The 447,695-nt window shown below is 58.6% G+C and carries 447 protein-coding genes, 8 tRNA genes and 3 pseudogenes (2 of these 458 only partly in view); 224 read left to right on the top strand and 234 right to left on the bottom strand.

Annotation, left to right across the window (positions count from 1 at the left end):
- The 15 genes from acuI to ACR3EM_RS05805 form a co-directional block, all read left to right on the top strand.
- Positions 1–865, top strand: partial view of an acryloyl-CoA reductase gene (acuI, locus tag ACR3EM_RS05875; protein ID WP_480469868.1) — the 3' portion only. Its footprint begins 131 nt before the window's first position; only the last 865 of its 996 coding nucleotides appear in the window; its start codon lies beyond the left edge, outside the window; its stop codon occupies positions 863–865.
- 182 nt (positions 866–1,047) lie between these two features.
- Positions 1,048–1,611, top strand: a complete 564-nt coding sequence (gene frr, locus ACR3EM_RS05870; protein WP_480469867.1) for a ribosome recycling factor — start codon at positions 1,048–1,050, stop codon at positions 1,609–1,611.
- A 9-nt stretch (positions 1,612–1,620) separates the two neighbouring features.
- Positions 1,621–2,352 (top strand): isoprenyl transferase, encoded by a 732-nt coding sequence (locus ACR3EM_RS05865; protein WP_480469866.1) that lies wholly within the window; start codon positions 1,621–1,623, stop codon positions 2,350–2,352.
- Positions 2,349–3,131, top strand: coding sequence for a phosphatidate cytidylyltransferase (locus ACR3EM_RS05860; RefSeq protein WP_480469865.1), 783 nt, complete (start codon positions 2,349–2,351; stop codon positions 3,129–3,131). The genes ACR3EM_RS05865 and ACR3EM_RS05860 overlap by 4 nt, the downstream gene beginning before the upstream one ends.
- On the top strand, positions 3,131–4,303 hold the full coding sequence (gene dxr, locus ACR3EM_RS05855; RefSeq protein WP_480469864.1) for a 1-deoxy-D-xylulose-5-phosphate reductoisomerase: 1,173 nt from the start codon (positions 3,131–3,133) through the stop codon (positions 4,301–4,303). The genes ACR3EM_RS05860 and dxr overlap by 1 nt, the downstream gene beginning before the upstream one ends.
- Before the next feature lie 6 nt (positions 4,304–4,309).
- The gene (gene rseP / locus ACR3EM_RS05850) at positions 4,310–5,662 is read left to right on the top strand and encodes an RIP metalloprotease RseP (RefSeq protein ID WP_480469863.1); all 1,353 of its coding nucleotides are present in this window, start codon (positions 4,310–4,312) and stop codon (positions 5,660–5,662) included.
- A gap of 90 nt (positions 5,663–5,752) precedes the next feature.
- On the top strand, positions 5,753–5,881 hold the full coding sequence (locus ACR3EM_RS05845; RefSeq protein ID WP_480469862.1) for a hypothetical protein: 129 nt from the start codon (positions 5,753–5,755) through the stop codon (positions 5,879–5,881).
- 128 nt (positions 5,882–6,009) lie between these two features.
- A complete protein-coding gene (gene bamA / locus ACR3EM_RS05840; protein WP_480469861.1) occupies positions 6,010–8,370 on the top strand; it encodes an outer membrane protein assembly factor BamA in 2,361 nt (786 codons plus the stop codon).
- 78 nt (positions 8,371–8,448) lie between these two features.
- A complete protein-coding gene (locus tag ACR3EM_RS05835; RefSeq protein WP_480469860.1) occupies positions 8,449–8,958 on the top strand; it encodes an OmpH family outer membrane protein in 510 nt (169 codons plus the stop codon).
- A gap of 72 nt (positions 8,959–9,030) precedes the next feature.
- Positions 9,031–9,504 (top strand): 3-hydroxyacyl-ACP dehydratase FabZ, encoded by a 474-nt coding sequence (gene fabZ, locus ACR3EM_RS05830; RefSeq protein WP_480469859.1) that lies wholly within the window; start codon positions 9,031–9,033, stop codon positions 9,502–9,504.
- Positions 9,501–10,286: an acyl-ACP--UDP-N-acetylglucosamine O-acyltransferase gene (lpxA, locus tag ACR3EM_RS05825; RefSeq protein ID WP_480469858.1), complete on the top strand. Its 786-nt coding sequence runs from the start codon at positions 9,501–9,503 to the stop codon at positions 10,284–10,286. The genes fabZ and lpxA overlap by 4 nt, the downstream gene beginning before the upstream one ends.
- A gap of 4 nt (positions 10,287–10,290) precedes the next feature.
- Positions 10,291–11,085, top strand: coding sequence for an LpxI family protein (locus ACR3EM_RS05820; protein WP_480469857.1), 795 nt, complete (start codon positions 10,291–10,293; stop codon positions 11,083–11,085).
- Positions 11,085–12,239 carry a lipid-A-disaccharide synthase gene (gene lpxB, locus ACR3EM_RS05815; protein ID WP_480469856.1) on the top strand — a complete coding sequence of 385 codons (1,155 nt, stop codon included), beginning with the start codon at positions 11,085–11,087 and terminating at the stop codon, positions 12,237–12,239. Before ACR3EM_RS05820 ends, lpxB begins: the two co-directional genes overlap by 1 nt.
- A gap of 4 nt (positions 12,240–12,243) precedes the next feature.
- A complete protein-coding gene (locus ACR3EM_RS05810) occupies positions 12,244–12,819 on the top strand; it encodes a hypothetical protein (RefSeq protein ID WP_480469855.1) in 576 nt (191 codons plus the stop codon).
- A gap of 86 nt (positions 12,820–12,905) precedes the next feature.
- A complete protein-coding gene (locus tag ACR3EM_RS05805; protein WP_480469854.1) occupies positions 12,906–13,451 on the top strand; it encodes a carboxymuconolactone decarboxylase family protein in 546 nt (181 codons plus the stop codon).
- Here ACR3EM_RS05805 and mnmA read toward each other — a convergent pair.
- A complete protein-coding gene (gene mnmA, locus ACR3EM_RS05800; protein ID WP_480469853.1) occupies positions 13,448–14,593 on the bottom strand; it encodes a tRNA 2-thiouridine(34) synthase MnmA in 1,146 nt (381 codons plus the stop codon). The genes ACR3EM_RS05805 and mnmA overlap by 4 nt on opposite strands.
- A 129-nt stretch (positions 14,594–14,722) precedes the next feature.
- Between mnmA and sciP the strand changes: the two genes are divergently transcribed.
- The 5 genes from sciP to ACR3EM_RS05775 all read left to right on the top strand — a co-directional run bounded on the left by sciP (position 14,723) and on the right by ACR3EM_RS05775 (position 20,515).
- Positions 14,723–15,016 carry a CtrA inhibitor SciP gene (gene sciP / locus ACR3EM_RS05795; RefSeq protein WP_480469852.1) on the top strand — a complete coding sequence of 98 codons (294 nt, stop codon included), beginning with the start codon at positions 14,723–14,725 and terminating at the stop codon, positions 15,014–15,016.
- A gap of 84 nt (positions 15,017–15,100) precedes the next feature.
- Complete coding sequence (gene ctrA / locus ACR3EM_RS05790; protein WP_480469851.1) at positions 15,101–15,817, top strand: response regulator transcription factor CtrA; 717 nt, start codon at positions 15,101–15,103, stop codon at positions 15,815–15,817.
- A gap of 125 nt (positions 15,818–15,942) precedes the next feature.
- The gene (gene ligA, locus ACR3EM_RS05785; RefSeq protein ID WP_480469850.1) at positions 15,943–18,195 is read left to right on the top strand and encodes an NAD-dependent DNA ligase LigA; all 2,253 of its coding nucleotides are present in this window, start codon (positions 15,943–15,945) and stop codon (positions 18,193–18,195) included.
- Complete coding sequence (gene recG, locus ACR3EM_RS05780) at positions 18,192–20,282, top strand: ATP-dependent DNA helicase RecG (protein WP_480469849.1); 2,091 nt, start codon at positions 18,192–18,194, stop codon at positions 20,280–20,282. Before ligA ends, recG begins: the two co-directional genes overlap by 4 nt.
- A gap of 110 nt (positions 20,283–20,392) precedes the next feature.
- Positions 20,393–20,515, top strand: a complete 123-nt coding sequence (locus ACR3EM_RS05775) for a hypothetical protein (protein ID WP_480469848.1) — start codon at positions 20,393–20,395, stop codon at positions 20,513–20,515.
- A gap of 184 nt (positions 20,516–20,699) precedes the next feature.
- On the opposite strand, the gene ACR3EM_RS05770 is transcribed toward ACR3EM_RS05775, so the two are convergent.
- A complete protein-coding gene (locus ACR3EM_RS05770; RefSeq protein WP_480469847.1) occupies positions 20,700–21,338 on the bottom strand; it encodes a MarC family protein in 639 nt (212 codons plus the stop codon).
- Between the two features lie 57 nt (positions 21,339–21,395).
- A complete protein-coding gene (locus ACR3EM_RS05765; RefSeq protein ID WP_480469846.1) occupies positions 21,396–21,848 on the bottom strand; it encodes an iron-sulfur cluster assembly scaffold protein in 453 nt (150 codons plus the stop codon).
- 48 nt (positions 21,849–21,896) lie between these two features.
- On the opposite strand from ACR3EM_RS05765, the gene hisI reads away from it, so the two are divergent.
- A complete protein-coding gene (gene hisI / locus ACR3EM_RS05760) occupies positions 21,897–22,286 on the top strand; it encodes a phosphoribosyl-AMP cyclohydrolase (RefSeq protein ID WP_480469845.1) in 390 nt (129 codons plus the stop codon).
- A gap of 43 nt (positions 22,287–22,329) precedes the next feature.
- Here the strand turns inward: hisI and gluQRS are convergent, their stop codons facing one another.
- The 4 genes and pseudogenes from gluQRS to ACR3EM_RS05740 form a co-directional block, all read right to left on the bottom strand.
- A complete protein-coding gene (gluQRS, locus tag ACR3EM_RS05755; protein ID WP_480469844.1) occupies positions 22,330–23,175 on the bottom strand; it encodes a tRNA glutamyl-Q(34) synthetase GluQRS in 846 nt (281 codons plus the stop codon).
- Complete coding sequence (locus ACR3EM_RS05750; protein WP_480469843.1) at positions 23,172–23,786, bottom strand: class I SAM-dependent DNA methyltransferase; 615 nt, start codon at positions 23,784–23,786, stop codon at positions 23,172–23,174. Before ACR3EM_RS05750 ends, gluQRS begins: the two co-directional genes overlap by 4 nt.
- Before the next feature lie 36 nt (positions 23,787–23,822).
- Entirely contained in the window at positions 23,823–25,163 is a 1,341-nt protein-coding gene (gene trmFO, locus ACR3EM_RS05745) for a methylenetetrahydrofolate--tRNA-(uracil(54)-C(5))-methyltransferase (FADH(2)-oxidizing) TrmFO (protein WP_480469842.1), read from the bottom strand.
- A gap of 251 nt (positions 25,164–25,414) precedes the next feature.
- Positions 25,415–26,209, bottom strand: a pseudogene (locus ACR3EM_RS05740) (enoyl-CoA hydratase); the annotation flags it as partial.
- Between the two features lie 49 nt (positions 26,210–26,258).
- On the opposite strand from ACR3EM_RS05740, the gene ACR3EM_RS05735 reads away from it, so the two are divergent.
- The gene (locus ACR3EM_RS05735) at positions 26,259–26,702 is read left to right on the top strand and encodes a PaaI family thioesterase (protein ID WP_480469841.1); all 444 of its coding nucleotides are present in this window, start codon (positions 26,259–26,261) and stop codon (positions 26,700–26,702) included.
- 61 nt (positions 26,703–26,763) lie between these two features.
- Here the strand turns inward: ACR3EM_RS05735 and ACR3EM_RS05730 are convergent, their stop codons facing one another.
- Complete coding sequence (locus ACR3EM_RS05730; protein WP_480469840.1) at positions 26,764–26,991, bottom strand: DUF1127 domain-containing protein; 228 nt, start codon at positions 26,989–26,991, stop codon at positions 26,764–26,766.
- 99 nt (positions 26,992–27,090) lie between these two features.
- On the opposite strand from ACR3EM_RS05730, the gene ACR3EM_RS05725 reads away from it, so the two are divergent.
- Positions 27,091–28,494 (top strand): aminotransferase-like domain-containing protein, encoded by a 1,404-nt coding sequence (locus ACR3EM_RS05725; RefSeq protein WP_480469839.1) that lies wholly within the window; start codon positions 27,091–27,093, stop codon positions 28,492–28,494.
- On the opposite strand, the gene ACR3EM_RS05720 is transcribed toward ACR3EM_RS05725, so the two are convergent.
- The gene (locus tag ACR3EM_RS05720) at positions 28,491–28,856 is read right to left on the bottom strand and encodes a nuclear transport factor 2 family protein (RefSeq protein ID WP_480469838.1); all 366 of its coding nucleotides are present in this window, start codon (positions 28,854–28,856) and stop codon (positions 28,491–28,493) included. The genes ACR3EM_RS05725 and ACR3EM_RS05720 overlap by 4 nt on opposite strands.
- A 235-nt stretch (positions 28,857–29,091) precedes the next feature.
- Here ACR3EM_RS05720 and rplM point away from each other — a divergent pair, with 235 nt between their 5' ends.
- A complete protein-coding gene (rplM, locus tag ACR3EM_RS05715) occupies positions 29,092–29,550 on the top strand; it encodes a 50S ribosomal protein L13 (protein WP_039536983.1) in 459 nt (152 codons plus the stop codon).
- Between the two features lie 6 nt (positions 29,551–29,556).
- Positions 29,557–30,042 (top strand): 30S ribosomal protein S9, encoded by a 486-nt coding sequence (gene rpsI, locus ACR3EM_RS05710; RefSeq protein WP_209223510.1) that lies wholly within the window; start codon positions 29,557–29,559, stop codon positions 30,040–30,042.
- A 60-nt stretch (positions 30,043–30,102) separates the two neighbouring features.
- Here the strand turns inward: rpsI and ACR3EM_RS05705 are convergent, their stop codons facing one another.
- From ACR3EM_RS05705 to ACR3EM_RS05665, 9 genes are all read right to left on the bottom strand, one after another.
- Complete coding sequence (locus ACR3EM_RS05705) at positions 30,103–31,263, bottom strand: ABC transporter substrate-binding protein (protein WP_480469837.1); 1,161 nt, start codon at positions 31,261–31,263, stop codon at positions 30,103–30,105.
- A gap of 30 nt (positions 31,264–31,293) precedes the next feature.
- Positions 31,294–33,180, bottom strand: coding sequence for an AMP-dependent synthetase/ligase (locus ACR3EM_RS05700; RefSeq protein ID WP_480469836.1), 1,887 nt, complete (start codon positions 33,178–33,180; stop codon positions 31,294–31,296).
- A gap of 5 nt (positions 33,181–33,185) precedes the next feature.
- Positions 33,186–33,959 (bottom strand): ABC transporter ATP-binding protein, encoded by a 774-nt coding sequence (locus ACR3EM_RS05695; protein ID WP_480469835.1) that lies wholly within the window; start codon positions 33,957–33,959, stop codon positions 33,186–33,188.
- On the bottom strand, positions 33,956–34,720 hold the full coding sequence (locus ACR3EM_RS05690) for an ABC transporter ATP-binding protein (RefSeq protein ID WP_480469834.1): 765 nt from the start codon (positions 34,718–34,720) through the stop codon (positions 33,956–33,958). The genes ACR3EM_RS05695 and ACR3EM_RS05690 overlap by 4 nt, the downstream gene beginning before the upstream one ends.
- Positions 34,717–35,814, bottom strand: coding sequence for a branched-chain amino acid ABC transporter permease (locus tag ACR3EM_RS05685; protein ID WP_480469833.1), 1,098 nt, complete (start codon positions 35,812–35,814; stop codon positions 34,717–34,719). Before ACR3EM_RS05685 ends, ACR3EM_RS05690 begins: the two co-directional genes overlap by 4 nt.
- Before the next feature lie 5 nt (positions 35,815–35,819).
- Positions 35,820–36,695: a branched-chain amino acid ABC transporter permease gene (locus ACR3EM_RS05680; RefSeq protein WP_480469832.1), complete on the bottom strand. Its 876-nt coding sequence runs from the start codon at positions 36,693–36,695 to the stop codon at positions 35,820–35,822.
- Positions 36,696–36,737: 42 nt separating this feature from the next.
- On the bottom strand, positions 36,738–37,766 hold the full coding sequence (locus ACR3EM_RS05675; RefSeq protein ID WP_480469831.1) for an alcohol dehydrogenase catalytic domain-containing protein: 1,029 nt from the start codon (positions 37,764–37,766) through the stop codon (positions 36,738–36,740).
- A gap of 185 nt (positions 37,767–37,951) precedes the next feature.
- Entirely contained in the window at positions 37,952–38,506 is a 555-nt protein-coding gene (locus tag ACR3EM_RS05670) for a hypothetical protein (protein WP_480469830.1), read from the bottom strand.
- A gap of 193 nt (positions 38,507–38,699) precedes the next feature.
- Positions 38,700–38,789: transfer RNA gene (locus ACR3EM_RS05665), tRNA-Ser, on the bottom strand.
- Positions 38,790–38,912: 123 nt separating this feature from the next.
- On the opposite strand from ACR3EM_RS05665, the gene ACR3EM_RS05660 reads away from it, so the two are divergent.
- The 9 genes from ACR3EM_RS05660 to ACR3EM_RS05620 all read left to right on the top strand — a co-directional run bounded on the left by ACR3EM_RS05660 (position 38,913) and on the right by ACR3EM_RS05620 (position 46,357).
- Positions 38,913–39,746 carry a DUF2059 domain-containing protein gene (locus tag ACR3EM_RS05660; protein ID WP_480469829.1) on the top strand — a complete coding sequence of 278 codons (834 nt, stop codon included), beginning with the start codon at positions 38,913–38,915 and terminating at the stop codon, positions 39,744–39,746.
- Positions 39,746–40,552 (top strand): DUF2059 domain-containing protein, encoded by an 807-nt coding sequence (locus tag ACR3EM_RS05655; RefSeq protein ID WP_480469828.1) that lies wholly within the window; start codon positions 39,746–39,748, stop codon positions 40,550–40,552. The genes ACR3EM_RS05660 and ACR3EM_RS05655 overlap by 1 nt, the downstream gene beginning before the upstream one ends.
- A gap of 208 nt (positions 40,553–40,760) precedes the next feature.
- Positions 40,761–41,372: a 50S ribosomal protein L21 gene (locus ACR3EM_RS05650; protein ID WP_480469827.1), complete on the top strand. Its 612-nt coding sequence runs from the start codon at positions 40,761–40,763 to the stop codon at positions 41,370–41,372.
- Positions 41,373–41,383: 11 nt separating this feature from the next.
- Complete coding sequence (gene rpmA, locus ACR3EM_RS05645; RefSeq protein ID WP_010440093.1) at positions 41,384–41,653, top strand: 50S ribosomal protein L27; 270 nt, start codon at positions 41,384–41,386, stop codon at positions 41,651–41,653.
- Between the two features lie 94 nt (positions 41,654–41,747).
- On the top strand, positions 41,748–42,356 hold the full coding sequence (locus ACR3EM_RS05640) for a LysE family translocator (RefSeq protein ID WP_480469826.1): 609 nt from the start codon (positions 41,748–41,750) through the stop codon (positions 42,354–42,356).
- Positions 42,353–42,889 carry a GNAT family N-acetyltransferase gene (locus tag ACR3EM_RS05635; RefSeq protein ID WP_480469825.1) on the top strand — a complete coding sequence of 179 codons (537 nt, stop codon included), beginning with the start codon at positions 42,353–42,355 and terminating at the stop codon, positions 42,887–42,889. Before ACR3EM_RS05640 ends, ACR3EM_RS05635 begins: the two co-directional genes overlap by 4 nt.
- Positions 42,890–42,926: 37 nt before the next feature.
- On the top strand, positions 42,927–43,961 hold the full coding sequence (gene obgE / locus ACR3EM_RS05630) for a GTPase ObgE (RefSeq protein ID WP_480469824.1): 1,035 nt from the start codon (positions 42,927–42,929) through the stop codon (positions 43,959–43,961).
- Complete coding sequence (gene proB, locus ACR3EM_RS05625; protein WP_480469823.1) at positions 43,949–45,055, top strand: glutamate 5-kinase; 1,107 nt, start codon at positions 43,949–43,951, stop codon at positions 45,053–45,055. Before obgE ends, proB begins: the two co-directional genes overlap by 13 nt.
- A 39-nt stretch (positions 45,056–45,094) precedes the next feature.
- A complete protein-coding gene (locus ACR3EM_RS05620) occupies positions 45,095–46,357 on the top strand; it encodes a glutamate-5-semialdehyde dehydrogenase (protein ID WP_480469822.1) in 1,263 nt (420 codons plus the stop codon).
- Here the strand turns inward: ACR3EM_RS05620 and ACR3EM_RS05615 are convergent.
- Positions 46,354–46,950, bottom strand: a complete 597-nt coding sequence (locus tag ACR3EM_RS05615; RefSeq protein WP_480469821.1) for a histidine phosphotransferase family protein — start codon at positions 46,948–46,950, stop codon at positions 46,354–46,356. The two genes, ACR3EM_RS05620 and ACR3EM_RS05615, sit on opposite strands and share 4 nt — an antisense overlap.
- Positions 46,951–46,994: 44 nt before the next feature.
- Here ACR3EM_RS05615 and ACR3EM_RS05610 point away from each other — a divergent pair, with 44 nt between their 5' ends.
- From ACR3EM_RS05610 to tsf, 5 genes are all read left to right on the top strand, one after another.
- Positions 46,995–47,177 carry a DUF3553 domain-containing protein gene (locus tag ACR3EM_RS05610; RefSeq protein ID WP_010440107.1) on the top strand — a complete coding sequence of 61 codons (183 nt, stop codon included), beginning with the start codon at positions 46,995–46,997 and terminating at the stop codon, positions 47,175–47,177.
- A 113-nt stretch (positions 47,178–47,290) separates the two neighbouring features.
- The gene (gene olsB / locus ACR3EM_RS05605) at positions 47,291–48,046 is read left to right on the top strand and encodes an L-ornithine N(alpha)-acyltransferase (protein WP_480469820.1); all 756 of its coding nucleotides are present in this window, start codon (positions 47,291–47,293) and stop codon (positions 48,044–48,046) included.
- Between the two features lie 4 nt (positions 48,047–48,050).
- A complete protein-coding gene (gene olsA / locus ACR3EM_RS05600) occupies positions 48,051–48,887 on the top strand; it encodes a lyso-ornithine lipid O-acyltransferase (RefSeq protein WP_480469819.1) in 837 nt (278 codons plus the stop codon).
- Between the two features lie 168 nt (positions 48,888–49,055).
- On the top strand, positions 49,056–49,856 hold the full coding sequence (rpsB, locus tag ACR3EM_RS05595) for a 30S ribosomal protein S2 (protein ID WP_480469818.1): 801 nt from the start codon (positions 49,056–49,058) through the stop codon (positions 49,854–49,856).
- A gap of 76 nt (positions 49,857–49,932) precedes the next feature.
- Complete coding sequence (tsf, locus tag ACR3EM_RS05590) at positions 49,933–50,808, top strand: translation elongation factor Ts (protein ID WP_480469817.1); 876 nt, start codon at positions 49,933–49,935, stop codon at positions 50,806–50,808.
- Positions 50,809–51,184: 376 nt separating this feature from the next.
- On the opposite strand, the gene ACR3EM_RS05585 is transcribed toward tsf, so the two are convergent.
- From ACR3EM_RS05585 to ACR3EM_RS05575, 3 genes are all read right to left on the bottom strand, one after another.
- Entirely contained in the window at positions 51,185–51,937 is a 753-nt protein-coding gene (locus ACR3EM_RS05585; protein ID WP_480469816.1) for an autoinducer binding domain-containing protein, read from the bottom strand.
- Positions 51,934–52,383, bottom strand: a complete 450-nt coding sequence (gene aroQ / locus ACR3EM_RS05580) for a type II 3-dehydroquinate dehydratase (RefSeq protein ID WP_480469815.1) — start codon at positions 52,381–52,383, stop codon at positions 51,934–51,936. Before aroQ ends, ACR3EM_RS05585 begins: the two co-directional genes overlap by 4 nt.
- A gap of 129 nt (positions 52,384–52,512) precedes the next feature.
- Positions 52,513–53,514, bottom strand: coding sequence for an NADPH:quinone oxidoreductase family protein (locus ACR3EM_RS05575; protein ID WP_480469814.1), 1,002 nt, complete (start codon positions 53,512–53,514; stop codon positions 52,513–52,515).
- A 112-nt stretch (positions 53,515–53,626) separates the two neighbouring features.
- On the opposite strand from ACR3EM_RS05575, the gene ACR3EM_RS05570 reads away from it, so the two are divergent.
- The 4 genes from ACR3EM_RS05570 to ACR3EM_RS05555 are packed head-to-tail and all read left to right on the top strand — an operon-like array spanning position 53,627 to position 57,635.
- Positions 53,627–54,445 (top strand): SDR family NAD(P)-dependent oxidoreductase, encoded by an 819-nt coding sequence (locus ACR3EM_RS05570; protein ID WP_480469813.1) that lies wholly within the window; start codon positions 53,627–53,629, stop codon positions 54,443–54,445.
- A gap of 24 nt (positions 54,446–54,469) precedes the next feature.
- Positions 54,470–55,498 carry a phosphotransferase gene (locus ACR3EM_RS05565; protein ID WP_480469812.1) on the top strand — a complete coding sequence of 343 codons (1,029 nt, stop codon included), beginning with the start codon at positions 54,470–54,472 and terminating at the stop codon, positions 55,496–55,498.
- 3 nt (positions 55,499–55,501) lie between these two features.
- Positions 55,502–56,719 (top strand): serine hydrolase domain-containing protein, encoded by a 1,218-nt coding sequence (locus ACR3EM_RS05560; RefSeq protein ID WP_480469811.1) that lies wholly within the window; start codon positions 55,502–55,504, stop codon positions 56,717–56,719.
- 49 nt (positions 56,720–56,768) lie between these two features.
- Positions 56,769–57,635 (top strand): acyl-CoA thioesterase, encoded by an 867-nt coding sequence (locus ACR3EM_RS05555; RefSeq protein ID WP_480469810.1) that lies wholly within the window; start codon positions 56,769–56,771, stop codon positions 57,633–57,635.
- Here ACR3EM_RS05555 and ACR3EM_RS05550 read toward each other — a convergent pair.
- Positions 57,632–58,399 carry an SDR family oxidoreductase gene (locus ACR3EM_RS05550; RefSeq protein WP_480469809.1) on the bottom strand — a complete coding sequence of 256 codons (768 nt, stop codon included), beginning with the start codon at positions 58,397–58,399 and terminating at the stop codon, positions 57,632–57,634. The genes ACR3EM_RS05555 and ACR3EM_RS05550 overlap by 4 nt on opposite strands.
- A 199-nt stretch (positions 58,400–58,598) precedes the next feature.
- Between ACR3EM_RS05550 and ACR3EM_RS05545 the strand changes: the two are divergent.
- Positions 58,599–59,959, top strand: a pseudogene (locus ACR3EM_RS05545) (ISNCY family transposase).
- A 100-nt stretch (positions 59,960–60,059) separates the two neighbouring features.
- Here the strand turns inward: ACR3EM_RS05545 and ACR3EM_RS05540 are convergent.
- The gene (locus tag ACR3EM_RS05540) at positions 60,060–61,289 is read right to left on the bottom strand and encodes an acyl-CoA dehydrogenase (RefSeq protein ID WP_480469808.1); all 1,230 of its coding nucleotides are present in this window, start codon (positions 61,287–61,289) and stop codon (positions 60,060–60,062) included.
- A gap of 95 nt (positions 61,290–61,384) precedes the next feature.
- On the opposite strand from ACR3EM_RS05540, the gene ACR3EM_RS05535 reads away from it, so the two are divergent.
- The gene (locus tag ACR3EM_RS05535) at positions 61,385–62,296 is read left to right on the top strand and encodes a LysR family transcriptional regulator (protein WP_480469807.1); all 912 of its coding nucleotides are present in this window, start codon (positions 61,385–61,387) and stop codon (positions 62,294–62,296) included.
- On the opposite strand, the gene phoB is transcribed toward ACR3EM_RS05535, so the two are convergent.
- The 10 genes from phoB to ACR3EM_RS05485 all read right to left on the bottom strand — a co-directional run bounded on the left by phoB (position 62,293) and on the right by ACR3EM_RS05485 (position 71,739).
- Entirely contained in the window at positions 62,293–62,982 is a 690-nt protein-coding gene (phoB, locus tag ACR3EM_RS05530) for a phosphate regulon transcriptional regulator PhoB (RefSeq protein WP_480469806.1), read from the bottom strand. The genes ACR3EM_RS05535 and phoB overlap by 4 nt on opposite strands.
- A 12-nt stretch (positions 62,983–62,994) precedes the next feature.
- On the bottom strand, positions 62,995–63,696 hold the full coding sequence (gene phoU / locus ACR3EM_RS05525; protein WP_480469805.1) for a phosphate signaling complex protein PhoU: 702 nt from the start codon (positions 63,694–63,696) through the stop codon (positions 62,995–62,997).
- Positions 63,697–63,712: 16 nt separating this feature from the next.
- Entirely contained in the window at positions 63,713–64,510 is a 798-nt protein-coding gene (pstB, locus tag ACR3EM_RS05520) for a phosphate ABC transporter ATP-binding protein PstB (protein WP_480469804.1), read from the bottom strand.
- 12 nt (positions 64,511–64,522) lie between these two features.
- Positions 64,523–65,854, bottom strand: coding sequence for a phosphate ABC transporter permease PstA (gene pstA, locus ACR3EM_RS05515; protein WP_480469803.1), 1,332 nt, complete (start codon positions 65,852–65,854; stop codon positions 64,523–64,525).
- Complete coding sequence (gene pstC / locus ACR3EM_RS05510) at positions 65,851–67,323, bottom strand: phosphate ABC transporter permease subunit PstC (RefSeq protein ID WP_480469802.1); 1,473 nt, start codon at positions 67,321–67,323, stop codon at positions 65,851–65,853. Before pstC ends, pstA begins: the two co-directional genes overlap by 4 nt.
- A gap of 89 nt (positions 67,324–67,412) precedes the next feature.
- The gene (locus tag ACR3EM_RS05505; protein WP_480469801.1) at positions 67,413–68,453 is read right to left on the bottom strand and encodes a substrate-binding domain-containing protein; all 1,041 of its coding nucleotides are present in this window, start codon (positions 68,451–68,453) and stop codon (positions 67,413–67,415) included.
- Positions 68,454–68,634: 181 nt separating this feature from the next.
- Entirely contained in the window at positions 68,635–69,666 is a 1,032-nt protein-coding gene (locus tag ACR3EM_RS05500; protein ID WP_480469800.1) for a sensor histidine kinase, read from the bottom strand.
- Positions 69,667–69,672: 6 nt separating this feature from the next.
- Positions 69,673–70,194: a gamma carbonic anhydrase family protein gene (locus ACR3EM_RS05495; RefSeq protein ID WP_480469799.1), complete on the bottom strand. Its 522-nt coding sequence runs from the start codon at positions 70,192–70,194 to the stop codon at positions 69,673–69,675.
- Positions 70,191–70,832 carry a guanylate kinase gene (gmk, locus tag ACR3EM_RS05490; protein WP_480469798.1) on the bottom strand — a complete coding sequence of 214 codons (642 nt, stop codon included), beginning with the start codon at positions 70,830–70,832 and terminating at the stop codon, positions 70,191–70,193. The genes ACR3EM_RS05495 and gmk overlap by 4 nt, the downstream gene beginning before the upstream one ends.
- A 16-nt stretch (positions 70,833–70,848) precedes the next feature.
- Complete coding sequence (locus tag ACR3EM_RS05485) at positions 70,849–71,739, bottom strand: YicC/YloC family endoribonuclease (protein ID WP_480469797.1); 891 nt, start codon at positions 71,737–71,739, stop codon at positions 70,849–70,851.
- Between the two features lie 232 nt (positions 71,740–71,971).
- Between ACR3EM_RS05485 and ACR3EM_RS05480 the strand changes: the two genes are divergently transcribed.
- Positions 71,972–72,646 (top strand): PAS domain-containing protein, encoded by a 675-nt coding sequence (locus ACR3EM_RS05480; protein WP_480469796.1) that lies wholly within the window; start codon positions 71,972–71,974, stop codon positions 72,644–72,646.
- 54 nt (positions 72,647–72,700) lie between these two features.
- On the opposite strand, the gene ACR3EM_RS05475 is transcribed toward ACR3EM_RS05480, so the two are convergent.
- Positions 72,701–74,071: a class II 3-deoxy-7-phosphoheptulonate synthase gene (locus tag ACR3EM_RS05475; RefSeq protein WP_480469795.1), complete on the bottom strand. Its 1,371-nt coding sequence runs from the start codon at positions 74,069–74,071 to the stop codon at positions 72,701–72,703.
- A 169-nt stretch (positions 74,072–74,240) separates the two neighbouring features.
- On the opposite strand from ACR3EM_RS05475, the gene ACR3EM_RS05470 reads away from it, so the two are divergent.
- Complete coding sequence (locus ACR3EM_RS05470) at positions 74,241–75,245, top strand: GlxA family transcriptional regulator (RefSeq protein WP_480469794.1); 1,005 nt, start codon at positions 74,241–74,243, stop codon at positions 75,243–75,245.
- A gap of 2 nt (positions 75,246–75,247) precedes the next feature.
- Here ACR3EM_RS05470 and ACR3EM_RS05465 read toward each other — a convergent pair whose 3' ends face one another.
- Both ACR3EM_RS05465 and ACR3EM_RS05460 read right to left on the bottom strand, forming a co-directional pair.
- Positions 75,248–75,613 (bottom strand): hypothetical protein, encoded by a 366-nt coding sequence (locus ACR3EM_RS05465; RefSeq protein ID WP_480469793.1) that lies wholly within the window; start codon positions 75,611–75,613, stop codon positions 75,248–75,250.
- 74 nt (positions 75,614–75,687) lie between these two features.
- A complete protein-coding gene (locus ACR3EM_RS05460) occupies positions 75,688–76,791 on the bottom strand; it encodes a PQQ-dependent sugar dehydrogenase (protein ID WP_480469792.1) in 1,104 nt (367 codons plus the stop codon).
- A 150-nt stretch (positions 76,792–76,941) separates the two neighbouring features.
- Here ACR3EM_RS05460 and ACR3EM_RS05455 point away from each other — a divergent pair, with 150 nt between their 5' ends.
- The 7 genes from ACR3EM_RS05455 (at position 76,942) to ACR3EM_RS05425 (ending at position 83,064) form a co-directional block, all read left to right on the top strand.
- Entirely contained in the window at positions 76,942–78,123 is a 1,182-nt protein-coding gene (locus ACR3EM_RS05455; RefSeq protein WP_480469791.1) for an ABC transporter substrate-binding protein, read from the top strand.
- Between the two features lie 126 nt (positions 78,124–78,249).
- Complete coding sequence (locus tag ACR3EM_RS05450; RefSeq protein WP_480469790.1) at positions 78,250–79,038, top strand: ABC transporter ATP-binding protein; 789 nt, start codon at positions 78,250–78,252, stop codon at positions 79,036–79,038.
- The gene (locus ACR3EM_RS05445) at positions 79,035–79,865 is read left to right on the top strand and encodes an ABC transporter ATP-binding protein (RefSeq protein ID WP_480469789.1); all 831 of its coding nucleotides are present in this window, start codon (positions 79,035–79,037) and stop codon (positions 79,863–79,865) included. The genes ACR3EM_RS05450 and ACR3EM_RS05445 overlap by 4 nt, the downstream gene beginning before the upstream one ends.
- Before the next feature lies 1 nt (position 79,866).
- The gene (locus tag ACR3EM_RS05440; protein WP_480469788.1) at positions 79,867–80,301 is read left to right on the top strand and encodes a hypothetical protein; all 435 of its coding nucleotides are present in this window, start codon (positions 79,867–79,869) and stop codon (positions 80,299–80,301) included.
- Positions 80,301–81,311, top strand: a complete 1,011-nt coding sequence (locus ACR3EM_RS05435; protein ID WP_480469787.1) for a branched-chain amino acid ABC transporter permease — start codon at positions 80,301–80,303, stop codon at positions 81,309–81,311. Before ACR3EM_RS05440 ends, ACR3EM_RS05435 begins: the two co-directional genes overlap by 1 nt.
- Complete coding sequence (locus ACR3EM_RS05430; protein ID WP_480469786.1) at positions 81,308–82,621, top strand: branched-chain amino acid ABC transporter permease; 1,314 nt, start codon at positions 81,308–81,310, stop codon at positions 82,619–82,621. The genes ACR3EM_RS05435 and ACR3EM_RS05430 overlap by 4 nt, the downstream gene beginning before the upstream one ends.
- Before the next feature lie 188 nt (positions 82,622–82,809).
- Positions 82,810–83,064 carry a hypothetical protein gene (locus ACR3EM_RS05425; protein ID WP_480469785.1) on the top strand — a complete coding sequence of 85 codons (255 nt, stop codon included), beginning with the start codon at positions 82,810–82,812 and terminating at the stop codon, positions 83,062–83,064.
- 45 nt (positions 83,065–83,109) lie between these two features.
- Here the strand turns inward: ACR3EM_RS05425 and ACR3EM_RS05420 are convergent, their stop codons facing one another.
- Positions 83,110–84,657, bottom strand: a complete 1,548-nt coding sequence (locus ACR3EM_RS05420; protein WP_480469784.1) for a helicase HerA-like domain-containing protein — start codon at positions 84,655–84,657, stop codon at positions 83,110–83,112.
- Between the two features lie 446 nt (positions 84,658–85,103).
- Here ACR3EM_RS05420 and ACR3EM_RS05415 point away from each other — a divergent pair, with 446 nt between their 5' ends.
- On the top strand, positions 85,104–85,697 hold the full coding sequence (locus ACR3EM_RS05415) for an invasion associated locus B family protein (protein WP_480469783.1): 594 nt from the start codon (positions 85,104–85,106) through the stop codon (positions 85,695–85,697).
- A gap of 48 nt (positions 85,698–85,745) precedes the next feature.
- Here ACR3EM_RS05415 and ACR3EM_RS05410 read toward each other — a convergent pair whose 3' ends face one another.
- Genes ACR3EM_RS05410 through ACR3EM_RS05390 form a run of 5 tightly spaced genes read right to left on the bottom strand, consistent with a single transcriptional unit; the run spans position 85,746 to position 90,239 of the window.
- Positions 85,746–86,954, bottom strand: coding sequence for a beta-ketoacyl-[acyl-carrier-protein] synthase family protein (locus ACR3EM_RS05410; RefSeq protein WP_480469782.1), 1,209 nt, complete (start codon positions 86,952–86,954; stop codon positions 85,746–85,748).
- 9 nt (positions 86,955–86,963) lie between these two features.
- Positions 86,964–87,221, bottom strand: a complete 258-nt coding sequence (locus tag ACR3EM_RS05405; RefSeq protein ID WP_480469781.1) for an acyl carrier protein — start codon at positions 87,219–87,221, stop codon at positions 86,964–86,966.
- A 32-nt stretch (positions 87,222–87,253) separates the two neighbouring features.
- A complete protein-coding gene (gene lpxD, locus ACR3EM_RS05400) occupies positions 87,254–88,345 on the bottom strand; it encodes a UDP-3-O-(3-hydroxymyristoyl)glucosamine N-acyltransferase (RefSeq protein WP_480469780.1) in 1,092 nt (363 codons plus the stop codon).
- 35 nt (positions 88,346–88,380) lie between these two features.
- Positions 88,381–89,976: a L,D-transpeptidase family protein gene (locus ACR3EM_RS05395; protein ID WP_480469779.1), complete on the bottom strand. Its 1,596-nt coding sequence runs from the start codon at positions 89,974–89,976 to the stop codon at positions 88,381–88,383.
- Positions 89,977–89,993: 17 nt separating this feature from the next.
- Positions 89,994–90,239 carry a hypothetical protein gene (locus ACR3EM_RS05390; protein WP_480469778.1) on the bottom strand — a complete coding sequence of 82 codons (246 nt, stop codon included), beginning with the start codon at positions 90,237–90,239 and terminating at the stop codon, positions 89,994–89,996.
- Positions 90,240–90,323: 84 nt separating this feature from the next.
- On the opposite strand from ACR3EM_RS05390, the gene mepK reads away from it, so the two are divergent.
- Entirely contained in the window at positions 90,324–90,893 is a 570-nt protein-coding gene (gene mepK / locus ACR3EM_RS05385; RefSeq protein WP_480469777.1) for a peptidoglycan L,D-endopeptidase MepK, read from the top strand.
- 102 nt (positions 90,894–90,995) lie between these two features.
- On the opposite strand, the gene ACR3EM_RS05380 is transcribed toward mepK, so the two are convergent.
- From ACR3EM_RS05380 to iscR, 10 genes are all read right to left on the bottom strand, one after another.
- Positions 90,996–91,072 (bottom strand) — tRNA-Arg (locus ACR3EM_RS05380).
- A gap of 55 nt (positions 91,073–91,127) precedes the next feature.
- A complete protein-coding gene (locus ACR3EM_RS05375; protein WP_480469776.1) occupies positions 91,128–92,348 on the bottom strand; it encodes a cysteine desulfurase in 1,221 nt (406 codons plus the stop codon).
- A 13-nt stretch (positions 92,349–92,361) separates the two neighbouring features.
- Positions 92,362–92,928: a Yip1 family protein gene (locus ACR3EM_RS05370; protein ID WP_480469775.1), complete on the bottom strand. Its 567-nt coding sequence runs from the start codon at positions 92,926–92,928 to the stop codon at positions 92,362–92,364.
- Complete coding sequence (locus tag ACR3EM_RS05365) at positions 92,925–93,410, bottom strand: YIP1 family protein (protein WP_480469774.1); 486 nt, start codon at positions 93,408–93,410, stop codon at positions 92,925–92,927. Before ACR3EM_RS05365 ends, ACR3EM_RS05370 begins: the two co-directional genes overlap by 4 nt.
- Complete coding sequence (locus ACR3EM_RS05360) at positions 93,410–94,690, bottom strand: SufB/SufD family protein (RefSeq protein WP_480469773.1); 1,281 nt, start codon at positions 94,688–94,690, stop codon at positions 93,410–93,412. Before ACR3EM_RS05360 ends, ACR3EM_RS05365 begins: the two co-directional genes overlap by 1 nt.
- Complete coding sequence (gene sufC / locus ACR3EM_RS05355; protein ID WP_480469772.1) at positions 94,690–95,445, bottom strand: Fe-S cluster assembly ATPase SufC; 756 nt, start codon at positions 95,443–95,445, stop codon at positions 94,690–94,692. The genes ACR3EM_RS05360 and sufC overlap by 1 nt, the downstream gene beginning before the upstream one ends.
- Before the next feature lie 191 nt (positions 95,446–95,636).
- Entirely contained in the window at positions 95,637–96,122 is a 486-nt protein-coding gene (locus ACR3EM_RS05350) for a hypothetical protein (RefSeq protein ID WP_480469771.1), read from the bottom strand.
- Between the two features lie 186 nt (positions 96,123–96,308).
- Positions 96,309–97,829: a Fe-S cluster assembly protein SufB gene (gene sufB / locus ACR3EM_RS05345; RefSeq protein ID WP_480469770.1), complete on the bottom strand. Its 1,521-nt coding sequence runs from the start codon at positions 97,827–97,829 to the stop codon at positions 96,309–96,311.
- 18 nt (positions 97,830–97,847) lie between these two features.
- The gene (locus tag ACR3EM_RS05340) at positions 97,848–98,927 is read right to left on the bottom strand and encodes a cysteine desulfurase family protein (RefSeq protein ID WP_480469769.1); all 1,080 of its coding nucleotides are present in this window, start codon (positions 98,925–98,927) and stop codon (positions 97,848–97,850) included.
- A gap of 54 nt (positions 98,928–98,981) precedes the next feature.
- Positions 98,982–99,440 (bottom strand): Fe-S cluster assembly transcriptional regulator IscR, encoded by a 459-nt coding sequence (gene iscR, locus ACR3EM_RS05335; RefSeq protein WP_480469768.1) that lies wholly within the window; start codon positions 99,438–99,440, stop codon positions 98,982–98,984.
- Positions 99,441–99,619: 179 nt separating this feature from the next.
- Between iscR and ACR3EM_RS05330 the strand changes: the two genes are divergently transcribed.
- From ACR3EM_RS05330 to typA, 3 genes are all read left to right on the top strand, one after another.
- Positions 99,620–100,273: an alpha/beta hydrolase gene (locus tag ACR3EM_RS05330; protein WP_480469767.1), complete on the top strand. Its 654-nt coding sequence runs from the start codon at positions 99,620–99,622 to the stop codon at positions 100,271–100,273.
- Positions 100,273–100,518: a hypothetical protein gene (locus ACR3EM_RS05325; RefSeq protein ID WP_480469766.1), complete on the top strand. Its 246-nt coding sequence runs from the start codon at positions 100,273–100,275 to the stop codon at positions 100,516–100,518. Before ACR3EM_RS05330 ends, ACR3EM_RS05325 begins: the two co-directional genes overlap by 1 nt.
- 593 nt (positions 100,519–101,111) lie before the next feature.
- Entirely contained in the window at positions 101,112–102,929 is a 1,818-nt protein-coding gene (typA, locus tag ACR3EM_RS05320; protein WP_480469765.1) for a translational GTPase TypA, read from the top strand.
- Positions 102,930–103,150: 221 nt separating this feature from the next.
- Here typA and ACR3EM_RS05315 read toward each other — a convergent pair.
- Positions 103,151–103,648 (bottom strand): annotated as a pseudogene (locus ACR3EM_RS05315) (hypothetical protein); the annotation flags it as partial.
- Here ACR3EM_RS05315 and ACR3EM_RS05310 point away from each other — a divergent pair.
- The gene (locus ACR3EM_RS05310; protein ID WP_480471897.1) at positions 103,582–103,728 is read left to right on the top strand and encodes a pentapeptide repeat-containing protein; all 147 of its coding nucleotides are present in this window, start codon (positions 103,582–103,584) and stop codon (positions 103,726–103,728) included. The pseudogene ACR3EM_RS05315 and the gene ACR3EM_RS05310 sit on opposite strands and share 67 nt — an antisense overlap.
- A gap of 73 nt (positions 103,729–103,801) precedes the next feature.
- Here the strand turns inward: ACR3EM_RS05310 and ACR3EM_RS05305 are convergent, their stop codons facing one another.
- The 4 genes from ACR3EM_RS05305 to recA form a co-directional block, all read right to left on the bottom strand.
- Positions 103,802–104,422, bottom strand: coding sequence for a transglutaminase-like cysteine peptidase (locus ACR3EM_RS05305; RefSeq protein WP_480469764.1), 621 nt, complete (start codon positions 104,420–104,422; stop codon positions 103,802–103,804).
- Between the two features lie 341 nt (positions 104,423–104,763).
- Complete coding sequence (locus tag ACR3EM_RS05300; protein ID WP_480469763.1) at positions 104,764–105,051, bottom strand: DUF1330 domain-containing protein; 288 nt, start codon at positions 105,049–105,051, stop codon at positions 104,764–104,766.
- Position 105,052: 1 nt separating this feature from the next.
- A complete protein-coding gene (alaS, locus tag ACR3EM_RS05295) occupies positions 105,053–107,725 on the bottom strand; it encodes an alanine--tRNA ligase (RefSeq protein ID WP_480469762.1) in 2,673 nt (890 codons plus the stop codon).
- A gap of 180 nt (positions 107,726–107,905) precedes the next feature.
- A complete protein-coding gene (gene recA / locus ACR3EM_RS05290) occupies positions 107,906–108,970 on the bottom strand; it encodes a recombinase RecA (RefSeq protein WP_480469761.1) in 1,065 nt (354 codons plus the stop codon).
- 190 nt (positions 108,971–109,160) lie between these two features.
- Between recA and ACR3EM_RS05285 the strand changes: the two genes are divergently transcribed.
- The gene (locus ACR3EM_RS05285) at positions 109,161–109,754 is read left to right on the top strand and encodes a gamma-glutamyl kinase (protein ID WP_480469760.1); all 594 of its coding nucleotides are present in this window, start codon (positions 109,161–109,163) and stop codon (positions 109,752–109,754) included.
- Here ACR3EM_RS05285 and ACR3EM_RS05280 read toward each other — a convergent pair.
- The 3 genes from ACR3EM_RS05280 to guaB form a co-directional block, all read right to left on the bottom strand.
- Complete coding sequence (locus ACR3EM_RS05280) at positions 109,751–112,036, bottom strand: ATP-binding protein (protein ID WP_480469759.1); 2,286 nt, start codon at positions 112,034–112,036, stop codon at positions 109,751–109,753. The two genes, ACR3EM_RS05285 and ACR3EM_RS05280, sit on opposite strands and share 4 nt — an antisense overlap.
- Positions 112,037–112,140: 104 nt before the next feature.
- Complete coding sequence (locus tag ACR3EM_RS05275; protein ID WP_480469758.1) at positions 112,141–113,301, bottom strand: RsmB/NOP family class I SAM-dependent RNA methyltransferase; 1,161 nt, start codon at positions 113,299–113,301, stop codon at positions 112,141–112,143.
- 28 nt (positions 113,302–113,329) lie between these two features.
- Complete coding sequence (guaB, locus tag ACR3EM_RS05270) at positions 113,330–114,778, bottom strand: IMP dehydrogenase (RefSeq protein ID WP_480469757.1); 1,449 nt, start codon at positions 114,776–114,778, stop codon at positions 113,330–113,332.
- 215 nt (positions 114,779–114,993) lie between these two features.
- Between guaB and ACR3EM_RS05265 the strand changes: the two genes are divergently transcribed.
- Both ACR3EM_RS05265 and ACR3EM_RS05260 read left to right on the top strand, forming a co-directional pair.
- Entirely contained in the window at positions 114,994–117,039 is a 2,046-nt protein-coding gene (locus ACR3EM_RS05265) for an ASKHA domain-containing protein (protein WP_480469756.1), read from the top strand.
- Positions 117,040–117,063: 24 nt separating this feature from the next.
- Complete coding sequence (locus tag ACR3EM_RS05260) at positions 117,064–117,921, top strand: class I SAM-dependent methyltransferase (protein ID WP_480469755.1); 858 nt, start codon at positions 117,064–117,066, stop codon at positions 117,919–117,921.
- A 570-nt stretch (positions 117,922–118,491) separates the two neighbouring features.
- Here ACR3EM_RS05260 and ACR3EM_RS05255 read toward each other — a convergent pair.
- From ACR3EM_RS05255 to ACR3EM_RS05230, 6 genes are all read right to left on the bottom strand, one after another.
- On the bottom strand, positions 118,492–119,502 hold the full coding sequence (locus tag ACR3EM_RS05255; protein WP_480469754.1) for a hypothetical protein: 1,011 nt from the start codon (positions 119,500–119,502) through the stop codon (positions 118,492–118,494).
- Positions 119,503–119,637: 135 nt separating this feature from the next.
- Positions 119,638–119,910 (bottom strand): hypothetical protein, encoded by a 273-nt coding sequence (locus ACR3EM_RS05250; RefSeq protein WP_480469753.1) that lies wholly within the window; start codon positions 119,908–119,910, stop codon positions 119,638–119,640.
- Between the two features lie 121 nt (positions 119,911–120,031).
- Entirely contained in the window at positions 120,032–121,090 is a 1,059-nt protein-coding gene (locus tag ACR3EM_RS05245; RefSeq protein WP_480469752.1) for a methyltetrahydrofolate cobalamin methyltransferase, read from the bottom strand.
- Positions 121,091–121,099: 9 nt separating this feature from the next.
- Positions 121,100–122,026: a methylenetetrahydrofolate reductase gene (locus ACR3EM_RS05240; protein ID WP_480469751.1), complete on the bottom strand. Its 927-nt coding sequence runs from the start codon at positions 122,024–122,026 to the stop codon at positions 121,100–121,102.
- Positions 122,027–122,052: 26 nt separating this feature from the next.
- Entirely contained in the window at positions 122,053–122,349 is a 297-nt protein-coding gene (locus tag ACR3EM_RS05235) for a virulence factor (protein WP_480469750.1), read from the bottom strand.
- Between the two features lie 244 nt (positions 122,350–122,593).
- Positions 122,594–124,480, bottom strand: coding sequence for a PhoX family protein (locus ACR3EM_RS05230; protein WP_480469749.1), 1,887 nt, complete (start codon positions 124,478–124,480; stop codon positions 122,594–122,596).
- A 180-nt stretch (positions 124,481–124,660) separates the two neighbouring features.
- Here ACR3EM_RS05230 and ACR3EM_RS05225 point away from each other — a divergent pair, with 180 nt between their 5' ends.
- Positions 124,661–125,773, top strand: a complete 1,113-nt coding sequence (locus ACR3EM_RS05225) for a Ppx/GppA phosphatase family protein (RefSeq protein WP_480469748.1) — start codon at positions 124,661–124,663, stop codon at positions 125,771–125,773.
- 389 nt (positions 125,774–126,162) lie between these two features.
- A complete protein-coding gene (locus tag ACR3EM_RS05220) occupies positions 126,163–126,879 on the top strand; it encodes an RlmE family RNA methyltransferase (RefSeq protein ID WP_480469747.1) in 717 nt (238 codons plus the stop codon).
- 3 nt (positions 126,880–126,882) lie between these two features.
- On the opposite strand, the gene ACR3EM_RS05215 is transcribed toward ACR3EM_RS05220, so the two are convergent.
- From ACR3EM_RS05215 to ACR3EM_RS05205, 3 genes are all read right to left on the bottom strand, one after another.
- Positions 126,883–127,077: a hypothetical protein gene (locus ACR3EM_RS05215; RefSeq protein WP_480469746.1), complete on the bottom strand. Its 195-nt coding sequence runs from the start codon at positions 127,075–127,077 to the stop codon at positions 126,883–126,885.
- 80 nt (positions 127,078–127,157) lie between these two features.
- Positions 127,158–129,056 carry a multiheme c-type cytochrome gene (locus tag ACR3EM_RS05210; RefSeq protein WP_480469745.1) on the bottom strand — a complete coding sequence of 633 codons (1,899 nt, stop codon included), beginning with the start codon at positions 129,054–129,056 and terminating at the stop codon, positions 127,158–127,160.
- Positions 129,053–129,910: a YihY/virulence factor BrkB family protein gene (locus tag ACR3EM_RS05205; protein WP_480469744.1), complete on the bottom strand. Its 858-nt coding sequence runs from the start codon at positions 129,908–129,910 to the stop codon at positions 129,053–129,055. Before ACR3EM_RS05205 ends, ACR3EM_RS05210 begins: the two co-directional genes overlap by 4 nt.
- Before the next feature lie 143 nt (positions 129,911–130,053).
- On the opposite strand from ACR3EM_RS05205, the gene ACR3EM_RS05200 reads away from it, so the two are divergent.
- From ACR3EM_RS05200 to ACR3EM_RS05165, 8 genes are all read left to right on the top strand, one after another.
- Complete coding sequence (locus ACR3EM_RS05200) at positions 130,054–131,133, top strand: AI-2E family transporter (protein ID WP_480469743.1); 1,080 nt, start codon at positions 130,054–130,056, stop codon at positions 131,131–131,133.
- Between the two features lie 3 nt (positions 131,134–131,136).
- The gene (locus ACR3EM_RS05195) at positions 131,137–132,246 is read left to right on the top strand and encodes an acetoin utilization protein AcuC (protein ID WP_480469742.1); all 1,110 of its coding nucleotides are present in this window, start codon (positions 131,137–131,139) and stop codon (positions 132,244–132,246) included.
- Positions 132,247–132,363: 117 nt separating this feature from the next.
- The gene (locus tag ACR3EM_RS05190) at positions 132,364–133,341 is read left to right on the top strand and encodes an AAA family ATPase (protein WP_480469741.1); all 978 of its coding nucleotides are present in this window, start codon (positions 132,364–132,366) and stop codon (positions 133,339–133,341) included.
- Between the two features lie 19 nt (positions 133,342–133,360).
- Positions 133,361–134,308: a DUF58 domain-containing protein gene (locus ACR3EM_RS05185; protein WP_480469740.1), complete on the top strand. Its 948-nt coding sequence runs from the start codon at positions 133,361–133,363 to the stop codon at positions 134,306–134,308.
- Between the two features lie 23 nt (positions 134,309–134,331).
- Positions 134,332–134,778, top strand: a complete 447-nt coding sequence (locus tag ACR3EM_RS05180) for a DUF4381 domain-containing protein (protein ID WP_480469739.1) — start codon at positions 134,332–134,334, stop codon at positions 134,776–134,778.
- The gene (locus ACR3EM_RS05175) at positions 134,778–135,764 is read left to right on the top strand and encodes a VWA domain-containing protein (protein ID WP_480469738.1); all 987 of its coding nucleotides are present in this window, start codon (positions 134,778–134,780) and stop codon (positions 135,762–135,764) included. The genes ACR3EM_RS05180 and ACR3EM_RS05175 overlap by 1 nt, the downstream gene beginning before the upstream one ends.
- Positions 135,764–137,260 carry a VWA domain-containing protein gene (locus ACR3EM_RS05170; RefSeq protein WP_480469737.1) on the top strand — a complete coding sequence of 499 codons (1,497 nt, stop codon included), beginning with the start codon at positions 135,764–135,766 and terminating at the stop codon, positions 137,258–137,260. The genes ACR3EM_RS05175 and ACR3EM_RS05170 overlap by 1 nt, the downstream gene beginning before the upstream one ends.
- Entirely contained in the window at positions 137,257–138,486 is a 1,230-nt protein-coding gene (locus ACR3EM_RS05165) for a hypothetical protein (RefSeq protein WP_480469736.1), read from the top strand. The genes ACR3EM_RS05170 and ACR3EM_RS05165 overlap by 4 nt, the downstream gene beginning before the upstream one ends.
- A 3-nt stretch (positions 138,487–138,489) precedes the next feature.
- Here ACR3EM_RS05165 and ACR3EM_RS05160 read toward each other — a convergent pair whose 3' ends face one another.
- Complete coding sequence (locus ACR3EM_RS05160) at positions 138,490–139,149, bottom strand: Crp/Fnr family transcriptional regulator (RefSeq protein WP_480469735.1); 660 nt, start codon at positions 139,147–139,149, stop codon at positions 138,490–138,492.
- A gap of 262 nt (positions 139,150–139,411) precedes the next feature.
- Between ACR3EM_RS05160 and ACR3EM_RS05155 the strand changes: the two genes are divergently transcribed.
- From ACR3EM_RS05155 to cls, 3 genes are all read left to right on the top strand, one after another.
- Entirely contained in the window at positions 139,412–140,980 is a 1,569-nt protein-coding gene (locus ACR3EM_RS05155) for an arylsulfatase (RefSeq protein ID WP_480471896.1), read from the top strand.
- Between the two features lie 73 nt (positions 140,981–141,053).
- A complete protein-coding gene (locus ACR3EM_RS05150) occupies positions 141,054–142,028 on the top strand; it encodes an HAD family hydrolase (protein ID WP_480469734.1) in 975 nt (324 codons plus the stop codon).
- A gap of 24 nt (positions 142,029–142,052) precedes the next feature.
- Positions 142,053–143,465: a cardiolipin synthase gene (gene cls / locus ACR3EM_RS05145; RefSeq protein ID WP_480469733.1), complete on the top strand. Its 1,413-nt coding sequence runs from the start codon at positions 142,053–142,055 to the stop codon at positions 143,463–143,465.
- On the opposite strand, the gene ACR3EM_RS05140 is transcribed toward cls, so the two are convergent.
- Complete coding sequence (locus ACR3EM_RS05140; RefSeq protein WP_480469732.1) at positions 143,462–143,896, bottom strand: ion channel; 435 nt, start codon at positions 143,894–143,896, stop codon at positions 143,462–143,464. The two genes, cls and ACR3EM_RS05140, sit on opposite strands and share 4 nt — an antisense overlap.
- Before the next feature lie 155 nt (positions 143,897–144,051).
- Between ACR3EM_RS05140 and ACR3EM_RS05135 the strand changes: the two genes are divergently transcribed.
- The 3 genes from ACR3EM_RS05135 to ACR3EM_RS05125 are packed head-to-tail and all read left to right on the top strand — an operon-like array spanning position 144,052 to position 148,131.
- Positions 144,052–144,699, top strand: a complete 648-nt coding sequence (locus tag ACR3EM_RS05135) for an ABC transporter ATP-binding protein (protein WP_480469731.1) — start codon at positions 144,052–144,054, stop codon at positions 144,697–144,699.
- Positions 144,696–147,107: an ABC transporter permease gene (locus ACR3EM_RS05130; protein WP_480469730.1), complete on the top strand. Its 2,412-nt coding sequence runs from the start codon at positions 144,696–144,698 to the stop codon at positions 147,105–147,107. The genes ACR3EM_RS05135 and ACR3EM_RS05130 overlap by 4 nt, the downstream gene beginning before the upstream one ends.
- On the top strand, positions 147,097–148,131 hold the full coding sequence (locus ACR3EM_RS05125; RefSeq protein ID WP_480469729.1) for a lipocalin-like domain-containing protein: 1,035 nt from the start codon (positions 147,097–147,099) through the stop codon (positions 148,129–148,131). The genes ACR3EM_RS05130 and ACR3EM_RS05125 overlap by 11 nt, the downstream gene beginning before the upstream one ends.
- 189 nt (positions 148,132–148,320) lie before the next feature.
- On the opposite strand, the gene ACR3EM_RS05120 is transcribed toward ACR3EM_RS05125, so the two are convergent.
- Positions 148,321–148,406: transfer RNA gene (locus ACR3EM_RS05120), tRNA-Leu, on the bottom strand.
- Positions 148,407–148,551: 145 nt separating this feature from the next.
- Here ACR3EM_RS05120 and ACR3EM_RS05115 point away from each other — a divergent pair.
- Both ACR3EM_RS05115 and ACR3EM_RS05110 read left to right on the top strand, forming a co-directional pair.
- Positions 148,552–149,130 (top strand): YqaA family protein, encoded by a 579-nt coding sequence (locus ACR3EM_RS05115; protein ID WP_480469728.1) that lies wholly within the window; start codon positions 148,552–148,554, stop codon positions 149,128–149,130.
- On the top strand, positions 149,127–149,588 hold the full coding sequence (locus ACR3EM_RS05110; RefSeq protein ID WP_480469727.1) for a disulfide bond formation protein B: 462 nt from the start codon (positions 149,127–149,129) through the stop codon (positions 149,586–149,588). The genes ACR3EM_RS05115 and ACR3EM_RS05110 overlap by 4 nt, the downstream gene beginning before the upstream one ends.
- A 4-nt stretch (positions 149,589–149,592) precedes the next feature.
- Here ACR3EM_RS05110 and ACR3EM_RS05105 read toward each other — a convergent pair whose 3' ends face one another.
- The gene (locus ACR3EM_RS05105) at positions 149,593–150,180 is read right to left on the bottom strand and encodes an HNH endonuclease (RefSeq protein WP_480469726.1); all 588 of its coding nucleotides are present in this window, start codon (positions 150,178–150,180) and stop codon (positions 149,593–149,595) included.
- 212 nt (positions 150,181–150,392) lie between these two features.
- Between ACR3EM_RS05105 and ACR3EM_RS05100 the strand changes: the two genes are divergently transcribed.
- Positions 150,393–150,998, top strand: a complete 606-nt coding sequence (locus ACR3EM_RS05100; protein ID WP_480471895.1) for an rRNA large subunit pseudouridine synthase E — start codon at positions 150,393–150,395, stop codon at positions 150,996–150,998.
- 32 nt (positions 150,999–151,030) lie between these two features.
- Positions 151,031–151,456: a VOC family protein gene (locus tag ACR3EM_RS05095; protein WP_480469725.1), complete on the top strand. Its 426-nt coding sequence runs from the start codon at positions 151,031–151,033 to the stop codon at positions 151,454–151,456.
- On the opposite strand, the gene ACR3EM_RS05090 is transcribed toward ACR3EM_RS05095, so the two are convergent.
- Genes ACR3EM_RS05090 through ACR3EM_RS05080 form a run of 3 tightly spaced genes read right to left on the bottom strand, consistent with a single transcriptional unit; the run spans position 151,453 to position 153,237 of the window.
- Complete coding sequence (locus tag ACR3EM_RS05090; RefSeq protein ID WP_480469724.1) at positions 151,453–151,941, bottom strand: N-acetyltransferase family protein; 489 nt, start codon at positions 151,939–151,941, stop codon at positions 151,453–151,455. The two genes, ACR3EM_RS05095 and ACR3EM_RS05090, sit on opposite strands and share 4 nt — an antisense overlap.
- Before the next feature lies 1 nt (position 151,942).
- Entirely contained in the window at positions 151,943–152,608 is a 666-nt protein-coding gene (locus ACR3EM_RS05085; protein WP_480469723.1) for an alpha/beta hydrolase, read from the bottom strand.
- Positions 152,605–153,237 carry a DNA-3-methyladenine glycosylase family protein gene (locus ACR3EM_RS05080; RefSeq protein WP_480469722.1) on the bottom strand — a complete coding sequence of 211 codons (633 nt, stop codon included), beginning with the start codon at positions 153,235–153,237 and terminating at the stop codon, positions 152,605–152,607. The genes ACR3EM_RS05085 and ACR3EM_RS05080 overlap by 4 nt, the downstream gene beginning before the upstream one ends.
- A 98-nt stretch (positions 153,238–153,335) precedes the next feature.
- Between ACR3EM_RS05080 and ACR3EM_RS05075 the strand changes: the two genes are divergently transcribed.
- On the top strand, positions 153,336–154,562 hold the full coding sequence (locus ACR3EM_RS05075; RefSeq protein ID WP_480469721.1) for an MFS transporter: 1,227 nt from the start codon (positions 153,336–153,338) through the stop codon (positions 154,560–154,562).
- Positions 154,563–154,564: 2 nt separating this feature from the next.
- On the opposite strand, the gene ACR3EM_RS05070 is transcribed toward ACR3EM_RS05075, so the two are convergent.
- From ACR3EM_RS05070 to cysS, 3 genes are read right to left on the bottom strand one after another with little or no spacing between them, the layout of a single operon-like run.
- Positions 154,565–155,341 carry a squalene/phytoene synthase family protein gene (locus ACR3EM_RS05070; RefSeq protein ID WP_480469720.1) on the bottom strand — a complete coding sequence of 259 codons (777 nt, stop codon included), beginning with the start codon at positions 155,339–155,341 and terminating at the stop codon, positions 154,565–154,567.
- A gap of 1 nt (position 155,342) precedes the next feature.
- On the bottom strand, positions 155,343–156,977 hold the full coding sequence (gene cimA, locus ACR3EM_RS05065) for a citramalate synthase (protein ID WP_480469719.1): 1,635 nt from the start codon (positions 156,975–156,977) through the stop codon (positions 155,343–155,345).
- Complete coding sequence (cysS, locus tag ACR3EM_RS05060) at positions 156,974–158,374, bottom strand: cysteine--tRNA ligase (RefSeq protein WP_480469718.1); 1,401 nt, start codon at positions 158,372–158,374, stop codon at positions 156,974–156,976. Before cysS ends, cimA begins: the two co-directional genes overlap by 4 nt.
- Positions 158,375–158,592: 218 nt before the next feature.
- On the opposite strand from cysS, the gene ACR3EM_RS05055 reads away from it, so the two are divergent.
- Complete coding sequence (locus ACR3EM_RS05055) at positions 158,593–158,937, top strand: MmcQ/YjbR family DNA-binding protein (RefSeq protein ID WP_480469717.1); 345 nt, start codon at positions 158,593–158,595, stop codon at positions 158,935–158,937.
- 54 nt (positions 158,938–158,991) lie between these two features.
- Positions 158,992–160,185 (top strand): pyridoxal phosphate-dependent aminotransferase, encoded by a 1,194-nt coding sequence (locus ACR3EM_RS05050; RefSeq protein WP_480469716.1) that lies wholly within the window; start codon positions 158,992–158,994, stop codon positions 160,183–160,185.
- 8 nt (positions 160,186–160,193) lie between these two features.
- Here ACR3EM_RS05050 and ACR3EM_RS05045 read toward each other — a convergent pair whose 3' ends face one another.
- On the bottom strand, positions 160,194–160,712 hold the full coding sequence (locus ACR3EM_RS05045; RefSeq protein ID WP_480469715.1) for an outer membrane protein: 519 nt from the start codon (positions 160,710–160,712) through the stop codon (positions 160,194–160,196).
- A 413-nt stretch (positions 160,713–161,125) separates the two neighbouring features.
- Here ACR3EM_RS05045 and ACR3EM_RS05040 point away from each other — a divergent pair, with 413 nt between their 5' ends.
- Complete coding sequence (locus ACR3EM_RS05040; protein WP_480469714.1) at positions 161,126–162,670, top strand: trimethylamine methyltransferase family protein; 1,545 nt, start codon at positions 161,126–161,128, stop codon at positions 162,668–162,670.
- Between the two features lie 55 nt (positions 162,671–162,725).
- Here the strand turns inward: ACR3EM_RS05040 and ACR3EM_RS05035 are convergent, their stop codons facing one another.
- Together ACR3EM_RS05035 and ACR3EM_RS05030 are read right to left on the bottom strand one after the other, a co-directional pair.
- Complete coding sequence (locus tag ACR3EM_RS05035; protein ID WP_480469713.1) at positions 162,726–162,971, bottom strand: EF-hand domain-containing protein; 246 nt, start codon at positions 162,969–162,971, stop codon at positions 162,726–162,728.
- A 543-nt stretch (positions 162,972–163,514) separates the two neighbouring features.
- Complete coding sequence (locus ACR3EM_RS05030; RefSeq protein ID WP_480469712.1) at positions 163,515–167,132, bottom strand: vitamin B12-dependent ribonucleotide reductase; 3,618 nt, start codon at positions 167,130–167,132, stop codon at positions 163,515–163,517.
- A 546-nt stretch (positions 167,133–167,678) separates the two neighbouring features.
- Here ACR3EM_RS05030 and ACR3EM_RS05025 point away from each other — a divergent pair.
- Complete coding sequence (locus ACR3EM_RS05025; RefSeq protein ID WP_480469711.1) at positions 167,679–168,113, top strand: hypothetical protein; 435 nt, start codon at positions 167,679–167,681, stop codon at positions 168,111–168,113.
- Between the two features lie 11 nt (positions 168,114–168,124).
- Here the strand turns inward: ACR3EM_RS05025 and ACR3EM_RS05020 are convergent.
- The 4 genes from ACR3EM_RS05020 to pdxH form a co-directional block, all read right to left on the bottom strand.
- Positions 168,125–168,201, bottom strand: a tRNA-Pro gene (locus tag ACR3EM_RS05020).
- A 43-nt stretch (positions 168,202–168,244) separates the two neighbouring features.
- Entirely contained in the window at positions 168,245–168,712 is a 468-nt protein-coding gene (locus ACR3EM_RS05015; RefSeq protein ID WP_480469710.1) for a DUF192 domain-containing protein, read from the bottom strand.
- Between the two features lie 7 nt (positions 168,713–168,719).
- Positions 168,720–169,247: a cold-shock protein gene (locus tag ACR3EM_RS05010; RefSeq protein ID WP_480469709.1), complete on the bottom strand. Its 528-nt coding sequence runs from the start codon at positions 169,245–169,247 to the stop codon at positions 168,720–168,722.
- 121 nt (positions 169,248–169,368) lie between these two features.
- Entirely contained in the window at positions 169,369–169,974 is a 606-nt protein-coding gene (gene pdxH / locus ACR3EM_RS05005; protein WP_480469708.1) for a pyridoxamine 5'-phosphate oxidase, read from the bottom strand.
- Positions 169,975–170,109: 135 nt separating this feature from the next.
- Here pdxH and fabI point away from each other — a divergent pair, with 135 nt between their 5' ends.
- The 5 genes from fabI (at position 170,110) to trpE (ending at position 176,117) form a co-directional block, all read left to right on the top strand.
- Complete coding sequence (gene fabI / locus ACR3EM_RS05000) at positions 170,110–170,916, top strand: enoyl-ACP reductase FabI (RefSeq protein WP_480469707.1); 807 nt, start codon at positions 170,110–170,112, stop codon at positions 170,914–170,916.
- 3 nt (positions 170,917–170,919) lie between these two features.
- Entirely contained in the window at positions 170,920–171,429 is a 510-nt protein-coding gene (gene gpt, locus ACR3EM_RS04995) for a xanthine phosphoribosyltransferase (protein ID WP_480469706.1), read from the top strand.
- A gap of 65 nt (positions 171,430–171,494) precedes the next feature.
- The gene (locus ACR3EM_RS04990) at positions 171,495–172,670 is read left to right on the top strand and encodes an aminotransferase (RefSeq protein ID WP_480469705.1); all 1,176 of its coding nucleotides are present in this window, start codon (positions 171,495–171,497) and stop codon (positions 172,668–172,670) included.
- Positions 172,671–172,751: 81 nt separating this feature from the next.
- Entirely contained in the window at positions 172,752–174,593 is a 1,842-nt protein-coding gene (locus tag ACR3EM_RS04985) for a peptidyl-prolyl cis-trans isomerase (protein WP_480469704.1), read from the top strand.
- A gap of 12 nt (positions 174,594–174,605) precedes the next feature.
- A complete protein-coding gene (gene trpE / locus ACR3EM_RS04980; protein ID WP_480469703.1) occupies positions 174,606–176,117 on the top strand; it encodes an anthranilate synthase component I in 1,512 nt (503 codons plus the stop codon).
- Between the two features lie 33 nt (positions 176,118–176,150).
- Here the strand turns inward: trpE and ACR3EM_RS04975 are convergent, their stop codons facing one another.
- The gene (locus ACR3EM_RS04975; protein WP_480469702.1) at positions 176,151–177,722 is read right to left on the bottom strand and encodes a divergent polysaccharide deacetylase family protein; all 1,572 of its coding nucleotides are present in this window, start codon (positions 177,720–177,722) and stop codon (positions 176,151–176,153) included.
- Positions 177,723–177,853: 131 nt separating this feature from the next.
- Here ACR3EM_RS04975 and ACR3EM_RS04970 point away from each other — a divergent pair, with 131 nt between their 5' ends.
- From ACR3EM_RS04970 to lexA, 6 genes are all read left to right on the top strand, one after another.
- Positions 177,854–178,435: an anthranilate synthase component II gene (locus tag ACR3EM_RS04970; RefSeq protein ID WP_480469701.1), complete on the top strand. Its 582-nt coding sequence runs from the start codon at positions 177,854–177,856 to the stop codon at positions 178,433–178,435.
- A complete protein-coding gene (gene trpD / locus ACR3EM_RS04965; protein WP_480469700.1) occupies positions 178,432–179,451 on the top strand; it encodes an anthranilate phosphoribosyltransferase in 1,020 nt (339 codons plus the stop codon). Before ACR3EM_RS04970 ends, trpD begins: the two co-directional genes overlap by 4 nt.
- A complete protein-coding gene (gene trpC / locus ACR3EM_RS04960; protein WP_480469699.1) occupies positions 179,448–180,260 on the top strand; it encodes an indole-3-glycerol phosphate synthase TrpC in 813 nt (270 codons plus the stop codon). Before trpD ends, trpC begins: the two co-directional genes overlap by 4 nt.
- Complete coding sequence (moaC, locus tag ACR3EM_RS04955) at positions 180,260–180,733, top strand: cyclic pyranopterin monophosphate synthase MoaC (RefSeq protein ID WP_480469698.1); 474 nt, start codon at positions 180,260–180,262, stop codon at positions 180,731–180,733. Before trpC ends, moaC begins: the two co-directional genes overlap by 1 nt.
- Complete coding sequence (locus ACR3EM_RS04950; RefSeq protein ID WP_480469697.1) at positions 180,730–181,902, top strand: molybdopterin molybdotransferase MoeA; 1,173 nt, start codon at positions 180,730–180,732, stop codon at positions 181,900–181,902. Before moaC ends, ACR3EM_RS04950 begins: the two co-directional genes overlap by 4 nt.
- Positions 181,903–181,972: 70 nt before the next feature.
- Complete coding sequence (gene lexA, locus ACR3EM_RS04945; protein ID WP_480471894.1) at positions 181,973–182,671, top strand: transcriptional repressor LexA; 699 nt, start codon at positions 181,973–181,975, stop codon at positions 182,669–182,671.
- Here the strand turns inward: lexA and ACR3EM_RS04940 are convergent.
- On the bottom strand, positions 182,665–184,692 hold the full coding sequence (locus tag ACR3EM_RS04940) for a ComEC/Rec2 family competence protein (protein WP_480469696.1): 2,028 nt from the start codon (positions 184,690–184,692) through the stop codon (positions 182,665–182,667). The genes lexA and ACR3EM_RS04940 overlap by 7 nt on opposite strands.
- Positions 184,693–184,770: 78 nt before the next feature.
- Here ACR3EM_RS04940 and gltX point away from each other — a divergent pair, with 78 nt between their 5' ends.
- From gltX to ACR3EM_RS04925, 3 genes are all read left to right on the top strand, one after another.
- Positions 184,771–186,171, top strand: coding sequence for a glutamate--tRNA ligase (gltX, locus tag ACR3EM_RS04935; RefSeq protein WP_480469695.1), 1,401 nt, complete (start codon positions 184,771–184,773; stop codon positions 186,169–186,171).
- Between the two features lie 121 nt (positions 186,172–186,292).
- Positions 186,293–187,588, top strand: coding sequence for a citrate synthase (gltA, locus tag ACR3EM_RS04930; RefSeq protein ID WP_480469694.1), 1,296 nt, complete (start codon positions 186,293–186,295; stop codon positions 187,586–187,588).
- 183 nt (positions 187,589–187,771) lie between these two features.
- Positions 187,772–188,713, top strand: coding sequence for an autotransporter outer membrane beta-barrel domain-containing protein (locus ACR3EM_RS04925; protein ID WP_480469693.1), 942 nt, complete (start codon positions 187,772–187,774; stop codon positions 188,711–188,713).
- Between the two features lie 6 nt (positions 188,714–188,719).
- Here ACR3EM_RS04925 and ACR3EM_RS04920 read toward each other — a convergent pair whose 3' ends face one another.
- A complete protein-coding gene (locus ACR3EM_RS04920) occupies positions 188,720–189,787 on the bottom strand; it encodes a PA0069 family radical SAM protein (protein WP_480469692.1) in 1,068 nt (355 codons plus the stop codon).
- A gap of 318 nt (positions 189,788–190,105) precedes the next feature.
- On the opposite strand from ACR3EM_RS04920, the gene ACR3EM_RS04915 reads away from it, so the two are divergent.
- Together ACR3EM_RS04915 and ACR3EM_RS04910 are read left to right on the top strand one after the other, a co-directional pair.
- Complete coding sequence (locus ACR3EM_RS04915) at positions 190,106–190,804, top strand: corrinoid protein (protein ID WP_480469691.1); 699 nt, start codon at positions 190,106–190,108, stop codon at positions 190,802–190,804.
- A gap of 101 nt (positions 190,805–190,905) precedes the next feature.
- Positions 190,906–191,565 (top strand): DUF1638 domain-containing protein, encoded by a 660-nt coding sequence (locus ACR3EM_RS04910; protein WP_480469690.1) that lies wholly within the window; start codon positions 190,906–190,908, stop codon positions 191,563–191,565.
- A gap of 3 nt (positions 191,566–191,568) precedes the next feature.
- Here the strand turns inward: ACR3EM_RS04910 and ACR3EM_RS04905 are convergent, their stop codons facing one another.
- The gene (locus ACR3EM_RS04905) at positions 191,569–191,979 is read right to left on the bottom strand and encodes a SufE family protein (protein ID WP_480469689.1); all 411 of its coding nucleotides are present in this window, start codon (positions 191,977–191,979) and stop codon (positions 191,569–191,571) included.
- 140 nt (positions 191,980–192,119) lie between these two features.
- Here ACR3EM_RS04905 and ACR3EM_RS04900 point away from each other — a divergent pair, with 140 nt between their 5' ends.
- Positions 192,120–192,644, top strand: a complete 525-nt coding sequence (locus tag ACR3EM_RS04900) for a hypothetical protein (protein ID WP_480469688.1) — start codon at positions 192,120–192,122, stop codon at positions 192,642–192,644.
- On the opposite strand, the gene rnd is transcribed toward ACR3EM_RS04900, so the two are convergent.
- From rnd to purM, 3 genes are all read right to left on the bottom strand, one after another.
- Entirely contained in the window at positions 192,641–193,798 is a 1,158-nt protein-coding gene (rnd, locus tag ACR3EM_RS04895; RefSeq protein ID WP_480469687.1) for a ribonuclease D, read from the bottom strand. The two genes, ACR3EM_RS04900 and rnd, sit on opposite strands and share 4 nt — an antisense overlap.
- A 112-nt stretch (positions 193,799–193,910) precedes the next feature.
- Positions 193,911–194,507 (bottom strand): phosphoribosylglycinamide formyltransferase, encoded by a 597-nt coding sequence (purN, locus tag ACR3EM_RS04890; protein ID WP_480469686.1) that lies wholly within the window; start codon positions 194,505–194,507, stop codon positions 193,911–193,913.
- The gene (gene purM / locus ACR3EM_RS04885; RefSeq protein ID WP_480469685.1) at positions 194,504–195,550 is read right to left on the bottom strand and encodes a phosphoribosylformylglycinamidine cyclo-ligase; all 1,047 of its coding nucleotides are present in this window, start codon (positions 195,548–195,550) and stop codon (positions 194,504–194,506) included. The genes purN and purM overlap by 4 nt, the downstream gene beginning before the upstream one ends.
- A 107-nt stretch (positions 195,551–195,657) precedes the next feature.
- Between purM and ACR3EM_RS04880 the strand changes: the two genes are divergently transcribed.
- Positions 195,658–195,734: transfer RNA gene (locus ACR3EM_RS04880), tRNA-Ile, on the top strand.
- Between the two features lie 2 nt (positions 195,735–195,736).
- Here ACR3EM_RS04880 and ACR3EM_RS04875 read toward each other — a convergent pair.
- Positions 195,737–197,056 (bottom strand): ATP-binding protein, encoded by a 1,320-nt coding sequence (locus ACR3EM_RS04875; RefSeq protein WP_480469684.1) that lies wholly within the window; start codon positions 197,054–197,056, stop codon positions 195,737–195,739.
- 44 nt (positions 197,057–197,100) lie between these two features.
- Here ACR3EM_RS04875 and ACR3EM_RS04870 point away from each other — a divergent pair, with 44 nt between their 5' ends.
- The 3 genes from ACR3EM_RS04870 to ACR3EM_RS04860 all read left to right on the top strand — a co-directional run bounded on the left by ACR3EM_RS04870 (position 197,101) and on the right by ACR3EM_RS04860 (position 198,358).
- Entirely contained in the window at positions 197,101–198,015 is a 915-nt protein-coding gene (locus ACR3EM_RS04870) for an MBL fold metallo-hydrolase (protein WP_480469683.1), read from the top strand.
- A 77-nt stretch (positions 198,016–198,092) separates the two neighbouring features.
- Positions 198,093–198,167: transfer RNA gene (locus ACR3EM_RS04865), tRNA-Asn, on the top strand.
- A gap of 116 nt (positions 198,168–198,283) precedes the next feature.
- A tRNA-Asn gene (locus tag ACR3EM_RS04860) sits at positions 198,284–198,358 on the top strand.
- Between the two features lie 18 nt (positions 198,359–198,376).
- Here the strand turns inward: ACR3EM_RS04860 and ACR3EM_RS04855 are convergent.
- The 4 genes from ACR3EM_RS04855 to zwf form a co-directional block, all read right to left on the bottom strand.
- Complete coding sequence (locus ACR3EM_RS04855) at positions 198,377–199,996, bottom strand: long-chain-fatty-acid--CoA ligase (RefSeq protein ID WP_480469682.1); 1,620 nt, start codon at positions 199,994–199,996, stop codon at positions 198,377–198,379.
- A gap of 106 nt (positions 199,997–200,102) precedes the next feature.
- Entirely contained in the window at positions 200,103–201,713 is a 1,611-nt protein-coding gene (pgi, locus tag ACR3EM_RS04850) for a glucose-6-phosphate isomerase (RefSeq protein ID WP_480469681.1), read from the bottom strand.
- Between the two features lie 5 nt (positions 201,714–201,718).
- A complete protein-coding gene (gene pgl / locus ACR3EM_RS04845) occupies positions 201,719–202,390 on the bottom strand; it encodes a 6-phosphogluconolactonase (RefSeq protein WP_480469680.1) in 672 nt (223 codons plus the stop codon).
- Positions 202,387–203,841, bottom strand: a complete 1,455-nt coding sequence (gene zwf / locus ACR3EM_RS04840; RefSeq protein WP_480469679.1) for a glucose-6-phosphate dehydrogenase — start codon at positions 203,839–203,841, stop codon at positions 202,387–202,389. The genes pgl and zwf overlap by 4 nt, the downstream gene beginning before the upstream one ends.
- Positions 203,842–204,004: 163 nt before the next feature.
- Between zwf and ACR3EM_RS04835 the strand changes: the two genes are divergently transcribed.
- Positions 204,005–204,958 (top strand): radical SAM protein, encoded by a 954-nt coding sequence (locus ACR3EM_RS04835; RefSeq protein ID WP_480469678.1) that lies wholly within the window; start codon positions 204,005–204,007, stop codon positions 204,956–204,958.
- 3 nt (positions 204,959–204,961) lie between these two features.
- Here ACR3EM_RS04835 and ACR3EM_RS04830 read toward each other — a convergent pair whose 3' ends face one another.
- Positions 204,962–205,231 carry an usg protein gene (locus tag ACR3EM_RS04830; protein WP_480469677.1) on the bottom strand — a complete coding sequence of 90 codons (270 nt, stop codon included), beginning with the start codon at positions 205,229–205,231 and terminating at the stop codon, positions 204,962–204,964.
- A gap of 193 nt (positions 205,232–205,424) precedes the next feature.
- On the opposite strand from ACR3EM_RS04830, the gene gyrA reads away from it, so the two are divergent.
- Complete coding sequence (gene gyrA, locus ACR3EM_RS04825; RefSeq protein ID WP_480469676.1) at positions 205,425–208,148, top strand: DNA gyrase subunit A; 2,724 nt, start codon at positions 205,425–205,427, stop codon at positions 208,146–208,148.
- A 126-nt stretch (positions 208,149–208,274) separates the two neighbouring features.
- Positions 208,275–208,943 carry a PAQR family membrane homeostasis protein TrhA gene (trhA, locus tag ACR3EM_RS04820; protein ID WP_480469675.1) on the top strand — a complete coding sequence of 223 codons (669 nt, stop codon included), beginning with the start codon at positions 208,275–208,277 and terminating at the stop codon, positions 208,941–208,943.
- A gap of 28 nt (positions 208,944–208,971) precedes the next feature.
- Here the strand turns inward: trhA and ACR3EM_RS04815 are convergent, their stop codons facing one another.
- From ACR3EM_RS04815 to ACR3EM_RS04805, 3 genes are read right to left on the bottom strand one after another with little or no spacing between them, the layout of a single operon-like run.
- On the bottom strand, positions 208,972–210,441 hold the full coding sequence (locus ACR3EM_RS04815) for a carboxypeptidase M32 (protein ID WP_480469674.1): 1,470 nt from the start codon (positions 210,439–210,441) through the stop codon (positions 208,972–208,974).
- Between the two features lie 4 nt (positions 210,442–210,445).
- Positions 210,446–211,591, bottom strand: a complete 1,146-nt coding sequence (gene ctaA, locus ACR3EM_RS04810; RefSeq protein WP_480469673.1) for a heme A synthase — start codon at positions 211,589–211,591, stop codon at positions 210,446–210,448.
- A 60-nt stretch (positions 211,592–211,651) separates the two neighbouring features.
- Positions 211,652–212,395 carry an RNA methyltransferase gene (locus ACR3EM_RS04805; protein ID WP_480469672.1) on the bottom strand — a complete coding sequence of 248 codons (744 nt, stop codon included), beginning with the start codon at positions 212,393–212,395 and terminating at the stop codon, positions 211,652–211,654.
- Positions 212,396–212,559: 164 nt separating this feature from the next.
- On the opposite strand from ACR3EM_RS04805, the gene ACR3EM_RS04800 reads away from it, so the two are divergent.
- From ACR3EM_RS04800 to ACR3EM_RS04785, 4 genes are all read left to right on the top strand, one after another.
- Positions 212,560–213,180 carry a thiamine phosphate synthase gene (locus tag ACR3EM_RS04800; protein WP_480469671.1) on the top strand — a complete coding sequence of 207 codons (621 nt, stop codon included), beginning with the start codon at positions 212,560–212,562 and terminating at the stop codon, positions 213,178–213,180.
- 55 nt (positions 213,181–213,235) lie between these two features.
- Positions 213,236–214,129, top strand: coding sequence for a PfkB family carbohydrate kinase (locus ACR3EM_RS04795; RefSeq protein ID WP_480469670.1), 894 nt, complete (start codon positions 213,236–213,238; stop codon positions 214,127–214,129).
- Positions 214,126–215,040: a pseudouridine-5'-phosphate glycosidase gene (locus tag ACR3EM_RS04790; RefSeq protein WP_480469669.1), complete on the top strand. Its 915-nt coding sequence runs from the start codon at positions 214,126–214,128 to the stop codon at positions 215,038–215,040. The genes ACR3EM_RS04795 and ACR3EM_RS04790 overlap by 4 nt, the downstream gene beginning before the upstream one ends.
- A gap of 63 nt (positions 215,041–215,103) precedes the next feature.
- Positions 215,104–215,781, top strand: coding sequence for a DUF502 domain-containing protein (locus ACR3EM_RS04785; protein WP_480469668.1), 678 nt, complete (start codon positions 215,104–215,106; stop codon positions 215,779–215,781).
- Here the strand turns inward: ACR3EM_RS04785 and ACR3EM_RS04780 are convergent, their stop codons facing one another.
- Together ACR3EM_RS04780 and ACR3EM_RS04775 are read right to left on the bottom strand one after the other, a co-directional pair.
- Positions 215,782–216,807, bottom strand: coding sequence for a patatin-like phospholipase family protein (locus tag ACR3EM_RS04780; RefSeq protein WP_480469667.1), 1,026 nt, complete (start codon positions 216,805–216,807; stop codon positions 215,782–215,784).
- 65 nt (positions 216,808–216,872) lie between these two features.
- Positions 216,873–217,646 (bottom strand): 3-hydroxybutyrate dehydrogenase, encoded by a 774-nt coding sequence (locus tag ACR3EM_RS04775; protein WP_480471893.1) that lies wholly within the window; start codon positions 217,644–217,646, stop codon positions 216,873–216,875.
- Positions 217,647–217,940: 294 nt separating this feature from the next.
- Between ACR3EM_RS04775 and ACR3EM_RS04770 the strand changes: the two genes are divergently transcribed.
- Both ACR3EM_RS04770 and ACR3EM_RS04765 read left to right on the top strand, forming a co-directional pair.
- Complete coding sequence (locus tag ACR3EM_RS04770; protein ID WP_480469666.1) at positions 217,941–219,755, top strand: extracellular solute-binding protein; 1,815 nt, start codon at positions 217,941–217,943, stop codon at positions 219,753–219,755.
- Between the two features lie 575 nt (positions 219,756–220,330).
- Positions 220,331–220,648, top strand: a complete 318-nt coding sequence (locus ACR3EM_RS04765) for a hypothetical protein (RefSeq protein WP_480469665.1) — start codon at positions 220,331–220,333, stop codon at positions 220,646–220,648.
- Here the strand turns inward: ACR3EM_RS04765 and ACR3EM_RS04760 are convergent.
- A complete protein-coding gene (locus ACR3EM_RS04760) occupies positions 220,637–221,260 on the bottom strand; it encodes a helix-turn-helix domain-containing protein (RefSeq protein WP_480469664.1) in 624 nt (207 codons plus the stop codon). The genes ACR3EM_RS04765 and ACR3EM_RS04760 overlap by 12 nt on opposite strands.
- Before the next feature lie 65 nt (positions 221,261–221,325).
- Here ACR3EM_RS04760 and ACR3EM_RS04755 point away from each other — a divergent pair, with 65 nt between their 5' ends.
- The 5 genes from ACR3EM_RS04755 to ACR3EM_RS04735 all read left to right on the top strand — a co-directional run bounded on the left by ACR3EM_RS04755 (position 221,326) and on the right by ACR3EM_RS04735 (position 227,178).
- A complete protein-coding gene (locus ACR3EM_RS04755) occupies positions 221,326–222,843 on the top strand; it encodes a class I adenylate-forming enzyme family protein (RefSeq protein ID WP_480469663.1) in 1,518 nt (505 codons plus the stop codon).
- On the top strand, positions 222,840–223,499 hold the full coding sequence (locus tag ACR3EM_RS04750) for a DsbA family oxidoreductase (protein ID WP_480469662.1): 660 nt from the start codon (positions 222,840–222,842) through the stop codon (positions 223,497–223,499). The genes ACR3EM_RS04755 and ACR3EM_RS04750 overlap by 4 nt, the downstream gene beginning before the upstream one ends.
- Before the next feature lie 73 nt (positions 223,500–223,572).
- Positions 223,573–224,781 carry an MFS transporter gene (locus ACR3EM_RS04745; RefSeq protein WP_480469661.1) on the top strand — a complete coding sequence of 403 codons (1,209 nt, stop codon included), beginning with the start codon at positions 223,573–223,575 and terminating at the stop codon, positions 224,779–224,781.
- 58 nt (positions 224,782–224,839) lie between these two features.
- Positions 224,840–226,504, top strand: coding sequence for a tetratricopeptide repeat protein (locus ACR3EM_RS04740; RefSeq protein WP_480469660.1), 1,665 nt, complete (start codon positions 224,840–224,842; stop codon positions 226,502–226,504).
- A complete protein-coding gene (locus ACR3EM_RS04735) occupies positions 226,501–227,178 on the top strand; it encodes an SH3 domain-containing protein (protein WP_480469659.1) in 678 nt (225 codons plus the stop codon). Before ACR3EM_RS04740 ends, ACR3EM_RS04735 begins: the two co-directional genes overlap by 4 nt.
- Here the strand turns inward: ACR3EM_RS04735 and mfd are convergent.
- The gene (gene mfd, locus ACR3EM_RS04730; protein WP_480469658.1) at positions 227,175–230,630 is read right to left on the bottom strand and encodes a transcription-repair coupling factor; all 3,456 of its coding nucleotides are present in this window, start codon (positions 230,628–230,630) and stop codon (positions 227,175–227,177) included. The two genes, ACR3EM_RS04735 and mfd, sit on opposite strands and share 4 nt — an antisense overlap.
- Positions 230,631–230,649: 19 nt before the next feature.
- Positions 230,650–231,177, bottom strand: a complete 528-nt coding sequence (locus ACR3EM_RS04725) for a component of SufBCD complex (protein ID WP_480469657.1) — start codon at positions 231,175–231,177, stop codon at positions 230,650–230,652.
- A 120-nt stretch (positions 231,178–231,297) separates the two neighbouring features.
- Here ACR3EM_RS04725 and hemB point away from each other — a divergent pair, with 120 nt between their 5' ends.
- The 4 genes from hemB to ACR3EM_RS04705 all read left to right on the top strand — a co-directional run bounded on the left by hemB (position 231,298) and on the right by ACR3EM_RS04705 (position 236,138).
- Positions 231,298–232,296 (top strand): porphobilinogen synthase, encoded by a 999-nt coding sequence (hemB, locus tag ACR3EM_RS04720; protein ID WP_480469656.1) that lies wholly within the window; start codon positions 231,298–231,300, stop codon positions 232,294–232,296.
- Positions 232,297–232,439: 143 nt separating this feature from the next.
- Positions 232,440–233,012 (top strand): lipid-binding SYLF domain-containing protein, encoded by a 573-nt coding sequence (locus tag ACR3EM_RS04715; protein WP_480469655.1) that lies wholly within the window; start codon positions 232,440–232,442, stop codon positions 233,010–233,012.
- A gap of 164 nt (positions 233,013–233,176) precedes the next feature.
- Positions 233,177–235,639 (top strand): penicillin acylase family protein, encoded by a 2,463-nt coding sequence (locus tag ACR3EM_RS04710; protein WP_480469654.1) that lies wholly within the window; start codon positions 233,177–233,179, stop codon positions 235,637–235,639.
- 103 nt (positions 235,640–235,742) lie between these two features.
- A complete protein-coding gene (locus ACR3EM_RS04705; protein ID WP_480469653.1) occupies positions 235,743–236,138 on the top strand; it encodes a nuclear transport factor 2 family protein in 396 nt (131 codons plus the stop codon).
- Here ACR3EM_RS04705 and hflX read toward each other — a convergent pair.
- The 4 genes from hflX to trkA all read right to left on the bottom strand — a co-directional run bounded on the left by hflX (position 236,135) and on the right by trkA (position 240,693).
- Positions 236,135–237,406, bottom strand: a complete 1,272-nt coding sequence (gene hflX, locus ACR3EM_RS04700) for a GTPase HflX (protein WP_480469652.1) — start codon at positions 237,404–237,406, stop codon at positions 236,135–236,137. The genes ACR3EM_RS04705 and hflX overlap by 4 nt on opposite strands.
- A complete protein-coding gene (hfq, locus tag ACR3EM_RS04695) occupies positions 237,406–237,645 on the bottom strand; it encodes an RNA chaperone Hfq (protein ID WP_005982826.1) in 240 nt (79 codons plus the stop codon). Before hfq ends, hflX begins: the two co-directional genes overlap by 1 nt.
- 130 nt (positions 237,646–237,775) lie before the next feature.
- On the bottom strand, positions 237,776–239,317 hold the full coding sequence (locus tag ACR3EM_RS04690) for a TrkH family potassium uptake protein (RefSeq protein ID WP_480469651.1): 1,542 nt from the start codon (positions 239,315–239,317) through the stop codon (positions 237,776–237,778).
- Complete coding sequence (gene trkA / locus ACR3EM_RS04685) at positions 239,317–240,693, bottom strand: Trk system potassium transporter TrkA (protein WP_480469650.1); 1,377 nt, start codon at positions 240,691–240,693, stop codon at positions 239,317–239,319. Before trkA ends, ACR3EM_RS04690 begins: the two co-directional genes overlap by 1 nt.
- A gap of 96 nt (positions 240,694–240,789) precedes the next feature.
- Between trkA and ACR3EM_RS04680 the strand changes: the two genes are divergently transcribed.
- On the top strand, positions 240,790–241,269 hold the full coding sequence (locus tag ACR3EM_RS04680) for a hypothetical protein (protein WP_480469649.1): 480 nt from the start codon (positions 240,790–240,792) through the stop codon (positions 241,267–241,269).
- Positions 241,270–241,279: 10 nt separating this feature from the next.
- Here the strand turns inward: ACR3EM_RS04680 and ACR3EM_RS04675 are convergent, their stop codons facing one another.
- The 7 genes from ACR3EM_RS04675 to dusB form a co-directional block, all read right to left on the bottom strand.
- On the bottom strand, positions 241,280–242,452 hold the full coding sequence (locus tag ACR3EM_RS04675; RefSeq protein WP_480469648.1) for an MFS transporter: 1,173 nt from the start codon (positions 242,450–242,452) through the stop codon (positions 241,280–241,282).
- Between the two features lie 43 nt (positions 242,453–242,495).
- The gene (locus ACR3EM_RS04670; RefSeq protein WP_480469647.1) at positions 242,496–243,086 is read right to left on the bottom strand and encodes a helix-turn-helix transcriptional regulator; all 591 of its coding nucleotides are present in this window, start codon (positions 243,084–243,086) and stop codon (positions 242,496–242,498) included.
- Positions 243,087–243,109: 23 nt separating this feature from the next.
- Complete coding sequence (gene ntrX, locus ACR3EM_RS04665) at positions 243,110–244,519, bottom strand: nitrogen assimilation response regulator NtrX (RefSeq protein ID WP_480469646.1); 1,410 nt, start codon at positions 244,517–244,519, stop codon at positions 243,110–243,112.
- On the bottom strand, positions 244,516–246,741 hold the full coding sequence (locus ACR3EM_RS04660) for a sensor histidine kinase NtrY-like (RefSeq protein WP_480471892.1): 2,226 nt from the start codon (positions 246,739–246,741) through the stop codon (positions 244,516–244,518). The genes ntrX and ACR3EM_RS04660 overlap by 4 nt, the downstream gene beginning before the upstream one ends.
- Before the next feature lie 162 nt (positions 246,742–246,903).
- Positions 246,904–248,271 (bottom strand): response regulator, encoded by a 1,368-nt coding sequence (locus tag ACR3EM_RS04655; protein ID WP_480469645.1) that lies wholly within the window; start codon positions 248,269–248,271, stop codon positions 246,904–246,906.
- Positions 248,271–249,350, bottom strand: a complete 1,080-nt coding sequence (locus ACR3EM_RS04650) for a two-component system sensor histidine kinase NtrB (protein ID WP_480469644.1) — start codon at positions 249,348–249,350, stop codon at positions 248,271–248,273. The genes ACR3EM_RS04655 and ACR3EM_RS04650 overlap by 1 nt, the downstream gene beginning before the upstream one ends.
- Positions 249,347–250,330 (bottom strand): tRNA dihydrouridine synthase DusB, encoded by a 984-nt coding sequence (dusB, locus tag ACR3EM_RS04645; protein ID WP_480469643.1) that lies wholly within the window; start codon positions 250,328–250,330, stop codon positions 249,347–249,349. The genes ACR3EM_RS04650 and dusB overlap by 4 nt, the downstream gene beginning before the upstream one ends.
- Before the next feature lie 179 nt (positions 250,331–250,509).
- On the opposite strand from dusB, the gene ACR3EM_RS04640 reads away from it, so the two are divergent.
- The 4 genes from ACR3EM_RS04640 (at position 250,510) to ACR3EM_RS04625 (ending at position 253,986) form a co-directional block, all read left to right on the top strand.
- Entirely contained in the window at positions 250,510–251,640 is a 1,131-nt protein-coding gene (locus tag ACR3EM_RS04640) for a bifunctional 2-C-methyl-D-erythritol 4-phosphate cytidylyltransferase/2-C-methyl-D-erythritol 2,4-cyclodiphosphate synthase (RefSeq protein WP_480469642.1), read from the top strand.
- The gene (locus tag ACR3EM_RS04635) at positions 251,637–252,134 is read left to right on the top strand and encodes a phosphatidylglycerophosphatase A family protein (RefSeq protein WP_480469641.1); all 498 of its coding nucleotides are present in this window, start codon (positions 251,637–251,639) and stop codon (positions 252,132–252,134) included. Before ACR3EM_RS04640 ends, ACR3EM_RS04635 begins: the two co-directional genes overlap by 4 nt.
- Positions 252,131–252,607, top strand: coding sequence for a CinA family protein (locus ACR3EM_RS04630; RefSeq protein ID WP_480469640.1), 477 nt, complete (start codon positions 252,131–252,133; stop codon positions 252,605–252,607). The genes ACR3EM_RS04635 and ACR3EM_RS04630 overlap by 4 nt, the downstream gene beginning before the upstream one ends.
- Positions 252,608–252,804: 197 nt before the next feature.
- On the top strand, positions 252,805–253,986 hold the full coding sequence (locus tag ACR3EM_RS04625; protein ID WP_480469639.1) for an ammonium transporter: 1,182 nt from the start codon (positions 252,805–252,807) through the stop codon (positions 253,984–253,986).
- Positions 253,987–254,431: 445 nt separating this feature from the next.
- On the opposite strand, the gene ACR3EM_RS04620 is transcribed toward ACR3EM_RS04625, so the two are convergent.
- Positions 254,432–255,757 (bottom strand): alginate O-acetyltransferase AlgX-related protein, encoded by a 1,326-nt coding sequence (locus ACR3EM_RS04620; protein WP_480469638.1) that lies wholly within the window; start codon positions 255,755–255,757, stop codon positions 254,432–254,434.
- A gap of 366 nt (positions 255,758–256,123) precedes the next feature.
- Here ACR3EM_RS04620 and ACR3EM_RS04615 point away from each other — a divergent pair, with 366 nt between their 5' ends.
- On the top strand, positions 256,124–256,801 hold the full coding sequence (locus ACR3EM_RS04615) for an orotate phosphoribosyltransferase (protein ID WP_480469637.1): 678 nt from the start codon (positions 256,124–256,126) through the stop codon (positions 256,799–256,801).
- Positions 256,802–257,002: 201 nt separating this feature from the next.
- Positions 257,003–258,493: a replicative DNA helicase gene (locus tag ACR3EM_RS04610; protein ID WP_480469636.1), complete on the top strand. Its 1,491-nt coding sequence runs from the start codon at positions 257,003–257,005 to the stop codon at positions 258,491–258,493.
- 3 nt (positions 258,494–258,496) lie between these two features.
- On the opposite strand, the gene ACR3EM_RS04605 is transcribed toward ACR3EM_RS04610, so the two are convergent.
- The gene (locus ACR3EM_RS04605) at positions 258,497–259,078 is read right to left on the bottom strand and encodes a GNAT family N-acetyltransferase (protein ID WP_480469635.1); all 582 of its coding nucleotides are present in this window, start codon (positions 259,076–259,078) and stop codon (positions 258,497–258,499) included.
- A 264-nt stretch (positions 259,079–259,342) separates the two neighbouring features.
- Between ACR3EM_RS04605 and alr the strand changes: the two genes are divergently transcribed.
- Genes alr through ACR3EM_RS04590 form a run of 3 tightly spaced genes read left to right on the top strand, consistent with a single transcriptional unit; the run spans position 259,343 to position 261,899 of the window.
- On the top strand, positions 259,343–260,377 hold the full coding sequence (gene alr / locus ACR3EM_RS04600) for an alanine racemase (protein WP_480469634.1): 1,035 nt from the start codon (positions 259,343–259,345) through the stop codon (positions 260,375–260,377).
- Positions 260,374–261,156 carry an MlaE family ABC transporter permease gene (locus ACR3EM_RS04595; protein WP_480469633.1) on the top strand — a complete coding sequence of 261 codons (783 nt, stop codon included), beginning with the start codon at positions 260,374–260,376 and terminating at the stop codon, positions 261,154–261,156. Before alr ends, ACR3EM_RS04595 begins: the two co-directional genes overlap by 4 nt.
- Positions 261,153–261,899: an ABC transporter ATP-binding protein gene (locus ACR3EM_RS04590; protein ID WP_480469632.1), complete on the top strand. Its 747-nt coding sequence runs from the start codon at positions 261,153–261,155 to the stop codon at positions 261,897–261,899. Before ACR3EM_RS04595 ends, ACR3EM_RS04590 begins: the two co-directional genes overlap by 4 nt.
- Here the strand turns inward: ACR3EM_RS04590 and ACR3EM_RS04585 are convergent.
- Positions 261,896–262,324 carry a thioesterase family protein gene (locus ACR3EM_RS04585; protein ID WP_170470693.1) on the bottom strand — a complete coding sequence of 143 codons (429 nt, stop codon included), beginning with the start codon at positions 262,322–262,324 and terminating at the stop codon, positions 261,896–261,898. The genes ACR3EM_RS04590 and ACR3EM_RS04585 overlap by 4 nt on opposite strands.
- A 104-nt stretch (positions 262,325–262,428) precedes the next feature.
- Between ACR3EM_RS04585 and ACR3EM_RS04580 the strand changes: the two genes are divergently transcribed.
- Complete coding sequence (locus ACR3EM_RS04580; RefSeq protein ID WP_480469631.1) at positions 262,429–262,881, top strand: paraquat-inducible protein A; 453 nt, start codon at positions 262,429–262,431, stop codon at positions 262,879–262,881.
- 147 nt (positions 262,882–263,028) lie between these two features.
- Complete coding sequence (locus ACR3EM_RS04575; RefSeq protein ID WP_480469630.1) at positions 263,029–263,805, top strand: DNA repair protein; 777 nt, start codon at positions 263,029–263,031, stop codon at positions 263,803–263,805.
- Positions 263,806–263,811: 6 nt separating this feature from the next.
- On the opposite strand, the gene ACR3EM_RS04570 is transcribed toward ACR3EM_RS04575, so the two are convergent.
- Complete coding sequence (locus ACR3EM_RS04570) at positions 263,812–263,949, bottom strand: hypothetical protein (RefSeq protein WP_480469629.1); 138 nt, start codon at positions 263,947–263,949, stop codon at positions 263,812–263,814.
- On the opposite strand from ACR3EM_RS04570, the gene radA reads away from it, so the two are divergent.
- The 5 genes from radA (at position 263,927) to ACR3EM_RS04545 (ending at position 269,248) form a co-directional block, all read left to right on the top strand.
- Entirely contained in the window at positions 263,927–265,291 is a 1,365-nt protein-coding gene (radA, locus tag ACR3EM_RS04565) for a DNA repair protein RadA (RefSeq protein WP_480469628.1), read from the top strand. The genes ACR3EM_RS04570 and radA overlap by 23 nt on opposite strands.
- A gap of 41 nt (positions 265,292–265,332) precedes the next feature.
- A complete protein-coding gene (locus ACR3EM_RS04560; protein WP_480469627.1) occupies positions 265,333–265,905 on the top strand; it encodes a CvpA family protein in 573 nt (190 codons plus the stop codon).
- 644 nt (positions 265,906–266,549) lie between these two features.
- Positions 266,550–268,070, top strand: a complete 1,521-nt coding sequence (purF, locus tag ACR3EM_RS04555; protein ID WP_480469626.1) for an amidophosphoribosyltransferase — start codon at positions 266,550–266,552, stop codon at positions 268,068–268,070.
- Positions 268,071–268,312: 242 nt separating this feature from the next.
- A complete protein-coding gene (locus tag ACR3EM_RS04550) occupies positions 268,313–268,561 on the top strand; it encodes a hypothetical protein (RefSeq protein WP_480469625.1) in 249 nt (82 codons plus the stop codon).
- A 42-nt stretch (positions 268,562–268,603) separates the two neighbouring features.
- Entirely contained in the window at positions 268,604–269,248 is a 645-nt protein-coding gene (locus ACR3EM_RS04545) for an SDR family NAD(P)-dependent oxidoreductase (RefSeq protein WP_480469624.1), read from the top strand.
- A 62-nt stretch (positions 269,249–269,310) separates the two neighbouring features.
- On the opposite strand, the gene ACR3EM_RS04540 is transcribed toward ACR3EM_RS04545, so the two are convergent.
- The 4 genes from ACR3EM_RS04540 to ACR3EM_RS04525 all read right to left on the bottom strand — a co-directional run bounded on the left by ACR3EM_RS04540 (position 269,311) and on the right by ACR3EM_RS04525 (position 271,823).
- A complete protein-coding gene (locus ACR3EM_RS04540) occupies positions 269,311–270,153 on the bottom strand; it encodes an ATP-binding protein (RefSeq protein ID WP_480469623.1) in 843 nt (280 codons plus the stop codon).
- Positions 270,154–270,267: 114 nt separating this feature from the next.
- The gene (gene tatC, locus ACR3EM_RS04535) at positions 270,268–271,146 is read right to left on the bottom strand and encodes a twin-arginine translocase subunit TatC (protein ID WP_480469622.1); all 879 of its coding nucleotides are present in this window, start codon (positions 271,144–271,146) and stop codon (positions 270,268–270,270) included.
- Positions 271,143–271,601, bottom strand: a complete 459-nt coding sequence (gene tatB, locus ACR3EM_RS04530) for a Sec-independent protein translocase protein TatB (protein WP_480469621.1) — start codon at positions 271,599–271,601, stop codon at positions 271,143–271,145. Before tatB ends, tatC begins: the two co-directional genes overlap by 4 nt.
- Positions 271,602–271,607: 6 nt before the next feature.
- Positions 271,608–271,823 (bottom strand): twin-arginine translocase TatA/TatE family subunit, encoded by a 216-nt coding sequence (locus tag ACR3EM_RS04525; protein ID WP_480469620.1) that lies wholly within the window; start codon positions 271,821–271,823, stop codon positions 271,608–271,610.
- A gap of 218 nt (positions 271,824–272,041) precedes the next feature.
- Here ACR3EM_RS04525 and ACR3EM_RS04520 point away from each other — a divergent pair, with 218 nt between their 5' ends.
- Both ACR3EM_RS04520 and ACR3EM_RS04515 read left to right on the top strand, forming a co-directional pair.
- Entirely contained in the window at positions 272,042–272,347 is a 306-nt protein-coding gene (locus ACR3EM_RS04520) for a hypothetical protein (RefSeq protein WP_480469619.1), read from the top strand.
- Positions 272,348–272,368: 21 nt separating this feature from the next.
- Entirely contained in the window at positions 272,369–273,040 is a 672-nt protein-coding gene (locus ACR3EM_RS04515; protein WP_480469618.1) for a helix-turn-helix transcriptional regulator, read from the top strand.
- Positions 273,041–273,103: 63 nt separating this feature from the next.
- Here the strand turns inward: ACR3EM_RS04515 and ACR3EM_RS04510 are convergent, their stop codons facing one another.
- From ACR3EM_RS04510 to ACR3EM_RS04475, 8 genes are all read right to left on the bottom strand, one after another.
- Entirely contained in the window at positions 273,104–274,264 is a 1,161-nt protein-coding gene (locus ACR3EM_RS04510) for a peptidoglycan DD-metalloendopeptidase family protein (protein WP_480469617.1), read from the bottom strand.
- A gap of 63 nt (positions 274,265–274,327) precedes the next feature.
- Positions 274,328–274,978 carry a protein-L-isoaspartate(D-aspartate) O-methyltransferase gene (locus ACR3EM_RS04505; protein ID WP_480469616.1) on the bottom strand — a complete coding sequence of 217 codons (651 nt, stop codon included), beginning with the start codon at positions 274,976–274,978 and terminating at the stop codon, positions 274,328–274,330.
- Complete coding sequence (gene surE, locus ACR3EM_RS04500; RefSeq protein ID WP_480469615.1) at positions 274,975–275,757, bottom strand: 5'/3'-nucleotidase SurE; 783 nt, start codon at positions 275,755–275,757, stop codon at positions 274,975–274,977. The genes ACR3EM_RS04505 and surE overlap by 4 nt, the downstream gene beginning before the upstream one ends.
- A gap of 120 nt (positions 275,758–275,877) precedes the next feature.
- Positions 275,878–276,999, bottom strand: a complete 1,122-nt coding sequence (locus ACR3EM_RS04495; protein WP_480469614.1) for an ABC transporter ATP-binding protein — start codon at positions 276,997–276,999, stop codon at positions 275,878–275,880.
- 45 nt (positions 277,000–277,044) lie between these two features.
- Positions 277,045–278,091 carry a methyltransferase domain-containing protein gene (locus ACR3EM_RS04490; protein WP_480469613.1) on the bottom strand — a complete coding sequence of 349 codons (1,047 nt, stop codon included), beginning with the start codon at positions 278,089–278,091 and terminating at the stop codon, positions 277,045–277,047.
- Positions 278,092–278,189: 98 nt separating this feature from the next.
- Complete coding sequence (locus ACR3EM_RS04485; protein ID WP_480469612.1) at positions 278,190–279,302, bottom strand: hypothetical protein; 1,113 nt, start codon at positions 279,300–279,302, stop codon at positions 278,190–278,192.
- Positions 279,303–279,304: 2 nt separating this feature from the next.
- The gene (locus ACR3EM_RS04480) at positions 279,305–280,084 is read right to left on the bottom strand and encodes an SDR family oxidoreductase (RefSeq protein WP_480469611.1); all 780 of its coding nucleotides are present in this window, start codon (positions 280,082–280,084) and stop codon (positions 279,305–279,307) included.
- Positions 280,085–280,154: 70 nt separating this feature from the next.
- Positions 280,155–280,517 carry a nuclear transport factor 2 family protein gene (locus ACR3EM_RS04475; protein WP_480469610.1) on the bottom strand — a complete coding sequence of 121 codons (363 nt, stop codon included), beginning with the start codon at positions 280,515–280,517 and terminating at the stop codon, positions 280,155–280,157.
- A 109-nt stretch (positions 280,518–280,626) separates the two neighbouring features.
- On the opposite strand from ACR3EM_RS04475, the gene ACR3EM_RS04470 reads away from it, so the two are divergent.
- The 3 genes from ACR3EM_RS04470 to ACR3EM_RS04460 all read left to right on the top strand — a co-directional run bounded on the left by ACR3EM_RS04470 (position 280,627) and on the right by ACR3EM_RS04460 (position 284,757).
- Positions 280,627–282,231, top strand: coding sequence for a peptide chain release factor 3 (locus tag ACR3EM_RS04470; RefSeq protein WP_480469609.1), 1,605 nt, complete (start codon positions 280,627–280,629; stop codon positions 282,229–282,231).
- Positions 282,232–282,252: 21 nt separating this feature from the next.
- Complete coding sequence (locus ACR3EM_RS04465) at positions 282,253–283,194, top strand: glycosyltransferase family 2 protein (RefSeq protein WP_480469608.1); 942 nt, start codon at positions 282,253–282,255, stop codon at positions 283,192–283,194.
- A gap of 183 nt (positions 283,195–283,377) precedes the next feature.
- Positions 283,378–284,757: a DEAD/DEAH box helicase gene (locus tag ACR3EM_RS04460; RefSeq protein WP_480469607.1), complete on the top strand. Its 1,380-nt coding sequence runs from the start codon at positions 283,378–283,380 to the stop codon at positions 284,755–284,757.
- On the opposite strand, the gene ACR3EM_RS04455 is transcribed toward ACR3EM_RS04460, so the two are convergent.
- From ACR3EM_RS04455 to ACR3EM_RS04445, 3 genes are read right to left on the bottom strand one after another with little or no spacing between them, the layout of a single operon-like run.
- On the bottom strand, positions 284,754–285,656 hold the full coding sequence (locus tag ACR3EM_RS04455) for an EamA family transporter (RefSeq protein ID WP_480469606.1): 903 nt from the start codon (positions 285,654–285,656) through the stop codon (positions 284,754–284,756). The genes ACR3EM_RS04460 and ACR3EM_RS04455 overlap by 4 nt on opposite strands.
- A 21-nt stretch (positions 285,657–285,677) precedes the next feature.
- On the bottom strand, positions 285,678–286,580 hold the full coding sequence (locus ACR3EM_RS04450) for a fatty acid desaturase (RefSeq protein ID WP_480469605.1): 903 nt from the start codon (positions 286,578–286,580) through the stop codon (positions 285,678–285,680).
- On the bottom strand, positions 286,573–286,776 hold the full coding sequence (locus tag ACR3EM_RS04445; protein ID WP_480469604.1) for a DUF2061 domain-containing protein: 204 nt from the start codon (positions 286,774–286,776) through the stop codon (positions 286,573–286,575). The genes ACR3EM_RS04450 and ACR3EM_RS04445 overlap by 8 nt, the downstream gene beginning before the upstream one ends.
- Positions 286,777–286,885: 109 nt before the next feature.
- Here ACR3EM_RS04445 and ACR3EM_RS04440 point away from each other — a divergent pair, with 109 nt between their 5' ends.
- The gene (locus ACR3EM_RS04440) at positions 286,886–287,752 is read left to right on the top strand and encodes a helix-turn-helix domain-containing protein (RefSeq protein ID WP_480469603.1); all 867 of its coding nucleotides are present in this window, start codon (positions 286,886–286,888) and stop codon (positions 287,750–287,752) included.
- A 76-nt stretch (positions 287,753–287,828) separates the two neighbouring features.
- Entirely contained in the window at positions 287,829–288,011 is a 183-nt protein-coding gene (locus tag ACR3EM_RS04435; protein ID WP_480469602.1) for a hypothetical protein, read from the top strand.
- 1 nt (position 288,012) lies between these two features.
- Here the strand turns inward: ACR3EM_RS04435 and ACR3EM_RS04430 are convergent, their stop codons facing one another.
- From ACR3EM_RS04430 to bcoG, 4 genes are all read right to left on the bottom strand, one after another.
- Positions 288,013–288,774 (bottom strand): SDR family oxidoreductase, encoded by a 762-nt coding sequence (locus tag ACR3EM_RS04430; RefSeq protein ID WP_480469601.1) that lies wholly within the window; start codon positions 288,772–288,774, stop codon positions 288,013–288,015.
- Complete coding sequence (locus ACR3EM_RS04425) at positions 288,771–290,237, bottom strand: carnitine 3-dehydrogenase (protein WP_480469600.1); 1,467 nt, start codon at positions 290,235–290,237, stop codon at positions 288,771–288,773. The genes ACR3EM_RS04430 and ACR3EM_RS04425 overlap by 4 nt, the downstream gene beginning before the upstream one ends.
- Positions 290,238–290,245: 8 nt before the next feature.
- Positions 290,246–290,539: a hypothetical protein gene (locus ACR3EM_RS04420; protein WP_480469599.1), complete on the bottom strand. Its 294-nt coding sequence runs from the start codon at positions 290,537–290,539 to the stop codon at positions 290,246–290,248.
- 100 nt (positions 290,540–290,639) lie between these two features.
- A complete protein-coding gene (gene bcoG / locus ACR3EM_RS04415; protein ID WP_480469598.1) occupies positions 290,640–291,554 on the bottom strand; it encodes a 3-dehydrocarnitine:acetyl-CoA trimethylamine transferase BcoG in 915 nt (304 codons plus the stop codon).
- A 131-nt stretch (positions 291,555–291,685) separates the two neighbouring features.
- Between bcoG and ACR3EM_RS04410 the strand changes: the two genes are divergently transcribed.
- Entirely contained in the window at positions 291,686–292,672 is a 987-nt protein-coding gene (locus ACR3EM_RS04410; protein ID WP_480469597.1) for a GlxA family transcriptional regulator, read from the top strand.
- A 76-nt stretch (positions 292,673–292,748) separates the two neighbouring features.
- Here the strand turns inward: ACR3EM_RS04410 and ACR3EM_RS04405 are convergent, their stop codons facing one another.
- From ACR3EM_RS04405 to ACR3EM_RS04395, 3 genes are read right to left on the bottom strand one after another with little or no spacing between them, the layout of a single operon-like run.
- Complete coding sequence (locus ACR3EM_RS04405) at positions 292,749–293,795, bottom strand: aldo/keto reductase (RefSeq protein WP_480469596.1); 1,047 nt, start codon at positions 293,793–293,795, stop codon at positions 292,749–292,751.
- A gap of 27 nt (positions 293,796–293,822) precedes the next feature.
- Entirely contained in the window at positions 293,823–294,281 is a 459-nt protein-coding gene (locus tag ACR3EM_RS04400) for a DNA polymerase III subunit chi (RefSeq protein ID WP_480469595.1), read from the bottom strand.
- Between the two features lie 4 nt (positions 294,282–294,285).
- Complete coding sequence (locus ACR3EM_RS04395; RefSeq protein WP_480469594.1) at positions 294,286–295,764, bottom strand: leucyl aminopeptidase; 1,479 nt, start codon at positions 295,762–295,764, stop codon at positions 294,286–294,288.
- A 219-nt stretch (positions 295,765–295,983) separates the two neighbouring features.
- Between ACR3EM_RS04395 and lptG the strand changes: the two genes are divergently transcribed.
- The 5 genes from lptG to rsmA all read left to right on the top strand — a co-directional run bounded on the left by lptG (position 295,984) and on the right by rsmA (position 302,364).
- A complete protein-coding gene (gene lptG, locus ACR3EM_RS04390; protein WP_480469593.1) occupies positions 295,984–297,084 on the top strand; it encodes an LPS export ABC transporter permease LptG in 1,101 nt (366 codons plus the stop codon).
- Entirely contained in the window at positions 297,084–299,243 is a 2,160-nt protein-coding gene (locus ACR3EM_RS04385; protein ID WP_480469592.1) for an LPS-assembly protein LptD, read from the top strand. The genes lptG and ACR3EM_RS04385 overlap by 1 nt, the downstream gene beginning before the upstream one ends.
- Entirely contained in the window at positions 299,234–300,478 is a 1,245-nt protein-coding gene (locus ACR3EM_RS04380; protein WP_480469591.1) for a peptidylprolyl isomerase, read from the top strand. Before ACR3EM_RS04385 ends, ACR3EM_RS04380 begins: the two co-directional genes overlap by 10 nt.
- The gene (pdxA, locus tag ACR3EM_RS04375) at positions 300,475–301,440 is read left to right on the top strand and encodes a 4-hydroxythreonine-4-phosphate dehydrogenase PdxA (RefSeq protein ID WP_480469590.1); all 966 of its coding nucleotides are present in this window, start codon (positions 300,475–300,477) and stop codon (positions 301,438–301,440) included. The genes ACR3EM_RS04380 and pdxA overlap by 4 nt, the downstream gene beginning before the upstream one ends.
- Positions 301,441–301,521: 81 nt before the next feature.
- Positions 301,522–302,364 carry a 16S rRNA (adenine(1518)-N(6)/adenine(1519)-N(6))-dimethyltransferase RsmA gene (gene rsmA, locus ACR3EM_RS04370; protein ID WP_480469589.1) on the top strand — a complete coding sequence of 281 codons (843 nt, stop codon included), beginning with the start codon at positions 301,522–301,524 and terminating at the stop codon, positions 302,362–302,364.
- Positions 302,365–302,422: 58 nt separating this feature from the next.
- On the opposite strand, the gene ACR3EM_RS04365 is transcribed toward rsmA, so the two are convergent.
- The 3 genes from ACR3EM_RS04365 to prfA form a co-directional block, all read right to left on the bottom strand.
- Complete coding sequence (locus ACR3EM_RS04365; RefSeq protein WP_480469588.1) at positions 302,423–303,001, bottom strand: DUF4167 domain-containing protein; 579 nt, start codon at positions 302,999–303,001, stop codon at positions 302,423–302,425.
- 240 nt (positions 303,002–303,241) lie between these two features.
- Entirely contained in the window at positions 303,242–304,087 is an 846-nt protein-coding gene (gene prmC, locus ACR3EM_RS04360; protein WP_480469587.1) for a peptide chain release factor N(5)-glutamine methyltransferase, read from the bottom strand.
- Entirely contained in the window at positions 304,084–305,139 is a 1,056-nt protein-coding gene (gene prfA, locus ACR3EM_RS04355; protein WP_480471891.1) for a peptide chain release factor 1, read from the bottom strand. Before prfA ends, prmC begins: the two co-directional genes overlap by 4 nt.
- Before the next feature lie 62 nt (positions 305,140–305,201).
- Here prfA and ACR3EM_RS04350 point away from each other — a divergent pair, with 62 nt between their 5' ends.
- Positions 305,202–305,504, top strand: a complete 303-nt coding sequence (locus tag ACR3EM_RS04350) for a hypothetical protein (protein ID WP_480469586.1) — start codon at positions 305,202–305,204, stop codon at positions 305,502–305,504.
- Here ACR3EM_RS04350 and ACR3EM_RS04345 read toward each other — a convergent pair.
- The 4 genes from ACR3EM_RS04345 to ACR3EM_RS04330 form a co-directional block, all read right to left on the bottom strand.
- Positions 305,430–305,831, bottom strand: a complete 402-nt coding sequence (locus tag ACR3EM_RS04345) for a DUF1499 domain-containing protein (protein ID WP_480469585.1) — start codon at positions 305,829–305,831, stop codon at positions 305,430–305,432. The two genes, ACR3EM_RS04350 and ACR3EM_RS04345, sit on opposite strands and share 75 nt — an antisense overlap.
- A 66-nt stretch (positions 305,832–305,897) precedes the next feature.
- The gene (speB, locus tag ACR3EM_RS04340; protein ID WP_480469584.1) at positions 305,898–306,833 is read right to left on the bottom strand and encodes an agmatinase; all 936 of its coding nucleotides are present in this window, start codon (positions 306,831–306,833) and stop codon (positions 305,898–305,900) included.
- Positions 306,834–306,892: 59 nt separating this feature from the next.
- Positions 306,893–307,861: an agmatinase gene (gene speB / locus ACR3EM_RS04335; RefSeq protein WP_480469583.1), complete on the bottom strand. Its 969-nt coding sequence runs from the start codon at positions 307,859–307,861 to the stop codon at positions 306,893–306,895.
- A 12-nt stretch (positions 307,862–307,873) separates the two neighbouring features.
- Positions 307,874–309,037, bottom strand: a complete 1,164-nt coding sequence (locus tag ACR3EM_RS04330; RefSeq protein ID WP_480469582.1) for a M20 aminoacylase family protein — start codon at positions 309,035–309,037, stop codon at positions 307,874–307,876.
- Positions 309,038–309,103: 66 nt separating this feature from the next.
- Between ACR3EM_RS04330 and mazG the strand changes: the two genes are divergently transcribed.
- From mazG to ACR3EM_RS04315, 3 genes are all read left to right on the top strand, one after another.
- Positions 309,104–309,961 (top strand): nucleoside triphosphate pyrophosphohydrolase, encoded by an 858-nt coding sequence (gene mazG / locus ACR3EM_RS04325; protein ID WP_480469581.1) that lies wholly within the window; start codon positions 309,104–309,106, stop codon positions 309,959–309,961.
- A gap of 63 nt (positions 309,962–310,024) precedes the next feature.
- Complete coding sequence (locus ACR3EM_RS04320; protein ID WP_480469580.1) at positions 310,025–310,963, top strand: nucleoside hydrolase; 939 nt, start codon at positions 310,025–310,027, stop codon at positions 310,961–310,963.
- Positions 310,960–311,409, top strand: a complete 450-nt coding sequence (locus tag ACR3EM_RS04315) for an N-acetyltransferase family protein (protein WP_480469579.1) — start codon at positions 310,960–310,962, stop codon at positions 311,407–311,409. The genes ACR3EM_RS04320 and ACR3EM_RS04315 overlap by 4 nt, the downstream gene beginning before the upstream one ends.
- On the opposite strand, the gene ACR3EM_RS04310 is transcribed toward ACR3EM_RS04315, so the two are convergent.
- The 6 genes from ACR3EM_RS04310 to ACR3EM_RS04285 all read right to left on the bottom strand — a co-directional run bounded on the left by ACR3EM_RS04310 (position 311,406) and on the right by ACR3EM_RS04285 (position 315,742).
- On the bottom strand, positions 311,406–311,573 hold the full coding sequence (locus tag ACR3EM_RS04310; protein ID WP_480469578.1) for a hypothetical protein: 168 nt from the start codon (positions 311,571–311,573) through the stop codon (positions 311,406–311,408). The two genes, ACR3EM_RS04315 and ACR3EM_RS04310, sit on opposite strands and share 4 nt — an antisense overlap.
- Positions 311,574–311,675: 102 nt before the next feature.
- Entirely contained in the window at positions 311,676–311,993 is a 318-nt protein-coding gene (locus ACR3EM_RS04305; RefSeq protein WP_480469577.1) for a hypothetical protein, read from the bottom strand.
- Positions 311,994–312,128: 135 nt separating this feature from the next.
- A complete protein-coding gene (gene eno, locus ACR3EM_RS04300; RefSeq protein ID WP_480469576.1) occupies positions 312,129–313,406 on the bottom strand; it encodes a phosphopyruvate hydratase in 1,278 nt (425 codons plus the stop codon).
- Between the two features lie 137 nt (positions 313,407–313,543).
- Positions 313,544–314,422 (bottom strand): DMT family transporter, encoded by an 879-nt coding sequence (locus tag ACR3EM_RS04295; protein WP_480469575.1) that lies wholly within the window; start codon positions 314,420–314,422, stop codon positions 313,544–313,546.
- Between the two features lie 136 nt (positions 314,423–314,558).
- The gene (locus ACR3EM_RS04290) at positions 314,559–314,972 is read right to left on the bottom strand and encodes a Fur family transcriptional regulator (RefSeq protein WP_480469574.1); all 414 of its coding nucleotides are present in this window, start codon (positions 314,970–314,972) and stop codon (positions 314,559–314,561) included.
- A 71-nt stretch (positions 314,973–315,043) separates the two neighbouring features.
- Positions 315,044–315,742: an endonuclease/exonuclease/phosphatase family protein gene (locus ACR3EM_RS04285; protein ID WP_480469573.1), complete on the bottom strand. Its 699-nt coding sequence runs from the start codon at positions 315,740–315,742 to the stop codon at positions 315,044–315,046.
- Between the two features lie 187 nt (positions 315,743–315,929).
- Between ACR3EM_RS04285 and ACR3EM_RS04280 the strand changes: the two genes are divergently transcribed.
- Positions 315,930–316,817, top strand: a complete 888-nt coding sequence (locus tag ACR3EM_RS04280; RefSeq protein ID WP_480469572.1) for a DMT family transporter — start codon at positions 315,930–315,932, stop codon at positions 316,815–316,817.
- 7 nt (positions 316,818–316,824) lie between these two features.
- Here the strand turns inward: ACR3EM_RS04280 and ACR3EM_RS04275 are convergent, their stop codons facing one another.
- Complete coding sequence (locus ACR3EM_RS04275) at positions 316,825–318,243, bottom strand: protein adenylyltransferase SelO (protein ID WP_480469571.1); 1,419 nt, start codon at positions 318,241–318,243, stop codon at positions 316,825–316,827.
- An 87-nt stretch (positions 318,244–318,330) separates the two neighbouring features.
- Here ACR3EM_RS04275 and ACR3EM_RS04270 point away from each other — a divergent pair, with 87 nt between their 5' ends.
- A complete protein-coding gene (locus tag ACR3EM_RS04270; RefSeq protein ID WP_480469570.1) occupies positions 318,331–318,750 on the top strand; it encodes a cupin domain-containing protein in 420 nt (139 codons plus the stop codon).
- 4 nt (positions 318,751–318,754) lie between these two features.
- Complete coding sequence (locus tag ACR3EM_RS04265) at positions 318,755–319,645, top strand: fatty acid desaturase (protein ID WP_480469569.1); 891 nt, start codon at positions 318,755–318,757, stop codon at positions 319,643–319,645.
- Between the two features lie 109 nt (positions 319,646–319,754).
- On the opposite strand, the gene ACR3EM_RS04260 is transcribed toward ACR3EM_RS04265, so the two are convergent.
- From ACR3EM_RS04260 to ACR3EM_RS04245, 4 genes are all read right to left on the bottom strand, one after another.
- Positions 319,755–320,882 (bottom strand): anhydro-N-acetylmuramic acid kinase, encoded by a 1,128-nt coding sequence (locus ACR3EM_RS04260; protein ID WP_480469568.1) that lies wholly within the window; start codon positions 320,880–320,882, stop codon positions 319,755–319,757.
- 394 nt (positions 320,883–321,276) lie between these two features.
- The gene (locus ACR3EM_RS04255) at positions 321,277–323,124 is read right to left on the bottom strand and encodes a carbamoyltransferase family protein (RefSeq protein ID WP_480469567.1); all 1,848 of its coding nucleotides are present in this window, start codon (positions 323,122–323,124) and stop codon (positions 321,277–321,279) included.
- A 70-nt stretch (positions 323,125–323,194) separates the two neighbouring features.
- Positions 323,195–323,344 carry a DUF5989 family protein gene (locus tag ACR3EM_RS04250; protein WP_480469566.1) on the bottom strand — a complete coding sequence of 50 codons (150 nt, stop codon included), beginning with the start codon at positions 323,342–323,344 and terminating at the stop codon, positions 323,195–323,197.
- 19 nt (positions 323,345–323,363) lie between these two features.
- Positions 323,364–323,774 carry an SxtJ family membrane protein gene (locus ACR3EM_RS04245; protein WP_480469565.1) on the bottom strand — a complete coding sequence of 137 codons (411 nt, stop codon included), beginning with the start codon at positions 323,772–323,774 and terminating at the stop codon, positions 323,364–323,366.
- Positions 323,775–324,169: 395 nt separating this feature from the next.
- Between ACR3EM_RS04245 and ACR3EM_RS04240 the strand changes: the two genes are divergently transcribed.
- A complete protein-coding gene (locus ACR3EM_RS04240; RefSeq protein ID WP_480469564.1) occupies positions 324,170–325,735 on the top strand; it encodes a carbamoyltransferase C-terminal domain-containing protein in 1,566 nt (521 codons plus the stop codon).
- 562 nt (positions 325,736–326,297) lie between these two features.
- Positions 326,298–327,551 carry a tyrosine--tRNA ligase gene (tyrS, locus tag ACR3EM_RS04235; protein ID WP_480469563.1) on the top strand — a complete coding sequence of 418 codons (1,254 nt, stop codon included), beginning with the start codon at positions 326,298–326,300 and terminating at the stop codon, positions 327,549–327,551.
- A 99-nt stretch (positions 327,552–327,650) separates the two neighbouring features.
- On the opposite strand, the gene ACR3EM_RS04230 is transcribed toward tyrS, so the two are convergent.
- Complete coding sequence (locus tag ACR3EM_RS04230) at positions 327,651–328,394, bottom strand: hypothetical protein (RefSeq protein ID WP_480469562.1); 744 nt, start codon at positions 328,392–328,394, stop codon at positions 327,651–327,653.
- 169 nt (positions 328,395–328,563) lie between these two features.
- On the opposite strand from ACR3EM_RS04230, the gene ACR3EM_RS04225 reads away from it, so the two are divergent.
- The gene (locus ACR3EM_RS04225; RefSeq protein ID WP_480469561.1) at positions 328,564–329,319 is read left to right on the top strand and encodes a 3-hydroxyacyl-CoA dehydrogenase; all 756 of its coding nucleotides are present in this window, start codon (positions 328,564–328,566) and stop codon (positions 329,317–329,319) included.
- Between the two features lie 10 nt (positions 329,320–329,329).
- Entirely contained in the window at positions 329,330–329,884 is a 555-nt protein-coding gene (locus tag ACR3EM_RS04220; protein ID WP_480469560.1) for a sugar O-acetyltransferase, read from the top strand.
- Between the two features lie 76 nt (positions 329,885–329,960).
- Here ACR3EM_RS04220 and ACR3EM_RS04215 read toward each other — a convergent pair whose 3' ends face one another.
- From ACR3EM_RS04215 to ACR3EM_RS04205, 3 genes are all read right to left on the bottom strand, one after another.
- Positions 329,961–331,769 (bottom strand): ABC-F family ATP-binding cassette domain-containing protein, encoded by a 1,809-nt coding sequence (locus tag ACR3EM_RS04215; RefSeq protein WP_480469559.1) that lies wholly within the window; start codon positions 331,767–331,769, stop codon positions 329,961–329,963.
- A 68-nt stretch (positions 331,770–331,837) separates the two neighbouring features.
- On the bottom strand, positions 331,838–332,572 hold the full coding sequence (locus ACR3EM_RS04210) for a GNAT family N-acetyltransferase (protein WP_480469558.1): 735 nt from the start codon (positions 332,570–332,572) through the stop codon (positions 331,838–331,840).
- Positions 332,573–332,669: 97 nt separating this feature from the next.
- Positions 332,670–333,146: an outer membrane protein assembly factor BamE gene (locus ACR3EM_RS04205; RefSeq protein ID WP_480469557.1), complete on the bottom strand. Its 477-nt coding sequence runs from the start codon at positions 333,144–333,146 to the stop codon at positions 332,670–332,672.
- An 85-nt stretch (positions 333,147–333,231) separates the two neighbouring features.
- Here ACR3EM_RS04205 and ACR3EM_RS04200 point away from each other — a divergent pair, with 85 nt between their 5' ends.
- The 8 genes from ACR3EM_RS04200 (at position 333,232) to ACR3EM_RS04165 (ending at position 338,573) form a co-directional block, all read left to right on the top strand.
- A complete protein-coding gene (locus ACR3EM_RS04200; protein ID WP_480469556.1) occupies positions 333,232–333,768 on the top strand; it encodes a YceD family protein in 537 nt (178 codons plus the stop codon).
- Between the two features lie 205 nt (positions 333,769–333,973).
- Entirely contained in the window at positions 333,974–334,180 is a 207-nt protein-coding gene (gene rpmF / locus ACR3EM_RS04195) for a 50S ribosomal protein L32 (protein ID WP_008756996.1), read from the top strand.
- A 24-nt stretch (positions 334,181–334,204) separates the two neighbouring features.
- Complete coding sequence (plsX, locus tag ACR3EM_RS04190; RefSeq protein ID WP_480469555.1) at positions 334,205–335,290, top strand: phosphate acyltransferase PlsX; 1,086 nt, start codon at positions 334,205–334,207, stop codon at positions 335,288–335,290.
- Between the two features lie 24 nt (positions 335,291–335,314).
- Entirely contained in the window at positions 335,315–336,286 is a 972-nt protein-coding gene (locus ACR3EM_RS04185) for a beta-ketoacyl-ACP synthase III (protein ID WP_480469554.1), read from the top strand.
- Positions 336,287–336,382: 96 nt separating this feature from the next.
- Positions 336,383–336,685 carry an integration host factor subunit alpha gene (ihfA, locus tag ACR3EM_RS04180; protein ID WP_008755922.1) on the top strand — a complete coding sequence of 101 codons (303 nt, stop codon included), beginning with the start codon at positions 336,383–336,385 and terminating at the stop codon, positions 336,683–336,685.
- A gap of 18 nt (positions 336,686–336,703) precedes the next feature.
- Positions 336,704–337,294, top strand: a complete 591-nt coding sequence (locus ACR3EM_RS04175) for a MerR family transcriptional regulator (protein ID WP_480469553.1) — start codon at positions 336,704–336,706, stop codon at positions 337,292–337,294.
- Positions 337,295–337,355: 61 nt separating this feature from the next.
- Positions 337,356–337,432, top strand: a tRNA-Pro gene (locus tag ACR3EM_RS04170).
- Positions 337,433–337,493: 61 nt separating this feature from the next.
- Complete coding sequence (locus ACR3EM_RS04165; RefSeq protein WP_480469552.1) at positions 337,494–338,573, top strand: 2'-deoxycytidine 5'-triphosphate deaminase; 1,080 nt, start codon at positions 337,494–337,496, stop codon at positions 338,571–338,573.
- Between the two features lie 3 nt (positions 338,574–338,576).
- Here ACR3EM_RS04165 and ACR3EM_RS04160 read toward each other — a convergent pair whose 3' ends face one another.
- The 6 genes from ACR3EM_RS04160 to argS all read right to left on the bottom strand — a co-directional run bounded on the left by ACR3EM_RS04160 (position 338,577) and on the right by argS (position 344,190).
- Entirely contained in the window at positions 338,577–338,816 is a 240-nt protein-coding gene (locus ACR3EM_RS04160; RefSeq protein ID WP_480469551.1) for a hypothetical protein, read from the bottom strand.
- 65 nt (positions 338,817–338,881) lie between these two features.
- The gene (gene scpB, locus ACR3EM_RS04155) at positions 338,882–339,532 is read right to left on the bottom strand and encodes an SMC-Scp complex subunit ScpB (protein ID WP_480469550.1); all 651 of its coding nucleotides are present in this window, start codon (positions 339,530–339,532) and stop codon (positions 338,882–338,884) included.
- Complete coding sequence (locus ACR3EM_RS04150; RefSeq protein WP_170509855.1) at positions 339,525–340,319, bottom strand: segregation and condensation protein A; 795 nt, start codon at positions 340,317–340,319, stop codon at positions 339,525–339,527. Before ACR3EM_RS04150 ends, scpB begins: the two co-directional genes overlap by 8 nt.
- A complete protein-coding gene (gene nagZ / locus ACR3EM_RS04145; protein WP_480469549.1) occupies positions 340,309–341,316 on the bottom strand; it encodes a beta-N-acetylhexosaminidase in 1,008 nt (335 codons plus the stop codon). Before nagZ ends, ACR3EM_RS04150 begins: the two co-directional genes overlap by 11 nt.
- Positions 341,313–342,356: an SPOR domain-containing protein gene (locus ACR3EM_RS04140; protein ID WP_480469548.1), complete on the bottom strand. Its 1,044-nt coding sequence runs from the start codon at positions 342,354–342,356 to the stop codon at positions 341,313–341,315. Before ACR3EM_RS04140 ends, nagZ begins: the two co-directional genes overlap by 4 nt.
- An 88-nt stretch (positions 342,357–342,444) precedes the next feature.
- Positions 342,445–344,190 (bottom strand): arginine--tRNA ligase, encoded by a 1,746-nt coding sequence (gene argS, locus ACR3EM_RS04135; RefSeq protein WP_480469547.1) that lies wholly within the window; start codon positions 344,188–344,190, stop codon positions 342,445–342,447.
- 130 nt (positions 344,191–344,320) lie between these two features.
- Between argS and ACR3EM_RS04130 the strand changes: the two genes are divergently transcribed.
- Complete coding sequence (locus ACR3EM_RS04130) at positions 344,321–344,872, top strand: putative pterin-binding protein (RefSeq protein WP_480469546.1); 552 nt, start codon at positions 344,321–344,323, stop codon at positions 344,870–344,872.
- Here the strand turns inward: ACR3EM_RS04130 and ACR3EM_RS04125 are convergent.
- Positions 344,854–346,011: a deoxyguanosinetriphosphate triphosphohydrolase gene (locus tag ACR3EM_RS04125; protein ID WP_480469545.1), complete on the bottom strand. Its 1,158-nt coding sequence runs from the start codon at positions 346,009–346,011 to the stop codon at positions 344,854–344,856. The genes ACR3EM_RS04130 and ACR3EM_RS04125 overlap by 19 nt on opposite strands.
- A gap of 76 nt (positions 346,012–346,087) precedes the next feature.
- Here ACR3EM_RS04125 and ACR3EM_RS04120 point away from each other — a divergent pair, with 76 nt between their 5' ends.
- Both ACR3EM_RS04120 and xth read left to right on the top strand, forming a co-directional pair.
- Entirely contained in the window at positions 346,088–346,411 is a 324-nt protein-coding gene (locus tag ACR3EM_RS04120; RefSeq protein ID WP_480469544.1) for a HesB/IscA family protein, read from the top strand.
- A gap of 288 nt (positions 346,412–346,699) precedes the next feature.
- A complete protein-coding gene (gene xth, locus ACR3EM_RS04115; RefSeq protein WP_480469543.1) occupies positions 346,700–347,479 on the top strand; it encodes an exodeoxyribonuclease III in 780 nt (259 codons plus the stop codon).
- A gap of 4 nt (positions 347,480–347,483) precedes the next feature.
- Here xth and ACR3EM_RS04110 read toward each other — a convergent pair whose 3' ends face one another.
- Entirely contained in the window at positions 347,484–348,635 is a 1,152-nt protein-coding gene (locus ACR3EM_RS04110; protein WP_480469542.1) for an FAD-dependent oxidoreductase, read from the bottom strand.
- A 71-nt stretch (positions 348,636–348,706) separates the two neighbouring features.
- Positions 348,707–349,129: an RNA polymerase-binding protein DksA gene (gene dksA, locus ACR3EM_RS04105; protein ID WP_170432517.1), complete on the bottom strand. Its 423-nt coding sequence runs from the start codon at positions 349,127–349,129 to the stop codon at positions 348,707–348,709.
- A gap of 353 nt (positions 349,130–349,482) precedes the next feature.
- On the opposite strand from dksA, the gene ACR3EM_RS04100 reads away from it, so the two are divergent.
- The 7 genes from ACR3EM_RS04100 to ACR3EM_RS04070 all read left to right on the top strand — a co-directional run bounded on the left by ACR3EM_RS04100 (position 349,483) and on the right by ACR3EM_RS04070 (position 354,753).
- A complete protein-coding gene (locus tag ACR3EM_RS04100) occupies positions 349,483–350,328 on the top strand; it encodes an AAA family ATPase (RefSeq protein ID WP_480469541.1) in 846 nt (281 codons plus the stop codon).
- Positions 350,329–350,438: 110 nt separating this feature from the next.
- Entirely contained in the window at positions 350,439–350,888 is a 450-nt protein-coding gene (locus tag ACR3EM_RS04095; RefSeq protein ID WP_480469540.1) for an N-acetyltransferase family protein, read from the top strand.
- Positions 350,885–352,249, top strand: coding sequence for a DUF2927 domain-containing protein (locus ACR3EM_RS04090; protein WP_480469539.1), 1,365 nt, complete (start codon positions 350,885–350,887; stop codon positions 352,247–352,249). The genes ACR3EM_RS04095 and ACR3EM_RS04090 overlap by 4 nt, the downstream gene beginning before the upstream one ends.
- A gap of 6 nt (positions 352,250–352,255) precedes the next feature.
- Positions 352,256–352,423, top strand: a complete 168-nt coding sequence (locus tag ACR3EM_RS04085; RefSeq protein WP_480469538.1) for a hypothetical protein — start codon at positions 352,256–352,258, stop codon at positions 352,421–352,423.
- 4 nt (positions 352,424–352,427) lie between these two features.
- Positions 352,428–353,612, top strand: a complete 1,185-nt coding sequence (locus tag ACR3EM_RS04080) for a vWA domain-containing protein (protein ID WP_480469537.1) — start codon at positions 352,428–352,430, stop codon at positions 353,610–353,612.
- Positions 353,613–353,684: 72 nt separating this feature from the next.
- Entirely contained in the window at positions 353,685–353,984 is a 300-nt protein-coding gene (locus ACR3EM_RS04075) for an antibiotic biosynthesis monooxygenase family protein (RefSeq protein WP_480469536.1), read from the top strand.
- A gap of 79 nt (positions 353,985–354,063) precedes the next feature.
- On the top strand, positions 354,064–354,753 hold the full coding sequence (locus tag ACR3EM_RS04070; protein WP_480469535.1) for a M48 family metallopeptidase: 690 nt from the start codon (positions 354,064–354,066) through the stop codon (positions 354,751–354,753).
- A 49-nt stretch (positions 354,754–354,802) separates the two neighbouring features.
- On the opposite strand, the gene ACR3EM_RS04065 is transcribed toward ACR3EM_RS04070, so the two are convergent.
- The 5 genes from ACR3EM_RS04065 to ACR3EM_RS04045 are packed head-to-tail and all read right to left on the bottom strand — an operon-like array spanning position 354,803 to position 360,018.
- Positions 354,803–355,345 carry an RSP_2648 family PIN domain-containing protein gene (locus tag ACR3EM_RS04065; protein ID WP_480469534.1) on the bottom strand — a complete coding sequence of 181 codons (543 nt, stop codon included), beginning with the start codon at positions 355,343–355,345 and terminating at the stop codon, positions 354,803–354,805.
- Positions 355,342–356,544 (bottom strand): RSP_2647 family RNA methyltransferase, encoded by a 1,203-nt coding sequence (locus ACR3EM_RS04060; RefSeq protein ID WP_480469533.1) that lies wholly within the window; start codon positions 356,542–356,544, stop codon positions 355,342–355,344. The genes ACR3EM_RS04065 and ACR3EM_RS04060 overlap by 4 nt, the downstream gene beginning before the upstream one ends.
- A 41-nt stretch (positions 356,545–356,585) precedes the next feature.
- A complete protein-coding gene (locus tag ACR3EM_RS04055) occupies positions 356,586–356,858 on the bottom strand; it encodes a hypothetical protein (protein ID WP_480469532.1) in 273 nt (90 codons plus the stop codon).
- A 2-nt stretch (positions 356,859–356,860) separates the two neighbouring features.
- Positions 356,861–359,632 carry a [protein-PII] uridylyltransferase family protein gene (locus ACR3EM_RS04050; RefSeq protein WP_480469531.1) on the bottom strand — a complete coding sequence of 924 codons (2,772 nt, stop codon included), beginning with the start codon at positions 359,630–359,632 and terminating at the stop codon, positions 356,861–356,863.
- On the bottom strand, positions 359,629–360,018 hold the full coding sequence (locus tag ACR3EM_RS04045) for a DUF4440 domain-containing protein (RefSeq protein ID WP_480469530.1): 390 nt from the start codon (positions 360,016–360,018) through the stop codon (positions 359,629–359,631). Before ACR3EM_RS04045 ends, ACR3EM_RS04050 begins: the two co-directional genes overlap by 4 nt.
- Positions 360,019–360,163: 145 nt before the next feature.
- Here ACR3EM_RS04045 and ACR3EM_RS04040 point away from each other — a divergent pair, with 145 nt between their 5' ends.
- The 5 genes from ACR3EM_RS04040 to ACR3EM_RS04020 all read left to right on the top strand — a co-directional run bounded on the left by ACR3EM_RS04040 (position 360,164) and on the right by ACR3EM_RS04020 (position 363,997).
- Complete coding sequence (locus tag ACR3EM_RS04040; RefSeq protein ID WP_480469529.1) at positions 360,164–360,589, top strand: DUF2852 domain-containing protein; 426 nt, start codon at positions 360,164–360,166, stop codon at positions 360,587–360,589.
- 63 nt (positions 360,590–360,652) lie between these two features.
- On the top strand, positions 360,653–361,084 hold the full coding sequence (locus tag ACR3EM_RS04035; protein WP_480469528.1) for an RDD family protein: 432 nt from the start codon (positions 360,653–360,655) through the stop codon (positions 361,082–361,084).
- Between the two features lie 75 nt (positions 361,085–361,159).
- Positions 361,160–361,984 carry an arginyltransferase gene (locus ACR3EM_RS04030; RefSeq protein WP_480469527.1) on the top strand — a complete coding sequence of 275 codons (825 nt, stop codon included), beginning with the start codon at positions 361,160–361,162 and terminating at the stop codon, positions 361,982–361,984.
- Between the two features lie 5 nt (positions 361,985–361,989).
- A complete protein-coding gene (locus ACR3EM_RS04025; protein ID WP_480469526.1) occupies positions 361,990–362,397 on the top strand; it encodes a VOC family protein in 408 nt (135 codons plus the stop codon).
- 241 nt (positions 362,398–362,638) lie between these two features.
- On the top strand, positions 362,639–363,997 hold the full coding sequence (locus ACR3EM_RS04020; protein ID WP_480469525.1) for a dicarboxylate/amino acid:cation symporter: 1,359 nt from the start codon (positions 362,639–362,641) through the stop codon (positions 363,995–363,997).
- Between the two features lie 50 nt (positions 363,998–364,047).
- Here ACR3EM_RS04020 and ACR3EM_RS04015 read toward each other — a convergent pair whose 3' ends face one another.
- The 3 genes from ACR3EM_RS04015 to ACR3EM_RS04005 form a co-directional block, all read right to left on the bottom strand.
- Positions 364,048–366,402, bottom strand: a complete 2,355-nt coding sequence (locus ACR3EM_RS04015; RefSeq protein ID WP_480469524.1) for a TRAP transporter large permease — start codon at positions 366,400–366,402, stop codon at positions 364,048–364,050.
- Between the two features lie 17 nt (positions 366,403–366,419).
- Positions 366,420–367,346, bottom strand: a complete 927-nt coding sequence (locus tag ACR3EM_RS04010) for a TRAP transporter small permease subunit (RefSeq protein ID WP_480469523.1) — start codon at positions 367,344–367,346, stop codon at positions 366,420–366,422.
- 119 nt (positions 367,347–367,465) lie between these two features.
- Positions 367,466–368,548: a TRAP transporter substrate-binding protein gene (locus tag ACR3EM_RS04005; protein ID WP_480469522.1), complete on the bottom strand. Its 1,083-nt coding sequence runs from the start codon at positions 368,546–368,548 to the stop codon at positions 367,466–367,468.
- A 245-nt stretch (positions 368,549–368,793) separates the two neighbouring features.
- On the opposite strand from ACR3EM_RS04005, the gene ACR3EM_RS04000 reads away from it, so the two are divergent.
- Together ACR3EM_RS04000 and ACR3EM_RS03995 are read left to right on the top strand one after the other, a co-directional pair.
- Positions 368,794–370,227 (top strand): cache domain-containing protein, encoded by a 1,434-nt coding sequence (locus ACR3EM_RS04000; RefSeq protein WP_480469521.1) that lies wholly within the window; start codon positions 368,794–368,796, stop codon positions 370,225–370,227.
- On the top strand, positions 370,227–370,871 hold the full coding sequence (locus ACR3EM_RS03995; protein WP_480469520.1) for a response regulator transcription factor: 645 nt from the start codon (positions 370,227–370,229) through the stop codon (positions 370,869–370,871). Before ACR3EM_RS04000 ends, ACR3EM_RS03995 begins: the two co-directional genes overlap by 1 nt.
- 74 nt (positions 370,872–370,945) lie before the next feature.
- Here the strand turns inward: ACR3EM_RS03995 and ACR3EM_RS03990 are convergent, their stop codons facing one another.
- Together ACR3EM_RS03990 and ACR3EM_RS03985 are read right to left on the bottom strand one after the other, a co-directional pair.
- Complete coding sequence (locus ACR3EM_RS03990) at positions 370,946–371,371, bottom strand: bleomycin resistance protein (protein ID WP_480469519.1); 426 nt, start codon at positions 371,369–371,371, stop codon at positions 370,946–370,948.
- A 3-nt stretch (positions 371,372–371,374) separates the two neighbouring features.
- Positions 371,375–372,220 (bottom strand): HalD/BesD family halogenase, encoded by an 846-nt coding sequence (locus tag ACR3EM_RS03985; RefSeq protein WP_480469518.1) that lies wholly within the window; start codon positions 372,218–372,220, stop codon positions 371,375–371,377.
- A 424-nt stretch (positions 372,221–372,644) separates the two neighbouring features.
- Here ACR3EM_RS03985 and ACR3EM_RS03980 point away from each other — a divergent pair, with 424 nt between their 5' ends.
- From ACR3EM_RS03980 to ACR3EM_RS03970, 3 genes are all read left to right on the top strand, one after another.
- Positions 372,645–374,396 carry an acetolactate synthase 3 large subunit gene (locus ACR3EM_RS03980; RefSeq protein WP_480469517.1) on the top strand — a complete coding sequence of 584 codons (1,752 nt, stop codon included), beginning with the start codon at positions 372,645–372,647 and terminating at the stop codon, positions 374,394–374,396.
- Between the two features lie 67 nt (positions 374,397–374,463).
- Positions 374,464–375,030 carry an acetolactate synthase small subunit gene (gene ilvN / locus ACR3EM_RS03975; protein WP_480469516.1) on the top strand — a complete coding sequence of 189 codons (567 nt, stop codon included), beginning with the start codon at positions 374,464–374,466 and terminating at the stop codon, positions 375,028–375,030.
- A 282-nt stretch (positions 375,031–375,312) separates the two neighbouring features.
- Positions 375,313–376,038, top strand: a complete 726-nt coding sequence (locus ACR3EM_RS03970; protein WP_480469515.1) for a helix-turn-helix domain-containing protein — start codon at positions 375,313–375,315, stop codon at positions 376,036–376,038.
- Positions 376,039–376,055: 17 nt separating this feature from the next.
- Here the strand turns inward: ACR3EM_RS03970 and ACR3EM_RS03965 are convergent, their stop codons facing one another.
- The 3 genes from ACR3EM_RS03965 to prfB form a co-directional block, all read right to left on the bottom strand.
- Positions 376,056–376,841 carry a DUF2189 domain-containing protein gene (locus ACR3EM_RS03965; RefSeq protein WP_480469514.1) on the bottom strand — a complete coding sequence of 262 codons (786 nt, stop codon included), beginning with the start codon at positions 376,839–376,841 and terminating at the stop codon, positions 376,056–376,058.
- 26 nt (positions 376,842–376,867) lie between these two features.
- The gene (locus ACR3EM_RS03960; RefSeq protein ID WP_480469513.1) at positions 376,868–378,265 is read right to left on the bottom strand and encodes an amidase; all 1,398 of its coding nucleotides are present in this window, start codon (positions 378,263–378,265) and stop codon (positions 376,868–376,870) included.
- Between the two features lie 180 nt (positions 378,266–378,445).
- Positions 378,446–379,570 carry a peptide chain release factor 2 gene (prfB, locus tag ACR3EM_RS03955; protein ID WP_480469512.1) on the bottom strand — a complete coding sequence of 375 codons (1,125 nt, stop codon included), beginning with the start codon at positions 379,568–379,570 and terminating at the stop codon, positions 378,446–378,448.
- Between the two features lie 77 nt (positions 379,571–379,647).
- Here prfB and ACR3EM_RS03950 point away from each other — a divergent pair, with 77 nt between their 5' ends.
- Positions 379,648–380,478, top strand: a complete 831-nt coding sequence (locus ACR3EM_RS03950) for an aminoglycoside phosphotransferase family protein (RefSeq protein ID WP_480469511.1) — start codon at positions 379,648–379,650, stop codon at positions 380,476–380,478.
- On the opposite strand, the gene ACR3EM_RS03945 is transcribed toward ACR3EM_RS03950, so the two are convergent.
- The 3 genes from ACR3EM_RS03945 to ACR3EM_RS03935 form a co-directional block, all read right to left on the bottom strand.
- Positions 380,472–382,961: a penicillin-binding protein 1A gene (locus ACR3EM_RS03945; RefSeq protein ID WP_480469510.1), complete on the bottom strand. Its 2,490-nt coding sequence runs from the start codon at positions 382,959–382,961 to the stop codon at positions 380,472–380,474. The two genes, ACR3EM_RS03950 and ACR3EM_RS03945, sit on opposite strands and share 7 nt — an antisense overlap.
- 95 nt (positions 382,962–383,056) lie before the next feature.
- On the bottom strand, positions 383,057–384,277 hold the full coding sequence (locus ACR3EM_RS03940; RefSeq protein WP_480469509.1) for an N-acetylmuramoyl-L-alanine amidase: 1,221 nt from the start codon (positions 384,275–384,277) through the stop codon (positions 383,057–383,059).
- 66 nt (positions 384,278–384,343) lie between these two features.
- Complete coding sequence (locus ACR3EM_RS03935; protein WP_480469508.1) at positions 384,344–385,507, bottom strand: pyridoxal phosphate-dependent aminotransferase; 1,164 nt, start codon at positions 385,505–385,507, stop codon at positions 384,344–384,346.
- On the opposite strand from ACR3EM_RS03935, the gene ACR3EM_RS03930 reads away from it, so the two are divergent.
- From ACR3EM_RS03930 to ACR3EM_RS03920, 3 genes are all read left to right on the top strand, one after another.
- Positions 385,506–386,888, top strand: a complete 1,383-nt coding sequence (locus tag ACR3EM_RS03930; protein ID WP_480469507.1) for a M48 family metalloprotease — start codon at positions 385,506–385,508, stop codon at positions 386,886–386,888. The two genes, ACR3EM_RS03935 and ACR3EM_RS03930, sit on opposite strands and share 2 nt — an antisense overlap.
- Entirely contained in the window at positions 386,885–387,643 is a 759-nt protein-coding gene (locus ACR3EM_RS03925) for a DsbA family protein (protein ID WP_480469506.1), read from the top strand. The genes ACR3EM_RS03930 and ACR3EM_RS03925 overlap by 4 nt, the downstream gene beginning before the upstream one ends.
- A gap of 123 nt (positions 387,644–387,766) precedes the next feature.
- Positions 387,767–388,477, top strand: a complete 711-nt coding sequence (locus tag ACR3EM_RS03920) for a CHAP domain-containing protein (protein ID WP_480469505.1) — start codon at positions 387,767–387,769, stop codon at positions 388,475–388,477.
- Positions 388,478–388,647: 170 nt separating this feature from the next.
- On the opposite strand, the gene ispG is transcribed toward ACR3EM_RS03920, so the two are convergent.
- The 3 genes from ispG to hemA all read right to left on the bottom strand — a co-directional run bounded on the left by ispG (position 388,648) and on the right by hemA (position 392,407).
- The gene (ispG, locus tag ACR3EM_RS03915) at positions 388,648–389,769 is read right to left on the bottom strand and encodes a flavodoxin-dependent (E)-4-hydroxy-3-methylbut-2-enyl-diphosphate synthase (RefSeq protein WP_480469504.1); all 1,122 of its coding nucleotides are present in this window, start codon (positions 389,767–389,769) and stop codon (positions 388,648–388,650) included.
- 70 nt (positions 389,770–389,839) lie between these two features.
- A complete protein-coding gene (locus ACR3EM_RS03910; protein WP_480469503.1) occupies positions 389,840–391,054 on the bottom strand; it encodes a helix-turn-helix domain-containing protein in 1,215 nt (404 codons plus the stop codon).
- Positions 391,055–391,183: 129 nt separating this feature from the next.
- Positions 391,184–392,407 (bottom strand): 5-aminolevulinate synthase, encoded by a 1,224-nt coding sequence (gene hemA, locus ACR3EM_RS03905; RefSeq protein WP_480469502.1) that lies wholly within the window; start codon positions 392,405–392,407, stop codon positions 391,184–391,186.
- Positions 392,408–392,707: 300 nt separating this feature from the next.
- Between hemA and ACR3EM_RS03900 the strand changes: the two genes are divergently transcribed.
- A complete protein-coding gene (locus tag ACR3EM_RS03900) occupies positions 392,708–394,093 on the top strand; it encodes a dipeptidase (protein WP_480469501.1) in 1,386 nt (461 codons plus the stop codon).
- 133 nt (positions 394,094–394,226) lie between these two features.
- On the opposite strand, the gene lpdA is transcribed toward ACR3EM_RS03900, so the two are convergent.
- On the bottom strand, positions 394,227–395,621 hold the full coding sequence (gene lpdA, locus ACR3EM_RS03895; RefSeq protein ID WP_480469500.1) for a dihydrolipoyl dehydrogenase: 1,395 nt from the start codon (positions 395,619–395,621) through the stop codon (positions 394,227–394,229).
- Between the two features lie 203 nt (positions 395,622–395,824).
- Between lpdA and ACR3EM_RS03890 the strand changes: the two genes are divergently transcribed.
- Entirely contained in the window at positions 395,825–396,259 is a 435-nt protein-coding gene (locus tag ACR3EM_RS03890) for a hypothetical protein (RefSeq protein ID WP_480469499.1), read from the top strand.
- Here the strand turns inward: ACR3EM_RS03890 and ACR3EM_RS03885 are convergent.
- The 4 genes from ACR3EM_RS03885 to ACR3EM_RS03870 all read right to left on the bottom strand — a co-directional run bounded on the left by ACR3EM_RS03885 (position 396,256) and on the right by ACR3EM_RS03870 (position 402,802).
- Positions 396,256–396,837 carry a DUF924 family protein gene (locus ACR3EM_RS03885; RefSeq protein ID WP_480469498.1) on the bottom strand — a complete coding sequence of 194 codons (582 nt, stop codon included), beginning with the start codon at positions 396,835–396,837 and terminating at the stop codon, positions 396,256–396,258. The two genes, ACR3EM_RS03890 and ACR3EM_RS03885, sit on opposite strands and share 4 nt — an antisense overlap.
- A gap of 107 nt (positions 396,838–396,944) precedes the next feature.
- Entirely contained in the window at positions 396,945–398,219 is a 1,275-nt protein-coding gene (locus tag ACR3EM_RS03880) for an MFS transporter (protein WP_480469497.1), read from the bottom strand.
- Positions 398,220–398,326: 107 nt separating this feature from the next.
- Positions 398,327–399,373 (bottom strand): tRNA preQ1(34) S-adenosylmethionine ribosyltransferase-isomerase QueA, encoded by a 1,047-nt coding sequence (gene queA, locus ACR3EM_RS03875; RefSeq protein WP_480469496.1) that lies wholly within the window; start codon positions 399,371–399,373, stop codon positions 398,327–398,329.
- A gap of 45 nt (positions 399,374–399,418) precedes the next feature.
- Positions 399,419–402,802 carry a YhdP family protein gene (locus tag ACR3EM_RS03870; protein WP_480469495.1) on the bottom strand — a complete coding sequence of 1,128 codons (3,384 nt, stop codon included), beginning with the start codon at positions 402,800–402,802 and terminating at the stop codon, positions 399,419–399,421.
- Positions 402,803–402,871: 69 nt separating this feature from the next.
- Between ACR3EM_RS03870 and ACR3EM_RS03865 the strand changes: the two genes are divergently transcribed.
- The 7 genes from ACR3EM_RS03865 to ACR3EM_RS03835 all read left to right on the top strand — a co-directional run bounded on the left by ACR3EM_RS03865 (position 402,872) and on the right by ACR3EM_RS03835 (position 408,993).
- On the top strand, positions 402,872–403,333 hold the full coding sequence (locus ACR3EM_RS03865; RefSeq protein WP_480469494.1) for a peroxiredoxin: 462 nt from the start codon (positions 402,872–402,874) through the stop codon (positions 403,331–403,333).
- Between the two features lie 82 nt (positions 403,334–403,415).
- Entirely contained in the window at positions 403,416–404,234 is an 819-nt protein-coding gene (locus ACR3EM_RS03860) for a ferritin-like domain-containing protein (RefSeq protein WP_480471890.1), read from the top strand.
- A gap of 178 nt (positions 404,235–404,412) precedes the next feature.
- Positions 404,413–405,738 (top strand): DUF5930 domain-containing protein, encoded by a 1,326-nt coding sequence (locus ACR3EM_RS03855; RefSeq protein WP_480469493.1) that lies wholly within the window; start codon positions 404,413–404,415, stop codon positions 405,736–405,738.
- On the top strand, positions 405,728–406,228 hold the full coding sequence (locus tag ACR3EM_RS03850; protein ID WP_480469492.1) for a bactofilin family protein: 501 nt from the start codon (positions 405,728–405,730) through the stop codon (positions 406,226–406,228). Before ACR3EM_RS03855 ends, ACR3EM_RS03850 begins: the two co-directional genes overlap by 11 nt.
- Before the next feature lie 198 nt (positions 406,229–406,426).
- The gene (locus ACR3EM_RS03845; RefSeq protein ID WP_480469491.1) at positions 406,427–407,158 is read left to right on the top strand and encodes an NAD-dependent epimerase/dehydratase family protein; all 732 of its coding nucleotides are present in this window, start codon (positions 406,427–406,429) and stop codon (positions 407,156–407,158) included.
- A gap of 199 nt (positions 407,159–407,357) precedes the next feature.
- A complete protein-coding gene (gene aqpZ / locus ACR3EM_RS03840) occupies positions 407,358–408,047 on the top strand; it encodes an aquaporin Z (protein ID WP_480469490.1) in 690 nt (229 codons plus the stop codon).
- Between the two features lie 103 nt (positions 408,048–408,150).
- The gene (locus ACR3EM_RS03835) at positions 408,151–408,993 is read left to right on the top strand and encodes an alpha/beta fold hydrolase (RefSeq protein ID WP_480469489.1); all 843 of its coding nucleotides are present in this window, start codon (positions 408,151–408,153) and stop codon (positions 408,991–408,993) included.
- Between the two features lie 39 nt (positions 408,994–409,032).
- Here the strand turns inward: ACR3EM_RS03835 and ACR3EM_RS03830 are convergent, their stop codons facing one another.
- Both ACR3EM_RS03830 and ACR3EM_RS03825 read right to left on the bottom strand, forming a co-directional pair.
- Positions 409,033–409,581 carry a peptidylprolyl isomerase gene (locus ACR3EM_RS03830; protein ID WP_480469488.1) on the bottom strand — a complete coding sequence of 183 codons (549 nt, stop codon included), beginning with the start codon at positions 409,579–409,581 and terminating at the stop codon, positions 409,033–409,035.
- Positions 409,574–410,080, bottom strand: coding sequence for a peptidylprolyl isomerase (locus ACR3EM_RS03825; RefSeq protein WP_480469487.1), 507 nt, complete (start codon positions 410,078–410,080; stop codon positions 409,574–409,576). The genes ACR3EM_RS03830 and ACR3EM_RS03825 overlap by 8 nt, the downstream gene beginning before the upstream one ends.
- 136 nt (positions 410,081–410,216) lie before the next feature.
- Here ACR3EM_RS03825 and ACR3EM_RS03820 point away from each other — a divergent pair, with 136 nt between their 5' ends.
- The 7 genes from ACR3EM_RS03820 (at position 410,217) to ACR3EM_RS03790 (ending at position 416,335) form a co-directional block, all read left to right on the top strand.
- Positions 410,217–411,407 (top strand): phosphoglycerate kinase, encoded by a 1,191-nt coding sequence (locus tag ACR3EM_RS03820; RefSeq protein ID WP_480469486.1) that lies wholly within the window; start codon positions 410,217–410,219, stop codon positions 411,405–411,407.
- A gap of 130 nt (positions 411,408–411,537) precedes the next feature.
- A complete protein-coding gene (locus ACR3EM_RS03815) occupies positions 411,538–411,837 on the top strand; it encodes an FtsB family cell division protein (protein ID WP_480469485.1) in 300 nt (99 codons plus the stop codon).
- 172 nt (positions 411,838–412,009) lie between these two features.
- Entirely contained in the window at positions 412,010–412,999 is a 990-nt protein-coding gene (gene pdhA, locus ACR3EM_RS03810; protein ID WP_170585104.1) for a pyruvate dehydrogenase (acetyl-transferring) E1 component subunit alpha, read from the top strand.
- A 14-nt stretch (positions 413,000–413,013) separates the two neighbouring features.
- The gene (locus ACR3EM_RS03805) at positions 413,014–414,384 is read left to right on the top strand and encodes a pyruvate dehydrogenase complex E1 component subunit beta (protein ID WP_480469484.1); all 1,371 of its coding nucleotides are present in this window, start codon (positions 413,014–413,016) and stop codon (positions 414,382–414,384) included.
- On the top strand, positions 414,384–414,644 hold the full coding sequence (locus ACR3EM_RS03800; protein ID WP_480469483.1) for a hypothetical protein: 261 nt from the start codon (positions 414,384–414,386) through the stop codon (positions 414,642–414,644). Before ACR3EM_RS03805 ends, ACR3EM_RS03800 begins: the two co-directional genes overlap by 1 nt.
- A 1-nt stretch (position 414,645) precedes the next feature.
- Positions 414,646–415,944: a pyruvate dehydrogenase complex dihydrolipoamide acetyltransferase gene (locus ACR3EM_RS03795; protein WP_480469482.1), complete on the top strand. Its 1,299-nt coding sequence runs from the start codon at positions 414,646–414,648 to the stop codon at positions 415,942–415,944.
- Positions 415,945–416,092: 148 nt separating this feature from the next.
- Complete coding sequence (locus ACR3EM_RS03790) at positions 416,093–416,335, top strand: hypothetical protein (RefSeq protein WP_480469481.1); 243 nt, start codon at positions 416,093–416,095, stop codon at positions 416,333–416,335.
- Positions 416,336–416,338: 3 nt separating this feature from the next.
- Here the strand turns inward: ACR3EM_RS03790 and cysE are convergent, their stop codons facing one another.
- Complete coding sequence (cysE, locus tag ACR3EM_RS03785) at positions 416,339–417,148, bottom strand: serine O-acetyltransferase (protein WP_480469480.1); 810 nt, start codon at positions 417,146–417,148, stop codon at positions 416,339–416,341.
- 84 nt (positions 417,149–417,232) lie between these two features.
- Here cysE and ACR3EM_RS03780 point away from each other — a divergent pair, with 84 nt between their 5' ends.
- Positions 417,233–417,571 carry a TraR/DksA family transcriptional regulator gene (locus ACR3EM_RS03780; RefSeq protein WP_480469479.1) on the top strand — a complete coding sequence of 113 codons (339 nt, stop codon included), beginning with the start codon at positions 417,233–417,235 and terminating at the stop codon, positions 417,569–417,571.
- On the opposite strand, the gene ACR3EM_RS03775 is transcribed toward ACR3EM_RS03780, so the two are convergent.
- The 20 genes from ACR3EM_RS03775 to ACR3EM_RS03680 form a co-directional block, all read right to left on the bottom strand.
- Positions 417,552–417,848, bottom strand: a complete 297-nt coding sequence (locus tag ACR3EM_RS03775) for a DUF7742 family protein (protein WP_480469478.1) — start codon at positions 417,846–417,848, stop codon at positions 417,552–417,554. The two genes, ACR3EM_RS03780 and ACR3EM_RS03775, sit on opposite strands and share 20 nt — an antisense overlap.
- A 7-nt stretch (positions 417,849–417,855) precedes the next feature.
- Entirely contained in the window at positions 417,856–421,821 is a 3,966-nt protein-coding gene (locus ACR3EM_RS03770; RefSeq protein WP_480469477.1) for a baseplate multidomain protein megatron, read from the bottom strand.
- The gene (locus ACR3EM_RS03765) at positions 421,821–422,261 is read right to left on the bottom strand and encodes an NlpC/P60 family protein (protein ID WP_480471889.1); all 441 of its coding nucleotides are present in this window, start codon (positions 422,259–422,261) and stop codon (positions 421,821–421,823) included. The genes ACR3EM_RS03770 and ACR3EM_RS03765 overlap by 1 nt, the downstream gene beginning before the upstream one ends.
- Entirely contained in the window at positions 422,261–423,145 is an 885-nt protein-coding gene (locus ACR3EM_RS03760) for a DUF2163 domain-containing protein (RefSeq protein WP_480469476.1), read from the bottom strand. The genes ACR3EM_RS03765 and ACR3EM_RS03760 overlap by 1 nt, the downstream gene beginning before the upstream one ends.
- Complete coding sequence (locus ACR3EM_RS03755; RefSeq protein ID WP_480469475.1) at positions 423,145–423,777, bottom strand: phage distal tail protein, Rcc01695 family; 633 nt, start codon at positions 423,775–423,777, stop codon at positions 423,145–423,147. The genes ACR3EM_RS03760 and ACR3EM_RS03755 overlap by 1 nt, the downstream gene beginning before the upstream one ends.
- 12 nt (positions 423,778–423,789) lie before the next feature.
- Entirely contained in the window at positions 423,790–424,452 is a 663-nt protein-coding gene (locus ACR3EM_RS03750) for a phage tail tape measure protein (RefSeq protein WP_480469474.1), read from the bottom strand.
- The gene (locus tag ACR3EM_RS03745; protein ID WP_480469473.1) at positions 424,439–424,648 is read right to left on the bottom strand and encodes a rcc01693 family protein; all 210 of its coding nucleotides are present in this window, start codon (positions 424,646–424,648) and stop codon (positions 424,439–424,441) included. Before ACR3EM_RS03745 ends, ACR3EM_RS03750 begins: the two co-directional genes overlap by 14 nt.
- Positions 424,645–424,959 carry a gene transfer agent family protein gene (locus ACR3EM_RS03740; protein WP_480469472.1) on the bottom strand — a complete coding sequence of 105 codons (315 nt, stop codon included), beginning with the start codon at positions 424,957–424,959 and terminating at the stop codon, positions 424,645–424,647. Before ACR3EM_RS03740 ends, ACR3EM_RS03745 begins: the two co-directional genes overlap by 4 nt.
- Entirely contained in the window at positions 424,959–425,372 is a 414-nt protein-coding gene (locus ACR3EM_RS03735; RefSeq protein ID WP_170396490.1) for a phage major tail protein, TP901-1 family, read from the bottom strand. The genes ACR3EM_RS03740 and ACR3EM_RS03735 overlap by 1 nt, the downstream gene beginning before the upstream one ends.
- Before the next feature lie 20 nt (positions 425,373–425,392).
- Positions 425,393–425,806 carry a DUF3168 domain-containing protein gene (locus ACR3EM_RS03730; protein ID WP_480469471.1) on the bottom strand — a complete coding sequence of 138 codons (414 nt, stop codon included), beginning with the start codon at positions 425,804–425,806 and terminating at the stop codon, positions 425,393–425,395.
- On the bottom strand, positions 425,803–426,141 hold the full coding sequence (locus ACR3EM_RS03725; protein ID WP_480469470.1) for a phage head closure protein: 339 nt from the start codon (positions 426,139–426,141) through the stop codon (positions 425,803–425,805). The genes ACR3EM_RS03730 and ACR3EM_RS03725 overlap by 4 nt, the downstream gene beginning before the upstream one ends.
- On the bottom strand, positions 426,138–426,737 hold the full coding sequence (locus tag ACR3EM_RS03720) for a head-tail connector protein (RefSeq protein WP_480469469.1): 600 nt from the start codon (positions 426,735–426,737) through the stop codon (positions 426,138–426,140). The genes ACR3EM_RS03725 and ACR3EM_RS03720 overlap by 4 nt, the downstream gene beginning before the upstream one ends.
- A 172-nt stretch (positions 426,738–426,909) precedes the next feature.
- Positions 426,910–428,088 carry a phage major capsid protein gene (locus ACR3EM_RS03715; protein ID WP_480469468.1) on the bottom strand — a complete coding sequence of 393 codons (1,179 nt, stop codon included), beginning with the start codon at positions 428,086–428,088 and terminating at the stop codon, positions 426,910–426,912.
- A gap of 34 nt (positions 428,089–428,122) precedes the next feature.
- The gene (locus ACR3EM_RS03710) at positions 428,123–428,668 is read right to left on the bottom strand and encodes an HK97 family phage prohead protease (RefSeq protein ID WP_480469467.1); all 546 of its coding nucleotides are present in this window, start codon (positions 428,666–428,668) and stop codon (positions 428,123–428,125) included.
- A 26-nt stretch (positions 428,669–428,694) separates the two neighbouring features.
- Positions 428,695–428,913 (bottom strand): GTA head formation protein, RCAP_rcc01685 family, encoded by a 219-nt coding sequence (locus tag ACR3EM_RS03705; protein WP_010442100.1) that lies wholly within the window; start codon positions 428,911–428,913, stop codon positions 428,695–428,697.
- Complete coding sequence (locus tag ACR3EM_RS03700; RefSeq protein ID WP_480469466.1) at positions 428,906–430,066, bottom strand: phage portal protein; 1,161 nt, start codon at positions 430,064–430,066, stop codon at positions 428,906–428,908. Before ACR3EM_RS03700 ends, ACR3EM_RS03705 begins: the two co-directional genes overlap by 8 nt.
- Before the next feature lie 120 nt (positions 430,067–430,186).
- The gene (locus ACR3EM_RS03695) at positions 430,187–430,990 is read right to left on the bottom strand and encodes a class I SAM-dependent methyltransferase (protein ID WP_480469465.1); all 804 of its coding nucleotides are present in this window, start codon (positions 430,988–430,990) and stop codon (positions 430,187–430,189) included.
- A 108-nt stretch (positions 430,991–431,098) separates the two neighbouring features.
- Complete coding sequence (locus ACR3EM_RS03690) at positions 431,099–432,469, bottom strand: DNA-packaging protein (protein ID WP_480469464.1); 1,371 nt, start codon at positions 432,467–432,469, stop codon at positions 431,099–431,101.
- Positions 432,378–432,722: a hypothetical protein gene (locus tag ACR3EM_RS03685; RefSeq protein WP_480469463.1), complete on the bottom strand. Its 345-nt coding sequence runs from the start codon at positions 432,720–432,722 to the stop codon at positions 432,378–432,380. Before ACR3EM_RS03685 ends, ACR3EM_RS03690 begins: the two co-directional genes overlap by 92 nt.
- A gap of 174 nt (positions 432,723–432,896) precedes the next feature.
- Positions 432,897–433,277 carry a VOC family protein gene (locus tag ACR3EM_RS03680; protein WP_480469462.1) on the bottom strand — a complete coding sequence of 127 codons (381 nt, stop codon included), beginning with the start codon at positions 433,275–433,277 and terminating at the stop codon, positions 432,897–432,899.
- A 39-nt stretch (positions 433,278–433,316) separates the two neighbouring features.
- Here ACR3EM_RS03680 and ACR3EM_RS03675 point away from each other — a divergent pair, with 39 nt between their 5' ends.
- On the top strand, positions 433,317–433,853 hold the full coding sequence (locus ACR3EM_RS03675; protein ID WP_480469461.1) for a winged helix-turn-helix transcriptional regulator: 537 nt from the start codon (positions 433,317–433,319) through the stop codon (positions 433,851–433,853).
- A 298-nt stretch (positions 433,854–434,151) separates the two neighbouring features.
- Positions 434,152–435,411: a DEAD/DEAH box helicase gene (locus tag ACR3EM_RS03670; protein WP_480469460.1), complete on the top strand. Its 1,260-nt coding sequence runs from the start codon at positions 434,152–434,154 to the stop codon at positions 435,409–435,411.
- Between the two features lie 33 nt (positions 435,412–435,444).
- Here ACR3EM_RS03670 and ACR3EM_RS03665 read toward each other — a convergent pair whose 3' ends face one another.
- From ACR3EM_RS03665 to fabD, 9 genes are all read right to left on the bottom strand, one after another.
- The gene (locus ACR3EM_RS03665) at positions 435,445–436,299 is read right to left on the bottom strand and encodes a copper resistance D family protein (protein WP_480469459.1); all 855 of its coding nucleotides are present in this window, start codon (positions 436,297–436,299) and stop codon (positions 435,445–435,447) included.
- Positions 436,300–436,302: 3 nt separating this feature from the next.
- A complete protein-coding gene (locus ACR3EM_RS03660; protein ID WP_480469458.1) occupies positions 436,303–436,647 on the bottom strand; it encodes a copper resistance CopC family protein in 345 nt (114 codons plus the stop codon).
- A gap of 125 nt (positions 436,648–436,772) precedes the next feature.
- Positions 436,773–437,930, bottom strand: coding sequence for an endolytic transglycosylase MltG (gene mltG, locus ACR3EM_RS03655; RefSeq protein ID WP_480469457.1), 1,158 nt, complete (start codon positions 437,928–437,930; stop codon positions 436,773–436,775).
- Positions 437,931–439,196, bottom strand: coding sequence for a beta-ketoacyl-ACP synthase II (gene fabF, locus ACR3EM_RS03650; RefSeq protein WP_480469456.1), 1,266 nt, complete (start codon positions 439,194–439,196; stop codon positions 437,931–437,933).
- A gap of 209 nt (positions 439,197–439,405) precedes the next feature.
- Positions 439,406–440,149: a 1-(5-phosphoribosyl)-5-[(5-phosphoribosylamino)methylideneamino]imidazole-4-carboxamide isomerase gene (locus ACR3EM_RS03645; RefSeq protein WP_480469455.1), complete on the bottom strand. Its 744-nt coding sequence runs from the start codon at positions 440,147–440,149 to the stop codon at positions 439,406–439,408.
- 123 nt (positions 440,150–440,272) lie between these two features.
- Positions 440,273–440,812 carry a GNAT family N-acetyltransferase gene (locus ACR3EM_RS03640; RefSeq protein ID WP_480469454.1) on the bottom strand — a complete coding sequence of 180 codons (540 nt, stop codon included), beginning with the start codon at positions 440,810–440,812 and terminating at the stop codon, positions 440,273–440,275.
- A 141-nt stretch (positions 440,813–440,953) separates the two neighbouring features.
- Positions 440,954–441,187 (bottom strand): acyl carrier protein, encoded by a 234-nt coding sequence (locus ACR3EM_RS03635; RefSeq protein ID WP_008756330.1) that lies wholly within the window; start codon positions 441,185–441,187, stop codon positions 440,954–440,956.
- A gap of 210 nt (positions 441,188–441,397) precedes the next feature.
- The gene (gene fabG, locus ACR3EM_RS03630; RefSeq protein ID WP_480469453.1) at positions 441,398–442,135 is read right to left on the bottom strand and encodes a 3-oxoacyl-[acyl-carrier-protein] reductase; all 738 of its coding nucleotides are present in this window, start codon (positions 442,133–442,135) and stop codon (positions 441,398–441,400) included.
- Positions 442,136–442,179: 44 nt separating this feature from the next.
- Positions 442,180–443,118, bottom strand: a complete 939-nt coding sequence (gene fabD / locus ACR3EM_RS03625) for an ACP S-malonyltransferase (RefSeq protein WP_480469452.1) — start codon at positions 443,116–443,118, stop codon at positions 442,180–442,182.
- Positions 443,119–443,291: 173 nt separating this feature from the next.
- Here fabD and ACR3EM_RS03620 point away from each other — a divergent pair, with 173 nt between their 5' ends.
- Positions 443,292–444,518: a cytochrome b/b6 domain-containing protein gene (locus ACR3EM_RS03620; protein WP_480469451.1), complete on the top strand. Its 1,227-nt coding sequence runs from the start codon at positions 443,292–443,294 to the stop codon at positions 444,516–444,518.
- Between the two features lie 60 nt (positions 444,519–444,578).
- Here the strand turns inward: ACR3EM_RS03620 and ACR3EM_RS03615 are convergent, their stop codons facing one another.
- Together ACR3EM_RS03615 and ACR3EM_RS03610 are read right to left on the bottom strand one after the other, a co-directional pair.
- Positions 444,579–445,151: a YceI family protein gene (locus ACR3EM_RS03615; protein ID WP_480469450.1), complete on the bottom strand. Its 573-nt coding sequence runs from the start codon at positions 445,149–445,151 to the stop codon at positions 444,579–444,581.
- 126 nt (positions 445,152–445,277) lie between these two features.
- Complete coding sequence (locus ACR3EM_RS03610; protein ID WP_480469449.1) at positions 445,278–445,787, bottom strand: hypothetical protein; 510 nt, start codon at positions 445,785–445,787, stop codon at positions 445,278–445,280.
- A 279-nt stretch (positions 445,788–446,066) separates the two neighbouring features.
- On the opposite strand from ACR3EM_RS03610, the gene rpsF reads away from it, so the two are divergent.
- From rpsF to ACR3EM_RS03590, 4 genes are all read left to right on the top strand, one after another.
- Positions 446,067–446,420: a 30S ribosomal protein S6 gene (gene rpsF / locus ACR3EM_RS03605; RefSeq protein WP_170382745.1), complete on the top strand. Its 354-nt coding sequence runs from the start codon at positions 446,067–446,069 to the stop codon at positions 446,418–446,420.
- A gap of 27 nt (positions 446,421–446,447) precedes the next feature.
- Positions 446,448–446,675: a 30S ribosomal protein S18 gene (rpsR, locus tag ACR3EM_RS03600; protein ID WP_005608650.1), complete on the top strand. Its 228-nt coding sequence runs from the start codon at positions 446,448–446,450 to the stop codon at positions 446,673–446,675.
- Between the two features lie 12 nt (positions 446,676–446,687).
- Entirely contained in the window at positions 446,688–447,308 is a 621-nt protein-coding gene (rplI, locus tag ACR3EM_RS03595; RefSeq protein WP_170414354.1) for a 50S ribosomal protein L9, read from the top strand.
- Positions 447,309–447,463: 155 nt separating this feature from the next.
- Positions 447,464–447,695: the start of a transglycosylase SLT domain-containing protein gene (locus ACR3EM_RS03590; protein WP_480469448.1), read on the top strand. Its footprint extends 254 nt past the window's final position; the window shows 232 of its 486 coding nt (coding positions 1–232); it begins with the start codon at positions 447,464–447,466; its stop codon lies off the right edge, out of view.

The following is a 447,695-nucleotide window of genomic DNA, read 5'->3' as shown; positions in this document are numbered from 1 at the left end:
CAAGGATGGTCTGTGTATGTCGCCCAAAGGGGGCGGACTGGTGCGCAGCTACCCTCATATTCCAGGGATCGACTATGCGGGGACGGTCGAGGCGTCTTCAGACGAGCGGTACAAACCCGGTGACAAGGTTGTGCTGACCGGATGGCGCGTAGGCGAGGCGCATTGGGGTGGCTATTCCCAAAAAGCCAACGCGCGCGCAGATTGGCTTGTACCTCTGCCAGAAGGTCTGTCAGCACGTCAGGCGATGGCGATTGGGACCGCCGGGTTCACCGCGATGTTGGCCGTTATGGCGCTTGAAGATCATGGCTTGGAGTCGGGGCATGGCCCGGTGCTGGTGACGGGGGCCGCCGGCGGCGTAGGCTCGGTCGCGACTGCGATATTAGCGCATCTTGGCTATGAAGTTGCCGCTGTCACAGGGCGCCCCGAGACAGCAGAGTATCTGACCTCGCTGGGGGCGACGACAATTGTGCCTCGGGATGAGTTGAACGAAACCACCAAGCGCCCATTGGAGAGTGAAACTTGGTCTGGCTGTGTGGATGCCGTTGGTGGTGCAATGTTGGCTCGGGTTCTGGGGCAGATGAAGTATGGTGCCTCGGTTGCGGCTGTTGGCCTTGCCGGAGGGGCTGCTTTGCCCGCGACCGTGATTCCGTTCCTTCTGCGTGGGGTCAACTTGCTTGGGATCGACAGCGTCATGCAGCCATATGAAAACCGCGTGCGGGCCTGGCAGCGCATCGCAACCGATTTGCCGATGGATAAGCTTGAAGCCATGGTGCATCCGGCAACATTGTCAGATCTGCCCGCATTGGGGGCAGATATTTTGAACGGACAGGTCAAAGGGCGCGTCGTGGTCGACGTTAACAGCTGATCAGCATGAGGTCTGAAGCTGGTCGGGTACGCTATCCGACCGGCTTTGTCGTTGTGATTGTGCAGAAGATACCAGAAACAGTTCTGGTCATTGCCACAATTCCTGCCCATGATTGCTATACATCCCATTTGTGATGGCTTAAGACCCATCCGAACAGCACCTGAAGACGGGGAGTGAGCAGCATGTCTGATGATTTTGACCTGGACACCGATGATCTGAAACGCCGCATGGACGGCGCTATGACAAACCTCAAAACCGAATTCGCATCGCTTCGGACAGGGCGGGCCTCGGCCTCAATGCTCGAACCGGTGATGGTTGACGCCTATGGCTCGATGACGCCGATCAATCAGGTGGGGACAGTGAACGTGCCCGAGCCGCGAATGGTGACGGTCAATGTCTGGGACAAGTCGCTTGTGGGAAAGGTTGAAAAGGCAATCCGTGAGAGTGGGTTGGGGATCAACCCTCAACTGAACGGCACGATCATCATGCTGCCGATCCCAGAATTGAACGAAGAACGCCGCCGAGAGCTGGGCAAGGTTGCAGGACAATATGCAGAAAGCGCGCGGGTTTCGATCCGTAATGTTCGGCGCGATGGCATGGATCAGATCAAGAAGGGCAAAGCCGATGGCCTGTCTGAGGATGACCAGAAGCTCTGGGAAGCCGAGGTGCAGGACCTGACCGACATGATGATCAAAGCCGTTGATGATGCGCTTGAGACAAAGCAAGCCGAGATCATGCAGGTCTGAGCGCGAGACATGCCGAAAGATCCCCATACCGCCCTCGATACAGGGCCGCGCCATGTGGCCATCATCATGGACGGAAATGGCCGCTGGGCGCAGGCGCGCGGGCGGCCCAGGTTGTTTGGCCATCACGCGGGCGCGCGCCGTGTGCGTGAGGTGGTTGAGGCCTGTCCTGGGCTGGGGATCAAATACCTCACGATATTCGCCTTTTCGACGGAAAACTGGAAACGCACGCAGGTCGAAGTTGCTGGTCTGATGAGCTTGTTTCGGCGGTATATCGTCAAAGAAACCAAGACGTTGAAGGATAATGGTATCCGAGTGCGGTTCATCGGCGATCGTGTGCGTCTGGACGCGAAGCTGATTGAGTTGATGGACACGCTAGAGCGAGAGACGCAGGATAACGAGCTGGTTCATCTGACCGTAGCCCTTAACTACGGCGGGCGTGATGAGGTGGCTCGCGCAACCAAACGTCTGGCTCGTGATGTGGCTGAGGGGCGCCTGCGGCCCGAAGACGTGGATGAGGAAACCCTGCCTAAATATCTGGATACGCGCGTACTTCCGGATCCGGATCTTGTGATCAGGACCAGTGGCGAGGCGCGGATTTCAAACTTTCTGCTCTGGCAATCCGCCTATTCCGAATATGAATTCATCGATACGCTGTGGCCCGATTTCACCGCCGCCGAGCTCGAGCGCCTGTGCCGCAGTTATGGCGCGCGCGAGCGGAGGTTTGGAGCGGTTCCAGCATGACTGATGGCCGATGGTCTGATCTGACCACCCGGGTCCTGTCGGCTGCGGTTCTCGTCATCGTCGGCGCGATCGAAGTCTGGCTGGGCGGATTGTGGTTCGAGGTATTCATTGCTGCAGCCTGTGGTCTGATGACCTGGGAACTGGTGCGTATGGTGGACCCCGACCGCAAAGGCGTCGCCATTCAGCTTGCGATCTTGACAGGCGTTGCCGTTATCCTGAGTTATCATTTGCCCCCGCTTTACAAACTTCCTTTCCTGCTGGCTCCAGCTCTGGTTGGGGCGGGGCAGGTCAGCCGCGCGCGCGGACTTTATGTTATGTTTGCGTTCTGGATTGCGGCCTCAGGGTTGGGCTTCATCTCGATCCGAGAAAATATGGGGTTCGGCTGGATGGTTTGGCTGATCCTGATCGTGGTCGCCACCGACGTCGCGGGATATTTTGTAGGCAAAACGCTGGGTGGACCTAAGTTCTGGCCAAAGGTAAGCCCCAAGAAGACGTGGTCGGGTACGGTCGGAGGCTGGCTGGCTGCCGCGTTGGTCGGGGTTATCTTCGCCGCTTATGTGGGCTTTGGGGCAGCTTTCGTTCTGGTATCGGTGCTTGCTTCTATGGCCAGCCAGGCCGGCGACATCGTCGAAAGCGCCGTGAAGCGTAAGCTCGGGGTCAAAGACAGCTCGAACCTGATCCCGGGGCACGGAGGGTTCCTGGATCGTTTTGATGGAATGATGGGCGCAGCGGTCTTTGTGTTGATTGCAGGGCTGATATACGCACCCGGAGGCATGTGATGCGCAGAGTATCGATATTCGGGGCGACCGGATCGATAGGGCAGAACACCATTGATCTGATCGCACGACATCCCGACGCCTACAAGGTGGTGGCGCTGACCGGTGCTGGTAACATCGCCCAGTTGGCGCAGGATGCCATACGCCTGCGCGCCGATATCGCGGTGACCGCATTCGAAGATCGGTTGGATGATCTGCGTGACGCTCTGGCTGGAAGCGGCGTTCAGGCTGCTGCGGGGCAGGCGGCTTTGATTGAGGCAGGCACGCGCCCGGCGGATTGGGTCATGTCGGCCATCGTTGGCGCAGCAGGGCTGGCTCCGGGGATCGAAGCGCTGAAACAGGGCGCGACACTCGCGCTGGCCAACAAAGAGACGCTGGTCTGCGCGGGTTCACTGGTTCTGGACACTGCGCGAGCACACGGCGCAAAGCTGTTGCCCGTCGACAGCGAACATTCGGCGGTGTTTCAGGCCCTTGTGGGCGAGGACATCAACTGCGTCGAGCGGGTTATCATAACGGCCAGTGGCGGGGCATTCCGAGATTGGCCATTGGCTGATCTGGCTCATGCCACGGTCGAACAAGCCTCGAGTCACCCTAATTGGGATATGGGTCAAAGGATCACGATCGACAGCGCTTCGATGTTCAATAAAGCGCTAGAAGTCATAGAGACCAAAGAATATTTTGGAATCGACCCTTCCCGAATTGAAGTGCTAGTTCATCCTGAATCAATCGTCCACGCACTGGTTGGGTTTCAGGACGGTGCGTTGATGGCACATCTCGGAGCACCGGATATGCGACATGCAATCGGATATGCGCTTCATTGGCCTGAACGGCGCGAATTACCGGTAGAACGGTTGGACCTCGCCAAACTTGGACAATTGCGCTTTGTGGCGCCGGACGAGACGCGTTATCCCGCCCTGCGGCTTGCGCGAGAGGTAATGGCACGCGGTGGCCTGTCCGGCGCAATCTTCAACGCGGCCAAGGAACGTGCTCTGGATCATTTCATTGCGCGCCGGATCGGGTTCTTGGATATGGCAGATGCAGTGGCTTCAGTGCTTGATCGATATGAGGCCTCGGACGGCCTTATTGATGCCCCTTTGACACTTGATAATGTGCAGCAAACGGACCATCTGACACGGCAATGGGTCGATGAAACCGTATTGCAACGAACAGGATAAACACCTTTGGACATACTCTCTCTGATCCCGCAATTCGGCAATCTTCTCTATACGATCCTGGCCTTTGTTGTGGCGCTTTCAGCGATCGTAGCCGTGCATGAATACGGGCACTATATTGTTGGCCGCTGGTCAGGCATTCATGCCGAAGTGTTTTCGATCGGGTTTGGTCCGGTGCTTTGGAGCCGCATCGATAAGCGCGGCACCCGCTGGCAAATCGCGCTGCTTCCGTTCGGGGGCTACGTAAAGTTCCTGGGCGATGCGAATGCCGCTTCGGGCAAAGATGAAGAAACGATGGCCGACATCGCCCATCAAAGCCCGGAAGAACTGCGTCGCACGATGCATGGTGCCCCGCTCTGGGCGCGCGCAGCGACCGTGGCGGCCGGGCCGATCTTTAATTTCGCGATGTCGATTTTGGTGTTTGGCCTGGTTTTCTGGTCGAACGGTGTGTCGCGTGAACCACTTACGGTTGGTGCACTGCAACCGCTTCCCGGGACGGCGCAAGGTTTGCAGGAGGGCGATGAAATCATCGCCATCGCAGGGCTGCAAACCCCGGATTTCGACGACGAGAACAACTGGTCGGACTTTATCGACGCCTTGCCGGTACTGCCGGAGTTGGACTATACGGTCATCCGTGATGGTGAGACGATTGACGTTCAAGGTCCATGGCTGTTCCCACCTTTGATTCAACAAGTTGCGCCACGCAGCGCAGCCATGGATATCCAGCTGCAGTCAGGCGATGTCATCACGGCTGTTGATGGTGATCCGATCTTTGCCTTCGACCAACTGAAGGAGCATGTCGAAGGCTCGGATGGTCGGGCTTTGTTGCTGACGGTCTGGCGCGACGGCGCAGATCTGGAGTTCGCTCTGGCCCCGCGCCGGACGGACGAACCAAAACCGGAAGGCGGATTTGTCACCCATTGGCGTATTGGCATCGTCGGCGGCATGATGATTGAACCCGAGAAGGTTCCGGCCGGAGTTTGGGACTCGTTAAAAGGTGGTGTCGCTCAGACAGGGCGTATCATCGAAGGCTCGCTTTCCGGCATATGGCATATGATTACGGGGGCCATCAGCACCTGCAACATTTCCGGGCCAATTGGGATTGCTGAAGTATCGGGGGCGATGGCCAGCCAGGGTACGCAAAGCTTCATCTTTTTCATCGCTGTGTTGTCCACTGCGGTAGGCCTTTTGAATCTTTTCCCGATCCCGGCGCTGGATGGTGGACATCTGTTGTTCTACGCCTATGAAGCGGTGTCTGGTAAACCGCCCAGCGACAAGGCACTGCGTGTTCTGATGGGTATCGGAGTAACGTTGATCCTGTCGTTGATGATCTTTTCGGTCAGCAATGACCTGTTCTGCTGATTAAGGCAGGCACGGCACGGTTCGGACGCAAAATTGCCTCATTTCGGCCCTATGCTCTTGGGTGCATTTTAAAGAATGGGCTCAAGGGCTATGACCAAGACACTGCAGAAATCGTATCAGAGTTTCAGCTATCTGTTTCTGTTGAACTGGGATGTGCTGCTCAGCTTTGGAGTCACCGCATTGGCGCTGGCGGTTGGCGGGTATCTCGTCGGACTGTGATTCTTTCTGCATCACTGTGACATCTTGGAACGGCCTGCGGGCCGTTTTTTACGTTTTGCGCTTTTGACATGATGCCACAATCGGGCTACTCAGCAGCTAAAGTCTGAAAATTCTGGGTAGTGACAAAAATGACTGACAGCAGAGGCACGGGCACATACTGCGGCTCTCGCGGGCGGCAAAACAATATTTTGTGGCAGGCACTAACGTTCTTTTTCTTCTTTGCTATACCGGGTTTACTGGTATTGCCGCAGCCGGCACAGGCGCAGTCTTACACGATCAACAGCTTCGATGTTGAAGGCAATCGCCGTATCGAAACCTCGACCATCATCGCCCGGACGGGAATCGAGCCGGGACAGACGGTAAGCGCTGGAGAGCTGAATGACGCCTTCCAGCGTTTGCTTGACAGTGGTGTTTTTGAGACAGTCGAGCTGACACCGCGTGGCAATACCCTGGTTATCGAGGTCGAAGAATACCCGACAATCAACCAGATCAGCATCGAAGGTAACCGCCGTGTTAAAGACGATGTTCTACTGGACGCGATTTCATCCGAGACGCGGCGCGTTTTCACACCGCAGGTGGCCGAAGCGGATGCCGAGCTGATCGCTCAGATCTATTCCTCGCAAGGCCGGGTGTCGGCCACTGTTATCCCGCGCATCATTCGCCGGAGCGACAATCGGGTCGATCTGGTTTTTGAGGTTGCCGAAGGCACGACCATCGAGGTGGAGCGCGTAAGCTTCGTGGGCAACCGGGCCTATTCGGACCGTCGTCTACGCCGTGTGCTCGAAACCAAGCAGGCGAACTTCCTTCGTACGTTCCTGCGTGGAGACACTTTCATCGCGGACCGTATCGAGTTCGACAAGCAAGTGATCCGCGATTTCTATCTGTCGCGGGGCTATGTCGATTTTCGGGTCAACAGCGCGAATGTTGAATTTACGCGTGAACGTGACGCCTTTTTCCTGGTCATGAATATTACGGAGGGCCAGCGTTTCGCGTTTGGCCAGATTTCCACAGTCAGCGAAATTCCGGGTGTGGACCCTGCGGTCTATCAAGACGCGTTGAAGATCAAACCCGGCGTTATCTACTCGCCGTCGCTGGTGGAAAACTCGATCGCTCGGATGGAGCGGCTGGGGATCAAGAACGGCGTCGACTTCCTGCGTGTTGAGCCTCGTATCACGCGAAACGCGCGAGATCTGACCTTGGACGTGCAATTCGTACTGACCCGCGGGCCGCGCATCTTCGTGGAGCGGATCGATATCGAAGGCAATACGACCACTCTGGACCGCGTAATTCGACGCCAGTTTGATACGGTCGAAGGTGACCCGTTCAATCCCCGTGAAATTCGTCAGAGCGCTGAGCGTATTCGTGCACTCGGCTTCTTCTCGGTCGCGGATGTGGAGACACGTGAAGGATCGACACCCAGCCAGGTTATTGTTGACGTCGATGTTGAAGAACAACCAACCGGGTCGCTGAGCCTTGGTGGTAGTTTTTCGGCCACAGATGGCTTCGGGATCGCAATTGGTCTGAATGAATCCAACTTTCTGGGACGTGGTCAGAATTTGGGTGTGACCCTGTCGACTGCGCAGGATTCGGAAGAATACTCGATCAACTTTACCGAGCCTTATCTGTTGGGCCGAAAGCTGCGCTTTGATTTGGGTTTGGGGCTTTCTACCACGAACTCGAGCTTTGCCAGCTTTGATACCAAAACGGTCTTCTTCAACCCTCAGATCAGCTATGCCATCGGTGAGCTTTCGGCGCTGCGCCTGCGCTATGGGTGGGACCGCAGCGAGATGACACAGCAAAGCAATGAAACCAACGGTGCTGTGATTGCCTCGGAAATTGCCCAAGGCAAACGCACCACGAGTTCGATTGGCCTGTCTTATGTCTATGACAGCCGTTTGGGCGGGCTGAATCCAACAGCTGGTGTTCTTTTCGAGGTTGGTGTGGATGCGGCCGGACTTGGTGGTGACAACGAATTCATTCAGACGACCGCGCGCGCCATCGCGCAAAAGCGGGTATGGAATGAAGAAGTTGTGCTTCGCGCCAGTCTGGAACTTGGGGCGTTGAATTGGACTGGTGACGACTTCAGCAGAACAATCGACCGTTTCGTGCTGGGTCCGAATACGTTCCGCGGCTTTGAGCCCGCTGGTCTCGGCCCGCGTGATCTCTCGAATGGCCAGGATGACGCGATCGGGGGCAACTACTATTGGGTAGCCCGTTTCGAATCCGACTTCCCGCTGGGCCTGCCCGAGGAATTGGGATTGCGGGGCGGTGTGTTCTATGACGTTGGCAATCTCTACAACATTGACAACGTGAACACTGCAGGATCTGATATTGTGGGTGCCAACGGTTCGATCCGTCATGTCATCGGCGTTTCGGTTCTGTGGACCACGCCCTTTGGTCCACTGCGCTTCAACTTCTCGAAGGCTCTCAAGAAGGAAGAGTTCGATAACGAGCGGAACTTCGACCTGACCATTCAGGCTCAGTTCTGATCCCGAATGCGTAACAGGAACATAATGTTATTGCAGGGCCCTTTTTGGGCCCTGTGTATTTTGGTCTTTTTGTCTGTATTGCCCGTAAGGGCACAGCAGCTTGGTGTGCCTCAAACCGGCGTACTGACAATTTCCAGCGAAAGGTTTTTCGCCGAATCCGCTTTTGGTCAGCGGGTATTTCGTGAAATCGAGACCGAGAGCGCCTTGTTGGCTCAGGAGAACGAGCGGATCGTTTCTGAGTTGAGCGAGGAAGAAAAAGACCTGACCGAAAAGCGTAAGTCTTTGTCGGCTGAAGAGTTTCGACCCCTGGCAGAAGCGTTTGACGAAAAGGTCCAGTCCCATCGCGAGGGTCAGCGCGCCAAGCTGGACCTTCTGGCACGGCGCGGTGAAGAGGCGCGCGGCCGGTTTTTCGAGCTGGCGCAGCCTGTTCTGATCGAGTTGCTGCGCGAATCCCAGGCTTCGGTTGTAATTGAAAGGGCGACGGTCGTGCTTAGCACGGACGCCTCAGACATCACGGACGCCGCGATTGAACGCATCAATGCCGCGATTGGCGATGGAAGCGCGCTTGGCGGCACCAACGGCGAATAGGCTGACTTGCCCTTACGTATCGGTATTGCTAACCACGCTTGAACGAGACATCCAAAACAGGACATCCAAACCATGACCACGGAAACCAAGAGCGCCGACATTCAGCTGATTCAGCGGATATTGCCGCATCGCTATCCGTTTTTGCTGGTCGATAAGGTCGTGGACATCCAGGGCTATCAATCCGCAGTTGGTATCAAGAACGTCACCATGAATGAACCCCATTTTCAGGGGCATTTTCCGGGCACTCCAATCATGCCCGGCGTCACGATTGTCGAGGCGATGGCGCAGACCGCCGGTGTCATGTTGGGCGTCGGCATGGACGTGATCGACAGTGAACTGCTGATCTATTTCATGAACATCGATAAGTGTAAGTTCCGCCGCAAGGTTGTGCCCGGCGACGTACTTGAGATGCATGTCGAAACGGTGCGTGGCAAGAAAGGCGGTAAAATCTTCAAATTCAGCGGTCGCGCAACCGTTGAAGGCGAAGTTGCCGCCGAGGCCGAATTCTCGGCCTATGTCGATTGGGATATGGAAAAGACGACATGAGCGGTATCCATCCCAGCGCCATTATCGAAGACGGGGCTCAGATCGGGCAGGGCTGCATCATCGGTCCCTTCTGTTACATCGGATCGCAGGTCCGTTTGGGTGATCGGGTTGAGCTGAAATCTCATGTGGTGGTGACCGGCGACACCAGCGTCGGCGAAGACACTGTGATCTTCAATTTCTCGGTCATTGGAGAAATACCGCAGGATCTGAAATTCGGCGGCGAGAATACCCGATTGGAAATCGGCAAACGCAACCGCATCCGTGAACATGTGACGGTTAACACCGGTACAGACGGTGGCGGTGGTGTGACCCGTATCGGCGACGATTGCCTGCTGATGGCCGGTGTCCATGTCGCCCATGACGTGCAGATTGGCAACCGGGTGATCATGGTCAACCATGCCGGCGCGGCCGGTCACTGCATTATTGAGGATGACGTGATCGTCGGCGGCATTTCCGGTCTGCATCAATTTGTGCGTGTCGGTCGCGGTGCGATCATCGGCGCGCTGACGATGGTGGCAAATGATGTGATTCCCTACGGCCTTGTGCAAGCTCCGCGCGGCGAACTGGATGGTCTGAACCTTGTGGGGTTGAAACGGCGTGGCGTGGCGCGTGCAGATATCTCGGCCCTGCGTGCCGCGTTTCGCGAATTGTCCGAGGGTGAGGGCACCTTCATGGATCGTGCCAAGCGATTGGGCGACGATCACGAAAGCGAATATGTGCGCCGGATCGTCGATTTCGTCACCGGTGAATCCGATCGCTCGTTCCTGACGCCGAGGAAGTAATCCGATGCTGGCTCTGATCGCGGGAACAGGTGCGCTACCGGATATGGTGCTTTCGTGCCTGTCCGATCGCCCGCTGATTTGCGCCATGGAGGAGTTCGAACCGGACACTCTGACAGCAGATGTGATCTTTCCTCTAGAACATCTCGGCAGTTTCATCGCTGACCTCAAAACGCGGGGCGTAACCGAGATCTGCATGGCCGGAGCAGTACGCCGCCCTGTTGTTGACCCGGCGCGGATCGACGCTGCAACGATGCCGCTGGTTCCGATCCTGCAGCAGGCCATCATGTCCGGAGACGATGGCGCGCTGCGAGCGGTCATCGGCATCTTTGAAGACGCCGGACTGAACGTTCGGGCCGCGCATGAGATTGCGCCTGATCTGCTGCCTCCGCTGGGTTGCCTGACCGAAGCGCACCCGTCCGAGGCCGATCTGGCAGATGCGGATCGCGCTGCGGGTATCCTGCGCGCGATGGGTGCTGCCGATATCGGTCAGGCTTGTGTGGTACAGAAAGGACAGGCGCTGGCGGTCGAGAGTATCTTTGGCACCGCATGGATGTTGCAATCTCTGACACAACGACCCGATGCGGGCGGTGGTGTTCTGTTCAAGGGCCCCAAGCCCGATCAGGACCGGCGTGCGGATATGCCCGCCATCGGGCCTGATACGGTATCTGGCGCTGTGGCTGCTGGTCTGGCTGGTATTGTGATCGAAAAGGGCGGTGTCATCGTGCTGCAGCGCGACCGTGTCATTGAGGAATGCAATCGTCTTGGCCTGTTCCTGCAGGTCCGTGAGCGCGCGGTCTGATGCGCGTCTTTCTGGTCGCGGGGGAACCTTCGGGCGACCGTTTAGGGGCCGCGTTGATGGAAGGTCTGCGTGTGCTGGTTCCTGATGTCACGTTTGACGGCGTGGGTGGTCCCTTGATGCAGGCGCAGGGGCTGAGCAGCCGATTTCCCATGTCAGAACTCAGCGTCATGGGGCTGGTTGAGGTTTTGCCCAAGTTTTTTCACCTCAAACGTCGTATTGCTGAAACCTCTCAGGAAGTGCTTGAGACGCAACCGGATGTATTGATCACCATCGACAGCCCGGATTTTTCCCTGCGTGTCGCGAAGCTGGTAAAGGCCGAAAGCAACATCCGCACCGTGCACTATGTTGCGCCCAGCGTTTGGGCTTGGCGGCCGGGGCGTGCCGATAAAATGGCGAAAGTGATTGATCACGTCCTCGCCCTGTTGCCGTTCGAACCGCCATATATGGAACGCGCCGGAATGGAGTGCGATTTCGTTGGCCATCCGGTTGTGAACGAACCCGTCGCCACAGATCAGGACATAGCGCAGTTCCGCACCGATCACGATCTGGGTGATGCGCCGATTATCCTTGCGCTGCCTGGTTCTCGCCGGGGTGAGGTTGAAAGGTTGGCTCCGATGTTTGGCGCCGCCCTCGGGCAATTTCTGCAAGATCGGCCTGACATGCGCGTTGTTGTTCCCGCCGTTGCGCATATGGTGGATGCGGTTTCTGAGCAGGTGAAGGATTGGCCGGGTCAGCCGGTTGTTATCGATCCACGAGAATTGCCTTCGGATCAGGCTCAGGCGCAGAAACGGGCAGCCTTTGCCGCAGCCGATCTTGCGCTTGCGGCGTCTGGCACCGTTTCTCTGGAGCTCGCGGCGCAGGCGACGCCGATGGTGATTGCCTATAACCTGAACTGGCTAACCACGCTGATCGCAAAGCGTATGGTGAAACTGGACACGGTCACTCTGGTCAATCTGGTGTCAGAAACACGAACGGTCCCTGAATGTCTGCTGGACGACTGCCAGCCCGGTAAGATTGCTGATGCATTAAGAGACGTCGCGGCGACCCCCGGAAACCAGCAACAGGCGATGACTGAGACGATGCAGCGTCTGGGGCGAGGCGGCGAGGCCCCCGGCTTACGTGCGGCGCGCGCAGTCCTGGAACGGATGTCGTAACACCATGTTCGAGCATGTCCTTTTCGCCATATCGGCTGGGGTGGCGATGGTGTCGACGAACCTCGACAATCTGGCGGTATTGCTGGGCCTGATCCTGATCATGGAACAACGCCGCGCCATCGTCGGTTTTGCCATTGCACAGGCCATTGTCTTGTCTCTCGCGATGACCGTTGCGGTCGGATTGGATCAGAGCGGTATTCCCGAGTGGATCGGATACCTTGGTATCGTTCCGTTGATCTTCGGCCTGCGCGGAATCTGGCAGCAGTTTCGGGGGACGGAAGCGGAGGACGTAAGTTCCAAAGGTGCCGTCAGCTCGGTTATAACCTTATTTCTGAGCCTGTCGGTCGACAGCTTTGCGGTCATGACCCCGCTGTTAGCAGATTCGACGCCATCGTTCCGTTTTGCCGCCTTGGTGGGAGCAGCCATCGCTGCCTGTACCTTGGTCGCCGTTGCAACATGGGGTGCGCCACGGGCCAAAAGCCTTGGCCCGCAGGTGGCCCGGATGGATCGGGTCGCACCTTACATAATGGTCTGTGTCGGGCTCTACATCCTGTTCAACTCACCAACTGATGTGCTCTGATCTGACGTAACCAACGTATTGTGATCGGTCGGCATCTGTTGCAGCACCTGAAGGCTTGGATATGCTGGCTGCGAAGGAGATAGCCCATGACCCGAATCCCACCGCTGAGCGATGATGAAATGACCGACGCGGCCTGCGCGTCTTTTGCGGCGCTGCAGGGCTATGGACCATTCGATAACTGGGCACGCGTCGCGGCCTATTGCCCGCCGGTGCTTGAGCATGTGACGGGTCTGCTGACCACATTGCGTGCTCAGGAAAATCTGCCGAGACGTGCACTCGAATTAGCGATGGTAACTGTTTCCAAGCTGAATGCCTGCGACTATTGCGTGTCGCATCATACACCGCTGCTGACCGTGACCGGGCTAAGCCCGGAAGGCGCGGCGCGTTTGCCCGATGTCGACGATCATCCCGAACTGGACGACTGTGACAAAGCGGTGGTCCGGTTTGCCGAAGCGGTGACGACACGATCAGGCAGGATGCGAGATGCTGAGGTTTCGGACCTGCGTGAATGGTTCAGCGATGCGCAGATCGTTGAGCTGACTTGGCGCATCGCTCTCACCGGCGCATTCAATCGCTTCAACGATGCGCTTCAGATACAGATCGAGGCCGAGGTCGATCCGATTTCGGCTTAATAGCCACGCCAGATCCAGCCGCCGCCAAAGATACGGCTGCCTTCGCTTGCATAGAACACGCAGGCTTGACCGGGCGATATCCCTTCTTCCGGCGTCAGCAATTCGACCTCTGCCGTTGTGTCGGAAAGGGGGCGAATGATCGCCTCACGCGGCGGCCGGGTCGAGCGGACCTTTACCGACAGATGCCATTCGTCGCGCGAGGTGAAGGGTTCATCGCCCAACCAGTTGATCTCGCGCACGGGTACGACGCGGGTGGCCAGCATCTCTTTTGGGCCGACGACGACCTGCTTCTTGTCCACGTCCAGTTTAACCACGTAGAGCGGTTCGCTGAGGCCGCCAATGCCAAGACCGCGGCGCTGACCGATCGTGTAGTGGATCACACCATCATGCTGCGCCAGTACGCGGCCATCGGCATGAACGATCTCGCCGGGCTCTGCCGCACCGGGGCGCAGCTTTTCGATCACGCTGGCATAGTTGCCGTTGGGCACGAAACAGATGTCCTGACTGTCCGGCTTGTCTGCTACGGCCAACCCATATTGGGCCGCCATCTCGCGGGTGGCGTCCTTGGAGGGCAGGTGCCCCAGCGGGAAACGCAGGAAATCCAGCTGTTCAGGTGTTGTCGAGAACAGGAAATATGACTGATCGCGGTTCGCATCCTCGGCGCTGTGCAGTTCCGGGCCATTGGGGCCCATCTTGCGCTGGATGTAATGACCGGTGGCCATGCAATCGGCCTCAAGGTCCTTCGCCGTTTCCAGAAGGTCCTTGAACTTTACCCGTTCATTGCAGCGGATGCAGGGCACTGGGGTCGCGCCAGCCAGATAGCTATCGGCGAACTCATCAATTACCGCGTCCTTGAAGATGTTTTCATAATCCAGGACATAATGCGGAAACCCGCGCTCCTCGGCCACGCGCCGCGCGTCGTGGATGTCAATCCCAGCACAACAGGCGCCTTTTTTGGCCAGCGCTGCGCCGTGATCGTAAAGCTGCAAGGTCACCCCGACGACGTCGTAACCTTGTTCTGCCAGATGTGCGGCCACGACCGAACTGTCCACACCTCCGGACATGGCGACCACCACCCGCGTTTCCGAGGGCGGTTTGGCGAAGCCAAGCGAGTTCAGCGGTGTCTCGGTATCGAGGGCCATATCGATTCCAGTCAGGTTTAAAGAAGACCGGCAGAATATAGGAAAATTCTACACACTCTCAAGGGGCGGTTTCACGCTGTTTTAAGTAGGCTGGGCGCAGCTTTGTCGCAGCAAAAGAAGGTTTAACAGATGTATTTGCACAAAGTGGAAGGGCCAAGGTCAGTTACCTTACCAGATGGAACTGTTCTGACGCGGGCAGATCTGCCACCTGCGGACACACGACGCTGGGTCGCATCACGTAAAATCGTCGTCGTGCGTGGCGTGCTGTACGGTCTGATTTCTTTGTCGGATGCCAAAAAGCGATACGGGCTCAGTGATGAAGAATTCAATGCCTGGGTTTCTGCCGTAGCCGAACATGGAGCTGATGCACTGAAGGTCACGGCGCTAAAAAAATATCGACAACCTAAAGGAGAACATGAATAAATGAATCAACGGTAACGGCAGGTTAACCATTTTTGACCAGTCTCATTTCGAACCGAAGATTTTTAACCGAATTGGAGCAGTTGAATGCGAATACTTCTTGTCGAGGATGATCCCACCACGTCCAAAAGCATCGAGTTGATGCTGACGCATGCAAATCTGAATGTGTATGCGACAGATCTGGGTGAAGAGGGGATCGATCTGGCCAAATTGTATGACTATGACCTGATCCTCCTGGACCTGAATCTGCCGGACATGAACGGACACGAAGTGCTACGGCAGTTGCGTATTGCCCGGGTTGAAACGCCGATCCTGATCCTCTCGGGTGCTGACGATACTGAAAGCAAGATCAAGGGCTTCGGCTTTGGTGCGGACGATTACCTGACTAAACCGTTCCATCGCGAAGAGCTTGTGGCGCGCATTCACGCGATCATCCGTCGCTCCAAGGGGCATTCACAATCGGTGATCCATACCGGTCAGGTGGCAGTAAATCTGGATGCCAAAACGGTCGAGGTTGGCGGCAAAACCGTGCATCTGACCGGCAAAGAATACCAGATGCTCGAGCTTTTGAGCCTGCGCAAGGGTACGACGCTGACCAAAGAGATGTTTCTCAACCACCTCTATGGCGGCATGGATGAGCCCGAGCTGAAAATCATCGACGTGTTTATTTGCAAACTGCGCAAGAAGCTCAGCAATGCCACGGGTGGAGAGAACTATATCGAGACGGTGTGGGGCCGTGGCTATGTCCTGCGCGATCCACAGTCGGGCAGCGTCGACGAAACCCGTATCGCGGTTGGCGCCTGAACTCATAAGAAGTTTGCCGCCGCCGGTCCAGGGCGGCAATCCCACTCGCGGCTCAGCACAACACTGGACCTGACCATGGCCTCGCCCTATCACTGGGGTCCAAGACAACGTGACAGGGCGGGGACATGAGCAAGACCATTGCGGTAGCTGATTTGAGCGAAGACGAAGCACGGGAAGAACTTGCCCGGCTCGCCGCGGCTTTGCTGCGCGCCAATGATCTGTATCATGCCAAAGATGCCCCTGAGATCTCGGATGCAGATTACGATGCGCTCAAGCGCCGAAATGCCGAAATCGAGGACCGGTTTCCGAATCTGAAGCGCGTCGACAGCCCATCGGATCAGGTCGGCGCACGGCCTGCAGACGGGTTTGCCAAGGTGGCCCATTCGATGCGTATGATGTCGTTGGGCAACGCCTTTGAAGACGACGACGTCGCCGATTTCGACCGCTCGATTCGTAAATATCTGGGCCTGAGCACAGATGCACCGCTGGCTTATACAGCCGAGCCCAAGATTGATGGCTTGTCCCTGTCCCTGCGGTACGAAGACGGCGAGCTGGTACAGGCTGCCACGCGCGGAGATGGCGAAGTCGGTGAAAACGTCACCGCAAATGCCCGCACGGTCGAGGATGTCCCACACCGGATTGAGGGCGCCCCAGAGATTCTGGAGGTTCGGGGCGAAGTCTATATGTCTCATCAGGACTTCGACGCGCTGAACGCTCGGCAATCCGAAACCGGTGGAAAAACTTTCGCAAACCCGCGCAATGCGGCAGCGGGTTCTCTACGGCAGCTTGATTCAGAAATCACCCGGTCTCGACCGCTGCGGTTCTTTGCTTATGCCTGGGGGACGTTGTCCAAACCATTAGCGGAAACGCAGATGGCTGCGATCGGGCGGCTTCGTGAGTTTGGATTTCAGGTCAATGATCTGACCCGCCTGTGTGCCACAACAAATCAGATGCTCGAACACTACCGTGAGATCGAAGCGCAGCGCGCAACCTTGGGCTACGATATCGATGGCGTGGTCTATAAGGTCGATGACCTTGGCCTGCAGGCTCGTCTGGGGTTTCGCTCGACGACGCCTCGTTGGGCCATCGCACATAAATTCCCGGCAGAACTTGCTTGGACACGGCTGGAGGCGATCGACATTCAAGTCGGCCGAACCGGAGCGCTCAGCCCGGTTGCTCGGTTGCATCCGGTCACGGTTGGTGGCGTCGTTGTTTCGAACGCGACCTTGCACAACGAGGACTATATCGCCGGGCGAGACGCCAAAGGCGGGGTAATCCGTGATGGCAAGGACATTCGTGTCGGGGATTGGGTGCAGGTCTATCGCGCGGGCGACGTGATCCCCAAGATCTCGGATGTGGACCTATCCAAGCGGCCCGACGATTCCGAACCCTATGATTTCCCATCGAAATGTCCCGAATGCAGCAGCGATGCGATCCGCGAAGAGGGCGATGCGGTTCGGCGCTGCACCGGTGGTTTAATTTGTCCGGCACAAGCGGTTGAGAAGCTTAAACACTTTGTGTCGCGCAAGGCCTTCGATATCGAAGGTTTGGGCGCGAAACAGATCGAGATGTTCCATGGCGACTCGATCCTGCCGATCAATACTCCTGCTGACATTTTCACGCTGCAGGATCGTGACGCGGGCAATCTGGCGCGCCTGAAGAATCGGGATGGCTGGGGCGACACCTCGGCCAGTAACCTGTTTGCGGCCATCGATGAAAAGCGGACAATTCCCTTTGCACGACTTTTGTTTGCCCTTGGTATTCGCCATGTCGGTGAGGTCGGCGCGCGCGATTTAGCACTGTTTTACCGCGATTGGGACGTTATGGCCGCAGCGATTGACACTGCACGCCCTGCGGCCTTGGCACAGCGGGCGGCGGACGAAGCGGAAGAGGCTGAACGGATCGCCGCCAGTGGCGAGGGTCGGCGCGCACGACTGAAGGAAGCGCGCGATGCGGCCGCGGCGCGGTTGGACGTACCTGCCTCAGCTGCAAATGCATGGTCTGATCTGATCGGAATCGATGGAATTGGGGCTACTCTGGGCCTGTCACTATCCGACGCTTTCGCTAACGCCGAAGAGCGCAAGGCTTTTGACGATCTAAGCGCGCACCTGACGATTGTTCCACCCGAGGCGCCGTCGTCGGACAGCCCGGTCGCGGGCAAAACCGTTGTATTTACCGGAACGCTGGAAAAGATGACCCGTGCCGAGGCCAAGGCACGGGCTGAAGCATTAGGTGCAAAAGTTTCCGGCTCGGTCAGTCAGAAGACTGATCTTCTTGTGGCTGGTCCCGGGGCCGGATCGAAGGCGAAGAAGGCAGCTGATCTGGGTATAGAAACACTCGACGAAGACGGCTGGCTGCAGCTGATCGGGGATGCATGAGCGGCAGACCCGAACAACTCTTTCCGCTGTTCGCAGGGCTTGAAACGCTCGACGGTGTTGGTCCCAAGACGGCGCAGCTGATGGGGCAGCTCGGGATCGAGTCGCCGCGTGATGTGTTGTTTGCGTTGCCCTATGCAGTGATCGACCGCAGGCGGCGAGACACGATCCAAGGCGCGGATTTACCGACGACCCTGACCGTGGAGGTGACCGTTGGCCCGCACAGACCTCCTCACAACAAGGGTGGTGCCTATCGTATTCATGTCGAAGATGCTCAGGCCGATTTCCAGCTGGTCTTTTTTCATGCGCGCGGGGACTACCTGAAGAAAATACTGCCGCAGGGCGCGCGCCGAGTGGTGTCGGGCAAACTTGAGCTGTTCGATGGCATGGCGCAGATGGTGCATCCCGACCATGTCGTGGCCCTTGAAAGTGCAGGCGAGTTGCCTGAGTTCGAGCCTGTTTACCATCTTACACAAGGCGTCACTCAGAAGACGGCCTACAAAGCTGCACAAAGCGCGTTGGCACGCGCGCCTGCTTTGACTGAGTGGGCTGATCCAGCCCAGGTCGCTCAGCAAAGCTGGCCGAATTGGCAAGCAGCGATGCAAGCGGCGCATCACCCGAAAGGTGCGGATGATGTGGCCTCATTTGCTCCGGCGCGTGAACGGTTGGCTTATGATGAGTTTCTGGCGCACCAGCTCACTTTAGCGATCGCGCGTCAAAAGGAACGCAAGACCCGTGGGGTCGTCAGTGTCGGAACAGGTGCGCTGCAGTCCAGGGTATTGGCAAGCCTGCCGTACCGTCCGACCGGGGCGCAAACGCGCGCGATTGAGGAGATCTCGGCAGACATGGCCTCGGACAGCCGTATGAATCGGTTGCTTCAGGGTGATGTGGGGGCAGGCAAGACACTAGTGGCGTTCATGGCCTTGCTGGTCGCCGTCGAGGCGGGCGGGCAGGGCGTAATGATGGCCCCAACCGAGATTCTGGCCCGTCAGCATTTGGAAGGGCTGCGCCCGTTGGCCGAGGAAGCTGGCGTTGTGCTCGAAATTCTGACCGGGCGCGACAAAGGTGCAGAACGGCGCGCCAAGCTGGCCGCATTGAAACAGGGTGATATCCAAATCCTCGTCGGCACCCATGCCGTTTTCCAAAGCGATGTAGAATTCAACGCTTTGCGGTTGGCGGTTGTCGACGAACAGCACCGCTTTGGCGTCCGTCAGCGGATGGAACTGTCCGAGAAAGGCCAGCGCGCAGATGTCCTGGTGATGACGGCGACTCCGATCCCGCGCAGCCTGGCTTTGGCACAATACGGGGATATGGATGTTTCGGTTCTGGACGAAAAACCTCCGGGCCGGAAACCGATCAAGACCGCCATCGTCAGCACGCAACGCATGAATGAGGTCGTGGCCCATCTCCGGGGCGCGATTGAAGCGGGCAAGCAATGCTATTGGGTTTGCCCTCTGGTGGACGAATCTGAAGTCTCCGATCTGACAGCGGCTGAGGAGCGGTTCAAACGATTGCGCGCGCTGTTGGGCGATGGCGTCGTGGGGCTTGTACACGGGCAAATGCCACCAGCTGAGAAAGACGCTGCCATGGCGGCGTTCCAATCTGGGCAGACCAAGGTTTTGGTGGCCACAACCGTGATCGAGGTGGGTGTGAACGTGCCCAACGCGACCATCATGGTAATCGAACGGGCCGAGATTTTCGGCCTGGCGCAATTGCACCAGCTGCGCGGTCGCGTAGGGCGGGGCGAGGATGCCTCGACCTGTTTGTTGATGTATCAGCCACCGCTTAGCGAAGGTGGGCGCAAGCGGCTGGAGGTCCTGCGTGAGACTGAAGACGGGTTTCGGATCGCCGAGACTGACTTGCAGATGCGCGGGGCCGGGGATCTGATTGGCACCGCACAATCGGGGTTGCCAAAGTTCCGCATTGCAGATCTTGAGCGGCAGGCCGGGTTGATGGCCGTTGCCCAATCCGACGCGCGCGCATTGCTGACTACTGACCCGGACTTGACCTCAGATCGGGGAAAGGCCGCGCGTGTTCTTCTGTGGCTGATGAAACAGGATCAGGCAATCCGTTTGATTTCAGTGGGTTAAACCATAAATCCCCAAAAGTTCGCAAATGTTCTCAAAAAGTTCTTTACCGACTCGCCAAAATATGAGAACAAAAGGTCAACAAAAGATTAAACCCGACCGGAGGTGAGACCATGCTGGCCCAGATCAAGACTGCTTTCAGCCGTTCGCAAGCAACGATTTTGCAGGATGCTGTAGGCGCAGTCTCTCTGGTGGTCATGCTGGTGGTTGCCCTTCACCTGCCGACGGGGTTTTAAGCTTTTCTGCCTGCGATCTCATGCCGATAGCACCGCGCTTGTTTCCCCATCTCAGTCAAGGGTGACCTGCCTGTCCCAAACCCCTTGAAGGGGCCAGCCTCGGCCCCGCGCGGAAATCCGGACCCTACGTGAGACACGCACAACCTACCGCCGCCCTTTCCGCCCGGAAGGAGCGGCGGCTTTTTTATAATTGCCCGGTTTTGATGATTTCGAGCATCGCCGACAGCACAGAGTTCACCGCGACCGAGGCCAGGATCATCCCCATGATCCGACTGATGATCGCGGCACCCGAATGTCCGATCCAACGTATGATGGGCTCGGCCAGCAACATCAGCACAAAGGCAATGGCAATCACCACCAACATCACCAGAGCGGTTATGCCCTGATCGGCAATGCTGTAACGATTGTTGTCGGTCAGCACGACGATCGCCAGCATCGCGCCAGGTGAGGCGAGGGACGGAACCGCCAGCGGAAAGATCGCAGGATTGGTCTTATGCATCCTGTCTTGCAGATCTTCCTGAGCCTCGCGCTGTTCGATATCCTGTTTGCTTTCGCCAAAGATCATGGTCAGCGCGAACAGGAACAGAATAATCCCGCCAGCGACCTGAAAGGAATTGAGACCGATATCCAGTGCCTCAATCACCAGCTGTCCACAGACGAGGAAGAACAGAAGTATACCCGCACTGACAAGCGCGGCCAGCAGAGCGGTTTTGCGCCGGGCAGCGACCCCGACGCTTGTGGTGACGGCTATGAAGACGGGGATCGTGCCAATCGGATCAATGACAACCCAGAGGGTTACGAAATGTTCGAGCAGTTTTTCCACGCCTTACTCCCCCGGATTTCGGCGGAGATTAGACGGGTTTGTCGAAAAAGACCACGCTCAGGCGCAGTTGGCCTGTTCAGCTTGTTCCATCGCCTCGGCAGTGGCTTCCAACGCCAGAAGAATTGAGGCGTGACGGTTTTTGTAGTCGCGCGACGGCATCAGCACCTCAAGCCCGTCAAACGGTGCATCGGGGGCAGGGCCGTCTTTCTTAAGCATCGCAGACAGTTGCTCGCGTGCGGTTTCCACCTGAGCTCGGGTTGCGCCAATCACCGCGCTTCCAACCACTGAAGCCGAAGCCTGACCCAAAGCGCAGGCTTTGACATCCTGTGCAAAATCAGAAATCCGCCCGTCTTCGACCTTAACGTCCACGGTCACCGTCGAGCCACAAAGCGGCGCGCGTTTCTTTACGGTTGCGTCCGGATTTTCAAGCCGCTCGAGATGGGGGATATCAGCGGCAAGCGCAAGAATGCGTCCTGAATATAGCTTGATCAGATCGGTTTCGCCGCTCATGGCTTTCCCTCGTTGGCTGTTCCCCATACATAGTGACCATGTTCCGGGATGCAAAAGGTTTTTGCCATGACACAAACTGTTTCGTTCGATCCGTCGACGCTCAAGTATAACGAAGCAGGACTGGTGCCTGCGATTGCACAAGACGAGGGTACCGGTGAAGTGTTGATGATGGCATGGATGAGCGCCGAAGCAATTGAACGCACATTGAAGACCGGTCGCGTGACCTATTGGTCTCGGTCGCGGCAGGCGTTCTGGATCAAAGGCGAAAGCTCAGGCCATGTACAGGAACTGGTGGATTTCCGCGTCGATTGTGACCGTGACTGCCTGTTGGTGCTCGTGCGGCAGACAGGACCTGCATGCCACACCAATCGGCGTAGCTGCTTTTACACTGCTGTGCGCGCCGGAACCGAAGTTGAGCTGATGTCGCCGATGGAATGAACACCGCTCGCGGCACTGGTATCCAGAAAAAGGCGCCGCCGGGTCAAAGGCCGACCATCGTTCGGATATCGACGGGGGAGGCACCTTGCTCTCGATAGATCGTGATGGCGCGCGCGTCGTCCCGTTTGGCAAGGCGCTTGCCGTTCTCGTCTCGGATCAGGCTATGGTGGTGATAGACCGGCGTAGGCAGGTCAAGCAGGCTCTGCAGCAGGACATGGATTTGGGTCGCGTCGAACAGATCCTCGCCGCGTACGACATGGGTGATGCACTGATCGGCATCGTCGATGACTACGGACAGATGGTAGGAACTTCCCATATTCCGACGCACCAGAATTATGTCACCGACCGAATGGATCAGGTGCTCGGGCTGAAGATGATGCGTTCCAAAGAACTTGGGACCGGTTTCACAAAATGATGTTAGATCAGCCACTTCAAGCGCTTTGCGCATGTTGAGCCTTAAAACATCGTTTGCGCCAGAATCGGAAAGTAGGCGCTGCCGGCAGGTGCCGGGATAAATGCGTCCATCCGGACCAAATTGCGGTACACCTTCTTGAGGTGCCCCGGCGGCAGATTCAATATCAGCGCGGTTGCAGGAACAAGGATAGACCAAATCCTGCTTGATCAGCTCTTCAAGCGCTTGCTGATATCGCGGCAACCTGTTCGATTGCCGCATAACAGGTTGCGGCCAGCGCAACCCAAGCCAAGACAGGTCTTCATAGATTTGCTCTTCCCAGTGCAGGCGAGATCGGGACTGATCTATATCCTCAATCCGCAGCAGGAACTGTCCGTTTTCGGCTTTGGCCATATCCTGCGCCAAAAGCGCAGAATAGGCGTGACCAAGATGCAGAGGTCCTGTCGGCGATGGGGCAAAACGGGTGGTGAAGGTCAAGCTTTTTCAACAACGTAGACGTCAGATTTCATGTCCATGCCGGGCAGATGCGGACCGTATTCGCGAAACAGCAGCCGCGCGTGGCCCATGTCCAGCCAGTCATTCAGCCGAGAGGTATACGTGCGATCAGCCAGAGTATAGTCGTTAAACGAAAACGCCAGATATCCGTTGCGTGGCAAAGCGTTCATCAGCAAATCGAAGGTCTCTGGCGGCGCCGCGCCCGAACCGATCACGCCGATGGCGGTAATCGCGGTGTAGGAGCCTGCCTCGATCGGTTCGGGATCAGTGAGTTCAAAACCTATGAGATTGCGGTATACGCCTTTGGCTGCGGCTTGTTCCAGCATCTTCGGCGTCGGGTCCATCCCGTCGATAACTCGAAAGCCCGCTTTGTAAAGCGCCGCGCCTGACAGCCCAGTTCCGCAGCCATAGTCCAAGATAGGGACCTGATCATCTGGCATATACGACTTCAGCGCAGCCGAAACGCGATCCGGGGTAACGTAGCCATGCTCTCCCACCTCATCATCGTATGAGGCCGCCCATTTCTGGTAGTGGTCGCGGGTTTCCTGGGCCGAGTTCAATCCATACGTATTTTTCAGAAACTTATCGCTCATACCTTATGTTAGGCGCAGGCGAGGCATATCGTCCAGTCAGCAATGCGCCAACCAGTCCGACCAAGCCGACTTGGCGCGGTCGGTATAGGCCTTATAGCGATCCTTACGGCCCCGGCGGCCGCCCTTCAGGCCGTCCACGGGGCGGAACAGGCCGAAATTCACGTTCATCGGCTGGAATGTTTTGGCGTCTGCACCGCCAGTGATGTGGTGGATCAGAGCGCCCATGGCACTGTCCTGCGGAACATCGGGCAGAGTCCGACCCAGAATTTCAGCGGCGGCGAGGCGACCGGCCAGCAGGCCCATCGCGGCGCTTTCCACATAACCTTCGACCCCGGTGATCTGACCGGCAAATCGGACATTGGGCCGAGATTTCAGCCGCATTTGCGCATCCAGCAAGGTTGGAGAGTTGATGAAGGTATTGCGATGAATGCCTCCAAGCCGCGCAAAGCTGGCATTCTCAAGCCCCGGAATCATGCGAAATACATCTGTTTGCGCGCCGTATTTCATCTTGGTCTGAAAACCCACGATGTTGAACAGAGTGCCCAGAGCGTTGTCTCGGCGCAGCTGAACTACGGCATGTGGTTTTACATCCGGCTGATGCGGGTTGGTCAGGCCCACGGGCTTCATCGGACCATGCCGCAGAGTTTCGTGGCCACGTTCAGCCATAACTTCAATCGGCAGGCAGCCGTCGAAATATCCGGCGGTTTCGCCTTCGTGGAACTCTGTCTTGTCGGCGGCCAGCAGAGCATCGATGAACGCTTCATACTGGTCGCGGTCCATTGGGCAGTTCAGGTAGGCGGTCCGCTCTTCCTCAGTCTCGCCCTTGTCATAACGGGACTGCATCCAGGCCTGGCTCATATCGATGCTGTCGGCATAGACGATAGGCGCGATGGCGTCGAAGAAGGCAAGTGCCTCAGCCCCGGTTTCCGCGCGAATGGCATCTCCCAAAGCGGCAGAAGTCAGCGGACCGGTAGCAAAGATCCAATGGCCTTCGGCAGGTAGCGAAGTAAATTCTTCGCCGGTAACAGACACGCGCGGATGAGCTTTGAGCTTGGCTGTTACCGTCTCAGCAAATGGATCGCGGTCTACCGCCAGCGCTCCGCCCGCGGGTAAGCGGTGGGCGTCTGCAGTAGTCATGATCAGACCATTGGCCGCGCGCATCTCCCAATGCAACAGGCCCACGGCGTTCTGCTCATCGTCGTCCGAGCGGAACGAATTCGAACACACCATCTCGGCCAGATTGCCGGTTTGATGCGCAAACGTGCCCACTTGAGGCCGCATTTCGTGGATCACGACGTCCACACCCATCTCTGCGGCCTGCCAAGCGGCCTCGGACCCGGCCATGCCGCCGCCCACGATATGCAATTTCTCTGTCATGGGCTGCCACATAGGGCACTGTAACGTCCTGCGCAATGCGCAGTATTGGGCTTAATTTCTTAGGAGAGTCTTGGGGTCGCCGCTGCGGGAATGTCAACGCCGGTGAGAGAAACCAGCTTGGAGGGACCTTCCGCCCACGGCGACCCAAAAGTCAAAAGAGGCCTCAGCCTTGACCCACCATTGCCACAGTGTCGCCCTTTTGAAAAGTGCAAAAATGCGAACAGTAGGTAAAAATGCATAAAATAATCGCGTTATTGCTGCCAATTGGGCGGTCGTTTCTCGATAAATGCGGTTATGCCTTCTTCGGTGTCACGATGCATCATATTCTGTGCCATTACCTCGGCGGTATAGTCATAGGCCTGTTCCGTGGACATCGGAAGCTGTTGATAGAACGCCTCTTTTCCGATCTTTACAGCTGCGCCCAGCTTGGCCGCCAATTTCTCGGCCAAGGCATTGGTTTCCTGTTCCAGCTGATCGGCGGGCACAACGCGGTTGATCAGACCCAATTCAGCGGCGCGGTCAGCGCTGATAAAATCTCCGGTCGTCAACATTTCAAACGCCTGTTTCCGCGGGATGTTCCGGCTGAGCGCCACCATTGGCGTAGAGCAGAACAGGCCGATATTGACGCCGTTGACGCCAAATCGCGTCCCTTCAGCGGCCAAAGCCAGATCGCATGTGGCGACCAACTGACAGCCAGCGGCTGTCGCGATGCCATGGGTCTGCGCGATGACAGGTTGGGGCAGGGACTGAATCGACATCATCATCTTGGCGCAGCGATCGAAAAGGTCCTGAAAATAGCCAAGCCCACCATCCGGAGCTTGCCGTCCCTGGGTCATCTGCTTCAGATCATGCCCCGCGCAAAACGCCTTACCCGCACCTGAAAGAATGACAACACGAATCGATTTGTCCTCGCGTAGGGCGTCCAGTTCGGCCTGAAGGGCGGCCAACATCTCGTCGCTCAGTGCATTCAGGCGCTCAGGTGCGTTCATCTCAAGCCGCGCAATTGCGCCTGTGTCGTTACGTTTCAGAATTGCCATCTTGCCCTCCTGCTGGCTGTTGGGCCAACTCTAGGGGGGCAGGGCGAAGAGGGGAAGCATGTCATTAGCGCTAAACAAAAAAGAACTGGCTGAGTATCTGACACAGGTATTTCCGCAGGTTCACGGAGATTTCGTCGTTGAGGACCTGACCGAGACGACCATCACAATGCGGCTGCGGGTCAAAGACAGGCATCTGCGCCCGGGCGGTACGGTCTCAGGGCCGTCTATGTTCGGCCTGGCTGACGTGTGTGTCTATGCGATGGTTCTGGCGCGCAAAGGACGGCAATCACTGGCGGTCACCACCAGCAGCTCGATGGACTTTCTTCGGAAGCCCGAAGGTGGCAGGGACATGATCGCTGAGTGTCGCCTGCTGAAACTCGGGCGGACACTGGCTGTAGGTGACGTGCTTATGTATTCCGAGGGATCGGATAAGCCGGTTGCGCGGGCCAGCATGACTTATTCCATTCCGCCCGAAGGCTCCGCAGCGGCCGCGTTCGGATAAAAAAGGCCGGGGACAAGCCCCGGCCAGGAAGAGGTCCCATGAAAAAGGGACTGGGGATAACCTACCTCATCCAGAAATAGCGACTGGTTTCGGCGTCGGCCTGGGGGCGGGTCAGTCCGACGTCCCGCAACAGCCTGTCATCCAGCTTACCCAGATTGATGCGACTGCGGCGGCGTTGCTCCCACTGAGTGACCGACGCCGCAAACCGCACGGCCAGAACCGCGATCAGCGGCAGCCGGGGGCTGTCGTTCAGCAGTATGAGGGCGGGGTTGTGCATTGCGCGTGTCATAGTGGGTATCCTTTCAAATTGTATTGACACAAAGTTGAGATGTTCGATATATTGAGTTGATACATTCAAGATTGTGTCGAAATCAAAGGAAGAATTGTAATGGATACAATTTGGCCGGAATCGCTACCCAAAGCGAAGGGTCCAAAATACACTTTGGTCGCCGATACGATTCGAAAAGCAATTGAAAACAAAACACTGGAGGTTGGCGTGAAGCTGCCCCCGGTGCGCGAACTTGCGTATCGATTGCAGATCACACCGGGCACGGTTGCGCGGGCTTATACCATTCTGACGGACGAGGGATTGTTACAAGCCGAAGTCGGACGTGGTACATTTGTCGCCCCTCCGCGATCACCGATCCTTGATGATGTCTGGTCGCGGCAGTTGCATCTGCGGGATGACAAACACGACGCCAATGTCAGCCTGTTCAGCCCACGCCTGCCTGATGTGGGGCAGGTTACGTTGATCCGAGAGTGCCTGACCAAGGTCGCACAGGGTGATCCGCGTATGTTCATGAACTATCCAACGCGCGACGCCTATCAGCATGTGCGGCAAGTGGTGGTGGATTGGCTCTCAGACCTACCATTGGGTGCGGTAACGGCGGATGATATCGTTCTGACGCATGGCGGTCAGAGCGGGCTTTGCGTTGTGTTCCAGACCGTCCTCAGCGGAGCCAATCCCGTGGTTCTAGTCGAAGACCTGTCCTATGCAGGCTTCCGCCGGGCCGGAGAGCTGATGCGCGCAGATGTTGTTGGTGTGAAAATGGATAAATGGGGCATTAGCCCCGATGCCTTGGATCACATTCTAAGGCAAACACAGGCACAGGCGATTTGCGTCTCACCCGAAGTGCAGAACCCGACTGGCGGGCATTCACCGCTGGAACGCCGCAAAGAAGTGGTTGAGGTCGCGCGCAAGCACGATCTGCAGATCATTGAGGACGACTGCTATCGCATGGGCGACGCTCGCGCGCCCAGCTATCGCGCGCTGGCGCCAGAACGAGGCTGGCATGTCTCTTCGATCTCAAAAACTCTGACACCCGCGTTGCGTGTCGGTTTTGCCATCGCTCCAAAAGAGCGTAGCGTCGATCTGCGCAGGTCGGCGGAATATGGGTATTTTGGGCTCGCTCAGCCATTGGCAGAATTGACCCGGTTATTGTTAAGCCATCCTTCTGCGCGGCAACTCGCCTCTGAGGTTCGCTCCAAGACGGGTGAATATGTCCGCGTCGCTGTGAATGCCCTTGGAGGTTTCGATTTGAACTGGGACCCGCATATTCCGTTCCTTTGGCTGAACCTGCCCTCGGGTTGGCGGTCGGCCGCCTTCAGCCGGGCTGCCGAGCGGGAAGGGATCCAACTGCGATCAGCCGACGAGTTCGCCCTGCGCGACGGGCGTGCGCCGAATGCAGTGCGCATTGCCGTGAACGGGCATGTTTCGTTGTCTCAGTTCGAAGATGCAATGCTGCGTTTGCGGGCATTGCTGGATACTCCGCCCGAACAGATCAGCGTTTAGGACAAGGGCACCGGGTCTCCAAAGAAACCGGCCAGATGGGCGATCTTGCCTTGTGCGTCCAGGCGAATGAAATCATGACCGGCGACCATGACCGCACCGTCTGGCGCGACCATGTGCCAAGTGAAATGAACCACATCATGATGTGTGGTTGGTTCGCTGGTGATATCAACCCGTCCATTAGTGTCGTCCAAGACCGCGCCAATATGTGCGCTCAGTTGATCTCGCCCCGAAACATCCGCCGTCGGATCGACATAGCGGCCGGTCTCTGCAAAACAACGTTCGAGCAGGTCGCGCCGGCGTTCCGGATCGGTTTCCTGCCACGCCGCTCCATAATCAGCGATGACCTGTTTCAATTCCTGCATGACAATCTCCAATCTAAAACTCGATCAGCGGGCTACACCTGAGCTTCACAGGGTTCGAAATAGTAGTGATATTTTTGGGGTAAAATAATACCTATTTTATAAGTTATTGTTATTGTTTAGAATAATCTGTATTGCGTGTGTTGACCTGCATTGCGAGTAGGTCTAAACCCCCTCCATCGAATTCGGACCGCTCCGTAAGGGGGCGGTCTTTCACATCAAACAGGACTATCCTGCCATGAAAACCTTTTCTGCAACACCTGCAGACATCGACAAGAAATGGATCCTGATCGACGCCGAGGGCGTTGTTCTGGGCCGTCTTGCCTCGATCGTCGCCATGCGTCTGCGTGGCAAGCACAAAGCGTCGTTCACCCCGAATATGGACATGGGCGACAATGTCATCGTGATCAACGCTGACAAAATCCAGATGACCGGCAAGAAGCGCGAAGAGAACTTCTATTGGCACACTGGCCACCCGGGCGGCATCAAGTCGCGCACCAAACAGCAGATCCTCGAAGGTGCACACCCCGAGCGCGTCGTGACCCAAGCGGTCAAGCGCATGCTGCCGGGTAACCGTCTGGCGCGTCAGCAAATGACCAACCTGCGCGTTTACGCCGGTGCCGAGCACCCTCATGAGGCGCAAGCGCCCGAAGTTCTGGACGTCAAGTCCATGAACAAGAAAAACACCCGGAGCTAATGACCGATGGCTGATCAGATCAATACTCTCGAAGAGCTGAGCGCCGTCGCAGGCGTTGAAACCGTGGCCGAAGAAGTTGTTGTACGTGAACCCGTGCGCGACGAGCTGGGCCGTTCCTACGCCACCGGCAAGCGTAAAGACGCTGTTGCTCGCGTTTGGATCAAGCCGGGTTCCGGCAAGGTCACCGTGAACGGTAAAGACCAGGACAAGTACTTCGCTCGTCCCGTTCTGCAGCTGATCCTGCGCCAGCCGTTCCAGGTTGCCGGTGTGGAAGGCGAATTCGACGTTGTTGCAACTGTCAAAGGCGGTGGCCTGACCGGTCAGGCCGGTGCAGTCAAGCACGGCATCTCGAAAGCTCTGCAGCTGTACGATCCGTCGCTGCGTGGCGCACTGAAAGCCGCTGGCTTCCTGACCCGCGACAGCCGCGTTGTGGAACGTAAGAAATACGGTAAGCGCAAAGCGCGTCGTTCGTTCCAGTTCTCGAAGCGTTAATCGCTACGGACACAGAATTGGAAAGGGCTCGCAATTGCGAGCCCTTTTTCTTTGGTGGGTTTATTCTTCGTAAACCAGTTTCCACGCGCCATTTTCGACGACGCTGACAAAGACGGTATCTGCGCCCTGATGATCGTCCGGGCCATACGTGATCTGGTTGCCGACCAACTCGTCCATGTAGTCTAGGGACTCCATTGCTGCGATAAAGCTGTCATGAGTGAGGTCAGGTCCTGCGGCTTCCAGCGCCTTGACCATCATCTCGGCCGCTGAATAGCCCAGCATCGAGAAACCGACCGGGTCTTCGCCCGTAGCCGCTTTGTATTCAGCAATAAAAGCTGCCGGGGCGGGCTCCTCCGCGCGCGCCCAAAGATCCAGCCATGACGCCGCAGCGTAAAAACCATCCGTCACACCGCCGGGCACCTGTGCCACAACGGTCAGAAAGCTGGCCGAGGTGCCGAGAAACTTCATATCGGTCAGACCCATCTTCTTGGCCGTTCCAACAACGGTGATCGCCTGACGCACACCGAGCGCCATCGTGACGATATCGCAGCCTTCCTCTTTAAGCTTGCTCAGGGACCCGACGAAATCCGTCTCGTCTGGCTTGTGGGTGGTCTCTGCACCAAAAGTAATGCCAGCCTCTTCGGCCCCGGCTTTGCTGCCTTCCAGAATTTCCTCGCCGAAATCGGTGGGCAGATACATGGTGCAAACAGTTTGTGATCCAAACTCACCGTTCAGATATTTCACACCGATCCGCGCCTGATCGTAATAGGTCGAGAACGAGGTAAACTTGTTCTTCACAGGCTCTTGCAGCATTTGCCGCGCCGCGGTCAGGGGGGCGACGTTAGGGATACCTTTCGGGTCCAGCAGCTTGAACCCGGCGACATTCATCGGCGTGCCCAGTGACTGCAACATCGCGAAAACCTTGTCGCGGTTCAGCAGCTTGTTATAGCCCTGCATCGCGCGCGGCATCTGATAGCCATTGTCTTCGACCACAAAGCGAATCTTACGCCCGTGAACACCGCCCTCGGCGTTGACCCGGTCAAAGACCACATTTGCGCCCTTGGTCGCCGGCACGCCCACGGCGGCGAAAATACCACTGAGGTCATTCACCGATCCGATGACGATCTCATCATCCGTCACGCCTTGGGTTTGTGCCCAGCCCATCGTGGCAGATGCAGTCAATGCCGTGGCTGCGGCAATGCCCTTAAACAAACGTTTCATTCTTCTCCTCCCAGTTGGGTCGCCCCTTAACTAATTGTACATATCTTCAATGAGATGTGCGTGTTTCTTTTCCACCAGACCACGCTTGAGTTTCATCGTGGCGGTCAGTTCCTCATCCTCAGCGGTGAGCAGCACGTCAATCAGCCGGAAATCCTTGATCTGTTCAACCCGTGCAAAGTCTTTATTAACCGCTGCGATTTCCTCGCCGATCAGCGCCGTCACTTCAGACGCAGCACAGAGGGAGGCGAAGTTCGAGAATGGAATCTTCCGCTCCTGCGCGAATTTCTCGACGTTTTCCTGATCGATCATCACCAGCGCAGTCAGATATTTGCGCCGATCCCCGATGATCACGGCGTCTGAGATATATTGGCTGAATTTCAGGCCACTCTCAATCTCTGCAGGCGTGATGTTTTTGCCGCCTGCGGTGATGATGATGTCTTTCAGGCGACCGGTTATGGTGACGAAACCTTCCTCGTCGATATGCCCCATGTCACCGGTGCGCAGCCAGCCGTCGCAGGTGAAACTTTCAGCTGTCTTGGCATTGTTGCGCCAGTAGCCCTGAAAGACATTCAGACCTTTGACCTGAATTTCTCCCTCTTCCGAGATCCGGAGATCGTTGCCGGGAACCGGTTTTCCAATGGTGCCGATCTTGTTGGCTTCAAGCGTGTTCAGAGCCGCGATGCCTGCGGTTTCGGTCATCCCGAAGCCTTCGACGATGGGCACGCCAATGGCCCAGTACCACCTGAGCAAATCAGGTGAGATCGGAGCAGCGCCCGAACCTCCGCGCCGCATCCGGTCCATTCCCAGCATGCGACGCAGGTTGCGTAAGACCAATCGGTCCCACAGCCAGAACCGCAGCCCAATCATCAGGGGGACGGGATTGCCGGCAAGGATATAGTCTGCCCGCGCCATGCCCGCCTTCAGTGCCTGCCCAAAGGCGAAACGCCCGGTCGGTGTTGCTTCTTTCGCCATGAACATGACGTGAGAATAGATCTTCTCCCACACACGGGGGACGGCGGTGAAGGTGGCCGGAGAGACCTCTTGCAGGTTCGCGAACACCGTTTCGGTGCTCTCCGCGAAATTCACCGTGCTTTTTGTCGCCAGTGGGTAATAGATCGAAACATCGCGCTCCAGAACATGGCAGAGCGGCAGGAAACACAGCTGTTCGTCCGTCGCGAGTGAGGGCAGGGAATGCGCTCCGCCCTCGATCGCGGCCATGATGTTCTCATGGCTCAGCATGGCGCCCTTGGGGTTGCCGGTCGTACCCGAGGTATAGATCAGTAGAGCAGTATCCTGCGGCGTGGCCCGCGCGATTTCGGCCTCAAACGCGCGGGGCTCGTCAGCCTCGGCCTGCTGACCCAGAGCATACAGGTCTTCGATCCTCATGCAGCGGGGATGATTGAGGTCGTGCAGGCCTTCGTCTTCAAGGATAATAACCTTGAGCAGATCGGGCAGGCCCTCTTCGATTTCGAGGAACTTGTCCAACTGTTCTTCGTCTTCAACGATCAGAAACCGGCTGTCGCTGTCATTAATCAGGTATTTCAGCTGATTGGCAGAGTCCGTGGTGTAGACGCCCGAAGCAATCCCTCCGACGCATTGGATGCCCATATCGAACCACGCCCATTCCTTGCGGTCCTCGGACAGGATCGAGACGACCTCGCCACGCTGCAGGCCCAGCTTGCGCAAGGCCAGCCCGATCCATTTGGCGTGCTGCCAGTATTCGGCCCAGGAATAGGACTTCCAGATACCGAAATCCTTCTCACGATGCGCGGTGCGCGATCCCAACTCGGCGCATCGTTTCTGGAACAGCTCACAAATCGTGGTGCAGCCATCGACGCGCAGGGGCCGCTGTCCGGGTGTTGCGTTGAACCGCACGCCGTTGATCGTGGTCTGAGGGGGAAGGGGGCTTGCATCCATCTAGCTCACCTCCAGGTCTTCTTGCGTTTCCAGCGGCGGTTTTCCCGCGCACCTTCCTCCTGAACGCCCAGATAGAAATTCTGGATGTCCTCGGACTGCAGTAAGGTTTCAGCCGCGCCATCCATGACGATCCGCCCGATCTCCATCACATAGCCATGGTGGGCAAGCTCCAGCGCCGCATTGGCATTCTGTTCAACTAGCATCATCGTCATGTTCTGCTCGTCATTGAGACGCTTGAGGATGCCAAAAATCTCTTGCACCAGCAGCGGGGACAGGCCCAGCGAAGGCTCGTCCAGCAGCATGATGCGTGGGTTGGCCATAAGGCCTCGCCCGATTGCCAGCATCTGCTGCTGCCCGCCAGATAGCGTTCCGGCCTCTTGTGTACGGCGCTCTTTCAAGACGGGAAAATACGAAAACACCAGATCGCGATCATGATCAATCTGGCCTTTATCCGAAAGAGTATAGGCCCCAAGGCTCAGGTTTTCATCAACCGTCAACAGCGGGAAAACCTCGCGCCCTTCCGGCACATGAACGATGCCTTTCTGCACCACCTTATGTGGTTCCGATCTCTGTATCTGCTGACCATCAAATGTGATCGTGCCTTTTTCAGGATCCATCACGCCTGATACGGTTTTCATCAGAGTCGTCTTGCCCGCGCCATTTGCGCCCAGGATCGAGACGATCTGACCCGGGTGCACATCCAGCGATACACCGCGAATGGCCATGATCGGACCATAGAAGCTTTCGATATTGCGGATGCTGAGGATCGGTTGGCTCATGAGGCCTTTCCCAGATAAGCCTCGACCACGGCCGGATGCGACTGAACCTCTGCCGGGGTTCCTAGCGCAAGTTTCGCTCCGTCTGCCATCGCCAGCACCCGGTCGGAAACGCCCGAGACCAGACCCATGTCATGTTCCACCATCAGAACGGTGATCCCCATCTGCCGCCGGATGTCATCGATCCACCAACGCATATCGGTGGTCTCTTCAACCGACAGACCTGAGGCGGGTTCGTCCAGCAGCAGTAGCTTCGGATCAGTGGCCAACGCACGGGCGACCTCGACCACCTTGCGCACGCCGTAGGGCAGGCCCGAGATCATCTTGTCGCGAAAGGCCTGGAGGTCGAGGAAGTCGATGATTTCTTCAACCTTTTCGCGGTTTGCGATCTCTTGCCTGCGCGCGGAGGGCGTGAACAGGATTTCCGAGATCAGGTTGGTCTTGCGATGGCGGTGGCGCCCGACCAGCAGGTTCTGCAAAACGGTCGCATGTTCGAACAGCTCGATATTCTGGAACGTTCGCGCAACGCCATAGGCCGCGACGGCCGAGGGTTTGACACGCAGCAGGTCATGCCCATCAAACCGGATCGCCCCGGCATAGGGGTCGTAAAAGCGCGAGATCAAGTTGAAGACAGTGGATTTGCCTGCGCCATTCGGGCCAACGATGGCGAACACTTCTCCCTCTTGCACGTCGAATGACAGATCATCCACCGCAGTCAGCCCGCCGAACTTGAGAGTTACGTTTTCGAACTCCAGCATGCTCATCTCAGACGCTCCGTCTTGAGGTAGGATTTCTGCCGTTTGAACATGTCCTTGCGGTAGAAGGGAAACAACTCGAACCACGTCCGGATTTTCAGCCATCGGCCATAGAGGCCCATCGGCTCGAACAGGATGAAAGCAATCAGGATCATGCCGAAGATGCCAAACTCCAACCCCGGAATGGCGACTGTGTTGCCGCCAAACAGGACGGCCGCGTATTCCTTTGAAATCGACAGGAACTGCGGAAGAAACCCGATCACGATTGCCCCCAGAAACGCGCCATGGATCGAGCCCAGTCCGCCGATCACGATCATCATCAGCAACTGGATCGAGATCACAACACTGAACGTCTCATTGTTGAACGCCCCAGCAAACAGCCCCATTAGCGCACCCGCCAAACCGGTGACCGCACAGGACAGCGCAAATGAAATTGTCTTGGTGCGTGCGATATCAACGCCCATGGCTTGCGCCGAGACCTCAGAATCCCGTACAGCGATAAAGCTGCGGCCCAAGGGCGAGCGCAGCAGGTTGATATAGCCAAGCGTGACGATGACAGCGACAGCCAGCACCAGCCAGAAGAACTGTCCCGGCGTGGCCCAGCGGTCGACCAGATGCCCGAAGATTTCGACGCCACCAAGATACTTGCCAGCAACGCCTCCGGTGATGGGCTCGGCCAGAACGATGATGTCGTCCATCAGCACGGACAGGGCCAGCGTGAAAATCGCCAGATAGATGCCGTGCAGGCGTAGGGCAGGGATGGCGACCGTTGCGCCGACGATGCCGGTCAACAGGCCTGCCAGCGGGAAAGCCAGCAAAAAGGGCACGCCTGCTTCGATCAGGATGACATTTGCATAACACCCGACGGCCAGAAAGGCGGCATGGCCAAGGCTGGCCTGCCCGGTATGACCGGTCAGGATCATCAGGCCGAGCCCTGCAATGGCCCAGATCAGAACATTGGTCAGTTCCCCAAGATAGAAATCGTCCAGCCACCAAGGTGCGGCGGCAACGATGGCCAACAGGATCAGGTAAAGGCTTAGCTGATAACCGTCCTTCCACGGACGAATGTCCTGCATATAGTTGGTTTTGAAAACAACCCGCATGGCGATCAGACCTTCTTGACCCGCACTTGGCTAAACAGCCCGTGCGGCCGGAAGATCAGCACCGCCAGCAACAAGGCATAGGGAGCAATCTGACTATACCCAGCAGCGATATAGCGGCTGGCGAAAGGCTCGATGACTCCTACGATAAGTCCTCCGGCCAGGGCGCCGGGCAGGCTGCCGAACCCGCCGATCACCGCAGCCGCGAAAGCCTTGATCCCCAGCAATCCGGTTGTGGGATCAACCGAGCCCTTGGCCGCGAACAAAATCCCGGCAATCCCTGCAACAACTCCGGCCAGAGCCCAGATAAACCCCTGCACCTGCTTGACCGGGATGCCCATATAATACGCCGCCAATTGGTTCTGAGACGCGCCTTGCATCGCAAGCCCCAACTTGGTTTTGCTGAAAAACACGTATAGGCCCCATGTCAGCAGGACGGTGACAACGATCACGGCCACATCTTCCATCCCCAGGACCAGACCACCAAAACGGAATTCCTTACCCGCGAGAGGGTTCTGGAGAGTCTGCGGCTCATGCCCCCAGATCAGCCCGGCGACAAATCGGATAACAAAGCCTAACGCGATAGTCAGGATCACCACAGCTGTCTGGCTTTCGCCGAACAGGCGGCTGATGATCAGTCGGTCGACCAGATACCCCAACGCCCCCATGATCCCCAATGAGATCGGCAGCGCCAACCAAAAGGGCAGGCCCATATACTCTGTGTTGGTCAGGCCGATGGTGACGAAAGCACCCAGCATCATGAAATCGCCCTGCGCGAAATTCACCGCCTCGGTGGCCTTGTAAATCAACACAAAGCCAAGAGCGATCAGGCCGTAGACACAGCCATTCGCCAGCCCGCTGATCAGCAGCTGTGCGTTATCCAATCTCACCCTCCCTCAGCCGGATTTGCCCGGCGCTTTGTTCTACTATGGCGTGATAATCACCTTGCCGTCACTCTTTTTCAGCGCGTTCGCGAGATTTGGCAAAACCTCCCGCAACGAAAGCCGGGCCGACACGTCCGTGTGCCACCGGCCATCCGCAAACCGCGCTTGAACTTCACCAACAACGCGCATCTGATCAGCAGGGGGTGTGTCCATCATCCAGCGGGTCAGCCAGAATCCTTCAACCTGTTTGCTCATGAATATCAGCTGACCCATCTGTGTCAGCGTCGGCAATTCGGGACTGAGTTTGCCGTAGCACACCCAGCGCGCGCCATTTGGCATGGCGCAGAAAACCTGCTCGGAGAGCTGATCAGCGACAGCATCCAGAAAGACACGGGGTTTCAGGGCTGCGCTGATCTTTGCAAACTGATCTGCAACATCGGCATCACCGGTCACAAGAACTTCGGCAGCTCCAAGCTCTTTCATTGTGTCCGCCGTTTCCGCCCGGCGCACCAGCGCGATTGGCTTCAAACCCAGATCGCGCCCCAAGCTGCACATAAGTTTGCCTAGCTGACTGGTCGCGGCGGAGACTACAAAAGCCTCTCCGGCGTCGCGGGCAATATCCACCATCGCCATCGCCGTCAGAGGGTTCACGATCTGAGCAGCACCGTCCTCATCCGAGATGTCCGGCCGCAGGGGTATGCACATCATCGCTTGCGTCACTACATATTCTGCCCAAGCGCCTGAACCCGCCGCGACAAAGGCCACACGCTGCCCATGCAGCGCCTCGGCCCCACTACCTGTTGCGACGACATCGCCACAGCCTTCGAATCCAGCGGCGGCGCCTTTGACGCGTGGCTGGCCATATTCACCCTTGATGAAGTGGATATCGGAGGGATTGACCGAGGCAGTGCGAAGCTTGATCAGAACCTGCCCGGGACCTGGCGTGGGGACGGGAAGCTCTGCTTCGGCCAGCCAATCAGACGCCTCAGTCAATGTTGGTCCTGTCGCGCTCCCCGAATACCCTTCATGAGTTTGAACAATGGCGAACATCGTATCGGGCAGGGCGGTCATATGGGATTCCTTCGTTACGTTACCTGTGCAGCGGAAACTTCTGACAAAGCGATCTAATTCCGCGGAATATCTGCTTAGAGGCAAGCAAAGTCAGCCGTCAGGGTCAATCCGCAAAGTCAGTGACGCCGCGGAATCCATTGATTGGCAGTGCGGGTTGGCCTGATGTGGCCAACCCGGCACGTGTTTTAGGGTTGGGACATCAGCGTGCGCAGGTCCTGAATCTTGGCCACCACGGTTTCCGGTGAAGCTTTGATGTCATCGAGGATCTGGATCACCTGTGTTTTGACATTCTGCGCCAATGCGCTGTCCTGCACAGAAGCAACCATCGCATCGTAGTCAAAATTTTGCGCGGTCAGCATCCCGTCCTGTACCCAAGTGTTCAAAAGCTCCTGGCCCTGCGCAGCAAGGGCCGCCACCTGATCGCCTGCCGCAGCGGCTGCCGTATCCGCCTGCTCGGCCACCGCGTTTGCGGCATCGCTGGCCTGTTCGGTGACCGAAGAGGCCGCTTCGCTGGCTTGATCCGCGAGCGATGAAGCCGCCTCGGACGCCTGCTCGGTTGCTTCATTCAATGCTTCGGTTGCAGCTTCTTGTGCGGCGGAGGCGGCTTCACCTACCGCTTCGGTCGCATCCTCAGCAGCGGCTTGCAGCTTTTCAGCCGGCGTGGGCTCGGGTTTGGTTGCAAAATAATAGGCGCCAGCGCCAATGGCGGCGATGACAACGATAAGTAGTAGGCGTGACATAAGTGTCTCCTTCAAAAGATGTGTCGCCGAGATGGGTTAAAACTACCCCGGCTCAAAGGGGAAAACCCGTGAAATTGCAGCATATTCCGGGTTTGAGCCATGGCACGCTGATTAACCCCACAGTCAACGGCGGGTTCACGCCGCCAGCGATCGCTGTGGCCAATTTTTTTTGATGTTGGGGCTTGAAGAATTGTGGCGGAGAGACAGGGATTCGAACCCTGGGTGGGCTTGCACCCACAACGGTTTTCGAGACCGCCCCGTTCGACCACTCCGGCACCTCTCCGCGGGGGTCTGTGAGGGGGGGATTTAGTGAGGAACGCGCAGGGGTGCAAGCAGAAAATTCCCGAAATTCACTAAGACGGGATTTTCCATTGCCAGTACGCAGAAAACACCTAGGCTGATAGTCATGACCTATCATCTACGCCGCTTCACCCTTTGGCTTGTTCTGCCGTTGCTCGCTTTTACTTCAGCCGCGCAAGCAGCGAACCGCGACCGGATCGAGGCGTTTCTGACCACAACCGGTTTCGATGTGGCGCTTGAGAGCATTGCACTGGCTTCGGCCTCGGCCCCGCAAATGCTGGGGATTGATGCTGACGGCTTTGGCTCGGATTGGAGCAGGTTGACCGAAGAAGTGTTCGACACCGAGCAGATGCATGAAACAGCCGTTTCGATACTCGAACAGACCCTCAACGACGATGCCCTGAACCATGCGGTTGAATTCTACGCGTCGGATCTGGGGCAAAGACTGGTTGTTGCTGAGAACGCCGCGCATATGGACGACGATGACGCGGCGAAACAGCAGCAAGGGCAGGAAATTGTATCCGAGTTGATCAAAAGCGGCTCGAACCGCGTCGAAAGCCTGAAACGGATGAACCGGGCTGTGGATGCAAGCGGTACATCTTTGCGGGCTCTGCAGGAAATTCAGGTGCGGTTTTTGCTGGCGGCCAGCGCGTCCGGCATCATTGAACTGCAACTCAATGGCGACGAATTGCGTGAGATGATGCGACTGAACGAGGGCGAAACGCGTCGGTCCTTGCAGATATCTGCGCTGGCGGGCGCGGCTTATACATATCAGGACTTCTCGGATGCGGATGTAGATGCCTATGTCGAAGCGCTGGAGCAGCCGCTGATGCAAGAGGTCTATGAACTGCTGAATGCCATTCAGTACGAGATCATGGCCATGCGCTTTGAGGTTCTGGCCACGCGTATGGCCGAGCTGCGCCCTGCGCAAGACATCTGATGCGCTTACTGGCCGCTGTACTGGCGCTGTTCCTATCAGCCGTTCCGCTCGCCGCTGGGGAGCAGGTTGAGCGTCTGATGCAGGCTATGCAGCTGTCAGAGTTCCTTGAAATCCTGAGCGAAGAGGGGCAGATCCAAGGCCAGTCGATAAATGAAACCATGCTCGGCAGCGCGGGCGGATCCTATTTCGAGGCTCAGATCGAAGAGCTCTATGATCCGGTCTGGATGCATCAGCAAATGTCGAACGCTGTCGAACGGAATATGACCGACGCTCAGCTGGAACAGGCCGCAATCTTCTTCGAAAGTGATCTGGGCCAGACCATAGTATCGCTCGAGAATTCGGCCCGCCGAGCCTTGTCCGACGATGCGATTGAGGAGATGGCCCGCGCAGCTTATGAACAGGCTGATCATGACGATGCCTTGTTCCGCCTGGTTGATGAGTATGTTCAGGTCAATGACCTGATTGAACAGAATGTCCGGGGAACACTGAGTGCCGATCTAAGCTTCTACCGGGGACTGGCGAGCGGGCAGGGGCCGCTTGCGGACGAAGGGGCGTGGCTTGAGCAGTTGCTCGCGCAGCAGGACGAAACAAAGGAAGAGACGACGGAATGGATGTACTCCTTCCTGTTAATGGCTTATCAGCCGCTGTCCGAATCCGAGATGCGGGAAAATATCGCCTTTTCACGTACCGAAACCGGACGGGCCTTGAACAAGGCACTGTTTGAAGGGTTCGATCAGATGATCGACGGCATCTCATTCCAGTTGGGGCAGATTGTTGCACAGGCAATGCAAGCCTCTGATCTGTGACTGCCGAATTGGGTTGACTTTGCCCCTGAATGTTTAGATAAGCGCGCATCCCGGCCGGAATCTCCGCGCCGGGTCTCGTTATTATTGACCTATCGGGCTGGTCCCGCGGGTCGTCACACAGCCCGAAAAGGGCGCGCTGTTCGAGGTGGCCGAGGCCAGTAACACCCAACCGGGGACCACAGAACGCGGGTTAGAAAAGGAAAGACGCATGTTTGCGGTCCTCAAGACTGGCGGCAAGCAGTACAAGGTTCAGGCGGGCGATGTGCTCCGCGTTGAAAAACTGGCTGCCGACGCAGGTGAAAAAGTTCAATTCAACGATGTTCTGATGCTGGGCGGCGACGCTCCGGTTGTTGGTGCACCTTTCGTTGAAGGCGCAGGCGTACAGGCCGAAGTGATCGAACAGATCAAAGGTGACAAGGTCATCAAATTCGTCAAGCGCCGTCGTAAGCACAGCTCGAAGCGTACCGTTGGCCACCGTCAGAAACTGACTCTGGTCAAGATCACCGACATCCTGTCGTCGGGCGCTGACAAGTCGGGCATCAAAGCTGCAACCGGTTCCGCTCCGGCTGGCGAAGCGGCACCTGCTGCAAAGCCTGCCAAGAAAGCTGAAGCCAAGGCAGAGGCACCCGCCGCTGCTGCCGCTGACGATCTGACCAAGCTGAACGGTGTCGGCCCTGCCGCTGCCAAAAAGCTGGTTGAGGCCGGTATCGAGAGCTTTGCCGCTCTGGGCGCCTTGTCGGATGAGCAGATTGCTGCTATCGACACCATCAAAGTAAAACCCGAATGGGTTGAGCAAGCCAAAGAGCTGGCTCAGGGCTAAGGAGAGAGAGAATGGCACATAAGAAAGCTGGCGGTTCCTCCCGTAACGGTCGCGACTCAGCTGGTCGCCGCCTTGGCGTGAAACTGTATGGTGGCCAGGCCGCCATCGCAGGCAACATCATCGTGCGTCAGCGCGGCACCAAGTTCTGGCCGGGCGAAGGCGTAGGCATGGGCAAAGACCATACCATCTTTGCAACTGTCGATGGCGCCGTGAAGTTCCATAAGGGACTTAAAAACCGCACCTTTATTTCGGTCCTGCCAGTGGCGGAGGCCGCAGAGTAAGCCGAAACCCAGAAGGTTTAAGAAAAATTCATGGGGGACCGGCACAAAGTGCCGGTCCCTTTTTCGTTTTAACGCAGTTGTGAACAAGAACCCGATGGCCGTCGCAACCACCAGTTTCCTGATTTTTGCCGCCTCGCAGGTCGGCACGCCGGGGCCAGCCAACATGGTCCTGCTGGGAACAGGTGCGCGTTATGGCTTTCGGGCGGCGCTGCCCTTTGTAGGCGGGGTCATTCTGGGCAAACAGTTGATCATCTGGCCTGTCGGGTTTGGACTGATGCAGGTGGCCGATCAGGCGCCGCTGGTGTTCGAAGCGCTCAAATACGCCTCTGCTGCCTATATTTGCTGGCTGGCATGGAAAATCGCTAATCTGCGGCTTTCCAGAGGGCAGGCGGATGAGCAGGTCCCCGGCTTCTTGGCCGGGTTGGTCGTGCATCCGCTTAATCCCAAAGCCTGGGCGATGATTATCGCCGGTTTCACGGGGTTTGTCGCAGCGGGAACATCCAGCTTTAACGCAACGTTTACGATTGCTGTCTGTTTGTTGCTTTGCCAGGTGATTTTACACCCGATCTGGACTTTTGCAGGGGATCGGATCGCCCATGCGGTTGAAGGACGCCCTGCGGAAAAATATCTGATGTGGACGTTAGCGAGTGTCACTGTTGCGTCCGTACTTTTTGTGTTGTTCGGAGGAGGAACGCACTCATGAAACTTGAGACGATAATAAACCAGCCGGTCATTGAAACCGAGCGGTTCGATCTGCGCCCCTTGCGTCGGTCGGATATGGGTCTCATCGAACATTATGCAGGCGATGAGCGCGTGGCGCGCATGACTTCCAGCATACCGCATCCACTCCCGCCGGGTTCAATCGAAGCGTATGTCACGCGCGCGATGGCCGAGGACCGGGACGAGGATGTTTGGGCGATGGATGCCACCAAAGATGGCGGGCCAGAACTGATCGGCGTGATTTCCCTGACCCGGCTGGACCGCAACCAGTCCGAGGTCGGTTATTGGGTCGCCCCAGTCTATTGGAATACGGGTGTGGCATCGCTGGCCGTCGAAGCATTGGTGAACGCCAACCCGCTGGAGAACGCCAACATGTTCGCCAGCGTGTTTCAGGATAACCCGGCCTCGGCTCGGGTGCTGACTCATTGCGGGTTCCAGTATCTTGGCGATGCGGAAAGTTATTCGGTGGCGCGCGATGCGAATGTGCCCACCTGGACCTATACAAAGAAACTCTGACTTGTGGCCGATGGGGCCTTTGCAGTAGGGGACACACATGAAATTTCTCGATCTTGCAAAGGTCTACATCCGGTCCGGGGCCGGAGGTGGCGGCTGCGTCAGCTTTCGGCGCGAAAAATACATCGAATACGGCGGTCCCGATGGTGGGGACGGCGGTAAGGGCGGCTCGGTCTGGGCCGAGGTTGTGGACGGGCTGAACACCCTGATCGACTTCCGCTACCAGCAGCATTTCTTCGCCAAGAACGGCCAGCCTGGCCGCGGTCAGCAGCGCACCGGCAAGGATGGTGACGACATCATCCTACGCGTACCTGTCGGGACCGAGATTCTGGACGAAGACGAAGAAACCGTGATCTGCGACCTGACCGAGGTCGGCCAACGGTTCCTGCTGGCCAAAGGCGGCAATGGCGGCTTCGGCAACTTGCACTTCAAATCGGCCACCAATCAGGCCCCGCGCCGCGCCAATCCGGGGCAGGCAGGGATCGACCGCACAATCTGGCTGCGATTGAAACTGATTGCGGATGTGGGCCTGTTGGGCATGCCCAACGCTGGCAAGTCGACCTTTCTGGCCGCCACATCGAATGCGCGACCCAAGATCGCTGACTATCCGTTCACTACGCTACACCCCAATCTGGGCGTTGTCGGCGTTGATAACGTTGAATTCGTCGTGGCAGACATTCCCGGCCTGATCGAAGGCGCGCATGAAGGGCGTGGGATCGGAGACCGTTTCCTTGGGCACGTGGAACGCTGTGCGGTGTTGCTGCACCTGGTCGACGGCACCTCGGACACTGTGGTGGAGGACTATCATACCATCATCACCGAACTCGAGGCTTACGGCGGAGAGCTGGCGGATAAGCCGCGTATCACCGTCTTGAACAAGATCGACGCGCTGGATGATGAGGAACGCGACCTGATCAAGACCGAACTGGAAGAGGCCGTCGGCGGCCCCGTTATGACCATGTCTGGTGTGGCGCATCTGGGCGTGACCGAAGTGTTGCGGGCCCTGCGGGCACAAATCGACGAAAACCGCCTGCGTCAGAAGCCTGCTGAGGAGGCCGCGCCTTGGCAACCCTGACCAATGCCCGCCGGCTGGTGGTCAAGATCGGATCGGCCTTGTTGGTCGACCGGGACACAGGATTGCTCAGGTCGGATTGGCTGAAATCTCTGGCACAGGACGTGGCCTGGCTGAAGGGGCAGGGGACGGACGTCGTTCTGGTCTCGTCCGGGTCAATCGCGTTGGGTCGAGGCGTACTTGGCCTGCCGATGCAGAATCTACCGCTGGAACAATCGCAGGCCGCTGCGGCCGTTGGGCAAATCCGGCTCGCCCGTGCGTATGAAGAAGCGTTGGCACCGCATGAGATCAAGACCGCCCAAGTGCTGGTTACGTTGGAAGACAGCGCAGATCGGCGACGGTACCTGAACTCGCGCGCTACTCTGGAAACTCTTCTGGGTCTGGGGGTAGTTCCGATTGTCAACGAAAACGACACAGTCGCAACGGATGAGATCCGATATGGCGACAATGACCGGCTTGCGGCACAGATCGCCGTGACTATCGGGGCGGATCAGTTGATCTTGCTCTCGGATGTCGATGGGTTCTATTCGGGCAATCCTAACGAGGACGCATCAGCCACCCGTTATGATGTGATCGAACAGATCACGCCCGAGATCGAAGCAATGGCGGGCGACGCCGGGTCGGGGCTATCCAAAGGTGGCATGAAGACCAAGCTCCTGGCGGCCAAGATGGCGACGGCAGCTGGATGTGACATGGCGATCACTGAGGGATCACCCCTGAACCCGCTGAAAACGCTTGAAAATGGCGCAAACTGCACTTGGTTCACGGCAACGCTTGACCCGCATGCGGCACGGAAACGCTGGATCTCGGCTATGAAACCGCGCGGTGAGATCGTGATCGACGACGGTGCGGCAAAGGCGCTTTCCAATGGCAAGAGCCTGCTACCCGCTGGCATCGTTCAGGTGAACGGAGATTTTGGCCGCGGCGATCCCGTGGCCATTCTGGATGCGCAGGCACGGAGGTTGGCACAAGGGCTCAGCCGCTATACCGCGCAAGAGGCGGATGCGATCAAAGGGCGGAAATCGTCCGAGATCGAAGCGACACTGGGTTACCCCGGCCGCGCAGCCCTGATCCACCGGGACGATCTGGCGCTGTGACGGCGCGACCTGATATACTGAAACCGAAAGGCGCTTGAGATGAAGGATTTCGACAACATTCCCGCAATGATGACCGACCTTGGCGCGCGCGCCAAAGCCGCATCGCAAGAACTGGCTTTCGCCAACGCCGAACGTAAGCACGCAGCACTGATTGCGGCGGCTGAAGCTGTTTGGAATAATCGTGCTGACATCATCGAAGCCAATAAGAAAGATCTTGAGTTCGGTCGCGAGAAGGGCCTTAGCCCCGCAATGATGGACCGGTTGATGCTGGATGAGGCGCGCGTTCAGGGCATGGTTGACGGTCTGCGCACAGTGGCTGATCAGGCCGATCCGGTGGGTGAGGTGATGGCTGAATGGGACATGGCCTCGGGACTGAACATTCAGCGCGTGCGTACGCCTCTGGGCGTGATTGGCGTGATCTATGAAAGCCGCCCGAATGTGACGGCCGATGCGGGCGCTCTGTGCCTGAAATCCGGCAATGCGGTGATCTTGCGTGGCGGGTCGGAAAGTTTTCATTCATCAACTGCGATCCACGCCTGTCTGGTCGAGGGGCTGAAAGCCGTGAATCTGCCCGAAGATGCCATACAGCTTGTGCCCACCCGCGACCGCGCCGCTGTGCAAGAGCTTTTGACCATGACCGATTACGTCGACGTCATTGTGCCCCGAGGCGGCAAAGGTCTTGTGGGCCTTGTCCAACGCGAGGCCCGCGTGCCGGTCTTTGCGCATCTTGAAGGCATCGTTCATATCTATGTCGACAAAGCCGCAGATCCGCAAAAAACGCTGGATGTTGTGCTGAACGCCAAAACCCGTCGCACCGGCATTTGCGGCGCTGCAGAGTGCTTGCTGATTCATCAAGACGTGGCCGAAACGCTTGGTCGCGATCTTGTTGCGGCGCTTCAGACTGCTGGTGTCGTGGTGCACGCAGAAGGTGTGTTGGCGACTGATAATACTGTGCCCGCTACAGATGCAGACTGGGGCAAAGAATATCTCGACAGCATCATTGCCGCGCGACCCGTCGCTGATATTGATGCGGCCATCGCGCATATTCGGAGATACGGCTCAAACCACACCGATTGCATCATGACTGAGGATGCCGTCGCCGCCGATCGATTCTTCGAACGGCTAGACAGCGCGATCCTGATGCACAACGCCTCGACCCAGTTCGCGGATGGTGGAGAGTTTGGTATGGGCGCCGAGATCGGCATTGCCACAGGCAAGATGCATGCGCGCGGCCCAGTTGGCGCCGCTCAACTTACCAGTTTCAAGTATTTGGTGCGTGGCAACGGAACCGTCCGTAGCTAGAACTTCAGCGTGACGCGGGTTGCGGTGGTTTCCGCCGCGACCCTGTGCCCCATCGCGGACGCGGTCTGCGGCAGAAGCGCGAATTGAACCTGTGCCGGGCTGACTTTATCGCCAAAGCAACCGTTCACGACGCCCTTCCACAGGCTGCCGTCGATATTCAGCTTGTCGGCAACACCTGTCACAGCCCATGCGCCGTCTTGTGTCGTGATATCAACCTCACCACCAAAGGGCATCGCGCTTTCGCAACACATCAGGGCCAAAAAGGCCAGTTTGACCTGATTGCGGGGCACCGCATCTGTCAGGTTCCAGTTGATGCGGACCCGACCCGCGCGTTCCACGTCACGCAACAGCTCGCTCACTTCGGTCCGCCCCAGAAGTTGATCGCTGGCAGAGCCAAAGGCCACCCGAAAGAACCGGATTCGTGCGCCCGCACTGCCGACACTGCCCGAGATCAGCTCCATCTCCGGGCCTTGAACGGCACCGACCATCTCCAACAGTTCCAACCCGTTGGTGATAGCTCCGATCGGGCTGATCAGGTCATGGCAGATCCGCGATCCGATCAACTCGGCCAGGTTGACGTCAGTTGCACCCATGCGTACCTCCTGCTGTATCTGCCGCAAGAAGCCGGAGCTCCGATATGACAGACCTGAATGCTATTCTTGCACCGGGCATGTATGTCCGCCACCCCGATTTCCCCGATTGGGGCGTTGGACAGGTGCAGTCCAATATCGGAGGCAAGATCACCGTGAACTTTCGCGAGCAGGGGAAAGTGGTAATCGACGGGACACGCATAGCCCTGATGCCGGTCTTTGATCCGTGAAACTGGTTTAGGAAAGGTTAACGCCGTCGACCATAAGTGCGAACCGTCGCGGAAATATTGCCATCGCCCGGAAACCTGCGCTATCAGCGCAAAACTCTTAGACGGAATTCTCGATGCCAGACACAGGCCCTTCGTTCACAATTAAGCTGGCCGAAACCGATGATGAACTGCGCGCCGCTCAGCGTCTGCGCTATGATGTATTCGTTCAGGAACTTGGCGGCGGCGGCGAAATGGTCGATCACGAGGCCAGATTGGAACGAGATCAGTTCGATCCGTATTTTGACCACATGCTGGCTATCGACAATCAGACCGGGGAAACCGTCGGTGTTTACAGGCTTTTACCGGGTGGACGCGCCGCAGAACTTGGGCAGTTCTATTCCGAAGATGAATATGATCTAACCGTGCTCAAGGAAAGCGGACGAAAGCTGCTGGAACTCGGCCGATCCTGCTTGCATCCGGACTATCGCGGCGGCACCGCGATGTACCATCTTTGGAACGGATTGGCCGCATACGTAGCTGAACGAGAGATCGAGGTTCTATTCGGAGTTGCCAGCTTTCACGGCATCGATATCAATGCTCTGGCGCAGCCGCTGTCGATGCTACATCACAATCATCTGGCCCCACTTGATCTCAGGGTGCGCGCGCAGCCGGACGTATATCAATCGATGGATCTGGTTGCGGAGGACGCACTGGACCGCCGCGCAGCAATGGTGCAGGTGCCCGCACTGATCAAGGCTTACCTGCGCCTGGGAGGTTTTGTGGGCGAAGGGGCCTTTATCGATCATGCCTTTAACACGACTGATGTGTGCCTGATCCTTGATACCGCCCGTATGAACGAACGGCAGCGCCGAATTTACAGCGGAGCCTGAACCGGTGAGCGACACCTCGTGGCAAAGTGACGACGATCCCGATCCTTTAGAGCTGGGAATTGCGGGCTGGTTCTTGGCAATCCTGCGCGGTTTGCCATTGGCGGTGCTTGTTTTTGGTGGGCTGATCATTCTGCTAATCGTGCGCATGATCGAGCGGCCCGTGTTCGGGCTCCGTCGGCCGATCACGCCGTTCATCACTCAGATCGTCTGCCGAAATGCATTTCGCATCTTGGGCATCGGTTTTCGATCCTCCGGCACCTTGATGCAAGAACGCGGTGCTGTCGTCGCGAACCATACTTCATGGCTTGATATCTTTGCACTGAACGCGCGCAAGCGTGTCTATTTTGTTTCAAAGGCCGAGGTCGCGAAATGGCCAGGTATCGGTTGGCTGGCCCGCGCGACCGGAACGGTATTTATCGAACGCGACCGAAAGAAAGCGCGCGAACAAACACTTGTGTTTCAAGAACGACTTTCAGCGGGTCATAAACTCTTGTTCTTTCCGGAAGGCACCTCGACTGACGGTCTTCGCGTTTTGCCTTTCAAATCAACGCTTTTCGCTGCATTCTTTGCTGATGAATTGCGTGATTTCATGTATGTACAACCGGTGTCTGTTGTCTATCACGCACCCATAGGGCAGCCGGGCCGGTTCTATGGCTGGTGGGGCGATATGGATTTCGGGCCTCACTTGTTGAAAACACTCGGCGCACGCAGGCAAGGATCCGTTGAGCTGATCTATCACGCGCCAGCAAAAGTAAGCGACTTCGGTAATCGCAAGGAATTGGCCACGCACTGCGAAGAGGCTGTGCGCCACGCCCATGCGCTCGCTTTGCTTGAAAAATAAGGGCAAAAGGCCCTTGCGTTGCCACAAAACCTGCCGTATACGCGCGCCATTCAAACCCGCAGGCGGGGTTTGGGCTTTATAGGGGAGACATCCTTATCTGGCCCGCCGGTTGGAGCATCCGCTTCTTTCACCCCCGCCGAGGCGTAAACCGGAAAAGGAAAGAATAGCATGGCTCTTCCCGAGTTCTCCATGCGTCAGCTGCTGGAAGCTGGCGTTCACTTTGGTCACCAGACACAGCGTTGGAATCCCCGCATGGGCCCGTTCATCTACGGCTCGCGCAATGGAATCCACATCATGGACCTGACCCAGACCGTTCCAATGCTGGATCAGGCTCTGCAGGCTGTTCGTGACACCGTCGCTAAAGGTGGCCGCGTTCTGTTCGTAGGCACCAAGCGTCAGGCCGCTGGCCCGATCGCTGAAGCGGCTGAAAAGTCGGCTCAGTACTACATGAACCACCGCTGGCTGGGCGGCACGCTGACCAACTGGAAAACCGTTTCCCAGTCGATCAACCGTCTGAACCAGATCGACGAAGCGATGGAATCGGGCGCTGAAGGCCTGACCAAGAAAGAGCGTCTGGGCATGGAGCGTGATCAGGCCAAGCTGCAGGCGTCGCTGGGCGGTATCCGCGAGATGGGCGGCGTTCCTGATCTGCTGTTCGTCATCGACGTTAAAAAAGAAGCACTGGCCATCGCCGAAGCCAACAAGCTGGGTATCCCGGTTGTGGCTGTTGTCGACACCAACTGCTCGCCCGATGGCGTTGACTACATCATCCCCGGCAACGACGACGCGGCCCGCGCAATCGCTCTGTACTGTGACCTGGCCGCGCGTGCCGCTCTGGACGGTATGACCGCTCAGATGGGTGCTGCAGGTGTTGACCTGGGCGCGTTCGAAGAAGCTCCGGTTGAGGAAGTGGTTGCTGAAGAAGCACCTGCAGAAGAAGCCGCACCGGAAGCCAAAGCCGAAGCGTAAGCTGCCCGTCACGTTATTGACATATGGGGCAGGGTAGACCTGCCCCAATTCCGTTTGAATTGAGGAGAGCCTAAAGATGGCAATCACAGCAGCAATGGTTAAAGAACTGCGCGACTCGACCGGCGCAGGCATGATGGACGCAAAGAAAGCGCTGACCGAAACCGGCGGTAACATGGACGAAGCCGTTGACTGGCTGCGCACCAAAGGCCTGGCCAAAGCGGCGAAGAAATCGGGCCGTACCGCAGCAGAAGGTCTGGTTGCTGTTCACGTCAACGGTGGCAACGGTGTTGCTGTCGAAGTGAACTCGGAAACCGACTTCGTTGCGAAAAACGCCGACTTCCAGGAAATGGTCGGTAAGATCACCTACGCCGCCGAAGGCGTTGACGACATCGACGCTCTGCTGGCTGCTGATCTGGGCGGCAAGTCGGTTGCCGACACCCTGACCGACAAGATCGCCACCATCGGCGAAAATATGTCGGTACGCCGCATGGCCAAACTGTCTGGCGACACTGTTGTGTCCTATGTCCACAACGCCGCGACAACCGGCATGGGCAAAATCGGCGTTCTGGTTGCTCTGTCTGGTGGTGACGAAGCCATCGGCAAGCAGGTTGCGATGCATATCGCGGCTGTGAACCCGGCGGCCCTGTCCGAAGCGGACATGGATCCGGCGGTTGTCGAGAAAGAAAAGCAGGTTCAGATGGACATCGCCCGCGAATCCGGCAAACCGGAGCAGGTGATCGAAAAGATGATCGAAGGCCGCATGAAGAAATTCGTCGCCGAATCGACCCTGCTGAACCAATCCTTCGTGGTGAACCCTGACCTGACCGTCGAAGCAGCGGCCAAGGAAGCGGGCGCAACCATCACCGGCTTTGTTCGCATGGAAGTCGGCGAAGGCATTGTAGTCGAAAAAGAAGATTTTGCCGCAGAAGTTGCAAAGGCCGCTCAGGGCTAACGCAAGCTCTTTTCTGGCATTGAAGTTCAAGAACCCGGCTGCCCAAGCAGTCGGGTTTTTTCATATGAAACAAGTAGCTATCAGTTTCTTGTAGGTACAAGCTGATGGCACGATTTTCTGGTGAGATTGAGGGGCCCCGCATGATGGGGATGGACAGGGCCCCTCAACAATTTCCAACTAAGTGACGCGGACGAATAGGCGCCTCTTGGTCAGATCAATCAGAGAGCTTTGTTATGGCAAAGATCTGATCAGAATGTTCCCTGGCTAAAGCCACCACTCACGGAACAGTATCAATTTGCAATTTTAAAGATAGATTCGGAAAGTCATGTATTCCTTACCCTAGGTCAATCTGACGCAATACGGCGTCAGAACCGGGTCAGACTTCCATCACGAACATCTGATTCTGAAGCGCGGCCTTCAATACGGCCTGGGCCGTCGTCTCAACCGAGAGCGCTTCGCGCGCGAGCCGGAGGTGTTTTTCTACGGTCGCCGCCGTCAGCCCCATCAGCAGGGCAATATCTTGCGTGGTCTTCCCGTCACCCACCCATTGCAGGGCTTCACGCTGGCGTTTCGTCAAGGCGCGGTTCGGAGCGTTGTACGGCAAGGTGAGTATTTTCAGATGAGCAACATTGTTCATCAGCAGAATATCATCACCATGCTTTCGCCAGACCTCGTCCATCTCTTTCTGGTCGTGGTCACGCGCTGCCAACGAAATAGCGCCTTTTGAACGCATCGAGACCGAATTGAAGCTGACTGTATAGCCAGACGTCACACCAAAAGATTTGTTGAAGTCATATACTCTGCGTTCCTCGGCTGACATTACACCGCTGGACATCATGTCATTTATCATGCTCCAGCTTGCCGCGCCTTCATTATCCAGCGCCCACTTCAGCATCGGGGCGTGAAAATAAAGCCCGGAACGCAAAAAGCCATCCAGATAGTTGGTGCAATGGTTGCTGAGGATAACAAAATCTTCAGGATCACCTAGCGATGTCGCGGTGCGATATTGCGTATAACCATAGAGCAGCCGATCGAAACCAAACCCGGCCATCTGGCGGCAATGCGCATCCCAAAGCTCTTCCAGAGTTTTCGTATAACTCAGAAAGCTGAGGTATTCCCTGAGGTTCATACCACGCTCCTCTCGCTGAGATGGGCTGCAAGGGCGTCAAGCGCCATGACATAGCTTTGTGCACCAAATCCGCAGATTTGACCGATCGCGACTCGGGCGATGTAAGAGGTATGACGAAACACCTCACGAGCGTGGATGTTGGACAGATGCACCTCGACCGTCGGCACTTGCGCCGAGGAGATCGCATCCATCAGGGCCACCGAGGTATGGGTATAGCCGCCGGCATTCAGAACGATGCCATCCTGCACCCCGCGTGCCGAATGGATCGCATCGATCAGGGCGCCTTCGTGATTGGACTGAAGATGAGTAACCGACAGGCCAATCGTCTGGCCGTGAGACACGCACAGGTCTTCGATCATCTTCAATGTCGTATGGCCATAAACCTCGGGCTGTCTTGTGCCCAGCAAATTCAGGTTCGGACCATTCAGAACCAGGATATTATGCATCTTCAAACTGTCCCCATCTCTCTTTTTCATAAACTCGAATAATCTGGGCGTCCAGCGGCCTCGTTCAGAGAAGGTAAGGTCGCATCGACGCATCGTGGCTGATGGGAATATTTGGAGATGTAATAAGGATCACACATCCTGCATTGTCACAACGACCTTTCCGAGAACCGAACGCTGTTCCAGCAGCTCAATTGCCTCTGCCGCGCGTATCAGAGGCAATCGCAAGCTGATACGTGGTGAGATTTTTCCGTCGTTGTAGAGTGTGAAAAGCTCTTCAAGATTTTGGGCATGGCCTTTGGGGTCGCGAAACACCGATGCGCCCCAAAAGACCCCAACAATCTGGCAACCTTTGAGCAAGGTCAGATTCAACGGAAGGCTCGGGATTCCTGCCGGAAAACCGACCACCAAATAGCGGCCGCCCCATGCCATGCTGCGCAGGGCGGGTTCGGCATAGTCTCCGCCCACGGCATCATAGACGACGTCGACCCCATCACCCCCGACAAGCGATTTGATCTTGGCGGAAAGCGCTTTCTGGGCGTCTCGATCCAATTCGCGCGAGTAAACGAGTGTCTCATCCGCGCCAATCTGTTTGCAGAACTCTGCCTTGTCTTCGGAAGAAACCGCCGCAATGACGCGCGCGCCCATAGCCTTGGCCAGCTCTATTGCTGCAGACCCCACGCCACCAGCCGCGCCCAATACCAGAACGGTTTCTCCGGCTTGCAGCTGTGCCCGGTCTTTCAGAGCGTGATAAGATGTGCCGTAGGTAAAAATGAAACAGGCAGCGTCATCAAAAGGCATCGCATCGGGGATTTTCACTGCAGTCGCAGCTTTGAGGGTAAGATGTGTTGAGAACCCTCCATGCCCCGTCAGAGCCAGAACACGATCCCCGGGCTCGAATCCAGACACTCCGTAACCAAGCGCGAGGACTTCGCCCGCAATCTCTCCGCCCGGAGCAAAGGGACGCGGCGGCTTCATCTGATACAGATCGCGAATGATCAGAGTATCGGGGAAGTTCACACCAGAAGCCCGGACACGGATCAACAGTTCGCCCTTGCCAGGTGTCGGGTCGGGCAGTGTGGTTAGCTCCAAAGCCTCGGGACCACCCGGTGTGACGCTGAGTAATGTTTGCATGCCTTCTCTTGCCCCTTGCTTCGGTGGAGCTGAAATCGTTGGATTACAGGCACGGGTTGTCAAGAAGATGACCTGTCAGCTTCCGTAACGGTATCTGGGTAGAGGAGAGCACATGACGCCTGAGACATTGTTTTCGCTGAACGGCAAAACCGCTCTGGTCACCGGGGGCGCAACAGGCATCGGTCGGATGGCGGCCGAGGCTCTGGCGCGCGCAGGGGCCCATGTATTGATCGCTTCACGTAAAGGCGACGCATGTGAGGCCGTAGCCGCAGAACTGAACGCGATGGATACGCCCGGATCGGCTGAGGGGTTTGCAGGGGATATCGGCAGTGAAGAGGGAATAGATGCTCTGATCGCTGAAGTGAGGAAACGGACAGAAACACTAGAAATCCTGATGAATAATGCCGGGGTCACTTGGGGTGCGCCTATGGGGCAGTTCCCATATGCAGCATGGGATAAGGTGATGTCAGTCAATGTAGCAGGTATTTTTGATCTGACCCAAAAGCTGTTGCCGCTGTTGATGAAATCCGCCTCGGATGACGACCCGGCGCGTGTGGTCAATGTTGGGTCTGTGATGGGTGAAACGCCGATGGGTGACGGCGCCTACAGCTATTCCGCGTCGAAAGCGGCAGTAATCCATCTGTCCAAGATTATGGCCAAGGAGTTGGCACCATACCGCGTGACAGTGAATGCGCTTGCGCCGGGACCGTTCGTGTCGCGCATGACAGCCTTTGCCACCGAAGATGAGGACAAACGTGAGCGTGTTGGCAAATCCGTCCCGCTTGGCCGCGTAGGTCGTGCCGAGGATATTGGAGGCTGCGTACTCTTCCTCTGTGGACGCGGAGGCAGCTATGTCACCGGGGCGGTGCTGCCAGTCTCGGGCGGGATAAATGTGCAGAGTGGCGGGAACATCTTTGCCGACGCTCTATAGCTGTTTTCAACATCTGGATATCGGATGACTGATCAGGAAAATACGTTAGATATAAATGCAGTAAATGCATATCTTGAAGCGCATTTAGATGATTATCAGGGCCCGCTTCAAGCAACGAAATTCACGGTCGGGCAATCCAATCCGACCTATCTGCTGCAAACGCCTAGTAAGAACTACGTTCTGCGGCGCAAGCCACCGGGCGTATTGCTCAAGTCTGCTCATGCAGTGGATCGTGAGTTTCGGGTTCAAAGCGCTCTGATCAGCTCCAGGGTCCCGGTGCCGCAGATGTACCTTCTGTGCGAAGACGACAGCATCATCGGCTCAGCGTTCTATGTGATGGAGCATCTGGACGGACGTTCATTCGTTGATCCTGTTATGAAGGGTGAAAACAATGCCACTCGTGCTGGCATATTGGCCGAGATGAACCGCGTTCTGGCCGAGTTGCACATGGTAGATATCGATGCGGCAGGCCTGTCGGATTTCGGCCCTCCGGGGAATTACTTCGAACGACAGATCGGGCGATGGACCAAGCAGTACCGAGCTTCGGAAACCGAAGATATAAACTATATGAATAGCTTGATCGGCAAACTTGAACAACAAATCCCTGCTGATGACGGCCAGAGAACATTGGTTCATGGCGACTATAGGATTGATAATATGTTGTTCGAGCACACTGGAACGAACTGCATTGGCGTGCTGGATTGGGAACTGTCGACCATCGGCCATCCTTATGCGGATCTTGCGGCGGTAATCATGCAGTGGCAGTTGCCACCGGGTAAGGAAGGGCGTGGATTGGCCGGGGTGGATCGCGATGCACTAGGCCTCCCATCGGATCAGTCATTTATTGCAGATTATTGCGCGCGGCGCGGCCTGCCGGGGATCGAGAATTTCGGCTTCTATCTCGCCTTCAACTTCTTCCGCATGGCGGCCATACTTCAAGGTGTCTACAAACGGTCGCTGGATGGCAACGCCTCAGACCCTGCAAGGGCGCGCGCCTTTGGTGCATATGTTCCGGTATTTGCTCAACATGGCCTATCCGCGCTGGAGGCGTAGATCATGAAATTTGACCCAACCGCACTAACCCGCATTCAAGCCTGGATGCAGCGATATGTAGACGAGAAAAAATACGCCGGCAGCAGCCTACTGATTCTGCACAACGGGCAGGAGGCGTTCTTTCACAGCTGTGGTCGCCGGTGTCTTGAAAATGACTTGCCGTTTCAGCGCGAAAGCCTCGTGCGTATTTATTCTATGACCAAACCCGTGACCTCGGTTGCGCTCATGATGCTGGTTGAGCGCGGGCAGTTTCATCTCGACGCACCGGTTTCCGAGTTCCTGCCCGAGTTTCAGTCGATGCAAGCCCTGATTCCCGGCGCCACGCGCTTGGATCAGACCGAGGCCGCACCAACGCCAACCCTGCATCAGTTGCTGACGCATACCAGTGGTCTCAGTTATCCGTTTAATCCCGGGTTGCTGCCCGAGGCGATGGATGAGCTTGGACTGATATTTTCACCGGCACAGGGTCCGCTCGCGGATCGGGTCGAGGTCCTGGCCACTTTGCCTCTGGCTTTTCAACCGGGCCACCGCTGGGAATACTCGGTGGGTATCGACGTCATCGGTCGCGTCATCGAGGTCACCTCGGGGCAGTCCTTCGAGCGCTTTCTGGCCGATCACATTTTTGAGCCACTCGGCATGCACGAGACGGGGTTTTCAGTGCCGAACTGGGCGGGGGATCGGTTCGCCTCGCTCTATACGCCGCTTGAAGGCGACGCGATGGCATTGAATGCGGCCAAGACCGGTGACGATACGCTACGCCTGGTTGATTGTGCCGGAGACTCTCCGTTTGAGGCCACAACAACTTTCTCTGGTGGGGGTGGGCTGATCAGTACGATCGATGATTACAGTCGCTTCGCTGAAATGTTGCGCAACAAAGGCTCAGGAAACGGGGAGCGCATTCTGGGGTCAAAGACGATAGAATTCATGCTACGCAATCACTTACCCGGCGATATTGCATCGATGGGTCCCCAAAGCTTTGCCGAGCAACCCATGGAAGGAACCGGGTTTGGTATTGGTGGTGCCGTGGTTTTAGATCCGGCGCGCCTGCGGTGTCCGGGCTCGGTCGGTGATTTCGGTTGGGGTGGCATGGCGTCCACTTATTTCTGGGTGGATCCAGTCAATGATTTTTCGGCTGTGTTCTTCACTCAGCTGTCACCTTCCAGCTCTTACCCCTCGCGTGCGGAATTGAAGGCACTTGTACATGGTGCGCTCGTTGAATGACCTCGGTGTGGATGATAGCCGGGGACATCGCTAAGCCGGAGACCCACATATGACCAAAGCTGAACGCGTTCTGCTTGACCTGCTCAACATCGAAGCGCTTGAAGTCGACTTGTTCCGGGGAACTGGCTCTGGTGGAGAGACCCCAACGCGCATCTTTGGCGGGCAGGTGATCGCGCAGGCCCTTGCAGCAGCTTACAGGACCGTCGATGACCGATTGTGTCATTCCCTGCACGCTTACTTTATTCGGCCCGGCGATCCATCGATTCCCGTTATCTATCAAGTAGATCGCGCCCGAGATGGAGGTTCTTTCACCACCCGTCGTGTGGTTGCAATCCAACATGGCAAACAAATCCTGAACCTTTCGGCATCGTTCCACAAACAGGATGATGGATGGGATCATCAGCATCCCCTGCCGGATGTGGAGCCACCAGAGCATCACCCATCACGCGATGAAATGCGTCAGAAGTATCTGACTCGCGTGCCTGAAGCGCTCAAAACAGAACTTCTGCGCGAACGTCCAATCGAAGTACGAGAGGTCGCGCCGCTGGACCTTTTTACGCCGGACAAAGCAGATGACCGGAACCATGTGTGGTTCCGTATGGGTGCGGCAGCACAGGCCGACCGGATTACGCAGCACCTGTTGCTGGCCTATGCATCTGATATGAGTCTGCTGAGTTCGGGCATGCGCCCGCATGGCCTCAGTTGGTTCACTGGTGAGATCGATGGTGCCAGCTTGGATCATGCGCTCTGGTTTCACGCGCCGGTACAGTTCCAGAACTGGCACCTTTACGCGATGGAATCGCCATGGACGGGGCAGGGGCGTAGTTTCAACCGAGGATCGATTTATTCGCAAGACGGCACATTGGTTGCCTCGGTCGCGCAGGAAGGTTTGCTTCGGCGACGTCGCTCGCGTTAAGTTTCGCTGGTATATTTTTGATTTAGCTTAGACATTCCGCCAATCCAGCGGTCATAATCTGCTGTTTTTAAACGCATATAGTCCAATACCTGAGGATGCGGCAGGATTAAAAACCGCTCGTCAGCCAGCGCTTCGACACAGGCCTGCGCGACCGCTTCGGGCTCAAGCATCCCGTCGATTGCCGCAACCGAATCCTCATGTCCACGGGTCATGTCCGAACGTACCGCCTGAGGGCATAGAACCGACACTCGAATTCCTTGATGCGCATAGGTCAACGCGACCCATTCAGCAAACCCAATGGCGGCATGTTTTGTGACGCCGTATGGTGCCGCACCAGGTTGATTGAGCAGCCCTGCGGCCGAGGCGGTCGTCATCAGGTATCCGCCGCCACGCGCCACCATACACGGCAATAAATGCCGAGCGGTCCAGACATGAGACATGACGTTAATTTGCCAAATCCGTTCCCATTCGGTGTCCGGAACATCAAGCCCGCCAAGCGTTAGAATACCGGCATTCGCACAAAACAGATCTATTGGTGCGATGCTATCCTCAACGGTTTCGATCAATTTGCAAATGTCAGATTCCAGGGAAACATCGCAATGAATGGCATGACCACCGATCTTGTCCGCAATGTGCTGCGCACCGGCAGCGTCGATATCTGCGCAAACAACGCGAGCGCCTTCATTGGCAAATCGTTCAGCAAGTCCTTTGCCAATGCCACCAGCGGCGCCGGTCACAACAACTGTCTTTTCGTTCAGGTGCATGTCTGTCTGTGCTCTGAGTTTCGCAGATCAGCCTAACACGTTGAAAAACCATCGCCAGAGTGGATTTTCTGGCGATGGCTTATTTTACATAATCACGATTATACGGCATTCGCCTGAAGCAGCAAAGTTAAAATGTCCCACATTAGCAAAGTAGAAGTGTCACACTTCTCTGTCGAGCAGGCAGGATTGGAGTGTGACGGTGGGATTGGTTGTCATGAGCGAGCGCGAGCTTAATCGTATTGAAGTACTGAGTCAGGTTTCCCAAGGCCGCATGACGGTGGTTTCTGCCGCGAATGTTCTGAACTTGAGCCGCAGACAAGTTCACCGTTTGCTCAGGGTTTTCCAGACTGATGGTCCGGCTGCGCTGCGTCACAAGGCGCGCGACCGTAGATCCAACAATCGTATTGATCCGGCCGTTCGAGAGTTTGCCCTGGCACTCGTCAAAGAACGATACACTGACTTTGGTCCGACACTGGCAGCTGAGATGTTGTTGGAACATCACGATCTGAAAGTCTCGCGCGAGACGCTGCGCAAATGGATGCAGGCAGACGGAATCTGGTTATCTCGCAAACAGCGCAGGACGTTCCACCAGCCGCGTTTGCGCCGGGAATCCTTTGGCGAGCTCATCCAGATCGACGGATCTGACCACCGCTGGTTCGAAGATCGCGCCCCGCCCTGCACGCTGCTTGTCTTCATCGACGATGCGACCAGCACGTTGATGCAGCTACGGTTCGTGAAGTCGGAAAGCACCTTCAGCTATTTCGAAGCACTTGAAGGCTACCTGGCCGAGCACGGTCGCCCTGTAGCTTTCTATTCCGACAAGCACACCGTGTTTCGGGTGGCGCAGCAAGGTGCGAAGTCGGGCCATGGCATGACCCAGTTTGGTCGCGCTTTGAATGAGTTGAACATCGAGATCCTCTGCGCCAACAGCAGCCAGGCCAAGGGCCGTGTTGAGCGTGCCAACCGCACGCTCCAGGATCGGCTGGTGAAGGAATTGCGGCTCGCTGGCATCTCGGACATGGAAGCTGCAAACGAATTCCTGCCGGGGTTCATGCAATGCTATAATGCCAGGTTTGCCAAATCGCCGCGACGTCCGGACAATCTGCACCGGGCCCTGAATGTCGAGCCCGACCGTCTGCGGGACATCCTGTGCTGGCGCGACGAGCGCTACGTCGACCGGAACCTGGTGCTGCGTTACGACCGCAAGCGGATCACGCTTGAAGAGAACGACCTCACCCGTGGCCTCGTTGGCAAATATGTGGACAGCTATGAATTCCAGGACGGTACGCTGGAATTCCGGTCAAAGGGTGTTCCACTGCCCTACTCCGCTTACGACAAAGATCAACGTGTGAGCCACGCGGCGATCATCGGGAACAAGCGGCTGAGCGCAGTGCTGGAGCACATCAAGCAAGAGCAGGACAAAGCACCCCGAAGAAGCGCCGCGTCGGCACTCAGGCCACACGCTACAACCCAACAGGTCGGCGCAACAACGGCTGGAATTCAAAGCTCGCAAGAGTGGCGAAAAAGGACCGCGCAGCCAGCCAGGGCTCCGATGTTTGAGGTCTCCACCCTGCCAGGCTGCACTACCGTTTCCCGGCAACCGGGACATTTCTACTTTGCAGACCCAGGGACATTTCTACTTGGTTGCAACATCGCCATATCAGTAGAATGCCTGCAACCCGGTCTGCGCCCGACCAAGAATCAGCGCATGCACGTCATGCGTCCCCTCATAGGTATTTACTGTCTCAAGATTGATCATGTGGCGCACCACCTGGAACTCAAGCGAGATACCATTGCCGCCATGCATGTCCCGTGACATCCGCGCGATATCCAGCGCCTTGCCGCAGTTGTTGCGCTTGATGATCGAGATCATCTCGGGTGCGGCTTCGGCCTGATCCATCAAACGCCCAACACGCAGGCTTGCCTGAAGGCCCAGAGCGATTTCAGTTTGCATCTCAGCCAGTTTGCGTTGGAACAGTTGGGTCTGCGCCAATGGCCGATTGAATTGCTTGCGATCCAGACCGTATTGACGCGCAGCATGCCAGCAGCTCTCGGCCGCCCCCATAGCGCCCCAACTGATCCCGTAACGTGCGCGGTTCAGACATCCGAACGGTCCTTTCAGGCCCTGCACATGCGGCAGTAACGCATCTTCGCCGACCTCAACGCCTTCCATCACGATTTCGCCGGTGATCGAAGCGCGCAGGCTCAGCTTGTTTTCGATCTTCGGCGCGCTCAACCCCTTGGTGTTCTTGTCCAGAACGAAGCCCCGGATCTTGCCATCATGCGCATCCGACTTGGCCCACACGACAAACACATCTGCAATCGGAGCATTCGAAATCCACATCTTGCTACCGGTCAGACGATAGCCACCGTCAATCTTTTCAGCCCGGGTTTTCATGGCAGCTGGGTCAGAGCCGGCATCCGGCTCGGTCAAGCCGAAACAACCAATCCATTCGCCGCTGGCCAGCTTTGGCAGGTATTTCCGGCGCTGCTCTTCGCTGCCATAGGCATAGATCGGATACATCACCAGCGAGCTTTGCACCGACATCATCGAGCGATAGCCGGAATCCACCCGCTCAACCTCGCGCGCGACCAATCCATAGCTCACATATCCCGCACCGATGCCGCCATATTCCTCGGGGATTGTCGTGCCCAACAGGCCCATTTCACCCATTTCCCTAAAGATTTCAGGATCGGTCTCCTCGTTCTGAAACGCCTGCGTGACGCGCGGCTGCAGCTTTTCCTGCGCATATGCACGGGCGCTGTCAGCAACCAATCGTTCATCTTCTTCCAACTGATCTGCCAGGCGGAAAGGATCGTCCCAAGCAAAATTTCCCAAATCGGGCGCGTCTTTGGCCCTTAGAACGGGTTTGGTCTCTGGCGCGTTCATGATGAGTCTCCGATACAATGTCTCGCGCATCATAATCTGAGGTTTCCTCAAAAAACAGCGAGACATTTGCACATTTACATGACTAAAACGCATAGATGAGTATGCGCCGCCCTTTCCTGCCCCCGATCTCCGCCCTGCGTGCATTGGAAGCGCTGGATCGACTAGGCTCTGCCTCGGCGGTTGCCGACGAAATGGCATTGACGCAGAGCGCTGTCAGTCGGTCGCTGCAAACGCTTGAGACACATCTGGGCGCAGAACTCGTCAGCCGTGACCGAAAGAGATTGTCGCTGACCAAGGCCGGGCAGGATTATGTGCAAGAGATTCGGCCAGCCTTGTCCCAGATTGTGCAGGCTGCTCTGAAACTACATGTGTCGCCTGTTGGAGGGACGTTGAATCTGGCAATCCTGCCGACCTTTGGGATGCGTTGGCTGGTACCGCGTCTGCCGGATTTCGCGCGTTTGCATCCGGACATAACCATCAACATGACAACTCGGTTGAGACCGTTCAATTTCGCATCGGAACCCTTTGACGCTGCGTTGCACTTTGGTGAACCTGACTGGCCAGGAACCGACCGTTTGTTGCTAAAAATGGAGCGCGTTCTGCCGGTCTGCGCGCCTGAGTTGCTACCGCAGGGAACACCCTCGACACCGGACGAGTTACTCAAGTTGCCGTTACTGCACATCCAGACGCGTCCACGGGCTTGGCAAGAGTGGTTCCGACAAATGGGGGTCGAGGCTCCGCACCCCCTGCCCGGCACGGTGCATGATCAATTCAACACGATCAATCAGGCGGCCCTGCACGGTCTGGGTGTTGCGTTGCTGCCCAACTACCTGATCGAACAGGACCTTGCGACAGGTAATCTGGTCGCCGCCTTCCCCGATGCGTTTGAGACACTGGGTGCCTATTATCTGGTCTGGCCCCACGACAAATCACAGGACGATTCGTTGCGACAGTTCCGACACTGGCTTGCCTCTCAGGCTCAGACCGAAGAGACGTTGCCGCGTTAGCCTAACGCGTAGCCTGCCCCACGGACGGTCCGCACCGGGTCTTCACCACCGTGCTGAGTCAATGCCTTGCGCAAACGTCCGATATGAACGTCCACAGTGCGCGTATCGACATAGATATCGCGGCCCCAGACCCGGTCGAGCAGCTGTTCGCGGCTCCAGACCCGCCCCGGCTTTTCCATAAAGGTGCTGAGCAGGCGGAACTCGGTTGGGCCGAGCTTCAATGGCTTGTTGTCCCGGCTGACCTTATGGGTCTCTGAATCCAGAATGATATCATCGAATTCCAGCCGAATACCCACCGTCGCTGGACGTACCCGACGCAGCTGAGTACGGACCCGCGCCATCAGCTCTACCACCGAGTAAGGCTTGATCACGTAGTCATCCGCCCCGGTTTCCAGACCTCGCACCTTGTCCACCTCTTCCGAACGCGCCGACAGCATGATGATCGGGATTGAACGGGTGTCGGGTCGTGTCTTCAGGCGGCGACAGACCTCAATACCGCTGAGATTGGGCATCATCCAGTCGAGAACGATAATGTCCGGGCGGTCCTCTTCGACGAGCAACAAACCCTCGTCACCATTAGCGGCTTTTGTGACCCGGAACCCCTCGGCTTCGAGGTTATAGGAAAGAACCTCACGCTGGGCCAATTCATCTTCAACCACCAGCACCGTCGGTTGATCAGCGGACATAAGGTCAACCTCCTAGATCGTTTGCGAGGTGTTATCGGCCTTGGGCCGCGCTTCGGTCGGCCGTTCACCAGTGACCAAATAGACCACCTGTTCCGCGATTGCCGTAACGTGATCACCCATGCGTTCGATGTTCTTCGCGATGAAGTGCAAATGCATGCAGGACGAGATGTTGCGCGGATCTTCTGCCATGAAAGTCAGGAATTCGCGGAACAGCCCGTTATACATCTGGTCAACTTCCAGATCGCGTTCAATCACATCCGTCGCGAGTTCGGCGTCACGTTGAATATAGGCATCCAATGCATCTCGCAGCATCAGCTCAACCTCGCGCGCCATCCTACGTAGAGCGGCGGCGCTTCCGTTGATTTCACCAGCATTAACCAGCACGGTCGTGCGCTTGGCGATATTCTTGGAATAGTCGCCTATACGCTCAAGGTTGGTCGACACTTTAAGCACCGACAGCACCAGACGCAGATCACCCGCCGTTGGCGCGCGCAGCGCGATCAGTCGTGCGGTTTCTTCGTCGATAAGCTCTTCCAGCGCGTCGATGGCCTTGTCGCCCTGACGTACTTCTTTCGCCAGTTCTTCGTCGCGGGTTTCCAGCGACCGGGCCGCACCCATGATCGCGGCCTCGACCAAACCGCCCATCTTCATGATATGCGCCTGAATGGTTTCGAGGTCGCGGTCGAACGCGGATGCAATATGTTGTTCGCTCATTGCAATAATCCTGTGCTCAGCCGATCCGGCCGGTGATGTAGCTTTCTGTGCGAGGGTCTTCGGGGTTGGTGAAGATTTGCCCCGTCTCGCCAAATTCAACCAGATTGCCCAGATGGAAGAATGCTGTCTTCTGGCTGACCCTTGCCGCCTGCTGCATCGAATGAGTCACGATCACCACCGAATAGCGCGAGCGCAGTTCATCGATCAGCTCTTCAACCTGAGCCGTTGCGATTGGGTCAAGCGCCGAGCAAGGCTCGTCCATCAACAGAACCTCAGGTTCGGTTGCGACCGCACGCGCAATGCAAAGGCGTTGTTGTTGACCACCCGAGAGGCCGGTGCCGGGGGCATCCAGACGATCCTTGACTTCATCCCAGATCGCACCACGGCGTAGGGATTTCTCAACGATCTCATCCAGTTCTGCCTTGTTCTTTGCGAGGCCGTGGATGCGTGGACCGTAGGCCACGTTGTCATAGATCGATTTGGGGAACGGGTTCGGCTTCTGAAACACCATGCCAACCTTGGCACGCAGCTGCACCGGGTCGACGCGCTTGTCATAGATATCCTCACCATCCAACAGGATATCACCTTCAACGCGACAGATATCAATCGTGTCGTTCATCCGGTTCAGACAGCGCAGAAAGGTGGACTTGCCGCAGCCCGAGGGGCCGATGAAGGCCGTCACGGTCTTATCTTCGATATCAACGCTCACGTCCTTGATGGCGTGGGTCTCGCCGTAATAGACCTGAACCTGCTTGGCGTTGATCTTGATGTTTTTGGAGTCCACGGTTCTCTCCACTCGTGTCATGTCGTTCATTTTAGCCCCCAATTACCAGCGGCGTTCAAAGCGGCGGCGCAGGATGATTGCGATGATATTCATGGTCAGCAGGAACATCAAAAGGATGATGATGCCACCCCAGGCTTTCTCATAAAACCCGACATCAGCACGCGCGGCCCATGTGTAAATCTGTGCAGGCATTGCCGAGTTCGGCTCGGTGAAGCCTGCGAGGAAACCATCGGGATAGCCGCGGGCAACAAATCCCACCATGCCGATCAGCAGCAGCGGTGCGGTTTCACCCAGGGCCTGCGCCAGCCCGATGATGGTGCCGGTCAGGATACCTGGCGCGGCCAGTGGCAACACGTGATGAAACACGGCCTGCATTTTCGAGGCCCCTACCCCCAATGCCGCGTCACGGATAGACGGGGGAACCGCCTTCAGCGAGGCACGGGTCGAGATGATGATGGTAGGCAGAGTCATCAGCGTCAACACCAGACCGCCAACCAACGGCGCCGATTGCGGCAGATGCATGAATTGGATGAACACGGCCAGGCCCAGAATACCGAACACGATGGACGGAACGGCGGCTAGGTTTGAGATGTTCACCTCGATCAGATCGGTGAACCTGTTCTGTGGTGCGAACTCTTCCAGATAAATCGACGCGGCCACACCGATGGGCAGCGACAGGCACAGTACCACCAGCATCATGAAGAATGAGCCAACGACCGAGGCACCGATGCCTGCGCCACCGGGGTTATCCACGCCCGAGTCGGCTCCGGTGATGAACGGCCAGTTGAAGGCCTGCTTGATGATGCCCGCTTCTTTCAAAGCGTCCACTAGATCCAGATCGCTGAGCTGCAAGAAGCGGCTATCCTGCAGGGTGTCGCGCGACACCCGGCCTTTGAAATAGCCATCCACCCGACTTGACGCGGCCAGATCGAACATGATCGGCTCATCCAGCTTGCTTGGGTTATCTGCATAGAACGTTCGGATCGTACCGCCGATTTTGCCCAGTAGACGCTCAATAGCATCTTGATCGAAATCCACCGTGATACCGCTTTCGGCCAGTTGTTCATTCAGCTCTGCAATAAACAGATCGGAATAAGCTTTGGTCTTGAATAGCGTACCTTCGGCTTCGTCGCGCTGTGCTGGCGTCAGAGTGATCTCGACGCTAATCACAGTGCGTTTGAAGGCCGGGATGCCTTGCGACAGGATCGAGGTGAACAGCACGACCAGAAAGAACAAGCCAGTCGCGATGGCAACGATTCCGTACGCGCGAAAGCGTTTTTCAGCAGCAGCGCGTTTCTTGGTCCGTGCATCGGACGCCGTAAGCGAGACCGCGTGACGGCCGGTTTCGGGGCTTTGCATGCTGGCGTCGGTCATTCGTACTGCTCCCGATACTTACGCACGATATAAAGGGCGAAAACGTTCAGCCCCAGCGTGAGGATGAACAAGGTCATGCCGAGCGCGAAGGCCACAAGCGCTTCGGGCGAGGCGAAATCCGCGTCGCCGGTCAACTGGCTGACGATCTTTGCGGTGACGGTTGTCATGGCCTCGAACGGGTTGAGGTCGAGCCGTGCTGCGGCCCCTGCCCCCAGAACCACAATCATGGTCTCACCAATTGCGCGCGAGGCGGCCAGCAAGATCGCACCTACGATGCCGGGCAATGCTGCGGGCAAAACGACTTGCCGGATGGTCTCGGACTGGGTGGCCCCCAGCCCATAAGACCCGTCACGCATCGCCTGCGGCACCGCATTGATGATGTCATCAGACAGCGATGAGACGAACGGGATCAGCATAATGCCCATGACCAGACCGGCGGTCATCACCGCGGTGCCGGCTTTCATCCAGCCTAAGCCGTCATCTCCGAACACGCTCAGCAACAGTGGGCCAACGGTTAGCAAGGCAAAAAGACCGTAAACAATGGTCGGGATACCGGCCAGCACCTCCAGCAACGGTTTGGCGATCGAGCGCACGCGAGAAGAAGCGTACTCGCTGAGATAAATCGCAGCGAAAAGACCGATCGGCACAGCCACCAGCAATGCAACCAACGAGATGTAGAATGTGCCCCATAGCAACGGGATGATACCTAGATCAGACGCGCCACCACGGCCCGAGAAACTGGGGGCCCATGTTGTTCCGAAGAAGAACTCTGATGCTGGATAAAGCTTGAAGAATTCCCACGTGTTGAACACGAGCGACAGTACGATGCCGACCGTTGTCAGGATCGCAATCGACGCCGCCGCCAGCAGCATCACACGAATTCCCTGCTCAACCACATTGCGGGCGCGGTATTCCGAATGTGTCTGGAACCAGCTGAACGCGGCACCTGCCAAGGCGATCAGTATCACGGCAATGGACATAATCGTATAGCCGGTCGAGTTCATCGACCGGTATGCCTGGGCGGCATGCAACACGGGCTGTGTGATATCCGAGGTCACAACCTGGCCCGCGTCTTTCAGCCGCTGGGTCATCTCAGAAACATCCGCCTGCGCATCCTGTGCGGTCTCTTCGGTGAGATGCCCCTGAGCGACCGCACTGTCCAGACCATTAGCCGTCCGGCGCACTTCGGCCATAACAAGGCTACGCGACGATCCTTCCTTGATCGCCGTTTCGGGAACCATCTCCGAGACCTGAGAATTCACGTAGAGCGGCTGAACCAGCAGCCAGACGATCAACAGACCAAAGGCGGGAACGATAACTTTCAGCGCAACATTCGCCCCATAAAACGAGGGAAGAGAATGCAGGTTGCGGCTGTCCCCTCCGGCACTTTGCAAGGCGCGCATTCGCCCCAACACATATCCGACTGCCGCGATCGCAAGTACGATCAGAATGAGCCAAAGAATTGGCATATTGCCCCCACAGGTCTTGATCGGGATTAGGGAAAGAAACGGGGGCGACTATAAATGCCGCCCCCGCTCAATTAACACGGGGTTTGGAATTAGCTGCCCGAACCCAAAGTTACTTCGTTGGCAATCGCATCCTGCGTTTTTGCCAGCTCAGGGTCGGCAACCAGACCGTAGTTGGCCAGCGGACCCGACGCACCTGCAATCTCATCATGAGTGAAGAACTGAGCGTATTCTTTCAGGCCAGGGATCACGCCGATATGCGCTTTCTTAACGTAGAAGAACAGCGGGCGGGAAACAGGGTATTCACCCGACGCGATGGTCTCGGTCGACGGCGCGATACCACCCATGGTGGCCACTTTCAGCTTGTCGGTGTTGTTCTCGTAGAACGCCAGACCGAAAACACCGATGCCGTTGGTGTTGGTGTCGATGCGGGCCAGGGTCTCGGTGTAGTCACCATCAATGTCGACCGACTTACCGTCAGTACGAACGTCAAGGCATGCATCTTCGGCATCATCTTCGCTCATGCCGCCTGCGATCATGGCTTCCATGGCGCCGGTCGCTTCACAACCTGCAAGCAGAACCTTGTCTTCGAACACTTCACGGGTGCCGTGCTTGGTGCCCGGGATGAACATCGCGATCTCAACGTCCGGCAGGTCGCCATTGAACTCGGCCCAGCTGTTGAAGCTGTTGTCGACCAGCGCGCCGTCTTTCATAACTTTCGAACCGATGGCGTTGTAGATGTCTGCCGGCTGAAATGCGGTAAAGGCCGGGCCCGACTGCTGGCTTGCGAACACGATGCCGTCATAGCCAATGCGTACTTCCATGATGTCGGTCACACCGTTTTCGGCGCAAGCTTTGATTTCTTTTTCGCGGATGGCGCGCGATGCGTTTGCAACGTCGATTGTGTTTTCGCCAACGCCTTCGCAGAACCGCTTGAGACCAGCCGACGAACCACCCGATTCAACAACCGGGGTCGGGAAGTCTGTATTTTCACCAAACAGTTCGGCAACGATCGAAGCATAAGGCAGTACGGTCGACGAACCGGCAACCTGAACGTTGTCACGTGCAGCAGCAGCAGTTGCCGAGACGGCAGCGATTGCCAGCGCAGAAGCCGACAGTTTTACAAAGGACATTTCAGTCTCCTTGAGAAGGATGGGTACTGATCATCCCCATGATGATCTGCGCAAAGCCCTAAAAGCCGCGCGTAAGCCTTTTGTGACAGGTATGTAACGGTTTTATGACAAGTTAGGATATTTTGAGAATTTCTTAACTTGACGATACGTCAGCGGCGGATCGCCTGTCCGCCATCTGACCTCAACGGGGCAGTATGACGGTGAACACGGCACCCTGCCCCAGCTCACTTTCCACCCGCAACCTGCCCCGATGTCGGTTGACAATGTGTTTGACGATCGCAAGCCCCAGCCCTGTTCCACCCAACTCGCGCGAGCGATGGCTGTCTGCGCGATAGAAACGCTCGGTCAAGCGGGGAAGATGTATTGGGTTGATGCCGGGACCCTGATCAATGATTCCGATTCTCACGGCTGGCCCGCGCATGGCAGTATCGCGCTCCGACAATGTCACTACGACCTGAACCAGCCCCCCGCTGCCGCCGTATTTGATCCCGTTTTCCACCAGGTTGGTGATAACCTGTCGTAACTGATCGCTGTCACCGACCATCGTCACCGGATCATCCGGGGCGTCCAGTGACAGCTTTACATTGGCATCATCTGCAAGAGGTCGAAGGGTGTTCAATGTGGATTGGATCAGGCCGGTCAGTTCCAGAGGTTCCTTTGGCCTGACCCGCTCTTCGCTTTCCACCCTGTTGAGTGACAGCAGATCCCCCACCAACCGATTCATCCGATTGGCCTCGTCCGCCATGATCTGCAAAAACCGCTCTCGGGCCGCCGTATCATCGCGCGCAGGCCCGCGCAGTGTTTCGATGAACCCCATCAGAGCAGTCAGCGGCGTCCGCAGCTCATGACTGACATTGGCCACAAAATCGCGTCGCATCTGACTGGCCTGCTCCAGATGGGTGACATCCTGAAACACTACAAGCACAACCCGAGAGTCGTTCATATACCGGCACTGCACCTCAAAGGTCGTATCTTGTGCACCATCATTGGACAGATGCCGCGCGTTGCTAGGCTGCTTTGACCCAATACATTGCTCAATCGCTTCGATCACCTGAGGTTGCCGAAGGATCGTGGCGAAGTGCCGTCCCTCAATCGCCGCACCCAACAGAGTACGCGCTTCGGTGTTCGCCGCAACGATCCGCTCAGATTGGTCAACCAGCAGGGTCGGCATCGGGATGGCAGATACAAGCTCGGCATGAAAGGGATCCGACATGCGATATCAGACCGGTTTCAGCGTTTCGCGGAACTTGCGCATGTTGTCCTGATAGTGCAGCGCGCTGAGCGTCAGGCGTTGCGCGGCCTCATCATCAAGCTGACGCACAACCTTGCCCGGCGTTCCCATGACCAGCGAATTATCAGGGATCTCTTTGCCTTCAGTGATCAGGGCCCCTGCCCCGATCAGGCAATTCTTACCGATTTTTGCCCCGTTCAGAACGATAGCCCCCATGCCGATCAGAGAGTTGTCCCCGATCGTGCATCCATGCAGCATGACCTTATGCCCGATGGTGCAATTCGCGCCGATGGTCAGCGGGTATCCGGCATCGATATGCATCACGCAATCTTCCTGCACGTTACTGCCCGCACCAACGCGAATCTCTTCGTGATCTGCGCGGATTGTGCAGCCAAACCAGATCGAGGCCCCCTGTTCCAGCACCACCTTACCGATCAGGTTGGCATCAGGCGCGACCCAGGTATCCTCGTGAATCTGAGGCTGATGCTCTCCCAAAGCATAGATCGTCATGACTGTTCCTCGAACTCGGTCTGCAAGGTACGGATGTGGTTCTGCAGGCGCGGCTGCTGAATGCGGCGCATCCGCTCGGCACTGACGATGGTTTTCAGCTTCTCCTCGGTCGCGTCCAGATCGTCGTTGATCAGGACATAATCGTAGTAACCCCAGTGGCTGATCTCATCCCAGCTTTTCAGCATGCGCTTGGCAATCACGTCTTCGCTGTCCTGCCCCCGGCCTTCCAGGCGGCGCCTCAGTTCGGGAATCGACGGTGGCAGGATGAAGATCGACAACGCATGTTTGCCCAAATCCGAATTCCTGATCTGCACTTCCCCCTGCCAATCGACATCGAACAACACGTCACGGCCCTTGTTGATCGACTCGCGCACCGGATCGGCGGGTGAGCCATAAAAGTTCCCGAACACGTGGGCATGTTCCAGCATTTGCCCATCGGCAACCTGCTGTTTGAACGCGTCTTCTGACAGGAAGTAGTATTCGCGCCCATGCTCTTCGCCCGGCCGCGGTGCACGCGTGGTGGCCGAGATCGAAAACTCCAGATCGCTGTCCCATTGCATCAGGCGTCGGGCCAAAGTGGACTTGCCTGCGCCCGAGGGCGAGGACAGAATGATTAATAGACCTCGGCGATCTGCCATGTGTGTGCCCTCGTTCCTATTCCACGTTCTGAACTTGTTCGCGCATCTGATCGATCACTGCCTTCAACTCAAGCCCGACAGATGTCAGCTCGGCATTTTGCGATTTTGAGCAGAGCGTATTGGCCTCGCGATTGAATTCCTGCATCAGGAAATCCAACTTGCGCCCGACCGGACCGTCCTGATCCAGTAGTGCACGTGCGGCGGCGACATGAGCGGCAAGACGATCGATCTCTTCCGTGATATCCGCTTTGACGGCGATCAGCGCCAGTTCCTGCGCGACCCGTTCAGCGTCGACACCTTGCGCATTATCGACAACACGCGCCAGATTGTCCTTCAGCGCCTGCGCCATCTCCTCTCGCCGCTGCTTGGCCAGATCGGCAGCCGTCTCTGTCAGCCTAGAAATCTGATCTAACTGACCGCCGAGAATACCGGCCAGTGCTTGCCCCTCGGCCTTACGCATGTCGAGGAAAGCGGCCAGCAAGCCGCTGAATTCGGTCTTGAGCTTCTCAACCAACGGAGCGGGATCATCATCTTCGCTGCCCGCTTCAAGCATGCCCTTCAGCGTCAGCAGATCACTGGCCTTGGATCCCGCCAGTTCGATACCACGCGCAGCGGCCATCGCCTCGGTCTGCGATAGCGCCGCCAGAGCGGCCTCCATGGCTGAAACGTTCAGCTTGATGTCAGAGGCGCTCTCTTCCCGGTTCAGCCGTAACGATAACGTCACGTTGCCCCGGCTGACCTGTTTCGACAGCTCCCCCCGCAGCGCAGCCTCAAGCCCGGTCAACCAGTCCGGCACGCGCAGGCGCATATCCAGTCCCTTGCCGTTTACGCTGCGCAGCTCCCAGCTCCAGCTATGGGGGCCAAACGCTCCTTTGCCCGAGGCGAAACCGGTCATGGATTTGATCATGCCTGCCCTTTCCGTCAAAACCGCTCGCCGCACCTAATGCCAACAACGGGCTAGGGGCAAGACCTTGCTCATTTGTGGCAGAGACGCGATCGGTTAACCATTCGTTAAAGAATTGATCCAAAATTGTATTAACCCGTGTCAATCTGACAGTCGGAAGCGCTGATGAACCCCAGCTATGCCCGAAAGATGGCATTTTAGGAAAATGGCGACTGATTGACGATAGGGTGATGAAATGAAAACCTTTTTCGGGACTGGCTCTGGCTCAGGATTTGGAAAGATCGTCGCGATGGACCGATTTGACAGCGGGCGCAGCCTGTCCCCAATTCGTCAGGCCGAAGCTTATTGGACCGCCCTTCTTGGCGGCGACGGCGTGCCGATGCGGTCACAGATCGATCCTCGCGGGTTAGAGAATGTTCTGGAATACACGTTCATACTCGAACGTATTGCACCGGGTCTGGCACGGTTTCGTCTCGCCGGAAGCCACCTGAACAAGCTGGCTGGGATGGAGGTGCGCGGCATGCCTCTGACTGCCTTTTTCGAACCCAGCGCGCGTGATGATGTCAAAACCTATCTCGACCGGGTGTTCACGGCACCGGCTGTGGTCGAACTTGGATTGACCTCAAAAGGCAAACTGGGCCGTGCATGCCTGCAAGCTCGTATGATCCTGTTGCCGCTTAAAAGCGATCTTGGGGATGTCAGCCGCGTGCTGGGTGTCATGCTCAGTGACGGCGTGATTGGCACCACACCGCGTCGTTTCTCGATAACTGATCATCGGGTGCGCGAACTGTCAGAGCTACGGCAACCGCCCAAACCCGCTCCGCATGAGGCTATGGGTTTTGCCGAACAGCAAAGCGAGTTTGTGCGGTCCGAACCATATCTTCGGCTGGTATCTTCCCGCGATGACTAAGAAAAACGGCGGGTCAGTGGCCCGCCGTTCTGATTTCTAAACTGTCGCGGTCTCTCAACTCGCTGCACGTTTGACGCGATCGCGGCGCAGATTGGTCAATTCTTCCGCCACCAGGAATGCCAGCTCCAGCGACTGCGTCGCGTTCAGGCGCGGGTCGCAGGCCGTATGGTAGCGATCCGACAAGTCCTCTTCCGTCACGGCGCGTACGCCACCGGTGCATTCGGTGACATCAAGACCGGTCATCTCAAAATGCACACCGCCGGGCACGGTGCCCTCGGCCTGATGCACTCCGAAGAAGTCGCGCACCTCGCGCAGGACCGAGTCGAACGGACGCGTCTTGTAGCCCGTCGCGGACTTGATGGTGTTGCCATGCATCGGATCGCAGACCCAGGTTACCTTGGCACCTTCTTCCTTCACGGCCTTGACCAAACGTGGCAGATGCTCACCAGCCTTACCCGCACCAAAACGCGCAATCAGGGTCAGGCGACCCTCTTCGTTCTCGGGGTTCAGCTTGGACATCAGGACCTTCAGGTCTTCCGCTGTCGTTGTCGGACCACATTTCAGGCCGATCGGATTCAGAACACCGCGGCAGAATTCGACATGCGCGCCATCGGGCTGACGTGTCCGATCACCAATCCAGATCATGTGACCGGAGCCTGCCAGCCAGTTGCCCGAAGTCGAATCCAGACGGGTCAGCGCCTCTTCGTATTCCAGCAGCAAGCCTTCGTGGCTGGTGTAGAACTCAACTGTCGAGAACTCATGCGTGCTATCTGCGGTAATCCCGGCAGCGCCCATGAAATCGATGGTGTCTTGGATGCGGTCGGCAATTTCCGAGTATTTCTGAACGTCCTGTTCATCCGTGAAACCCAGAGTCCACGAATGCACCATGCTCATATCGGCGAAACCACCGGTCGAGAAGGCGCGCAAAAGGTTCAGCGTCGCGGCTGCCTGCGTGTAGGCCTGAAGCATCTTGCCGGGATTCGGGATGCGTGCCTCGGGTGTGAAGGCCAGTTCATTGATGATGTCACCGCGGTAACTAGGCAGTTCCACCCCATCCACCACTTCGGTCGGGGCGCTGCGGGGCTTGGCGAACTGACCCGCCATCCGGCCCACTTTAACCACAGGCACCTTGGCGCCATAGGTCAGAACCATGGCCATCTGCAGCATCACCTTGAACGTGTCACGGATCGCATCAGCACTGAATTGTTCAAAGCTTTCAGCACAATCGCCGCCCTGCAACAGGAAGGCCTCGCCGCGACCAGCGGCACCCAGATGTTGCTTGAGACGCCGCGCTTCGCCTGCAAAGACCAGCGGGGGATACTGCGAAAGCTGCGCCTCGACTTTGGCCAGCGCGGTTGCGTCGGTATAGTCTGGCATCTGAACCCTGGGCTTGCTGCGCCAGTTCGTTTTTTGCCATTCCGTCATAGCTTGGATCTCCGCTGAGGTAATTCAGGTGGTCTCTATACAAAATGCATTCGTCAGAGACCATATCACATTTGCGCCTCTTGACGCCGCAAACAAGCTTTGAGCATGGTGACAGCCATATCCGCCGACGTTTCGAACCCGGCGTGCACCGAATCAAGGACACATCGCCATGCAAGAGCAACGCCAAGTTGTCACCGTGGATCGAGAAGCGGGCAAGCCGCTCAATTTTGTTTTCGTTCTGCTGGATAAGTTCTCGCTGCTTTCCTTTGCGTCTGCGCTCGACAGCCTGCGGATTGCCAACCGGATGGCGAACCGGGAGCTTTACACCTGGAAACTGACCGGTGAAGGCGGTGAACTTGTACAGTGTTCGGCGGGAACCACCTTCAAACTGGATGCCGATCTTGAAGAATTGCAACGCGACGACGTGATCCTGATCTGCGGCGGAGTTGATGTTCAGGCGGCGACCACCAAACGGGTTCTGAACTGGATGCGCCGTGAGGCGCGCAAGGGGTTGAAGATCGGAGGGCTTTGTACGGCCGCCTATACGCTGGCTAAAGCCGGATTGCTGGAAGGCAAACGGGCCACGATCCACTGGGAGAACTCGGACAGTTTCTCGGAAGAATTCGACACTGTTGAACTGACCAAATCAGTGTTTCAGGTCGATGGGAACCGGATGACGACGGCGGGCGGCACCTCATCAATTGACCTGATGCTCAAAATTATCGCCGATGACTATGGCGAGGATCTTGCGAATGCAGTTGCCGATCAGATGATCTATTCCTCGATCCGCACCGATCAAGACACCCAGCGTTTGTCGACGCCGACGCGTATCGGGGTGCGGCATCCGAAGCTCAGTCAGGTAATTCTGATGATGGAAAAGAACATCGAAGAGCCGATCTCACCCTCGATCCTGGCCAAGGATGTGGGCATGTCCACCCGCCAGCTGGAGCGTCTGTTCCGCCGCTACCTCAGCCGTTCGCCCAAGCGGTATTACATGGAGCTACGCCTGCACAAGGCGCGCAATCTGCTGATGCAGACCGATATGAGCGTCATCAACGTGGCGCTGGCCTGTGGTTTTGCATCGCCCAGCCATTTCTCAAAATGCTACCGGGCGCACTATAACACCACGCCTTACCGCGAGCGCGGTGCGCAGAGCGGACGGCTGTCGGTTTAATATTAAAACCTTGTCAAAAGTTCCTCGGGATTGGTGTTGAGATAGAACTGAATAACTATCAAATCGTCATCGCGTTCGTGTAACAGCGCGTAGAAGTAAACATAGCTTTTCATGTCATTCCAATAGGCTCGCAACTCCTGCGAGAAGCCATTTTCCAATTCAACACGCTTAATGACTGCCGCGTTTGTCAAATAATAAGGAACCACATCTCGAAGCTGGGTCTGGATGCGGGCCAGCTCTTGCTCAGTATATTCATCCGCACCGCCGAAATCTCTGATTACAGTAGAGAATTCCCGGTTCTTCATCTTATTGTCCAAAAAGCTCTGATACTCTTCGTAGGATGAAAACTCTTCGGCCAGAGCGGGCATTGCGGAAAAAAGCGCAACGATAATAAACTGAACTCGTAGCATAAAGCAATCCAATAGGTTGTGATGCTTCTGTGTTACTTGTCGGGTGTCATCCTGTAAACTGCTCCCTCACCTACAGAAATATACCAGATCGACCCATCGGGCGCTTCGACGATATCGCGTACGCGTTCCGTTTCAGGGCCTTTTATCTGTTCGACCTCGCGCAACGGTGTCCCAGCCAGCCGGGAAATGTAATCGAACTTGAGTGACCCCACGAAAAGGTTTCCAGCCCAGCTCGGCCAAAGCTTACCAGAATATACCATCAGCCCAGAGGGCGCGATGGACGGGTCCCAATAGTGCTGCGGTTGCTCCATGCCTTCTTTTGCGGTGCCTTCTCCGATTTTCTTGCCTGAGTAGTGCTTGCCATACGAAATAACGGGCCAACCATAGTTTCGCCCCGGCTGAATCAGATTTACCTCGTCACCACCCTGCGCACCGTGCTCGGCAGTCCAAAGACGCCCCTGAGCATCCAAACCGGCCCCTTGCGGATTGCGGTGGCCATAGGTCCAGATTTCAGGGCGAATATCGCCCTGCCCTACAAACGGATTGTCCGAAGGCACCGATCCATCACGATTAATCCGGATCACGGACCCGATGTGATTTGTCCGGTTCTGTGCCTGCGGCCGATCCCCCCGGTCTCCAATCGTGACAAAGAGCGTTCCATCATTGGCCTCGACAACGCGTGAGCCAAAATGACGTCCACCGGAGCCGCCGGGAAGGGCCTCAAAGATGATCCGAGTGTTGGTCAGACGCTTGTCGTTTTCCGATAAACGCGCCACCGCGAGCGCGGTGCCTGCCGCCCCACCGCTTTGCGGCTTGGAAAAGGTCAAAAAAATCTCACGCGTCTGGCCGAAGTCTCGTGCAATTGTCACATCCAGCAAACCGCCCTGCCCGTTTGCAGCAACTTTCGGGGCACCCTGCACTTTCTGGGATTTGCCATCAGACACATACAGCAACTGCCCGTCACGCTCAGTCACCAGAAAAGAACCATCTGGCAATATTCCGACCGCCCAGGGGGTATCGAGCTCTTCGATCATAGGTTGGACAAGAACCGCGCCTTCTGACGTTTCAAGGATATCGGCGCGGACAATCCCCGCGCTAGACAGCAGGATTAGAATCGCAAACGCTTTGAACTTCATGATCTCTTCCTCGGACACGCGGTTTTATCATCATGAGAACAAATAGGTTTATGCCCCACAAAAACACGTTTGCGTTAGGACTTTTCTTTTTCGCATGGCTTGCCTAGGGTCGTGCGCAGAACGAATACGTTCACAATAGGGAGTAACCATATGAAAAAGCTGCTGACTGCAACTGCAGCCACCGCTCTGCTGGCGGGTACCGCAATGGCCGAAGACGTCAAACTGGGCGTGCTGTTCGGCTTCACCGGCCCAATCGAATCGCTCGCACCTGCCATGGGTTCGGGTGCCGAAATGGCGATGGCCGAGGTCACCGAATCCGGGAAACTGCTGGACGGTGCGACCGTCACCGGGACCCGCGCCGACACGGGCTGCATCGACAACGGTCTGGCCACCTCGAACGGCGAACGTATGATCGCGGACGGCGTTGCCGGTATCATCGGCGGTGACTGCTCGGGCGTGACCGGAGCAATTCTGCAGAACGTCGCGATCCCCAACGGCATGGTGATGATCTCGCCATCGGCGACCTCGCCGGGTCTATCGACCATGGAAGATAACGGCCTGTTCTTCCGCACCGCCCCGTCGGATGCGCGTGAAGGTCAGGTGATGGCTGACATCCTGAATGATCGTGGCATCAGCTCGATCGCGCTGACCTACACCAACAACGACTACGGCAAGGGTCTGGCAGATGCGATCCAGTCCTCGTTCGAGGCTTCGGGTGGCGAAGTCACCATCGTTGCCGCGCACGAAGACGGCAAAGCCGACTATTCGGCCGAAGTTGGCGCGCTGGCCTCGGCCGGTGGCGACATTTTGGTCGTTGCAGGCTATCTGGACCAAGGCGGTCTGGGCATCATCCAATCGGCGCTGGACAGCGGTGCGTTTGACACCTTCGGTCTGCCCGGCGGCATGATAGGTGACTCGCTGCCTGCAAACGTTGGTCCCGACCTGAATGGTTCGTTCGGTCAGATCGCCGGTTCGGGTGGTGAAGGTGCCGAGAAGTACTTTGCCATGGCCGAAGCCGCTGGTTTTGACGGCTCGTCCCCGTACTCGCCGGAAAGCTATGATGCAGCAGCACTGTTCATGCTGGCCATGCAGGCCGCAGGTTCGACCAACGCGGCTGACTACGGCGCCAAGATCATGGACGTTGCCAATGCTCCGGGTGAGAAGATCTATCCGGGTGAACTGGCCAAGGGTCTGGAGCTGCTGGCTGCGGGTCAGGAGATCGACTATGTCGGCGCATCGGGTGTTGAGCTGATCGGCCCCGGCGAAAGCGCTGGCTCGTATCGTGAGATCGAAGTCACCGACGGCGAGAACAAGACCGTCAACTTCCGTTGATCCTGCGTTAACAGTCACAAAAACAAGCAGCCCGGGCCTTGTGTCCGGGCTGTTTCAATGACAAAAGGCCGCACCTTTCACACGGGGATGGGGCAACGACGCCGAAAACGGCGGCTAGGGGAAAAGATGATCGTCGTCGAAGACGTGCACAAGCATTTCGGCGGGTTTCATGCGGTGGACGGGGCATCGCTGGAAATCCAACAGGGCTCGATCACCGGTCTGATTGGGCCGAACGGGGCCGGAAAAACCACTCTGTTCAACGTAATCGCAGGGGTCCTACCGCCGACCAGCGGCAAGGTTTTCATGGATGGTGAGGACATCACCGGCCTGCCCCCGCATGAGCTGTTTCACAAGGGCCTGCTGCGTACCTTCCAGATCGCGCATGAGTTCTCCTCGATGACCTGCCGCGAGAACCTGATGATGGTGCCCGGCGCGCAATCAGGTGAATCGCTCTGGAACACATGGTTCGGTCGCAAACGCATCGCCGATGAGGAACGCGCGCTGAAGGCTAAGGCCGATGAGGTGCTGGAGTTCCTGACCATAGAACATCTGGCCGATCACAAGGCCGGTCAGGTCTCGGGCGGGCAGAAGAAGCTATTGGAACTTGGCCGCACCATGATGGTCGACGCCAAGATCGTGTTCCTGGATGAGGTCGGTGCGGGTGTGAATCGCACCCTGCTGATGACCATCGCCGACACGATCCTGCGCCTGAACAAGGAGCGCGGTTATACCTTCGTCGTCATCGAGCACGATATGGATTTCATTGGCAAGATCTGCGACCCGGTCATTTGCATGGCCGAGGGTAAGGTGCTCGCCGAGGGTACTCTGGACGAGATCAAGGCCAACGAGCATGTGATCGAGGCCTATCTGGGTACCGGCCTGAAAAACAAAGATAAACTGGAGGCGGGTGCATGAGCGACAACCCCTACCAGGACGATAAAGGCAACAAGGACGCCTCGATCACCAATGCGCATGGCGTCGGCACTATGACCCCCGCCCATCGCAAAAGCGGTGAGACGCATCGGGTTGAGGGCGGCCCTTTCCTGATCGGCGACACCATGACCGGCGGCTATGGCAAAGGGCCGGACATTTTGCACGATTGCACCATCGCCGTCGATAAAGGTGAGATTGCTGTGATCGTTGGCCCCAACGGTGCGGGTAAATCCACCGCGATGAAGGCCGTTTTCGGTATGTTGGATGTGCGCTCGGGCGCGGTTCGGCTCGACGGTGAAGACATCACCTCGCTCACACCGCAGGATCGCGTGGTACGTGGCATGGGATTTGTGCCCCAGACCTCGAACATCTTCACTTCGATGACGGTGGAAGAGAACCTGGAAATGGGCGCCTTCATCCGCCGCGACGACATCAGCCAAACGATGGAGCAGGTCTATGACCTGTTCCCTATCCTCCGCGACAAACGCAATCAGGCTGCAGGAGAGCTGTCGGGCGGTCAACGCCAGCAGGTCGCCGTGGGCCGCGCGCTGATGACCCAGCCCAAAGTGTTGATGCTAGACGAACCCACCGCCGGCGTTTCGCCCATCGTAATGGATGAACTGTTCGACCGGATCATTGAGGTCTCACGTACCGGGTTGCCGATCCTGATGGTCGAACAGAACGCCCGTCAGGCGCTGGAGATCGCGGACAAGGGATATGTGCTGGTTCAGGGGCGGAATGCCTATACCGGCACAGGCAAAGAACTGCTGGCCGATCCCGAAGTGCGTAAGAGTTTCTTGGGGGGGTAGCGTGAAGATACCTGCAGCATTGATCATTGCCTCACTAACCGGCGCCGCTGGTGCCGAAGCATGCTTTCTAAGTGAAGTCTGTGAACACGAAGAAGAGTGCTTGGGTTCAACATTCGATATCGAGTTCGTCGGCAGTCCGCCCAATCAAGTTCGAAGTAATTTCGGGGAGTTCAGAATTGATGGCACGTCCGCGGCCGGAGAAACGACTTCCAACTTACGCCTTTCGAATAGAACAGAGTATGTTGTCACATCTAAAAACTCATTGATGATCGCGTCTCAAAAGACAGAGAATAGCAACTCGATCGTATACTTCGTACGAACACCACCATCAACGCTGACGGCTACGCTCGTCGTCGTTCCGCAGAAATATGTCAATTACTCAGAGACCTTCAATGCGCGTCGCGTATTTGAAGGCGATTGCGAGCAGGAGTTTTAATGGACTTCCTCAACGCCCTTGTGGCGCTCTCCAACTTCGTCCTTGTTCCCGCAATCGCCTATGGCAGCCAGTTGGCGCTGGGTGCCTTGGGGGTGACGCTGATCTACGGCATCCTGCGGTTCTCGAACTTTGCCCATGGCGACACGATGGCCTTTGGCGCGATGATCGCTGTGCTGGTCACATGGGGCCTGCAGGCGGCCGGGGTCAGTTTCGGGCCGTTGCCGACCGCTCTGCTGGCCCTGCCCTTTGCCATTCTGGGCTGTATCGTTCTGGTGCTGGTCACTGACCGGCTGGTCTATCGCTTCTACCGGGAACAAAAGGCCAAACCTGTCATTCTGGTGATCGTGTCGATGGGCGTGATGTTCATCATGAACGGCCTTGTGCGGTTCATCATCGGACCGGATGATCAGAGGTTCTCGGACGGCGCGCGCTTCATCGTCTCGGCACGGGATTTCAAGGCAATGACCGGGCTGCGGGAAGGGCTGGCGATCAAGACCTCTCAGGGAATCACTGTGATTGTTGCCGTTGTTGCTGTGGTGCTGCTGTTCTGGTTCCTCAACAAGACCCGCACCGGCAAGTCGATGCGTGCCTATTCGGATAACGAGGATCTGGCGCTGCTGTCCGGCATCAACCCCGAACGCGTTGTGATGATCACCTGGATCATCGTGGCCGCGCTGGCCACTACTGCGGGTGTGCTCTACGGGCTGGACAAGAGCTTCAAGCCCTTTGTCTATTTCCAGCTTCTGCTGCCAATCTTTGCCTCGGCCATCGTGGGAGGCCTTGGCAATCCAATTGGAGCCATCGCGGGCGGGTTCATTATCGCATTCTCCGAGGTGACCATCACCTATGCGTGGAAGAAAGTGCTGACCTATCTGGCCCCGGAAAATCTGGAGCCGTCAGGATTGGTCCAGTTCCTGTCCACCGATTACAAGTTCGCCGTCAGTTTTGCGATCCTGCTGATCGTGCTGCTGTTTAAGCCCACGGGCCTGTTTAAGGGGAAAGTGATATGAGCGAGCCCGTCAAAAACACGCTGCTTTTTGTTGTCGTCGGCGCTCTGATCCTGCTGACCGGCTTCACACAAAGCTGGAACGCGGCAATTCTGATCCTGAACATGGGCCTGATCTCGGCCATCATGTCGATTGGCGTGAACCTGCAATGGGGCTTTGCGGGCCTTTTCAACGTTGGTGTCATGGGCTTTGTCGCGCTGGGCGGGCTGGCGGTTGTGCTGGTCTCGACCCCACCAACGCCCGGAGCTTGGTCGGCGGGCGGCTATGGCGTCGTGCTTGCCCTCTTGCTGGGTGCAGCGACAGTTGTTGCGGCAGTGATGGTTGCGCAGAAGATGCCAAAAGGGCGTGTGCAAACGCTGGCCATCATCGGTATTCTCGTTGTTGGTTTCTTTGTCTACCGTGCAATCTTTGACCCCAGCATCGCGGCGATTGAGGCGATCGATCCCGCCGTTGCAGGCAATATCGGTGGCCTGAACCTGCCGGTCCTGTTGGCATGGCCTGCCGGGGGATTGCTGGCTGCGGGTGCCGCCTGGCTGATTGGCAAAACCGCGTTGGGTCTACGCTCGGACTATTTGGCGATTGCGACACTGGGCATTGCCGAGATCATCATCGCCATCATGAAAAACGAAGACTGGCTGGCGCGCGGCGTAAAGAATGTCTACGGCATCCCCCGCCCCTCGCCTGTGGTTGGCTATGAGGTTGAGCTGCAGCAAGATCCCTCGTTCATCGCACGCGCGGATTGGTTGGGAGTTGACCCGGTGATCGCCTCGACGCTTTCGGTCAAACTGGGTTATTCGCTGCTGTTCCTGATCGTCTTGCTGGTGCTGCTGTGGATGGCGCAGATGGCACTGAAGAGCCCGTGGGGCCGGATGATGCGTGCCATTCGTGACAACGAAGTTGCGGCCGAAGCGATGGGCAAGGACGTCACTCGTCGCCATCTGCAGATCTTCGTCCTCGGCTCGGCCATTTGCGGTATCGCAGGTGCCATGATGACCACTCTGGACGGGCAGTTGACGCCGGGCACCTACAACCCGCTGCGCTTTACCTTCCTTGTCTGGGTCATGGTCATTGTCGGCGGGTCAGGCAACAACTTCGGAGCCGTTCTGGGTGCGTTCCTGATCTGGTTCCTTTGGGTGCAAGTTGAACCCATCGGCTTGTGGCTGATGAACCTGATCACCTCAGGAATGCCTGATGGCAGCGCTCTCAAGACGCATCTGATCGATAGTGCAGCGCATATGCGCCTGTTCACGATGGGCTTGATCTTGCTGATTGTTCTCAGATTCAGTCCAAGGGGTTTGATCCCCGAGAAATAAGCAAAATTTCGTGAGAATTTCCCCTACCGCGCCGTTTGACGGCGCGGTTTATTGTATGGGTGATCAAAACGGTCTAAACAGCCCCACCCGCGATCCACCACATCGCCACTCTGTCTTCATACGACTTGTGTTTGGGCAGGCCCTTTAACGATTACGAAGTTAACCAGGATAAGAGCACCTTATTTGCTATGAAACGACCACTCAGATTCTTTGCTATAGCCACCCCGCTTCTGGCGGTGCTGAGCGCATGCATCCCGTCGCCCGAGCAACTTGAAACCACTCCGGTGAAGGTTCAGACGCCCAAAGGTGTCGTAACCTGCCAGTTGTACCGGCAGGATCGTGTGACATGGGACCGTGCGATTGACTTTCCGGCCACCAAAATGTCGGTGCCAGAGGCTGATGGATATTGCCGCCAGGAAGGGCTGCGTCGTCTGAATCGCTAACAGATCTGGCGCCCCTGATATATTGAGGGGCGCCTCACTCATTCTCTATCGATTTCGGAACAGGCCACCCAGTATCCCGCGCACAATGCGGCGCCCGGTCGTTCCTTTCAGTTCCTTTATCACCGCCTCGCTCATCGCTGTTGCAAATGAATCTTTCTTGCGCGCAACGCGTGACGAGGACCGTCCGACGCGGCTGCCCGAATATCTACGAGCCGACGCGTATTCGCGCTGCATTGGGTTTTGTTGCTCCAAAACCTCCTCAGATTCGGCCTCTGCCGCCGCCTGTGCGGCTGCATTAGCCCGGGCCTGAAGGATCTCGAAAGCCGATTTCCGATCGACCCTCTCGCCATATTTCGCCTGCATTGCTGAGGCATCCATCACCGTCCTGCGCTGAGCCTTCGTGATCGGCCCGAGTTGCGAGCCCGGAGGCCGGATCAGCGTCCGTTCAACAACGCCCGGTACGCCCTTCTTCTGCAGCATCGAGGTCACCGCTTCACCCACGCCGACTTCACGGATGGCAGTTTCGGTGTCAAAGGCCGGATTCTCGCGATAGGTCTCAGCCGCCAGGCGCAGATTCTTACGATCCCTTGCAGTAAATGCACGCAGAGCGTGCTGCACCCGGTTGCCCAATTGCCCGAGGATATCCTCGGGAATATCTGCCGGGTTTTGCGTGATGAAGTACACCCCAACGCCTTTCGAGCGGATCAGGCGCGCGACCTGTTCGACCTTATCGACCAGAACCTTGGGCGCGTCCTCGAACAGCAGATGCGCTTCATCAAAGAAGAAGACCAGTTTGGGTTTTCCCGGGTCTCCGACTTCGGGCAATTCCTCAAACAGCTCGCTTAGAAGCCACAGCAGAAAGGTTGCGTAAAGACGCGGCGCACCCATCAATTTGTCCGAGGCGAGAATATTGACCATCCCCTGCCCGTTCTCATCGGTCCGCATCAGATCCGAGAGTTCAAGCGCAGGCTCACCAAACAAATTAGTCCCGCCCTGGTTTTCCAACACCAGCAGACGGCGCTGGATCGCTCCGATCGATGCGGTCGAGACATTGCCATAGCGCAAAGACAGCTGCGCCCTGTTTTCGCCGATCCAGACCAGCAGCGCCTGCAGATCCTTCAGATCCAGCAGAGGCATCCCTTCTTCGTCTGCCACGCGGAAGGCGATGTTGAGAATACCTTCCTGCGCCTCGCTGAGTTCCAGCAACCGCGACAACAACAGCGGCCCCATCTCGGTCACGGTGGTGCGTACCGGATGCCCTTGTTCTCCGAACAGATCCCAGAAAGTCACTGGGCATGCGTTGTATGAGAATGCATCAAACCCGATACGGTTTGCCCGATCCATGAACGCCTGATGCAGCTTGTGATCAACGCTCCCCGGCAACGCCAGCCCCGACAGATCACCTTTGACATCGGCTAGAAAAACGGGGACCCCCGCCTGCGAGAACCCTTCGGCCAAAATTTGCAGCGTGACCGTTTTCCCGGTACCCGTCGCCCCTGCGATCAAGCCGTGTCGGTTGGCGTATTTCAACGAAAGCCCTTGCGCGTGGCTGTATCCTTCGCCCGCGCCGCCGATAAAGATCTTGTTGTCCATTCAATATCTGTCCCAGTTCTACCGATCTGCGCCAAGCATACAAAGTTAACCTTTGGCTGCGAGAGTAAATCTCACCTCATCGCGGCATTGTCGCGGTGGGGCAAATTCCTCCCTGTCGACTGGCCGTGCCTTCGGGCGCGGCTTTTTTGCGAAATATGGCAAAATTCAGGTCTCGAAGGGTTAAATTCTTTGGCTTAGCAGTTGACCCTTGGGTTCCCCTTTCGTAACGTCTGCGCATAACTAAGTCGGCCAGTCCGACGGGGAGAAAAATTTCATGAAGGGAGCCGCTCCACCGGCTCCCTTTTTCTTTGGCTCTAACGTGGTCTCTTTATCCCGTTTCGGCAAAAATCCGTTCAATTCCAGCGCAGGTATTCGGTTTGAGCCTGACACCACAAGCACAGAGTGATAGACGGATCAAAAAGCGGGATCATAAAGATGAGGCATTCATGATCAGGAAACTTCTCCCTTTAAATCTGGTTGCTGCTGCATTGCTGAGCAGTGCGGCCTATGCACAGGAAACCACAGATGCCCCTGAGGCCGAAGCCGAAGTAGGGAGCGATCTGGACCTGGGACAATCAGGCCCTCGGATCGGCGAGCAATATGTGCGTGAGCAGGTTGGCGATTGGAACATCTCCTGCATAAAGACGCAGGAAGAAGAAGATCCCTGCGCGATGGTTCAGATTCTCAACAATCAACAAGGCGATCCCATTGCCGAAGTATCGCTCGGCAAACTGCCGGAAGGCGGCGCAGCCGTTGCATGGGCAAATGTGGTTGTTCCGCTAGAGACGCTGCTGCAGGCACAACTGGCGGTATCGATCGATGGCGCGCCGCGTAAGCTGTACAATTATCATCACTGCGTTTCGGTCGGCTGTATTGCGCAGCTCGGATTTACCCAAGGCGATATCGACGCGATGAAAGCAGGCTCCAAGGCGGTTCTGTCGCTGGTTCCCGCCCGCCTTCCGGATCAGGTGTTGAACATGGATATGTCGCTATCAGGCTTCACCTCAGCCTTCGACGGGCTGAATGTTTCGGTAAGATAAGCCTCAAGGATTACTTTACAAAGCCGCCGTTCTTACACGGCGGCTTTCTTATATCCGTTTCAGCGCAAGAACGGCGTTCAGACCGCCAAAGGCAAATGCGTTGCTAAGGGCGACATTGACCTTTGCTTCACGTGCTTCATTGGGCACTACGTCCAGCGCGCATTCCGGATCGGGCTCTTCATAACCAATGGTCGGAGCGATTACGCCATCGCGCAGCGCCATGATACATGCCAACAATTCGACCGCGCCGGTCCCACCGATCAGATGGCCATGCATCGACTTGGTGGACGAGATCATCAGTTCATCCGCATGCGGGCCAAACACACCGGCAACCGCAGCGCATTCCGTCTTGTCATTGGCCGCCGTGCCCGTCCCGTGCGCGTTGATATAACATACATCGCTGGCATTCAGGCGCGCGTCCTTCAGCGCACCGGCCATGGCGCGGGAGGCCCCTTGCTTGCTTGGCATTACGATATCAGCAGCGTCTGACGACATCGCAAATCCTACAACCTCGCACAGGATATCTGCCCCCCGGGCCCGTGCGTGTTCGTATTCTTCGAACACAAAGATGCCAGCACCTTCGCCCTGAACCATGCCATTCCGGTTGGCACTGAACGGGCGGCAAGCGTCTTTGGACATCACGCGTAGCCCTTCCCACGCCTTGACCCCTCCAAAGCACAGCATCGATTCCGATCCGCCTGTGACCATGGCAGGCGCGGCACCGCTGCGAACCAGTTGAAACGCCTGCGCCATCGCGTGGTTGGAAGAGGCACAGGCCGTCGATACCGTAAAGCTGGGCCCTTTGAGGTTATGCTCCATCGAGACATGGCTGGCCGCTGCGTTGTTCATCAACTTAGGTACAACGAACGGATGGACCCGGTTCTTGCCATCTTCATAGACCGAGCGGTAATTGTCATCCCAGGTCGACACACCCCCACCGGCAGTCCCAAGAACGACACCGGACAGCGCAGCAGTTTCGCCCGAAAACACGATCCCGGACTGATCGATCGCTTCTTTCGCCGCAATCAGAGTGAACTGGGTGAAACGGTCATAAAGGCTCATCTGCTGGCGGTTGAACCGACCTTCAGCCTCAAAGCCGCGTACCTGACCGCCGATCTTGATCGACAGACGTTCGACATCCCTGAACTCCAGCTCGGAAATGCCGCAACGACCTTCGCGCATTGCTTCGAAAGTATCGGGCACCGAATGGCCCAGCGAGTTGATGGTGCCCGCACCCGTAATGACAACGCGTTTCATAGCCCGGCGTCAGACCTTTTCCGCCACGAGCTTTTCAATACCCGCAATAATCGCAGCCACGTTGGTGATATCGAAATCACTGGCCGAAGGCTCGTTGGCGTTGAAGGGCACCGAGATGTCGAACTCTTCTTCGATGGCAAAGATGCTCTCGACCAGACCCAGGCTGTCGATACCCAGATCTTCGAGCGTGCTATCGGGCGTCACGTCCGTAGGCTCAAGAACGGCCTGCTCGGCAATGATTGCAATGACGCGGTCGCTGATGCTCATATCGGTCCCCTGATTTTCGCGTTGGGGATGATTTAATCGCTCGGCGGCTGTTTGAAAACAGCCTTTTTCAACGCCTCGACGTCACGGGCCATACGCGGCAGACGGCGTTGTGCCTTATAAATATTGGTATGGCTATCCATTTTAATGCCGGGATAGCCCATGATTACACGCCCCGCGGGCACGTTCGACAGAATCTTTGTACCGCCACCAGAAATCACGCCATCACCGATGAAAATATTATCGACCACGCCGGTCTGACCGCCAAGGACGACGTTGTTCCCGATCTCGACCGATCCCGAAACCCCGGTTTGGCCGCACAACAGGCAATCTTGCCCGACGCGCGTGTTGTGGCCCACATGCACGAGGTTATCCAGCTTGGATCCGCTCCCGATCACCGTATTGCGAATGGTCCCGTTATCGACCGTGCAGTTTGATCCTACTTCGACATCATCGCCAATCTCGACCGCACCCAAGGAATGAATTCGCAACCAGCTCTGCGCCTTGGCATCCCCTTGATCACCCAGCGTTTTTCGGGCGTTTTCAGCACCCGACACCTCGGGAGTGACATAACTGAAACCATCGCCCCCGATACGCGCACCCGGCTGAGCGATAAAGCGATCCCCGATCTGTGCCCGTGCCCCGATGCTTACCATTTCGCGCAGTAAGGCGTTCTTACCCAGCACCGCATCCATGCCGACCACGCAATGCGCACCGATGACCGAGCCGGCCCCGATCTGAGCGCGCGCGCCGATGACGGCCAGCGGCCCGATGGATACGTCCGCACCAATCTCGGCAGTTGGATCAATCACGGCAGATGGATGGATTCCAGGCTCGATCCCCTGCCCGCGATCCAGCATTGACGTAATTCCCGCCATCGCCATCCGCGGCCGCTGTACGAATATCGCCGCCTCAAGGCCCAAGGACTGCCAGTCGGCACCATCCCAAAGCACAGCCGCCCGCGCAGATCCCTTCGCCAGTGCCTCGGCATATTTCGGAGACATCGCCATCGCCAGATCGGTTGGCCCGGCATCCCCCGGTTCGGCGGCGCGTAGGATGGTCAGGCCTGTCTGACCAGCGGCCTCGGCCCCGATGGCTTCGGCGATTTGCTCAACGGTGAACTGCATGTCGGGCTTCCTTATGGCAGGACTTGCCCTCGTGATTACCCCTGAACGTCCGGCAGGACCACCCCTGCCTTTTGCAACGCCTTCCAAATCTTGGCGTCACGGTCATAGACGTCGCGGCGGTACTGAACGTCGCCCTTCGGGCCGATATAGGCGGTGCGGTAGATCAGATGTACCGGAACTTTTTTATCCAGCTTCACGGTGGTTTCTTTCCCTGTGTTCAGCACGCGGTGGAAAAACGCCTTCGGATCTTCCTCCTGCTTGGCCAACAGCGCGTATGCGAACTCGAACGGTTGCGCCAGCCGGATACAGCCATGCGAGAAGGCGCGCACCTCTCGTGCAAACAGAGATTTCTGAGGCGTATCATGCAGATAGATGTTGTACTTGTTGGGGAACATGAACTTCACCAAGCCCAATGCATTGCTTTGGCTCGGGGGTTGCCGCATCGAAAACGGGAAGTTCCGAGCAGTAAATTGGGTGAAATCCACGGCGCCGCGATTTACCTGCCGACCACTACGGTCAGTGATCTGGATATGGCCGACCGCATTCGGATTGGACTGCAGCTTTGGCAGATATTCCTTGGTGATGATCGAGCGTGGTACATACCAGCTGGGATTGATCACCATATGTTCCATCTCGTCCGAGAATTCGGGGCTGCGACGATCGCTCGTGTTCTTCCCGATCACGGCGCGAGTCTCGAAAGTGACCCGACCGTCATCAACAATCTTGGCCGAAAAATCCGCCTGGTTTACCAGTATGTGGCGCGCGCCGCGCTCTTCCGGAAGCCAGCGTTCCCGTTCAAGCGCGACGAGCACAGCCTTGAGCCGATCCGACGCAGGGCGATTGACTTCGGTGATCGTTCCCTTGCCTGCAACGCCATCCGGTTCCAAACCATGCGCGATCTGAAACGCCGTGACGGCCTCGATCAGCGCGCCATCATAGGCCGGGCTGGCGGTTGGCTTGAGGTAACCCATCGACACCAGCCGGTTCCGCAGTTTGACGACGCTTGGGCCGGTGTCCCCGCGCTCCAGCTTGGTGATTGGTACGGTCGCGCCCCATCCGCCTTGTGAGATTAAATCTTCCAACACCCTCTTCTGCTTCATCAGCGCCAGATACTGTGGGGATTGCGGCATCAGATCCTGAAGATAGCTCCCGCCCTCCGACGTGGTGAGCCGTCGAAGGTGTTCACTGGCCGAGCGTCGTTCAATCTTGCGGACGAGCCCATTGTCGATCTGCGACGGCGTCACAGTCCCGGATTGCAGATCACGTGCGTATTTTACGAAGACACGGCTCATTTCCGCCTCGACCCGACCGAGATCGCGAGTGGTCCGCGCCTGCCGCATTTGGTCCATCAACGATTGCACGTCATAACGCGCGGCAGGTAACCCGTGCAGATCGGTTGTTGACAGTGCCTTGATCAAAGCCGCACGCCGCGCTTCATGTTCGGAAGTGTCGCCGACCCATACCGGATCAAAACCGTTATCACGGTAAAATTCGGCCAAAACGGGTGCTGATGCCGTGTTCTCGGCAACGGCCATCTGAAAGGCTGTTCCATCCGTGCTCGCCTGAACAAAGGATGCCGTAGATGCCAGTAGGGTGAAAAGCAAAACGCGGGAACGGGAAACAAACGACATGAGATGACCTTGGTTATTCAATAGCTTGACGCGCACTGCTTGGACGCGTCCAATGATAATGTTAAGCTGTGCGATTGTTGTCTATTCACAAATGCATCACCAAAGTGCATCTTTTCGCCTCTGGTGCGTGTTTGCATCGGCGGCGCAGCCAACTGCTGTAGATCAAAGCATACTTGCATCAGTTGCGCAAAAAACTGCCGAAAATTCCCCCTTGATTCAGCTGCGGCCAAAGATTTCTTGGCTGTTGAATCCGTCTGTGCCATAACTCCCGCATCTGGGATGGGAAAAAATTAATACAGCGCGCGTAACATCGTGTGCAGGCAGGAACAGTACGGGACGAAACACAAATGACCAAGAGCAGTGCATCGGGCGTGACCCGGCGTGCCTTATTGGGCGCATTCGCCGCAACGGCAGTCGTAGCAGCTCCGACCTATTCCAAGGCAGCAGGATTCCTCCGCGGAGGGGGCGATATTCGCCGCATTCGCATGTATTCAGGCCGCACGGGTGAGCGTCTGGATATGGTATATTGGGTCGATGGCAAATACATCAAGGATGCCGTCAAAGAAGTGAACTACTTCATGCGTGATTGGCGTAACGATCAGGTCAAACCCATGGACCTGCGCACCATCGATATCATGGCCGCCGCGCACAATATGCTGGATGTCAGCGAGCCCTATATGCTGCTTTCGGGCTATCGCTCTCCCAAGACCAATGCAATGCTACGCTCCCGATCGCGCGGAGTGGCCAAAAACTCGCTTCACATGAAGGGCCAAGCCGCCGATCTGCGCTTGTCGTCCCGCTCCGTCTCTCAGATGGCCAAAGCCGCAATGTCCTGCCGCGCAGGTGGCGTTGGGCAGTACTACCGCTCGAACTTCGTACACATGGATTGTGGCGACATCCGCACCTGGCGCGGCTAGTATCGCGTACCTTTGCTCTGATGAGTTAGCCCCCTCAGATGGTTCTGGTGGGGGTATTGTTTTGTCTGGTGACGTGGTTCAGGCGATCAAGAACATGTGAAATGGCGCACCTGAGAGGATTCGAACCTCTGGCCTCTGCCTTCGGAGGGCAGCGCTCTATCCAGCTGAGCTACAGGTGCCTTGGCCGTTAGCTACCCTCGTTCCGATCCGGGTGCAACTGCAAATGCAACCGGATCAGGCAAACAGATCATGCGCCAGTTCCAGCGCATCAATCAGCGTATCAACCTCATCCGTAGTGTTATAGAGACCAAAGCTGGCGCGGCAGGTGGCGGTGACGCCCAAATGATCCATCAGAGGCCCTGCGCAATGATGGCCTGCACGCACAGCAACGCCTTTCTTGTCCAGAATGGTCGAAATATCATGCGCGTGCCCTGCCCCATCCAGCGTGAAGCTGAAGATTGCGGCCTTGTCGGCGGTCTTACCCTGCACCTGCAACCAGTTTAATCCGGTCAGGCGCTGCATGGCATAGTCGCGCAGACCTGCCTCATGGGCGGCAATACTCTCCATACCCAGATCCATCATGTAATCCAGCGCCACACCCAACCCGATGGTTTGAACGATCCCGGGGGTTCCGGCCTCAAACTTCATAGGCGGATCGTTATAGATCACCTGATCCTTCGAGACCTCTTTGATCATGTCCCCGCCACCGATGAACGGACGCATTTCGGCCATACGTTCGGACTTGATGAAAATCGCGCCCGACCCCGAAGGGCCATAGAGCTTGTGGCCAGTGATCGCATAGAAATCGCAGCCGATATCTTCGACATTAACCGGCGTGTGCACCGCCCCCTGGCTACCGTCGATAAGAACCGGCACGCCCTTGGCGTGCGCGGCCTGCGTGATGGTTTTAACATCCACCACCGTGCCCAGCACGTTCGAGCAATGGGTGACCGCAACCAGCTTGGTCTTGGGGCCGATCGCATCGATGACGGCTTGCGGATCCAGATGGCCCGCAGCATCGACATCAACCCATTTCAGGACGACGCCCTGACGTTCGCGCAGGAAATGCCAGGGTACGATATTTGCATGGTGCTCCATGACGCTCAGGACGATCTCATCCCCCGCCTCAAGGCGCGGCATTGCCCAGCCATAGGCTACCAGATTAATCCCTTCGGTCGTGCCGGAGTTCAGCACGATCTCATTCTCGTCAGAAACACCCAGAAAGCGCGCGACTGTGCCGCGCACGGCTTCGTATTTCTCGGTCGCGAGATTCGACAGGTAGTGAAGTCCACGATGCACATTCGAATATTCATGCGCATAGGCTTGCGCAACCGCGTCGATCACCACCTGAGGTTTCTGCGCAGAGGCACCGTTATCCAGATAGGTCAACGGCTTACCATTCACCTCTCGTGACAGGATCGGAAAGTCAGCGCGGATTTTCTCTACGTCGTACATAGAAAGGAATTCCCTATACAGGCCCGCCGGGGGACAACCAAAGAACGAAGGGGATCGCCAGAACACCCGAGATGAGCATCACCAGGAACGATTTGCCAAGCGAGCCAAACCGGTGCGCTTCATTCAGAAAATGCAGAGTGATGTACAGACTCAGACCCAGCATTATGAGGCTGGCAGGAAGAAACAGAAATGGTGCGAGCGACGCCGAAAAAAGGACAATCGCCTGGCCAGCGATCTGCAGAATCTGCAGCCATATCACCAGTGTTGCGACCTCGGTTATCGCGCCGGTTCCACCCAGCATCCGCCCTACAAGCTGAAACGTCACAACGCTGATCAGGATGGCCCCGGCGGATACCAGCAGGGTCTGCACCATCGGAACTGCCAGTTGCTGCACATCAGGTGAGATCAGGGGCAAAATGACACCAGAGGCAGATTGTACAATCCCGTTCAGAATAACCGCCAAAAAGAACGCCAACCACAACACGTCACGACCAAGCCGCATCGCCATCAGACGACGTGCGGCCTCGGCAGGGTTCGACAGGGTCAGAACGACCATATTCATCAACGTGGTAGAGCTCATTCAGGTGCCCTTTGCGTTTGCCTCAGCCCCGAGAACCAGAACCAGACGAAAACTGCAACCCACAACAGACCAATCAAAGACTGCGCTGCCCCCGGGCCAATAAACCCGGCCACTAGGCCATTGAGCAGCACCAGCGGTACCGAGGCTAGCAGCGCCCAGAACAGTGCAAGACGCGCGCCATAGCTTGTACCCTTGCCTCCGACAGCCCGTGCTACCAAATAAGACAGCCAGGCCAGACCGTAGAAGATCAACGGCAGAATGAAGACAGAGCCCAGCAAGGCTCCGCCCATCAGCATATTCAACTCGGACCCTTCCAGATGCGCCTTCCGCGCAAGGCTGGGTAATTGAGCGATAAAGCCAATCACACAAAAGGCCATGACAAACGCCAGCGCTCGATCTTCCCGTGGCCCCATATCCAACAGGCGACGCACTACGCGCCCCGGTCCGCGATACGTGGCCACGATATCGGTTGTGACCGGCATCAGTTTCGGCGCGCCAACCAGCTTTCAAGGCGTTCGACGATCACATCGGCCAGCGCTTCGTCCTCGATCTCTTCCACGGCTTCTGCAAGGAAGGCCAGTGTCAGCATATCGGTTGCATCATTGACCGGTACGCCGCGCGACCGCAAATAGAACAGCGCCGTTTCGTCAATGGCACCGGAGGTCGAGCCGTGCGAACAGGCCACGTCATCGGCATAGATCTCAAGCTCGGGCTTGGCCAGGAACTGGCTGTCATCGTCCAGCAGTAAGGATTGACTGATCTGATAGCCATCCGTCTTCTGCGCGCCCTCCTTGACCAGAATTTTACCCTGAAATACGCCCGTTGCGCCGTTGCGCAGCACTTTCTTGAACACCTGACGGCTTTCGCAGTTCACCGCATCATGGGTGATGAACACCGTGTCATCGTGATGGAAATCCCCGTCACCTACACAAGCGCCAGCGACATGCGCCACCGCGTCATCTCCGGTCAGTTCGACAACCTGCTCATTACGGGTGAGCACGCCATTCACAGTCAATGTGAACGACTTATAGACAGACTCATGCCCCATTCGCGTAAACATATGGGTGGCCGCGCGGCGCTGATGATCACGGCCCTGCGCACGCACATGGTGCAAGGTTCCGCGATCCGCGATGTCGATCTCCATACACTTGTTGAAACGCGAGGCTGCCGGGCCATTTTCCAGGATCGTCACCTCGGCGGCACTCTCAACCCGCACGATATGGTGCAGAATGGCATCCGAAGTCTCGGACTCATGACGATAGATCAGGCTGATCGGTTTGGACGGCTTGCCCGTGACATGAATAGCCACACCATCTGAGGCGAAGGCCGTATTCAAGGCCGCCAGAGGTCGCTGAACCGGGTTCTGACCACGGGCTTCAAGAACGCCATACAGCTCTTTTGCCCAATGGATGTCTTTGCAGCAGATATCCTCCAACCGGTCGATTGAGACGCCTTCCAGCGACAGGTCGTCCGATTCTTCGGGGCTGAACACGCCATCGACAAAAACGATCTTCAGGCGGTCGAACTCATGGAACATCATGGGTTCGTCGGTGTGGAACAGTGCCGCCAAGACAGCCTCGGCAGAGGTCAGAGTGTCCGGTCGGGTGTATTTCCAATACTCATCCCGGCGCCCAGGCAGACCCATTTCGCGAACACGCGCCAATGCGGCTTCGCGCGCTTTGCGGGTACACCCGGCGTCCGGCATGGCCATCGCAGCCAGCCGTTCCTCGGTTGCCGTCTGTTTTGCTTGGGGCAAAGCCATCAGTTCACCTCGGCCAGAATGTCGGCATAGCCGTTGTTCTCAACTTCCAGCGCCAGTTCGGGACCGCCGGATTTCACGATGCGGCCATCGGCCATGATGTGCACCACGTCGGGTTTGATGTGATCCAGCAGCCGCTGATAGTGTGTAATCACAAGGAACCCGCGCCCTTCGTCACGCAGCGCGTTTACGCCCTCGGACACCAGCTTCATGGCATCCACATCCAGACCCGAGTCCGTCTCATCCAGGATGCACATCTTGGGTTCGAGCATTGCCATCTGCAGAATTTCGTTGCGCTTTTTCTCGCCGCCCGAGAAGCCCACATTCACTGGGCGCTTCAACATATCCGCGTCGATCTTCAGAGCCTTCGCCTTAGCCCGCACCTCTTTCAGGAAATCGGTTGCCGACAGTTCCTCCTGCCCGCGCGCTTTGCGTTGAGCGTTTACCGCGGTGCGCAGGAACGTCATATTACCTACACCCGGAATTTCGACCGGGTATTGGAACGCCAAGAAGATCCCCGCAGCTGCGCGCTCTTCCGGTTCCATCTCAAGCAGGTCTTCGCCTTCGAGAGTGGCCGTACCATCGGTCACCTCATAGCCATCACGACCCGACAAGACGTAGCTGAGTGTCGACTTGCCCGAACCGTTCGGCCCCATGATCGCGTGCACCTTGCCGGCCTCAACCGTCAGATCAACGCCTTTGAGGATCGTTTTATCCTCTTCTTCAAGTTTCACGTGCAGGTTCTTGATTTCAAGCATGATTTACCTCGTAAATAGCGTGTCCATCGGATCGATGGGTTTGTTCTTGGAGATCGACGTGGCCTCAGCCGCATACGTTGCGGGCACGAAAAGAAAGGCGCAATCCGTTGCGCATACGTCGATCGAGTGTTTCGTGTTGATGTTAGGGTTCGATTGAAAGTCGCGCGCAATAACAGGGCGCGAGAAACCACTCAGTCGAACTCGATTGCGATGTGGAACACCTGGAGACTGTGCGGCTCGGTCTGTTGCTGTACGAATTCGACCCATTCCGGGCCGTAAACCACTTCGAATGCGTCGGGGTACGCCCAAACCGCGTTGTGAAACGTGAAGGTTGTCACAATCATCGCAAACGCGCTCATTGTGGCGAATTCCTTCTGATTGTTCTTTAGCAAGAACGAGATCAGGAACACGACGCCACCCGCAAGGGCCAAGCCGATAAAATCCTGTCCGCTTCCCTTGGCCTCGCCGGGCAACCCTGCCAGCTTCAGTTGCAGAAATCGCGAGAAGAAGAACGCGCCGACGCCCAGAGCAAACGCTCCGATGAACGCTGCCGGATAGGTAAGGCGTGTCCAGATCGTGTCGCCTTTCCGCTTCGGAGCATGTTTCTTTGCTTCCTGCGCCCGCGTATTGATACGCTCTACACGATCCTGAAAACTTGTTGCTTGTTTTTCGCTCATTGGCGTTCTTGGCAATCACAAATTCAATAACTGTGCATTTGCTTACCAAGCAGAGTCGAGAGGGGCAATTCACAATCTCCGCGCGAAACGGAGAAGTGATAGCGAAGCGTCCCATAGACGCCCCACCGTAGCCACCCGCGATACGTTCAGCATCACCAGTTATGAACGACGTGACCTGCATTTTAGTTAGCCGACCGAGCCTTCAAGGCTGATCGCCACCAGTTGCTGCGCTTCCATCGCGAACTCCATCGGCAGCGCTTGCAGCACGTCCTTACAGAACCCGTTCACAACCAAAGCCACGGCTTCTTCCTCGTCCATACCGCGCTGACGGCAGTAGAACAGCTGATCGTCGTCCACCTTGGAGGTTGTCGCCTCGTGCTCAACGCGGCTGGAGTTGTTCCTGACCTCGATATACGGAACCGTGTGCGCGCCACACTTATCTCCGATCAGCAGCGAGTCACACTGGGTGTAGTTGCGGCTGTCCTTGGCCTTGGGGTGCATCGAGACCAGACCGCGATAGGTGTTCTGCGCCTTACCAGCGCTAATTCCCTTCGACACGATGCGCGATTTGGTGTTCTTGCCCAAATGCACCATCTTCGTGCCGGTATCAGCCTGCTGATAGTTGTTGGCAATCGCGATCGAGTAGAACTCACCCTGGCTGTCGTCACCACGCAAGATGCATGACGGGTATTTCCAGGTTACGGCAGAACCGGTTTCGACCTGCGTCCACATCACCTTGGAACGATCCCCGCGGCAATCAGCGCGCTTGGTCACGAAGTTATAAATCCCGCCCTTGCCGTTCTCATCTCCTGGGAACCAGTTCTGAACGGTCGAGTATTTCACCTCGGCATCTTCTTCGATGATGATCTCAACCACCGCCGCGTGCAGCTGTGCCGTGTCGCGTTGCGGCGCCGTACAGCCTTCCAGATAGGACACGTAAGAGCCCTTGTCGGCGATAATCAACGTGCGCTCAAACTGACCCGTGTTCTCGGCGTTAATACGGAAATAGGTGCTCAACTCCATCGGACAGCGCACGCCCGGTGGCACATAGACGAACGAACCGTCCGAGAACACGGCCGAGTTCAGCGTCGCGTAGAAATTGTCTGAAACTGGTACGACTGATCCCAGATACTTTTTGACCAGTTCAGGATGTTCTTTGATCGCCTCTGAGATCGAACAGAAGATCACGCCAGCCTTTTTCAGCTCAGCCTGAAAGGTGGTTCCGACCGAAACCGAGTCGAACACAGCATCAACTGCAACCTTGCGACCTTCTGCCGGAGCATCTTCAGCACCTTCAACGCCCGCCAGAATCATCTGTTCTTTCAGCGGGATACCCAGCTTTTCGTATGTCGCTAAAAGCTTAGGATCGACCTCATCCAGCGATTTGGGTTTTTCTTCCATCGATTTTGGACGGGCATAATAATACTGGTTCTGAAAATCGATTTCGGGATAGCTGACCATCGCCCATTTGGGCTCTTCCATCTGGGTCCAACGTTCGAACGCGGCCAGACGCCATTCGGTCATCCATTCCGGCTCTTCATTCTTTTCCGAGATCAAACGGACGATATCGGGATTCACGCCTTTTGGCGCGTATTCCATCTCGATATCGGTTTCCCAGCCGTATTTATAAGTGCTGACCTCGCGAACCGCATCCACGGTTTCCTGATCGACACCCTCTTTTACCTGGGTCTGGTCCAAAGCGGCCATGTGACACCCTCCGTCTGATCACGCGGCACGCGCGCGATGCTTTTTCTCTTTTTCGAGCCACGCTTCCGCGAAACGCAGCACTTCTTCTTTCGTCGTCTCAGGCCCCAGCGAAACGCGGATCGCGCTCGATGCAACCGTCTCATCAAAACCCATTGCAGTCAGGACCCGACTTGTCTTGACCTTGCCACTTGAACAGGCCGAACCCGCACTGATAGCGAAGCCTGACAAATCCATCTGCATGACCTGTGTTTCGCCCTTCCAGCCGGGCGTCGCAAAACACATGGTATTCGGGAGTCGCTCCTGATCTTTCCCGACAAAAATAGTAGCTTTAGAGCTAGCCTCAAGAGCGTTTTCTAGAATATTTCTAAGTTCTCCGACTTTTGACCAAACACCATCAGTCAGATCCCGCATTGATGCCTCAATAGCCGCGCCTAAACCTGCTATACCAATCACATTTTCCGTGCCGGACCTACGTCCCATCTCCTGACCGCCACCGCTGGCCAAAGGCGCGATATCCAACCCTTGCCTCAGAATCAGAGCGCCAACACCCTTTGGCCCCCCGATCTTGTGCGCTGAGAGGACAGCCATATCCGCCCCGCTCCAGGCGAAAGAAAAGGGAATGCGCCCAATGGCCTGTGTCACGTCCAGCAACAACCAATCCGCGCGCCGTGCGCCATAAGGCCACTGATTTTCTACCCTTTCTGGGGGTTGCGAAATAATCCCGGTCTCAGAGTTCGCAAGGCCCATTGCCAATGTATGGCCGGGGCCAAAGGGTCGTTGCTCACAGTTGGACAGATCGATATGCGACCAGAGCGCATCATGCGCGGTGGTCTCGACGAACACATCGCAATCCTCGGGGCGATTTTCCAGAACCCGTGCGGCCTCAGTAGCGCCAGAGGTAAAGATGACTTCTTGTGGACGGCAGCCCACCGCCTCTGCGACCTGTGCCCGCGCACGTTCCACTACTGCCTTTGCTGCACGCCCTTCTGCGTGCACAGACGACGGATTCCCCATCACATCCATCGCCGCCGCCATGGCTGCGCGTGCCTCTGGGCGCAGGGGCGTTGTGGCATTGTGATCCAGATAAACACGTTTCATGGATACATCTTTTCTGGTGTCAGCGTGGGGCGCGTGGGCATAGCTCGCATCGGATCAGTCGTCCACGACCGCGAACAGGCTCGGCACTGCTGGACAGGGCGCAAGGTCATTCCGGATCACGTCCGACAGGCGTGTCTGGTGCAGAAAAACATAGACATTCGCGCTGAGGCTTTCCCACAACCGGTTGGTCAGCGACTGCGCACGGCTGCCCGAAGACCCGCCCGATGCCCCTGCGCCTTTGTGCATCGCATCCACGGTCTCATCCACGGCTGCCAAAACTTCGACCACCCGAATATCAGATGCCGGGCGCGCCAGACGGTATCCACCACCCGGACCGCGTACGGAACTGACCAGTTCGGCCCGCCGCAGCTTGACGAACAACTGCTCAAGATAGGGAAGCGAGATATCCTGACGTTCGGAAATCTCGCCAAGCGTCACAAGCTTATCGGACGACTGCAAAGCGATATCGGCCAGCGCAACCATCGCGTAGCGGCCTTTGGTCGACAGCTTCATTTCATTCCCTCTCGGCAAGAACCGCGCGAAAACATTGACGTCGGTGCAGCCAATGCGTATCTCCCACTGGCAGCGTTATGACGCGACAATGATGTAATTAGAACCGTTCTAAAGTACCCGAGAATTACCGTCAAGATAGTCTCGGGGCCGCTACGGTAAAAAACAGGACAAAAGCACATATGCCCGAGGTGATTTTTCCCGGACCCGAAGGACGCCTGGAAGGCCGCTACCACCCGCAAAAGGAAAAAGACGCACCGATCGCCATCGTGTTGCACCCGCATCCTCAGTTCGGCGGGACGATGAACAATAAGGTTGTCTATAACCTGCATTATGCCTTCTACAACATGGGCTTCACCGTGCTTCGCTTTAACTTCCGCGGCGTTGGCCGCAGCCAGGGCGAATACGATCAGGGCGTTGGTGAATTGAGCGATGCAGCCTCGGCGCTGGATTACCTGCAGTCGATGAACAACAACTCGAAGCACTGCTGGGTCGCCGGTTTCTCATTCGGGGCCTGGATCGGGATGCAGCTGCTGATGCGCCGCCCCGAAATCACCGGCTTCATCAGCGTATCGCCGCCTGCAAATATGTACGACTTCTCGTTCCTGGCACCCTGCCCGTCTTCGGGCCTGATCATCAATGGCTCGGCTGACCGTGTAGCACCGCCTGCTGACACCACTTCGCTGGTGGGCAAGCTGCACGAGCAGAAGGGGATCACCATCACCCATCATGAGGTCGAAGGTGCAGATCACTTCTTCCAGGACCGTCACATGGATACGTTGATGACCGACGTGACCGACTACGTGAAACGTCGCTTGACCGAGAACACGCGCTGATGTCTGACACCATCAATACTCTGGCCGCCAAGTTGGCCGAGGACACGATGAAGGTCATGGATGAAACAGGTGATGAGCGCTTCTTTGTTGAGGTCGGCGAGGTTCTCGGGGCCGCCTCACAATCACTGGAAGAGGCGTTTCTGACCGAAATCCGCGTTCGATTGGCCGAGCGCAAAGCGCGGCAGTTTGTTGTGAAAAGACTGTCGCAACATCGCTCGAAGCTCAAAGCAATTGAAAAGCAGTGACCAGATTTCCTAGCCCATGCTTTGAAACGAAAAAAAGGAGCCCGAGGGCTCCTTTTCTCTACTATCGTTCGATGGGCGCTTAAACTGGAATACCCGTTAACCGCTCAACATTCTGGGCTGCATCAATGTCGACGGACCCCCCGTCTGCAAGCCACCCCAGCGCCACAATCAATACCGAAACGATAATGACAGATTTTGCAAAAGTCGTCATATTACCAAACTCGTTAAAAATTCACTAAAAACTGCGTTGTAGTTAACACGACAGGTATCATTCCGGGTAGTCGGGTATCCCTTACCTTTGGTAAACGCCACCGTGGATCGACTTACTCTCGCGCTGAAGGTCATGCCGGCTGGCGTTTCCTGCGCGATCTGAGCCAGACTCGGGATCAGCCTGACCACGCTGATCGGGTTTCTCGTCTTTGATCAACGGTTGGATTGGCCGGTAATCATTGGGCAGACCTTATTGCTCGGCGGTATCCTGATCATCCACACGTTTTCTACCGCAGCCAGCCGCTGACCGCCGGTTAGGGCTGGCATATTTCTCCGCACCACGTTATGCGCCGGGCAACTTCCCGTTCAAAGGCTGACCTCTCATGGACCTGCGCAACATCGCAATCATCGCTCACGTGGACCACGGCAAGACGACTCTGGTGGATGAGCTACTCAAACAATCCGGCGCGTTCCGGGAAAATCAGGCCGTGGCCGAGCGCGCCATGGACAGCAATGACTTGGAACGCGAACGCGGCATCACTATTCTGGCCAAGGCGACGTCAGTTGAGTGGAAAAATACGCGCATCAACATCGTTGACACGCCCGGTCACGCCGATTTCGGCGGAGAGGTCGAGCGTATCCTCAGCATGGTCGATGGCGTTGTCCTGCTGGTTGATGCCGCCGAAGGCCCGATGCCACAGACCAAGTTTGTAACCTCCAAGGCGCTGGCTCTGGGCCTGCGCCCGATTGTAGTGCTGAACAAGGTCGACAAACCAGATGCCGAGCCCGACCGCGCATTGGATGAGTGCTTTGACCTCTTCGCCAACCTCGGTGCCGACGATGATCAGCTGGATTTTCCTGCGATGTACGCCTCAGGTCGCTCGGGCTGGGCAGATATGGAACTGGACGGTCCACGCAAGGATCTGACTGCACTGTTCGATCTGATCGTCGACCACGTCCCTGCCCCGAAACAGATCGAGCAAAAAAGCGAACCGTTCCGGATGCTGGCCACTACACTGGGCAGCGACCCGTTCATCGGCCGCATCCTCACCGGTCGCGTCGAGAGCGGTACATTGAAAGCGGGCGACAGCCTCAAAGCGCTCAGCCGTGACGGAACCCTGATCGAAAACTTCCGTGCTTCGAAAATCCTGGCGTTCCGTGGTCTGGCACAGCAGCCGATCGACGTCGCCGAAGCCGGTGACATCGTCACCATCGCAGGTATGAGCAAAGCCACCGTGGCAGATTCGCTCGTCTCCCCACAGGTTGAAGAGGCCCTACCCGCTCAGCCCATCGACCCGCCGACCATCACGGTGACATTCGGCATCAACGATTCTCCGCTGGCCGGTCGTGACGGCAAGAAGGTTCAGTCCCGTGTAATCCGCGATCGTCTGATGAAAGAAGCTGAATCGAATGTTGCCATTCGCATCACAGACACCCCCGGCGGCGAAGCCTTCGAGGTTGCCGGCCGCGGCGAACTCCAAATGGGTGTTCTGATCGAAAACATGCGCCGCGAGGGGTTCGAACTCAGCATATCACGCCCGCAAGTTCTGTTCCGCGAAGAAGATGGCCAGCGATTGGAGCCCATCGAGGAAGTCACGATCGACGTGGATGACGAATATTCCGGTTCGGTCATTGAAAAGATCACAGGTGCGCGCAAAGGTGAACTGGCCGAGATGCGCCCCGCAGGCGCAGGCAAGACCCGCATTATCGCCCACGTCCCGTCGCGCGGCCTGATCGGTTATCACGGAGAGTTCCTGACCGATACCCGCGGTACGGGTGTTCTGAACCGCGTGTTTCACGGTTGGGCGGCGCACAAAGGCCCGATCCCAGGCCGTCGCGCGGGTGTTTTGATCTCAATGGAGAACGGTCAGGCGGTCGCCTACGCCCTTTGGAACCTTGAAGAGCGGGGCCGCATGTTTGTCGGACCGCAGACTGATGTCTATCAGGGCATGGTGATCGGTGAGCATTCGCGCGACAACGATCTTGAGGTAAACCCGCTGAAGGGCAAAAAGCTGACCAATGTGCGCGCCAGTGGCTCGGACGATGCGGTTCGCCTCACTCCGCATGTTCAGTTTTCGTTGGAAGAGGCCATCGCCTATATTGACGATGACGAATTGGTCGAGGTGACACCGAACGCCATTCGTCTGCGCAAACGGTACCTCGATCCGCATGAACGCAAGAGGATGTCCAAATCCGCGTGACAGCGCAGTAATCTTGTTCACAGATTGGAAACAATGATCCAATCGTGGCAATTTTGCGTCATATCGAGACGTCTACGAAAAACGAAGGCCCGCCTCATTGGCGGGCTTTCTATTTGATTTTTAATCAATTTTCAGAACCGCATTTCTGTCAAGGAGCGAGAACACCCTCCCTTCCCCTTGTCAAAACGTCAAAAAAACGATCACTTTATGTTCAAAGTATGTCATCGCTTCAGTATACCGCGATGTAGTTGATGTAATTTACGAGTTCCAAGGAGAGGCGCCATGCGCATCAGATCCAAACTGCTATCTTTTGTTTTTGTTTCCGCAACACTTCCTTTCATGTCGGCCGGAGCAGCCCAGGCCTCAGACATGTGCACCGTCAAAACGGCTAAGCAATCTGTATCTTCGACCACCCTTTGCGCTTGCGATGTCGTGAGCTCTCGGATGGTCAGATACATACAGCGACGGGCCGACTTTGAATCTATACTGGAGCAAACCTTGCTGGATTGCCCGGCCTTTGCTGCCATATTGACCGACCTTCCAACCGCATCTGTTGGCTTTGCTGAAAAGAGAACCGGCGATGGTCGCGACGATGAGACCTTCGGCGACGATGACGGACCCGACGATAATGGTGACCCGGACGTCGAAACGGATCCTGATCCTGAGTCAGAGCCGCCTAAGTCGGACCCGCCTAAGTCGGACCCACCTAAGTCGGACCCACCTAAGTCGGACCCACCTAAGTCGGACCCACCTAAGTCGGACCCGCCTAAAAACAACGACGCATAATCCTACTGCTTAGTGAAGCAACGTCTTAAAACTGGACTACGCTTAGAGGCTATGTATTCGGTGATCGAGCTAGGGGCAAACTGCTCCTAGCTCCGTCCGTAGACTCCAACCCAGCGACGTGGCTGCTTTGGATCTTGCATACGCAAGAACAGATACCGCGTTTCCGACCATGGCTTGATCCGGTTTGTCAGATTATCCAAAACCAGATCACCCTGGCTCGAGCGAAACACCAGAACTGCATGAGAATTTCTGCGCGTATCCAAAACAGTCGCAATCAACAGCTTTCGTGGATCGATTCCGGCTTTGATCAGGTCCCGTTTCTTAAGCAGCGCAAAATCTTCGCAATCGCCGCCCAGTGAGGTAGGAAGCGCCCAAAGCTCGCGGGTCTTGTATTGGGATTGGTCCGTCACTTCGCGTGTCGAGGCATTCACACGGCGATTGATCTGCTTGACCAGTTTCATTTCCTGTTCGCTGGGCATCGCGGCCCCAGCCTTATACGAACATGCCCAGGCATATTGTCTGCACAATTGCTGCGCGCCCGACGGAGGCGGTGTTGTCGCAACGCTTGTGATAAAGGCAGCGTCCCGGGCCCATGCATTCGAACCATACAGCAGAGCGCTTCCAACCAGAGCAGCCAAGCCGCAATGGCCTCCAAACCTGATGGTGCGCTTGCCAAAGGCTTTTACAATAGTGCCAACCAGTTTCATGCCTGTCCCTCAAGTTCCGTTCAATCCAAGCGATCAGCGTGGCTCAGAACCCTATCTGCTCACGGGAAAATATCCGTAAACTGCAGGCGGCACGCAATCATTGAAGAATTTGTCGAGGAAAAGCGGCGGAAATTCGTCGTTTTTTGTGACCATTTCCGCACCAGATCATGGCGCGAACGCCACATTCAGTCGGCAGAATGCCCCAAACGCACCTGCACAAGCAATTGTATTATATTACTTTTATCCGAAAAATCATCACTGCACGACAGCACAATCAGGCTGTCGTGCCTTAGAGCTTCGCAATCACATAAAAGTCATGCGGTTTTGGAGGTAAGTGATTCTCAATCGGTGATTTCAACCACGACCAACTCTCGTTCGCTGGCACCGCGCGCATGATCGAGCGCTTTTTGGTATTCGGCTGAATGATAGCAGTCTACAGCGGCCTCAAGAGAAGGGAACCGGGCAACCACATTACGAGGCCGCTCTTTTCCTTCCAGCTGAACATAGCGGGCGGCACGGGCAATGAACTCCCCGCCATGCGCCGCAATGGCCGGACCGGCGAGTTCGGCGTATTTGCCATATGCGTCGGTGTCAGTGACCGTGACATGTGCAATCCAAAGTGCTGGCATCTTATCCTCCCAATACCTGTTCGGCAGCTTTGATGGCTGCGTCTGCGTTCGAGGCATCTTTGCCCCCGCCCTGCGCCATGTCAGGCCGACCACCACCGCCTTTGCCACCCAGTTCTGTTACCGCTGCCTTGACCAGATCCACTGCCGACACTTTGTCCGTCAGGTCAGAGGTCACGCCCGCAGCCACGGCCGCTTTGCCGCCCGTGTCAGCGATCAGCAGAACTGCACCCGATCCCAGACGGCTTTTGTGTTCATCAATCAGCGCGGGCAAATCCTTGCCTGATACACCGGTCAGCGACTGGGCAAAAAATGCAACGCCATTCACCTCTCGGGCATCGGCGCCACCACCCTGCCCCGCACCGCCGGCCATTGCCAAATCGCGGCGCAATTGAGCCACCTCGTTCTGCAGCGCTTTACGTTCATCCAGCAGGGATTTCACACGCGCGACGACATCATCCGGTTGAGCCTTCAGCTCCAACGCAATTGTCCCCAAACGATGATCCTGCGCCGACAGATATTTGAACGCTTCGTCACCGGTCAGAGCCTCGATCCGTCGGACACCCGCGCTGCTGGCACTGTCACCCAGCACCACGAACGTGCCGATATCACCGGTCTGACGTACATGAGTGCCCCCGCAAAGCTCAATCGACCAGGTTTCACCATCCTGCCCTTTGCCCGTGGGTGCCTTACCCATAGAAACAACGCGTACTTCATCGCCGTATTTCTCGCCAAACAACGCTTGCGCACCCAAGGCGCGCGCGTCATCGGGCGTCATGATACGAGTTTCAACCGCCGAATTCTGGCGGATGAAATCATTCACCTCACGCTCGACCTTGTGAATTTCTTCTAAGGTCAGAGCCTTGGAGTGACTGAAGTCGAACCGCAGACGTTCGGCCGCGTTCAGCGACCCGCGCTGCGCAACGTGATCACCAAGCGTTTCTCGCAAGGCTTCATGCAGCAGGTGCGTGGCCGAATGGTTGGCACGAATGGCCGTGCGACGGGCGTGATCGACCTCAAGTTCGACCGCATCGCCTTTGGACAGCGCACCGCGTTCCACGGTAACTTTATGCGCATAGACTTTGCCGTCGGCGAATTTCTTTGTGTCTTCGACGCGAGAGATATCCTCACGCTCTTCCAGACGTCTGATCTCACCTGAATCTCCGACCTGGCCGCCAGCCTCACCATAGAAAGGCGTCTGGTTAACGATGGCCCATCCAGTGCCGCCCTGCTCGATCTTGTCGACCAACGCGCCATCTACGACCAGAGCGGCAATCTGCCCCTCGGCCTTCTCGGTGTCGTACCCCAGAAAATCGGTGGCCCCTGCCGTATCCAATACGTCAAACCACACAGCCTGATCAGCTGCTTCGCCGGATCCGGCCCAAGCGGCGCGCGCTTTAGCCTTTTGCTCGGCCATCGCTGCATCAAAGCCATCGGTATCAACGGTCAGGCCTTTCTCGCGCAGCGCATCCTGTGTTAGATCGAGCGGGAAACCATATGTGTCATAGAGTTTAAAGGCTGCGTCACCGGGCAAAGCTGCGCCTGCAGACAGGCCTGCAACCTCGTCATCCAACAGCTTGAGGCCACGGTCGAGGGTTTGCTTGAACCGCGTCTCTTCAAGCAGAAGCGTTTCTTCGATCAAAGCTTGAGCCTGACCGAGTTCGGAATACTGCGCACCCATCAGCTGCACCAGCGTCGGCACCAGCCTGTGCATGACAGGATCCTTTGCGCCCAGCAGATGTGCATGACGCATGGCCCGTCGCATGATCCGACGCAACACGTAACCCCGCCCGTCATTGCTGGGCATCACCCCATCCGCAATCAGGAACGAGGTCGAGCGCAGGTGATCCGCGATCACCCGATGATGCACGTTCTGATCCCCATAAGGATCAACGCCGGTGGCATCTGCTGACGCCTCAATCAGCGTTTTGAACAGATCTGTGTCATAGTTGTCGTGGCTGCCTTGCAGCAACGCACCGATCCGCTCTAGCCCCATGCCGGTGTCGATGGACCGCATGTCGAGTTCCACCATCGAGCCGTCCTCGAACTGCTCGTTCTGCATGAAAACGATGTTCCAGATTTCGATGAACCGGTCGCCATCTTCCTCGGCCGAGCCCGGAGGGCCACCCCAGATGTGATCGCCGTGATCATAGAAAATTTCGGTGCACGGGCCGCAGGGGCCGGTCGGGCCCATCTGCCAGAAATTGTCACTGGTGGCGATGCGGATGATCCGGTCCTCGGGCACGCCGACTTTCTTCCAGATTTCAAACGCCTCATCATCGGTGTGATAGACTGTTGTCAGCAGACGGTTCTTATCGATGCCGAATTCCTTGGTGATCAACTCCCAGGCAAACGGGATGGCATCGTGCTTGAAGTAATCCCCGAACGAGAAATTCCCCAGCATTTCAAAGAACGTATGGTGACGCGCGGTATAGCCCACATTGTCCAGATCGTTGTGCTTACCGCCGGCGCGCACGCATTTCTGTGCCGTGGTTGCGCGGCTATAGTCCCGAGTCTCGAGGCCAGTAAACAGGTTCTTGAACTGCACCATGCCCGAGTTCACGAACATCAGCGTCGGGTCATTGCGCGGGACAAGCGGGCTGGACGCCACAACTTCATGGCCTTGCTTGGCGAAGTAATTCAGAAAGGTTGATCGGATATCGTTCAGCGTGGGCATTTGGGCTCTCTCGACGCGCATTCACTAGGGTCTGCGAAGGTTTAGCCCCCCACCTCGGGAGTGTCCACAGCATTGGCTACCCCGGAACGAAACAAGGCGGCCCCGATGGACCGCCCTGTTCCAGGTATTCTCAGCACCATCGGGGTGCCGTAGGATTTCTGCAGTTCCCGTCAGCGTTCCTTATGCTTCGAGGATATCGTCCTCTTCCGCTTCGGGCGGCATCTCGAAATCCAGACCGTGGGCTGCACGAATCTTGTCCTCAATCTCCAGCGCAGCACGGGTGTTGTCGCGCAGATACTGCTTGGCGTTCTCACGCCCCTGCCCGATCCGCTCATCCCCATAGCTGAACCACGAACCCGATTTCTCGACCACACCGGCCTTGACGCCCAGATCCAGCAGTTCGCCCATCTTGCTGATGCCTTCGCCATACATGATGTCGAATTCAACCTGCTTGAACGGAGGCGCGACCTTGTTCTTGACGACTTTCACGCGGGTCTGGTTGCCGACCACTTCGTCACGATCCTTGATCGCACCGATGCGGCGGATATCCAGACGGACCGAGCTGTAGAATTTCAGAGCATTACCGCCGGTGGTGGTCTCCGGGCTGCCGAACATTACACCGATCTTCATCCGAATCTGGTTGATGAAGATCACCATGCAGTTCGAGCGGCTGATCGAGCCGGTGAGTTTCCGCATCGCCTGGCTCATCAGACGAGCTTGAACACCCACATTGCTGTCACCCATATCGCCTTCAAGCTCAGATTTCGGCGTCAGCGCCGCCACCGAGTCGACCACGACCATGTTTACCGCGCCCGACCGCACCAGCGTATCGGTGATCTCCAACGCCTGTTCGCCGGTATCGGGTTGCGAGATCAGCAACTCATCCAAATCAACGCCCAGCTTGCGTGCATATTGCGGGTCCAGCGCGTGTTCCGCATCGACGAAGGCACAAACACCACCGCGTTTCTGCTGTTCTGCAATGCAATGCAATGTCAGCGTTGTCTTACCCGAGCTTTCGGGTCCGTAAATCTCAACAATTCGCCCCATCGGCAAACCACCGATTCCCAGCGCAATATCCAACCCCAGCGAGCCGGTCGAGCTTGCATCGATATCCTGCTTGGCATCCTCGCCAAGCTTCATGATCGAGCCCTTGCCGAACTGCCGTTCGATCTGCGCCAGCGCGCTGTCGAGCGCCTTTTGCTTGTCTGCGTTTTTCTTGTCGCTCATTGTCAGAAGATCCGCCATTGTCCTGTCACTATCCCTTTTGTCACACCCTTTGACGGGCGGCAATCGCTGCTTTGTTCGCCTCTTGTTCCTTATGGGACCAAAAAGAGAACATTTCAACTAAAACTTATGAAACCCACTGTTGAGCAATTGTGTTAAAGAGTCGTTTACGACAATCTGCGACACGAAAAGCGTTGAAGAGAAAAGATAAATGCTTGTGTTTTACAAAGAGCGTCTGGCGCTTTTATCCGTTCCCAAAACCGGCAGCACCGCCTATCAGACCGCATTACGCGACCGGGCCGATATCGTCGTCTCTGGTCCGACGGATCTGAAACACGCGAACATGCGCCGCTTTGACCGGTTCTTTCAAACAATGTTCCGCAAGATGTTCGACACCGAGATGGAGGTGATGGCTGTGGTCCGCGAGCCCATCGATTGGCTGGGCAGTTGGTATCGGTACCGCACCCGGTCCGAGCGCGCGGGACACCCTTATTCAACGCAAAGTCTGAGTTTCGACGAATTCCTCAACGCCTATATGAACACGCCACGCCCGGCATTTGCGGATGTCGGATGCCAATCCGATTTTTTCAGACCGCGCAGTAACGGTGCCGGGGTCACTCATCTATTCAAATACGAGAATCAGGACCAGATACTGGCGTTTCTCCAGGATCGTCTGGACTGCGAAATCCATCTGACATCCGAGAATGTCTCACCAGACCGACCGTTAGATATGTCAGCGCAAACTGAACAGCGCTTTCGATCGTTAAACGCGGCTGAATTCACCCTGCATCAATCTGCGCGTTAACTCAGCTGTTGGAACACAGCCTCGGTCAACTGCGTGAGTGAGAAAGGTTTGGGTAGGAAGGTCGAGTTCTCGATTTCAGGCCCGGATTCGCCAAAGGCCCCTTCGGTGTAGCCAGACATAAAGACAACTTTGACATCCGGGCGCGACTGTCGGGCTTCGCGTACCCAGGTCGGACCGTCCATGCCCGGCATGACCACATCGGTGACAAAAACATCCACAGACAAATCGGGGTCTTCGAGAAGATGCAGCGCGTCCTCGGCTGATTCCGCTTCGAGCACCGTATAGCCTTTCAGCCGCAAAGCCCGCGTTGCAAAGGCCCGAACCGGCGCTTCGTCTTCGACCAGCAGAACCACACCTTCGCCCTGCCGTGCGACTTGTTCTTCCTGAACGATGGGCACCTCAGGCTCAGTGGCTTCAATCGCAGCCGCCACCGGCAATAGGACAGTAAATTCGGTGCCTTTTCCCCGCACGCTGTCGACGAAAATGAACCCTCCGGTTTGCTTCACAATTCCATAAACGGTAGACAGGCCAAGCCCTGTACCTTCGCCTGTGCGTTTGGTCGTGTAGAAAGGTTCGAACACTTTTTGCAGCTTGTCCGCGGGTATTCCCACACCACTGTCGATCACCTTGACTGTGACATATTCTCCGGGCTGGACGGTTGCCCGGTCACGCGTAAAGGGCCGGTCCAGAGATAAGACTTCAGTCTCGATCCGAATCTCTCCACCTTCCGGCATCGCATCCCGGGCATTCACCACGAGATTCATCAGTACCTGCTCAAGCTGACGCTTGTCTGCACATACGGGTTTCAGAACAGGGTCGTGGCTGAGTGCCAGCCTCACTTTCTCGCCCACTAGCCGGTTCAGCAAGTGGATCAGATCCGAGATGGTATCACGCAAATCCAGCGTCTCGGGGCGCAAGGTTTGTTTGCGCGAAAACGCCAGTAACTGACTGACCAAGGCCGCCGCACGGTTGGCATTCTGATTGATCTGCACCAGGTCACCATAGTTCGGATCGTTCTGATCATGACGTAACAGCAACAGGTCGCAATGACCTGAAATCGCAGTCAGAAGGTTGTTAAAGTCATGCGCAACGCCGCCAGCAAGCTGCCCCACCGCCTGCATCTTCTGTCCTTGCACAAACTGCGCTTCAAGCGTCTTGAGCTCGGTCGCATCATTCAGAACAGCAATCAGACCAGCCTGCCCTTCACGCTGTATTCGCGAGAGAGTGACTTGCACGAAAACCTCTCTGTCTCGCCGTGTCAGACGCAGGAATTCGGAGCGCGGCCCAGCATCCTGCTCCATCGCGCGGGTCAGCCAATCCCGGATTGGATATCCCAGCCCCTGCATCATTGCCTCAAGATTTGCACATCCCGGCCTGATCTCGCCGATCAATTGTCGTGCAAGAGGGTTGGCCTCAAGGATCTCCCCTTCGGGAGACAGCCGCATGATTGGAACAGGCAGATCAGCGAACGAGGCCAGATCGGGTGCAGGCTCTGCATTCTCAAGCGGTATCATCAGAAGTTCACGGGATGACTCTCTCTTCCGCAGAGTTGAGACAATCACGCGTCTTTTTCCACTCTCCGTCTCCATCTGTTGGATGCCATCGCGACCGTCGTTGGAAAGCACCTGATCAGCCGTAGCGGGAGATTTGCCTAGCAAATCAACTGCGCTTTTGTTCAGGTCCAGCACGACATTGTCGCGTCCTACGGTCATGATCGGAACCTCAAGATCATTCCAGAAGCTGCCAGCTCCCAGTGAGATGCGCCAGCAAAACCGATCTTCGTTCAACATCGACACCTCAATCGATACCGATTGCCCACGTGTAACGATTTCTCTCCGCGCGAACCCCTTTGCCTTGGCGAGAGTTTGAAGGCTGAGCAAAACAGCTGCTGGGTTGGCCACAGCAGATCGTAGGCAGTCTTCCAAACGATTGCCTGCGGCTGCCTTATAACGCGCCGCAGCACATTCATTAGCGATCAGGACGCGTCCGGTTGCATCTGCCACCAAGCAGGTCGCGCCCTGATGATTCAGGTATGTTGAAAGATATGTAAGCGCCTGCAGTTCCGATCGGCGTGAAAACCAAGCGCGCGCGATCTCAAGAGTTCCGACCGACAGAAAGGAAACCCCGATCGTTGCGGCCATGACGTTCCAAGGCCGCGGCAACTGCCCGAACAGCGAGAGCACGCACAAAACGATGGCGATCACCCCGAGTGAGGCATATCGCGCACGCGCACCACTCCATCGCTCTGAGCCACTGGAAAAAACAGCAGAAATACTGGACATAAACAGCTCATGTTAAGTCAATTTTTGACCAATATCGGCCCGCAATGGTTAACTGCCGCTTAACAAAATCACGGCGTAAACTGCCTATGGTTGATTTTATATAATCAAGATCGCGTCAAGTGCGCGGTGTAGAATCCATCCGTTCCGTGGGAAACTAGCCACGATCTGCGCAGACCCGATTGCCACTCAGGGTAGTCCTTAAGAAACCTGTCGACCACTGCATCATTCTCAACAGTCAGCATAGAACAGGTGGCGTAGGCCAGCACGCCGCGTGCGGCAACCAGGGGTGACACATCTCGCAGAATGTCTGCCTGAATGCTGGAAAGATCTCTCAAACGCTCGGGCGTCAGCGCCCACTTCCCGGCGGGCGCCCGCCGCCAGGAACCGCTGCCCGAACACGGCACGTCCGTCAAAACGATATCGAACGGCGCTTGTTGAGCCAGCTGGTCCGATTGCAAAATAGTCACCTCTGCACCCGCTCTTGACGCTCGGGCAGGCAGATCGCGCATACGACCGGGATTGGCATCGTGGGCAAAGACCTGCACGCCCTTCGAAGCCGCCAGCGCCAGCGTTTTACCGCCCCCGCCTGCACAATAATCCAGAACCCGCATACCGGGCTGAAGGTCGAGCGCCGCGACGACCGCCTGACTTGCAGCATCCTGCAACTCAACGAGCCCCCTCTTATAAACATCGCTCTGCGCGATCTTGCGCTCCCCCTCGGCGACCTCAAGCGCGGTATCACAAGCGGGATGTGCGCTTGTCTGAATGCCGCCCTCTGAGAGTAGACGGATCACATCTTCACGCTCTACCTTTGCTCTGTTGACGCGCAGATGCACGGGTGCGCGAGATTGCAGCGCGATGGCGGCGGCCTCGGCCTCATCGCCCAATGCCTGCTGAAATTCAGGCCAGAGCCATTCGGGGATATCCAAGCGCTCGGCCTCTGACTGGAACACCCGCGCTTGATCACCGTCGGAGATCGGTGCAGGCGCAAACCGTTCACCCGTGAATAGTTGAGCGGGATCACCTCCCGACGAGCGGAACGCGCCGATCATCAACCCGCGCCCTGTCTCTGCGCCGCCACACGCCGCGAAAGACCGTTTGCAACGAAGCGCGCCAAACACGTGATCACGGACCGCCGCGCGATCCTTTGAGCCCGCAAAACGGCTCTGCCTGGCCCAGCCCGTCAGCGCCTTTTCGACAGGCGCACCAGACAGTATCTGATCCAGTATCTCAATCGCGGCCTGCACGCGCGCTGCCGGGGTCATCGTTGGCTCCGATCCTGATCAGGCCCGATCACATCACGCGATAGTTCGGGCTTTCCCGCGTGATCTGAACATCGTGCACATGGCTTTCCTTCAGACCCGCGCCTGTGATTTTGACGAAGTTGCAGTTCTTTCGCATCTCGTCCACCGTCGCACATCCGGTATAGCCCATCGCCGCACGCAAGCCGCCGACCAGTTGATGGACAACTGCGCTGGCCGATCCCTTATAGGGCACCTGCCCCTCTATCCCCTCAGGCACCAGCTTGTCGTTGGCCGCGTCCTTCTGGAAGTATCGGTCCGCCGAGCCACGCGCCATTGCGCCCAAACTTCCCATGCCGCGATAGGATTTGAACGAGCGACCCTGATACAGGATCACCTCACCCGGGCTTTCATCGGTGCCCGCAATCATCGAGCCGACCATGGCGCAAGAGGCTCCCGCCGCGATTGCTTTGGCAAAATCGCCCGAGAATTTGATACCGCCATCCGCAATTACAGGAACGTCACCTGCCGCGGCAGCACAATCCATGATTGCCGTCAGCTGAGGCACCCCGACACCCGCAACCATCCTTGTCGTACAGATGGAGCCCGGTCCGATGCCCACCTTGATCGCATCCGCGCCAGCATCAATCAGCGCCTTGGTCGCTTCGGCGGTGGCAACATTGCCTGCAATAATCTGCACCTCATTCGACAGCATCTTGGCGCGTTTCACCGCATCCAGAACCCCTTGAGAATGGCCATGTGCAGTATCCACAACGATAATATCGACGCCGGAATCCACCAGTTGCTCGGACCGTTCAAAGCCGGCATCACCCACAGAGGTCGCCGCGGCCACCCGCAGACGACCCAGGTGGTCTTTGCAAGCAGTGGGGTTCAGCACGGCCTGTTCAGTGTCTTTCAGGGTCAGCAGGCCGGTCAGTTTGCCACTACCGTCGACAACCAACAGCTTTTCGATCCGGCGGGCCCGCATCAGGCTTTTGGCTTCTTCCAGATCGGCGGGTTCTTGCAGCATCGCGAGGTTGTCCGAGGTCATCATCGCCTTGATCGGCGTATCGTCCGAGGTTGCAAAGCGCATGTCCCGGTTCGTCACGATGCCGACGACCCGCCCGTCGCCGTCAACGACAGGGAAACCGGTGAAGTTATACCGCTCGACCAAAGCCTGCGCATCCGCCAGTGTCTGATCCGCCCGCAGCGTCACCGGGTTGTAAACGATGCCGGATTCGAACCGTTTAACCCGGCGAATCTCGCGCGCCTGTTCTTCGACCGAAAGGTTCTTGTGGACAACACCGATACCCCCGGCCTGCGCCATTGCAATGGCCATGCGCGCCTCGGTCACCGTGTCCATCGCCGAGCTGAGCAGCGGAATGTTCATGGTAATCTCACGCGTCACGCGCGTGGTGGTATCTGCCGTAGCCGGAAGCACTGAAGATGCGCCCGGAACCAGGAGAACGTCGTCGAAGGTGAGTGCCTCACGAATCTGCATCTGAAAACCCCATGCAAAAGCCCGTTTGGCGGTGACCCTATTACATGGATTTCACCCGAGGGAAAGCCCTGAACCCAAGTTGTTTTTCCATGCGGGGCTTTGCCGCGCCCGAAAACGACGCAAGCGATGCAAAACGTGCCGCTGAATGCCCTTTCCCTTTTCGCTCAAACCCATATCTTCCGCGGCATACGCGCGAATACAAAGGCAGGCCTTTCATGACCACCGATCCTCTTGTCGTCTTCACCCCTTCCGGCAAACGCGGGCACTTTCCCATCGGCACGCCGATTCTGACCGCAGCACGTCAGTTGGGCGTTGATCTGGATTCGGTCTGCGGCGGGCGCGGCATCTGTTCCAAATGCCAGATCACCCCCAGCTATGGCGAGTTCCCCAAACACGGTGTCACCGTTTCCGAGGACGCCCTGAGCGAGTGGAATGCGGTCGAGCAGCGTTATGACGACAAACGCGGTCTGAAGCCGGGTCGCCGACTGGGCTGCCAGGCGTCGGTACAGGGTGATGTGGTGATCGACGTCCCACCCGAAAGCCAGGTCCACCGTCAGGTCGTCCGCAAGGCCGCAGCTGCGCGTGCGATCATCATGGACCCGGCCACGCGGCTCTATTTCGTCGTGGTGGAAGAGCCTGACATGCATTCCCCTACCGGCGATCTGGAGCGGCTGGAACGCGCCCTACGCCAGCAATGGAACATTGAAGCCGTCACCGCTGATCTGTCCCTGATGTCCAAGCTGCAGCCCGTGCTGCGCAAGGGTAAGTGGGAGGTCACCGTGGCCGTCCACAAAGGCCACAAGGATGACGTGGCCCGTATTGTCGAAATCTGGCCCGGTCTGCACGAGCAAGGCCTGTATGGTCTGGCCATCGACCTTGGCTCAACAACCATTGCGGCGCATCTGACGGATCTGGAAACCGGTGAGGTCAAAGCGTCGTCGGGCCTGATGAACCCTCAAATCCGCTTCGGCGAAGACCTGATGAGCCGCGTTTCATACGCCATGATGAACCCCGGCGGCGATCAGGAGATGACGAAGGCCGTGCGTGAGGCGATCAATGACCTGACCACTTCGATCGCCGAAGAAGCCGGAATCGACGCCGCGCTGATCGTCGAGACCGTGTTTGTGTGTAACCCGGTGATGCACCACTTGCTGCTGGGTCTGGACCCGGTCGAGTTGGGGCAAGCCCCGTTTGCGCTGGCCACGTCCGAAAGCATGTCCCTGCCCGCGCGCGAGATGGACCTGACCGCCATGAACCCGCGCGCGCAGGTCTATATCCTGCCCTGTATCGCAGGCCACGTCGGCGCGGACTGTGCCGCCGTCGCCCTGTCCGAAGAACCCGGCAAATCCGACGACCTCGTTCTGATTGTCGACGTCGGTACCAATGCGGAAATCTTGCTGGGCAACACCCACCGCGTTCTGGCCTGTTCTTCGCCCACCGGCCCTGCATTCGAGGGTGCGCAGATCAGCTCGGGCCAGCGCGCCGCGCCCGGTGCGATTGAACGGATTGAGATCGATCCTGTCACCAAAGAACCTCGCTTCTGCGTGATCGGGTCCGAGAAATGGTCGGACGAGGACGGGTTCGATCAGGACATCGCCACCACCGGCATCACTGGCATCTGCGGATCGGGCATTATCGAAGCCGTGGCCGAAATGCGTATCGCTGGCCTGCTCGACGAGAGCGGCCTGATCGGATCCCCTGAGCAGACAGGCACCGCGCGCTGCGTTCCCGAAGGGCGCACCCATGCCTATTTGATCCACGATGCGAGCGCCGAAGGCGGACCGCGCATCACCGTTACCCAAGGCGACATCCGCGCAATCCAGCTGGCCAAATCCGCGCTCTACGCCGGTGCGCGCCTGCTCATGGATGAAATGGAGGTCGACCGGGTCGATCGTGTCGTTCTGGCCGGTGCATTTGGTGCTCATATTTCGACCAAACACGCGATGGTGCTGGGCATGATCCCTGACGCGCCGCTGGACAAGGTCTCAAGCGCGGGCAACGCCGCCGGAACCGGCGCGCGGATTGCGCTGTGTAACATCGGATCACGCGCCGAAATCGAGCGCGTCGTGCGAGAAATTACCAAGGTCGAAACCGCCATCGAGCCCAAGTTCCAGGACCATTTCGTCGCCGCCAACGCGATCCCGCACAAAACCGATCCGTTCCCCGAACTGGCGCAAGTCGTCACCCTGCCTGCGCCATCCTTCAACACCGGCGGCGGGGATGAGGAAAAGTCTGGTCGTCGACGTCGCAGGAGGTCATAGTCGCCCCAAACGGCGGAGGGCAACATGCTGACGATCAACGGAGATCAGGAAGAGTTCTGGGGCAAGTCCGAAATGGGCACGCGCTGGCTGACTTTCGAAGATCAACTGGATCACCTCTTCACTCCCGTTCTGGATCTGGTCCTTGACCGCGCCGCATTGTCCGATGGAATGCGCGTCATCGACATCGGCTGCGGCACCGGAGCGAGCGCACTGCGGGCCGCACAGCAGGTTGGTTCCGACGGCCATGTGCTGGGTGTCGATATTTCGGAACAGTTTCTGGAACGGGCGCGCAACCGCGCGGCCCGTGCCCAACTTTCCAATCTGGCGTTTCAATATGCCGATGCACAGGTCGCTGATCTGGGGACAAACAACTGCGACGCCATGATCTCGCGCTTTGGAGTCATGTTCTTCTCAGACCCGGTTGCGGCCTTTGCAAATATGGCACGCGCGCTGAAGCCCGGCGGACAAATGACATTCGCGGCCTGGGGCGGTCTGTCTGAAAACCCGTGGTTCAAAATACCGCATGTCGCTGCTGTCAAACGATTGGGCCAACCTCCTAAGGTAGACCGAAACGCGCCGGGGCCGTTGGCCTTTCACGACCGCGACAGAGTCGCAGGTCTTATGTCCTCTGCCGGATTGACGGATATAAGGGTCGAGGCGATCCCCTTGATGCTCTCTGGCCCAAAGACCGTGGCGGACGCAGCCTTGTTGTGCACCCGCGTTGGCCCGGCGGCGCGGGTTGTCGCTCATTTCGAGGGCATGCAAACGGATGTCGACGCTATCGTCGATGCCGTTGCCGAAGAATTCAAAGCATACCAAACGTCCGAAGGCGTGAAGATCCCTGCTGTGATAAACCTGCTACAGGCGCGTGTGGCCCAGTGATGGACGGAAAATGGGCCGCGTAGCGCATACCGTGTTGTAATAGAAAGTTTTTGTAAGTCGAAATGAATGCTGCATTTTTGGCAAACGTCGTCTGTGTCAGTTGGCAGCAGATTTTCGCAAACGATCACAACTTTAGTTCAAGTATCATATGCGTAGGGCAAAAAATATTTCGCGAAGCATCAACCACCTTTCCACACAAGAGAAATCATATGTAAGTTCCGAACTTATCATCCAGGTGGAAGATGACAGTATCTAATTGAAGCGCGGGCTGGTGCACCGTGGTCCTATCGCAATCAACTCGACGACGAGCGGCAAGACATTGGACTTAGATCTTATCCGGATATTTCGCCGCCCAACATCAGCATATATCGGTCAATTGGTTTGCATATTTACACGCATAGAAGCGATCTGTTGATAAGTATTCTCAACACTAACAAGTCGAATCCAAACGGAAACAAACAAAGATGTTCGCCGCTTGGTTTGCAAACCACGCAACAAGAATCCTTCTCAAATCACTAGTTCTGAACCTACGCCCACCAGCTTCTGTTCAAACCAACAAATGACCTGCAATCAATCCAAATCAAGATTTTGAAGCTTAGAATAAAGGTACTCACCTATTGCCCGTGAACCGAGCGCGGTAGTGTGGATTGGATCATAGAAATCCATCGCTAGGTTAAACTCAATTTCTGTCAAAAGATCGAGGCAAATGGCACCCAGTTTCTCACACTCTTCCATTTGTGCTTCCGCCAAAGCACGTTCAATCCTATAGAAATCGACACCGTTCAATGTTTGAAATTCTTCCGGTAGTTGCTGACGAACCAATTCGAAGAAATCTGGCTCGTATTTGGCGATGCCGAAAATTTTTCCATCGCGACGGTCCCATCGGGCACTTCTCTGCGTGACAAAAATCGGCTCTGCACCGAATTCACGGGTCATTCGGTCTAATTCAGAGATGCGCTCGGCGTAGCTATCCAGTGAAGTACTGAAAATATCAGACAAAGGGGCAGAAATCAGCGGCTCTGTTACAAGAGGTTCGTGATCAGCGATATTCGTCCTGTTTAGTTCGTTAAGTGCATGTTCTTCAGAAAGAGCAGTTCTCGATATTCTATACAATTGATAGAATATCGACTTGTCTTTGATAAATGCCTTCAGATCGTTATAGGTGCTATCTTCCAGCGCAACCACATCATACGAAGATTCAGGCTCAGACTTGAGAAGATCGTTTATTCCAACATAAAATAGCACGTAGCGTGCACTGAGACCTGGTATTTTATTAAACCAGGAAGTGAAGTTGGCCATATGCCCGAAGGTTGACTGACCATCAATACCTGCATTGGCGATCGAAACATCCTTGCCATCATCAGCAAACAACTCGCGCAGAGTGGCTTGATAGGTCTCTGAATCGTCAATCCATCTCTGATCGGTCGTGGAACCGACAACCGTCAAAATATCAATTTCTGATACGTCCCCCTCCAATCCACGAAATCCAAATGAGTCACGGGTACACGTGATCGTGGATTTACCGACGTGAACTGGATTATCTTGTACATTTTTGAAGTTTCTAACCTGGGTGAACTTCATCATAGCATGCTTCTCAGAGAACCAAGTTCCAAACAGAAGTTCTGCCGCAATCAAAACAAGTCCAATTAGCAAACCGTTAATTATAATTACTCTAAATAAATTATTACTCCGCGTAATTCGTTTATCAGGAACAAATTAATCAGTTTGATGTTCCTTGATCTCTTCATGCAAACTTGCTCCGCTTGGTACAACACCAGATGCGCGTTTTGAGGGGCTATCCATCAGACTATCTTGGTCACGTGAAATCTCATGAAACCATATCGGCAACACCATTTGAAACCCTAGTGCCACCAATAACTGCCCGGGGTCGTTGATTGTCAACGAGTTCCAACCAATCTCTTTGAATTTAAATGATTGAATCGAAATTCGATCAAGGATCAATGAACTCCAAGAGAACTGGCGTTGCACTTATGTGACCCTCACCTAACGACTAGTGTTTTCGTGGCTTCGACAGAGTAAAATCTTAATCCGTGTCAAAACGAAAAAGGCCGGGCGCTGGGCCCGGCCTTTCGATTTTAGTTATTCAGGATCACGCGCGACGACGACGACCACCTCCGCGGCGGCCACCACCAGCGGCGGCACCTGCTTCGTCAGGCGCTTTGTTGAACCTGATCCACTCACCGCCATGCGGGTCATTGTTGGTCAGCAGGTTCGCGGCGCGGATGGCTTCCATTTCTTTGCCCGCGCGCGGCTTGGTCGAGCCAAGGCCGAACAGCTGGCAGAACGTTTCATCATCCATATCCGCAGGTAGAACGATGCCCTTGGCTTCGACCTCGGCCTTTTTCTCGGCCAGTTTCTTGGGACCAACCGGCAGAGCGACCGGGTTCATGATCGCCGAGGTCATGCCTGCACCCATCGCCATCGGCAGGAACGCGTTGTTGATGCCGTGCCGGTTTGGCAGACCGAACGAGATGTTCGATGCGCCGCAAGTGGTGTTTACGCCCAACTCTTCGCGCAGACGGCGGACCAGAGCAAATACCTGATTGCCAGCGGTTGCCATCGCGCCAATTGGCATGACCAGCGGGTCAACCACGATGTCGTGCGCAGGGATGCCGAAATCGGCGGCACGCTCAACGATCTTCTTGGCCACGTCGAACCGCACATCGGGGTCTTCCGAAATACCGGTGTCGTCGTTCGAGATCGCCACAACCGGCACATTGTATTTCTTGACCAGCGGCAGAACCAGTTCCAGACGCTCTTCCTCACCCGTGACCGAGTTCAACAGCGGGCGACCCTCGGCAGCTTCCAGACCTGCCTCAAGCGCACCGGGAACCGATGAGTCGATGCACAGAGGCACTTCAACCAGCCCCTGCACCAGCTCGACGATTTTGGTCATCAGGGGCGGCTCGGTCTCGTTTGGGTTGGGGTTCGAGTTGTAAACAACACCCGCATTGATATCCAGAACGGTAGCGCCTGCAGCAACCTGAGCGATGGCGTCTTTCTCGACTGTCGAGAAGTCGCCTGCTTCCAGCTCGGCCGCCAGTTTCTTGCGGCCAGTCGGGTTGATCCGTTCACCGATCACGCAGAACGGTTCGTCAAAGCCCAGAACGGCAGTTTTTGTTTTTGATTCAACGACTGTACGGGTCATGTCCGGTCCTTAGGAGTTTACAGGCTTTGCCGAAGCGCCGCCGTTTTCAATCGCCCAGTTGGCGTTGGTCTTGATACCACCCAGCGGGAAGAAGTGCACTTTGGTGATGTTGAAGTCGGGGTTCGCGGCTTTGTGGTTCGCCAGTTCGGTCAGCACGTCTGTCGGCTCATAAGGCAGCAGCAGCTTCGAGACATCCATGGCGCGCTTCTGCAGAACCTTAAGCGACGGGCCGACGCCGCAGGCGATGGCGAACTTGATCAGGGTCTGAAGCTTGGCAGGACCAGCGATGCCGATGTGAATCGGCAGGTCGATGCCCGCTTCTTTCAGACTATCCGCCCAAGCGATGATCGGTTTGGCATCAAAGGCAAACTGTGTCGCCAGCGCCATTTCGGCGTCGGTGGTTTCCGAGAACTTCTGTTTCCAGCGCAGCGCATCGTCGACGTTCTTTGTCGAACCGTCGGGGTCGATGTCTTTGTTGCCTTCCGGATGACCAGCGACATGCAGATGCTTGAAGCCCGCCTTGTCAAAAAGACCGGTTTCCAGCAATTGCATCGAGCTGTCGAAATCACCGTGCGGGTTTGCAACCCCACCCGCCAGCAGCAGCGCCTGCTCAACCCCGGCTTCGCCCTGATACATGGAAATCCAGTTCTCCAGCGTCGCAGCGTCTTTGATGATCCGCGCCGGGAAGTGCGGCATCACGGGATAGCCTTCGTCGGCGATACGTTTGGCGGTTTTCACCATGTCTTCGATCGGTGTGCCCTCGATATGGGCAATGTAGACACGGGTACCTTCCGGCAACAACGCGCGGAAATCCTCGACCTTTTCTGCGGTACGCGGCATCACCTCGATCGAATAGCCTTGCAGGAAGGCTTCGACAGTCGGGTTCACCGGGGCCTTCGCGGCCGCATCACGTTTCTTGAAGTTCAGCAAAGCCATCGCGGCCTCCCATAAAGATTTGGGGCTCATGCCCAACCGTCGTTCGCGATCAGCGCTTTGATGCGGTCCTGATCGTATTCAGCTTCAAGGCGCACAGCTTCGGCCTCGGCAATCTCGGACGGGTCGCCCTCAACCGCAAAAGGCTCGGCCTTGCGCCATTCTGCCAGGTAGGCATCACTGTCCTTTGCGTTCACCTTCATGGCTGCCCGGTCGATGGCTTGCTCGAACCGTTCTTCCAGTTGCCGCTTGGCACCACGGCGGCCTTTGCCGACGATGACCTGAGCGGGAATGTCGCGCCAGTATACGATGGTGACGTCAGGCATTGCTGTGATTCCTTCTAACCCGATGGAGCGGTTCTAAACTTCAATGTGAGCTCGGGTCGGTCGATTTTCGACACCCGACGCTTTTCAAACGACCTTTTCGTTACGCCAGTCTTCCGGGCTTTTAGCCAATTCCTGGGCAAACACGCATAGCAAATTTCTCAATATCTCTGTGAATGCCCTTCATAAAAAGAAAAAACCCCGGACGGCATAAGCCATCCGGGGCGTTTCAAGGGTGGAAATCGGTTTAACCGACCAAACCGCCATCTTCGCGGGTAATCGCAATAATGGCCGAACGCGGCACCGCGTCACCACCTTCGGGCCAATGGCTGTTGCCATCCTCGCCCGGGTGCTGAATGCCCACAAACATGGTACGGCGATCCGGCGACCAGCTTAGGCCGGTGACCTCACATTCGTTCGGGCCAACTAGGAAGCGACGGATTTCCCCGGTGACCGGATCACCGGCCAACATCTGGTTGTTACCCTGCCCTACGAAGTCCCCTTCGTTGCCATAGTTGCCATCGGTCTGGATCCACAGCAGGCCATTGCTGTCGAATTTCAGGCCATCGGGCGAGTTGAACATGTTATCGGCATTGACGTTATCCGAACCCGCATAAGCGTCCTGATGCACGGTTGGGTTTCCTGCCAGCACGTACAGGTCCCAGCCAAAGCCCGGCGCTGTGTGGTCACCGCCGTCCGGGCGCCAACGCACGATCTGGCCATAATGATTGGCGTCACGCGGGTTCGGGCCATTAGCCGAGGTGTCGTCACCGCCAGCATTCGGCTTCACGCCACGGTTCTTGTTGTTGGTCAAACAGCAGTAGACCTCGGGTGCGTTCGGGTTGGCCGCAACCCACTCGGGCCGATCCATGGTAGTGGCCCCAACGGTCGATGCCGCCTGACGCGTGTGGATGCTGACTTCGGCAAGTGAAGCAAGACCGGTTGTCTCAGGTGTCAGCTCCAGCCACTCACCCGTACCATCGTCATTGAACCTGGCAACTGACAGAGTTCCGTTTTCCAGCAGAGCGTTGGTATCAACCCCAGCGGCATAAACGCCATCCGAAACGAAACGATACAGGAACTCACCCCGTTCATCATCGCCCATATAGACAACAACGCGGCCATCATTGTTGACGATGGTTTCAGCATTCTCATGCTTGAAACGACCCAAGGCGGTCAGTTTGCGCGGGGTCGAGTTTGGATCGGTCGGATCGATTTCAACCACGTAACCGGCGCGGTTCGGTTCGTTGGGGTTTTTCGAGACGTCGAACCGGTCGTCGATCTTGGCCCAGCCATAGCCCCAGTCTTTCGTCGAAACGCCATAGCGCTTCAGTTCGGCGCTGACCTCATGATTTTCGTCTTCTGCCGAGAAGTAGCCGTTGAAGTTCTCTTCACAGGCCAGATAGGTGCCCCACGGTGTCATGCCGTTGCCGCAGTTGTTCCAGGTACCTTTGGAAGTGGTGCCCGACGGATCAGCAGCAGTTTTCATCAGATCGTGACCTGCCGCCGGACCGGTAATGGCCATATCGGTCTGCGGTGTGATGCGACGGTTATATGGGCTGTCCTTAACGATACTCCAGGTGCCGTCGGCATTTGCAATCTCAACCACGGTGACACCGTGCGCCATCATGCCCTTCGCAACATCGTCATCCGAGGCCGCCTTGGCATCCGGATTGTTGCCCCAAAGGATATCGCGGTTGGTGTATTCGTTGTTCACAACCAGCAGAACATGACCGTCATGGAAGAAAACGTCCTGCCCATCGGTGTTGTCACCAAAGGCGCGTTCCTGACTGGCGGCAGTGCCACGCGTGGCGTGATCGAATTCGGGCGCGTCGGACCACAGTGGATCACCCCAGCGCACCATGACTTCGGCCTTGTAGCCCGCAGGTACAATCACGTCGTCTGCGGTGGAAACAGGGATCGCTTCGAACGAGAACCGGTCCGTCGCAGCGCGCGCACCCGATGGAATAAGCGAGCCGCCAACAGCCGTGAAGCTACCCACTGCCAGAACGCCGCCCAGAAAGCCGCGACGCGACAACGCACGTTCGACCACGCGGTCAAATTCGCATTCTTCCGGACGTGGATTCACAACTTCGTCAAATTCATCGAATGTCAGGATGCGCTCATCTTTCATGGCAGTCTCCGTATCTGGCTGAGAGCTTGTAAGGAATCCCGATCAAGGGATCAGCACGGAATTCGCATTTCAGTATGAACGCAGTGTGACAGTCCAGGTAATTTCAAAACTGAAATCACTTGCGCGTCGGCGATACGCCGCCTAGGGTCAAACTAACTCGAAAATCGGAGGGCGTGACGAATGGCGCCCAAGCGTCCCAAAGGTGCGGGCGCGTTCCCGAAGGCGGTCGAAAGCCCCGCGCCGGCAAGACCCGATCCGGATGCACTCTACGCGGCACTGGATCTGGGAACAAATAGCTGCCGCATGTTGATAGCCCAGCCCAAGGGCAGCGGGTTCCATGTGGTAGACAGCTTCTCCAAATCGGTGCAGTTGGGCGCCGGTCTGGAACGTACCGGACGACTGTCGCGGGCGTCTATGTCGCGTACCGTTCAGGCCCTTCGGATCTGCCAGCAAAAGCTGAAACGCAACAAGGTCAAGCGCATGCGCCTGATCGCAACCGAGGCTTGCCGCCGAGCCAAGAACTCGCGCGATTTCATCCGGCAAGTGCGGCGTGAAACCGGCCTGACTCTCGAAATCATCCAGCCCGAGGAAGAAGCGCGTCTGGCCGTGATTTCCTGCGCTCCACTTGTTTCGACCAAGACCGAACAGTTGCTGGTGGTGGATATCGGCGGCGGCTCGACCGAGCTGGTGTGGATCGACATCTCATCCGTTCCGCGACGCGACCGTCCGGCGGCGATCATGCGGTTGCACAATGGCTTCCACACCGCCGACAGCCCATTCCCTGCTGCCAAGGTCGTCGACTGGATCAGCGTCCCGCTGGGTGTTGCCACCTTGCGGGATCAGTTCAATGACGTCGAAGACGATGCAGCGCGCTTCGCTCTGATGAGTTGGTTCTTCGAAGAGAATCTGGCCGACTTTGCGCCTTACAAGGACGAGCAAGCCCGCGAAGGCTTCCAGATCGTCGGCACCAGCGGCACGGTCACGACCGTCGCGGCCTCTCACCTGGGTCTGAAGCGTTATGACCGAACCAAGGTCGATGGGCTGCGCATGACCAGCGATCAGATCGACAAAGTGATCCGCGGCTATCTGGAACTCGGACCTCAGGGACGGCGCAGGGATCCCCGGATCGGCGATGATCGGCAGGCCCTGATCATGTCCGGCTCAGCCATCTTGCAGGCACTGCTCAGATGCTGGCCCACCGATCGCCTTTCGGTGGCAGACCGCGGCTTGCGCGAAGGCCTTCTTTACGCACAGATGAGCGCGGACGGTGTATTGGAAGACGGGCCGTTCTGATTGCTCACAGACGCCTTTACAGTAGTTGCCATCGCCTACCGTACCAGCACCGCTGCAACTGCAATCTGCTCACTCGAAGCTGCGGGTTTTGACGTTTTCAGCCCGGGTTTCAACTTGGTTAGCGTGGCTCCGCACTGGTCTTGGGCGATTGGCGGCATCCATATTGCCGTACCAAACTCTCAGGCTTCGGAGGCCCGGGATCTGATACGCAGCTTCGAGCCATCAACACGGGATCGGCCATCTTGTACTGCGCAGATAATGAATGGTGCGGGTTGGTTGGCGTTTGGCATTTCTTCACCATGGCCAGACCTGCTAGTGAGGGACTAGCGTCGCCTTGCCACTCATCCAGCAAGGCGGTATGGACGGTCAGCTTTCAGGAGATCAATCACATGGCGAAGACACCGAGTGGAAAGAACATCTCGGGTCGCGGGCAACGTGACCTGAAGGTTAAGGTCAAAACCGCGCGCGGGCGCAAGCTGAGTTCGACCCGTTGGCTCGAACGGCAGTTGAACGACCCATATGTAAAACGCGCGCAGGTCGAAGGGTATCGCGGACGCGCGGCCTTCAAGATATTGGAACTGGACGACAAATTCCGGTTTCTGGTGCCGGGCGCTCGCGTGGTCGATCTGGGCTGCGCCCCCGGCGGCTGGCTGCAGGTCGCGGTCAAGCGGGTCAACGCGCTGGGTGAGAAAAGCGGAAAGCGTATTGGCACCGTTCTTGGGGTCGATCTGCAAGAGGTCGAACCAGTCGCAGGCGCAACCGCCCATGTGCTGGATTTCATGGAAGATGACGCCGATCAGAAAGTCAAAGACTGGTTGGGCGGCAAAGCGGATGTGGTGATCTCGGACATGGCCGCAGCCTCGTCGGGTCATAAGCAGACTGACCATTTGCGGATCATGGCACTGTGTGAAACCGCTGCCTATTTCGCATTCGACGTGCTGGAAGAAGGTGGCACTTTTGTTGCCAAGGTTCTGGCCGGTGGGGCCGAAGGGGATCTGCAGAAGCTGCTGAAGCAGAAATTCACCAAGGTCGCCAACGTCAAACCGCCGGCATCCCGATCGGACAGCTCCGAGAAATTTGTGGTTGCTACAGGCTTCCGGGGCTGAACGTCAGTCGAGATCGATCCTGCCCTGTGCCAGACGCTGTTCGCGCAGAGAAGCCGCGGCGATGCCTTGCAGCAACAGCGCCTCACCATGGTTGATATCCACGGGCTTGCGCGCGCGCAGTTCCTCGATCCTCTGATCCAGAGTTGTGTTCCGCGTACCAGACAATTGCGGCGGACGTGTTGCTGAACGATCCGACATAGCTCACCTTTAGTTTCAAGGGTGAGTTTAGTGAGACAATGAGCCCGCATCGTGGCGGAAATCGGTCTGTTCGATGCCGGTCATTGCGCCAGTTCGCTCGCCAATTGGCGCAGGATTGGATCTTCGGGAAGCACCTCAAGGCCCTCAGCCAGAACATCCAAAGCAGCCTGTCGGCCGCGGTTGATATGCGCGAGTTGGACCAGCATCGGCCAAGCCTCGGCGCGCTGGGGATCCAATAAAACAACTTCGCGGAAAGCCCGCTCTGCCGCCGGTGCGTTGCGTAACGTCAGTGCGAGGCCGCCCAGAACCAGATGGGTTTCGGGAAAGTCCAAACGATTGGACATGCTGCGCTGCCAGTCTGCCATACCCTGCTGTGCATTGGCGTTCTGCTGAGGAGTGAGGGCTTGAGGCGGGATCGGCAGGAACTCTTTCGCAGTGGCGATGCGCACGTTGCGCAAGGGGTCCGACAAAAGGGGTTCCAGCCGCGAGATACGCTCAGCCAATGGAGCTTGTCGTTGCAGAACTACCGCGTTGGCACGCACCAAAGGGTCAGGGTCGGTCAGGGTCGGCATCAACGCCTCGGCTAAATCAGGCGAAGCAAAGGGTTGCAGCAAGTAAAGAGCCGTGGCTCGCACGACACCTGCCTGCTGCGTATTCAGAGCAATCACCGTCAATGCATCAGGGTTATCCAGTTGGCCACCGGCGGCATCCGCAAACGTTGTTCCGTAGTGTGCTGTCCTGTGTGTGGCCTCGGGAAACCAGCCTTCGATCTCTCGCGCGGCCCAGGGTTGATCCTGATCCGTGTGACAATCGGTACAGGCATCGACCCCAAGCCCCAGATCAGGTCTCGGGATACGAAAACTGTGGTCACGGCGGCCATCGACGCCCATATAGACCCGCTCGATCATGTGGCAGCTTTTGCACTGGGCCCCCTCCGACTCCTCGGCATGATGGTGGTGGTCCGGAGTGTCGTACTCGGCCTGTCGCAGCGTTGGAAATTCGGGATTGCCCGCGGGCGAATGACACTGCGTGCAGACACCATTGCCCTCGGCTTTCAGGTCGGCCCGGTGGGCATCATGGCAATTCATGCAGCCCACGCCGCGCGCATACATGCGGGATTGCAGGAATGAGCCATAAACATAGACCTCATCCAGTATCTGCCCGTCCGGATAATATTGGCCCGGGCGCAAAACGGCGAGATTGTAAGCGTCATGATAGGCGGTTCCAGGCAAGGGATTGCCGTCTTCCAAGGCCTCGCGCCGGGAATGGCAACCCGCGCATTGTTGAATCTCAGCCTCGGTCTGGCCCCTGCCCCAGCTCATGGAGAACCCAAACTCGGTCAGCCCATCGTTCAGTTCTTTGCCTGTGACCCATTCCAGATGCGCAGACCCTGGCCCATGGCACGCCTCACACCCGACACCAATCTCAGCCTGTGTCGAGGCGTAGGTTCTGGTGACAGCATCATAGTTCTTCACATACCCGGTCGCGTGACATTCAGCACAGCGCGCATTCCAGTTCTTATATGGCCCCGTCCAGTGCAAACCGTCATCCGGCGGCAAGTTCTGATCGGGGTAGAGATGGAACCAACGGCCCTTTTCCGTATCCCAGACAACATCGAAACTCTGCAGTCTGCCGGGTTCTGTTTCGAACAGGTATTGCTGCAATGGTTCGATGCCGACGACCGAATGAACGGGATAATCCGTGGTGGTGCCATCCTTTTCGGTCACCCGCGCGCTGAATGTACCGTCCTGATCGCCAAACGTGACCGTCATCCCGTCATGTTCAAAACCGGTGCCCGCAAAATCCGCCGAAACCTTGCCATCCGACACATCAGTCCACGCAAGGGCGTGGTGCGAGCCTCGCCACGCGGCAGCCTCCTCCTGATGGCAATCGATGCACGCTTCGGACCCGACATAATCCTGCGACCAACCGGTCTGAGCCATCGCCAACAGCACGACCGCTGTCAGGACAACTCTCATCCGTCCTCTGCCTTTTTCAGATCGATCAGCGCGCCATTATACTCCGCGCCAAGGATGAGCATGGCCGAGCAGAGATAAAGAAAAATCAGCGCCGCCATCGCACCCGCCAGCCCGGCATAGGTCGCGCTGTAAGATGCGAACTGAGCGATATAGACAGAAAATCCCCAACCGCCCGCAGCCCAAAGCGCCAGCGTCAGCACCACCCCCGGCAGAATCTGTGCCAGACTGTGGCGTCGTGTCGGCAAAACCAAATGCGCCAAAAGGACCGTCCCCACCGGCACGGCGACAGTGAAGGTCCAGCGCAAGCGGTCGACCGAAAGCCAGTTATCGACATCCACCGCCGTCGTCTCGGACACCAGACGCGTGTAGACCGGTAAAACCACCTCGACCGCCGCGATGGCGAGGATTGCTGCGCCGCCGATGATGACCAAAGCAAAACACAACAGCCGCGTTTTCCAGAACGGCCAGCTGTCCTTATCGTGATAGGCCTGCGTCATCGCCTTGCGCACAGCTGCGACGCCGTTCGAGGCAAAATAGATCGCCAACAGACCGCCCAGAGTGATTACGCCCGAGCCGGCCCCGGCCAACACCGCGCGCAGTTCTGCAATGATCGGGTCGGCGACATCCTTGGGCCACGCGCCAAAGATCAGTTCGATCAGTTCATCCGTAACATAGCCCTGCGATAACGCCCCGGCCAACGCCACAGTAAACAGAACGAACGGAAACAGCGCCATCATCAATGACATGGCGACATGGCTGCTCATGACAAAGCCGTTCTTGTCATTGAACCGCCGCACCGCAAGCCAGAGGCCTCGCACAAACTGGCCGGAGGATGGAATCGCAATACGTGACATTTTCTGACCCTAACCTGCCTTCCCACCACTCTGAACTGCCAATCTGTGTGGTTTTGTGAATTTTCGCACGTAAGCACCTGCGCGGATTGCATAAACCGGCAAGCCCGTGCAGGATCGGCCTCAACGCACAGCAAGGTTATCCAATGAACCCCGATGACAACCAGGCTCGGCCCCGTCTTCAACTGGGCGTACTGCGCGACATTGCGATTGTCGCCACTCTGGTCGTGCTGGGCCTTTATGCGGGGGCCAACTTTCTGGTGCCGCTGACCATGGCTCTGCTGGTCAATGTCCTGATCATTGCGCTGAGCGATCGGGTCATCGCCCTGACCCGCGCGCCGATCTGGCTGGCAAATATCGCTGGTGTGACGGTGGTTTTGGCGGGCTTGTTCATGATCATGTACATCCTCGGCAGTCAGGCCACGCAGTTCGCCCGCTCAATCAATACCTATGAAAGTCAATTCGACGGCGCCGTGAACAGGATCACCGGGCTTGTGGGCAATGATGTGACCAGCTTTATCCGGGACAATCTGGTCAGTATCGACATGTCCTACGTGGCGCGCGTGTTGTTGGGCAGCGCAACATCCCTGCTCAACCAGTTCTTTCTGATCAGCCTCTATGTGGCCTTTCTGATGGCCGAGCGTCTGGCCTTTCGCAAGAAAATCCAACTTGCAGCGGGTAGTCCGCAGCTTGGGGCGGATCTGGCTGCGGTGCTGGATGCGATCTCGTTCAGCCTGCAGCGCTATGTTGGAGTGAAAACCCTGATCAGCCTGATCACAGCCACCATCAGCTATTCCATTTTCAAGCTTTTGGGGCTGGAATACGCAGAGACCTGGGCCGTCCTGACCTTCGCCCTGAACTTCATTCCATCAATCGGTTCGATCATCGCTGTGATCTTCCCGGCCATGATTGCGTTGGTGCAATTCGAGACTATCGGGCCCTTCCTCGTGATCGTACTGGGCTGCGGGACCATCCAGTTCGTGATTGGCAACTTTCTGGACCCTGCCATGCTGGGCCGTTCGCTGAACATGTCGACCTTCCTTGTGATCCTGGCGCTGACCTTCTGGACAACGGTCTGGGGCCTGATTGGCGCGTTTCTGAGCGTGCCGCTGACGGTCTGCATCCTGATCATCTTTAGCCACATCCCGGCCTTACGTCCCGTCGCGATCTTGATGTCGCTGGACGGCAGGCTAGGTGAAGACGGCGATGCACGAGCCACAAAATAACCAATGCGCCGCCCTATATTCATAGGGTCCGAGATCTATCGGAACTCGACTTATGGCGCGAAGCATCCTCTGGCGATCCCGCGCGTGTCCACTGTGATCGATCTGTGCCAGTCATTAGGGTGGCTCGATTCGGAAAACTACAGGGTAAGCCCATGCGCCAAACCAAAGGCGCTGCACAGGTTTCATGCACCGGACTATATTTCGGCGCTGCAACGGGCGGAAAAGACCCAGTCGGTCACTGACGATGTTAAACGCAAATATGGGCTGGGAACATTGTCCAACCCGGTCTTTGCTGAGATGTATCGACGCCCGGCAACCGCCGCCGGTGGGTCCATGCTGGGCGCAGAACTGATCCGCGACGGAGGGATCGTCTTCAACCCGGCCGGGGGTACCCATCATGGGATGGCCGACCGGGCCAACGGATTTTGCTATTTGAACGATCCCGTTCTCGCAATCCTCAGGCTACTTGATCTGGGGCTGGAGCGAATCGTCTATGTAGACATAGATGCGCATCACTGCGATGGAGTCGAGGCTGCCTTTCACGGCTCGACCAAGGTGCGGATGATCTCAGTGCATGAGGCCCGCAGATGGCCCTTCACGGGACAGCTGGAAGATGACGCGGGCGGTGCCGCCTGGAACCTGCCCGTTGATCGCGGACTGAACGACGATGAGTTTCAGGCCATACTGGACGAGATGATCCTTCCGGTAACTCAGGCATTCCACCCGCAGGCCATTGTCTTGCAATGCGGCGCTGATGCGGTGGTCGAAGACCCCTTGTCCCGGCTGGCTTTGTCAAACAATTCACATTGGCGTGCCGTCGCCGGCCTTCAGGCCCTGACGTCCCGATTTCTGGTCCTCGGCGGTGGCGGGTATAACCCATGGTCCGTGGCACGTTTGTGGAGCGGGGTTTGGGCCACCCTGAACGGGTGTGACATTCCATCAAACTTGGGCGAAGATCAGCAAACGATCTTGGATGGCCTGTATTGGAACCGAAAACTCAGGCAGAAAAGGCCAAAGCATTGGTCAACCACGCTGCGTGATCCTTGTAGCCCGGGACCTATCCGCGAGCAGATTACGATTGATATTCAAAAACTCATAAACCGGAATTCCTAGTGGCCCGAACGCCGTCGTCCTGATAACAATTTAACATCACTTGAAAATCCCGAGTCTCGGCTTTCGCAGACATCTGGTTGCAAAGCCTGCATATCGGGCGGTTACGGGATATTCTTTATGAGCGCACTCAACCAGATCATGGATCTCAGATCCCTTATGGGCCAATCGATCATCGGTCAGACCGAGGTCATTGATCGCCTGCTGATCGGTCTTCTGGCAAATGGCAACCTTTTGATCGAAGGCCTGCCTGGCCTGGCCAAGACGCGCGCGGTCAAGGCAATGGCGAAGAACATGGATGCAAGTTTTAGCCGCATTCAATTCACGCCGGACCTGTTGCCCTCGGATGTGACCGGAACCGAGATTTTCCAGCAAACCGATACAGGGGGTGAGTTCAAATTCGAACCCGGACCCATCTTCGCCAACATCGTTCTTGCGGATGAGATCAACCGAGCACCCGCCAAAGTGCAGGCCGCCCTGCTGGAAGCGATGGAGGAGCGGCAGGTCACCGTTTCCGGCACCACCCACAAGATGGAACCCCTGTTCATTGTGATTGCGACGCAGAACCCCATCGAGCAGGAAGGCACCTACCCTTTACCTGAGGCTCAGATGGACCGGTTTCTGATGCATGTGCAGATCACATATCCCCCGGTTGAGGACGAAGTGGAAGTGATCCGCCTTGTCCGGAGTGAAGAAATCGCTGCTGCCAAAGGTGGGTCCGCTGAAACCCCCGCAGCCATTCCGCAGGATGTTGTTTTTGCCGCCCGTTCCGAGATTGGGCAAATCCACGTCTCAGACGCGATGGATCGCTATATGGCCGACCTCGTACAGGCGACGCGCACGCCCGAAGCTTTAAGCCCGGAACTTGCGAGTTGGATTGAGATTGGAGCGAGTCCGCGTGCATCGCTGGCGCTAGACAAATGCGGGCGCGCGCATGCCTGGATGAACGGTCGCGATTATGTCGATCCTGCGGACATCCGCGCCATTGCGCATGATGTATTTCGCCATCGCGTGACCCTTAGTTTCCAAGCCCAAGGATCGGGAAAATCCGCGGATGATGTGATCGCAGAACTGTTGCGCTTGGTTGCATTGCCCTAGTCACCACGGAAATCGGAGCATGACTCAGACTGCGCCATATCCGAACGACCCACGCATCCATGTCGATGCTGACCATCTTTTGCGGCTGGGGCTCAAATCGCGGGCACTCAGCCTGCTACCTCACCAACCCGCGCGCTCGATCCTGAATGGTCGTCACGCCTCGCGCTTACGCGGCCGCGGCCTGAATTTTGAGGAACTGCGCAGCTACTTGCCCGGTGACGACATCCGAACCATCGATTGGAAGGTCACTGCGCGCACGGGAAAGCCCCATGTCAGGGTCTATACCGAGGAGCGTGATCGCCCTGCTCTTCTGCTGGTCGATCAGCGCATTTCGATGTTCTTCGGAACAAAAATCTACATGAAATCCGTCATCGCTGCCGAAGCTGCTGCGATTGCGGCGCATCGGATTCTTGGCCAAGGCGATCGTGTCGGAGGCCTCGTATTTGGCGACACAGACGTTGCCGAACACAGACCACAGCGCCGCGCAGCAGCCCTTACCCGGTTTTTGTCCTCCATCGGAGCTGCCAATTCACGCTTACATGCAGGCTTGAATCCACAGCCAACTGTGTCTCTGAACGATATACTTTCGGAAGCTGCGCGCATCACCCAGACCAGTGGATTGATCTGCCTGTTTTCGGACTGTGATGGGCTGGATGCCGGGTCGGAACCTTTGTTGCGCCGCATAGCGCTCTCAAACGATCTGATCGTGTTCAATATTGCGGATCCAACGGCTCAGGTTCTTGCGCCGAACTTGAAAATGACGGTTTCCGACGGTGACGAGCAGATCGAAATCGACAGTTCCGACCCTGAATTATCAGCAAAAATCCGAAAATCCATGGAGGATCGGTTGGCGCAACTGCACATCTGGTCCCGACGATATGGTTTTCCGGTCATTTTTTTGACAACGGCGGAATCCGCGTTGGATCAGTTGCTGCGCTTGTTTGGACATCGTGGGGGGCTGAGATGAGTGTCGATACCACAGGAAAATCCTTGGTTGATCTGTTGGACATGCTCGAACCCGCGCCGGAGCCTACGGTTATTTCGATGATGCCCCAGACATGGGGGTGGGTTGCGATCGCCGCCGTCCTGCTGAGTATCGCTGCTTTCGGCACAGTCATGATCCTTAGGCACAGGCGCATGAATGCCTACAGGCGGTACGCGCTGGCAGAGCTTGCGTCGCCCGATATCTCTGCCTCAAAGGTTGCCGAAATCCTTCGCCGCACTGCACTGGCCGCGTATCCGCGCGAACAAGTTGCGGGAATTTATGGTGAAGATTGGCTGAGGTTTCTATCTCAAACAATTGATGGTAAATCGTTTAACGAAGAAACAGGGCAACTGCTGGCAAAAGCCCCATATCAAGACACCCCACCAAACCCTGCCATCACGCAGCTTGCACGGCACTGGGTCAAATCCCACAAATCGTATCGGAGAACGTGATGTTTTCGTTCGCTGCTCCGTGGGTTTTTCTGTTATTTCCGTTGCCGTTGCTGGTTTACTTTCTTGCTCCACCCCAGCGCGAAAAAGCTGCTTCCATACGCATTCCATTCTTTCGCCGTGTTGCGAAGGCGGCGGGTGTTGAGCCGAAATCAGGTTCATTGATCCCAGGTCGGTCCCAGCTTCAAATGGCGAGTGTAGTGTTGATCTGGATTCTATTGGTGCTGTCGCTGGCCCGTCCGGAACGATTAGGCGATCCTATAGTGATAGAAAAGTCAGCGCGTGACGTCGTTCTTGCATTAGACATTTCGGGCTCAATGGATCAGCGCGATTTCGAAACCGAATCTGGCGCCCCGATGCAAAGGCTGGAGGCTGTCAAAGACGTCTTGAGAAAATTTATTTCCGAACGAGATGGCGATAGAATGGCCCTGATTATCTTTGGCACACGCGCCTTCATTCAAGCACCTTTCACGGAAGACCTGAATAGTTTGAATGGGTTCCTGGATCAAACTCAAGTTGGAATGGCAGGTCCGAATACCGCCTTGGGCGATGCGATCGGGCTCGGGATCAGAACGTTTGATTCCAGTGAGGTCGACCAACGTCTCATGATCGTCCTCAGCGACGGAGCCGATACGTCAAGCCGAATGACACCGATAAATGCTTCGACAATCGCCGCTGAAAAAAATGTGGTCGTCTATACGATTGGCGTCGGAGATCCCAACGCGTCGGGAGAAGACCGCGTGGATCTGCAAACGCTGAAGGACATCGCCGATCGCACCGGAGGCGAATACTTCTTTGCCGACGACACCTCAGCTCTCGCACAGACCTACGAACGCATTGATCAGCTCAACCCCAGAACAGTGGAAACTCAAAGCTATCGTCCCACACAAAGCCTCACCCATATTCCGTTGGCATTTGCATTGATTGTCATTCTTATCAGCGCAATCGGGTTCCATTTCTCCCAGCGGCGTAAGGAGGTCATACGGTAATGGAGCTGTCTGATTTCCATTTTATTCGAGGCTATTACCTTCTGCTTCTCATCCCGATCGCCGCTTTGTGGTGGGTGATCAGGCCTAAATCCGCAATTGAGGCCAAGCCGCCCGCGGGGATAGCTCCACATCTGGCCGCTACTTTGCAGGTGGATAAGGACGAGACCCGCCACGTTCAGCCAATTGATGTCGCGATGATCATCGCGACACTTGTCGCCCTTGCGGCCTCAGGTCCTACTTGGTCGCGCGCATCCAATCCGCTGATCGCGGATACCGCCCCATTGGTGATCGCCCTCAAAGTCACGGACAGTATGAATACCGCTGACCTTGCGCCCTCGCGGTTGGAACGCGCAAAGTTCAAAATCGCCGATCTGATTAACGAACGTTCTGGCGCGCGCACCGCCCTGATAGCATATGCAGGAACGCCGCACCGTGTGGCCCCCTTGACCGAAGATGCCAACATCCTTCGCCCTCTGCTCGAGGGTTTAACGCCAGCGGTCATGCCAGTCGAAGGCGACGCCGCAGCTGACGCCATCGTGTTGGCTCGATCCATACTGGAGGACAGCGAGAACCCGGGGGCTGTGCTGTTCGTATTGGACGACATCGATCCGTCTCAAGTGCCTGAAGTAAATACCTCAACTACCAATATTTTCTTTCTAACAATGTTGCCAGATAGTGGACGTATTCCACAGCTGGATAACATCCAGGGCGCATCGGTCGTTCCGTTCTCCGACGACAATCGAGACATTGATCGACTGCAACGCCAGATTCAATCAGCCTACACAGCCGCGCTGGATGAAGATGACCGCCTGGACTGGCAGGATAACGGCTGGATCCTGGCGTGGCCCGCCGCCTTGTTGTCGTTGCTATGGTTCAGAAAAGGCTGGGTGATCCGTTGGGCTTTGCTGGCGATATTCGTTCTGCCACCCTCCGGAGCGCGCGCCGATGGGTGGCGAGATTGGTTCCTCACTCCCGACCAGCAAGGACAGATTGCGATGAACCAAAAGCGCTTTGGCGATGCCGCGGAATTGTTTGAGGACCCCTATCACAAAGGTTATGCCTATCTAAGGGACGGGCAGTATCCGCAAGCGTCCACCATTTTTGCCGGGCTGGACACTCCGGAAGCGGCGTTTGCCGAAGGCATGGCCCGAATACGAAACCGAGAATATCGCCCAGCCATTCTGGCCTTCGAGACCGCTCTGGATCGGCGTCCGGGTTGGCCCGAAGCGCAGCACAATCTCGAGCTGTCCAAAGCTATCCTGGATTTTGTCGAAACGACCCGCGAACAGTCCGATACAGGCGAGGAAGCTGGCATCGGTGCGGATGACACAGTGTTCGACAATGACGCGGCGCGCGGTAGCGAAACTACGATTCAGGCGCCCAAGGACGGGCCACAGACGCTTTCAGCAGATCAGTGGATCAGTACGATTGATACCGATATGCAGGATTTCTTGCGCAACCGGTTTCTTCTGGAAAATCAGGAGCAAAAGGAATGAGATACGTTATCTTCTTCATTCTTCTTTTCGCTCGTCCCGTGTTCGCTCAGGGCAGCGAAGCGACTGCGCCTCAGGTCACAATCGAAGTCCCTGACGAGCCTGTCATTGTAGGTCAACCGACGATCGTCCGGATCAGGGTTTTGGTGCCGACCTACATGCCGCAACCTCCGGTGTTTCCTTCATTGGAACAACAAAACCTTTTGGTTCGACTGCCTGAGCGCGCTTCGGGACCGATCAGCGAGACGGTGAATGGAGCGACCTGGTCCGGCGTTCAGCGCAGCTATCGCTTATATCCTTTGGCGGCAGGACCGGTTTCGTTTAACTCGCAAGAGATTGTCGTGACTTATGCCGATCCTCAGACCAACGACCCTGTTCAGGTTTCGTTGGCACTCCCGCCTGTGCAGCTCAACGCCGAGGTGCCTGAAGGTGCCCGAGGACTTGATCCGTTGATCATCGCAACCGGGTTCTTGCTTGAACAGCAGGTGAACGGCCCGACCGATATGCAGGCCGGTGATGCCATCACACGCGAACTGATCGCGCGGATCACAGGCACCACACCACTGTTGATCCCCAAATTGACGCCGCCTGATCCCGCCTCCTTGCTGAGCGCATATCCCAAGGAGCCTCGCTTTACAGAAGCAGAAGATCGTGGAGTGCTGTCCGGAACACGCGTCGAAGAGACAGTATATATCGCGCAGGAGGGTGGCGAGACGCAATTACCCGCTGTGTCAATCAACTGGTTCAATTTGCAGACCAACAAAGTCGAAACGACCTCGATCCCTGCAACCGAGCTGATTCTGGCGCCGCCAAAGTGGCAGCCTCCCGACACGGAAACCCTTGTTAGAGCAGCACTTTGGATCGCGTTTATTGTTTCGGCTTCATGGCTTGCGGTACGATTTATTCGCCCACGCTATCGGGTCTGGAACGATGCGCGGCAGTTTAGATATCTTGCCTCAGGAAAATACGCCACTGACGCCTTGAAATCTGCGTTGCAGGCGCAGGATTTAGCCGCTGCTTATGGGGCTTTGGAGCTTTGGAAAAAGCGCAGCGATCGACCCGATCACGCATTACCGCTCGAACGCAGCCTGACTACGATTGGAGCCGCGCGGTATTCCGGCGGGAACCAGAAACCCTCTGAAGATTGGGCTTCGGCAATGCAATGCCTGAAAGACTTAGACCGTACCGCACGACCCGAGCGCGGAGCGTTGCCACCGCTCAATCCCTAGGAGTCAACTTTGACAGTTCGCGATCAATTTGCGCCTGTCAATCAAACGTAGTCGACCATATCCCAACTCAACCAAGCCCAAATCCGCCAAGCGGTGAAGGCTGCGACGCAATGTCGGTTGTGACACTGCAACCATCGCCGCAAGCTCGTCCTGAGACACAATGATCCAGCCATTGGATTTCGACGTGCCCTCGTCCAGATGCAGCAGACGCAGAACCAGACGTTTTTCCGAACCTGTGACCGCCAAGTTCGCCATGATACGCAGGGCTGTTTTCATGTTTTCCCGCGTCAACGCATAGAAATCGCGGACATATTCAGGATTTTCTTGAACCAGCCGCTCTATACGAGAGCTGGGAAAGAACAGCGTACGAGTCTTCTGAGTGCTCACGACGCTGACCAGTCGTTGCGCCTCGGCAAAAAGTGCAAGGTCCCCAATCCAGAAGCCTATGCCATCCCGATGAAGCACGAATTCCTGCCCATCATCGGCTGGTGCCGTGATCTGTACAGATCCATCAAGTACCGCGTGGATACCATTTGCCGGGTCGCCATGGTGATAGAGGGTTTCGCCAGGATCGAAAGTTCTGGCAACTGCACAGGTCAAAAGGTCGTTTTGGAACTTTGCATCACGCGTGCCAAACCAGTCGGTTTGGGTCAGAGTTCTCATATCGTCATCATTATCAAACATTAGCATCTTTCAAAATGATCATATGATAGGTTTTCGACACGTTTCATCGCTTAAGCTAGTTCCGTTCGATTCCCGGACCATTACATATTTTTTCTGTCGGTAATCAACAGCTTGCGCACGGCTTCAAAGTTCAGACTAGTCGCTGCCTCTAAAACTCAATTGGTCGGGCCATTAAAGCTCGCTTAGTCAGGAGCACCCTATGTCACCTCCACAAATGATTGCAGATAGCTGGCGCAACACGATGCGCAAGTTCGCAGTTGCGACCTTTTCCGTCGCGCTCGCCCTGCCCGCCTGGGCGCAGGATCAGAAGCCCAATATTCTGGTGATATGGGGCGATGATATCGGTCAGTCGAACATTTCGGCCTATACCATGGGTCTGATGGGGTATCAGACACCCAACATCGACCGCGTGGCCAATGAAGGCATGATCTTTACCGATTACTATGGTGAACAATCCTGCACCGCCGGTCGGTCGTCCTATATCATGGGACAGTCCGTGTTCCGGACCGGCCTGTCGAAGGTTGGTCTTCCCGGTGCTGATCTTGGTATGCAGGTCGAAGACCCGACCATCGCGGGTTTGTTGAAAGACCACGGATATGTCACTGGTCAGTTTGGCAAAAACCACCTTGGCGACAAGGATGAGCATCTTCCGACAAACCATGGATTTGATGAATTTTTTGGCAACCTCTACCACCTGAACGCAGAAGAAGAGCCAGAAAACGAGGACTATCCGGGTGACCGGGTACTGTCCGATGGTCGTACCTTCCGCGAGGCGTATGGTCCACGCGGCGTCATCAAATCCAAGTCCGATGGCACCATCGAAGACACGGGCCCTTTGACCCGCAAACGCATGGAAACCGTGGATGACGAAACCGTGGCTGCGGCGATCGATTTCATCCAGCGGGCACATGAGCAAGGCCAACCCTTCTATGTCTGGTGGAACGGCACGCGAATGCATTTCCGCACCCATGTCAAAGACGAGATGCGCGCAAAGGCCAATGAAATTTCGGGCCGCGTTGCGGATGAATACACTGCGGGCATGATCGAACACGACATGCATGTTGGGCAATTGCTGGATCTGCTGGACGAGCTTGGCATCGCCGACAACACGATCGTCCATTATTCCACAGATAACGGACCGCACATGAACACCTGGCCCGATGCGGCAGCGACGCCATTCTGGGGTGAAAAGAACACCAACTGGGAAGGTGGATGGCGCGTTCCATCCATGGTGCGCTGGCCGGGTCAGATTGAAGCCGGGTCTGTGACCAATGAAATCGTCCATCACATGGACTGGCTGCCCACTTACCTTGCGGTTGCCGGTGATCCCGACATCAAGGAAAAGCTGAAGGCCGGTTACAGTTCCTCTGGCATGGGGCGCGAGTACAAGGTGCATCTGGATGGCTATAACATGCTGCCTCTGCTGACCGGTGCAAGCACTGAGAGCCCGCGCAAAGAGATCTTCTATTTCTCGGATGATGGCGACCTCACGGCGCTGCGCTTCGAAGATTGGAAACTGATCTTCCTTGAGCAGAAAGCATGGGCAACCCTGCGCGCCTGGATCGAACCATGGACCGAGCTGCGCATCCCTCTGATCGTCAATCTGCGGCGCGACCCGTATGAACGGGCCTATCGGACCTCCAACACCTACTATGACTGGCTGCTGGACCGGGCCTATTTCCTCGTGCCGGCCCAACAATATGTTGGCGCTTTCCTAGGCACGTTCGAGGAGTTCCCACCCCGTCAGAAAGCTGCCAGCTTCAACCTGGATCAGGTCATGGAGAAGCTGACAACGCCGACCAACAACTAGGATCGGCAGTTCTGCATCATTGGTCGCCCTGTAAAGGGCGGCCTTTTAGCATTGTAAAACCGGTGAGATTCTCATGCGACACGTTGTTCTAGGCGCCTTATTGGCCTTCACGCCGCTGCCTCTGCTTGCGGACCCTTTACCCAGTTGGAATTCGACGGGTACGAAAGAGGCAATCGTCGAATTTGTTAGCGCGGTTACTGATCCGGAAGGGTCGGACTATGTAACCCCGGCAGATCGGATTGCCGTCTTCGACAATGACGGCACGTTATGGGCTGAACAGCCGGTATATTTTCAGTTCATCTTCGCGATGGACCGACTGGCTGAACTGGCTAAACAAGATCCCGGCATTCTCTCGACCCCTACCCTGAAAGCAGCTGCCGAAGGTGATCTCGAGACCGTTTTTGAAGGCGGGCATGACGCTTTGATTGAGGTGATCAACGCCACCCATTCCGGCGAAAGCGTCGAAGATTTTCAGACCTCCGTCGCCACGTGGCTGAACACCGCGCGTCATCGCGACACCGATCTACCTTACAACCAAATGACCTATCAACCGATGGTCGAACTGCTGCGCTATCTGCGCGATGAAGGGTTCACAACCTATATCGTCTCGGGCGGTGGGCTGCATTTCATGCGCGTCTTTGCAGAAGAGGCCTATGGTATCCCCCCGGATCAGGTCCTGGGCACCTACGGAGAGACTGTCTATGACACGTCGGGGAATGCTCCGATGATCATAAAGGCCCCTGGGATTGCCTTTGTCGACGACAAGGAGGGCAAGCCAATCAACATCGAACGGACCATCGGCAAACGTCCCGTTCTGGCCGGGGGCAACTCGGACGGGGATTTCGCCATGCTGGAATGGACAACGGCCGGCGACGGGCCGCGTCTGGGCGTTTTGATCCATCATACCGACCCTAATCGGGAATGGGCCTATGATCGTGAAAGCCCGATCGGGCGGCTGGTCGACGGGCTGGATAAGGGGCCGGATATGGGCTGGGTCATAGTTGATATGGCCAAGGACTGGTCGCGCGTCTACACTGGGACAAACTGAACAATCCCGGACTGTTAGACGCCGATGTGGACCTTGCTCGTTTCGATTTCTGTATTCGCGCTTTACTGTGCGGCAGTGGTCTTTTCGGTGCGGGCAGCCCAAACCGCGCGTACCCCACAAGGTGCAGTCGGCTGGGTGGTGTTCCTGTTGTCAGCACCAGTCTTTGGTGTTCCGCTCTATCTGTTTCTCGGCCACCACCGATTTCGTGGCTATCGCATCGCCCGTCAGGAAAGCGAGCGCGTAGTCGAGGGAATCAAGACCTTCGCCGATTTCTCGAAACCCGACCCGGAAACCTTGCGGATCAATCCGCGACCGTTCGAGGCCCTTGCCCACCTACCCGTTTCGCGCGGCAATGGTGCCGAGCTGTTGATCGATGGACAAGCCACCTTTGATGCCATCCTGGACGAGATAGACAAGGCCAGAAACTATGTGCTGATTCAGTTCTACATCGTGCGTGACGATGACCTTGGTCGGCAGGTTCAAGAGCGTCTGATCGCTGCCGTCAAACGTGGCGTGCATGTGCGATTCATGACCGATGCGGTCGGCAGCTATGGTTTGCCTACCAGCTATCTCGAAACCCTGCGTGAAGGTGGGGTTGATGTTGCGGATCCCCGCGAACAACGCGGCCCGAATTTCCGGTTCCAGCTGAACTATCGCAACCATCGCAAGACGGTGATCATCGATGGTGAAACCGGATTCATCGGGGGCCATAACATCGGGGTGGAGTATCTTGGACAAAGCCCTCGGTTCGGGCGTTGGCGCGATACGCATATCCGAATGACCGGCCATGTCGTCCGGCAGCTGCAATTGATCTTCACCGAAGACTGGCATTGGGCCCGGGATGAAGACCTGATCGACGAGCTCGACTGGGCTGGCAGCGAATCTGATCAGGATATGAACGCTCTGCTTGTGGCGACCGGCCCAGGCGACGAGACGGAAACCGGTTCGATGATGTTCTTTGCCGCCATCACCGAAGCAAAAGAGCGCCTTTGGATTGCCTCACCTTATTTCGTGCCGGACATCGACATCATGACCGCCCTGCAACATGCCGCGCTGCGCGGTGTTGATGTGCGCATTCTGGTGCCCGACGTAATCGATCACCGCCTGCCTTGGCTGGCCGCCTTTGCCTATTTCGACGAAATCCGCGACTGCGGCGCGCGGGTGTTCCGCTATACCGACGGGTTCATGCATCAGAAGGCTTTTGTCGTCGATGATACCTTGGCGGCGGTTGGCACCACCAATCTCGATAACCGCTCTTTCCGGCTGAATTTCGAGGCGATGGCCCTGTTCTTTGACCCGCGCGCAGCAAATGCGGTGGCACAGATGCTCGAGACCGATTTCGAATCGAGCTACGAACTGACCCAAAATCTACTGCAACAACCGGCGCATATACGCTTTGGCGCACCCCTCGCGCGGCTCTTTGCGCCGATCCTCTAGCTCAGGAACCGTTCTTCGAACACGCGAGTCATCAGGGCGACAAGGAAAGCGGTGGACAGGCCAAATGCCAGCAGCCCCGTAACCGAGGCGAACGCCCCGAATATCCGCAACCCTTCACCCAGAACGATGTCGCCGTAACCCAGCGTCGTGAACGTCACCAACGAAAAATAAAGCGCCGAGTTCCAGTCCGGCAACACATCCCCCAGCACCCAGACAATCGCCCAGATCCAGACCTGCACGGTATGAGTTAAAACGATAAACAAAAGCGCCACCGTAATCGGCCCCGCAGTCGCTATGATCGTATTTCGCGTCTCCCACCAGTCCACCAGTCTGCGGATGACGATGACACAGACGGTCAGAAGAATAATCTCGATCAGAAAGCAAATGCCCAGATAGAGGCTGCCCCAAAGGATTTGCTGTGACAAAGTCATGAAACGGCCTCGGACCTCTGCGCTGACGTTGTTTGCAGCATGGGGCTTTCTGTGTCGGTGAACAACCCTGAGGCCTGCGGCGAATAGAACCGAATTCCGCTCTGGACACTGCCGGGTTGCGTTGCACATTGTGACCAAACCAGATGAGGCCACGCATGCTGCTGTCGATTGATCACGTCCGGAAATCTTATGCCGGAGGACGACCCGTTCTGAACGATGTCTCGCTGAGTCTGGAACAAGGTCAAACACTGGCACTGACCGGCGAAAGCGGTAGTGGCAAGAGCACCCTTCTGCATCTGGTCGCGGCGCTGGATGGATTTGACGGCGGAGAGATCACTCTGGACGATCAACCGCTGTCGCCGCTGAATGACACTGACCGCGCTGCATTGCGTCGCAACAGCCTGTCGCTGGTGTTTCAGCAGTTCAACCTGATCCCGTCGCTGACAGTCGCGCAAAATCTCTCGATTCATGCACGCCTTGCGGGGCGAGGCGACACCAAGTGGATCGGGCATCTGAGCGAACGGCTCGGGTTGTCCGAGCTGCAGGATCGATACCCCGAAAGCCTCTCGGGCGGCCAGCAACAGCGCGTTGCTATCGGACGCGCCATGGCAACGCGGCCCAAACTGCTGCTTGCGGATGAGCCCACCGGCAATCTGGACGAAACGGCCAGTGCCGTCGTGCTGGACCTGATGCTGTCTCTGGTGGCCGATACGGGTGCAGCGTTGCTGCTTGTCACGCATTCGAACGAGATTGCCGCGCGGCTCGACCGACGCGCGCATCTGTCGGGTGGTCGCATTACATGATTGGTCCTGCCGTTCAGTCTCTGCTATCTCACTGGCGCGCGCATCCGCTGCAACTGGTGACGTTGCTGACAGGGATTGCTCTGGCCACCTGTCTCTGGTCCGCCGTTCAGGCCATCAACGCCGAAGCGCGTGCCAGCTATGCACGCGCCAATGCCCAGCTTGCCATTGGGCAGTTCGATGAGCTTCAGAATCCCGGTGGCACCATTACCTTGCAGCAATATGCAGAACTCAGGCGCGTTGGCTGGCAGGTTGCGGCGGTTCTCGAAGGCACCCTGCGCGTGGCAGAGCGTCGCCTGCGCCTGATGGGTGTCGACATGGTGGCCTACCCTGCCTTGCCCGCTGTTACAGAAGTCAATGAAAGCACCACCCCCCCTGATCCCTCCGATGTTCTGACCGCGCCGGGGCGTTTGATTATGGCTCCCGACCTTGTCCCCCTGTTCGAGGTGACGGAGACTTTTCCGCCTGTGATTGAGACCACCGCCCTGCCCCCGGATCTCATCCTTACCGATATCGGCGTGGCCGAACGTCTGCTGGGGCGTCCGGGGCAAATCTCGCGACTGGTGATCCTGCCCCAGCAGCCCCGCGCGGTATCGCCCTTGTCTGAGGTCGCACCTGAATTGCAACGCATCAGCGCGTCGGCGCAAATGGACACCGCGCAACTGACCGACAGTTTCCACCTGAACCTGACGGCCTTTGGTCTGCTTTCATTCGCAGTCGGCCTATTCATTGTCCACGGCACGGTCGGACTGGCCTTTGCCCAAAGACGCGGCATGATCCGTACCCTGCGCGCGCTGGGGCTGCCACTGAAACAACTGGTGATCATCGTGCTGGGCGAATTGCTGTTCATCGCCCTGATCGGAGGCATCCTGGGCCTCATCCTGGGCTTCTTCCTGGCAGGCGCACTGCTGCCCGACGTTGCCGCCACATTGCGCGGGCTCTACGGCGCACCGGTCGACGGGCAAATGTCCCTGCGCCCGCAATGGATCGCTGCGGGGCTTGCCATGGCAATCGGCGGCACCCTTGTCGCCAGCGGCCATGCCCTGTGGCGGCTGTCGCGCATGCCGATCCTTGCAGGCCCCGGTTTGCAAGCGTGGCGCAGTCAGGGATCCACGCGCCTCAGCGGAGCCTTGGGGCTTGGATTGATCGCCGCTGGGATCATCATCTTTTTCGCAGCCGATGGTTTGCTATCAGGTTTCGCACTGCTGGCCGGAGTGTTGACAGGTGCCGCCCTGACCCTGCCCGCACTGCTATCCGCAATCCTCTCTTACTTTGCACGTCAGGCAAAAGGCCCGCTAGCGCAATGGGTTTGGGCCGACATGCGCGCGCAGTTGCCGGGCCTGTCACTCGCGCTGATGGCACTACTTCTGGCGCTCGCCGCGAACATCGGCGTGGGCACGATGGTCTCGAGTTTTCGGCTCACCTTTATCGGCTGGCTCGACCAGCGCCTGACATCCGAGCTCTACGTGACTGCACAAGACGAAGCTCAGGCCGCGCAGATAGCGGAATGGCTGGACCAGCAAGTCGCGGCAATCTTACCCATTCGCAGCACCGAACTGCCGCATGAGACAGGTCCATTGTTTCTGTATGGCATCGTCGATGATGATACCTATCGCCAGAATTGGCCGCTGATCGCCCAAGCAACCGATGTATGGGATAACGTCCTGCTACGCGGTGATGTGTTGATCAATGAACAACTCGCCCGCCGCGCCGATCTCTGGCCCGGCGATACGCTGTCGCTCTCGCCGGAACATGAACTGAGCATCGCTGGCGTGTATTCCGACTATGGTAACCCCACCGGACAGGCGATCGTTGCGATGCCCATTCTCGATCAGATCGCCCCCGGCACGGCCGACCGACGCTTTGGTATCCGTATCGCGCCCGACCGCGCAACCGATCTGGCCCAAACCCTGCGGCAGCGGTTCGATCTGCCAGCTCGCGCAGTTGTCCACCAGGCAGCAATGAAAGCCCAATCACTGGCGATATTCGAAAAAACCTTCGTCGTGACCTCGGCCCTGAACATCTTGACGCTCGGGGTCGCGGGCTTTGCGATCCTGACGAGCCTGCTGACGCTGTGGACACAACGCCTGCCGCAGGTCGCTCCGGTTTGGTCTTTAGGGCTCACACGCGCACAGCTGGCACGGCTGGAGCTTCTGCGCAGCGTGCTACTGACCGCCCTGACCGCCTGTCTGGCGCTACCGCTTGGGGTGGTGCTTGCCTGGGTTCTGTTGACAGTGATCAACGTCCAGGCCTTTGGCTGGAAGCTCCCGATGCACCTCTTCCCCGGCGACTGGATTGGGCTGTTTCTGCTAACCTTGATCGCCGCGACCCTCGCGGCGGCATTGCCCGCTTGGCGGCTGCTCCGCCTGCCCCCTGCCGCCCTGCTGAGAGTTTTCGCAAATGAACGTTAAAGCCCTCGTTCTCTTCCTCCTGCTCCCGGTTACGGCCTGGGCGCAAGGCTATGCCGGGCTAGGTGGCAGCGCCGATGGATTCGATCGCCCAGCCGCTGGATACAGTTTCCAGTTCCCCCGCGATCATGGCCCGCACTCAACCTACCGGATCGAGTGGTGGTATCTGACCGCAAATCTAACCGGAGAGGACGGGCGCGACTATGGCATCCAATGGACCTTGTTTCGCTCGGCGCTGAAACCGTCGGAAGCCGACGGATGGCAAAGCCCTCAAATCTGGATGGGCCACGCCGCGGTCACGACGCCTGATGCGCACTATTTCACCGAACGCCTGTCGCGCGGGGGCGTTGGTCAGGCAGGTGTCATCGCAAATCCGTTCGAAGCCTGGATCGACGAATGGCACATGCGCGGAGACATCGAGGGTTCGATGGACCTGACCGCCAACGGCAATGATTTCGGCTATGATCTAAGTCTTCAAGCGCAGGGTCCGCTGGTGTTCCACGGAGAAGACGGATACTCTATTAAATCCGCCGACGGGCAAGCCAGCTTCTATTACTCGCAACCTTTCTACAGCGTCGCGGGCACCCTACATCTGCCGGACCGTGATATCTCTGTGACCGGTCAGGGCTGGCTGGACCGCGAGTGGTCCTCGCAACCGCTGGCCGAAGATCAGAGCGGCTGGGATTGGTTCTCGCTCAGCTTCAACGGCGGAGACAAACTGATGGCTTTCCGCCTGCGCGGTGCGCGCGGCGATTTCACCGCCGCGACATGGATCAACGCGGATGGCCAGACGCAGGCGCTGCCAGATGGGTCGGTCAAATTCACAGCCCTCGGGACCAGTCCGGTCGCGCAGCGCGACATTCCGACCAGATGGCGCGTTCAGGTGCCGGATCGTGAGCTTGATGTTGAAGTAGCCGCCCTGACCCCCCGATCCTGGATGGGTACAAGCTTCGAGTATTGGGAAGGCCCGATAACCATTTCAGGCAGCCACAGCGGGCGCGGTTATCTTGAAATGACCGGGTATTAGGGATTTGTCACCGAACCCGCCAACGATATCGGCAGAAAGATTGCTTGCCAGGTTCAGATCTTCTGGTTGAACGTCGATATGTGCGGCTCAGTTTCGCATCAGAAAACCAGGTGTTTCGCCTGACAGGTTTTCTGAAGAGCAGCCCAGAACCCTATTTTTTAAGCGTATATTGCTCTGAAATGATTGATGTGGTGCCCAAGGAGAGACTCGAACTCTCACGCCCGTGAAGGCGGGGGATTTTGAATCCCCTGCGTCTACCATTCCGCCACTTGGGCCACGTCACTTGGATTAGCCTTCAACTGACGGAAGGTCCAGAGGCAAAAAACAACCATTGGCACGTTTGTTTAAGTGACAGAGGTTGACCCCTCTTCAGGTGCATGCTTTGGCTTGGCCCAACAATTGCCGGGATACTTGTACCTTATGTTGCGATCACTTTATGACTGGACCATTCGTCTGGCCGAGCATCCTCACGCGCTTTGGGCGCTGGCGGTTGTCGCTTTTGTAGAAAGCTCGTTTTTTCCCATCCCGCCGGATGTTTTGATGATTCCCATGATCCTGGCACGCCCGTCTCGGGCATGGTTGATTGCCTCGGTCGCGCTGGTGGCTTCCGTTCTCGGGGGAATTCTGGGTTACGCAATCGGTGCCTTCTTCTATGAAAGCCTCGGCCAACCTGTGCTGGAGGCTATGGGTAAGGCCCATGCCATGGAAGAGTTCAACACCCGCTTCAACGATTTTGGCTTCTGGGCCGTGCTCACCGCCGGAGTTACGCCGTTCCCTTACAAAGTGATCACGATCATGTCGGGTTGGACCGGGATGCCGTTGGGAACCTTCATCGCAACATCGATACTCGCGCGGGCACTGCGATTCTTCGTCGTGGCTGGTCTGCTCTGGGGCTTCGGCGAACCGATCAGAGACTTCATCGAAAAACGACTTGGGCTGGTATTTACGCTATTCATCGTGTTGCTGGTCGGAGGTTTCTTCCTGGTACGTTACCTATGACACGGAAATCACTGATTTTACTGGCCACCACAGGGTCGGCCGCCTTGTTACTGGGTGCTTGGGCGTTTCAGTACATAGGCGGACTGGCTCCGTGCAAAATGTGTATATGGCAGCGTTATCCGCATGGAGTGGCTGTGATTCTGGGTGTGCTGGCCTTTGCGTTTCCGGGCATCCGTCCTCTGCCCTTGCTAGGTGCGCTCGCCGCCGCAACAACCGCCGGGATCGGTTTGTTCCATGCAGGCGTTGAGCAAGGCTGGTGGGAGGGCCCTTCGACGTGCACCTCTGGCCCAATCGGTGGGCTGAGCGCCGAGGAATTGCTGGATCAGATCATGTCTGCCCCACTGGTACGCTGCGACGACATCCCGTGGGAGATGCTCGGAATTTCCATGGCTGGTTGGAACGGGCTTCTCTCAAGCGCGCTTGCATTGATCTGGATTGCTGCCTGGCGAGCGCGCTAGGCGATTATTGCTGATCCAGCTCCGCATCCCAATAGAGGAAATCGATCCAACTGTCGTGAAGGTGGTTTGGCGGGAATTTACGGCCAATATTACGAAGGGCCTCAGCATCAGGTTGACGCGGCGGTTTGTTCAGAGACATCCTGGCTTGCCGCAGCGATTTCGACCCTTTGCGCAGGTTACACGGGCTGCAGGCAGCAACCACGTTCTGCCAGCTGGTAACACCACCCGCCGCACGCGGAACGACGTGATCGAAAGTAAGCTCTCCGCGGCTGCCACAGTATTGGCACTTGAATTCATCCCGCAGAAATAAATTAAAGCGCGTGAAGGCCACGCGCTTTCTGGGTTTTACATAATCTTTCAAAACAACGACCGAGGGTATTCGGATCTCGGTACTTGGGCTTCGAACCACTTCGTCGTATTCGGCAACTATGTCCACGCGGTCCAGCCACGCCGCTTTGATGGCCTCCTGCCAGGGCCAGAGAGACAGCGGATAATAGGAAAGCGGGCGATAATCGGCGTTCAGAACCAATGCCGGATGATGCCTCAGCGCACCGGGTTCCCTGACAAATTCGGTCCTGAAGTCTCCGTCCATATCAGAATCGCTCCTCGCTCTGTACTGCCCGTTTGTGACATCAGAGCGGGGAACACCCGCCCCGGCCTTAAGTTAACTATATATCGTGTTAAATCTCTGACAAGTGCCGAGTTCACACAACATCTCGGGTACTGGTTAGGACGAATCCGTAACAGATAAGTGACACTTATCCACAGGTTGCGCAGATGTGGCGCGGGCGCTATGGCGGTGGCATGTCCTGGTTCATCCGCTTCAACAAACCTTTCGATGTGTTGCCGCAGTTCACCGACCGCGCCAACGCCGACTCGCCCCGCGCCACACTGTCGGACTTCATCGATCTGCCCGGCGTGTATCCAGCCGGGCGGCTGGACCGAGATAGTGAGGGCTTGATGCTGCTGACCGATAACGGGCGGCTGCAGGCACAGATATCCGATCCCAAGCACAAGATGGCCAAAACCTATTGGGTACAGGTCGAAGGCCTACCCGACGCAGCCGCACTTAAGGCGCTGCGTGATGGCGTTGAGCTTAAGGATGGTCTGACGCGTCCCGCCAAGGCGCGTTTAATTGATGAGCCTTCAGACCTCTGGCCGCGCACCCCGCCGATCCGTGTCCGTCAGACAGTACCGGATAGTTGGATCGAACTGACGATCCGTGAAGGTCGCAATCGTCAGGTTCGCCGCATGACGGCAGCTGTAGGCCATCCGACCTTGCGCCTGATCCGCGCCCGGATCGGAGACTGGTCCTTGGACGGCCTTGAGCCCGGCCAGTGGGAGAGCCTGCCGATGCCAGAGATAAGCGCCGCACCATCGCGCAAACGGGACAGACGTCCGCGCCGATGACAGGGACTGCCCCTAAATGCTAGACTGGCTTCATGAAAGTAACGCCCGACATACCCGCCCCGTCAGCGATACTAGAAGCAGCTCTTTACGTGGATGATCTGGACGCGGCCGAGCGGTTCTATGGTGAGCTGCTTGGACTTTCGAAGATTCAGCGGGTGTCTGACAGGCACGTCTTCTATCGAATCGGCGGCTCGGTCCTGCTGATTTTCAATGCGGACAAGACCGAAAAGCCACCACTGAACCCCGATCTGCCTGTCCCACCTCACGGCGCGCGCGGACCCGGCCATGTATGTCTGGTTCTGACCCGACCCGAGATCGAAGTGATGCGAAGGCACCTGCTTGACTGGAACGTACCGGTGGACGCCGAGTTTGACTGGCCCAGTGGCGCGCACTCGCTTTATGTGCGCGATCCTTCAGGTAATTCAGTTGAGTTTACCGAGGCACATCTGTGGGATTAACCTAGATCGAGACGTTTGGATATCCGATCCACCGGAGTCCCGTCACGAAGTAGCACGCCATATTTTACCGAGAAATCGCGAAAACCCATCTTTTCATAGTAATTCAGACCCAGAGTGTTATCGGCCCGTATGGTCGCGTTGATGCTGTTGAAACCCAGAGCACGGGCCAATTTCTCAGTTTCCGCAAACAATGCACACCCTGCCCCTTTCAACGCTGGCTCTCGACGGGTGAACGTCGCTATGTCGGCGCAATCATCCGGTAGGCTTTCGTGGATCCCGAGCCATTGGAAGCCAGCCACCTGACCTTTGTTATCCAGCGCGACATGGCAGCAAAGCTTGTCAGACCCTTTGAGATAGCTTTGGACAAATAGTGTTTCAGAGAATGGAAACTCAAACGCTGTCGTTCCGCCGATCTCGATGATCTGATTGAGGATGCTGCAGGCGTCTGCCACATCCTCTCTCATCATGGGGCGGATGACGATCATCTTACAGACTCAGCTTGTCGCGCATGAAGGCCAGCGCGACGCTCAGGCCATCCGGCGCGATGCCGTGGCCAGTGCCCTTCATCACATGAGCATAAATCTCTTTGAACCCGGCTGTTTGCAGCGCCTCGGCGGCCTCGGGCAGTGATTGCGGCGGCACCACATCATCGGCGTCACCATGGACCAGCAGAATTGGCATGCGGCTCACGGTTTCGTCCGGCAGCAAGTCTGGTTCCAGCAAACGGCCCGAGAAGGCGACGATCCCGGCCACCGGGTCTTCGCGGCGCGGGGCGACATGCAGGCTCATCATGGTGCCTTGGCTGAAGCCAAACAGAACGACCTGCTCTGGCAGGACATCTTCATCCACCATCAGCGCGTCCAAGAATGCGTTGAAATCCTCAACCGCCATTTCCATGCCACGCCGCGCCTCTTCTTCGGACGAGCCATCAATCCACGGGATCGGAAACCATTGAAAGCCGTTCGGCATGCCTGGGATTTGTTCCTGCGCATCGGGCGCCACGAACAGCGTATCCGGCAAATGCTCACCCAGAGGATCAGCCAGCCCCAGCAGATCAGCACCGTTCGCGCCATAGCCATGCACAAACACCACGACCGAGCGTGTATCCCCCGAAACCGGCTCTTTCCGGAGCGCATTCAAAACCCGTGTCATCTGATCCCTTCTCTGTCTTTTGCGACCCGGTAATAGGCCCACAGCACCCGTGCCGCAACTGATCGCCACGGCGACCACGCTTCGGCCATCTGGCGCAACTCTTTGTCTTTTGGTCTTTCTGGTAAGTCGTAGAGGATGCGCGCGGCCTCTTGCAGGGCCAAGTCACCCGGTGCAATCACATCGGCACGGCCCAGCGAGAACATGGCGTAAATCTCAGCGGTCCAGACACCGATCCCCGGTACCTCGGTCAGAATTGCGACCACTTCGTCATCCGGTGCATCGCGAAGCGCTTTGTAATTGATCCGCGCCTCGGCCAACGCGCGGGCATAGCGGATTTTCTGACGGCTGAGACCCACCGCTCTCAGGTCGTCATCCGTTGCCCGCATGATCTTGCGCGGGCCGGTCAATTTGGCGACCTGCAATCGCTTCCAGATTGCATTTGCCGAGGCTACGCTGACCTGCTGACTGACAATCGCACTGAGAAGCTGCGCAAACCCGTCCGGCTTACGCCGCAATGGCAGAGGGCCTGTTTGCGCCATCGCATAAGCCATCCTCGGGCAAGCCCCGGCCAGCCATTCGGCCCCTTCATTTACGCAGTCCGGTGTTTCGATGATGCGTCCGACGGACATGCGCTCTCCGATAAATGATCCTTGTCCGCACGTTAGGCTGATGTGCCGCATATGCAACCCGCTTGTGCCGAGTCTCAATCGTAGATAACCATTCGCTCATGACAATGATCGCTGCCACCCCCAACGACAGTCAGGCCAAACGCAACGTCGCCGTTTTGGTGGCGGCGCAGGCGATATTGGGTGCGCAGATGCCAATGATGTTCATCGTCGGAGGGCTTGCCGGTCAATCGCTGGCCAGCAACGCCTGCCTTGCAACGCTGCCGATTTCACTGATCGTACTGGGTTCGATGCTGGCCGCCACACCGATCTCGGCCATCATGCAGCGCTGGGGGCGCCGCGCCGGGTTTCTTGTGGGATCGACCGCGGGTGCTACAGGCGGGGTTATCGGCGCCTATGGCCTTTACCTCGGCTCGTTCCCGATCTTCCTGATCGGTAGCTTTCTGACCGGCATCTACATGAGCGCGCATGGCTTCTATCGCTTTGCCGCCGCCGATACCGCGTCCGACGCATTCCGGCCCAAGGCGATTTCTTACGTCATGGCCGGAGGGCTCGCAGCTGCTATCATCGGCCCGCAGATCGTTAAGCTGACCTCGCAGGCCTATGTGATCCCGTTTTTGGGCACCTATCTGGCCGTGATCGCGATCAATGTGGTTGGCTCTGCCCTGTTCTTCTTCCTCGACATCCCCACGCCGCCGAAACCTACCGAGGATGAACCCAAAGGCCGCACACGATTAGAGCTGCTCAGAACTCCGCGCATCGCTGTGGCCATCATTTGCGCCATGGTCTCTTACGCGCTGATGAACCTTGTGATGACGTCCACACCTCTGGCCGTTGTCGGATGCGGATATACCGAGGGCGATGCAGCCGATATCGTGACCAGCCACGTGCTGGCGATGTATATTCCCAGCTTTTTCACCGGCCATCTGATCGCGCGGTTTGGGGTCGAAAAGATCGTGGCCCTCGGTCTGGCCATCCTCGGCGGCGCAGGCATTGTCGCCCTGCAAGGTGTTGATCTTGGTAACTTCTTCGCCGCTCTGATCCTGCTGGGCGTCGGCTGGAACTTTGGCTTCATCGGCGCCACCAGCATGCTGGCCGACTCGCACGAAGTACACGAACGCGGACGGATGCAGGGCCTGAACGACCTGCTGGTCTTTGGCGGCGTGACTTTCGCCTCGCTTGCGTCTGGCGGGTTAATGAACTGCTCGGGCGGTTCAGCGGTCGAAGGCTGGACGGCGGTCAACCTCGCCATGATCCCGCTGCTGACCCTTGCGGGCGGCGCGCTGTTGTGGCTGGTCCTGAGACCATCAGACCCCCAAACTGCCTGATCCTACCAGCGTCCGGTTGCTGCTGTCTTCATCAGGGAAAACCGGCGGCGGATTTCACCCTGCGCCAACGCGCCCGAAGCCACGCTCCCGGGCTGGGTCAGAGCCTTCTGCAGTACCCATTCCGTCTGCCAGCCTGCATAGAGCGCAGGCCGCGCCTGGGCCGAGACCTCATTGCGCACAGAACGCGCCCGTGCCAATCGGTCCAGCGCCTTTTGCGCTAGCGCCCGAACGCCGTCATGTGTACCATCGAGCAAGGGAATGCGACCGCGCGCTTCAAGTTCGGGAATGGCGCGCAGCCAATTTGCAATCCCCGTCGCATAGCCAAAGTCGCGCAGCACAGTTTCGTCTGCCGAGCCCAAAGCCTGCGCGGATACAACCATCAGAGTCCCGGCGCTATGGTTTATGTAGGCATCAAAATGATCTTCATCCTCAAACGGATCACGATAAACATCCCAACGCCTTACAGCCACATACTCATCCAGCTGCGCCGCGAGATGCGGAGAGAGTACACGCGACAACGGCGTAACAACCTCATGCCGACGCACGATGGGGCCTTCAGCAATTTCCTGCAACGCATCGCGCCACCATTGCAGGCGCATTTCGGCGATCATGCTTTCCTGCGTCACCCAGGGCGCGCGAGCCACCTCGACATTCAGCGCATAGATCGGAAACAGAACCGCCCGCGCTGCGACCGGCGCCGCCATCGCCGCCATGAACCGGTCCGGATCAGCGCGGTGCACCAGCGCCGCGCAGGCCTTGATGTCGTCGTCGAATTCCACGCTATTCGGCTGCCGCTGACTGCGGGCTGCAATCGCTCACCAGCTTCCACTGGATCGCGTCCAACAGCGCCTCGAACGAGGCATCGATAATGTTCGCACTGACGCCAACTGTGGACCAACGCCGCCCCTGCCCGTCTTCGCTGTCGATGATCACGCGCGTGACCGCCTCGGTCCCGCCTTGAGTGATGCGCACCTTGAAGTCGACCAACCGCATATCCGACAGTATCTGCGAATACTGCCCCAAATCCTTGGCCAGAGCTTTCGCCAGCGCGTTCACCGGGCCGCGATCGCTGCCGCTTTCATCGAGTGATTCACTCACCGACAGCTTCTTCTCGCCATCCACTTTCACAACAACGACCGCCTCGGACAGGCTGACCATCTTGTTGTATTTGTTCTTCCGGCGCTCAACGGTCACCTTATATCGTTTGACCTCAAAGAATTCGGGCAGTTGCCCCAACTCATCCCGCGCCAACAGTTCGAAACTGGCCTGCGCGGTGTCGTAGGAATAGCCCTCGGCCTCGCGCAGTTTGATCCGCTCCAGAATACGCCCCAGCGCCGGATCGCTCGCTTCAACGGCCAATCCTGCATCGGTCAGCCGTTTGCGCAGGTTCGATTGCCCAGCCTGGTTCGACATCGGAATAATGCGCGCATTGCCGACACTTGCGGGATCAATATGCTCATAGGTCGTCGGGTCCTTGAGGATCGCGCTGGCATGCAGCCCGGCCTTATGCGCAAAAGCCGACGCGCCGACATAGGCACTCTGCTTGCTGGGCACGCGGTTCAGGATATCATCCAGCATCCTGCTGATCCGCGTCAATCCGGCCAGAGCCTCGGGCTTCACTCCGATCTCATAGTGCGAGGCATAGGGCTCTTTCAGCATCAACGTCGGGATCAAAGCGGTCAGGTTGGCGTTACCGCAGCGCTCTCCCAAACCATTCAGCGTCCCCTGTATCTGCCGCGCGCCCGCGTCAACGGCAGCCAGCGAGCACGCCACGGCATTTTCGGTATCGTTATGAGTATGAATACCCAGCCGATCCCCGGGTAGACCGGCCGCAATCACCTCAGACACGATCCGCCCGACTTCTGCCGGCAAGGCCCCGCCATTGGTGTCACACAGAACCACCCACCGTGCCCCCGCATCGAGCGCAGCGCGACAGACTTCAACCGCATATTCCGGTTTGTCCTTGTAGCCATCAAAGAAATGCTCGGCATCAAACAGAGCCTCCCGCCCCTGCGCCACGATATGCGCGACCGAGGCACGAACGTTCTCGGTGTTCTCCTCCAGCGTGATACCAAGCGCATGGGTCACGTGGTAATCGTGCGATTTCCCCACGAGACAAACGGCTGGTGTTCCCGCGTTCATCACAGCAGCCAGAACGTCATCATTCTCCGCCGATCGGCCCGCGCGTTTGGTCATCCCAAACGCGGTCATACAGGCCGAAGTCTTGGGCGCGGCATCAAAAAAGGCGCTGTCAGTCGGGTTCGCCCCGGGCCAGCCTCCTTCGATGTAATCAAGCCCCAACGAATCCAGAGCCTGCGCGATCTGTACCTTCTCTGCGGTCGAGAACTGTACGCCTTGCGTCTGCTGCCCGTCGCGCAAGGTGGTGTCATAGAGATAAAGGCGCTGTTTGGTCATTCGACCGCCTCCAACTTCGCGGCATCAAAGCCAGCACCTGGCACCAATTCCACACCGTCCTTGCTCATCCGAACCTCCAGCCCTGCGGCGACATAGGCCGCCTTCAGGCGATCGACCTCAGAGAAATCCTTGTTCTGCATCGCAAGAGCGCGCGCATCGGCCAGTTTTTCTGCGTGGGATGACAGATCAGCCACGGCGGTATGCGCCCAAGCTGCCATTTCATCCGTCAACAGCCCGATTACCTGTGCACTCGCCAGCAATAAAGCAGCGTTGCTGTCAGCAGCCAAACGATGAAGTTCAGCGATGGCACCTGCCGTGTTCATGTCATCTGCAAGCGCATCAATGACCGCAGGTGCCGCGGTGGCAGCGGGCTCGATGCCTGCTGTCAGCGCCCGCCACTTGCGCAACGTTGCCTCGGCTTCGCGTGCCTTCTTCTCGGTCCAGTCCATCGGCTTGCGATAATGGGTCTGCAGGAACACAAACCGGATCACCTCACCCGGCACACCCTGCTCCAGCAAGTCATGAACGGTGAAGAAATTGCCCAGCGATTTGGACATCTTCTTGCCCTCGACCTGCAGCATCTCATTATGCATCCAGACACGCGCGAATTCGCCATGCGGATGGGCGCATTTGCTCTGAGCAATCTCGTTCTCGTGATGCGGGAACATCAGATCGTTACCGCCGCCATGAATGTCAAAGCTTTCGCCCAACAGCTCATAGCTCATCGCCGAGCACTCAATGTGCCAGCCCGGACGCCCCCGGCCCCATGGGCTGTCCCAGCCGGGCAACTCATCGGTCGACGGCTTCCACAGAACAAAATCCATCGGGTTTTTCTTGTAAGGCGCAACCTCAACCCGAGCGCCCGCGATCATGTCATCGACCGACCGTCCAGAAAGAGCGCCGTAGTGCTCCTTCCAGCTATCCACCGCAAAAAGAACATGCCCCTCGGCGACATAGGCATGCCCCTTGGCGATCAGGTCTTCGATCATCGCAATCATCTGCGCGATATATTCTGTGGCACGAGGCATCGCGTTCGGCTCCATCGCCCCAAGCGCGCCCATATCATGAAGATACCAGCCAATGGTCTCGTCCGAACGCTCCTGCACCAACTGCTCAAGCGAACCCTCGGCTCCGGCCTTCTTACGCGCCAGAGCGGTGGCGTTGATCTTGTCGTCCACGTCGGTGAAATTGCGCACATAGGTCACGTGATCAGCACCGTACACATGCCGCAACAAACGATAGAGCACGTCGAACACAACCACAGGCCGTGCATTCCCCAAATGCGCCCGGTCATAGACCGTCGGACCACAGACATACATCCGCACATTGTCGGGATCGATCGGCGCGAAATCCTCTTTCGTCCGTGTCCTTGTGTTGTGCAGTTTGATCGTCGTCATCTGGTCGTGCTCCTGAAACAGCATATACGTCACGCGTTGGCGCGGGCTTAGCAACTTGTCTCAGAGATGAAAACGAAAGAAACCGGCCCGCTTGAGAAATCAGCAGGTAATGCAGCAGATAATGATGCAAGTTTTCCGGTTCATGCGCTTTGCCTAGCACGGGATCGGTTTTGAGCCAAGCCTTGAGTTTTAGCGCCCTCAGCGGCAGTCTGCCCACCATGACCCGTGATTACGTCAATTCCGTATGCGCAGACCTGCCCGGTGCCGAACTTTCCGACCCTTGGGGTGGCGGCCACGACGCATGGAAAGTTGGCGGCAAGATGTTCGCCTGCGTCGGTTCGGTCGGCGACGGAGTTTCGATCAAGACGCCCGACATAGAGACCGCGCAGATGCTGATTGATGCCGGGATCGGCACCAAAGCCCCCTATTTTCACCGCAGTTGGGTCCGGCTGCCTTGGGAAACCGAAGTCGACGAGATGCGGCACCGTCTGGTCACCTCGTACGACATTGTCCGCGCATCGCTGACCAAGAAAGTGCAATCTGGCTTGCCGCCACGAAGCTGATTGACAAAGCTGCGGCGCTCTGCCCCATTCGGCGTAAGGACCGGAGGGCGCGTCATGAAATTATCGCATCGCATCACGCATCTGACAGGCGGTGGATCGGATGGATGGGACGTTTTCTACCGCGCGCGCCGGATGATCGGCGAAGGTCGCGCGGTCACCGAACTGACCATTGGCGAACATGATATCCGAACCGATCCTTCAATTCTGGCTGCGATGGATGCCTCTGCCCGTGACGGTCACACCGGCTATGCCATGGTGCCCGGCACAGACCTGCTGCGCGATACAGTCGCTGCCCGCGTTCAGCTGCGCACCGGGGTCAGAACAACACGTGACAACGTAATGATTACGCCGGGTGGACAGGCCGCGCTATTCGCTGCGCATACGGCGCTCTGCGATCCTGGTGATGTTGGCCTGTATCTCGATCCTTATTATGCCACCTATCCCGGCACAATTCGCGGGGCCGGTGCTATTGCCAGACCCATCGCAACCCGTGCAGAAGATGCGTTTCAACCGCGCGCGCAGGATATCGACGCGGCCGCTGACGGCGCGGTATCGCTGCTGATCAACACGCCGAACAACCCAACGGGAGTGGTGTATTCCACCGAAACGCTCTCGGCCATTTCGAAGCTTTGCGAGCGCCGCGATTTGTGGCTGATCTCGGATGAAGTCTATGACACTCAGGTCTGGGACGGCACCCATGTCTCGCCGCGCGCCCTGCCCGGCATGGCCGAGCGTACATTGGTGATCGGATCAATGTCGAAATCGCATGCCATGACAGGCTCACGCTGTGGCTGGATCGTCGCGCCGGAGGAGGTGATCGAGCACCTGATCAACCTTGCCACCCATACGACATACGGAGTGCCCGGTTTCATTCAGGACGCCGCCAGCTTTGCCCTGAGCGCCGGTCACGAACTGGAAGATCGGATATCCGAGCCATTTAGACGTCGCCGCGCATTGGCGCTTGAAGTGCTGGGCGCGCAACAAGCCGTTGGTTTGATCCCGGCACAAGGAGCGATGTACCTGATGCTCGATATCCGCGCCACCGGCCTCAGCGGAGAAGCCTTTGCCAACGCACTATTGGACACCCATTCCATCGCCGTTATGCCCGGTGAGAGTTTTGGGACCGCCGCCGCCGGACACGTCCGTGTCGCCATGACGATAGCGGATGAGAAGTTTGCCGCCTCGCTGAAATTGCTCTGCGATTTCGCTGCGCAGTTGGCCGGAGGAGTTCAGACAGCTACCGCCTGATGCCCGGATCAGAACCGGAACGTGGTCCGCAAATTGAACACATTTGCATCCAGACCTCGGCCCGAGGTTGGAATATCATCGAAATCCTGTCGCAAAGCCTCGCCACTGATGACGAACCGATCGCCTAGCGGATAGGCAACACCGATCCCGTAAACGGCAGCCGTGTCGCTATCACCCGAGGTACTGGCGCGTGCGGTGCCCACCACCACATAGCCGAGGGCCGGGCCAAAATCGTACCCGCCGCGCAGCTTCAGGCGAGACATACTATCGAGGCTTCCCTGAGACTGACCCAGATCAAGGTTCAGGCGGTTATATTCCAGTTCACCACCCAGAACGAAATTGCCAAAATCGTAGTCGTAACCGATAAGCGGTCCAAAGCTGCCACCGTTGCCCCCTGCACCACCAGATCCATCTACGTCCGCATAACCAAAACTGAACCCGGCATAGGCACCGGTCCAATCCTCAGCCAAAACGGGTCCAGCCACCGCGAACAGTACTGCGACAAGTGTGGCCTTTATCGATTTCATTCAGACCTCCGAACCTATGGTGCCGGTCTGGGCGGATTGGCGGGGCTGCGTTTCAACACCTTGCAGCAATGATTATAAATTAAACTCTCGCGCTTTCGTTAATTAACTATGTACAGAGTAACAGATTTCTAGCGTAACGGGAAAAACATTTTCTCACGCTTAGTTGTGGTTCCATGACTAATTTCTGATAAAAAATATCCATACCCAAGTCGCAAACGGGACAGATTATGTCGCCCGGTATTGGAACACTCTGGACACCAGACTGAGGGTACGCATGCAAAGTGATGTCGGAAAAATAAGCCTGATCAGCCGCACCATTGGTGCGGATCGGGGACGTGCGGCACGCGGCAGGCCAGCGACACGCTGATCACACCTGAATATACGCTTGCAATCTCAGAACCGGACTCAACTCTATGAACGATCAAACCCGTACTTCCTCCCGCAGTGGTGGGCGCGCTGCGCGCCGTGCTGCCCGCGCCACGGCACTGCCAGAGCATCTCCGCCCCATCCGTCCCGGAATGGAAGGCGGTGTCCTCAATGTCCTGACCCAGGCCCAGATCGAGCGCATCCACGAGGCTGCCCTGACGGCGCTCGAAACCATCGGTCTGGCAGATGCGCCGCAAAGCGGTATCGATTATCTGACCGCCGCCGGGTGCACATTGGGCGACGATGGCCGCATTCGTTTTCCGCGTGCGCTGGTGGAAGATACGATTGCCAAGGCCAATCGCTCGGTCACGCTGTACAGTCGGGATGGCAAAACCGATCTGGAACTGACTGGTACCAAGGTTCACTATGGCACGGCCGGTGCTGCGGTCAGCATGGTCGATGTCCACGGACAGGAATATCGTGACTCAACCGTCCAAGATCTACACGACGCCGCGCGTATCTGCGAACAGCTTGAAAACATTCACTTTGTTCAGCGTCCGATGGTCTGCCGCGATATCCCTGACAACCTTGAGATGGACCTGAACACAATCTACGCCGCGTGTTCGGGCACCTTCAAACACATCGGCACTTCTTTCACAGAACCCAGCCATGTCGCACCGGCAATGGAGTTGATCCACATGATTGCCGGTGGCGAGGACGCCTATCGCGAACGACCTTTCGTGTCGAACTCGAACTGCTTTGTTGTTCCGCCAATGAAATTTGCGACCGAAAGCTGCGAAGTGATGGAGGAATGCATCAAGGCCGGGATGCCCGTTCTGCTGCTTTCCGCTGGCATGGCCGGTGCTACCGCGCCCTCAACCATCGCCGGAGCGATCATGCAAGCTACCGCTGAATGTCTGGCTGGACTGGTTTATGTAAACGCCGTAAGTCCCGGTGCTCCGGCGATTTTTGGCACCTGGCCCTTTGGCCTCGACCTGCGGACGGGCGCGATGTCTATCGGATCAGGCGAGCAAGCCTTGCTGACCGCTGGATGTGCGCAAATGCATCGCTTCTATAATCTGCCCGGCGGTGCCGCTGCGGGCGCATCGGACTCGAAACTGCCCGATATGCAAGCCGGGTGGGAGCAGATGTGTTCCAACGTCATGGCAGGCCTGTCGGGTCTGAACATGGTGTACGAAGCGGCTGGCATGCACGCCTCTCTGCTAGGCTTTTGCCATGAAAGCCTCATCCTCAGCGATGATCTGATCGGTCAGGCGCAGCGCTGCGTGCGCGGCATTGAGGTCAGTGATGAAACGCTCGCGCTGGATCAAATCGCCGAGGTCTGCATGGGTGGCCCCGGGCACTATCTGGGTACGGATGCGACGCTCAGCCGGATGCAGGCAGATTACGTCTATCCGACTTTCGGCGACCGGACCTCGCCCAAGGAGTGGGCGGAACTCGGAAAGCCCGATCTGATCGAAAAGGCCATCGCTCGGAAGGAAGAGATCTTGGCGACCCCTTCCATGGCTCGGTTCGATCCGGTTCTGGATGCTGAACTGCGCAGCAGGTTCAACATTCACTTGCCTACGTAAGATGTTGAAAACAGGCAGCTCGATGCATATCGAGCTGCCTTCTTTATCGCTACGTTCACCCGTTGGATGGCGGTAGCAACCCTGCTTCCTGCGCGACCGCGATCTCTTCGGGATCCAACGCTCCGTCCCCATTGGCATCCATCAGCGCAAAGCCATCGGCATCGACACCAGGTACAACCGCCTGCACTTCTTCGATGGTCAGAACCCCGTCGCCATTTGTGTCAGCCGTTCCCTGTGCCAGAGCCATCATCGGCAGTCCAAAAGCCAGAGTGGAAAGTATCGCTAGTTTCTTCGGTTCCATTTGTGCCTCCTGAGTGTGTTTTAGGTGTATTTCTCGTCCGGACAGGCACCACAAAACGCCTCTTAATCACACAGGTCACCCGCATTCCGCGATGCCAAGCCATTCAGGCCAATCTCTGCGTGTTTGACCGAGTCGCATCCGCAAAGCCCTGCCGGGCAAAACGGCCAACCGAAGATTAGGCAAGCTTTACCCGATGAAAGGCGTGCGATCCGGCAAGGGTCTGCTGAAAAGACCGACTCGGCGGCCCAAAAAGAAAGGGGGCCGAAGCCCCCTGTCAGTTTCGCCTTCCAGGCTCATTTCGTTGACCGCCCGGTGTTTTTTTGCCTGCGGCCTGGACTGCGCATGGGGCGAGCGCACCCGCCCCGTGAGAGAGTGGGAGGGAGCAAATATTCCGCCCCACCCTGTTCCCGGCCAACACGGGCATGTCGGCCGAGTGGACCAAGGCATCGATGGTAAGTCTCAGCGCCTTGCTCCGAATTCGTCGGGGTCGGTACCTGTGGCAGCTATCCGACCCCTGCACCCCGGGTTGCCGGGGCGCTGAACTCAGCTACACCCGCTTGTCGCGCCGCAGGTGTTGCATTTCATGCAGGTGCCGTTGCGCACCAGCGTGTAGTTTCCGCATTCGCCGCAAGGATCGCCCTCATACCCTTGCATCTTGGCTTTGGTGCGGGCGTCCATTCCGGTTGCGACTGCCGTTTCAGCAGGTGCTTCGAAAGCGGCTGAGGTTTCTGCCATGCCGGTTACGTCAGCCTGACCACCGTTAAAGACCATCAGATCTTGCGGCAGACGCTTGCGCAAATAGCCAGTCGAACTGATTTGTTTCAGCACTTCCAACGACTTGGTCGCCGCGCTGTCGCTGATCTCAGACACATTCGACAATCCGTCTTCCTCGCCACGGCCCAGATCGTCGAACGTCGCGCCTTCGGGCTTCACATGGGCCAGATCGGTGCGGTCCAGATAGGACACAGCCAGTTCACGGAAGATATAGTCTAGGATCGATGTCGCGTTCTTGATCGAGTCGTTGCCCTGCACCATCCCTGCCGGTTCGAATTTGGTGAAGGTGAAGGCGTCCACGAACTCTTCTAGCGGCACGCCATATTGCAGACCAACCGACACGGCGATGGCAAAGTTGTTCATCATCGCCCGGAAGCCAGCGCCTTCCTTGTGCATGTCGATGAAGATCTCGCCCAGCTTGCCGTCTTCGAACTCACCAGTGCGCAGATAGACCTTGTGGCCACCCACGATTGCCTTCTGAGTGTAACCCTTGCGGCGATGCGGCAGTTTCTCGCGGTGGCTGCGGATCATTTCCTTGACCACAACCTTCTCGATCACTTTCTCGGCCAGAACGACAGCTTTTTCCTGCGTCGAGCCGCTTTCCAGCACTTCCGCTGCCTCGTCGTCATCCTCGACCAGCGCCGCGGCCAGGGGCTGCGACAGTTTTGAGCCGTCGCGGTACAGCGCATTGGCCTTCACACCCAGCGACCAGCTGAGTTCGTAGGCCTTCTGGCAATCCTCGATGGTCGCGTCGTTCGGCATGTTGATCGTCTTCGAGATCGCACCCGAGATGAAGCTCTGCGCCGCCGCCATCATAGTGATGTGGCTATCAACCCCCAGGAAACGCTTGCCTTTCTTGCCGCACGGGTTGGCGCAGTCAAAGATCGCGTAGTGTTCCTCTTTCAGGTGCGGCGCGCCTTCCAGCGTCATGGTTCCGCAGACGTGGTCATTGGCCGCGTCGATATCCGCCTTGGTAAAGCCCAGATGGCGCAGCAGGTCGAATGTCGGGTCGTTCAGCTTGGTCGCCGGGATGCCCAGAACGCCGGTGCAGAAATCCTCGCCCAGTGTCCACTGGTTGAAGACGAACCGGATGTCGAAGGCGCTTTCCAGTGCGGCGTCCACTTTGGCCAGTTCATTCGGCCCAAAGCCATGACCGGTCAGCGAGGTGTGGTTGATCCCCGGTGCGTTGCCGATGGTGCCGTGCCCAACCGCATAGCCCACGATCTCTTCGATCTGAGCCGAGGAATAGCCCAGCTTCTCCAGCGCCGAAGGCACCGAGCGGTTGATAATCTTGAAGTAACCGCCACCGGCCAGCTTTTTGAATTTAACCAGCGCAAAATCGGGCTCGATCCCGGTTGTGTCGCAGTCCATCACCAGACCAATAGTGCCGGTCGGTGCGATAACTGTGGCCTGCGCGTTGCGGTAGCCGTTCTTCTCACCGAGGTTCAGCGCCTCATCCCAAGCCGACATGGCCAGATCGACCAGACGTTTGTCCGGGCAATTGCCGTGGTCCAGAGGCACCGGCTTCACGGCCAGCTTCTCATAACCGTCGGTCACACCTTGCGACGCACGGCGGTGGTTACGGATGACGCGTAGCATGTGATCGGCGTTGCGCTCATATCCTTTGAACGGGCCAAGCTCGCCTGCAATCTCCGCCGAGGTCGCATAAGCCACACCGGTCATGATCGCGGTCAGCGCGCCACAGATCGCCCGGCCCTCGTCCGAGTCATAGCTGTAGCCCATGTTCATCAGCAGACCGCCAATATTGGCGTAACCCAGACCCAAAGTACGGAAGTCATAGGACAGTTGCGCGATTTCCTTCGACGGGAACTGCGCCATGGTCACCGAGATTTCCAGCGTCAGGGTCCACAGGCGCGAAGCGTGCATATAGTCCGCCGCCTGGAACTCACCATCCTTGAGGAAGGTCAGCAGGTTCATCGACGCCAGGTTACAGGCCGTGTCATCGAGGAACATATATTCCGAGCACGGGTTCGAGCCGCGAATCTCACCATCTTCGGGGCATGTGTGCCATTCGTTGACGGTATCGTGGAATTGAATGCCCGGATCGGCACAGGCCCAAGCGGCGTGGCCAACTTTCTCCCAAAGGTCCCGCGCCTTGACGGTGCGAGCGACCTTGCCGTCGGTGCGGTTGATCAGTTCCCAATCGGCATCTTTCTCGACAGCGGTCAGGAACGCATTGGTCACGCGGATCGAGTTGTTCGAGTTCTGACCCGAGACCGAGCTATAGGCCTCCGAATCCCAGTCCGTGTCGTAAGTCGGGAACTCGATGCTGTCGTGACCCTGCCGCGCATAGTCCAGCACGCGCTTGATGTAAGTTTCGGGGATCGCAACTTTTTTCGCCTCACGCACCGCTTTCTTCAAACTATCATTCTTGTTGGGCTCATACGCATCGTCCTGCGCACCGTCCCAGCTGCGGATGGCCTCGAAAATGCCATTCAGCATCTTCTCGTGCATCTTTGATCCCGCAACGATCGAGGCAACCTTCTGCTCTTCGATCACTTTCCACTCGATGAATTGCTCGATATCCGGGTGATCCGCATCGACGATTACCATCTTTGCTGCCCGACGGGTTGTCCCGCCCGATTTGATCGCGCCGGCGGCGCGGTCACCGATCTTGAGAAAGCCCATCAGGCCCGAGGACTTGCCGCCACCCGACAGCGCCTCGCCCTCAGCCCGCAGATGGCTGAAGTTGGTCCCGGTACCTGAGCCGTATTTGAACAGGCGCGCCTCGCGCACCCACAGATCCATGATACCGCCTTCGTTGACCAGATCATCATCTACGGACTGGATGAAGCACGCATGCGGCTGCGGGTGCTCGTAAGCCGATTTCGATTTGGTCAGCTTGCCGGTTTTGTAGTCAACATAATGGTGACCCTGCGCCGGACCGTCGATTCCATATGCCCAGTGCAGACCGGTGTTAAACCACTGCGGCGAGTTAGGCGCGGCGCGCTGGGTTGCCAGCATATACCGCATCTCATCAAAGTAAGCGCGCGCGTCGTCCTCGGTCGAGAAATAGCCGCCCTTCCAGCCCCAATAGGCCCAAGCACCAGCCAAACGGTCGAACACCTGCTTTGACGAAGTTTCACCATCGAATTCAGCGTCATCAGCGGGAACAGAGCGCCACAGGAACTCAGGGACGTCCTTCTCCTTGACCTTTTTCAGCTTGGACGGAACACCCGCCTTGCGGAAATACTTCTGCGCGATGACGTCGCTGGCTACCTGGCTCCACTTCGCGGGAACCTCGATCTCGTCCAAGCGGAACACGATGGTGCCATCCGGATTGCGGATCTCGGACGTTGCGGACACAAAATCCAGCTCGGCATATGCATCCTGCCCCGGTTTGGTGAATTTTCTTTCAATCTTCATGTCCGCTGCCCCAGCTTCACGTTGTCCAAAATTTTCAACCCCGACACCAAATCTTGTGTTGCGGGGTGCCGCCCGCACAACCGATTCAACAAAGGCACAAAGGACCTAGCGCTGCCCGTTACAGCGCAGAACCGCTTACGCGGTCGCACGTTATATTGGTTTGCTGTCCGTCCCTTGCCCGACGCCCGCTTCTGGTCATTACCTACCAGATTTAGTGGCTCGTTCATCGGTTTATACAATCTGACGTATATACCCATAGTTGGTCAACGGGCTTTTTGGGTCATTTTTGAAATCTTTTGGCTTGACCCAATCTGACAAACAGGCGGGAAATCGCCGGTCGATGATTCCTCCACAGGCCGGTCGCCCGGATCAATCACGCACGAGCCATTAGTCCCAAATTGATTTCCCGTTTTGAACGCCACAGTTACGCGAAATTGATCAAGCGCGCGGCCATCAAGAACACTATCAGAGAATCATCGTCTACTGTGTTGAACACATGGCATAGTCAGCGTGTTGTGTTTTTTCCGTACGGGATTTTATTCCACCATGCGCCTGCTGCTTCTGTTGCCCCTTCTGGCCCTGACCGTGTCTTGTACATCACAAGAGGCGCTGCTTGCATCGCGCAGTGCTCAGTTCCCAAGTTATCCAGAAAGCCTGTTCAACACCTTCAAGACAGATTGTTCAGGCCCCGGTGACAGCTATCGGAAAACCAGTTCGAACAGCTATGAGTGCCACGAGACGCTGTCCCCTCAGGCCACCGCCTATCTGATTCTCAGCTATGACGGTTATCCACAGAATTTGCCTCAGATCGTGACGCGACTGAGCTCGACAAAAAACCAACAAGGCTATCGCGTGGATGCCGAGTTGTTTTTCCTTGTTCCGCAGAAAAGCGGTAAAACGCTAAGGATTCCGGTAGAAAGCAAGGATTTGGATCGCGATTTTTCGCGGCTCTACAACACTTTCGGCGGAACGCCAGTGTAAACAGAGAGAAGTGGTCGGGGCGGCAGGATTCGAACCTACGACCCCCTGTACCCAAAACAGGTGCGCTACCAGACTGCGCCACGCCCCGGACCGTGCGCCTTCCTAAACGCGGCAATCTGATTTGAAAAGCCCTAACAGGGCCAAATTGCGGGACCTTGCGAAAAAACTTCGTGTCGCATCTGAGTTCCGGGCCGAATGCCATAGCGTGCAGCGAGCCCTGCATTGATTTCAAGCACAGCATAGACCGAATCGCCGCCCTCGATCGGGGTCAGATCGCCAGGAACGGCCCCTTCATGCACACGTGTCACCGCGCCGGTGCGATCCACAAAAATCATGTCGAGTGGAATCAGCGTGTTTTTCATCCAGAATGCCACACGTTGCGGCGGATCGAAGATAAACAACATCCCCGACCGGCTGGGCATGCTCTCTCGGAACATCAATCCGCGCGACCGTTCCTCTGGGGTCACCGCCAGTTCGATGTCGAACCGAACCTGCGCCGCATCATTTCGCAGCTCAACCCGGTCAGCACGACACTCGGCCCAAGCAGTCCCAGAGAACAGAACCGTGAGAGCAATCAGAGCTGTCGCAAATTTCTTCATGCGCTGCTTAGCTGTTCAGTGCCGCTTCCCAGGCTAGCACCTGAGCGGCCATGCGCCCGCGCTTGCCATCGATTACCCGCATGGCCAGCGCCTCGCCCGGTTGCAGATCAGCAAGGCCCGAGCGACGCAGAACCTCAATATGAAGAAACACATCTTCGCTGCTGCCGAACACGTTCGCAAACCCGAAACCCTTGCCCTTGTCGAACCATTTGACCCGCGCAGCCTCGAGCGGCGCGCTTCCGATCACGTTTGGATCAAGCTCGGCAAAATCGGCAAGCATCATGGTCTCGGCACGAACCGGTGGGTCCACACTGACGACCTCGACCGCCTGAACACCGCGGTCGGTCTTGTGTGTCATGATCTCGATCCCGGCGCCGTCCGCAACCGAGCTTTGACCGAAATTCCGCAAGACGTTGACGTGCAACAGAATATCCGGCCCACCTTCGTCGGACACAACAAATCCGTACCCCTTGGCGGGGTCGAACCATTTTACGTGTCCACGAACGCGGTACATGCTGTTCAGATCTTCTGGCACTGTTTTCCCATCACGAAGATTACCAAGTCGTTAAGGGTTTGTTGTTTATGGTATTGGCCCGCAAATTCAAGCTGAAAAAAGCCTTTGTTTACCGACTGTTGCATTTCACGATACGCGAACGTCACGGATTTAACCTCTGCACTTGCCAGTTAGATGCGTCACCGTCACGTCTCCACTGAAACCGATCATGCAACCGAAAGGCTCCGTCGGCCCAAAACTCAATCTCAACAGGCACCAATCGATACCCACCCCAGAATTTAGGGCGCGGCGGATTCGTTCCCAGCTTCGCCGTCACTTTAGCCACTTCGGCCATCAGAGTTGCACGGCTTTCAAGTGGTTGCGACTGATGCGACGCCCAAGCCCCTAGTCTACTCTTGAGCGAGCGCGATGCATAGTATTCATCCGCCTGCGGACCGTCCTCGCGGGTGATTGTACCACGAACACGAATTTGACGCCGCAAAGATTTCCAGTGCATCACGAAGGCCGCCTTGCCGGCGTCATCGAGTTCCTGGGCTTTGGCGCTGTGATAATTGGTATAAAAGACAAACGCGTCTTTTTCGATTTCCTTCAGCAATACCATCCGGACATTGGGTAGACCTTCTGAATCCACGGTCGCCAGCGCAATCGCGTTCGGATCGTTTGATTCTGTCTTCTCTGCCTCAGCCAGCCACCGTCCCGCTATTTCAAACGGATCGGCCCCGGCAAAGATGCCACTGCGCTCGTTCATTTCCATCCCCTGGAAACAGTTGAACTTGACCCTAAGGCGAGAACCCGCTGCGGGCAAGAGCGCATGGCCTTGATGCAGACCAATCAATGGCATAAACCAACCGGACATAACGCGACGACATGCGGAGAACCGAAGATGTCAAATCAGTTGATGGCCGGAAAACGCGGCCTCATCATGGGACTGGCCAATGACAAATCAATCGCATGGGGAATCGCCCGCGCCTTGTCCGACGCCGGGGCCGAACTGGCCTTTTCCTATCAGGGTGATGCCCTGAAGAAACGCGTCGACCCTTTGGCGGCGCAACTGGGCAGCGAGGTCGTTTTGCCCTGCGATGTTAGCGACGAAGAATCAATCGATGGGCTGTTCACGGCACTCGAACAGAAATGGGGTAAGCTGGATTTCGTCGTGCACGCCATCGGCTTCTCTGACAAGAACGAGCTGCGCGGTCGCTATGTCGATACCAGCCGTGCGAACTTCAAGCTGACCATGGACGTGTCGGTTTATTCGTTTACCGCAGTCATGCAGCGCGCCGAAAAGCTGATGACCGAGGGAGGCTCTGCCATCACGCTTACCTATTACGGTGCCGAGCAGGTGATGCCGCATTATAATGTTATGGGCGTCGCAAAGGCCGCGCTTGAAGCTTCGGTGAAATATCTTGCCGAAGACCTCGGTAAGGATGGCATTCGTGTGAACGCGATCTCGGCCGGTCCGATCAAGACGCTGGCAGCCAGCGGCATCGGTGATTTCCGGTACATCATGAAGTGGAACGAGTATAACTCGCCCCTGCGCCGCAACGTCACGATCGACGACGTAGGCAACTCAGCGCTCTACCTGCTGTCTGATCTCAGCAGTGGTGTGACCGGTGAAAACCTGCACGTGGATTCGGGCTATCACATTGTCGGCATGAAAGCCGTTGACGCACCAGACGTTGAGAAGGGTTAAAACATGAGCGCCAAGGATCGCCTGCCCCACGAAAAAGGCTTTCACATCAGCTGGGACCAGATTCACCGCGACTCGCGCGCCTTGGCGTGGAGGCTTGACGGGCAAGGCCCCGACGACGGCGCATGGCGCGCCGTCGTGGCCATCACTCGCGGTGGCATGGCTCCTGCGATGATTGTCAGCCGCGAGCTCGACATTCGCACCGTCGATACCGTCAGCGTGAGATCCTATCACCATCAGGAACAGGGCGAGGCCGAGGTACTGAAGGCTCCTGACGCCGATTTGATGGGAGATGGCGAGGGCATTCTGATCATTGATGATCTGGTCGATAGCGGTAAGACGCTGGAACTCGTGCGTGAGATGTACCCCAAAGCCCATTTCGCCACTGTATATGCCAAACCCAAAGGTCGCCCCATGGTTGATACCTTCATTACCGAGGTCAGCCAGGACACGTGGATCTTCTTTCCGTGGGACATGGCCCTGCAATATGTTGAGCCCTATCGCGGCACCGACTGACCCTTTATTGCTGTTCAAAAAACCTCGGATCGCGGGGCGGAGCCTCGCAAAAGGACGGTCCTGCCATGGCTCAGACACGCACCAGCGCCACCTTCCCCCCACCGGTGATGGAGGCGCGCCGCTGGCTTGACGGCGTTACGTTTTCCGAAGATCGGCCTCTGATCAATGTCAGCCAGGCGGCGCCGGTTGATCCGCCACCACTGGCACTGCGACAAGCGATGGCAGAATTCGCCGTATCGCAAGACAGCGCTCATCTCTACGGCCCCGTTTTGGGTAACGATGATCTTCGGGCCGAGCTTGCCACGCAGATCAGCGCCCACTACGAAGCACGTGTCACTGCCGCCCAGGTGGCGATCACTTCCGGCTGTAACCAAGCCTTCTCGGCCGTCATTTCCGCAATCACCGATCAAGGGGATGAAGTCATCCTGCCAACCCCATGGTATTTCAACCATAAAATGTGGCTTGATATGGCCGGGGTCACGGCCATCGACCTATCCACTGGCGATGATCTTCTACCCGACCCAGTCAGGGCGCGCGCTCTGATCACCGATAAAACGCGCGCGATTGCACTGGTTACCCCGAATAATCCCGGTGGTGTGGAATACCCTGCTGGGTTGGTGCGCGCGTTCTATGACCTCGCAGAGGAATTCGGTCTGCGTTTGCTGGTCGATGAGACCTATCGCGATTTCGACAGCCGCAGCGGCCCTCCGCATGAGCTGTTTCAGCAGCCCAACTGGGACCTCACGCTAGTCCACCTCTATTCATTCTCGAAGGCCTATCGGCTGACGGGTCACCGCGTCGGTGCAATTGCGACCAGTCCTGCCCTGTTGGCCGAGATTGAGAAGTTTCTCGACACTGTCGCGATCTGCCCCGGTCAAATCGGGCAGTTCGCCGCGCTCTGGGGCATGCAGAACCTGTCACAATGGGTCGCGGGCGAGCGGGAAGAAATCCTCGACCGCCGCGCAGCGATCACGGAAGGCATGCCACGCCTTGCCGAAAAGGGATGGCGTCTGCTGGGTCTGGGTGCGTATTTCGCTTATCTCGAACACCCGTTCGATATTCCCTCGGACGAATTGGCGAAACGGTTGGTGGCCGAGGCCGGGGTTCTACTGCTGCCCGGCACGATGTTCATGCCCGACCATGACCCGGCCGGAAAGCGGCAGGTCAGGGTCGCGTTTGCCAATCTCGACCGCGCCGGTATCGCGCAATTATTCGACCGGCTGCAGGGCTTGTCCATCTGAGCTTGCCCCCCCGCGCCGTGCATCGTATTCAGGGCCGCAACCAACAGGGCAGACACTCGCCAATACAACCAAGAGGGCACCATGGCCGCAGGCATGAAAAACCTATCCAAGACCTTTGTATGGATCCTTATGGGTCTTTTAATGCTGGGCCTTGCAGGATTCGGTGCGACCAGCCTGACGGGCACGGTACGTACCGTGGCTCAGGTCGGGGATGAAAGTGTTTCCGTCGACGAATATTTCCGCGAATTGCAGCGCGAAATTCGCGCGGTCGAGGCCCAGACCCGCCAGCCGATGCAAATCTCGCAAGCCATTGATCTGGGTCTGGATCAACTTGCCTTGTCCCGACTGATCGCACTCGCTGCCCTGGACAATGAGGTAGGTCAGCTCGGAATCTCGATTGGCGATGAAAACCTGCAGCGCGAGATCGTGCAGATCCCCGCCTTTCAGGGCGTCGATGGCACATTCGACCGCGAAGCCTATGACTTTCAACTGGATCAGGTCGGCATGTCCGATGCTGAATTCGAGTCTGACCTGCGCAAGGAATCTGCGCGTACCATCGTTCAGGGCGCGGTCACGAGCGGGGTCGAGATGCCTCTGACAATGACCGAGACGTTGTCGAACTATGTCCTCGCCCGCCGCAGCTTTACCGTCGCGACTTTGTCTGCCGATGCGCTTGAAACTCCGGTTGCTGAGCCAACGGATGAGCAGGTACAGGCCTATTACGACGAAAACGGCGATCGCTTTACCCTGCCCCGCACCAAACGCCTGACCTACGCCATTCTGTCGCCCGAGATGTTATTGGACACGGTTGAGGTCGATGAGGACTCGCTGCGCCGTTTGTATGATCAGCGTGCAGATCAATACCAGCAGCCCGAACGCCGTCTGGTCGAACGCCTGACCTATCCCAGCGAAGAGGCGGCGACCGAGGCGTTGGCGCAGCTGGAAGTTGGCGGTGCCGATTTCGAGCAGTTGGTTCGCGATCGTCAGCTTGATCTCAGCGATGTGGACTTGGGAGATGTGACCCGCGAAAATCTGGGCGAAGCCGCCGATGCAGTCTTCGCTGCCGAGATCGACGATGTCGTTGGTCCTTTGCCGTCCACCTTCGGCCCTGCCCTGTTCCGCATAAACGGCTCGCTGGCTGCGAACAACGTGACATTCGAAGAAGCTGAAGCCGAGCTACGCGAAGAATTGGCTGCCGAGCGTGCACGTCGTCAAATCGAAGCGCAGGCCGAAGACATAAATGACCTGCTGGCAGGCGGTGCAACGCTGGAAGAGCTGGTTGACGAGACCGAGCTTGAGCTGGGTCAGATCGACTGGACGCAACAAAGCGATGAAGGTGTCGCCGCCTATGACGGATTCCGCGAAGCCGCGGTCGCCATTCAGGAAGACGATTTCCCCGAGGTCGCATTCCTCGAAGATGGATCGCTCTTCGCCATGCGTTTGGATGAGGTTCTGCCCGAACGTCCCGAACCATTGGAAAGCGCGCGCGCTCGGGTTGCCGGTGCCTGGGTGCAGGATGAGACTGCAAAAGCACTGCAAAACCAGGCCAATTCGATCCTGACGCAACTTGCAACGGATGGCGATTTCACCGCGACTGGTCTGCCCTTCCGCGTCGAAAACGCTTTGACCCGCACCGCGTTTCTTGAGGACGTGCCTGTCGATTTCATGACTCAGGTCTTCGAAATGGACCCTGCTGAGCTGCGCGTCATTCCCGGCAATGGCACTGCACTGATCGTGCGGCTGGACGAAGAGCTGCCCCCGGCGGAGACCGATGAACAACGCCGGATGCAGGACGCGCTGGCCGCACAGATGAATCAGGCGCTGGCACAGAACATTTTTGATATCTACGTGCGTGACGCTCAAACGCGTGCGCGCCCCGTGCTGGATCAGCAAGCGCTGAACGCAGTGCGTTCAAGCTACTAGAAGAGACATCAGATGGCCCTGACACCGGATTTCGACAGTTTCGCGCGCGCCTATGACGCGGGCGAAAATCAGGTCGTCTATACCCGCCTTGCCGCCGATCTGGATACGCCGGTTTCGCTGATGCTCAAGCTGACGGGGGCGCAGAAGGATGCCTTCATGCTCGAGTCGGTGACCGGGGGTGAGGTGCGCGGGCGCTATTCGATCATCGGTATGAAGCCCGATCTGGTCTGGCGCTGTCATAGCGAAGCTTCAGCCCTGAACCGGTCTGCCCGGTTCGACGCCGAAGCGTTTGAACCGCAGAATGGCAACCCGATGGACAATCTGCGCGACTTGCTGGCCGAAAGCCGCATCGCGCTGCCGGATGATCTGCCGCAGGCGGCTGCCGGGCTGTTCGGTTATCTGGGGTATGACATGGTGCGGCTGGTGGAGTACCTGCCGGATGTGAATCCCGATCCCTTGGACCTACCGGACGCGATCATGCTGCGCCCGTCGGTCATCGCCGTATTAGATGGCGTCAAAGGCGAAGTCACCGTTGTATCGCCCGCATGGGTCAGCGAAGGCCAAACCGCCAAAGCCGCTTATGCGCAAGCAGCAGAACGCGTGATGGACGCCGTGCGTGATCTGGAACGCGCGATGCCTGCTGAGACGCGCGATCTGGGCGAGGCGATTGAAGTTGGACCGCCTGTGTCGAACTTCACCAAGTCGGGTTATATGGAGGCCGTAGAAAAGGCCAAGGAATACATCCGCGCAGGCGATATCTTTCAGGTCGTCCCGGCGCAGCGTTGGACGCAGGATTTCCCGCAACCCCCTTTCGCGCTCTACCGTTCGTTGCGACGCACAAACCCGTCGCCCTTCATGTTCTATTTCAACTTTGGCGGCTTTCAGGTGGTGGGTGCCAGCCCGGAAATCCTCGTGCGGGTCTTCGGTAACGAAGTCACAATACGCCCTATCGCAGGCACCCGTCCACGCGGCGCAACGCCCGAAGAAGACAAGGCCAACGAGGTCGATCTGCTGGCCGACAAGAAGGAATTGGCAGAGCATCTGATGCTGCTGGATCTGGGCCGTAACGATACCGGTCGCGTCGCGAAGATCGGTACAGTACGCCCCACCGAAGAGTTCATCATCGAACGCTACAGCCACGTGATGCACATCGTGTCGAACGTGGTCGGGGAACTGGCCGAGGACAAAGACGCGCTGGATGCGTTCTTTGCCGGGATGCCTGCCGGTACGGTTTCGGGTGCGCCCAAAGTGCGTGCGATGGAGATCATCGACGAGTTGGAACCCGAAAAGCGTGGTATCTATGGTGGCGGCGTTGGGTATTTCAGTGCTGGCGGCGATATGGATATGTGTATCGCCCTACGCACGGCCATCGTCAAAGACCACAAGCTTTATATCCAGGCGGGCGGCGGCGTTGTCTATGACAGCGACCCCGAGGCGGAATATATGGAGACCGTCCACAAATCGAACGCGATCCGCCGTGCGGCGGCCGATGCAGCGCGATTTACTGGAAATGGGAACAGCTAAGAACGGCAGCACATCATTGCCGCCGTTTTATGTTCAGGACCCGGAGTCGTCCTGCTGAACCTCTTGCATCATCACGGCCGAGATCGGGGCCATCGCCACGCGGCTGCCGCGGTCTTCGAGTCCCCAAAGCAACAGAGCCGAGATCGTCTCGGGGCGCAGGCGTCCCAGCATCACCACAGCACCCTCCTGCCCGGCGCGAAAGGCCGCCTGATCCAGAAAGCGGCGCATGACCTTGGGGTCCTGCTTGGCCCCGTCGAAATCCCTGAACACAACGCTTGAGGGGATGCCATTGCGCGCGGCCAATTTCTGCACCGTGTTCAGACCACTGTCCTGCATGACCACCCCGCGCCCACTGTCGCCTGCAATTGCCGCGACCTGATCGGCCAGCTTGCGGTTGCCCTGGATGCCCGTCTCGATACCTTCAAGGATGCCAACCGTATGGGGTAACTGGTCCAGCCATACGGACAGGGATACCTCGGCGTCCTGCGCAGTTGACGCTTCGTGCATATCAACAAGCGCAAGCACCTCGAACCCGGCCTCGCGATGACGGGCCATTTTCTCGGCGGCATCCGGATCAGTTGGGCTGATGGCAAAGCTCAGCGGATACGGGAAGTCCTGCAACGCTTCGGCACCAAAGGCACCTTCATCATCGATCAGTATGATCGACATCAGCGGCTTTGACTCAGGGTTCTCAAAGTTTGCCGCATGTTCTTCGATCGGTTTTTTTGCTTCCGCAACCGTCTCATCCGTCGGCTCGGCGGGTGGATCGTCGCGATCCGTCAGCGGCACAACGCGTTTGCCAACCAAAGTGCTGGAACCAGTCGACCCATCCCCTCCGATTTGCGGCAACGTGCGGACACGAGGCTTAGATACTGGCTGGGTATCTTCCTCACCCTCAACCGCTATCGGATTGTCCTGCGGCGCAGTCTCAGGCTCGGGTGTCTCAATTGCATCCGGCTGAATAGCAGCTATCTGAGGCAACTCTTTGTCTGGCGCCTCATCGATACTCTCCGCTGGAGGGATTGTCTCGACACTCTCAGGTTCCGGCGCTTCTGCGACCACTTCAGGCTCTGGCTCGCTCTCAGGCGCAGGCGGCGGAGGCGCTTCTGCGATGACCTCGGGTTCCGCCTCAGGTTGAGGTGAAGCAGGGGCTGACGCAGGAGCCTGCGGCGCGGCAGGAGCGTCCGTCTGTACAGTCACCGTGGTCGTTGAGACCGGCTCAGGGGTTTCAGACTCGGCGGGCACATCAACGGGTTCGGGTCGCTGGCCCGGTTCCAACTCGATGCCGGAGAGCGCGTCGAGCGAATCCGACGCGGCATCGGGGCTTTCTGGTCCCGAAGGCGGCAGCTCAACCAGATCCGCATCAACACTGGCCTCTTCGATCTCGACAGCCTGCGCAAGTTCCGGCGCTTCAGCCACCTCTGGTGCCTCAGCCGTCACTTCGGGTTTGCGCGACAAAGGCGTCGTCAGCGACAAGATAACACCCAAAGCCAGTACAGAGACCGCCCCGGCGATCAGTCCACCGTAAAATCCGCCCATCGAAATCTCGCCTCTCGCGTTGTTTCGTGCCTCTTCCGCCCATACACCATCTTCCGCGGTGCTCACTTGTGCTGCGCCAAGTTGGGTATGTCCTCTTGACGCTGCCGCACAAGCCTGAGCATGTATGTCCCGACATCATACCGTGGCAACGGGCTGCATCGCCAGCCTGAAATGCCCATAAGAAGATAAGTGCTCAAATGCTGCTGCTGATCGACAACTATGACTCGTTTACCTACAACCTTGTTCACTACCTCGGTGAGCTTGGAGCCGAGATGGTCGTGCGCCGGAATGATGCGCTGGACGTGCAGGAAGCGATGGCGATGAACCCGGCTGGTATTTTGCTGAGCCCCGGCCCCTGCGACCCGGATCAGGCCGGTATCTGTCTGGCATTGACCGAGGCGGCGGCCGAGACGCAAACACCGCTGATGGGTGTCTGTCTGGGGCATCAAACCATCGGTCAGGCGTTTGGTGGCAAGGTCGTGCGCTGCCATGAGATCGTGCATGGCAAGATGGGCACGATGAACCACACCGGCAAAGGTGTCTTCGCCGGGCTACCCTCGCCCTTTGAGGCAACTCGCTACCACTCGCTGGTTGTCGAACGCGAAAGCTTGCCTGACTGCCTTGAGATCACGGCGGAACTCGAAGACGGCACCATCATGGGCCTGCAGCACAAAGAGCTGCCAATCCATGGGGTTCAGTTCCACCCGGAATCCATCGCCTCCGAGCACGGACATGCCCTGCTCAAGAATTTCCTGAATGAAATGAAAGTCCCCGCATGAGCGACGCTCTGAAACCGCTGATTGGCGCTGCGGCTGATCGGCCTCTGACCCGCGCCGAGGCAGAACAAGCTTTTAGCATCCTGTTTGAAGGTGCCGCGACACCAAGCCAGATCGGCGGGTTGTTGATGGCGATGCGTACGCGGGGTGAGACCGTTGACGAATATGCAGCCGCCGCCGCCGTTATGCGCGCGAAATGCAACGCTGTGAAGGCACCGGCAGGTGCGATTGATATCGTCGGCACGGGTGGCGATGGCAAAGGCACCCTAAACATCTCAACCGCGACGGCCTTTGTAACGGCAGGAGCCGGGGTCACGGTTGCAAAACACGGCAACCGGAACCTGAGCTCGAAATCCGGCGCGGCAGATGCACTCGGCCAGCTTGGAATCAACGTGATGGTCGGGTCAGAAGTGGTTGAAAAAGCGATACAAGAAGTCGGTATCGGCTTCATGATGGCCCCGATGCATCACCCTGCGATTGCCCATGTAATGCCCTCGCGGCAAGAACTCGGGACGCGGACAATTTTCAACATTCTGGGCCCGCTCACCAATCCGGCTGGCGTGAAACGTCAGCTGACCGGCGCCTTCAGCCGCGACCTGATACGCCCCATGGCTGAAACTCTGGGCCTTCTGGGCGCAGAACATGCCTGGCTAGTGCATGGATCGGATGGCACCGATGAGTTGACGATTACGGGCATCAGTTGGGTCGCATCAGTAGAGGACGGTGTTGTGAAAGAGGTCGAGCTTCATCCCGAAGACGCAGGCCTGCCGGTTCACCCGTTCGAGGACATCATCGGCGGCACGCCGGAAGAAAACGCCGTCGCGTTCCACGCTCTACTGGACGGGCAGCCCTCGGCCTACCGCGACGCGGTGTTGCTGAACTCCGCCGCCGCTCTCGTCGTCGCCGACGCAGCCAGTGATTTGCGCGAAGGCGTCGCCATGGCGCTGGAAAGTATAGACAGCGGCAAAGCTCGCGAAAAGATCAACGCGCTGGCACGCATTACACAGGAAGCCGCATGACCGAGACCGTTCTGGACAGGATCAAAGCCTACAAGCTGGAAGAAGTCGCTTCAGACAAGGCGCAAAAGTCATTGGAAGCACTGGAGTCTGAGGCTCGCAATGCACCCGAAGTGCGTGGCTTCGCCAACGCTCTGCATAATGCCACGCGCAACGGCTATGGGCTGATTGCCGAGGTCAAGAAAGCCAGCCCGTCGAAAGGTCTGATCCGCGAGGATTTCAATCCGCCTGCGTTGGCCCAGGCCTATGAAGACGGCGGCGCAGCATGCCTGTCGGTGCTGACCGATACTCCCAGTTTTCAGGGCGCAAAAGAATTTCTGACGGAGGCGCGCGCGGCCTGTTCGCTGCCGGCGTTGCGCAAGGATTTTATGTATGACCCCTATCAAGTGGTCGAGGCGCGTGCGCTGGGTGCGGATTGCATCCTGATCATCATGGCGTCCGTCGAGGATGCACAGGCGGCAGAACTCGAACAAACCGCCTTTGACTGGGGAATGGATGTTCTGATCGAAGTCCATGACGCTGAAGAGCTGGAACGCGCGACCCAGTTAAAAAGTCCTTTGATCGGGATAAACAACCGCAATCTCAAGACCTTCGAGACCACTCTTGATACGACACGCCATCTGTCAAAACTGGTTCCAGCCGATCGGACCATCGTGTGCGAAAGCGGTCTGAGTACGCCCGCTGATCTGGCCGACATCGCCCGTTATGGCGCGCGCTGCTTCCTGATAGGCGAAAGCCTGATGCGGCAGGACGACGTTGCCACGGCCACCCGATCCCTGTTGGCCAACCCGCTGATCCCCGGAGTGATGTGATGCCGTTGTCCCATTTCGATGCCCAAGGTCAGGCGCATATGGTGGATGTCTCGGATAAGGCGGTGACCGACCGGGTCGCGGTCGCGGCGGGTCACATCAAGATGACACGAGAAACCTTTGATCTTATTTCAGAAGGCCGCGCCAAGAAGGGCGATGTTCTGGGCGTGGCACGGCTTGCCGGGATCATGGGCGCGAAGAAAACGCCGGACCTGATTCCGCTCTGCCATCCTCTGCCGGTCACCAAGGTCGCGGTAGAACTGACACTGGATTCGGATCTGCCTGGCGTGCAGATCGAGGCAACCGTCAAGACTTCGGGTCAAACCGGGGTTGAGATGGAGGCGCTGACAGCCGTGTCGACTGCGGCATTGACCGTATATGATATGACCAAGGCCGTCGATAAAGCTATGGAGATCGGCGGGATTCGCGTTCTTCTTAAAGATGGCGGGAAATCAGGGCGTTACGAAGCGACATGATTTCAGTCGAAGACGCACGCGCCCTTCTGTTCGACCTTGTCTCAGCGCTACCTGCCGAGAGTGTTCCCTTGATCGAAGCTTCGGGACGTATTCTTGCGCAGAACGTCTCTGCCACCCGTGATCAGCCGCCATTTGCGGCTTCTTCGATGGATGGCTACGCGGTCAAAGCTGCTGAAGTCGAACTGCACGCCATGTTCAAAGTGGTCGGTGAGGCGGCAGCCGGCAAGCGTTTCGACGGCACAGTTGGAGCCGGTCAGGCGATCCGCATTTTCACTGGTGCTCCCGTGCCCGAAGGTGCTGATTTTGTCGTCATACAGGAAGACGTAGATCGGCGCGGCGATCTGATTACCATCACGGATGCGCCGGGTCCAAAATCCAACATTCGCCCGGCTGGGGTGGATTTTACCGTTGGTGCGCAGATTACTGCGCCACGACGGCTCCGCGCTGAAGATATGGCGCTGATGGCAGCGATGAATATTGCCTCGGTCCCGGTGACACGGAAACCGGTGGTGGCGCTGATCTCAACTGGCGACGAACTGGTCATGCCGGGTGAGACCCCCGGCCCCGATCAGATCATTGCTTCGAATACCTTTGGCCTCAAGGCGTTGCTGGAAGACGCTGGTGCATATGTACGCGTGCTACCCATCGCACAAGACACGGTTGCCTCGCTGCAAACGGCCTTTGGTCTGGCGCAAGGCGCTGATCTTATGGTGACAATCGGCGGGGCGTCGGTTGGTGAATATGATCTGGTCGCCGACGTCTCTGAAGCACTGGGGATGGAGCGTTCGTTCTACAAGATCCGTATGCGCCCTGGTAAACCGCTGATGGCTGGTCGTCTGGGTGATGCCGCGATGGTTGGCCTGCCTGGAAATCCGGTCAGCGCGATGGTCTGCGGCTACCTCTTTCTGATCCCGATGGTACGTCGGATGCTGGGAATCGAACAGGTTTTGAACCCGTTCAAACGCGCTCGCCTTGCAGCGCCGCTTGCCGAAAATGGTCCGCGAGAACATTACATGCGGGCGGTCTTGAACGAAGGCGGCATTCGTGCGTGCGAGGATCAGGACAGCTCACTTCTAAGTGTTCTGGCGCAGGCCAACGCATTATTGGTGCGCCAGCCGCATGATCCCGCCCGCGCCGCCGGGGAAGAGGTGCTTTATCTGCCAATTTAGCAAATCCGTTGACACAAAACGTGAACATGCGTAGAACAAAAGAAAACGCATGAGCGATGAGGTGCGAGCGATGCTGACCAAGAAGCAATTGGATTTGCTGGAATTCATCCATAAACGCGTGCAGGCGGACGGTGTTCCGCCCAGTTTTGATGAGATGAAGGCTGCGCTGGATTTGCGGTCGAAATCCGGTATCCACCGTCTGATAACCGCGTTGGAGGAGCGTGGCTTCATCCGCCGCCTCGCCCACCGGGCCCGCGCGATCGAGATTGTCAAACTTCCCGAAAGCCTTGGTGGAGAGCCGACCGCTGCGTTCAAACCGCGCGTGATCGAAGGGGATCGCCCGGAAGGTCCGCGGCCGGCCAATTTCGAACCCGTTACAGTCGACGCAATGGAACTCCCGGTCATGGGTCGGATTGCCGCCGGTGTGCCGATTGAAGCCATCAGCCATGTTTCCCACAGGGTCGCGGTGCCGGGCACGATGGTTTCAGGTCACGGTGAACACTACGCGCTTGAAGTGCGGGGAGATTCGATGATCGACGCGGGCATCAATGATGGCGACGTTGTGGTGATCCGCGAAACCTCAGCCGCCGACAATGGTGACATCGTGGTGGCGCTGGTCGAAGACCAGGAGGCCACGTTGAAACGTTTCTTCCGCCGGGGTCAGGCCATCGCGCTTGAAGCTGCAAACCCCGCATACGAGACGCGCGTCCTGCCCGAAGACAAAGTCAAGGTTCAGGGCCGACTGGTTGGCCTGATCCGCAGTTACTGATGGGTGCTGGGCGACCAAAGCCGGTCTCCCGTCACCTCGGCACTGCTGAGCAGCCGTCCGTTCGAAAGCGCCAGACTCCCCGTTTCGTGCAGCTTGTTTGGGTCATAGAAAATGCAATCCCCTCTCAGCTCCAGTGAAACCGGAGCCACCACGATTTGCTCGCTCTCGCATTCATCAAATGCAAGCGCCGCACGCTTTCTGGTGAGGTGCACAAGTTCCTTATCTCCAACCAAATAACGCTGAACGCCGCGCGAGGCATTTGGCCAACGCCCTGCCGCTTTTGTCTGATCAGCGGAATCTCCGTCATTCTCCAACCAGACCGAAGCGACAAAGCCCCCACCCTTCTCTTTGCTCAAGGCACGGCCTTGTTCGGTCATCACCCCGACAAGCCCGCCTGTTTCGGCTATCAGAGCGTCGGGCCGGTATCCCTGCCCCCACATCGCCAAAGCAAAACTCGCCGGAATAACACTCAGCCAACGGGCGCGCCCCCGCCACAGGATGAGCCACAGCAGCGCAACTGAAAGAACCGGCAACGCAAAATCCGGTGGGCTGGCGATGTGACTCTGTGCGCCATCAAGATTTGATACCCAATCTGCAACGGCCAGTATCCACTGCAATCCCAACCCCATGACATGCAGCGCTATGCCGTCCAACCCAAACGGCGCCAGCAACGCCGCGATAACTGCCGCCGGGACAACCAGACTGCCCATCATTGGAACCGAAAGAAGATTTGCCACCAGACCGTAATGCGACAACGTATTGAAATGCGCCGCTCCGATCGGGGCTGTCGCCAACCCGGCAACGCCCGATGATATCAACACCGCCCAAACCGGCCCCAGCCATTTGGGCCCGGGCAGACGACCATGGTCGCGCAAGGCACCGAACACGGCCACAAGCGCTGTGGTGGCCGCAAAAGACATCTGAAATCCCGGGCTCAGCAGTGTCTCGGGCCGCAGAACCATGACGATCAATGCAGCAACTGCCACTCCGCGCAGCGAGATCGCGCGGCGATCCAGAAGCACAGCACCCAACATGACGCAGACCATCACAAAAGCGCGCTCGGTCGCGACGTTTCCGCCGGACAGGAACAAATAGATCGTCGCGGAACACAGCGCGCAAATCGCGGCGAGTTTGCGGACAGGCAAGCGCAAGGCAACAGAGGGAATGCACGACAGCCCCATGCGGCAGGCCACAAAGACAAACCCTGTCAACAACCCCATATGCAGCCCTGAGATCGCCAGTAGATGCGCCAGGTTCGAAGCGCGCAGCCTGTCCAGCGCGGCCTGATCCATCCCACTTCGGTCACCTGTGGTAACGGCAGCGGCGAAACCACCGACCTCGCCGGGCAACACCGAGCGCACGTGATCCGAAATTGCCATACGCCATGCGGTGACCCGGACGCCTTCGACGCCCTGGTCAGCAGGCGTGATCGTCAGAACAGGTACCCGAGTGTAGCCAATTGCGCCCAGTCGCTGAAACCACGCATGGCGGCGAAAATCGAAACCGCCGGGTTCGACCGGACCTTGCGGTGGCGAGAGATGTGCAGTGGTCATTACCCTCTGCCCCGGCGACAAATGCGTAGAATCGCCATGTAACGAAAGCCGGACGCGCCGGGGCCTCTGATCCGCAGGAACGTCCCCGATCCGCACCTGATCAAGAGTAACCCGCGGCGCGTCCGACGCAGAGCGGTCCAGCGCCACGACCCTCCCCTCGACCGGGCCATAATAGCGCCATTGCAAAACCGGCTCTGCAACGGTGTGTGCCCGCGCACCCGCAAGCAGAAACCCTGCTGCCACAAGGGCAACACCGATCGCCAGCGGCGCCCAGGCCGCCTGCATCCACCGGGCGGCGACCGCGCTGACCAATGCCAGAACCGTCACGGCGACATAAAGCGCAGCGTCCGGTTCGAACCGAAGGCTGAAATACCAGCCAATCCCAACCGCCAGGCAAACCGGAGCCCATGGAAACAGATACCCACGTTGGGTCAGTAACGCGGCCTCGGCCCGTGCCAGAACACGCATGGTTGCCCCCGTCCTTCGGGCTGGGTAGATAGTCGCCAAACTATGCTCGCTACGGTTACCAAAAGGTTAATCCACACAATGTCCGATCAGGTCGTCACCCGTTTTGCCCCCTCTCCCACCGGATTTCTGCACATCGGTGGCGCGCGCACCGCTTTGTTCAACTGGCTCTATGCACGGGGTCGTGGCGGCAAGTTCCTGTTGCGAATTGAAGATACCGACCGCGAACGCTCGACCCCTGAGGCGACAGCCGCGATTCTGAAAGGCATGGAGTGGCTGGGTCTGGACCACGATGGCGAGGTCATCAGCCAGTTCGAAGGGGCCAATCGTCATGCCGAGGTGGCGCATCAGCTTCTGGCCGAGGACAAAGCCTACAAGTGTTTCTCGACGCAGAACGAAATCGCAGCGTTTCGGGAACAGGCACACGCCGAGGGGAAATCGACCCTGTTCCGGAGCCCATGGCGCGATGCAGATGAATCGACCCATCCGGATGCGCCCTTTGTGATCCGCATCAAAGCACCGCAAGACGGGAGCACCATGATCCGCGATCAGGTGCAGGGCGATGTGACCATTCGCAACGATCAGCTCGACGATATGATCCTGCTGCGTTCGGATGGCACTCCGGTCTACATGCTGGCCGTTGTGGTTGACGATCATGATATGGGCGTGACCCATGTGATCCGGGGGGATGATCACCTCAACAACGCGGCCCGGCAGATGATGATCTATGAGGCGATGGGTTGGGACGTTCCGGTTTGGGCGCATATTCCGCTGATTCACGGTCCGGACGGGAAGAAGCTGTCGAAACGCCATGGCGCACTTGGCGCGCAGGAATATCAGGCGATGGGATACCCTGCCGCTGGTATGCGTAACTATCTGGCCCGCCTGGGCTGGAGCCATGGCGATGATGAGTTCTTCACCGACGCGCAGGCGCAGGAGTGGTTCGATCTGGATGGGATTGGCAAAAGCCCAGCACGGTTCGATCTGAAAAAGCTGGAAAACCTTTGTGGTCAGCACATCGCCATCTCAGATGATGCTGCGCTGCGGCAAGAAATCGAGGCCTATCTGGTGGCTGCAGGTCTGCCTGCTCTCACCCATGCACAATCCGGTGATCTGGAACGTGCGATGTATTGCCTCAAGGATCGGGCGCGCACATTCCCGGAACTCATTGAAAAAGCTCACTTTGCACTCACGTCACGCCCCATCACCCCTGATGAGAAGGCGGCAAAGGCGCTATCGACGGTATCCGACGGTATACTGGAAGAATTGACGCCGCAGCTGCAAAATGTTAGCTGGTCTCGGAACGAACTGGAGGAGGCCCTGAATTCCTTCGCAGAAGCGAAAGGGGTTAAGTTCGGCAAACTGGCGGGTCCGCTGCGTGCGGTGCTGGCAGGTCGGGCGGTCACACCTTCGGTATTTGACATGATGCTTGTGCTTGGGCGGGATGAAACCCTGGCGCGGCTTTCTGATGCAGCGACCTGATCCCGGTTTCACATTCGGGTAACGCTGCTCCGTTAAGACCCGGACTGCGCGACTGCGCGCAGCCGTTGCCCGTTTGGTCGGACAGCGAACCGACATGCGCATGAATGAAGAAGGGATACACATGACTGAGAGCCAAAAAACAGCCACCCTGACTGTCCATGGCAACACCTATGAGCTGCCGGTACACTCACCCACCGCTGGCCCAGATGTCATCGACATCCGCAAGCTTTACAGCCAGGCTGATGTGTTCACCTACGATCCCGGCTTTACCTCGACCGCCAGCTGCGACAGCACGATCACCTATATCGACGGCGAAAAGGGCGAACTGCTGCACCGCGGTTACCCGATCGACCAACTGGCCGAGAAATCGCATTTCCTCGAAGTCTGCTATCTGCTGCTGTACGGAGAGCTTCCGGCGTCCAAGGATCTGGAAAAGTTCGAGACCACGATCACCCGCCACACAATGCTGCACGAGCAGATGCAGTATTTCTACCGCGGCTTCCGCCGTGACGCCCATCCGATGGCCATCATGGTTGGCGTGGTTGGCGCGATGTCCGCGTTCTATCACGACTCGACCGACATCGCGGACCCGCATCAGCGCGAGGTCGCCTCGCACCGCCTGATCGCCAAGATGCCAACTATCGCGGCCTGGGCCTACAAATATCACACCGGTCAGCCCTTTGTGTATCCGCGCAACGATCTGGACTATGCGTCGAACTTCCTGCGGATGTGTTTCAGCGTTCCAGCCGAGGAATATGAGGTCAATCCGATCCTCAGCCGCGCGATGGATCGCATCTTCACCCTGCACGCCGATCATGAACAGAACGCCTCGACCTCGACCGTGCGTCTGGCCTCGTCATCGGGTGCCAACCCGTTTGCCTGTATCGCTGCCGGTATCGCCTGCCTCTGGGGGCCAGCGCATGGTGGTGCGAACCAGGCCTGTCTTGAGATGCTGGAAGAAATCGGCACCGTCGATCGCATTCCGGAATACATTGCACGCGCCAAAGACAAAAACGATCCGTTCCGCCTGATGGGCTTTGGTCACCGAGTCTACAAGAACTTCGACCCGCGTGCGAAGGTGATGAAGCAGTCCGCCGACGAGGTGCTGGATCTGCTTGGTGTTGAAGACAACCCCAAGCTGCAAGTCGCGAAGGAACTTGAGCGCGAGGCGCTGGAAGATCCCTATTTCGCCGAGAAGAAGCTGTTCCCGAATGTCGACTTCTATTCGGGCATCATCCTTGAGGCGATGGGCTTCCCGACCTCGATGTTCACCCCGATCTTCGCGCTTTCGCGCACCGTTGGCTGGGTCAGTCAGTGGAAAGAGATGATTGCCGATCCTCAGAACAAGATCGGCCGCCCGCGCCAGCTGTATCTGGGTGAAACAATGCGGGATTATGTGGATATCGAAAACCGCTAACTCTTCTGTGGTGTCCATCGGACGTTCCCATAGCAAGGCCCCGGTTCTCCGGGGCTTTGTCTTTTGGTGTTACCGAAATGTAGTCTCCGGTGCGAAATCCGCGCGAGGAGCCTTGCCATAGCTTTGCAGACAACAAGGCTGAGCTTAGTGTCGCACGGAAATTTTCCTCAGACATACGGCCTTATGCGTAACATTATTATCTTTTTTTTCCTGTTAATCGGCCTACCCGCCGTCGCACAGACACCGCTGGAAGACGCCTTTAATGATGTACAGCGCGAATACGCGGCAGGCTCGCTTGCGGTTCTCAGCCTGGCAGGAATCCCGGATGACTCAGCCAGTGCGATTTCACTGCAATCCAACACGGACAATCGCGAGTACGACTTTAAATCGGCGCAATTGGGTGGAGGGTTCCGCTTGAGCGAAGGCATCCCGCTCTATCTTGAAGGATATATCGGTTATGCCCGGTATGATCCGGTCTTCACTTTCAGCGACACGGGCAACACCACGACCCTTCCGTTGAAATGGACCAGTCTCGCCGTCACGGGTGGCGTCGGGTACCAGTTCGACCTGGGCGAACGCTGGAAACTCACACCAATGGCGCACATCTCGATTGGACGCACACAATCCGATGCGTCTGTCGGGGCGCAAGTTATAGCCAACCGGCTGGGCCTGGACCGCGACTTCGTCGAAAGCGGAGGATTGTGGGCCGGGGGTGCAGGTGGATCCCTGACCGTCGATTATGATCTGCCGCTTGAAAATGATCGCGAGTTTGAAGCCAGCCTGCGTTATACGCATATCGAATATTGGCCCATCGGTGATGATGAAGACCTTCTGATTCAATCGACCGCAGCCAATGCCGTTCTGTGGACCCGATATCGTTTCCCCAGTGGCAAACGCATGTTCGGACGGCCTGTGCGCTGGGTCGGCGATCTGTCCCTCTCTTATCTTATCGGTGATCAATCGATTGTGCTCGGCACCGATTGGTTGGCGCGCGTTGGCGGCGGGATCGAGGTCGATCTTTCAGACACGTGGGTGCCTTGGGTCACCACCACCCGGCTGATGGTCCGGTACTACGGTAGTGATACGGTGAATGGCTTCACCGTGGGGCTTGGGATCAGCTTTTGACACGTTTCAGAACAACGTAAGTTGATCTCCGGGCTGCGGCGGGGGCCTGAAGTGATCGGTGCTGAGCGGCGGTGTTCTGATCGCGAGCCCCAGCCTTTTGCAGGCCGCTTTGAAACGCTGAGCGATCATCTGGGCATAGGTCCCCTCTCCTCGCATCCTGTGCCCCCATCGCGGGTCATAGTCCCTGCCCCCGTGCATTTCGCGCAATCGCTCCATAACTTTCGCCGCTCTGCCCGGTTCATGCAGATCCAACCATTCCTGCCACAAAGCCGAGACTTCGCGGGGCAGTCGCAGCATGATCCAGCTGGCGGCATCTGCACCAGCTTCCTGACCGGCCTCAAGCAAATGCTCTAGCTCGTGATCGGTCAGCCCCGGCACAATCGGAGAGGTCATGACGCGCACCGGCACGCCGGCTTCGGTCAATCTCTGGATCATACGCAACCGGCGCAGCGGTGACGGTGCGCGCGGTTCCATCTTGCGCGACAGGGATGGATCAAGCGTGGTCAAAGAAATACCGACACGCACCAGATTCTTGCGCGCCATGGGGGCAAGAATATCCAGATCACGCTCAACCAGAGCACCTTTGGTTACGATCCCCACAGGGTGATGAAATTCACTCAGAACCCTCAAACACTCTCTTGTTATCTCGCGGTTTTTCTCAATCGGCTGGTATGGATCGGTGTTGGTTCCAAGCGCAATCGTCGCCACTTTGTATCTGCGCGTAGACAGCTCTCGCCTGAGGATTTCCGCCGCGTTTGGACGGGCGATCAGACGTGTTTCGAAATCCAACCCGGGTGACAAGCCGAGATAGGCATGCGTCGGGCGGGCAAAACAGTAAACACAGCCATGTTCGCATCCTCGGTACGGGTTGATAGAGCAATCAAAGGGCAAATCCGGGGACTTGTTATAGGTGATAAACGTGTGCGCGATCTCATCCCTGACTTCGGTACGCAGGGGGGGCAGGTCCTCTGGCAAGTCCCAGCCATCATCTGTTGTTTCGGTTGTAAAACGCTCAAACCGGCCCGTGGCATTGGAAGCGGCCCCGCGCCCCGAACGCTTTGGTTGGGCTGGCATATGTTCTCTCTTTGTTCTTTATTTCAGATTTAGTCGAAACTCCAAACACTGACAAGTGCTTGATTCCGAGCATATCGGCCTGGCGAGCGTCCAAACCGGCCAGAAAATTCGACAAAAAACATCAGCCTGACGCAGAAGATGAGAAAGCTGCAGGATGATCTTGCAAAAAATTACCTCGCTGACCGTGATAATTCGACCTATAGGTCGGTCCCGTATCCGCCGAGGTCGCAATCGTCACAGTAGAACTGCGACGAAATGGCCAAAACAAAAAAAATGCCACCACGGGCCGAGCGCCCGCCAAGCTCAGGGAAATGCCCCATGTCCGACGAAGAAGACATCATCCTGTCCGAACTCAACGACGACGAACTTGTCGAACAGATGTTCGATGACCTGTATGACGGCCTGAAAGAGGAAATCGAAGAAGGTGTGAATATCCTGCTGGAACGCGGGTGGCAGCCTTACGACATCCTGACCAAAGCCCTCGTCGGTGGCATGACCATCGTGGGGCACGACTTCCGCGACGGCATCCTGTTCGTTCCCGAAGTGCTTCTGGCCGCCAACGCCATGAAAGGCGGCATGTCAATCCTGAAGCCCCTGCTGGCCGAAACAGGCGCGCCGCGTGTCGGCAAGATGGTCATCGGCACCGTCAAGGGCGACATCCATGACATCGGCAAAAACCTTGTTGCGATGATGATGGAAGGCGCAGGGTTCGAAGTTGTGGATCTCGGCATCAACAACCCGGTCGAGAACTACCTGGAAGCGCTGGAAAACGAAAAGCCCGACATTCTGGGCATGTCGGCTCTGCTGACGACCACCATGCCCTACATGAAGGTCGTGATCGACACGATGGTCGAGCAGGGTCTGCGTGAAGAATACGTGGTACTGGTCGGCGGTGCTCCGCTGAACGAAGAATTCGGAAAGGCCATCGGTGCAGACGGTTACTGCCGTGATGCTGCTGTAGCCGTGGAAATGGCCAAAGACTTCATGTCACGCAGGCACAATCAACTGGCCGGCTGAGGCACAGACCATGCTGTGAGACAGGCCGTCCAATCAGGGGCGGCCTTTTTCGTTCTGGCGATGCGTACCTATATCAATATCAGCCCCGGAGGCGCGTTCAGATGACCGATACCCCCCTGCCAGATGATGAGAGCCTGACTCGTCAGGGCTATGCCACAACGCGTGCAGCCGAATCCATTCTGCTGATTGCCTGCGGCGCACTGGCGCGCGAGATTCTGGACCTAAAAGAACGCAATGGCTGGGATCACATCGCGCTGACCTGTCTGCCGGCGATTCTGCACGTCTTTCCTGAGAAGATCACACAGGCGGTCGAAGACGCCGTTGCCAAACATCGCGACAACTACGACCATATATTTATTGTCTATGCCGATTGCGGCACCGGCGGACTGCTTCAGGCTGCGTGCAAAAAACTAGGCGTCGAGATGATCAATGGTCCCCATTGCTATTCTTTCTTTGAAGGCAATGCGGCGTTTGCCGCCCATAGCGACGACGAAACCACCGCATTTTATCTGACCGACTTTCTGGCCCGGCAATTCGATGCTTTCGTCTGGAAACCCCTCGGGCTGGACCGCCATCCAGAACTGCGGGACATGTATTTCGGCAACTACACCAAACTCGTTTATCAGGCGCAGACCGACGATCCTGAACTGACACGCCGCGCACAGGATTGTGCCGACCGCATGGGCCTTGAGTTCGAGCGCCGCCTGACCGGTTATGGCGATCTGGAGGTCACTTTGTCAGAATGGGCCGCGCGCGGCTGATCGTCAGGCGCTCGCTAACGCAACCTCGCGAATACGCTCAATCATCGCCCGCAAACCGTTCGAACGTTGCGCCGACAGGTGATCGTGCAGGCCCAGCCGCGCCAACTCTCCACCCGCGTCCACCTTAGGCACCTCGGCCACCGGCAAGCCATTGTAGAGCGTGCGCAGCACTGCAATGAGGCCGCGTACGATCAGCGCGTCGCTGTCTCCGTCGAAACGGAACCGGCCGTCCTCTATGGTTGGATGCAACCAAACCTGACTGGCGCAACCGGTCACTTTGGTGGCAGGTACTTTGAACGCTTCGTCCAGAGGCTCCATCGCTTTGCCCTGTTCGATCACATGGCGATAGCGATCTTCCCAGTCTTCCAGGAACTCGAAATCTTCGGCAATTTCTTCAAAGGCTGGCGTGGCCATGATGGGCTGTCCTTGCGTTGAGCGATCACAAATGTGAACTATGTCCAGCTTTCCCCGCTGTCCAGCCCCTAGCGTGCCTTTTCAAGCCGCTGAATTTGCGTTAACCCGATGGTGGTAAAGTTGCGCAAAGTGTTGGGTCCATGCACAAAACTCTGTCTGTTCTTCTGGTCGCCTCGATGTTTCTGTCCGCGTGCAGCGGATGGCGCGATTCCCGAGTGAACCCGTCGAACTGGTTTGGCAACAGCACCCCGGCTCCAGTGGAGTACTCGGTCGATGATGCAAACGCCCTCGTCCCCGAGCAAAGCGATGGCAGCGGCTTGTTTGCCCGACCCGAGGCCGAGGATAACAGTGTGCCGATCGCCATCATTGATGAACTCCGCATCGATCCCACCCCGACAGGTGCCATTATCTATGCCGCAGGCACAGCGATCCGTCAGGGGGCGTTCAACGCTCAGTTGGCGCGGGTCCGGTCAGAAGAGTTGAGCAAAAATGGCGTGATGGAATTCACTTTCCGCGTGGATTACCCAGAATACGCCACAGTTCAGGGCAATGTGCGGTCGCGTATGGTCTCTGAGGCTGTCACCGTCAGCACGCAGGAGCTGGAAGGCATCCGGTTGGTTCGGGTCAAAGGTGCGCAGAACGCGCTGGAATCCCGCCGCCGCTAAAGCGAAACCACACGCACCGCCTGCCCTTTAGCCGCCAAGGCGATCTTGCCGTCGCACAGTTTCAGGGCGTCTTCGCCGAACACCTCGAACCGCCAGCCAGATAGTGCAGGTACTTCACGTTCACCGGCAGCGATCTGATCCAGATCAGCGCTGGAAGCGATCAGTTTCGCGGCCACACCTGCGCTTTCTGTCTTGGACTTCAGAAGCACGCGCAACAAATCGGCCAAAGCCGGATTGACCTTCAACTTGTCGCGGCTGTTATCCACCTTCGGCAATTGGTCCGGCGGGCAGTTCACGCCCCGCTTCACCGCTGCCAGAATCCCGTCCGCTATCGGACCCTTGCGTGCCTCGCGCAACAGCATACGCGAACCACCCAGATCCGAAGATGATTTCGGCTTGATCGAGGCCATCTCGATCAGCGCATCATCTTTGAACACCCGACTGCGCGGAACGTTGTTTTCCTGCGCATAGGCTTCGCGGAACTCTGCCAGTTCCCGCACAACTGCCAGAAATTTGGCCGAGTTTGTGCGTGTTTTGACCCGCCGCCAAGCCTCCTCAGGGCGGATATCATAGGTTTCAGAGCGGGTCAGAATGCGCAACTCTTCGGCAACCCAATGATCTCGCCGGGTCTTCTCCAACTCGGCCGCGAGGTATTCATAGATGCGCCGCAAATGGGTCACGTCCGCCAGCGCATAGGACTTTTGCGCATCGCTCAACGGGCGACGCGACCAGTCCGTGAACCGAGAGGTCTTGTCGACGCCTTCCTTGCAGATCTTGCGTACAAGGGTCTCATACCCCACCTGCTCGCCGAAGCCGCAAACCATAGCCGCCACCTGAGTGTCAAACAGAGGGGTCGGGAAAACACCGGCATCAACCCAGAAAATCTCAAGGTCCTGACGAGCCGCATGAAAGACTTTGACTACGTTCTCGTTGCGGAACAGTTCGTACAACGGGTCCAGCGACATGCCATCGGCCAAAGGATCGACCAGCACCGCACTGTCTTCATCATCTGAAGGCACCGCAAGCTGTACGAGGCACAGCTTGGAATAATAGGTTCGTTCGCGCAGAAACTCTGTATCCACGGTGACGTAGGGATGGTCCGCAGCGGCCGTGCAGAAAGCGGCCAGCTCTTGCGTCGTTGTCAGGGTTTTCATGCGCCGTTGTGTTCTTGCTTTTATGGTTTTTGTTGCTGCCCGTTTTGTCCTCATCCCGAGCGATATGCGACCATAAGACGAATAATCGGCGCGTGTAAATCACCCGTGCGGGTCAGGGCAAAAGAACCGGGTCGGTGTTGCCCAGAGAATACCTCTGCAACACTGCTGGATAGAGTTTATGTTCCCATGTCAGCACACGCGCGGCGAGGGTTTCAGGTGTGTCGCCGGGTTCGATCCCTACGCAGGCCTGCCCCAGAATCGGGCCATCATCCAGTGCGGCCGTCACTTCGTGGACGGTGCAACCATGTTCGGTATCACCAGCCTCGATCGCACGCGCATGGGTGTTCAGTCCCTTGTATTTGGGCAGCAGCGACGGGTGAATATTCAGCATGCGTCCCTGAAACCGCGAAACGAAATCCCCGGTCAAAACCCGCATGAACCCGGCAAGGCAGACGATATCAGGCTCGGCCTCAAGCAGAGGTTTCAACAATTCAGCCTCGAACGCGGTTCGGTCCTTGCCAAAGGGGCGGTGATCAACCGCAGCCGTCGGGATGCCCCGTTCAGCCGCTTTTTTCAGGCCACCTGCCTCGGCATCGTTAGACAAGACCAGACAGGGGCGCGCCGGATGATCACCAGTCATGCTGTCGACCAGTGACAGCATGTTCGAGCCGCCCCCGGAAATCAGGATGGCGACGCGTTTATGGCTCACAGCAGCTTGCCCGAATAGGCGACACCCGGCGCGTCAGTGACGATGCCGATTCGCGAGACGGTTTCGCCTGCGTCAGCCAGCAGAGCCTCCAGCCCCTCGGCCTGGTCCGCTGCGCAGACCACGATCATGCCGATGCCGCAGTTGAAGGTCTTGAGCATTTCTGCCTCGGCAATCCCGCCAGTTTCCGCCATCCAGTTGAAGACCGCGGGCAATTCCCATGCGTCCAGATCGACCTCGGCCCCAAGGTCTTCGGGCAGCACGCGCGGCAGGTTTTCGGTCAGGCCACCGCCTGTGATATGAGCCAACGCATGTACGCCCCCTGCCCGGAGCGCCTGCAGCGCAGGCTGAACGTAAAGCCGCGTTGGAGTCAGCAGCGCCTCGCCCAGCGTCCCGTCGCCGAAGGGTGAAGCGGCATCCCAGCCCAGTCCCGAAATCTCGACCAGCTTGCGCACCAGAGAATAGCCGTTGGAATGCACCCCGTTCGAGGCCAAGCCCAGCAGAACATCCCCCTGCTGCACGCCTTCCGGCAGCGCTGTGCCCCGTTCCATCGCACCGACCGAGAACCCGGCCAGATCGAAATCGCCATCCGGATACATGCCCGGCATTTCGGCTGTTTCGCCACCAATGAGAGCACACCCGGACTGAACGCAACCTTCGGCGATACCTTCGATGATGCGCGCGGCAGTGTCTGTATCGAGTTTTCCGGTGGCAAAATAATCAAGGAAGAACAGCGGCTCGGCCCCCTGACAGATCAGATCGTTGACGCACATGGCCACCAGATCGATGCCAACGCCATCAACAACGCCGGTGTCGATTGCAATCCGCAGTTTGGTGCCAACACCATCGGTTGCGCCGACCAAGATCGGATCTTCGTACCCTGCCGCCTTGAGGTCGAACAGAGCACCAAATCCACCCAGCCCGCTCATTACGCCCGAGCGATTGGTCCGCTTGGCTGCAGGCTTGATTCGGTCGACCAGAGCGTTCCCTGCATCGATATCGACACCCGCATCGGCGTAGGTGATTCCGTTCTTGCCCGCTGTCATGGCCAATCCCTCATGAGTGCTTTGCGCGCGGGTTATTCTATTGTGCAACATGTTGCAACGGTCAGGCTTGACGCGGGGGCTGATCGTGATACCCAAGGCGACATGGCGGGCCTGTAGCTCAATTGGTTAGAGCAGAGCGCTCATAACGCTTTGGTTGCGGGTTCAAGTCCTGCCGGGCCTACCAAATCACCGCCCAATCACGATATCCGCACAAAGCCCACCCAATTTTTTGCTGCTGCCCAACCGCAGAGTACCACCATGAACGCGTGCGATATCGGCCACGATGGCAAGGCCAAGGCCAACGCCGCTGCCCTGATTCTGATTTCGTGCAGGATCGAGTCGGGTAAAGGGTTTCACCGCTTCTGTACGTTGTTCGGCCGGAATGCCGGGGCCGTCATCCTCGACCCTGATCCGCAGCGACTTTGGTGTCATGTGCAGGCTGACTTCGGCTTTGTTTCCATAACGGATCGCGTTTCCGATCAGATTTTCAACAGCCCGACGCATGGCTGTTGGGCGTAACATTGCACAGCCCTGCCCTTCGACGGATACCAGCTCGACCTGCTGCCCGGCCCGCTGCGCATCATCGACGATCTGACTCAACCAGGTTTCGGGGTCGACTGCTTCGGGTGCGCTTTCTGCAGCTCCTCGCGAGAACTCAAGGAACGCATCCAGCAGCGACTGCATTTCATCGACGTCCTTCTGCAGTGGTGCCGCTTCATCCTCTGGCAACAGCGACAGCCCCAGTTTGAGCCGGGTAAGCGGAGTTCGCAGATCATGGCTGACCCCAGACAGCATAAGCGTGCGCTGTTCGATCTGCCGCTCAATCCGGGCGCGCATATCGACAAACGCGCTTCCTGCTGCCCGCACCTCGATCGCGCCGCCGGGCGTATAAGGCACGACACGGCCACGTCCAAACGCCTGAGCCGCATCGGCAAGCCGGGTGATCGGGCGCAGCTGATTGCGCATATAGAGGAAAGAGATTGAGGTCATCAAACCTGCAAAGAACACCATCGTCACGATCAACTGATGCGGGGCGGTGGGCGACAGACGCCGACGATCAAAACTCAATTCAAGCGTTCCAAGATCGGTCGCCAGATACAGACGAACCTCATTGCCGTCGGGCAATGCGATTTCCTGGAGTTCGGGGATCAGGGCGCGCATCTCGGTGTCCACCTGCGGCGCGATGAAATCGTACCATCGGCGCGATTCACTCTGCGGTTCCTCGTTTAAAGGCAGAAACCGGGCCCTCATATCCAGAACCGACAGCTCCGTGCGCGCCGCAGCCAACGCTTGTTGCTGGGTCTCCGTCCCCTGCATGAGATCCAGCACCAGCATGACCTCACGCGCGGCGGCGCGGGTCATCTGTGCCGTGACTTCCTCGAGGTGTTTCTGCAGAAAGGCAATGGAAACAACCAACAAGACAACAATGACCGGCAGCACCAGGATCAGCGCTGCACGCGCATATAGGCTGCGCGGCATATAGGGTTTGAGCCATTGCGTCGACATGGGCTAAACCTAGCGGGCCGCCCGGGTAAGAGGAAGAGGTCACGATGCAGGCTCCCGACGATTTCAACCCAACTCCCGGACAGATTCATGAGCTTTCGCCGGGCCTGAGCCGATTGCTCGCGCCCAACCCATCTCCGATGACCTATCGCGGGACAAACACTTATCTTCTGGGGGATAAAGACATCGCGGTGATCGACCCCGGTCCGCTGAGCGATGCCCATCTCGACGCAATCCTGGCTGCCCTGAAACCGGGGCAGCGGATCAGCCATATCTTTGTCACCCACACCCATCTGGACCACTCTCCGCTAGCCGCCCCGTTATCGGCACACACAGGCGCTCCGATTCTCGCCTTCGGAGGGCCTCAGGCAGGACGCAGCGCCGTCATGACGCAGCTGGCGCAAAATGGTCTTGCAGGTGGTGGAGAGGGAATCGATACCGATTTCCGCCCTGATGTCGAACTTGAAGATGGTGAGGTGATCGCGACCGACAGCTGGGAGCTGGAAGTCATCCATACGCCAGGTCATCTGGGCAATCACATCGCGTTTGCCTGGGGCGATATCTGTTTCACAGCGGATCATGTCATGGGTTGGGCCAGTTCCTTGGTTTCCCCTCCGGATGGAGACCTGACGGATTTCATGGCTGCTTGCCGTCGCCTGCGCGCGCGCAACTGGTCGGTTTTCCACTCAGGTCATGGAGCGCCGATCACAAACCCCGCCGAACGTCTGGATTGGCTGATTGAACACAGATTGCAAAGAGAAACTCAGATTCTTGATGCGTTGTCGCAAGGCCCCGCGACGGCTCAGGGGCTGGCTGAGCAGATCTACGTCGAAACCCCAAAAGCACTGCTTCCCGCGGCTGAGCGCAATGTGTTCGCCCATCTGGTCGATCTGACCGGCAAATCCCGCGTTGCGCCCCAGGGTGACCTGTCTGCCGGTGCGCGTTTCAGGCGTCTCGTATGAGCTCGCAAAAAATTTTTCGTCAGCTATGCACTTCCTCTCTGGACGGCGAAAATTGCTGTTGTTATACGCCCCTCAGTTCCGGCGTAGCTCAGCGGTAGAGCAGTTGACTGTTAATCAATTGGTCGTAGGTTCGATCCCTACCGCCGGAGCCAAATCTTCCCAAAATCAGCTAGATTTGCATCGTTTGCCACTGGCAAGTTTTTTCGTCGAAAAAACTCCAACGCCCTCTGGACGGCGCAGATACAGGTTGCTATACGGCGCGAACCGTTCCGGCGTAGCTCAGCGGTAGAGCAGTTGACTGTTAATCAATTGGTCGTAGGTTCGATCCCTACCGCCGGAGCCATTCTTCCCAAACTGGCACTTACCCCATCAGCGCATCGCTGAAATCCGCACGCAATGTGCGTTTCAGGACCTTACCGGTCGCGTTCAAGGGCAAAGCGTCGACAAACACAACCTTGTCCGGCACCTGCCATTTGGCGATTTTACCGTCAAAGAATGCTAATAAATCCTGCTCGGTCGGCTCTTCGCCTTCGGCCTTCACGGCCACCAACAGCGGACGTTCATCCCATTTCGGATGCGGCACGCCTACGACGGCAGCAGTTGCCAGCTGAGGGTGCGCGACGGCGATATTCTCCAACTCGACAGAGCTAATCCATTCGCCGCCTGATTTGATGATGTCCTTCGACCGGTCGCGGATCGTCATGTATCCGTCCGGATCCAGCGTCGCCACATCGCCCGTCGCGAACCAGCCATCCTGCAGCAGGGCTTCATCCTGCATGTGGAAGTAACTATCCAGCACCCAGTGACCGCGCACCATCAGATCACCCTGAGTTTCACCGTCATGAGGAAGATCATTGCCGTCATCGTCGACGATCTTCAGTTCTACCCCAAAGGGTGGGCGGCCCTGATTCTCACGCAACTTGTGCTGCGCTTCGATGGGCATCTCCAGATGTTTGGCCATGGGATAGTTTGTGGTGCCCAGAGGGCTCATTTCACTCATCCCCCAGGCGTGAACGGTGTCTACGCCATAGGTCTCGCGGAAGGTTTCGATCATCGAGGGTGGACATGCGGCACCACCGATCACAGTGCGATTGAGACTTTCCAGCTTCGTTCCACATTTCGCGGCGTGGGCCAGCAGGCCCTGCCAGATGGTCGGCACGCCCATCGCCAGTGTCACTCCGAAGGTGTCGATCAGGTTGACCAGCGCTTCGCCATGCAGATCAGGCCCTGGCATCACCATGCGCGAGCCAGACATCGCGCTGGCGTAAGGGGACCCCCAGGCATTGACGTGGAACATCGGCACCACCGGCATCACCACATCCATGGCAGAATAGCCGATCACATCGCGCGTATTTGACGCAAAGCTATGCAGCAATGTGGACCGGTGCGAATAGAGAACCCCCTTGGGATTACCTGTCGTACCCGACGTGTAGCACAGGCTGGAGGCAGTATTTTCGTCAAAGCTGGGCCACGCAAAATCCGCATCCCCGGTTTCTATCAGCTCATCATAGAAAACCAGCCCCGGCACCTGAGACAGCGCGGCCTCATCGCGCGCGCCCATCAGAACGAAATGCTGCACCTCGGTCAGATGTTCTTGCAGAGCAGATACCAACGGCAGGAAGGTTGCATCAAAAAACAGGACCCGGTCCTGCGCATGGTTAATGATATAAGTCAGCTGTTCCGGAAACAGGCGCGGATTGATCGTGTGGCAGACGAAGCCGGCACCGGATACGGCATAGTAGATCTCTAGGTGGCGGCGGTTGTTCCAAGCCAGTGTACCCACGCGATCCTGCGGCTGCAGCCCCAGCTTCACAAGCGCCGAGGCCATCCGTCGCGCATTCTGCGCAATGCCCGCCCAGTTGGTCTCGGTTACGGTTCCGTCGGTTTCGACCGAGATAATCTCGGTCTGGCCGTGATAGCGTTCGGCGTGATCAATCAGCGACGAAATCAGCAAAGGCTGCGTCATCATCTGTCCCAGCATGGACATTCCTCCCATCGTCAGCGCTTGGCCGCGCCTTAGTCTCTTGGCAGCAACCCTGCCAAGAATTCAATTGTCTGACAATAAGAGAGTGCGACCGGGCGCGGCGTCAACTGCGATGGCGTAAAGCGTATTCGACCAGAGCGGCGGTCGAACCGTCCTTGCCCTCGGTGCCACTCTCTCCATCGACAATAGGACCCAGAGAAGTCGCCAGTTCCTTGCCCAGCTCAACGCCCCATTGATCGAAAGAGTTTATGCCCAGCAATACCCCTTCGACAAACACACGATGTTCGTAGAGCGCGATGATCTGGCCCAGCACAAAAGGTGTCAATTGTGGGTAAATCAACGTGGTCGAAGGGCGATTGCCCGAGAATACGCGGTGCCTTGCCTGACGCTCCAACTCGTCTCCGGTCAGACCTTTTTCCGCCATACGTGACCGGGCTTTCTCTAACGAGCGCCCCCGCATCAAAGCCTCGGACTGGGCCAGACAATTGGCCAGCAACAACCGGTGATGATGCGCCAATTCGGGTTCATGCCCCTCGGCAGCCACCATGAACTCGCAGGGGATCACATCGGTGCCCTGATGGATCAGCTGATAGAACGCGTGCTGCCCGTTGGTGCCGGGCTCACCCCAGACCACTGGGCCGGATGGTATTGTCAGATCGCTGCCATCCATGGCGACGGATTTACCATTCGATTCCATCTCAAGCTGCTGGAAATAGGCAGGAAGGCGCAGCAGGCGTTGATCATAGGGCAGCACCGCGCGGCTGGCATGCCCCAGCACCTGACGATGCCAGATACCGACCAGGGCCAACATCACCGGCATATTCTCGACCCATTCTGCCGAGCGAAAATGCAGATCCATCGCCTGCCCGCCCCGCAGAAACGCATCAAACGCGTTTGATCCAACGGCGATCATCACTGGCAGTCCCACCGGCCCCCAAACGGAATAGCGCCCGCCGACCCAGCCGGCGAACCCGAACACGTGCTCTTCGGGGATGCCGAATGCGGCCGTTCTGTCCACAGCGCTCGAGACAGCCGCGAATTGCTGAGACAGGTCCCCACCCCCGTCCACCATCCACGCCCGTGCGGTACGTGCATTGGTCATGGTCTCGATCGTGGTGAACGTTTTCGTAGCCACGATGACCAGCGTGCGCTTCGGATCAAGCGGACGTAAAGTATCGGCAATATGCGCGCCATCCACGTTCGACACATAATGCAGCCGTGGCCCATCGTGATATGGCGACAGCGCATGGGTCGCCATGACCGGTCCCAGATCCGAGCCGCCGATGCCGATACTCACTACATCGGTAAAGCTGCCCCCCGCCCCTTGGATCGCGCCGCCGCGCACTTCCTCGGCGAAGATACGCATCCGCTGCAGGGTGCTGAGCACATCTGGCATCACATCCTGCCCATCAACCTCAACCGGGTCGCCATCAAGGTTGCGCAGCGCCGTATGCAGCACCGCACGGTCTTCGGTCTCGTTGATCTTCTGGCCTGTGAACATGGCCTCGCGGCGTTCGGCCAGCCCCGCCTGATCGCACAAATCAATCAAACCCGACCGGATACTCTCATCAATCTGTGTTTTCGAGTAATCAAACAGCAGATCACCGGTCGAGGCCGAGAACCCCTGTGCGCGCGTTGGATCGTCAGCGAACAGATCCTCGATACGTCGGCCCTGGGTCACCGCGACATAGGTCTTGAGGCTATCCAACTGCATCGCGTCTACTCCGCCCAATGAACCGTCATACCACTCAGCACTGCCGCGATCGGAGCGTCTTCGGGCGGCAACGTCATAGCCCGCTCAAGCGCATCACGTTTGGCGGTGCCGAAAATGATCAGATGTTTCGAAAGCGCCCCCTCCAGAACCGGCGCAGTCAGGGTAATGCGCGGTTCTGGCTGCACATCGGTGCGTGCCACCGCAAGCGTTGGCGCATGGCTGTCCAGCGCGGCCGCCAACCCGTCCATCCCCGGAAAAAGCGAGGCGGTGTGCATATCCTCACCCATCCCAAGCACCAGCACTGACAGCGGCAGCACTGGGTTAATCAAGCTCTCAATCTCGGGTAAAACTTCCTCAGGTTCGTGGCCTTCAACATAGAGTGGCACATATTGCGCAACCGAGGCGCGGCTGGTCAGCAAACGCTCTCGGATCAGACGCTCGTTTGAGCGTTCGCTATCCCCCGCAACACAGCGCTCATCAGTGGGCAGAACCCGCACCCGATCCCATTCCAGATCGGCGGCGCAGAGGACGTCGAACACCGGCCCTGGTGTCGTCCCGCCGGGAACCGCAAGCGAGACCATGTCATGGTGCAGCAAGGCGGATTCCAAGTCTCCGGCGAGATCATTGGCGACATCTATCGCCAGCATGTCACGGTCGGCATATTCTTTGATATTCATGGGTTTATCCCCTGCCAGCGGCGACCATCTCGTTTCATCAGCAATTCGGCGTCGCCGGGGCCGGTGCTGCCACTTTCATAAGGTTTGGGCACATCGCCCCGTGCTTCCCAGCCAGCGATGATCGGGTCGGTCCAGGCCCAGGCGGCCTCGACCTCATCACCGCGCATGAACAGGGTCTGGTTGCCGCGAATAACATCCATCACCAGCCGTTCATAGGCATCAGGTGGATTCTGGCTTTCGGGTCCCAGCGCCTCGGCAAAACTCATGTCCAGCGGCACGTCGACCAGACGCATACCGCCCTGCCCGGGTTCCTTGATCGTCACCTTCAGCGTAATGCCTTCATTGGGCTGCAGCCGGATCGACAGCGCATTTGCATGGCGCCCCGCCTCTTCCCCGAAGATCGAATGCGGCGCGTCCTTGAACATCACATTGATGACCGAAGACCGTGCCACCAATTCTTTGCCCGTACGCAGATAGAACGGAGTTCCCGCCCACCGCCAATTGCTGATATGGGCGCGCAAAGCCACATAGCTTTCAGTTGTGGAGCGCGGGTTTCCTACAACGTCACGATAACCTTGGCCCGCTGCACCGTCGACGAATTGACCGCGCACGATGTGGTGCGGCTCAACCGGATCCAGCGCCCGGATCACCTTCAGCTTTTCATCACGCACCGCATCGGGGTCGAATTTCGCCGGTGGCTCCATCGCGATGAGGCATAGAAGCTGCATCAGGTGGTTCTGCATCATGTCGCGCATCGCACCCGCACGCTCATAATAATCCTCACGCCCGTCAATGCCGACAGTTTCAGCAACTGTGATCTGAATGTGGTCGACGTATTGGCTGTTCCAGAGCGGCTCGAACAGCATATTGCCGAAACGGACGGCCATCAGGTTCTGCACCGTCTCTTTGCCCAGATAATGATCGATCCGATAGATCTGGCTCTCATCAAAATGCGCCGCGAGCGTTGCGTTCAACGCTCGGGCGCTTTCCAGATCATGTCCGAACGGTTTTTCAACCACGATCCGCGCCTGCTCGGTCAAAAGGTCATGCGCTTTGATCTGCTCGGCCAGTGGCCCAAACAGGCGTGGCCCAACCGAGAAATAGAAGGCCCGTACGCGTTGCGGCTGCAACTTTCCGGCAAGCCTCGCCCAACCCTCATCCGACAAGGCATCCAGCGAAACATAATCGACACGCTGCAGAAACCCCTGCAGCGCTTCGGCATCCCGAACCTGATCCGGCGCATGCCGATGGAGCGATTCGGAGACCATCGCCCGAAACGCCCCGGCGTCCAGCCCACCCCGGGCAGCTCCAATAATCTGAGTGTCCTGAGGCCATTGACCAGCGCAATAGCGTCGAAACAACGCTGGAACGATCTTGCGCTGCGCCAGATCGCCAGTTGCGCCGAAAATGACCAGATCGAACGGGTCGACAGGTATGACACGAGAAACCATGCGTTTTCCTTACCTTGCCGCTTGGGCCATGTCCAATGTTAGCGCAATCATAAAGCAATAAATCGCTGCCATCAAAACTCCGTCAATGACAGGTTGTCCCACTTAACGAAACCCACCTGATTGGTTAGGTCAGGCAGGCAAGCGCACTGAACCGGATACCGGAATGAAAGACAACGTCCCGCAGGCTGCCAATATCGGCAAATTTCAAAACAAAAAGGTGACAGCAGACGGCCAGACACGCGCCTCGGTCACCCTGACCAACCCCGAGACGTTGTGGTTCAATACTGGAACCCTGTGCAATATCGAATGTGTGAACTGCTACATTGCCAGTAGCCCCACGAATGACGCCCTGGTTTACATCACCGCTGACGAGGTGCGCGACTATCTGGATCAGATCGAAGAGCGTAAATGGCCGATCCGCGAGATCGGATTTACTGGCGGCGAACCCTTTATGAACCCCGAGATGATCGACATGACCCGTACGGCGCTGGAGCGTGGATACGAGGTGCTGATCCTGACCAATGCGATGTTGCCGATGATGCGCCGCAAAACGCGTGAGGGGTTGTTGGATTTGCAGCAAACCTACGGCGATAAGCTTACCCTGCGGATTTCGGTCGATCATTATCGGCCTGAACTTCATGATGAGGAACGTGGCGCAGGCAGTTTTGACAAAACGGTCGCGGGAATGGAGTGGTTGCGCGACAATGGGTTCAAGATGGCTATCGCTGGTCGCACGCTCTGGGGTGATACCGACGCCGAAAGCCGCGCAGGCTATACCGCGTTTTTTGCAAAGCATGGGTTTGACGTCGACGCCCAGAACCCTGCTCAGACCGTCCTGTTCCCCGAGATGGATGAAACTGTGGAAGTGCCCGAGATCACCACGGCCTGCTGGGGCATTCTGAACAAATCGCCTGATGCGGTGATGTGCGCCAGCTCTCGAATGGTGATAAAGCGCAAAGGTGCCGAACGTCCCGCTGTTTTGGCCTGCACGCTGCTGCCCTATGCGCCTGAATTCGAAATGGGTGCAACCCTGGCCGAGGCGGAATCCAACGTTCATCTGAACCACCCCCACTGCGCCAAATTCTGCGTGTTAGGCGGGGCAAGCTGTTCAGCCTGAGGGTTAATTCACCCGGAATTCACCCACCATATTGCGCCACTCCCCCGGGGCGATCATCTTACGATGGGTGAACCGGACCGAATGCAACGGTCCTTCGATCTCTTTTTGCCAGAATTCTACGAATTTAAAGAGTTTCGGATGATCCGGAGCAAGGTCGTAATCCTGCCAGATAAAGGTATTCAGAACATGAATATAATCGGGCATGTGATAAAAGAACTCCGCCGTCGTCAGCCCGTACCCCTTGAGCATCAATTCGGTTTCGCTTTGCGCCATTCAGACCTCCAAATTTGTTAAAAGGTCTTCTCAGGGTAACACGGAACCCTCCTAATACTTATATAACAATATGTTACCCTCGTGTTACTGCGGTATTTTTTGCTAAATCATCAGCTTGCTTGCACCTTATATGCCGGGTCTGATAAGGTGCATCCACAAGATATAGATCAAGAACAAGACACGGGCAGCCTACGTGAGCGATACGCCAGAAACCCCAGAAAACATGGATGAAACCCCGCCCGAGCGCCCAGTCTATGACGGCCCGACGGTCTCCATCGAATCCGAGATGCGCACGTCCTATCTGGACTATGCCATGTCGGTCATCGTGTCCCGCGCGATCCCCGATCTGCGCGATGGCTTGAAACCGGTTCACCGGCGGATTCTCTATGCCATGCACGAGACCGGGAATACGCATGACAAAACGTATCGCAAATCGGCCCGTCCGGTGGGCGATGTGATGGGTAAATATCACCCGCATGGTGACAGCGCGATCTATGACGCGCTGGTGCGGATGGCGCAGGATTTCTCGATGTCGCTGCCGCTGTTGGACGGTCAGGGCAACTTTGGCTCAATGGACGGCGATAACCCGGCGGCGATGCGTTACACCGAAGTGCGGATGGACAAGCCTGCCGCCGCGCTGCTGGCAGATATCGAAAAAGAGACGGTTGATTTTCAGGACAACTACGACGGCAAGGACAAGGAACCGACCGTCCTGCCCGCGCGTTTCCCGAACATGCTGGTCAATGGCGCCGGTGGTATCGCTGTGGGTATGGCCACGAACATCCCGCCGCACAATCTGGGTGAAGTGGTCGACGCAACTCTGGCGCTGATCGACGACCCAGATTTGACGTCCGAGCAACTGATCGAATACGTCCCCGGCCCCGACTTCCCCACCGGCGGTGTGATGCTGGGTCGTTCTGGCGCACGCAAAGCCTATCTAGAGGGCCGTGGCAGCGTCATCATCCGTGCTAAGACGCGGGTCGAAGAACTGCGCAAGGATCGCTACGCCATTGTCGTGGATGAGATCCCGTATCAGGTAAACAAGGCTTCGATGATCGAGAAGATCGCCGAGGCGGTGCGCGAGAAACGCATCGAAGGCGTGGCGCATGTACAGGACGAATCCGACCGCAATGGCGTGCGCGTGGTGGTCGAACTGAAACGCGATGCAACGCCTGAAGTTGTTCTGAACCAGCTCTATCGCTTCTCACCGATGCAGACATCCTTTGGCTGCAACATGCTGGCGCTGAACGGTGGCCGCCCCGAGCAGTTGACCCTGCGCCGGTTCCTGACCTCGTTCATCGACTTCCGCGAGGATGTCGTTGCCCGACGCACAGCCTACGACCTGCGAAAAGCGCGTGAACGCAGCCATATCCTGTGTGGTCTGGCCGTGGCCGTGTCGAACGTGGACGAAGTGGTCGCCACGATCCGCTCGTCGGCAGACGCCGCAGAGGCGCGCGAGAAACTGATGACCCGCCGCTGGCCTGCATCCGAGATCGAGGGCTATCTGCGCCTGATCGACGATCCTTTGTCCAAGATGAACGACGATGGCACCTATAACCTGACCGAGGTTCAGGCCCGTGCCATCCTCGACCTGCGTCTTCAGCGCCTGACCCAACTGGGTGTCAAAGAGGTCACGGACGAGCTGGAAGAACTGGCCGCCAAGATCAAGGAATACCTGGATATTCTGTCCTCACGCGAGCGCATCATGGGCATCATCGCCGATGAACTGCGCGACGTCCGCGAGAAATTCGCCGTCGACCGCCGTACCGAGATCGTTGACTGGTCCGGCGACATGGAAGACGAGGACCTGATCGAGCGTGAGGATATGGTCGTGACCGTCACCTCGGGCGGCTATATCAAACGTACGCCGCTGGCCGATTTCCGCGCCCAAAAACGCGGCGGCAAGGGCTTGTCGGGGATGCAGACCAAGGAAGAGGATGTTGTCACCAACCTCTTCGTGGCCAACACGCATACTCAACTGCTGTTCTTCACCACCGATGGCATGGTCTACAAGCTCAAGACTTGGCGCCTGCCGCAATCGGGACGCACCGGTAAAGGCAAGGCGATCGTCAACATCCTGCCGATCCCAACGGGCGTTTCCATCGCGGCGATCATGCCGGTCGATGTGCCGGATGAAGAATGGGAAAACCTGCAGATCGTCTTCGCCACCAGCGCGGGCGACGTGCGCCGCAACCGCTTGTCGGACTTCACCAACGTTCGCCGCAATGGCAAGATCGCAATGAAGCTGCCCGAGGGCGTGGAACTGGTAAACGCCCGCATCTGTTCAGAAGATGAAGACGTGATGCTGGTGACCAACTCAGGCCGCGCGATCCGCTTCCGCACTACCGATGTCCGCGTCTTCAATTCGCGCGAGTCGACTGGCGTGCGCGGCATCAAGCTGACCAATGGCGACCGTGTCGTCTCGATGTCCGTAATCCGCCACTTCGAAGCTGATCCGGATGAGCGCGCTGCTTATCTCAAAATGCGCCGCGCCGTCGCGGGGATTGCTGATGATGGAGAGACAGACGAGGACGAAGCCGCGCCCGGCTCAATCACACAGGAACGCTATGCCGAGATGTCGGCGGCCGAAAACCTGATCCTGACCATCACGACCGGTGGCGCGGGCAAGCTGAGCTCAAGCCATGATTACCCCGTCCGCGGACGCGGCGGCATGGGTGTCGCGGCGATGGACAAGGCCATGCGTGGCGGCGAACTGGTGGCCTCGTTCCCCGTTGAGATCGATGACCAGATCATGCTGGCAACGTCCAAAGGCCAGTCGATCCGGGTGCCGGTCGAGGGCATCTCGTTCCGCTCCCGCAGCGCGGGCGGAGTTCGGGTCTTCAACACCGGCAAAGGTGAAGAAGTTGTTAGCGTCGCCTGGATAGCCGATCAGGGTGATGAAGAAAGCGAAGAATAACAAAGCACTACAGAAGTGTAACAAAGCGCCCGTTTTGCGGGCGTTTTTGTTATTCTGGGTCACGTTCATGCCAACGGCCCCGTTGGCGGACTTGCCCGAGACCCACCGCAGCCCTAGCCTTTTATTATGTGGTCTTTCGCCCATATCCGCCCTGCCTACAGCCGCGCTGAACGCATAAGCGATGGTGTCATTCATGTCCTGGGCGTGTCCTCGGCGCTGATCGCGGTGCCAATGCTGATCATCATGACGGTTTTCTATCGATCCGACCCGGCGGCGGTCCTGGGGGCTTCGATCTATGGTATCACGCTGGTTCTGATGCTGACCTTCTCGGCGCTTTACAACATGATCGAACATGACGAATGGGCAGAGTTTCTGCGCCGTCTCGATCATTCCGGCATCTACGTGAAGATTGCGGGCACCTATACACCGTTTCTATTGCTTTCGGCCTCACAACCACCGGGGTTGCTGCTGGGCCTATGGTCTTCGGCCACGCTCGGGTCGGTCCTGAAGATGATCGACCCCAGCCGCTTCCGCTGGTTCGGACTGGCGCTTTATCTGCTGATGGGGTGGGCCGCAGTCTGGGCCGGGCAATCCATGCTGGCCGAGCTTTCGCCGGGCACCTTGACGCTTATGATTGCCGGGGGTCTGATCTACACCGCAGGCGTGGTATTCTACCTTTTGGACTGGCTGCCCTATCACAACACCATATGGCATGTGTTCGTCTTGACTGGTAGCGGCCTGTTCTTTGCCGCCGTCGCCCTGCGTATCGAAATGGTACCGTCTGGGCCCATCTAAGGTCGAACCCGATCATGCCGAGCGGGCTTCAAAGCCCATACAACGCCCCAAACTTCTGCTCCAGATAGGCCAACAGCGGCTCTGGTCCCGGTTCCACGCCACTGGCGCGCTGGATGATTTCGCGGGGCGCGTACAGCCCTCCGTGTTGCTGAACCTGCTCTCGAAGCCAGCCGGTGGCCTCGGATGTATCGCCAGCCGCCAACTGCCCCTCAAGTTTGGGAATTGCCGTGCGCAGCGCATGATACAGGCATCCCGCATAGACGTTGCCCAGCGAATAGGTCGGGAAATAGCCAAACAAGCCAACCGACCAATGCACATCCTGCAAACACCCGTTCGAGGGCTTATCCACCGCATACCCGAAATCCGCTTTGAAACGATCATTCCAAGCAGCCTCAAGGTCGCTCACCTGCAAGTCGCCGGCCATCAGGGCGCGTTCCAGATCAAAGCGCAGCATGATGTGAAGGTTGTATTGAACCTCATCGGCTTCGGTCCGGATATACCCGTTATGGACCCGATTCACCGTGGCATAGAACGCATCCGCGTCCGCGACGCCAAAGTCACCAAACGCGTCGGTCATCTGCTTGAACAGCCAACCGGTGAAGGCACGAGACCGGCCCAACTGGTTCTCATAGATACGGCTTTGGCTCTCATGCACGCCCATCGAGACACCCCGGCCCAGTGGGGTCAGCAGATAGTTGCGGTCGATCCCCTGTTCATAAGCTGCGTGCCCGACTTCATGAATCGTGGAATAGAAGCAGTTGAACGGGTCGGTTTCACTGGTCCGGGTGGTGATGCGCACATCCAGACCGCTGCCCGAGCTGAACGGGTGCACGGCCTTGTCTACGCGTCCATTGTTCAGATCATACCCAAAGGCCACGGCCAGCTTTTGTGATAGACGCATCTGAGTGAGTTCATCAAAACGGCCCGTCAGTGCAGCAGGCTCGGGACGATCCAGGACAGCGGCGCGTAGGGCAACCAGACGCGGGCGCATTTCGTCAAAGATCGCGGCAATCTGGGCTCCGGTCGTATAGGGTTCATAATCCTCGACCATCGCGTCATAGATATCGCTGCCTTGTGCCAACGCTTCGCCTTCCTGGCGTTTCAGGGAAACAACCTCTTCCAATACCGGAAGGAAAGCCGAAACGTCTTCGTCCGCACGCGCCTGCGCCCATTTACCCTGCGCCGCCGAGGTTACCCGGGCAATCGCCGTGGCCAGATCAGCGGGCACCTTTACCGCCCGGTCATAGGCGCGCCGGATTTCACGCAGCTGCGCCTTGCCAACCTCGTCCTGAGGCGCAGCCTGCTCCAGCCAGTCCGCAACACGCGGGTCGGAACGGCGGGCATGCAGAACAGCCTCAATCGCTGCCATCTCCTCGGCCCGCTGCACAGCCGCTCCGCGCGGCATCACCGTTTCCTGATCCCAACCCAGCCGTCCGGCAATCTGGCCCAGGGCCGAGGTTTCGCGCTGAAAGGCCATCAGATCATTGAATGCTGTCATGAAATCATTCTCCGCGCAGAGAGGTTGCGATGGGGTAAGCTGTCAGGAACCGCGCGCGCAGGATCAAGGTCCAGACAACCACGGCCATGAACTGGTGGAAAATGGCGATCTGCCACGGGGCTGCGTAAACGACAGTCACGATGCCCACAACCACCTGTAGCGAGAGCGCCGCAAAGGCCGCGTTGAATGCGAACCGCGTTTGTGGATGTGCGCTGGTTTGCCCACGCCGCCAGACGACAAAGGCGAAGATGAACAGCAGATAGCCGACGCAACGATGAATGAACTGCACCAGACCGGGGCTTTCGAAGAAGTTGCGCCACATCGGCTCAAGCATCGCCGCATCAGGCGGCAGCAGTTGCCCGCCGATCAGGGGCCAGTCGGTGTAGGACCGTCCGGCGTCGATTCCTGCCACCAGTGCACCGATGAGGATTTGCAAAAAGGTGAAGTGCAGCAGGCCGGTCGAAAGAGAGAAAAGTTTGGTCTCTTTCGCACGCCGGGCCTGCATCAGGTCACGCTCTTCCCGGCCAAGTTCAAAGATGTACCAGGCAAGGAAACCGAGGATCACGAAGGCCAGCCCCAGATGCGTCGCTAGACGATAGCTGGCAACGGCAGTCATGCCTTCACCTTGCGTGACACCCGAGGCAACCATCCACCAGCCGACAGCCCCCTGAACGCCGCCCAGAGCGCCGGGGATCAGCAGCTTGCCGGTCCACCCCGTCGGGATTTTACGTGCCGCAAGAAAGCCGAAGAACCCGATGGCCCAGACGAGGCCAATCACACGGCCCAGCTGGCGATGGCCCCATTCCCACCAATAGATGGTTTTGAAATCATCCAGCTCCATCCACTGGTTCTGAATGCGCCACTGGTCGATTTCTTTGTACTTATCAAACTCGGATTGCCAGTCAGCCTCATTCATCGGCGGGATGGCCCCGGTGATAGGCCGCCATTCGGTGATCGAGAGACCGCTATCGGTCAGGCGCGTCAGCCCGCCCACCGCAATCATTACCACCACCAGAGCAAACAGGATCATCAGCCAGACGCGGATCGCATTGCGCGCGCCACCGCGGCCCCGATCGATCATACCGGGTTGAACTGCCTGTTGCTTTTCGGTGTCCGAGACCTCTTCGAAGATGCTGCGCTTACCGCTCATGCTGTCCTCATGTCCTGAATTTCATCGCAAGCTAGGGCCACCGGCGGCCGAGGTCCAGCCTCAGCCTTTATCCTTCCAACGGACCATCTGCCGCATGATCCCGTGCAGCATCTGCACATCCGCACGTGTCATCCGCATCCGCGACCACAGATTGCGCAGATTGACCTTCATGCCCTCCGCCTTTTCGGGTGGATAGAAGAACCCGGCCTCTTCCAACCGGTCCTCGTAATGCTCGACCAGTTTTTCGACCTCGATACCCGTGGCCCAGTCGCCCTTGCCCAGATCAGTTGCCTCATGCACGACATCCCCGGTCTGGCGCATCCATTCATAGGCGGTCAGCAGCACGCATTGCCCAAGGTTCAACGAGGCATATTCCGGATTCACAGGGACCGAGATGATCGCGTTGGCCTTGGCAATATCTTCGTTTTCAAGCCCTGCACGTTCCGGGCCAAACAGCACAGCCACCTTTTCGCCCACCGCCACTTTCTCAGCTGCGAGCTGCATTGCACGCTCCGGGCTATAGACGGGCTTGGTCAACCCGCGCTGCCGCGCTGTTGTGGCAAAGACAAAGGTGGTGTCCGCCAGCGCGCCCGCCAGATCATCGAACAGCTGCGCCTCGTCCAGCAGCCGTCCAGCCCCGCTGGACATCGCCACAGCCTTGGGATTGGGCCACCCGTCCCGCGGCGCCACGATCCGCATCCGGTCCAGCCCAAAGTTCCACATCGCCCGCGCGGCGGCACCGATGTTTTCACCCATCTGCGGGCGCACCAGAACGAAGGAAGGCTGGGATGTATCGCTGGGCATGGCTCACTCCGAAAAACTCCGCCTGCTCTACTGGCCACATGGATCAAGGGCAAGCCGCCCCTGCCTGTTCTGCTCTCAAATAGATGCTCAGCGGGCATAAAAGTTTGCTTCCCCCGCGCAATCCGCTAAACCGCGCGAAAGAATTCAAAGCCGAAGGACGCGCAATGGACACTCCAGAGCAGCCGCAGATTTACCTGATCACGCCTCCGACTATCGCGCTGAGCACATTCCCCGAACAATTGGGCCGTGTGCTGGATGGGGCTGACATTGCCTGTATTCGTCTGGCTTTGGCAGGCAGCGACGAAGACACCATCTCGCGCGCGGCCGATGCCTGCCGCGAGGTGGCGCATGCGCGGGACGTGGCCATCGTGATTTCCAACCACGTTCTGCTTGCGCAGCGGTTGGGGCTGGATGGCGTGCATCTGGATGACGGCGCGCGCTCCATCCGGGCTGCCCGCAAGGAATTGGGCGCAGACGCGATCGTAGGCAGCTTCTGCGGCACCTCCAGCCATGATGGCATGACCGCTGGTGAGAATGGTGCGGATTATGTGGCCTTTGGCCCGGTCGGCTCTGTCACGCTGGGCGATGGTACGCAGGCCGAGAAAGACCTGTTCCAATGGTGGTCCGAGATGATCGAGGTTCCGGTCGTGGCCGAAGGTGGGCTGACCCCGGAACTGGTGCAGGACCTTACCCCCTGCACTGATTTCTTCGGCATCGGCGAGGAAATCTGGTCACAAGATAACCCGCTGGACGCGCTGAACTCTCTGATTGCCGCAATGCGCTGAGGGATGTGAGCGTTAACCCTTGCACCCACGCCGGGGCTGCGGCATGACACGTGGTATGAATAAGAACAGCGAAATCCTGTGCATCGGTTCAGTCCTTTGGGACGTGATCGGACGGTCGGCCAGCGCCATGCGTCAGGGCTCGGACGTGCCGGGTCGCATCACCCGCCTGCCCGGTGGCGTCGCCATGAACATCGCCATGACGCTGGTGCGGTTTGGGATGACTCCCACGCTGCTGACCGCAATAGGCCGCGACCCCGAGGGCGACGAACTGGTTCAGTCCTGCGCGCGCCTCGGGATGGTCACCGATCACATCTATCGCTCGCAAGACCTGCCAACCGACAGATATATGGCTGTCGAGGGCGCAAACGGGCTGATCGCCGCCATTGCCGATGCGCATTCGCTGGAAGCCGCCGGAGCCAAAATCCTGCGCCCTCTCATGCACGGGCCTTTGGGTTACGAAAATACACCTTTCGAAGGCCCCATTGCACTGGATGGCAACCTGACACTCACCCTTCTGGAAGAGATTGCCCAAAGCCCCGCCTTCGCCAAAGCCGATCTGCGCGTCGCGCCCGCCTCACCCGGTAAGGCCGAGCGGCTGCTGCCCTTCCTCAAACACGCCCGCGCGACACTGTATGTGAACCTCGAAGAGGCCGGCCTGCTATGTCAGCGCGAATTCACCGATTCCGAAAGCGCCGCCAAGGGTCTGCTGGATCGTGGTGCCCTGCGGGTACTGGTAACCGATGGCGGAAACTCAGCCACTGTCGGGGATACTGACGGCGTTCTGACCCAAACACCCCCTTCGGTTCTGGTCACTCGTGTGACTGGTGCCGGAGATACCTTCATGGCCGCCCATATCGCCGCCGAGGCAAATGGCGCAGTGAATGACGCGGCCCTCAGCCGCGCCCTGCATGCCGCCGCAACCTATGTTTCCGGAGAAACCCCACTGTGATCACCCTTCACTATTCCGCCGAGGTCCGTGCTGCCAAAGATGCAGGCCAACCCATCGTGGCACTGGAAAGCACCATTATTACCCACGGCATGCCCTACCCTCAGAACATCGAGGTTGCGGCCCAGGTCGAACAGGATATCCGTGATGCCGGTGCAGTTCCGGCCACAATCGCCGTTATCGACGGTGTTCTGAATGTCGGTCTCGAAGCCGACCAGTTGAGTGCATTGGGTCAGGCTCAGGGCGTCGCCAAACTGTCGCGTGCTGACATGGCGGCGTGCCTCGCTACCGGCGGCACAGGCGCAACCACGGTTGCGGCCACGATGATCGCCGCACATTACGCCGGTATCGAGGTTTTTGCGACCGGGGGCATCGGAGGGGTGCATCAGGGGGCCGAAACTTCATTCGATATTTCTGCCGATTTGCACGAGCTTGCCCACACCCCGGTCACCGTTGTAGCGGCCGGGGCCAAAGCCATCCTCGACCTAGCCAAAACGCTTGAGGTTCTGGAAACGCTGGGCGTGCCCGTCATCGCGCATGGGCAGGACGAGTTTCCGGCGTTCTGGTCCGCAAAGTCTCCGCTCGCGGCCCCGCTGCGCATGGACGATGCTGCCAAGATTGCCAAAGCCCACGCCACCCGTCGCGCGCTGGGTCTACCCGGCGGACAATTGGTGGCCAACCCGATCCCCGATGCCGATCAGATCCCGTCCGATGAATTGGCGCCCATCATCGCATCGGCCCAATCCGACGCCGAGACGCACCGCATCACCGGCAAGGGCGTTACCCCTTATCTGCTGCAGCGTATCTACGAACAGACCGAGGGCCGTTCCCTTACTGCCAATATCGCTCTGGTCCGCAACAATGCCCGCCTGGCTGCCGCCATCGCGCGAGAATTGGCAAAATCGGCACCGTAAAGGGGCCTATTGTACCAAAGGCCCAGACTGCTTACCTAAATCCGCAAACCACTCAGGACCGCAATGAACACTCCGTTTGACGAAGAACCTCACCGCCGACCGGGTCTGTTGTCCCGGCTGCGCGCGTCTTTTCTGACGGGCATTGTCGTCATCGCGCCCGTGTGGCTGACTGTTTGGTTGATCTGGTCTGTCGTGGGCTGGATCGACAGCGCGGTACTGCCGCTGATCCCGCAGCGGTTCCAGCCTTCGGAATATGTCGGCATCAACTTGCGCGGCGTGGGCGTCGTCATCTTCCTGCTCTTCACGGTCATCGTCGGCTGGATTGCCAAAGGCATCCTGGGCCGCTCGTTGATCCATTTCGCCGAGAGCCTCGTCGACCGTATGCCCGTTGTTCGTTCGGTCTATTCCGGGATCAAGCAAATCTCGGAAACGGTGTTCGCGCAGACCGAGCGGTCTTTCGAAAAGGCTTGCCTGATCCAGTATCCCCGCCGAGGCATCTGGGCCATCGGCTTTGTCTCGACCACCGCCCGGGGCGAAGTGAGTGAGCGCGCTGAAACCGGGGGCGAGTTGCTGAGCGTGTTTGTCCCCACAACTCCGAACCCTACATCCGGTTTCCTGCTGTTTTTCCCCGCCGAGGACGTGATCCTGCTGGACATGTCCATCGAGGACGCAGCCAAACTGGTGATTTCAGCCGGTCTTGTTTATCCGAACGACAAAGACCCGACCCAACCACCTGAATAATCAGCCAAACATCGCAGGCAGATCGACTGTGCTGCGCTCTCCCAGATCGTCTTTATAAGCAGTCAGAAACTGCTCTGCCGCGTTGCGTCCGGCCTTTTTCAACCGGTTCAACACAACCGGGTTGGGTACAATTTTGGTCGCCGCCGAGAGGTCGTTCATCAAGGCGTCATCCGCAATCATATGCACCAGCACCCGGCTCATCTCTCCCGCTTTCAGTTTGCCCTCGGCCAGCAAGCGCTGCACGAAATTGATAGCTCGTAATTCGCGAAAGAGCGATGAGTTGAAACTGATCTCGTTGATCCGGTTCTGGATTTGCTGCGGCGTTTTGGGAACCTCGTCACGTTCCAGTGGGTTGATGTTCACGATCACCACATCATCCGGCAAACCATTGTTGAACAATGGATAGAGAGCCGGATTGCCCGTATAGCCCCCATCCCAATAGGCCTCGGTTCGCCCGGATTTGGGGTCAAAAATTTCAACCGCCTGAAACAGGTTGGGCAGGCAGGCCGAGGCCAGAATGGCATCTGTCGAAATCTCTTCCCCGGCAAACACGCGGATCTTGCCGCTGCGCACACAGGTCGCGCAGACAAAAAGCTCTGGCCCCTCATCTGCGCAGATTTCGTCAAAGTTGAAGCGATCCACCACCGGGGTAAGCGGATTGCGGTAGAACGGACCATAGGCATAGGGCGACACCAGCCGCGACCAGGTCTCGGCCATCGAAAACGGAACCGAGTATTCCAGCGCCTGAGCAACATGAGCGGGCTCAATGCCGCGCATCCAATGGGCAATCCGCATATCCCCGACGGCCCCCATGCGCTTCCACAACCCATCCAGAGAAGCCCGCGCGCCCTCACGCCCGTCTCGTACCATCCCCGACTTAAACGCTGCCCCGTTCAGCGCCCCCGCCGAGGTTCCTGTGATCGCTGCAACCTCGATGTCCTCTTCGTCCAGCAAACGGTCCAGCACGCCCCAGGTGAACGCCCCATGCGCCCCACCACCCTGCAATGCCAGATTGATCCTCTTCACGACCCCACCCTCTTCTTCTGACTAATATTACTTCGGGGGCATGGGGGCTGTGCCCCCAAGAAAACTCACAAGGCGGTCCAACCTCCATCGACCGAAATCGTCGTACCCGTAATCTGCGCAGCCGCATCCGAGCACAGGAAGATCGTCGTACCGCCCAGTTGTTCGATTGTCGCGAACTCTTTTGAAGGCTGCCGCTCCAGCAATACGTTCTTTATGACCTCTTCCCGGGTCATGTTGTATTCTCGCATCGTGTTAGGGATCTGGGAATCTATCAAAGGTGTCAACACATAGCCCGGGCAGATCGCATTGCAGGTGATCGGCTCTTGCGCGGTTTCCAACGCCACGGTTTTGGTCATCCCAACCACGCCATGTTTGGCCGCGATATACGCCGCTTTGAAGGGCGAGGCCGTCAGACCATGGGCCGAGGCGATATTCACGATCCGTCCCCAGCCCGCCGCACGCATCATCGGCAGGGCCGCAGCCGTGGTGTGGAAGGCCGAGTTCATGTTGATCGCAATGACCGCGTCCCACTTGTCAGCCGGAAACTGATCGATCGGATCGACGTGCTGAATGCCCGCATTGTTCACCAGGATGTCACAAGCGCCCGCCTGCTCGATCAGGGCGCGGCACTCGTCACCCTTGGACATATCCGCCTTGATGTAGCGCGCATTGGTGCCCGTCTCCTGCCCGATCTCGGCGGCCAGCGCATGATCCTCGTCTCGGTCGGTGAACGAGTTCAGCACCACATCCGCCCCGGCCTTGGCCAACTCGCGCGCGATGCCCAGCCCGATCCCTGAATTCGACCCCGTGATGACGGCTGTTTTGCCCGACAGACCCATGACATTCTCCCTGCTGGATTTCATTTCGCGCGCACTGTGCCATGCTGCACCTGCAAATAAAACGGGGAATGATGACGGGTTTGTTTCCCGGCTCAGATCTGCATAAAAAAACGCCCGCACGAAGCGGGCGTTAAGTTATTGAGGCAGGTTTCATACAGGCAAGAAACCTATCGAGCAGTGCATCCTTTATAAGCAATTCTTTGCATCCATCCAAGCTAAAAGTTTGATAATAAGAAAAATCATGGCTACGGTGAATCCCAAACAAAATAAGGCCAGAGCAGGATTGTTTCCAAAATGAGCCCCGATTATCTCCGCCCGTTCAGACACGTTATCGCGGGAATCACCTGCATTTTTACTGCCTCTTTGGTTTCTGCAGAATCGGTCCATGGCATAGCTATGTATGGGGACCCGGCCTTACCACCGGATTTTGTGTCGCTGCCCTATGCAAATCCGGACGCGCCGAAGGGCGGTAAAGTCGTGTTCGGAAACACCGGCGCCTATAACAGCCTTAATCCGTTTGTGCAAAAAGGCACGTCACCCTGGCAGTTGCGATTTTGGACCCATGAAAGCCTGATGGGCCGATCCTGGGACGAACCTTTCACTCTTTACGGGTTGTTAGCCGAATCAGTTGAGACGGCCGACGACCGCTCCTGGGTCGAATTCACACTTCGCGAGAACGCCGCATTTTCAGACGGAACCCCCGTGACCGTCGATGACGTGATCTGGTCATACGAGACTTTGGGCACCGAAGGCCACCTGCGCTATCGCGGGCTTTGGGGCAAAATCGACAGCATCGAACAGACCGGGCCGCGCAGCGTGCGCATCACCTTCAACGAACCGGATCGAGAGCTGGCCCTGATCGCCGGTCTACGCCCGATCCTGCGAAAAGCCCAGTGGGAGGGGAAGGATTTCGCCGACGCTCCGCTGCAGGATATCCCCATCGGAACCGGGCCTTACGTCATCGATGATTATGAGGCCGGTCGCTATGTCACCCTGCGGCGGAACCCTGACTATTGGGGTGCCGATATCCCGTTCCGCAAAGGCACCATGAACCTTGATGAAATGCTGCTGGAATTCTACGGTGATGCTACGGTTCTGTTCGAGGCGTTCAAGGCCGGAGAACTGACCGCCGTGCGTGAGTTCAACGCCGATAAGTGGGACACCCAGTTCAACTTTCCCTCAGTGCAACGTGGCGATGTCATCAAGACGGAAATCCCACATGGCAAGCCCTCAGGCATGACGGGCTATGTAATGAACACGCGCAAAGCCCCGTTCGACGACTGGCGCGTGCGCGAAGCGCTGACGCTGGCCTTCAATTTCGAATTTATCAACGACACCATCACCGGTGGCGCACAGCCCCGGATTACGTCGTATTTCTCAGGTTCTGATCTGGCCATGCAGCCAGGTCCGGCAACCGGCCGTGTTGCCGAGCTGCTGGAACCCTACGCCGCTGATCTGCCGCCCGGAACGCTTGACGGGTACACCCCGCCAGCGGGCGATGGATCGGCCCGGAACCGTGCCAACATCCGCGCGGCCGCAAACCTGCTGGCTGAAGCAGGCTGGACCATTCAGGACGGTGTCCTGCGCAATGACAAAGGCGAGCCCTTCACCATCACGGTCCTGCTGCAACAAGGCGACAGCGACAATATGACGGCGATGGAGATCTATACCCGCGCGCTGGAACGTCTGGGTATTCAGGTGACAATCGAACAGGTCGACAGCGCGCAATATACAGGGCGCACCTCCGAGCTGGATTTTGACATGACCATCTTCCGCCGCGCGCTGTCGCTTTCGCCGGGCAACGAGCAGCGCCTGTATTGGGGCAGCGAGAATGCGGACACACCCGGTACGCGGAACCTGATGGGCGTCACATCGCCTGCGGTTGATGGTTTGATCGACGCGATGCTGACCTCGGAAAGCCACGAGGATTTCGTTGCCGCCACCCGCGCGCTGGATCGCGTTCTGACTGCCGGGCGCTATGTGATCCCGATTTGGAACTTTGACGTTGGGCGCATCGCCCACGCCAAGGAACTGAAGCACCCAAGCACTTGGCCGATCTATGGCGATGGACCCGAATATATGCCTCAGGTCTGGTGGTATGAGGAATGACACGCTCAAGATGAAATTTGTCTTCGCCGCTAGCGACCATACCGCCAACGAGACCTGCCTGATTTGACCCGAGTCCCGGGTGCGCATTTCAACCCGGTGGTGCCTAAGCCAGATGCCATATATTCGATCGTCCGATACTATAGACATCCGAGACTCTGCACCGCACCGGTTCGCACCAGTGATTTTCCGAGATCATCGCCGCCCTCGACCTGATCTTCGTAGTTTTCGGCGGATTTCAGCACAAGCGGATACGATACCAGTCCTTGTGCAGCTCCACATCGTTGACGCCTACAAATATACATCATCCATAAGTTTTGAGATTCTGGCAGCTATCATCACAAGATGGCTTTACGGATAGGTTCTTGGGGATATACCCTGCACATATACCGACGTTCGTTATAATGCAGATAATTGCTGTATTTATCGGGCATGTTTTACTGAGCTGGCTGTTCAAGCCAGAGGAATTACGGACCGGCCGCCACTCACTAAACAGCAGGTCCGTAGGCCCGTTGCGGTTACGCCGCAGCGGGTTTTTTGCACCCGAATGACCCGATTGCACCCTGCGACATTTTGTCATGTCCGCAGCATCGCGCCTCACTCCGTACGCTGGTTTGGGGGAGAGCAATCCTGAAACACTAACAAAGGAAGGCTCGCAGATGCTGAACTGGGCTGATCTGACGCAAGACTGGGGCGCGTCTTATGCGCGCGCGAAACGCAGGTTTCCAAACCTGCGAGACAGGGATATGGCCCGCGTTGGCGAAGATCGCAAACAGTTCGAGGCCTATCTGGCCGAGCGTCATCACCTGACAGTCAACGAAGCACGCGAAGAGCTTGAGGATTTCCTGTTTACTGAGGCTCTAAACCGCGAGGCTGCCCAGTCTTTAGCTAAGTGAAGTCACCCACAGGATCGTTGCGTCTTCATCACTGACCGAAATGACATTGTGCCCCATGCTGCCATCGTAATAGGCACTGTCGCCCCGACGCATCTCGACGGGTTCATAAAACTCGGTGAACAACCGGACAACACCGGTCAGCACGTACAGAAATTCCTCACCATCATGGCGCACCCAGCCATCAAATTCTTCCATCGATCGCGCACGAACGCGGGCGCGATACGGCAGCATCTGTTTTTTGGTCAGCGTTTCGGCCAATAGCTCATGCTCGTAGGTCGCGGTTGCATGCGCGGCCCCCTCACCCATCTTGGTCACCGCCATGCGACCAATCACCTGATCGCGCTGCGGTGGCGTGAATAGCTGCGGCACCGAGATCTCCAGACCGGTAGCCAGCTTTTTCAGCGCGTCATAGGTCGGAGACATCTGACCGTTCTCGATCTTGCTAAGCGTTGAACGTGCCAGCCCGGCCTGAGTGGCGGCCTGCTCCAACGTCCATTTGCGCGCCTTGCGCAGCTCACGCACCCGCGCACCCAGATCGACAGGCTCCAATTCCTTGCTGTTGCCGTTGTCGCGCGCAATGCGGACGATGGATTTGTGATCATTCGTGCTCATAGCTCTTTCTATAGGGCCAGGCCGCGCCGCTTGCAACGCACGGCACCCGACGGTAGCCGTAGGCCATGTTGTCGATCTTTGATCAGGGACCCTTTGCACCCTGTCCCAACCCCTTCAATCTGGCGGCGCATGTTCTGCGCCATGCAGATGAATGCGCCGGCAAAACGGCCCTGTCCGTTCTTGGCGGTCACTTGGCCCGTGACTGGACCTATGCCGACTTAAAGGCAGCGATCCTTGGCACCGGGGCCGGGTTGCTGGACGCGGGTCTCACGCCCGGAGACATCGTGGTCATGCGGTTAGGCAATACCGTTGATTTCCCGATTGCCTATCTGGGCGCCATCGCAGTGGGCCTTGTTCCGGTCCCGACATCCTCGCAACTGACAGAGGCTGAGACCGCTGGTATCCTGAGCGACCTCAACCCGGCCGCCATCCTGCGCGACCCGGACGTGGCCTGCGCCCCGCATCCGCGTCAGATCACCCTGTTCGACCTGACCGAGATGCGCAGCCTGCCCCCTGCGCGCTTTGAGATGGGGGATCCCGACCGCATGGCCTATGTGGTCTATACTTCGGGCACGTCGGGCAAGCCGCGCGCGGTTGCGCATGCCCACCGGGCGATCTGGGCGCGGCAGATGATGGTTGATGGCTGGTACGGGCTAACGCCATCCGACCGACTGTGCCATGCAGGCGCGTTCAACTGGACCTATACGCTGGGCACCGGGTTGATGGACCCGTGGACCATCGGCGCAACCGCGCTGATCCCTGAACCCGGCACCGATATCGCGGATCTGCCCGCGTTGCTGAATCAGCATCGAGCCACGATCTTCGCCGCCGCGCCGGGCGTCTATCGCAAGATGTTGCAGGCCCCCGAACGTATGAGCTTGCCCAACCTGCGCCATGGCCTCTCGGCGGGCGAGAAACTGTCGCGTCACCTGCACGAACGCTGGATGCAGAGCACCGGCACCGAACTGTACGAAGCCTACGGCATGTCCGAATGCTCGACCTTTATCTCATCCAGCCCGACCCACCCGGCACGCGGAGAGGCTCTGGGCCAACCACAGCCCGGTCGCCGGATCGCCATCGTTGGGCCTGACGGACCGGTCCCTCAGGGGCAAGAGGGTACAATTGCAATTCATCGCAACGACCCCGGTCTGATGTTGACCTACCTGAACGCACCGGAAGAGGCCGAGGCGCGCATGGCCGGGAACTGGTTCCTGACCGGCGATCAGGGGGCGATGGCAGCAGACGGTCAGATCATCTATCTCGGCCGCGACGACGATATGATGAATGCGGGTGGGTACCGGGTATCTCCGGTCGAGGTCGAGGCGGCACTGTCTACCCACCCCGGCATCACTCAGGTCGGCGCGGCGGCGGTTGAGGTGAAACAGGACAGCTCGATCATCGTTGCCTTCTACACCGGCCCCGAAGAACTGGACGCGGAGGTGTTGCGCGCCTATGTGTCTGACAAGCTGGCGCGCTACAAACAGCCGCGCGCCTTTGTCCATCTGTCCGCCCTGCCTACCGGAGGCAACAGCAAACTCCTGCGCCGCGCCCTGCCGGCCTATTTCAAGGCGACGTCCGAATGACACAGACCGTTAAGCTCGACATCATGTCCGACCCGATTTGCCCCTGGTGCTATATCGGCAAGACCCATCTGGACAAAGCGCTGGCAGAGGTGCCGAACCACCCCTTTGTGATCGAATGGCATCCGTTTCAGCTGAATCCCGACATGCCTGACGCGGGTATGGACCGGCGCGAATACCTTGAACGTAAATTCGGCGGCAAGGACGGTGCCGTCCGCGCCTATGCACCCGTGGTAGAACATGCCGATAACGCTGGTCTGAAAATCGATTTCGAGGGCATGAAACGCACCCCCAACACGCTGGATGCCCACCGGCTGATCCACTGGGCCGGGATCGAGGGCAAACAGAACGCCGTGGTTGACGCGCTGTTCAACGCCTATTTCGTCGAGGCGCGCGATATTGGCGATCATGAGGTTCTGGCAGATATCGCCGACACCGTCGGCATGGATGCCGCCGTTGTACTGAAACTGCTGAAGTCAAACGCCGACCGGGAAGATATCCGCAACCGGGATACGCATTCGCGGCAGATGGGCGTGAATTCGGTTCCGACATTCATCGTGGCCAATCAACATGCGGTTCCTGGTGCGCAACCCCCTGAATTATGGGGGAAAGTGATCGCGGACATCATGTCTCAACTTGAGGCTTCCCCTGCAGAATAGCACATACCTCTGTGCATTCCTGATCTAGTCCAACCCGTTGCACCGTGATAGCGCTGCTGGGAAGGAGCTTCCCATGACCAATCGTATGTCGCGGGGCGAATTCATTGCGCTGGTCGCGATGATGTTCGCCACGATTGCCTTTTCGATCGATTCAATGCTGCCCGCCCTGCCTGAAATCGGGGCAGAGCTCAGCCCCGGTGATCTCAACAAGGCCCAGCTGATCCTGACGTCCTTTGTTCTGGGCATGGGGATCGGCACGTTTTTTACGGGGCCAATCTCGGATGCAGTCGGACGAAAGCCTGTGATCTACGGAGGTGTGGTACTTTACATCCTCGCCTCCGCCGTGGCCTGGGCCAGTTCGTCGCTCGAACTGGTACTGGCGGCGCGGGTGGCTCAGGGGTTGGGCGCAGCTGGTCCGCGCGTTGTGGCAATGGCAATCATTCGTGACCTCTTTGCCGGGCGCGAGATGGCCCGCATCATCTCAATCGCGATGATGATTTTCACTCTGGTTCCTGCGATCGCTCCGCTGCTTGGCGCAGGCGTTATCGCTTTGGTCGGCTGGCGCGGTATCTTCGTGTCATTCATCCTGTTCGCATTGGTCATTGTGATCTGGATGACCGTTCGACTGCCCGAATCCTTAGCACCCGAAAACCGCCGCCCCTTCCGCTTGCCGCTGATGATTGCGGCGGTACAAGAGATGATCGCGCATCCCACCGTCCGCCTGTCGATCATGGTGCAAACGCTTTGCATGGGCCTGCTGTTCACCATGCTGACAATGGTGCAACCGATCTTTGACGTCGTGCATGACCGGGCCGAAAGCTTTCCGTTCTGGTTCGGCTTCGTGGCGTTGATCTCAGGCTCGGCCAGCCTGTTGAACGCGGCGCTGGTCGTCCGTGTTGGCATGCGCCGGATGGTGACCTGGGCCTTGGGAGGGCAAATCCTGATCACCAGCTGCGTCATTTTCCTGAACATGACACCGTTGTCGCCCGACGCCTCGTTCGGCCTGTTCGTGGCCTGGCAAACATCGGTCTTTTTCATGGCGGGTGTGACCATGGGCAACCTGAACGCCATCGCGATGGAGCCGATGGGCCATATCGCAGGTATGGCGGCCTCAGTGATCGGCTCGATCGCCACCGTGCTGGCGGCGGCCATCGCGGCTCCGGTCGGTTTGTTGTTCGATGGTTCGATCACGCCGCTGACAACTGCTGTACTGATCATGTGCATCGTGGGCTTCGGCCTGATGCTGCATATGGGCCGGATTGAAAACAGACTTCTCGCCTGATCTGTGCAGCGCTCCTGAAACGCGCTAACCTGCCTCCCAGACTTGGGAGGGGGTTTTCATGAACGATTACTATGATCTGGGCACATATTCCTGTGCGGTCACGACATCGTCGCCCGAGGCGCAGCTCTGGTTCGATCGCGGGCTGGTCTGGACCTATGGTTATAACCACGACGAAGCGGTCGCCTGTTTCCAAAAGGCCGCCGAACATGACCCCGACTGCGCCATGGCGCATTGGGGCGTCGCCTATGCGGCAGGGCCGAACTACAACCTGCCGTGGGATTTGCGCGACGATCAAAATCAGACCAAATCGTTGGCAATTGCCTATGATGCAATGCAACGGGCAATGTCGCTGCTGGACAAGTGTACCCCGGTTGAACAAGCCCTCATCCGCGCCCTGCCCGCACGATACCCGCAGCGTGATCCGACGGAGGGCATGCACCGATGGGACTACGATTACGCCGACGCGATGCGCGCGGCCTTTGCCGAACAGCCTGACGATCTGGATTTGCGTACGATCTATGTCGAGGCGCTGATGAACCTCACGCCATGGCAGATGTGGGATCTAAAGACCGGTCAACCTGCCGAAGGCGCAGCCACGTTCGAGGCGCAGGAGGCTTTGGAAACCGCGATAGCCAACGATCCGGCGGCCATGTCTCATCCCGGATTGCTTCATCTTTATGTCCATCTGATGGAGATGTCTCCAACGCCAGAAAAGGCCCTGAAGGCGGGGGATATCCTGCGCACTTTGGTACCGGATGCGGGGCATCTGGTGCACATGCCCACCCATATCGACGTGCTGTGCGGCCACTATCAAAACGTTGTCCACTGGAACGAACAGGCCTCGGTCGCCGATCTGAAATATTATGAGCGTGAAGGTGCGTTCAACATCTATACCGGCTATCGCCAGCACAATTATCACTTCACCATCTATGGCGCTCTGTTCCTCGGTCAGATGGAACCGGCCCTGCGCGCCAATCAGGGCCTGTGGGAAACAACGCCCGAGGATATGTTGCGCGTCGAAAGCCCGCCCATGGCGGACTATTTCGAAAGCTACATGTCCATGGGGCCGCATATTCTGATCCGTTTTGGCCGCTGGGAAGAAGCCAAGGCACTGGAATTGCCTGAGGATCCCGACCTGTACCGCACCCTGACCGCGACCACGCATTATGCCCGCGCCATCGCCCATGCCGCGACCGGAGAGGTGACACAGGCCGAAGCAGAAGAGCAACTGTTCCTCGCCGCAAAAACCTGCGTGCCCGAGACCCGCCGCCTGCACAACAATCGGGTCATCGACCTGCTGGAGATCGCAGCGGAAATGCTGCGCGGTGAGATCGAGTATCGCAAAGGCAATTATGAGATCGCTTATGCCCATCTGCGCCGCTCGGTCGAACTGGATGATACGCTGCCCTATGACGAGCCATGGGGATGGATGCAGCCGACCCGCCACGCATTGGGTGCGTTGCTGATTGAACAGGGCCATATCGCCGAGGCCGAGGCCGTCTATCGCGAAGATCTGGGTCTGGGCGGCACGCTCAGCCGCGCCTCGATCCACCCGGACAATGTCTGGAGCCTGAAGGGCCTACACGATTGCCTAAAGGCGCGCGGAGAGGCGGTGGAAATCCGGCAGATCAAACAACGTCTGGACCTCGCGCTTGCCCGCGCCGACCGCGCAGTTGGAGCATCCTGTTTCTGCGCGCAAGCCGCAATGAGGGCCGCTGAATGAGAATACCCCTTTTGGTGGCCAGCTTGCTGATCGCTGGTCCGGCGCTTGCGCAGCGCCAGACCTTTCCGCCCGTTGACGAGGCGGAACGCGATCCCTCACTGCTCGCTTTCCGCGAAGACCTGCGGGCAAAGATCGACGCCCGCGATACAGATGCCGTCGTCGCCGCCGCCTGCCCGGATATCTATCTCAGCCATGGCAGCACCGGTGGCCCGGAGGAGTTCCACACCAACCTCACCGTGCCGCCGGAAATACTGGATGAAGAGTTTCAGGACGAAGCCGCTGAGCTTCGCGAATATTACTGGTCGCAATTACAGAAAACGCTTTCCCAACCGGGATATTTCGACGATCAGGGCGAATTCTGGATGCCCCATCATTGGCGGATCACCTTGCCCGCTGCGGTGGACCCATTCACGGCGTTCTTTGTTTCGGGCGAAAGCATCACGCTACGCCAGACTCCATCGCGCGGCGCAGCCATCCTCGCGCTGATCAGCCATGAGATCGTGATCGTCCCTGACTTTCAGCCTGACGAAGAATATCAGAAGATAAGACTGACCGATGGAACATCGGGATATCTGCTCAGCGATTTCTTGACGTCGATGGTCGGTTACCGCGCCGCATTTGTGAAATCCGACGCGGGTGAGTGGCAGCTCTGCACCTTTGTGACTGGGGACTAGGCCTTCGCCTTCTTCTTCTCGGCCACGACCTTTTCGGCCAGATCACGGGCAATGGCAAAAGCCCCTTTGATCTTGTCGCTGTCCTTCTTCCAGTCGCGGCGCACGACGATCTTGTTGTCCTTAACCTTGGCCAGCCCGCGCTGGTTCTGGATGAACTCGACCAGACCTTCGGGCGAGGCGAACTTGTCATTATGGAACTGGATCGTCGCGCCCTTCGGCCCGCCATCCAGCTTGGCAATGCCAGCGCGTTTGCACATCGCCTTGATGCGCACGACCAGCATCAAAGTGTTGACCTCTTTCGGCAGGGTACCGAAGCGGTCGATCAACTCGGCGGCGAACCCTTCCAGCTCGACCTTGGTCGACAGGGACGACAGTCGGCGATAAAGCCCCAACCGCACGTCCAGATCGGGCACGTAATCCTCGGGGATCAGAACCGGTACGCCCAGATTGATCTGTGGTGCCCATTGGTCGTCAGCATCCGACAGGCCTTCCATCTCACCGGCTTTGATCTTGGCAATCGCCTCTTCCAGCATCGACTGATAAAGCTCATAACCCACATCGCGCATCTGGCCCGATTGCTCTTCGCCCAGAAGGTTACCTGCCCCGCGAATGTCGAGGTCCTGAGACGCCAAGGTGAAACCGGCACCCAGCGTATCCAGCGAGCCCAGAACCCGCAGGCGCTTCTCGGCCGCCGCCGTAAGTTTCTGACGCGGCTTGGTTGTCAGATAGGCATAGGCGCGGGTTTTCGAGCGCCCCACCCGCCCCCGAATCTGATAGAGCTGCGCAAGGCCGAACATATCCGCCCGATGCACGACCATCGTGTTCGCAGTCGGAATATCCAGCCCGCTTTCCACAATCGTGGTCGCCAACAGCACATCATATTTGCCGTCATAGAAGGCATTCATACGATCATCGAGTTCTCCAGCTGCCATTTGCCCGTGGGCAACCATATAGGTCAGCTCTGGCAACTGCTCCTTCAGGAATTCCTCGATCTCGGGCAGGTCTGAAATGCGCGGTACCACATAGAAACTTTGCCCGCCACGATAATGCTCGCGCAGCAGCGCCTCACGGATCGTGACGGCGTCGAACTCGCTGACATAGGTGCGGATCGCCAGACGGTCGACGGGCGGAGTGCCGATGATTGACAGATCACGTACGCCGGTCAGCGACAATTGCAACGTACGCGGGATCGGCGTGGCGGTCAGCGTCAGGACGTGCACGTCCGAGCGCAGCTGTTTCAGCCGCTCTTTATGACCCACACCGAAATGCTGTTCCTCGTCGATGATCAGCAGGCCCAAGTTCTGGAACCGTATGCCTTTGGCCAACAGCGCATGGGTGCCGATCACGATATCCACCGTGCCGCGTGCCAGCCCGTCGCGGGTTTGTTGCGCCTCTTTCGCCGAAACAAAGCGCGACAATTGCCGGACCTCCAGTGGGAAGCCGCGGAAGCGATCCTTGAACGAGGCCGCATGTTGTCGGGCCAGCAGAGTGGTCGGGGCTATCACAGCCACCTGCACACCGGACATGGCTGCGACGAAGGCAGCACGCATCGCAACCTCGGTCTTACCGAACCCCACGTCACCACAGATCAGACGGTCCATCGGCGCGCCAGAATGCATATCCTCCATGACTTCCGATATCGCGCGCAGTTGGTCGTCGGTTTCCTGATATGGGAAACGTGCGCTGAACTCCTCCCACGCATGGGGCGGCGGATCCATGACCGGAGCTTTGCGCAAAGCACGTTCGGCAGCGATGCGGATCAGCTTGTCCGCCATCTCGCGGATGCGCTCTTTTAGCTTGGCCTTCTTGGCCTGCCATGCACCGCCGCCCAGACGGTCCAGCAGCCCCTCGTCATGGCCGTATTTCGACAGCAGCTCGATGTTTTCGACCGGCAGGTACAGCTTGGACTGTTCGGCATATTCCAACAGCAGGCATTCATGCGCTGCACCTGCTGCCGTAACGACCTCCATCCCCTGATAGCGGCCAATACCGTGATCCACATGCACCACCAGATCACCGGGGGACAGCGATTGGGTCTCGGTCAGGAAGTTCTCGGCCTTGCGGCGTTTCTTGGGCTGACGGATCAGGCGGTCGCCCAGTACATCCTGTTCAGCGATCACCGTCAGGTCGGGGGTCTCGAACCCGTGCTCCAACGCCCAGACAGCCAGATGCAGTCCGCGTTTCCCAACGCGGGTACCGTCGGTCACAGGGATCGCCTCGGCCAGACCTTCATCCTCGATCAACCCGGTCAGACGTTCGCGCGCGCCTTCGGAATAAGACGCGATCAGCACCGGCCCCTTCGCCATCTTGTCGGTAATATGACTGGCCAGAGCGCCGAACAGGCTGATGCTCTCCTGCTGCCGCTCGGGTGCAAAGTTGCGCCCAATGCGGCCACCCGCATCGATCACACCTGGCCCGCTGGCCTGCGGCAGAGGGCTAAATTGCAGAACGCGGCGGTCACCAACGGCCTGCTCCCACGCGGCGTCATCCAGATACAGCAAACCGGGTGGGGTCGGTTTGTAAACCGTATCCATGCGCGAGCGGTTTTCGAGTGCCAGCTTGCGCGTCTCGTATTGGTCGGAAATCGTATCCCAACGCGCCAGCCGTGCGGGCGTGACCTGATCGTCCAGCGAAACGGAGGCCTCAGGCAGATAATCAAAGAGTGTTTCCAGTTTTTCATGGAAGAACGGCAACCAATGCTCAATGCCCTGGTGCTTACGGCCCGCACTGACCGCCTCATAAAGCGGATCGTCAGTACCGGCCGCGCCGAACTCAATGCGGTAGTTCTGACGGAACCGGGTAATGGCGGCTTCGTCCAGAATGACCTCAGACACCGGGGCGAGTTCGACCACCTCAAGCTTCTCGGTCGTGCGTTGCGACACCGGATCGAACCGACGCGCCCCGTCCAATACATCCCCGAACAGGTCCAGCCGGACGGGGCCGGATTCGCCCGGCGGGAAGATGTCAATAATCCCGCCGCGGATGGCATAGTCACCTGGCTCCATGACGGTCGGGCTTTGGGTGAACCCCATGCGCACCAGGAAATTCCGCAAAGCCTCTTCATCAACCCGATGATCAACACGCGCCGTGAAGGCAGCCTCGCGTAGCACGTCCCGCGCAGGAACCCGCTGTGTCGCCGCATTCAGCGTCGTCAGCAGAACAAACCGAGCCGGCATCTGGTGCACCAGCGCCGCAAGCGTCGCCACCCGTGCGGCCGCTATATCCGCGTTGGGCGATACCCGGTCATAAGGCAGGCAGTCCCAACCCGGAAACACGAAGACCGGCATGTCCGGGGCAAAGAAGGCAAGCGCCGCCCGCATCGCCGCCATCCGCTTGTCATCGCGGGCCACATGAACAACAGGACCACCCGAACGGGCAATCTCGTTCAGGACAAGCTGCGCGTCAAACCCCTCAGGGGCACCGCCAACCGTAACATGGTTCGGAGCCGTCATCGCCTCGTCCTTTCCGATTTTACCAACCCAAAAGGCCAATCGAGAAATTCTGGTACATCCCCCAGAGGGACGTGATCAAGATCGAAATCATCCCAATGATCTGAGTATAGACCCGGCATCGCGTCAGTATCTTGGATACAGTCTCAAGCGTTGGCTCCTGCCGGCGCAACCGCCGAGCCGCCGAGATATTTATCAGCATTACGAAACACAAGGGAAACAGCAGCAGAAACACCGCCTGTGCGAACTCGACACCGTAGAAGAATCCCAGCGTCGCGAGGCCGGTGAAGATGAAACAACTCAGCGCCAGGATAGCCAGACCGGACACATCAACGATATTCAGCAACCGATTCCCATTGATGCGAACGATGTCCAGCAGATCGCGTTCAGTCTGTCCACCAACCCGGCGCGCACGCACCACCAGATCGTAAGGCACCCCCATCGCCCAGTGGCTGACCGAAGACCAAAGCACGGCCAATCCGATCCAATACCATAGGTTCGAGAAGCTACGCATGTCGATGAGTTCGAAAATCGTAGAGTATATGTCCAAGCGTCAGCCCTTTATTCACCGTCTGCAGGGACCTTCATCGCATCGACGCGTCCATTGTTACCCTTGAGACTACGGGCAATTCATGCCACCCAATGTGCGATTATTCAAGGAGAGCGCGCCATGAAACCGACCATCGCCCCCTATCCCCTGACCCGCTTCCGCAGGGCCCGCCAATCGCAGGCGATACGGGGACTGGTGCGTGAGAATACCCTGACGGTCGATGATTTTATCTGGCCGGTCTTTGTGCGCGATGGGGAAGGTATCGAAGAGCCTGTACCGTCGATGCCGGGCGTCGTGCGCCGATCGGTCGACCTGATCGCCAAAGCCGCTGTCGAGGCGCAGGCCCTCGGCATACCGGCGATTTGCGTGTTCCCCTACACTGATCCCAGCTTGAAAACCGAAGATTGCGCCGAAGCCTGGAACCCCGACAACCTGTCCAACCGCGCGATTCGCGCCATCAAGGCGGCGGCTCCGGATATTGCGGTGATGACCGACGTGGCGCTCGATCCCTACAACATCAACGGCCACGACGGCTATGTGGTCGATGGCGAGATCGTGAATGATCAGACGGTCGAAGCGCTGGTGAAAATGACGCTGGCGCAGGCCGAAGCCGGGGCCGATATTATCGGCCCCTCGGATATGATGGATGGCCGGATCGGCGCGATGCGCAATGCGCTCGAAGCGGCAGGGCATCACAATGTGATGATCCTCAGCTATGCCGCAAAGTATGCCAGTGCCTTTTACGGCCCGTTCCGCGATGCCGTGGGGGCCTCGGGCGCATTGACAGGCGACAAGAAGACTTACCAGATGGATCCGGCCAATTCGAACGAGGCCTTGCGTCTGATCGAACGCGATCTGACCGAGGGCGCGGATATGGTCATGATCAAACCGGGGATGCCCTATCTGGACATCTGCCGCCGCGTGAAAGACAGCTTTGGCGCTCCGACCTATGCATATCAAGTGTCTGGTGAATACGCGATGATCCAGGCCGCCGCACAGAACGGATGGATCGACGGCGAAAAAGTGATGTTGGAAAGCCTGCTGGCCTTCAAACGCGCGGGCTGTGACGGCATCTTGACCTATTTTGCACCCGAAGCTGCTCGCATTCTGCAAGGCTAACGTCTCAGATTGTCGCAATTTTTCGCCGATTTGCTGCGCCCGCGGCACAGCTTTCCCGTGACAGGCGGCTGCAATCGGCGTATTCTTGCATACAAGATCGGGAACACCCGACATATCAGGCACATATACAGAGACAGAGAAACATGAGCAGTTCAAACTCCCCCCGACTCAGCCGTCGCGGCTTTGCTTTTGGCATGGCCGGGCTGACCCTGACCGCAGCATGCGGCAATGGGGTCGGCAACTCGAATGCGGCCACCATCGACGCGCGTGTCGATGCAACGCTGAACGAGATGTACAACAAGTACCCCAACACCCTTGAGATCGCGAACAAGGCCAACGGAATGCTGGTCATGCCGCTGATCACCGAGGCTGGGTTCATCTTCGGCGGTGCCTATGGTCAAGGCGCGCTGCGTATTCAAGGCGCGACCGTGGACTATTACTCGGCCATTTCAGGCAGCGCGGGCCTTCAGATCGGTGCGCAGCAATATGCGCATGTGCTGTTCTTCATGACCGACGAGGCGTTGAACGATTTCCGCCGCTCGAACGGTTGGACCGCCGGGGCAGACATCGGTTACGTGGTCGATGCGACAGGAGAATCCCTGTCGACCGACACCACGCAATTGCGCAAACCCGTTCTGGCTGCGGTTTTCGGGCAGGCTGGTTTGAAATTCGGCGCGACGGTCGAAGGCACCAAATACACGCGCATCATCCCCTGATACTCAAGATACCACCCTCCCCCTCGGACGAGCCCCGCTGCATGTTGTGGCGGGGCTCTGAGTTTCGATGGTTTTCGACGAAGACAGGCGGCATTCCTCTTTCGGTCCGGCTGGGCTTCCAGTAACCTCGGCGAAAATAACGACGCAGAGATTTCGGGGGACAAATGGGTCTGGTTTTTCGCTGGCTGGTGAGACTTACGACGGGCCTGATCCTGCTGGTGATCGCCGCCGTGGGGCTGGTCTATTTCCTGGCAAGCCAGTCCCTGCCCGAATACGATCAAACCCTTGACGTAGAAGGAATAACCGCCCCGGTCGAGATTGTACGCGACACGGCGAACGTGCCGCATATCCTGAGTGCTTCCGATCCGGATGTATTTTTTGGCCTTGGATATGCGCATGCGCAGGATCGGTTGTGGCAGATGACCATTCTGCGCCGCACCGTACAGGGCCGTTTGTCCGAAGTTTTTGGACAACGCACCGTATCCATCGACAAGTTGTTGCGCCGGCTGGACCTCTACGGGCTCGCCCATCGCTCGGTCGAGGTGCAGGATGACTATACCAAGGCCGCCCTGCGCGCTTATTCAGCAGGGATTAACGCGCGCCTGACCGAAATCAACGAAGAGGCGCTTGGCCGGGGTGCGCCCGAGATGTTCTTGTTCAACGCGCCGGTCCCCCCGTGGCAGCCGGGCGACAGTCTAGCGATCATGAAGCTGATGAGCCTGCAACTTTCGGGCCACCTCGCAGACGAAGTTCTGCGCGCGCGTACATCTTTGATGCTGGACGATCCTGCGCGACTTGCCGACATACTACCCGACGTCCCCGGCCCCGGTATCGCGGCGTTGCCCGAATACGCCGCGCTGTTGCCAAACCTGCCGCGCTATGCGCAAGGCACATCGATGCCCGACTCGCCCCTGTCCCCATTCCCGCAGCGTGGTCTGGCGGGCGCATCAAACGCCTGGACCGCTGCGCCGTCCCGGTCGGCCAGCGGCGGCACTTTGCTGGCCAACGATCCGCATCTGGGTTTCACCGCACCCGGCATCTGGTATCTGGCACGGTTGGAGCTGGCCAAAGGCGGCGTAATCGGCGCGACCATTCCGGGCATTCCGGCGGTCTCGGCCGGGCGCAGCGAGCGTCTGGGTTGGGGGCTGACCTCGTCTTATTTGGATGATCAGGACGTTCACATCGAACAGCTGAACCCTGATAATCCCGAGGAATACCTCACACCCGACGGCTACAAACGCTTTCAGACCCGCCCCTCGATCATCGAGATCAAGGATACCGCACCAATCACCCTGACCCTGCGCTGGACCGAGAATGGCCCCGTTCTGCCGGGCACCGATTACGATCTGGAAACCATCACACCGCCGGGCCACGTGGCGTCATTGTCGTGGAGCGCATTGAGCCCTCGCGACACCTCGATGAGCGCCTCTCTGGCGCTGATGAACGCTGACACGGTGCGCGAAGCCATTGATCTGGGTGAAGATTTCATTGCCCCATCGCAAAACCTGTCGCTGGTCGACAAAGACACGATCGGCCTGAAATTGATCGGAGCGATGCCCCGGCGCGACCTGAACCATCAAAGCCGCGGTCGCATTCCGTCTCCCGGCTGGCTGGAACGGAACCGCTGGCAGGGTCGACTGCCTTATACCGATAACCCTGAGTTTGTGGCCCCGGTCGGCGGCGTGCTCGGCAACACGAATAACAAGATCATTGACCGCCCCTTTCCGCGACACGTTTCCTATGAATGGGGCGACACCCAGAGGATCAATCGCTGGGAACGCCTGATGCAGTCGCGCGAAGTGCACACCCGCGACAGCTTTATCGAAGCGCAACTAGATACGGTTAGCTTCACGGCGCGGTCCCTGCTGCCGCTGATCGGTGCCGACCTCTGGTTCACGGGCGAATCCGCGCCCGAAGGAACCCCCGAACGGCAACGTCGGATTGCGCTGGACCTGCTGGCCAACTGGAACGGTGAGATGAACGAACATCTGCCGGAACCGCTGATCTATGCCGCGTGGCTGCGCGCGCTACAGATCCGCCTGATCACGGACGAACTCGGCCCGCTTGCTACGGAATTCAAGCACGTGGACCCCCTCTTCATCGAGCGGGTTTACCGCGACATCGATGGGGCCTCGGTCTGGTGCGACGTACATCAAAGCGCACCGCTTGAGACCTGTACTGACATGGCGCGGCTAGCACTGGACGACGCCATTATCTGGATTTCCGAGCGCTATGGCTCTGCGCTTGAGTCCTTGCGTTGGGGCGATGCGCATCAGGCAACCCATGACCACCCCGTGTTGGGTGACGTTCCGGTGCTGCGATTCTTCGTCAACATCCGTCAATCCACCAGCGGTGGGGACAACACTCTGCTGCGTGGACGGACCTCGGGCGAAGGGCCGGACCCGTTCCAGAACGTGCATGGTGCGGGCTATCGTGGTGTTTACGATTTCGCCGATCCCGACAGTTCGGTCTTTATCACCGCGACCGGGCAATCAGGCCATTTCCTGTCGCGCTACTACGACGATCAGGCGCAGCTGTGGCGGAGGGGGGAATATATCCCGATGTCGCTGGACATTGGGCTTGCCCGCGCTGCAGCCGTCGGGGTGACCGTGCTCAACCCGCGCTAATCAAATCGGCAAATCCCCGCCCCTTTCTGCGCCACTCGTGGACGCACTCATTCGTTTTCGCCTAAAATCATCAGGCCGTCGCATTGTACGAAGGGGGAAATGCATGGGCAGCCTTCGCGATACCTTGAACAATCTCGCACGTGATTATGCCATCGCCTGGAGTTCGGGCGATCCTGAATCTGTCGCTCGTTTCTTCGCCCCTGAAGGCCGGATCACCATCAATCACGGCGAAACTCTGCAGGGCCACGCAGAAATCGCTGAGATGGCGCGCGCATTGTACGCAGAGTTTCCCGATCTCGAAGTGCGTTGCGACATGATGCGATGGGCCGGACCGCATGCCTTGTTCGTCAGGACGCTCGAAGGGCACCACAAAGCCACCGGAAACCGTGTCGTCACGCGCGGTTGGGAACAATGGGAACTAACGCCGGACAATAAGATCCAAAGTTCATCGGAATGGTTCGATGCGGACGAGCGTCAAAGCCAGATTGACGGAACCTAAAGCGCTGCGAAACGCGCCGCTTGTTTGTCGGTCCAGAGTACCGTGATCTCAAAACCCTCTTCGGTCTGTTCCTCTGATCGCACGACATCCTGACGAAACAGCCATGCACGCTTTTGGCCCTCGGCAAAGCCCAATGACAGCGTCACCTCATGCCGCGCGCCCTGCAGAATCGTTGCAATTTCAGAGAGCAGAGGATCAACGCCCTCGCCCGTCACGGCCGATATCGCAAAGATCGCCGGATCGCGCTCAGCCCGCGCCGTAGCGGCTTCGCGTTCGTCGCGATTCAGCAAGTCGATCTTATTCCAGACCTCAAGCCGGGGCCGATCATCCTCGACCCCGAGAGAGGTCAGGATCGTCTCAACATCCTGCGCCTGTGCATCCGTCTCTTCGTGGCTGATATCGCGGACATGCACGACCAGATCTGCGCCCAGCACCTCTTCTAACGTGGCGCGGAAGGCGGCGACCAACTCAGTTGGCAGGTTTGAGATAAAACCCACCGTGTCGGACAGGATCACTTCGGGGCCGTCCGGCAGCTCAACCCGCCGCATGGTCGGGTCGAGCGTGGCGAACAGCATGTCCTTGGCCATCACTTCGGCCCCGGTCAGACGGTTGAATAACGTGGACTTCCCGGCGTTGGTGTATCCGACCAGAGCGACAATCGGGTACGGAACCTTGGCTCGCGCGGCCCTGTGCAAGGTGCGTGTCTTCACCACTTTCTGCAACTGGCGGCGCAGGCGGACCAGTTGTTCGTCGATGGCGCGCCGGTCAGCCTCAATCTGGGTTTCGCCGGGTCCGCCGACAAACCCAAGGCCACCACGCTGGCGTTCCAGGTGGGTCCAGGCCCGCACCAGCCGCGTACGCTGATAGCTGAGAGCGGCCATCTCGACCTGCAGCACACCTTCTCGGGTACGCGCACGGTCGCTGAAGATTTCCAGAATCAAGCCAGTTCGGTCGAGGATTTTGACCTTCCACGCCTTCTCCAAATTGCGCTGCTGAACCGGCGTCACCGGCCCATCGATCAGAACCAGCTCGATCTCATTGTCGTGCAGGCGTTCTGCCAGTTCTTCGATCTTGCCGCTGCCGAACAACAATCCGGCTTGCGCGCGCGGCAGGCGCACGACTTCAGACCCGACCACATCCAGATCGGGCAAAGCGACAGCCAATGCCACCGCTTCTTCCAGCGCCGGTTCGGGGACGCGGCGCTGTTCATCTGATTTGATTTCGGGATGCAGCACCCAAGCGCGGGTGCGCGCCCTCTCATGTTCCATCAAGAGGCGTCTTCGCCCTCATACAGGTTGATCGGCTGTGACGGCATGATGGTCGAAATCGCGTGCTTATAGACCAACTGCGACTGTCCGTCGCGGCGTAGAAGCACGCAGAAATTGTCGAACCAGGTGATCACACCCTGCAATTTCACGCCGTTGATCAGGAATATTGTGACCGGGACCTTTGCTTTCCGTACATTGTTCAGGAACGCGTCCTGCAGATTCTGTCTGTCCGAAGCCATATTTTATTATCTCGCCATTGTTCTTGCTACGCGCTGCGGACCAACGCGCTCCCTCTGGAGGAGTATGGAGTGCCGCGCACAGATATTCCAGATGAAAAATCAGGCAGTAACGCCAACCGTTGACGATAGGTCAATCGCGCCACAGGGTGGGCGTAATCAGCGCAACGATGGCCAGCGTCTCAAGCCGCCCGATCACCATCGCCGCACAAAGCGTCAACTTGGCCCCGCCGGACAGGTCGATCAGGCGGATCGGAACGTCCGTGGCCAGCTCGATCAACGGCCCCGTCGTGCTGAGTGCGGCAACGCTCAGCACCATTGCCTGTTCAAACCCGACCCCCATCGCGGCCAGCAAAAGGTCAAACATCGCCAGCGTCAGAGCGAACATCATCAGGAAGATCCACGCGATGAAGGCACCGTCGCTTTGGATGCGGCGGTTGCCCCCGCCCTCGCCACTTACCGATGAAGGATAGATCAGCCGGTCAATCTCACGCTTGCCATTGAGGTAGAGCGCAAAGACACGCAACAGCTTCACCCCGCCTGCGGTGGTTGCAACCCCGCCTCCGATCAGTGCCAGCCCCATCAGGATCAGCCCCGGCGTGCCCAGGCCCGAGAGTTGCTGCGCATCATTCCAGTTTGCACTCTCAAACCCTGCCGTGGTCAGGAACGACATCGCAGTAAAGATCATGCCCCAGATCACCTGCAGCGCCTGCAGCGGAGTGACATCAATGCTCAGTTCCGCCACGCCCGACAAAAACCGCAGGAACAGCAGCACGGCCACGGCAAGCACGATTGAAACGCCGATGCGAAGCTCGGGGTCTTTGTCCAACCGGGTATAGCCCGAGGTGGCCGTGTCGGTTGAGAATGTCAGCCGTGACAGGGCGAAGAACAGAAAGAGAAACAGGATCGCCTCCCCTGTGAAGCCAGCTGTCGACCCCTCCAACCCTCCGACAGGCGAGATGCCCGACGTCGCCATCACCGACATCGCATGGCAAACGGCTGTCAGACCTTGCTCCCCCGCGATCAGCAACAGAATCCAGATTACAGCGGTTAGCCCGGCATAGACCGGGGTCAGCGTACGCGTCACGCGGATCAGATGCCCGCGCGGGTCCATCTTTTCGCTTTGCGCCACGCCCGTCACCGGGCGGCCCGGCTGTCCGCGCGCAGTGACCTCGAACCCTCCCAGCGACAGCGGGGCAAGGATCGCCGCCGCTGCAATCCACATCAGCAGACCACCCAGCCAACCCACCAGAGCGCGCCACAGATGCAGTGGCGCAGACAGGCGCCCGGGATCAGGAAACAGATCAGCCCCGGTGGTGGTAAGCGCACTGACCATATCGAAATAGGCGTTCAGAAAGCTCGTCGTGCCAAGCGCCTCATGGAATGGGATAGCCAGAAAAACCGGCAGTATCGTGAACGAGGCCAGCAGAACGGCCAACTGGCCCAGCGTCCCGCGTCGCGGTGTTCTGTTCGACATCGCCACGGCAATGATCGACACCACAAACAGGCCCAGAAGCCCGGAATAAAAGAATGATCGCGAGGTATGGTGATCATCCAGTGTCAGCGCGTAGATCGCTGGTATCCACATCGCAAGCGCCGAAACGCCCCAGATCATCAGAAGCAACGGCAGCCGCCGCAGCACTCCGACCCGATGCTGTCCGCGCGCTTGCAACATCAGAAGAAATCGATCGAGACCTGCATCAGGCGTTCCACCTCGGGTACGTCCTTGGCCATCGCAAAGATGGCGACCACGTCTTTCTCATCAATGCGAAGGCTGCCGGTCGGGCGCACTACTTCGTCGCCCTTACGTACCGCTCCGACCAGAACGCCTTCGGGGAAATCGATGTCACGCAGTTTTTGCCCGGCCATCGGTGAGGTTGAAAGCACCTCGGCCTCGATCACTTCGGCCTCGGCATCGCCGATGGAATAGACCTGACGAACGCGCCCGTGGCGGATATGGCGCAAGATCGAGCTGACGGTCGTGGCGCGCGGGTTGATATAGGCGTCGATGCCCAGCGGACCCATCAGCGCCACCATGCTGGGGTCATTGATCAATGCAATGGCCAGCGCGCAGCCCTCGCCCTTGGCACGCACGGCGGCCAGCATGTTGGTGCGATCATCATCCGTAACCGCAAGCATCGCATCCGCGCGTTCGATCCCCGCCTCGCTCAACAGTGCCGAATCCAGACCGTCGCCGTTCAGAACGATCGTCCGTTCCAATGCCTCGGCGGCGATTTCAGCGCATCTGCGATCGCGTTCGATAATCTTTGCACGCACACGGCTTTCACGTTCTTCCAGCGTCCGGGCCACTTCCAGCCCGACATTGCCGCCCCCAACGATCACGACCCGATCCTGCTGACGTTGCGCTTTGCCAAACACCTCCATCGTGCGGTCGACATCCTTGACGCTGGTGAAAACATAGCATTCGTCGCCAACAAACAGCTGATCATCCGGTTCGGGGGCAAACAGCGACCCTTCGCGCCGGACGCCCACGACGATGGAACTGAGGGTCGAGAACAAATCGGTCAGCTGACGCAGAGGCGTATTCACAATCGGGCAGTCCTCATCGACCCGAATGCCCAAAAGCTGCGCCTTACCATCCATGAACAGTTCGGTATCAAAAGCCGATGGGGCCGAGAGGCGCCGCATGGCCGCTGCCGCGACCTCGCGTTCGGGGCTGATCACAACATCAATGGGCAGATGATCGCGGCGGTAGAGATCGGAATGGATCGCCTCCAGATAGGATTTCGAGCGCAGCCGCGCGATCTTGCGCTGGATCGCAAACACCGAATGCGCCATCTGACAGGTGACCATATTCACCTCGTCCGAATGGGTTGCGGCGATGATCATATCGGCGTCACGCGCCCCTGCCCGTTCCAGCACATCCGGATAGCTGGCGAACCCTGCAATGCCCTGCACGTCCAGCGTCTCGGTCGCGCGGCGCACCAGATCGGGGTTGTTATCGACCACCGTCACATCGTTCAGCTCGCCCGAAAGATGACGCGCAATCTGCCAGCCCACCTGACCGGCACCGCATATGATGACCTTCATACAATTGGCCCCTCTGCCTGAAATCTTTGAATGACAGATGCCCCCAAAGCGGTCAATTGAATTGTCATACCGCATAAGCTGCGGCAAGATAAGCGCATGAAAACATTGCTGCCCGGCCTGATTTGCCTGCTGACCCTTTCTGCTTGCGGACCACTGTCGCTTTATTACCGCGAGGGCGAGAGCGTCGCGCGCATGCAGACCGAGACCACCGCCTGTCAGGTGCAGGCACTGAAAGACGCCCCCGTCGCCAATCAGGTCCGGCAGAGCCCGCCGGTCTATTGGCCCGGTCGCACCTATTGCGACCGCAATGGCAGATGCTATCGAAATCCGGGCTGGTGGGAGCCGGGACGGATTTACACGGTCGATGTGAATCAGGGCCTGCGAAACAAGGTCGAGGCGCAGTGTATGGCCTCAAAAGGGTATCGCCCGGTCAGCCTGCCACCCTGCAAACAAGGGGTGAAATCGCGGGTTGTGCCCACTCGGACGACCACATTTCCGCCCTTGAACACCGAGTCCTGTTTCGTGAAGTTTGACGATGGCTCGTTCCAGATCATCACGCCGGGGCAAACGGGATAGTCCTCAGCCGCTAGTCGCTGACCATAGCGCGGCGCAGTCCAAGAAAGATGTGCAGCATCATTGCTATGGCATAGAACCCGACAACAGCCCCGAACATCGCCGTTTCATCAATACCCACAAGGATCGCCAGCAGAACCGGAGTGCCCAGCAGGTTTCCGGCATTTCCCATCTGCGCCATTCCACCATAGCTAAGCGCCTGCGCCTCGGCCGTGTCATTGAGCTGAGGTACCGCAGCAAAACTGCCGCCCTGAACCAGCCCCAACACGGCAAACAAGGCAATACCGACAACCGCCAGCGGTGCCCCGATAAACAAGGCCCCGATGCTCACTATGCCCAGACCAAAGCCTAGATTAACAACGGTGACACAGGAAAAGACATTCAGAAGCAGCGGCACCAACAGCCAGGACAGCGCAATCCCAGCCAAAGGCATCAATGCCGCAACCGACGCGCCCTGCCCCTCAGGCAACTGTCCCGGCAGAATCGCAAGCAGCGAAACAAAGGTCAGCGTATAGAAGAACCACCCGATCGCGGGCGCCGAAATAAAGGGTGAGCGGTAGGTTCTGACATGAGCCTCAAGAAACGCAGCCAATCCACGGCTTCTTTCCTCAATCGATCCCATCTCGATCTTGATCCGGCTCAGCGCGATCATTGCGGCGATCAACAGCATCAGGGCTCCGTGCAGGGCGAAATAGGTGGGCAGTCCGAAACGGTCTACAATCGGCAGGCCGAACCACGCATTCAGCGCGAAGGCGACACCAAAGAAGGTGCTCCACAACACCATCGCCAGATTGCGCGCCTTGCCGGTGGTGATCTGGGCAATCAGCGTGGGGGCCGCGACAACGATTGCCAGATGCGACGCCCCTTCGACGACGCGACTTGCCAGCATCATTTGGAATCCCGGCAGACTCGCCTGCAGCAAAGACAAAGCACCGCCCAGAACCAGCCCGGACAAGAGCAGACGCATCGGCCCAACCCGGGCAGTGATCGCGCCCGAGGTCGCCCCGAACACCGCACCCATCAGGCTGATGATCGACAGTGACCAGCCGATCACCGCGGATTGCTCGGGATACAGCAGGCTGATTTCGGCGAAAGGTACAGCGATCTTGGCGAATTGCGTGGCAGCACCAAGCCCTGCAAACCAGATCAGCATGACCTGCGCAAATCTCAGGTAAGGAAATGTCATGTTCCGGGTCTAACCCGCCCGGCTGCGCGCGGGAACGCATAAATTATGCGACTTGCCCCCGCGATCCGCTGACCAGACGAACCGGGGTGCCATCGGCCAGATACAGCCGCTCCCAAACGATCTGGCCTGCACTGATCCTGATACGGTCATGCACGGCCTCTGAGGTCAGAAAGGCCTTGGGTGCGGGCGTGTGCATGTCCCACCAACCTTCGCTTTGCAGCTCTGCTTCAGCCTGCCGGATCTCGTCCGTCGCAAACTGCCAGAGCGAGACGCCCAGCAGAGCATTCTGCGAGGTTTTCCAATCTCGGGCCCGGCTGGCCGAATAGGCCAGACAGGTATGGCTGGCCTCCTCAACCAAATGAACGCAGTCAGTCGATTGGGCCACCAGCCGTTTCAGCGCTGAATCCTGAACGCGCACTGGGGCCAGAACTGAGAAAACGCCCTGCTGTATCTCTGCCGAAGGGGTGTGAGCCCCGCTCTCCCACCTCGAAATCGTGGCCTGATCCACTTCCAGCATATCAGCCAAAGCGGATTGCTTGAGGCCAACCGACCGGCGAAGCCGTCTAAGCCTGCGACCAAATGCAGGATAGCCGATGGGCCCTGTACCATCGGCTTTTGCATACCTGCTGATCAATTGCTTCCCCTTGGTCGCAGAAATCACTCTGCCGGTTCAGGCTCATCAATCTGAGCGACACGCGCGCCTGATTTGTTCGACGTCACAACCCCCAGCGATTTCAGCTTGCGATGCAAGGCGCTGCGCTCCATGCCGACAAAACTGGCGGTGCGGCTGATATTGCCCCCGAAACGGTTGATCTGGGTCAGCAGATATTCCCGCTCGAACGCCTCGCGTGCTTCGCGCAGCGGCAGGGTCGCCAATGCCCCAGACAGGACAACGCGACCGGATTCATCGGATTTCTCTTCCTCACTCGGCAGCTCGCGCGCCTCGATCGGCCCGGTGCCATCGCCAAGGATCAGCACACGCTCGATCAGGTTTTTAAGCTGACGTACATTGCCCGGCCAAGTCATCGTTTGCAGCAGGGCGACCGCCTCGTCCGACAATTCGCGGGCAGGCAAACCCTGAGTTTCGTTGCACATTTCGATGAAATGCTGGGCCAGAACCGGAATATCCTCGCGCCGTTCTTCCAGCGACGGGACAGCAATCGGCACCACATTCAGGCGATGATAAAGCTCTTCGCGGAACCGTTCAGCTGCGATTTCATCTTCCAGATCGCGGTTGGTCGATGAAATGACCCGCAGATCGACGCGCACCTTGTCACTGCCGCCCACACGCTGGAACTGCTGATCCACCAGCACTCGCAGGATTTTGGACTGGGTGCCCAGGGGCATATCGGCCACCTCATCGAAATAGATCACCCCGCCATGCGCCTCTTCCAGCAGACCGGATTCGATCCCCCGTTCCGAGGATTCGCGACCGAACAGAACCTCTTCAACCCGCTCAGGCTCAATCCCCGCACAATTGACGGTGACGAAAGGCGCGTTGGCACGGTTCGAATGAGCGTGGATGTAGCGCGCAGCGATTTCCTTGCCTGACCCGGCCGGGCCGCTCAACATCACGCGCCCGTTCGATTTGGTCACCTTGTCCAATTGACCCTGCATCGCCCGGAACGAAGCCGACTTGCCGATCATGTCGGAGCAGCTCACCTCTTTCCGCTTCAGCGAGGCATTCTCGCGGCGCAGGCGCGAGGTTTCCATCGCGCGACGGATCACCACCATCAACTGGTCAATGTTGAAGGGCTTCTCGATAAAATCGTAAGCACCCTGCTTGATGGCCGCCACGGCGATCTCAATGTTACCGTGGCCCGAAATGATCACCACCGGTACATCCGGATTGTCGCGTTTCACCGCTTTCAGGATATCGATCCCATCCATGCGGCTGTCCTTTAGCCAGATATCCAGGATCAACAGCCCCGGAGGCTCGGCATTGATCGACGACATACACTCATCCGAGTTCGCCGCCAGCCGGGTGGAATAGCCTTCGTCCTCTAGAATATCGGACACCAATTCGCGAATATCGCGTTCGTCATCTACGATCAGAATGTCGCTCATCTTTGGCCTGCTTTCAGTTTGTTTGTTTTAATCGCCTGTTTTTCCGGCGCGACTGACGGGCCGCCTGAGGCCCCGGGAAGACGAATGACAGCCATCGCGCCGAAATGGTCCTGTCCGTCGAAGGTGGGCGCGTCTTCTAATGTCAGCGCTCCGCCATGTTCTTCGATGATTTTCTTCACGATAGGCAGGCCAAGGCCTGTGCCCTCATCACGAGTTGTCACATAAGGTTCAAACAACCGCGCACGATCCTCGGGCAGCCCGATACCATTATCGGCAATGGTGATCTGCATTCCCGCATCGTCGCTGGACACGGCCACCTTAATCTGCGGTTTCAGATTGTCGGGCGCGCCTTTTTTCTTCAACGTTTCAATGGCCTCGCCCGCATTCTTGATCAAGTTGGTCAGGGCTTGGCTCAACATCGTTGCATCAACATCCGCCAGAACGGGTTGTTCGGGCAGGTCTGCATCAATCTGTACATCCGGCTGTCCGGCCTGTTGCAGCAGCACCGCCTCGCGCACCAGTGTGACGATGTTTTCCTCATGCCGTTCCGGCTCGGGCATCCGCGCGAATTTCGAGAACTCGTCCACGATCCGCCGCAGATCATTGGTCTGCCGTACGATCACGTCAGTCATCGACTCAAGGCTGTCGCAATCTTCTTCATCCAGCTTGCGCGAGAATTTGCGTTTGATCCGCTCCGCGCTCAGTTGGATCGGAGTCAAAGGATTCTTGATCTCATGCGCAATACGACGCGCCACGTCGCCCCACGCCGCCATACGCTGCGCGCTGACCAGATCGGTCACGTCATCAAAGGCCACCACATAGCCTTCCAATCCGCCATCCTCACCCCGCCGCGTGGCCATGCGCACCAGAAGGTTTTCCAACTGGCCCTTGCGGGTCACCTTGACCTCTCCCTGCACCGCCTCTTGACCGCTGGACTTCAGATCTTCGAACAGCGGCAGGAATTCAGGCACGGCAATGCCGATGGCCAGATGCTGTTCACCGCTGGTCCAGTCCAGCAGACGTTCACCCGAGCGGTTCACGAAGGTCACGCATCCATCTGGATCTACGCCCACCACGCCCGAGGTCACCGAACTCAGAACCGAGTCGAACAGTCGGCGGCGACGTTCGATGTGGCGTGTGTTCTCCAACAGGGTATCGCGCTGCCCTTTCAACTGGCGGGTCATCTGGTTGAAATAGCGGCCCAGCATGGCGATCTCGTCATCGCTGGCCTCTTCATAGACCTGAACGCTCAAATCCCCGGCACCGACACGTTGCGCTGCAGTTGTCAGGCGCCCAACCGGGCGCGACAGACGTTCGGCAAACCACATGCCCAGAGACATCGCAGCCAGAATGAGGATCACCGCAAAACCGAGATACAGAAGGCCAAACTCAAACAGCACCCTGCCCCGTTCACTTTCCAGCTGACTGTAGAACTGTGCCGTTTCCTTGGTTTCATCCAACAGGGTCAACAGGTCGCCATCAACCTCGCGACTGACATAGAGATAGCGATCCAGATAAGCCTGCAACGGCACCAGAGCCCTAAATTCGCTGTTATCCCAATCGGCTATGATCGCTACGCCCTGATCGTTCGACTCGATCATCTCTTCAGGCGTGGGGGCCTCATAATCAAAAAGATAAGAGCGATCGCCACGCGACCGGATCTCGCTGCTGCCATCGATCACATAAGCCTCGCGCAGCCCGCGCTGAATCTGCGACTGCCCCTGGGCCAGAACTTCTCGCAATTCCGCATCCGAGATGTAGTAATCCAACGTCCGCGCGTTATCCAGAAAGCGCGCCAGCGCCATCGCGTCCTGCGTCAGGCCCTGACGATGCTCCTGCTCGTATGCCTCCGCCGCACTCAGCGATGAACCAACAACCTGCCGCACGCGGTCCGAGAACCAGCCTTCGAGGCCGATATTGACGGTCAGACCGGCGAAGATTGCCACAGTTACCGTGGGCACAAGGGCAAGCAGCGTGAACGCGCCGATCAGGCGCAGGTGAAGCCGAGAGCCGGCTGACTTGGCCCGCCGTGCTGCGATCAGACTGAACAACTGTCCCAGAACAAGCGCGGCCACGACCAGCACATAGACCAGATCGGCAAGAAGAATCAGCCGCAGCGTCGGGGCCGCAGCGCCAAGATCGAAGGGTCCAATGACCAGATACGTCGCAAGCGCCAGCACCGGGCCCAGCATCACGAGCCCCAAGGTGCTGAAATTGCGCATCCTCCGGGACTTGCGCCACCGGTTGATCGATAGGATCGGCCCGTTCTGTGCCCGGGTTGCCACCGTCTGCCCTCTTACTGATGTGCCGCATTCGCGGCTTACCGCCATATGTCGTGGTCGTTCCCGGGTGCGAACCCGAATGCCACGGTTTGTGTGGCGATATTACATCAGTTTGCGACGGCGTGTCACCTGAATATCGAGGTCGGAGATCTTTTTACGCAGCGTATTCCGGTTAATCCCCAGAAGATCAGCACATTTTGCCTGATTGCCCCCGGTCGCATCCAGCGCGATTTCGATCAAAGGCGCCTCGACCTCGCGCAAAATGCGCTGATAGAGGCCCGGTGGCGGCAGGATATTTCCATGCAGATCGAAATAGCGCCGCAGGTGACGGCCAACCGAAGAAGACAGTTTTTCACGTTCGCCATCGCCCAGAACCGGTTCGGCCTCGGGCTGGCTGCCCAGCACCATCTCGACCTCTGTGCGTGAGATTTCATCGGCACGGCTGGTCAGGCTCAGACGACGGATCGCATTTTCCAGCTGACGCACATTTCCAGGCCACGAATACCGACGCACAAGCTCAACAGCTTCGGGACTGAGGCGGCGCTGCGCCCCGCTTTCCCGCTCTTCCCGCGTCAAAAAATGGTCGGTCAGCAAAGTGATATCATCGACGCGTTCCCGCAGGGCCGGAACATGGATCGTAGCACCGCAGAGGCGGTAATAGAGATCCTGCCGCACGCGACCGCTCTCCATCGCGTCGGTCAGGTCCGATTGGCTGGTGGCCATGAAACGCGGCACATGATCGCCCGGAGTGTCCATCATACGCACGATCCGCGCCTGAATTTCATCATCGATATCAGCAATTTCATCAATCAACAGCGTTCCGCCGCGCACCCGCGCCATGACCCGCGCCGGGCCTTCGAGATCGCTCAGATCAGCGGCCGTTGCGGTCACAAAAGGCAGCGTTCGACGGTCCGAGAAATCATGAATAGCGCGCGAAATCAGGGACTTACCCGTCCCACTTTCGCCTGAGATCATCACCGACAGATCGGTGTTCATCACGCGTGCAACCAGACGGTACAACGCCTGCATCACCGGGGTTCGGCCCACCAATGGCAGTTCATCAGGGCGATCCTCGCTGACTTCCACCGGCTCGGTTTGCGCGCGTTGCTTCTGATCCAATGCCCGAGCGGTGCGCTTCATCAGATCGGGCAGATCGAAGGGCTTGGGCAGATAGTCATAAGCATCCGCCTCAGCCGCCTGAATGGCCGTCATGATGGTGTTCTGGGCCGAGATCACGATGACCGGCAAACCGGGGCGGTCCTGCGCGATCTTTGGCAGCATCTCCAACCCGTTCCCGTCTGGCATCACCACGTCCGAGATTACAACATCGCCTTTCCCCTCGGCAACCCACCGCATCAGCGTTGTCAGCGAAGAGGTCGCATGCACCTTGCACCCTGCCCGCGTCAGGGCCTGCGTCAGAACCGTGCGGATCGTGCGGTCGTCATCGGCAACCAGAACTGTGCCATCCATCAGATGCTCTCCTTTTCATATGCGCCCGGCGGTGCGCGCCGCAGGGACAGGCGGAAAACCGTGCGCCCGGGCACGGACTCAGCCGAAATCCATCCGTCGTGATCGGAAACGATCTTGCTGACCAGAGCCAGCCCCAGCCCGGTGCCATTCTCCTTGCCCGACACGAAGGGATCGAAGATATCGCTCCGGATGTTTTCCGGCAGCCCCGGCCCGTCGTCGATGATCTCAATCTGCAAGGGCAGCGAGTGTCCCGACCCGTCACTGCGCCGAAGACGGAACGAGTGTTCGAAATATGTGCGCAACCGAATTGTGCCATTACCATCAGCGGCTTCCGAGGCGTTCCTGAGCAAATTCAGCACCACTTGCAGGAACTGATCCGGATCTCCGTAGGCCAATGGCAGCGAGGGGTCATAATCCTCGACAATCGTCATATGCGCGCCGAAGCCCAGCAGCGCCGACCGCCGCGCGCGGTCCAGAACGTCGTGGATATTAACCGGTTTGAAATCGGGCTGCGACAGGTTTCCGAACTGCTCCACCTGCTCCAGCAGCTTCACGATGCGGCGGCTTTCTTCGACGATAAGGTCAGTTAGTTCAAGGTCTTGCTGAGAGATATTCATGCTGAGCAGCTGCGCCGCGCCGGTGATGCCTGCCAAGGGGTTCTTGATCTCATGCGCCAGCATTTCGGCCATGCCGATGGCCGATTGCGCCGCCGATTTCACCGTATTGCCCCGTGTCATCCGCCCCGCCAGCTCTCGTGGCGAGATGATCATGATCATCGAACCAGGATGTCCCATAAGCGGCGCGATCTGCAGCGCACATTGCAGCGGTGCGCGATTACCCGAGCCCACATCCACATCGTTGACGAACAAGGGGGTCCCCTGCTGACGAGCCCGCAAGAACGCCTCTTCCAACGGCGCATCGACTGCCAGTTGATCCCATACGGGGTGTCCGATCACCGCCTTGCGCGAGGCGTTCAGAAACCCCTCGCCCGAGGAATTGACGTCGGATATCCGATCCTCGGCATCAATGATGAAGGCCGGAACCGGCAGCGAGGTCCAGATGCTCTGATCCGAGGTCATGCCGCTTCCTCCGCTGGGCCGTTCAGTGCTTCCCCCAACAGCCGCAGCACCTCATCCGTATCGCGTGAGGTCAGGATAGCACGCCGCAGCATGGCAGGCGTTCCGGCTTCATCCATGTACCAGCCCAAATGCTTGCGCGCGACGCGCAGGCCCAGATCGGTGCCATAGAATCCAAGCATTGCCTGATAATGACTGCGCACCATCTCGATCAGATCAGCGCCCGTCGGAATGGTCGGCGCAGCAGGGCCATAGAGATCATGACAGATTTGCGACAGCAGCCATGGCTTGCCCTGCGCACCCCGACCGACCATCACGCCATCCGCACCAGACTGCTCCAGCGCGGTTTGCGCGGCTTCCGTATCAACAATATCCCCATTTGCGATGACCGGAATCGAGACTGCCTCTTTCACTGCCCGGATCGCCCGCCAATCGGCGCGCCCCTTGTAGAACTGGCAGCGTGTGCGTCCGTGGATCGTAACCATTCGGATGCCCGCGTCCTGCGCCCGCCGCGCCACATCCGGGGCGTTCAGCAAGCTGTCATCCCAGCCCAGACGCGTTTTCAGCGTCACCGGTACATCCACCGCCTCCACCACGGCCTCAATCAGCGTCAGGGCGTGGTCCGGAGTTTTCAGCAAGGCCGAACCGGAATAGCCGTTGGTGACTTTCTTGGCAGGGCATCCCATGTTGATATCGATCACCCGCGCGCCCCGGTCGGCGACCTGCCGGGCAGCCTCGGCCATCCAATGCGCCTCGCGTCCGGCCAGTTGCACGGCGGTATTTTCCACATCCGCCGACAGCTCGGCCCGTTCGCGGACACCCGGCTTGGCCTGTACCATCTCCTGGCTGGCAACCATTTCACTGACCACCATACCTGCACCAAAGCGCATCACGAGATCGCGGAACGGGCGGTCGGTGATTCCGGCCATCGGCGCCAGCAGCACCGGAGGGGTCAGATCCTTTTCAGCAAGACGCAGGGTCAATGTGCCTAATCCTTGAGCAGTTGCGCATTTGATATCGAAATCGCAGCATATGAACAACAAAACGGCGGCATTCAAGCCCGCAAAATCATCACTTGCTTAATTTTTAGGCAAACCGATGCGGGTGATTGCCTCTGCATTCACCGCCCCCTAAACAATGCCTCAATCAGGAGAACCCGCAGATGACCACAGCCGCCATCATCGTCGCCGCCGGGCGCGGCCAACGCGCCGGAGGTGGAGTGCCCAAGCAGTGGCGCGCCCTGGGCGGGCAGCGCGTGGCCGATTGGACCATAGATCGCTTTATGGGCCTGGTTGATCACATTGTTTTGGTGCTCGCCGAAGAGGACACAGCGGCTTGGCAAGAATTCAGCACCACCGGTTTGATTCTCGCTCAGGGCGGTGCAGACCGGGCAGGATCGGTCCGCAACGGCCTGCAGGCGTTGGGATCGTATGGCATTGAAAAGGTTCTGATTCACGACGTGGCCCGCCCTTGCGTCAGCGCTCGGGTGATCGGGGAAGTTCTCGCTGCGCTCGATACACATCCCGCGGCGGCGCCCGGTCTGGCCGTCACCGATGCGCTCTGGACCGGGGATGGATCGGTGGTGACAGGTACGCAGGATCGTTCCGGCCTCTTCGCTGCGCAGACTCCGCAAGGGTTTCTTTACAACGCGATCACCGCAGCGCACGCGACTCATCCCGGAGGCGCGGCAGATGACGTCGAGGTCGCGCGTGCTGCCGGTATTGATGTCGCGATCATTCCCGGCGACGCGGACAATCTGAAAATCACCCGGCCCGAGGATTTTGCTCGGGCTGAACGCATAATGGGTAACGATATGGATGTAAGGCTGGGCAACGGCTATGATGTGCACCGCTTTGGTGAAGGAGATCACGTGATCCTCTGCGGCGTGAAAGTGCCGCATGATCGCGGGCTGCAGGGACATTCGGATGCGGATGTCGGCATGCACGCGGTGACCGACGCGATCTATGGCGCGCTGGCGCAAGGTGATATCGGGCAGCACTTCCCGCCCACAGACCCGCAATGGAAAGGCGCGGCCAGCGAGATATTCCTGCGTCACGCCGTCGAACTGGCCGGGCAGATGGGGTATGCGATTTCGAATGTCGACTGCACGCTGGTCTGTGAACACCCCAAGATCGGGCCGCATGCTGAGGCCATGCGTACCGAGATGGCGCGGATCATGGGCTTGCAGGCGGATCAGGTCTCGGTCAAGGCGACAACTTCGGAGAGATTGGGCTTTACCGGACGCGGCGAAGGCATCGCCTCGCTCGCCACTGCCTGTCTGGTGAAGTCATGACTGCGGCGCGTCTGATCGGAACCGTCTGCGGCGTCGGCTATCTGCGCCCTGCCCCCGGCACCTGGGGATCGCTGGCCGCGCTGCCTCTGGCTTGGGTGCTACATACGCTCGGCGGCTTTCCTCTGCTGGTTATCGGGACCTTTGCTGCCTTCTTCGGCGGCCTCTGGGCTACGCGTGTCATGACTGCCGGGCAAGAGGACCACGACCCGTCCGAAATCGTCATCGACGAGGTTGCTGGCCAGTTCATTGCAATCTGGGCCATTTCCTACCCGTCCTGGGCGCATGGGATCGAAATCACCGCGCTCTGGCCCGGCTGGATCGCCGGTTTCCTGCTGTTCCGCTTGTTCGACATCACCAAACCCGGCCCCGTTGGCTGGGCCGATCGGCGCGGAGATCCGATGGGCGTGATGCTGGACGATGTGATTGCCGGGGTCTTTGCCGCAATCGGCGTCATCATCCTCGCTGGAATTTCACACGGGGTCTTGGGTCTATGACCGTGACCGACCTGCTGGACCGCGCCAAAGCGCAAGGCGTGATGATCGCAACAGCCGAAAGCTGCACTGGCGGCATGGTCGCCGCTGCGCTGACCGACGTCCCCGGCAGCTCTGCTGTGGTCGAGCGTGGTTTCGTCACCTACACCAATACCGCCAAGCAAGAGATGCTGGGCGTACGTGCCGATACGCTTGAGGCGCACGGCGCGGTCTCGGAAGAGGTCGCGCGCGAAATGGCCGAAGGCGCGTTGCACCACTCGCAGGCTCAACTGGCGGTCTCGATCACCGGTATCGCCGGTCCCGGCGGGTCCGAGCATAAGCCAGAAGGCCGCGTTTGCTTTGGTCTCGCCACGGACGGCCAACCCACCCGGACTGAAACAATCGAATTCGGCGCGCTGGGGCGGGATAATGTGCGCAAAGCCGCGCGTGATCATGCGTTGCAGATGCTGCTACGCGGCCTTTCACAACTCGCCTAATTTTAATGCGCATGCGCCATATGGGCGCAAATTTCATCACCAGTTGAGAAAAAGCCGCCTAAACAGGCGGCTTTTTGCACCTCTGCCTCTTTTTTCCCCAACTCAGGTCGGCTTCAACCCGCCGCACACCACTCACAAGGCATCGGTTGGGGTGTGTTTGCCCAATCGACGCCCCCACAGGGAAAGGAGAGCGGCCCATGAACGGAGCCGATACAGCGTGGATCATTGTGGCAACAGCACTGGTCCTGTTCATGACATTGCCGGGCCTTGCCCTGTTCTACGGCGGGCTCGTGCGTGCCCGAAATGTCCTCAGCGTCTTCATGCATTGCTTTTCGATTGCCTGTTTGATGAGCATTCTGTGGCTGGTCGCGGGGTATTCCATTGCCTTCGGCCCGGGTGAGAGCGGCCTTTGGGGTGGTCTGGGCAAAGCGTTTCTAAACGGCGTGGACGCCGACAGCCTCGCAGGCACCCTGCCCGAGGTCCTGTTCTTCGCCTTCCAGATGACCTTCGCGATCATCACCCCTGCCCTGATCGTCGGCGCCTATGTCGAGCGTGTGGGCTTTGGCTTCGTCCTGACATTCTCAGCCCTCTGGATGCTGCTCTGCTATGCACCCGTCGTCCATTGGATTTGGGGCGGTGGAATGCTGGCGGATGGAGGCATTCTGGGTGAGATCGGCGTACGTGACTTCGCGGGTGGCATCGTCGTCCACGAAACCGCCGGTCTGGCGGCATTGATCATCGCCGTCATACTCGGCCCGCGCCGCAATCGCACCACGCCTCCGCACAACCCCGGCTATGTGATGGTGGGTGCCGCAATGCTGTGGGTGGGCTGGTTCGGCTTCAACGGTGGCTCGCAACTGGCCGCTGACGGAGGCGCCGCGATGGCCATGACCGTCACCCACCTGTCGGCTGCAACCGCATCGCTGACCTGGGCGCTGTGGGAACGCATCCGTTTTGGCAAAGCCTCTATGGTCGGCCTTGTGACTGGCACCATCGCCGGTCTGGCCTCGATCACTCCGGCCTCGGGCTTTGTGGGGCCAGTGCAGGCGCTGATCATCGGTGCCGTTGCAGGTATCCTGTGCCAGGAGGCGGTCAATTTGATCCGCAACAAGCTGAACATCGACGACACATTGGATGTTTTCGCCGTTCACGGTGTCGGAGGCATCTTCGGCACATTGATGATCGCCCTGTTCGGTTTGGGCACATGGACCGCACAACTGGGTGGGTTGGTGATTGTGGGTGTCTTTACGGCAATTGTCACGATTGTGTTGGTAAAGGTGGTTGCACTCATCACCCCGCTTCGCGTAGACGCCGAGACCGAAACAAACGGGCTCGATCTCTCGGTACATGGAGAGCGCGCCTACGACATGAGCAGCTAAGCCCACCTTGGCTGCTATGCGCCCGCAAAGGGCCAAAGCGGACCTCTTGACGAGGTCCGCTTTTCTACAGCCAGTCGTGGTTCATAACATCTATCAACTCTTCCCAAGGCTCCACCAGCGTTCAGCGCTGAAACTGGCGATAGACACACAACCGCTTATCAAACTCTTCACGCAGATCATGTTACGGAGCTCGAGTTCGAGCGAGCAAGAATATCCCATCCAGAACTAGGTAGTTGTATTTGCCTCTGCGCAGCAAGCTAAGAAAAAACGATCAGAGAACGCCTATTCTCCATCCGATGTCAGGTGTCATATCAAGCCGCACCCCAATACCGATAACGGCAAGTTTCATACTGTACACCGTATCTGTTTTCCATACACCAACGCGGCCCTCGGAGTGATCGATGTCCGAACATCCACCGACTTCTCAGATGTTTCTAAGTCAGCTTTACCCGCCGCTATGTACCATTCGATTTATAGCGTCTTGAAAAGGTGCCCATTTTGCGATTTCCTTTGCAGCAACGGCGTGACCAATTGCACTCCAATGTGTATCACCCCAAAACCACGGGTTTTCACCGGTTTCCACCTGTTCTTGCAATGCTGACGTAAGGTCGAGGAAGGGCACTCCACTTGCGCTCGACCATGCCTGAATGTCCTCACGCAGCGGAGACAGATGACTTTCTACATTTGCCAACTTACTGTCTTCTGGGAAGGTACAATATGGCGAAAGCACCCGAAGCTTTGACGGAATGTAAACAACTAGATATTCGCCACCTTCTTCCTCGATACGCGCAGCGAATTCGTCCATTGACTTTGTTATGATGGCGGCTTGGTCCTCGTATCCATCTATGACCCAAGACGTCAATCGAAACGTATAGACATCTCCATCAATATGACAGATATCCAGCCCACTCAGCCCGCGCTGCCGATCGGTTAATGTCGTAAGTGCGCCCCACGCCATTCTGGTCAGATACGGATAGTGCGGATCGTGTACAGCACGAGAGTCTTCGACAATACCGTCAGTTCCTCTCGCTTCATAAAAATAGGAATCCCACAGATCATTACCGCCGAATATAAACTGAACAACAACTTTATCCTTGGCCGGAATGCCAGAATTCCAGAAAACACCTTGACCCGCTTGCGGCGACAATCCCAAAAGCGCCGCCTGAGCGACCTGTAAGCCAGTTTCATTAGACAAAACCGAATCCATTGTATCCTTTTGCTGTATCAATGGGCCTTGGATGAAACTGTCCCCAACCAGCACTACAGCAGCGTTTCTTGAATCCGATGCGTTCCTGAAACCAACCGGGTCGGTCTTGAAATCAAAGACAATTGGTTCGCTTGGGAGTCCCCAAGCCAAGGCTGTGTCTTGTCCAGAAGTGATTTCACGATCAACATCCGGCACACGAGTATACCCCAGTTCATAAAGATCTGTTCCCGGGCTTTTGATCAGCGATTGCCAACTGAACAACCCGGTCTGTCCAAGCAGTTCTAAAAATGCAAAAGAAAGCCCGCAAACCAACACAGTTCCTAAAAATGTAAACTGTTGTTCTCTCCGGCCGAGCACCAATAGTAACAAATAAACTGCAACAAGAAGCATTCCAAAGAAGAATGCGACGTGACGGAACCTCCAAAGTCCAAAAAGTCGTCTGCTATCAGGTGTTGTTGGCGTTGAATCTGCCGACAATAATGCAAAGGCAACCGCAGCAGCTACCATTGTAATGGCCACGGCCAGAATGCGCCAATCTCTTCTTCTTTGCAAAGTTACCTCCAATACTGGTTACTATTCAATTACACGTGACGCCCTACACATGATCCAATGGGAATACTTGGCATCAACTCGGCTGTTATTGCAGAATGCTATAATAAGGATGCTTATCGTCTGCTTGCTGTCAAGCTTACGCGTCTCAGCATGCGCTGGGGATCGGATAGAGCGCCCCTTCGTATCAATCGTTGGCTCTTCGGCAGGATTGGATCGAAATTTCAATTCAATTGGCCTGAAACCAGTTGAACTAAACCACAATTGCCCCAGTCGAGAATCTCTTGGGGTCCGCTTTTCTTTTCGGCGTTCGCCTCTCGACTCCGGACCGGCGGTCGGGCTATCAGCCTGCGACACCCTTCCAGCCCAGAGGTTTGCGCCATGATCCCCAGTTCCTTCCCCGACAGCACCGAAATCGCCCGCCTGACCGCACGGATGCTGCTGGAGATCAAGGCTGTTCACTTCAACTCGCGCGAGCCGTTCACGCTGGCCAGCGGTCTGCCCAGCCCGACCTATATCGATTGTCGCAAACTGATCTCATACCCACGCATCCGCTCGACCCTGATGGACTTTCTGACCATCACCGTGATGCGCGACGCAGGCTTTGAGGCGTTTGACAACATCGCTGGCGGCGAAACTGCAGGCATCCCGTTCGCGGCCATGGTCGCCGAGCGGATGGCCCTGCCGATGACCTATGTGCGCAAGAAGCCCAAAGGCTATGGCCGCAACGCCCGTATCGAAGGCGCGATGAGCGAAGGTGAACGCGTTCTGCTGGTCGAGGATCTGACAACCGATGGCGGCTCGAAACTATCCTTCGTGGATGCGATCCGCGAAACGGGTGCGACCTGCGGGCATACGGCCGTGATTTTCTACTACGGTATTTTCCCCGAGACCGAGAAGACGCTGGGTGACCACGGCGTGAAGCTGCACTCCTTATGCACCTGGTGGGATGTTCTGGCCGAGGCCAAGGCGCAAAAGGCCTTTGACGAAGAGACCCTTAGCGGTGTCGAAGCCTTCCTGAGCGACCCGCGCGGGTGGCAAGAAGCCAACAAAAGTTGACGTGGCGACAACTGTTTTCAAACTGGAAACAGAGGTCGCGCGACAGGCACCAATCGCACAATATGTTGACGCTCGACCCCATCTTGCTTCAATATGCAGGGGTCGGGAGATATTCACAACCTATCCCCAAAAACATACAATTTGCCCCGACTCGCAGGTCTAAGCTATGGACCTTGTCCCATGGGGACGATGAGAGCAGCAATGAACGAGATCAGTAGTATCGAGCAGGCAGCGGCACAGATTCAGAATCCGGAAACCATGCCGCATTCGATCGAGGCCGAGCAGCAACTTCTGGGCGCGATTCTGACAAATAATGATCTCTATGACAGGGTCGCCTCGATCATCGGGGCCGAGCATTTCTATGATCCGGTTCATGCCCGCATCTATGAGGTGGCAGCCACACGTATAGCCAAGAATGCGCTGGCCTCACCCGTGACGCTGAAATCCTTCATGGCCGAAGACGAGGGCCTGAAAGAATTGGGCGGCCCGGCCTATCTGGTCAAACTGGCCGGAGCCTCGATCAGCGCCTTTGCCGTGCATGACTATGCTCAGATGATCTATGACCTCGCCATCCGGCGCGAGTTGATCCGGCTGGGTCGCGACATCTCGGACAAGGCAGCACGGGTCGATGTATCCAGTGAGCCCAAGGAACAGATCGTCGAAGCCGAGCAACAACTTTACCAGCTGTCCGAGCAGGGCCAGACCGAACAGGGCTTTCAATCCTTCCTCAAGGCGGTCACAGAAGCCGTCAACGTCACCAACGAGGCTTACCAGCGCGGTGGCGGCATGGCGGGGATTTCCACCGGTCTGGCCGACCTGGATAAGCAGCTTGGGGGTCTGCATCCGTCCGACCTGATTATTCTGGCGGGGCGCCCATCGATGGGGAAAACCTCGCTGGCGACCAACGTGGCGTTCAATGTGGCCAAGGCCTATAAACGCGGCACCAAGCCGGATGGTTCAGAGGGTGCCATTGACGGCGGCGTCGTTGGGTTCTTCTCGCTCGAAATGAGCGCCGAGCAGCTGGCAGGCCGGGTTCTGGCCGAAGCTTCCGAGATTTCCTCACACAAAATCCGGCAAGGCGACATGACCGAAGCCGAGTTCCGCCGCTTCGTGGACGCGGCCAAGGAACTGGAAGCTTGCCCGCTCTTCATTGATGACACCCCCGCCCTGCCGATCTCACAACTTGCCGCCCGCGCGAGGAGGTTGAAGCGGACGCACGGCTTGGACCTGCTGGTGATCGACTATCTGCAGCTCTGCCGCGGCATGGCCGACAATCGCGTGAACGAAATCGCCGAGATTTCGATGGGCATGAAGGCCATCGCCAAAGAGTTGAACATCCCGGTGATCGCGCTGTCTCAGCTCTCCCGTCAGGTGGAAAACCGCGACGACAAACGCCCGCAACTGTCTGACCTGCGGGAATCAGGCTCGATCGAACAGGACGCTGACGTGGTGATGTTCGTGTTCCGCGAGGAATATTACAAGGAACGCGAAAAGCCCGGCGATCACGAGCTGGAAAAGATGGAAGAATGGAAGCAGGCTATGGAACGCTTGCACGGCAAAGCCGAAGTCATCGTCGGCAAGCAGCGCCACGGCCCCATCGGCACGGTCGAGCTATCCTTCGAGGCACAATTTACTCGCTTCGGCAATCTGGTCAAACCCTGGCAACAGGACGGTCAGATCGAAGGGTACTGACGCCTACCAGAGCTCGGGCCGGTTCAACGCCTCAACACAATGCGACGCACCCTTGAGGGGTGTCATCTCGGCTTCGGTCAGAGATTGTGCCAACCAGCCGTGCGGATAGCTCAGCTTCATTGGAGCCTTTGCAAACGCCTCCGAGATCGGCTGGAAGCCGGTTTTGCCGTAATAAGCCGGGTCGCCATAGGTGAACACCATATCAACCCCCGCCTTACGTAACTGATCCAATCCATGCGTGATCAGCGCTTGCCCCACGCCACCCCTCTGATGTTCTGTGCTGACCGCGACCGGTGACAAGATAAACACCTGCCGAGCGTCCTGATCAAAGCGTAGACGGGACAAGCAGATGCAGCCCAGCAAAGCGCGCCCTTTTACCGCTGAATACGCATAGAGTTCGCCATCCGGCGTGGTCGTGATCAGGTCATGCACCAGTGACCCGATCAGCTTGCCTTCGTCTGCACCTTCCGAAGCGGTAAAAACGGCAGTGAAAAGCGCCACAATATCGGCTGCGCGCTGGTCGTGACCAGATATGAACTGGATGGCCATGTTGATGCCTCTCATTCCCATGTAATCGGTGGGCATAGCGCCCATGCCCCGTGTGGCAATGCAACCGGCACATCGGTTTGCTCAACAACCCGCGTGAAAAACATGAACGATAGGCCCCGCCAACGCGTTTTAACACTGATGTGAATACAATCCGATACCTTTTGCCGCTTTGCGACAAGTCGCGCAAATCCTTGGATTTATTGGCCTCGCGGCGCGGCGATATCATATCGATACATGAAACCCGTTTTCAAATCACCATTCCCTCTTGACCTTGGAACGGGCAATGTCTTGAACGGGATCATGAGTACTGCACGTTTAACGATCAATCTGCACGCGCTCGCCCACAATTGGCGCGCGCTGGATGCAAAGACGGAAGTCGAAACCGGCGCCGTGGTCAAGGCTGACGCCTATGGTCTGGGCGCGGAACCGGTTGCCTGGGCGCTGGCTGAAGAAGGCGTGCGCAAGTTTTTTGTCGCTGCTGCCGAAGAAGGCGCCATCGTTCGCGAGGCCGTGGGACCCGAGGCACTGGTTGCCGTGTTCTCTGGCCATATGGAAGGCGATACCGATCTGCTGCGCCACCATAATCTGACTCCGCTGATCAACTCCCCCGAGCAGTTCAAACGTCACCTCGAGGCGCTGCCGGATCATCGTTTCGGCATCCAGCTGGACAGCGGAATGAACCGTCTGGGCCTGGAACCGGCGGACTGGGCCGAACTGCGGCACAAAGCGTTGGAACTTGATCCACTGGTGGTGATGTCTCATCTGGCCTGCGCGGACGAACCCGACCATCCGATGAACCGCCAGCAGCTCAACACATTCAAGCAGATGACCGACGGGGTTGAAGCCCCCCGCTCGCTTGCCGCAACCGGGGGCACTCTGCTGGGGCCTGAATTCCACTTTGACTTCTGCCGTCCGGGCATCGGTCTCTATGGCGGGATGCCCTTTGCCGGAGCCAAGCCGGTGGTGACTGTTGATCTTCCGGTGATTCAAGTGCGCGACGTCGCGGTGGGTGAGACCGTGGGCTACGGCAACAGCTGGACCGCGCGCCGCCCGTCCAGGATCGCAACCGTCGCGGCGGGTTATGCCGATGGGCTACATCGTGCCATCGGCGGCGGCATTGATACATTCGCTGGTGATCAGCCCTGCCCGGTGGTAGGACGTATCTCGATGGACCTGATCACCGTGGATGTTACCGACTTGCCGTACAAACCTGATCGCCTGCGTATCCTGAACGGGCACCAAACCGTCGATGATCTGGCCGAGGCCGCCGGAACCATCGGCTATGAAATCCTGACCTCGCTCGGCAGCCGCTATTCCCGAGGCTACGTGGAATGAACCCCATCTCATTGCTGGGTGAGCTGGGACGCGCCATCCTGAACATGCTGGCCGCGTTTGGCCGCGTCGCGCTGTTCGCGCTCGACGCGGTTTCGCATATTTTCCGCCCCCCGTTTTATCCGCGCGAATTCGGCATCGCCCTGCTGAACATCGGCTGGCTGTCCCTGCCCGTGGTTGGCCTGACCGCCATTTTCACCGGCGGCGCGCTGGCGCTGCAGATCTACGCAGGCGGCGCGCGTTTCAATGCTGAGGCCGTGGTGCCCCAGATCGTCGCCATCGGCATGGTGCGGGAGCTTGGCCCGGTGCTGGTCGGCCTGATGATCGCCGCCCGCGTGACGTCTTCGATCGCCGCCGAGATTGCGACGATGAAAGTGACCGAGCAGATCGACGCTCTGGTCACTTTGTCCACGCACCCGATGAAATACCTCACCGCCCCGCGCGTGCTGGCCGCCCTAATCACCGTCCCGGCGCTGGTCGGGGTCGGAGATATCATTGGCATCGCAGGCGGTTACACCGTGGCCACGCAAAATCTGGGCTTCAACCCAGCGGCCTATCTAAAAAACACCGTAGACTTCCTTGAAACCCGCGACATCGTCTCGTCGCTGGTCAAAGGGGCCGCCTTCGGCGTCATCGCCGCCATCATGGGCTGCTACTACGGCATGTCCTCGGGCCGCGGCGCGCAGGGCGTGGGCCGCGCCACCAAAGGTTCGGTCGAGGCCGCCGCCGTGCTGATCCTCGCCGCCAATTTCGTACTCACAGGGGTGTTCTTCTCGCTATGATCCGGATGGAGAACGTACATAAGGCCTTTGGCGACAATCACGTGTTGCAAGGCATGAACCTTGAAATTCCCAAGGGTACCTCGATGGTCATCATTGGCGGTTCGGGCACCGGCAAATCCGTGGCACTGAAATGCATCCTCGGCCTGATCAAGCCTGACAGCGGCATGATCTATGTCGACGGCAAGGACGCCCAGAAAGGTGACCGGGATGCGTTTCTGGCGCGTTTCGGCATGCTGTTTCAGGGTGCTGCGCTGTTTGACTCCCTGCCCGTCTGGCAAAACGTCGCCTTCCGCCTACTGCGCGGCTCGCTGAAACGCCCGGCGGATGAGGCGCGCGAAATCGCCATCGAAAAACTGCGCCGCGTCGGTCTGAAATCCAACGTCGCCGACCGCTTCCCCGCCGAGTTGTCAGGCGGCATGCAAAAGCGCGTCGGCCTCGCCCGCGCCATCGCCGCCGAGCCCGAGATCATCTTCTTTGACGAGCCCACCACCGGCCTCGATCCCATCATGTCCGGCGTCATCAACGACCTGATCCGCGAGATCGTGACCGAGATGGGAGCCACTGCGATGACCATCACCCACGATATGAGTTCGGTCCGCGCGATTGCCGACAACGTGGCCATGCTGCACGGAGGCGTGATCCAGTGGACCGGCCCGGTCAGCCAGATGGACGCCTCGGGCGATCCCTATGTGGAGCAGTTCATCAGCGGGAGTGCAGAGGGGCCGATTGAGGCAGTGCGCTAATCTTTCTCACTCACTAGCCAGTTTTTCGCGCTCGCGACAACCTCATCTGGAAGCAATTCGGCTTTTCGAGATTCGAGATTTAACAAGACGCATTTGAACACTGTTGAGAATACAGTTTTTCTGTCGGCAGAGCGCAGCAATCTGTGTCGGAAGGTGACCGACTTCCCGCCTATCTCGAGTACCTCACTCTCCATCTGAATAGCCTCCCCCGCTCGAAGTTCGGCGAGGAAACTACTCTCCGCATGTACCACCGCAAATGATAGCTTCCGTCCCGAACGCATATCGTCTGCGTTCAATCCCATCTCCGATTGGATAGCAAACACCGAATCTGAGCAAGCCGCAAAGTACCGCGAGACATTCATATGCCCCAGAAAATCGCAATCCGAAGGATCAACAATTGACTTGAAAGCCACAAAAGCTGGCATCTGAGGTCTCCCCACTGACAAAAACGAGTTTGAATTCTTGAATTAAGCTAACACATAACTGAAACGCGTCGCCCGATAGGCGGCGGAACACCTAAAAAGTACATATGACCCTCCGCCTCGCCACCCTTTCACTCCTGATCCTCTACCCCATCGCGTGGTTCGCCCCGCTGATGCGCGCAGGGCTCTTGCCAATCTTCGGCCTCAGCGAAATCAGCGTCATCACCGGGCTCCAGTCCTTGTGGAAATCCGACATCTTCCTCGCGCTGATCGTCACCGTATTTGCCCTCTTCGCGCCTTACGTCAAAACCATCGGCACCGCGCTGATCCAATGGAACCTGCTGGACCCGCGCGTTCAGCCTGCGTTGAACATCCTCGGCAAGTTGGCGATGGCCGATATCTTCCTCATCGCGCTCTACATCACGCTGGCCAAGGGCATCTCATACGCTACCATCGAAACAGCCTGGGGCCTTTACCTGTTCACCGGCTGCATCCTCGCTTCGTTGACCCTAGGTCACATTACAGAGATGACATCTGGATCACGAAAACCTCAGACGTAATTGATTGAAAACGCATTTCTGAGTATCTTTATGATATTTCGAGCAGCAACGTGTTTGTAGTTCACGGGTCCTCAGCGGACCAGATCGTGCTTGATTGTCGTCCGCTTTGATCCGGTTTCGTATCGGTTAAAGAAGGAGATCGACATCATGGCCGCCCTTCACTCTATCACATTGCAATTTCAGAATGCCTTATTGAAACTGACATTTTTCCTGATCTGCGCCGCCGCATTATTCGCGGTCACGACAACTGTTTTGTCCGCCTTCGGTATCCTGCCGTGGCTGTCCCTGCAGGCTGGCCTCAGCGGTGGTGCCGCGATAGACGCTGGTCCCTACGTTCAGATCGGCCTGACCGCGCTGATCCTTATGCTGACCTTCTATCTGCCCTCAAGCGCCCGAATGATGGCGCTGGAGCGGACGCACCGCAACTTCTCTCTCAACATGGGCGATGTGGCCAGTGCCTACCAACTCGCCCATGCTGCCGACCGCAACGGCACCTTCGCGCTGTCATCCGAATTCGACGCAGTGAAAGAGCGTATGGCCTTCCTGCGCGACCATCCCGATCTTCAGGGGTTAGAGCCACAGGTGCTGGAACTGGCCGCACAGATGAGCCAGATCAGTCAGGAACTCGCCGAAACCTACGGGGATGCCAAAGTCGAACGCGCTCGCGCCTTCCTGCGGCAACGGCAGGAAGAGGTCGAGCAATTTCAGCATCGGATCGAAGATGCCCAGACCATTCAGCACGAGCTGCGGCAATGGACCCGCGATATCGAGATCGAAGAATCCATAGCCAAATCGCAACTCGCCCGCCTCAGGGATGAGCTGTTCGACCTTCTCCCCGAACTTTCAGCGCAGTTGCAATCCCCCTTAGACGACAAGACACCCGCCAGCGTGGTGGCCATGACCCCCCCTCGGGCCGCGGAATAGGCGCTTTCAGCGCCCGCCGCAGAGGATGGCCCGCAGGGCCTGACGATGCGGCGCACCCCCGGCGGTGAGGAAAGCCCGCAAGGGCTTGAAGAACCGCCCCGCCTCGGGCACGAAGGGCGGCATGGCAAAGACACAATCCTTCACCTGCTCCGCCTGCGGTGCCTCACATACAAGATGGTCGGGTCGCTGCGATGCGTGCGGCGAATGGAACACCATTGTTCAGGAAGCGCCCCTCTCGGCTGGACCGGCCAAGAAATCGCTCGGCGGGAAACGCGGCCAGTCCATCGCGCTCACCGACCTCTCGACCGAGGAAACACCTCCGCCCCGCACCCTCTGCGGCGTAGAAGAACTGGATCGCGTCCTTGGCGGTGGCCTCGTCCCCGCCTCGGCCCTGTTGGTTGGTGGAGACCCCGGTATCGGCAAATCCACCCTTCTTTTGCAGGCGGCCGCCCGCTTTGCTCGCAATGGGATCAAAACCATCTACGTCTCGGGTGAAGAAGCCAGTGCGCAGGTTCGGATGCGCGCACGCCGGTTGGGTCTGGAGGAATCGCCCGTCCAACTGGCCGCCGAGACCAACCTGCGCGACATCCTCACCACGCTAGAGGCCGAAAAACCGGGCCTCGCCATCATCGACTCGATCCAGACCATGTGGGCTGACAATGTGGACAGCGCGCCGGGCTCGGTCAGTCAGGTCCGCGCCGCAGCGCATGAACTGACGACATTTGCCAAACGCCACGGCGTGTCAATCATCATGGTCGGCCATGTCACCAAGGAGGGCCAGATCGCAGGCCCTCGGGTGGTCGAACATATGGTCGATACCGTACTCTATTTCGAAGGTGAGCGCGGACACCAGTTCCGCATCCTGCGCGCGGTCAAGAACCGCTTTGGCCCGGCGGATGAGATCGGCGTATTCGAGATGACGGGCAAGGGTCTGGCGCAGGTTACCAACCCTTCGGCCCTGTTCCTGTCGGAACGCGGCACACCCAGCCCCGGATCAGCCGTCTTCGCAGGCATCGAAGGCACCCGCCCCGTGTTGGTCGAACTGCAGGCACTGGTTGCGCCCTCGCCCCATTCGCAGCCCCGACGCACGGTGGTGGGATGGGACAGCGGGCGGCTCGCCATGATCCTCGCCGTACTCGAAGCCCGTTGCGGCATCCCCTTTGCCGGGCTCGATGTCTATCTCAACGTGGCCGGAGGGTTGAAAGTCTATGAACCCGCCGCAGACCTCGCGGTTGCCGCCGCACTGCTCAGCGCCCGCGAAGATACCGCCCTGCCTGCCGATACTGTGGTTTTCGGAGAAATCTCGCTGTCGGGGGCACTTAGACCCGCCCCACAAACCGAAAACAGGTTGAAAGAAGCGCAAAAACTTGGTTTCACAGCGGCAATTGCTCCGGCGGGTGGCAAAACCGGCACTGTGGCAGGTCTGACACTCACCCGACCCTCTGATTTGGTGGGGTTTGTTGGCGAAACCTTCGGAGCAGGTTAAGGTCGCGCCCCGAGGGGCAGTAAAAAGAACAGGCGAGGGCCATGGAAGGTTTTACAATAATTGACGGGGTTGTCGCCCTGATCATCGTGCTGTCAGGCCTTTTGGCCTACTCACGCGGTTTCATGCGCGAGGTTCTGGCCATCGCGGGCTGGGTCGCCGCCGCCGTTCTGGCATTCATCTTCGCACCGCAAGCCGTGCCGCTGGTGAAAGAGGTCCCGGTGGTCGGAGAGTTCCTGCGCGACAGTTGCGAGCTTTCGGTTATTACCGGCTTTGCTGCGGTCTTCGCAATCGCTCTGATCGTGGTTAGCATTTTTACACCGCTGTTCTCATCGCTGGTGCAACGCTCGGCGATTGGCGGGCTGGATCAGGCGCTTGGGTTCTTCTTCGGCATTGCACGCGGCATCCTGCTGGTTGCGATTGCGTTCTTTGTCTACGACACCGTGATGACCGGTCAGTCCTATACAATCGTCGACGAAAGCCGCTCGGCCAAAGTGTTCGAACAGTTCAGCGGTAAAATCGAAGAACAAAACCCCGAAGCTGCGCTGGGTTGGGTCACCGCCCAGTATGAACAGCTGGTTGCCAGCTGCACCGCAGACAGCGCGTCGGAAGGCTGAACGCAGTCAAACTGAACTGATGAAAGCCCGGCTTCGACCGGGCTTTTTCATGCCTAGGCCGCAGGGATCAAACGAACCCTTCTCCACCGCAGATATTGCACCGGATGCTTTTCAGCCCAAAACACCCGTCGCACCGGCTTGAGATAGGTTTGCCGAATTGGTCGCGACTCTTGACCACCTCGCCGCTGCCTTTGCAGATCTCACAGGGTGCGCGGCCGGCCCCGCGACAGCGATGACACCGCCGTTTGACGGGTTCTTCTTTTGGCCTGTTCTGTTTGTGTTGCCACATAGCTGTGCTCCACCCAGTGTTGCCAGAGTGTCTGCAAAAACACTCGCGAACATATGACAGCATAGGTCTGCCCATTTGTCATCCCAAACCCACGGCATGTACAAATCTCGCCTGTGGCAAATCACAAATGTGATCCTTTGATGACACACGCATCGTTTGGCATTATGTGGAGGCCGTACCGAGATGGAATCGGAGCTGCCGATCTTGCTGTATCTGTTTTCTTTCGCACTAGCCGCCCTCGCGCTTGTGCCTGTTTGCCGCCTGAGCGGTCAACAACACCACATTCGGATACCGACCCGCAGCCGACCCGACCGAAACGCCAGCCAGAACAAGTCATAGAAATTGGAGCCCGTGTATGTGTGGGATATTGGGGATCGCAAGCCGGACACATGATGTCTTTGCGGAAATCTATGACGGGTTGCTGATGCTGCAGCACCGGGGTCAGGATGCCTCAGGCATCGTGACCTATAATGGTGAATTCTTCCGCGAGAAAAAGGCCAACGGCCTCGTCAAGGATGTATTCAACGCCAGCGACGCCGAAACCCTGCTGGGTAAGGTCGGCATGGGCCATGTGCGCTATCCCACCGCAGGCTCGCTCAGCGCGGCCGAGGCGCAGCCGTTTTTCGTGAACGCCCCTTATGGCATCTACCTCGTCCATAACGGCAACATCACCAACACCGAAGAACAGCGCGAGAAGGTCACGGCCAAGTACAGCCGCCACCTGCGCACCACGTCGGATTCCGAGGTCCTGCTGAACGTGCTGGCCGACAAGGTCGCTGATGCGATCAAGGTGAATGGCAACGCCGACCCGATCCGCAACCTGTTTGCCGGCGTGAAAATGACGATGGAGCGCATTCAGGGCGCCTATTCGGTGATCTGTCTGGTCGCCGGCGTCGGCATGCTGGCCTTCCGTGATCCCTATGGCATCCGGCCTCTTTCAGTGGCGAAACGCGAGGCACCGGGCGTTGGGGATGATTATGCTTTCGCCTCGGAAGATGTGGCCTTTGGCATCAACGGGTTTGATAAGCTGCGCGACCTGCGCCCCGGCGAGGCGATTCTGATCGATCTTGACGGCAACATGCATGAGTTCCAAGCCGTCGAAGGCAAGCTGACCCCTTGTATTTTCGAGTATGTCTACCTGGCGCGGCCAGATTCCTTGCTGGATGGCGTATCGGTCTACAAGACCCAGATGCGGATGGGCCAAACGCTGGCAAAGCAAATTCAAGACTCGGGCCTTCAGATCGATCGGATCATCCCCGTTCCAGACAGCGCCCGCCCTGTCGCGCTCGAAGCAGCCAAGATCACCGGCATTCCTTACCGCGAGGGCCTGGTGAAGAACCGCTATGTCGGCCGCACCTTCATCATGCCCGGTCAGGAAGAACGGCAGAAATCCGTGCGCCGCAAACTCAACGCGGTGCCGTTGGAGTTCGACGGGCATAACGTGTTGCTGATCGACGACTCGATTGTGCGTGGCAATACAATCAAGAAGATCGTCCAGATGTGCCGCGAGGCCGGTGCAAAGAAGGTCTATATCGCCAGCGCCTCACCGCCGGTGAAATATCCCAACGTCTATGGCATCGACATGCCCACCAAGGCCGAATTGGTTGCCAATGGCAAAGAGATCGAAGAAATCCGTGAGGAACTGGGCGCAGATGCGCTGTTCTATCAGCATCTCGACGATCTGATCTGGGCCGCCAAGGAAGGTAACCCCGAGATCGAAGCCTTCGACTGTTCCTGCTTTGACGGAAACTACATCACCGGGGTGAACGAGGACTATCTGGACAGCCTCGAAAACAGCAGCCGGGTCAGCAAGAAGCGTGAGGATATGCAGGTGGTCGGCAGCTCATGGAACGCGGCGAAACTGGCCTCGGGCTGAACGTTGTCTGACAGGCAATCCATTGAGCGATGGCATAGAAGGCCAGTTGCGGCTTGGCTATAAGTGCTCTCGGTCAAAATCCGCTCATCATTTTTGCTGAGTCCACAGCGGCTTGCCCGGGTGGCATTTCTGCTCCCCCAAATGTGAACATAACGGCTCTTTAGCTCCGACATAGCCCATGTTACGCGGCGCCTCGAACCACTCACTATACGGGGTCGGGGCGCATAGCCCGACCGCAGATCATGGCAAATACAACGGTCAAAAGCGCAGCCACGCAGCGGGGTGCGTTGAAGAAGAATTCGGTTTCGGTCCTGGGCGTATTTGGCCCAAAGGCCGAACTGCAGGCTCTGGTCCGATTGTCTTCGGGGCGGGTTAAGAAGGTGAAACCCGGCGGTCGGCTGGGTTCTGGTCGCGTGATGGCGATTGATGAACAGGGCGTTGTGCTGCGACAAAGCGGCCAGAACCGCCGGATCGACATTCCCGGCGGTTGATCCTGACTTGACGCTTTGCGCGGACGGGTTCAAACCCCCCTCATGACCGATCAGACCAAAATCGCCCTGATTACCGGGGCCTCGCGCGGGTTGGGCGCGGCGCTGGCCGAAGCCCTTTCCCCCGACTATCACATCGTCGCCGTCGCCCGTACCCAAGGCGGGCTGGAAGAACTGGACGACCGCATTCAGGCCAAAGGCGGCTCGGCCACCCTGGCCCCGATGGACATCGCCGATCCCAACGCGATGGCAACGCTGTGCCGGGGTATTCATGACCGCTGGGGCAAGATCGATCTGTGGCTGCACACGGCGATCCACACCTCGGCACTGACGCCTGCGCATTTTGTTGATCCGAAGGAATGGGCCAAGGCCATTAACACCAATGCGACGGCCACCTCGGTTCTGATCCCGTATGTGACGCCCTTGCTTGGCGATGCCGGCCATGCGGTGTTCTTTGATGACCCGAAAGCGGGCGAGAAGTTCTATGGTATCTATGGCGCCACCAAAGCAGCACAGATGGCGCTGGCGCGCAGCTGGGCGGCTGAGACGGCGCGGACCGGTCCGCGCGTATCGATTTTTGAGCCTGCCCCGATGCCCACAGCCGTGCGCGCGCGGTTCCATCCCGGTGAGGATCGGGATGTGTTGACCAGCACTGCGGATGAGGCGGCGCGTATTCTGGCGCAGCTATAGGGGATGGCCCTTGCGGGCCATGCCTCCGGCGGGGATATTTTTGGCCAGATGAAGCGGGCGGATTACGCGATATGAACGCCGTTGCGCCCGGCGAGGTCGACGAAGAATTGCCAGGCCACGCGGCCCGAACGCGAACCGCGGGTGGCTTGCCATTCGATGGCCTCGGCGCGCAGGGTTTCCGGATCGACCTTGACGCCGTGAGCGGCGCAGTAGCGGTCGATCATGGCGAGGTATTCGTCCTGATCGCAGGGGTGGAAGCCCAGCCACAGACCGAAACGATCGGAGAGTGAGACCTTTTCCTCGACCGCCTCAGACGGGTTGATGGCGCTGGAGCGTTCGTTTTCGATCATGTCACGCGGCATCAAATGGCGGCGGTTCGAGGTGGCGTAGAACACCACATTCTCAGGGCGGCCTTCGATGCCGCCGTCCAGTACCGCCTTGAGCGACTTATAATGCTGATCATCGTGGCTGAATGACAAATCATCACAGAACAGGATGAACCGGTGCGGCGCAGAGCGCAGGTGGTTCAGCAGGCGCGCGACCGAGGCCATATCCTCGCGCTGCAGTTCCACCAGTTTCAGGTCGGGATGCTCATCCTGCAGCGTGCCATGGACGGCTTTGACAAGGCTGGATTTGCCCATTCCGCGCGCGCCCCAGAGCAGCGCGTTATTGGCCTTGTAGCCAGCCGCAAAGCGGCGTGTGTTATCCAGCAGAGTGTCACGAGACCTGTTGATCCCCACCAGCAAATCCAGATCGACCCGATTGACCTTAGTGACGGGCTCCAGCCGGTCGGGTTCGACATGCCAGACGAAGGCCGGGGCCGCGTTGAAATCAGGTGTAGCCAAGGGCGCAGGCGCCACTCGTTCCAACGCGTCTGCGATGCGGTTCAAGGCTTGATCGTCCATCGGCTCCTCCGGGGTGTTTTGCGGCGTTCAACCATGTTCCGCGCGGCACAACAAGAGCAGCGCATGAAAAAGGCGCGCCGGTTCAGGGTGCGCCTTTTCAGATCCTGCAGCGGATTACTTGGTCTCTTCGTAATCCTGCATCATGTCTGCGTCTGCCTCGGCTTCTTCATCGTCATAGTAGCCATCGGCCCGCAGCTGTTCTTCGCGCTTTTTCTCGACACGAGCCACAAGGAATATTGAGATCTCATAAAGCCCGTAAACCACCACAAAGAGGATGATTTGAGTGATCACGTCCGGCGGCGTCACGATCGCTGCCAGCACCAGAATGCCAACCACCGCATATTTGCGCACTGCGCCTAGACCTTCGGCGCTGACCAGGCCTGCCTTGCCCATCAGTGTCAGCAATACGGGCAGCTGAAAGCACAAACCAAAGGCGACGATGAACTTGATGGTTAGGTTCAAATATTCCTGCGCCGAGCCCTGAAATACCACGCTCAGCGGAGCGGTCGTGCCTTCGGCAACGGCCTCCCCTTCAGCGCCAAACTGTTGGAACCCAAGGAAGAAATCATAGGCCAGCGGCGTGACGACATAGAACGCAAAGCTTGCCCCCAGCAGGAACATGAAGGGCGAGGCCAGCATGAACGGCAGAAACGCGTTCTTTTCCGATTTGTACAATCCCGGCGCCACGAACCGCCACATCTGCATCCCAATATAGGGGAACGCCAGAATGAAACCGCCCAGCAACGAGACCTTGATGGCGACAAAGAAGCCTTCCTGCGGCGAGATGAAGATCAGCCCGCAATCCTGCCCACGCTCGGTCAGCACCTCACACAAAGGCTGCGTGAGGAAGTTGAACAGCGGCGTGGCCACGGTGAAACAGATGATCATGCCGATCAGGAACGCCACAACGCAGTGGATCAGCCGTGTGCGCAACTCGGCCAAATGCTCGATCAATGGTGCCGAGCTGTCCTCGATCTCGTCGGTCTTGGTCATGTCTTGCTTTCGGTTTTCAACGCCGCTTCGGCCTCTTCCGCCTTGGCGAGCGCATCCGCAGCTTCCTTGGCCTTGCGTTCAGCGGCAGCACGGGCGGTCGTGGCCTGAATCTTCTTGGCTTGTTCGGCCCGTTCGGTGGCCAGCTTGCCCGTTTCGCTGTCAGGGTCGAACTTGGTCGGATCGATGGACTTGGCTACGTCACGGGCAGCTTCGTTGATGCCGTCCATCGCAGAGCCCACCGGATTGGTTGCCGCCTTCAGGCCCTTCTTGATCTCGTTGACGCCAGCCTCATCCGCCGCCTCGTTCATCGCGGTGCTGAACTCGCGCGCCATACCGCGCGCCTTGCCGACGAACCGTCCGACATTGCGAAACAGCACAGGCAGGTCCTTCGGCCCCACCACGATCAACGCGACGATGCCGATGACCAAAAGCTCTGTCCAGCCCAGATCAAACATCTAGGCTCAGACCTTGTCTTTGTCGGTCTCAGGGGTGACGTCTTTGGCCAGATCGGATGCGTCCTGTTCCAACTCTTCCGAGCCGTCCTTGACGCCCTTCTTGAACGCGGTGATGCCCTTGCCCACTTCACCCATCAACGAGCTGATTTTGCCGCGGCCAAACAGCACCAGAACCACAACGGCGATCAGCAGCAGGCCGGGAAGGCCGATATTGTTGAGCATGTCTTGTCTCCTTCTACGTCGGCGCAGCGCGCCGGGAATATGTCTCGCCTCGTGTCTACGCCTGCGCGCGCGCCAGCAAAAGTGCGGCAGGCAGAATCTGCGCGCGAATTTGAACGGATCGCGCATTTTTTGCGGGCTGGCTTTTCACAACTGACAGGTTTATGTCAGTTGTAAAGCCCTAGAAAGACGATATCGAAACCTGGTCAACGGAGAACCACATGACCCATGTCGCAGAAATCGTCACCTTCACCCTCACCGACGGCACCACGCCAGAGGAATATGTGAAACTCAGCCAGGCGTCCGAGGCCTTCGTGCGCGCCGCCCCCGGCTTTGCGCACCGTCAACTCAGCCAAGGCGAGGATGGCCGCTGGACGGATTATGTCGTCTGGACCGATATGAAATCCGCACAAGACGCTGCCGCCGCCTTCATGCAGCAGGATTGCGCCGCTGCGATGATGGCGGTGATCGACCCCGACAGTGTCCAGATGCGCCATGAGAATGTGCTATGGAACATGACCGCCTAAACGCGGTCCGGACGGCGTGTCATGCGCCGCACTGACCGCCTGTTCGACATCATCCAGATCCTGCGCGACGGCAAGCTGCACCGCGCGCAGGATATCGCGGACCGGCTCGAAGTGTCGGTCCGCACGATCTATCGCGACATGGATACGCTGGTGGCCTCGGGCGTTCCGGTCGAAGGCGAACGTGGCGTGGGTTACATGGTGCGCGAACAGATCACCCTGCCCCCGCTGAACCTGACACCGGCTGAACTAGAGGCGTTGAACCTCGGCATGGCAATCGTGGCCGAGGCTGCTGATCCTGATCTCAAATCCGCCGCCGAATCTCTGGCCGAAAAGATTGATGCCGTCCTGCCCACTCAGGTCATTGCCGAGGCCGACAGCTGGAAATTCGCCGTCTATCCCTTTGCCGATGCCACGCGCGGGCTGGCCCATATGGCTCCGATCCGCGCCGCGATCAAATCACGCCAGAAACTGCATCTCAACTACCGCCGCATAGACGGCGCCCTGACAGATCGCACGATCCGCCCGCTGCACATGGAATACTGGGGACGCGTCTGGACCCTCACCGCCTGGTGCGAACTACGCGATGCCTTCCGCGTCTTCCGCATCGACCTGATCGAATCCATCAGACCGCTGCCGGAACTCTTCACCGACGAACCCGGCAAACGGCTCAGCGACTACGATCCTTACGCGTGATCCGCCCTTCATCTGGCCCTAAATATCCCCGCCGGAGGCATGGCCCGGAACGGGCCATTCCGGTCATTTCAGATAGGGTTCCGGGTCCACCGACTCAAAGCCCTGGCGCACCTCAAAATGCACATAAGCATTGTCGCCACCGCGCAGGGCAGCGAGCTTCTGGCCCCGACGTACCCGATCACCTTTCTTGACGGTGATATTGTCGACATTGGCATAAACCGTCAGCAAGTCGTTGTTGTGCTTGACCACAATGATCGGAACCTGATCCGCATCTGCAGTGATCGCGGCAACCGTCCCCGCCTCGGCCGCCTTGACCGTAGTACCGGGTGCGGCTGCAATATCGATGCCCTCGTTCTTACCCTTCTCATAGGTACGAATGATGGTGCCACCCACTGGAAGCGCCAGAGCTGATGTTCCAGAATTGGTGGGTGCTTCGGCGGTGACATCCGGCGCAGGCGTGGCGACGGCAACCTTCTCATCCGGAAGGGGTTGCGTTGCACTGGGCGGCGTCGGTGTAGGAGAGCCCTCGCCCGGCTGTGTCACCGCGGTCGCCGTGGCAGCCGGTGCGGCAGCACGCGGCGCTGGCTGGTTCTTGACCGGGATCAGCAGATACTGGTCCTCGCGCACCGCGAAATCCGACCCCAGCCCGTTCCACTCGGCCAGCGACTCGACCGACACCTGATACAGGCGCGAAATCGTATAGGCCGTCTCACCCCGCTTGACCTTGTGCCGGATCGGCTCGGGCCCCGACGGCGCGGGAGCTGGGGCGGTCTGAACGGGTGCCAGGGCAGTGGTTTGAACGGAACCGGTATCCGGTGCCTCATCAATCGCGGTGCCGGCAATGGACGCAATGTCTACACCGCTCCCGCCGCCACCGACCGAGCGTGGCAGGGCCAGAACTTCCCCATCCCGCAACGAGTCGTTGGGTTGCAACCCGTTGAACCGGGCCAACTCGGCCACCGGCATGCCGATGCGGCTGGCCACATCGCCCACCGTGTCGCCCCGGCGCGCCACGGCAACCTGATAGTTGGGATAAGTGATCACGCCACGCGCATCGGGTGTGGGTCGGCTGGCGGTCGCGGCCAGCGCGGCGTCAGTGGTCGAAAATCCGCCGACATTGCCGCGCAGGTCATAATCGAACGGCCCTTCGCACCCGGCCAGAATTGTCAGGGCGGCCACACCTGTCGCACAGCGACGCATTGCTGATTTAGAAACTGCTCTCATTATACTGTCCTCAACACCTGCCCCTGTTCTTCGGGGTTCCAGCGTATAACTCTGAATATACCTTTAAACTCCGTCTTTTCCCAGCCCCTCCAACAAGGGCACGAAACGAACGGGTAAGAGTTCGTCATAGTCCAGTCCGGTTTCGGTGCGTGTCACACGGATCAAGGTCTGAACCGCATCCGATTGTCCCACCGGCAACACCATGATACCGCCGATTTTCAACTGCGCCAAGAGCGGCCCGGGCGGGTCCTCGGCGGCTGCGGTCACAATGATACGATCAAACGGAGCCTGCTCGGGCAAACCAAACGAACCATCCGACAACATCGCGGTGACATTGGTGAGGCCCATTTCCCGAAACAGCTGCCCGGTTTCGCGTACCAGCCGCGTGTGCCGTTCCACTGTATAAACCCGCCGCGCCAGCTTGGACAGGATCGCCGCCTGATAGCCCGACCCGGTCCCGACCTCCAGCACCGTGTCCCGAGGGCTCACCTTCAACGCCTGCGTCATCAACCCCACGACCGAGGGCTGGCTGATCGTCTGCCCGCAGGCAATCGGCAGCGGCGTATCCTCATAGGCGCGCTTAGCAAACAAACCTTTGACAAAGCGTCCCCGGTCCACCTGCTCCATCGCCGCCAGCACGCGCGCGTCAGTCACCCCGCGCGAGCGCAGGGCAAACAGAAACTGCATGGTGGTTTCCGCGCTTGGTCCTGTCATTCGATGACCTTCAACGCCTCAAGTGCGTCATGCGCCGTCAGATCGGCCCGCATCGGCGTGACCGAGATGTATCCATCCAGATTCACCGCCGCATCCGTCCCGGGTGCAGTCGGGTTGTGCTGATACCCACCTTTGATCCAAAGGAACCTGCGGCCCGAGGGCGAGCTGTGCGGCTCGACCGAGAAATGAGTATCGCGGCGGAATCCTTGTGACGCCACCCGAGTACCCAGAACCTCATCGGCTGGAACCGGTGGAAAGTTCACATTGTAAAACAGCCGATAATCGCCCTGTGCCTGCGGTGTTGCATCCAGAATGCGGCGGATCAGCGCCGCGCCATGGCGGGCCGCAGCCTCAAAGGGATCGTCCAGACCCAGATTGCGCGGACCGAAGAACTGCGACAACGCTATTGCAGGAACACCCTGCAAAGCCGCTTCCATTGCGCCGCCCAACGTACCGGAATACAATGCATTTTCCGCCGAGTTATTACCTCGGTTCACACCGGACAAAACCAGATCGGGCGGCGTATCTTTCATCACGTCATGCAGCCCCGCCAACACGCAATCCGCCGGAGAGCCCTCGGCCGCAAACCGGCGCTCACCCAGCTTGGCGACCATCATCGGATGCGTATAGCTGATGCAATGGCCTACCCCTGATTGCTCGAAGGCCGGGGCCACAACCCAGATCTCTCCGACAGGCCTGGCCAGCTCTTTGGCTATCGCTTCAAGCACGATAAGGCCCGGCGCGTTGATGCCGTCATCATTTGTCAGAAGAATGCGCATGCCCGGTCCACCCCTGCGTTTCGCCCTTGATAGACCCGCCCCAGCGCTGCGGCAAGCGACCGTCGGGCCCAATCTGCGGCATTCGCGCACCACTCGGACGGAAATCGTGGTCTTAAGGCCTCAGGCTGGGAATACAAAGCACCGATCGCGGCGGATGGTCAGCCACATGACGCGCCCCTCTTTCGGCACAAAGACATTCGGAACCGTCGCTTTCAGGATCGATCCGTCATAGTCCATCCGGAACTCGACAAGACTTTCATTGCCCAGAAACCGAGCTCTCTCGACCACGCCGCGTGCAGCCACGCCATCAGTCGGCGTGGGCATCGGACCTTTGCCGTTGCGATCAAAATCCAGTTTCACGTGTTGCGGTCGAAAAACGATTTCGACATCGGTTCCATCCGGCACGCCCGGTGCCAGAAAGCGACCAAAAGGAGTTTGCGCCAGCGCTCCATTAACCTGCGCCTGCAGAACGTTGACATCACTGAAGAATGCCACGGCGGCCTTGTCCGCGGGGCGGGTATAGACGTTATACGGCGCGCCCTGCTGCACGATCTTACCGCGCCGCATCAATGCGATTTCATCGGCCATCCGCATCGCCTCTTCCGGCTCATGCGTGACCAGCAGAACGGCGGCGTCTTCTTCCTTGAGAATCGCCAGCGTCTCATCCCGGATCCCGTCCCGCAAACGGTTGTCGAGGCCCGAGAATGGCTCATCCATCAACATGATCCGTGGACGTGGCGCGAGGGCACGGGCCAACGCCACCCGCTGCTGCTCCCCGCCCGAAAGCTGATGCGGGAAGCCATCGATGAAGCGCATCAGGTCGACCTTGGTCAGCAATTCTTCAACCCGTACACGCTTTTCGTCTTTACTGCCCTTCAGGCCAAAGCCCACATTGTCGGCGACGCTCAGATGCGGAAACAGGGCAAAGTCCTGAAACATCAGGCCGATCTCACGCCGCTCGGGTGGCACCCGGAACACTGTGTCGCAGATCAGCTTGCCATCGACATAGATCTCGCCCGAGGTCTGCATCTCAACCCCAGCGATCATCCTCAAGGTGGTCGACTTACCACAGCCCGACGGCCCCAGCAGACAGGTGACCTGCCCCGCCTGCACCGTCAGCGAGACATCATCCACAACGGTCCGCCCGCCAAAGCGCGCCACTATATTGCGGATCTCCAGTCGCGGAGGAGTTGTCGTCACGTTCACCGATAGACCCCGTAGCCTTTTCCCGATCAAATCCATCGGGCTTAGGCGGGGATAACAACCCCGCCCCTCAGGCGCAAGGCGTCAGCAACACCCGGTGGACGCTGTGTCGCCCTCGACAACAAACGGGCTGTCGCCACCGCAACCTTCGAAGATGCCGTAATGGGTCGAGAAATCGCCGATGAACTCAAAATGCCGGGCAAAGCGTGTATCCTGCAGCATCATCCAGGTGTTGCCGCAGACAGGAAAGACCTTACCGGCCTCAATGGCGTGGTGATCGTCCAGCACGAACTTATGCGGCGCATGGGGAATCGTGCCCTTGTAAATCACGGCTTGACCATAATCTTCGCAAGCGGGTTCCAGCCCGGATAGTTTGAACAAACGGTAAGTTGCCGAGATAAAGCTCAAAGGCGCAATGCGTTGTTCCAGAACCGGATTTTCAATGGTCAGCGGTCGATGCGTGACCCGGCGCGGGTCGCCAAAACCCGCATTGCGCGACATCGACAGAAAGTCATTCCAGTAAAGCGCACCTGACAGACATTCGCCGTACAAAACTTCATCCTCGGCCATCGCCTTGGGCACCCGGCGATCAGCATAGACGTCCGAGAAATACATCTCGCCGCCCTCTTTCAGCAACCGATGCGCACCGCGCAGAACCGCGGCTTTGTCGGTCGCCAGATTGATCACGCAGTTGGACACGATGATATCGAAGCTTCCGGGTTCTAAATCCAGCTCATCCAGCTTTTCGATATAGCCGTGGTGGAATTCGACATTGCCGGATGAATGCCCAAAAGCCTTGGCGTGGAACTCCTGATGCGCGCGCGCCACGTCCAGTTGCTCGGGCGTCATGTCCACTCCCACAACGCGACCCGTCTCACCCACCATCGCAGACAAAGCATAAACGTCCCGCCCTGCGCCACAGCCCAGATCAAGGATGCTCATCCCCTCAAGATCCAGCGGAGCAATCAATCCGCAGCCATAGTAACGTGTCAGCACATCGTCATGAATTTGCGACAAAATTCCTTTGACGTGATCCGGCATGTCATCCGGAGTACAACACGCGTTCGTCTGCAAATCGGCGCTACCCTGAAGCACTTCGCCATAGTAGTTCTGCACAGCCTCATGCTTCATCTGAGCATTCCTTCTTTCCATCGATTGCACAGCAGCTAATGCCACCCCATACGGGCCGCAATCCAGAGGCGGTTGATCTGACGAAAGCGTGACCCAACTCAGGCCAAAAGCTCAAACGGAACGCTTGCGCGAACACGTCCATTCACCTGTATTTCCAACCGATGCGGACCGGGCACCAGTTTGAAGGTGGTTGCATTGCCTTTGAGCTTATGAAGCTTCGACAGCGTCAGCGTGCCGTCCACAAGAACTGTTTGTTTGAGCTTATGAACCTTGGGTGAGACTTTGCCCCCAGGCCTCTGAAAGTGAATGATATAATCCACCAGAACCGGTTGTTCTGCTGCACCCGCGAGCGTGGTCGAAAAGTCCAGCGCTTCCCCGATCCGGACCTCTCCGTTCACCTGAACATCAACCGATATATCGGCCTCGGGGTCATATCCCAGCGCTGTCATCGCACCCGGATGGCCCGATTTCACCAATCCCCGCAATGCATGCGACGTCATCCACGACAACTCATCCCCGGATTGCTGCCCGCCGTTTCGCCAGCTCTGCAATCGCTCCAGCACCAGATCGGGGTTTTTCTTGGTGATATCATTCAGGTGATTGGCCACCGACCGCGTGACATAGCGCGTCTGGTCACCATGCAACCGATCCAGCAGCGGCAGCGGATCAGACAGGTCCAACCCAATCCCCTGCCCCCAAGGCAACCGAGGTCGCGTTCCTTCACTGACCAGTCGGCGGACATGATAGCTGGAATGCCCGCACCAGTCCTGCATCCGCTCCAGCACCAAATCGGGATGCCGATTCAGAAACGGGCGGATAGCCCATTCCATCGAGAACCTCTGGGTCAGTTCCTCAATCACGTCCAAAGCCAGTTCCGGATGATCCAGCCCGACCGAGACCACCCAATCGCCCAAAGGCGCAAAGATGAAGTCGCCGAAATCGTCATCCGTCTTGTCGGGATCAAGCGGGGCCGGCAATGCGCGAAGGATCACCGGCGCGACCTGTGACAGATCACCCGGAACGGCCTGTTGCAGGCATTCAGCGATCCAGACCATCCGTTCCTTCAATTCGAGACCCGGCAGGCGTGACATCACCTGCGCCTCAAACGCCGAGGCATCGAAGCTCGTCTCAACGTCCAAAAACAAGCCGCTGAGATAACTCACTTTTTCGGCGTTGAATAACTGATCCTTGAGCGAATAACCCTGCGCCATGATTACATCGTCAGATTGGTGCCGCCGCCATCAAGCAGGATATTCTGCCCGACGATAAACCCGGCATGCTGCGAGCACAGGAAGGCGCAGGCCGCCCCAAACTCCTGCCGCGTGCCATAGCGCCGGGCCGGGATCGTTGCGGCGCGCTCGGCCCGAGCGTCCTCAATCGAGATATTCTTCTGCAGCGAAACATTGCTGTCCAGCGCATCGGCCCGGTCGGTGGCATGAATACCCGGCAGAAGGTTGTTGATGGTCACACCATGAGGCGCCACCTGACGTGAGGTGCCCGCAACATAACCGGTCAATCCAGTCCGCGCTGCATTGGACAGGCCCAAAACGGCAATCGGCGCGCGAACGGATTGCGAAGTGATGTTCACCACCCGGCCCCAGCCCTTGTCCATCATCCCCGGCAGCAGGGCCTTGATGAACGCAATCGGCGTCAGCATGTTGGCATCCAGCGCTTTGATGAAATCGTCCCGTTCCCAGTCCGACCATAGTCCGGGCGGAGGCCCACCCGCATTTGTCACAAGGATATCAACGTTCTGTGCTGCTTCGATCACCTGCGCCTGGCCCTCAGCCGAGGTCACATCACAGGCCACCGTCTGCACGTCGATATCATATTCAGCCCGCAACCGCGTCGCCTCGGCCTCAAGCGCTTCGGCCCCGCGCGCGTTCATCACCAGATCGACTCCGGCCTCGGCCAATGCTTCGGCACAGCCCAACCCCAAGCCTTTGCTGCTGGCACAAACCAGCGCGCGTTTTCCGCGTATTCCCAGATCCATTCTGATCCTCCCCAAATCTTCCGCACATCTAGCACCGGCCCGCAGAGGAAGACCAGAATGTATAGCTTGCTCAGTAGAAGAACTCTTCCCGAACGATTTTGCCATCGGCCACGTGATAGACACCGACCTCTTTCATATCAAAGTTTTCGCCGGTTTCTTTCACCTTGCCTTGCACCTCGAAGATCACGGCAAAGCGATCCTCGCCATGCGGGTACGGGCCACTGACCGACGCGCCTGTCACCTCATGCGCGCCCTCCCACCATTCATGCTTGCCACGAATGGCCTCAACACCATGCGTTTCGCGCCCCATACCGGCAAAATCCTGACCCTCAACCGAAACAGCATCAGGCGCGTAGAGCTTCCCGAGGTTTTCCTTGGCCCGATTCTCGCGGCATCCGGCAACCAGTTCTTCTGAGATTTCTTTCAAATTCATTGATTCACTCCATCATTTGTTCACTATATGTTCTTATTGCCATAAGGCCACGATTCGATCCACCCCCTTTGTCTTGCCTCGGCAGGTTTCCCCGCCTATACGCGCCCCTATGCTTGATACCTCGAACCAACCCACCCTGCCGCCCGAGATCGCCCGACGCCGGACATTCGCCATCATCTCGCACCCCGATGCGGGTAAGACGACGCTGACGGAAAAGTTCCTGCTGTACGGGGGCGCGATCCAGATGGCCGGTCAGGTGCGCGCCAAGGGTGAAGCGCGGCGCACGCGCTCGGACTTCATGCAAATGGAGAAGGATCGAGGTATCTCGGTCTCCGCCTCGGCAATGTCGTTCGACTATGGGGATTTCCGGTTCAACCTTGTCGACACCCCCGGCCACAGCGATTTCTCGGAAGATACCTATCGCACGCTGACCGCCGTGGACGCAGCCGTGATGGTAATCGACGGTGCAAAAGGTGTGGAAAGCCAGACGCAGAAGCTGTTCGAGGTCTGCCGTCTGCGCGATCTGCCGATCCTGACCTTCTGTAACAAGATGGACCGCGAAAGCCGCGATACGTTCGAGATCATCGACGAAATTCAGGAGATGCTGGCCATCGACGTCACCCCTGCCGCATGGCCCATTGGCGTGGGACGCGACTTCATCGGCTGTTATGACATGCTGCGCGACCGGTTGGAGCTGATGGACCGCGCCGACCGCAACAAGGTGGCAGAAAGCATCCAGATCAACGGCTTGGACGATCCCAAGCTGGCCGAACACGTACCCGAGCATCTGCTGGAACAGCTACTGGAAGAGGTCGAGATGGCGCGCGAACTGCTGCCCGCGCTTGACCCTCAGGCGGTTCTGGAAGGGCACATGACTCCAATCTGGTTCGGCTCGGCCATCAACTCGTTTGGTGTCAAAGAACTGATGGAAGGCATCGGAGCCTATGGCCCGCAACCTCAGATTCAATCCGCCGAACCCCGCCAGATCGCACCGGACGAAAAGAAGGTCGCGGGCTTTGTCTTCAAGGTGCAGGCCAATATGGACCCCAAGCACCGCGACCGGGTGGCTTTTGTCCGCATGGCATCGGGCCATTTCAAGCGCGGCATGAAGCTGACCCATGTGCGGTCAAAAAAGCCCATGGCAATCTCGAACCCCGTCCTGTTCCTCGCCTCTGACCGCGAACTCGCGGAAGAGGCATGGGCCGGGGACATCATCGGTATTCCGAACCACGGCCAGCTGCGCATCGGTGACACGCTGACCGAGGGCGAAGCGCTGCGCGTGACCGGCATCCCATCGTTCGCGCCGGAACTGCTGCAGACGGTTCGCGCAGCGGATCCGTTAAAGGCCAAACATCTTGAAAAAGCGCTGATGCAGTTTGCCGAAGAAGGTGCCGCCAAGGTATTCAAACCCTCAATCGGTTCGGGCTTTATCGTCGGCGTCGTCGGCGCGCTGCAATTCGAAGTGCTCGCCAGCCGGATCGAGATGGAATATGGCCTGCCCGTGCGGTTCGAAGCATCTCAATTCACCTCGGCCCGCTGGGTCAGCGGTGAGAAGGTAGAGGTCGAAAAATTCGTCAACGCCAACAAGCAGCACATCGCAAATGATCATGATGGCGACATCGTCTATCTGACCCGGCTGCAGTGGGATATCGACCGGGTGGTGCGCGACTATCCGGCGCTCAATCTGACCGCGACCAAAGAAATGATGACCTAATCGGCGGATGATGGGCCGGATATGACGCAGGACCGTCCAACCTGGGGCATCGTGTCGATGGTCCGCGGCCCGACCGGGGATATCCTGCGCTTCGCCGCCCATCACCTCGATCTGGGCGCAGATCGGCTGTACATCTATCTGGATGAACCGAACCACCGCGCCCTGCGTGCATTGCAACAGCATCCCAGAATTCGCGCGCGAATCTGTGACGATGCGTTTTGGGAAGAACGCAAACGAAAGCGCCCGGAAAAGCACCAGATTCGGCAAACGACCCACGCGACTTTCGTCTATCGCAACACCCATCTGGACTGGCTGGCGCATATTGATGTGGATGAGTTCCTCTGGCCCTCGAACTCCATCGCTGATCTGCTACAGGAAATCCCCGAAACCACCCCCGCCGTCCGGGTGCGCCCGATTGAGGCGATCGCTGGCGCCGAAGACCTCTATAAGGCGCACATCCCGAACGGCCCTGATCGCGAGGCTTTGGTCCAGAACCTTTATCCGAACTACGGGGCCTTTGTGCTGGGCGGGTTTCTCAGCCATGTACAGGGCAAATTATTTGTCCGCACGGGGATGGAAAATCTCAGTTACCGCATTCACAACCTGTTCCAGAACAAGGTGCTTCTACCGGTAAAGACGGAAATGCCGCAGGTTGACCTGTGCCACCGCCACGCGCCCAGCTGGGATCATTGGCAGGCGCATCTCAACTTCCGGATGGAGCGCGGCTCCTATCAGGCGGGCATGACGCCAAACGTCCCCCGCAACCGGGGTGGCTTGAACATGCATGAACTTCTCAGCTGGATCGAAGCAGAACAGGGTCCCGAAGGATTGCGCGCCTTCTACGATGAAATGAGCGCCGTCGACGCGGATGTGCGCACAAGGCTGGAAGATCACGATCTGATCCGGCATCGGCCCTTGAATCTGGATCAGAAAGTGGCGAAACACTTCCCCGGAAGCATCTGAATTGTTGCATAAATTCGCGTATTGAGCGGAGATGCGACAGATGAACCCCTCTTCATTTGACCCTGCCCCACGTTTTTGTTATGCCCCGCCTCAGCCGTTATGCGCAAAGGGCGCATGGCCATCCGGGCCCGGCATATTTCAGACGCGCGGGCCAGGTCTAGTGTCCGCATGAACCGGACATACATGACAAAGTTTAGCGAACTGAACCTGAACCCGAAGGTCCTCAAAGCCATTGAGGAAGCCGGATACGAAACCCCCACTCCGATCCAGGAAGGCGCGATTCCACCTGCGCTTGAGGGTCGCGATGTTCTGGGGATCGCCCAGACCGGAACTGGCAAGACCGCCAGCTTCACTCTGCCGATGATCACCTTGCTGGCCCGAGGTCGCGCCCGCGCGCGGATGCCACGGTCGCTGGTGCTGTGCCCGACGCGGGAACTGGCCGCTCAGGTGGCCGAGAATTTCGACACATATGCCAAAAATGTGAAACTGACCAAAGCACTGTTGATTGGCGGTGTCAGCTTCAAGGAACAGGACGCCCTAATCGACCGCGGCGTCGACGTGCTGATCGCCACACCGGGCCGTCTGCTGGACCATTTCGAACGCGGCAAGCTGTTGCTGACCGGCGTTCAGATCATGGTGGTAGATGAGGCCGACCGGATGCTGGATATGGGCTTTATCCCCGATATCGAACGCATCTTCTCGCTGACGCCGTTTACCCGCCAGACGCTGTTCTTCTCGGCCACCATGGCCTCGGAGATTGAGCGCATCACCGATACCTTCCTGTCCGCCCCTGCCCGGATCGAGGTTGCCCGTCAGGCCACCGCCTCGGAAACCATCGAACAGGGCGTCGTCTTGTTCAAAGGCGGTCGCCGCGACCGCGAGGCCAGCGGCAAGCGCAAGGTCCTGCGCGCTCTGATCGACGCCGAAGGTGAAAAATGCACCAACGCCATCATCTTCTGCAACCGCAAGACGGACGTGGATATCTGCGCGAAGTCACTGAAGAAATACGGCTATAACGCCGCCGCCATCCATGGCGATCTGGACCAGTCGCAGCGGATGAAAACGCTGGACGGGTTCCGCGATGGCTCGCTGCGCCTGCTGGTGGCCTCGGACGTGGCTGCACGGGGTTTGGATATCCCTTCGGTCAGCCATGTGTTCAACTTCGACGTCCCCAGCCATGCCGAGGATTACGTTCACCGCATTGGCCGCACCGGTCGCGCCGGACGCGAGGGTAAGGCCGTCACGATCTGTTCGGGTCGCGACGAGAAGGCTCTGGATGCAATCGAAAAGCTGATTCAGAAAGACATTCCGCGCATCGACAATCCGGTCAAAGAAGAACCAAAGGCCGAAAAGCCGAAGCCCGAGAAAAAAGCCAAACCTGTCGATAGCAAGAAGAGCGAAGGCAAGAAGGATCGTGAACCCAAGGGTCGCGGCCGCGGTCGCCGCGATGATGCTGGTCCAGCAGTGGTGGGCATGGGCGATCATCTGCCCAGCTTCATCGCTCTCAGCTTTGAAGAGCGGCGCGCGGGAACTTCTGCTCTGGCGGATGCAGACGCGTCTTAAATCGCCAGCACCAGCGCCAGTATCGACAAACCTAGCAAGGCAATCCCGGCGATCTCTCGCCGGGTGATGCTTTCACGGAAGAATAGCAGCGAAGCAAACAGGCTGAAGATCAGCTCCACCTGCCCCAACGCCTTCACGTAAGCCGCGTTTTGCAGCGTGAAGGCGAAGAACCAACAGAACGAGCCGCCAAGACTGGTGAGGCCGACAAAGACACCGGTGCTACGTGTCTGCCACACCGCGCGCAACTCGGCCCGGTCGCGCCACAACAGCCAAATCCCCATGCTGAGGAACTGGAAGCTGACGACCACAGCCAGCGTCACCAGCGCGCGGAACCACGCGTCATTGTCCCCAAGTTCCAGCGACGCGCCGCGATAGGTGACCGAGGAAAAAGCAAACAGCACCCCGGATCCCAGCCCAAGCCGCGAGGCCTTGTTGGTCAGATTGCGCCACCATGCACCCTCGCCACCGGGTGTTTTGGACAGCAACAGAACCGCCATCAGCCCCAGCAGAATGGCCCCCAGCGCACCGGTTGAAACCTGATCCCCGAGGATGAGAAACCCGACGATAGCGGTTTGAATAACCTCGGTTTTCTTAAACGTGATCCCGACCGCAAAGTTTCGCTGCTTGAACAGGGCGACCACGCAGATCGTCGCCAGAATCTGTGTGGTCCCACCGATCACAGCAAACACCCAGAACCGCGCCGTGAGCGTCGGCAACTCAAACCCCGTCACCTGCAGCGCGATGAACAGACCCAACAGCGCCAGCGGCATGGAATAGGCAAACCGCGCAAAGGTTGCCCCGGCAGCCGACAGCTTCACGCTGCTCAGCGATTTCTGCAGCATGAACCGCACGGTTTGAAACGTCGCAGCCGCTAGGGTGATGGGAATCCACAAACTCATGGCTTCCCTTCTGTCTCTAAATCAGGGCTTTGGCCAGAGCGGATGCGCCACCGGATCCTTGGCGCGCCAGAAATAGTCCCGGAATATCTGCGCGTAAGAGCGATAGACATAGGATTCATTGCAAGCCAGATATCGCTCTTTCCCGGCCCGATAAAGCGCGGGAAGACGGTACCAGGGGGCTGCGGGATTCATGTGATGAACGACATGCAGATTGTTGTTCAGAAACAGAAAAGCCAAAAGGCCGCGATCTTCGACGATAACGGTGCGCGCACGGGATTTCTCATGTGCGCGATGTTCCAGAAAGGTGCGGATCTTGACCAGACCCAACCCGACATAAGCCGACAGGACAAACGCCCAGATTGGCATCGGCGACAGGGAAACGATCCAAAGCACCGCAGCCACTCCGGGCAGATGCAAGGCCCAGGCCAGCAGAATATCCCGATCACCGCGCCGCGCGCCGCGCCATTCATCCCGCATAAAGGCCAACTGTCCAATAGCAGGCCCTAAAACCATGCGCCCCAATAGAGTGTTGTTCAGCAGGTAAAGCCGCTTTTGCCACATCCCCAGACCGGCCCAGACCTGAGGATCAAGATAATTGGTTTCCGGGTCGTCATAAGGGTCGGTCAGGTTGGCATCGCAATGATGCGCCAGATGCAGGTCGCGGAACCGGTTGAACGGGATGAAAAGTGTCAGGGGCAACGCCATCAGCGCCTCATTCAGCCATTTCTGTCGAAACGGATGCCCGTGCAGCGCCTCATGTGTCAGCGACGAATGCAGCGCGGCGATCAACCCCATCGCGGGGATGGCCAACCACAGAGTCGCACCGGCCAGCCAGAACAAAGTACCCAGCCAGGCGAGGTAACATCCAACAATCAGGCCAAAAGTGACCCATTCAGGCGATTTCGGTGTCGTGGGGTCAGCCATTGCGACCCCACGCGATACCGGCCCAGATACGCTCGTAAATCACATAGAGCGTCAGGCCGATCGCCGTGTTGACCAGTGCCAGCACCCCTCCGACAGCGGCTGATCCCGTGGCAATCAGGCCCACCAGCGTCATCACCACCAGCCCCATCACATTCCACACCACAGCCTTCACGACCGATCTTCGTCGCGTCTCCATTCCGGACCCCATTTATTGTTTTTGTCATTTCAGCGTTACAGACAGGGCCATGGTTCGGGAATTCTGAATATGATTAACAATCTTCAACATATATGATATAAATCAACATATGCTTGATAAAGTCGACAAACGCGACCGCGCCGCGCAGTTCCGCCACCGTCTTGCCCGCGCGATGCAGGACCGGGATGTCAGTCAAAGCGCCCTTGCACGTGACATCGGCGTGGATCGCTCGACCATCTCGCAACTGTTGACCGGAGCGGGTGCACGCCTGCCCAACGCGCATGTGGTGGGCAGCTGCGCCTCGGCGCTCGGCGTCTCGGTTGATTGGTTGCTGGGGCTCTCGGACCGTCCCGAAAGCGCTGCTGAGCTGCTTGCCAGTTCCCTGACGCTGACCGAGGCCGCCCGCGCACTGGTCGATGAACGCATCTTCGAATGGCATCAGGAGGCCGCAGGCTACAAAATCCGCTATGTCCCTGCCACCCTGCCCGACATGCTCAAGACCCGCGCCGTGCTGGAATGGGAATATGCCCCGCATCTGGGTCGTACGGCAGATCAGGCGATTGGCGCGTCCGAAGACCGGCTGTCCTGGATGCGCAGCGCGCAATCAGACTATGAAGTCGCGATGCCGCTGTATGAACTTCACAGCTTTGCTAATGCCACCGGATATTACGAGGGCCTGCCCCTGCAAATCCGGCTGGATCAGATCGATCACCTGCTAAACCTCTGCGAACAGCTCTATCCCCGGCTGCGCATCTATCTCTATGATGCCAAACGGCTTTACTCCGCGCCCGTTACGATTTTCGGCCCCCTGCTCTGCGTCTTTTATGCAGGCAGCCACTATATGGCGTTTCGCGACCGCGACCGGATCGAGGTCTTCACCCGCCATTTCGACCGGCTGGTGCGTGAGGCCGATATGACCGCCCGCGAATTCCCCTCTTATCTGCAGCAACTACGGCAGCAGATCACGCGGGCATGACCTGAGCGCGATCCTGTAGTATAGTCGTCGGGCGCGAACCATCAGACATTCCGATCTGAGATGGAGGATGACAGGAATGGACGCACTCAAAACCGCTGAATACGCACGTGCCCTCTACACCGCCCACGGGGATCGGGCCGAGGCAGAAGCCGCACAGAAGATGCGAGAATGCGAAGCCGCCGGAAACCCGCAGGAGGCGCAGGACTGGCAAGCCGTCCGCAGCGCCATCCGCCAGATCCGGGGGCCAAATCAGGGCTAGATTAGAGCTTCGGGTCGGGATTGACTGTATGACCATCCACGGCGATCACCTGACCCGACACCAGCCGCGCCGCATCTGACGCGAGGAACACGGCCATATTCGCGATGTCCCGAGCCTCGACAAAGCGGCCCATAGACGTGCCCGAAGCATAGCCGTCATAGACCTGATCGCGGGTCATGCCCTTGGCTGCGGCCTCGCGTTGCAGCACGCCCTCCATCCGGGGGCCTTCGACTGAGCCGGGGCAGATGACGTTGCAGCGGATACCATGTGGTCCAAGCTCCATCGCCAGCGTCTTGCCAAGCCCCACCATCCCCCATTTCGCCGCCGCATAAGGCGCACGGTTGGGATATCCGTACTGACCCGCCGTGGACGAGGTGATCAGAACCGCGCCGCTGCGTTGCTGTTTCATGATCGGCGCGGCGTATTTGCTGCAGAGGAAAGCGCCCTCAAGGTTCACGGAAAGACAGGTTCGCCAATCAGTTAAGGCCACATCCTCAACCGCGGCTGTCGGCCCGGCAATACCGGCATTGGCACAAAGCACGTCCAACCCATCCCATGCGGTCCTGAGTTCGGCGAACAGCGCTTCAACCGCTGCCTCATCAGATACGTCAAGCTGGCTACGCCTCCAATGCGGCGGGCACCGCGCCAATGCATCCGCATCCAGATCAGCCACCCAGACCTCGGCACCTGCCGCATCGAATGCCTCGGCCATCGCGCGCCCGACGCCCGATGCTCCGGCCGTGATCAGGACCTTGCCGCTCATGCCGGTTTGCGGATCGCCGCCCCTGCACCATCGGGATAAGGCAACCCGGCCTGAGCCTCGGCAATCCGCGCCATCGCGGCCTCGATCTCGGGCGATGGCGCACTGGGGCGACGGGTCTCCAGACTGACATGCAGCAAAAAGCTCTCGCCGGTCGCCAGCAACGTCTCACCGGCATACATCTCGTGGAACACATGCAGCTTCTTGCCCTGCCCCAGCAGCATCTGCGTGCGCACTTCGATCTTCGCCCCCGCGTGGACCTCGTTCATGTATCGGATGTGGTTCTCAGCGGTGAAATAGCTGCCGCCCGACTGGATATAGTCCATATCGCAACCGATGATTTCCATGAACCGGTCGGTGGCGGCGGCAAAGGCTTCCAGATACTTCGCCTCATTCATGTGACCGTTGTAATCGGTCCAATCCAGCGGCACGGCACGGGCCAGCGTCAGGATCGGCTGGCTCAGATCCGCCTGATCCAGCGTCGGCAAAGCACCAGGCTTCAGCATCGCATCATGCTGGTTCAGCACCGCCCCGGCTCCGTAATTCTGCGCCTTGAGCGCCCGCATCATGCCCACCAGATTGTTGTCGCGGATACGCTCCAACTCGCGGATCGAGTGCATTCCCGATTGCGCATCCGACTGATCGGCAATCAGATCGACCAATTCATCGGTAAACTCGGGCACATCCATCAATTTGGTCCAGGGCCATTTCAGCGCCGGGCCGAACTGCGCCATGAAATGCCGCATCCCGGCCTCGCCACCCGCCACGCGGTAGGTTTCGAACAGACCCATCTGCGCCCAGCGGATGCCAAAGCCCATACGGATCGCCTCGTCAATTTCCTCGGTCGTGCCGATGCCGTCCTTGACCAGCCACAGCGCCTCGCGCCAGACCGCTTCGAGGAACCGATCGGCAATATGCGCATCGATTTCCTTCTTGATATGCAACGGAAAGAAACCCACCGATTTCAGCAGATCCTGCGCAAGCGCCACCATCTCTGGCGGGTTCTTGTCGGTCGGCACCAGTTCGATCAACGGCAGCAGATAAACCGGGTTGAACGGATGCGTCACAACGATCTGCTCGGGCCGCAGCGCCCCCTCTTGCAGCTCAGATGGCTTGAACCCGCTGGTTGAGGACCCGATGATCGCACCCGGATCACACGTCTCCTGCAAACCCTTGTATACCTTCAGTTTCAGATCGAGCCTCTCCGGCACGCTTTCCTGAATCCAGATAGCCCCCTGAACGGCGTCGGCCAGATCGTCGTGAAACGTCAGCGTTCCTTCTGCTGGCAAAGGCACATCACTCAGCCCCGGCAAAGACCGCCGCGCATTGTCCAGAACCTCACCAATCTTGCGCTCGGCCTCTGGATCCGGATCGAAAACCCGCACCTTCCATCCATTAAGCAGAAACCGAGCGGCCCATCCGCCGCCGATCACGCCACCACCGATAATCGCTGCTGTTTTTGTCATGCTGTCCTCTAATCGATACAAATCACCAGCTCACGCCCCGTTTCATCCAGGTGCGGTATGCACCCGAATTGCGGCGTGACCGCGCTGCATTGTCTTGTTTCCGAAAGGCAGAAGCCTGCACAATCGGTTTCCTTTTCACAGGTGGCGCCAGCGTCCGGCAGGGGCGTGAAACAAACATAACTTTGCGCCAGCCCACCGATCTCATAGGTGCCACCCTGGGCTTCGCATGCCGTTCTCTCTGACTCGGTTGGCTTGCCAACGGTTTCATCACCTTCTGGCAGGCACCCAATCAGGGCAATCATACCGGAGGCGGCCAACGTCAAAGGCAACAAACGCATCATCTCATTCCTTCTGCCGATGCCCCGGCCTGCCCTTTTCAGCTGTTGGGCGCAAGATGGGTTCTCAGCCCTTGGGTGCCCGCTTCACCAACCCCAGTTTCTCACGAACTTCCTGTGGCCCGATCACCCGCGCACCCATGTTCTCGATGATGGTGCCAGCCCGCTCAACCAGCTGCCAGTTCTCGGCCAGCACGCCCTTGTCCAGCCACAGATTATCCTCGAGCCCCACGCGCACGTTGCCCCCTGCCAGCACGGTCGCCGCGACATAGGCCATCTGGTTCCGCCCCAACGAGAACGCGCTGAACGTCCAGTCATCCGGCACATTGTTGACCATCGCCATAAAAGTGTTCAGATCATCCGGCGCGCCCCACGGCACCCCCATACACAGCTGAACCAGAGCGTTCGGCTCAAGAATCCCTTCTTTCACCATTTGCTTGGCAAACCAGAGATGGCCGGTGTCAAAGGCCTCGATCTCAGGCTTCACGCCCATATCGGTCATCATCTGCCCCATCGCCCGCAGTGCGCCGGGGGTGTTGGTCATGACATAATCGGCTTCGGCAAAGTTCATGGTGCCGCAGTCCAAGGTACAAATCTCCGGCAAACACTCGGCGACGTGCGCGACGCGCTCGGTCGCGCCGATCATATCGGTCGCCGCCTCGTTCACCGGGAACGGGCTTTCGACACCACCAAACACGATATCTCCACCCATCCCAGCGGTCAGGTTCAGAACCACGTCCACCTCGGCATCCCGGATGCGGTCTGTCACCTCTCGGTACAGACCAAGATCGCGCGACGGCGCGCCGGTCTCGGGATCGCGCACATGGCAATGCACGATAGCGGCCCCCGCCTTTGCCGCCGCAATCGCGCTATCGGCAATCTGCTGGGGCGAACGTGGCACATGCGGGCTACGATCCTGCGTCCCGCCCGAACCGGTGACAGCGCAGGTGATGAAGACTTCGCGGTTCATTTCCAGAGGCATGATGTTTTCCCCAAGTTATACCGGCTTGTGCGTCAGGTTTTCCCCAGACTTCTCCCCGGATTCCGATTTGCGTTGCCTGCGACTCTGGCGCAGCCTTGTGGAAACACTTGCCAGAATGCGAATCGAACTTGATGAAATCCGCAAAAAACATACTCCAGCCCGAACATCGCGCCCTGAAAACCGCGGTGCTGGTGTTGGATGAGTGCAACACGCTCAGCTTCGCCGCCGCGGTCGACCCGATGCGCGCCGCCAACCGGCTGGCCGATCGTCCCGCATTTGACTGGGACTATGTCACCGCCACCCAAGACCCGGCGATGTTGACCAGCGCGCTGCAAGTACCGGGCGTTCCGCTGGCTCGGTTGCAAAGCTGCGACCTGATGATCGTCGTGGCGGGCTTCCAACTCGCCCGCCACGCCACGCCCAGCCTGCTGGCAGGTCTGCGCCGCATCGCTGGCACCGGAGCGACCATGGCAGGCATCGATGGCGGCCCATGGCTGCTGGCCGAGGCTGGTCTGCTCGACGGCCACGCCGCAACCACCCATTGGGAGGATCTTGAGAACTTCGCCGCCCGTTTCCCCGCCGTCGACGTGCGCCCTGACCGGTTTACTGTATCCGAAAGCCGTCTGACCTCTGGCGGAGCGGTCCCGGCAATCGACATGATGCTGCACATCATCGCCGCGCGGCACGGCGCAGGCTTTGCCGCGCGTGTCTCCGGCCTGTTCCTCTACGACGGCCTTTCCGAGCCCTCAAAGCCCCAAAGCCGCACCGGAGCGCCGCACCGCCACACTGCCCTGACCGCCAAGGCAAACGCGCTGATGGAGGCGTCGCTCGACGACCCGCTCCCCCTCGCCGATATTGCCGACACACTCGGCACCAGCCCGCGCACCCTGCAACAGCAGTTCCGCCTGCGCCTGGACACGACACCGCAGGACCACTACCTGCAACTGCGTCTGGCCGAGGCGCGCCGTCTGGTCACCGACACCAACCTGTCCTTAATGGATGTCGCGCTGGCGACCGGCTTCACGTCCCAATCCAGCTTCGCCCGCGCCTTCCGCACGGCCCACGGCCTCTCAGCCCGCGACCTCAGACAAGACCGCACACAGCCCACCCATCACTGACAGGATCCCTCTTCATCTGGCTAAAAATATCCCAGGGGAGTCGCCAAAGGCGGCGGGGGCAGAGCCCCCTTTCACCCTAGTAAGGCATCGGAAACGCCCGATGTGCCGCGCTGATCTCGGCCATCACCTCTGACGACAACACCTGATCCTTGCCCGCCAGGATATGCTCCAGTTGTTCGGTCGTCGTTGCCCCGAAGATCACCGATCCCATGAAGGGGCGGCTCTGACACCAGGCCAACGCCATGTGAATCGGGTCCAGCCCATGACGGGCGGCGATCTCCAGATAGGCTGCAACCGCATCGAATACGCGGCCCGTTTTACGCCCGCCCATCTGCGGCACCAATGACATACGCGATCCCTCGGGTACCGCGCCGCCCTGATACTTACCCGTCAGGAATCCCGCTGCCAGCGGCGAAAAGGCCAGCAATCCCACATCTTCATACATGCAAAGCTCGGCCAGATCGGTATCGAACAACCGGCACATCAAAGAATATTCGTTCTGGATCGTCGCAACCCGAGGGCCCCCGACCTCATCCGAGGCGCGCAGCCATTGCGCCGTGCCCCAGGCGCTTTCATTCGACAGACCAAAGGCGCGGATATTGCCCTTTTCGACCTGAGCCTGAAGTGCGTTCAAACAGCCACGCATCTCTTCGACGACCTGAACCGGATCATGCGGACGCGGTTCAAAATCCCAGTTCTGCCGGAACATGTAACTGCCGCGGTTCGGCCAGTGAAACTGATAGAGATCGATGCAATCCGTCTGCAACCGGCGGAGCGAACCTTCGATGGCTTCGGGAATGGTCTCATGCGTGATCGGCGCCCCATCGCGCGCATGCATGAACCCCTCGCCCGAATGTTTGGTCGCCAGCACATAATCTCCGCGCCGTGCGCGATTGGCCGCATTCCAATTGCCCAGAATTTCTTCAGTCCGTCCGACCGTTTCTTTCGAAATCGGGTTGACCGGGTACATCTCGGCCGCATCGACGAAATTGATCCCGCCTGCCAGCGCCATATCCATCTGACGATGCGCATCGATCTCTGAGGTCTGCGTGCCGAACGTCATCGTGCCCAAACATAGATCTGACACCATTATCCCCGTGCGGCCCAAAGGCTTCATTTCCATCTCAAATCTCCTAAATAAATTGGCCGATCAAGCCTCGGCCTTCTTTTCCCAACGCCCTGATTCTTCCGACCAATACTGTGCCGAGCATCCCGCGCCGGTCAGCGCCTTCCACTGCCCGCGCGCATGTTGAACCGCATCCGGATCGTTCCCATCAAACAGAATGCAGACCCGCTCCAGCGCCTGAACCTCATCGGCCTCGACCTGCGCCCCGTCCACTGCCATCACGCAGGTCGCGTCATTGGCAGCCTCTGATCCGGTGGTCAGCAAAATCGGCTGTGCCGCATCGTGCGGGCCACCGGCGCGGCCATGCGGCAGGAACCCCTCCTCGGGCCCCAGCCACAATCTTTCATCCAGCCAGTCCATCCGCGCCGGATCAACACCACGCACTGCGATCCGCCACCCGGCCTGCCGCGCCTTGTCCAGCAGCACCGGCAGAGTGTGCTCCAGCGGCTGACGGGTCAGGTGGTAGAAATAGACGGCCCCCACGGAATTAGTCTTCCGCGCTCTCGAAATTGTCCTGCACGAACCGGCTCAGCGCACGCACGCCCCAGCCGGTGGCCCCTTTGGGCGCATAAGATGTCTCGGACGAGACCGAGGCCACGCCCGCGATATCGAGGTGAATCCACGGCGTCTCTTCCTTAACGAAACGCTGCAGGAATTGCGCGGCGGTGATTGAACCCGCAGGCCGTCCGCCCACGTTCTTCATATCCGCAATGCGCGATTTCAACATCTCGTCGTATTTCGGACCCAGAGGCATCCGCCATGCACCCTCATCCTCGGCCTTGGCCGATTTCAGGAAGGCATCGCAGAACGTGTCATTGTTCGAGAAGACCCCGGCATTCTCATGCCCCAGACCGATGATGATCGCGCCGGTCAAAGTAGCCAGATCGATCATACCCACCGGGTTGAACCGATCCTGCGCGTACCACATCACGTCGCACAGAACCAAACGGCCCTCGGCATCGGTATTGATGATCTCGACGGTGTCGCCCTTCATCGATTTCACCACATCACCGGGGCGGGTCGCATTGCCCGATGGCATGTTCTCAACCAGCCCGACCAGCCCCACGACATTGGCCTTGGCCTTACGCTTGGCCAGCGCGCGCATGGTGCCCGCCACGACGCCAGCGCCGCCCATATCCATGGTCATGTCTTCCATGCCGCCCGCGGGCTTCAGCGAAATCCCTCCGGTATCGAACACCACACCCTTGCCGACCAACGCCAGCGGGGCGTCATCCTTGTCGCCACCGTTCCAATGCATCACCACAACTTTCGAAGGGCTCACCGATCCCTGCCCGACACTCAGCAGTGTACGCATGCCCAACTCGGCCAGCTTGTCCTCTTCCAGAACCTCGACCTTCAGCCCCAGCGCTTCCATCTCGGCCAGACGATTGGCGAATTCTGTGGTCGTCAGCACATTGGCAGGCTCGTTGGTCAAATCACGAGTCATCCGCACGCCGTCAGCGACGGCATAAAGCGGCGCAAAGGCCGCTTCGGCCTCATCAGACTTGCCATGCGCGATCACAATTTCGCCAGCGGGGTCCGAGTCCTTTGTTTTGTGGGCATCAAAATCATAGGCGCGCAGCACCATGCCTAGGGCCAGATCCTCGACCCGAACCTGATTGGCCGCCATCACCAGAACCGGTTTGCCCGCAGCCAGCTTCATCAGCTTGGCCCCGGCCTTGCGCGCCTCATCGCTGTCGGGACGGCGCGGCAGCACCAGCACATCCAGGGCAATCGCTTCCATACCCGTAGGCCACGCCATCGGGATTACATCGCCCGATTTGGCCTTTCCGAACCGCTCGCTCTCAACCAGACGCGCAACGGCCCCTTTGGTCAGGCGGTTGGCGCGACGGGCGGCGGGGCTCATCTTGCCGTCCTCCGGAATGATGATCGTGACGCGGCCCTTGGCCGTCGCCATCGCATCCAGATCAACGGGGGTAAAACGGACGGGCACCAGACTGCTCATATCTTTCTCCTGAAAAATGCGTTGCCCAAGACCTAGCCCGCACGGTCGCAGTTGACCAGATAGCAGTTTTCCCCGACGGGCATTTGCATTATGGTCGCCCGAAAATAATTGCAGGCCCGGGGGACATAACGTGGCATCATTCGGCAGGCATAGGCTGTCGCGCATCAATCCAGTGCGGCGCGCGATTCTCCAGTGCCGCAATCGGGCGGAGATGCCTGCGTGATCCTCGACCGTTATTTTGCCCGACGTTTCATCCAGAGCTTTCTGGTGATCGGCGGAATCTTTCTGACCCTGATGATCCTGATCGACCTGATCGAGCAGGTGCGCCGCTTTGACGGGGTCGGATTGTCCTTCGGGCAGCTTTTGCGATTGACCCTGCTGAACACCCCCACAGCCATCAGTGAGATGCTGCCGCTGTTGATGATCCTTGCGACGATTGCATTGTTCGTGGGCCTCGCCCGCAGCTCGGAACTGGTGGTGACACGCGCCATCGGGCGCTCGGGCATCCGGGCGCTGCTGGCTCCGGTCCTGCTGGCGCTGACCATTGGCGCGCTTGCTGTTTCATTACTCAATCCAATCGCTGCAGCAACATCCGAGGAATACCAGCGCCTGTCAGATGATTTTCGAAACAACGGCAGTTCGACCCTGTCCATCAGCCGCGATGGGCTGTGGCTGCGTCAGGGCTCGGCCAGCGGTCAGTCAGTCATCCATGCGCTTGGCACGGTCAATGGCGACAGGTTTGCACTGCGTGACGTGACAATCACGACATTCTCGTCTCAGGGCAAACCCACCGAACAAATCGCCGCCAAGCGTGCTGAACTGGAAAACGGCCACTGGGCACTGCATGAGGTCAAGGTCTGGACACTAGCAGACGACCTCAACCCAGAGACCAACGCGATCACACATGAGGTGCTGAATTTGCCGACCACGCTCACCCGTGACCGTATCCTGGATACTCTGGGGCAACAGGATTCAGTCTCGGTCTACGACCTGCCACAGTTGATTCGTGATCTGCGCGAGGCCGGTTTTTCAACCAAGCAATACGAGGTCTGGCTGCAGGTCCAATTGGCGCGCCCGCTATTTCTGGTCTCGATGGTCCTGATTGGCGCGGCCTTTACCATGCGCCATGTGCGTTTTGGCGGCACTGGCATTGCGGTGCTGACTGCCGTGCTGCTGGGCTTTGGCATCTATTTCATCCGCAATTTCGCTCAAATTCTGGGTGAAAACGGACAGTTGCCCATCTTTGTCGCCGCCTGGGCCCCGCCCTTTGCCGGGATCCTGTTGTCGCTGGGCTTGTTGCTGCATGCGGAGGACGGCTGATGCGTGCCCTGCTTCCCCTGCTGCTATCCAGCGCGCTGATCCTGACACTGCCCATTGCAACCAGTGCACAGAGCGACGATACCGCCCCAACAACCGACGCAGGCGGTCAAGACCAGCCCGCGCTGCTGGTAGCCGATCAGATCTTCATCACCCCCGACCGCAAACTGGTTGCCGAGGGCAATGTGGAAGCCTTTCAGGGCGACGTGAAGCTGACCGCCCAAAGCATTACCTACGACCGCGAGACCGGAGAGCTGACCCTGACGGGCCCGATCCGCATCGATCAGGGCGGCCAATCCACGCTGCTGGCTGATTCCGCGCAACTGGACAGCGGCATTCAGAACGGTCTGCTGACCGGCGCGCGAATGGTGTTTGATCAGCAGGTTCAGATCGCTTCGGTGCAGGCAACCCGTGCCGCTGGACGCTATACGCAGTTCAGCAAGGTGGCAGCCACCTCGTGCCATGTCTGTGCCAATGGAAAACCGCCGCTCTGGCAAATCCGCGCCCGCAAAGTGACCCATGATCAGGTCGAACGGCAGCTTTATTTCGAGGGTGCCCAATTCCGTGTCCTGGATGTGCCGGTATTCTATTTCCCGTTCCTGCGCCTGCCCGACCCGACCCTGGACCGCGCCACCGGGTTTCTTGTGCCGTCGATCCGCACGACCTCGCAGCTCGGAACCGGATTGCAGGTACCTTATTTCTTCAAGCTTGGCGATCATAAGGACCTGACGGTCACCCCATATGTGTCGTCCAAAACCCGCACACTGGGGCTGCGTTATCGGCAGGCGTTCAAAAACGGCCGAATCCGTCTGCGCGGCGCCTACACCCGGGATGACATCCAACCCAATCAGGATCGCGGCTATTTCTTCGCGGATGGCTATTTCAACCTGCAGAACAGCTATCGCCTGACTTTCGACATCAAAACCACCTCGGATGATGCCTATCTGGCCGATTACGGCCTGCCCGATTTCGACCGTCTGCGCAGCGAGATTGCCCTGGAACGGATCAAACGGGACACCGCGTTCCGCACCAGCTTCATCCACTATGAAACCCTCCGTGACAGCGAAGAGCAGGATGAGATCCCCTCGCGCATTTTCGACATCGACTTCCGCAAGCGCTATTTCCCCAAAGCCATTGGGGGTGAAGTCGCGTTGGCCTTTATCGGGCATACCCATACCCGCACCAGCGATGAGGACATTGTCGGGCGCGACGTCGCCCGCGCGACATTCGATGCCGAATGGTTGCGCAGCTGGACCTTTGCCACAGGTCTGCGCGCCGACGCCCAGCTGGGTGCCGCGATCGATACGTTCAACATCCGCAACGACAGCAGTTTTCCCAATGATGTAACCCGCGCCACACCGCGCGCGGCCTTCACCCTGCGCTATCCCATGCAACGGCGCGAGCAAAGCGGAGCCACCCAGATACTGGAGCCCATCGCTCAGATCGGCTGGACTGATGTCTCGGACACGGATGTCCCGAATGACGAAAGCACGTTTCAGGAATTTGATCAGGGCAACCTTCTGTCGCTTTCCCGCTTTCCAGCCGAAGACCGGCGCGAGGACGGGACCACTGCGGTCATCGGCGTGAACTGGGCGCGGTACGCGGCCGATGGCTGGCACGCGCTGGCGACCATCGGACAGGTCTTCCGCGCCGATGCCGACCCGGATTTCACCCTGACCTCGGGCCTGCAAGGTACCAAATCGGACCTGCTGCTGGCAGGGCAGCTGAACAATGGCCGGGGCCTGACCCTTGCGGCACGCGGATTGCTGAACAGCGATTTCAGCTTCACCAAGGCCGAGCTCCGCGCCGCCTGGACCAAGGGTGACACATCGCTGAGCGGCGGCTATGTCTGGCTTGAACCCGATCCGGCCGAGCTCAATAATGATGAAATTTCGGAACTGAGGGTTGCCGGGCGCTATCGGATCGACCAAAACTGGCTGACACGTGCGAGTGCGCGATATGATATCAGCGAATCCGAACCACTCCGTCTGGGCTTCGGGCTGACCTACAGTAACGAATGTGTGCAAGTTAATATGACCGTCAACAGGCGCTTTACCTCGACATCAAGTATTGAGCCTTCGACAGAATTCGGCTTTACCGTAGCCCTGACAGGGTACTCCGTCGAAGGCGAAGGCAAGAAGTTCAAGAAAAGATGCAGCTGATCTCAGGTTTCACCACAATTCTCCGCTCTGGCTGGCGCGCCGCCTTCTTTGCCGTCGCATTGGGTGGCATGACGGCACCGCAGGCTTTCAGTCAAAGCCTGTTCTCACCCGCCATCCGCGTCAATCAGGACATCGTGACCTGGTACGAACTGCAGCAACGCCAGCAATTCCTTGAATTGCTCGGTGCCCCCGGCAGTTCCGAGGACGAGGTGCGCGAAGCGATGATTCAGGACCGTCTGCGCAAACAAGCGATGCGCGAGGTCGGAATTCAGGTCGCCCCCGAAGACGTCCAGACCGGAATCGATGAACTCGCCGCTCGGGGCAATCTTGGCAGCGAAGATTTTCTGAGATTGCTCAACGAAGCTGGCGTCTCGCGCGAGACCGTGCGCGATTTCGTCGCCGATCAGCTGTCGTGGCGCGAATATGTCAGCGCGCGCTACCTGTCGCAATCGCGCCCCACCGAAGACGAGATCAACCGCGCCCTCGGGCAAGGTGGCGGTGGCGGCCTTCAGGTTCTGCTATCCGAAATCATCATCCCGGTCACCCCGCAGACGCTGGCACAAGCCGAAGCACTGGCCGATGAGATTTCCCAGCTCACGGATCAGGAAAGTTTCTCGTCAGCCGCTATTCAATATTCCGCTGCCGCCACGCGCGAAGAAGGCGGGCGGCTCGACTGGTTGTCGCTCAGCAATCTGCCTCCCGCGCTGCAACCGGTTATCCTTGGTCTGAAAAACGGAGAGATCACGCAACCCCTGTCGCTCAGCAATGCCGTCGCCCTGTTCCAGATGCGCGGTATCCGCGAGGTTGCCCCCGGCACCCCGAACTATTCCGAGATCGACTACGCCGCCTATTACCTCGCAGGAGGTCGCAGCGCCGAAACACTGGCAGACGCCGCTAAGCTGCGCGAAGAAATCGACACCTGCGATGACCTCTATGGCCTTGCCAAGGATCAACCTGCCGAGGTGCTGGATCGCGTCACCGCCAAACCTTCCGAGATCCCGCGGGATATCGCGCTGGAATTGGCCAAGCTGGACCCGAACGAGGTGTCGACTACGCTGACGCGCAATAACGGTCAGACCCTAGTGTTCCTGATGCTGTGCAACCGCACCCGCAATCTGGGCGAAGAGACCACCCGCGCCGATGTCGCCAACGCATTGACCCAGCAGCGCCTGCAGGCCTTTGCCGATAGTCTGTTGCAACAACTCCGGGCTGACGCCGTCATCATCGAGCAATGACGGCCCCCATCGCCCTCAGCTGCGGTGATCCCGCCGGAATTGGCCCCGAGATCGCAGCCAAGGCATGGAAGGCGCTACGCGACAATTGCCCGTTCTTTTACATCGGAGACGCCGCGCACCTGCCACAGGACACCCCTATTGCCCGGATAGCCGATCCGTCTGAGGCGCGCGCGGCCAGCGCATCCGCCCTGCCTGTTCTGCAACTGGATTTTCCCGCCCCCAACCGGCCCGGCCATCCCGGCCCGGCCAATGCGCCTTCGGTCATCGATGCCATTGAACAGGGCGTTGCGCTGGTCCAGTCGGGCGCGGCCTCTGCCTTGTGCACCGCACCGATCAACAAAAAGGCCCTGATCGACGGAGCCGGTTTCGCCTATCCGGGCCATACCGAGTTCCTCGCCGCTCTGGCCGGCCGCAAACGCGTTGTGATGATGTTGGCCAGCGATCAGCTGCGCGTCGTCCCGGCCACCATTCACATCCCGCTATCGCAAGTTCCATCGGCGCTCACGCCCGACCTGCTGCGCGACACGATCGAGATCACAGCCCACAGCCTGCAAACCCAATTCGGCATCCCGACCCCCCGGATCGCGATTGCCGGCCTGAACCCGCATGCAGGCGAAGGCGGCAAGATGGGAACCGAGGAGATGGACTGGATCGCGACCCTGTTGTCCGACCTGAGCATCGAAAACACCACACTCAACGGCCCGCACCCGGCGGACACCCTGTTCCATGCCGCCGCACGCGCCAATTATGACGCAGCAATCTGCATGTACCACGATCAGGCCCTGATCCCGATCAAAACGCTGGATTTCGACAAAGGCGTGAACGTCACGCTGGGCCTGCCCTTCATCCGCACGTCTCCCGATCACGGCACGGCACTGGACATCGCCGGTCAGAACATCGCCGCCCCCACCAGCCTGATCGAAGCGCTAAGGCTCGCCCAATCCATGGCCAACACCCGCTAATGCTTCATCTGGCCAAAAATATCCCCGCCGGAGGCCAAATTTCTCTGGCGCTCCGCCTCCAACCCACGCAACGGTGAAGCCATGAGCGCCATCGACTCCCTTCCCCCATTGCGTGAGGTCATCGCGACGCACCAGCTCTCAGCCCGCAAATCGCTGGGCCAGAACTTCCTGCTCGACCTCAACCTGACCGCCAAGATCGCACGGCAGGCCGGGGATCTGACACAATGCGATGTCCTCGAAATCGGCCCCGGCCCCGGTGGCCTGACCCGGGGGTTGCTCTCCGAAGGGGCCCGCAAGGTCGTGGCGGTGGAAAAAGACACACGCTGTATCGCCGCCCTAAACGATATCGCCGCCGCCTATCCGGGCCAGCTAGAGGTGATCAATGGCGATGCGCTTGAAATCGACCCGCTGGCCCATCTGACACCGCCCATTCGCGTGGCCGCCAACCTACCCTATAATGTCGGGACCGAGCTTCTGGTCCGTTGGCTCACCCCGCCACAATGGCCGCCCTTCTGGCAAAGCCTGACGCTGATGTTCCAACGCGAAGTGGCCGAACGCATCGTCGCCCAACCCGGCGGCAAAGCCTATGGCCGTCTCGCCATCCTCGCCCAATGGCGGGCCGAAGCGCGCATCGCCATGTCGCTGCCGCCCGGGGCCTTCACACCACCACCAAAGGTCTCCAGCGCCGTGGTCCACCTGACCGCGCTGTCCGAGCCCCGCTATCCGGCGGACGCCGCCACTCTGTCCCGTGTCGTGGCCGCCGCCTTCAATCGGCGCCGCAAGATGCTGCGCGCCTCGCTGAAAGGCGTGGCACCTGACATCGAGGACCGCCTTCTTGCCGCAGGCATCCAGCCCACGGAACGCGCCGAACAGGTCCCGCTAGAGGCGTTCTGCGCCCTGGCCCGCGAAGTTCAGAAAAACTGACACCAAGAAAAAAGCCCCGGGTCGAAACCTCGGGGCTTTGTCTCTTCTGAGGCTGGTCTTACTCAGCCGCTTCGGGCGTATCGCCATCTGTCTTGGGCTCAGCTTCAGCCTCTGCCGCAGGCGCAGGTTTCGGCTTGCGCGCGCGGGGCTTGCGAGCGGGCTTTTCCTTTTTCTCAGGTGCCTCCGCCCCTTTGTTCTCAGGCGTTTCGACTAGCCCGCTTTCGGGTGTGGCCTCGGGCGCGCTGAAATCCATCACATCAGGCTGCGGAGCCTCTGCCGGATCGGCCTGACGGGCCGCCTCGCGTTCCTGACGCTCAGCACGTTCGCGATCACGCTCAGCCTGCCGTTCACGGTTCTGGCGTTCCTGCTCTTCGCGGCGGGCTTCAATCTCGCGCTGCGCCTCGCTCAACATGCGCAGATAATGCTCGGCGTGCTGCTGAAAGTTCTCGGCGGCCACACGGTCATTGGACAGCTGCGCATCGCGCGCCAGCTGGTTGTACTTATCAATGATCTGCTGCGGGGTGCCACGCACTTTGCCCTCAGGACCCGAGCTGTCAAAAACCCGGTTTACGACGTTGCCGCCAGAAGGACGATTGCGGTTGTTCTTGGCCCGCGAACGGGATTTGGAAGATCTCATCTTACTTTACGTCAGCCTTATAAACTCACTGTCGATCAACCCGTATCTAACGCTGCTCGGTGGCTTGTGCCTTAACGCGTCATCGACTTTTTGGGCTTGGCGTCAGGGGCGCGCTGAAACAGCGTCAACCTCGCCGACTAATCCTGAGTAAACATGTCCTGCGCATTCAGACAAGGGCTTTGTCCGATATTTCGCAGCTTTTTTACATCAATCGGCACATTTCAGCCTCAGCCAAGCCGATTACTGCGGCATTCTGGCGCCGACAACGCGATCCCGACCGTCCAGATCAGGGATTATGCGCGTCTCCACCAACCCCGCCGCATCGAACAAAGCCGCGACATAGTTGCCCTGCGTCGGCCCGATCTCGACCAGCAACCGCCCACCCGGCATCAGAAAATCCGGTGCCGAGGCGGCGATCCGGCGATACGCCCCCAACCCGTCCCCTTCATCGGTCAGGGCCATGCGCGGTTCATGCTCGCGCACCTCGGGCGACAGATCATCCATTTCCTCAACGGAAATATAGGGCGGATTTGAAACAATAAGTTCAAATTGCCCCTCAATGTTCTCAAACCAATCGGATTGCCGAATCTCCACCCGTGGCTGCACCTGATGCTGCACGGCGTTGGCGCTGGCCTGCAGGCAGGCAGATTCGCTTAGGTCCACGCCCAGCCCCATGGCGCTGCTTCGCTCTGCCAACAAGGTGATCAGGATACATCCCGAACCCACACCCAGATCCAGCACATGGTCAAACGGCTCACTCAGCGCCGCCTCGATCAAAGCCTCGGTTTCGGGGCGCGGGTCAAGCACATCACGGCTCACCCGGAACCGGCGGCCATAGAACTCACGCTCACCCAGCAGGTGCGACACTGGCACACGGATGGCCCGCAGCGAAATCAGCTGGTCATAGCGTTCCGCAATATCGACAGGCAGTTCCTCGGGCGCGATCAGAGTCACCCGGCTGGCCTCGATCCGCGCCGCATGGGCCAGCAGCACCCGCGCGTCCCGCGCCGGATCAGGCACGCCTGCGGCCCGCAAACGCGCAGTGGCGGCCACCATGGCCTGAGCTGCCGTCAGCGCCGCAATCATTGCGCCATCTCGGCCAGCAGCCGCGCCTGATCATCTGCGGTCAGCGCGTCGATCACCTCATCCAGATCGCCCTGCATCACCTGATCCAGCTTATAGAGCGTCAGGTTGATGCGGTGGTCCGTCATGCGGCCCTGAGGGAAATTATAAGTCCTGATCCGCTCCGACCGGTCGCCCGAACCCACCTGACTGGCGCGATCTGCAGAACGCTCACTGTCGATGCGTTGGCGCTCCAGATCATAAAGCCGCGTCTTCAACACCTGCATCGCAATCTCACGGTTGCGATGCTGGGATTTCTCGGAACTTGTCACCACAAGCCCGGTGGGCAGGTGCGTGATCCGCACCGCCGAGTCGGTGGTGTTGACGTGCTGCCCCCCGGCGCCCGAGCTACGCATCGTGTCGATCCGGATGTCGTTAGCATCAATCTGGATGTCCACATCTTCAGCCTCGGGCAGAACCGCCACCGTCGCCGCAGAGGTATGAATGCGCCCGCCGCTTTCCGTCTCTGGCACCCGCTGCACCCGATGCACACCGGATTCGTATTTCATCCGCGCAAAGACGTTGTCACCCTTGATATGGGCCACGACCTCTTTGATCCCACCCAGATCAGAGGCCTGTTCCTCGATTATCTCAAACTTCCAGCCCCGCGCTTCGGCATAGCGCTGATACATGCGCAGCAGGTCTCCGGCGAACAGCGCAGCCTCATCCCCACCCGTACCGGGCCGAATCTCCAGCATCGCCGGGCGCGCATCAGCGGCATCCTTGGGCAACAATGCCAGTTGCAGCGCATGTTCCGCCTCGGGGATACGTGCCTGCAGCTCGGGGATTTCTTCTTCCGCCAGCTCTTTCATGTCCGGGTCAGCCAACATCGCCTCGGCCTCGGTCAGATCACTGACCAGTTGCCGCCACGCCATAATCTGATCAACGACTGGCTTAAGATCCGAATATTCCTTGGCCAAAGCCGCAATATCCCCGCCCGAGGCACCATCCGCCATGGCCGCTTCGAGGTACTGGAATCGCTGGGTGATCTGTTCAAGACGTTCTTCGGGGATCATCCGGGCGGTGTCTCTCATCCGGGGGCGTTGGTCAAGGCCCTGCCTTGTGCTAGGTTTGGTGTATGAGACGACTGATCCTGGCCCTAACCCTCTGTTCAAGCCCTGCAATGGCCGATTACGTCGGCCCCGATGGCAAGACCCGCGATTGCTATTGCACCGATAAATCCGGCAGCCGCATCGAGCTGGGCGAGATGATCTGCCTACAGGTCGACGGCCGCATGTTCATGGCCCAATGCCAGATGTCGCTGAACGTGCCCATGTGGCGCGAGGTGCAAGAGGGGTGCTTGTCGTCAGGGTTGCAGCAAAGCAAGCCAGTGGGTGACCCGCTGTCGATTGACGCCGAAATCTTTCCGACCAAATCTTGAGCGCGCATAGATGCGCAGCTTATCCCCGTCATGCTGCACGGTCGTGTAGTCGGGAAACCCGAATACCCTGGAACGGATGACATAGGTTATCATTCCCTCTTCGATCGAACCTGCCAGCACCGTCGTGCGCGGCGTCGAGCGGGCAATATGATCGAGTTGCTCCAGCCCTCCCGGGGCTGCCTCAACGACCCGCACTACGCCGTTCCTAAAATCTCGATCCACGCCTTCGGGGGCAACATGCCAGCGCGTTGGGTCAGACGGCGCAAGACGAACATATGCGCCCATCGCAATGCCCACCGAAATCAACAGCCAAAGCACCATTTTCATCTGCCCTTCGATCCCTTTGCGCAAAGCCTACCCAGTCCGAGGGCGACCAACACCCCTATCGTGGCGTCACCCCGGCAGGATGCACAGCAGCTCGAACAGAAGGTTCGCCGCAGTCAACGCGGTATTGCCTGACGGATCATAGGGAGGAGATACCTCTACCAGATCACAGCCCACCACGTTCATACCCGCCAGCGCATGGATCAGCTGCAGCGCCTGTGGCGTGGTCAGACCCGCAATCTCGGGCGTACCGGTTCCCGGTGCAAAAGCCGGGTCGAGGCTGTCGATGTCATAGGTGATATAAACCGGATGATCGTCGACCGTCTTGCGGATCAGTGAGCCGATCTCGGTCAGGTTCTGCTGCCATAGCTCCCATGCCGGGTATTGGCGGAACCCCCAACCTTGCGCCTCGGTAAAGTCGCTGGCCGCGTAGCCCGAGCCGCGAATGCCGATCTGGAAGGTCTTGTCGGGCACGATCAACCCTTCCTCATAGGCGCGACGGAAGACTGTTCCGTGGGTTTCTTTCTCGCCAAACATCTCGTCATTCACGTCCGCATGAGCGTCCACATGCACCAAAGCCACTGGCCCGTGCTTGGCTGCCATTGCCCGCAGAATCGGCAAGGTGATCGAGTGATCTCCGCCCATCGCCACCGGGATGACACCCTGCCCCAGTATACCGTCATAGCTGTCTTTGATGATCTTGAGACTGTCGGCCAGCGAGAACGTATTGATCGCCAGATCCCCGATATCTGCGATCTGCAGATGGTCAAACGGCGCCGCGCCATTGGCCATATTATAGGGCCGGATCATCGCGCTCTCGCTGCGGATCTGCTTGGGTCCAAACCGCGTGCCCGACCGCCACGAGGTGCCGATATCCATCGGAACGCCTAGCACAGCCACATCCAGCCCCTCCAGCGAAGACGCCTGCGGTAAGCGCATGAAGGTATTCGGGCCAGAAAACCGCGCCAGATCATTGCCGCCAATCGGTTGGTTGAATTCGGTCATATGATGTCTCCGATCCGGTGCCTCACCAAGCAGATACCGGGATTATGCCTAACCAAAGGTTAAGGCTTCACAAGCTTGTTCCACCCCAGCAGACAAATGATCTGCGTCGCCACATGCGCCCCCGCAATCGCCGTCGCACCAGAGGTGTCGAATGGCGGAGACACCTCGACCACATCGCCACCTTTGATATTGATCCCGGCAATGTCGCGCAGGATGATTTGCGCCTGGATCGAGGTCAGACCGCCCCAGACTGGCGTCCCGGTTCCGGGCGCAAAGGCCGGGTCCAGACCATCGATATCAAAGCTCAAGTAAACGGGGCTATCGCCCAGAATGTCTTTGATCTTCTGCGCAACGGCGGCGGGGCCGGATTCGTAAACCTCGCGCGCGTCGATGATGTTGACGCCCAGCGTATCCTCGTTGGTGGTGCGAATGCCCACCTGAACCGAGCGTTTCGGATCAACCAGCCCCGATTTCACCGCCTTGTAGAACATCGTGCCGTGGTCCACGCGGGACATGTCATCATCGGCCCAGGTATCCGTATGCGCATCGAATTGCAGCAGCGACATGGGCCCAAATTTCTCGGCATAGGCCTTGAGGATCGGGAAGCTGATATAGTGATCCCCGCCCAACGTGACCGAGGCCACATTTGCCGCCAAAATGGTACGTATGTGATCAGTCAGCGTGTCGGGAAAGGCCGGGATATTGGCATAGTCATAGGCCATATCCCCATAATCTACGATCGCCAGCTCGCTGAGTGCATCAAAGGGCCAGCCATAGGGCGCATCCGGCGACTGCAGTGAACTGGCCTCACGGATGGCACGCGGCCCCAGACGAGTACCGGGGCGGTTGGTCACCGCCTGATCGAAGGGCACTCCAGTCACCGCGATATCAACGCCCGCAAGGTCCTTGGTATAGAGCCGCCGCAGGAACGACGTGGCGCCGCCGAATGTGTTCTCATAGGACAGCCCCTTGAGATCGGGGTTGGTGAACGCCTCGTCCACCTGGTTCTTTGCGTCTTCCAGAGCCATGTCTATTCCTTATCAGCTCACGGGCTGCGCCGTTTCGACGAGCCGTGCGAAGAACGATGCCCCCACCGGCGCGATCTCATCATTGAAGTTGTATTTCGGATGATGCAGCCCCGCGCCCTCGCCCTGACCAAGGAACAGATATGCGCCCGGGCGCGCCTGCAGCATGTAGGAAAAATCCTCGGCCCCCATCTCGCGCCCCGCATTAGCCTTTACGCGTTCCGCGCCCGACACATCCCGCGCCACCTCTGCGGCGAATGCGGCCTTGTCTGCGTCATTGATCGTGGCGGGATAGCCCACCTGATAGTCCAGCGTCGCCTCAACCCCGTATGAGGCCGCCTGCCCCGCCACGATCTGTTCCATCCGTTCCATCACCATCTTCTGCACGGTCGGATCAAAGGTGCGCACGGTGCCGTTCAGATAAGCAGTATCGGGGATGACGTTGTTCACCGTTCCGGTGTGAATCTGCGTCACCGACACCACCAGATCGTCCAGCGCATAGTGGTTGCGGCTGACAATGGTCTGAATCGCCTGCGCCATTCCGCAAGCCGCCATCACCGGGTCTTTGGTTTCATGCGGCATGGCCCCGTGACCGCCGACGCCCTGGATGTGGATCTCGAACGTGTCCACTGCTGCCATCAGCGGCCCCGGCGTGGTTTCAAACAGGCCCTCGGGCCGGCCCGGCGTGTTATGGATGCCATAGACCTGAGAGATGTCGAACCGCTCCATGATGCCTTCTTCCACCATCACGCCCGCGCCACCGCCCTCTTCCTCGGCAGGCTGAAAGATCAGCGCAACCCGGCCCGCGAAGTTCCGCGTCTCGGCCAGATAGCGCGCCGCACCCAGCAACATCGTGGTGTGCCCGTCATGCCCGCATGCATGCATCATGCCGGGATTCTTCGAGGCATATTCGACACCGGTCTCTTCGGTAATCGGCAAAGCATCCATATCGGCGCGCAATCCGATGGTCGGGCCCTCACCCTGCCCATTGATGATCGCGACCATCCCGGTCTTGGCGATCCCCTCATGCAGCTCATCCACCCCGAACTCGCGCAGACGATCCGCCACAAATGCGGCGGTCTCATAACATTCGAACTCCAATTCGGGGATCGTGTGCAAGTGCTGGCGCCATTGGGCCATATCAGCGGCGTAATCGGCAATTCGGTTGACGACGGGCATCTGGGGTGGACTCCTGATCCTGACTGCGGGATGGATGCATCTGACACCGGAACGAAAGGGTTCGCAATGGCCGAAAATCCTCTGATCCACGACACGGACGCGGGTATCGAGCGTTTGCTGGAAATCATGCGCCGCCTGCGCGACCCGCAAACCGGCTGCCCGTGGGACATCGAACAGGATTTTTCCACCATCGCGCCCTACACGATTGAGGAAGCCTATGAGGTCGCCGACGCCATCGAACGCGAGGCCTACGACGAGCTGAAAGGAGAACTGGGCGACCTGCTGTTCCAATCCGTCTTCCACGCGCAAATGGCTGAAGAGGCTGGGCATTTCACCTTCCAAGACGTGGTGCGCACCATGTCGGACAAGATGGTTACCCGTCACCCACATGTCTTCGGTGATGAGTCCCGAGACAAGTCGGCGGATCAACAGACGCTGGATTGGGAAACCATCAAAGCCGCTGAACGCGCGGGCAAGGAACAGAAAGGGGCGCTGGACGGGGTTGCCGCCAACCTGCCCGCCCTGCTACGTGCCCACAAGCTGCAGAAACGCGCCGCCCGTGTCGGGTTCGACTGGCCCGATGCCAGCCATGTCCTCGCCAAGATCACCGAAGAGGCCGCCGAACTGGAAGAAGCGCGCGACAGCATGGATGCCGACGCGCTCGAGGATGAATTCGGCGATCTGCTGTTCGTGATCGTCAACCTCGGCCGGCACTTAGGCATCGAACCCGAGGCCGCCCTGCGCCGCACCAACGCCAAGTTCACCCGCCGTTTTGAGAAGGTCGAAGCGCGACTGGCCGAACGTGGCAGAACGCCTACGCAAAGCGACCTGGCCGAGATGGACGCGCTGTGGGATGAGGTGAAAATCGAAGAACACCGCGCCAACGGCAAACTCCCGCCGGTGGATGCTCCGGCGGACGTGTAAATCTGGTAGACAAGTCCCGCGACACTTGCGAGTGTCCGATCTTCACGCCCCCCGGAGACCACCATGCCCCGCAAGATCATCATCGACACCGATCCCGGTCAGGACGACGCAGTCGCCATTCTTCTGGCGCTGGCCAGCCCCGAAGAGATCGAGGTTCTGGGCATCACTGCCGTCGCTGGAAACGTGCCGCTGGAACTGACCGCCAAGAATGCGCGCATCGTCTGCGAACTGGCCGGCCATACCGATATACCTGTCTATGCCGGGTGCGACCGACCCCTGAAACGCCCGCTTGTCACGGCCGAACATGTTCACGGCAAAACCGGTCTCGACGGCCCTGTTCTGCCCGATCCCGAAATGCCTCTGGCCGAAGGCCATGCGGTCGATTTCATCATCGAAACTCTGCGCGCGCATGAGCCCGGCACAGTAACGCTCTGCCCGCTGGGGCCGCTGACCAACATCGCCACCGCTTTCCAGAAAGCCCCTGACATCATCGATCGGGTGCAGGAAATCGTGCTGATGGGCGGGGCCTATTTCGAGGTCGGTAACATCACTCCAGCGGCCGAATTCAACATCTACGTCGATCCGGAAGCCGCTGATATCGTGTTTAAATCTGGCATCCACATCGTGGTGATGCCGCTGGACGTCACCCATGATGCGCTGGTCACGCCCCATCGCAACGATGCGTTCCGGGCATTGGACAGCAAGGTTGGTCATGCGGTGGCCGAGATGACCGATTTCTTCGAGCGTTTCGACAAAGAAAAGTACGGGTCCGAAGGTGCGCCGCTGCACGATCCCTGCGTCACCGCCTATCTGATCCGCCCCGAGCTGTTCTCGGGTCGCCACATCAATGTTGAAATCGAAACCCAGTCAGAATTGACATTGGGTATGACAGTGGCCGACTGGTGGCGGGTCACCGACCGCGCACCAAACGCCATGTTCATGGGCGACGTGGACGCCCAGGGTTTCTTCGACCTGCTCACAGAAAGGCTGGCCCGTCTATGACCGCCGCACTCCGCCTCGCCCGCCCCGACGATCTGGACCGCCTGATGGCGCTGGTCGCGGCGTTTCATTCGGAATCCGGCATCGCGCAGGACGATGCGCATAGGCGCGACGCGCTGGCCCCGCTGTTGGACGGCATACCGCATGGGTGCGTGTATCTGATCGGGCCGGGCCGCGCGCCGCTGGGCTATGTTGTCCTCACCTTCGGCTGGTCGGTCGAGTTCGGCGGCATGGACGCCTTCGTGGACGAAATCTACATCCGCCCCGCCGTCCGTGGCCGCGGTATCGCAACCGAAGTGCTGCACGATCTCCCCAAAGCGCTGGCCGAGGCCGGGCTGACCGCCCTGCATCTTGAAGTCGACCGCACCAACGAGACCGCGCAGAAACTCTATCTGCGATCAGGCTTCAAACCGCGCGAACGCTATATGTTGATGAGCAAAACGCTTTAGCGCGACTCACCCCGGAAAATCAGCCCTGGATTGTACATTTCCTGTACCGGATCGTCCTGCGAGACCTCCGCGCCCGTGATCGGATAGGTTCCCGGCTCGGAACATGCGGCCAGAAATCCGGCAGAAACCAATGAAATCACAAGAAAAACCTTCGAAGCAGACATCTTGCCCCCCTTTCTGCAATGCAGGCAGACTACCGTGCCTTACCCCACGGCAATAGGAACAAGTTCACACATAATGATTTTTATGTAGGTATTATACGTCGTTCAGAGGCAGTTTTTCTTGAACGTCCGCTCCATGGTCTTGAACTGACGCTGCACGCGTTTGGGCTCAGGCAGCGCCTCCAACTGCGCGGTCACGTTCTCGCCAGTATACCAGGATTGGAACAAAAGCGCCTTGATATCATCGTCCAGAACCGTGTCGGCGACGTTATAGGTGCACAGGCATTCCTCCATCGTGATCTGCCCGCTGGGATCGCCCTCCACCATCTTCTGGCACACCGCTTCGGGCGGACGTTCGGCCAACGCGATCTGAGGCAGGATCAACAGCGCCGCTGCGCCAGTGATGTGTTTGAATGTGGTCATAAGACGTCCTCTCCCATCAGTCACGGCACTGTGACCTCTGATGCTCAGCTTAGACAGATCGAGGATTACGCAAAGAAAAAAATGGCCCCGGCGCGGAAGCCGGGGCCTGATCTGGTTCAAAAAGGTGCGGTGCGCTCAGCGCTTCAGGATCGACGCGCCCGCATATTCCGCGACCTCACCCAGCGATTCCTCGATACGGATCAGCTGGTTATACTTGGCCAACCGGTCCGACCGCGCCAGCGAGCCGGTTTTGATCTGACCGCAGTTCGTCGCCACGGCCAGATCGGCGATGGTGGCATCCTCGGTCTCGCCCGAGCGGTGCGACATCACGTTGGTATACCGCGCGCGGTGCGCCATATCGACGGCACGCAGCGTCTCGGTCAGCGATCCGATCTGGTTCACCTTGACCAGCATCGAGTTGGCGCATCCCCGGTCAATACCTTCGGCCAGACGCTCGGGGTTGGTCACAAACAGGTCGTCGCCAACCAGTTGCACCTCATTGCCAAGGGCGTCGGTCAGCGCTTTCCAGCCGTCCCAATCATCCTCGGACATGCCGTCTTCGATCGAGATGATCGGGTAGTCTGCAACCAGAGCCGCCAGATAAGCCGCGTTCTCTTCCGAGGTCAGGGTCTTGCCCTCACCCGACAGGACATACTTGCCGTCCTTGTAGTATTCGGTCGCCGCACAATCCAAGGCCAGGTGGATTTCTTCGCCCGGCTTGTAGCCCGCCTTTTCGATGGACTTCAGAATGAAATCCAACGCTTCGCGGGTCGATGCGATGTTGGGCGCAAATCCGCCCTCGTCACCCACACCGGTGGCCAGACCAGCCGCCGAAAGCTCTTTCTTCAGCGTGTGAAACACCTCGGACCCCATGCGCACAGCTTCGCGGATATTCGCAGCCGAGGTTGGCATGATCATGAATTCCTGAATGTCGATCGGGTTGTCCGCGTGCTCACCGCCGTTGATGATATTCATCATCGGCACCGGCAAAATGCGCGCCGAGGTGCCGCCGACATAGCGGTACAGAGGCTGCGTGGTGAAATCCGCTGCCGCCTTCGCGGTCGCCAGCGAGACGCCCAGAATGGCATTTGCGCCCAGACGACCCTTGTTCTCGGTGCCATCCAGCTCGATCATCGCTTGGTCGATAGCCACCTGCTCGGTTGCGTCAAAGCCCACCAGTTCCTCGGCGATCTCGCCGTTCACGGCAGCAACCGCTTCCAGCACGCCCTTGCCCATATAGCGCGCCTTGTCGCCGTCGCGCTTCTCGACCGCCTCATAGGCGCCGGTCGACGCACCCGAGGGCACAGCGGCGCGACCCATGGTGCCGTCTTCCAGAATCACATCAACCTCAACCGTCGGGTTGCCCCGGCTGTCCAGGATTTCGCGTGCGTGGATGTCGATGATGGTGCTCATGAGGCCCGTCCCTGTGGCTGCAATCAGTTGCACGCCTCATAACAGCAACCGGCGAAAAGTAAACCGGTCACGTTATCGCTAACACGTATATTTTCCTGCCTTTAGGGCTAACAGTTTTCTGTTTGCGCCAACACTGATCAGGCTGGAACCATCTCGCGCGCAAGACGGCGTTCGCGGACAAAGGTGTAAAGACCCGACCCGATGATCAACGTGGCCCCCGCCAGGGTCATCGCATCAGGCCGCTCGTTGAACATCAGCACACCCGCGATCATCGAGAACACAAGGCGCGTATAGCGGAACGGCATCATGGCCGAAGCCTCGCCCACCCGCATCGCCGCCACGATGCCGTAATAGCCCAACATGCTGAACACCACTGCGGCCAGATAAGGCCCGACCTGCGCCGCCTGGACCGGGGCATAGGACTGCCCGGTAGACAGCATCAACACAAGCCCGGCCAGTGTCGCGGCGATATAGGCTTGCATCGCAACAACGGTGGACGCGATCCGCGCATCCAGCCTGCGCGTGATCAGGTCGCGCGCGGCGATAAAGACGACGGTCGCAACGACCAGCAGCGTTTCCGGCTGGAACCCCTCTAGCCCCGGACGGATGATCATCAAAACACCGACAAAGCCGACACCAATCGCACTCCACCGCCGCCAGCCGACCTTTTCGCCCAGAAACAACGCAGCGCCCATGGTCACGACCAGCGGCAAGGCCTGAAACACCGCCGCAACCGTAGACAGATCGATCAACGACAGCGCGGTCACGAACAGCACCGCACCCACCCCCTCGGACGCGGCGCGGGCAATTGGCAAAAGCTTCCATGCAGCCGGATCGAAGATCCGTCTGCGCGTCGCCACTGACAACAACGCAAAGGCCAGGCCGCAGACAACGCCCAGCGCAATCAGGATTTGCCCGGTCGGCACAGTGACCGACAGGTACTTGATGAACATATCCTCGATCGCAAAGGCTGCCATCGATCCGACAAGCAGCAGGATGCCGTTTACGTTATTCATGCGCGTTTCCATCAGAGAGGGTTAGGAACCGTGGGGCCCTTGCCGCAGCAAAACCGGATTGACTGCGACCTCGCAAGTCGAATTGCGACCTGTTTGATGATTTCCCGTGTGTCGACCTATCGCATTTCGTGATGGGTCAGTCCTTGTCCAACGGTACCCCGTACAGCTCAAGCCGGTGGCCCTTCAGCCTGTAACCCAGCTTGGCCGCAATCTTTTCCTGCAAGGCCTCGATCTCGGGATCGACAAATTCGATCACTTCGCCCGACTGCATATCGATCAGATGATCATGGTGATCACGCTCGGCATCCTCATAGCGCGCGCGGCCATCGCCGAACTCCAAACGCTCCAGAATCCCGGCCTCTTCGAACAGCTTCACGGTGCGATAGACGGTGGCGATCGAGATCCCCGCATCCTCAGCCGAGGCACGGGCATAGAGCTCCTCGACATCCGGGTGATCTTCGCTCTGTTGCAATACCTGGGCAATGATCCGGCGCTGACCGGTCATGCGCAGGCCTTTGGCCTCGCAACGGGCGATAATCGTATCGGACATGGTGACCCCCGGAACTGTTCGGACTTCTGTCTTAATATGTCCGCGCGCGCTGCGCCACCGACGATTTTGCGCTAGGCCGCGCGGCGCAGGTCTGCCCAGACCGGCAAATGGTCCGAGGCGATATGCGCCGGTCGCGCGTCATGCACCCCGTGCAGAGTGGCCTCAAGCCCTTGCCCAAGCGCGATTCTGTCCAGCGCGCCCAATGGTTGCGCCGCAGGAAAGCTGGGCACCGGAGGTAGGAACTGCATGTCCGGGGCCAGATGATCCAACACGGGTTGGCGCGACCATTCGTTGAAATCTCCGGCCCAGACCGTGGGCATCTCGTCCAGATCAGAATCACATCGCCGGATATGGGTGATTTGCTGACGGCGCGACGCGGGCAACAACCCCAGATGCATCCCCATCACACGTAATGGGCCGATCTGCGTATCAAACTCCACCCGCACGGCCCCCCGGGGCTCCAGCCCCGGCAACTCATGATGCCCGGTCTGCCGAACCGTAATCGCATCCCCGCGCCAGATCACTGCGTTGCCATGCCAGCCCAGACTGCCCGCACCGCCCAGATCGACGATCTGCCAACCCGCCTCATCCAGCATGAAATGCGGCAGGGCGGCCGGGCGTGGAGGCAGCCTCTTGTCCGCCTCCTGCAGCACCACGATATCGGCTTGCATGCTGTCGATGACCTGCATAATCCGCTGCGGCTGCCGCCGGAAATCGAGGCCCAGGCATTTCTGGATATTGTAGCTCGCAAGGCGCAGGGTCTGGGTCATAAGTATCCGAAATCCGTTTGGGCCTTAGATTGCCATGAAACCCGGCAATCGCAAGTCGAAGCCGCAAAAACTGTCTTATGGCGCTCACCTGCATTCACCACCTTCGGCATTCTGCGCAAAAAGCTTGCACTCACCGTACACAGCTTTAATGCCTGATTATCTTGCGAGACAAAGGACCCGAGCCAACATGGTTTCCACCGAAGCCCCCGGACGCGATTTGACCAAGGCAAGCATCGTCCTCGTGATCGGAGGGATGATGTGGGGCCTCTACTGGATCCCCGTGCGGTTCTTTCTGGACCTCGGGCTCACCGGTCCGTGGCCGGGGATCGCGATGTACAGCGTTGCCTTACTGGGTCTGATCCCGCTGATCTGGCGCGAGCGTCGTCAATTGGCCCTGCAGTGGCGCGGGCTGCTGCTCAGCGGCGTGTTCACCGGTGCCGCATTCAGCCTTTACTCCATCAGCCTCGTCTATACCGATGTCGTGCGCTCAATCCTGCTGTTTTACCTGACACCGATCTGGAGCACACTTCTGGGGCTGCTCTTTCTCGGAGAACGCCTCAGCTGGCAGCGGTTTTTTGGCCTTGTCTTCGGTATGGTCGGTTTGTTCATCGTTCTGGGCGACAGTGGTATTGTGCCCTGGCCCAGCAATATCGGTGACTGGCTCGCCCTGGCTTCGGGTATCTGCTGGGCGCTGGGAACCATGGGTCTGTACCGGACCGTGCAAGTGTCGGCTTTCGGGCAGGTCTTCGCCTTTGTTCTGGGCGCCATAATCCTGTCTCTGATCAGCTTGGTGTTTCTGGAAGCACCCATGTTGCCTGCCATCGCGCCGGAAGACACCCTTTGGGTGCTGCAACTTGTCCTGCTGTCCGTGTTCTACACCCTGCCGATGGTCTACATGACCATCTGGCCTGCCACAAAACTCTCGCCCGGACGCGTCGGATTGCTGTTGATGAGCGAGGTCGTCGTCGGCCTCGCATCAGCAGCGGCGTTCGCGGGCGAACCCTTCGGATTGCGCGAATTGTTGGGCGCTGTGCTGATCGTCAGCGCCGCAGTGCTCGAAATCGTGCGGAAATAAATCTGGATCAGGTCCCGCAGAACGTGGCATGCACCACTTCGCTCTCAGCCGGTGGGCGTTTCAGGTCACTGGCTTCCGGTTGATCCTCATGAGGCCGCGACAACACATCATTCAGCCGTTGGAACGGGGCGTAATCCCCCTGCACCGCCGCCTGGATCATCTGCTCGACCCGGTGATTGCGGGGAATGAACGCCGGGTTCGCCGCAACCATCACCTCCGCCGGAGCCTCTTCGCGTTGCACCCGCACCTGCCACCCCTCGGCCCATTGATCATAAGCCGCCGGATCGGTGAACTGGTCTCGCGCGCGCTCCCCACCCAGCGCCCGGAATGTATTGGTGAAATCAGCGCTGTTCTGCGCCATCCGGGTCAGCAGGTCCGAGATCATCTCAAGATCGCCCTCTTCAGCCCGGGTAAGCCCGATCTTGGCCCGGAACCGCTGCAGCCAGTGCTCCTGCATCAGATCGGGCATGGCATGCACGATCTCGGTCGCCTCCTCGACAGCAGCCTCCTTATCCTCATACTGCTGGATCAATGCGGTCGCTAGCTGCGCCAGATTCCACACCGCAATCTCGGGCTGGTTGGAATAGGCATAGCGCCCCATCCGATCAATCGAGCTGTAGACCGTGTTCGGATGATAGCTGTCCATGAAGGCACACGGCCCATAATCGATGGTCTCACCCGCGATCGAGCAATTGTCCGTATTCATCACCCCGTGAATGAAGCCAACGTTCATCCACTGCGCTATCAACCGCGCCTGCGCATCGCGCACGGCGCGCAACAGACCCATCGGCCCTTCAGCCTCGGGATAGTGCCGCTTGATCGCATATTCCGTCAGCCGCTTCAGGCTCTCCAACTGCCCGCGCGCGGCAAAAACCTGAAACGTGCCCACCCGCAGATGGCTCTGCGCCACCCGCGTCAGAACCGCACCCGGCATCGGCCCCTCGCGCAGCACGATCTCTCCGGTCTCCACCGCAGCCAATGCCCGCGTGGTTGGAATGCCCAGCGCATGCATCGCCTCAGAGACCACATATTCCCGCAACACCGGCCCAAGCCAGGCCCGTCCGTCGCCCTGCCGCGAAAAAGGCGTGGGGCCAGACCCCTTCAGCTGAATATCGCGGCGGACACCGTCCTCACCGACCGTCTCCCCCAACAGCACGGCCCGGCCATCCCCCAGCTGAGGATTGTAGGACCCGAACTGATGCCCGGAATACAGCTGCGCCAGCGGCTGTGCCCCCTCGGGCACGGTGTTGCCCGCAAAGGCCTCCGCCATCTCCTCGACCTCGCCCGGCGAAATCCTCAGCAACCGCGCCAGATCAGCGTTGAATGCTACCAGTCGCGGCGCGCGCACCGGAACCGGAGCCTGCCGAGCATAAAACGCATCGGGCAGACGGGCATAGCTGTTGTCGAAAGGGATCGTCAGTGTCATGCGGCAAACATATGCTGTGCGGACGCAAATGCCATAGCGGATCGCACCCGCCCGTGCATAATCGCACCAACCCCACGAAGGATTGCCATGACCGCGCAAGACATCATCGACCGCCTCAAACTGCAACGCCACCCCGAGGGCGGCTGGTTCCGCGAAACCTGGCGCGCCGATAACGCAGGCCGCGCCACCGGCACCTGCATCTACTTCCTGCTGGCCGAGGGCGAAAGCAGCCACTGGCACCGCGTCGACGCGACCGAGATCTGGCTCTACCACGCAGGCGCCCCACTGATCCTGTCGCTCAGCGCATCCGATGACGGCCCCGCGATCGATCACCTGCTGACCCCGGACCTGACCCAAGGCGTACCGCAACTGATCGTGCCCCAGAACCACTGGCAAGCCGCCCGCAGCACCGGCGACTACACGCTGGTCAGTTGTACCGTCTCTCCGGGCTTCGAGTTCGACGGCTTCACCCTCGCCGCCCCTGATTTCGATATCATCAGAGGCTGACCGGATGGACCACCGCAGCCTCATAGCGACCCTGCCGCCCGAGGTGAAAACCCAGCTGCAACAGCGCTCCAACAGCGCAGGCCTGATCCACCTCGTGCTCTACCTCGTGGCTCTCGGTCTCACCTCAACCGGCATCCTGCTGCAGGTCCCTCTCTGGCCGCTCTTGCTTCTCCCACAAGGCATATTGCTGGTCTTCCTCTTCACCCTCAGCCACGAATGTACCCACAAAACACCGTTCCGCACGGGCTGGATCAACGACGTGGTCGGCCACGTGGTCTCAATCCTTATCGCGTTGCCCTTCACATGGTTCCGCTACTTCCACCTGGCCCACCACAAATGGACCAATCACCCCGACAAAGACCCTGAACTCGCGGGAAAACCCCGCCCGGACAATTGGCCGAGCCTGCTGATCTATCTCAGCAGTGGGCCCTACTGGTCAGGCATGGCGCACACGCTGATCCAAAATGCTCTGGGCCGTGTCAGCGCCCCCTACCTGCCGCCCCGCCAGCACCGCGCCATAAGGGTCGAAGCACGACTACTTCTCACCCTCTACCTCCTCGCCGCGCTCAGCCTGTTCTTCACACCGGTACTTTTCTGGCTCTGGCTCTTGCCCGTTCTGATCGGCCAGCCTTTCCTGCGCCTCTACCTGCTTGCAGAACACGGCCTCTGCCCGCCTGTGGCGAATATGCTGGAAAACTCCCGCACCACCTTCACCAACCGCCTGATCCGGTTCATCGCCTGGAATATGCCCTACCACGCAGAACACCACGCCTTCCCAAACGTACCGTTCCACCAACTGCCAGCCTTCCACAACTGGACCCAGGCCCACCTGAAAACCACCTCAGACGGATACGCAGAATTCTCGATAGACTACACCCGAACCCTTAGGCGCTAAAACGCGTGTTTCGATGCCTTGGTGCAACCTAAACACAAAGCAATAGATCCGCTCTTCATCTGGCCAAAAATATCCCGGGGGAGTCGCACAGCGACGGGGGCAGAGCCCCCTACCCGCTCACCACAGCCCCGCGCGCCGGAGACGACACAACCCCGCCCCCCACAAGCGCGCTTACCCCAGTCGTTCCGGGGCACGAGGTCGGCATCCCGCGCGCGACACGTACTGCGAGATAGGCAAAAGCCTGCGCCTCCAGCATGTCGCCATCAAGACCCACCGCCTCGACCGGTTCCACCGGGCAATCCAGCGCAACCCGCAGCATCTCCATCAGCACCGGATTACGCCGTCCTCCGCCGGTGACCAACATCCGCGCGGGCGGTCTGGGACAATGCTCCATCCCCTGCACCACACCCGCTGCGCACATGCCGGTCAGTGTCGCCACCGCATCCGCATCGCTCAGTTCCTGCACCAATCCGATCATCTCGGCAAAGTCGTTGCGATCCAGAGATTTCGGCGGCATCCGGTTGAAAAACGGTTCAGCCAAAAACAGCTCCAACGCGCCGGTTTCCACCGTCCCCCCGCGCGCCAAGGCACCGTCCCGATCCATCGGCAACCCTAGCCGCGCCTGCATCAGATCATCGACCGGCGCATTCGCGGGTCCGGTATCAAATGCCAGTAGTGCCCCCGGCGCCTCCGGCCCATCGAACGAGGGGTCCACATAGGTCAGATTCCCCACCCCGCCCAAGTTCAGAAAACACAAGGGTTCCGTGGCGCCAATCCATTTGGCACAGGCGAAATGAAAGAATGGAGCCAGCGGTGCACCTTCGCCACCCAAAGCGACATCATCGCTGCGGAAATCCCAGACGACGGGCAGACCTAAAGCCTGCGACAGGCCCACACCATCGCCCACCTGCAACGTGCCGCGCCCGCGTGGCTCATGCGCCAGAGTTTGACCGTGAAAGCCGATCAGATCTACATCTTCGAACTCGGCCAAAGCCTCGGCATGAGCAAGGGTTACCAGTTCTCCGGCCGCCTCAACCTCGGGCCCGTGCCATTGCCCCAGCGCCGCCCGCAACGTGGCACGTTCCTCCTCGGAATACGCGCGATACCGGCTGTCGCCAAATCCGAAAATACGCTGCCCGTCGGTTTCAACCACCGCCGCATCCACGCCATCCAGCGAGGTTCCAGACATCGCCCCCAGCGCCCGGATCGGCCCTGTTTTCCCGTTGCTCCGGCTCACGCGTTTCTCCTGCTCTATCCAGCCCGCCTTCGGCCTGACCTCTGACAGCCACTCAACCAGACGATGCAATGGCCTCAACCTGCCCGCATCTCACCGAGGCTGACAAGACACCTTGTCACCAATCCCGCATTTTTCCCGGACCAGAGCGTCTTTCAGAGCACCCCCAGCTTTCCTGAGAACGCACCTTTCCCCTATCCGGTTTGCTCAGTCCCCGGAACCCCGCAACGTCAGCCCCATTGGCACGACATATCCAAAACCTACCGCACACTTGGTTAGTGCGCTTAGCGGTATCTTCGCGTCGCCAACAATCGATTGATTTATGAACGGCAATCTAGAGCAAGATTGTCAGTGGAATCTGCCAATGCTTCTGACCGGCGCACCGGCTTTGACCCATTTAGTCGAGCTCATACTTGTTTTTATAGTCTTCTGACAAGGCCGGATCCTGATCATCTTTGCGCAGGATCGAATTCCCAACCACGAGCATATCCATGTCAGTTCCCATGAAGCATCGGAAGGCATCTTCCGGAGTGCACACGATCGGCTCACCGCGGACATTGAAAGATGTATTCACCACAACCGGGCAACCGGTCTTGTCCTTAAAAGCAGATATGACTTTGTGATACAGCGGGTTCGTATCCTCATGCACGGTTTGGATACGTGCCGAGTAATCAACATGCGTGATCGCCGGGATTTCCGAACGTTTCACGTTGAGCTTATCGATCCCGAACAGGTTCTGTTCGTCGTCGGTCATTTCGCGCCGCTTGTCCTCTCGTACGTGATCGACAAGCAGCATGTAGGGGCTGTCATAGTCCAAATTGAACCAATCAGCCATGTCGTCGCGCAAGACAGAGGGGGCAAAGGGTCGGAAGCTTTCGCGGAATTTCACCTTTAGGTTCAGCGTCTTCTGCATCGAAGCCGAGCGCGGATCACCCAAAATGGAACGACCACCAAGTGCGCGCGGCCCAAATTCCATTCTGCCGTTGAACCAACCAACCGCTTTTCCTTCGGCAAGGGCAGTCGCGGTTGTTTCAATCATCTCGCTTTCGGAAACTGTCGTGAACTTTGCGCCGACCTTTGCGATGCGTTCCTCGATATTGCTTTGCGAGAAAACCGGGCCCAGGTAGCTGCCGCGCATGCCGTCGCGACCCGATGCAACCTTGCGTTCGTGTCCAAGTTCCTGATGCCAGGCCGCATAGGCTGCTCCCAGTGCCCCGCCTGCATCTCCTGCAGCGGGTTGTATCCAGACATCCTTGAATGCCCCATCGCGAAGGATTTTGCCGTTCGCCACGCAGTTCAGGGCAACACCACCCGCCATGCAGAGATTTGGGATGTCGTACTCTTTGGCAAGACTACGAGTCATCGTCATGACAATCTCTTCGGTCACCGCCTGAACCGACGCCGCCATATCCATGTGAAACTGGTCCAGCAGATCTTCTTCAGGTTTGCGAACGGGTCGTCCGAACAGCTGGGAGAACTTCTCATTGGTCATGGTCAGACCAGTGGCGTAGTTAAAGTACTCCTGGTTCAAACGAAAAGACCCGTCAGGTTTCAGATCGATCAGCTTATCAAGCATCAGGTCTTTGAACCGCGGCTCGCCATAAGGAGCCAACCCCATGACCTTGTATTCGCCCGAGTTCACCCGAAAGCCCGTGTAATAAGTCACGGCAGAGTAAAGCAGCCCGAGCGAATGGGGAAAGTGTATCTCTTTCACCATTTCCAGATCTTTACCGCGCCCGATTGCCACGGTGGTCGTCGCCCACTCGCCAACACCGTCCAACGTCAGGACAACGGCCTCTTCAAAAGGCGATGGATAAAAGGCCGAGGCCGCGTGGCTCATGTGATGCTCGGCAAAGAGCAGACGATTGCGAAACGTCTTTTTGGTGCCCTTCTCAATCTTGTTCAGTTCCTTCAGCATCAGATCTTTCTGAAAGAGCTTTTCCTTGATCCAGACCGGTATCGCGAGGTGGAAACTTTTGAAGCCGCGCGGTGCGTTGGCGACATAAGTCTCAAGCAGACGTTCAAACTTCAGGAAAGGCTTGTCGTAGAACGCCAGATGATCGACATCGGACAAGGACATTCCCGCCTCTTCAAGCACATAGGCGATGGCCTCATGCGGAAATCCGGCATCGTGTTTCTTGCGCGTAAATCGCTCTTCCTGCGCTGCCGCTACAACTTCACCGTCCACGAGAATGGCCGCCGCGCTATCATGATAGAAAGCTGAAACACCAAGTATCGCCGTCATGACGCTCTACCCTTCCAAAGGTTAATAATTTGGTAAACCATTCCGCCAGTCTTCTCACCCAAAAGGCGATTTAGAAGATTGTATAGATGAACGGAGCAATCGCTGAACCTTGGGTCAGAACGATCAGACCACCCAGAAGCACCATCATCAAGAGAATGGGCAACAGCCAAAACTTCTTTCGGACCTTCATGAATTCCCAAAGCTCGGCGACAAAAGACATAGGTAAACTCCGCTAAATACTAAAATTGCTTGCGCATCGAATCCGATGAAGACGCTTCGCGCACGATCCAATAGCTGTCCGCATCACCGTCAAATTTCTGTTTCAACGGATCTGGATTCTTCAGACGGCGGATCAGTCCAATCGGCGTGACAGTCACGAAAAAAATGATGCCCATAACGATCGGTGAGACGATCATGCTCAGCAGCATTCCGAACTTGAACCAGATCTTATTGAGGGGCTTCAGAAGGGGCTGCGCGAAAAAGGCAGCGGCCAGGAACACAGCTGCAATCGCAATGGCCCAAAGTCGAACCGGGTTCCCATGAATGACCCATGGCCACAATGCAATGATCATGAACACAGCTGCAAACACAAGACCAAAGCTGCGTTCAGAACCGATTTCTACTTTTGAATGTGATGCTATGTCTGACACGCACGACCCTTTCTTCAAATTGTGTCAAGGCCGACGATAAAAACGATCCAAGCCTAGAATGAAGCACTCGAAAAGCTAACTCAGAACTCTAGTACAACAGCAGAGCGGATTCTTGCAAACAGTATCTAGGAATGTGAAATCAATGTCTCCGAAGGAACGACAATCCCGAGCGATCTTGAAAATTGATCCAGAATCCTCCACCGCGACGATGACACTCTGACAGCAAAGGCCGCAACCTCTACTGCCTTGAATGCAAAAGCTCGATCAACACAAGCCGTGCCAATTCGTTGCCACCAATCGTTGGATTTGTCACCTTTGGGTATCAACGATACTTGATTAAACCATACATTCCTCAATACGCTCGCTCGGAATACGATTTTTGCGAGTGAGTTATTATGAAAGTTCTTTCTTTTAAGCCCGGGCACGATGGCACCATCGCTGGAATTGATACCGACAAGAAAGAGCTTTTGTTCTCATATGAGGCTGAAAAAGACAGCTATCCCCGAAGCTCTGCGGTCAATCCGGACACGTTTATCGACGCCGCGACATGGTTCAAGGATTTGCCGGATGTCCTGGCGCTCAGCGGGTGGTCATCTACGGCAAATGGCCACGCGACATTAACCGGTGCCGGTCATCAGGGCCTCGGCAACCGTTCCGAAGTGGTTGGCAAAAAAACGTTCTTTGGAAGAACAATTGACTTCTATTCTTCAACCCACGAAAGATCCCATATCTGGAGCGCTTATGCATTGTCTCCGTTCGAACAGGGCGAACCTTGCTATGCGCTTGTTTGGGAGGAAGCGCTTGGCGATTTCTACGAAATTGATGCAGATTTGAACATTCGCCACCTTGGTCAGGTCATGGCGAAACCTTGGCTCAGGTATTCGTTTCTTCTTGATCTGGCCGATCCTGAACGGTTGCACGCCCACGACGGTTTCAGCAAGAAAGCACCGGGCAAGCTGATGGCAGCGGGTGCTATCGGGGATGCACATGCGAAAGACCCCGATGCCGAAGCTTTGATCGCTCAGTTGCTCTATCAGGACAGGGCGTCATTCACCCCAAGCAAAAGCGATTTCGCATCATCGCCATTCCACAATATCGGCATCGACTCGAGCCGCTTCAGGAACTTGGCCGCAAAGTATTCCGACGCCATTTTCAACGCTTTTTATGAGTTCGCGAAGACTCATCTGAACAAAGGCTATCCTTTGCTGATTTCAGGTGATTGTGGCCTCAACTGTAACTGGAACACGCGATGGCGCGAGTGTGGTCGGTTTCGCGATGTCTTTGTCCCGCCCTGCACCAGCGATTCCGGCAGCTCGATTGGGACTGCCGTCGACGCCATGCGCCATTATAGCGGATGCGCCAAGCTTGATTGGTCGGTCTATTGTGGTCAGCCCTTTGTAGATGACCGTATCGACATGCCAGAGACTACGGTCGGCGAATTGAACCTCCGGGAAATCGCCGCAGACCTGTATGAAGACAAGGTTGTCGGTTGGGCGGCGGGATGTTGCGAAATTGGGCCTCGAGCGCTCGGGAACCGATCTATTTTCGCATCCCCTTTCAAGGCCGAAAACCGAACCCGCCTGAACAGGATCAAAGGGCGCGCCGACGATGCCCCGGTAGCTCCAGTTTGCCTTGAAGAGGATGTCTCCGAGCACTTCGACTGGTCGGGACCATCGCCTCATATGCTGTATTTTCAGAATACCACCAACCCGGCCTTGAAGGCGGTACGTCACGTTGACGCTTCGGCGCGTGTTCAGACTGTAAATCGGGATCAGAACCCTGTGCTTTACAATCTTCTCACCGAGTTCAAGGCGCTTTCCGGTGTTGGCGTCCTCTGCAACACCTCGCTGAACTTCAAAAACGCCGGGTTCATCAATAAGACCAGTGATTTGTACTACTACGCGCGGTCATCGGGCCTTGACGCATTTGTTGCCGGTATTTCGTATGTTCGCCTCAATTAGCGAGCGGTGCATTGCAAGGGGTTCAAATGCAAATCGCTACGATGTTGAGGTGATATGCAGTTTTGCGCGGTGCCTCCGAAATACCTCAACGCATATGTCCTATTTCTGCGCCCATTCTCCCTGCTTTTGAAGGGCCGCCTTGCCATTGTTTCATCAGCGCGACTTGCAGAGGCATCAATTGTATTGGCGTTATGACGGCCATCTATCGCCACAGGGCCACGCAGTCGTGGGGGAAATTCTGGTTGAGAGGCTTCCGAGCATCGGCAATTGATGATCTGTCTGCAGGATGTCGCAGAAACTGCCTCAGGGCCGAAGCGAGTTGAATGATACGATGCTATCGGGGTGCCTCAGCCCGATAGCTTTGACAACGCAAAGCTTCAAGGAACTCATACCTTTTCAAGCGAGGCGATGTTGACAAATCCTCGAACCATAGGGATTTAGAACCCGGTTGCACGAAAGTTGCTCCTTCGTGCAGCCAAGCGGGTCAAGTTAGATTTTTGCTGACCGATAATTTACACCAGCCCTTGCTAAGAGGGCCAGAACACAAGGCCTGTTGAGCGTCATGACCTACCACCCCAAATCGGATTTCATCGCCACGATGATCGAGCGCGGCTTTCTTGCCGACTGCACCGATTATCAGGGCCTTGACGACGCGCTGATCAGTGGGTGCAAACCGGCCTATATCGGCTTTGATGCGACGGCCAAGTCCTTGCATGTGGGCAGCCTGATCCAGATCATGATGCTGCGCTGGTTCCAGAAAACCGGCCACCAGCCGATCACTCTGATGGGCGGCGGCACCACCAAGGTGGGTGACCCCTCGTTCCGCGCCGATGAACGCCCCCTGCTGGGCCCCGAACAGATCGACGAAAACATCGCAGGCATCAAAAAGGTGTTTGCGGCCTATATCGACTACGACACCGAGGCCGAGAACAAGGCCTTGACGCTGAACAATGCCGAGTGGCTGGACGATCTGAATTACCTCGATTTCCTGCGCGATATCGGGCGGCATTTCTCGGTCAACCGGATGCTTTCGTTTGAATCCGTGAAATCGCGGCTGGATCGCGAGCAATCGCTCAGCTTCCTCGAATTCAACTACATGATCCTGCAGGCCTATGACTTCCTTGAGCTGAACCGCCGCTATGGCTGTGTTCTGCAAATGGGCGGCAGTGACCAGTGGGGCAATATCGTCAACGGCATCGACCTGACCCGCCGCGTGCTGGATCACGAGATCTATGGTCTGACTTCGCCCCTGCTGACCACCAGCGACGGCAAGAAGATGGGCAAATCGCAGGACGGCGCAGTCTGGCTGAACGCCGAGATGCGGTCTCCTTATGAATTCTGGCAGTTCTGGCGCAACACCACTGATGCGGATGTGGGGCGGTTCCTGAAGCTCTATACCGAATTGCCGGTGGATGAATGCGACCGTCTCGGCGCGCTGCAAGGGTCCGAGATCAACGAGGCCAAGATCCGCCTCGCCAACGAGGTCACGACCCTGCTGCACGGGGCCGAGGCGGCCGCGAACGCCGAGGCCACCGCGCGCGAAGTGTTCGAAAAAGGCGGTGTGGGCGGTGATCTCCCGACCCTCACGCTCAGCATGGATGAGCTGGGTGATGGCATGTCCATCGTCCAGATCATCGTGAAATCGGGTCTGGCGAAATCCGGCAAAGAGGCCAAGCGCCTGATCGCCGAAAACGGCGCCAAGCTGGACGACACCCCGCTGACCGATGCCGGTCTGATGATCGACGCTGGCGCGCTGTCTTCTCCGATCAAGCTGAGCGCGGGCAAGAAACGCCACGCACTGGTGCAATTGGGCTAACTCCAACTGCCACAAAGAAAAAACGGCCACCTGCATGAGGTGGCCGTTTCCTTTTTTGTTTCGGCAATTGCCCGAATTGATGGGCACCCGGCCTTCGCCTTACTTGCGGCCTTTGCCCTTACCTTTACCTTTACCCTTGCCTTTGCCTCTGGCGGCGTCGGCACGGGATCTCGCATTCGCTGCCGCTGCCCTTGCACCGGCTCGCGCCCTGTCGGCTCTGGCGCGCGCTTTATCCGCGCGATCATTGCCACTTTTCTTTGCGCCATCGTTACCGCCAGGCTTTCCACCCGGTTTGCCGCCGTCACCACCGTCACCTCCGGCACCGCCATCGCCACCGTCACCTCCGGCACCGCCGTCGCCACCATCACCTCCGGCACCGCCATCGCCACCGTCGCCTCCGGCACCGCCATCGCCACCATCACCTCCGGCACCACCATCGCCACCGTCACCTCCGGCGCCGCCGCCAGCGCCTCCGCCGCCTGCACCGCCATCACCAACGCCATTGCCGTCAGAGCTTCGGTCCTCACCACGCGATGTCGCTGCTGCTGAAATACTGGCGGTTGGCAAATCGGTCAGCAGCCCCGCCAGCCCCGGGCATTGCGCACCCGTGACCCCCAGAACCGTTTCGAAATCCGACCGCCTTTGAAGCCGCTTCAGAAAGCTCGGGGTCACCTGCGCACAGTCGCACAGCCCCGCATAGTCTCCGGCATTGGCCAAATCCCGCGCCGTGCGTCCATCGCACACCTCCGGCGCGGCAGCCACGCTGCCAACCATCAATACCCCTAAAACAGGAGCCGCTACCATCGCGCCCAGTGCACGCTTCGCATTCTTTAACATAACCATATCGGTACCTCCTGAGTGTCAAACACGTGGTCGGAACGGATTGTTCATTCACGAAACGGCGACCCTTGCGTGAACGATCGTTTGGCACCTCGACACTCTCAAAACAGTAGACAGGGTGCGGGTCTTGCAGTTATTGAACAATCGTTCATATCCGAGAGAGGAACCGGCCATGCAGCTATCCACCACCGCAGCGGTCATCACCGGCGGCGCGTCCGGCCTGGGTGAGGCCACCGCCCGCCATTTCGCCGAACAGGGCGCACAGATCACAATCCTCGACCGCGACGCCGAGCGTGGCCCGCAGGTCGCTGCCGGGATCGGCGGTCATTTCGTGCAGACTGACGTGACCGACGAGGCATCGGTTGCCGCTGCCATCGAACAGGCTGTCCAGTCGATGGGCAAGATCACCGCCGCCGTGAACTGCGCCGGTATCGCGATCGGGGCCAAGACGGTCGGCAAAGACGGCCCCCACCCTCTCAACGCTTTTCAACGCACCATCGACATCAATCTGGTCGGCAGTTTCAACGTCTCGCGCCTCGCCGCCGCTGAAATGGCGAAGAACGACCCCGAATCCGATGGCGCGCGCGGCGTGATCATCAACACCGCATCAATCGCGGCCTTTGACGGGCAGAAGGGTCAAGCGGCCTATGCGGCCTCGAAAGGTGGCATTGTGGGGATGACGCTGCCGATGGCACGCGATCTGGCCTCGACCGGCATCCGTGTCATGGCCATCGCGCCGGGTATCTTCATGACCCCGATGCTGGCCGGACTGCCCGAAGAAGTGCAGCAACAACTGGCCGCCGACGTCCCCAACCCGCCCCGTCTGGGCGATCCGCGCGAATATGGACGGTTGGCCGGGTTCATCGTCGAGATGGGCTATCTGAACGGCGAGGTCATCCGCATCGACGGCGCCCTGCGGATGCGTTAACCCTGATGGCATGAGCGAGCGGCAGAAAATGGCGGCAGGTGAGTGGTACACCTGCCTCGATCCTGAACTAGAGCAGATGCGCCAGACCGCGCGCCGCGCTGTTCATGCCCACAACACCTACCCACCCGATGATCGCGGCGGCATGGCAGATGAACTGGCCGCACTGTTTGGTAAGATTGGGCAGGACTGCTTCATCGAGGCACCCTTCCACTGCGCCTATGGGATCAACCTGTCGCTGGGTGACCGAGTCTATTTCAATGCCGGCTGCACCATATTGGACACCGCCCCCGTGCGGATCGGCGATGGAACCCTGCTGGGACCCAATGTCCAGATCTACTGCGCTGAACACGCCCAAGATCCGACCCGGCGCGCGCAGGGTCTTGAGATCGCCCACCCGGTCACCATCGGGGAAAACGTCTGGATCGGCGGCGGGGCCATCATACTGCCCGGTGTTTCAATCGGTGACCGCGCCATCATCGGCGCGGGCAGCGTGGTGACGAAATCGGTGGCACCCGATGAAACGGTTGTGGGCAACCCGGCCCGTCCGATCACCGCGCGCGGATAGAATCTGTTTTCCACTCGTTTACAGAAAAAGTTGTACAACTCGGACACCTGAGCGATTTCAGGATGTACAACACGGACTATCCGGCCTCGGCCTTCTCCTCCAGCATCAGCCACTCTTCCTCGGCCGCCGACAGCTTTTCCTGCCGCTCGACTAGGGCATCGGTGGCTTTCTGGAACTTCACCGGCTCACGCGTGAACAGCTCGGGGTCTGACATCAGTTCCTCAAGCTTGGCGATCTCAGCCTCAAGCCGCGCGATCTCGGCAGGCAGTTTCTCAAGCCGGTGTTTCTCCGAGAAGGACAGCCCTACCTTTGGCTTGGCTTCTTGCTTCACCTTCGGCTTCGACGTCTTTGTTTTCTCTTCTTTTTTCTCAAAAACATCACCGCGCTGCGCGATGTAGTCAGACCAGCCACCGGCATAAACGGTTGCCCGTCCGGTGCCCTCCATCGCGATTGTCGTCGTGGCGACACGGTCCAGAAAATCCCGGTCGTGGCTGACCAGCAGCACGGTGCCGTCATAGTCGTCCAGCAATTCCTGAAGCAGATCCAGCGTCTCGACATCCAGATCGTTTGTCGGTTCATCCAGCACCAGAAGGTTCGACGGTTTCGCCATCAGCTTGGCCAACAGCAATCGCGCTTTTTCCCCTCCGGACAAGGACTTAACAGCCGCTCTTGCCTGCCGTTCATCGAACAGAAACTCTTTGAGATAGCCCACCACATGCTTGGGTTGCCCACCCACCATCACCTGATCGGCCTTGCCCGAAACCCGCATCTCGGGATCACCGGTCAGGCTGTCCCACAGCGTCATTTCAGGGTCGAGCTGCGCACGGGTCTGATCAAACACCGCGATCTCAAGATTTGTGCCCAGAGAGATGTTGCCCTCATCCGGTTCAACCTGACCCAGCAGCATTTTCAGCAGCGTCGTTTTGCCTACACCGTTGGGTCCGACAAAGGCCACCCGATCACCGCGCTGCACCAAAAGGTCAAAATTCCGAACGATCTGCTGTGCGCCAAAAGCCTTGGTAACACCCTTGGCCTCAATCACCTTGCGACCGGATTTAGGACCTGATTCCAATGCCATAGCCGCCGAGCCCTGACGCTTGATCTGTGCCGCTTTCTCGGCCCGTAAGGCTTGCAGGGCGCGCACCCTGCCTTGATTGCGCTTGCGTCGCGCGCTGATGCCTTCAACGGCCCATCGCGCCTCGGACTTGATCAGGCGGTTCAGCTTGTGGCGCTGCTGATCCTCCTCTTCCCAGACCTTGTCGCGCCAGCCCTCAAAGGCTTCAAACCCCTGCTCCTGCCGCCGCACGGCGCCCCGATCAATCCACAGCGTTGCTCGTGTCAGTGCGCGCAGAAACGCCCGGTCGTGCGAGATCAGAACATAGGCCGCACGCGTCGCACCCAACTCACGCTCCAGCCAGGCAATCGCCTCGATATCCAGATGGTTGGTTGGCTCGTCCAGCAGCATCAGGTCCGGCGCTTCGGCCATCAGCTTGGCCAACGCCGCCCGCCGCCGCTCGCCGCCCGAGGCGGTCTCGACCGCGCGATCCGGGTCGAATTTTAGGCCCTCTCCAGCGCGTTCCACCTTGTACAGCTCACCGGGCTCCAACCCGCTGGAGGCGTAGTCGCCCAGCGTCGCGAACCCTTCCATTCCCGGGTCCTGTTCCATGTAACCCACGGATTTACCGGGCGGAATCACAATATCCCCCTGATCCGCCTCGACCAGCCCTGCCATTACTTTCATCAGGGTCGATTTTCCGGATCCGTTTCGCCCCACCAGCGCCACGCGGTCACCGGGTTGAACCACCAGATCAAGTTCGGAAAACACCGGATCGCCCCCGAAAGTCAGGGAAATGCCGGACATCTGCAACAAAGGAATTCTCGCCATGCCCGCCAGCTAAACCGGCCAAGGCAACGCGTCAACGCCCCTGCTTCACCTTTTCCGAAATACTCGGATCACCCGGCCACCGCCCGCAGCAAGCGTTTGCGGGCTGGGGGAATCGCTCCGATCTCAAGCCCCGTAAACACATGCAGCGTGTTCATACGCCGATCCACCACGGCATGGTCGCTGACCCATCCCCCCATCATCAGATAGGTCCGCAGCAAAGGCGGCATCCGCAGCATCGCCTGTTTCACATTCGGTCGACGACGCAGGCGCGCGGCAAAGCGAAACACATCCGGTGCCTTCACCCGCGGCAACCAGCGCTTGGGCGCCAGATGACGATGCTTCAGCATGGCAAACGCATCCAGATACTCGGCCGTCTCGGTCCCCGCGAAGGACGAGCAGCCAAACAGCATCTCAACCCCGTTCTGATCCACATATGCCGTCATCGCGCCCCATGCGACACGCAGGATATCGGGATCGGTCCAATCGGGGTGAATGCAGAACCGGCCCATCTCAACCATGGGACTGGTAAAATCATTTAACGCTGACAAATCATAGAATTGCGCCGAGTAGCTCTGCCCGATCTCGGAACCATCCTGCATCGTCAGCATTCGAAAACAGCAGACCAGATAACAATCTGCTTGCATATCTTCAATCAGAACATGCGCACATCGGGCGTCATACGCGTCATGATCCGTCTGGAGCGTGCCAAACGCCAGCGTGCGCAGGGCTTGCGCAGCTGCTATATCGCGCCCGGTCTGAGCCAGACGAGCGCGATAGCGGCCCCTGTTCAACAAATCAGCCATCGTCGCACCCTCCGCGGTTGCAGACCGGTTCGCATCTGTCTGGTCCCTAGCACAGTATGTGTGACTGTCCCGTGAACCTGCAAGCGTGTTGAGCGACTTAGTTGGAGACCCCTGGGATATTCGCCGGGTTGAAGTTGCCGATATTGCCAAGCAACTGGCGCAGGAATCCTTTGTCCTCGATGTTGGAATCGGTCACACGGCGGTCGAGGACGATGACATATCCATCATCAAGCCCAAACCGTTCGATGTTGCGCACAACGCCGCGCTGATCAAAACTGATCGCGACCAGCTCGCGCGATACGACCTTGGGCCGTCTGAGCCCGGACGTACGGATGCGCGAGGCAACATAATAGTAACCCGAATCCCGTACCACACCTGCGGAACTGGGTGCGCCAACGGCCTCTTCCACAGTTTCACGCGTATCGACGCCGACCTTGATCTTGGCCAGATCTTCTGGCGGCGGCACATAGCCGTGATTCTTAAAGATCGGCGTACATGCGCCTGCGACTGCCAGACAGGCCGCAAAGACAAGCGTTTTCGACGCTGGTTTCAACCTGTTCACACCCTTCAACATGCACACCCTCTTGCCTTGGCCCCTTGCGGACCCTATCCGATTACATCAAACCGCAGTCCCGGTTCAACACAGGAAAACCTCACGAATGAGCAACCAGACATCTTTGCGCGTCGCGGGCCTGCCGCAAAACGCTCCGACACCGTTTGATTTACGCCCGGCCGGCGAGGCACTTGAGGCGATCAAACTGGAGCTTGGCCTGCTGGGATTGCGCAAACTCAGCTTTGTGGGAGAGCTGCATGCGCAGGGTAAACGTGACTGGGCGCTTACCGGAAAGCTGGGCGCGACGGTGATCCAGCCCTGCGTCGTGACGCTGGAACCTGTGACCACGCGCATAGATGTCCCGGTGAGTCGCATCTTTTTGGCCAACTGGACCGATCCGGACGAGCCAGAGTTCGAAATCCCCGAAGATGATGAATCTGAACCGCTTGGCCCCGAGATCGATCCTGCCTTGATCATGGTTGAGGCCCTGTCGCTGGCCCTGCCCCAATACCCGCGCAAAGACGGCGCTGAACTGGGCCAATCCGACTATACCGAACCGGGCAAACAGGCCCTGACGGATGAGGATGTCAAACCCTTTGCCGGTCTGGCGGGGCTGCGGGATGCGCTGAAAAAAGACGAGTGACAGGGGGGTGTTTTCCTGTCATAGCAGGCCTTCAGAAAAACCGCTTGAACATGACGAGAATCGCAGTATTTTCGCGCGCTCATTGGAATTTGGGTTGGACATTGCGGGGCAAGCCCCTTAAACGCGCGTCAAACCACGAGAAAACAAAGTACGTAACCCGGCTGACGGCGAATCTGTCAGCCCTTATCAGACAAAGGTTGAGACCATGGCCGTCCAACAGAACAAAGTTTCCAAGTCGCGTCGCAACAACCGCCGCGCACACGACGCTCTGGTTGCTGCAAACCCGAACGAATGCCCGAACTGCGGCGAGCTGAAGCGCCCGCACCACGTTTGTGCCTCTTGCGGCCACTATGACGATCGCGAAGTCGTCGCTCAGGCCGACGAAATCGACCTGGACGAAGACGCGGCCTAAGCCTGATTGGACGCAGGCTAAGGCATGACGGATCAGCCCTCGCAAACCGGACGGATCATCATCTCGGTTGACGCTATGGGCGGAGATTCGGGCCCTGCCGTCGTTGTGGCGGGTATTGCCAAATCTGCGGACAAGAACCCGAAGATCGGGTTCATCCTGCACGGTCAGGAACAAGAATTGCGCAAGCTGGTTTCCAAACGGCGTGTCCTTGATGGGCGCGTCGTTTTTCGTGATTGTCCCGACGTGGTTACGATGGAGGACAAACCCAGCCAGGTTGTGCGCAGCGGCAAGAACACCTCAATGTGGTCCGCGCTTGAGGCGGTGCGCGCAGGTGAAGCGCATGGCGCGGTATCCTGCGGCAACACCGGCGCATTGATGGCGATGTCGATGCTGCGGCTGCGCAAGCTGCCCGGCGTGAACCGCCCTGCCATCGCGATCCTGTGGCCCTCACGCAATCCGCAAGGATTCAACGTGATGTTGGACGTAGGCGCGGATGTGCGGGCTGACGCCAAGGACCTGCTGCAATATGCGCTGATGGGAGCCTCCTACGCGCGCAACGGTATGGCGCTCAGCCGCCCCCGCATTGGTCTGCTGAATGTCGGAACCGAAGAACACAAAGGCCGGGCCGAGCTGAAAGAAGCGCATGCGATGATCTCGGATTTTGCCGAACAGGCGAATTTTGAGTTCGTGGGCTTTGTCGAAGGCAGTGATATCCCCGGCGACAAGGCCGATGTGATCGTGACGGACGGGTTCACAGGCAATGTCGCGATCAAAACCGGCGAAGGCACTGCCAACCTGATCGGAGATCTTCTGCGGCAGGCGTTCAAGTATTCCCCCCTGTCCAGGCTGGCCTCGATCCTTGCGATCACGTCGCTCAACCGTCTGAAAAAGCGGATCGACCCCCGTCGCGTGAATGGGGGCGTTTTCCTTGGCCTGAACGGAACCGTCATTAAATCTCATGGTGGAGCAGACGCGACAGGCGTTTCAGCAGCGGTCAAACTGGCGTTTACGCTGGCTGAATCCGGCTTCTCCGAAAAATTGGCGGCACGGGTTGCATCAACAGCCGCACTTGCACAAGATGCGGCCCATTCCGTGTCTCAATCGGAATAATAACAAAAAAGGCAGTACCCCAGCATGGCAGGCCGCTCAGTTGTTGTAGGTGTCGGACATTATTTGCCGGAGCGCGTTGTGCCAAACGCTGAGTTCGAGCAAACACTGGATACGACGGATGAGTGGATTCGCAGCCGATCCGGTATCGAGCGGCGACATTTCGCAGCCGATGATGAAACCACTTCCGATCTGGCCACCAAAGCGGCCGAGGCCGCGCTGGCTGATGCCGGGCTGACTGCTGAAGACATTGACGCCATCGTTCTGGCAACCTCAACCGCCGATCTGACCTTTCCGTCTGCAGCGACAATGGTTCAGGCCCGGTTGGGCATGACCAACGGCTTTGCGTTTGACGTGCAAGCCGTCTGCGCCGGTTTTGTATTCGCACTGAGCAATGCCAATGCTCTGATCCTGTCTGGTCAGGCCAAGCGAGTGCTGGTGATCGGGGCCGAGACCTTTTCGCGAATCATGGACTGGACCGATCGTTCGACCTGCGTCTTGTTCGGCGATGGCGCAGGTGCATTGGTGCTGGAAGAACAGGAAGGCAATGGCACGCCTGATGATCGTGGCATTCTGGCGACCGATCTGAATTCGGACGGGCGTTACAAGGATCTGCTTTATGTCGATGGCGGGGTCTCGACCCAATCCACCGGGCATCTGCGCATGCAAGGCAATCAGGTTTTCCGTCACGCCGTCGAGAAACTGGCCAGAACAGCCGAGGTCGCGCTGGAACGTGCGGGCCTGACCAGCAACGATGTGGACTGGATCGTGCCGCATCAGGCCAATATCCGCATCATTCAGGGCACCGCCAAGAAAATGGGCCTGCCGATGGATCATGTCGTCGTCACGGTTCAGGACCACGGCAACACCTCGGCAGCATCGATTCCCCTGGCACTGTCCGTTGGCAAGCAGCGTGGACAGATCAAACAGGGCGATCTGATCGTGACTGAAGCCATCGGTGGCGGTTTGGCCTGGGGCGCGGTCGCCCTACGCTGGTAACCGGCACAATCCGGCTTACAGAGCCGCCCGCAATTCATTGATATTGACAGCGAATTTCGCATCGCCATATGCTTCCCCATCAACAGGGGAAAAAGTATGGGCGACAAAACACTAACCCGAATGGATCTGAGCGAGGCCGTCTTCCGTGAGGTAGGCCTGTCACGCAACGAAAGCGCGCAGTTGGTCGAAAGCGTACTGAACCACATGTCCGACGCGCTGGTGCGTGGCGAGCAAGTGAAGATTTCGTCTTTTGGCACGTTCAGCGTTCGGGACAAAACCGCCCGCATTGGCCGCAACCCCAAAACCGGTGAAGAAGTTCCTATCCAGCCGCGCCGCGTGCTGACCTTCCGCCCGTCGCACCTGATGAAGGATCGCGTCGCAGCCGGGAATCGCAAGTAAGTTCAGGACGTCTGTGTTATGAGTAAGTCCCCCGACGCATTTCGCACGATCAGTGAAGTTGCGGATTGGCTCGGAGTTCAGGCTCATGTGCTGCGATTCTGGGAAAGCAAGTTCACGCAGGTCAAGCCCGTCAAACGAGCCGGAGGGCGGCGATACTACCGCCCCAATGATATGCGCCTGCTGGGTGGCATCAAGAAACTGCTCCATGAAGATCGGATCACCATCAAAGGCGTTCAGCGCATCCTGCGCGAACAAGGTGTGGCACATGTGGCGTCTTTGTCTCCCGCGCTCGACGAAACCGCGCCAGAGCCTGCGCCCGAAAGCACGGTTGTGCCCTTCACCGCAAAACCGGCGGCAGAGCCAGCGGATCAGATCAACTTGGACCTGGGTGAGCCTGTCCAGCCCGCCGCCACAAAGCCCCCGGCCCCGGCAGCCGTGGAACAGCCACAACAGCCTGATGAGGTCGATGCGGCTCCGTTGATGGGGGGTATTGCTTCGCTGGCGTGGAATCGAGGCGACTATGACGACGAGCTGCTGAAGCAAATTGCGCCGATCGCAAAGGATCTGCGCAGCTGGCTGGATCGCGTTGAACACCACGCGGCGGGATAGCAAAAAAGGCGATGATTTCCTCTTGCCCCTGCCGGGAAAGTCTTTATGAACACCTCAACGTCGGGCTATGGCGCAGCCTGGTAGCGCGTCCGTCTGGGGGACGGAAGGTCGCAGGTTCGAGTCCTGCTAGCCCGACCAAATCACACCGACGTTTATGGCACATAGGCCGGATCCCGCTCTGGCATCAGGGGGGATCAAGATGACAGGTGTTTGCCCAAACCAGCAGCTGGAAGCGATGATCGCGCGTGGTGAGATCACTGCGAACCCGGATGTTATCCCGGCCCAAGTGCAGCCGGCCAGCCTTGATCTGCGTTTGGGAACAGTGGCTTATCGGGTGCGTGCCTCGTTCCTGGCAGGCGAAGGACGCACCGTTGCAGATCGTCTGGCTGAGTTCGAGATGCATCGCATCGACATCACCGACGGCGCGGTTCTGGAAAAAGGCTGCGTTTATCTGGTGCCCCTGATGGAAGCGCTTGCGCTGCCCGGCGATGTCAGCGCCGTGGCCAACGCCAAAAGCTCGACCGGACGGCTTGACCTGTTGACCCGCACCATCACCGATGGCGGCACCGAGTTTGACCGGGTGCCCGCAGGTTATACCGGTCCGCTTTATGCCGAGATTTGCCCGCGTTCTTTTTCGGTGCTGGTGCGCCCCGGCATGCGGCTGAATCAAATCCGCTTCCGTAAGGGTCAGGCTGTGCTGAGCGACGCCGAGCTGACCGCGTTGCATGGACAGACGCCGTTGGTCGACGGGCCAGCCGTCATTCAGGACGGCCTGGGGTTCTCGGTCGATCTGCAGCTGCCCGACACCGATCTGGTCGGTTATCGCGCCAAACCCCATACCGGGGTGATCGATCTGGACCGGATCGGCGAATACGACCCGCAGGAATATTGGGAGGAGGTGCGCACCAAGGACGGGCGCATCATCCTTGACCCCGGTGCGTTCTACATCCTCGTCAGCCGCGAGGCGGTGCATATCCCACCAATGTACGCCGCAGAAATGGCCCCATATCTGGCCATGGTGGGTGAGTTCCGTGTGCATTACGCCGGGTTCTTCGACCCGGGTTTCGGTCATGCCGAAGCGGGTGGTGCCGGATCACGTGGTGTGCTGGAAGTACGCTGCCATGAGGCGCCCTTTGTGCTTGAGCACGGACAGGTCGTTGGGCGGCTGGTTTATGAGAAGATGGCTGAGATGCCGACGCAGCTATATGGCGCAGGCATTGCTTCGAACTATCAGGGTCAGGGCCTGAAATTGTCCAAGCATTTCAAGGCTGTTGGTTGATCCTCAGAACTTCATGAACCTGCGCATCTGGCGGGTCATCTGCTTCATCTGATTGGCGTTCTGTTTCTGGCGCGCGGCGGTGTCGTGCATCTGGCGGTCAGCTTCCGGGTTGCCCGGGGTCTCTGACTGATCCGGTTTGCGTCCCACTCGGCTTGCCAGATCGATCCCCTTGTTGACCCCATGGTTCACAAGGCGACGGGTCACTTGGCGCACGATCATGTCGATGATCCGATTGGCATTCATTGGCTCAACTCCGTTTCCTGCACTCTACAATAGGCACGTTCTGCGGCAACAAAAGGGCTGTCCGATCACTCTTCCTCGAACAGCTCTGTCTGATCTTCGTCCTCGTCTGCTTCCTGCCCCTCGCCCAGAGGCACGGTGCCGGGCGGAGGCCGGTTTTCCAGCAACCCTGCGGCGCGCAGCTCTTTCAGGCCCGGCAGGTCGCGGGCATTCTCCAAGCCGAAATGATCCAGAAACTCGGGCGTCACCACAAAGGTCACCGGACGACCCGGCGTCATGCGGCGTCGACCTAGCCTGATCCACTCCATTTCAAGAAGCTGATCGATGGTGCCACGCGAGACGGAAACACCGCGGATTTCCTCGATCTCGGCCCGCGTGCAGGGCTGGTGATAGGCGACGATCGCCAGCGTTTCGATTGCGGCCCGGCTCAGCTTGCGGGTCTCAACTGTTTCCTTCTGCATTAGAAAGCCCAGATCGGGTGCGGTACGGATCGCCCAAGCCTCGCCCACTCGTACGACACGCACACCACGCCCTTCATAGCGCTTCTGAAGCGATTCAACGGCTTGCGCGGCATTGCTGCCATGAGGCATCCGCGCTTCAAGATCACCAATCGTCACCGGCTCGGCGCTTGCGAACAGCACAGCTTCGACCATCCGCTCTTGTTCAGCCAGCGGAGGTGCTTCGAACAGCGTACCTGTTTCTTCGGGTGCGTCAGTCACGTGTTTCGGTCCTTTTACGCAGATGGATCGGGGCAAAGGTTTCGCTTTGCTTGATCTCCATATGTCCTTCTTTCACCAGCTCCAGCGAGGCTGCAAAGGTCGCAGCGGTAGCCGAACGGCGGCGCACCGGGTCGGCATCCCAGCCTTCGGGCAGATAGGTCTCCATGTCCGTCCAAGCACCGGCAAAGCCAATCAAGGGCCGCATCCGCTCCAGCGCTTGTTCCATCGTAAAGACGGCATCACGGTCCATGACGAAGGGACGGAATTCGTCACGAGTGCGGATACGCGCATAGCCCTGCATCAGGTCCAGCAGCGTGGCGGAGTAGGTCACGGTGCGGATGCGGGTGACATCCTCGCCCTGCCCGCGCTTGAAGAAATCGCGACCCAGCTGATCACGCGCCATCAGCCGTGCGGCGGCATCACGCATGGCCTGCAGGCGTTCCAACTGGAACGCGAGGTGCGCGGCCAGTTCCTCACCCGACGGCCCTTCATCATCCGGATCAGGGGGCAACAGCAAACGGGATTTGAGAAAGGCCAGCCACGCAGCCATGACCAGATAGTCGGCGGCCAGTTCGATCCGCAGTTGCCGTGCCTTTTCGACGAATGTCAGATATTGCTGCGCCAGCGCCAGAACCGAGATCTTGCGCAGATCCACCTTTTGCGTCCGCGACAGGGTCAGCAGCACATCCAACGGGCCTTCAAACCCATCAACGTCAACAATCAGCGCTTCGGCTGCAAGCCGATCCGCGACCGAGACCGGGTCTTCGCTGAAAAGGTTATCCTGCATATACCTGCCCGCCCATTAGGGCAGATAGTTCCGCCTCGGCGGCTTGGATGTCAAGTTCCTGTGGCGGTTGCCGCTGGGCCAACGCCCGATCTGCGCGGGCTTGTGCCGCATCCGACATCTCACCAGCGGCTTCGAGCACCTTAGCACGTTCTTCAAAGGCCCCGTTGCAGTGCAAGGCCACATCGCATCCGGCGTCCAGCGCCTGACGGGCCAAATCAGCGGGCGTGCCCTGCAAAGCCTTCATCGTGATATCGTCGGTCATGACCAGACCGTCGAAACCGATCCGCTCCCTGATCAGCGTCATCATTCCAGCCGAGATCGTCGCAGGCCGAGGGTCAATCTGGTCATAAACCAGATGCGCCGTCATCCCCATCGGCAGATCATTGAGCGCTCTGAACGGGGCAAAATCGGCCTCTTCCAGCGCATCCAGCGAAAGATCCACATGCGGCAGGTCGTGATGGCTATCGAGCGTTGATAAGCCATGGCCAGGCATGTGCTTCACAATCGGCAGCACACCACCATCCAGATGGCCGTTCGCAACGGCCCATCCTATCGCAGAAACCTGTTCTGGATCAGAGGCATAGCAACGATTCTTCAGGAATGCATGGGTATCGTCGCGGGCCAGATCGACCATCGGTGCACAGTTGCTGTCGATGCCCAGAGCCAGCAGTTCATCCGCAATCAGGCGATAGCGCAGATACATCGCACGCTCAGCCTGATCCCCGGCACGCGCGACATGGTCCAGCGGAGGCATCCATTCACGGGCCAAAGGTGCGCGCAGGCGCTGCACGCGGCCCCCCTCCTGATCCACGGTGATCAGACAATTTCGGCCAACGGCCTCGCGGAAATCGTCGCACAGGGCGCGAGTCTGGTCGGCGGTTTCAATGTTGCGGGCAAACAAAATGAACCCGAACGGGTTCATTTCTTTGAACAGGGCTTTCTCGTCTGCCGTCAGGCGCAGCCCATGGGCATCGGTGATGACTGCTCCGAACTTCAACGAACGGCGACCGGAATACAATCGGCGCCCTGCGCGACCAAGGCGGCACAAAACTGACGCGAGTCGCTCAGATCATCAAACCCCATGACACGCAGGCGATAGAAGGTGCGTCCACCACTTGAGGTTTTCTGGATAACGCGCTGCTTTCCATCCATATACTCGCCAAAGCGACCATTCAATCGCGCCCATTCGGCCTGGGCTACATCAGCGCTTTCATAGGCACCAAGCTGCGCCAGCCGTGTCCCTTTGGCCAACGTGTCGGGGTCCACATCCTGACCAACGGCAGCCTTTACGGCCGCGTTGATCGCCGCCTCGGTGGCGCTGTTAGACGTGATGGAACTGGGCGTAGCGCGGGCCGGACGCACCTGCGGGCGCAGCGACCGGCGCACGCCCGGCAGCGCAGCAATCGCCGGGTCAGGCTGTTGTGCGGCGTAATCAACCGGATCAATTGCGGGCTCTTCTTCTGGCGTGACTAGCGCGGCGAGTTGCACGCCCTGCTCTTCACCCTGCTCAGGCTGGGTTTCGGCGGCAAGCCCTTCGACCAGTGCATTCACGACGGCTTGATCGGTGGCGGGTTCTTCGATCACTTGCACGGCGTTTGTCGCCTCAAGCGCAGCCATAGGCGTGTCTTCGTCGGTCAACGACACAGGGCGCGGGGCAAGGATCAGGCGATCCGCCGGGGGGGCTGCAGTTCCAACTGCGGCCACAGCGTTCACAGCCAGACCCTGATGATCGGCAGGCGTGCCACCCGGGTTCTCGGGCTGCACGCGCATGGGCCCTTCGGCAGCCCGCACAACCGGCACGCCGCTGACGTCGCGCATGATCAATTGATAACCCCAGACGCCAACGCCTGCGACCAGTGCCAGAGACGCAACCGCCCCAAGCACATTGACAATGCGACCCAACCCTGCGCCTGCGCGCGGGGCCTCGTCATAGCCATAGCTTTCGTCGGGATAGCCATACGCATCTTCAGGATGCGTTTGATTCGAGTAATGCATCTGCTCGGGGCTTGCCTGCCCCGAGTAATCGTAACGTGCCATATCCGCCTCACCGCCCGTTTCGCGCCTTAAAAAGTGGCGCGCGGGTCATTTCTTGCCTACCTCAGACCGGCGGTTCGGGCGATATTGTTTACCGCATCTCCTGCGCCGGGGTAACGCCAAGAATACCCAAGCCCGCTGAAATCACAACAGAAACAGCGCGCGCCAATGCGATTTTCGACTGGCTTGTGGCAACATCGCCATCCTGAATAAAGCGAAGCTGGGTTTCGTCGTTGCCCTTGTTCCACAGCGCGTGAAAATCTCCTGCCAATTCATATAGATAGAAAGCAACCCGGTGCGGTTCATTGGTGCGCGCAGCGATTTCAACCAGACGTGGCCATTCTGCCAGCTTCTTGGCAACGGTCAGCTCAGATGCGTGGTCAATCTTGCCCAGATCAGCCCCGGAAAGGGTTGCGTCATCGGTGGCAATCCCGGCCTCAGCGGCACGGCGAAGGACACTCATGACCCGGGCATGGGCGTATTGCACGTAGAACACCGGGTTCTCTCGGCTCTGTTCCAGCACCTTATCGAAATCGAAATCCAGCGGCGCGTCGTTCTTGCGAGTCAGCATCACAAAACGGGTCACATCAGGCCCGACCTGATCGACCACATCGCGCAGCGTAACAAAGTTCCCGGCGCGTTTGGACATCTTGAAGGGCTCGCCGTTCTTCCACAGCTTCACCAACTGAGTCAGCTTGATATCCAGCGGCACCTTGCCATCTGATAGCGCCGACACAGCAGCTTTCATCCGCTTCACATAGCCTCCGTGATCCGCGCCAAATACGTCGATCAGAGCGTCATAGCCACGGCTTACCTTGTCGTAGTGATAAGCGATATCCGGTGCAAAATAGGTCCAGCTGCCGTCCGATTTCTTGACCGGGCGGTCGACATCATCGCCATGCTCGGTCGATTTGAACAGAGTTTGCTCGCGCGGTTCCCAATCTTCGGGTTTCTTGCCTTTGGGAGGCTCCAGCACGCCTTCATAGATCAGGCCCTTATCGGTCAGCGACTGCAGTGCAGCCTCAATCCGGCCCGTGCCATAGAGTGATTTCTCTGAGAAGAACACATCCATCTCAACACCCAGCGCCTTCAGGTCGGCGCGGATCAGGTCCATCATTGCGTCGGTGGCAAAGTTGCGCAGCTCTTCCAGCCATTCGCTTTCCGGCTTGTCGATCAGGCTGTCGCCGTATTTCTCCTTCAGCGCCTCACCGATCGGGATCAGGTAATCGCCGGGATACAGCCCCTCGGCAATCTCGGGGCTCAGCCCGTTGGCTTCGCGATACCGTTCATAGGCTGAGCGCGCCAACACATCGACCTGCGCGCCGCCATCGTTGATGTAGTATTCACGTGTCACGTCATGGCCGGAATAGGCCAGCAAACTTGCCAGAGCGTCACCGAACACCGCGCCCCGCGTATGGCCCACATGCAGCGGACCGGTCGGGTTGGCCGAGACGTACTCGACATTCACCTTCTGCCCATGCCCCATGGTTGAGCGGCCATAGTCCGTGCCCGTCTCAAGCACCGCCGCCAGAACGCCCTGCCAAACCGACGGCACAAGACGCAGGTTCAGGAAGCCCGGCCCTGCCACCTCAGCACTGGTGACCCGTTCATCTGCCGCCAGCTTTCCGGCCAGTACGTCAGCAATGTCGCGCGGCTTCATCTTCGCCGGTTTTGCCAGCACCATGGCCGCGTTGGTCGCCATGTCTCCATGCGCGGCATCGCGCGGCGGTTCGACCGCCACGTTGTCAAAGCTCAACCCCTCAGGCAGCGCACCTTCGGACTGCATCTGCGCCAGCGCGTCCAGTACAAGGCCGCGGATCTCGGAAAACAGGTTCATTTCGGATGTCCTTTTGCTTGTCGCGGGGTTTACCACGCAAACCGCCAAGGTCAATGGACGCCTAAAGTTTGCGCTTGGATTAACCGCGAACAGGGCTAAGGTCGAAAAAAAAGCTGACCGGAGCCCTTTGATGCGCCTCACCCTGCCCTTTGCCCTGTTGCTGACTACCGCCTTGCCCAGCTGGGCCGAAATGCCCTCGCCACAGGGCCATATATTGCTGACGCTTGGTGGCGCCGTCACCGAAACCAACCTGCCCCCACGAGGTGAAAATGACGGCGGACTGCTCGGCTACCTCGAAGTTACACATACTGGCGCCTCAGGCTTTGATGCGGCGATGCTGGACGGGCTGGAGCAGATCGAGATCACCATCCCCTACGGCCCCCCAGACAACCAGCGTGACTATACCTTCTCAGGGCCTCTGCTGTCTGACGTGATGGCGATGGCCGGGGCCGAGGGCAAATCTGCCCTACCCATGGCGCTGGACGGCTACCAGGCGGAAATCCCATGGCAAAGCATCGAAACGCACCGACCCATCGTGGCCACCCATGCAGATGGTGCGCCCATGGGCATCGGCGGTTACGGCCCTACCATGATCGTTTTCCCGGCTACGGATGACGCGGAATTGGCCCAAACGCAGGCCAGCCAGCAGGTCTGGGCCATCGCCTATATCGCGATCGAGTGATCTCCGGTCAGTCGGGCATGATCCTGCAGCGCAAACCTGTCGGTCATGCCCGCGATGTAATCTGAAACGATCCGGGCCAAAGCAGTTTCATCGGTTGCCGCCTCGATATCGCGATGCCAATGTCGCGGCATTTGCTTCGGATCGTTCAGATAGATCGGGAACAATTCCTCAACCACTTTGCTCACCTTGGCGCGCACTTGCATCACGCTGGGTGCGCGGTACATACGCGAAAAGAGGAATGCCCGGATCTGCTTGAGCTGCATCCACAGCGCATCCGAGAATTGAATGACCGGATAACCCAGATGTCTGATCTCTTCGACCGTCTGTGCCCCCGAAGCCGAGATCAGCCCGCGCGACGTGTCGATCACGTCCGAGACCATCACACCAAAGACCCGCCGCAATGCCTCGTGCCTGCGGCGGTAAGCGTCCAGATCTGGATATTTAGCATCCACATCAGCGAAACAGGCATCGATTATGGGAAGCTGCTGGATATCCTCATCGCTGAACAGTCCCGCGCGCAACCCATCAAACAGATCGTGATTGTTGTAAGCTATATCATCTGAAAGCGCGGCCACCTGCGCCTCGGCACTCGCATGTGTATGGAGTTCGAGATCAAAGCCCTGATTGCATTCAGCCAAAGCCCAGGGCAACTCGCCAACCACAGGTCCATTGTGCTTGGCGATACCTTCCAGACACTCCCAAGTCAGGTTGCACCCGTCGAACTCGGCATAGTGACGCTCAAGCTTGGTCACGATCCGAATGGCCTGAGCGTTATGATCGAAGCCGCCATACGGCGCCATCAGCGCATGAAGCGCATCCTCGCCTGTATGCCCGAACGGTGTATGACCCAGATCATGCGCCAGTGCCACAGCCTCTGTCAGTTCCGGGTTCAAGCCCAGCGCACCAGCAATGGTCCGCGCGACTTGCGCCACTTCAATCGAGTGGGTCAAGCGTGTGCGGTAGCTGTCTCCCTCATGTTCCACAAATACTTGTGTCTTATGCTTGAGGCGCCGAAACGCGCTGGCATGAATGATCCGGTCGCGGTCGCGCTGAAAGCACGACCGAAAGCTGCTCTCTTCCTCCGGCACAAGCCGCCCCCTTGCGCGGCCCGGATCCGAGGCAAAACCCGCTCTTTCCAAAGGTCTTGTCCTTGTCGCCTGTCTTCAGGTTTCATATATTGTACTGCGCTGAGGAAATAAACCTTTGGAGACCGGCATGAATCTGCCCCCAATCGTCACAGATCGCGCCTTCGATCGCCTGGCCGAAATCGGCGCTGCAGATCAGGGCCAAGCCCTGCGCGTCGCGGTTGAAGGTGGCGGATGTTCCGGTTTTCAATATGAAATCGCACTGGACACTCCGAAAGACGACGACCTGATCCTCGAAGGCAAGGGCCAGAAAGTCATTGTCGACGCGATCTCACTGCCGTTTCTGGAAAACGCGGTGATCGATTTCACCCAGGAACTGATCGGTGCACGGTTTGTGATCGAAAACCCGAACGCCACCTCGTCCTGCGGCTGTGGCACATCATTTTCGATGTAAGCTCGCGTGGGGGCTTTGCCCCCACACCCCCAGAATACTTTTGGCCAGATGAAGAGGGATCCGCTCTCTGAGCCGAAGACCAGAGAGCTTCACCTGGCGCGGTCATCGGCGTCCCCGCCTGTACCGCCTGATCACTTTACAAACAAACTGGTTAAGAATCCGTTTCTTCATCTGGCCAAAAATATCCCGGGGAGCGCGAGGGGCTGGCCCCTCGCTTCCCACCGTCTCGACTTGCCGTTCGCCCGGTTCTGCGCGATAGGTTGCCATAAAGCTGTCGGAGGATCGCGCATGAAAATCGCCACGTTCAACATCAATGGCATCAAGGCGCGGGCTGAGGCTCTGCCCCGTTGGCTGGATGACGCGCAACCGGATATCGTACTCTTGCAAGAGATCAAGTCGGTGGACGAGAACTTCCCGCGCGAAATGTTCGAAGAGCGCGGCTACAATGTCGAAACCCACGGACAGAAGAGTTTCAATGGTGTTGCGATCCTGTCTAAGCTCCCGCTTGAAGATGTGACGCGAGGCTTGCCGGGCGACGACGCGGACGAACAAGCGCGTTGGATTGAGGCGACAGTGGTGGGTAAACGGGCCCTTAGAATTTGTGGCCTCTATCTGCCAAACGGGAACCCGGTTCCGGGCCCTAAATACGATTATAAGCTTGCGTGGATGCAGCGGCTATACGACCGGGCGCGCGCGCTTCTGGCCTCGGAAGAGCCCGCTTTGATGGCCGGTGACTACAACATAATTCCGCAAGCAGAGGATGCCAAAAGGCCCGAGGCCTGGCGTGAGGACGCTCTGTTTCGACCTGAAAGCCGTGCGGCGTTTCGGAAAATCCTAAATCTTGGTTTCACAGAGGCATTTCGCGCCCGAACTCAAGGACCGGGTCACTATTCGTTCTGGGACTATCAGGCTGGCGCCTGGAACCGGAATGACGGTATTCGGATCGACCATTTCCTGCTGACACCGCAAGCGGCTGACCTGATGCGCGACTGCCGGATAGATGCCGAAGTGCGTGGGCATGAAAAGCCGTCAGATCACGTACCGGTCTGGGTCGACCTCGACCTCTGACAGGTCACGCCGTCGCGTCGTAGGCGTAGATCCAATCATATTTACGTGACAGTCTCGGGCCAATCACCGAGAGCGCCGCTTGCGCCGCCAGACGCATCGGGCCGCGCAAATGGAAATTGCGTGCATTCGCGTTCGCTGCGGCCACCACCTGTCTGGCCCGTGGTCGGCGCTTTGCCTCATAAGCGGACAAAGCCTGTGCCACACCGGATTGCTCCTCAAACGCGCGGATCAGAACCCACGCGTCTTCCAACGCCAAACAGGCACCTTGTGCCATGAACGGAAGGGTTGGGTGTGCTGCATCGCCGAGCAATGCCAGACGACCATTCTGCCAACTTCGGGCAACTGGGCGCAGGAACAGCGCCCATAGATGCACCTCATCCACCTGGTTCAACAGATCGCGAACCGGCCCTCCGAAATCGGCAAACCGCGTGCGCAGTTCGTCCGGATCACCCTCACGTCGCCAGCCTTCCTCGCGCCAATCCGAACGTTCTTCGATAGCGACGATATTCATCAGGCTCTGATCCCGCAGCGGATAGCTGACCACGTGACGGCCAGGGCCCATCGTCAGCGAGGCGCGTGGGGTCTCGGTGCGTTCGGAACAGGGCACGGTCGCGCGCCATGCGATTTGATGGGTAAACTCCGGTGTCTCGGGGCCATTTAACAACGGGCGGATCACGCTGCGGCCACCATCGGCGGCGATGGCGCATTCGGCGCGCAGCCTTTCGCCCGAGGCCAGAACAGCCTCGGCCTCTCCGGGATGTTTGCGGACCTCGGTAACGCGCGTACCCAGACGGATGTTTACCCCTGCCCGCCCAGCCGCCTTGTGCAGAAGGTCCAGGAGATCGGCCCGGTGATAATAATAGGTAGCCCCCGCCGCAGGCCCGGCAACCCGACTAATCACACGCCCTTTGCGATAGTCCCGCAGCACAGTCCCCGCCGAGCGTTGTCCGGCCTCAGGCACGTCGCCTACCACCCCCAAAGCACGCAGAACCACCATGCCGTTGGCGCTAATCTGCAGGCCGGCCCCGACCTCGGTAAGTTCAGGGGCCTGTTCGAACACCGTCACTTGCGCACCGCGCTGACGCAGCGCCAGAGCCGCGGCCAGCCCGCCGATGCCACCACCGATGACGCAGAATTTCAGACCCTTGATATTCATGCCTCCGCCATAACGCAAAAACGCCGGAGTGGAAGACCCCGGCGTTTGATGTTTCTGTCTATTTCCAGCGATCAATCGTCGCGGTGAACCTTTTCGCGGCGCTCGTGACGCTCTTGTGCCTCAAGCGTCATGGTCGCAATCGGACGCGCATCCAGACGTTTGAGCGAGATCGGATCACCGGTTTTCTCGCAATACCCGTATTCCCCCTCATCGATCCGACGCAGAGCCGAGTCGATCTTGGCGACCAGCTTTCGCTGACGATCCCGGGTGCGCAGTTCCAGCGCACGATCGGTTTCTTCGCTGGCGCGGTCGGCGACATCCGGAATGTTGCGGGTATTGTCCTGCAGCCCTTCGATCGTATCGCGGCTACCTGCCAAAAGCTCGTTTTTCCAATCCAGCAGCTTGCGACGAAAATACTCAAGCTGACGATCATTCATGAAAGGTTCATCTTCGGCCGGACGGTAATCCTCCGGCAGAAAAACTTCCTGCTTCATTGTTGCTCCCTCGGTATGGGCTGAAACGTCGGTAGCGGTTGTATCACCTGACATTCGGCACCCCCTTCTGCGGAGCGTGTATCCGACCACGTCAGGAATGTCACTATGCAAACGTGTTACCCGACGCGCCGTCGCTCCGGCATGTCTAAATATGAGACCACTAACAACAAAAGCTAAATTCTTTGTGGAAGGAACCGGGCAATTTCCGGGCAGGTTCAACCGCAAGCTTAATGAAGCATCGACGAATCACTTCAAAGCCCGGATCGCAGCGTCGCGACGCTGCGATCCGGGTTGTCAAAAATGTCGCCTCTCTGTAACCCGGATTGAATATTGCTCCACTACATGAGGGTCACATGACCGCACGCTTCCAAGGCACCGCCGAATACGTCGCCACCGACGACCTGAATATTGCCGTGAACGCTGCCGTGACGCTGGAGCGCCCGCTGCTGGTCAAGGGCGAACCCGGCACTGGCAAGACCGAGCTGGCCAAGCAGGTGGCAGGCGCGCTTGGGCTGACGATGATCGAATGGAACGTGAAATCCACAACCCGCGCGCAGCAGGGTCTGTATGAATATGATGCGGTCAGCCGCCTGCGCGACAGCCAGTTGGGTGAAGAGCGTGTGCACGAAGTCTCGAACTACATCCGCAAGGGCAAGCTTTGGCAGGCGTTTGAAGCTGATGAAAAGGTCGTCCTGCTGATCGATGAGATCGACAAGGCCGATATCGAATTCCCCAACGACCTGCTGCAGGAACTCGATAAGATGGAGTTCCATGTCTACGAGACCGGCGAGACGATCAGGGCCAGGAACCGCCCTATCGTGATCATCACCTCGAACAACGAAAAGGAACTGCCCGACGCCTTCCTGCGTCGCTGTTTCTTCCACTACATCCGTTTCCCGGATGAGGCCACCATGCGCCGCATTGTCGAGGTACATCACCCCGGCATTAAGGATGCGCTGCTGACCACAGCCCTGACGCAGTTCTACGAGATCCGCGAGACGCAAGGGCTGAAGAAAAAGCCTTCGACTTCGGAGGTGCTGGATTGGCTCAAGCTGCTGCTGGCCGAGGATCTGACGGCAGAAGACCTCAAGCGTGATGGGGCCAATGCCCTGCCCAAACTGCATGGCGCACTTCTGAAGAACGAACAGGACGTGCATCTGTTCGAACGCCTTGCATTTATGGCGCGCAGCAAACGCTGAACACATGAACATCCGGTGATCACGGCTTGCCTTCCGCGGGGCCGGATGTCAGCATTGCAACAACCAAAGCCCGGCATGTAAACGGGCCCCGCAGAGCAGGAAATCCGAAAATGTCGACCGTCCCCATCATCCGCCCTTTGCGCCCCGACGACCGGGCGGCGTGGGCCGAGATGTGGCGCGACTATCTGGCATTCTATGAGTCCGAGGTCTCGGAGGAGGTCTATGACACCACCTTCACTCGCCTCTTAGGTGATGATCCGCAAGACTTTTCCTGCTTTGTGGCCGAGCTGGACGGCAGGCTGGTGGGGCTGACCCACTATCTGTTTCACCGCCATGCCTGGAAGGTCGAACGCGTCTGCTATCTGCAGGACCTCTATGCCCGCCCCGAGGCGCGCGGCACCGGTGCAGGGCGTGCGCTGATTCAGGCGGTTTATGACGAAGCTGACCGGCAACAAGCGCCGAACGTCTATTGGCTGACGCAGGAATTCAATCACACCGCGCGCCAGCTTTACGACCGCATCGGCAAATTAACGCCGTTTCTGAAGTATCAACGACCATGAAGCGTCTGGGTGCAGCCCTCCTGCTGGCGGCTCTCTCCGCCTGTACCTCGGTCGACCGGATCGAGCTGCCGACGCGCATCAAGGTGATCGAGGAGGCGCTGCCCCCGTCCAAGACGTTTGGCACCGCCCGTCCCAGCGCGCCTGCCCGGTCCAACAAGAACATCGCGGCGGATTTCCTATCGCTGCATTTCGCTCTGGAAAGCGGTGCTGAACTGCCGGTCTTCACCCGGTTCGAAGGCCCAATCACCGTGCGACTAACCGGAACGCCTCCGCCTTCGATGCAGACCGACCTCAGCCGCCTGCTGACCCGGTTGCAGCGTGAGGCGCGAATCGACATCCGCCAGATCCCGGAAGGTCAGGCGAGCATCACCATCGAAGCAGTCAGTCAGAAGCAAATCCGTCGTATCCTGCCGCAAGCGGCATGTTTCGTGGTGCCCAATGCCTCAAGCCTGGAAGAATACCGCCGTGATCGACGCAAAAGCAAAAGCAACTGGACCGAGTTGCGCAGCCGCGAGCGGATCGGGATCTTCATCCCCTATGACGCCAGCCCGCAGGAAGTTCGCGACTGCCTGCATGAAGAGCTGGCCCAGGCGCTCGGTCCGCTGAACGACCTGTATCGCCTGCCAGATTCGGTGTTCAACGACGACAATTTCCACACCGTGTTAACCGGGTTCGACATGCTGATCTTGCGCACGGCCTATGCGCCCGAACTGCAAAGCGGCATGACCCAGGAACAGGTTGCGGCAGTCCTGCCCGGCGTACTCAGCCGACTGAACCCGCGCGGCGACCGGATTGCCCCGCAACCTGTGACCGAGACGCCTCGCGCCTGGATCAACGCCGTACAACGTGCTTTGGGATCCGGCTCAGGCTCGGCCAAGCGGGTCAAAGCCGCAGAAGAAGCCGCCCGGATCGGCAAGCAGCAAGGCTGGACCGATCACCGCCGTGCCTACCCGCATTATCTGCTGGGCCGCATGGGGCAGTTCGATGATCCAGATGCGGCGCAACTGCAATATGCGCTGGCTCTGAAGTATCTCGACGCCACCCCCGGGACCGAAGTGCAGCGGGCGCATGTGACTGCGCAGACCACTGCCTTCGCGCTGGCGCAAGGCCAAGGTGAAGACGCGCTGCCTGAATTAAACGATGCCATCAAGGTCATGACAAAGGCCGAAAATGCGGCCCTGCTTGCCACTTTGCTGTTACTAAAGTCCGAGGCCCTGCGACAGTCGGGACAAATCGATCAGGCACGCACCGTCAGACTGGACAGCATTGGGTGGGCGCGCTACGGCTTCGGCTCGGATTTGGTGGTGCGCTCGGTGTCGGAAGGTCTTGCACAGGCGTCCACTGCAAACACGGGTGGATAACGGCAGATGGTAGTGGTTCTGGGCATGGCGATTCTGGGCGCGATTTTGGGTGCCCGGGCCGCGCGCAAACGCAACGGCAGCGGCGCGGATATGGCGCAATATGCCGCCGGTTACGGCATCGCTTTTGCCCTGCTGGGTCTGATCATCTCATTGATTCTGGTTCGCATGGTCTAGACCTATGTTCCTGCCCTTCTTCGAAAACCTCCGCAAAGCTGGCATTCCCGTATCCCTGCGCGAATACCTGACCTTTCTGGAAGGCATGAAGAAAGGGCTGGCGACCTATGACGTCGAAGCGTTCTACTACCTCGCCCGCGTGTCGATGGTGAAGGACGAACGCAATATCGACAAGTTCGACCGCGCCTTTGCGGCCAGTTTCGAGGGCCTGAACGAGATCAGCTTTGATCAGGTCCTAGAAGCCGTCGATATTCCGGCGGATTGGCTGGCAAAGATGGCCGAAAAGCACCTCAGCGCCGAAGAAAAGGCTGAGATTGAGGCGCTCGGCGGGTTCGACAAGCTGATGGAGACGTTGCGCGAGCGGCTGAAAGAGCAGCAAGGCCGTCACCAAGGTGGCAACAAATGGATCGGCACCGCCGGAACCTCGCCCTTTGGTGCCTATGGTTACAACCCCGAAGGCGTGCGCATCGGCCAAAAGGAAAGCCGCCACCAGCGCGCTGTGAAGGTCTGGGACAAACGCGAGTTTCGCAATCTCGATGATACGGTCGAGCTGGGCACCCGCAACATCAAGGTTGCTCTGAAACGCCTGCGACGTTGGGCGCGCGAAGGCGCTGCCGAAGAACTGGATCTGGACGGCACCATCCGCGCCACGGCCGAACACGGTTATCTCGACGTCAAAACCCGCCCCGAGCGTCACAACGCCGTCAAAGTGCTGCTGTTTCTGGACGTCGGCGGTTCGATGGACCCGCATATCAAGGTGGTCGAAGAACTGTTCTCCGCCGCCCGGACCGAGTTCAAGCATCTAGAATATTACTACTTCCACAACTGCCTTTACGAAGGCGTCTGGCGCGACAACCGCCGCCGCTGGGACCAGCAGACACCGACACATGAGGTTCTGCGCACCTATGGCCCGGATTACAAATGCATCTTTGTCGGCGACGCCTCAATGAGCCCCTATGAGATCGCCTATCCCGGCGGTGCCAATGAGCACTGGAACCAGGAAGCCGGTCAGGTCTGGCTGCAGCGCGCGCGCGAGCAGTGGACGTCGAACCTCTGGATCAATCCAGTGCCCGAGAAGTATTGGGAGTACACCCATTCGGTCAGCATGATCCGAGAGATTTTCGAGGATCGCATGGTGTCCATGACGCTGGCCGGGCTGGAACAGGGCATGCGAGAACTGACGCGGTAAGCCCCATAAGCCAGCGTTCCTGTGGTTTGTGGTAAACTCTACCTTTCTCACTCGGTTTGAGAGGTACCAAAGATGATCATCCGAATTTTTCAGGTTGTGACACGCCCCGGGAAGGAAGAGGAATTTGGCAGGTTTTTTCATGAAACCGCCATCCCACTGATGAAACGCACCAAAGGCATCGTAAGTGTGTTGCCCGGCGCGTCTCGAAAGGAAACCCCCAGAGAGTTTAGTTTTGTCATGGTGTGGGAGAGTTTGGACGCGCTGAAAGCCTTCGTCGGCGAAGATTATACCATACCGCACATCGACCCGGCCGAGGATGAACTGGTCGAGAGCCGATCTATCAAACACTATGAGCTCGTCGAGCCTTCGTAGGCGCCGAGTTTGGGTCACAAGATCATCAATACGAGAACTTTTTGTTGCTCCAATCAGAACCCGTGCCCATATCTAGATCATGCTTCGCCTCACCCCGATCCTGCTGGCCATTGCCTATGCCGTTGCGATGTACCGGATTTCCGTCTGGCGCACCCATCGTGAACTGGATGCCAAGTCAACTGAATTGGCAGATCCTGCGCTCAAGCGCATGACAGACAGATTGGCAGCCGCGTTGGAGATTGATCGGGTGCCCGTCTATATTTACGAGATCGATCCGGTGAACGGGCTGGCCGCACCGGACGGGCGTATTTTCATCACGCGCGGGTTCTATCGCAAGTTTCGCAATGGTGAGGTCTCGGCCGAAGAGATGGCCAGTGTGATCGCGCATGAGCTGGGGCATGTGGCTTTGGGGCATGCACGGCGGCGGATGATCGATTTTTCCGGTCAGAACGCGATGCGGGCGGCGCTGATGATGTTGCTGAACCGGTTCATTCCCTTCATCGGCGCGTGGATCGCCAATATGCTGACCCACCTGCTGGCCTCGCGCCTGTCGCGTGGGGATGAGTATGAGGCGGATGAGTACGCTGCAGCCTTGCTAACCAAGGCAGGGATCGGGATCGGGCCGCAGAAATCGCTGTTTCACAAGCTTGAGGAACTGACGGAGCAGCGCGCTGGCGTGGTTCCGGCTTGGTTGATGAGCCATCCCAAGACGGATGAACGGATCGCAGCGCTAGAGGTGCTTGAGCAGCGTTGGAGATCGGGTCGATAAGTTCGGATGCAGGGGGCTGGCCCTGCCGTGAGACACAGGAGGAACCCTGTCAGATTGTGAGGGCTTTGCCGAGGCGCGGGAGACGGGCTTTTTTCATCAAGGCGCGCAGGGTCCATTGATCGCCAGAAAGACGATTGGCCTCGGCCAGGACAGCGGCGGCGATGGCGGCGATGCCTTCTGGGTCTTTCAGCCAGAAACTATGGAGCAAGCCGTCGGGATCGCGACGGTCGAGACCTTCTTCCGCCAGCAGATGTTTGGGAAAGTCCTTTGCATTCACGGTTACGATGATATCGGCAGAACTGTCGACGGCGGTTGCGAGGACGTGGATATCGGCGGCATCCGGCAGCCAGAGGCGTTTTTCCAATCCTGACGCTGCAGGATGTTCGGCCTTGGGCCATTGTGATTGGGTCAGGGCAATTTCAGCACGGGCCTGTGTTTCGCCCATTGGTCCGATCTTGCGGGCAGCGCGCGCCCATTCTTCGAGGATTCGCGCGGACCAGATCGGCTGGAGATGACCGAGCTTAGCCGCGCCCAACAGCATCTCTCGCATCACCGTAGGATAGATGACGCATGTGTCGAGAACGGCTTTCATAGGCGGTAGAACACGGCCTTGAGGTAACCGCTTTCGGCCAATTGCGGCAGTTGCGGGTGGTCCGGTCCGGCAAAGCCCGTGTGGATCAGCTGTGCTTGCCGCCCTGCCCGACCGATGCCGCGTGAGGAAGCGTCGCGGAAACGACCGAGGTCCGCTGCGTGGGAACAAGAGCACAGGCCCAAATAGCCGCCCGGTTTCACCAGCGGCGCAGCAAGTCGCGCGATCCGTTCATAGGCGCGCAAACCAGCGTCAAGCGCCTGTTTCGAAGGTGCAAAGGCCGGTGGATCGCAGATCACCACATCGAATCTGGCCCCTTCCTCGCCCAGTTGCGTCAGAACGTCGAACGCATCACCCTGGCGGGTGCGGAAGCGGTCGGAGACACCTGCAGCCTCGGCCCCTTGTTCCGCCAGCGCCAGAGCGGCGGCAGAACCATCGATCGCGAGTGCTTGGGCGGCACCGCCCGCCAGCATGGCCAGACCAAAGCCGCCGACATGGCTGAACACGTCCAGCACCTGCGCCTCAGGATGCACCAGGCGGGCTGCAAAGGCGTGGTTGGGACGTTGATCGTAGAACAGGCCCGTTTTCTGACCCCCGGTCAGATCGGCCATGTAGGTCGCGCCGTTCATGGGAACCGGAAGTGGTGCTTCGGGGGCTGCTCCACGCAGGGTCTGGTTTATGTCGTCGAGCCCCTCCAGCCCCCGGGTGCGGCCGGTTGCGTTCTTCAGTACCGTGGTTACCCCGGTCACCGAGACCAGCGCATCCGTCAGGGCTTCGAGATGCGCTTCGGCCCAGGCAGCGTTGGGCTGGATGACGCAGGCGTCCCCGAACCGGTCGACAATCACGCCGGGAAAGCCGTCGGCTTCAGCGTGGATCAAGCGATAGTATGGTGCATCAAACAGACGTTCGCGCATCTCCAGCGCACGACACAAGCGAGTTTCGAACCAATCTGTGTTCAGTTGGGCGTCAATGTCGCGATCCAGCACCCGGCACATGATTTTCGACTCTGGATTGACGGCAACCAGCGCAATCGGTTGCCGCTTGTCGTCTTCCAGCACCGCCAACGCTCCGGCAGCGATCTTGCGGGTGCGCCGGTCGGTCACGATGTCGTTGGCGTAGACCCATGGAAATCCATGGCGCAACCCACGTGCGTTGGCTTTGGGTTTCAGGCGAATACGGGGACGGTCGGATGAGGCGGTCATGGCGCCCTCATAGCTCTGAAGCGGCTGAGGTGAAAGCCCTCTTAGCGGTTCCGGCTGCGCCAGCCGCCACGCCGCTTCGGGGCCTGCGCCGATTGCAACCCTTCGGCCAGAACCTGCGTCATCGGATGATCGCCCGCTTGTGCGACATAGAGCGTATGCAGCGCGGTTAACGCCTCTTTCTGATCCCGGTCTTCCGGTAGGCTGAGCGCCCAATCAAGGAAGATGCTGCGGCACTCGGGCAAGGTAATGCCGTCGATGCGATAGGCCTCGCGGATCAGCCCCTTGTGATCATTCGGATCATCACTGCGCGCCATCTTTACCCTCCCTCAACCACATAGCCGATCAACGCGGCGGCGGTGGTGTAACTGTCCTGCAACGCAGTCTGCAGCTCTTCGACCCGATCGAAACCGGTGGCCCGGCAGAGGAATGCCGTGCCACCCTCTCCAATCGTGTCCGCCTCGATGGCTTTGCCCGAAAGCAGACGCGCCGCGCATTGTACGGACCAGCATAGGGCGTAACAGTCCTTCAGCGTTTGTGTCTGCGCGACCTCCAGCAGCCCGGCAGCGACCGCGCCATCCAGCCCGGACTGTACGTCGCGTTTTGTCATGCCGGACAGCAAGGCTCCGCTCTGGGACAGCAATTCAATATCCATCATCCGTCCGGGACCATTCTTGGCATCCCAGACGCCCGCCGGGGACTTGGCCGCCGCCAGACGGGTGCGCATTTCAGCAACCTCGTTCAGAACCTTGGCCCGATCGCGGGGACGAGCGAGTAGGTCGGTGCGGAAGCTTTCGATGTCCTCGGCCAGCCCGGCATCTCCGGCCACCACATGCGCTCGGGTCAGGGCGAGGTGTTCCCAAACCCAGGCCTCGTTCTGCTGATAGTTGGTGAAACTGCTCCAGCTTGTGGCGACGGGTCCCTGATTGCCCGAGGGGCGCAGGCGCATGTCCACCTCGTACAGGCGTCCCTGCGACATCGGGGCCGACAGCGCGGTGATCAGGGCCTGCGTGAAGCGCGCGTAATAGGTGCGCGTGGCCAGAGGACGCGGACCATCCGACATCTCTTGATCCAGCGGGTCATAGATGACGATCATATCCAGATCGGATTGCGAATTGATCCGCCCGGCCCCGAGCGAGCCCATGCCCAGCACCGCCGCCCCGCGCCCGGGTGCTGGCCCATGTTTTTTGTCGAATTGGGTTTCAACGCAAGGCAGAACCGATGCGATGACGGCCTGCGCCAGTTCCGCGTATTGCTGCCCCGCTTGCGCCCCGCCTATGAGCCCGCGCAGATGGTGGACGCCGATGCGGAAATGCCATTCCTTGCACCAGCGCCGGGCGAGGTCGAGCTGGGTTTCATAGTCATCTTCTGCAGACAAAGCCTGCGTCAGATCCTCCCGCAACGCTGCCTGACCCGGCCATTCGCTGAAGAAGCTACCGCCGATTACCGCGTCGAACACGGCGGCGTTGCGCGACAGATGCGTTGCCAGCGCGTGAGAGGTTCCGACGATATCAACCAGCAGATCGATCAGCTGTGGATTCGCCTCGAACAGCGAAAACAACTGCACCCCGGCGGGGAGGCCCGCCAGAAAGCCATCCAGCGCCATCAGGGCCTCGTCGGGTTTCGCGGTCTTGGCAAGGCGTGACAAAAGCTCGGGCCGCAGACGTTCGAAAATGCGCGCACCGCGCTGCGAGCGCAGCGCTGGATAGGTGGTCCAGCGGGCCAGAACACCCTTGTCGAATTCAACCTCTTGCGTGGCTGCAGGGCGCGGGCTGGCACCGGGGGCAAAGAAGCCTTCGGTCAGTTCATGCACCTCGGTCAGGCGGCGGGTCAGATCGGCCCGCAGCTCGGCGCTGCTGAGACCCATCAGGCAGGCGACCCGCTCAATCCCGTCTTCGGATTGCGGCACCTTGTGGGTCTGTGCGTCATGCACCATCTGGATGCGATGCTCGACCTCGCGATGGGCACGGTAGTGATCGATCAGCTTTTCCGCCACGTCCTCGGGCACCCAACCCTTTGCGGCCAGCGCCGCCAGGCCCGGGACCGTGCCGCGCACCCTTAGATCGGGATCCCGGCCTCCGGCAATCAATTGTCGTGTTTGGGTGAAGAACTCAATCTCGCGAATGCCGCCTTGCCCCAGTTTCATGTCATGGCCGGGGATGGAAAGGCTGCCGCCCGTTCCCTTGTTCTCACGAATGCGCAATCGCATGTCATGGGCGTCCTGAATGGCAGCGAAATCCAGATGGCGTCGCCACACAAACGGGCGCAGCGCCTCAAGAAAACGCTCACCCGCTGCAATGTCGCCGGCGCAAGCGCGCGCCTTGATATAGGCTGCGCGCTCCCATGTCCGCCCGAGGCTCTCGTAGTAGCGCTCGGCCGCTTCCATCGCCAGACAGACCGGCGTCACCGCCGGATCGGGGCGCAGACGCAGATCGGTACGAAAGACATAACCATCTGCTGTCTTATCACTGAGCGTGGCACAGAAATTGCGTGTGGCCCGGACCATGCCGTGCCGGGCGTCATAAAAGTCATCCGGGTCAAAACGCGTTTCATCGAACAGAACGATCAGGTCGATATCCGAGCTGTAGTTCAGCTCATGTGCGCCCATCTTGCCCATCGCCAGAATGACCATCCCGGCAGCCGTCTCGACATCTTCTTCGGTCATGCCGGGCAACTTGCCACGCCGGATCAGAGCAGCGATCTCCGCCTTGGCAGCCACATCTGCGGCCAGCGCGCCGAAATCCGTCAGAGCGCCTGTCACCTTCTCAAGTGGCCATGCCCCCGCCAGATCGGCCAGTGCAGTCAGAAGCGCCAGCCGCCGCTTGGCCAGTCGCAGGCCGGGCCTCAACTGATCCGCTGGCAGCGCACGCGCGGCGGCCATCACGTCCACCAAAGCCTGATCTGGGTCCTGCAACGCTTCGGGCAACCAGTCCCTTTCGCGATCAATCAGCCCTTTCAGATAAGGGCTGGACCCCGCCGTGCCCGTGATCAACTCACCCTGTTCAGTGGTCAGATCCGCCAGTGCGGCGCGGGTTTCCACCCCAAGCGCGGCATCAAAGGCGCGCGGGATTCTGTTGATGGCAAGGCTCATATGCGTTCCAACGGCGTGTCCTGACTGAAGCTGTTGATCCAGTTGTCATGCCGCCGCTCCCACAGCGAGGATATCAGCATCGCCTCGGCCTGTGACGCGCCCGGACGCGTGTAATCCGCGCGATAGCTCAAAAGAACGATGTCTGACGTCAGAATCCGCAGCTTGGCCTCGGACAACTCGTAGGTCGCCATCGTGGGCGCATCGGCGAACTGGCCCACATGATCATCCCGGTTGGCAAAGCCGCTCGGATAGACCCCCAGAAAATCCGGGCTCAACAGCGCCCGGTCAGCCTGGGCGTTGCCATCAACCAACGCCGCCCAGACCTGCTTTTCCAGCGAAAGGATCTGATCTAGCGTCGGAGCGGGTTTGTTTTCAATATCTTGCATGATCAGAAATTGCGCCTGTTCCGCCACGGCGTCAACCGTCGAAAACGGCCATGTAAATCTTTTTCACATTACCCCTTGCATACGCCATTCACCCCTCCCATCTAGGAAATGTGAAGAGCATTTACATCCTGAGTGGAGAGACCTAATGACCGCATTGTCCGAACACGCCGTTCCTGCAAACCCGGGCTGGCTGCACCGCGCCGAGGCCTGGCTTGACAGCAAGGGCAAAGGGGCCTGGATCGCCGCAATGGTCCTTGGCTTTATCTTCTTCTGGCCCATTGGCCTGGCCTTTCTGGCCTATATGATCTGGAGCAAACGCATGTTCAGCAAATCCTGCAGCCGCCGTTCGTCGTGGAACAGTCACATGAGCGCTATGAAACCTTCGGGCAACAGCGCCTTTGACGCCTACAAAGCGGACACTCTGGCCCGGCTGGAGCGTGAGCAGAAAGATTTTGAATCCTTCCTGCGCCGCTTGCGTGAAGCCAAGGACAAGGCCGAGTTCGATCAGTTCATGGACGAACGTGCCCGCGACAATCGCGATGATACAGAAAACGGCGAACAACCCGCCTGATCCTGACTTGCCCTGCCCCGACCTTCGGGACAGGGTGCTTTTGACTAACAACCGGACCAAGACATGACTCACCTGCCCGATCCCGACAGCCAGCCGGAATTCTACCAATCCGTCGCAACCAAGCGTTTCTTCGCATGGCTGTTTGATATCGCCTTCATCTCGCTACTGTGTACCGTCGCTATCCTGCTGACCTTTGGCATGGGCTTTTTCATCCTCGCTCTGATTTACGCCGTCATCAGCTTCATCTATCGCGTCGTGACCATCGCAAACGGATCGGCCACCTTGGGCATGCGCTTCATGGGGATTGAGCTACGCGACGCCTTTGGTGCCCGCATGGATACCGGCAAGGCCATCGCGCACACGGCGGGGTATTTCGTCAGCATGGCGATCCCGGTGCTGCAAATCATCTCGGTCATCATGATGATGACAAGCGCACGCTGTCAGGGGCTTACGGACGCGTTCCTAGGCACCGTGATGATCAACCAGCGGGCCTGAAAAACAACTCTGTGAGTCTCTTGGCGGCGCCGGGAACCGTTGCTATCATCCGTCCCGAGGAAATGCGGGACCTTCATGCGACACACGCTGCCAATCGCGCCACAGTTCTATGTGACCGCCCCCCAGCCCTGCCCTTATCTTGAGGGCAGGATGGAACGTAAGCTGTTCACCGCCCTTCAGGGGGAAGGCGCGGATCAGTTGAACAATTGCCTGTCGCAACAAGGGTTTAGACGCTCGCAAAACGTGCTCTACCGTCCCTCTTGTACCGATTGTTCCGCCTGCCTGTCAGCCCGGATCGACGTGTCGGCCTTCCGCCCCAGCAAAAGCCAGAAACGCGCCGGCAAGCGAAACGGATACCTGAAACGGCGCGCCACTTCGCCCTGGGCAACGGATGAACAGTTCGACCTGTTCCGCCGCTACCTCGACGCCCGCCACGCGGATGGCGGCATGGCCGATATGGATGTGTTCGAATTTGCCGCGATGATCGAGGAAACCCCGATCCGCAGCCGCGTTGTCGAATATGCCGACCCCAAAACCGATGAGTTGATCGCGGTCAGCCTGACAGATGTCCTCGAGGACGGGCTGAGCATGGTCTACTCGTTCTACGATCCCCAGTTTCAGCAGAACTCGCTGGGCACATACATGATCCTCGATCATATCGAGATCGCACGCGAGGCTGGGCTGCCCTATGTCTATCTGGGCTACTGGGTGCCCGGCAGCCCCAAGATGGGATACAAGGCCAAATTCGCAGGCTTGCAGGCCTATATTCAGGGTGAATGGCGGTTGATCAAAAGCCCCAATGAATATGCGCATGCGGCGCATCACCCTCTGTCCTCGGCCCCGATCGCCGAGCAGGTGGCGAATATCCAATTGCCCGACCGACATCCGACCAAAGGCTGACCGGCGTGCGGCAGAGCCTTCATGCGATTACTTTGGTAGTGCCGGATTATGACGCTGCGATTGCGTTCTACACTGGGGTTCTGAATTTTGCACTGACGCAGGATATCGATCTGGGCGACGACAAACGCTGGGTCCGTGTGACACCACCGGGGTCTGCTGGCGCGTCATTGCTGTTGGCAAAGGCGGTCGATGCAGACCAGGCGGCGTCGATCGGGAACCAGACCGGAGGGCGCGTTGGTTTCTTCCTCGAAACCGACGATTTCTACAGGGATCACGCAGCCATGCTTGAGGCTGGCGTTGGATTTGAGGAAGTGCCACGACATGAACCCTATGGAATCGTCGCGGTCTGGCGTGATCCATTTGGAAATCGATGGGACCTCATCGAGTTTTCAGAACCTTCTCTTCTTGATTAAATCTATATTTTTCAGATCTCTAGACACCATCAACAGTAAGTTGCTCAATCATGCGGCAATTTGGAACACCTTGCGTAATTTTTAGGCAGTTGAAAATTGACCTAGGGTCACCAAGTTAACCGAACTTCTTGATGCTCAGTCCAGTTCTGACGCCTACAGCAAACTATCTGCTGTCAGGGCTGGTTTTTTATTACTGCAACAGACTTCCCACTCTGTTGCAGAGGTTTTGAAGGAGGGGAAAATGGTAAACGCCATGCGCCGACTGGTCTCGGCCAATCTGACGACCCAGATCCTGATCGCCCTGGCCCTTGGGTCGGTTTTTGGGCTGGTTTTGAATTATTTGGATATCTCGGCCCTGAACACCACGTTGGTGGAAGGAGCGCTGTCGATGCTCGGCCAGATGTTTTTGAACGCCCTGCAGATGCTGGTTGTCCCGCTCGTCGTGTTCTCGTTGCTTTGCGGAGTGGTCGGGATCGGAGACGTCAAGCTTTTGGGTCGCGTGGGCGGCATGACGTTTGTCACCTATCTGGCAACCACCGCACTGGCCGTAACCACTGCGTTGATGTTCGCCAGCCTGATCGGCCCCGGCAAAGGCTTCGAAAGCTTGTATCTTGCCGGAGACGGCGTGACAGTAGCCAACCCGCAGACCACGTGGGAGATTCTGGCGAATATAATCCCCAAGAACCCGATAAACGCACTAGCCAATGGCGAGATGCTGCAGATCATCTTTTACGTAATGGTGGTTGGCATTGCGGTTCTGATGATGGGCAGCCGTGCCAAAGCTTTTGTCGAAGGCTGTGAATTCATGAATGAACTGGCGATGAAAATCGTCAAGATCGTCATGGCCTTTGCTCCTGTCGGTGTATTCAGCCTGATCGCCAAGACCTTTGCGATGGAGGGCTTTGGTCTGTTCGGCCCGGTAATCGGCTATCTGACCACGATCAGCCTGACGCTGGTGTTCCACCTCTGTGTCACGTTGATGGCCCTGCTCTATTTCACAACGGGACTCAACCCGCGCACCTTCCTGCGCAAGATGCGCTCGGCCCAGGTGTTTGCGTTTTCGACATCCAGCTCGAACGCGACGATCCCGGCCAGCCTGCAATGCGTGACACAGCGCATCGGCGTGGATCGCTCGGTCGCTTCATTCGGCGTCCCTCTGGGGGCGACGATCAACATGGATGGCACCGCGATCATGCATGGCGTGGCCACCGTGTTCCTTGCCAACGCCTATGGCATGGATCTGGGGCTGAGCGGCTATCTGACCGTGATCTCGATCTCGGTCCTGGCCTCAATCGGTACCGCAGGTGTGCCGGGCGTGGGAATCGTGATGCTGGCGATGGTTCTGAACCAGTTGGGCATGCCGCTGGAGGGTATCGGGATCATTCTGGCCGTCGATCGTATCCTCGACATGATGCGGACAGTTGTGAATATTACCGGCGATGCGGTTGTGACCACCATTGTCGGGCAAAAGGTTGGGAAGCTGGACAAGACCGTGTTCGACAACCCAAAGGCCGGGACGTTCGATACCGCCGATCTTGGGATCGACCACAATGTCGAACAGGAATTTGCCAGGCTGACACACCCTCAGCCACAAACCTGACACGAAAAAAGGAGGCCCCCGCGGGGCCTCCTTAACGTTTGATTTCCGGATCAGTTCGGGATCAGATCGGGGACGATGGTCACAATCGTCGGGAAGAACCACAGGATCCCAATGCCCACCACCTGAATGATCACGAACGGCACGATGCCGCGATAGATATGGCCTGTTGTAACCTCTTTCGGTGCAACGCCCCTCAGGTAGAACAGCGCAAAGCCAAACGGTGGCGTCAGGAACGAGGTCTGCAGGTTCACTGCCACCATGATCGTCACCCATTTCGGATCGAACGATCCGCCATAGATCACCGGGCCCACGATGGGGATCACGATGTAGATGATCTCAAGGAAATCGAGCACGAAGCCCAGAATGAACAGCACCAGCATCACGATCAGGAAGACCGTGAACTCGTTGTCGAAACTGCGCAGGAATTGCTGGATATAGTGCTCACCCCCGAACGAGATCACCACCAGGTTCAGCAACTGCGAGCCAATCAGGATGGTGAAGACCATTGAGGTCACCTTGGCCGTCTCACGCACCACGGGCGTGAGAACCCCGCTGGCGAACAGTACCCAGCAGCCGAACAGCAGACCGAACAGCGCATAGAGATAGGCCGAATAGGCGATGATGAAGGCGATCCAGCTTTCAACCGAGACATTGCCCTGGTTGATACGCAGATCGAAGTTCACGCCCATCAGCAGTGCGATGATCACGGCGAAGGTCGACCAGATGATCACCTTGCCTGACCGCCCCTGATCCTGAAGCTTGCGATAGGCCGCCAGCATGATGGCTCCGCCCGCGCCCAGCGCCGCTGCGGGCGTCGGGTTGGTGACACCGCCAAGGATCGACCCCAGAACCGCGATGATCAGAACCAGCGGTGGAAAGACCACGCGGATCAGATCATTGGTGGCGCAGCGCGCGGCCGCTTCTTTGCAGCCGTACATGGCGATTGCAAAGGGTATGGCCAACAACAGGAACGTCGCCCCCGATGAAGTTGTTGGCGCAATCAGCAGCACATCGACCAGCAGCATAAGCAACAAGCCGATAGCACCCACAATCAGTGGCTGCGGCGACCGCGACGGCGCAATCCCGCGGCCCAACACCAGTGTCAGACCCAGCAGGATTATGATCACGGCTACGCCGTTTCCAATCGGCGCGGCGGCGGCGATCTTGGCCTCTTGCGCAGCGGCCAACTCCTCTTCGCTCAGACGCTGCGCCTCAGAAGCTCCGCCCGCGGCATCAATTGCTTCCTGTTCGGTCACAGCCTGATCCCAGGCGGATTGGCCATGCAGCTCGATCATCGAGGCTTTGCATTCCTCAGACACATTGGTGCGCAGCGATGCGCCCTGCCCGATATCCGAAAAGGCCGAAACCGAGACATTCTGGCTGCCGATCACGCCCGCGCTGCCCAGAAGCATCGCACCTGCGATCAGAGCCACCGGAGCACCCAGCAGCCAAGTCAGGCCCTCGGACCGGGTGATGGTCTCACCAGACCCGCCCGACAATTCAACCGCCGGAGCCTTTTCCGGGTTCAACAGCGCATAGCCAAAGGCATAGAGCGCATAGAGCAGCGCCAGCATGATCCCCGGCAGCAGAGCCGCCTGGAACAGCGTACCCACCGAGACAACGGCGGGCTCACCCAGATAGGTCAGTGCGTCAGTACACCCCGCCTCAACCGCGCGGGTTTCCTGTGCGGTTGAATAGAGGTCACCTGCCAGCGTTCCCAGAAGAACAATCACGATGGATGGCGGAATGATCTGCCCCAGCGTACCCGAGGCTGCGATCACACCCGTCGCCAGTTCTGGCGAATAGTTGTTGCGCAACATGGTCGGCAAGGCCAGCAGGCCCATGGTGACAACTGTTGCGCCCACGATGCCGGTCGACGCAGCCAGGAAGGCGCCCACAACCACAATCGACACGGCCAGACCACCGGGCAGCGGGCCAAACACGCGCGCCATCGTGGTCAACAGGTCGTTTGCGATCTTCGACCGCTCCAGCGTGATGCCCATCAGCACGAACATCAGCACTGCCAGCAGGGTTTCAATCGACTGCCCGGCCAGAACCCGTTCGTTCATCCGGTTCACGATGAAGGAAACATTCCGGTCCAGCGCTGTTTCCCAACCCTGCAAAAAGACCGGCTCACCTATCCTTGGCAAATCCGGGTATCGGAACACGGATATGACATCCGGTTTGACCCCGGTATTTACCAAGTCGCGGTAAGCTTGTGACCCGGTGTCGATCGCCTGATGGATCAACAGCCCGGCGCTGTCCAGCGCGGCGATGATCCCAAAGGAAATCACCCCGGCCCCGCCAATGGCGAAGGCAACGGGGAAGCCCGAGAGGATGCCTCCGAAAAGGCAGAAAAATACGATAATGAGGCCTATCTCGACGCCATCAAGTCCGAATAGCATTGTCTGGTTCTCCGTCCCTAATGCGCGCCTTCGTAGGCTTCTTCACCCTCACCAAGGCTGTCCTTGTCGAGGTATTTTCCAATGCTTTCCGGCCCTTCCACATATTCCAGATAAGACCGATACAGGAACGCGATCGCGTGCAGGAACACCATCGCGGCAAAGGCCACCAACAGAATTTTGAACAGGAAATAAGCGTTGAAGCCGTTTGGGCTGAACCCGATGGTTTCAACGTTCCAGCGCAACGCGCGGGACTTGGCGATCAGCCGGTCCAGAGTATCGCTGGCCGAGGGCTTCGGCACAATCAGGTGCCGCCACATGAAGTACCAGCCATACATCCATGTCAGCACCGCCATGGGCATCATGAACAGAACCGCCCCGCACATGTCGACAACGCGCTTGGCGCGATGGCTGATACCGGCATAGATCAGGTCAACGCGTACGTGACCGCCCTGCACAAACGTGTAAGTGCAGCAAAGGCAGACCACCATGGCGTTATAGAGTTTAAGTTCTTCTGCGAACCAGCTGATATCCATCTGAAAAGGGATACCCAGCCCAAAAGACATATCCGGGCGTGTAAACACCCGCTGCATGAAAACGATAACGATCTGCTGAATGACCATCAGCAGACCCGCCCAGGCAAAGAAGCGACCCGTTGTGTTGGCAAATCCTTCCAACACGCGCACCATTCCCCACATGAAGTTCCGGTAGTAAAGACCAATAGCCGTCAGCACCAGAAACAGCGCGAAGATCACGAAGAAGAACTCGACCGAACCGCCGTAATAGACAAAGCGCATGATTGCTTCTTTGTCCGACCAGTTCAGCCAGAGCTGCGGATGCGTGATGGCGTATCCGAAATTATAGAAGGCTTCGGCAATGTTCTGAATGAACCAGACCAGTCCATTCCACAGGGCGCCGAAGAACGAGATACCGTTTTCGTCCTGCATGTTGTCCCCAGGTCGCATCGGTTGCACGTTTCATTATTGCGGTATGTCCGAACCGCTTATGTGCAACGGGAAAGGCTCCCCCGCCGAACGGGGGAACCGATTGCATTGAGCGGGAGTGCTTAACCGCGCACGCGGTCGCGCTGTGCGGTGTAGACACCCGACGACAGGTTGTTCCAGCCCGACGACGCCGCCATCGACTCCATGGCGCTGTCGTGGATCCGCTTGAACAGCTCGTCGCCCATGTTCTCGTCCAGCACTTCCTGGCTGGCCTGACCGAAGGCATCCCAGACGCTGTCGGGGAATTCCATGACCTTGACACCACCGGCCTGCAGACGCTGCAGCGCCGCGCCGTTGTTGGCCAGGAATTGCGCCAGGTTCCACTGGTGCGCTTCGGCAGCTGCGATCTCGATGATCTTCTGCTGAGCAGCGGACAGGCTGTCAAATACTTCGCGGTTGGTGGCCAGCGACAGACCCGCACCCGGCTCATGGAAGCCTGCAGTGTAATAGGTCTTGGTGATTTCCTGGAAGCCCGCTTTTTCGTCGGCCCACGGACCGATCCACTCGGTACCGTCAATCGCGCCGGACGACAGCGCCTGATACACTTCCGAGCCCGGAATGTTCTGAACCGATGCACCCAGTTTGCCCAGTGCCTTACCGCCCAGACCCGGCATACGAAACTTCAGACCGTTGAAATCTTCGGGGCTGTTGATCTCTTTCGAGTACCAGCCACCTGCCTGCGCACCGGTGTTACCGGCCAGGAAGGATTTCAGGCCGAAGATTTCGCCCAGTTCGTCATGCAGCTCCATACCGCCGGCATGGTAGTACCAGTTCACCAGTTCCTGCGCGGTCATGCCGAACGGAACAGCGGTGAAGAAGGCATAGCCCGGATGCTGACCCACAAAATAGTAATCCGCCGCGTGGTACATATCGGCCTGACCGGACGATACCGCGTCGAACACTTCGAACGCACCAACCAGTTCACCGGCGGCTTTGATTTCAACGTTCAGGTCACCATCCGACATTGTAGTGATGCTGTCGGCACAACGCTGCGCGCTGTCGAAAACGCCCGCAAGGCCACGGCCCCACGAGGTGACCATGGTCAGCGTCCGCTTGCCCTGCGCATAAGCGGGCGCGGCCAGAGTGGTCGCGGCAGCAGCCGAGCCGCCCAGTGCTGACGTTTTCAGAAACTTACGACGATCCATATGAGTGTTCCTCCCCTACATATTCATTACCCGGCTGATGCCGGGCCGATCGTTTCCAGTGCGCGTCAGCCTAATTGCAAGCACATGAATGTGAATACCTACTACTACGTAGCCGAGCCGATTTTTCCGCGCTCGGGGCATAAATCAGGCCGATTTCACCTGCCCCTTCTTAAAAATCGAGTGCCGGGACCACTGATCGCCCAATCTTTTTGCAATTTCCTGGCAGCTTGCGTATCGATTCGACCATGAGAGGATTCCGAAATCTCATCTCGCTGACCTATGCGCAGAAACTGTCGCTGGTCGCTGCTATCCCGCTGCTTGCAGCGGTGGCTGCGATTGCGCTGGTGGTCGCCTATGAATCCCGTGCAACCGCCGAACGCGAGATACAAGCCCTCGAACGTCGTCTGATCGAGGCCAAGAAGGATGAACTGCGCAACTATGTGACTCAGGCCCGCAACGGGTTTGCCTATATCTACGGTCGCGCCTCGCCAGATGATGAAGTTGCAAAGAACCTCGTTACACAGATCCTGTCGGCGATGATCTATGGTAAGGACGGGTTTTTCTTCGTCTACGATTATGACGGCAACAACCTTGTCAGCCCGCGCCAGACCGAGTTCATCAACCGCAACTGGTCAGATCTGACCGACAGCGACGGCATACCGATCGTGGACGAGTTCATCACGCTCGCCCGTCAGGGTGCGGGCTGGCACAGCTTCATGTGGCAAAAACCCTCGACCGGGGAAGAGGCGCAGATGATTGCCTATGTCGTCGGCCTGCAGGATTGGCGCTGGGTCGTCGGCACCGGCGTCTTTATTGATGATATAGTCGCAACAGTCGCTAATGCACGGGCCGAAGTCGAAGCGCGCGTTCAGCGCACCTTCCTCTATATCGGAGGCATCGTTCTGGCTGCCGTGCTGATCGTTTTCGCCTCAGGCATGTTGCTGAATTTCCGTGAGCGCCGTCTGGCCGATGCCAAACTCAAAGAGCTGACCCAGCGCGTGTTCGACGCGCAGGAAGAAGAACGCGGCCGCGTGGCGCGCGAACTGCATGACGGCATCAGCCAGATCCTCGTCGGTGTCCGCTATGCGCTGGACAACGCCCGCCGCCGCTTGACCCGCGGCGACGATACAGGTGCGCAGGAACCATTAGAGAAAGGCATCGACAATCTGGGTACCGCGATTACCGAAGTGCGCCGCATCAGTCGCGATCTTAGACCCGGCGTGCTGGACGATCTGGGCCTCGGCCCCGCGCTTAAGGCGCTGACCGACGATTTCCGCGAACGCACAGGGATCGAGACCGAGTTCACCACAGTGGTGTTCCGCAACCGGCTGGATCAGGACAGTAAGATCGCGCTCTACCGGATTGCCCAAGAGGCGCTGACCAATATCGAGCGTCACTCGGGCGCGACCCGTGTTACAATCGACCTGCGCGGCCACAAGAAAGGCGCCACGATGCGCATCACGGACAATGGCTGCGGGCTGCGCAGCGAAACGGACAGCACCTCCACCGGTATCGGCCTGCGCAACATGCAGGAACGGATAGAACAGCTTGACGGTTCGCTTCGCATTCTGTCATCCCGCGGTCAACGCAGCGGCACCGTGATCGAGGCCAGCCTGCCGCTCAGCCACCTGCTGCCACCGCAGGAAGACGCAACACCGAAACGAAAGGCCGGTTCCTGATGTCTGATTCGATCCGGGTTCTTATTGTCGACGATCACCCGATGGTGGCTGAGGGCATCCAATCTCTGCTCGAAGGCTATGACGAGATCGAAGTGGTCGGCACCCTCTCCAACGGTCAGGAGGCGGTCGATCAGGCGACACAGCTGGAACCGGACGTAATACTGATGGACCTCAACATGCCAGGTCTCAGCGGGCTCAGCGCAACCGAACTCATTCTCGAACGGGTGCCCGACACGCGCATCCTGATCCTGTCGATGCATGACAGCCCGGAATACATCTCGACCGCGCTCAGCCACGGGGCCAAGGGCTATGTGCTCAAGGACGTGCCCACTGAAGAGATCAAGCAGGCCATCGATGCGGTGATGCGCGGCGAGCGCTACCTCTGCACCGGGGCCAGCGGATCGCTGGAGCCCAAGGACGGCAACACCCGCGAGGCGCTGACAGGCCGCGAACAGACCATTCTGCTGGAACTGGCGCAGGGCAAATCCAACAAAGAGGTCGCGCTGGCGCTGGATATCTCGGTACGCACCGTCGAGACCCACCGCAAGAACATCAAACGCAAGCTTGGCATCTCCTCCACCGCGGGCCTGACCCGCTATGCGCTAGAACATGGGGTGCTGCAAGGCACCAGTCCCGGGTTCTGACCGCAGCGCGGCACGCGCTGCCCGGCCCAACCGGAGGAGGCGCGCCGAAGGCGCTTCGACGACGGGCGGGAGTGCTACCCGCTGCCGCGCGGGCTGATGCCTTCGCCAAAAAACACCAGCGTCCCGTCCTCGTCGATGACGTGGAACTCGCGCTGTCGATAGGGTTGATCGAATGGAGGCCGCACGCGCCCCTCGGGCAAGTCCTGCAAACCAGGACGCAGCTTTTCATACAAAGCGTCAATCCCTTCGACATCGATATAGAAAGATTGTTCGTCACCCAACGGACGCCCATCCGGGCGCGGCGGGCATTCCAGCAAACGGATGGCAACCACATCAAGCCGCAAGAAAGCATAGTTGTCCTGCTTGAAGGTGCAGGTAAATCCCAACCGAGTGCAATAAAACTCGATTTGCCTGTCCAGAGACGAGCACAGCACAAACGGTGTGAGTTGCAATATCCGCGCCATCTGATCCTCCCGATCCAATGGCTGAAACTCTAGCATGACTCAGTCGATAAGTTGATCGTTTCGCAATCCTTCACGCTCATGATGATGCGGCAATACGCGGCCGTATAGTTGGCGGGTCCGCTCGACTCCCCCACACATGCCTTCAGTTTCGACAAACGAAAAAATCCCGACATACCGCTTGCGCGGGCCGCTGACCGGTGCCACCCGGTGCAGTGAATACCGTCCCCGGAATATCTGCAGATCGCCGGGCTGCAGTTCAAGCGTATGAACTCGCGCCATGTTGCCATCCAGCACCGCCGCGACATCCGAAAAATTCTCCTCATCTGCGCTGCGAAGGTTGGGAGCATACTGAAACGCCCCGCCCTCTTCCCCATTCTGGATCGCCAGCGTGACCGTGTAGTTGTTGGTGTCGAAATGCCAGGGAAAGCCCTGCCCCTCCTCGACCACGTTAATGATCACATCGGCCAGCGGATCATCATATCGAAAGAACCGATCCTCGGGTTCGTTCAGAGCGGTCCGGATGAAGGGCATAAACTCTTCAAATTCGTAAATCCGACGCAGGGGACCATTTTTGGCAAAGTTATCCGCTGGAACAAAGGCGTTTGACCGGTCGTAGAAACGACGTATTGGATGGCCGATCCCGAAGCGCGGATCATCCTTGGTGAAATAGGCGTTGGTCCGGTTGAACGAACGATGCGCCTGCGGGGCGGTAGCTTCGGCTTCACGCACCAGATGCTCCAACCCGGCTTCGTGCACAAAACCGGGCAACACCGCACAACCGTCCTGATCAAGCTCTCGCCGAAGATCCTCGATCATTCGGTTATACGCCCAGGATCCCGGGCAATCGATCGGGTATCGCCCGAGATCCACCAGATCGTGCAGCATCACTGATCTCCTTTTTTCGTGCGGTTACAGACAAGCGTGACGCAGACAGGTCGACCGATCATGCCCGTTTCGGACATCGCGTTGACGCTTTCAGACCTCCGCATCCTCTGCCAAACCAGTGAATAACTTCGATTTTTGGCGGAAATTCCCAACATGCGTCAAAATGCGCAATAATATGTCGCAAAATACCGCCTCCGAGTTAGAAAATTTGAGCAATTGCCTGTTGACGCCCCCGCGCGCCCCTCATAATGTCCCTGCACGCAAAGAAGGAGCCTCTGGCGATGAGAACGCTAGTCGTAATCGTAGGAACCAAGCGCATGGGCCGGTAACGGTAAACCATAATCGAACCCATGCGCCTCCGAAAAATCTCGGGGGCTTTTTTTATGCAGAACGCAAGACACATGTCGCGAACGGAGCAAAGCAGATGACACGTGAGATGACCGGCGCAAAGATGGTGGTTCAGGCCCTTAAGGATCAGGGCGTGGACACGGTATTCGGATACCCCGGTGGCGCCGTCCTACCGATCTATGATGAGATCTTTCTGCAAAACGATATCCGTCACATTCTTGTGCGGCACGAACAGGGCGCGGTACACGCAGCCGAAGGCTATGCGCGGTCCACCGGCAAACCGGGCGTTGCGCTGGTGACGTCTGGCCCCGGCGCGACCAATGCGGTGACCGGTCTGACCGATGCGCTGATGGATTCGATCCCGATCGTTGTTCTGACCGGTCAGGTGCCGACCTTCATGATTGGCTCGGACGCGTTCCAGGAAGCCGACACCGTAGGCATCACCCGCCCCTGCACCAAGCACAATTGGCTGGTGAAAGATACCGACTCACTGTCCGGCACCCTGCACGAGGCCTTCCACGTCGCCACGTCGGGCCGCCCCGGCCCCGTTCTGATCGACATCCCCAAGGATGTTCAGTTTGCGAATGGAGAATACAGCGGACCGAAGCCTTCAACCTCACATTATCAACCCGTGCTCAAAGGTGATCTGGAAGAGATCACTGAACTGGTTGCCGCGATGGAGACCGCCAAGAAGCCCGTTTTCTACACCGGCGGCGGCGTCATCAACTCTGGCACCGCGGCCAGCCAGTTGCTGCGCGAGTTGGTGGATGCGACCGGCTTTCCAATCACTTCGACTCTGATGGGGCTCGGGGCTTATCCGGCTTCAGGCAAGAACTGGATCGGAATGCTGGGGATGCATGGCCTCTATGAGGCCAACATGGCGATGCATGATTGCGATCTGATGATCAACATTGGTGCTCGCTTTGACGACCGGATCACCGGACGGATCGATGCGTTCTCGCCGAATTCGGTCAAGGCGCATATCGATATTGACCCGTCCTCGATCAACAAGGTCATCCGTGTGGATATCCCGATTGTCGGTGACGTTGCCCATGTTCTGGAAGACATCCTGAACATCTGGAAATCGCGCGGCCGCAAAACCAACACGCCAGCTGTTGCCGAATGGCAAAAGCAGATCGATGACTGGCGCAAGGTGAATTGCCTGGCTTTCACGGCCAGCGAGAAGACCATTAAACCGCAACACGCCTTACGGCGGCTGGAAGAACTGACCAAGAACCACGACCGTTATATCACAACCGAAGTTGGCCAACACCAGATGTGGGCCGCGCAATATCTTGGCTTCGAAGACCCCAACCGTTGGATGACGTCTGGCGGTCTGGGCACCATGGGCTACGGCTTCCCGGCCTCGATCGGCGTGCAGATGGCGCATCCGGATGCGTTGGTGATCAACGTGGCGGGCGAGGCTTCGTGGCTGATGAACATGCAAGAGATGGGCACCGCCGTTCAGTACCGCCTGCCGGTGAAGCAGTTCATCCTCAACAACGAACGCCTGGGCATGGTGCGCCAGTGGCAGGAGTTGCTGCATGGCGAACGGTACTCGCATTCGTGGTCCGAGGCACTGCCCGATTTCGTCAAGCTCGCCGAAGCGTTTGGTGCCAAGGGCATCATCTGTTCTGAGCCCGCCGATCTGGATGACGCGATCATGGAGATGATCAACTATGACGGCCCGGTGATCTTTGACTGTCTGGTCGAAAAGCACGAGAACTGCTTCCCGATGATCCCGTCGGGCAAAGCCCATAACGAGATGCTGCTTGGCGAAGCCGAGACCCAGGGCGTGATCGATTCCAAGGGTTCGGTTCTGGTTTAACAAAATTCGACGAATTTTGTCGGGCGCTTCGGTGCCCGACCATCGCAGGATGATGAAAGGGACATAAATGTCTGCCCTACAAATCAAAAAAGGCGCAACCCGCCATTCCGCATACAACCTACGCCCCACTTTCTCGGACGTACAGGAGCAGCACACGATCGCCGTTCTGGTCGAAAACGAGCCCGGCGTATTGGCGCGGGTGATCGGTCTGTTCTCGGGCCGCGGCTATAACATCGAAAGTCTCACCGTCGCCGAGGTGGACCACACCGGACATCTCAGCCGGATCACCATCGTGACCACCGGCACGCCGCAGGTGATCGAACAGATCAAGGCACAGCTGGGCCGGATCGTTTCGGTGCGGGATGTGCATGACCTGACCGTCGAAGGCTCATCAGTTGAACGCGAACTGGCGATCATCAAGGTCGTCGGCGAAGGCGACAAACGGGTCGAAGCGCTGCGTCTTGCGGATATCTTCCGTGCCAATGTGGTCGACAGCACCCTGAATTCGTTCATCTTCGAGATCACAGGTGCGCCAGACAAGATCGACGCGTTTGCCGATCTGATGCGGCCCCTGGGTCTTGCTGAAATCGCGCGCACTGGTGTTGCTGCCTTATTGCGTGGCGATAGAACCTGAAATCCGGTCTCTCTGCCGCATCATGCGCGGCTCGATCACTGAAATAACCGCGCGAACGCAAACGCGCGGCTATTTTCATCACATCTAGACCAGAACATGAAAAAGATCAGACAAGTTAGCCAAAACCCTATTGATTTTGGCACACGTCACGTTAGCGTGTAGCGTGTAGCGGCGTGCAATCAGGCCTCCGCTAGGGTCTTCGTTACGATTTCTGACTGACATTCGGCCATTGCGCCGATGTGATCGCGTTTTACTAAAAACCAGCAGAATCCCGGGACGAACGTGACCGATACCATCCGCAACCCCGCCGAATTGCGCAGCATGTTTGGCGAAAACCTCAAACAGCTTGCGCGCAGCTATCCTTCGGTTTCGGAACTCTGCCGCCAGTTGGGCATCAACCGGACACAGTTCAATCGATATCTGGGTGGCGAAAGCTTTCCGCGACCCGACGTGCTGGATCGGATTTGCCGGTTCTTTGCCGTGGATGCGCGTATCCTGCTGAAACCTTTGGAAGAGATTGAAACACCCCCTGCGCACCCGGCGTCCGACACCATCGACCGCTTTCTCGCTGCCGGAACCAACGCGCTGTTCGCACCCGGTTTCTATCACGCGATCGAGGCAGATCTGAACGGAAGCGATGCCGCACGGCACCAGCTGCTGCTTGTGCGCCGCATTGGCCATTGCGCCCTGCTGCGCGGTTATGAGCCGCACTCAGCGATGCCCGGTGAACCCGCCCCCGCGCGCGAGCTTCAAGGGGTTGTCACGCAATCCGGTACGCAGATCTGCGCGCTGATGTCCCGTCAGGGCGGGCGGGATTGCCGGGTGATGGTAGTGACGCCACAACCCTCGGACACCGAGTTGCGGTGGCTGGGTTATCTGCTGCGGCTACCAGACCGACCTGCCCTAGGTCCGAATATTCAACGGCTGGAACTACGTCACCTCGCGTACGATCTGTCTGCAGCCCTGCGTCTAAGACGCAGAGCACCGCACGCCCCAGAAGCGCGCTGACACATCCGGGCCTGTATTCAGGCCGCTTCGTCTGCCACTGCGTCTTCAGTGATCAGCCGATAGAGGCGCCAACTGGCGTGGCCCATCAGCGGCAATACCACCAACAAACCCAAAAACCACGGGATCATTGCCAGAAAGGTGACAATGGCAATGAAAGCGCCCCAGCCCAACATCACGCCTTTATTTGCAGCGACATAGGCATAGCTCGATATCATCGCGGTGACGAAATCCAACTCACGATCCAGCAACATCGGGATCGACAGAACCGTGATCATGTAAAGCAGGATCGCAAATATGGCCCCGACGACTGTCCCGATGGCCAGCATGGACAATCCATTTGGTGTCAGAAACACCTCAAACGACGATGAGATGTTGGTCATCGTCGACAGCCCCATGAAAAGTGCAAAAATCATGTGCCCGAGGAAAAACCAGAACAGGAACATCACCACGATGATGGCACAGATCGACGGCAGCTGCCTGCGGCTTTGCTGCACGACAACCCCAAAGATCGCACCAAAATCCAGCGGTTCGCCCTGCTCAAGTCGGTGAGAAACTTCATAGAGACCCACGGCGGCAAACGGACCGATCAGCGGGAACCCGATCGCGGCGAGTACCAGCCAGAACGAGGTTCCACTCTGCAGTGTGACCCAGGCCATCACCCAGCCCGCCACCACGTAGAACCCGGCAAACAAAAGACCGAAGACCGGCGCGCGGCGGAAATCCTGCCAACCCTGACGCAGCGCGTCCTTCAGCATGGCTGCGTCAACCGCTTTCATTGTTGGAACACCAAAAGGCTTATCCATTCTCTGTCTCTCCTCCCGTGACCGATCTAGTTGGTCGGTCTTTTCTGTGGCCAGCACGTCGCCTCATGATAAGCTGCCCCGACTGCCAGCATTCGCGCGTCGGAACCGCGTGGCCCGAATAGCTGCAAACCCATCGGCAATCCCTGCGCGCCAAACCCGGCTGGCACCGCCAGACAGGGCAGACCCAGCAAACTGACCGGAGTAACCACCTGCATCCAGCGGTGATAGGTGTCCATCACCTGTCCTGCGACCTCGGTCGGATATGGCTGGTCGATATCAAAGGGCCAAACCTGAGCCGCCGGAAGTACCAGCGCATCATAGCTTTCAAACAGCGCCGCGGACTGCCGAAACCACTCCGACCGTGTGACACTGGCATGATGCACGTCCATCGCGCTCAGCGCCAATCCACGCTCCAACTCCCATTGCGCACTGTCCTTGAGTGAGGCTTTCCGGTCCGACAAGGCTTCCAGCCCTGTGGCTACGCTCCAGGATCGCAAGGTAATCCAGCTGTCCCAAATCCGTTCGGCGTCAAATGGCGGGGCAACCGACTCAATACGCGCCCCAAGCTGAGCAAATACGTCCAGAGCGTTCTCACACAGCTCTGATATTCCAGCCTCATAAGGAAACGCGCCGCCCCAATCGCCCAGCCATCCGATCCGCATGCCTTTCAGGTCGGCCTTCGAAACCGTAGAGACATCATCGACATCAAGGCTCAGCGGCATCCGCGAATCCGGGCCCGAGATTACATCCAGCAAAATCCCGATATCCTCCGGGCTGCGTGCCATGGGGCCAAGGGTCGATAGCTGGTGCAGATAGCTGTCCCCGACAGGTTCAGAGGGCACCCGCCCCCAGCTGGGCCGAAACCCGTACACATTGTTCCACGCAGCCGGGTTGCGCAAACTGCCCATCATGTCCGACCCATCGGCCAGCGCTACCATGCCAGTGGCCAAAGCCACCGCCGCACCACCGGATGACCCACCACAGGATCGCGCCGGGTCATACGGGTTGCGCGTGGCGCCATAGACCGGGTTGAACGTGTGCGATCCCAACCCGAACTCGGGCGAGTTTGTCTTGCCTATCAGAATCGCGCCAGCCGCCCGCATCCGCGCTGCGATCAAGTCATCAGACTGCGGAACGTGGTCCTTGAACAGCGGCGAACCTTGTGTCGACACAACCCCGGCCACGTTCACCAGATCTTTCACCGCAATCGGCAAACCATGCAACGGCCCTCGGATCGGGCCGTCATCCAGCGCCTGCGCCTCTGCCAGCAACGCCGCTTCATCCCGTAGCGCAACGATCGCATTTACGCGGCCATTGACCTCAGCGATCCGATCCAGCGTCGCGCGCATAACCTCACCCGCAGAGATCGAGCGCTGCGCAAGGGCGCCCAACAGGTCTGTGGCAGAGGTTTGGCTCAGGTTCATAGGCAGGCTCACATCAGGCTTTCGCCGCTCAGCCTAGCCAAGCCGCCTCACCATTTAAACCCACTGTTTCAATGTATCTTTTCCCGACCAGAGGCGCGAACGGGATCCCGCTTCATCTGGCCCAAAATATCCCGGGGGAGTCGCGGCCTGCCGCGACGGGGGCAGCGCCCCCTGCCCGGCCTAGTCGCCCTGCGCCTCGGACCGGGATTTACCCGCCACATTCAAAGCCAGCGTCGCCGCCATGAACCCATCCAGATCGCCATCCAACACCCCTTTGGTGTCTGAAGTCTCATGGTTGGTCCTCAGATCCTTGACCATCTGATAGGGCTGCAGCACGTAAGACCGGATCTGGTTGCCCCAGCCCGCGTCCCCCTTGGCTTCATGCGCCGCGTTGATATCCGCGTTCCGGCGATCCAGCTCTTGCTGATACAGCCTCGATTTCAACGCCTTCATGGCAATGTCACGGTTCTGATGCTGCGATTTCTCGGAACTCGTCACCACAATCCCGGTCGGGATATGCGTGATCCGCACCGCCGAGTCCGTCGTGTTCACGTGCTGTCCCCCCGCGCCCGAAGACCGGTAAGTATCGATACGAATGTCGGAGGGGTTCACCTCGATCTCGATATTGTCGTCCACCACCGGGTAGACCCAAACCGAGCTGAACGAGGTATGCCGTTTCGCAGCCGAGTCATAAGGAGAAATGCGCACCAGCCGATGCACACCGCTCTCCGACTTCAGCCAGCCATAAGCGTTATGCCCGGAAATCTTATAAGCGGCAGATTTAATCCCCGCCTCTTCACCGGCTGTCTCGGATTGCAGTTCGACCGTATACCCCTTCTTCTCGGCCCAACGCACATACATCCGCGCCAGCATCGAAGCCCAATCACAGCTCTCTGTGCCGCCCGCGCCCGAATTGATCTCAAGGAATGTATCATTGCCGTCGGCCTCACCATCCAGCAGCGCCTCAAGCTCTTTCTTGGCGGCCTTGGCCCGCAACGCCTTGATCGAAGCTTCGGCGTCGTCGACGACTTCCTGATCTTCCTCCATCTCGCCAAGTTCGATCAGTTCGATATTGTCGCTCAGATCGGTCTTGATGGATTCATATGTCTCGATGGCATCAACCAGCAACTGCCGCTCGCGCATTAGCTTCTGCGCGTTCTCGGGGTTATCCCACAGGTTCGGATCCTCGACGCGCGCGTTGAATTCCTCCAACCGATGCGGCGCAGTTTCATAGTCCATGCGCTGCGCCAGCAGCTCCAGCGACTTTTCGATTTCCGCCACGATGTTCTGGGTTTCGGCGCGCATGGTCTTGTCCCAACTTGCTCAATCAGGCCTGCGTGATAGCAAGAGGTGCGGGCCACCACAAGACAGGCAGGATCGGAATGCAAAGCGCTGCGGAAAAGATTGCGGATGCGTGGGGCCTGAGCTTCGTGTCACATATCGCTGACACCGGTCACGCTCAGCTTTGGCAAGTTCAAACAGCCAATGGTCCTGCAGCGCTGAAACTCTATCGCCGCGAAGATCGGGGCAACGAGGCGGCTGGCACCGACCTCCTCAGGCTTTGGCAAAACCGCGGCGCGGTCACGGTTCTGGCAGAGGAGAACAATGCCGTGCTGATGGAGTGGCTGGAGGGGCCATCGCTGGGCGATCTGGCCCGCGCCGGACAGCCCGATACCACCCTCGCCGCGCTGGCTGAAACCGCGCGCCGCCTGCATCGTGCGCCAGTGGTCAAGGCGACACGGCTGAAACCGCTGCAGCAGGTGTTTGACCCGCTACTCTGCTGCGAGTTTGCACCGAACTGCCTCGTGCCGTTTCGACATGACATGGTCCGGGCTATCGACTTGGCGCGCGCCTTGCTGGACAACCAGCCCGAAGCAGTACCGCTGCACGGGGACCTACATCCCGACAACGTAATACTGACCGCCAAGGGGCCGCGGGTCATAGACGCCAAAGGCTATCTGGGTGATCCCGCGTTTGAGCTTGCCAACGCCTTGCGCCACCCGAAGGGCATGCCCGAACTGGTGCGCCAACACGGTCAGATCCACCGATGCCTGACCCTTTATTCCGATGCTATGAACGTCAGTGCTCAGCGGCTCGCAGAATGGGCCGCCGTGAAATGTGCGCTGTCCATATTCTGGCGCGCCGATGGGAAAATCGAGACCGACCATGAGGCCGGTCTGCTTCATCTTTTGCTAGAGATCACAGATCAATAAAGACCGCCGCCCTGCAGGTCACCCTGACTGGCGTTGGGACCAACCGTAATCGTGTTGCCGGTCGAGGTCGTCACTTGGCGACCGCCTCGGGTGACTTCTTCAAACAACGGCAATTCCGATCCAACGGCAAAGCCACCGTCATAGACGCGGTCGATAAAGCCGTCGACGCCATCGCGGAAATACTCGGCGACAACGTAGTCACCCGATGCATCTGCCGGCAGGCGTGCACCGCTGAACCGGTCGATCTTGATGAACTGCCCACCCGGAGGCACTTCGAACGGGCCGCCGCCATATTTCTCGACGGCTTTTTCCATGAAACTCTGGAAGACCGGGCCGCACATGGTGCCGCCATAGGCCCCCCGCCCCATCGGGCGCGGGCGGTCGTAGCCGATATAGCAGCCGGCAACGATGTTCGAGGTAAATCCGATGAACCATGCATCCTTAGATTCGTTGGTGGTGCCAGTTTTGCCTGCTGTCGGCACCGGCAGATTGACGACGCTGGATGCGGTTCCCCGATCCACCACGCCCTTCATCATCGAAGTCAGCTGATAAGCGGTGATCGCGTCCATTACCTGACTGCGATCCGTGATGATCTGAGGCGCTTCGTCCGGTTCCAGCCCGCTCGAATTGCAATCCAGACATTGCCGGTCATCATGGCGATAGATCGTCTTGCCATACCGGTCCTGAATGCGGTCGACCAGGGTCGGTTCAACCCGTTCACCACCATTGGCGAACATCGCATAAGCCGCGACCATCTTGTAGAGCGTGGTTTCCTCGGACCCCAGTGAGTTCGCAAGGAACGCCCCCATCCGGTCATAGACGCCGAACCGCTCGGCATAGCCTGCGACCACCGGCATCGTCACCTCTTGCGCCAGACGAATGGTCATCAGGTTCCGCGACTGTTCGATGCCCGTACGCAAAGGCGTTGGCCCATAGAACTTGTTCGACGAGTTCTTTGGCCGCCACAGACCCTGCGGCGTATTCACCTCAATCGGCGCGTCCACAACGATCGTCGCCGGGCTATAGCCACTGTCCAGTGCGGCGGCATAGACGAAGGGCTTGAAACTCGACCCCGGCTGGCGCTGCGCCTGTGTGGCGCGGTTGAACACGGTGTCCTGATAGGAAAAGCCGCCTTGCATCGCCAGAACACGGCCCGAGTTCACGTCCATCGCGACAAAGCCACCCTGCACTTCGGGCACCTGACGAGCGGACCACTGGCCCTCTTCCCCGGCCATAACCAGAATGACGTCGCCGCGTTTGAAGTTGTCCTGGAAATTGCCCTGCATCCACTGGATGTCAGACCGCGGAATGGCGCCGTCAGCGGGGCCATCCTCGATACCAACCGTCAGGGACTGATCGGCAACGTTCAGCACCACCGCCGGGTACCACTGCGTCGGCAGCACCACGTCGCGTGGAATTTCCATGATCGCCAGCGCCTCGCGCCATTGCGCCTCATCCGCCAGCTTCTCTTCCGGGATCAAATCACCTGTGCCACGCCAGCGTCCGCGCGAGCGGTCGTATTTCTGCAGCGCTGTGCGCAAGGCCTTGGCGGCCTCGACCTGCATCTCTTCATCCACGGACGCGCGCACGGTGAAACCGCCGGTAAAGAACTCGCCTTCGCCGAAGTCCTCGCTCAACTGGCGGCGAATTTCATCGGTGAAGTAATCACGCGGCGGCAATGCGGTGCGGAAGCTCTCAAAGTCACCGTTCTGGACCGAACGCAAAGGCATCTCGACCTCAGACTCATAGGTCGCCTGATCGATATAACCGTTCTGCTGCATCTCGCGCAGCACATAGTTACGGCGGTTCAGCAGGCGTTCTTTCTGACGAACCGGGTGGTAATCCGACGGCGCTTTGGGCATCGCCGCCAGCATCGCGGCCTCATGCGGGGCCAGTTCCTGCAGCGTCTTGTTGAAATAGGTCTGCGCCGCGGCGGTCACGCCATAGGAGTTCTGGCCCAGAAAGATCTCGTTCATATAGAGTTCGAGGATCTGTTCCTTATCCAAGGTATCCTCAAGCCGCGTGGCAAGGATGATCTCCTTGATCTTGCGTTCAGCCCGGCGGTCACCGGACAGCAGGAAGTTCTTCATCACCTGCTGGGTAATCGTCGACGCCCCGCGTACGGTTTCCCCCTTGGTACGCACCGCCTCGACCCCGGCGGCAACAATCCCGCGTGGGTCATACCCCTGATGGGTATAGAAATTCTTGTCTTCCGCCGAGATAAAGGCCTGCTTCACCAGATCGGGGATTTCCTCGGATGGGGTGAACAGGCGGCGTTCCTGCGCGAATTCGTCGATCAGCTGGCCTTCGCCCGAGTATATCCGACTGATCGTCGGCGGTTTGTATTGCGCCAACGACTCATGGCTGGGCAAGTCGCGCCCATACATCCAGAACACCGCGCCAACAACCAGCGCGGCCATAAATATACCCAAAGTCACGAGGCTGAAGATCGCCCCGAAAAACGAAAGAACAAACCGGATCACGTTACTGCCTTTTTTTCGCGGTGACGCCTATATAGGGATGCGCCTGCCCCGGGTCAAAACACGAAACCCTACAATGGCCATTTTGCGCCGCTGCGTCATTGCCCAATCAGATTGCGTTTCACCTGATCATCCTGCCGCCAGGCCTCAAGCCCCTGCACGATACCATGCGCCATCAGGGCACGCCATTCCGGGTTCCGGATGTTGTTCAGATCGCGTGGGCTGGACAGAAACCCAAGCTCGACCAGAACCGACGGAATATCCGCAGCTTTCAGAACCGAAAATGAGCCGGTACGGATCGGGCGGCTGTTCATCGGTCCACCCTGCTGGGTCATCCCTTCGGCCAGTGCCTGCGCCAGTGCATTCGTACGTGGTTTGGTTTCTTGCCGCGCCAGATCCAGCAGCACATCGGCAACCTGATCATCCGATCCACTCAGATCGATCCCGGCGATCATGTCCCCCCTGTCATGCCGCTCGGCCAGTTTCTGGCTGGCAATGTCAGACGCCTCATCAGCAAGGGTATAGACCGCTGCCCCGTGCGCGCGCCCTTCGGACAGCCAATCAGCATGCAGCGAAACGAACACATCGGCCCCCGCCCGATGCGCCAGGGCGATGCGGCGTTCAAGGCTGACAAACTGATCGTCTACGCGTGTCATCACCACCTCGAACCCACCTGCACGCAACAGCATTTCGCGCAGCTCACGCGCGAAGGTCAGCATGAGCGTCTTTTCATTCGTATTCGGAACTTCAGCTCCCGGATCAATGCCACCATGGCCGGGGTCCAGCATCACCCGCAAGACTCCCGAATTGTCCCGTCCTGAGGCTTCGGGCGTGAGCACAGGTTCGGGTAAATCCCACCCTGGCTGGCGCGGAGCCCCTGCGCTGGCTGCGAAACTGTCAAAATCAGTGCCCACCAATTGCAGCGAAAGATGCGCAGCACCAGTAGTTTCATCGACCCGCAGATCAGCTGTTTCAATCGCCAGAGGCGCGCCCAGCTCCAACACCAGACGTGACCAGCCGGGCACATAGGCACCAAACCGCACCCCGCTTATGCGGTTGGTTTGCAGAAAGCTCTGACGGTCCAGCCCAGCCCAGTCGACCTCCTGAAAATCCAGCACCATGCGGTAAGGATCGCGCAGGGTGAAAACGCGATAGGGCACACCCTGACTGAGACCGAGATCGAGGCGCACACCGGAACGGCCTTCATCGCTGATGCGGCTTTGCTCGGGCAGCACGCGGGCGAGCGCATTGAACTCTTGCGCGACGGCAACACCTGACAGCGCCCAGATCAGGGCGAATGCGTAGAAAATCCTGCTCATGGCCTCAAGTTATCCCGAGATCGATTGGCGCAAAGCCTATAGCATCAACCAAGCTTTGTGAACGCCCTAGACCGGTGCAGCGATCGCACCGCGCTCTGCCATGAACCGACGCAGACGTTCCAGCCCGTCCTGAATGTCAGCCGTCGCACGCGCATAGGAAAAGCGCAGAGTCGTGTGACCGCGCTGGGGGTCAAAATCCAGCCCCGGCGTGACGGCAACACCTGCCTTTTCAAGAATCTCGGCGGCGAAAGCACGACTGTCATCGGTCAGGTCCGAGACATCGGCATAGACATAAAACGCCCCATCCGGCGGCGCGATATTGGTGAACCCGGCTTTGGGCAGACCATCCAGCATCAGCGCACGATTGCGGCGATAGACGTCCAGATTGGCCTGCAGTTCTTCATCGCAATCCATCGCAGCCAGCGCGGCCACCTGACTGGCATGCGGAGCGCAGATGAACATGTTCTGCGCGATCCGCTCAACCACACGCACCTGATCCTCGGGGACGACCATCCAGCCCACCCGCCAGCCGGTCATCGAGAAATACTTGGAGAACGAGTTGATCACATAGCATTCGTCGGTGAGTTCCAGCGCCGTGACCGCTTTGGCCTCGTATTCAAGCCCATGGTAAATTTCGTCACTGATGAATGACGCCCCCTGCCCCTGCGCCGCCTCGATCAGCGCCCCCATCGCGGCGTGATCCAGCATCGTGCCCGTGGGGTTGGCAGGCGATGCGACCATCAGGCCTTGCAAATCCAGTCCGTTGAAGTCGGAGGGCACCGGTTGCAGCCGGTTTTCGGGCGCGGTGGGCAGATCGACAGGCACCAAACCCAGCGCCTTGAGAATTTGCCGATAGGACGGATAGCCGGGTGCGCCGATGCCGACACGATCGCCACTGTCAAAGAGCGCGGTGAAGGTCAGCAGAAACCCACCCGAGGACCCGGGGGTGATAACCACCCGCTCGGGGTTCAGGTCGACATTGTACCACTCGCCATAAAGTCGCGCGATGCGTTGGCGCAGGGCGGGCATCCCAAGGGCGACCGTATAGCCCAGAGGGCTTTGCTCCATCGCCTTCGCCAACGCTTCGGTCGCGCCTTTGGGCGCGCCGGTTCCGGGCTGGCCAACCTCCATATGGATGATGTGACGCCCGGCTTCTTCGGCTTTGCGCGCGGCTTCCATCACGTCCATCACAATAAACGGATCGACCCCGGACCGGGTTGAGTTTCTCATGCCCATCTCCCATGTTGCAGCCATGGCTTTTGAACGCGTATCCCGGCTGGCGTCAATCCCGGCCCTGATGCTGGCTGCGGTAATGTGGCTGGCCGCAAGCGCACAAAGCCAGGCGCAGAACCTGATCCGCGATCCAGATATCGAACATGGCCTGCGCGAACTGGCCTTTCCGATCTTGCGCGCAGCAGGTCTAAGCACCAACCGCGTCCGGATATTGGTGGTCAATGACAGCACCTTCAACGCGTTCGTCATCGACTACAACACCATCTACGTAAACTACGGGCTGATCTTGTCGGTCGACACGCCCGAGATGTTGCAGGCCGTCATCGCCCACGAGGCTGCCCATATCGCAAACGGTCATCTGGCCCGTCGGGCCGAGAACCTGCGCGCAGCCCAGCGCAACGCCCAATTCGGTACTGCGCTGGCGCTGATCGTCGCTGCCGCCGGTGGAGGGGAAGCGGCGGCTGGTATCGCCGCGGGCACGTCGTCCTCGGCCCTGCGCAGCTTTTTGGGACACACGCGCGCGGAAGAGGCCTCGGCCGATCGCAGCGCGGCCAGCTATCTGCGGTGGGCGGGCATCTCTCCGCGCGGAATGGTCAACCTGCATCGTAAATTCGCCGGTCAGGAACTGCTGAGCGAGGCCAATCAGGACCCATATATGCGCTCGCACCCCACCAGCCGGGAACGTTTGCGCGCGGCCGAGCATTTCCTTGATGAGTTCGGAGACAAGGCCAAACAGAACGCCAATGCCGACTATTGGTTCGCGAGGGTCAAAGGCAAGCTGTCAGCGTGGTTGCGATCACCCGGCTGGACTCTGCGCCGAGCTGCTGAGGAGACCGATCCCGACATCCGCCTGATGCGCGAGGCCTCGGCCCATCACCAAAACCGAGATTTGGCCCGTGCGCGCGCCGCCATCAACAAGGCTCTTGAAATCCGGCCCGATGACCCATTCTTCTATGAGTTGAAAGGCCAAATCCTGCTGGAAAACCGCCGTCTGAAAGAAGCGGTTGCAGCTTACGGCGCAGCTGTTGATATGGCACCCAATGACTCACTGATCCTTGCCGGGTATGGGCGCGCCCTGCTGGCGGACGGTCAGACGAAAGAAGCCTTGCAAGCGCTTGAAAAAGCACGTGCAAGGGACTACCGAAACGCCCGGTTGATGCAGGATCTTGGCGCAGCCTACGCCAAGGTGGGCAACACCGGAATGGCTTCGGCGGTCACCGCAGAACGATATGCCCTGCATGGTCGACTGGACGATGCAGGAATTCACGCAAGACGCGCCATCGGGCAGTTGCCCGAGGGGTCTCCGGGGTGGCAACGGGCACAGGATGTGCTGATCGCCTCGGAACGGGCGAAGAAAAAGAAAAGGAAACGGAAATGATCCTCAGACATACAGCACCCGCCCTTCTGGGGCTTTCCATGCTCGCCGCTCCGGCCCACGCGCTGGACCTGAACGCCATGAGCGACGCCGAAAAGGTCGAATTCGGTGCCCAGGTGCGCGAATACCTGCTGGAAAACCCCGAAGTGATCATCGAAGCGATCAACATTCTGGAAGAACGCAACGCTGCCGCCGAGGCCGCCGCCGACAAGGAACTGGTCGCCGCCAACGCGGACGCGTTGTTCGATGACGGCTACAGCTGGGTGGGTGGCAACCCCGACGGTGACATCACTCTGGTCGAGTTCATGGACTACCGCTGTGGCTACTGCCGCCGTGCCGTGTCTGAGGTGGCCAGCCTGCTGGCCGAAGATGGCAATATCCGATTGGTGATCAAGGAACTGCCGATTTTGGGCGACGCATCGGTCGTATCATCCCGGTTCGCCATTGCGACGAAACAGGTGGCCGGAGACGACGCTTATAAGCAGGTCCACGATGCCCTGTTGGAATTCAGCGGTGAGCCCTCCGAGGTCACCCTGCGCCGGATATCGGATGGGCTGGGACTGGACAGCGACGCCATCGTCGCAGCAATGGACAGCGATAAGGTCACCGCCGAAATCGCGCAGACACGCGAACTGGCACAAAAGATGCGGATTTCGGGCACGCCGTCCTTCGTTCTGGGCACCGAGATGCTGCGTGGGTTCCTGCCTGCCGATCAGATGCAGCAGATCGCGAATGGGGTGCGCGCGGAACAAGGGTGAGCACGAGGCGGCAGTTTGGCCGGGGTTCACGTCTTTAACAGGCTCAGGCGGCTTTGATTTACAAAGCCGCCTTTTTTTGGATGTGAACTTTTTTTGCAAGCTGACTGACCAAGCGCACCATTCGTGACAAAGGACGTGAGCGAACTGTCCAGCGCGGCTATTGGGTCACATTCGGCATTTAGAACTGGCAAAAAATTGCCGGGTTTTAACGGGCCTCTTTTCATCACCCGCAAGATCACACTAGAACTCGGTTACCACTCAAACCGGCACCGAAGTTTCTTGCAAAACCACACTCGGAAAACAAATACGATCAGGTCACGCCTGTCTGCCCGCGCTGCAATTGCGGTGGGGATAATTGCTCTTGTTTCCGCCTGCGCTAAGAACCCGAACGAAGTGGATCTCGATCCGGAACGTCAGGCAATGGCGCTGCAAGAGGTCTCTAAAAAGCAGGCCCAGGGGCAAAGAGTGTGGTGTGTGCCCTACGCACGAAACCTCAGCGGCATCGAAATTCGCGGCAATGCCAAAGACTGGTGGGGGAAAGCGCGTAGTGCTTTTGACCGGGGCAACGAACCGATTGTGGGTTCGGTGATGTCGTTTCGGGCAACCAGCGGAATGCCTTTGGGCCATGTGGCGGTCGTATCCGATATCGTCACTGAGCGCGAAGTCATCATCAACCACGCCAACTGGCACCGCAACAAAGTATCGTTGAAAATGGGCGTCAAGGACGTATCCAAAAACAATGATTGGACGCTGGTCCGTGTCGAAAGCCAACCGGGACAATATGGCAGCAACTATCCGGTGAACGGGTTCATATACCCGAAATTTGGCAAGTAACCCAATTTCTCCTCGCGCCGCCAAATAGCTCAGGAATGCGCCACAGGCGATCTTCGTCACGGTCGTAAATCAGAGATAACAGCCTCTCGCGTAAGAAAGCTGAACGGTGGCATAGTCTGTTTGCGATCCGCAGCGATCTCGGTTTCACCGGAGTTTGTTTCGTTGCGGCGCTATTCTGCGGCCTCAGCCGCCGCGTCCAACTCAGCCGCCTTCTTCTCGACCTCTTCCACGATGTGATCGATCATCTGGTCGTTCGACATTTTGTGGCTGGCCTTGCCCGCCAGATAAACCATACCGGACCCTGCCCCGCCGCCAGTGAAACCGACATCGGTCATCAGCGCCTCACCCGGGCCGTTCACAACGCAGCCGATGATCGACAGGCTCATGGGCGTTTTGATGTGTTCCAGCCGATGCTCCAGCGCTTCAACCGTTTTGATCACGTCAAACCCCTGCCGCGCGCAAGAAGGGCATGAAATGATGTTCACCCCACGATGGCGCAGGCCCAGAGATTTCAGGATCTCATAGCCCACCTTGACCTCTTCCACCGGATCGGCGGACAGGCTGACGCGGATCGTGTCGCCAATACCCATCCACAGCAGGTTGCCCAGACCGATGGCCGATTTGATCGTACCGCTGACCAACCCTCCGGCCTCGGTGATGCCTAAATGGATGGGGGCGTCTGTGGCCTCGGCAATGCCCTGATAGGCCGCGGCCGACAGGAACACGTCGCTGGCCTTCACGCTGATCTTGAAATTGTGAAAGTCGTTGTCCTCAAGGATGCGGATATGCTCGAGCCCGCTTTCAACCATCGCCTCGGGGCACGGCTCGCCATATTTCTCCAGCAGATGCTTTTCCAAACTCCCTGCGTTCACCCCGATCCGGATCGAGCAGTTGTGGTCGCGCGCGGCAGCGATGACCTCTGTCACACGCTTCTCATCGCCAATGTTGCCGGGGTTGATACGCAGGCAGGCTGCGCCGGCCTCAGCGGATTCAATGCCGCGGCGATAATGGAAATGAATATCGGCGACGATGGGCACAGGGCTTTCGTGCACGATCTCTTTCAGCGCTTTCGACGATGCCTCATCCGGAACCGAGACGCGCACGATATCCGCCCCCGCCTCTGCCGCCGCCTGTACCTGTGCAACAGTCGCCGCGACATTGGTGGTCATCGTGTTGGTCATGGTCTGCACGGCAATCGGCGCGTCGCCACCGACGGGCACGTTGCCAACCATGATCTGACGGGATTTGCGGCGATAGATGTTGCGCCACGGGCGCACGTGATTGAGCGACATGAGGATCGATCCGGATCAGCCTGAGTTGCGCCTTAGATAGTTCGCCAACCCCCAAGGAGCAATGCCAAGATCACTCGGCGGGCGCTTCTGTCGCCTCGGTCTGCAGCTCGGCCACCAATTGCTTGAGCGCGCTGTTCTGATCGGCTTCAAGATCGGCCACGGTGAAGTTCTCGGCCACCGAATCTTTCGACAGCACGACCCCTTTGGTCACCGTGCCGGGCGCGCCGACCGGGCCAAAATGCTCACCATTCATCGAGAAATAGACGGAGCCCGACGCACCTGCGCGCAACTGCGGCGGCTCTTCCGTAAGCGGGACCTCGAACGTGCTACCCTGTTCAACCGTCCCGAGCGTCCCTTCGAAAATGACACTGCCATCGGCAGCCGTGACGCGCATCCACGACGGGTTCACAGCAACGATTTTCAGGTTTGTGTCAATCTTCTCAACAACCTGCGGCAACTCCGGACGCTCGACCGTGTGAACTTCTGTCACTTGAATCTGCGGCGGTTCTGGCGGGCTGAAAGTGCCAACCGTGCGCGGATCGAGTGTCGAGATCGGGGCGTCACGCGCCACCAGAACAGGCACATCCAGCGCCTGCGGACGATACAGACGATCCAGCGCTTCGGAGCTTGGAGTGTCCACGCTGGCCAGTTCAACCTCATCCGACCGCACCTGTGCCGCATCAAGCGGGTCGAGATCGGTCAGGACGACGGGTGCCTGTTCAACCGGGCTAACCTGTACCTGCTGAATACGGTTCAGGACCGACCAGCCGCCATAGCCAATGCCGCCAATGACAGCCAGCAGAACCAGTGTCGAACCAATAGCCCGTGGTTCAATCTGGCTGACAACGGATTCGCGGCCGGGGATATAAGGAGTGTTGGGCGAAACAAAGGGGTCGCGCCCCATCGGCCCACGCGCAGGCAAACCGCCTTGCGCTTTCTTAACGACTGACGCCTCAGCCGACATGCCATGAGCAACCTCGAAACCGCTTTCCTTGCAGAAAGTCTGGAACGTCTCATCCGGGTTCATACCCAGATAACGGGCGTAGGACCGCACATAGCCAGCGATAAAGCCAGGAGTGTCAAAGGCGTCCGGGTCAGCGTTCTCGATAGCGGCGATATAGTTGGCCTTGATCCGCAGTTCGCGTTGTACGTCCAGAAGAGACTTGCCCATCGTCGCACGCTCGCCGCGCATGACATCGCCAAGTCGCACCTCATAGTCATCAAACCCTTTCGGTCTGACGTCCATGTCTTCTCCGGAATCGCGCTGTGATCTGCGCCCAATCATTCCTGCTGCCCCATCTTTGCCTGTCGCGTGTTACGCGCCGTCAGCGAATCGACCCTAAACGATTCGTCTGCCAGTTTTGTTAGCGTAAGCCTAACACGCAGCAAACTCGTTGCACACTTTAGCGTGAGGTTATCCAGCAAGTTCGGCGCGATTTAGCGCACAATGTGACCAAAGTTCGTCCATCGCCTGAACCAGACGGTTCATTTCGTCAGGTCCATGTACCGGAGACGGGGTAAACCGCAGGCGTTCAGTGCCGCGCGGAACGGTCGGGAAATTGATCGGCTGCACGTAGATACCATAATCATCCAACAGCATATCGCTCAACTTCTTGGTGTGGACGGGGTTGCCCACGATTACTGGCACGATGTGACTGCCGTGATCGATCAGAGGCATGCCCAGTCCCTTCAGACGCAGCTTGAGAATGCTGGCCTGTGTCTGGTGCTGTTCGCGCAGCTCGGGCGCGGTTTTCAGATAAGCCACCGACGCCGCCGCCCCTGCTGCAACCGCAGGTGGCAGCGAGGTGGTGAAGATGAAGCCGGGTGCATATGACCGGATCGCGTCGCACATCTTGGCGCTGGCCGCGATATAGCCACCCATGACACCATAAGCTTTAGCCAGTGTTCCGTTGATGATGTCGATCCGATGGGCCAGACGATCCCGCTCGGTCACGCCGCCCCCGCGCGGGCCATACATACCGACCGCGTGAACCTCATCGATATAGGTCAGCGCGCCGAATTCATCAGCGAGGTCGCAGATCTCTTCGATCGGACCAAAATCGCCATCCATGGAATAGACCGATTCAAACGCAATCAGCTTGGGCGCAGCCGGATCATCCGCCGCCATCAGCTCGCGCAGATGAGCGACGTCATTGTGACGGAAGATACGCTTTGCCCCACCATTGCGGCGCACGCCTTCGATCATTGAGGCATGATTCAGCGCGTCGGAATAGATGATCAGGCCGGGAAACAGCTTGGGCAGTGTCGAAAGCGTGGCATCATTGGCGATGTAGGCGCTGGTAAACAGCAGCGCGGCTTCTTTGCCATGCAGATCAGCAAGCTCAGCCTCCAGCCGCTTATGATAAACGGTGGTGCCCGAAATATTGCGCGTCCCGCCCGAGCCCGCGCCCGCCGCGTCGACCGCCTCGTGCATGGCGTTCAAAACAACCGGGTTCTGCCCCATGCCAAGATAGTCGTTGCCACACCACACGGTGATGTTCTGCTGCGACCCGTCCGGACAGGTCCGCACCGCATGCGGAAAATGACCATTCCGGCGTTCAATATCGATAAAGGTCCGGTAACGTCCTTCGTCATGCAGCTTGGCGATCGCTGTATCGAGCTGAGCAGTATAGTCCACCGGACCCTCCTTGGATGCCCGGCCATCATACCTCCGGACTACTTTTTTCGCTACACTACAGGGTTTCTGCAAATGTGGCGTCGCGTTCATCTGTCCGACTTGCCTACCGCCGAAACGTTGAACCCAACTTTGATTTGCATCAAATAACGCCTAACGCCCGAACCGACAAGCAAAGTTACGGCCAGAAAACGCGAGGAAACGACGCAGGCCGCCCCTATGCCTTTGCCCCAGAATCCTGCTGGACGGCCCCGCCCATGCTGCTAGGCTCTGCCCGAATTCAGCACTTTTCAGGAGAGCCCCATGTCGCTTGACGCCGTACTGAGCCGGATCGACACTGATCTGACCCCTTCTATCGATCGCCTGATGGAGTTCCTGCGCATCCCTTCAATCTCTACCGACCCCGCCTATAAAGAGCATGTCGACAAGGCCGCTGACTGGCTGGTGGCCGATCTGCAGAGCCTCGGCATCGCGGCCGAGAAACGCCCGACCCCAGGCCACCCGATGGTGGTAGGCCATGTTGGCGAAGACAGCGACGGGCCGCATGTCCTGTTTTATGGCCATTACGATGTGCAACCGGTTGACCCGCTTGAGCTATGGAACCGCGACCCGTTTGATCCGGCACTGGAACAAACCGAACATGGGGATGTAATCCGCGGGCGCGGTGCATCGGATGACAAGGGCCAGCTCATGACATTTGTCGAGGCCTGCCGGGCGTGGAAAGCTGTCCACGGCACCTTGCCCTGCCGCATCACATTCTTCTTCGAGGGCGAAGAGGAATCCGGCTCACCCTCGCTGGTGCCGTTCCTCGAAGCGAACAAGGAAGAGTTGAAGGCAGATCTGGCGCTGGTTTGCGATACCTCGATGGTCTCTCGTGGTGTGCCTTCGATCGCATCACAATTGCGCGGGATGCTGAAAGATGAATTCACCATTATCGGCCCGCGCATCGACCTGCACTCGGGCCATTACGGAGGACCCGGCCTGAACCCGCTGCGCGAACTCTCTCGCATCGTTACCTCGTTCTATGACGAAGAAACCGGGCGTGTCGCCGTTGAAGGGTTCTATGAAGGCGTTCATGAGGTGCCTGCCGACCAATTACGCCAATGGGAAAATTGCGGGTTCGACGAGGCGGAATATCTGAACTCGGTCGGCTACACCCAGCCTCACGGTGAAAAAGCCTACTCTACCCTGGAACAGCAATGGGCACGCCCGACGCTCGAAGTTAACGGACTCTGGGGTGGCTATAATGGCGCAGGGTCAAAAACCGTTATTCCGTCCGAAGCGCATTGCAAGATCACCTGCCGCCTTGTCGGTGACATGGATCCAGACGCACTGCGCGACAAAATTCGCAAACACGTAGAAGAGCGTCTTTCCCCTGACGTCAAAGTCGTCTGGGACAACGACCTCGAAGGCTCGCCCGCTTCTGTCATGAACCTCAACCGCCCGGAATTCGAAGCAGCACGCGGCGCGCTTTCCGACGAATGGAATCGCGAGGCCGTTTTTACCGGCATGGGCGGCTCGATCCCGGTCGTCGGCTATTTCGATACCGTGCTCGGGCTGGATTCAATGCTCGTGGGCTATGCCAATGACGACGACGCTATCCACTCGCCGAACGAAAAATACGACGTCAAAAGCTTCCACAAAGGTATCCGCTCCTGGGCCCGCATTTTGGATGCGCTGAACAAATAAGGATTCCAGCGAGGCTCTGCCTCGCGCTCCGGGATATTTTCGGCCAGATGAAGACCGGATCCCCTGCTTCATCTGGCCATAAATATCCCGGGGGAGTCGCGGCTTGCCGCGGCGAGGGCAGAGCCCCCTTCCCTTACATGTGGATCACACGCCCATAGGCATCCAGAACGCTCTCATGCATCATCTCTGACAGCGTTGGGTGTGGGAAGACCGTATTCATCAGGTCTTCTTCGGTGGTCTCCAACTGACGACCAACCACATAGCCCTGAATCAGCTCGGTGACTTCGGCGCCGATCATATGTGCGCCCAGCAACTCACCCGTCTTGGCATCAAAGATGGTTTTGATCATTCCTTCAGGTTCGCCCAAGGCGATGGCCTTGCCGTTGCCGATAAAGGGGAAGCGACCGACCTTGATGTCAAAACCAAGCTCCTTGGCCTTCGCTTCGGTATAACCTACCGATGCGACCTGCGGCTGGCAGTATGTGCAACCCGCTATGCTTTCGGGCTTGACCGGATGCGCGTGTTTACCCGCAATCAATTCAGCCACCATCACACCTTCGTGGCTGGCTTTATGCGCCAGCCAGGGCGCGCCCGCGATGTCGCCAATGGCATAGAGCCCATCGACACCGGTACGGCAGAATTCATCAGTGATCACATGGGTGCGGTCGATCTTTACGCCCAGAGCCTCAAGCCCCAGGTTTTCAACATTCCCCACGATACCAACCGCCGAGATTACCGTATCGAAGTCATGCTTCTCTACTTTGCCCTTCACCTCGATATGCGCAGTCACCTTGCCTTTGGCGCGATCCAGCTGCTTGACCATCGCCTTTTCCATGATGGTCATGCCCTGTTTGGTAAAGGCTTTCTTGGCAAAGGCGCTGATCTCGGCGTCTTCAACCGGCAGCACGCGGTCCATAACCTCGACCACCGTCGTATCTGCGCCCAGCGTGTTGTAGAAACTGGCGAATTCGATGCCGATCGCGCCCGAGCCGATGACCAGCAGTTTCTTGGGCATCCGGGGCGGCTGCAGCGCGTGTTTATAGGTCCAGACCAGATCACCATCCGCCTCCAGACCGGGAAGTTCGCGGGCCCGCGCGCCGGTTGCGAGTACGATGTTCTTCGCCGTCAGTTCTTCGGAGCCTTTGTCGGTCTTGACGCTGACCTTCCCTTTCGCAGGTATCGTCGCCTCGCCCATCACGACGTCGATCTTATTCTTCTTCATCAGATGACCGATCCCGCCCGACAGCTGGGCTGCAACCCCGCGCGAGCGTTTGACGACCGCGTCGAGGTCATAACCCACCTTGTCTGCCTTGAGGCCGAAATCCTTAGCGCGCTCCATCAGATGGAAGACTTCCGACGAGCGCAGCAACGCCTTGGTCGGGATGCAGCCCCAGTTCAAACAGATGCCGCCCAGATGCTCACGCTCGACAACGACGGTTTTCAGGCCCAGCTGGGCTGCGCGAATGGCAGCGACATAGCCTCCGGGGCCGGCCCCGATTACGATCAGATCATAAGATTTTGCAGCCATGTGTCCCTCTCGGCGCAGATCGGTTTCAAAACTAGTTTACCGTTAAACTATTTTTCACAGCGCATCAACAACTCCGCCCGCGACATATGTGACGCGGGGTCAAATCGCCCGTCAGGCGCTGAATTCAGCCTATACCCACGCCTCACCAAAGGCTAGAACCGAACCAATTCGTTTCCAAACCTGTGTATTTGAGAGAGGCCATGATGGCAAAAACACTCAAAGATCTTTTGCTTGCCCTTTTGAACGCCACCCTGATCCTGCTGGCCCTGTGCCTGTTCTTGGGTTGGAAGCTGGCGCAGTCGGTCGACAATATCCGAACCGGTTTTGCAGAAAACCTGCAGTTGGTGACACCGTTACGAGATCAGGCGCAGGGCCTTCGCGGAGAGCTTGCGGCGTTGCGCAGCGACATGGCTGCAATTCGCGCGCAGGATGATGCATCTGATCCTGCAACGGCACGACAACTGAATGCAGCACTGCAGCGGTTGAACGGGTTGGAGAAAGGTCTGGAAAAAACACAGGCCCGACTGGCGGGCCTGGTGGACTCTCCTGAAGATCTGATCGATCACGCCATTACCACCACGGTGGATAGCGTGACCCACGGCCTTCAGTCGGTCAGAGGGTGCACGCCCGCAACCTAGGTCGCAGCTGCCTGCAACTCACGAACGGTGCTGCCATAGCCACCGTTGCTGACATATGCGGCTTCGTGTTCAGTTGTGCTGCGATCCAGTGCATCGTTTCGATACGGGAAACGACCGAACTTGCGGATCACTTCGCGATGCGCCCGAGCGTGCAGAAGATTTCCTTCGCCGGCCTGCGGCATCCGCTCGTGCATCAGGCGCACGCAGCGCTCCTGATCACACAGATTTTCCGAATGCATCATCGGCAGGTAAAAGAACTGCCGCGCCGGCTCGTCAATCTTCATGTCCCATCCCTTGTCGACCGCACATTTCGCAGCCGCCAACGCTGCACGATCCGATGAAAACGCCTTGGCGCTGCCGCGGAACATGTTGCGAGGGAATTGATCCATAAGGATAATATAAGCCAGCGCACCGCTGGGATAGGTCAGCCAGAGCGAGAATTTTCCCTCGCACGCGGCCTTCCAAGTTGACAGAAACTTGTCGCGGATCTGCTCGTCCAGCGCCTCATCCTGCAGGTACCAGCCCTTGGGCCCAACCTCATCCAACCAAAAACTCAATACTTTTTCAGGAGCAACCATTGCCCTAAACTCCGTAATTGTCCTCCCCAGGGACGTAGCGTCATTTAAATCTCTTTTACAGATTTGTGACAGTAACATATTGCAACACAAAAGTCACAAATCCGGCGTCAGGCAGGTTCTTGCGTATCCTGCTCTTCCTGGGCCGCTTCGATGACAACTTCCTGTGCAACTTCAAGCGCAACCGGGGATGAGGTCGGGTAAATCGGCGCGATGGCTCCGGTCTCATCCACGGGCACGTAAGCGCGCTGAGTCATACGGTACGCACCATAGATCGCCATGGCGAACATCAGCGCCGCGATGAACAGGAAGAACCCGGCAGGGCCAAGCAAGCCAACGCCCATCAACCAACCCGTGATGACCGGGCCTGCAATAGCGCCCAGACCGTTGATGAAAATCAGCCCGCCAGAGGCGGCGGACATGTCGTCATATTCCAGATAATCGTTCGTATAGGCGATCAACAACGAGTAGAGCGGGCTCGTCATGCCCCCGATCGCAAACGCTGAGAGCAGCAGGATCGGGAATGATCCTGCCCCGAAAAACATGCCGATCAAGGCCCCGACGCCGCCAACGGCTGCCACCAACATGATCAGGATACGCCGGTCCGCACGGTCCGATATCCAACCGATCGGATACTGCAGCACAACCGCGCCGATGTAAAACGCCGCGACAAAAGTCGAAATCTCGACCAGCGACAGGTCTGCTTGCGCGCCGTAGACCGCGCTCATCCCGAACTGGGCCGAAAACACGCCGCCCAGCAGGAACATCCCCACACAACCCAGTGGTGATGTCTCCATCAGTTTGCGCAATGTCATTGGTTTGGTAGTCTCAAAAGCCGGTGTCGGCGAGATCGACAGCAGAATCGGGGCAAACGAGACCGAAACCAGGATCGATGCGATCACGAAAGTCTCATACCCCGCGGGATCTCCGACCAGCAGCAAAGCCTGCGCACTGACCACACCTGCCATCTGCACGATCATATACAGAGACAGCGCCTGCCCCCGGTTTTCGTTGCTGGCCGCATTGTTCAACCAGCTCTCTGCAGTCACGTACACGCCCGAGAAACAGAACCCGATCACCACCCGGCCCAGAGACCAGGCAATCGGGTCCGTCAGCATCGGATACATGATCATCACGGCCGAGATGAACGAGGCCAGCGCCGCAAACACGCGGACATGCCCCACCCGCCGGATCATCTCGGGCGCAAGGCGCGAACCGCCAAGGAAGCCCACGAAATAAGCAGACATCACGAACGACATCTCAAGGGTCGAGAACCCCTCAATATCGCCCCGCACACCCAGCAACGTGCCCTGCAGGCCATTGCCGATCATCAGCAATCCCATTCCAAGAAGAAGCGCCCAAGCGCTGGAAAGAACCTGAAGCATGCTGCCTATCCAAATGCCAAAGTAGTTTCAGTTTACCTGATGCCCACTTACAGCCTGCGTCGCGCTTGTCTACGACATTGTGAGGACGCTAACCGAAAATCCGCGCCTCAGGGGATCAACAATGATGCATCGCCATACGAGAAGAACCGATATTCCCCCGCGATTGCATGGTCATAGATCGTACGCACCCGGTCCTGCCCCATCAGCGCCGAGACCAGCATCAGCAGCGTAGATTTCGGCAGGTGAAAATTGGTCATCAAAGCATCGGCGGCATGAAACTGGAAGCCGGGATAGATGAAGATGTCGGTCTCACCTTCCCATGGGGTGATCTCTCCGCCCCTTGCTGCGCTTTCAATCAGGCGCAGCGCGGTCGTGCCCACCGGAATGACGCGCCCGCCTGCGGCCTTGGTCGCGGCGATCTCGGCAGCGGCCTGAGGGCTGACGCACCCCCATTCGGCATGCATCTTGTGCGTTGTAACATCCTCGACCTTCACAGGCAGAAACGTACCAGCGCCAACATGCAGGGTGACATGGGTGAACTCCACCCCACGCGCGGTGAGGGCCTGCAACAAAGGATCATCAAAATGCAGCGAGGCGGTCGGTGCCGCAACCGCCCCGGAATGGCGTGCCCAGACCGTTTGGTAGTCGGTCTTGTCTTGCTCATCCGCCGCACGCTTGGCTGCAATGTATGGCGGCAGCGGCATCGCTCCGGCCTGTTCCAGCGCTTTGTCGAAATCCTCACCTGTCAGATTAAACCGCAGATAGGCCTGCCCGTCGGCGACCCGTTCCAAGGTGGCGCTCAGGTCATCGGAGAATACGATCTCTTCTCCCGGTTTGACCTTCTTCAGCGGTTTTACCAGCGCGGTCCAGCTGCCATCGGCCTGCGGCTCAAGCAAGGTCGCTTCGATTGCGGCCGAGACCGGACCTTGCGCGCTGTCACGGTGACGTCGCCCGTTGAGCCGCGCCGGGATGACACGGGTGTCGTTCAGCACCAGACGGTCGCCGGGCTGCAACAGATCAGGCAGGTCGAACACATGCCGGTCGCGGATGTCATCACCCTGCGCCACCAGCAGTCGCGCCGAGGATCGCGGGCTGGCAGGCCGCGTGGCAATCAGGTGTTCAGGCAGGTGGAAGTCGAAATCGCTGAGTTTCATGGCCGCGCCAATACAATGCCGCTAAAGATTCGGCCACTGCTGAGATCAGCGATCTTCCCCGCGCGACTGGAAGGCGGGATGCGGGCGCTCGGATCGGTCGGGCGTTGCGTTCGGACCATCCGAGACGGTTGGCGCCGGCTGCCGCAATAGGTTGCGCAGAAACAGCGGGGCAAGGCCTGACAACGGGTTCACCGACACCTTCGGATTGGCCAGCGGCCCGGTCAGTGTGTAGTTGAACGCAAACACACCCTCCCCTTTCCGGGTCAAAACACTTCCAATCGCGTTCAACAGATATATCGGAGAAATCGCACCGCGCAGGTTCAGCCTCCCGGCGACAGTGTCGACGGTGCCATCGAAGGACAGGCCCATCGACGGGCCGACGGCACTGCCACTTAAAACCTTCACCTCGGTCGGCGTGAGGCGCATCGTGCTTTCGATCGCGGAAAAGAAGATCCCTTGCCCCGCCATTTCGTCCAGCAAGCCAACCAGGCTGATCGCATTCAGCAGGGCCGCCATCGCAGGGGCATCCTTGATCCGCGTATTCTCGATTCGCAGGTCCACATCATAGTTTCCGGGCTCGGCAATCGGGTCGAGCTGCACCTGCAGGTTGCCGCCGCGCGCCTGAGTGATAAGACCCGCGGACCGCATCACGGCACCTGCATCCTCAGAGGTCAGGCTAACTGCACTGCGACCGCCACGCGGAGACACCTGCCCCCTGATCGGCGCACCACCATTCACTTGCGCGGCAAAGGCACCGGTCAGCCCTCCGGTGGTCTGGAACGAACCGGTCAACCCTGTCAGTGCAACCGTTTCGGTTACCTGCAACCTGTCCAGCGTGACATCCATCTTCGGCCCCGGCCCGCCAGCGCCCCCCTCGCCGCCGCCTTCGCCCAAGGTCGATTTGCCCAGATTCAGCACGCCCCCCAGGACCCGAATATCAGGCAGCGCGGCCCCACGTCCGATCAGCTCGGCAGGAACGGCCAGCCAATCTCTGATCTCGAACGAACTGAACCGGACCCGATCAAAAGCCCCATCATGGAATGAAATCGAGGCCGCGCTTCGCAACCCAGCGGCATTGATCCGCAGGGAATCGACACTCAGATTTGCGCCCAGCGTTGCCTCGGCTGTCAAAGAGCCGCTGGTCGCCGCCGCCTTGCGCCAGCCAAGTTCGGGGATCGCAAGTGTGACACCCACCAGATCGGATTGCGCCGTTAGTTTGAGAGGATCGCCTGCCCCTATGCCCAACGAGAAATCCGCCACCCCCTGCCCCGTCAGCATGCCGCGCGGCAAACCGGCGTTGATCTGATCCATCAGACGAGGCGAAAGCTCGATCTGCCCGCTCAGCGTGCTGCGCTGCGCCTTATCCCCTCCGATAGGTTGCTGCCAAAGGGCCGTGACCGGTACCACCCCAAAGAGACCCTGTCCGTCAATCGAGACCCCGGTCTGATCTCCGGACAGGTTCAACCGATCCGCACTGACCTCGAACCCCGGCACAAGTTTATCACTATCGAGATCCGCCAGAGTGCCGTCGAAATGAAACCGTGTATCCTCCAGCGTCAGCCCCTTGATCAGCGGCAGAGACAGCGTGCCGTCAATACTGACCTGTCCATCGGCAAGATCGACCGGCAGATTGGCCTTGGTCAGCAGCGACAACGGAGGGCGGTCCAGCAAAGACAGTGCCGCCGTGACGCTGCCACGCGCCTGTATCCGCGCGATACCCGGGGTCGATTTCCTGATGCCGGTATCGGGAATGATGAAAGAGGTGCCAGCGGCATCTACCTGCCCGCCTTGATCAGCAACCACCACGCCTTTTTGCGCGGTCACGGTAAACCGCCGGTTCAGCAGGCTGGCCTGTCCTTGCGCGTCTTGCACCGGAGGCAGTGTTTTCGCAAATCTCAGACTGGTGTTTTCAAACTCGAAATCCGCGTAGATGTCAGGCTTTTCGCCGGGGCGCAGGCGCAAGGCGAAGTCAAGATCCGACATTTCTCCGTAATGCAGGTTTTCGGTCACCCAAAGGCGCGGCTTGAGGGCCAGACGCTCGGGCCAATAGTTCAGCAACTGGTCCGAGTTCATCTGGTCGATTTGCGCGTCAACCTCGGCCAACCATCCGTCGGACAACCCGGCCAGCGCACCGCTGAGCCGCAGACGATGCGCGCCATCCTCGACCGTCATCTGCCCCACGCGCATCCGGAAGGGCGCAAGTTTCATCTGAAAATCAACATCCGCGCGCTTTAGGTTCAGCGCTTCGGGGAACAGGTTTGCCGGATTGACCTCAATCCCGCTCAGCCGGAACTGCCCGGCCATACTGTCGAGACGCCCGGCCTCGACCCCTTCAAGAAACGCCTTACCCTCGGCATGGACTTCGCCCCAGGCGGAGTGGATGGAGATTTCGTTGAAGTCCAACACTTCCTGCTGCGGGTTATAGGTGAAATAGGTACGCGCCGAATCGAACCGGACCGGGCGGGTCTCGGGCGTTGGCTGTACCGCCCCTTCTCCAAGGTTCAGTGTGGCAAAGACCGGCCCGAGCGCGCCATCGGCATCGACACTCCCGCGTAAGGCACCCGAGATCGGCGTGCGCAACACCTGCATCCAGGCCAGCGCGGGGCTGTGTCCGGCAATATCTTCGGCAGGCAGATCAGTGATCGAGATACCGAACTGCGCCGCTGCACTGTCCAGTGAACTGGTATAGTTCGCCTCAATCCCGCTGACATAATCGCGCCCGGCCAGTACCGAGAAACCGGTGGCGAGCCGTACCTCGCGCGCACTGCGGGTGGCTTGAATATGGCCGCCATCCAGCACCCACGATCGACCCAGCCGCAGGTCACGATAGTCCAGAGTGATCGAATCCAGCCTAACCGAGGTCAGCGCCGACAGCGCGGGGGATCGAAACACCTCATCCGAGGCCTCGATCAACTGCGCAAGGTTCGGCGCCTCGCCAACCGGCGCACTGCCGGTGCCCACGGTCAGAGATAGCGCACCATCTTCGCCTCGTGTCAGTGCGATCTGCGCGCCCTGCAGGATGATCCGCTTGGGCCGAACATGGCCCCGCAACAATGGCCGCATCGCTAGGCTGGCGCGTAGGTCCGACACCTCGGCTATCTGTTGCCCGGCCGCATCACTGATGCGCACATCCGTCAGGCGCAGACGCGGCCGCCACCCCTCATGAATGATGAAACTTACGTCGCCGAACCGGACCTGCACGCCGCCCAATGCCTTGTCCAGCCGTGCTTCGACACGGTCGCGCACCCAGGCCGGAGCATGCATCCGCTGCCCGACCACCATGAATCCGGTCACTAGCCCCAAAAACACCAGAACAAAGACGCCGCGCATGGCCCACAGGCCAGCCGTCCGCCGACGCGACCGGCGACGCGGCTTCTTGCCGCTCTCAGTCTCATCCTGCTGATCTTGCTGGACCAATTTGCGTTCCACGCCTTTCAACCTGCTCGCGGCGCCCTATGATATGAGCCAACCGTTAATTTTCTCAGCCGGAGTTTTCATATGCCCGACGTTTCAGACATCGCCCCAGACTTTACGCTGCCTCGCGACGGCGGCGGAGAAGTGACCCTGTCGGAACAGCGTGGCCGCGCCGTCGTTCTGTTTTTCTACCCCCGCGATGATACGCCGGGCTGCACCAAGGAATCCATCGGTTTCTCGGAACAGCTTCAAGCATTTAGTGACGCAGGCGCTAACGTTTTCGGCATCTCGCGTGATACGGTTGCCAAGCATGACAAGTTTGTCGCCAAACATGGGCTGACGACCCCGCTGCTATCCGATGAAGGCCAGACCGTGTGCGAGGATTACGGTGTCTGGGTCGAAAAGAACATGTATGGCCGGAAATCCATGGGCATCGAACGCTCGACCTTTCTGATCGATGCCGAAGGCAAGATCGCGCGCGTCTGGCGCAAGGTGAAAGTGCCCGGCCATGTCGACGAAGTGCTGGAGGCTGTGCAGGCGCTCTGACCCTCTCGACCCGCGCGGACATACGGGGTATGCCCCGCGCGATGCAGCGCAGGGGGCGACCGTGGCGAAAACACTGACCGAAATGGCGACCGAGGTTCTGACCACAGCAGACGGGCGCGCAAAGACCGCATTGTCCAAACGCCATGCCGCCGCGTGGTTTGCCGCCCGCAACGGCGAAACGCCGGGAATCGAGATCGGCACGGCAGAACCGCCCTTGTCGCCCGCGCGTCCGGATAAGCCCGAACTCCTGTCACCCCGCGATGTGCCGCGCCGCAGACCGGGGTCCGAGGCAGGACGGATCGCGCTGTTGCACGCCGTCGCGCATATTGAGTTGAACGCGGTGGACCTGCATTGGGACATCATCGCCCGGTTCGGCCATGTCCCGATGCCCATCGGTTTCTACGACGACTGGGTAAAATGCGCCGAAGAAGAATCGCGCCACTTCGAGATGGTCTGCGATTGCCTTGAGCAGATGGACAGCCACTACGGCGCCCTGCCCGCCCATGCGGGCATGTGGCGCGCCGCCGAAGACACCGCCCACGATCTGATGGGCCGCCTCGCCGTGGTTCCCATGGTGCTCGAGGCGCGCGGGCTGGACGTAACCCCGGGCATGATCGACATCTTCCGCAAAGCCAAAGCTGATGACGCTGTCGCCGCGCTCGAAGTGATCTATGCCGAAGAGGTCGGCCACGTCGCCTATGGCTCGAAATGGTTCCACTTCCTGTGCGGACGTGAAAACGCCGATCCCAAAGATGTATTTCACGACCTCGTCCGCCGCTATTTCCACGGCGCACTGAAGCCTCCCTTCAACGAAGAGAAACGCGCCGAGGCCGGCCTGCCACCCGATTTCTATTGGCCTCTGACTGAAGATCTGCCACCGCCCGGAGGTGTGGCAGACTGACCGCAAACGCCCGGTCTAGGCAAATTCCCGCCGATCGCCTGCGGGAAACCCCCGGTTCGGGCTGTGAATTGGTTAACAAACTTGCCCGAATGATCCGTCCGCATTATGCAATCGCCCCAAGGAGCGGCTACTTACTCACGATCGGCTCCGGGATATGGGGACAACTGAGGTAGGACGCGTGCGGACACGTCTGGCAATCAAACTACACTCACTGCTCGAGCGGCACTTTCCTGAACGCCGGGTATTTCTGAAATCCGACAATGACACACGGTTCATTCGGCTGAGCTCTGAGACTCAGATCGCGGCCGTGACAGGGGTCGGCATCATGGTCGCCTGGACCGCGATTGCCACCTCGATCCTGCTGATGGACAGCATCGGATCGGGCAATTTCCGCGAGCAGGCCAAACGCGATCAGGCCACATATCAGGAACGCCTGAACATCCTGTCATCGGAACGGGACGCCCGCGCAGCAGAGGCTCTGGCCGCCCATGAGCGTTTCAATGCAGCGCTTGAGCAGGTCTCGGCCATGCAATCCGAACTGCTGGAATCGGAAAATCGCCGTCGCGAGTTGGAAACGGGAATCGAGGTTATCCAGACCACCCTGCGCGCCACCATGAAGCAGCGTGAAGAGGCCCGCATTGAGCTGGCCGACCTGCAACAAAGCGCCAAAGGAGATGCAGCTTATGTGATGGCTTCGGCCAATCCGGCGCAGATGGCATTCATGACCGACGCATTGGCGCGCACTGCGGCGCAACGCGACCAGATCGCTGCCGACGCACAGGGAGCTCTGGATCAAAAGGATGAGCTTGAGCTTGAAATTCGCCTCATGCAGGAACGCAGCGATGAGATCTTCCGCCAGTTGGAAGAGGCCATGTTGATCTCGGTCGAACCGCTGGACAAGATGTTCCGCAGCGCAGGCATGCCAACAGATCGTATCCTCGAAGAGGTTCGGCGCGGATATAGCGGTATGGGCGGTCCGCTGACCCCTTTATCCCTGAGCACACGCGGTGAGGAACTGACCCCCGACCAGATCCGCGCCAATATCCTGCTGGAACAGATGGACCAGCTGAACCTCTATCGCATCGCTGCCGAAAAGGCCCCCTTCGCCAGCCCGGTGCGCGCCGCAGTTCGCTTCACCAGCGGCTACGGCACCCGTCGCGACCCCAAGACCGGTGGACGCCGTATGCATAACGGAGCAGATTTCGCGGGTCCGCAGGGCACTGATATCTTCGCAACCGCTGACGGAGTCGTCACCCATGCGGGCTGGCAATCGGGCTTTGGACGGCTGGTCAAGATCAGGCACGCGTTCGGGATTGAGACACTTTACGCTCATAACACCAAGTTACGCGTAAAGGTTGGTCAAAGGGTCTCGCGCGGGGATCATATTGCTGATATGGGTAGCACCGGACGGTCGACCGGCACGCATTTGCACTATGAGGTGCGCGTGAACGGAATACCTGTAAACCCAATGACTTACATCAAGGCTGCGAGAAATGTTTTCTAAGAGCAAAATCAACGAGCCCGGATCGAAAGAGACTGAGGCAGCAAAACCGGCCGCACCGGCCACTCCGGCGGCGCCCGCACCGGCTGAAACCAAGGCCAGCACTCCGCCCAAGGCCAAGCCACCTGCATCGGTCCTGTCGTCGGATCTGCACATCACCGGCAACCTGAAGACCTCGGGCGATATCCAGGTTGAGGGCACTGTCGAAGGCGACATCCGCGCCCACCTGCTGACCATCGGCGAAACTGCGACCATCAAGGGCGAAGTCACCGCAGATGACGTCGTGGTCAATGGCCGTATCGTGGGCCGTGTGCGCGGCCTGAAGGTCCGTCTGACCTCGACCGCGCGTGTCGAAGGCGACATCATCCACAAGACCATCGCCATCGAAAGCGGCGCACATTTCGAAGGTTCTGTACAGCGTCAGGACGACCCGCTGAATCCGGGCCGCAGTGGCAAATCCGGTGCCAACCCGGCGGCGGAAGTGAAGCAGTAACGCTCCGGTCAACGAAGTAGCAAAATCAATTGGCGCCGCAGGACCACCTGCGGCGTTTTTTGTTTTGGAGTTGTTCGCCTAAGCTTGGCAATGACCGTAATGTGGACGAAGAGGCCGCTCTACTGAAAGTCCACTTTCCTTTGGCCAGCGACTTCTTTAGGACTAGCAGCCGTTTCGTAAAGCTAGAGGGAACAAACAATGCGGAAGGTTTTGGTTACTGGATCATCCGGTCGGATCGGCCAGGCATTCTTTACCGCGTATCAGGAGCGCTATGAGTTTGTGCTGACTGATATGAAGGAGCCTACGCAACCGGTCCCGGGTCCGCATCGCTTTGTGCAATCTGATCTTTCTGATGTAAATGCCGCTGACGCATTGTGCCAGGGCGTGGACGCGGTTGTGCATCTTGCTGGCGTGCCAGATCCAGACGCTGAATTTGACGATGTGCTGCCCGCCAATATCTTGGCGACAACCTATTTGATTGAATCCGCTCGTAAGGCAGAGGTCAGTCGCTTCGTCTATGCCAGCAGCGCGCAAACTATCGAAGGATACCCTGTAGACCGACAGATTGTGCCGGGGATGGCCGTCGCTCCGGCCAATCTCTACGGTGTCTCCAAGTGTTATGGGGAAGCTCTGTGTTCACTCTACGCAACGCGCTTCGGTATGTCCTGCGTTTCCTTGCGAATAGGGGCGTTCGAGCCTGCTGACGGCCCGCCGCTTGAAACCAAGCGCGATCTCAGCGCTTGGCTTAGCCATCGTGATGCAACTCACCTGATTGATCGAGCAATTCTAGCTGAGATTAACGGGAGTTTCATTGCACACGGAATCTCAAACAATCGTTTCAAACGGCTAGATTTGACCGAAACCTGCAAAGTTCTGGGATACGCGCCACAGGATGACGCATTTTCGACCTTCCCGATACCCTCTGCCTAATATCGACGTTCGGTCGCGATGCAGAACCGGTCGAAGAGGACGCAGAACAAACATTCTTGATCAACCGGACACGGAACCAAGCTCCGCAACAACGCCTCCAATCTGACGTATCTTAGCCGGAATTCCCCGACCATTCACAATTTCACAAAAAGTATTTTTTGAATTACCCTTAAAGCCATTGTTTTTCGGAGGAGATTCCATGTCATCAAAACTCATGGCCGAATTCTTCGGCACGTTCTGGCTGGTGCTGGGCGGTTGCGGCAGCGCGGTGCTGGCCGCGGGTGTGGCCGATGTGGGCATCGGCTGGCTGGGCGTATCCTTCGCCTTTGGCCTGACCGTACTGACCATGGCCTACGCTGTCGGTCATATCTCGGGCGGGCACTTCAACCCGGCGGTCAGCCTCGGGCTGATGATCGGCGGGCGGTTCGACGCCAAGGATCTGATCCCCTATTGGATCGCTCAGGTAATCGGCGCCATCGTTGCGGCAGCCGTTCTCTATCTGATCGTCAGTGGCGCGCCGGGGTTTGAGGGTGTGGGCGGCTTTGCCTCCAACGGATATGGCGAGGCGTCACCAGAAGGGTATTCGATGATGTCTGCCCTGGTGATCGAAATCGTCCTCACGGCGTTTTTCATCGTGATCATCCTGGGCGCGACCTCCAGCGGAGCCCCCGCCGGATTCGCCCCGATAGCAATCGGATTGGGGCTGACACTGATCCACCTGATCTCGATCCCGGTGACCAACACATCTGTAAACCCCGCCCGCTCAACCGGCGTGGCGCTGTTTGCCGATGGTCCGGCGCTGGCGCAGCTTTGGCTGTTCTGGGTGGCACCATTGATCGGTGGCGCGATTGGCGCGCTGATCTGGAAGGTTATGACAACCGACGACTGACTTGGACGTCAGATAAATTCTACCCGCCGCCCTGAAAATCGCGATACCATCGCGCGACAGGGCGGCGGTATCCAGCGTCGCGCCAATGATTTGGGAGGACGCAATGAACAAGCTCATCACAACGGCGTTTCTGGGCTGCTTGGCCTCGGCCAGCTGGGCCAACGAGCAATGGTTGACCATTCCACAGGCCCCGGCCATGCCCAAAGCCGCAACCTCCGGCACCGCCGAGGTTAACGGCATCGACATGTATTACGCCACCTATGGAGAGAGCGACGGCATTCCCATCCTGATGATCCATGGCGGCCTCGCGCATGGGGATATCTGGGCAGCGCAGGTGGCGGACCTCGCGCAGGATCACTCTGTCATCGTTGCGGATACACGCGGGCACGGACGCTCGACCAACGACGGCAGCACCTATGCCTATGATCTTCTGGCGCGGGATTATCTGGCTCTGCTGGATCACTTAGACATCGATCAGGTCCATCTGGTCGGCTGGTCGGACGGCGCCAATATCGGCTATACGATTTCGACCACCGCACCGGATCGGTTGGCCAGCCACTTCGCCCATGCGGGCAACGTCACGCTGGACGGTATCGACCCGTCGGTCGAAACCAACGCAGTTTTCGGCACCTATGTCGGCATGATGGCAGAGGATTATGCCCAGATGTCACCTACCCCGGATGGGTTCGAAGCGTTTCTGGGTGGAGTCGCGGCCATGTGGGCGACGGAAAAGCCCGGCGGCCTTGAAGGGTTGGCATCGGTTACGGTCCCCACGCTGGTCGTGCAAAGCGCACATGACGAAGCGATCCTGACCGAACATTCAAAGGCTATCTCCGAGGCCATCCCCGGTGCCGATCTTCTGATTCTGGAAGATGTGAGTCATTTTGCGTCTTTTCAGGACGCGGAGGGATATACCAAGGCAATCCGGGACTTTATTGATCAATAGTCCAAAGCCCGGCGCCGCAACCAGCGCCGGGCTTACTTCTTATTCCGTAACGGTGACTTTTTTCATCGCATCAGGCTGACCGATCACAGCGCCATTCGGGCCATCGCCCCGCTTGATCGCATCAACCACATCCATGCCATCTGTCACCTGACCGACAACCGTATACTGGCCGTTCAGGAACGGGCCAGGCTCGAACATGATGAAGAATTGCGAGTTCGCGCTATCGGGATCCTGCGCACGCGCCATACCGACAACGCCGCGATCATAGTTGTAGTCCGAAAACTCGGCAGGCAGATCGGGACGATCCGAACCGCCGGTACCCGCGCGACGCATGTCGCCACCGATACGGCCAAACTCAACATCGCCGGTCTGTGCCATGAAGCCGTCGATCACGCGGTGAAACACCACGCCATCATACTGACCGGCAGCAGCCAGGGCGGTGATCTGTTCAACGTGTTTAGGTGCCAGGTCTTCGAACAGATCAACGGTGACGGTGCCATTGGCCCCTTCACCTTCGATTTCGATTTCAAGACCGGTGGCCAGCGCCGGGCTGGCCAGCAGTGCAAACGCGGCGGCCAGCTTATACATCGGCGGCCACCTTGACGCTGATCATGCGGTCAGGGCTTGCAGGCGGCTCGCCACGGGTGATGGCGTCCACATGTTCCATCCCTTCGATGACGCGGCCATAGACGGTGTACTGGCCGTTCAGGAAGTGATTGTCCTTGAAGTTAATGAAGAACTGAGAGTTGGCCGAATCCGGGTTGGCCGAGCGCGCGGCGCCCAGCGTTCCGCGATCATGGGGCAGTTTCGAGAACTCAGCCGGAACGTTGGGCAGAGACGAACCACCGGTGCCCGCCATGCGCAGGTTGAACCCGTCTTCCATGTCGCCATGCTGCACGTCGCCAGTCTGTGCCATGAACCCGTCGATCACGCGATGGAAAGCAACGTTGTCATATTCACCACCACGGGCCAGCTCTTTCATGCGGGCCGAATGCTGAGGGGCCACATCAGGCAAGAGCTCGATGACGACATTGCCGTCTTTCAGCTCGACGATGATTGTGTTTTCGGGGTCTTTGATCTCGGCCATGTGGCCCTCCTGTCTTTGAAACTTGCGCAAATACCTATGACGCGGGCGCACGAATGCCAAGTGACGCATTGACCTGAGGGCAAAATGCAGGAAAAGAACCGCCTGACACTGGATGCAATGGGCAAGGACAAGCGCGATGGGCTGGAAATCTCTGGACGATATGGATCTGAACGGCAAACGGGTTCTGGTGCGCGTGGATATCAATGTTCCCGTCGCAGATGGCGCAGTCACGGATGACACGCGTATCCAGCGCATCGTGCCCACCGTACGCGACATCCTCGCCGCAGGTGGCAAGCCGATCCTGCTGGCGCACTTCGGACGCCCCAAGGGCGAACGCGTTGCCGAGATGTCTTTGAAACAACTGGTTCCCACCCTTGAGGCCGCATTCGGCACGCCGGTTCGTTTTGCCGATGATTGCGTCGGGCCAGAAGCAGAAGCCGCTGCCGCATCACTGGATGACGGAGAAGTTCTTCTGCTGGAAAACACCCGCTTCCATGCTGAAGAGACCAAGAACAGTGTCGCCCTGGCCCAAGGCATGGCCAAACTGGGCGATATCTATTGCAACGATGCCTTCTCAGCCGCGCACCGCGCCCATAGCTCAACCGAGGCGCTTGCCCGCCTGCTGCCCGCCTGCGCCGGTCGCCTGATGCAACAGGAACTGAGCGCCCTTGAGGCCGCTCTAGGCGCGCCCAAGCGGCCTGTCACCGCAGTTGTCGGGGGCGCAAAAGTGTCGACCAAACTGGACCTGCTGGGCAACTTGATCGAGAGGGTTGATTACCTGGTTATTGGCGGTGGCATGGCGAATACCTTCCTGGTGGCCAAAGGCGTCGACGTCGGCAAGTCCCTTGCAGAACACACGATGACCGATACAGCCGCCGAAATCCTGAGCAAGGCCGAAACTGCAGGCTGCACCATTGTGTTGCCGCGTGACATCGTCGTGGCCGAGGCATTCGAGGCCAATGCGCCGCATCAGGTCCTGCACGCTGATCAATGCCCCTCGAACGCCATGATCCTGGACGCAGGCCCCGCAAGCGTCGCCGCAGTGTCCGACGTGCTGGAGAGAAGCCAGACCCTGATCTGGAACGGCCCTCTTGGCGCATTCGAACTCACCCCGTTCGACGCGGCCACCAACGCCGCCGCCCTGAAAGCCGCAGCGTTGACCCGCGATGGCAAACTGACCTCGGTCGCTGGCGGAGGCGACACGGTCGCAGCGCTGAACGCCTCCGGCGCGGCAGCCGATTTCTCGTATATCTCCACCGCTGGCGGCGCCTTCCTGGAATGGATGGAAGGCAAGACCTTGCCGGGCGTGGCAGCATTGGATCAATAAGCGCCCAAAGCTCAGGCCTCAGCTTTTTCGTCACAGGGGATTCACAAGGCGAATCACCTGTGACATAGTGCGTTTAGACATCCGCAAAGGGTGCGTTTCTGAGGCAGTTTGTTATACGGCGGTTAACACAGTGACCCGTTCCCATCGGCCCGGTCTGGGGGCTTTCATCTTCTTCTCGGTTGCCTTCATGCTGGGCGTATATTTCACCTTTGCCGCTGTGCAGGGGGACTACGGCCTGTTTCGCCGCGTTGAGATTGCAGCGGAACGCAACGCCCTGTCGCGCGATCTGGCCCAACTGAACGCCGAGATCGACCGGATGGAAAACCTGACCCGTCGCCTGTCGGACACCTATCTGGATCTCGATCTGTTGGATCAGCAGGCCCGCTCGGTCCTTGGTATGATCCGCGCGGATGAGATCGTCATCCGCTGACAAGATTTTTCGTCGAAAAATCTCTGCACCGTCTCGCCCATTAAATAAGCTCCCGTCAGCCGCAATTCGCGCGCTTGCCTCCGCGTCACTTTTACCCTCGCCAGATGAGGAGAAATGCCTTAATAGATAGTTTAACGCTAAACTATCTTGCCGAAAGGGGGAGATCGCCACTATGGCTGCGCGAAAAACCACAAAGAAACCAAATGTTTCTGCGGAAGAACTGACCACATATTACCGCGAGATGCTGCTGATCCGCCGATTCGAGGAAAAAGCGGGTCAACTCTACGGAATGGGTCTGATCGGCGGTTTCTGCCATCTCTATATCGGTCAGGAAGCGGTTGTTGTCGGCCTTGAGGCTGCCGCCAAAGAGGGCGACAAGCGGATCACATCCTACCGTGATCACGGCCACATGCTGGCCTGCGGTATGGATCCCGGCGGCGTGATGGCCGAACTCACCGGGCGCGAGGGCGGCCTGTCCAAGGGCAAAGGTGGCTCAATGCACATGTTCTCGAAAGAGAAGCATTTCTACGGCGGTCACGGTATTGTCGGTGCTCAGGTGCCGCTGGGTGCGGGTCTGGCTTTCGCCGACAAGTACAAAGAAAATGGCGGCGTGACCTTCACCTATTTCGGGGACGGCGCGGCCAACCAGGGTCAGGTCTATGAGACCTTCAACATGGCGGCCTTGTGGGAACTGCCGGTGGTGTTCGTGATCGAGAACAACCAATACGCCATGGGCACCGCTCAAGCGCGCTCGACTTCTTCCGCCGACATCTACCACCGCGGTCAGGCCTTTGGGATACCCGGTGAAATGGTCAACGGCATGGACGTGCTGGCGGTCAAAGCCGCCGGCGAAAAAGCGGTGGCCCACTGCCGCGCGGGCAAAGGCCCCTACATCCTTGAGGTCAAGACCTACCGCTACCGCGGCCACTCGATGTCCGACCCGGCCAAGTACCGCACCCGCGAAGAGGTTCAGAAGGTCCGCGAACAAAGCGACCCGATCGAACATGTGCGCGAGCTGCTGCTGACCGGCAAACACGCGACCGAGGATGACCTGAAAGCGATCGACAAAGAGATCAAGGAGATCGTCAATCAGGCCGCCGAATTCTCGAAAGAAAGCCCCGAGCCGTCACTGGACGAGCTCTGGACCGATATCTACGCCTGAGAGGACGAATAGACATGGCAACCGAAATTCTCATGCCCGCCCTTTCGCCCACGATGGAAGAGGGTACGCTGGCCAAATGGCTGGTCAAGGAAGGCGACACCGTATCCTCTGGTGATATCATGGCCGAGATCGAAACCGACAAGGCGACGATGGAGTTCGAAGCCGTCGATGAAGGCATCGTCGGTAAGATCCTGATCAGCGAGGGCACCGAAGGGGTCAAGGTCAACACCCCCATCGCAATCCTTGTAGAGGAAGGCGAAGACGCCTCCGCCCTGCCCGCGGCTGCACCCGCAGCCGCAGCGGTGACCGAAGCCGCCCCTGCGGCGGTTGAGGCCCCCGCTCCGACAGCAGCCCCTGCTGCTCCGGTTGTGGACCTGTCGCCCGATTGGCCGGCCGACGCTGAAATGAAGACCGAGACCGTCCGCGAAGCGCTTCGCGATGCGATGGCCGAGGAAATGCGTGGTGACGGAGACGTCTACCTGATGGGTGAAGAAGTCGCCGAGTATCAGGGCGCTTATAAAATCTCGCAAGGTCTGCTCGACGAATTCGGCCCTAAACGCGTGATCGACACGCCGATCACCGAGCATGGCTTTGCCGGTATCGCGGTCGGGTCGGCCTTTGGTGGCCTGAAACCGATTGTCGAATTCATGACCTTCAACTTCGCCATGCAGGCGATTGACCACATCATCAACTCGGCTGCCAAGACGCTCTATATGTCCGGCGGTCAGATGGGTTGTCCCATCGTGTTCCGTGGCCCCAACGGTGCCGCCGCCCGCGTGGCCGCGCAGCACTCTCAGGACTACGCCGCGTGGTACATGCAGATTCCCGGTCTGAAAGTCGTCATGCCCTATTCGGCAGCCGACGCCAAAGGTCTGCTGAAATCGGCGATCCGTGATCCCAACCCGGTGATCTTCCTGGAAAACGAAATCCTCTACGGTCGGTCCTTCGACGTACCGCAGGTGGATGACCTGACCATCCCGCTGGGCAAGGCGCGCATCTGGCGCGAAGGCTCTGACGTGACCATCGTCAGCTTTGGCATCGGCATGCAATACGCACTGGAAGCCGCCGACAAACTGGCCGAGGATGGCATCAGCGCCGAAGTGATCGACCTGCGCACCATCCGCCCGATGGACACCGGCGCAATCATCAACTCGGTGATGAAAACCAACCGTCTGGTAACCGTCGAAGAAGGCTGGCCGCAAGGTTCGGTCGGCAGCTACATCAGTTCGGTCGTAATGCAGGAAGCGTTCGATTACCTCGACGCACCGGTCATCACCCTCACCGGTAAAGATGTTCCGATGCCATATGCGGCGAACCTCGAAAAGCTGGCGCTGATCACCACGGATGAGGTGATCGCAGCGGTGAAACAGGTGACCTACCGGTAATGGAGATCAGGGGCCGCGATCCAGCAACCGAATGCTACCGTGTCGAGATTGACCTCGATGACCGGACCGTGCGGGCGCTTGTGCCCGAACGGCTGGCGGCGGATATGCGGTTGATCGGCGCGCGCCCCTCGCACCAGACAGCCTATGTCTGGATGGCTGAAAACAAAGATAAAATCGAGGCTGCGATTGCGACGCTCGCACGCGGCACCGGGCGCCCAAGGGCGCCTTTTGACCAAATTACTTTGATTGAGGAGCGCTGAGATGCCCACCGAAATCCTGATGCCCGCCCTGTCCCCAACGATGGAGGAAGGCACGCTTGCAAAATGGCTCGTCAAAGAGGGCGACACTGTCTCCTCGGGCGACCTGCTGGCCGAAATCGAAACCGACAAGGCGACGATGGAGTTCGAGGCCGTCGACGAAGGCACCATCGGCAAGATCCTGATCGCTGAGGGCACCGAAGGCGTCAAGGTCAACACCGCCATCGCAGTTCTGCTGGAAGATGGTGAAAGCGCTGATGATATCGCGGCCGCACCCGCCGCTGCTCCAGCGGCTGCACCTGCAGCCGCAGCGGGCAACGAGGCTGCCGCGTCAGCGGCACCCGAGGCGCCCGCCCCTGCTCCGGCAGCTCCGGTCAAAGCCGATGGTGGTCGCATCTTCGCCTCCCCGCTGGCCCGTCGGATTGCCTCGCAAAAGGGTCTGGATCTGGCTCAGATTACCGGCTCCGGCCCACATGGACGTATCGTCAAGGCGGATGTCGAAAGCGCAACTGCCGCGCCTGCTGCGGCAGCAGCGCCCGCAGCTGCAGCAGCCCCAGCCACCGCGCCTGCAGGGCCTTCGGCGGATGCTGTCGCCAAGATGTACGAAGGGCGCGATTACGAGGAAGTCAAACTCGACGGCATGCGCAAGACCATCGCCGCACGCCTGTCCGAAGCCAAACAGACCATCCCGCATTTCTATCTGCGCCGCGATATCAAGCTGGACGCGCTGCTCAAGTTCCGCAGCCAGTTGAACAAGCAGCTCGAAGGCCGGGGCGTGAAGCTCAGCGTCAACGATTTCATCATCAAGGCCGTCGCCAACGCGTTGCAGCAGGTTCCCGAATGCAACGCTGTCTGGGCGGGCGACCGGGTTCTGCAACTTAAACCTTCCGACGTAGCGGTTGCCGTTGCGATCGAAGGCGGCTTGTTCACACCGGTTCTGCAGGACGCTGACACCAAATCACTCTCGGCACTCTCGACCGAGATGAAGGACCTCGCCGGTCGCGCACGCGAGCGCAAGCTGGCCCCGCATGAATACCAGGGCGGCACCTTCGCGGTCTCGAACCTCGGCATGTTCGGCATCGACAATTTCGACGCTATCGTGAACCCGCCGCATGCAGGTATTCTGGCCGTAGGCACTGGTCTGAAGAAACCGGTTGTAGGTGATGATGGCGAGCTGACGGTTGCAACTGTCATGTCCGTTACAATGTCAGTCGATCACCGCGTCATCGACGGCGCTCTTGGCGCGCAGTTGCTGCAAGCCATCGTCGATAATCTGGAAAACCCGATGGTCATGCTGGCCTGACACAATCGCCGCTGCCGGGGTTCAGACCCCGGCGGGGCCTCTCGCGATCACCGCTGTGATGTGAGAAAGCGTGATCAGCCCGACGGTTGCTCACGCCCCCCGATTTCCCCACCTTCATGCAGACAGTTTTGCAATCCAAAGGTGGACCATGCGCATTTCTGACCTGACCAAAACCCTGCTTCTGGTTGCCGTGACCGCAACTACACTCCCTGCGGCTGCAATCGCGAAGCCCAACAGCTATCCGGGTGAGAATTCCAAGTTCAATTCCACCGACCCTGCCGTGATCGCACAGCAAAAAGCCGAGCGTCAGAGGCGCATCGAATTGCGGAAACAAAAGCGTGAAGAGCGGCGGCGCGAGCGGCAGAACCGAAAGAACAACCGCTCGAACTGATCCTTACTGGTCTTTCCCCAGCATGTGATCCATCGAGATCGAAGGCTGCTCGCAGCCTGCTTCACCCACGATCTTGGCGGGAATGCCAGCGACGGTCTTGCATGGCGGCACTTCTTGCAGCACCACCGAACCCGCCGCGATGCGGCTGCAATGACCAACCTCGATATTGCCCAGCACCTTGGCCCCGGCTCCGATCAGAACACCGTCGCCGATAGTGGGGTGGCGCTGCTCCTCTTCCTTGCCGGTCCCGCCCAGCGTCACCGAATGCAGCATCGAGACATTGTCGCCCACCACGGCGGTTTCGCCGATCACGATGGAATGGGCGTGGTCGATCATGATCCCCTTGCCGATTCTGGCGGCAGGATGAATGTCGATCCCGAAAATCTCGGACGAGCGCATCTGGAAGAAATAGGCCAGATCATGGCGGCCCTTGCGCCACAGCCAATGGGCCACGCGATAGGCCTGCATGGCCTGATAGCCTTTGAAGTACAGGATCGGCTGTAACAACCGGTGGCAGGCCGGATCGCGCTCATACACCGCCATCAGGTCAGCACGCGCGGCTTCAATCAGCCCCTTGTCGTCGGCATAGGCCTCATCCACGATCTCGCGCAGCACCATCATCGACATTTCGTTCGAGCACAGCTTGGCCGAGATACGGTAGGACAATGCGCGTTCAAGACTGCGGTGATGCAGAACACAGGCATGCACCAGCCCGCCCATCAGCGGCTCTTTCTCCACGGCCGCCTGGGCCTCGGATGTGATACGATCCCAAACCGGATCGACAGGGGTGACTTGGCTGCGCGTTTCAAACATGGCTTTGATCCTTTGCTCCGCCTAGAATGCCATCTAGTGATAAAATCACCAAACGCAAACCCTTGATGTGCCCTACAACAAAAAATGAACCCTGACGATCTGAAGTATTTCAAAGACTTGATCCACCAAAACTTGACTGCCCTGCAAACCCAATCCGAAAGCGGGCAAGAGGCGCAGGCCGTGGTCGAGCTCGATCAGCAGGCAGTTGGGCGGCTCAGCCGGATGGATGCCTTGCAGAATCAGGCCATGGCCAAGGCGCAGCAGGCGCGCAGGGATACCGAAACCCTGCGCCTTCAGGCCGCGCTGGATCGCATGGCCGAGGGTGAATACGGCTATTGCGAGGATTGCGGTGAGGATATACCGCGCGGCAGGTTAGAGCTGGATCTGGCCGCCACCAAATGCGTCAGCTGCGCCTCTGGCTGATATGAAACCGGATCAGGGCGCTCAGAACCATTTCAAAACACTGGCAATATTGCAGATCGTCAAAATCCGGCTCATCCGCCAGTGCCCGGCTGCGTGCCGCGCTCATCAACGCGCCGTTGCCATAGACCGGGTGCAACCGTCCGGTCGCTTGGACATGCCTGTCCGCGCGTTCGGCTTCGGCGATCATCCGGACGCATAATCGACGACGTTCCGGCGGCGGCGCGGCCAGCAAAGCCCGCGCCGCCGCGCTGATATCTCCGTGTAAGACGGGGCGCATGGGCGCGTCAGACAACCATCAAGCGGGCAACTGCTCCGGGCCCGTAGGTGGCCGAGACCTGCGCAACCGTGATCTCATACGCACCGCTCAGGCCATCCTCGGCCTTCATCGCGGCCGAGTATTCCCAGCTCGGCGCATTTGCGACCGTCTCACGCAAAACCGCCCCGTCAGCGATAATTCGGATCAGGTAGGATTCACCCTCTTCCCCCAGCGGAACTTCAAGCCCATCCCAGTCATCCCCGTCAATCCGCGTGCGTCGCACCCATGTGAACATGTCCCCCGCGTCAGTCGGCGCCCGCCGCAGATGCGCTGGCGCGTAAGGGCGCAGCCCATTGCCGTCGAAGGCCTCGACCAGATGCACATAGGCCGGATCCTCGTACCCGCGCATTGCAGGACCGATACGATAATGCTTGGCCACCCGCCGTTCGGTGCGCAAAAGGCTGGTCTGGTAAACCCTCTGATCCAGCAGAACAAAGCTTGACCCCTCGGGCCAAACATCCAGCATCAGCGCGTCCGTTCCCAGTTGCCCACGCAAACGACCAGACAGATGGTAGATGCCGGTCTCCTGCAAGCTGGCCTCGGCGAACTGGAACAGCTCCCAATTGCCCGGAGTGCCATCCCCGATCGCCGCCAGATTGGCCCCGCTCAGCAAAGCCGACCGGGGTCGCGATTCTAGCAACCCGTCGATCAGATTTACTCGCAGCGCCGGTCCCTCGTCCCAGATGCCAGCACTGGTGCGCCGCAGCGGGGTTTCCGTAAACCCGATGACCGCCTGCCCGGCTATAACCTCCTGCAGGGCATAATCCTCGTCCTGCGCTGCGGAATAGATCGCCACGCTGCCGGGCCAGGGATCAGCCGAGATCGCCAGATAAGGCGCGTGAGGTTCCTCTGAACCGGTGATCAAGGGCAAATCCATGAACACCGGCAGAACCGGAACCGGGGCCGTATACGGTTTCGCCGTCACCCCGTCATCCTGCATGTCAGCGCGCGCATAAACCCCCGGTTCGATCCGCACCGCATCAGCCAGTTGCATCTCGGCCTGCTCCAGCCGGTCGATGCGATAGAGCGCTCCCGCCCCCTGCCCGAGGCCAGGCAGACGCACCACATCCCCCGCCCCCACATGCAACAGAGACGGCGGCAAAGCGAATCTTGCCGTCTCGCGCGAGATGCGCGACTCGCTCAGCCACCGCTCGACCGTCTGCCGCCCTTCGGCGCGGGTCATCGACAGGGGCATCTCATTCACTGCCACCGCATGGGTGCTGTCATCCGGCAGCACCGCTTCCTCGGCAACCACATCGTGATTGGCATCCGACTGAACAAAGCGCAGCCGCACGCGGCCCGTCATCTCAGCCTCGGCCTCACGCCGATACTCGACTGACCCATCTAGGTCGGAGCTGATAGCGATCTGCTCAGACTCCAGCTCATGCGGTCGACGTCCGTCACGGGTGCGGAACACCAGCACGCCATCGCGCTCAATCGCGTCGAACCCATAGCGCAGCATCAGGGGCTGCAGGGCTTGACGCGCGTTCATCACATCCTCGACCGCATAGCCGCGCACCACACCATAGAGCGCCGAGACATCGATATTCCTTACCCCCGCGCCATGGCAGATTTCGGTCACCACCGAGGCCAGCGTGCGTGAGCCAGAACGCCCGTTCAACCAATGCCCGCGTGCATAGTTGTCGCCGTCCGTCCATTGCGAACGCAGGTTCGGGAAGGTCGGATAAGGCCGCGCATCCCAGGCCCAGACATAGGCGTTCGACATATCCACCATCGGGCCGCCATAGATCTCGGACGTCGGATTGGTCTGCCGATCACCCCAATAAGCCAACATCGCACGAAGATATTGAACCAGTATAAAGTCGTCGCGCATACCATTGGAATATTTTGGCAATTCCGATTCCGATGACTTCGGATCCAGAAACTTGTTCGGCTGATTGGTGCCTTTGTCGATGGCGGCACAGCCCAATTCAGTGAACCAGATCGGCTTTGACCCGGGCACCCAGCTCGTAGGGTTCTCCTGCCGGACCCCACCGATGCGTTCATGGTGCCGGTTGGCCCACCAGTTGCGCAAATCCTTGTAACGCCAGACCCATGGCTCGCCATAAGCATCATCGGTGATCGGCGTCCGCACCTGCGCATCTGCCGCTTCGGGCGAGGCATAGTACCAGTCGTAGCCTTCGCCGCCCTCGATATTGCCGCGCAGATAGCCCAGATCATAGATCGACCCGACCCCGGCATCGAGATGACCCTCACCCTCGCGCCAGTCGGACAGAGGCATATAGTTGTCGATGCCCACGAAATCGATGTTGTCGTCAGCCCACAGCGCATCCAGATGGAAATACCGGTCACCGCTGCCATCCTGCGGCTGATACCCGAAATACTCGGACCAGTCGGCGGCATAACCAATCTTGGTGCCCGACCCCAGAATTTCACGCGCTTCAGCAGCCAGTGACCTCAACTGCGCAACCGCGGCGAAGCCCGAAGCGCCACGGATCTGCGTCAACCCGCGCAGCTCTGAGCCGATGCAGAACGACTCCACACCTCCGGCTGCTTTGCACAGGGCCGCATAGTGCAGAATGAACCGCCGCAGCCCCCATTCCTGCGGGCCGCTATAGGTGACCCGGCCACTGCCGGTAGAGAAATGAGAAGCCCGTGCAGTGCCAAAAAACGCCGCCACCTGCGCATCGGCTGCGGCAGTCTGATCCGACGAGCCCTCTCGCCCCGGAGCAACGTCCAACGTGATCCTGCCCCGCCACGGCAGATGCGGCTGATCGCCTGCATCCGACCACGGATCAGGCAGACCGTTCCCCTGCAACTGCTCCATCAGAATGAACGGATAGAACATGACCCGCTTGCCGGTCTTCTTCAGGTGCTTGATCGCCTGAACCACCGCCGCATCGGCTGGGGTTCCGCCATACACCGGGCGCCCATCGACCCAGCGCACCTTGCTGGCCGCCACGCGGGAAACGCCGGACACGCTCCAGGGCATGTTCTCGCCATCAGCGCTCTTGCGCTCGACCTTAGGACGAATCTGACACTCACCGCAGCGCAGATCGTCGCCAAACCACGATACGATCAACGAGGCCGCCTCGCATCCCGGTAATTCTCGGGTCAGCGCCCGCGTCGAAGTCACAAGATCGGATCGACCAGAGGGCGAGTTGACATTCGCTGCCCAGCTGCGCCCCCTGCCCTTGCTGTAGTTCACCTGAGATGAAGCCAGCGCATATTCGCCCGTTCCCGGCATCAGCGCGACGCCTTTCACGATCCGCGACAGCGCATCCTCGGCATCGGGCATCCCCTCCTGTTCCTGCCGGACCACCTCGAACGAAAATTGGGGCACTCGATTGCCATAAGGACCCAGCTGCAGGTCTTCGATCACCACATAAGCCGTACCGCGATATGCCGGCACCTGACCCACGCCTTCAATGGCCTCGATCAACGGGTCGGGCAGTTGCTCGGGACCGCCGCGATAGATGCGCATGTTCAGTGACCTGCGCTCAACCTCTTCGCCATCCGCCCACACGCGCGTGATGTCAGCAACCTCGCCCGCCCCGACCGCAATCGCCAGCGAGACGGAATAGCTATAACTGTGGGTCGTCGTCTTCACCTCAGCCGGTTTCGGAGAGCTGCCCTTGCCGCCTCCGGTGGACTGGGTCGTGGTCGAAGTGCTGCGCGTTTCCAGAAAGTCCGAGGCCCAGATGACCTGGCCGCCCACACGCATACGGCCAAACACCGTGGCCACCGGCGCACCCTCGCCGGTTTCGGTCAGGCGGAATCGGTCCAGACGGCCGGTCTCGACCACCTCGCTGCCGCCGCCCATGACCGATTGGCCCATCAGACGATTGTCGATCACCCGGCCCAGCGTTGCGCCCACCGCGCGACCGATAATGGCCGTCGAAAGACCCGCAACCGACCCTCCAATCGACCCGCCCAGCGCCGCACCCGCAGCGGATAGAAGAATAGTAGCCATCAGAGATCCTCCAGCGGGAACGCGAAACAAGCAACGGCACGGCGGCGCCAGGGCTCACTCAGAGTGTTTTCAACCACGCCATGCCCGGAATAGGCATGGATGAAACGCACCGGGTCTGACCCGCTGACGATCCCCAGATGCTTAGCAACCGCCGCGTCGCGCATCCGAAACAACAGCACATCGCCCGAGGCCATGTCGTCGGACGATTTCTCGATCAGATGGCGGCGGGCTGCGGCCCACATGCGCTCCTCGCCCTGCGGCTCGGACCAGTCCATGCTATAGACCGGCACCGTCTCGGGCTCGTGCCCCTTCACGGCGCGCCAAACGCCCCGCAGCAGGCCGAGACAATCCGCCCCGGCCCCACGGACCGAGGCCTGATGCACATAAGGCGTGCCCAGCCAGCGCCGCGCCTCGTCAACAATATCTTGCTTTACCCCGATCACCGCCTGCTGCCCCCTCTGTTTGGATCGCTTTTCTTCGGTGTGGCCATCACCCAGTCTTCATGTGGAAGATCAGGGAAGCCCTGAAAATTCAGGATGTTGTCGAACTTCAGACGGCAGGTGCTCATACGCTTGTCGCAGCCGGCAGTCAGTTGAACGCGGTCACCGCCAACCAGCCCGCCGCCAATCGCGGACCACAGCGTAACAACGCGCCCGCCGCTGGCCTGTTCGTCCAGTTTGACCGAAGCCCACAGACCCTGCGCCGCACCGTCCAGCACGTCCAGCCTGCCCCGCTCAAACCATCCCGCATCGGCACCCTCCGCGCCCTGCAAACGCAAAACCGTACCCTCGACCAAGACAATTTCGGCCTCGGCGCGATACCCCGGCGTGTCCAGAGCAAAACGGCATGCGCGATCCCCCAGCACCGCCGTGCATGGTTTCTGATAAATCCGTCCCAAAGGCCGGTTCAGCAGATCGGTCAGCCCTCGCAACTCCGCATGAAACGCTCCGCCCGCGCGGCGCAATTCGCCAATCGAGCCGCGAAACTGCAGCATCCGCTGCTGGGGATCAGCCCAATTGACCAACCAGGCCCGCACTTCGGCCCCATCAAAGCGCCCCGCTTCGATATCCTCTTCCCGGACCGAGGCATCAGACAGCGCGCCCATCGCCTCGGTATTATCGATCGACAGGCCGGTTGCCTGCTCGATCGCCGCAGCGGTCAGACCGGTGCTGGCTTTGAACACCAGCCCGTCAAAGCGCAACTCCATATCGTGATCCGTGAAACCATAGACCTGCCCGTCGCTGCGCGTAATCGCCCAGCAACGACAGGTGGTGGTCAGCCCGCTTTGCAAATGCGCCTGCAGCGCCTGTTTGTCCCCGCTCATCAGACCCGCACCTCGACCACCGGTACGTTCGGGACGTCACCGGCCTGAAAGCTGGCCACGCTGGTCTGGATCTTGTCGGTGTCGAACCGTACCGGAACGTCGAACTCAAACCCGGCTGTAATCTCGACCTGCTCAGGCGGCGGGGCTGAGAACATCACGCGCCCGGTCGCCAGATCGACCTCAAAATCCACGCCTTCGCGCTGCGCGTCCTGATCCAGCCCAAGCTTCACGGTCCCCAGCACCGGCTTCAGGATTGGCCGAACATAGTTGAACCCGCCCGAGCTGTAGGTCTTGATCAGCTGAAACACCGTGGTCTCGCCATCCCCGCGCGCAATGACCTGATCGCCCTTGTCGACCTCAGCCGTCGCCGCGCCCGATTTGAAATCCGACCAGTCCTTCCAACGAAACCCAAACATCTGCCCCTGCCGCGCCTCAAAAAACGAGATCAAAGTCTCGATATCATCCAGCGACCGCATCCCCAGCCCGGCGTCATAGCGCCTGCGGGAATGCGCCCAGGGGGTGTTGCGTTCCTCAAACCCGTTGGCCAACGTCACGATATCGGTGCGCCGTTCCGGTCCCCCGACCGAGCCAAAGCTCAGGCTGGCGGGAAATCTCACCTCATGGAAATTCATCACCTGCTCCCCTTATCTGTTGCGATTGCCACGGCCCAAGGCCCGGCTCATCTGCGCCGCGATCTGTCCCTGAGAACGGCGGAATCCCTGTACATCGGGCGTGGAGATATTCATCACCACATTCACCACGTGGCCCCCGCCCTGCGTCCGCACGCCCAGCTTTCCATCAGCGCCGCGTGCCAGCGGCATGATCGCCTCAGGCCCCGCCTCGCCCATCAACCCGGTGCCACCCCGCATCGGGAACATGGTCGGGCCGCTGACCACACCGCCATTGGCAAAGGGCATCACGCGGCCTTGGGAAAAACTGCCGCCATCGGCAAACGGCAAAATGCCCTGCACCAGACCACCAACCCCATTGGCCAGCATGCCGCCAAAATGATCCGTCACAGGTTTGATCGCCGCCGAATACGCCGTGCGGATCATCGAGTTCTTCAGCACATCCAGCGCGCCTGACAGGTTCATCCCGTCCAGCACCACGCCATCAAACGCCTTGCGCAACCCGCCCGACATGCCACGTTCCAGCGTCGCGACGTCCTTGCCAGTTTCCTCAAACGCCGCCCTGATGCGCCGCATCTGACCATCAAACGCCGAGGCCATGGTGGCAGCGTCGCCCAACGCATCGCTCAGCGCCTCTCCCCGCTCCTGCAGGTCGTCAAAACCCTCACGATCCGTCATCACGCTCTCCTTGTGTCTTGTCAGGATAGGCCGCCAGCAAGGCGTCCAGCCCGGCCCGGTTCATCGCAGGCATCCCCGCGCCCTGCCCCAGCAACAGCCGCAGCTCTGCCGGAGTCAGACGCCAGAACTGATCCGGCGTCAGACGCAGGCCGAGAAACCCGGCCCGCATCAGCGCGGGCCACTCGAACCCGCTCACTCGGGCACCATGAAGGCGCGCGCCAGCAGTTCTGCCGCCGCCTTCGCCCCCGCCATCGGCCCACCTGCGATTTCGGCATGCAGCAGATCATCGCGTGTCACCTGCGCCCCAGCACCGCACAACCCGGCCACGATCAGCGCCAGCACATCGCCACTGGAATACGCCCCGCCCTCAAACCGCTGCACCAGTTCCACCAGAGATCCGGCGCCAAGCTCTTGTTCCAATTCCGCCAAAGCGCCCAGAGTCAGCTTGAGCACCCGCTGCTCCCCGTCGATGGTCAGCGCCACCTCGCCCGTCCACGGATTGGCCATCAGAGCGCCGTAAAGCTTAGCGCACCGGCGCTTGCCATGCTCATCTCATAGGTCGCCTCACCATTATGCGAGCCCGCATATTCGATGCTGCTGACCTGAAACGGCCCTTCGACAATGCCGAAATCGGGGATGATCACCTGAAAACCAGGCGTCTCACCGTCAAAGAACAGCTGGCGCGCGCGCTCATCCGTGCCCGCATCCTTGAACACGCCCGAGCCCGAGATCGCGGCCGATTTGACCCCCGCCCCCGATAGCAACTCGCGCCACCCGCCCTGACTTTCCAGGCTGGTGACATCCACACTTTCCGCATTGAAACTGATCCGCGTGGCGCGCAGCCCCGCGATGGTCTCGAACAGACCGGTGCCGTTCATATCCACTTTGACCAACAGGTCTTTTCCGTTCTGGGCAGCCATATGCTCTCTCCGTTGATTGCTTAGTCATCTTCCACGCGGGCGCGGAATCTCAGATCGATCTGGCGGATCGCGCCGCCAGTTCCCGTGCGCCGGGCGCTGGCACGCTCGAACCACAGCCCCACCAAATGGCCCCGGTCCAAAGTCAGCGCCGCACCTTCCAGCGCATCGCAAACCGCACCGGCCAGTGTCTTGGCCGCACCAAAACCCGCCGCTTCGGACACCACCGAGACCGTGAACCGATGCACGGCACCCGTGCCCGACCGATCCGAGGCATCCCGCACCTCTTCCGGCCCCAGGGTCACGTAGGTCTGCGGCAACACCCCCGAGGGCACCGCGTCATAAATCGCACCGCCCGAAAGCGTGTTAACCTGCGCATCCCCCGAAAGCTGTTGAAACATCGCCGCCTGCAACGCGGCTGCAACGCCATAGCTCATGCCGCCACCTCTTCATCTGCGAAACAGGTCAGGTACTGGCCGCGCGGATCGCGCTCGGCCACCGCACGAATGACAAACCGGCGCGTCCCTTCGGCGAACCGCTGATCCGGCGCAGGCCGCATCGAGGACCCCTCCGGCACGCCGCGCACCACGATCCGATAGCCAACCCGCGACACCGAGGCACCACCAACAGCCCGTTCCGCCCCGCTGCGCGCAGAGACCTCAGCCCAAAGCGCACCCAGTGCGGCCCATGTCTCGGTGTAACCTCCCGCACCATCGGCACTACGAACCGGAGCCTCCAGCACCAGTTTGCGGTTCAATCGCGGCGCGCTCATTGCGTCACCCCTGCGCCGAAACGCACCGTGCGATAGCGCTGGATCAGGCTGGTCACGCCAAACGGCATGCACCCTGCGCCCAGCGCCGTCTCATCGCGATATTCGTAGTAATGCGCCGCCAGCAGCAGCACCGCCTGCCCCAGATCAGCGGGCAGCCCGCCCCAATCCGCAGCCATTCCGGCCGTGAAAACGATCTTCACCGAGCCGCCGGTCTGCACCCTTGGCAAGCAAGCGCCAACCGGACGCAACTGAGGGCGCTGCATGTCGCGCTCCAAACGGTAAGCTTCGGCATCCACAACCATGTCGGTCCCCGCCGCATCCGTCAGCGTGATCGCAGCAACCGAGACCACCGGGGCCACCGGCAGCACTTCACCTGCTGGATCGCGCCAACCGTTCAGGCTCAACGAGAAATCCCGTTCGATCAGCACCTTACCGGTGCGCGCCTCAATCGCCGCAATGGCCGCACGCAGAAAGCCATTCAACACCTCGTCCTGCACATTGCCCTCGGCAAACCCCGTGCCCAGCCGCAGATGCGCCTTGAACTGATCCACCGGCAGCGCCGCATCCGCGATGGCGGTTTCTTCGATCAACATCATCCATTCACTCCGCAATCTCGGACCCCTCCGGGGCCGTATCCTTGGAAAATGACGGGCACGCGCCGCCCCACGTTGCTCGGACGGAGGGGAGCAGCTAGACAACGCGGGGGATCTCACCCCGGCCCGCGCCCGCCGCCCGAGGGGCCTTGCAGCCCCCCGGATCCGCCACCGCTTAGGCGATGCCGAATTTCAGCAGTTTGATTGCAGCAAAATCGCTCACATCACCGCCCACGCGCTTGGTCGCGTAGAACAGGACATGCGGCTTGGCGCTGAACGGATCGCGCAGCACCCGCAGATCGGGACGTTCGGCTATGGTGTAGCCCGACTGGAAGTCACCGAAGGCAATCGAATAGCTGTCGGTCGCCGCATCCGGCATGTCCTCGGCAATCAGCACCGGATAGCCCATCAGACGCGCAGGCTCACCAGCGGCTAGGCCATCCGACCAAAGGAAGCGGCCATCGCTGTCCTTCAGCTTGCGGATCAGACCCGCGGTTTTCGAGTTCATCACGAAAGTGCCGTTCACCCGGTACTGCGCGCCCAGCGCATAGACCACGTCCACAATCGCATCCGCATCGACGCCACCATCAATGCCCGACGCGACATAACCCAGGCTATCCCAGCCCCAGCTGCCGTTTTCCATCGTACGATGGGTCAGGATACCCTTGGGCTTGTCCACACCGTCGCCATTGATAAACGCCGCTGCCTCGGCCCGGGCAAACTTGTCGGCGATACGACCGGCCAGCCAACCTTCGACATCAAACGCACTGTCATCCAACAGACGCTGCGACGCCTTGGGCAGCGCGCTCAGCTCGTGCAGCGGGATCGAAATCCGATCAATCGATGGGGTCGAGGTCTCAGCCGTGGCCGAGTTTTCATCCGCCCAGCCCGCACCCACATCGGTGTGGTCGATCAGCACGTCGAACGAGTTTGCCTCGACATTCACCACCGACGCAATCGAACGGATCGAAGCGGTCGAATTCAACACCGACTTGATCATCTCAGACGTCTGCGGATCGACCAGATAGCCACCATCGCTGTTGACCGCCGTCGAAAGCGACTTGGCTTCAATCTCCAGCCCGCGCAGCCCGTCATCCTCGCCCGAACGCACATAGGCGTCAAAGGCCTTCTGATGCGGTGCGCCGTCCTCGATCGAGGCCGCAAGATGCGGGCGTGCCGCGATGGTTGATTTACGATCCAGCATGGTCAGTCGCTCTTCTGTCTGTTGCAGTTGGGTTTTAACTTCGGCCTTGAGGCCCTTGAATTCATTCACGAAGCCAGCCATCGCCTGCTTCACCTCCTGAACCAGGGGCGCACCCTCTCCGGTCAAGGCCGGGGTCTCGGTCTTGCTCATCAGCACTTCCTTTTTGGGTGGGTATTGAGGCGCGCTAGGTCCGCGCCAGCTCTTGCCGGGCGTCGTTGAACACCTCAGCAATACTGCGCCAGGTGTTTTCAACGTCAGGCTCCACGCCTTTCGCCGCCACCCGCGCACTGGGCAGCATCGGGAAAGTCACCAGCGACACCTCCCATAGCTCCAGTTCGGTCAGGACCCGCTGGCCCTTGTCATTCTTCACGGCCCGTTTGGTGCGATAACCAATCGACAGGCCATCCATAGCGCCCGCCCGGATCAACTCGGCCGCCTCACGGCCCTTTTGCGTGGCCTCCAGCAGACGCCCTTTGACCCACAGGCCCTTGTCGTCCTCGCGCACCTCATCCCAGACGCCGATAGGCTGCGCCGGATCGTGCTGCCACAGCATCTTGACCCGCTGACCTGCCTTCGCCAGCCCCTCCAGCGAGCCGCGATACGCCCCGCGCTGCACCACATCGCTGCCCTGATCGACCTGCCCAAACAGGCTGGCATACCCTTCGATCACCGCATCGTCGGTTACCGACAAGCTGTCTCCGAACTGTGCGAATTTATGTTCCAAATCCATGAACTTCTCCATGTAACCCACTGACATTATGGCGTTACCACAAGGAATGACTGAAACGCCTGCGCCAAAATCACCGCCGCCACGCCGTACACTGTCAGCCACAACCGTTTCTCCAGCCGCTCCATCATCTCTTCGATCTGATCCAACCTGCGGCACAGATGCGCATGCTGGATCTCGGCCACCCTCTCATGCGCGGCCAGACGAAGGCCCGGCGCGCAGTCGAACGGAGGATACCCGTCACCCATCGCCACGCTCCGGCAGCCCCAGCAACGCGCGTTTCTCGGCATCCGTCAGGAACTCAGCCCCGCTCACCCGCGCCCATTGCGCATCGCGTTCCGCAGACAGCGCGGGCACCTGATCCAGATCCGGCTTCAGCACCAAATCCTCACCCGAGAAGCCCGCCAGCCACTCGGACATCGCCGCCGCCACCCGCGTCACCAGAGGCAATACGGTCAGGCGATAAAACGCCCGATTGGCCTCCTGGTAGTTCGAATAGGTCACGTCGCCCTGGATCCCCAACAGCATCGGCGGGACCCCAAAGGCCAGCGCGATCTCGCGGGCGGCGGCTTCCTTGGTCTTTTGAAACTCCATATCGGACGGAGAGAACCCCATCGGCTTCCAATCCAAGCCCCCTTCCAGAACCATCGGACGCCCGGCATTGCGTGCCCCGCGATAGTTCTGCTCGATCTCATCCGACAAACGCCGGAACTGATCCTCGGCCATCACCCCATGGCCGTCACCCTTCCACACCAGCGCCCCCGAAGGCCGCGCTGCATTGTCCAACAACGATTTCGACCACCGAGACGCGCTGTTATGCACATCAATCGCCATCGCCGCCGCCTGCATCGGCGAGAACCCATAGTGATCATCTTGCGGGTGGAACGACTTGATATGGCAGATGTTTTCCGCCGCAAACCGATGCTTCTTGCCGCCTACAGCGTAGTCATACGCCTTGGGCCACCCATCCGCCCCCGGCACCACGCTCATCCGGTCCGAGCGCAAGACATGCAGCTCAACCGGCAGCCCTTCCTCGGCCTGAACCGCCTCAACATATGCATTGCCCGACAGCAGCAACTGCCCAAACAAGGCTTCCATCAATTCCGCCCGCCCCTGTGCCGCATTCGGACGGCGCATGAGGGACAAGATTGGATGGGTATCAAACCGCTGCGCCTGATCCTGCAACACCAATGGCAACGCAGCCGCCGCCTCGGCAATCAGTTTGACGGATCGGAACCCCACCGGGTTCCCCGAAAACCCCGTGCGCGTCAGCGATACTGCGTCCCGAGGGCTCCACGCCACGCGCCCGCCCGTCTGCCACGCCACCACAGGCCCCGCCGCGCTCGCCTTCACCTCCGGCGCTGCCTCAGCCGATCCACGACGCAAGAAATCGAATACCATCTGTGCTCCTTTCTGCCGCCGCTCTGCCCGGCTTGTTGAAAGGAGTTATGACGGAAAGAAGTTTAAGCCTTGGGAATGGGGCGTACGGAGGGTGGGCAACGCGATCGCGTCACCAACCGCTCAAGGCTTCCTGCCACTCACAATATAGGCTGACGCCTGAAATACGACCTTACCATCAGCAGTACGGAACGCTGCTAACGCATCCTCAGCACAGGCTAAGACACTCGCGATTTTTTCTTCGCTCAGATGAATGTCAAAAAGCGGAAGCCAGCCGCGCAAATCAGCCTCAACCATCGTCCGGGCACTTGGAAAGCGCGCCGGTTCAGTGTCGCTCACCACCTCGATGTCCAGGAATCCAGCCGTTTCATAGACTGAAACAACCTCTGCAGGGTTCCCAAGCGAATAAGGCAATCTCAGAGCATCCCCCGCCGCAGTGCTGATCTCGGACTCCAAGAGCTTGATAATGGCGTGATAGGCCGGATTGTGATCCAGATCGTTCCAGACCGCTACGGCCAGCGCGCCGCCCCGCCTGAGGACGCGATGCATTTCCCACGCTGCCGCATCTCGGTCCCGAAAGAACATCATCCCGAACTGGGACAGCACGGCATCAAACGTCCCGCTCTCCAACCCAGTATCCTCTGCACCCGCCAAAACCCAGTCAATGCGTGGCTCAACCTCGCGCGCAGCCGCGATCATTCCCGGCGCTGGATCGAGTCCAGTTACGCGGCCTCCATCGCCCACCACTGACAGCAAGTGCCGCGCCAGAACACCGCTACCGCATGCAATGTCCAAAACCTGCTGGCCAGCTTTCACTCCGGCGCACTTCACCAAATGTGGGGGCCAAGATGCAAACAGCGCTGGCACGAACAGTTGCTCATAACCGCGGCCAGCGTCCAGTTCGTCTTGTGAAACAGCAGGTTCCATGGCGTCTCTCCGGCTCAGCTTTCAGAACCCCGACACGTCAGAGCTTACACTTTTTCGCGATTCGAGACGAGGCACACGACCATTTCATACGTCCTTGCGCCCATCGCTTTACAACGCCCTTACCCTCGGCCTTCTAAACACCCCCGCAGGCCCCACCACCAACTCATGCAGCGCCCAGACCAGCGCGTCGACCCGGTCGGGAGAGCCCTGACCCTCGAACCCCCTCGCGGTCATCTGGCACAACTGCTCCTCCAGCGCGTCCAGCCCGGCCACATGCGCCACCCGCCCTTGCTCGTACAAAGCCGCCACAGGCTCGGCCCGCGCGACCTTGCCGCGCGAGGCCCGCACGGCCCGATAAGGGACCAGAGGGTCCACCTGCCGCACGACCTCTTCCACCAGTTGCCCGCCCTGATTGACCTCGGCCACCAGTCGTTCGGCCCCGAACTCGTCCATCGCGTCAATCGCCGCCTGCGCCCAGCCCGCCGGGCCAACGCCCTGCACCGTCCGGTCGGCCAGCACATAGGCCCGCCACTCCTCGGGCGGCCCCTGAAGCTGTGCGCCCACGACCACGATCCCACAGGCATCTGCATCCGCCCCCGTCGTCACCGCTGGGTCCAGCGCCACAACGATCCGATCCAACGCGGGCACCTGCGCACAGCGCGCCGCCTCCAGCATCGAGTCCGTCCATAACGCACCCTCAGCATCCGACAGCAGCACCCCGTCCAACTCCTGCCGCCCCAGCCGCGTGCCCGCGTAACGCGCGCGCACCTCCTGCAAAAACGAGTCCGCCAGATTGGCCCGGTTCGCCTCGGTCGGCGCGTGGGTCTGCACGGTGGACGGCGACGCCAGCAAGTCCTTCAAAACCTTCGCATTGCGTGGTGTGGTCGTCACACAGACCCGAGGCCGCTCCCCCAGCCGCAACGCAAACTGCAACATATCCCAGGCTTCTCCAGCCTTCTTCCACTTGGCCAATTCATCCACCCAGGCCGCATCGAATTGCGGGCCGCGCAACCCCTCGGGATCATGCGCCGAAAACGCCTGCGCCTCAGCCCCGTTGGGCCAGATCAGCTTGCGCTCCGATGCCTTCCATGTAGGCCGCCGATCCGGCGGTGAGCACTGCAAAATCCCGCTATCGCCAAAGATCATCACATCGCGCACCTGATCAAACGTCTCTCCAACCAAAGCCACACGACATGCCTCACCGCGATCCAAGGGCAAAGACCCCTCGACCATAGACCGCACCCACTCAGCCCCGGCCCGCGTCTTACCAGCCCCGCGCCCGCCCATGATCACCCACGACCGCCAGTCACCCTCGGGCGGCAACTGATGCGGCAGCGCCCAGAACTCGAACAGGAAAGGGAGGGCACACAGCCCCCCCTCCCCGATCTCACTCAGAAATCTGTCCTGCACCGCAGCAGGCGCGGAGGCGAGCCAGCCTGCACCCGATCTCAGATCGTGCCCGATCAAGGTCGAGCGCATAGCCCCCTTGGGCAATTCCGGCTTGTCTGTGATGTTGTTCGACAAAGCTTGTCTCCACTTTCTGGCAACTTCGGATCAGCCCCTCTAGCTGACCCAGTTGCTTGCCTGTTCCGGCAAGGTCTGCATCCTCCCCGGCACCGATCTGTTTTCGCAGTTCTTCCGCTGCCTGACGCAGATCGCGAATGGACCGCTCAAGCGACTGCAACAATTCAGCCGTCTGGGAAATCCGCTCTTCCGGGGTAATCAAAGTCATGTTTGCCTGTGACCTCATGCGTGAGTTTTCTCCGCACGAGAGAAACGAAAAACGGCCACCGGGTCGCCCCAGGGCCGTTGCCCACTTCTTCTAGCATGACATAAGGAGTACGAGATTAAGTGCGCAAAGTCAATAAGTTACGCAACAACAGTGCAACACGCACCGTACGCAGCGTTAAGATGAACCGCCTGTCAAATCCTGCGCCAGCATCATGGCATTCTGATCAGGATCATAGAATGTGGCCGTGCTGACCATGCCTTCGATCGTTTCCGTCGGGCCATCAAACGCCACCCCTGCGGTCTCCAAAGCGTCCCGCGCCGTGGCAATATCACCAACCTCATAGACCGGGACGCAATTGCCCGGCGACGGCTCTGCCTGTTCTCCCAGACCCAATGTCACGCCTTCCACATTGGTGCGCATCTCGCTCCACCCGGCTTCATCGATATGGTGGATCAGTTCGAACCCGAGCATATCGCGATACCAATCCGCGCTGGTGTGGCGATCCCGGACCGAAATCGCAAATGTGATCGTGTTTTTCAATGAAACGAGCGGCATCGGTCTTTCCCTTGTCTGAAAATATAGTTACTATACTTTATGGACATTAATTTACTTGTCAAGCTGACCGCGCGCGCATGGTCGCTGAACATCCTGGCCCTGATGCATTCGGGTGTTCCCGGTCGTCAGGCCCCTTTGCTCGCCGCAACCAGCGCCAGCCGAACAGCCTTTGCGGCAAGTCTCGATCACCTTGCCCAGCTTGGCCTGATCGAGCGAAACCCCGGCCACGGTCACCCTCTGCGCCCAGAATTTCGCCTGACCCCAGCCGGGATCCAGGCCGCCGGGATCGCCAGCGCGATCATTCAGATCGCCCCGGACACCAGTGCGCACAAGCTTCTTCGTAAGTCATGGACCGTACCCATCCTGGCCCTGACCGGCACCCCGCATCGCTTTTCGGCGATCAAGTCTGACCTGACCCCCATCACCGACCGCGCCCTCTCGTCATCCCTGCATCAGCTGGAAGATCACGACTGGATAAGTCGCGATATCGAGACCTCGGGACGGATGCCGTTCCCGACCTATTGCGCGGTCAAAACAGGATTTGCGATCCATCAGGCGGTCGGACTGGCCCAGTAAACGCTGCAACACTCTCAGAAAGCACGCGGAAAACCCGACCCGACAGCTTGACATTCTCGCGCCCAACCCGCATGTGCCCTTCAAACAGCGCTGAAGCGTGAGCATTCGGGCCATCCAGAGCCCCCACAGCGCCCGATCCACCCATAGTTCCCCATCACGCAGGGTTCTTGACGCGACGACCGGACATCGCAGGAACCGCCTGCCTGTCCCGAGGTCTCGCACAACCCCTGCCGGTCGCGGATGCGGCCCATTGCGACTTGCCCATGCGCCAAAGCCATGGGCGAAAAAGGATAGTTCTTTGTTCGACTTCGACATGCTGGGCCTCGCGCCCGCCCTGAACGACGCGTTGCAACGCGCCAATTTCACCCAACCCACGCCGATCCAGAATCAGGCGATTCCGCTGGCGCTGAACGGCCACGATATCCTCGGCCTCGCTCAGACCGGCACCGGCAAAACGCTGGCCTTCGGCCTGCCGCTGATTGACCACTTGCTGGCGCAGCCCGGCAAGCCCGATCCCAAAACCGCCAAGGCCCTGATCCTTGCGCCGACCCGCGAGCTGGTGAACCAGATCGCCGACAGCCTGCGCAACCTCACCAAAAAGACCAAACTGCGCGTCGCCACCGTGGTCGGCGGCCAGTCAATCAACAAGCAGATCATGTTCCTGTCGCGCGGCACCGATATCCTCGTGGCCACGCCCGGCCGTCTGATTGACCTGATGGAGCGCAAGGCCGTCGACCTCAGTTCGGTCCGCCATCTGGTGCTGGATGAGGCCGATCAGATGCTCGACATGGGCTTCATTCACGCCCTGCGCCGCATCGCGCCGGAACTGGGCACGCCGCGCCAGACCATGCTGTTCTCGGCCACCATGCCGAAGCAGATGGAAGAGCTCAGCCGGGCCTACCTGACCAACCCGCAACGGGTGCAGGTCTCGCCCCCCGGCAAAGCGGCGGACAAGATCACCCAGTCGATCCATTTCGTTGAAAAGCCGGCAAAACCCGCCAAGCTGCGCGAGATCCTGTCGGCGGATATGGACGCGCTGACGCTGGTCTTTTCCCGCACCAAACACGGGGCTGAAAAGCTGATGAAAGGCCTCGTCGCCGATGGCTACAACGCGGCCTCGATCCACGGCAACAAAAGCCAGGGCCAGCGCGACCGCGCGATCAAGGCCTTCCGCGCGGGTGAGGTCAATGTGCTTGTCGCCACTGATGTCGCTGCACGCGGCATCGATATTCCCGGCGTGGCTTATGTGATCAACTACGACCTGCCCGAAGTGCCCGACAACTATGTCCACCGCATCGGCCGCACCGCCCGCGCGGGGCGCGAGGGCGAAGCCATTGCCTTCTGCTCAGCCGAAGAGGTTGATCTGCTGCGTCAGATTCAAAAGCTGATGAAGATCGAAATTCCGGTGGCCAGTGGTGAGATGCCCGAGGCGATCACTCCCGCCAAACCTGCCCGTCGACAGAATAATCGCCGCCGGGGTCCGAAACCGCAGAACAACAGCGGGCCGAAACCCGCTGGCCAAAAACGCCGCCGTCCGCGTCGCCCCAAGGCGGCGTGATGCACAGGGTCAGAGGGGTTCCCGCCCCTCTGGTCAATGCAGGCTTGGCGGCGTCACACTTGTTGTCAGGATCGCGGTCACCAGCAGGATCACGGCCATCAGCCCTGCTTCGGCCTTGATCGTGCGGACCAAACCAGATGCCGCCAAGGAGTTCCCTGCGCGCAAACCGGGCACAAAGCGCAGCTTGTTCAGCGCCGCCAACGCCAGCAACGCAGCAACAAGCGCCACTTTCGCCAACAACACCTGCCCATAGCCCGAGGTCAGCATCGCCGTGACCGAACCCGTCAGCCCATAGGCCATATACCCCCCCGCAACCAGCAGCAGCGGCACAAACACCATCGCGACCTGACCAAATCGCTCTCCAAGCCACGCGGCAGCCTCTGCCTGCTCCGGATCAGAGGCCAACCGATGCAAGGGGATCAATATTCCGATCCACGTCGCCGCACAGATCAGATGCAGGACAAGGCTGTAAAGCATAACGGGAACCTCCCGGTCATGCACATGACCGATAGCTGCAAGACCGCAAAGGGCAAGCACCCCGCCAAATATCTGCAGAACCCGGGCAAAGCGCAGCCTAAACAGGCCAACAAGCATCAACGCCAACCCGATCAACTGCCATCTCAGAGCCACGCCGCTCTGAGTTTGCCATAGCAGGCCCAGCATCTCGGCATCGACGACCCCCGACATATCGCCGGTCAAAGCGCTGCCCTTCAAAGCAAAAGAGAGAATGGCGCACAGCACCCCAATTCCCGCGAATGAAGCAATCAGGCTCTGCCGTATCTCAACCCGAAATAGCGCCGCGCAGAACGCGGATCCGGTACAGCCCAGCACACCAACATAAAGCGCCCATTTTGCAAGAATCGAAGCTATGCTGATCGGGTCAGCCACCCGCTATTCGACCGTAAAGCTAAAGCTGCCCATTTGCGGATGTCCATCCTCGGACAAGCCACGCCAATCGATCTGATACGCGCCCGGTCCTGCCGCATCGAAGGGCAGCACGATTTCCGTCGTGAATTCACCTGCCGCGCCCAGATCAACTGTACCCATCTGATCCCCGTTCAACTGCCAATCCACCCGCGTCAGACGAATCTTGCGTCCGAAAACAAGCGAGATCTCAGACGGGACCTGATCGATAGCTGCGCCATCCACCGGAGTGGTTCGCTGCACAGGCGAATGCGCCATCGCGACCGTCGCCGTCACGAGCAGGGTAAAAACTGTCAGGGCAATTCTTATCATGGCAGATCTTTCCAAACTGTTACCGCGCACGACGAACCGCGAAATACTGCAGACCTCTGGTTTGTACAAAACAGAAGATCCGTGTTTCTGGCGACGTACAACTCGGACATTCTAGGCCACGCGGCTCAATTCCCCGAATTCTGATCCGCTTCAATCTCGCGCCATTTGGCGACGTTTCGATTGTGCTCTTCCAGCGTTTTGGCAAAAGCATGCCCCCCGGTCCCATCCGCAACAAAGAAGATGAAATCCGTATTGTCCGGTGCAACCGCGGCCTCAAGGCTGGCAAGACCCGGATTGGCAATCGGGGTCGGCGGCAATCCTTCGATTACATAAGTATTCCAGGGCGTTACACGGCGTAATTCACTCCGTCGCAAGCCCCGACCCAAGGTCCCTTGCCCTTTGGTGACACCATAGATCACTGTCGGGTCTGTCTGCAGCCTCATACCTTGGTTCAGACGGTTGACGAAAACGCTCGCCACCTGACCGCGCTCTTCCGGCTGCCCAGTTTCCTTTTCGATGATCGAAGCCAGAATCAACATCTCCTCAGGACTGTTCAAAGGCAATCCGTCCTGACGCCCCTCCCAAGCCGCATTGATCCTAAGCTGCTGTTTTTCCTGCATATCTGCCAGGATTACATTCCGATCTTCACCGGGCCTGACCTCATAACTATCAGGGGCAAGCATTCCTTCGGCGGGCAGTTCAGCCACCTCACCAGTCAGCAGATCCATCGCTTTAAGCGACTCGACAACCTGCCAGCTGGTGACACCTTCAGCCAGAGAAACACGGTAACGCGTATCCGCTTCACCGCGTTTTTCCGCATAGATTTCAGGCGCTTCCTCTTCGCCGATCACAAACGAAGCGACCTCATCAAAATTCAGCGTCGCCGGATTCAACTCACGCACACGGGTCTGCATCCGGGTTACACCGATACGATATTCGATCTCGGTGCCACAGGTACTGGCCCCGCTGCTCGTGATCTCGTCGACGATCTGCTCCATCGACGACCCTTCGCGCACCAGAAAGCTACCAGCTTTCAGTTGCTGAGATTTATCAGCATAATCAGCGGCAAGGCGAAAGATCAGCCCGCTGCTGATCGCACCCTGATCTTCCAGTTCCTGACTGACGCGGGTCATGTTCGAACCTGGTCTGACTTGCAGGCAGATCGCAGTTTCCAGCGGGCCATCTGACGTGTATTGCGATTGACCCCACAGCACGACGCCGCCCAACAGGAACAGGCAAACGATCAGAACGGTCAGTGCGTTCGACGCCAACGCCCGCCACATTTAACTGGCCTTTCCGAAGATCACGCTTGCATTGGTTCCGCCAAATCCGAACGAGTTCGACAGGGCCACGTTGATCTCACGCTCACGCTTTGCGTTCGGGGCCAAATCGATCGGCGTCTCGACCGCGGGGTTGTCCAGGTTGATCGTCGGAGGGGCGACCTGATCCCGGATCGCGAGGATCGAAAAGATTGCCTCAATCGCGCCCGCCGCACCCAACAGGTGACCCGTTGCCGACTTGGTCGAGGTCATGGTCGCGTTGCTGGCATGATCGCCCAGCAAACGCTCGACTGCGCCCAGTTCAATGGTATCGGCCATGGTCGATGTGCCATGCGCATTGATATAGTCCAGATCTTTCGGCTCCAGCCCAGCGCTGCGCAGCGCGGCTCTCATCGAACGCTCCGCGCCGTCACCATCCTCGGAAGGTGCGGTGATGTGATAGGCGTCACCCGACATGCCATAGCCCAGCACCTCTGCATAGATCTTCGCGCCACGCGCCTTGGCGTGTTCATAATCCTCAAGCACCACAATGCCAGCGCCCTCACCCATGACAAAGCCGTCGCGGTCGATGTCATAGGGGCGGCTCGCCTTCTTCGGGTCATCGGCATATTTGGTGGACAGAGCTTTGCAAGCGTTGAAGCCCGCGATGCCGATTTCGCAGATACAGCCTTCACCGCCACCTGCGATCATGACATCTGCATCACCTGCACGGATAATACGGCTGGCATCGCCAATCGCGTGGGCACCGGTCGAACACGCGGTCACAACCGAGTGGTTGGGGCCTTTGAAGCCAAACCGGATAGATACCTGCCCTGAGGCCAGATTGATCAGCGCACCCGGAATAAAGAACGGCGACACCCTGCGTGGACCCTTGTCCCGGATCAGGTTCGCAGTTTGGGCAATTGATCCCAGCCCGCCAATGCCTGAGCCAATCAGCACACCGGTGCGCAGACGGTCTTCTTCATCATCAGGCAGCCAACCCGCATCCTTGCAGGCCATCTCGGCCGCAGCGATGGAATAGAGTATGAAATCCTCAATCTTGCGCTGCTCTTTCGGCGGCATCCAGTCATCGGGATTGAACGTCCCGTTGGTGCCATCGCCACGCGGAACTTCGCAGGCATAGGTCGTGGTGACCCCGCTGCCTTCGGCATCAAACAGCGTGATGGGGCCTGCGCCGGACTCACCGTCCAGCAGACGCGACCAGGTTTCCTCGACCCCGCTGGCCAAAGGAGTGACCAATCCCAGACCGGTTACAACGACTCTGCGCATGAAATGCCTCTTGCCTGCTTCCTGTTATGAGAACCGCTCATACCCCGGCCCGGGGTCCGGGGGCAAGAGCAACGGCGGATTCTGACCTAGCAACCTAGGTCTTGCATGTCCGAGAGCGGTCCGCCGACCAGCTTAAACGTATACCCGGATACCAAAACCCGCCCCGGCTGCCGATCAGTCAGGGCGGATCTTCGCCTCATACCAGAGGTTTATTGGAACTCAGCAATCGGCTCGTGGGCCAACTTCGCCACTTCCAGCGCCTCGCCCAGATCGACTGTCTTGCGGAACAGCGCGCGTCCAACAATCGCGCCCGAGATATTCGGGATATAAGCCAAGCGCGATATATCATCGGATGTCCGTACCACCCCGCTGGCAATGATCGGCGTGCGCGATTTCTCGGCCAGACCCGAGATCAGGCCCAACTGCGCTTCGACATCTTCCATGTCACTGTCGATATCTGTGACCAGAATGGCGGCGAATGGCGTATCTGCGAAGGCTTGGATGAAGGCGTCTGGCGTAAAGGCGCTTTGGCTGCGCCAGCCTTCGGTCATCACCTGACCCTGCCATACATCAACGGCCAATACGATCTGGTCAGGATAGAGCTTGGCGAGTTCTTTCACCAGCTGGGGATCCCAAGCCGCCAGCGTGCCGATCACGATTCGCCCCGCACCTTTGTTGATCCAATGTTCCACATGCTCACGGGTCCGCATGCCACCAGCCAGTTGCACCGGAACCTCAGCCGAGCGAATGATCTCTTCCACCAGTTCTGCGTTGGTATCACGGCCTTCGATCGCATCGAAATCCGTCAGGTGCATCCATTCGGCGCCCGCGGCAGTCCAGCCGCGCGCGGTCTCAACCGGGTCCACATGCCAGATCATCGCGTCTTCGATACGGCCTTTGTCCAACGTGACGCATCGACCGTTCTGAAGCTCCATCGTGGGGTAAATCATCATGATCCATATCCTCCGCTGAATCACTCCGGGTTTCCACGATAGCATAGAGTCTCAATCTGGCGCAGAATTCACCAAGATCGGCACAGTTCGTCCATTTTGCGGCATCGTCATACCGGATGCGTTTCACACCCGTGCGGGAGGTCCGTCACGGCGAAACAGATGGACCGGCGTATCCTTGTACTCGGTTTCGCGCAGAAGCTTGTACCCCAGCTTTTCAGCCAACCTTTGTGATGCCACATGGTCGGCATCGATCAGCGCGACCAACGGGCCGGGAATGACCCGGTCGAACCAGTCATGAGCTGCCTGCGCGGCCTCTTGCCCATACCCTTGCCCCTGCATCTCGGTGGCCAGAACCCATCCGGCTTCGGGGAAACCATCGAAATCCTCGCCCAGAGAACGGTTTCCATAAAAGAACCCGGCTTGGCCGATCAATGTTCGATTCGATTGCAGAACCACGCCCCATTGACCGAAACCGGTCATGTGCCAGTGCCCGGCGTTGCGCAGAAACTTGTCCCACGCTTCACCTCGCGTCAGCGGAGTGCCACTGATATGGCGCACGACCTCGGGGTCACGCCAGATTTCAGCGAATCTCTTAAAATCCTCAGGGCGCATCGCACATAAAGTCAGACGCGCCGTATTGATCATCGGGGTGGATCTTATCATGCCCTTGCCCGCTCGGAATTGTGCCTCAGGCTTCAGAGTGACGAGCGCACGCCTCTCAAGGCAAGTGTGAATTGTGGCAAGGCATAAAAAAACGGCGCCTCCGTTGCCCGGAAGCGCCGCTTTTGGATCAGACGGGTAAGCTTAGGAAGCTTCGCTGATGAATTTGACCGCGTCGCCAAAGGTCTGGATGGTCTCGGCTGCGTCGTCCGGAATCTCGATGCCGAACTCTTCTTCGAACGCCATTACCAGCTCAACGGTGTCCAGGCTGTCTGCGCCCAGATCGTCGATGAACGAGGCGTTTTCAGCAACCTTGTCCTCTTCAACACCCAGGTGCTCAACAACGATCTTCTTAACGCGATCTGCGACGTCGCTCATGTCTATTCCTCATTTCAATTTCAGGGCGGTCCGCCCGGTTCTGCCCTTGCCCGTTCGGGATGGACTTGTTTTGCCCGTTCCGGGCGGTTTGGGTCCCGGGTCCCCGGGAAATCAGAGAACCGGCCTTCCGACCGGTCCCTGCGCATACGCGCCGCCTATAACACAGACAACGCGCAAGGCAAACGCTTTCGCATCCGCCCCGAATTGCGATTACAACATGGCCATGCCGCCATTCACATGCAAGGTACTTCCGGTCACATAACCCGCTTCGGGGCTTGCAAGGTACAGAACGGCAGCCGCGATTTCCTGCGGATCACCCATCCGGCCCGCCGGAACCTTGAGCAGCAGACCCTTCTTTTGCTCATCGGTCAGCTTTTCAGTCATCGCCGTGGTGATGAAGCCCGGCGCAACCGCGTTCACGGTGATACCACGGGTCGCAACCTCATGCGCCAGCGCCTTGGAAAAGCCGATCATCCCGGCCTTGGACGCAGCATAGTTCGCCTGACCCGGATTACCGATCGCGGCCACAACAGACGAGACATTTACGATCCGGCCCCAGCGCGCCTTCATCATGCCACGGATCACGCCTTTGCATAGCTTCATCGTCGCGGTCATGTTTACATCGATCACGCTCTGCCATTCCTCGTCCGACATGCGCATGAACAGGTTGTCCCGTGTGATGCCTGCGTTGTTGACCAGAATATCAACCGAGCCCATCACCTCGGCCGCTTGCTTAGGCAGCGCCTCGACCGCCTCAGGGTCACTCAGGTTACAGGGCAGAACATGCGCGCGGTCTCCCAGGCTTTCGGCCAGCGCCTGCAGCGGTTCAACCCGTGTCCCCGATAGGCCAACGGAGGCACCCGCGTCATACAGCGCGCGGGCAATATCGCCGCCAATGCCACCCGAAGCGCCCGTGATCAGCGCATTCTTACCTGTCAAATCAAACATCTATTGTCCCTCTCTGGCCGCCGAGACCGGCGACTATTCTCAGTTCATGCGCCGGGATTAACGGCCTTTTGTACATCCTCGGGCGACCCGACCGCTGTGCAGGCTAGCGACCGGTCGATCTTGCGGATCATGCCCGACAGCGCTTTGCCCGCGCCGATCTCCCATGCCTCAGAAACGCCTTGCGCAACCATGTATTGCACGCTCTCGCGCCACCGGACCGAACCCGTCACCTGTTCCACCAGCAACTGACGGATCATATCCGGATCGCTCACGGCCTCCGCCCGAACATTCGCAATCAGGGGCACAGCAGGTGCCTTGATCTCAACAGCAGCCAAAGCGTCCGCCATAACATCTGCAGCAGGTTGCATCAGTGCACAGTGAAATGGTGCACTTACCGGCAACATAATTGCACGCTTGGCGCCTTTTTCCTTGGCGATCTCAGCGGCACGCTCAACAGCAGCCTTGGACCCCGACACAACCACCTGAGTCGGATCATTGTCATTTGCGGCCTGACAGACCTCTCCCTGCGCGGCTTCGTCGGCGACGACGCGCACAGCCTCAAGGTCCAGCCCAAGAATGGCAGCCATCGCACCTTCGCCCACCGGAACGGCGCTTTGCATTGCCTGCCCGCGCGTCCGCAACAGGCGCGCGGTGTCTGCAACCGACAGGGCCCCGGCAGCAGCCAATGCCGAATATTCCCCCAGCGAGTGTCCTGCCACGTAAGACGCTGTCGAGATCGAAACTCCCTCGGCCTCAAGCGCGCGCATTGCTGCCATCGAGGTCGCCATCAGCGCCGGCTGCGCATTCTGCGTCAAGGTCAACTCCGCGATATCGCCTTCCCAGATCAGAGCACTCAGCTTTTCGCCCAGGGCTTCATCCACCTCATCGAAAACCGCCTGAGCAGCCGGATAGACCTCGGCCAGTGCCTTGCCCATTCCGATGGTCTGGGCGCCCTGCCCCGGGAAAACAAACGCGCGTGTCATTGGTGCCTCTTGCGTGACGTCAGGTTTCGGCGGGGTGTAAACTGACTGACGGCGCGGCACAAGCATTGCCTGCGTTCTGCATCAGGACACCGTTAATGTGCATTTCTCTGCCTTGTGTCCGCACATCATCCCACTACCCTAGCAGCACACAAGCAAAGTAGAGAGCTCCCCTCATGCCCCTGACGAACACGCATTCCAGCTATGGCGGTGTAACAAAAGCGTTTCATTGGCTGACTGCCCTACTGATCTTGACCGCCCTGCCACTGGGATGGTTCGCCAACGAACTGGCGCATGCGATCTACGACCCCAATATCGCAACCACCGAAGAAGACATAGCACGGGCGGCTCGGCTGTTTTCGCTGCATAAAACCGTTGGGGTTACCGTTTTCTTCGTCGCTCTGGCCCGAATCCTCTGGGCACTGACCCAGACCAAGCCCGGGCTGCTCAACGCCGATAACAAGCCCGAGGCTTTTGCTGCAGAAACGGTCCATTGGTTGTTATACGGCTCCCTTGTCCTTGCCCCCCTGAGCGGTTGGGTCCACCATGCCGCAGCAGAGGGCTTTGCCCCGATCCTGTGGCCCTTTGGCCAGAACCTGCCTTTGGTTCCGAAATCGCCCCTTCTGGCCGAGTTCACTGCCAGCCTGCATTGGCTGTTTGTCTGGATATTGGGCGGATCATTGGTCCTGCACATTCTTGGGGCATTGAAGCACCATGTTGTAGACAAGGACAGCACGCTACGGCGGATGCTGCCGGGCGACGCGAACGCCCCAGAGCCCCCCGCGCAACATCACTCGGCCGCACCCGCAGTTGCTGCGCTTGCGGTATGGGTTGCGGTGCTTGCCGGAGGCTGGTCCATCGGCGTGTTTTCGCACAGCTCTGACGCCGCAATCGACACAGCTGAACTGACCGAGGTCCAATCGGATTGGCAGGTTCAGGATGGCACCCTGTCTATCACGATCTCTCAGCTGAACAGCCCTGTGACCGGCACCTTTTCTGACTGGACCGCTGCGATCGCCTTTGACGAGCCAGAAGAACCCGGGCTGGCCGGTTCAGCAGACGTGACCATTTCCATCGGTTCGCTCAGCCTTGGAACCGTCACCGACCAGGCCATGGCTGCTGATTTCTTCGACAACGCCCAGTTTCCTACCGCGCAGTTCAAAGCCGATCTGTTTAAGACCGAAACCGGCTACGAGGCGCGCGGACCGCTGACAATCAAAGGCCAGTCAATGGATATCGTGCTGCCATTTACGCTCGAGATGGAAGACGGCAGCGCCATCATGTCCGGATCGGTTGACGTGAACCGGCTGGACTTTGGTGTGGGCACGTCCCAACCCACCGAGGACTCGCTGGGCTTCACGGTCACGGTCAGTGCGGAACTCACGGCAACACGCGCTGAATGAAATAAAAAACCGCCGGAGGGGGTGCCTCCGGCGGTCTGACTTACGTATCGAAGACGCTTGTTAGTCGGCCTTCTGAGCCTCAACCGAGATACGTATTTCGACCTCATCGCCAACAAATGGTGCGAATTGGCCCAGATCAAAATCGCTGCGAACCAGCGTGGTGGTGGCGTCAAATCCCGCCCATGGCTTGCCTGCCATCGGGTGCTCACCCACCTGATTCAGCTTGGCATCCAGAACGACCGATTTGGTGACGCCGTTCATGGTCAGATCACCAGTGATGTTGGCTGTGTTCTCGCCCGTCACCTCGATACCGGTTGAAGTGAAGGTCACCAGATCACCTTCGGCTGCGCCAAAGAAATCTTCGGTCATGAAGTGATCTTCGCGCGGTTTCCAACCGGTGATCATTTCAATGACCGGCATCGACACAGTCACGCTCGACGCGGCGGGGTCTTCCTGATCGAACATGATCTCGCCCTCAAAGCCCGAGAACATGCCCGTGGTGGTTGAAAAACCAAGGTGATTATAGCTGAAGATGACCTGGCTGTGGCTGGGGTCCAAAACATATTTTTCGGCGCTGGCGAAAGCAGTCGTGGCCGACACGGCCAGAGCGGCAGCAAGAAGGGTGGATTTCATAACAATCTCCGCAGTGGTGTTGTTGCAAACCGGGTGGGTTGCTCACCAACAAAAATGTGCCGCCCAAAGGCAGCACACAAGTCTTTTCGATTCACAAATTCTGTTCCTATTTGAACAGAACTGAATTCAGGCGAAAATCGTCACGTTTTGGCTGAGTTGACCTTTCAGCGCTGAGCCGACATCCGCCGATTCCAGCGGCAGCTTCATCAGCAGGCTACCGTCAACGTCAAACAGCTCAACCTGATCATCCGCAAAGCGTGCACCGCCCAGCGAGTCGTAGCTGCGACGCAGCACCGTCTGCGGGCGACCGTTTTCATTCTTCTGCAGGATGCGCACTTCGCGGCGGATCGGGTCGAAATAGGCATCAGGACGTGCATCCATAACCTCAATTGTCAGCAGACTTACCCCGACAATCAGGAACATCAGCGACGCGACCAGCTTCAGCGGCCAGACTTCGGCACCCATGATCGACCCAGGCATCAGCCACATGGAAAAGGCAGACAGAATTAGAAAGGCCCCGACCACACGCAGAAGCACCATCCGGGCACGCCAGTTGGGCGCGAAAGTGATCAGAACGGGAACGGATTTTTCAAATGCAGCGGCGGGTGCTGCTTCTACAAAAGTATTTGTGTTCATGACGGCCATTGTCTTGCCCTGTCTGTGGTTTTCCAAGTATCCGGGTGTTCCCGGTTTCATGAACAACCTCACGGCGAAAAGAGTCAGGAATTGGGCGCCTCAAAGGAAATTGGACGACTTCACAAGGGCATCTGTGGCAGGGCTTGCTCCGCCGCCATAAACGTGTATACGGGGCCATCCTTCGCAGGAGTTATGAATCGCGCAGCCTCTCGTGGCAGGGTCGCGAAGGACCATATGGCCCCGCCTTTGAAATGCGCCTTGATATAAACAGGAGTGCACATGCCACTGTATGAGCATGTAATGATCGCGCGTCAGGATCTGTCCAACGCGCAGGCAGAAAGCCTCGTCGAACATTTCGGCACCGTTCTGGCTGACAACGGCGGCAACGTCGTCGACAGCGAGTACTGGGGCGTCAAGACGATGGCCTACAAGATCAACAAGAACCGCAAAGGCCACTATGCCTTCCTGAAGACCGACGCCCCCGCTGGCGCCGTTCAGGAAATGGAGCGCCTGATGCGCCTGCACGAAGACGTCATGCGCGTTCTGACCATCAAGGTCGACGAGCATGCCGAGGGCCCCTCGGTCCAGATGCAGAAGCGCGATGAGCGCGAAGGCCGCCGCGAGCGCCGCTGATCAACGCCTGACGAAAGGACATAAACCATGGCCGCAAAACCATTTTTCCGCCGCCGCAAGGTCTGCCCGTTCTCGGGTGAGAACGCGCCGAAAATCGACTACAAAGACACCCGTCTGCTGCAGCGCTACATCTCTGAGCGTGGCAAGATCGTACCTTCGCGCATCACCGCCGTTTCGGCGAAAAAGCAGCGTGAACTGGCCCGTGCTATCAAGCGCGCCCGTTTCCTCGCCCTGCTGCCCTACGCCGTGAAGTAAGGAGAGACTGACATGCAAGTTATCCTTCTGGAACGCGTTGCGAAACTGGGTCAGATGGGCGACGTCGTTGACGTCAAGCCTGGCTACGCCCGCAACTTCCTGCTGCCCCAGGGCAAAGCCCTGAGCGCGTCCGAGTCGAACATCGCTTCGTTCGAAGCCCAGAAAGCGCAGCTGGAAGCCCGCAACCTGGAAACCAAGAAAGAAGCTGAAGCACTGGCTGAAAAGCTGGACGGTCAGCAGTTCATCGTGATTCGCTCGGCATCGGATGCCGGCGCTCTGTACGGCTCGGTCACTCCGCGTGACGCCGCAGACGCTGCGACCGAAGCAGGCTTCACCGTCGACAAGAAACAGATCGCCCTGATCGCTCCGATCAAGGAACTGGGTCTGCACTCGCTGGCGGTCAAACTGCACCCCGAGGTCGAAGTTGAGATCAAGATGAACGTCGCCCGTTCGGAAGAAGAAGCCGAACTGCAGGCTTCGGGTAAATCGATCCAGGAACTGGCTGCTGAAGAAGAAGCCGCTGCTGAATTCGAAATCGCCGAACTGTTCGACGACATCGGTTCCGCCGCTTCGGACGACGAAGAGCTGGTTGCTGAGGAAGCTCCGGCTGAAGAAGACGAAGCCAAAGCCTGATCTGGCGAAGCTATCAATGCTAAAGGGCCACGCGTTTGCGTGGCCCTTTTTTTCTGTCGCACTCATCAGCAGCGAGTTTTGGCCCGAAACCGCCCTGGGCCTTGCGGTCAGATGCTCGATCCATATCATCCGACTCTGCAAAACGGAGTATTGCCATGCCCCCCCTCGTTCGACGCACTGTCATTGCTTTTCTGATTGCAGCACCGCTCACTGCGTGTGGCGGTCCGGATACGCCCAGCCGGGCGGACACGTTTGATCCCCCTCTCTATCCGAACGAAACGCCGGAACTGCGCGCATCGATCAATAAATGGGCAGACCACTACGAGTTGCCTCGTGAGTTGGTGCATAAGCTGGCGATCCGCGAAAGCACGCACCGCCCTTGGGCCG

This window comes from Ruegeria sp. AH3, assembly GCF_056536265.1.
Note: the sequence above shows the minus strand (reverse complement) of the source record. Positions and strands in the feature narration are given on the sequence as shown.

What these genes read in the sequence shown, in the direction of transcription:
- ntrX (WP_480469646.1), bottom strand. Translation starts at nt 244,519, where the DNA reads ATGAGCGACATTCTGATCGTAGATGACGAACGCGATATTCGCGAATTG.
- ACR3EM_RS04285 (WP_480469573.1), bottom strand. Translation starts at nt 315,742, where the DNA reads ATGACCCAGACCCTGCGCCTTGCGAGCTACAATATCCAGAAATGCCTG.
- ACR3EM_RS04425 (WP_480469600.1), bottom strand. Translation starts at nt 290,237, where the DNA reads ATGACAAAAACAGCAGCGATTATCGGTGGTGGCGTGATCGGCGGCGGA.
- ACR3EM_RS05150 (WP_480469734.1), top strand. Translation starts at nt 141,054, where the DNA reads ATGCGACACGTTGTTCTAGGCGCCTTATTGGCCTTCACGCCGCTGCCT.
- ACR3EM_RS03990 (WP_480469519.1), bottom strand. Translation starts at nt 371,371, where the DNA reads ATGCTAGAGTTTCAGCCATTGGATCGGGAGGATCAGATGGCGCGGATA.
- ACR3EM_RS04715 (WP_480469655.1), top strand. Translation starts at nt 232,440, where the DNA reads ATGAGCAGTTCAAACTCCCCCCGACTCAGCCGTCGCGGCTTTGCTTTT.
- ACR3EM_RS04435 (WP_480469602.1), top strand. Translation starts at nt 287,829, where the DNA reads ATGGACGCACTCAAAACCGCTGAATACGCACGTGCCCTCTACACCGCC.
- obgE (WP_480469824.1), top strand. Translation starts at nt 42,927, where the DNA reads ATGAAATTTCTCGATCTTGCAAAGGTCTACATCCGGTCCGGGGCCGGA.
- ACR3EM_RS05255 (WP_480469754.1), bottom strand. Translation starts at nt 119,502, where the DNA reads ATGAAGTTCACCCAGGTTAGAAACTTCAAAAATGTACAAGATAATCCA.
- pdxA (WP_480469590.1), top strand. Translation starts at nt 300,475, where the DNA reads ATGACGGCCCCCATCGCCCTCAGCTGCGGTGATCCCGCCGGAATTGGC.
- ACR3EM_RS05705 (WP_480469837.1), bottom strand. Translation starts at nt 31,263, where the DNA reads ATGAAACGTTTGTTTAAGGGCATTGCCGCAGCCACGGCATTGACTGCA.
- ACR3EM_RS04520 (WP_480469619.1), top strand. Translation starts at nt 272,042, where the DNA reads ATGACCCATGTCGCAGAAATCGTCACCTTCACCCTCACCGACGGCACC.
- ACR3EM_RS05330 (WP_480469767.1), top strand. Translation starts at nt 99,620, where the DNA reads ATGCCCGAGGTGATTTTTCCCGGACCCGAAGGACGCCTGGAAGGCCGC.
- aroQ (WP_480469815.1), bottom strand. Translation starts at nt 52,383, where the DNA reads ATGCATAATATCCTGGTTCTGAATGGTCCGAACCTGAATTTGCTGGGC.
- olsB (WP_480469820.1), top strand. Translation starts at nt 47,291, where the DNA reads ATGCCAGACACAGGCCCTTCGTTCACAATTAAGCTGGCCGAAACCGAT.
- ACR3EM_RS04740 (WP_480469660.1), top strand. Translation starts at nt 224,840, where the DNA reads ATGAACGATTACTATGATCTGGGCACATATTCCTGTGCGGTCACGACA.
- ACR3EM_RS04445 (WP_480469604.1), bottom strand. Translation starts at nt 286,776, where the DNA reads ATGGAGACGCGACGAAGATCGGTCGTGAAGGCTGTGGTGTGGAATGTG.
- ACR3EM_RS04110 (WP_480469542.1), bottom strand. Translation starts at nt 348,635, where the DNA reads ATGAATATCAAGGGTCTGAAATTCTGCGTCATCGGTGGTGGCATCGGC.
- pgi (WP_480469681.1), bottom strand. Translation starts at nt 201,713, where the DNA reads ATGCAGTTGGATAGCCTCAAGACCTATGTCGCGGTGACCCAGGGCCGA.
- pdxH (WP_480469708.1), bottom strand. Translation starts at nt 169,974, where the DNA reads ATGAACGAGCGCAGTGGCATCTTTGCCGGGGCCGATCCGTTTGAAATA.
- ACR3EM_RS03715 (WP_480469468.1), bottom strand. Translation starts at nt 428,088, where the DNA reads ATGAGCAAGACCGAGACCCCGGCCTTGACCGGAGAGGGTGCGCCCCTG.
- ACR3EM_RS05775 (WP_480469848.1), top strand. Translation starts at nt 20,393, where the DNA reads ATGCTGGCCCAGATCAAGACTGCTTTCAGCCGTTCGCAAGCAACGATT.
- ACR3EM_RS05500 (WP_480469800.1), bottom strand. Translation starts at nt 69,666, where the DNA reads ATGTCGGATCCCTTTCATGCCGAGCTTGTATCTGCCATCCCGATGCCG.
- ACR3EM_RS05820 (WP_480469857.1), top strand. Translation starts at nt 10,291, where the DNA reads ATGCTGGCTCTGATCGCGGGAACAGGTGCGCTACCGGATATGGTGCTT.
- ACR3EM_RS05430 (WP_480469786.1), top strand. Translation starts at nt 81,308, where the DNA reads ATGAGCGAGCCCGTCAAAAACACGCTGCTTTTTGTTGTCGTCGGCGCT.
- rpsF (WP_170382745.1), top strand. Translation starts at nt 446,067, where the DNA reads ATGCCACTGTATGAGCATGTAATGATCGCGCGTCAGGATCTGTCCAAC.
- plsX (WP_480469555.1), top strand. Translation starts at nt 334,205, where the DNA reads ATGACGGATCAGCCCTCGCAAACCGGACGGATCATCATCTCGGTTGAC.
- ACR3EM_RS03770 (WP_480469477.1), bottom strand. Translation starts at nt 421,821, where the DNA reads ATGGCTACTATTCTTCTATCCGCTGCGGGTGCGGCGCTGGGCGGGTCG.
- pstB (WP_480469804.1), bottom strand. Translation starts at nt 64,510, where the DNA reads ATGAACGACATGACACGAGTGGAGAGAACCGTGGACTCCAAAAACATC.
- bcoG (WP_480469598.1), bottom strand. Translation starts at nt 291,554, where the DNA reads ATGCCTCTGGAAATGAACCGCGAAGTCTTCATCACCTGCGCTGTCACC.
- ACR3EM_RS04160 (WP_480469551.1), bottom strand. Translation starts at nt 338,816, where the DNA reads ATGAATGCCAATCGGATCATCGACATGATCGTGCGCCAAGTGACCCGT.
- ACR3EM_RS05220 (WP_480469747.1), top strand. Translation starts at nt 126,163, where the DNA reads ATGGCGAAGACACCGAGTGGAAAGAACATCTCGGGTCGCGGGCAACGT.
- ACR3EM_RS04130 (WP_480469546.1), top strand. Translation starts at nt 344,321, where the DNA reads ATGCGCCTCACCCTGCCCTTTGCCCTGTTGCTGACTACCGCCTTGCCC.
- ACR3EM_RS05140 (WP_480469732.1), bottom strand. Translation starts at nt 143,896, where the DNA reads ATGACTTTGTCACAGCAAATCCTTTGGGGCAGCCTCTATCTGGGCATT.
- ACR3EM_RS05190 (WP_480469741.1), top strand. Translation starts at nt 132,364, where the DNA reads ATGAGCGCACTCAACCAGATCATGGATCTCAGATCCCTTATGGGCCAA.
- ACR3EM_RS04580 (WP_480469631.1), top strand. Translation starts at nt 262,429, where the DNA reads ATGACCCTCCGCCTCGCCACCCTTTCACTCCTGATCCTCTACCCCATC.
- ACR3EM_RS04940 (WP_480469696.1), bottom strand. Translation starts at nt 184,692, where the DNA reads ATGCGTGTTCTGGCACGGGCCGAGGCCGCGTTACTGACCCAACGTGGG.
- ACR3EM_RS05170 (WP_480469737.1), top strand. Translation starts at nt 135,764, where the DNA reads ATGGAGCTGTCTGATTTCCATTTTATTCGAGGCTATTACCTTCTGCTT.
- eno (WP_480469576.1), bottom strand. Translation starts at nt 313,406, where the DNA reads ATGAGCACCATCATCGACATCCACGCACGCGAAATCCTGGACAGCCGG.
- ACR3EM_RS03680 (WP_480469462.1), bottom strand. Translation starts at nt 433,277, where the DNA reads ATGCCGCTCGTTTCATTGAAAAACACGATCACATTTGCGATTTCGGTC.
- ACR3EM_RS03620 (WP_480469451.1), top strand. Translation starts at nt 443,292, where the DNA reads ATGCCCCTGACGAACACGCATTCCAGCTATGGCGGTGTAACAAAAGCG.
- cysE (WP_480469480.1), bottom strand. Translation starts at nt 417,148, where the DNA reads ATGTTTGAAACGCGCAGCCAAGTCACCCCTGTCGATCCGGTTTGGGAT.
- ACR3EM_RS03890 (WP_480469499.1), top strand. Translation starts at nt 395,825, where the DNA reads ATGGCAAAAACACTCAAAGATCTTTTGCTTGCCCTTTTGAACGCCACC.
- ACR3EM_RS04420 (WP_480469599.1), bottom strand. Translation starts at nt 290,539, where the DNA reads ATGATTGCCCTGATTGGGTGCCTGCCAGAAGGTGATGAAACCGTTGGC.
- ACR3EM_RS04985 (WP_480469704.1), top strand. Translation starts at nt 172,752, where the DNA reads ATGGCCGCAGGCATGAAAAACCTATCCAAGACCTTTGTATGGATCCTT.
- sciP (WP_480469852.1), top strand. Translation starts at nt 14,723, where the DNA reads ATGTATTTGCACAAAGTGGAAGGGCCAAGGTCAGTTACCTTACCAGAT.
- ACR3EM_RS03675 (WP_480469461.1), top strand. Translation starts at nt 433,317, where the DNA reads ATGGACATTAATTTACTTGTCAAGCTGACCGCGCGCGCATGGTCGCTG.
- ACR3EM_RS03935 (WP_480469508.1), bottom strand. Translation starts at nt 385,507, where the DNA reads ATGAGAAACTCAACCCGGTCCGGGGTCGATCCGTTTATTGTGATGGAC.
- ACR3EM_RS04225 (WP_480469561.1), top strand. Translation starts at nt 328,564, where the DNA reads ATGCAGCTATCCACCACCGCAGCGGTCATCACCGGCGGCGCGTCCGGC.
- ACR3EM_RS04345 (WP_480469585.1), bottom strand. Translation starts at nt 305,831, where the DNA reads ATGAAAATGGTGCTTTGGCTGTTGATTTCGGTGGGCATTGCGATGGGC.
- ACR3EM_RS05730 (WP_480469840.1), bottom strand. Translation starts at nt 26,991, where the DNA reads ATGACACGCGCAATGCACAACCCCGCCCTCATACTGCTGAACGACAGC.
- ctaA (WP_480469673.1), bottom strand. Translation starts at nt 211,591, where the DNA reads ATGAGCGGTAAGCGCAGCATCTTCGAAGAGGTCTCGGACACCGAAAAG.
- ACR3EM_RS05230 (WP_480469749.1), bottom strand. Translation starts at nt 124,480, where the DNA reads ATGAAAGATGAGCGCATCCTGACATTCGATGAATTTGACGAAGTTGTG.
- ACR3EM_RS03880 (WP_480469497.1), bottom strand. Translation starts at nt 398,219, where the DNA reads ATGCTTCAGGTTCTTTCCAGCGCTTGGGCGCTTCTTCTTGGAATGGGA.
- ACR3EM_RS04705 (WP_480469653.1), top strand. Translation starts at nt 235,743, where the DNA reads ATGGGCAGCCTTCGCGATACCTTGAACAATCTCGCACGTGATTATGCC.
- ACR3EM_RS04575 (WP_480469630.1), top strand. Translation starts at nt 263,029, where the DNA reads ATGGCCGCCCTTCACTCTATCACATTGCAATTTCAGAATGCCTTATTG.
- ACR3EM_RS04690 (WP_480469651.1), bottom strand. Translation starts at nt 239,317, where the DNA reads ATGTTGCAAGCGCGCGGACAGCATCGGGTCGGAGTGCTGCGGCGGCTG.
- ACR3EM_RS05030 (WP_480469712.1), bottom strand. Translation starts at nt 167,132, where the DNA reads ATGAAGATTGAAAGAAAATTCACCAAACCGGGGCAGGATGCATATGCC.
- ACR3EM_RS05640 (WP_480469826.1), top strand. Translation starts at nt 41,748, where the DNA reads ATGGCCGTCGCAACCACCAGTTTCCTGATTTTTGCCGCCTCGCAGGTC.
- recG (WP_480469849.1), top strand. Translation starts at nt 18,192, where the DNA reads ATGAGCGGCAGACCCGAACAACTCTTTCCGCTGTTCGCAGGGCTTGAA.
- ACR3EM_RS04640 (WP_480469642.1), top strand. Translation starts at nt 250,510, where the DNA reads ATGACCACAGCCGCCATCATCGTCGCCGCCGGGCGCGGCCAACGCGCC.
- rpsI (WP_209223510.1), top strand. Translation starts at nt 29,557, where the DNA reads ATGGCTGATCAGATCAATACTCTCGAAGAGCTGAGCGCCGTCGCAGGC.
- ACR3EM_RS04395 (WP_480469594.1), bottom strand. Translation starts at nt 295,764, where the DNA reads ATGAGCAGTCTGGTGCCCGTCCGTTTTACCCCCGTTGATCTGGATGCG.
- ACR3EM_RS04070 (WP_480469535.1), top strand. Translation starts at nt 354,064, where the DNA reads ATGCTTCGCCTCACCCCGATCCTGCTGGCCATTGCCTATGCCGTTGCG.
- ACR3EM_RS05565 (WP_480469812.1), top strand. Translation starts at nt 54,470, where the DNA reads ATGACTGATCAGGAAAATACGTTAGATATAAATGCAGTAAATGCATAT.
- ACR3EM_RS03900 (WP_480469501.1), top strand. Translation starts at nt 392,708, where the DNA reads ATGTCGCTTGACGCCGTACTGAGCCGGATCGACACTGATCTGACCCCT.
- mfd (WP_480469658.1), bottom strand. Translation starts at nt 230,630, where the DNA reads ATGACGGCTCCGAACCATGTTACGGTTGGCGGTGCCCCTGAGGGGTTT.
- ACR3EM_RS05085 (WP_480469723.1), bottom strand. Translation starts at nt 152,608, where the DNA reads ATGACACGGGTTTTGAATGCGCTCCGGAAAGAGCCGGTTTCGGGGGAT.
- ACR3EM_RS04770 (WP_480469666.1), top strand. Translation starts at nt 217,941, where the DNA reads ATGAGCCCCGATTATCTCCGCCCGTTCAGACACGTTATCGCGGGAATC.
- ACR3EM_RS04805 (WP_480469672.1), bottom strand. Translation starts at nt 212,395, where the DNA reads ATGCCCAGCGATACATCCCAGCCTTCCTTCGTTCTGGTGCGCCCGCAG.
- ACR3EM_RS04230 (WP_480469562.1), bottom strand. Translation starts at nt 328,394, where the DNA reads ATGGTTATGTTAAAGAATGCGAAGCGTGCACTGGGCGCGATGGTAGCG.
- ACR3EM_RS04660 (WP_480471892.1), bottom strand. Translation starts at nt 246,741, where the DNA reads ATGCGCAATTTCAGCACCTTGGGGCTCGTGATGCTGGGCCCGGTGCTG.
- ACR3EM_RS04455 (WP_480469606.1), bottom strand. Translation starts at nt 285,656, where the DNA reads ATGAGTTTGTGGATTCCCATCACCCTAGCGGCTGCGACGTTTCAAACC.
- ACR3EM_RS03710 (WP_480469467.1), bottom strand. Translation starts at nt 428,668, where the DNA reads ATGGATTTGGAACATAAATTCGCACAGTTCGGAGACAGCTTGTCGGTA.
- ACR3EM_RS04200 (WP_480469556.1), top strand. Translation starts at nt 333,232, where the DNA reads ATGAGCAACCAGACATCTTTGCGCGTCGCGGGCCTGCCGCAAAACGCT.
- ispG (WP_480469504.1), bottom strand. Translation starts at nt 389,769, where the DNA reads ATGTCGCTCAATCACGTGCGCCCGTGGCGCAACATCTATCGCCGCAAA.
- ACR3EM_RS04495 (WP_480469614.1), bottom strand. Translation starts at nt 276,999, where the DNA reads ATGGATTTGATCGGGAAAAGGCTACGGGGTCTATCGGTGAACGTGACG.
- ACR3EM_RS05195 (WP_480469742.1), top strand. Translation starts at nt 131,137, where the DNA reads ATGCGCCGCCCTATATTCATAGGGTCCGAGATCTATCGGAACTCGACT.
- ACR3EM_RS04480 (WP_480469611.1), bottom strand. Translation starts at nt 280,084, where the DNA reads ATGGATCTGGGAATACGCGGAAAACGCGCGCTGGTTTGTGCCAGCAGC.
- alaS (WP_480469762.1), bottom strand. Translation starts at nt 107,725, where the DNA reads ATGCCCACGCTGAACGATATCCGATCAACCTTTCTGAATTACTTCGCC.
- fabI (WP_480469707.1), top strand. Translation starts at nt 170,110, where the DNA reads ATGTCAAATCAGTTGATGGCCGGAAAACGCGGCCTCATCATGGGACTG.
- ACR3EM_RS04175 (WP_480469553.1), top strand. Translation starts at nt 336,704, where the DNA reads ATGAGTAAGTCCCCCGACGCATTTCGCACGATCAGTGAAGTTGCGGAT.
- cls (WP_480469733.1), top strand. Translation starts at nt 142,053, where the DNA reads ATGTGGACCTTGCTCGTTTCGATTTCTGTATTCGCGCTTTACTGTGCG.
- ACR3EM_RS03635 (WP_008756330.1), bottom strand. Translation starts at nt 441,187, where the DNA reads ATGAGCGACGTCGCAGATCGCGTTAAGAAGATCGTTGTTGAGCACCTG.
- ACR3EM_RS04205 (WP_480469557.1), bottom strand. Translation starts at nt 333,146, where the DNA reads ATGTTGAAGGGTGTGAACAGGTTGAAACCAGCGTCGAAAACGCTTGTC.
- ACR3EM_RS04085 (WP_480469538.1), top strand. Translation starts at nt 352,256, where the DNA reads ATGGTAGTGGTTCTGGGCATGGCGATTCTGGGCGCGATTTTGGGTGCC.
- ACR3EM_RS05115 (WP_480469728.1), top strand. Translation starts at nt 148,552, where the DNA reads ATGTTGCGATCACTTTATGACTGGACCATTCGTCTGGCCGAGCATCCT.
- ACR3EM_RS04755 (WP_480469663.1), top strand. Translation starts at nt 221,326, where the DNA reads ATGTTGTCGATCTTTGATCAGGGACCCTTTGCACCCTGTCCCAACCCC.
- ACR3EM_RS04835 (WP_480469678.1), top strand. Translation starts at nt 204,005, where the DNA reads ATGAAAGACAACGTCCCGCAGGCTGCCAATATCGGCAAATTTCAAAAC.
- ACR3EM_RS04605 (WP_480469635.1), bottom strand. Translation starts at nt 259,078, where the DNA reads ATGCCCACCGATTACATGGGAATGAGAGGCATCAACATGGCCATCCAG.
- moaC (WP_480469698.1), top strand. Translation starts at nt 180,260, where the DNA reads ATGCCGTTGTCCCATTTCGATGCCCAAGGTCAGGCGCATATGGTGGAT.
- ACR3EM_RS03930 (WP_480469507.1), top strand. Translation starts at nt 385,506, where the DNA reads ATGCCCATCTCCCATGTTGCAGCCATGGCTTTTGAACGCGTATCCCGG.
- ACR3EM_RS05040 (WP_480469714.1), top strand. Translation starts at nt 161,126, where the DNA reads ATGAACGATCAAACCCGTACTTCCTCCCGCAGTGGTGGGCGCGCTGCG.
- ACR3EM_RS04350 (WP_480469586.1), top strand. Translation starts at nt 305,202, where the DNA reads ATGAGACGACTGATCCTGGCCCTAACCCTCTGTTCAAGCCCTGCAATG.
- ligA (WP_480469850.1), top strand. Translation starts at nt 15,943, where the DNA reads ATGAGCAAGACCATTGCGGTAGCTGATTTGAGCGAAGACGAAGCACGG.
- ACR3EM_RS03690 (WP_480469464.1), bottom strand. Translation starts at nt 432,469, where the DNA reads ATGCGCTCGACCTTGATCGGGCACGATCTGAGATCGGGTGCAGGCTGG.
- ACR3EM_RS05655 (WP_480469828.1), top strand. Translation starts at nt 39,746, where the DNA reads ATGCGCTTACTGGCCGCTGTACTGGCGCTGTTCCTATCAGCCGTTCCG.
- ACR3EM_RS03660 (WP_480469458.1), bottom strand. Translation starts at nt 436,647, where the DNA reads ATGATAAGAATTGCCCTGACAGTTTTTACCCTGCTCGTGACGGCGACG.
- ACR3EM_RS04240 (WP_480469564.1), top strand. Translation starts at nt 324,170, where the DNA reads ATGAAAGTTCTTTCTTTTAAGCCCGGGCACGATGGCACCATCGCTGGA.
- zwf (WP_480469679.1), bottom strand. Translation starts at nt 203,841, where the DNA reads ATGGTTTCTCGTGTCATACCTGTCGACCCGTTCGATCTGGTCATTTTC.
- ACR3EM_RS04250 (WP_480469566.1), bottom strand. Translation starts at nt 323,344, where the DNA reads ATGTCTTTTGTCGCCGAGCTTTGGGAATTCATGAAGGTCCGAAAGAAG.
- ACR3EM_RS04815 (WP_480469674.1), bottom strand. Translation starts at nt 210,441, where the DNA reads ATGACAGCATTCAATGATCTGATGGCCTTTCAGCGCGAAACCTCGGCC.
- gltX (WP_480469695.1), top strand. Translation starts at nt 184,771, where the DNA reads ATGTCCGATCAGGTCGTCACCCGTTTTGCCCCCTCTCCCACCGGATTT.
- ACR3EM_RS05370 (WP_480469775.1), bottom strand. Translation starts at nt 92,928, where the DNA reads ATGAGCTCTACCACGTTGATGAATATGGTCGTTCTGACCCTGTCGAAC.
- ACR3EM_RS04310 (WP_480469578.1), bottom strand. Translation starts at nt 311,573, where the DNA reads ATGTCTGCTTCGAAGGTTTTTCTTGTGATTTCATTGGTTTCTGCCGGA.
- ACR3EM_RS05340 (WP_480469769.1), bottom strand. Translation starts at nt 98,927, where the DNA reads ATGAAACGTGTTTATCTGGATCACAATGCCACAACGCCCCTGCGCCCA.
- ACR3EM_RS05860 (WP_480469865.1), top strand. Translation starts at nt 2,349, where the DNA reads ATGACTGATGGCCGATGGTCTGATCTGACCACCCGGGTCCTGTCGGCT.
- rplI (WP_170414354.1), top strand. Translation starts at nt 446,688, where the DNA reads ATGCAAGTTATCCTTCTGGAACGCGTTGCGAAACTGGGTCAGATGGGC.
- speB (WP_480469584.1), bottom strand. Translation starts at nt 306,833, where the DNA reads ATGACCGAATTCAACCAACCGATTGGCGGCAATGATCTGGCGCGGTTT.
- tsf (WP_480469817.1), top strand. Translation starts at nt 49,933, where the DNA reads ATGGCAATCACAGCAGCAATGGTTAAAGAACTGCGCGACTCGACCGGC.
- ACR3EM_RS05480 (WP_480469796.1), top strand. Translation starts at nt 71,972, where the DNA reads ATGAAAACCTTTTTCGGGACTGGCTCTGGCTCAGGATTTGGAAAGATC.
- ACR3EM_RS04330 (WP_480469582.1), bottom strand. Translation starts at nt 309,037, where the DNA reads ATGCCCGTCGTCAACCGAATTGCCGATTACGCCGCTGATATGGCCCAA.
- ACR3EM_RS05695 (WP_480469835.1), bottom strand. Translation starts at nt 33,959, where the DNA reads ATGAGCCAACCGATCCTCAGCATCCGCAATATCGAAAGCTTCTATGGT.
- cysS (WP_480469718.1), bottom strand. Translation starts at nt 158,374, where the DNA reads ATGACGACGATCAAACTGCACAACACAAGGACACGGACGAAAGAGGAT.
- ACR3EM_RS04800 (WP_480469671.1), top strand. Translation starts at nt 212,560, where the DNA reads ATGGACACTCCAGAGCAGCCGCAGATTTACCTGATCACGCCTCCGACT.
- ACR3EM_RS04475 (WP_480469610.1), bottom strand. Translation starts at nt 280,517, where the DNA reads ATGAATTTGAAAGAAATCTCAGAAGAACTGGTTGCCGGATGCCGCGAG.
- ACR3EM_RS04585 (WP_170470693.1), bottom strand. Translation starts at nt 262,324, where the DNA reads ATGCCAGCTTTTGTGGCTTTCAAGTCAATTGTTGATCCTTCGGATTGC.
- lexA (WP_480471894.1), top strand. Translation starts at nt 181,973, where the DNA reads ATGCTGACCAAGAAGCAATTGGATTTGCTGGAATTCATCCATAAACGC.
- ACR3EM_RS05685 (WP_480469833.1), bottom strand. Translation starts at nt 35,814, where the DNA reads ATGCGGGTTGTTTTCAAAACCAACTATATGCAGGACATTCGTCCGTGG.
- lpxD (WP_480469780.1), bottom strand. Translation starts at nt 88,345, where the DNA reads ATGCAGTTCACCGTTGAGCAAATCGCCGAAGCCATCGGGGCCGAGGCC.
- ACR3EM_RS04560 (WP_480469627.1), top strand. Translation starts at nt 265,333, where the DNA reads ATGGAAGGTTTTACAATAATTGACGGGGTTGTCGCCCTGATCATCGTG.
- ACR3EM_RS04405 (WP_480469596.1), bottom strand. Translation starts at nt 293,795, where the DNA reads ATGGAAATGAAGCCTTTGGGCCGCACGGGGATAATGGTGTCAGATCTA.
- ACR3EM_RS05365 (WP_480469774.1), bottom strand. Translation starts at nt 93,410, where the DNA reads ATGCCGGTCACAACCGATATCGTGGCCACGTATCGCGGACCGGGGCGC.
- ACR3EM_RS03965 (WP_480469514.1), bottom strand. Translation starts at nt 376,841, where the DNA reads ATGGATAAGCCTTTTGGTGTTCCAACAATGAAAGCGGTTGACGCAGCC.
- ACR3EM_RS04920 (WP_480469692.1), bottom strand. Translation starts at nt 189,787, where the DNA reads ATGCCAGCCCAACCAAAGCGTTCGGGGCGCGGGGCCGCTTCCAATGCC.
- ACR3EM_RS04410 (WP_480469597.1), top strand. Translation starts at nt 291,686, where the DNA reads ATGAAATCCGCAAAAAACATACTCCAGCCCGAACATCGCGCCCTGAAA.
- ACR3EM_RS04650 (WP_480469644.1), bottom strand. Translation starts at nt 249,350, where the DNA reads ATGACCTCGGATCAGAGCATCTGGACCTCGCTGCCGGTTCCGGCCTTC.
- ACR3EM_RS03830 (WP_480469488.1), bottom strand. Translation starts at nt 409,581, where the DNA reads ATGTATAAGCTGGCCGCCGCGTTTGCACTGCTGGCCAGCCCGGCGCTG.
- ACR3EM_RS05810 (WP_480469855.1), top strand. Translation starts at nt 12,244, where the DNA reads ATGTTCGAGCATGTCCTTTTCGCCATATCGGCTGGGGTGGCGATGGTG.
- ACR3EM_RS04015 (WP_480469524.1), bottom strand. Translation starts at nt 366,402, where the DNA reads ATGCTATTCGGACTTGATGGCGTCGAGATAGGCCTCATTATCGTATTT.
- ACR3EM_RS04450 (WP_480469605.1), bottom strand. Translation starts at nt 286,580, where the DNA reads ATGGCTGACCCCACGACACCGAAATCGCCTGAATGGGTCACTTTTGGC.
- ACR3EM_RS05285 (WP_480469760.1), top strand. Translation starts at nt 109,161, where the DNA reads ATGCTTGTGTTTTACAAAGAGCGTCTGGCGCTTTTATCCGTTCCCAAA.
- ACR3EM_RS05100 (WP_480471895.1), top strand. Translation starts at nt 150,393, where the DNA reads ATGTCCTGGTTCATCCGCTTCAACAAACCTTTCGATGTGTTGCCGCAG.
- hisI (WP_480469845.1), top strand. Translation starts at nt 21,897, where the DNA reads ATGCAAAAGGTTTTTGCCATGACACAAACTGTTTCGTTCGATCCGTCG.
- ACR3EM_RS05125 (WP_480469729.1), top strand. Translation starts at nt 147,097, where the DNA reads ATGAACGTTAAAGCCCTCGTTCTCTTCCTCCTGCTCCCGGTTACGGCC.
- ACR3EM_RS03795 (WP_480469482.1), top strand. Translation starts at nt 414,646, where the DNA reads ATGCCCACCGAAATCCTGATGCCCGCCCTGTCCCCAACGATGGAGGAA.
- ACR3EM_RS03950 (WP_480469511.1), top strand. Translation starts at nt 379,648, where the DNA reads ATGCAAAGCGCTGCGGAAAAGATTGCGGATGCGTGGGGCCTGAGCTTC.
- trpD (WP_480469700.1), top strand. Translation starts at nt 178,432, where the DNA reads ATGAGCGACGCTCTGAAACCGCTGATTGGCGCTGCGGCTGATCGGCCT.
- trmFO (WP_480469842.1), bottom strand. Translation starts at nt 25,163, where the DNA reads ATGACAGAGAAATTGCATATCGTGGGCGGCGGCATGGCCGGGTCCGAG.
- ACR3EM_RS03825 (WP_480469487.1), bottom strand. Translation starts at nt 410,080, where the DNA reads ATGGCCGAGATCAAAGACCCCGAAAACACAATCATCGTCGAGCTGAAA.
- ACR3EM_RS04305 (WP_480469577.1), bottom strand. Translation starts at nt 311,993, where the DNA reads ATGACCACATTCAAACACATCACTGGCGCAGCGGCGCTGTTGATCCTG.
- ACR3EM_RS05675 (WP_480469831.1), bottom strand. Translation starts at nt 37,766, where the DNA reads ATGACCGCCCTGCCCGATACGATGTTCGCCATTGTTCAAACTCATGAA.
- ACR3EM_RS03705 (WP_010442100.1), bottom strand. Translation starts at nt 428,913, where the DNA reads ATGGGTGACGGGTATCCTCCGTTCGACTGCGCGCCGGGCCTTCGTCTG.
- ACR3EM_RS04630 (WP_480469640.1), top strand. Translation starts at nt 252,131, where the DNA reads ATGACCGTGACCGACCTGCTGGACCGCGCCAAAGCGCAAGGCGTGATG.
- ACR3EM_RS04750 (WP_480469662.1), top strand. Translation starts at nt 222,840, where the DNA reads ATGACACAGACCGTTAAGCTCGACATCATGTCCGACCCGATTTGCCCC.
- ACR3EM_RS03700 (WP_480469466.1), bottom strand. Translation starts at nt 430,066, where the DNA reads ATGGTATTCGATTTCTTGCGTCGTGGATCGGCTGAGGCAGCGCCGGAG.
- ACR3EM_RS05300 (WP_480469763.1), bottom strand. Translation starts at nt 105,051, where the DNA reads ATGCCAGCACTTTGGATTGCACATGTCACGGTCACTGACACCGACGCA.
- ACR3EM_RS04465 (WP_480469608.1), top strand. Translation starts at nt 282,253, where the DNA reads ATGACGCAGGACCGTCCAACCTGGGGCATCGTGTCGATGGTCCGCGGC.
- ACR3EM_RS05235 (WP_480469750.1), bottom strand. Translation starts at nt 122,349, where the DNA reads ATGCCTGACGTCACCATCGTATACTGGCGCGACATTCCCGCTCAGGTC.
- hemB (WP_480469656.1), top strand. Translation starts at nt 231,298, where the DNA reads ATGAAACCGACCATCGCCCCCTATCCCCTGACCCGCTTCCGCAGGGCC.
- ACR3EM_RS05130 (WP_480469730.1), top strand. Translation starts at nt 144,696, where the DNA reads ATGATTGGTCCTGCCGTTCAGTCTCTGCTATCTCACTGGCGCGCGCAT.
- phoB (WP_480469806.1), bottom strand. Translation starts at nt 62,982, where the DNA reads ATGTCCGCTGATCAACCGACGGTGCTGGTGGTTGAAGATGAATTGGCC.
- ACR3EM_RS03985 (WP_480469518.1), bottom strand. Translation starts at nt 372,220, where the DNA reads ATGCTGCACGATCTGGTGGATCTCGGGCGATACCCGATCGATTGCCCG.
- ACR3EM_RS05470 (WP_480469794.1), top strand. Translation starts at nt 74,241, where the DNA reads ATGCAAGAGCAACGCCAAGTTGTCACCGTGGATCGAGAAGCGGGCAAG.
- ACR3EM_RS05725 (WP_480469839.1), top strand. Translation starts at nt 27,091, where the DNA reads ATGGATACAATTTGGCCGGAATCGCTACCCAAAGCGAAGGGTCCAAAA.
- ACR3EM_RS04785 (WP_480469668.1), top strand. Translation starts at nt 215,104, where the DNA reads ATGAACACTCCGTTTGACGAAGAACCTCACCGCCGACCGGGTCTGTTG.
- rpmF (WP_008756996.1), top strand. Translation starts at nt 333,974, where the DNA reads ATGGCCGTCCAACAGAACAAAGTTTCCAAGTCGCGTCGCAACAACCGC.
- phoU (WP_480469805.1), bottom strand. Translation starts at nt 63,696, where the DNA reads ATGAGCGAACAACATATTGCATCCGCGTTCGACCGCGACCTCGAAACC.
- ACR3EM_RS05765 (WP_480469846.1), bottom strand. Translation starts at nt 21,848, where the DNA reads ATGAGCGGCGAAACCGATCTGATCAAGCTATATTCAGGACGCATTCTT.
- ACR3EM_RS04490 (WP_480469613.1), bottom strand. Translation starts at nt 278,091, where the DNA reads ATGAAGCATGAGGCTGTGCAGAACTACTATGGCGAAGTGCTTCAGGGT.
- ACR3EM_RS04045 (WP_480469530.1), bottom strand. Translation starts at nt 360,018, where the DNA reads ATGCAAGATATTGAAAACAAACCCGCTCCGACGCTAGATCAGATCCTT.
- fabG (WP_480469453.1), bottom strand. Translation starts at nt 442,135, where the DNA reads ATGTTTGATTTGACAGGTAAGAATGCGCTGATCACGGGCGCTTCGGGT.
- ACR3EM_RS04005 (WP_480469522.1), bottom strand. Translation starts at nt 368,548, where the DNA reads ATGGATCGTCGTAAGTTTCTGAAAACGTCAGCACTGGGCGGCTCGGCT.
- ACR3EM_RS05080 (WP_480469722.1), bottom strand. Translation starts at nt 153,237, where the DNA reads ATGTCCGTCGGACGCATCATCGAAACACCGGACTGCGTAAATGAAGGG.
- ACR3EM_RS04035 (WP_480469528.1), top strand. Translation starts at nt 360,653, where the DNA reads ATGACTCACCTGCCCGATCCCGACAGCCAGCCGGAATTCTACCAATCC.
- ACR3EM_RS05025 (WP_480469711.1), top strand. Translation starts at nt 167,679, where the DNA reads ATGCGCCTGCTGCTTCTGTTGCCCCTTCTGGCCCTGACCGTGTCTTGT.
- argS (WP_480469547.1), bottom strand. Translation starts at nt 344,190, where the DNA reads ATGAACCTGTTTTCCGAGATCCGCGGCCTTGTACTGGACGCGCTGGCG.
- ACR3EM_RS05750 (WP_480469843.1), bottom strand. Translation starts at nt 23,786, where the DNA reads ATGAGCGATAAGTTTCTGAAAAATACGTATGGATTGAACTCGGCCCAG.
- ACR3EM_RS04080 (WP_480469537.1), top strand. Translation starts at nt 352,428, where the DNA reads ATGTTCCTGCCCTTCTTCGAAAACCTCCGCAAAGCTGGCATTCCCGTA.
- ACR3EM_RS04430 (WP_480469601.1), bottom strand. Translation starts at nt 288,774, where the DNA reads ATGAGCGGCAAGGTCCTGATCACGGCCGGAGCATCGGGCGTCGGGCGC.
- ACR3EM_RS05495 (WP_480469799.1), bottom strand. Translation starts at nt 70,194, where the DNA reads ATGACGATCTATGCTTTGGGAGAGCATCAGCCTCAGATTCACGAGGAT.
- ACR3EM_RS04385 (WP_480469592.1), top strand. Translation starts at nt 297,084, where the DNA reads ATGCGTGCCCTGCTTCCCCTGCTGCTATCCAGCGCGCTGATCCTGACA.
- ihfA (WP_008755922.1), top strand. Translation starts at nt 336,383, where the DNA reads ATGGGCGACAAAACACTAACCCGAATGGATCTGAGCGAGGCCGTCTTC.
- ACR3EM_RS05390 (WP_480469778.1), bottom strand. Translation starts at nt 90,239, where the DNA reads ATGGCACAGACGGATTCAACAGCCAAGAAATCTTTGGCCGCAGCTGAA.
- ACR3EM_RS04140 (WP_480469548.1), bottom strand. Translation starts at nt 342,356, where the DNA reads ATGGCACGTTACGATTACTCGGGGCAGGCAAGCCCCGAGCAGATGCAT.
- ACR3EM_RS04735 (WP_480469659.1), top strand. Translation starts at nt 226,501, where the DNA reads ATGAGAATACCCCTTTTGGTGGCCAGCTTGCTGATCGCTGGTCCGGCG.
- rpmA (WP_010440093.1), top strand. Translation starts at nt 41,384, where the DNA reads ATGGCACATAAGAAAGCTGGCGGTTCCTCCCGTAACGGTCGCGACTCA.
- ACR3EM_RS03760 (WP_480469476.1), bottom strand. Translation starts at nt 423,145, where the DNA reads ATGAGCGGGGACAAACAGGCGCTGCAGGCGCATTTGCAAAGCGGGCTG.
- ACR3EM_RS05690 (WP_480469834.1), bottom strand. Translation starts at nt 34,720, where the DNA reads ATGAGCATGCTGGAGTTCGAAAACGTAACTCTCAAGTTCGGCGGGCTG.
- surE (WP_480469615.1), bottom strand. Translation starts at nt 275,757, where the DNA reads ATGCGCATTCTTCTGACAAATGATGACGGCATCAACGCGCCGGGCCTT.
- ACR3EM_RS04595 (WP_480469633.1), top strand. Translation starts at nt 260,374, where the DNA reads ATGAACCCCATCTCATTGCTGGGTGAGCTGGGACGCGCCATCCTGAAC.
- pdhA (WP_170585104.1), top strand. Translation starts at nt 412,010, where the DNA reads ATGGCTGCGCGAAAAACCACAAAGAAACCAAATGTTTCTGCGGAAGAA.
- sufC (WP_480469772.1), bottom strand. Translation starts at nt 95,445, where the DNA reads ATGCTTGAAATCAAGAACCTGCACGTGAAACTTGAAGAAGAGGATAAA.
- ACR3EM_RS04210 (WP_480469558.1), bottom strand. Translation starts at nt 332,572, where the DNA reads ATGGCTGATTTGTTGAACAGGGGCCGCTATCGCGCTCGTCTGGCTCAG.
- mepK (WP_480469777.1), top strand. Translation starts at nt 90,324, where the DNA reads ATGACCAAGAGCAGTGCATCGGGCGTGACCCGGCGTGCCTTATTGGGC.
- ACR3EM_RS04380 (WP_480469591.1), top strand. Translation starts at nt 299,234, where the DNA reads ATGCAGCTGATCTCAGGTTTCACCACAATTCTCCGCTCTGGCTGGCGC.
- ACR3EM_RS03730 (WP_480469471.1), bottom strand. Translation starts at nt 425,806, where the DNA reads ATGAGCTATGGCGTTGCAGCCGCGTTGCAGGCGGCGATGTTTCAACAG.
- ACR3EM_RS04855 (WP_480469682.1), bottom strand. Translation starts at nt 199,996, where the DNA reads ATGCTGGGACAGATGATGACGCAGCCTTTGCTGATTTCGTCGCTGATT.
- ACR3EM_RS04215 (WP_480469559.1), bottom strand. Translation starts at nt 331,769, where the DNA reads ATGGCGAGAATTCCTTTGTTGCAGATGTCCGGCATTTCCCTGACTTTC.
- frr (WP_480469867.1), top strand. Translation starts at nt 1,048, where the DNA reads ATGTCTGATGATTTTGACCTGGACACCGATGATCTGAAACGCCGCATG.
- ACR3EM_RS03755 (WP_480469475.1), bottom strand. Translation starts at nt 423,777, where the DNA reads ATGAATTTCCATGAGGTGAGATTTCCCGCCAGCCTGAGCTTTGGCTCG.
- ACR3EM_RS03805 (WP_480469484.1), top strand. Translation starts at nt 413,014, where the DNA reads ATGGCAACCGAAATTCTCATGCCCGCCCTTTCGCCCACGATGGAAGAG.
- ACR3EM_RS05095 (WP_480469725.1), top strand. Translation starts at nt 151,031, where the DNA reads ATGAAAGTAACGCCCGACATACCCGCCCCGTCAGCGATACTAGAAGCA.
- ACR3EM_RS04275 (WP_480469571.1), bottom strand. Translation starts at nt 318,243, where the DNA reads ATGACACTGACGATCCCTTTCGACAACAGCTATGCCCGTCTGCCCGAT.
- tyrS (WP_480469563.1), top strand. Translation starts at nt 326,298, where the DNA reads ATGACCTACCACCCCAAATCGGATTTCATCGCCACGATGATCGAGCGC.
- ACR3EM_RS04320 (WP_480469580.1), top strand. Translation starts at nt 310,025, where the DNA reads ATGCCCCGCAAGATCATCATCGACACCGATCCCGGTCAGGACGACGCA.
- ACR3EM_RS05475 (WP_480469795.1), bottom strand. Translation starts at nt 74,071, where the DNA reads ATGACGGAATGGCAAAAAACGAACTGGCGCAGCAAGCCCAGGGTTCAG.
- ACR3EM_RS05360 (WP_480469773.1), bottom strand. Translation starts at nt 94,690, where the DNA reads ATGGCTTTGCCCCAAGCAAAACAGACGGCAACCGAGGAACGGCTGGCT.
- ACR3EM_RS04220 (WP_480469560.1), top strand. Translation starts at nt 329,330, where the DNA reads ATGAGCGAGCGGCAGAAAATGGCGGCAGGTGAGTGGTACACCTGCCTC.
- prfA (WP_480471891.1), bottom strand. Translation starts at nt 305,139, where the DNA reads ATGATCCCCGAAGAACGTCTTGAACAGATCACCCAGCGATTCCAGTAC.
- ACR3EM_RS03645 (WP_480469455.1), bottom strand. Translation starts at nt 440,149, where the DNA reads ATGATGATTTACCCCACGATGGAGCTTCAGAACGGTCGATGCGTCACG.
- ACR3EM_RS03845 (WP_480469491.1), top strand. Translation starts at nt 406,427, where the DNA reads ATGCGGAAGGTTTTGGTTACTGGATCATCCGGTCGGATCGGCCAGGCA.
- ACR3EM_RS04915 (WP_480469691.1), top strand. Translation starts at nt 190,106, where the DNA reads ATGTCCGACGAAGAAGACATCATCCTGTCCGAACTCAACGACGACGAA.
- ACR3EM_RS05620 (WP_480469822.1), top strand. Translation starts at nt 45,095, where the DNA reads ATGAAGGATTTCGACAACATTCCCGCAATGATGACCGACCTTGGCGCG.
- ACR3EM_RS04290 (WP_480469574.1), bottom strand. Translation starts at nt 314,972, where the DNA reads ATGTCCGATACGATTATCGCCCGTTGCGAGGCCAAAGGCCTGCGCATG.
- dksA (WP_170432517.1), bottom strand. Translation starts at nt 349,129, where the DNA reads ATGAAGCAGGAAGTTTTTCTGCCGGAGGATTACCGTCCGGCCGAAGAT.
- mazG (WP_480469581.1), top strand. Translation starts at nt 309,104, where the DNA reads ATGGCCGAAAATCCTCTGATCCACGACACGGACGCGGGTATCGAGCGT.
- ACR3EM_RS05460 (WP_480469792.1), bottom strand. Translation starts at nt 76,791, where the DNA reads ATGAAGTTCAAAGCGTTTGCGATTCTAATCCTGCTGTCTAGCGCGGGG.
- ACR3EM_RS05450 (WP_480469790.1), top strand. Translation starts at nt 78,250, where the DNA reads ATGATCGTCGTCGAAGACGTGCACAAGCATTTCGGCGGGTTTCATGCG.
- ctrA (WP_480469851.1), top strand. Translation starts at nt 15,101, where the DNA reads ATGCGAATACTTCTTGTCGAGGATGATCCCACCACGTCCAAAAGCATC.
- radA (WP_480469628.1), top strand. Translation starts at nt 263,927, where the DNA reads ATGGCAAAGACACAATCCTTCACCTGCTCCGCCTGCGGTGCCTCACAT.
- pgl (WP_480469680.1), bottom strand. Translation starts at nt 202,390, where the DNA reads ATGAATATCAAAGAATATGCCGACCGTGACATGCTGGCGATAGATGTC.
- ACR3EM_RS05405 (WP_480469781.1), bottom strand. Translation starts at nt 87,221, where the DNA reads ATGAGCATCAGCGACCGCGTCATTGCAATCATTGCCGAGCAGGCCGTT.
- gmk (WP_480469798.1), bottom strand. Translation starts at nt 70,832, where the DNA reads ATGGCAGATCGCCGAGGTCTATTAATCATTCTGTCCTCGCCCTCGGGC.
- ACR3EM_RS05325 (WP_480469766.1), top strand. Translation starts at nt 100,273, where the DNA reads ATGTCTGACACCATCAATACTCTGGCCGCCAAGTTGGCCGAGGACACG.
- ACR3EM_RS04910 (WP_480469690.1), top strand. Translation starts at nt 190,906, where the DNA reads ATGACCGATACCCCCCTGCCAGATGATGAGAGCCTGACTCGTCAGGGC.
- pstA (WP_480469803.1), bottom strand. Translation starts at nt 65,854, where the DNA reads ATGACCGACGCCAGCATGCAAAGCCCCGAAACCGGCCGTCACGCGGTC.
- ACR3EM_RS05570 (WP_480469813.1), top strand. Translation starts at nt 53,627, where the DNA reads ATGACGCCTGAGACATTGTTTTCGCTGAACGGCAAAACCGCTCTGGTC.
- ACR3EM_RS05205 (WP_480469744.1), bottom strand. Translation starts at nt 129,910, where the DNA reads ATGTCACGTATTGCGATTCCATCCTCCGGCCAGTTTGTGCGAGGCCTC.
- ACR3EM_RS04515 (WP_480469618.1), top strand. Translation starts at nt 272,369, where the DNA reads ATGCGCCGCACTGACCGCCTGTTCGACATCATCCAGATCCTGCGCGAC.
- ACR3EM_RS05305 (WP_480469764.1), bottom strand. Translation starts at nt 104,422, where the DNA reads ATGAAACTGGTTGGCACTATTGTAAAAGCCTTTGGCAAGCGCACCATC.
- cimA (WP_480469719.1), bottom strand. Translation starts at nt 156,977, where the DNA reads ATGACCAAACAGCGCCTTTATCTCTATGACACCACCTTGCGCGACGGG.
- ACR3EM_RS04060 (WP_480469533.1), bottom strand. Translation starts at nt 356,544, where the DNA reads ATGACCGCCTCATCCGACCGTCCCCGTATTCGCCTGAAACCCAAAGCC.
- ACR3EM_RS03940 (WP_480469509.1), bottom strand. Translation starts at nt 384,277, where the DNA reads ATGAGCAGGATTTTCTACGCATTCGCCCTGATCTGGGCGCTGTCAGGT.
- rpsR (WP_005608650.1), top strand. Translation starts at nt 446,448, where the DNA reads ATGGCCGCAAAACCATTTTTCCGCCGCCGCAAGGTCTGCCCGTTCTCG.
- ACR3EM_RS05805 (WP_480469854.1), top strand. Translation starts at nt 12,906, where the DNA reads ATGACCCGAATCCCACCGCTGAGCGATGATGAAATGACCGACGCGGCC.
- ACR3EM_RS04185 (WP_480469554.1), top strand. Translation starts at nt 335,315, where the DNA reads ATGGCAGGCCGCTCAGTTGTTGTAGGTGTCGGACATTATTTGCCGGAG.
- rplM (WP_039536983.1), top strand. Translation starts at nt 29,092, where the DNA reads ATGAAAACCTTTTCTGCAACACCTGCAGACATCGACAAGAAATGGATC.
- xth (WP_480469543.1), top strand. Translation starts at nt 346,700, where the DNA reads ATGAAAATCGCCACGTTCAACATCAATGGCATCAAGGCGCGGGCTGAG.
- ACR3EM_RS04905 (WP_480469689.1), bottom strand. Translation starts at nt 191,979, where the DNA reads ATGGCCACGCCAGCCTTTGAAGAAATTGCCGAAGATTTCGAGTTCCTG.
- ACR3EM_RS05045 (WP_480469715.1), bottom strand. Translation starts at nt 160,712, where the DNA reads ATGAAATCGATAAAGGCCACACTTGTCGCAGTACTGTTCGCGGTGGCT.
- ACR3EM_RS04440 (WP_480469603.1), top strand. Translation starts at nt 286,886, where the DNA reads ATGCTTGATAAAGTCGACAAACGCGACCGCGCCGCGCAGTTCCGCCAC.
- ilvN (WP_480469516.1), top strand. Translation starts at nt 374,464, where the DNA reads ATGTCTGCCCTACAAATCAAAAAAGGCGCAACCCGCCATTCCGCATAC.
- ACR3EM_RS04675 (WP_480469648.1), bottom strand. Translation starts at nt 242,452, where the DNA reads ATGACATTTCCTTACCTGAGATTTGCGCAGGTCATGCTGATCTGGTTT.
- ACR3EM_RS04990 (WP_480469705.1), top strand. Translation starts at nt 171,495, where the DNA reads ATGGCTCAGACACGCACCAGCGCCACCTTCCCCCCACCGGTGATGGAG.
- rnd (WP_480469687.1), bottom strand. Translation starts at nt 193,798, where the DNA reads ATGAAAACCCTGACAACGACGCAAGAGCTGGCCGCTTTCTGCACGGCC.
- fabF (WP_480469456.1), bottom strand. Translation starts at nt 439,196, where the DNA reads ATGCGCAGAGTCGTTGTAACCGGTCTGGGATTGGTCACTCCTTTGGCC.
- ACR3EM_RS05650 (WP_480469827.1), top strand. Translation starts at nt 40,761, where the DNA reads ATGTTTGCGGTCCTCAAGACTGGCGGCAAGCAGTACAAGGTTCAGGCG.
- ACR3EM_RS05015 (WP_480469710.1), bottom strand. Translation starts at nt 168,712, where the DNA reads ATGAAGAAATTTGCGACAGCTCTGATTGCTCTCACGGTTCTGTTCTCT.
- ACR3EM_RS05465 (WP_480469793.1), bottom strand. Translation starts at nt 75,613, where the DNA reads ATGCCCGCTCTGGCCGAAGAGTTTTCATCCTACGAAGAGTATCAGAGC.
- hfq (WP_005982826.1), bottom strand. Translation starts at nt 237,645, where the DNA reads ATGGCTTCGGACAGACAGAATCTGCAGGACGCGTTCCTGAACAATGTA.
- ACR3EM_RS04610 (WP_480469636.1), top strand. Translation starts at nt 257,003, where the DNA reads ATGAACGAGATCAGTAGTATCGAGCAGGCAGCGGCACAGATTCAGAAT.
- ACR3EM_RS05135 (WP_480469731.1), top strand. Translation starts at nt 144,052, where the DNA reads ATGCTGCTGTCGATTGATCACGTCCGGAAATCTTATGCCGGAGGACGA.
- ACR3EM_RS04030 (WP_480469527.1), top strand. Translation starts at nt 361,160, where the DNA reads ATGCGACACACGCTGCCAATCGCGCCACAGTTCTATGTGACCGCCCCC.
- ACR3EM_RS04505 (WP_480469616.1), bottom strand. Translation starts at nt 274,978, where the DNA reads ATGACAGGACCAAGCGCGGAAACCACCATGCAGTTTCTGTTTGCCCTG.
- purF (WP_480469626.1), top strand. Translation starts at nt 266,550, where the DNA reads ATGTGTGGGATATTGGGGATCGCAAGCCGGACACATGATGTCTTTGCG.
- ACR3EM_RS05635 (WP_480469825.1), top strand. Translation starts at nt 42,353, where the DNA reads ATGAAACTTGAGACGATAATAAACCAGCCGGTCATTGAAACCGAGCGG.
- ACR3EM_RS05420 (WP_480469784.1), bottom strand. Translation starts at nt 84,657, where the DNA reads ATGGACAACAAGATCTTTATCGGCGGCGCGGGCGAAGGATACAGCCAC.
- ACR3EM_RS04590 (WP_480469632.1), top strand. Translation starts at nt 261,153, where the DNA reads ATGATCCGGATGGAGAACGTACATAAGGCCTTTGGCGACAATCACGTG.
- ACR3EM_RS03885 (WP_480469498.1), bottom strand. Translation starts at nt 396,837, where the DNA reads ATGGTTGCTCCTGAAAAAGTATTGAGTTTTTGGTTGGATGAGGTTGGG.
- ACR3EM_RS04010 (WP_480469523.1), bottom strand. Translation starts at nt 367,346, where the DNA reads ATGCAGGACGAAAACGGTATCTCGTTCTTCGGCGCCCTGTGGAATGGA.
- ACR3EM_RS04040 (WP_480469529.1), top strand. Translation starts at nt 360,164, where the DNA reads ATGACCGCATTGTCCGAACACGCCGTTCCTGCAAACCCGGGCTGGCTG.
- ACR3EM_RS05585 (WP_480469816.1), bottom strand. Translation starts at nt 51,937, where the DNA reads ATGAACCTCAGGGAATACCTCAGCTTTCTGAGTTATACGAAAACTCTG.
- ACR3EM_RS04925 (WP_480469693.1), top strand. Translation starts at nt 187,772, where the DNA reads ATGCGTAACATTATTATCTTTTTTTTCCTGTTAATCGGCCTACCCGCC.
- ACR3EM_RS04795 (WP_480469670.1), top strand. Translation starts at nt 213,236, where the DNA reads ATGAATAAGAACAGCGAAATCCTGTGCATCGGTTCAGTCCTTTGGGAC.
- ACR3EM_RS05280 (WP_480469759.1), bottom strand. Translation starts at nt 112,036, where the DNA reads ATGTCCAGTATTTCTGCTGTTTTTTCCAGTGGCTCAGAGCGATGGAGT.
- ACR3EM_RS05540 (WP_480469808.1), bottom strand. Translation starts at nt 61,289, where the DNA reads ATGAACGCGCCAGAGACCAAACCCGTTCTAAGGGCCAAAGACGCGCCC.
- ACR3EM_RS05720 (WP_480469838.1), bottom strand. Translation starts at nt 28,856, where the DNA reads ATGCAGGAATTGAAACAGGTCATCGCTGATTATGGAGCGGCGTGGCAG.
- ACR3EM_RS05055 (WP_480469717.1), top strand. Translation starts at nt 158,593, where the DNA reads ATGACCCGTGATTACGTCAATTCCGTATGCGCAGACCTGCCCGGTGCC.
- ACR3EM_RS03780 (WP_480469479.1), top strand. Translation starts at nt 417,233, where the DNA reads ATGAACCCTGACGATCTGAAGTATTTCAAAGACTTGATCCACCAAAAC.
- ACR3EM_RS03725 (WP_480469470.1), bottom strand. Translation starts at nt 426,141, where the DNA reads ATGAGCGCGCCGCGATTGAACCGCAAACTGGTGCTGGAGGCTCCGGTT.
- ACR3EM_RS04100 (WP_480469541.1), top strand. Translation starts at nt 349,483, where the DNA reads ATGACCGCACGCTTCCAAGGCACCGCCGAATACGTCGCCACCGACGAC.
- bamA (WP_480469861.1), top strand. Translation starts at nt 6,010, where the DNA reads ATGACTGACAGCAGAGGCACGGGCACATACTGCGGCTCTCGCGGGCGG.
- ACR3EM_RS05555 (WP_480469810.1), top strand. Translation starts at nt 56,769, where the DNA reads ATGACCAAAGCTGAACGCGTTCTGCTTGACCTGCTCAACATCGAAGCG.
- ACR3EM_RS03735 (WP_170396490.1), bottom strand. Translation starts at nt 425,372, where the DNA reads ATGGCTGCCCAGAACGGAAAAGACCTGTTGGTCAAAGTGGATATGAAC.
- gltA (WP_480469694.1), top strand. Translation starts at nt 186,293, where the DNA reads ATGACTGAGAGCCAAAAAACAGCCACCCTGACTGTCCATGGCAACACC.
- trpE (WP_480469703.1), top strand. Translation starts at nt 174,606, where the DNA reads ATGGCCCTGACACCGGATTTCGACAGTTTCGCGCGCGCCTATGACGCG.
- ACR3EM_RS04150 (WP_170509855.1), bottom strand. Translation starts at nt 340,319, where the DNA reads ATGCAGGATAACCTTTTCAGCGAAGACCCGGTCTCGGTCGCGGATCGG.
- ACR3EM_RS04050 (WP_480469531.1), bottom strand. Translation starts at nt 359,632, where the DNA reads ATGAGCCTTGCCATCAACAGAATCCCGCGCGCCTTTGATGCCGCGCTT.
- ACR3EM_RS05610 (WP_010440107.1), top strand. Translation starts at nt 46,995, where the DNA reads ATGACAGACCTGAATGCTATTCTTGCACCGGGCATGTATGTCCGCCAC.
- ACR3EM_RS04295 (WP_480469575.1), bottom strand. Translation starts at nt 314,422, where the DNA reads ATGAATAACGTAAACGGCATCCTGCTGCTTGTCGGATCGATGGCAGCC.
- ACR3EM_RS05265 (WP_480469756.1), top strand. Translation starts at nt 114,994, where the DNA reads ATGACCACCGATCCTCTTGTCGTCTTCACCCCTTCCGGCAAACGCGGG.
- ACR3EM_RS05845 (WP_480469862.1), top strand. Translation starts at nt 5,753, where the DNA reads ATGACCAAGACACTGCAGAAATCGTATCAGAGTTTCAGCTATCTGTTT.
- ACR3EM_RS04615 (WP_480469637.1), top strand. Translation starts at nt 256,124, where the DNA reads ATGATCCCCAGTTCCTTCCCCGACAGCACCGAAATCGCCCGCCTGACC.
- ACR3EM_RS03615 (WP_480469450.1), bottom strand. Translation starts at nt 445,151, where the DNA reads ATGAAATCCACCCTTCTTGCTGCCGCTCTGGCCGTGTCGGCCACGACT.
- ACR3EM_RS03720 (WP_480469469.1), bottom strand. Translation starts at nt 426,737, where the DNA reads ATGATGTTGATCGAAGAAACCGCCATCGCGGATGCGGCGCTGCCGGTG.
- speB (WP_480469583.1), bottom strand. Translation starts at nt 307,861, where the DNA reads ATGGCTCTGGAAGACGCAAAGAACCAGGTGGACGAGGCGTTCACCAAC.
- tatC (WP_480469622.1), bottom strand. Translation starts at nt 271,146, where the DNA reads ATGACCAAGACCGACGAGATCGAGGACAGCTCGGCACCATTGATCGAG.
- ACR3EM_RS03610 (WP_480469449.1), bottom strand. Translation starts at nt 445,787, where the DNA reads ATGAACACAAATACTTTTGTAGAAGCAGCACCCGCCGCTGCATTTGAA.
- ACR3EM_RS05245 (WP_480469752.1), bottom strand. Translation starts at nt 121,090, where the DNA reads ATGACCCGTACAGTCGTTGAATCAAAAACAAAAACTGCCGTTCTGGGC.
- ACR3EM_RS04000 (WP_480469521.1), top strand. Translation starts at nt 368,794, where the DNA reads ATGAGAGGATTCCGAAATCTCATCTCGCTGACCTATGCGCAGAAACTG.
- ACR3EM_RS03800 (WP_480469483.1), top strand. Translation starts at nt 414,384, where the DNA reads ATGGAGATCAGGGGCCGCGATCCAGCAACCGAATGCTACCGTGTCGAG.
- ACR3EM_RS03835 (WP_480469489.1), top strand. Translation starts at nt 408,151, where the DNA reads ATGAACAAGCTCATCACAACGGCGTTTCTGGGCTGCTTGGCCTCGGCC.
- ACR3EM_RS04120 (WP_480469544.1), top strand. Translation starts at nt 346,088, where the DNA reads ATGAATCTGCCCCCAATCGTCACAGATCGCGCCTTCGATCGCCTGGCC.
- ACR3EM_RS04485 (WP_480469612.1), bottom strand. Translation starts at nt 279,302, where the DNA reads ATGGCGCAGGGTTATTCGCTCAAGGATCAGTTATTCAACGCCGAAAAA.
- ACR3EM_RS05505 (WP_480469801.1), bottom strand. Translation starts at nt 68,453, where the DNA reads ATGTCCTTTGTAAAACTGTCGGCTTCTGCGCTGGCAATCGCTGCCGTC.
- ACR3EM_RS03750 (WP_480469474.1), bottom strand. Translation starts at nt 424,452, where the DNA reads ATGACGGATCGTGAGGGTTTTGACGACCTGCAGGAGCGGGGAGAGGCG.
- ACR3EM_RS04265 (WP_480469569.1), top strand. Translation starts at nt 318,755, where the DNA reads ATGGACCACCGCAGCCTCATAGCGACCCTGCCGCCCGAGGTGAAAACC.
- ACR3EM_RS05240 (WP_480469751.1), bottom strand. Translation starts at nt 122,026, where the DNA reads ATGGCTTTGCTGAACTTCAAGAAACGTGATGCGGCCGCGAAGGCCCCG.
- ACR3EM_RS04065 (WP_480469534.1), bottom strand. Translation starts at nt 355,345, where the DNA reads ATGAAAGCCGTTCTCGACACATGCGTCATCTATCCTACGGTGATGCGA.
- ACR3EM_RS04900 (WP_480469688.1), top strand. Translation starts at nt 192,120, where the DNA reads ATGCACAAAACTCTGTCTGTTCTTCTGGTCGCCTCGATGTTTCTGTCC.
- ACR3EM_RS04710 (WP_480469654.1), top strand. Translation starts at nt 233,177, where the DNA reads ATGGGTCTGGTTTTTCGCTGGCTGGTGAGACTTACGACGGGCCTGATC.
- ACR3EM_RS05735 (WP_480469841.1), top strand. Translation starts at nt 26,259, where the DNA reads ATGTCATTAGCGCTAAACAAAAAAGAACTGGCTGAGTATCTGACACAG.
- alr (WP_480469634.1), top strand. Translation starts at nt 259,343, where the DNA reads ATGAGTACTGCACGTTTAACGATCAATCTGCACGCGCTCGCCCACAAT.
- prfB (WP_480469512.1), bottom strand. Translation starts at nt 379,570, where the DNA reads ATGCGCGCCGAAACCCAGAACATCGTGGCGGAAATCGAAAAGTCGCTG.
- ACR3EM_RS05575 (WP_480469814.1), bottom strand. Translation starts at nt 53,514, where the DNA reads ATGCAAACATTACTCAGCGTCACACCGGGTGGTCCCGAGGCTTTGGAG.
- guaB (WP_480469757.1), bottom strand. Translation starts at nt 114,778, where the DNA reads ATGCAGATTCGTGAGGCACTCACCTTCGACGACGTTCTCCTGGTTCCG.
- ACR3EM_RS04950 (WP_480469697.1), top strand. Translation starts at nt 180,730, where the DNA reads ATGATTTCAGTCGAAGACGCACGCGCCCTTCTGTTCGACCTTGTCTCA.
- mnmA (WP_480469853.1), bottom strand. Translation starts at nt 14,593, where the DNA reads ATGGCCCTCGATACCGAGACACCGCTGAACTCGCTTGGCTTCGCCAAA.
- ACR3EM_RS05350 (WP_480469771.1), bottom strand. Translation starts at nt 96,122, where the DNA reads ATGAGCGAAAAACAAGCAACAAGTTTTCAGGATCGTGTAGAGCGTATC.
- ACR3EM_RS04635 (WP_480469641.1), top strand. Translation starts at nt 251,637, where the DNA reads ATGACTGCGGCGCGTCTGATCGGAACCGTCTGCGGCGTCGGCTATCTG.
- queA (WP_480469496.1), bottom strand. Translation starts at nt 399,373, where the DNA reads ATGAAACTCAGCGATTTCGACTTCCACCTGCCTGAACACCTGATTGCC.
- ACR3EM_RS05435 (WP_480469787.1), top strand. Translation starts at nt 80,301, where the DNA reads ATGGACTTCCTCAACGCCCTTGTGGCGCTCTCCAACTTCGTCCTTGTT.
- trkA (WP_480469650.1), bottom strand. Translation starts at nt 240,693, where the DNA reads ATGAAGGTCATCATATGCGGTGCCGGTCAGGTGGGCTGGCAGATTGCG.
- ACR3EM_RS05700 (WP_480469836.1), bottom strand. Translation starts at nt 33,180, where the DNA reads ATGGATGCAAGCCCCCTTCCCCCTCAGACCACGATCAACGGCGTGCGG.
- ACR3EM_RS04090 (WP_480469539.1), top strand. Translation starts at nt 350,885, where the DNA reads ATGAAGCGTCTGGGTGCAGCCCTCCTGCTGGCGGCTCTCTCCGCCTGT.
- ACR3EM_RS04165 (WP_480469552.1), top strand. Translation starts at nt 337,494, where the DNA reads ATGACAGGTGTTTGCCCAAACCAGCAGCTGGAAGCGATGATCGCGCGT.
- ACR3EM_RS04625 (WP_480469639.1), top strand. Translation starts at nt 252,805, where the DNA reads ATGAACGGAGCCGATACAGCGTGGATCATTGTGGCAACAGCACTGGTC.
- fabD (WP_480469452.1), bottom strand. Translation starts at nt 443,118, where the DNA reads ATGACACGCGCGTTTGTTTTCCCGGGGCAGGGCGCCCAGACCATCGGA.
- ACR3EM_RS03640 (WP_480469454.1), bottom strand. Translation starts at nt 440,812, where the DNA reads ATGATAAGATCCACCCCGATGATCAATACGGCGCGTCTGACTTTATGT.
- ACR3EM_RS05535 (WP_480469807.1), top strand. Translation starts at nt 61,385, where the DNA reads ATGAGTATGCGCCGCCCTTTCCTGCCCCCGATCTCCGCCCTGCGTGCA.
- ACR3EM_RS03695 (WP_480469465.1), bottom strand. Translation starts at nt 430,990, where the DNA reads ATGGAACCTGCTGTTTCACAAGACGAACTGGACGCTGGCCGCGGTTAT.
- ACR3EM_RS04055 (WP_480469532.1), bottom strand. Translation starts at nt 356,858, where the DNA reads ATGGCGCGCAGTGATGATCCGAATGATCACAAGGGGCTGATCCGCGAG.
- dxr (WP_480469864.1), top strand. Translation starts at nt 3,131, where the DNA reads ATGCGCAGAGTATCGATATTCGGGGCGACCGGATCGATAGGGCAGAAC.
- ACR3EM_RS05090 (WP_480469724.1), bottom strand. Translation starts at nt 151,941, where the DNA reads ATGATCGTCATCCGCCCCATGATGAGAGAGGATGTGGCAGACGCCTGC.
- ACR3EM_RS04255 (WP_480469567.1), bottom strand. Translation starts at nt 323,124, where the DNA reads ATGACGGCGATACTTGGTGTTTCAGCTTTCTATCATGATAGCGCGGCG.
- ACR3EM_RS05110 (WP_480469727.1), top strand. Translation starts at nt 149,127, where the DNA reads ATGACACGGAAATCACTGATTTTACTGGCCACCACAGGGTCGGCCGCC.
- ACR3EM_RS04550 (WP_480469625.1), top strand. Translation starts at nt 268,313, where the DNA reads ATGGCAAATACAACGGTCAAAAGCGCAGCCACGCAGCGGGGTGCGTTG.
- ACR3EM_RS03980 (WP_480469517.1), top strand. Translation starts at nt 372,645, where the DNA reads ATGACACGTGAGATGACCGGCGCAAAGATGGTGGTTCAGGCCCTTAAG.
- ACR3EM_RS03775 (WP_480469478.1), bottom strand. Translation starts at nt 417,848, where the DNA reads ATGCGCCCCGTCTTACACGGAGATATCAGCGCGGCGGCGCGGGCTTTG.
- prmC (WP_480469587.1), bottom strand. Translation starts at nt 304,087, where the DNA reads ATGATTGCGGCGCTGACGGCAGCTCAGGCCATGGTGGCCGCCACTGCG.
- ACR3EM_RS04775 (WP_480471893.1), bottom strand. Translation starts at nt 217,646, where the DNA reads ATGGGTCTGTCGGGCAAAACAGCCGTCATCACGGGGTCGAATTCAGGG.
- ACR3EM_RS04075 (WP_480469536.1), top strand. Translation starts at nt 353,685, where the DNA reads ATGATCATCCGAATTTTTCAGGTTGTGACACGCCCCGGGAAGGAAGAG.
- ACR3EM_RS04875 (WP_480469684.1), bottom strand. Translation starts at nt 197,056, where the DNA reads ATGTCGACGCAATGGCTCAAACCCTATATGCCGCGCAGCCTATATGCG.
- ACR3EM_RS03685 (WP_480469463.1), bottom strand. Translation starts at nt 432,722, where the DNA reads ATGACTTTGATTACCCCGGAAGAGCGGATTTCCCAGACGGCTGAATTG.
- ACR3EM_RS05550 (WP_480469809.1), bottom strand. Translation starts at nt 58,399, where the DNA reads ATGCACCTGAACGAAAAGACAGTTGTTGTGACCGGCGCCGCTGGTGGC.
- ACR3EM_RS05410 (WP_480469782.1), bottom strand. Translation starts at nt 86,954, where the DNA reads ATGAAACGCGTTGTCATTACGGGTGCGGGCACCATCAACTCGCTGGGC.
- ACR3EM_RS04745 (WP_480469661.1), top strand. Translation starts at nt 223,573, where the DNA reads ATGACCAATCGTATGTCGCGGGGCGAATTCATTGCGCTGGTCGCGATG.
- ACR3EM_RS03850 (WP_480469492.1), top strand. Translation starts at nt 405,728, where the DNA reads ATGTTTTCTAAGAGCAAAATCAACGAGCCCGGATCGAAAGAGACTGAG.
- aqpZ (WP_480469490.1), top strand. Translation starts at nt 407,358, where the DNA reads ATGTCATCAAAACTCATGGCCGAATTCTTCGGCACGTTCTGGCTGGTG.
- ACR3EM_RS05670 (WP_480469830.1), bottom strand. Translation starts at nt 38,506, where the DNA reads ATGTCACGCCTACTACTTATCGTTGTCATCGCCGCCATTGGCGCTGGC.
- ACR3EM_RS05660 (WP_480469829.1), top strand. Translation starts at nt 38,913, where the DNA reads ATGACCTATCATCTACGCCGCTTCACCCTTTGGCTTGTTCTGCCGTTG.
- ACR3EM_RS05210 (WP_480469745.1), bottom strand. Translation starts at nt 129,056, where the DNA reads ATGAGAGTTGTCCTGACAGCGGTCGTGCTGTTGGCGATGGCTCAGACC.
- ACR3EM_RS04655 (WP_480469645.1), bottom strand. Translation starts at nt 248,271, where the DNA reads ATGGATGGCACAGTTCTGGTTGCCGATGACGACCGCACGATCCGCACG.
- ACR3EM_RS03910 (WP_480469503.1), bottom strand. Translation starts at nt 391,054, where the DNA reads ATGATTGGGCGCAGATCACAGCGCGATTCCGGAGAAGACATGGACGTC.
- ACR3EM_RS04280 (WP_480469572.1), top strand. Translation starts at nt 315,930, where the DNA reads ATGGTTTCCACCGAAGCCCCCGGACGCGATTTGACCAAGGCAAGCATC.
- ACR3EM_RS05185 (WP_480469740.1), top strand. Translation starts at nt 133,361, where the DNA reads ATGACTCAGACTGCGCCATATCCGAACGACCCACGCATCCATGTCGAT.
- fabZ (WP_480469859.1), top strand. Translation starts at nt 9,031, where the DNA reads ATGACCACGGAAACCAAGAGCGCCGACATTCAGCTGATTCAGCGGATA.
- ACR3EM_RS03790 (WP_480469481.1), top strand. Translation starts at nt 416,093, where the DNA reads ATGCGCATTTCTGACCTGACCAAAACCCTGCTTCTGGTTGCCGTGACC.
- ACR3EM_RS04765 (WP_480469665.1), top strand. Translation starts at nt 220,331, where the DNA reads ATGTCCGCAGCATCGCGCCTCACTCCGTACGCTGGTTTGGGGGAGAGC.
- pstC (WP_480469802.1), bottom strand. Translation starts at nt 67,323, where the DNA reads ATGCCAATTCTTTGGCTCATTCTGATCGTACTTGCGATCGCGGCAGTC.
- ACR3EM_RS05395 (WP_480469779.1), bottom strand. Translation starts at nt 89,976, where the DNA reads ATGTCGTTTGTTTCCCGTTCCCGCGTTTTGCTTTTCACCCTACTGGCA.
- ACR3EM_RS04460 (WP_480469607.1), top strand. Translation starts at nt 283,378, where the DNA reads ATGACAAAGTTTAGCGAACTGAACCTGAACCCGAAGGTCCTCAAAGCC.
- rpsB (WP_480469818.1), top strand. Translation starts at nt 49,056, where the DNA reads ATGGCTCTTCCCGAGTTCTCCATGCGTCAGCTGCTGGAAGCTGGCGTT.
- rsmA (WP_480469589.1), top strand. Translation starts at nt 301,522, where the DNA reads ATGAGCGCCATCGACTCCCTTCCCCCATTGCGTGAGGTCATCGCGACG.
- ACR3EM_RS03995 (WP_480469520.1), top strand. Translation starts at nt 370,227, where the DNA reads ATGTCTGATTCGATCCGGGTTCTTATTGTCGACGATCACCCGATGGTG.
- trpC (WP_480469699.1), top strand. Translation starts at nt 179,448, where the DNA reads ATGACCGAGACCGTTCTGGACAGGATCAAAGCCTACAAGCTGGAAGAA.
- ACR3EM_RS04680 (WP_480469649.1), top strand. Translation starts at nt 240,790, where the DNA reads ATGAAAACATTGCTGCCCGGCCTGATTTGCCTGCTGACCCTTTCTGCT.
- ACR3EM_RS05425 (WP_480469785.1), top strand. Translation starts at nt 82,810, where the DNA reads ATGAAACGACCACTCAGATTCTTTGCTATAGCCACCCCGCTTCTGGCG.
- ACR3EM_RS05485 (WP_480469797.1), bottom strand. Translation starts at nt 71,739, where the DNA reads ATGATCAAATCCATGACCGGTTTCGCCTCGGGCAAAGGAGCGTTTGGC.
- ACR3EM_RS04870 (WP_480469683.1), top strand. Translation starts at nt 197,101, where the DNA reads ATGCAGGCTCCCGACGATTTCAACCCAACTCCCGGACAGATTCATGAG.
- ACR3EM_RS04510 (WP_480469617.1), bottom strand. Translation starts at nt 274,264, where the DNA reads ATGAGAGCAGTTTCTAAATCAGCAATGCGTCGCTGTGCGACAGGTGTG.
- ACR3EM_RS05445 (WP_480469789.1), top strand. Translation starts at nt 79,035, where the DNA reads ATGAGCGACAACCCCTACCAGGACGATAAAGGCAACAAGGACGCCTCG.
- ACR3EM_RS03860 (WP_480471890.1), top strand. Translation starts at nt 403,416, where the DNA reads ATGGCGACCGAGGTTCTGACCACAGCAGACGGGCGCGCAAAGACCGCA.
- ACR3EM_RS04270 (WP_480469570.1), top strand. Translation starts at nt 318,331, where the DNA reads ATGACCGCGCAAGACATCATCGACCGCCTCAAACTGCAACGCCACCCC.
- trhA (WP_480469675.1), top strand. Translation starts at nt 208,275, where the DNA reads ATGTGGTCTTTCGCCCATATCCGCCCTGCCTACAGCCGCGCTGAACGC.
- iscR (WP_480469768.1), bottom strand. Translation starts at nt 99,440, where the DNA reads ATGAAGCTGTCGACCAAAGGCCGCTACGCGATGGTTGCGCTGGCCGAT.
- ACR3EM_RS05560 (WP_480469811.1), top strand. Translation starts at nt 55,502, where the DNA reads ATGAAATTTGACCCAACCGCACTAACCCGCATTCAAGCCTGGATGCAG.
- ACR3EM_RS03925 (WP_480469506.1), top strand. Translation starts at nt 386,885, where the DNA reads ATGATCCTCAGACATACAGCACCCGCCCTTCTGGGGCTTTCCATGCTC.
- ACR3EM_RS03865 (WP_480469494.1), top strand. Translation starts at nt 402,872, where the DNA reads ATGCCCGACGTTTCAGACATCGCCCCAGACTTTACGCTGCCTCGCGAC.
- lpxB (WP_480469856.1), top strand. Translation starts at nt 11,085, where the DNA reads ATGCGCGTCTTTCTGGTCGCGGGGGAACCTTCGGGCGACCGTTTAGGG.
- ACR3EM_RS04470 (WP_480469609.1), top strand. Translation starts at nt 280,627, where the DNA reads ATGCTTGATACCTCGAACCAACCCACCCTGCCGCCCGAGATCGCCCGA.
- ACR3EM_RS04525 (WP_480469620.1), bottom strand. Translation starts at nt 271,823, where the DNA reads ATGCTCAACAATATCGGCCTTCCCGGCCTGCTGCTGATCGCCGTTGTG.
- ACR3EM_RS05455 (WP_480469791.1), top strand. Translation starts at nt 76,942, where the DNA reads ATGAAAAAGCTGCTGACTGCAACTGCAGCCACCGCTCTGCTGGCGGGT.
- ACR3EM_RS05375 (WP_480469776.1), bottom strand. Translation starts at nt 92,348, where the DNA reads ATGTACGACGTAGAGAAAATCCGCGCTGACTTTCCGATCCTGTCACGA.
- ACR3EM_RS05865 (WP_480469866.1), top strand. Translation starts at nt 1,621, where the DNA reads ATGCCGAAAGATCCCCATACCGCCCTCGATACAGGGCCGCGCCATGTG.
- sufB (WP_480469770.1), bottom strand. Translation starts at nt 97,829, where the DNA reads ATGGCCGCTTTGGACCAGACCCAGGTAAAAGAGGGTGTCGATCAGGAA.
- ACR3EM_RS05225 (WP_480469748.1), top strand. Translation starts at nt 124,661, where the DNA reads ATGGCGCCCAAGCGTCCCAAAGGTGCGGGCGCGTTCCCGAAGGCGGTC.
- ACR3EM_RS04315 (WP_480469579.1), top strand. Translation starts at nt 310,960, where the DNA reads ATGACCGCCGCACTCCGCCTCGCCCGCCCCGACGATCTGGACCGCCTG.
- mltG (WP_480469457.1), bottom strand. Translation starts at nt 437,930, where the DNA reads ATGTGGCGGGCGTTGGCGTCGAACGCACTGACCGTTCTGATCGTTTGC.
- ACR3EM_RS05260 (WP_480469755.1), top strand. Translation starts at nt 117,064, where the DNA reads ATGCTGACGATCAACGGAGATCAGGAAGAGTTCTGGGGCAAGTCCGAA.
- ACR3EM_RS05105 (WP_480469726.1), bottom strand. Translation starts at nt 150,180, where the DNA reads ATGGACGGAGACTTCAGGACCGAATTTGTCAGGGAACCCGGTGCGCTG.
- ACR3EM_RS03960 (WP_480469513.1), bottom strand. Translation starts at nt 378,265, where the DNA reads ATGAACCTGAGCCAAACCTCTGCCACAGACCTGTTGGGCGCCCTTGCG.
- ACR3EM_RS05175 (WP_480469738.1), top strand. Translation starts at nt 134,778, where the DNA reads ATGTTTTCGTTCGCTGCTCCGTGGGTTTTTCTGTTATTTCCGTTGCCG.
- ACR3EM_RS04760 (WP_480469664.1), bottom strand. Translation starts at nt 221,260, where the DNA reads ATGAGCACGAATGATCACAAATCCATCGTCCGCATTGCGCGCGACAAC.
- ACR3EM_RS05200 (WP_480469743.1), top strand. Translation starts at nt 130,054, where the DNA reads ATGAACCCCGATGACAACCAGGCTCGGCCCCGTCTTCAACTGGGCGTA.
- ACR3EM_RS05160 (WP_480469735.1), bottom strand. Translation starts at nt 139,149, where the DNA reads ATGAGAACTCTGACCCAAACCGACTGGTTTGGCACGCGTGATGCAAAG.
- lpxA (WP_480469858.1), top strand. Translation starts at nt 9,501, where the DNA reads ATGAGCGGTATCCATCCCAGCGCCATTATCGAAGACGGGGCTCAGATC.
- ACR3EM_RS05035 (WP_480469713.1), bottom strand. Translation starts at nt 162,971, where the DNA reads ATGGAACCGAAGAAACTAGCGATACTTTCCACTCTGGCTTTTGGACTG.
- ACR3EM_RS05075 (WP_480469721.1), top strand. Translation starts at nt 153,336, where the DNA reads ATGACAATGATCGCTGCCACCCCCAACGACAGTCAGGCCAAACGCAAC.
- lpdA (WP_480469500.1), bottom strand. Translation starts at nt 395,621, where the DNA reads ATGGCTGCAAAATCTTATGATCTGATCGTAATCGGGGCCGGCCCCGGA.
- tatB (WP_480469621.1), bottom strand. Translation starts at nt 271,601, where the DNA reads ATGTTTGATCTGGGCTGGACAGAGCTTTTGGTCATCGGCATCGTCGCG.
- ACR3EM_RS05275 (WP_480469758.1), bottom strand. Translation starts at nt 113,301, where the DNA reads ATGACCCCGGCAGCGCGCGTGCAGGCCGCGATTGAGATACTGGATCAG.
- purM (WP_480469685.1), bottom strand. Translation starts at nt 195,550, where the DNA reads ATGACAGCGGGCAAGAACGGAATCACCTACGCCGATGCGGGTGTCGAT.
- ACR3EM_RS04095 (WP_480469540.1), top strand. Translation starts at nt 350,439, where the DNA reads ATGTCGACCGTCCCCATCATCCGCCCTTTGCGCCCCGACGACCGGGCG.
- ACR3EM_RS04540 (WP_480469623.1), bottom strand. Translation starts at nt 270,153, where the DNA reads ATGGACGATCAAGCCTTGAACCGCATCGCAGACGCGTTGGAACGAGTG.
- ACR3EM_RS04020 (WP_480469525.1), top strand. Translation starts at nt 362,639, where the DNA reads ATGGTAAACGCCATGCGCCGACTGGTCTCGGCCAATCTGACGACCCAG.
- typA (WP_480469765.1), top strand. Translation starts at nt 101,112, where the DNA reads ATGGACCTGCGCAACATCGCAATCATCGCTCACGTGGACCACGGCAAG.
- ACR3EM_RS05165 (WP_480469736.1), top strand. Translation starts at nt 137,257, where the DNA reads ATGAGATACGTTATCTTCTTCATTCTTCTTTTCGCTCGTCCCGTGTTC.
- ACR3EM_RS04830 (WP_480469677.1), bottom strand. Translation starts at nt 205,231, where the DNA reads ATGGCGCAAAGCGAAACCGAATTGATGCTCAAGGGGTACGGGCTGACG.
- hflX (WP_480469652.1), bottom strand. Translation starts at nt 237,406, where the DNA reads ATGGAACATGAGAGGGCGCGCACCCGCGCTTGGGTGCTGCATCCCGAA.
- ACR3EM_RS05615 (WP_480469821.1), bottom strand. Translation starts at nt 46,950, where the DNA reads ATGGGTGCAACTGACGTCAACCTGGCCGAGTTGATCGGATCGCGGATC.
- ACR3EM_RS05415 (WP_480469783.1), top strand. Translation starts at nt 85,104, where the DNA reads ATGATCAGGAAACTTCTCCCTTTAAATCTGGTTGCTGCTGCATTGCTG.
- ACR3EM_RS04970 (WP_480469701.1), top strand. Translation starts at nt 177,854, where the DNA reads ATGCTGCTGCTGATCGACAACTATGACTCGTTTACCTACAACCTTGTT.
- ACR3EM_RS03820 (WP_480469486.1), top strand. Translation starts at nt 410,217, where the DNA reads ATGGGCTGGAAATCTCTGGACGATATGGATCTGAACGGCAAACGGGTT.
- ACR3EM_RS04365 (WP_480469588.1), bottom strand. Translation starts at nt 303,001, where the DNA reads ATGAGATCTTCCAAATCCCGTTCGCGGGCCAAGAACAACCGCAATCGT.
- ACR3EM_RS05155 (WP_480471896.1), top strand. Translation starts at nt 139,412, where the DNA reads ATGCGCAAGTTCGCAGTTGCGACCTTTTCCGTCGCGCTCGCCCTGCCC.
- gpt (WP_480469706.1), top strand. Translation starts at nt 170,920, where the DNA reads ATGAGCGCCAAGGATCGCCTGCCCCACGAAAAAGGCTTTCACATCAGC.
- recA (WP_480469761.1), bottom strand. Translation starts at nt 108,970, where the DNA reads ATGGCGGATCTTCTGACAATGAGCGACAAGAAAAACGCAGACAAGCAA.
- ACR3EM_RS05050 (WP_480469716.1), top strand. Translation starts at nt 158,992, where the DNA reads ATGAAATTATCGCATCGCATCACGCATCTGACAGGCGGTGGATCGGAT.
- ACR3EM_RS05215 (WP_480469746.1), bottom strand. Translation starts at nt 127,077, where the DNA reads ATGTCGGATCGTTCAGCAACACGTCCGCCGCAATTGTCTGGTACGCGG.
- ACR3EM_RS03740 (WP_480469472.1), bottom strand. Translation starts at nt 424,959, where the DNA reads ATGGCCAATCCGTGGACGGGCGAGGTGGCGCTGACCATCGACGGGGAG.
- ACR3EM_RS04545 (WP_480469624.1), top strand. Translation starts at nt 268,604, where the DNA reads ATGACCGATCAGACCAAAATCGCCCTGATTACCGGGGCCTCGCGCGGG.